We start from the raw sequence: 461,373 nt of genomic DNA on the forward strand, positions 1-461,373 counted from the left end.
CAACGGGAAGTTTAATGATACTACGGTGATTTTGTGAGGTGTCACCGTCAATGTCAGCAAGGCTCACCGGGAATAATTCACGACTTTCCGGCGGATGCTGAAAGATCGAGATACGCCCACAGCCAGCAAGGTTCTCAGTTGTCAGCAGTTCACTCTCGAGTTCATTGTCGATTTCAAGCCGCCAGCCAGGAACAACTGTGGCGGTTACTGTACCTGTTACAGCAAGTTCTTGGTCGCCGCGCTGCAAACTCACTTGCAGCGGCTGGCCATGCTCAAGCTCAGCTAGGTGCGCTAACACTTCGGTCAAACTGCCCAAGTTACGTTCAGAGTTTATCCCAACCAGGATATCACCAACCTGAACCTCCATACTTGCTGCAACTGAGCCGGGCTTAACACTCATGACTTGCAGTTGCGGAGATAAGATAACGCCCCATTCGAAATAGCTGCGAGCGGGTTCCTGTAGGACGGTTCGGGTTGCCGCGCCATCTGCTTTGGCAGCAGCGACGGCTGCAGCTCGCGCGAGTTCACGGGCCTGTTGCTCTTGCGTCACATCGGCGCTCGCTGCCGTTGCAATAAAGCTAAGTAGGCAAAGCAATAATCCACTCATCAGCTTCTTCATAAGGTTCTCCCGTTAGGTTGTTGCGCTAAGAGCAGCTCACGTTGCTGCCAAAGTTGTTGCAGCTCTGCCTCGCTCACGCCGCGCAGATACGCCATTTGAATTTTTTGTTCGATGGCATCAAGGCGATAATTTTCGACCAGTAACATCGGGGTGTTCTGGTTTACTGGAGTTGCGGGCGAATTAAAATTGAGCTGGGTGATGGCGACCGTTAGCACCGCCGCAGCGGCGATACCCATGCCCCAACGCCAGCTGGTTCGCTTGGCTTGCTGTGGCTGTACCTGTTGCCACTCGAGTTCTGAATGATAACTCTCGGCAAGCCCGTGTAGGCGCTTTTTAAGGGCTTTTTCAAACAAATCGTCAGGTGATTTATTCGACATATTTTAAAACTCCTTGCTGCAACTTCTTTAACGCTCGATGATAACGCTGCCGAATTGTTGCAGCGGGTATCTGGTAAAGTTCGGCAATCTCGTTGTGATTAAAATCTTCGACCAAATAGAGCCAAACAATCTGTTGTTCCTCGGGTTGCAATAACTCGAGGTATTTTTCCAGATCATCTAACTCACTCAAACGCTCAGCCGCTGCCTGCGATGGCTGTGGTGACTCTTCATGTTCGAGAGCAGCTGAATCAACTGCAACCAGGCGTTGTGGTTTGCGTAAATGCGCAAGGGTCAGATTCACGCTCAGTTGCTTTAACCATGAGCCTAGCGCGTTATGGTCTTGTAACTGAGGGAGCTTTTGAAATGCTTGGATAAACGCATCTTGACTTAAGTCTTGGGCCAATTCGGGATCCCGCGTCAAGCCTCGAATCAGTCGATAAACAGGCGTTTTATAGGTCTCAAAAATGACCCGCTGAGCTGCGCTGCGACCCCGCTTGGCTGCGCTAATTAAGCTGTGATCCAGTTGTGTCGCAAAGTTTGTGCTCACCAAGGCATCCTACTCAGTTGTTTCAATAAGTATAGATGCCGTGGCGAGGGGATGTGTGACAGAAATCACAAAGATCTAGATTAAAACTTTAAATCAAGATAGAGGGGGTCGTGATCACTGGCACGATAGGGGCTGCTATCAACCCGATCTGGATACTTATCAAGCGCTTGATATTGAAGCGCAATCGGCTCATCTGCGTTGATAGCCCAATGCTTGAGCTGGCGCACTTTTGCGGCCAGCGGTTGATTCACCAAAATATGATCAAGACTGCCCGCTTGGCTCGCAAAGACGTAGGAGTAGCCATTGGGTTCGAATCGCTCGATTAAATTAACAAAGCCAGCTTGGGCAAGAGTCGTCAGTGGATCTTCTTGGGCATAGGCATTTAGATCACCCAAAACAATATGGTATTCCAGCTGTTGCAGGCGTTCGCTGCTGCTCAAGGTTGCTAATAACTGTTGGGCTGATTTCACCCGAACTGGGTTCCAGCAACCTTGGCCATCACCTTGACGATGATTACTTGGGTCGGCATCACCAGGGCAACTGCCTTTTGATTTAAAGTGATTCACTGCAACACTGAATTGCTCCCCTGAGCGCTTATCTCGGAACACTTGAATCAGTGGCAACCGACTGCGCTGATTGAAAGGGTAGGCAAAAGTCGTGATAAACTCGCCTTGCGGTTCAACCTTGTCGCTGCGGTAAATAAGTGCATTAGTGATGCTATCGTCGCCAAAGCCTGCTGTACCCGTATCGATAAACTGCCAAGCGTGGCCGGTACTTGTTCGCAAAGCAGTCGTGAGCTCGACGATTGCACTGTGCGCGCCGGTCCCATCGTTTTCGATTTCCATTAAACCGATCACATCGGCATCGAGTGCAGTGAGTGCCGCGATAATTTTCTCGTGTTGTAACTTAAATTGGGCGGCATTTTTAGCACCCCGATTGGTTGGGAAAGTTTTGCTCTCGCCTTCACCATTAAAATAATTGAGCACATTAAAAGCGGCGATCCGAACATCATTGTCACTGAGGCGGACTGGTGCGGCGGGACGCGGGTTGCGTTCAGTAAATACCAAAGGCTGCAATGGTTGCAGTCGATAGCGCCCTTCATATTCAGTCACAATCGCGGTAAATGGCTGCACCCAATCACCACTGCGCAAAGTATTGTTGGCACTGAGCCCCACAGGCGGATAGGGGATAACCGCAGAGTTCGGTGCTTGCGCATCATCAATGGTTAGCAACGCTTGGCGGTTTTGCTCCGCGACTACTTGCGCAGCAGCACCAGGCTCGGCGACTTGGGTTGGACTATAGAGGCGCTGATGAGCGATATCAAACTGGCCGTGGCGTGCTAATTGATAATGCCCATTGACCACGGTCGGTTGCTTAATCGTGACCCGCATACCTTCGACGGACTCAAGCCATGCTTGGTTTTCTAGCGGTAAATCGAGGGTAACTGCTGCGGGCAGTGCCTGCTTACCACAACGGCTTAGCAATTCCACCTCGCGCAGCCGCGTCATTTGCTCGTTTTCACTTACCACTCCGGTAAGTCGCACTAACTCGCCTGGTTCAACTTGATATGTGCTGCTCTCGATAAATAGGCCCTCACTGGTCGCAGGATCTGCATCAGGTAAGGCCGCTTGAATGAAGAAACCACCGAGTTGCTTGCTTGCAGTCCAGCTTGCGGTAACCACGCCTTGTACAATAACCTGCTGATCCTGCAAGGGCGAAGCAGCAGCATTTGTTTGCACCGCGGCAATAGCGGTACTCGGTTCGTGGCACTGCGCTGGCATCTCGGGCTGTGGAAGACCCAGCATCAGGCTGGTTAAGGTGCTAATGAACATAACTACTTATCACTCTCTGGTGGTTCATAGGTTCCGACTTCAAGAACCTCAGCGGCTTCCAACTGATGCGCATCCATCATTGCCGCAATCCGTTGCATCGCAGCAAGCAATTGTGATTGTTCCCAATCTTGGAGGGCGTGAAAACGCTCAATGAAGTCTTCTTGTAGCGGCCGTGGAGCTGCGGCAAGCCGCTCACGACCTTGCTCGGTTAAGGTCAGTTCAACTCGGCGGCGGTCAGTGGTACTGCGGGTTCGAGTAATTAATTCGCGCTGTTCAAGGCGGTCGATGACATTACTGACCGTTGCTGGGCTCAAGGTAATATTTTGTGCTACGGCACTAGCGGTAATGCCGTCTTCGGCAAAACTAATTTCGCGCAAGATAAGCAATTGCGGTGCAGTTAACCCGGTCAGTTTATTGAGTTTTTTTGAGTAGAGGTCGGTTGCCCGAATAACCTTGCGCAAGGCAAGCAGCAACTCTTCATACTTTTCCATCAATACACCCTCGTTAAGGTTATCGCCGTGCGGACAATTCCGTTCGTCTTATTTGTACCACAACACCAAATTTCGGATGGTCAAAATAGTGTGTTTCATGACTGATAACACGTCTTAGTTGTGTCAGCAAATAGGTTTGGATGAGTTGTCTGGAGTCTGCGCCAACGAGCGTTTGCTCAGCTTGCATAGCAAGGCTTAACTCAGCCGGTAAAGCGGTTTCAATTTGGCGTAGCTGCAAGTTATTTTGAATGTGCAGGTAGTTCCCCACTAAATAGACATGTAACGTTCCATCTAATTCCCATAATGGTTTGTCCGAATCCTGCGCGAGGTCAAGGCTTAGTTTGGCTTGATTAGCTTGCTCGACGGCACTATTAAAGACGGGACTGTTCGCTTGTTCTATCTGCGTAAATAATTGCGCCAACTCATCGAATAACTCGCTTCCTGGCTCAGCCGTTAGCTCATCTGAGGCTTGTTCCAAACGACTTAAGCGTTCACTTTCAGCTGCCGTGAAAGCAAGGTTAGCTCCGCCGAATAAACGTATCTGATAGTTTTGATCGCGGCCAAACACTGGTTGTCGATAGCTCATATGAAGCAAGGCTGTACCTGTGCCTCTGCGCTCCAGTTGCTGGCGTAATTCGATTAGCTCGTTGGCCGTTTCGGGTAATAAAAATGCTTGCGGAGTGTTGCGCATATCGAGCGTTCCGCCGTCGATAACCGATACCGGCGCAGTCGCTTGTGCCGTTAACCAAGCTTGCGGCTGATACAGAGGTTCGAGCCGATAGGGATCAACCTCTTCAGGTTGATGGCAGAGCCATTCAAACGGTTCGAGATAACCTCGTTCCCAGGCGCTGGTAAAGTCGCAGGGCGGGCTTGCGTGCAAATAGCTGGTGATATCAGGAACGTAATAAGAGGTCAGCATATCCACTGCGGTTGCATCGGCAGATGTCGGCAGTAGATATGGAAATTGTTCGGTATTCGCAGCGCTCTCATCGCTTTGTTTAAAGACGAGGACTTCAACGTCGAACCAGCGCCAGTCGGCGGGCTCACCGGGCAGATCCGCGGCATGACTGATGCTGGTATGAATCGTCAGCAGCGAAGTCAACGCCAGAAGAGTTTTGCGAAACGGGCCAGTCATAGTTTATCCAGTTATGCTTGTTGCGCATTTTGGTCGAAATCATCAAGTAATGACTCTACCAGTTTCAAGCGCTCTTGAGTATCTTCCATTTTGCCAAGAACACGTAAACGGTTGGCTCCTTCGAGCTTAAACTGTTGCGGCTGAGTTTGAATCAATTGGATCAAATAGCTCGCAGATACTTTTGGCTGGGCACTGAACTCAATGGTGAGAGCGGATAGTCCGCCTTCGATTTTTTTAATGCCTAAGTTCTCCGCGCGGTTACGCAGCGCAGTGACTCGCACCAAGTTTTTGGCTTGCTCTGGGAGTAAGCCGAAGCGGTCAATCATTTCCACTTGCAACTGCTCAAGATCGGTTAGGTTTGAGCAACTGGCAATGCGCTTATACAGGTTTAGGCGCAGGTTTACATCAGCAATATAAGTGTCAGGTAACAGTGCTGGGACTTTCAACTCAACCTCAGTTTGTGCTTTTAAGAGTTGATCGAGCGCCGGCTCTTTGCCCGCTTGCAGCGCTTTCACTGCCTGTTCCAGCATTTCCATATAGAGACTAAAGCCGATAGTTTCGATCTGACCACTTTGCTCTTCGCCAAGCAGCTCACCCGCGCCACGGATCTCAAGGTCATGGGTGGCAAGCATAAAGCCCGCACCAAGATCTTCCAGTTGTGAGATGGCCGCGAGTCGTTTCACCGCATCTTTGGTCATCCGTTTTGGATTTGGGGTGAGCAAGTACGCATAAGCTTGATGGTGGGAGCGTCCGACCCGACCACGCAATTGGTGCAGCTGTGCTAGACCAAGGTGGTCAGCGCGATCCATAACGATGGTATTGGCACTTGGTACGTCAATCCCCGTTTCCACAATAGTGGTACAAACCAACACGTTGAACCGTTGATGGTAAAAGTCACTCATGACGCGCTCGAGTTCACGTTCACGCATTTGTCCATGGGCGATGGTGATACGCGCCTCAGGAACGAGTTCAGCCAGTTCGCGCGCAGTTTTATCAATGGTTTCGACATTATTGTGTAAATAATAAACTTGGCCACCGCGCAAAATCTCGCGCAAGATGGCCTCGCGCACCGTTGGCGCGTCGTATTCGCGGACGAAGGTCTTCACCGCCAGACGTTTTGCCGGTGGGGTGGCGATAATCGATAAATCGCGGACCCCATTCATCGCCATGTTTAAGGTGCGAGGGATCGGCGTTGCGGTCAAAGTTAAAATATCGACATCGGCACGAAGTCGTTTTACCGCTTCTTTCTGGCGCACCCCAAAACGATGTTCTTCATCGACTATTAATAGCCCAAGGTCATGAAATTTTACGTCATTCTGCAATAGCTTATGTGTGCCGACGACAATATCGACTTTGCCCGCAGCAATGTCGTCTAAGGTTTGTTTGGTTTGTTTACTGCTGCGAAAGCGCGATAGCACTTCAACTCGAAACGGCCAGTCAGCAAAGCGATCTTTAAAGTTCTCGTAGTGCTGTTGGGCAAGTAGCGTGGTTGGCACTAATACGGCAACTTGTTTGCCATCATTGGCAGCAATAAAGGCGGCGCGCATGGCAACCTCTGTTTTACCGAAGCCAACATCACCACATACCAGCCGGTCCATTGCACGCGGTGCCACCATATCGGCATAGACACTGGCGATTGCAGCAATTTGATCATCGGTTTCCTCAAACGGAAAGCTCGCTGAGAATCGCTCGAATTCCTCTTGATTCACCTTAAACGCATAACCGGGCTTCGCTTCGCGTTGGGCATAGACATCGAGTAACTCAGCGGCAACGTCACGAATTTTTTCTGCCGCCCGGCGCTTGGCTTTATCCCAGCTGTCGTTACCCAGTTTATGTAGTGGCGCCGAGCTCTCTTCACCGCCGCTATAGCGGCTGAGGACGTTGAGCGCTGCCACCGGCACATAGAGCTTACTGCCGCCGGCGTACTCAATGGTGACAAACTCGGTCGGCATGCCGCCAGCATCGAGTGTTTGTAGCCCTTGATAACGGCCGACGCCATGGTCAATATGAACCACTGGCTGACCAATTTGTAATTCAGCCAAGTTGCGAACCATATTCTCTTGGCTGTTGCTGCTACTGTCGCGTCGCCGCCGTTGAGCAATTCGATTGCCCAGTAATTCAGTCTCACTGAGCACCACCAGCTTGGCATCTGCTAGCTCAAATGAATTGACGATAGGAGCAACCCAGATAGCGGTTGAGGTTTCCGGTTCACGGATAAAATCAGCAAGATGTTCAATTTCAGTAAGAGACAAATTAAGCGGCTTAAGCAGATCACGCAGGCTTTCACGGCGTCCTGCGGACTCAACGACAAAGAGCACACGATAATTGTCTTGCTGCCAGCTTAAGAGCTTTTGCCGAAGCGGTGCCAACGGGTCTTTCAACTGGTGGTTAACGGCAACTTCGGTTACCGCCGCTGTTTTAAAGCGGATAGGGCCCGGCTTGGCGTGCTCAGTTGGAACCTGCACCCGAACTCGACGATAGGCTTTAAACTTTGAATATAATTGCTCGCTGGCGAGAAATAATTGTTGCGGCGCTAACAAGGGCCGCAATGGGTCATAGCGACGTTGCTCATAGCGTTGTTGAATATCATGCCAGAGCTGTTCGAGCTGCCCTTGAATATTGCCAAAGGTCACCAGCAAAGTGGTATCGGGTAAATAGTCGAAGAGGGTAGCGGTTTGCTCGAAAAACAGCGGTAGATAGAACTCAATGCCGCCTGGCAACTCCTTTTGCGAGACTTGGTAATAAACGGAGTCGCGCTCGTTTGAAGGGCCGAACAGGTCGCGATACTGCCCACGAAATAACTCGATAGCGCTATCGGTCAACGGGAATTCATGCGCCGGCAATAACGAAATCTGGTTAACGGTTTCTTGCGATAGCTGGGTTTCAGGATCAAAGATTCGGATACTATCGATTTCATCATCAAAGAAATCGATCCGAAACGGCACTTTGCTGCCCATAGGGTATAAATCGAGCAAGGATCCACGCGCACAGAACTCACCATGTTCGAGAACTTGCTGAACCGCACGGTAGCCCGCATGCTCGAGCCGTTGCCGCAAGGCATGAATATCAAGTTGTTGGCCTTGCTGCAGTTGTAGGGTATAGCCGGCAACATAATCGGTAGGAGCAATCCGTTGCAACAGGGTGCTTAGGGTCACGACAATCACACCACGGCGTAATTCAGGGAGCTTCGCAAGCGTGCTGAGCCGCTCTGAGATAATATCCTGATGCGGTGAAAAACTATCGTATGGCAGGGTTTCCCAATCTGGAAACAAAACCACTTCGAGATCCGCCGCGAAAGCTTTAATTTCAAGCTCTAACCGATGTGCTTGGGGCGCATCGGCAGCAACAATCAAGACCGGCTCGCTACCAGCCTGAGCGAGCTCTGCAATAGCCAAGGCGGGGCTACTGCCTTGCAATTCTAACCAGGTTTTATCTTGTCCAGCTTGGGCTGGGATTTGGCCTGAAAAGAGGACATTTTGATGCATGATGGAGTGATTCTCTACAACGACTGCATGGATAAGTTAGCCACAGTATACCGAAACTTCTTGCTTGGATCAGTGCGCAGTTTTCTTTATGCTGACAAGCGATATGGAAAACACCCCGAGGATGACCTTGAGTATAGCTGCAATATTTATCGGTTGGCGCTATGGCCGAGCAAAATATGGCCAACAATTTGCGCGTTTTATCAACCGCTTTTCACTTGCGGGCATTTTGCTTGGGGTTGCTGCTTTGATTATCGTCGATTCGGTGATGAATGGCTTCGAACAGCAGTTAAAGCAGCGTATCCTAGGCGTCGTTCCACAACTGACGGTCGCCACTGCGGGGCGCGCGATCGACGACTGGCAGCAGTTAAGCGCGGAGATCCCGGTCCTCGTTGATGAGTATGCGCGGGTTCCTCATCTTGCTACGAGTGGCGTAATTCAAGCCGGTGGGCGCTTGCGTCCGGTGCAAATTCAAGGGGTGTTTAGCGAACAAGAGTCAGCACAGCAGCCCTTGGAGCTGATTGAGGCTAATATGACCACGGGCTCACTGCAGCGTCTTCAGCCGGGTTCTTACGGGATTATTATTGGACAAGGCTTAGCCACAGAGCTTGAGGTTTGGCCAGGTGATAGCCTGCGCCTGATAGCTGCTGGCGCAGGGCTTTATACCCCAGTGGGGCTGTTGCCATCGCAGCGGCAATTTACAGTGCAAGGTATCGTCAATATGCAATCTGAAGCAGACCAGCATTTGGTCTTAATGCATGGCGTTGACGCGGCTCGTTTGCTGCGCTTAAAAGACCAACAGGTACAAGCTCTTCGCTTTTATTTTAACGATCCATTTACCGCACTCGATGCAGCCCAGCAGCTCCAGCCACAGGCGGAAATAGCCGGTTGGTCGCTGACAACTTGGCGTGATCGCTATGGTGAGCTGTTTGATGCTGTGGCGTTGGAAAAAAGAATGGTAAACCTAATGCTGGCGCTGATTATCGCCGTGGCTGCATTTAATATTGTGTCTGCGTTAATGATGGTGATTCAAGATAAACGGCGTGACATTGCGCTACTACAAACCATGGGTATGCGCCCGACACAGCTGTATTTATTATTCGTTATTCAGGGGATGAGTAACGGCATGGTTGGGGCCATACTCGGCACTATTTTAGGGCTCATTGGCAGTCTCTTCTTGAACGATATTTTAATTTTGTTTGGGGTGCAGCAAGAACTGATGGGGCCACAAGGCTTGCCGGTTCTGATTCAGCCTGCTCAGGTCGCGACTATTGTAGTTGCCGCGCTAATGCTGACCTTTATTGCAACCCTTTACCCTGCGCGGAAAGCGACCCAAACCTTGCCTGCGGAGGCATTACGCTATGAATAAAGTTGCCGAGCAAAATCCGGCTGAGGTGATCCTAGAATGTCGCCAACTCGGTCGTCATTATGATGATGGCACGCAACAGTTAGTGGTTCTCAGTGAGATTGATTTTTGTCTGCACAAAGGTGAATTGGTTGCCATATTAGGGAGCTCGGGTTCGGGTAAGAGCACGCTATTGCATTGTTTAGGCGGGCTTGACCATCCGAACAATGGTGAGGTGCTTTTTAATGGACAGAACATTCAGGCTTGGAATGCGAATCAATTGGCAGACTGGCGCAACCAGGAACTCGGTTTTATTTACCAGTTCCATCATTTGTTACCGGAGTTTAATGCGCTTGAAAATGTCATGTTGCCGCAACTTATCGGCGGAGTATCGCACTCGCTAGCCGAGCAAAAAGCGCAACAGCTGCTGGCTCGAGTCGGGATGCAAGCACGGCAACATCACCGTCCGAGTGAACTCTCTGGTGGTGAGCGCCAGCGCGTTGCGATTGCGCGCGCCTTGGCTAATGATCCGGCGGTTGTGCTGGCCGATGAACCGACGGGTAACCTCGACGATAAAAATGCTGAGCAAGTGTTCGAGCTGTTGCTGGAACTTAACACCGAGCTTGCCACTGCATTTGTAGTGGTGACGCATGATTACAGTCTCGCCCAGCGTTGCCAGCGCCGCTACCAACTGCAACATGGCAGGTTGGTGACCGATGCAAAGTAGCGGTTTGTATTGGCAATTGGCCCAACGGCTGCGTCGGCAACAGCGCAGCGCTCGCAAAGGGTTGGGCTTTTTAAGTTTTATTACCACCGCATCAACGGTCGGGATAGCGCTTGGCTGTATCGTATTTATCGCTGGTTTGAGTGTAATGAATGGCTTCGAAGAGGTGCTCGAAAAGCGCTTTCTAAGTCTGATCCCACAAGTGGAGTTCACCGCGGTAGACGGACAATTAAATGATCCTGCAGGCTTAGTCGCGCAAGCACAAGCTTTCCCTGGGGTGCGCATGGCACGGCGGGTGATTCGTACTCAAGCCATGCTCCAGAAGGGCACCGAATTTCTCGGCGTGCAGGTCAACGGAATTGACCTAGAGGTTGAACAGGCAATTTCAGGTTATACCTCAAGTACAGCATTACAGGCACTCGCAGAGCCGAATCGCGTCCTGCTTGGGGCGAACCTGGCGGCGCGTTTAGGGGTGAGTAAGGGCGAAACCGTCACCTTTTTAGTGGCAATTGCCAATAGTTTTCGCCAACCTCGCCGCGTCGTGCTTGAGGTTGCGGGGATTTTTGGGTTTGGTGGTCAGGTTGACTTACAACAAGCCTATGTCAGTTTGCCGACCGCGCGAAAATTGGTTGGACTTGAGCAGGGCGTAAGTGCAGTTGAATTAGTCTTAGATGATGTGTTTAGCGCTAAACAAATTACCAATGACTTAGGTCGTCAACTGCAAGAGTACTTGTATCTTGATTCGTGGATGCGTACTCAAGGGCACTTGTATCGCGATATTCAGTTGGTGCGTTTAGTGATGTACTTGGTACTGATGTTAGTGCTCGCGGTAGCTTGCTTTAATATTGTCTCGACTCTCGTCATGACGGTACAAGAAAAGCATCGGCAGATTGGTATTCTGCGCACGATTGGCTTGAAGCAGGGCGGCATTATTCGAGTGTTCGTCTGGCAAGGGATTCAAAATGCACTGCGCGGCGTGAGCATTGGGGTAGTACTCGGAGTGTTGTTTACCCTTAACTTGCCGACGATTTTTACTGCAATTCAAAGCATGAGTGGCACTAGTTTGCTCAATGGAGAAGTCTATTTTATCGAGACGATTCCTGTGCTGTTAGATTATCAGGACGTGGTGTTTGTTGCGCTTTGTGCCTTGGTAATGGGGGCACTTGCGACCATCTATCCTGCTTGGAAAGCCGCCAAGCTAGATATCGTGAAAGCGATTGAATCTTAGTTACTTAGGTTTGCGTAACTGCGCGGCGCGGGCAAACGCACGCTCGCGCCAAGCATTGACCACGGACTGCCGCCACAATAGGCGGATGCTCAAATAACCCGCTGCGCTGGCGACCATCCCGCAGATCAAGCAACCCAATAAAAATGCCGGGCCTATGGTTTCGATACTGTTCATTAACCATTGCCAACTCAGTTCAAAACTGAAGGCTTGCGAGGGAGCGCCGATAATCCAGGTGCCCACCATATAGCAGAAGTAAAACATAGGAGGCATGGTAATTGGGTTTGAGACCCACACCATGGCCACCGACAGGGGCAAATTGACCCGCAGTGGAATTGCTGCAGCGGCAGCAAGAATCATCTGAAAGGGAACTGGAATAAAAGCACAGAAAAGCCCAACCGCAAACGCGCCTGCTGCAGAGCGTCGATTCAGATGCCAGAGGTTGGCATCGTGCAACAAACTCCCAAACATGCGTAAGCTACGACTGTTTTTGATCAGATCATGGTTCGGCATGATCCTTTTCATGAACTTCTTTGGCATAGTGACCTTTTAAAGGTAAGGTGCAACAAACCATGGATAGGTGGTTGCTTTCACTCACTACGGGCTACCTCACCGTAATTCTGCGCGGCAGTTTACCACAACTTGAAACAATCGCTACGCTGTTGGTACTGTTGTTGGTGGCGCTGGTCGCGTTTTGGCAGAGCCGTAATGTACATAATTTAGCACACTTACATACAGTTGCAGGACTCCTACTGGCGTTAATGCTAGGGATGATGGCAGGCGCTTTGGTGATTGTCAGCGAAATCAGTCGCAAAGAAGGTCTGGCGGAACACTTCAAGCAATCGCGAACGCTGACCTTTACCATTACTGAAATCCCCCGCCAACAGGATGACTTTATCCAATTGCAAGGGGTTTGGCAGACGGCAACAAGGCGCTATCTATTGCGCTTAAACTGGTATGATGCGCCCCCTCAAGTCACTCCGCGCGCCGGTCAAACCTGGCGTCTTAAGGTCAAACTGCGTGCCCCACAAGGCCCACGCAATCAAGGTGGTTTTTTCTATCATCGTTATTTACTGGGCGAACGAATTGATGCACTTGGCAGCATTGATAGCGGCGTTGTACTCGAATCAAATACTCAGTTGCGCCAGCGTATTTACGAAAAGCTTCAATCCCTGCAGCTTGAGTCGAACCTAGCTGGGGTTGTCCCCGCGCTGTTATTAGGTGAACGGCAGCACTTGCGAGATGAAGATTGGTTTGTTTTGCAACGCACTGGGCTGGCACATTTGATCGCAATTTCTGGCTTACATTTGGCCTTAGTCGCGGCAGGGCTATTTGCGCTAAGTCGCTATTTACTGCCGCTCTTTTATCGTCGTCGCAGTCAACGTGAGCAGGCCAACATGCTACCGCTTGCGCTGCTGATCAGTTTGTCTGGAAGTTTGTGCTACGCCTATCTTGCCGGCTTTGCCACGGCAACGCTGCGAGCATGGTTGATGGTCGCTGTGGTATTACTGCACAAGTTGGTACGAACGCGCACGTCAGCGGGCCGAATTTTACTGCGTGCAGGAACACTGGTGATGCTATTGCAACCGTTGGCACCGCTGCAAATTGGTTTTTGGTTATCCATCGGCGCTGTTGCTGCGATATTACTGATGCAGTGGCGTTGGACGCCGATTCAAGGTCGCTTGCGTGGTCTTCGCATGCTCTGGCGGCTCGAGCTATTTTTGACCTTGGCCCTGTGGCCGTTAACGCTAATGTGGTTTGGGGGGTTGGCAATGCTGGCGCCACTGACCAATTTATTGGTCGTGCCGATTGTATCGTTTTGGACCTTACCTTTATTGTTCTTCAGCGCTCTTAGCTTGAGTTTTTATGGGCTTTCAAGTTGGCTTACGGAAATCGCATTATGGCCGTTAGAGCAGCTCTGGCCTGCATTAACCGAACTTGCCGAGGCGCCATGGCAATGGCTGGATCAGAGCGAGATAAATTCGGTGATGCTCACACTGATGGTGCTGGTAGCGGCTTTGTTGCCGGTGGCGCTGAGAGTGCGCACAGCACTCATTGCAGTCACTGTGCTGGGGTATTACATTTTTGATACTCCGCGGTTATATCAGCCGCAACTGGTTCTTCATATTCTCGATGTTGAGCAAGGCAGCGCTATGGTTCTAGAGCGCTACGGGCGCGCGCTTTTGGTGGACACCGCAGTGCAATACCAACATGGAGGCAGTATGGCCGAGCGAGTCATTCTACCGTTTTTGCGGGCGCGTAAGTTAACTCCCGAACTGGCATTTATTAGCCATACCGATGCAGACCATCGTGGCGGCTATCAAGTACTTCAGCAGCACTACCCACAGCTGAGTTGGTTTGGAGCGAGCACCCAGTATCCGTGCGTGAGTGGACAGCAGGGCAATTGGCAGGGAGTAAGATGGCAGGTTTTGCATCCACAGCAGGTGGGTGACAACTCAGCCAATAATGATTCGTGTGTCATTTCATTTCAATTAGATGAGTTTACGCTGCTGTATCCCGGCGACATTGAGCAAAAGGCTGAACAACAGCTGCTGGCGCAACTGGCACCGCTGGCCGCGACCGTCTTAGTGTTACCTCACCACGGCAGTAAGAGCTCTTCAAGTCGGTTATTTCTGCAAACCGTGAGTCCGCAACTGGCCGTTATCAGCCGTGGTCGGAATAACCCATATAAACAACCTCATCGCAGTGTGCTTGAACGTTTAACAGAGTTAAAAATTCAGGTGCTGGATACCGCTCGTGGCGGCCAAATATCTATTTACACAGATGGGTATAAGTGGACTGCAGAGCAGCCTTGGCAGGCAAGCGGTCGGGCTTGGTTTGATCGGGATAACTAGCCAGCGCGGCATATTAGCGTTTAGAATAGAGACGTTATTCATTTATATAGCGATAGTGCATGAGTCAAAATACCGCGAAGCAACGCACCTTTCGGCGCCTAATGGGGTATATCAAACCCTATCGAGCTGCATTTATTTTCTCGATCGTTGGGATGTTAGGTTACGCCGCAGTCGATACTTTTTTCTTTTCTCAAATTGAAACGTTGATTGACGATGGCTTAACCAACCAAAACTCTAAAATATTGATCTATGGTGCGATTTTCGTACCAGTTGTATTTATAGCGCGAGGCTTATTTAACTTTATTTCGACCTACTTCCTAAATTGGGTCGGGTTTCGCGTGGTCACAACGCTGCGACAACAGCTGTTCGACCATATGATGAAGTTGCCCGTCGCTTTTCATGACCGTCACTCAACCGGTGATTTAATTTCAAAAATAACCTACACCACTCAACAAGTTGCGGAAGCGTCGAGTCGGGCGATTCTGATTCTTATTCGCGAGGGCGCATTTGTTCTAGGCTTGCTTGGTTTGATGTTTTATCACAGCTGGCAATTATCCTTAGTGTTTTTGGTGGTAGGGCCGCTGATTGCGAAAATCGTAGGCGTGGTATCGAAGCGCTTTCGGAAAGTTTCGAGTCGGATTCAAACGGCAATGGGGAATGTGACTACGACCGCCGAGCAAATGATTAATGGCCACAAAGTTGTGGTCATGTACGAAGGGCAAAAGCGGGAATCGAAGCGCTTTAACGACATCAACAATGTCACCCGTAATCAAAATATGAAGCTGATTAATACCCAGACCTTGAGTACCTCTTTGATTCAGTTGATTGCTTCATTCAGCTTATCGATGGTTTTGGTGTTGGCGAGCTTCCCACAAATGTTAGCTGAACTGTCAGCGGGTGCTTTTACAACCTTACTGACCGCAATGATCATGTTGTTGCGCCCGCTCAAGCAACTGACCACGGTCAATAGTGATTTTCAGCGCGGGATTGCCGCAGCGCAGAGCATTTTTGAGGTGCTCGACCATGAACCTGAAATTGATCAGGGCAGCAAGTCATTGACGCGAGCGAAAGGTGAGATTTGTTTTGATGACGTGTTGTTTCGTTATGATGAAGCCGATACCCCAGCGCTTGATCATGTCAGTTTCACCGTTACTGCAGGTAAAACCTTAGCTCTGGTGGGCCGCTCTGGTAGTGGTAAATCGACTATTTCTAACTTGCTGACGCGGTTCTACTCGCCACAAGCGGGGCAAATTCGCCTTGATGGTGAAAATATTTATGACTATAAGCTAAAGCACTTACGCCGTCAGTTTGCTTTGGTCTCGCAGCACGTCACCTTATTTAATGACACCATTGCCAACAATATTGCCTATGGAGCCCATGGCGAGGTGAGCGCTGAACAGATTCGGCAAGCAGCGGAACAAGCCTATGTCACCGAATTTACCGATAACCTGCCACTTGGTTTAGATACTATGGTGGGTGAAAATGGAGTGATGCTCTCAGGTGGACAACGGCAACGTATTGCCATTGCTCGGGCGTTACTCCGTGATGCACCTATTTTAATTTTGGATGAAGCGACCTCTGCCCTTGATACGGAATCTGAGCGCCACATTCAAAGCGCATTGAGTCGCTTACAACAAAATCGAACGTCAATCGTTATCGCCCATCGCCTATCCACCATTGAAAGTGCGGATGAGATTTTGGTGATGGAAGATGGTCGTGTGGTCGAGCGGGGGACACATGCCGAGTTGCTTGAGCGTAAAGGCGCGTATCACCAATTATATCGCTTACAATTTAGTCACGAAACGCCGGTGGAATAGAGTTCATGTGGCTGCAACAACAGTGGTATAAAGCCTACTTAAACCCGCTACTACTGGTGTTGTTCCCCTTGCATTGGTTGTTTGTGGTGGTCAGCAGTATCCGGACTCGAATGGGCATTCGCTCAAGTCGTACCCGGCAATCACCGGTCCCGATTTGGGTGGTGGGAAATTTGACGGTGGGTGGCGCCGGTAAAACTCCAACCACATTGTCATTGGTCAAATGGCTGCGACAGCGCCATATCAAAGTCGGCATCGTAACGCGCGGTTATGGCGGCACGGGTCCGTTTCCGTGTTTAGTTCAGCCTGATTCCGCAGTCGAAGTGGTGGGTGATGAGCCTTTGTTGCTTGCCAAACAAACTCAGGTGCCAATGGCGGCTGCGCCAAATCGCCAACAAGCCGTTGAACTGTTGTGTCAACAGCATCCAGATCTGCAACTTATTCTCAGTGATGATGGCCTGCAGCATTATGCCTTGCCGCGCCAGTTAGAGATTGTGGTGGTGGATGGCGAGCGTGGTTTTGGCAACGGCTGGCGCTTACCTATTGGCCCCCTGCGAGAACCATTAAGCCGCCTCAAACGCAGCGAGATTGTGGTGCAAAATGGGAATAGCGAATCCCCCTTAGTTGCCGAGGCGATGCTATTTCAATTGCGTCCGTGCGGTTGGTATCGGGTGAGTGATGGTCAAGCCGTGGACGCGCCACAGTACATCGATCTTGCCTGTGCCGGGATTGCGCATCCGCAGCGCTTCTTTAACACCCTAAAGAACTTGGGCTATCAAGACTTTAGCCAGCGTGAATTTGCCGATCACCATTCCTTTAAGGCTGCGGATTTTGCCGCAGTTGACCCCGATCAATGCGTGGTGATGACCGAAAAAGATGCGGACAAATGCGCAGGTTTTGCCAAAGAAAATTGGTACTATTTACGGGTTGAAGCAGATTTCCCAGAGCAATTTTGGCAACATATTGAACGACAACTGCACCGCGCAAAAATAGTTTAGAGCGAGAATAATGAGTATCGAACCCGAACTACTAGCGATTTTGGCCTGCCCCCAATGCAAGGGGAAACTGGTCTATTTGAAACAAGCCGAACCAGCAGCGCTGATTTGTCGTGGTTGCCAACTTAGCTTTCCCGTTGAAAATGATATTCCTCAATTAATCCTAACGGCAGCAACTGAGCTTAGCCGTGCTGAATTGGAGCAATTGCCGTCATGAGTTTTACTGTCATCATTCCAGCTCGCTATGCCTCCACTCGGTTGCCGGGTAAGCCGCTTGCCTTGATCGGACAAAAACCGATGATTCAGCATGTGTATGAACGGGCTGCCGCGGCAGGTGCTGCTGAGGTGATTGTCGCTACGGATGATGAACGTATTCTTAAAGCGGTTGAGGGTTTTGGTGGGCGCGCAATGATGACCGCAAGTCACCATCAGTCTGGAACCGAACGAATTGCTGAAGTGATTGATTATCTGGCGATTGCCGATGATCAAGTGGTGGTCAATGTGCAAGGTGACGAACCCTTTATTCCACCAGAAATTATTCGCCAAGTGGCGGATAATTTAGCGAATCAGCGTCTTGCGCAGATGGCAACTCTGGCGGTACCGATGGAGTCGATTGACGAAGTCATGAGCCCTCACGCGGTTAAGGTGGTAACCGATGCCAATGGCTACGCCTTGTATTTTTCGCGAGCACCGATCCCGTATGAACGTGATGGGATGGCGCAGCAGCAGCTGGGACAGTTAGCGCATTACCATCGCCATATCGGTATTTATGCTTACCGGGCTGGATTTGTATGGCGTTATATCGAGTGGCCAGCAAGCCCTTTAGAGCAAATTGAATCGCTCGAGCAATTGCGGGTCCTGTGGTACGGTGAGCGGATTCATGTGGCGGAGGCGATTGTAACGCCGCCGGCAGGGATCGATACCCCTGCCGACTTAGCCCGTGCTAATTCGCAATTATTCGACTGATATCTTGACTAAATCTAATAATCATCACTAATTAGTGAAATTTACACTTATTTTTTCAGCGGTTTGAACTCGCGCTGAGCTTCACCCGTGTAAAGTTGACGCGGGCGACCGATTTTCTGGTTCGCTTCGCTCATCATTTCGTGCCAGTGTGAAATCCAACCGACAGTGCGTGATAACGCGAAAATCACAGTAAACATATTGGTTGGGATACCAATTGCTTTAAGGATGATACCAGAATAGAAGTCAACATTCGGATACAACTTCTTCTCGACGAAGTACGGATCTTCAAGCGCGATACGCTCAAGCTCCATTGCGACATCTAACAGTGGATCTTGAATGTTCAATTCATTCAATACTTCGTGCGCGCTTTCACGCATCACGGTCGCGCGTGGATCAAAGTTTTTGTAGACCCGATGACCAAAGCCCATCAAACGGAATGGGTCATTCTTATCTTTTGCTTTGTCGATGAACTTAGGAATGTTTTCGACTGAACCGATTTGCTTGAGCATACGCAAACACGCTTCATTCGCACCACCATGCGCAGGACCCCAAAGTGATGCAACGCCCGCGGCGATACATGCATAAGGGTTAGCACCTGATGAGCCAGCTAGGCGCACAGTCGAGGTTGATGCGTTTTGCTCATGGTCCGCATGCAAGGTGAAGATACGATCCATCGCCCGGGCAATGGTTGGGCTGATTTCATAATCTTCTGCTGGGACCGAGAACATCATATTGAGGAAGTTCTCAGAGTAGCTGAGGTCGTTACGTGGATAAACGAACGGCTGACCAATGCTGAACTTGTATGCCATGGCAGCGATCGTTGGCATTTTCGCAATTAAGCGAATCGCACTGCGTAAACGCTGGTTTTCGTCATGAATATCAAGGTCATCATGATAGAAGGATGACAGCGCACCGGTTACTGCACACAACATTGCCATTGGATGCGCATCGCGGCGGAAACCTTCGAAGAAGGTATGGAGCCCTTGATGCACCATAGTGTGCTTGGTAATGGTTTGTTTAAACTCAGCATATTGCTCGGCGGTTGGTGCTTCACCGTGCAGCAACATATAACAAACTTCGAGATAGTCGGCTTGCGTTGCGAGCTGATCAATCGGATATCCGCGATGCAGAAGAATGCCTTTCTCACCATCGATAAAAGTGATTTTAGATTCACATGAACCGGTGGCCAAAAAGCCCGGATCAAAAGTGAAGTACCCATGCTTGCCTAGAGTACGCACGTCAACAACATCATAGCCGGCTGTACCAGAAAGCACTGGTAGTTCAATGGATTGGCCGTCAATCTGCAGGGTGGCTTTACGATCAGCCATAAGGAAATCTCCTTGTTTGAGTCTGCTTCATCACAAAAAAGGACGCTAGTTTTACTCGATCTTAACGGTACTTGTCAATTCAAACGACTGTTTAAACTGAATTCCAAGCACCGTATGATTACGCAAAAGTATGACAGAAAGATTACTTGTACTGCGGAACTGTCAAATTAAATATACGACTATGGTCGGATTGTATTCGGGGCATTATTTTTATTGGCTTGATCTACAGTAAAAAACTTTACGTTAAGCTAAAAAACAAGCCGCCAGAGAATTGTAATTCATGGCTATGACTTATATACTTTGGCAGCGATCTGACAGGGTCCCCAGTTTGGGGATGTTTGAAGTTCCGAGCATGTTAACAATGCTTTTCAAAAAGGCACAACAATCGTGAAAAAACAAAGACCTGTAAATTTAGACTTGGCAACGATCCGCTTCCCAGCGGCTGCCATTAGCTCAATTCTGCATCGTGTTTCTGGCGTCATCATGTTAGTGGCGGTGGGACTTTTGATGTGGGCACTCTCTTTATCTCTGCAATCAGCTGAAGGGTTTGCGCAAATGCAGCAGCTCTTCACTAGTGGCTTTGCGAAGTTCATTGCATGGGGCATTCTCACCGCTTTAGGGTATCACCTGCTTGCTGGTCTTCGGCATATGGTAATGGACCTAGGTTACTGGGAAGAGATTGACTCCGGTCGCATCAGCGCGCAAGTGCTGTTCGTACTCGCCATCGTCTTATCAGTTCTTGCAGGGGTGTGGTTATGGTAAAAGTAGCTTCGACATTTGGCCGTAGCGGAACACATGATTACATCTTACTCCGCGCGTCAGCCATTATTATGGCGCTTTATTCGATTTTTCTTGTGAGCTTTATGGTCACTGCTGAACCACTCAGCTACGCGGCCTGGACTCAATTGTTTGCGCACCTTGGGATGAAAGTGTTCACCATGTTGGCACTGACCTCAATTCTTATTCACGGCTGGATCGGAATTTGGCAAGTGCTCACCGATTACGTGAAAAACTCAGGCGTTCGCGCATTCATTCAATTCGTTGTTAGCGTTGCACTCATCGTCTATTGGCTCGTTGGCCTGATGGTAGTGTGGCCAGTAGGGGGTGTCTAAGTGAGTATCCAAACACTCGAATTTGATGCAGTAGTCATCGGTGCTGGCGGCGCGGGTATGCGCGCAGCATTACAAATCTCACAGTCAGGCATGACCTGTGCCTTGATGTCGAAAGTATTCCCAACGCGGTCACACACCGTTTCAGCGCAAGGTGGTATCACAGTTGCGCTCGGTAACGCGCACGAAGATAACTGGGAATGGCACATGTTCGATACGGTTAAAGGTTCCGACTATATCGGTGACCAAGATGCGATCGAGTACATGTGTAAGACCGGCCCTGAAGCGATTTTGGAAATGGAAAACATGGGTTTGCCATTCTCGCGCTTTGAAAATGGTAAAGTCTATCAGCGTCCATTTGGCGGTCAGTCAAAAGAATTCGGCGGCGAACAAGCCGCGCGTACAGCGGCAGCAGCAGACCGTACCGGTCACGCCTTGTTGCACTTGCTGTATCAGCAAAATGTTAAAAACAAAACCACAGTATTCTCTGAGTGGTATGCGCTTGATCTCGTGAAGAACCAAGACGGCGCGATTGTCGGTACCACCGCGATGAATATCGAAACCGGTGAAATTGTTTTTGTGAAAGCAAAAGCGGTCGTTCTAGCAACCGGTGGTGCAGGTCGTATCTACGCGTCGACCACCAATGCCCACATCAATACCGGTGACGGTGTAGGTATGGCATTGCGCGCTGGCGTTCCGGTGCAAGATATGGAAATGTGGCAGTTCCACCCAACTGGTATTGCCGGTGCAGGTTCACTCGTTACCGAAGGCTGTCGTGGTGAAGGTGGTTACCTCTTGAATAAAGATGGTGAGCGCTTCATGGAGCGTTATGCTCCAAACGCTAAAGACCTAGCCGGCCGTGACGTTGTGGCACGTGCCATGATGACCGAAATTCGCGAAGGTCGTGGATGTGAAGGCCCTTGGGGTACCCACATTAAATTGAAACTCGACCACTTAGGTCGTGAAATTCTTGAAAGTCGCTTACCGGGTGTTTGTGACTTGGCGAAAACTTTCGCCCATGTTGACCCTGCGGAAGAGCCGATTCCGGTTATCCCAACCTGTCACTATATGATGGGTGGTATTCCGACCAACGTTCACGGGCAAGCACTGCAAGTCGATGCGAACGGCAATTCAACGCCGATCCCTGGTCTGTTTGCTTGTGGTGAGATCGCCTGTGTATCTGTGCACGGTGCAAACCGCTTGGGCGGTAACTCACTGCTTGATTTGGTGGTATTTGGACGCGCAACCGGCCTTCACCTTGGTGAAGCTCTGGCAGCTAACACTGAAGCACGTGAAGCATCAAAAGATGATATCGATGCAGCATTAGCACGCGTTAATCGTTGGGAAAACACCCAGCAAGGTGAAGACCCAGTGCAAATCAAGAAAGATTTGCAGAACTGCATGCAGCTTAACTTCTCGGTATTCCGTGAAGGTGACGCAATGGAGCAAGGCTTGAAAGAGCTGAAAGAAATCCGTGAGCGTCTGCAGCACGCACGTTTGGACGACACCAGTAAAGAATTCAACACGCAACGTATTGAGTGCCTCGAGTTGGATAACTTGATGGAAACAGCATACTCGACTGCCGTTTCTGCAACGTTCCGGACCGAGAGCCGTGGCGCGCACAGCCGTGCTGACTTCCCTGAGCGTGATGATGAGAATTGGTTGGTACACACAGTCTATCGTCCAGAAGATGAGTCGATGACCAAGCGCGAAGTCAACATGCAGCCGAAGCTGCGTGAAGCCTTCCCGCCGAAAGCACGTACCTATTAAGGCAAGGTGAAAGCGATGAAGACGTTGAAAATTTCAGTTTATCGTTACAACCCAGATGTTGATAACAAGCCATACATGAAAGACTACACCCTCGAAGTTGAGGAAGGTCGTGACATGATGGTGTTGGATGTGCTGCTTAAGTTGAAAGAGCAGGATCCAACCCTCGCGTTCCGTCGCTCATGCCGTGAAGGTGTGTGTGGTTCAGATGGTCTGAACATGAATGGTAAAAATGGTCTCGCGTGTATCACGCCATTATCAGCTTTGAAAGGTGGCAGCAGTAAGATCGTCGTTCGACCATTACCTGGTTTGCCAGTCATTCGTGACCTGATTGTAGATATGAGCCAATTCTACAAACAGTACGAGAAAATTAAGCCGTACCTCATTAATGATGATAAGACACCACCTGCGCGTGAGCGTCTGCAATCACCAGAGGATCGTGCTAAATTAGATGGATTATACGAGTGTATCCTGTGTGCATGTTGTTCAACTTCATGCCCATCATTCTGGTGGAACCCAGATAAATTTATCGGTCCTGCTGGTTTGTTACACGCGTATCGATTCTTAATTGATAGTCGTGACACTGCGACTGAACAGCGTCTTGATGATTTAGATGACGCGTTCAGCGTGTTCCGTTGTCACGGTATCATGAACTGTGTCAACGTTTGTCCGAAGGGATTGAACCCAACTAAAGCGATTGGACACATTAAATCAATGCTATTGAACCGCGCGATCTAATTTGATCCGAGGGTCCCAATAGACTAGGGCGAGCTGTAAGAAATAGCCATCCACGCCCGGATGGCTATTTTTTTCGTAAAATGAGTGTGAAGGAACAGCGATGCAAGATGGCGTAATGCAAGCTTGGCTAGAATCCTCCCACCTAGCTGGTGGAAACATGGCGTACGTGGAGGAGTTGTTTGAGGTTTACCTTGATGACCCCACGGCTGTTAGCGATGCGTGGCGGCAATTCTTTGACCAACTTCCGCGCGACAATGGGGTAGTCGATACTAAACACAGTGTCGTTCGCGAGCAATTCCGTGAAGCCGCAAAAAATAAACTGAAACAAGCAGGTAGTTCCAGTGCTGCTGCACCCGACTTAAAACAAGTTAAGGTGCTGCAACTGATCAATGCTTATCGTTTCCGCGGTCATCAGCACGCAAACCTGGACCCACTCGAGCTCTGGAAACAACCTCAAGTTCCAGACTTAACCCTTCAGTATCACGATTTATCGAAAGATGATTACGACACTGAGTTCAATGTAGGCTCGCTCGCAGTTGGCAAAGAGACCATGAAGCTGGGCGAGATTCATAACTTACTCGAACAGATCTATTGTGGTCCGATTGGTGCCGAGTACATGCACATTGTCTCAACGGAAGAGAAGCGTTGGATTCAGCAGCGTCTCGAGGGCGTATTGGGACAGCCGCAATTTAGCAAAGAAAAACAGCTCAAAGTTCTAAAAGAATTGGTTGCAGCTGACGGTCTTGAAAAGTATCTGGGCTCAAAATTCCCGGGTGCGAAGCGATTCTCACTTGAAGGTGGCGATAGCTTAATTCCGATGTTGAAGGAATTAATTACCCGTGCCGGTGAGCAAGGCAGTAAAGAAGTTGTCATTGGTATGGCTCACCGCGGTCGCCTCAACGTGTTGGTGAACGTGCTGGGTAAAAAGCCAGCCGATTTGTTCGACGAGTTCGCAGGTAAGCACGCTAATTTGAAAGGCTCAGGTGATGTGAAATATCACATGGGCTTCTCGTCAGATTTTGCTACGCCAGGTGGCGATGTCCACTTGGCGTTGGCCTTTAACCCATCACATCTTGAAATCGTTAACCCAGTCGTTATGGGTTCGGTGCGGGCACGAATGGATCGCCTTGGCGATAGCACAGGTTCAAAAGTATTGCCGATCACCATTCACGGTGACTCAGCCATTGCTGGACAAGGTATCGTGCAAGAAACCTTCAATATGTCGCAAACTCGCGCGTTCCAAGTGGGTGGTTCAATTCGTATCGTGGTCAATAACCAAGTAGGCTTCACTACTTCAAAACGTGAAGATACGCGTTCGACCCAATACTGTACTGATATCGCGAAAATGGTCCAAGCACCTATTTTCCATGTCAACGCTGACGATCCAGAAGCTGTGGTATTTGTAACCCAATTGGCACTTGATTTCCGTAACACCTTCAAACGTGACGTGATGATCGATTTAGTGTGTTATCGCCGTCATGGTCACAACGAAGCGGACGAGCCAAGTGCAACTCAGCCGTTGATGTACAGCAAGGTTAAAAAGCACCCGGTAGCGCGTGAGTTATATGCTGAGCGTTTGGCTAACAAGGGTGTGGTGAGCAGCGAACAAGCAAAAGACTTTGTTAGCGCGTATCGTGACATGCTCGATAAAGGCGAAATCGTGGTCGAAGAATTCCGCGAAATGAAGAGCCATTCTTCAGATTGGTCGCCTTACATCGACCAAGAGTGGGACGTCGAATACGACGCCAAAATCAGCAAAGAGCGGTTACAAGAACTCGGTAAAAAGGCTGCGACCGTTCCAGCTGAGCATAAGCTGCATTCGCGCGTTGCCAAAGTATACGAAGAGCGCCTAAAAATGGCAGCTGGTGAAAAGCCGGCAGATTGGGGCTTTGCTGAAACGCTCGCCTACGCAACCCTAGTCGATGATGGCGTTCATATTCGTCTCACTGGTCAAGACAGTGGTCGTGGAACCTTCTTCCATCGGCATGCGGTCTTACACAACCAGAAAGACGCCTCGACTTATATGCCGTTGAATAATATTTCGGATAACCAAGGCCCGATCGAAATTTACGACTCGGTGTTATCAGAAGCCGCTGTGGTTGCTTTTGAATATGGTTATGCCACCGCTGAGCCGAAATCTTTGGTGATGTGGGAAGCGCAATTTGGTGACTTTGCCAATGGCGCGCAAGTGGTGATTGACCAGTTCCTCAGCTCAGGTGAGCAGAAATGGGGACGTCTGTGTGGGTTAACGCTTCTGTTACCGCACGGTTATGAGGGACAGGGCCCAGAGCATAGTTCGGCACGTTTAGAGCGCTTCTTACAGCTCTCAGCAGACCATAACTGGTCGGTGTGTGTGCCAACGACCCCAGCTCAGGTGTTCCATATGATTCGCCGGCAGCAGTTGCGTCCAGTGCGCAGACCGCTGATTGTGATGACGCCGAAGTCGTTGTTGCGTCACCCATTAGCTGTGTCTGAACTTGACGAAATGACCACCGGTGTATTCCAAAACGCGATTGGCGAAATCGATAACTTGAATGCGAAAAAGGTCAAGCGCGTGGTATTCTGTTCAGGAAAAGTTTATTACGATCTGCTGCAAGCTCGGCGTGAACGTGAGCAAGAAGACGTTGCAATTGTTCGGATCGAGCAATTGTATCCGTTCCCAGCAGAAGAGGTTGCTGAAATTCTTAAGGATTATCAGCACGTTAAAGATTTTGTTTGGTGCCAAGAAGAGCCGCAGAACCAGGGGGCTTGGTATAACAGCCAGCACAACTTCTGGGCTGCAATTCCGAAAGGTGCCAATTTGACATACGCTGGCCGTGCTGCCTCAGCAGCGCCTGCGGTAGGCTACTTGTCAGAGCACAACAAACAGCAGAAGCAACTCGTCGATGACGCGCTAACCATTAAATAGGTGATAATTGATCATGGCCATAGATATTAAAGTTCCACAATTACCCGAATCTGTCGCTGATGCGACGGTCGCTACTTGGCACGTTAAGCCAGGCGACAAAGTTTCTCGTGATCAAAATCTGGTCGATATTGAGACCGATAAGGTCGTGCTAGAAGTGGTTGCCCCAGAAGATGGCGTGATTGCTGACATCATCGCCGAAGAAGGTGCGACAGTCGGTGCTGAAGAAGTTATCGGTAAACTCGAAGCGGGTGCCGGTGAAGCAGCAGCGAGTGATGAAGCGCCAAAAGCTGAAGAAAAAGCAACTGAAGCTGCAACTGAATCGGGTGCAGGTGAAGAGATTGAGGTGAAAGTTCCACAATTGCCTGAGTCTGTTGCCGATGCAACCGTTGCAACCTGGCATGTGAAAGCCGGTGATGCGGTTAAGCGCGATCAGAACTTGGTTGATATCGAAACCGATAAAGTGGTTCTTGAAGTCGTCGCTCCAGCAGACGGCGTACTTGCCGAAATTATTCACGATGAAGGCGCAACAGTGAGCGCCGACGAAGTGATCGGTAAAGTTCAAGCAGGTGCAGGCAGCGCTAAACCGGCGGCAGCATCAGCTCCAGCGGCTGAAGCCTCGGAAAGCAGCGATAGCGACGGCGAAGTTGCAGGTCCAGCTGTACGTCGTTTACTTGCAGAACACGGGTTACAAGTGAGTGACGTGAAGGGCACTGGTAAAGGTGGACGCGTCACCAAAGAAGACGTAGAAAACCATGTGAAAAATGCGGCTAAGCCAGCTGCAGCTCCAGCAGCAAGTGCAACTCCAGCACAGCCTGCCGTCAGTGGCGACCGTGAGCAAAAACGCGTACCGATGACCCGTCTGCGGAAAACCATCGCCAAGCGTTTGTTAGAAGCGAAAAATTCAACGGCTATGTTAACCACGTTTAACGAGATTAACATGAAGCCAATCATGGATTTACGCAAAAAATACAAAGACGTATTTGAAGAGCGTCATGGTGTGCGTCTAGGCTTCATGGGCTTTTACGTGAAAGCAGTGACCGAAGCCCTCAAACGCTTCCCAGAAGTAAATGCGTCAATCGATGGTGATGATATCGTTTACCACAACTACTTTGACGTGAGCATCGCGGTTTCAACTCCACGCGGCTTAGTCACGCCGGTATTGCGTGATACCGACAAGCTCAGCGTTGCTGAAATCGAAAAAGGCATTAAAGAGCTTGCCCTCAAAGGTCGTGATGGCAAACTTGCAATGGAAGACATGCAAGGCGGTAACTTCACCATCACTAACGGTGGGGTATTTGGGTCGTTGCTTTCAACGCCTATTTTGAATCCACCGCAAAGCGCAATCTTGGGCATGCACAAAATCCAAGACCGTCCTATGGCGGTAGATGGTAAAGTCGAGATCTTGCCAATGATGTATTTGGCGTTATCGTATGACCACCGCATTATTGATGGGAAAGAGTCAGTTGGCTTCTTGGTCACCATCAAAGAGTTACTTGAAGACCCACAACGTTTGTTGTTGGACGTGTAACGAAATAAACAAGCCGCCAACTGGAGAAATTCAGTTGGCGGCTGTCTTTTTAGCGCGCAACACTGTAAAATACGCGCGTTTTTCGGGTAGGCAGCCAACGGGCTGCTTTATATTTGTTTTATGTTGTCAACACGAATCGGAAGAGCATCATGAATTTGCATGAGTATCAGGCCAAACAACTCTTTAAAGAGTTCGGTTTGCCAGTATCAGAAGGCTACGCAGTTGACACTGCGGATGAAGCGGTTGAAGCGGCAAAGAAAATCGGTGGTGAGCGTTGGGTTGTAAAAACTCAGGTTCACGCAGGCGGTCGTGGTAAGGCTGGCGGGGTTAAACTCGTAGATAGCCTTGATAAAGTTCACGACTTTGCAAGCAACTGGCTAGGTAAAAACTTGGTCACGTATCAAACAGATGCAAATGGTCAGCCGGTTGCCAAAATTTTGGTTGAAAGCCTTACTGACATCGCCTCTGAGTTATACCTCGGCGCTGTCGTTGACCGTGCAACACGCAAAATCGTTTTCATGGCCTCTACCGAAGGTGGTGTTGAAATCGAGAAAGTTGCAGAAGAAACACCAGAAAAAATTCTGAAAGCGATCATCGACCCAACGGTTGGCGCGCAGCCATACCAAGGTCGTGAGCTTGGTTTTAAATTGGGTCTGAACCCTGACCAAGTGAAGCAGTTCACGAAGATTTTCTTAGGTCTTGCGAAAATGTTCGAGCAGTATGATTTCGCCCTATTAGAAATCAACCCGCTGGTGATCACCGAGCAGGGCAATCTGCACTGCCTTGATGGTAAAGTAAACATTGATAGCAATGCGCTCTATCGTCAGCCAAAAATCAAAGAAATGCACGATCCTTCGCAAGAAGACGCGCGTGAAGCACAAGCAGCTCAGTGGGAACTGAACTACGTTGCCTTGGAAGGAAACATCGGTTGTATGGTTAACGGCGCTGGTTTGGCGATGGGAACCATGGATATCGTTAAATTAGCCGGCGGTGAGCCAGCGAACTTCTTGGACGTAGGTGGCGGCGCAACCAAAGAGCGTGTGACCGAAGCATTCAAGATCATCTTGTCGGACGATAACGTGAAAGCGGTTCTGGTTAACATCTTCGGTGGTATCGTGCGTTGTGACATGATTGCTGAAGGCATCATGGGCGCAGTCGAAGAAGTAGGCGTTAAAGTACCTGTGGTCGTTCGCCTTGAAGGGAACAACGCTGACTTAGGTCGTCAAAAGCTCGCAGAAAGTGGCTTGAACATCATCGCAGCAGAGAGCTTGTCTGATGCTGCCAGTAAAGTAGTTGCTGCAGCAGGAGGTCAATAATGTCTATCTTGATCGATAAAAACACCAAAGTTATTTGCCAAGGTTTTACCGGTGGCCAAGGGACCTTCCACTCTGAGCAAGCAATTGCCTATGGTACCCAAATGGTTGGTGGCGTGACTCCAGGTAAAGGCGGTCAAACACACTTAGGTCTGCCAGTTTTCAATACTGTTCGTGAAGCGGTTGAAGCAACCGGCGCAACGGCCTCTGTGATTTACGTGCCAGCACCTTTCTGTAAAGACTCTATCGTTGAAGCTGCGGATGCAGGTATCGAGTTGATCGTTTGTATCACTGAAGGTATCCCAACTTTAGATATGCTTTATGTAAAAGAATACCTGACCCACAAAGGCGTGCGGATGATTGGTCCAAACTGCCCAGGTGTGATCACTCCTGATGAGTGTAAGATCGGTATCATGCCAGGTCACATCCACAAGAAAGGTAAAGTGGGTATCGTTTCTCGTTCAGGAACTCTGACCTATGAAGCGGTTAAGCAAACCACTGACGAAGGTTTCGGCCAGTCTACCTGTGTCGGTATCGGTGGTGACCCAATCCCTGGTTCAAACTTCATCGACATTCTTGAGTTATTCGAGAAAGATCCAGAAACCGAAGCAATCGTTATGATCGGTGAAATCGGTGGCACAGCTGAAGAAGAAGCAGCTGAATACATCAAGGATCACGTCAGCAAGCCAGTTGTCTCTTACATTGCCGGTGTGACTGCACCTCCAGGTAAGCGTATGGGCCACGCGGGCGCTATCATCTCTGGTGGTAAAGGTACTGCGGATGAGAAATTCGCTGCGCTTGAAGCTGCTGGTGTGAAAACCGTTCGTAGCCTTGCTGATATCGGTAAAGCATTGCGTGAGAAGACAGGCTGGTAAGCTCGAGTTTTCATCTGCACTGTGTTACAAAAGCCGCTCTACTGAGCGGCTTTTTTGTGGGCATGGGAGTTTATAAGTATGCGTAAACTAGGCTTGATAGGTGGCATGAGTTGGTTCAAGGTACGCTTACCGCGAGCGCGAAGCAGCAGTATTTAGCAGTGATCGATTCACTACAGCAAAGAGGAGCGCAAGGCGTGATTCTTGGCTGCACCGAAATTGGTTTATTAATTCAGCAACAAGACAGTCCAGTGGCAATTTATGACACCACCCAATTACATATTGAGGCCCTGGTTGATACTATGTTGCAATCGACGAGTAGTGGAGAGACGTTATGAGCCAAGCTCAATATCCAATAGGTACTCCTGGACAACCTTGGGGTGCGGAAGAACGCGCACTGTGGCGCGCGCAGCAACAGATTAAACGTAGTTATCACGATGAAGTTGAAGCGCCGCTGCAGCAGCTGGCCGGCAAATTTGAGCTATTTCAATACGGTGAGTTAAATTATCCTGAGGGTAATTACCACCTCTGGGGGGCACAATCCCATGCTTGGAATGAGCACTTGCCAACAGTGCTAGTGACCGGTGGAGTGCATGGCTATGAAACCAGCGGCGTCCTGGGAGCTTTGCGGTTTTTACAAAGCGTTGCGGCAGACTATGCCGGTAAGATTAATCTGGTCGTTTTACCGTGTGTGAGCCCTTGGGGTTACGAAACCATCAATCGTTGGAACCCTGAGGCGAATGATCCCAATCGCTCGTTTGTCAAAGGAAGTGGGGTAGCCGAGGCCGAAGCTGTGGTGAATTATCTTGCAGAATCAAGCTTAATGCCGGTTCTGCATATTGACTTGCACGAGACCACAGATACCGACAATAGTGAGTTTCGACCCGCACTGGCGGCGCGCAATGGCACCGTAAACCACAACTGGAACATTCCCGATGGGTTTTACACAGTAGGGGATACTGAGCGTGATCAGGTCGATTTCCAGGCTGCAATTATTGCAGGTGTGGCCCAGGTGACCCACATTGCCGAGGCAGATGAAGAGGGCAAATTAATTGGCGAGCCGATGCAACAACACGGCGTGATTAATTATCCGGTTAAGAGCTTAAATCTTTGTGCTGGAGTGACCGATGCACCTTATGTCAGCACCACCGAAGTCTATCCTGATAGCCCACGAACCAACCCAGAGAACTGCATCGAGGCTCAAGTTGCGGCGGTGACTGCAGCAATCGATTATATTCTTGCGCATGCCGATTAAAATCGGTTTTTGGCTCCTGTTGGCGTTGCTCGCATTTGCGGGCAATTCGATTTTTGCCCGCCTCGCGTTAGCGCCAGGAGCCATGGATCCTTATACCTTCACACTGATCCGACTGTTCGCCGCAAGCCTGGTTTTAGGCTTACTCTTGAGTGCCAAACCACGTGCTTGGGCGAACCTTCGTTCGAGCATAGCCCCCACTGCCACACTGGCGTTATTCGTCTACGCGTTAGGCTTTTCGCTGGCGTATGTGTCGTTGAGCACGGGGGCCGGGGCACTGATTTTATTTGGTTTGGTGCAGCTGACCATGTTAGCGATTAAATGGTATCGCGGTCATCGTAGCTCGGTATTTGAGCTCGCTGGGGTGGCGCTGGCGATTCTCGGTTTAATCTACCTGATGTTACCGAGTGCAGAAATCCCCAGCTCAATGACCGCTGCCGTATTAATGGCGTTAGCTGGTATGGCTTGGGGAGTGTATAGCGTGCTTGGCGCGGGCGCGACCCAACCATTGCAGCAAACCGCTGTAAATTTTATCGCAACCATACCCTTGCAAGGGCTAATTTTGCTCTGGTTGTTCTATAACGGCAGTCAGTGGGATAGTAGCAGTGTGGTGTGGGCCGTATTATCCGGTGCCGTAACCTCGGCACTGGGCTACGCGATTTGGTATCGCGTATTGCCGCATTTGGCGCTAAGTAGCGCCGCAGTGGCACAATTGAGTGTGCCACTGCTCGCTGCGTTCGGGGGAGCACTCTTCAGTGCCGAGCCGCTCACCCTGCGGTTTGCGATTGCCGCCGGATTAATTCTCGGCGGCATCTATTTGGTGATCAGATTTCAGCAATTGCCTGCTCAGCAGCGTTAAGCGCCTGCTGACGAGGCTCATCGCCCATTGCCACGCCTTCTGCGCGAATCACATGGACATCGGTGATGCCAATAAAGGCCAGCGCAGTTTTCAGGTAACTCTCTTGGAAGTCCATACTGGCTGCTTCACCTTCGCTGTATACACCGCCACGACCTGAGGCGAGATACACGGTTTTACCTTGTAATAGCCCGCGTGGACCTTGCTCGGTGTACTCGAAAGTGACGCCTGCTTTTAAGACCCGATCCAACCATGCTTTAAGCTGACTTGGGATGGTGAAGTTGTACATAGGCGCACCGATAACAATAATATCCGCTTGCTTAAGCTCAGCGATAAGTTCGGCTGCAATTGGCTCATCTGGGCTTAACGCCGCGGCATCAAGGTGAGCGATAGGGTTGGTGACCAAGTCGCGGTAAACCACTTGATGAGAATCATCACGGTTGAGCTGTGCGACGATGTCTTTACTTAACTTACGACTGACCGACTGGTCAACAAACAAACCTGAATCAAGATGAAGAATAGTCATTTCAAACTCCTAAGGGTAATGAGTTAACGCAGCTATGGTAGCGATGTTCCAATTTTTTCGGTAGATGGTATTATTTGAATCTATCGTTCCAAAAATGGAACCCTAATTTGAGGTAACTCATGCGCTCAAAACTACCAGACCTCACTAATTACTATTTATTTGCCAAAGTGGCTCAATCTGGCTCAATAAGTGCGGCGGCGAAGCAGTTGGGAATGCCAAAATCCACCCTTAGTCGCAGGTTAACGGAATTAGAAGAAGAGCAGGGGGTGCGCTTAATGCATCGCAGCACCCGTGGTCTCAAGTTGACCGATATCGGGCATGCATTCTTATTGCACTGCGAAAGTTTAGTCAGTGCTGCTGAGGCAGCACAACAGACGACCCAAGTGGTGCAAGAATATCCGCGTGGCGATATTAAACTTTCGTCACCCTATGCCATCAGTCAAACCATGTTAAAGCGATTGTTACCTGAATTTCTCGAGCGTTACCCTGATGTACGGATTCAGCTGGTGGTCACCAACACCCCCGTTAACCTGATTGATGATGGTATTGATATCGCCTTGCGGGTGCGGCCAGAAATCGAAAGCTCGTCGCTGATTGCCCGACCATTGATGGATGCGCCAAGTCGCTTGTACGCAAGCCCCAGTTTGTTGGCCCAATTCGGTATCGAGCATCCACTCGATTTAACCGCGTGCCCGCATTTAAGTCTGCATTACAGCAGTGGCCGCTACCGGTATGAATTTAAACACCAAGAAACGGCTGAAACCTTGAGTATTAGCTACCGAGCTCGATTAATTACCGATGACATGATGGTTTTAAAAGAGGCTGCCATAGCGGGTCAAGGTGTCGTTGCGTTACCGCCTTACATCGTCGATGACGCAGTGAATAATGGTTTGTTGCAAACTATTTTGCCACAGTGGCGGTTACCTATGGGCATCATGCATTTGGTCTACCCGCATCGGCGTGGCTTACTGCCTGCCGTTCGTGTGTTGATCGACTTCTTGGTCGAGCGTTTACCGCAACTTGATCCCGAGGTTTAGTTGTTGAATCTTGGTCACTCGCTCTCTACAATCATTTAAACACCTGTTTTAATAAAGCGAGTCAGATTATGGATTTTACCCCATCAAAACGCAGTCTCGAGTATCGTGAGCGCTTAATTCAGTTCATGCGCAATGAGATTGAGCCGATTGAGAGTAATTATCACAAAGAAAATCGGCGCCTCAATCCAGATGGCAATTGGCGTGAATGGCAGCTTGCGCCTGTTATTGAAGAGTTAAAACAGAAAGCAAAAGCAGCTGGGCTTTGGAATTTGTTTTTACCCGATGATGAGCTTGGTGCAGGCTTAACCACCCTCGAATATGCTCCCCTTGCAGAAGTGATGGGGCACAGTTTGATTGCACCTGAAATCTTTAATTGCAATGCGCCGGATACCGGCAATATGGAAGTGCTTTATCACTTTGGTAGCGCCGCACAAAAAGAGCAATGGTTGAAACCACTGTTAGCGGGTGAAATCCGCTCGGTGTTTGGCATGACTGAGCCAGATGTCGCCTCCTCAGACGCAACCAATATGCAGACCACCATCGTTGCGGATGGTGACGATGTGGTGATCAATGGCCGTAAGTGGTGGTCGACAGGGATTGGCCACCCCAATGCAAAATTAGCGATTGTGATGGGCTTAACTGACCCTGAAGCTGATCGTCATGCCCGCCACAGCATGGTACTGGTCCCGCTGGATACCGATGGTGTGACCATTGAGCGGATGTTGCCCGCTTTCGGTGAATATGATGCACCTTATGGACATGGCGAAGTCCGCTTTGAAAATGTGCGCGTTCCGAAAGCGAATCTTATCGGTAATCTTGGTGATGGTTTTAAAATTGCCCAAGGTCGGCTTGGTCCGGGTCGTATACACCATTGCATGCGCGCGCTTGGTGCCGCTGAAAAAGCACTGCAACTCTTTATTCAGCGCGGTCAGGACCGTATTGGCTTTGGCAAGCCGCTACTGCAATTGGGGGGGAATCTCGAGCGTTTAGCGGATATGCGCATCGCCATTGATCAAGCCCGCTTGCTGACCTTTTATGCGGCTTGGAAAATTGACCAAGTCGGAGCCATGAAGGCTTTGACAGAAATTTCTGCGATTAAAGTCGCGGTGCCAAATGTTCTGCAACAGGTTGTTGATGCATCAATTCAAATCCATGGTGGCGCCGGCGTCAGCCATGATGTGCCACTGACTGCACTATTTGCGACCGCGCGGGTATTGCGCATTGCGGACGGCCCAGACGAAGTACATCGCGCCACCATCGCCAAGATGGAACTACGCAAATATCGAGGTGCTTAAAATGACGGATAACCCGAGTAAGGTGCAAGATCAAGCAGGAGCTGTGCGTCCGGGCGAGGAATTACCTGAAGCGCAACTGCTAAGCTATCTGCAAACGGAGCTGCCACATTTAGAAGGTCCGATGCAAGTGACCCAATACAGTGGCGGCGCGTCGAATTGGACCTATCGTTTGCAATTTGCCAATGCCGATTTGATTTTGCGCCGCCCGCCGGCTGGTACCAAGGCCAAATCAGCTCACGATATGGGCCGCGAGTATCGCTTACAAAAGGCGTTAAAGCCGGTCTTTCCATACGTTCCAGAGGTACTGCTCTATACCGATGATGAGAGTATTATTGGGGCAGAGTTTTACATCATGGAACGCATTGCTGGGATTATTCCTCGCAAGAATATGCCCCGTGGACTCGATTTGTCCGAGAAACAAACCCGGCAGCTGTGTAAAAACGCAATCGATTGTTTGATTGAGCTGCACCAAGTCGATATTAAAGCGGCAGGTCTTGATAGCTTGGCCAAAGGCGCCGGCTACACTGAGCGCCAAGTCAGCGGCTGGTGTGAGCGCTATCGTAAAGCAAAAACTTGGAACGTGCCGTCAGGTAAAAAGCTGATGCGTTGGTTGCAGCAAAACATGCCAGCGCATGAAACCATTTGCATGACCCATAATGATTTTCGCTTTGATAACCTGGTGCTCGATGAACAGGACCCAACCCATATTATTGGTGTACTCGATTGGGAGCTGGCCACCCTCGGTAATCCGCTCATGGATATCGGTAACGCTTTGGCGTATTGGATTGAGGCGGGTGATGACCGCATCGCCCAATCAACCCGCCGTCAGCCGACTCATATTGCGGGGATGTTTACGCGGGCCGAAGTGATCGATTATTACTGCCGCAAAATGGGTGTGGATGTAAAAGATTTTCGCTTTTACGAAGTATTTGGGCTGTTTCGTTTGAGTGTGATCGCGCAGCAAATTTATTACCGCTATCACCACAAACAGACGCGCAATCCAGCGTTTAAAAATTTCTGGTTTTTAGTCAATTATTTACACTGGCGCGCACGCCAGTTAATCAAGAAAGGGTAAGCCATGCGTAAAACAATCTTAATTACCGGAGCAAGCTCTGGCCTTGGCGCTGGGATGGCACGGGAGTTTGCCAAACGAGGGCATAACTTAGCATTATGCGCGCGGCGCACCGAGCGTTTAGATGAGCTTAAAAGTGAACTGCTAGGGCGATATCCTGACATCAAGATCAGCGTGATGGCACTTGATGTAAATGACCACGATAAAGTATTTGAGGTATTCAAAGCCTTCAAAACTGAGTTTGGTAGTTTGGATCGCGTGATCGTGAATGCCGGGATGGGCAAGGGCGCCTCGCTTGGAACCGGTTACTTCTATGCCAATTTGCAAACGGCGCAAACTAATTTTGTGGCAGCTATTGCACAGTGTGAGGCGGCGCTAGAAATCTTCCGCGAGCAAAACGATGGGCATTTGGTCACCATCAGTTCGATCAGTGCTTTGCGCGGTATGCCGCGGGCGATGACCGTTTATGCTGCAACCAAAGCCGGCTTGTCCGCGCTGACCGAGGGCATCCGTGCGGATTTGATTCGCTCTCGTTCACCGATTAAAACGACGACCATTTGCCCAGGTTTTATTCGTTCTGAAATTAACGAGAAAGTTAAAAATACGCCGTTTATGGTCGATACCGAAACCGGTTGTCGCGCTATGGTCAATGCCATTGAGCGCGAACCCGTAAGTGCATACGTGCCGCGCTGGCCTTGGGCTATTATTGGCTTTTTAATGAAGCGTTTACCGCTCAAATGGGTGATGAAGCTCGGCTGAGCAATCAGTTACGCGCTCGGTCTGGATACTCAAGGTATACGGGCCTTGCGCGTCCCCTTGATAGACGACCGAACTGCGACTAATTCCGAGTTCACCGCGACTCACTGTATGCAGCAGTGTCAGCTGGTCGCGGCGATCAACTCGGGCCTGAAAGCAGGCATCAAGCGGTGCCGATACCAGTCTTTGGCTTGGCTCTTGGTTGGCCTCATAAAGCCACAGTTCAAGTCCTTCCCAGTTGTTTTTCTCGCCACGTCGACAATGAAAAAGTCGAACGTCTGCACCGGTATTGGCAAGCTCGTGCCGGTCGAGTAGGCGGCAATCGACTTGCTCAGGAGTATCGGGTTCTGCATGAATCAGTTTGTAAATTAAGACACTGACAAATAAGACTGCGAGAGTCACAGCTGCAGCGCCTAGCCACAACGATAATCGACGCAACATCGGGCTTTGCCTCTTGGTTTAGAATGCGCTGACGATTATGGCATTGTGAGATATATTAGTCGAATGCTATGGTAGAGCATAACACCAAGGGAGCATACTCATGATAAGCGCACTCATCATCGCAGTGATCGGTTTTGCGGTCATGCTGTCAGGGATCTGGGAGCAACAGTTGTGGGTCATTATTTTAGGGGTATTCATGCAACTGTTCGGAGTCATTTGGTTCCGGCTCAGTTGGAACAAACAAGCACGTGAGGATAACAACAACAATGAATAATGCACGTATTTTAAAGCGGATTGCAGCACTTGCGATCATTGTCAGTGGCATCTTGCTGGTGGTTCTTGCGAATGAGCGCTGGCTTGGCTTGGCCTTCTTAATTTTTGGTATCGCATGGTTTGTATTGCAGCCAACCAAGCCAGTCACAGGACCTGACGGTCAAACGACGCAACCTATAGGCTCGCAAGAACCACTGCAGTGGTATCAATCGCCGATTTTATGGGTCCCGGTCGTGGTTGCCATTATTGGCCTACTGGTATGGTTGTTTGGAGGCCAGGGATGAATCTAACGACGCGACTGGTCGTACTCGCAGGATTAGTTGGGTTGATGTTCTACTCGGCTAGCGCAAATCAACTCTGGGCGATCATTGCTGATTATCAGTTGGATTGGTATGCCCTCGGGGTGCCGCTTGCGTGGGGTGTTATTTTGGGGGCATTGAGTAATTTACTTGGCTTTCAATTTCTCAAGACATGGTTGGAGCCTGCAACTTATATTGCGGCCTCGCTCATTACCTTAGGCTTAACTGGGGCTGCCGCAGTCTATGTTGCCCATCAAATTGGTGGGCTTACGCTGGCACCATTGATGATTAGTGCAATTGGCTTAGGGGTCTATTTCTGGGCCTACAGCTTTGCGCGATTTAATGCGGCGGCAGAGCGCAATAAGGATAAACAGAGCAAGTGATTAAACTGAACTGCGATATGGCAGAGAGTGCGGACCACGGTATGGTCGCGAGTGACCGTGAGGTCATGCCCTATATCGATATGGCTAATATCGCCTGTGGCTTTCATGCCGGTAGCGCACCCACTATGCTAGCGACCATCGCACTGGCACAACAACATGGCGTCGAACTTGGTGCGCATCCCTCGTACCCTGATCGGGAGAACTTTGGCCGCACGAGTATGCAACTGCCAGCGCAAGAACTCCGCGCTTTGTTGCTCTATCAACTCGGTGCTATGGCGAGCTTATGTCGTCAGGCCAATGCTCGCTTAAGCTATGTTAAACCGCATGGGGCACTCTACAACGATATGCAAAACGATCGTTCGCTGTTTCGCACTGTCGTTGAGAGCATCGCGAGCTTTAATCAAAATCATGGTGTGTCACTCTACCTCGTCACCTTGGCGCACCCTGACCATGCCTGGCAGAGTGAGATTGCGCAACAGTTTAACCTTGCCTTGAGCTTTGAAGCGTTTGCCGACCGCCGTTATCAAGCAGATGGTTATTTAACACCGAGGCGCTTAGCCGGTGCGGTGTTAACTGACGAAGCAGAAATCCTCCAACAGGCCCAAGCTTTCGCTACCGGTTCACCTATTTTGTGTCATGATGGCAGTTGTCTGACGATTACCGCGGATACCTTATGCGTTCATGGTGACAACCCACATGCTATTGCAACTGTGAGTGCGATTCGGCAAATGTTACTTAGCAATGATCGTTCATGAACTATCCACGTGTGGTGCCCGCCGCTGTTGATGCGGTGATGATTGAATTCGCCGATGAGATTTCCCTGCCAGTCCATGAACAGGTCATGCGCTGCTTGGCTTGGCTAGAACAAACCAAGGATACTGCGCTGCTGGAGTGGGTCGCCAGTTATCGAACTGTGATGGTCTATTTTGATTTGCGTCGAACCGATGCGCAGCAAGTGATACGAACTATCGAAGCTGCACAATTTGGTCAACAGCAATCTCTCAAGCAAACGAAATCGCCTCAGCTCCACCAGATTGAGGTGTGCTATCACCCCAGTCTTGGGCTTGATCTTGTCGAACTTAGCGCCACAGCCGGGCTGTCAGTGGAGCAATTTGCTCAGCGTCACAGTGAAGTGGGATATCGGGTCTATGCGCTTGGTTTTGCTCCCGGTTTTGCCTATCTAGGGGACGTACCTGAGCAATTAAGATTCCCGCGTTTAGCGACTCCGCGTAAAAAAGTGCCGGCAGGCAGTGTCGCCATCGCCAATCAGCAAACAGCCATTTACCCTAAAACCTCGCCGGGCGGTTGGAATATCATCGGCCGCGCGGTGCGTTGGCCAGAGTTTGAATTGGGTGACCGAATTCAATTCAAGCCCATTAGCCTGGCGCAATTCGAACGCATGGACGCGAGCCGATGACAGTGCTCACTATCCTTCAGCCGGGGCTTGCTGCAACCTTGCAAGATAGAGGTCGGTTTGGCTATTTACAGCGGGGCATAAGCTTAGGCGGTCCGATGGATGAAAATGCCTTTTTATGGGCGAATCGATTGCTCCTAAACGATTCAAATTGTGCCCAAATTGAGGTCACTTTGGGGGGCTTTAAAGGGCAGGTGGAGCAATCGACTTGGTTTAGTCTCACCGGCGGCTTGAATTGGTTCATCGATCAGCGTCCAGTTAAGGCTTGGCAAAACTATTTCATCGAAGCGGGGAGTAGCATTGAAGCGCGCCCAGGAGCAGGTTTGCGCGGTTATTTAGCGGTTGTGGGAGGGTTCAAAGCCGTGCCAGTATACGGCAGTGTTGCCACCGTCAGTCGCGATCAACTCGGTGGCTTGCAAGGCCAAGGCCGGCTCTTGCAAGTAAACGATGAACTCTGCGCTGTCGCGGCTCCTGCACACGCGTCGACGCAGATTAATCGGCGCCCGCAACGGCAATTTATTCCGAACTATTCAGACCCGCTTGAAATTCCGCTTATCGCTACTGGACAATACGAAATGTTCAGTGCACCCATGCGCGAATTATTTACTCGCCAAAGCTATACCGTAACAGCTGAACAAGACCGCATGGGGATGCGTCTAGAAGGGGATGAGCCAATCGAAGTACCAGAGCGCAATCTTATTTCCGAGCCGTTACCCGTAGGTGCCGTGCAGGTCCCTGCTGGCGGCCAGCCGATTGTCATGTTGCGCGATCGGCAAAGCTTGGGCGGTTATCATAAAATCGGTACGGTCACGTGGCATGGCTTGAACCGGCTCAGCCAAGCTGTTGCAGGAACAAAATTACGGTTTTATTGGCAATCTATGGCCGCTGCAGAAGCAGAATATGTTGCCGTGATGCGCTTCTTCAACCTTGCCAGATAGCCGATAAACTGCGATCATAGGCGGATATTTAAACCGGTTTGAACCTGGAGTAGCAATTACCATGGCAGCAGAAGCGCCTCGCCGTAACTTTATCCGCCAAATTATCGATAATGACCTTGCTAGCGGCAAGCATCAAAGTGTCCATACCCGTTTTCCGCCTGAGCCAAATGGCTTTTTACATATTGGCCATGCGAAATCGATCGTATTGAATTTTGGGATTGCTGAGGATTACCAAGGCACCTGTAATTTGCGCTTTGATGATACCAATCCACTCAAAGAGAAAGTCGATTACGTCAACTCAATTCAAGAAGATGTCAGTTGGTTGGGCTATCAATGGCAGGGTAAACCGCGCTATTCATCAGATTATTTTGAGCAATTACATGGCTTTGCGATTGAGCTTATAGAAAAGGGCTTGGCCTACTGTGATTTCTCCAGCCAAGAGCAAATGCGGGAAATGCGTGGCACTTTGAAAGAGCCGGGCGTTAACAGCCCTTACCGCGATACCTCGGTCGAAGAGAACCTACGTATCTTCAATGATATGACAGCGGGCAAATACGCCGAAGGTGAAGTCTGTTTACGCGCCAAAATCGATATGAGCTCACCGTTTATGGTGTTGCGCGATCCGGTGCTCTATCGCGTTCGCTTCGCCCACCACCATCAAACCGGTGATAAGTGGTGTGTTTACCCTATGTATGACTTTACCCACTGTATTTCGGACGCCCTTGAGGGCATTACGCACTCACTCTGTACGCTTGAATTCCAAGACAACCGTCGCTTATACGATTGGGTCCTCGATAACATCAGTATCGATTGTCACCCGCAGCAAATTGAATTCTCACGGCTGAATTTGCAATACACGGTGATGAGTAAGCGGAAGCTGAATTTGTTGGTGGATGAGGGCAAGGTCAGTGGTTGGGATGACCCGCGTATGCCGACGATTGCTGGAATGCGTCGTCGTGGTTATACGCCAGGCTCAATTCGTGAGTTTTGTCATCGAATTGGGGTGACGAAAATGGATAATCAGGTCGAAATGAGCATGCTCGAGGCCTGTATTCGGGATGAATTGAACCAAAATGCACCACGTGCGATGGCGGTTATCGATCCGATTAAAGTTGTCATCGAAAACTACCCAGCTGAACAAACGGAAACGCTAAATGCCCCGAACCATCCGAATGATGAGCAGATGGGCACGCGCGAAGTCCCGTTCGCGCGCGAACTATATATTGAAGCTGAGGATTTTCGTGAGTCAGCGAATAAAAAATATAAGCGTTTAGTACTCGGTAAAGAAGTGCGCTTACGCAACGCCTATGTGATCAAAGCTGAACGCTTTGATACGGATGCCGATGGCAAGGTAACAACAGTTTATTGTAGTTACGACCCGGACACTTTAGGCAAAGATCCGGCCGATGGGCGCAAAGTGAAAGGGGTCATTCACTGGGTTGCTGCAGCACACGCTAAAGCTGCCGAGTTCCGGGTATATGACCGTCTATTTAAAGTGCCAAACCCAGCTGCTGAAGAAGATTTCTTTAGTGCTTTAAACGAAGAGTCATTGCTGGTGAAGCATGGTTTTGTGGAGCCTTCGCTGCAACAAGCTGAAGCAGAAAAAGCGTTTCAGTTTGAACGTATTGGTTATTTCTGTGCCGATAGCAAAGATAGCTCAGCAGAACACTTAGTGTTTAATCAAACGGTAGGTTTGCGGGATAGTTGGAACGAGGGCGCATAAGCCCTCGTTGTTGCCTCGTTAAGCTCAGCTCATGCTATAGGCAAGTAGCTCGATACGAGCCGCGACGCCATATAGCAGCGAGCTATCTTGGCTACTCTCTATTTGGTCTAGGCGCGGCCATAGCTCAGGTAGTTGCTCGATATATCGCAGTGCCTTAGTCATCGCCTCTTGTTCAGCCTCATTTAGTTCAGCTTGTTGCAATTGCGTCAGGCGCGCGATAGCAATCTGGGTAAAACCTGCCGCATCTTGATATTCATGCAGCATCGGCTGGTTTGGGTCGAGTCCTAGTTTATACTCTGCCGCGGCCGAACGGAGCATGGACGATAAAGCGAGCAAATGAGATCGCACAGATTTCTGCGAACTTTGTTCAACGCTTGTTATCGCCGTTTCTAACTGAGCATATTTTGCTTCGACTTGCGCTGCTGGTTGCTCTTGTGTGACGGCTTCGGTTAAGGCCTCAAGCTGGCTTGCAAAACCATCGACCTGACGGGCTTTGAAACTAGGGAGTAGGGCAGCATAGAGTTCATCTTTGGGATGTTTCATATGCGTTTTAGCCATCTCCATATGACCATCGCGATAAAGCTGCATCCCGACCCATAAATGCCCTCTAAGGAGACCGAGATGGGCAAGATAAGCAGCGTCATTAGTGGCTAGATCGACTTTCTGGCCACCTTCACCACCTTCATCACCTTCACCCGCTTGGAATAGCATCATTGCAGGTGTTAAGGCCGGTGTTGCCGCTGTGGCTGGTGAGCTTGGCGCAAGGTAGATTGATGAGCCTGCGACCGCTGAAGTTGTGAGAGCTAAGCCTACGGCACGCCAAAGTTTGCGTTGTTCTTGCATAGCAGTATCTTTACTCAAGTGATATGGTGGAATTATCATTTCACAAATAAGAATTATTCTCAATAAGTGGATTCATATGATTCTTCAAATTGATGCGTTTTTAGCCGCCGAAGAGTGTCAAGCAATCATAGATACTCTTGCGGACACTGACTTTAATTCAGGCCAAGCGACGGCTGGAGGCGCAGCGCGCCAAGTAAAACATAACGAGCAAATTACCGCACCTGAACATCCGGCGCTGCAACTTATTCAGCAACGCCTGCAGCAACATGCGTTGTTTCAGCAAGCAGTGCTACCGAAACAATGTGCTCGGCTTATGCTGAACCGTTATCGAGCCGGAATGGAATACGGCTTACATGTTGATGATGCAGTGATGAACAATGTCCGCACGGATATTTCATTTACCTTGGTGTTGAGTCCAAGTGACGGGTACCAAGGGGGTGAATTGGAGTTACATGATGCCAGCGGAGTCCGCAGTTGGCGTCTAGAGCAGGGCCAATTATTAGTGTATCCGAGCCATTATTTGCATCAGGTGACGCAAGTAACAGCTGGTGCTCGAGTTGCCTGCGTCGGCTGGTGGCAAAGCCGAGTGCGACAAGCTGAACAACGGCAAATTCTGTTCGATCTTGGACAAACCGCACAACAGTTACTGCAACAGGGCAATACCCAAGCGTACCAAACGCTGGCGTTGAGCCATGCGAACTTGTTGCGGATGTGGAGTGAGGTCTAGGCTATTCGTTGGCGTCGCCGTTATGCTCGCAGGTGTCAGGGGTCTTGCATTCACCGTAGAGATAAAGGCTGTGGTTGGTCAGACGAATATTATTGGCATTAGCGACCGCTTCTTGGCGATCTTCGATGATTTGGTCTTCGAACTCAAAGACATGACCACAGGTTAGACAGACGAGGTGGTCATGGTGCTCTTTAGCGCTCAATTCAAACACTGAACGGCCGCCTTCAAAGTGATGGCGGGTTACGATACCCGCATCATCAAATTGGTTGAGGACGCGATACACTGTAGCGAGACCAATCTCTTCATTTTGCTCGAGCAAGACCTTGTAAACATCTTCTGCGCTCACATGCTGATTTTCAGGTTGTTTTAAAATCGCCAAAATCTTCACCCGTGGTGAAGTGACTTTAAGTCCTGCTTTTTTCAGTTGTAATTCGCCAGGATTGCTCATAGTTCTCGCTTATCTGTGGTCGTTGATTGCATCCTATTACAGCTTACGCTAATTCGGCAAGCCCCATCTCGTCCTTGATCTGCGCACACCATTGTTTAACGCGCTCTTTGGTTAACTCCGGCTGGCGGTCTTCATCAATACCGAGACCGACAAAGTGAGCGTCATCGACAAGCGCCCGCGACGCTTCAAAATGATAGCCGTCCGTCGGCCAGTGACCAATGATAATCCCGCCACGGGCTTCAACGATATCGCGAATTGTTCCCATCGCATCGAGGAAGTACTCAGCGTAGTCTTCTTGGTCACCACAGCCGAACAAAGCAATGAGTTTGTTGTTAAAATCAATCTCTTCAAGCTCAGGGAAGAAATCATCCCAATCGCATTGGGCTTCGCCGTAATACCAAGTTGGAATGCCAAACATCAGAAGATCGTACGAGGCGATGTCTTCTTTTGATGATTTAGCGATGTCATGCACGTCGATGAGCTGTTTACCGAGCTCTTTTTGAATCATTTGTGCAACGGCTTCGGTGTTGCCGGTGTCACTGCCAAAAAAAATACCAACGCTTGCCATAGTGTTGTACTACCTACTCACTGTTAAAGATTAAAGACCTGCTTCCCAAATCGCCTGAATGATACCTTTGGCGATAAAGCCTGCACAGCCCAAAAAAAGAACCAACCATACGAACCACTGACCAAATTTTGGCACGTTCGCTTTTTTCAGCACATCACGAATTGCCAGCCCAATTAAAATAAATAAGACGGCGATGGCAAAGTCAGTGCCAATGGTTTCAATTAACTCAAAATGCTCAGCTAACATTGTGTCTACTTCAGGTTGTTTGCGCCGTATTTTAGCATAAAGCGAATGCTACTGCGACTGCTGTTGCGCAAGGAATGACAGCACTAATCGATTAAAAATATGGGGCTTTTCAGCGTGTAACCAATGCCCTGTATCCGCAATTACTTTTACGTCAGTGTCGCTGAAACGATCACGGATAGCCGACTCATGTTCAGCCGTTAAATAATCCGAATTGCCGCCCTTAATGAACAAAATAGGGCCGTTGTAGTGACCGCTCGAAATCTCTCCATTAATTTGCGGGTAATTGTGCTTAATTCCCTCGAGGTTAAGGCGCCAAGCAAAGTGGTCATCGACTCGCGTTAGGTTTTTTAGCAGAAATTGCCGAACCCCAGGCTCAGCAATTGATTTCGCCAGCGCTTGGTCGGCCTCTTTGCGCTGACTCATGGTATCAATCGGGAGCTGTTCGAGTGCCTCGAGAATATGATTATGGCGCGCTGAGTAGCCCACAGGTGCGATGTCTGCAGCAACCACTGAAAGCACTCGCTCAGGTTTTTGCAAGGCACATTGCATGGTGATTTTCCCGCCCATGGAGTGGCCAATCAGATGGGCTTTGTTAATCTTAAGGTGGTCCATGAGCCGAAACACATCAGCGGCCAGCTCTGGATAGCTCATTTGTTCTGAGTGAAATGAATCACCGTGGTTACGGACATCGAGGTAAACGACGTCATAACTGTCTTCAAGTTCACGGCCGAGGCGTTTGAGGTTGTCGAGATCACCAAATAAGCCATGAATCAAAATCGTTGTGGGCGCATCAAGCTGTCCACTTCGTTGATAATTTAATAACGCTGGTGCGGTCATTCTCTGCCTCGCTCTGTACCCCGTGAGTCGGATCAGTATAATACACGGCTTGACGGTATTTGTGTGGTGATTAAGTGAGCAATCGATGACAAAGCGGATAGAAATTGATGATGAATTGTACCAATTTATCGCATCCCATACCCAGCATATAGGCGAGAGCGCCTCAGCAATTTTACGGCGATTACTCGACTTATCCGCCATTGCTGAGCCGCAGCAAGATATCGAAACCGTCGCCAATGAACGCAAAGCAAGTGGGCGGGTATTTGATCGTCTCACCCATGCGGACCTAGCCGGTCAACGGAGTATCGTTGCGCGCTTTTTGCATATCCTCGCAAGTTTACAAAAATGCCACCCAGAGCAGTTCCATCGCGTACTCGAAATCAGTGGCCGCGACCGCCAGTACTTTTCACGCTCGCGTTTGGAATTAGAGCAAACCGGCAACAGCACGAATCCTAAGCCGATTCCAGATACGGATTATTATGTGGTCACCAATAATAATACCACTCGGAAAAAATCGATTCTGACCCAGGTCGCAATCATGCTAGGCTACACTGATGGTGAAGCAGAACGAATAAGGGACTTTTTGTAATGGCGATTCATGAACGGGCAGGGCAACGCGCCCAGCAAAATGACTTAACCAATATTGCCCAATTAATTACGGCATACTTTGTCAATGAAGTAGACCCTCGTCAGGCGAGCCAACGGGTGAGTTTTGGTACCTCCGGTCATCGTGGGTGTGCGCTGACGCACTCATTCAACGAAGCCCATATCTTGGCGATCAGTCAAGCTTTGGTCGCTTATCGGCAAGAACAGGGTATTACTGGGCCTTTGATGCTTGGTCGCGATACCCATGCACTGTCTGAGGCGGCCTATGTCACTGCACTGGAAGTATTTATCGGTAACGGCATCGAAGTCCATGTACAAGCGGATGACGATTACACTCCAACGCCTGTGATTAGCCACGCAATTTTGAGCCATAACCGAGGTCGTACAAAGGATTTAGCCGACGGCGTAGTCATTACCCCATCACATAATCCGCCCGCGGACGGTGGCTTTAAATACAATCCACCGCATGGCGGCCCAGCGGATAGCGACGCGACCAAGATCATTGAAAAATATGCCAACGCCTTGCTCTCAAGCGATTTGCAAGGTGTGAATGCGGTAAGTTATGAAGAAGCTTTAGCCAGCCCGTTGTTGAAACGTGTCGATTGGCGCAGTCAGTATATTGAGGGCTTAAGCTCAGTCATTGATATGGCGGCCATCAAAGCCAAGGGAATTCGTATCGGTGTTGATGCCATGGGCGGTGCAGGGGCGCGTTACTGGCAACAAATCGCCGCGCATTACGGGTTAAATATTGAAGCACATAACACCCACGTCGATCCGACTTTTTCGTTTATGAGCCTCGATAAAGACGGCAAAATCCGCATGGACTGCTCGTCACCTTATGCCATGGCGTCGTTATTAGAAATGAAAGATAGCTATGATATTGGTCTGGGTAATGATCCCGATTATGATCGACATGGCATCGTGACGCCGAGTGTTGGCTTAATGAATCCGAATCACTACCTCGCGGTGGCGATTGATTATTTGTGCAAGACGCGCTCTTGGCCTGCGTCTGCGGCGATTGGGAAAACCTTAGTTTCAAGCGCTATGATTGATCGCGTGGTGAAAGCGCACCAGCGGACCTTGTTAGAAATGCCAGTTGGCTTTAAATGGTTTGCTGCAGGCGTCGCTGATGGCAGCATTGCTTTTGCCGGAGAGGAGAGTGCTGGAGCGACCTTCTTGAGCTTGCAAGGTGAGCCATGGTCAACCGATAAAGATGGCTTTATTTTAGCCTTATTAGCGGCAGAAATCTGTGCCACTGAAGGGATTGACCCAGGGCAGTACTATCAAAACCTCTGTGCTCAGCACGGTACCTCGTATTATCAGCGTATCGATGTGGCGTCCAGCACCGAGCAAAATGCGCGGTTTGGTCAAATTCGCGGCTACAAACTGAAGTTAGAACAGTTAGCAGGCGATGCCGTGACAGATATTCTTACCAAAGCGCCGGGCAATGATGCGCTGATCGGTGGGGTCAAAGTTGTCATTGCGAACGGTTGGTTTGCGGCACGGCCTTCAGGTACTGAACCCATCTATAAAATCTACTGTGAGAGTTTTGTCAGTGCCGAGCATTTGCAAGAGCTTGCCGAGCAAGCCCAGCAAGCGGTTAACCAGTGGTTGAGTTAGCCTCGCGCTGAAGCTCTTCTTCTTCCGCCAGGGCCGTTAAGATCTCATCTGAGGCTTGCCCTGGTGGAATCATGGCGTATGTTGCACTGGCTTGTTGGTCATCTGGCTTCGCGCGGCGCGTTACCCGATACAAGGAATAGCCACAGACTAGGGCGGTCAGTAAAGCCATCAAGTAGAAAAAGTAATTCGCGCTGCCGAGTTGCATCAGCACCGCCACCAGTGGCGCTCCGATAATTGAACCCACCCCACCAATTTTAATAATCGCACCGGTCGCGCCAACCATTTGGTCGGACTCTAAAAAGTCGCTGGTATGCGCCATCCCAAGTGAATACAGCGGCATTGCAAAGGCCCCATACAGCGCGACAAGTGGGTAGATAAAGTGGACGTAGTCGGATGTTAATTGCGATAAAATTAATGCAATAACAGCGGCGCCTCCCGCACAAATGGCCATCACAATGCGCCGATCAATCCGATCTGAGAGAATTCCAAACGGTGTTTGTGCGAGCATACCGCCAAGAATATACGAGGCCATAAAGAATGAGATTTCACTAATACTCAAGCCGATATAAATGGCATAAACCGGACCAATCGCATAGAACATGGCGTAACACGCCTGCATGATAAAGGCATTGACCATGCCCAGTGGCACCAGCTTGAACAGGCTTTTCATGGGCACTTTAACTGGGTCATGGGTGGTCGGCTCGACCGTCACACTAATTAAAATAGGGATCAGTGCGAGATTGATGAGCAGCGAGATAATCGCAAAGGCCATAAAACCGCTTGGATCGGTTAAGCCGAGAATCAATTGCCCCGCGACTAGACCGCCATAGATAAGAACCAGATAAACACTTAGGAGTTTGCCGCGGTTTTTATTATCAGCCATGGTATTGAGCCAGCTTTCAACGATTACAAAAATCGCCGAGTTCGCAAAGCCCGTTAGAAAACGCATCACAAACCAAACCACCGGTTCGACCCAGAGTGCTTGGACTAAAATACTCACGGCGGCTAGGGCGGCCAGTCCGCCAAAGGCACGGATATAGCCGACGCGGCGAATATCTTTCGGGGCACGCGTGGTGCCAAATAAAAAACCAACAAAATACGCCGACATGATCAAACCTGTGGTGACCGTGCTGAACCCTTCAATGGTTGCTCGCAGCGACAGCAGGGTACTGGTCATTCCGACACAAATTCCGATTAAGGTGATGCTCCCTAAAAGTGAACTAATTGCGCGGAGTTGCTGTTTTAACATGACGTATTTTTGGCCTAATGATGTATGAGTAAAATTAATTTGCACTGTAGCACAGCAACACGCTTTGCTAAACCGAGAATCGCGGCAATCGGTGACAATACTTGCTCCCAATCCATGCGCTGTTTATGATGTCGATTGAAACCGAATATTCTGGGATGTAATCGGGATTTTATGCCAGCCTTTTATCGCCATATTCTAATGCTTGTCGCGCTTTTGAGCGTGACTGTCGGTCATGCTGCAGTTGAACTGAAACAACTGTATCAGAACCGAGTGCAGGTGAATTCGCAAGCTACAACTGAGCGAAATCAGGCGCTTCGTGATGCCTTTACCGCAACTTTACTCAAAGTCACCGGTGACACTGAGTTAATCAATCATCCGGCCGTGCAAAACGCACTCGATAACGTCCGTGATTACGTCGTTCAATATGGTTACCAGCAAGATGATGGGCTATTTTTGTGGGCGCAATTTGAGCAAGCACGGGTCGAAGCCTTGATTCAGCAGGCTGGTTCGGGCGTTTGGAGCAATCTGCGTCCGCAGCTATTAATCTGGTTGGTGGTCGAGGATGAGAATTTACGTCGCGAGGTCCTCTCCAGTGCCGATGAATCCATCCTCACCCAGCAACTACGTAATGCCGCCACAGCGCGGGGGCTACCCGTTCAATTCCCAGTCCTCGATTTGAACGATCGGATGGCGATTGATACCGTCGATATTTGGGGCCGGTTTGAAGACCGGATCGCTTTCGCCAGTGCCCGCTATAGTCCCGATGGTGTGATTGTGGCGCGCGCGTATCAAAATGATCCATCTCTTGCCGCTGAACGCTGGCGTATTGATTGGACCTTGAATTTAGGCGATTTACGTTGGCGGGGCGCGGTAGATGGCATGGATTTGAGCCTACTTGGTGCCGATTTAGTGGCCGATATTACCGCGCAATTAGCGCAACGCTATCGTATTGATGCCAGCGAAGAGACCTCGCGCCTCTGGCGTATTCAAATTGCTGGACTCGATAGTTTAGCCAAAGCCATAGCTGCCGAGCAGTTGCTGAATGACCTACCCGCAGTTGAAGATGTGCAGTTGATTCGATACCAGCAGCACCAAGGCGTGTTTGAGTTACTGACCCAGGCCGCGCCTGCTCGATTAATGCAAGCGTTGGATCTGAGTAAGCAAGTGAAACCAGTCTATCTTGAACCAGAGTCGCAAGAGCAACCTGAGCAGACTGTGATGCCGCACTATTTATGGATTCAAACTCGATGAGTTTTGAACAATTGCCGTTATCGGTTGAACCGCCGCTAGATGAAACCTTTGCCACCTACGTTGCTGGCGCTAATGCCGAGGTAGTGAGTTTACTGCAAAGTGAATCACAGCCGCTGGTTTATCTCTGGGGCAGCCACCAAACCGGTAAAAGCCATCTCTTACATGCCCTGTGTGCCGAAGCCAGTGCTACACAGCAGAGTTTGATGTACCTGCCGTTGGCTGAATTAAAGCAGGTGGATGAGCCGGAGGTGCTGCTGCAGGGGCTCGCCGAAGTCGATCTGTTATGCCTTGACGATGTGGATCAAGTGATTAGTCACCGGGCCTGGTGTTATGGGCTCTTTGCGCTTCTAAATCAGCGTCTCGACCGAGGCAGTGGGCGTACGGTTATCACCGCCAATTGCTCACCGCAACATCTTGATGCGGCACTTGCGGATGTTCAGTCGCGGTTGCAATGGGGCTTAGTGTTGCAACTTAAGCGGTTAGCAGATGAGGATAAGTTAACGTTGCTGCAGCGCCGCGCAGAGGCGCTTGGCTTGCAATTAAAGGATGATGCGGCGAAGTTTTTGATTCAGCGTAGCGGGCGCGATTTAAGCGAGTTGTTGCAGCAACTGAATCGACTGAATCAAGCATCGTTTGTTGCCAAACGACGCTTGACCATTCCATTCATTAAAGACGTGCTCGGTTATTGACCTTTTTTCAATTTCGGTAAGGTTAAACCAAGTGCACGACCCTGCCAGCGTGCATAAAGAGTACAACCAACAAATGCCATGCTAGTGAATAGAATTTCAATGATGGCCATGTTGCGCTGCTCTGCACTGATATAAACCATGGTGAAACCATGCAAGAAGTACCACATCAAAATGAAGTTGGCCCAAGCGAAGGTAAAGGGATTGCCTTTGAGCATGCCTGGCAGCGGTAATAGCAGCGGCACAATCCACAAACCGACGCGGAACAATAGACTAAACTCACTGTGGGCATTGCACAGCAGTTGCCAAATCAGCGTTAACCCTAATAGCCCTAAGTAACCAGCAAGAGCGATGGTTTTAACCAGTCGGATATGCTCTGGCTTTGCGTGTTGCATCAAGTCGTCTCCTATTTTAATCGTGCGGCAGCGCGTGCGACCCGTTCACCGAGGGCGCTAGCAAGTTGTTTTTCGATAGCCGTAATACGGGCCCCGGCGGCATGCTCAACATGGCTGGCTCCGTATGGACTGCCGCCGGCGTCGGTTTGCTGTAAACCCGGCTCAGTGTAGGGTAGGCCAACTAACAACATGCCGTGATGAAGTAGCGGCACCGCCATCGACAGTAAGGTGGTTTCTTGGCCGCCATGCATGCTTGAGCTTGAGGTAAACACCGCACCCGGTTTATCTACCAACACGCCCTTGAGCCAGGCACTCGAGTGTTGCTCAAAAAAGCGTTGTAACCCGCTTGCCATATGACCAAAGCGGGTTGGGCTGCCAATGATCAGAGCGTCACACTGGTTGAGATCATCTTCGACGATCGCTAAATCACGACTACAGGCCGCATCTGTGTCAGTTGGAACGGTTCGTAGCAAGGCTTCCGCGCCAGTTTTTTCGACTCCACTGGCAATCGCATCAGCCAATTGCTGAGTTTTGCCACCACGGCTGTAATACAAAATCACGATGCGCGGAGTGCTCATCTTATAAAATCTCCAATACTTGTTCAGGTGGACGGCCGAGTCGGGCGCTATCACCCACCACCACAATCGGGCGCTCGATTAATTTCGGGTGCGCCACCATGGCCTCAAGCAAGGCATCTTCGTCGCTGACGTCAGCGAGTTTAAGCTCTTTATAAATATCTTCTTTGGTCCGCATTAACTCGCGCGCACTACTAAAGCCGAGGGCTTTGATAAGTTGCTGCAAAGTTGCCGCGCTAAGTGGCTGCTTGAGGTATTCAACCACGTCAATTTCTGCGCCTTGCTGTTCAAGAAGTTGCAAGGTTTGACGGCTCTTGGAGCAACGCGGATTGTGGTATATGGTAACCTTAGTCATAATCAAAACATCCTAGCAATACAACATAATAAAAGCTTAAGGGATTGCACATGCCTTGTCGATTGATGATTCCAGCAAAATTTACGCTAACTCTCGGTTTATTGTTCATTTTGGGGTGTACCCCAGCGCCTGATTTTCACACCAACCAAGGCGCTGAACAGCGCTGGGAAGCGCTAGAAGGGCAATATGTCGTGGTAAACTATTTTGCCGAATGGTGTGCACCGTGTTTGCGCGAATTGCCTGAATTGAACGAATTTCATCACCTTCATGGTGACCAAGTGAGTTTGTTTGGGGTGAGTTTCGATGGCTTAGATAATGTTGCTTTGGCTGATCTGCAACAACGGCATCAGATCGAATTCCCTTTGATACTAAATCAACCGGCGCCGTATCTCCCGTTTCCACGTCCGGAAATGTTACCCGCGACCTATATCGTGACCCCAACAGGCGAAGTGAAAGGGCCGTTACTCGGGGAACAGAGTTTAGCCACCTTACGGGCCGTGACTGAAGTCGAATGATTAGCGCTGCAGGGCGGCGAGTTGACGTTTCTTGTCGAGTAATTGGTCAATCCGCGCCTGTAAGCGGCGCTGCTCAAGCTCGCTGCCATTTTGTTTGTAGGCATTATGCAGATTGTTGATGGCCTCATCGAAATTGCCATACAGCGCATAAAGTGCTGCCCGCTGTTCGTACATCTCGCTCGTTTTACCTAATTTGGCATAGGCATTTGCTAGTAAGTCGATTGCCAGAACATTGTCACTTTCTTTTTGCAGGTAGGCCCGCAATAGGTCGACCGCGAGTTGCGCCTGTCCGGCTTCGAGCGCGACATTGGCGTAGTTAAGGGTAATGGTTTGCTCATTCGGTAAGCGCAGGTAGGCTTGCTCCAGCATGGCCAAAGCTTCGTTGTAGCGCTGTTGTTTGAGCAAAATATCAGCTTGTACATCGATAAAAAATGGATTGCGTGGCTCAGCCGTAAGCAAAGGTGCGAGCGTACGTTCGGCCGCTTCTGCATCACCACGGTCGAGTTGGACGATGGCAATACCATAGCGGGCTGCTGCCACTATGGCTGGGTCATTGGCGCTCAACTGCTGACGGAAAGTTTGTTCAGTGTGCGATTGTAAATGGCGTGCATACACGCGGTATTTTGCCAACCAATAGCGACGCTCATCACGATTGATGGGGCTTGGCAGCAAATCTGCCCGCTGCCGAGTATCGGCAATCCGGTTTTCGCTTAAGGGGTGAGTTCGCAGCATTTCTGGCAATTTACTGGAGTAACGATATTTTTCCGCTAAACGGCCAAAGAAGGCAGGGGCACCTTGTGGGTCGAAGCCTGAGCGGACCAATATATCCATGCCAATTCGGTCAGCTTCCTGCTCGAACATTCGCGAGTAGTTCAATTGCGACTGTTGAATCCCTCCAATACTGCCACTTAAAGCCGCCATCCCTAAATCAGGGCTGACCATTCCCAGAATGATCGCGCCGAGCACGCCGGCGAGCGCCAATCCGCCGTTGTTTTGTGAGGTTTCAATCTGACGGGCTAAGTGGCGTTGAGAGACGTGGACAATCTCGTGACTTATCACCGATGCTAATTCAGATTCGTTGCGGGTTTCCGCGATTAGGCCGGTATTAATTCCGACGTGGCCACCAAAAAAGGCAAAGGCGTTAATGTCTTTTTGATTTACCCAGAAGAAAGTAAATGGAAAACGAATTCCCTCGGCCTCACGCACCAAGCGTAAACCAAGGTCACGCAAGTATTCAGCTAAGACTGGGTCAGCGACGAGTGGAGCAGTGGCGCGAATTTGGCGCATATATAAATCGCCCATGATTTGCTCCCGCTCGACCGAGAGCGCACCCCCACCAGCAGTGCCAATATCCGGCAACCGATCTTGCTGTGAGGCTGCTTGGGCACAACTGAAAGCAAAGAAAAGTGCAAACAACGCACTGATTAATTTTTGCAACTGCATACGACGCCTAGGTTTATTAATCTGCTGATATGAGTAGCTTAACCGCAAAAGGTTCCTTATTATTAGCCCACTATACTCAATAATTTGGAGTTGGCTAGGCATGTTCGACTACCTCAAGAACTGGTATCAGCGAAAATTCTCCGATCCAGATGCGGTGACCTTGTTCCTGTTGTTGGTCACAGCGTTTGCACTGATCATTCTATTTAGCCAAGTTCTTGCGCCGATTTTGTTGGCGATTGCTTTGGCCTACCTGCTCGAGTGGCCAACTCAAAAGCTCCAACGTGCCGGCATTTCTCGGTTTGCCAGTGTGATTACTGTATTCAGTTTATTTATCGCGCTTGCGGTGGCCCTAGTGCTATTTTTAGTGCCGGTTATTTGGCAACAGTCCGTGACCTTAGCCGGTGAACTACCCGCCATGCTGAGCAATGCGAAACAATTGCTCTATCGTTTACCCGAACTCTTTCCTAATTATCTGAATGTCGGGCAAATAGATCACTTTATTGAGGTGAGCACGGCGCGCTTACTGGCGTTTGGTGAAACGATTTTGGGACAATCGCTGAATCAATTAGTCGGGGTCATGACCATTTTGATTTATCTGATTGTGGTGCCCTTACTGATCTTTTTCATGCTCAAAGACAAAGAGCAATTGCTTGCTCACGTGAATAGTGTGTTGCCTTATAACCGTCGCTTGATTTCGCAAGTAAGCGGTGAAATGCACATTCAAATCATGAATTACATCCGCGGCAAAGCGATTGAAGTATTGATTGTCGGGGTGGTGACATTTGCAGTCTTTACCGCGTTTGAATTGCGCTATGCCGCCTTACTCGCCGTTCTTGTTGGGCTATCAGTGTTAATCCCATATATCGGTGCGGCAGTGGTGACCTTGCCAGTGTTCCTGGTTGCCTTATTCCAATTTGGCTGGAGCGCCATGTTTGCCTACGTATTGTTGGCATATCTTGTGGTGCAAGCGTTAGATGGGAACTTGCTGGTACCGTTATTATTCTCTGAGGCGGTCAGTCTTCACCCTGTCTATATTATCGCAGCGGTTTTAATTTTTGGTGGCTTGTGGGGTTTTTGGGGGGTGTTCTTCGCCATTCCGCTGGCGAGTCTGATCAAAGCGGTGATTCGAGCGCTTTCCACACCGCCCGAGCCACCGCAATCTCAGCCAACGAGTGATTAGTTTGCGGCCAGATAATCCAGTACCACCTGGTGGTGATCTTTGGTTTTGAATTGATCAAAAACGTGGGCGATGGTGCCGTCTTGATTGATCAAGAAGCTGATGCGGTGAATGCCATCAAATTCGCGGCCCATAAACTTCTTCGGTCCCCATACACCAAAGGCGTCGGCAATCGCGTGGTCTTCGTCGCTTAATAAAGTGAAATTGAGGGCATCGCGCTCAGTAAACTTGGCGAGGCGTTTGGGGGCATCAGGACTAATACCGACTACACTCACTTGTTGAGCAGCTAGCTCTGCCTGATGGTCACGCAACTGCTGGGCTTGTACGGTACAACCTGGGGTCATTGCTTTCGGGTAGAAATACACTAAGACCCGACCTTGGCTGAGTAAATTTGCCAATTCTAAGGTGTTTTCGTTGGCATCGAGAAGGCTAAATTGTGGCGCTTTATCGCCGGCTTGCAACATTTTCATGAACAAGACTCCTTAGTTGCTGTCAGTAGATGGTCATCAATCACAAATTCATGCGGGATCATAACGGCTCCCCCTTGTGTTTGCTATACGGTGAAAGTACCATTGTGGACTACAAATTTGTTGGGGGAAAGCATGCTAAAAGGCAGTATTGTCGCTCTAGTGACACCGTTTACCGAACGGGGCAACATTGATTACAGTCGCTTACAGCAACTGGTCGATTGGCACTGTGAGGCGGGGACCGATGCAATTGTTGCGATGGGAACCACGGGTGAGGCGACGATGATGCGGCATGACGAGCATATTGCAGTGGTCAGTGCCGTTACCGAAATCGCGGCAGGTCGCATTGCGGTGATAGCTGGCAACGGGTCCAATTCAACCGCCGAAGCTGTGCATCTGACCGAAAAAATGGACCATTTGCCATTGGCGGGTTTTTTAAACGTTAACCCGTACTACAACAAACCTTCACAGCGTGGCTTGGTGCTGCATTATGAAGCCTGTGCGGCGGCCAGTGATAAACCCCAGTTGCTCTACAATGTCCCGTGTCGTACTGGGACTGACTTATTGCCAGAACATGTCGCTGAAATAGCCCAAATCGACAATATTGTCGGGATCAAAGAAGCGACGGGTGATATCCAGCGTATTCAGCAATTACGCGAACGATGTGGGGATGACTTTATTCTCCTGAGCGGGGATGATTCGACCGCGTGTGACTTTATTCTCAATGGCGGCCAGGGTGTCATCAGCGTTACCGCCAATGTGGTCCCCGCACAACTCAAAGCTATGGTTGCTGCAGCAAGTGCTGGTGCGACGGAATTAGCACTTGAATTAAATGACAAACTCGCGCCGCTGCATGCGGCAATGTTTGTTGAGGCGAATCCGATTGCGGTGAAGTGGGCGTTATCACTGATGGGCAAAATTGATGCAAATTATCGTTTACCCATGACCCCACCTGAACTTCCTCAACAACAAGAAATCGAACAAACACTTAGAACAGCCGGATTAATTTAACTGCGGAGTCGCAATGAAACGTTCACAAATGGCCCTGGTGCTGGCAGCTAGCACTGCCCTAGGAGCTTGTAGCTTTACCCCACCGGAACAAGCCGCGGGAGATTTTGATTATGCTCAACAGCAGTTGAAAGACCCGATTGAAGCAGCTCCTGGGTTGGAATTTGATGCCCAAAGTCAACGCTATCAAGTTCCAGAGGGCGACTTTCCAGGCGCACTTGGCGCCCAACTCAATATTCGTGCACCCATTGTAGTACGAGCTGTGGCCGCGGGGAGCCGGGTAGAAGAAACAGAAGATCAAGTTCGGGTTTATTTTGACGAGCTTGAGAATATGGATTCGCTGGCGCCATTCGTATGGGAAAATGTCCGTGCCGGAGTTAGCCAGCAGGGGATAGATATCGTCTCGGAGCAGACCGAACAAGAACTTGTCACAGGTTGGGTTAGCGAGACGGCATTGGTCGGTGAAGATGAACTTGAAGTGGTGAATCAACGCCGCTTTAAAGTGTCGATGGATACCGCATCCCATGGCCGCACCACCGCCGTTAAGGTCGAAGTGCTCGAATCGCAGTCACAGGGGCCGGGTTCTGCGCTCTATGATGCTGAAATGGGGCAGCGTAATGCCGCAACAGCTCTCTTAAATGCTCTGATTGTTGAAGTTGCCGTTGCGCAAATCGACGAGGATATCTTAACTACGCGCGACACCAGCCTAAACGTGCAAGCGGGCTTTAACCAAGAAGGCTTCCCAGCGCTGGTTATTGACGGTAGCTTTGCCACCGTATGGGCGTTGATGGGACAAGTATTACCTGAACTTGGCTTTGAAATTGATGATTTAAACCAATCAACTGGCCAGTATTTCACCACCTATAGCGAAGAAGCTTCTGGCTTCGACTGGGCCTTCTGGCGCGACCGTCAACAAGGTAAATTGCCGCTCGTAGATGGTGAATATATGATCCGGGTAACGGGAGATCGGACGACAACAACAGTGACTTTGCATTATAATGACAAGCCACTCTCAGCCGATGACCTGACGCGAATTTTTGGTCCATTCGCCGCGGAGATCCGCAAGCAAAGTGGTCTATAACTTAACCTTATTAAAGAGAATCGAAGCGCATGGAAAAACGCAGCGAATTGTATCGTGGTAAAGCCAAAACTGTGTACACCACCGACGACCCGGGTTTATTGGTGTTGGAGTTTCGTAACGACACCTCGGCGTTCGATGGTGAGAAAGTCGAACAGCTTGATCGCAAAGGCATGGTCAATAATAAGTTTAATAACTTCATTATGGCGAAGCTCGAGCAACAAGGCATTCGGACCCAGTTAGTTGAAGTGCTCAGCGACAATGAAACCGTGGTGAAAAAGCTCGACATGATTCCGGTCGAATGTGTCGTGCGTAACTATGCTGCCGGTTCCTTGGTGCGCCGACTTGGCGTCGAAGAGGGCACCGCGCTGGATCCGGTTACCTTTGAACTGTTTCTGAAAAACGATGCGTTACACGACCCAATGATCAACGAGTCGCACGCGGTCGCTTTTGGTTGGGCAACGGCAGAGCAACTCACCGAGATGAAGTCGCTGACGCTGCAAATTAACTCGATTCTCAAGCAACTCTTTGCCGATGGCGGAATGTTGTTAGTTGACTTCAAACTTGAGTTTGGCGTCGACGCTGATGGTAATATCGTACTTGGCGATGAGTTCAGCCCAGATGGCTGTCGCCTGTGGGATGCTGAGACGCGCAAAAAACTCGATAAAGACCGCTTCCGTCAAGGGTTAGGGGGCGTCGTTGAGGCGTATGAAGAAGTCGCTGCGCGACTTGGTGTAGAGCTTTAATTTCGGTCCCAATCATGGTCGTCCGACTCATCTGAATCAGGTGAGTCGGCGTTCTTTTGTTCATGATCTTTAAGCGACGGCATCTTCATATTGGCGGTGTGTTTCACCAGCATAATGTTGCCGATAATAATCCCAAAGGCCAGCGCCAGCATTAACCAAACCATTCTTGATGTCCTTGTTGTCGCGGCGGACAAATCGTGTCCGCATAACGCGCCTTAATCTCTTCGAGCTGATTTAAAATATAATCCTGATGGGCAATCTCAACCTGTGCTAGTCGGGCTCTAAGGGCCGTCAGGTCAAACGCTTTAAGTTCCTCTGAGGCACGTTGCAGATGGCTTAAATGCCAAGGTTCAGCGGCAACACCGCCTTGATACTCGCGATAGGGTAGGAAAAAGCCAAATTGTTCGGCATGTTGTTGCAGCCACAGCGCCAGTTTGGCGCTTGGACCGTCGCCTTGGTATTCGCTTGGCGTCAACTCTAGTCGCAGTTGCGGGTTGTTACGGTAGGCGGTGGGGTCGTAAACATCAAAGTCAGTGCCCCAATGATGGCGACTTAGCCCCGGTAATGCCGACCAAGTGAGAATGCATTCAAGCTTTTCCCCCACGCTTAATTGGCTCGGGTCAACGCGTTGCCCATGCGAATCATATAACGGCCGTTTGCCTTGACATTTTTGCTGCCAAATCGCTAATTGCCGAGCAAAATCACGAAACCCAGAAGCAATCGCAATATCGAGTCCATCGGCCTGAATCGCTGCGCGCATTCTGGCATAGCTGGCACTCACCTCAGCTTGGAGCATGACGCCCTCGGCTTCACCGGCGACTTGCTGCACATGTTCGGCGCTGCATCCAAGGCGGGCATCGTTACTCAGCATAACAGGCGCTCAAGAATGTTTTCATAGACTTCGCTGAGGACGATTAAATCATCTGCTTTAACGCACTCATCCACTTTGTGAATGGTCGCATTCACAGGCCCTAATTCGATAACTTGAGCACCGGTTGGGGCAATAAATCGACCATCTGAGGTACCGCCTGCAGTCGATAACTGCGGACCTGTACCTCGAATCGCATAAAGACTGTCAACGGTTGCCGTCAGAAGCTCACCCGAATCGGTTAGAAATGGCTCACCATTGAGTTTCCAATTCAATTGATAATCCAATTGATGGGCATCAAGGATCGCCTCGGTGCGCTGCTGTAATTGTTGCGCGGTGACTTCGGTACTGAAGCGGAAATTAAACTCGACCTGACATTCGCCGGGGATCACATTACCCGCGCCGGTACCGGCATTAATATTGCTGATTTGAAAAGTCGTCGGTGGAAAGTACGCATTGCCATGATCCCATTCGGCCTCAGCTAATGCACTTAACGCCGGTGCGATCGAGTGGATTGGGTTTTGTGCAAGGTGTGGGTAGGCCACGTGCCCTTGAATCCCAAACACGGTAAGCGAGCCGCTGAGGCTCCCTCGGCGTCCATTCTTCACCACATCGCCCAATTCCGCAGTACTTGAAGGTTCGCCAACTAATGCGTAATCAATTTTCTCATTGCGCTGCTCGAGGGTTTCGACCACTTTTGGCGTGCCATTGATGAAAGGACCTTCTTCGTCACTAGTGATTAAAAACGCAATCGAACCTTTATGATCAGGGTGTTTCGCAATAAATTGTTCGGTCGCACAAACCATAGCTGCCAAGCTACCCTTCATATCGGCAGCGCCGCGACCATGGATATACTCTCCGTCAAAATGCGCAGCAAACGGTGGATGTTGCCAGTTGCGCTCGTTGCCAGGCGGCACCACATCGGTGTGCCCGGCAAAACAAAAGACCGGAGCCGTGTCGCCACGGCGCGCCCACAAATTAGTGGTGTCGGCAAAAACCATGGTTTCAAGCTGAAAACCAAGCGCTTCGAGTCGCGCACCGATAAGCTCTTGGCACCCCTCATCAGCAGGAGTAACTGAGCGGCGTTTGATCAGTTCTTGAGTGAGAGCGATAACCTCGTGCTGCTTCATCGCTTGACTGCTTCTCGCCAGTTGTTTTCGTTAAAGCCAACAATAATAGTTGGCGCAATCACCAATACCGGTCTTTTCATTAGCGTTGGATGGTCCTGTAACAACTGAATAAGCTCTGCTGTATCGGCTTGTTGCTGCTTTGGGTCAAGTTGTCGCCAACTGGTGCTGCGTTTGTTCACCAGCGTATCGATACCGACTTGGTCTGCCCAATGTTGCAGGGTTTCAAGGGGGAGGGGATTACTACGAACATCATGAAATGCGTGTTCAACTCCCTCATTTTCGAGCCATTTACGAGCTTTGCGGACCGTATCACAATTTGGGATGCCATAAATTGTGGCGATAAGACTCATGAGATTGCTTCCTTTAAGACGGCTTGTGGTAAATTAAAGTACTCGTTGCATTGTGGCAAAAGCCATGTGAATTCTCCACAGTTTATGTGGATAACTCTGTGGGTTAGCTGCTTCAAATTATATAAGTTATTGAATATAAATAAAATACACCACTGTATGAAACATAATCATTGTGCTGAAAAGGTCGCCAAATGGGGTTTATCGCAACATTAAAAAAGGGGCAGCATTACGCCTCAATTTGGCCTAAACATGCCGTCGTTGCGGCCATGACCGAGGCTACTGTCGTTCCTGCAACTGCCTTTGCCGCAAAGGTCATGCCAGCGGCCGCAGTGTTGAACCTATTGGTCCAATGGCAGCTGCAAAGCGCGCAGTTACAGCCTTTAGCCTGGGGGGCGTCGTTATTCTTGTTGTCGTTACCGCTACAGGGTTGGTATTGGCTAGGCAAGCGCTCGCAAACCAAATTACCGCCTCATCTGGCCCATTGGTATCGAGAGTTGGCGGCAAAGTTAGAGTTAAGACCGCGCCCCGAGGGCACGTATTTAGACCTGATCAAAATGGTCCGGCGGGCACTTGAGCAGTTACCCCCGGACCAACACTAAGCGAGGAGGTTAAAATCAGATTGCGAAAGAGCTCCAAACTGGAGCATGGTCAGATGGTTTTTCGATGCCTCGTAGCTCATAATCAATGCCGCTATCGAGGCATTTTTCGGCAAGTGAGTGCGTCGCCATAATTAAGTCGATACGCAGGCCGCGATTGTCATCAAAGCCTCGTGAGCGATAATCAAACCAGCTGTAATGCTCGGTCGGTTCGGGGACACATTGGCGATAGGTATCCACAAGCCCCCAGCCAAGTAAGGTATTCAGCCATTCACGCTCTTCGGGTAGAAACGAACACTTGCCCGTTTTTAACCAACGTTTACGGTTTTGCTCACCAATCCCGATATCACAATCTTGATGCGAAATATTGACGTCACCCATCACAATCAGCTGCTCGCTGGGTTGATGATAGTGCTCAAGATAGCTCATTAAATCGGCATAAAACTTTTCTTTTGCCGGGAACTTCAGCGGGTGGTCGCGACTTTCGCCTTGCGGAAAATAGCCATTAAGGATCCGCACACGGCTACCATTGTCGGTAATGTAGTCCCCCATAATCATCCGTCGCTGCGCTTCGTCAGCATCTGTTGGGAAACCGAAAAGAGGGTTCTCTAATGGCTTTTTACTGAGCATCGCAACGCCGTAATGGGCTTTTTGCCCGTTATAGATGACGTGATAGCCCATGGCCTCGACATCAGCGACGGGGAAGGCTTCATCATGCACTTTAGTCTCTTGCAAACCAATCACATCGGGTTGATGCTTATCAATAACAGCCTGCAATTGATGAAGGCGAGCTCGAATACCATTGATATTAAAAGAAATAACTTTCATAGCGAATATATAGGGCTAGATTAATGAAATGAGACCCTCAGTATCGCTTTTTCTCGCACTAGGTTCAACGGCCGGCTATGCAACTAGTGAACCCCTTGCATTATTTAAGTATACTCGTGGGGTTTAAAACCGATATAACAAGAAAGAGAGCCGGTACATGAGCACACAATGGTTACAAATCAAAGCCGGGCGCAAGGCATACGAACGGATTCAAGAATCAGGCTTTAATGCAAGTGATATTGAGTTAGTGCTAGGCGCGTCGGGTGGGCCAAAGTGGTTCGTGTTACAGGGGCTTGATCGGTTTTTATTCGGTGATTTCTTTCATCGCACCGAGCGTTCGATTAAGTTACTCGGCACTTCAGCTGGCGGCTGGCGTTTTGCCAGTTTAGGGCAACTTGACCCTGTTGCTGCTAGCGATTTATTTGCGCGGCTGTACAGTCATCAAACCTACAGCGACAAGCCAGATATCGCTGAAATTACCCGCGAAGCAAAAAAGTTATTGGCTGAATATGTGCCCGATACAGCGGTGCAGCAAATTATTCAGCAAGGCAAATTTCTTCACCACATGATCGTCGCCCGCTGTCAGGGCCTGACCGCTGTGGAAAATAAGCTGCAAGCATTGGGACTTTTAACCTCGGCGGCGGCAAATACGCTCAAGCGTGAGTGGCTTGGTAAGTTTTACCAGCGTGTAGTGTTTCATCATCCGCAGTCAGATGCCGCCTTCACCGAGCGTTGGTGCGATTTACCGACCATCAAAGTACCGCTATCGACCGATAACTTTCAGGATGCTTTGCTGGCAACCGGCTCGATTCCTATGGTGCTCGACGGCGTTCGCGATATTGCCGGTGCCCCAGCTGGGATGTATCGCGATGGCGGAATTACCGATTATCATTTTGATCTCGATTTAACCGGCATCGATGATCTGGTGCTGTATCCACATTTTCATCGTGAAGTTGTGCCGGGTTGGTTCGACAAGCACATTAAATCGCGCCGCTCCACAGGTAAGCATTGGCCGAATGTGATCTTTATGGCGCCAACGCGCGAATTTACAGAGTCGTTGCCGTACGGCAAAATTCCTGACCGCAAAGATTTTGCGAATATTCCTGCCGCGGAGCGGATCCAGTATTGGACGCATTCGATTAAGCAGGGCCAGCGTTTGGCCGAGCAGTTACATGAGTGGATTGAGTCAGGAAAAATTCGTGAAAAAGTTCAGTTGTGGACATAAGTGATAGGTGTATGTATGAAATATAAAGGCAGTCCAAAGTTTAGCCATGGTCAAAAAGATAAACTCGGGGTTTTGATCACCAATCTAGGGACCCCTGATGCACCGACCACACCGAAACTTCGTACTTATCTTCGGCAATTTTTGTCGGATCCTCGCGTGGTGGAAGTGCCACGCCTGATCTGGTGGATGATTTTAAACCTGATCATTTTGCGCATCCGTCCGCGCCGTTCTGCGGCCGCATATCGAACCGTTTGGACTGAACGAGGGTCGCCCTTGTTGTACCATACTGCGGACCAAGCCGCAGGGCTGAAAGCGCGGTTGCAGCAAAGTTACGGTGAGGATGTCGAAGTCGCGTTTGCTATGCGCTACGGCAACCCCTCGATTGCTTCAGGCTTGCAGGATCTGTTCGATGCTGGAGCACGTAAATTGGTGGTGTTACCGCTTTATCCGCAATATTCCGCTGCAACCACAGGCTCGACCTTTGATGCGATCGCTGATGATTTTAAAACGCGCCGTTGGTTGCCTGATTTTCGCTTTATTACGCACTACCATGACCATCCGCAATTTATCAAAACGGTTGCTGAACGCATCCGTCAATTCTGGCAGCAGCATGGTCAGCCAGATAAATTGATTTTGTCCTATCACGGGGTGCCGCTTAAGTACCTGCACAAGGGGGACCCTTATCACTGTGAATGCCACAAAACGTCACGCTTGATCGCGGCTGAGCTGGGCTTGGACAAAAGCCAGTATATGACCACGTTTCAGTCACGCTTTGGCCGTGAAGAGTGGTTACAACCCTACACCGATGAAACCTTAAAAGGCTTACCTGAGCAGGGCGTCAAATCGGTGCATGTGGTTTGTCCGGGCTTTTCTTCAGATTGCCTTGAAACCATCGAAGAGATTGGCGAAGAGAACCGCGAGTACTTTATGGAAGCGGGCGGTCAAGACTATCACTATATTCCTGCATTAAATGCGCAAGACGATCACGTAGATTTGCTCTATACTTTAGTCACAAACGAATTATCAGGCTGGCGTCTTGCTCACGATGAAGCTGAGCGAGCGCAGCGTGCAAAGGAGTTAGGTGACCCAGATGGCGGAACAGGACAAGCCTGAGCAAGAGCAAACCACTGAAGCGCGCGAGCGCCAGTTTCAGGTGTCGACCAATCGTGGTCGAGCGCGGCATAAATTACGCTATGTTGAATCGTCCGTTGCGACGGGAGATGCAGGCGAATGTCGACTGTGTCGACCTAGTTTAAGCTCAGAGCCTGACGATAGCGAGCAATGCGACTCAGAGCCGCATGACGACAACAGCTAATCTCGCCCAGCAAGTTGCGGCGGCGCTTGCTGCTCATCCCGGCAAAACCGGTGTTTTACCGCTGACTCAGGCTCAACATGCGTTTGTTGCGCGCTTGCATCTTGCCGAGCAAGCGCAGCAAACACTTGATTTGCAATATTATCTATGGCGTGCGGATCGCACCGGAACCTTCTTATTTGAAGCCGTTCATGCGGCTGCCGAACGCGGCGTAAAGGTCCGAATTTTACTCGACGACTTCAATACGGCAGGGCTTGATGCTTTATTGATTAGCCTTGCGCGGCACCCCAATATTGAAGTGAAACTGTTTAATGCACTGCGCATTCGCTGGCCGCGATTTATCAATTATTTCCTCGATTTTTCCCGACTCAACCGGCGTATGCACAACAAAGCCTGGTTGGTTGATGGGAAAGTCTTGATTAGCGGAGGGCGGAACATTGGCGATGAGTATTTTGGTGCGACCGATGCGCGACTCTTCGCAGACTTGGATGCGCTGCTATTAGGGCCTGTAGTGGATGCCACGCAAGCGGCTTTTGATGCCTATTGGGAGAGCGCCAGCGCGGTGTCCGTCGAACACTTATTGGATCAGTCGAAATCGCTGCGTTTATCTATGCTGGCCAAGCGCGCGCAGGGATTGCGCGAGCATCCTTTTACCCAAGATTATCTCAAGGCGTTAACCGATGATCCGTTTTGGCAAGAATTTCGCACCCAACAACTTGATTTACACTGGACTGACGCGGAACTTGTGGTTGATTCACCGAGTAAGGGCCATGGGGTCTATGAACAACAGCATTTGTTGGCGCATCAGTTACAACAAAGCATCGGCTTGCCAAAGTCTGAGTTTTTGATTGTCTCACCCTATTTTGTGCCAACCCGCTCGGGTTTTGCTGAATTAGTTAAATTAGCTCGTAATGGTGTCGCCATTACCTTATTAACCAACTCACTTGAGGCCACGGACGTTGCGGTGGTGCATGCCGGTTATGCGAAATGGCGCAAACGCTTGCTTGAGGCTGGGGTTAAAATATTCGAACTACAGCGTTTGTCACCGCTGGCCCGCAAGCAAGAAAAACGCGCGCGCCGGAAAAAACTCAATGCCAAAGAGCGGCTCGGTACGTTTGCCTCGAGCCTGCATGCAAAAACCTTTGTGGTCGATGGTGCGCGGGTGTTTCTTGGCTCGTTTAATTTTGATCCACGCTCGACCCAACTGAATACCGAGCTCGGTTTTGTGATTGATAGTCAGCACTTTGCCAAGACCATTCAAAACGCCTTCAACGAGGTGGTCCCTAATTATGCCTACCAGCTTGATATCGCCAATCAGCGGCTGATTTGGCGCGAGCGTATTGGCCGCCAAGAACGTATTCATTTACGCGAACCGGGCGCAAGTATATGGCGACGAATGGCATCACGAGTGTTATCGTGGTTACCAATCGATTGGATGTTGTGACGACGTTGAAAAGGAGCTTGCCATGCGTTTAGTCTTTTTAGGTGGGGCAGAAACGGTGACGGGGTCAAAGTATTTGCTCGAAACCGATCGCACCCGAGTATTGGTCGATTGTGGCCTGTTTCAAGGCTATAAGTGGCTGCGACAGCGTAATTGGCAACCTTTGCCACTTGGCATCAACCATGTCGATGCGATTGTGTTGACCCATGCTCACCTCGATCACTCAGGCTTTATCCCAGCGCTATACAAGCAGGGCTTTCGGGGGCGGGTGTTCACCCATTCAGGTACAGCAGGTTTGTGCCGTATCTTGTGGCCTGATTCTGGCAAAATCCAAGAAGAAGATGCCAAGTTTTATAAACGCCATGGTATCGGCAAACATAAAAATCCCGAACCCCTTTATGATGAAGCAACCGCAGAAGCAGCGTGCACTTTGCTTGAGCCGGTTGAGTTTGAGCAGGAGTTTGAGATTGGTGATATTCAGTTTCGGATCCAGCCGGTCGGTCACATTTTAGGAGCCGGCTCTGTTATCGCCAGCCATCAGGGCAAGACTATTGGCTTTAGTGGCGATGTCGGCCGTCCTGACGACCTCATGATGCAGCCGCCAAAGCCGTTACCCGATGTCGATGTGTTGTTACTTGAGTCAACCTATGGTGATCGGCTTCATGGTGAACACGATCCTTGGCAAGAGCTGAAACAAGTTGTCAATGACACGGCACAACGCGGCGGAGCGCTTTTGATTCCAAGCTTTGCTGTGGGGCGGGCGCAAGTCTTGCAATATATGTTGAGCACGCTCATGGATGCTGGCGAGATCCCGCCGTTACCGATCTTTCTTGATAGCCCAATGGCGATTTCAACCTCGGCGGTGTATCACAACTGCAATCACTATTTGAAACTGACCGAAGCAGATTTTGCCCGCGCAGAGCAGCGGGTGCAATTTACCCGCGATGTGGAGCAATCGAAAGCGATCGCCAAGCAAACTGGACCGCATATTATTATTGCTGGAAGTGGGATGGCGACCGGTGGTCGTATCTTGCATCATTTTAAGCACTGGCTCGCCGACCATCGCAGTACTGTGTTGTTTTCAGGGCATCAAGCTGGCGGCACCCGCGGTGCTAAGCTGATTAATGGCGTTGAGCGCATCAAAGTGCACGGTGAGTGGTTACAAGTGCGCGCGCAAATTCATCAGTTGGAGGGCTTATCAGGGCACGCAGACTATCAAGAAATTGGTGATTGGCTGCGCCAGTCTGAATTATCGGCGAATACCAAAGTTGTGCTAGTTCACGGTGAGCCCGATGCCCTTGAGGCCCAGTCAGACTACCTCAAACAGAACTTTCCGTTTGAGGTAGAGATTGCTGGGCATATGCAAGTGCTGCATCTGTAGCGCGCAGCGAAAAGGCTTAGTTGGCCTGCGAGAAACTGACTGAGAAGGTTACGGGTACGACGTAGTCGATTTCGCTTAAACCCGCAATGTTACGGAGTTTCTCAATGCCATCGACTAAGTCAAAGTCGGTAGCACGGACCATAATTGGGGCGGTCGTCGCGGCACTGAGCTGATTTGCGCTTAAACGTGTGACCATGACTTCGGCACTGACTGACTTGGTGATATCACGAATGGTTAAGCTGAGGGGAATGTTCAAAGCCAATGTTTGGCCAATGCGAAGCGTCTGGACTTCTGCCATAGGTACTTGTCCTGCCGCTTCAATCAGCGGGAATTCGGCGGCGTTAAACAAGTGCTGCTGCATCCGCTCGTTGCGGATCGGGATTTGTGTATCAAGCGAGCTGAGGGCAATTGCGATCTGCACTTGGCCATCGGTAATTTGTCCGTTTAACTCGGTAAAGCGATGGATTTCTGCAATGGTTTTGTTTTTAACCGATGCAAAGCGTAACTCGGCCTGATCGCTATTGAGCTGCCAAGTGCTTGCCGCAGCCGCACCGGTAAAGGTTAGACTTGTTAACATCACAGCAGTGCCGATAAGCGCAGTAAGTTTGGTTTTTCCCATCACAGTATGACTCCTCTCGATTAATCTGATGATTTGCGCATGCTAGCACAAAATCGGCTTTAAATAAGCCGTTCAAATCAGGCCGTAATTTGCCTGAATGCCTGCTTTAAGGTAGTATGCGCGGCTCTAAAACCGATGCCTTTTATCCTTCCTGAACGCTTTAACAAAGCCTAGGTTATACCTTTATGTGGAAAAACATTCAGCAGCAGTGGTTCTCAAATATACGCGCAGATGTGCTCGCCGGTTTAGTCGTGGCGCTGGCATTAGTTCCTGAGGCCATTGCTTTTTCGATTATCGCCGGAGTTGACCCGAAAGTCGGTCTATATGCTTCGTTTTGTATTGCCGTGATCATCGCTTTTGTGGGTGGCCGGCCTGGCATGATTTCTGCGGCGACGGGTGCTATGGCACTGTTGATGGTGACCTTGGTTAAAGAGCATGGGCTGCAATACTTATTGGTGGCCACTTTGCTCACCGGGGTGATTCAGATCATCGCAGGTTATTTAAAGCTCGGCGAGCTGATGCGCTTTGTCTCGCGCTCGGTGGTAACGGGCTTTGTTAACGCCTTAGCCATTTTGATTTTCATGGCGCAGTTGCCGGAACTAACCGATGTCTCGTGGCATGTCTATGCGATGACCGCTGCAGGCCTCGGGATTATTTACTTATTCCCCTATGTGCCGGTGCTTGGCAAAGTGATTCCATCCCCCTTGGTGTGCATTATCGGCTTAACCATTGTCGCGATTGTGTTTCAAATCGATATCCGCACAGTAGGGGATATGGGACAACTGCCGGACACGTTACCGGTGTTTTTGTGGCCGGATGTTCCGCTTAACCTTGAAACACTGCAAATTGTTTTACCTTATAGCCTTGGTCTTGCCGCTGTGGGTTTGCTCGAGAGTCTGATGACCGCGACGATTGTCGATGATTTAACCGATACCTCATCGGATAAAAATCGCGAGTGTAAAGGCCAAGGGCTTGCCAATATTGGCGCGGGTTTATTCGGTGGAATGGCCGGTTGTGCGATGATTGGACAATCCGTGATCAACGTAAAATCAGGCGGTCGCACCCGGCTGTCGACTTTTGTGGCCGGAACGTTTTTAATGATCTTAATTTTGCTGCTCGATGATTGGCTCAAGCAGATCCCAATGGCAGCTCTGGTTGCAGTGATGATTATGGTCTCAATTGGGACCTTCAGTTGGGATTCCATTCGCAACCTGCGCAAGCATCCCTTGTCGACCAATATCGTTATGTTAAGCACAGTGATTGTAGTGGTTGCAACCCATAACCTCGCACTAGGCGTGGGGGTTGGCGTACTGCTTGCTGCGGTGTTCTTTGCGAATAAAATTGGTCACTACATGGATGTGCAGTCGAGCTTAAGTCAAGATGGCAAAGTTCGTACCTACACTGTGATTGGTCAGGTGTTTTTTAGCTCTGCTGACAAATTCATCGCCGCATTTGATTTCAAAGAGGCGGTTAGCCATGTGGTGATTGATCTCAGTCGTGCGCATTTCTGGGATATCACCGCAGTTGGGGCACTCGATAAAGTGGTGATCAAACTACGCCGTGAGGGTGCAGAGGTTGAAGTGTTAGGGTTAAATGAAGCCAGCAGCACGATCGTCGATCGCTTTGGTGTGCATGATAAGCCCGATGCCATTGACCGCTTAATCGAGAACCATTAACAGGAGCGCTAACATGACACAGATTATTACTTGTATCGATGGTTCAGCAGCAAGCGATGCGGTCCGCCAATATGGGGTATGGGCAGCGCGTCGTTTAACTGCACCGCTTACTTTTTTGCATGTACTCGATGAGCGCAGTTACCCCGTGGCGACCGATGCCAGCGGTAATATTGGACTTGGTAGTCGCGAACACTTACTTGAAGAGCTTGCAAAACTTGATCATGAGCGCGCTAAAATCGCACTTCAACATGGTGAGCATATGCTTGAAGCGGCTCAGCAACACGCCTTAGCAGCTGGCGTTGAACAGGTGCAATGGCGTCAACGGCACGGTGATTTAGCTGAATCGGTGGCAGCCTTACAAGCCGACACACGGCTTATTGTGCTAGGCCTTCATGGTGAGCAAACCAGCGAGAAGCCTGAATTGCTGGGGACTCATATCGAGACGGTTATTCGTACCGCCAGCAAACCGGTGTTATTGACTGCACTTGAATATCAAGAGCCGACCAGCGTGTTATTCGCATTTGATGGCAGCGAAACCGCCCAAAAAGGCATTGCCATGGTGGCCCAAAGTCCACTGTTTCTGGGCTTGCCTATTCATGTCGTGGCAGTCAGTTCAAACCCAACGCAAGAGTTGCAGCAGCAGCTGCACGCGGCGGCTAAGGTGCTCGCTGAAGCAGGCCATGAAGTGGTCACTAAAGTATTAGCAGGCGAGGTGGAACCCACTTTACATGGTTATCAGGCCGAAGCTGGCTTGGATATGCTGGTCATGGGAGCCTACGGGCATTCACGCTTACGCCAATTCTTGTTGGGCAGCACCACCACGCACATGCTGCGCAAATCTGTTACGCCAGTACTGGTTTTGCGGTAGATTGTCGACAATTAGACCGAAGTCTAATTGATTTGATCGTATAAATGCCGTAATATGTCGACATTCTTGCAGGTGTGCATGGAGTCAGAATGTCGACTTTACCCCTCGAAAAACGCCAAACCTCAGCGGATCGGCTATTGCACGAGATCCAGCGCGCGATTGTGGAAGGCGATATCCTCCCAGGCAGTAAAATATCTGAACCTGAACTCGCCCGCCGTTTTGCGGTAAGTCGCGCGCCACTGCGCGAAGCGTTGGCGCGGCTAGAGCGCTGTCACTTGATTGAGCGGATTCCAAATGCCGGTGCGCGCGTGGTGACGCTATCGTTAGAGGGGCTGGTGAGCTTATATCAAATTCGTGAGGAGCTCGAAGGGCTGGCCTGTCGTTTGGCCGCAGAGCACATGCCGGAAGACGAAATCAACGAGCTGCAAGGGCTGCTAGACCAACACTTATCGACCCAACGGGTCCGCGAAGGTGAAAGCTACTATCAAGAGGCTGGAGATGTCGATTTTCACTATCGCATCATACTCGGCAGTAAGAATCCGTATCTTATCAATATGCTCTGCGATGAGCTGTATTATTTAGTGCGCATGTATCGGGTGCAACTCGGGATGAACGGTCCGCGGGTATCGCGCGCATTTGATGAGCACAAAGCCATTATGCAGGCGATCGCCAATCGTGATGGCGAGCTCGCTGACTTATTGATGCGCCGGCACATTGGCGCATCCCGCAAGAACATCGAAATCAAATTGCAACAAATGAGAGGTTAATATGAACCAAATTGAGAGCGCTGGTGCGAAATTTCGCCAAGCCATAGCCAATGAAAAACCACTGCAAATCGTCGGAACCATCAATGCTTACACGGCGATGATGGCCGAGCGCATTGGCCATAAAGCGATTTATTTATCAGGTGCAGGCGTTGCCAATGCCTCATTTGGTTTACCGGACTTAGGCATGACCTCGTTGAACGATGTCTGTGAAGATATCCGGCGGATTACTGCCGCGAGCAGCTTGCCACTTTTGGTCGATGCCGATACCGGTTGGGGTGGCGCATTTAACATTGCGCGCACAGTGAAAGAGATGACCCGAGCGGGTGCAGCAGGTTTCCATATCGAAGACCAGGTTGCGCAAAAGCGCTGCGGTCATCGTCCTAACAAAGAAATCGTTAGCCAAGTAGAAATGGTTGATCGCGTCAAAGCGGCTGTTGATGCGCGTATCGATGATCAGTTTGTGATTATGGCGCGTACCGACGCATTGCAACAGCAAGGTCTTGAAGCTGCAATTGAGCGCGCACAAGCCTGTGTTGAAGCGGGTGCCGATGCGATTTTCGCAGAAGCTGTACACACCCTTGAACAGTATCAAGCTTTCACTGATGCGCTAAATGTTCCAGTATTGGCTAATATTACTGAATTCGGTCAAACGCCTTTATTCAATAAAGCTGAGCTGGCTGAGGTTGGGGTCGAAATGGTGTTGTACCCACTGAGTGCATTCCGCGCAATGAATAAAGCTGCGGTGAATGTCTATGAGAGCATCCTTGCTGAGGGTGACCAAAAGCAAGTGGTGGATATCATGCAAACCCGCGCCGAACTCTACGATTACCTGAATTACCACGCGTTTGAAGAAAAACTCGACGCGCTGTTCAAAAAATAAGCGATTGCAATTAATTTTAAGGAGTTAGAAATGGTCGATAAAGCATTAGGTGGCGCAGGTTTGCGCGGACAAGTAGCAGGTCAAACAGCACTTTGTACAGTCGGTAAAACAGGAAGTGGTTTAACCTATTACGGCTACGATATTGCTGAACTTGCTGAAAAAGTAACCTTTGAAGAAGTCGCTTATTTACTTGCGCACGGCGAGCTGCCAAACGCTAGCCAGTTAGCAGATTACAAAGCACGTTTAAAAGGCATGCGTGGCTTACCAAGTGCGTTAAAAGACGTGCTTGAGCGCATTCCAGCTGATGCACATCCGATGGATGTCATGCGCACCGGTTGTTCAATGCTCGGAAATCTCGAGCCAGAGCTTAGCTTTGCTGATGCGGATAAAGCGATCGAGCGGATGATTGCGGTATTCCCAAGCATTTTGTTGTATTGGTACCGTTTCAGCCACGACGGCGTGCGTATCGAAACTGAAACCGATGACGATTCAGTTGGCGCGCATTTCTTGCATTTGTTGCATGACAAAGCACCAAGCGAGCTGCATACCGCAGTGATGAATACTTCTTTGATTTTGTACGCAGAGCATGAATTTAATGCTTCAACCTTCACTGCGCGCGTGTGTGCCTCGACCTTGTCGGACATTCACTCGTGTGTGACCGGTGCGATTGGTTCATTGCGTGGACCACTTCACGGTGGTGCCAACGAAGCGGCGATGGAATTGATCGAAGGTTTGCAGTCACCTGAGCATGCGGAAGAAACGCTGATGGAGATGCTGGCACGCAAAGACAAGATCATGGGCTTTGGCCACGCCATTTATCGTGAGTCTGATCCACGTAACAACATCATTAAAGCTTGGTCTGAGAAGCTTGCTGCAGAATACGGTGATACCCGTTTGTATGATGTCTCAGTACGTTGTGAAGAAGTGATGTGGCGTGAGAAGAAACTGTTCCCAAATGCGGACTTCTTCCATGCGTCGGCGTATCACTTTATGGGTATTCCAACTAAATTGTTCACCCCAATCTTCGTGATGTCACGGGTAACAGGTTGGACAGCGCACGTGAAAGAGCAACGCGCGAATAACCGTATCATTCGCCCAAGCGCAGAATACACAGGTCCAGAGGCGCGTCCAGTACCCGCACTTGCAGACCGCTAATCGCCCCTAGGGCAGGAGTGTAATGATGAACTCTGAATATCGTACACAGCTGCCGGGAACTTCACTGCTGCACTATGATACCCGTGCAGCAGTTGAAGCAATTGAACCGGGAGCCTATGACAAACTGCCATATACCTCGAAGGTATTGGCTGAAAACCTCGTGCGCCGGTGTGAGCCAGAACACTTACGCCAGTCGCTCGAGCAAATTATCTATCGCAAGCGTGAGCATGACTTCCCTTGGTTTCCGGCCCGGGTGGTGTGTCACGACATTTTAGGCCAGACCGCTTTGGTCGATTTGGCCGGCTTACGTGACGCCATCGCGGCCAAAGGCGGTGACCCTGCCAAAGTCAACCCTGTGGTGCCAACTCAGTTAATCGTGGACCACTCACTTGCGGTTGAACACGCTGGTTTTGAAAAAGATGCCTTTGAGAAAAACCGCGCGATTGAAGATCGTCGTAACGATGACCGTTTCCATTTTATTAACTGGACTAAAACGGCTTTTAAAAACGTCGATGTGATCCCGCCAGGCAACGGCATCATGCACCAGATCAACCTCGAGAAAATGTCACCTGTGGTGCAGGTGAAAGACGGGGTAGCCTTTGTCGATACCTGTGTCGGAACCGACAGCCATACCCCAATGGTTGATGCCTTAGGGGTTATTTCAGTGGGTGTAGGTGGTTTAGAAGCCGAGAGCGTGATGCTTGGTCGCGCATCTTACATGCGGCTACCTGATATCGTTGGGGTTGAGCTTACCGGTAAACTGCGCCCAGGCATTACCGGGACTGATTTGGTCTTGGCATTGACTGAATTCTTGCGCCGTGAACGTGTGGTAGGTGCTTATCTTGAGTTCTTCGGTGAAGGTGCAAATGCACTGACCGTGGGCGATCGCGCAACCATCTCAAACATGACACCTGAATACGGTGCGACTGCTGCCATGTTCTATATCGATGGCCAAACCATCGATTATCTCAAGCTTACGGGTCGTGATGATGACCAAGTTGAGCTCGTTGAAACCTTTGCTAAAGCCACTGGATTATGGGCTGATAGCATGGTGGATGCGGAATATGAGCGGGTGCTCAAGTTTGATTTGAGTCAAGTGGAGCGCAACTTAGCCGGACCATCAAATCCACATGCCTTGTTGCCAGCCAAAGATTTGGCCAGCCGGGGTATTGCTGGAGCATATGAGCAACAAGAAGGTTTGATGCCAGATGGTGCCTGTATCATCGCTGCGATTACCAGTTGTACCAACACCAGTAACCCACGCAATATGATTGCGGCAGGCTTGATTGCGCGCAATGCCAATAAACTTGGGCTAACGCGCAAGCCATGGGTGAAAACCTCACTGGCGCCGGGCTCAAAAACCGTCAAGATGTACCTTGAAGAAGCCAACTTACTGCCAGAGCTTGAGCAGCTTGGGTTTGGTGTAGTGGCCTTTGCATGTACTACCTGTAACGGAATGAGTGGCGCCTTGGATCCGAAGATCCAGCAAGAAATTATCGATCGTGACTTGTATGCGACTGCAGTGTTATCGGGTAACCGTAACTTCGATGGTCGGATTCACCCTTACGCGAAACAAGCTTTCTTGGCCTCACCGCCGCTAGTTGTCGCCTATGCGATTGCCGGTACGATTCGCTTCGATATCGAAAAAGATCCGCTTGGGTTTGATAGCGAAGGCAATCCGGTGACCTTGAAAGATATCTGGCCAAGTGATGAAGAAATCGATGCGATTGTAAAATCTGCTGTGAAGCCAGACCAATTCCGCAAGGTCTACGACCCGATGTTTAGCTTGAACGTCGATTATGGCGACAGCATCGATCCGCTCTATCAGTGGCGCGAGATGAGTACCTATATTCGCCGTCCACCTTATTGGGAAGGCGCTTTAGCGGCTGAACGAACCATGCAAGGGATGCGTCCATTGGCGGTACTTGGAGATAACATCACCACCGACCATTTATCGCCGTCAAATGCGATTATGGCGGACAGTGCTGCCGGTGAATACCTCGCTAAAATGGGCGTGCCAGAGGAAGATTTCAACTCGTATGCAACCCACCGCGGTGACCATTTAACGGCGCAGCGGGCAACCTTTGCTAACCCGAAACTGTTTAACGAAATGGTTACGGATGAGCAGGGCAATGTAGTGCAGGGCTCGCTTGCTCGGATTGAGCCAGAGGGCAAAGTGACGCGCATGTGGGAAGCGATTGAAACCTACATGGAGCGCAAGCAGCCATTGATCATTGTCGCAGGTGCGGATTATGGTCAGGGTTCATCCCGTGACTGGGCCGCAAAAGGTGTGCGCCTTGCCGGTGTTGAAGTAATTGTTGCCGAAGGATTCGAGCGCATTCACCGGACCAATTTGATTGGAATGGGCGTATTGCCACTTGAATTTGAGCCGGGCACAACGCGCAAGACTCTTGCGATTGACGGTACTGAAACCTTTGATGTCAAAGGTGAACCAGCACCAGGTGCTACTTTGACTCTAGTGATTCATCGCCACGCTGGTGAAACCCTTGAGGTACCGGTGAAATGTCGTCTCGATACGTATGAAGAAGTCTCAATTTACAGTGCCGGTGGCGTGTTGCAACGCTTCGCACAAGACTTCTTAGAAGCGTCTGAAACGGCTTAAGGAGTCGCTGTTATGCAACATGTTCCGCAAATTAAAGTCCCCGCCACCTATATGCGTGGCGGAACTTCAAAGGGCGTGTTTTTCAAATTGAGCGACTTACCGGCTGCGGCACAGCAGCCCGGTAGTGCGCGCGATAATTTATTATTGCGGGTGATCGGCAGCCCTGATCCATACGGTAAGCATACCGATGGTATGGGCGGAGCGACCTCGAGCACAAGTAAAACAGTGATTCTGTCCGCCAGTGAGCGACCCGATCATGATGTCGATTACTTGTTTGGCCAAGTCTCAATTGATAAGCCCTTTATTGATTGGAGCGGCAACTGCGGCAATTTAACGGCAGCAGTTGGTTCGTTTGCGATTAGTAATGGTCTGGTCGACCCAGCGCGCTTGCCTGAAAATGGTATTGCGACGGTTCGGATCTGGCAGGCGAATATCGAAAAAACCATCATTGCGCGGGTGCCGATGAGCAACGGCGAAGTGCAAGAAACGGGTGATTTTGAACTCGACGGGGTGACCTTTCCTGCTGCTGAAGTACAAGTTGAGTTTGTTGACCCAGCTGGCGACACGGGTAGCATGTTCCCGACCGGCAATGTCGTCGATACCTTGACTGTACCGGGCATTGGCGAATTTGAGGCGACCTTTATTAACGCAGGTATTCCAACCATTTTCTTATGGGCGGAAGCGCTTGGTTTTAATGGAACTGAGTTACAACCTGTGATTAATGAAAACCCTGAAACCCTTGCCATGTTCGAGACTATTCGGGCCTATGGCGCGGTGCAAATGGGGTTGATTGATTCAATCGAACAAGCGCAAAGCCGTCAACATACTCCGAAAATTGCCTTTGTTGGCCCTGCGCAGAGCTATGCTGCGTCAAGCGACAAAGAAGTCATGTCAAACGACATAGATTTAGTGGTTCGAGCACTCTCAATGGGCAAGCTTCACCATGCCATGATGGGCACCGCCGCGGTGGCTATTGCCGCAGCAGGGGTTGTTCCTGGGACTGTGGTGAACCAAGCTGCAGGTGGCGGTGAACGTAAGTTTATTCGCTTTGGACACCCTTCGGGAACACTCCGAGTGGGCGCTGAGGCAAGCCACAGCGCGCAAGGTTGGAGTGTCGATAAAGCCATTATGAGCCGCAGCGCGCGGGTCTTAATGGAAGGCTGGGTACGCGTCCCAGGCGACTGCTTCTAAGTTACTTTTCCTTGTAACTTTTGCCATTTTGGATCTAGGTGCTCGGCATTGCTGAGCACCTGATCTAATGCTTCAAATGCGTTCACGATATCCTCAAAGCCAAGATAAAGCGGGGTAAACCCAAGCCGCAAGTAACTCGGCGCACGAAAATCAGCGATCACGCCACGCGCAATCAAGGCTTGGCAGATCGCATACGCGTGTGGATGAGAGTACGACAACTGCGAGCCGCGTTCACTATGCTGAGTTGGTGTAAGCCGGGTAAATTCAGTTGCCCAGCGACTGTTTTCGAGGGCTTCAGCAAAAAAATCTGCAACAGCGAGTGCTTTTTGATGTAGCTGTTGCATATCAACCCCGGCAAACAAGTCGAGTGCCGCATCGACAGCGGTCATCGCCAAAATACTTGGGGTACCACTTAAAAATCGCTGGATCCCCTCAGCTGGAACGTAGTCCGGAGTGAATGCAAAGGGCTCGGCATGGCCCATCCAACCTTGCAAAGGTTGCTTAAGGTTTTGCTCAAGATGACGTTTGGCGCAATATAAAAATGCCGGCGCACCGGGTCCGCCATTTAAATATTTATAGGTACAGCCCACCGCAAAATCCACTTGCCAGCGTTCCAGTTCAACGGCGACGGAGCCGGCGCTATGGGCCAAATCAACAATCACTAAAATACCCAACTGATGGGCGTGCTGGCAGAGTTTTTCGATATCAAGGCGGCGGCCACTGCGAAAATTCACCTCAGTCACAAGCACAACGGCAATCTCTTCCGATAAGCTTGCAAGCAACTGCTCTTCTTCCACTAACTGTAACTGACAAGCATGCTGCCCTAGGAATTCACTGACACCTTGCACCATATATAAATCAGTGGGGAAGTTATCTTGCGTCGACAACACCACATTACGCGTAGGCTCAGTGCGGTGTTGTAATTCAAGGGCACTGGTAAGGACCTTAAATAAGTTGACCGAGATTGAATCACAGCAGAGCACTTGATCTGCTTGCGTCCCGAGTAAGTGTGCTAAGCGGGCGGCACTGCGTTGCGGGAGATCAATCCAGCTATGCTTGTTCCAGCTTTCGATTAAGTCTTCGCCCCATTGCTCAGCTAAAACCTGCTGCATCCGCTCCCGCACAGGATGGGCCAGGGGCCCAAGCGAGTTCCCATCGAGATAGACCTTGCCTGCGGGGATGGCAAACTGCGTGCGCAAATGCGCCAGCGGATCGGCGGCATCAAGTTCTTTGGCGCGTTGACGTAAGCTCATGAGTTAGCGATGTCCGAGTTGTTGTTCAAGTTGTTGAAGGGTTTGCAATAGCTGCTGCCAAGCCGGCGTTGCAGTGTGGACGAAATCAAAATGGTCGGCGTTTGCAACCCATTTTAGCTCGGCTGTCGGCAGCTTCATTTGCTCAGCTGGAATAATCCGGTCATTCTCACTGCCCAACAAATAAACTGGAACTGTGAAGTCTTTGCTGACGGGGTTGGCTGCCTGATAAGCCTCGGCGAGGCTTAGCGCATCGCCGCCGAAGAATTGTGCGGTCGAGGCTTGGCAGCTATTTTCACCTGCGCCATAGGCGACGACATCGGTGATCGCCGCAAGGCCAATGACCGCATCAGCGCTTGGTGTTGGCTCGGCAGCCGCTAATAAAGCCAAGTGGCCACCAGCGGAATGGCCCATAACGACCAAAGGTTGCGTACCGATTTTGGCGCGGATCTGCTGCAGTGCTTGGCGGATATCACGATCCGCCTCAGGCCATGCTTTTTGCTCGGCACTGCTGCGGCGATACTCAATGGACCAGGTCGGATAGCCCTGAGCGGCTAAAGCGCTGGTCGCTGCACGCGTATGGGCGATATCATAAGCATCGAGCCAGCAACCGCCGTGAATAAAGGCAATGTTGAGGTTTTTCGGGGGCTGAGTCGCCGGCCAATATTCGATAAATTGCGGGGCTAACTCACCATAGCGGAGCACCTCAGCTGAGCCTGTGATGTCTTGCTCTAACACGGCGCCGTAACTGACGCGCTCGGCTATTTCGGCATGAGCACTGGCACTGATAGCGCTGGCCAGCACGAACATTAAACTATAAATTTTTATTTTCATTAGGTTCCACAGAAAGTTTTGGTGACCCGTTCAGTGGGTGCCGCCGGTTGCATCAAATGGGCAAACTCAGGGCGCTCATCGAAGGGGTTTTGCAGCGCTTCTAAGAGCAACTGAAACGCTTCTAACTTGCCGGTTTCTAATACGTCTTGAATCACCTGTTCGATCAGGTGATTACGGGGAATATAGGCTGGGTTGGTCGCTTGTAGGCGTTGGCTTAGTTCTGTTGCGCTGAGGCCTTGTTGCGCAAGCTCCGCTTGCCAGCGACTATGCCACTGCGGCCAATTTTCAGCGGCGGCAAAAAATGGCTGACGACGGCTGTCGTCTGGGTCACTTAAATAACGAAACGCCAATGTAAAATCCAGCTCAGCGGCCTCAAGCAGCTCGAGAAAATCTTTGACCAAGGCGCGTGAGTTATCGCTGATTTGATACAGCCCCAGTTTTTGTGCAAACAATTGGTCGTAATAATGCTCATACATTTTCGGGAAGGCGTTTAACACCAGAGTGACCTGCTTAATGGCCGTATCAGTATCTGGGTCAATCAGCGCCAGCATGCTCTCGGCTAAGCGCGCCAAATTCCATTGACCAATCCCCGGCTGATTGCGATAGGCGTAGCGACCTTGCTTATCAATACTGCTGAACACGGCATCTGCTTGGTAGGCTTCAAGAAATGCACACGGACCATAGTCGATGGTCTCGCCAGACAAGGTCATATTGTCCGTATTCATGACCCCGTGAATAAACCCGTTTGCCATCCACTGAGCGATCAGTCGTGCTTGGCTATCGTTGATGGCTTCAAACAAATCAAGATAAGGCGCATCGGTTTCACGGCAATGCGGATAATGGCGTGTGATGACATAATCGGCAAAGCGCTGAAGAAGATCGTTGTCACCTTGCTGGGCAACGTATTGAAAGGTGCCCACCCTTAAGTGACTGCGCGCCACCCGGGTTAAAATTGCACCGGGGAGGGAGGTATCGCGAAACACCAATTCGCCACTGGCAACGGCTGCCAGTGCCCGCGTTGTCGGGACTCCAAGCGCATGCATGGCCTCGCTACAAAGATATTCACGCAGCACGGGGCCAATCGGTGAGCGGCCATCGCCGCCACGCGAGAAGGGCGTTTTGCCGGCTCCTTTGAGTTGCACGTCATAGGTCAGCCCATCGCGACCTTGCACTTCACTTAATAAAATCGCCCGACCATCGCCAAGGCGCGGCACAAAATGAGCAAATTGATGCCCAGCGTAGGCGCTAGCAGTGGGCGTTATCGCCTCATTTAGCTCAGTTCCTGATAGACAGGCTAACGCTTGCTCAGCATCGCGAAATAAAGCGCTTAAATCGAGTTGCTGCGCGAGTTGTTCGTTAAAGCTGATCCACTGTGGTGCGCGCGGTGGCGTTGGCGCACAATGCTCGACAAGGCTTGGGAACTGTGCTGCATACGACTGCATTAAAACCTTACCTCGCCGCTTAAAATACGTTCGTAGGTGGTTGGAGTCAGAGGCTGATAGCCTTTGGCCTTATCAATCAGCACAAAAATAGGCTCAGCCGCTGAGCTCAACTGAAAACCTTCTTGTTGCAACTCGGTCCGTTTGATTTTGAAGGTGGTGGTGCGCTCATGGGCTTCGCGCAGACGCACGAACAGCGGTACCGCATAATCCGGAAGCTTGGCTTTAAGCTGTTGGTAGAATTCACTCGGGTTAAACTTTTTACCCTGTTCAAGAATTACCGAAACCATTCCTGCGCGGCCCTCGGTGAACGGCACTTTAACCCCGTACACTACCGCTTCAATGACATCTTTTAAGCTTTGCACTTGCGCTTCAACCTCACCGGTTGCGACATTCTCAGACTTCCAGCGGTAGGTATCGCCCACTCGGTCGACAAAGGCGATATGACGAAAGCCCTGATCACAGACCAAATCGCCTGAGTTAAACCAACAGTCGCCTTGCTTAAAGACATTGTGCAGCAGCTTTTTCTCGGAGGCTTTGGCGTTGTTGGTATAGCCATCATAGGGTGCTTTTGCGCTGACTTCGGTGATTAGCAAACCCGTTTCGCCTTTTTTCACCCGTTGCAATAAGCCATTGTCATCAACAATCGGCTGTTCATTGATCGTGTCAAATTTCACAATGGCATAGCTCATTGGCGAGAAGCCAACGGTGCGCTTGAGGTTAAAGATATTCATAAAGCCGGCGTTGCCTTCGCTGGCTCCATAGATTTCAGCGATTTTGTCGATACCAAAGCGCTCCTGGAAGGCCTCCCAGATATCTGCCCGTAAACCATTGCCAAGAATCGACTTCACCTTGTGGCTACGCTCGCCTTGTTGTGGTGGCTGATTCAATAAATAGCGACACAACTCGCCAACATAAACAAAACTGGTGGCTTGATAGCGTTTAATATCGCTCCAAAAGCGGCTGGCACTGAAGCTTTTCGCCAGCGCAAGGCTGGCACCTGTTTGGATAATCGAGCTTATCGAAGCAGATAACCCGGTATTGTGATAAAGCGGCAGGGCACAGTATTGAATATCCGTCGATTTGAGTTGCAATGCCATACGCCCAAATGCCAGCCCAGCTTTGTACCACTTCAAGTGTGTTACCGCCGCCGCTTTCGGCAAGCCCGTAGTGCCAGAGGTGAACACGTAGTAGCAAATCGCACCGAGTTGAATTTGATCGGTTAGGGCAGGGTTGTCACTTGGGTACTGTGCGATATCCTCGGCAAAATCATCCCACAGGTGCAGCCCCAAGGCAGGGTTGAGCTCATCAGCAATAAAGTTAATGGCAAAGTGGCAGGCACTATCGCTCAAAATCAGCTTAGGTTGAATGGTGTTAAAGCTATGCAATAGCACCGCACCGGTTTGCTTGTGGTTGATTAGACCGGCAATCGCGCCAATTTTATTAATCGCAAACACACTGGCGATGAGCTCAGGGCTGTTTTCGAACATCACCGCAACACAATCGCCTTCGCTCACTCCACTGGCGCTTAGTTTATGGGCAATTTGATTCACCCACTGGTTAAACTCAGCGTAGCTATAGCGGACATCCTCGTATTGCAAAAAGAGTTTGTCAGGGCGCTTTTGCGCTTGCTGTTGCAAGTACCAACCGGTCGAGCCGATATCCTCATTGCGAGCGCCCATCAGTTTCTGCCGATACCAAACCAGCTGTGGCAATTTAGGCAGAAGTTTTAAACTAGCTTGAGTGAATTCCGCCAGGCTATGGCGAGTTTTTAGCGCAGTTGTCGTCATAATGTGTGGTCGAGTCTCGGATCACCAATTTGGGTTCAAATAACTGTTGCAATGGCGGCGTCTTCTGTTGATACACATGTTGTAAGATCCAGTGTGCTGCCATTTGCCCCATTGAAGCAATTGGATAATCAATAGTCGTTAATTTCGGATAAACATAATGGGAAAAATTAACATTATCGAATCCGATAATCGAGAGTTTCTCGGGAATATCGATGTCTTGGTCGTGCGCTTCAGCAATGACCCCTGCGGCCATTTCGTCGTTACCACAGACGACCGCTGAAAACGCAATAGCTTTTTGTTGCAGGGCAAGAAAGCCTTGGGTGCCGCCGGTTTCTTGGAAGTCCCCCTCATAAAACAGTTCAGGATTTGGCTCTATGCCTGCTTCACGCAGCGCATCACAGTGGCCAAGGTAGCGATCGCGCGCATCCGATTTCCATTGCGGACCGGCAATGTAGGCAATGTCTCGGTGGCCAAGTTGCAATAGGTAGTGCGCCGCAAGATACCCGCCTAAGCGGTTATTCAGAGTAATGCATTGCTTCTCAAGTGCCGGTACATCCCGGTTTAGAATGATCACCGGGCAGTCAGTTTGGTTAAGCTTGGCTAAATACTCATCGCTAACGGATTCAACATGCAGGATGAGAGCATCCACACGGCGGCTTTTCAAAAACTCGATGCTTTGCTGTTCGATCGCTTGGTCACTGTGGCTGGCCGCGAACACGACATGTTTGCCAACCGCGCGAAAGGCTTTTTCAATTTCGCTTAAGAGGGTGCCGTAGAAAGGACCATTTAACTCCGAGACCACCACACCGACGCTATTTGAGCGGTTTGAGGCCAATGATTGGGCCATAGTGTTGGGTTGGTAACCAAGCTCCCGCATAGCTTTTTCGACCCGTTCGCGGGTCGCTTCACGGACGGTCGCGGTATTGTTGATAACCCGCGATACGGTAGCGAGAGATACTCCGGCTAGTTTCGATACTTCATATATAGTGGCCATGTGAGCGTTTCTCGCAGTCGGACGAATAGAATTAAGCGGTTGATTCCCGTGCTAAAAATCGAGCAATTTGGGCTACACGCTGCTCTGTAAGAGTGTACCCGCGCATACTCACTGCGACAAGTATTGACGCAACGGCTGGGATCACAGTAAAGGCCACTAAAATTCCATGTTGCGCTTCTGCACTTTGTACTTGGTCCGCTTGGTAACCAACCCAAGCGAGCCACCAGCCAGCGAGGGCGCCACCGACGGCAATCCCTAGCTTAATAAAGAAAATAACCGCTGAGTAAATTAAGCCAGTATTGCGCTGGCCGGTGCGGTATTCACCGTAATCGACCACGTCAGCAATTTTCGCCCACAGTAAAGGCGTCGCCATTTGTAGCGCAAAGCCCCAGAGGAAATACACCACAAACGCAGCGATAAGTTGCCCTGAACCAATCCAGTAAGCAGCAATCGAGAGCAAGGCTGCAACTATTTGTAGAGCTTTATAGGCGGTGACCTTTTCGATGAATTGGGTGAGTTTAAAGGCAACGGCACAGCCTACAATATTGCCAATCATACCTAAGGTGATAAACCAGGTGACCAAGTCACCGCGGTCTAAGTAGTAGGTGACATAATAAATCGCCAGGGTGTTTTTCACCGCAATCGCAATCAACACGAAAAATGCGGCCAGCGCGAGTTGTTTAAAGGCCTGATTACGCCATAGTAAGTTTAAGCAAACGCGCAAACCTACTGACTTTTCGCTTGGCGCGGGGACGCGCTCACGGGTGCCGGCATAACATAAGATGAATAATAGCATGCCAAACGCGCTCATCGCTGCAATCGTGTACTGATAACCAAGGGCCCGGTCGCCTTGGCCAAAAAACTCAACCATCGGGAGGGTGAGCATAGTGACAATAAGTCCACCGAGCATACCAAGCACAAAGCGATAGGATTGAATGCTGACCCGCTGCTTTGGATCGCCGGTAAGCACGCCACCGAGGGCACAATATGGGATATTAATTGCGGTGTAGGCGAGCATTAGCAGGGCGTAGGTGATGTAGGCATAAATAAGTTTGCCGGTATCGCTAAAATCTGGAGTGGTGAATGCCAGGACGCTTAACCCCGCAAATGGCACTGCTAACCAGACTAAAAACGGCCGGAATTGCCCTTGTGGTGTTTTGACCTTATCGGCAAGCCAGCCCATTATTGGGTCAGTAATGGCATCCATCAGTCGGACCACAATAAACATGGTTCCCACGGCTGCGGGCGAGAGCCCGAAAATATCCGTATAAAAGAAAGCAAGGAACAACATCACGGTTTGGAAGATGATATTACTTGCGGTGTCGCCTAATCCGTATGCAATCTTTTCTCGGGCTGTAATCATCATATGCGCTACTCTAACTCTGATTATGGCGCGACTGTAATAGCTGTTGATACGCCAGTGCGCTTTGTTTCAACACCCGCTGTTGGGTCGTGAAATCGACATAAACCAGGCCAAACCGTTTGGTGTAGCCTTCCGCCCACTCAAAATTATCAAGCAAACTCCAGGCGAAATAACCATTAATTTTGACGCTATTGCGGGCCGCTTGATCAACCGCATTGAGGTGAGATTGAAAATAGCGAATTCGATCTAAGTCTGCAACTGTTCCAGAGCTCACTGCATCGGCAAAGGCTGCGCCGTTTTCGGTGATTAAAATTGGCGGCAGGTTGGCGAACTCTTGGTCAAGGCGCATTAGAATTTCGGTTAAACCTTGCGGATAAACCTCCCAGCCCATTGCTGTGAGTTCTGCATCAACCGGCGCTGGCAGCTCTTCGAACCAGCCCGACGGCGTCGCTTGGACGATATGGCGGGTATAGTAATTAATCCCGATAAAATCGAGTGGCTGCTGAATGATGGTCAGGTCACCCGGTTTAATCTCAGGGAGATTAGCGCGATTAAATTGTTCCATCACTTTGGGGTAATGCCCCGTCAGCAGCGGCTGCAGGTACCATAAGTTATGATATTCGTGCGCTTGCTGTGCAGCTTTTTCATCAAGTGGCGATGCTGAGGCAGCATGAAACGGACTGCAGTTCAGCACAATCCCATGCTGCGCTTTGGGCGCATGGGTACGCAAATGCGTCATTGCCAGACCATGCGCTAACAGTAGGTGGTGGGCAACTTGTCGCCCTTGTTTTTGACAGCTCTCGCCTGGCGCATGAATGCCCACTTCGTAACCGAGATAGGCACTACAAAACGGCTCGTTTAAGGTGGTGTAGCTATAAACCTTATCGCCAAGGGCTTTGGCGATCACTTCAGCGTAACTGGCAAAGGCATAGGCGGTTTGGCGATTTAACCAGCCACCTTGTGCCTGCAAGTAAGAGGGCAGGTCCCAATGATAAAGCGTGACAAAAGGCTTTATTCCAGCGTTATTGAGTTGTGCAACCAAGGCTTGATAAAACCCCAGGCCGTCTGGATTGACTGAGCCATCGGCACGAATCACCCGACCCCAGGCAATTGAAAATCGATAGGCATCGACCCCGAGCTGTTGCATTAGTTCGATATCTTCTTGCCAGCGCTCAACATGGGCACAAGCGACGATACCGTCACTGCCATCTTTAATGCGTCCCGGTTGCTGACAAAAGTCATCCCAAATAGATGATTCGCGGGTTTCAGCGCCGCCTTCGATTTGGAATGCTGAAGTGGCTACCCCGAAAATGAAATCAGCTTCACGCAGGCGGCTATCGGCCGGTAAGGCAAGGTGAGGCGTGTTTGCGCTGTTTAGTTTTATAACTTTATTAGTCGTCATCTCTTTTGACCCTAAGTTGCGCTCTCGATGATTGCTCTTTTATCGTTTTATGCTATAAATGAAAGCGCTTTCATTCAATCATAGGCGAGAGTGTAGGCTTTCGTCAAAAAATAAAAACGATAAGAGCTGCTTATGTCACAGAACACACCTGATTATCGCTTCGCATTGACTGCGTTGACCTCGTTATTCTTCATGTGGGGCTTTATTACCTGCTTGAATGATATTTTGATTCCTTACCTGCGGTTATTGTTCGATTTGAACTATGCCCAGTCGATGTTGATTCAATTCTGCTTCTTTGGAGCCTATTTTATTGTTTCAATTCCAGCTGGCGCACTGGTGTCAAAAATTGGCTATAAATCGGGCATTGTCACCGGGCTTTTGATTGCCGCGGCTGGGTGTGTGATTTTTTACCCTGCTGCACAAATGGAAGTCTACGGGCTATTCTTGCTGGCGCTGTTTGTGTTGGCCTCAGGGATTACCATTTTACAAGTTGCGGCGAACCCTTATGTCAGCGCAATGGGTAAACCTGAAACGGCCTCAAGCCGCTTGACCATGACCCAAGCGTTCAACTCACTGGGTACCACGGTTGCACCATTTTTCGGCGCCTGGCTGATTTTCGGTGGAGTGGCTGACCCTGAAGTCTCGGGGGTATCAAAAGATACTGTAAGCTTACCGTACTTTATTTTGGCTGCAACCTTGGTGGTGATGGCTTTGATCTTTGTTTATCTGAAGCTGCCAGCTATGGGTAAAGCTGAGCTCGAACCAGAGTTGCCGACCAGCAAGGGTGCGTGGGGACAACGGCACTTGGTGCTCGGTGCACTCGGTATCTTCGCGTACGTTGGCGCAGAAGTTGGGATTGGCAGTTTCTTAGCCATGTATATTGCGCTACCCGAGATTGGTGACATGAGCGTTGCTTCCGCCTCGCACTACATTTCATGGTACTTCGGCGGCGCTATGGTGGGCCGCTTCTTAGGTGCCGCTATCATGCAAAAAATTCAGGGTAACCGCGTACTTGCATTCAATGCGGTCTGTGCGGTGTTATTGCTGCTACTTACCATGACAAGTTCCGGCACGGTGGCAATGTGGGCTGTGATCTTTGTCGGTTTGTGTAACTCAATTATGTTCCCAACCATCTTTAGTTTGGCAATTCATAACTTGAAAAGCTGTACCGGCCAAGGTTCAGGTATCCTTTGCTTAGCCATCGTCGGCGGTGCGATTCTACCTTATCTGCAAGGTCTGCTTGCGGACCAGGTCGGTGTACAAATGTCGTTTATCTTGCCAGTGGTATGCTATGTGTATATTGCATTCTACGGCATCAAAGGATATCGCCCAGTCACTCCATCGAATGAAGAGGTGAAACAAGCATGAAGCTAAAAAAGTTCCCACTGGCGACGGTATACGTCGCCATGTTAAGTGCTGGGCTTGCAGGGTGTAGCCCAGCGGTTGAAGAGACCGAGACGGTTACTGCGGACTCCGCGCAAAATGAGATTTGGCCGCAACTGAAGTTACCGGTTGCCACTGACCCAGCGCTCGAGCAACGCATCGACGACATGCTCGGTCGCATGACCCTAAAGCAAAAAATTGCTCAAGTTATTCAGCCAGAAATTCGCGATATCACCGTTGAAGATATGCGCAAATATGGCTTTGGTTCGTATCTGAACGGTGGCGGTGCGTTCCCAAATAACGATAAATATGCCACTCCTGATGATTGGGTGGCGCTTGCCGATGCCATGTATCAGGCGTCCGTTGATGACTCGTTAGATGGGATTGCGATTCCAACCATGTGGGGAACTGACGCGGTGCATGGTCACAATAATGTGATTGGGGCGACGATTTTCCCGCACAATATTGGTTTAGGTGCTGCCAATAACCCTGATTTAATCCGTTCTATTGCCCGCGCGACGGCGAAAGAAGTCATGGCCACGGGCATTGACTGGATTTTTGCGCCGACCGTTGCAGTGGCCCGCGATGATCGTTGGGGCCGTACTTATGAGAGTTACTCTGAAGATCCGCAAATTGTGAAAAATTATGCGGCATCCATTGTTGCCGGTTTGCAAGGCACGCCGGGCGCTGAGTTTCTTGGCGATTATGGCGTCATCAGTACCGTCAAACATTTTGTCGGCGACGGTGGCACTACCAATGGTACCGACCAAGGCAATACTGAAGTTTCAGAGCAAGAATTATTTGATATCCACGCACAGGGCTACGTCGGTGGTCTTGAAGCAGGTGCGCAAACCGTGATGGCAAGTTTCAATAGCTGGAATGGCCAAAAAATTCACGGTGATGCTTATCTGCTCAATGATGTCCTCAAAGGCAAAATGGGCTTTGACGGCTTTGTTGTGGGCGATTGGAATGGTCATGGTCAGATCCCAGGTTGCACCAACGATAATTGTGCGCAAGCCATGAACGCGGGTCTTGATGTGTATATGGTCCCGACTCAAGCATGGAAGCCATTATTTTATAACCTCGTTGAGCAAGTCGAGCAGGGCATTATCCCGATGAGCCGACTTGATGACGCGGTACGCCGTGTTTTACGGGTGAAATTACGCGCCGGTTTATTCGATAAGCCGAGTCCAGCTGCGCGCGAACTATCAGGCGACCGTAGCCTGATTGGTGCGGCCGAGCATCGTGAAATTGCGCGTGATGCGGTACGACAATCTTTGGTTTTATTGAAAAACTCAGGGCAATTACTGCCACTTGAGCCGCAGTCACGGATTTTGGTCGCAGGCCCAGCAGCGGATAACATTGGCCAACAATCGGGTGGCTGGACCATCAGCTGGCAGGGGACAGGCAATACCAACGAGGACTTCCCAGGCGGAACCTCGATTTATGTGGGTATTAAAGCTCAAGTCGAAGCCGCCGGTGGTGTTGCAGAGCTTAATGTCGCCGGTGAGTTTGAGCAAAAACCAGATGTCGCGATTGTCGTCTTCGGCGAGCAACCTTATGCTGAAGGCAATGGTGATTTAGATAACCTAGATTACCAGCGTGGTAACGCGACTGATTTAGCTTTATTGCAAAAGCTTAAAGCGCAAGGCATCCCGGTGGTCAGTATCTTCATTAGCGGGCGTCCGCTGTGGGTCAACCCAGAGTTGAATGCCTCTGATGCATTTGTGGCGGCCTGGTTACCTGGCTCAGAAGGGGCCGGTGTTGCGGATGTGATTCTGCGCAATGCAGAAGGTGAGATCCAACATGACTTTGTCGGGCGTTTGCCGTTCTCATGGCCAGCCACGCCGGATCAAGCTGTCCTTAACTTTGACCAAGCCGATTATGCACCACTGCTAAGTTATGGTTTTGGCTTAAGTTATGGCGAGCCAAGCACCTTGGCCGATGACTTGCCTGAACAATTTGCTGGTGCGACAGCAGTCGAAGAGGTGGTTATCTTTGAACGCGCGCCGCAAGCGCCATGGTTACTTGAATTAACCAGTGCCGGTAACCGACAAGCAGTCGCTAGCAGTATTCAAGAGAACGGTGCAATTCGCACCCGTACCTTTGATGATCAAGTACAAGAAGATGCACGGCGCTTTGAGTTCAGTGGTGAGGCGGTAGCAAGCTTTAGCTTTACCACGCCATTCCCACGCGACTTACGTGCCTTCACAGAGCAACCTAGCGCGCTCTCAGTGACCTTAATGCGGCATGGTGAGGTACCAGCAGAGGTTTACTTAACTCAGTACTGTGGTGACAACTGTGGGCTGCGTGAAAATATTGCGGCGCAATTGGCTAGCTTGCCTGCCGATGAATGGCAAACGGTGCAGTTCCCGATCAGCTGCTTAACTGACGCAGGTCTTGATTTGCAGCAGGTTGGGGTAGTGTTTGGGATTGAGACCGACGCGGCATTCGCGCTTAGTATCAACGACATTCGTATCCAAACCGTCACAGAAAGCCAAGCATGCCCGTTTAACTAAACGGGCTCTAGCAATAAAAAAGCCACTCATTCGAGTGGCTTTTTTTATACCAGCACGGCTATCGCTTAGAAGCGATAGCGCGCCCCGAGAGAGTAACGTGGACCGTATTGACGAGCGAATAAGAACTGCTCTTCAAAACGACCGTAGCCTTGCTCTGTTTCGTTATTGAGGTTGATCCCCTCAAAGAACACGGTGAAGTTCTCATCGATGTCGTAGTTAATGCTCATGTCCCACTGGCCATAAGGTTTGGCAAACTGTGGTGGAGCATCAGCAGAGCCTTGCGACTGACCAACGCCGATCAGGTAGCTATCACGCCAAGCGTAAGTGACTTTTACTGACAAACCATCTTTCTCATAGAAAGCTTGGAAGTTCGCTGAATCACTCAAGCCGGTAAGAGGCGCTTGCTGCACTAGGCTATTCACATCGAATTCAACATCACCGCTAACGAAGGTTGCGTTGGCACCTAAACCGAAACCGGTTTCACCAAATAGGTGTTGTGCAGCAATTTCGTAACCATCAACACTCTTGCTGTCGGTGTTGGTTGGCTGGCTGATGCTCCATACGATGAGTGGATCATCTGCGGCCGGCTCAATCACACCGTCAGCATTACCGTGACCATTTGCCAGCATTTGCTCGAAGATAGCGGTGCTGGTTGCCTGCTCACCACGTGCTTCGATGTCAGCAATGGCTTGGTTATAACGCGGACCGTTGAAGATATCGCGCAAGCCATCAATGGTGACTTCAGTGATGGTGGTTTGGATAAAGTTATCCACATCTTTGCGGAAGTAACCGACTGCTGCGTAGCTGCCAGGAGCGTAGTAGTACTCAAGGCTTAAGTCGATGTTGGTCGACTCAAATGGCAACAAGTTGGTATTCCCTTGACTACCGACGCGCGCGCCTGGACGCGGGCTACCGCTCAGGCTACGACCACCTGCAAGGGCACCGAGTGGGGCACGAGAGATGGTTTTACCGGTCGAGAAACGTGCAACGACGTCTTCGGTGAGGTCGATACGGAAGTCAAGCATCGGCAGCAATACACTATGGTTACCGGTCAGGGTCAGGAAGCTCGACTCTGCTTGCGGCTCATATTGCATAATCCACTCTGATGCACTCACCCAGTTCACTTGACGCTCAACCCGTTGACGCACGGTACTGGTGACATCAGTGCGCTCGTAACGCAAACCTGCGTTTAATTGAGCAGGGAAGCGACCGATATCAAATTCCCATTCTGATTGAACGAAAATCGCATCAGTGACTTCTTCTACGTAGCTTTCGCTATCGATACCATCGAAGAACGGGTCGACAGCGTACACATCACTGCCCATTAAATCTTCGGTCAAGTACGCTAATTGCCGCGCCACCGCTTCGTCAAAGTCGTAGCTGTAGTAATACGGGCTTGCTAAAGCACTACCGCCACCAACGAATTGATCGAGGAAGTCGCCCGTTGGGTTAAAGGTGAACATGCCATCTGGGAAGATCTCGGTGAAGCTTGGGTTAAAGCCAGGGCCGCCACGCAAGCCACTCCAGGCATTATAACCACCCACGTCTTGGTCGGTCCGGCTAAAGCCAGCAGTAACTTTCACCAGTGGGATGTCAAAGGTGTTCGAGTTGTACCATTCGCTGCGGAATTGGTATTGCTTGATGTTTGACTCACCTGGTGAGCGAATAAACTGACTGAAGTTCGAGTCAATTTCGCTTGGGTCAAGCACGGTTGTGCCATTGGCCCAAAGTACGCTCGCCTGCGGGATTTCGCCAGTGCGATAGTCATAGAACTTGGTTAATAACTGATCTGAGCCCAAGATAACCTGGCCCCATGCGCCAAGACCTGGGTCAGCGCCGTTGTCAGTTTTGTTGCTTGAATCATGAACGTCGAACCAAAGGCTTAAGTCGTCGTTGACATCATAAGTGATGTTCAAACCGAGTGACTTAGCCTTCACTTCGGTGGTGTCACGGCTAATGGTGAACGAGCCATCGTTACCTGAAATATCGGCATAGAGGGCGGTTCCATTGGCATCAAGCTCATAGGCATTGATGTTGCCACCGAATTCGTTCCAGATACCCCAGCCAAGCCCTTCGCGACCAGTAATCGCACGACTTGCGGTGTAATCTGTGGTGATCATCAAATTATCGGTAGGCGCGAATTGCAAGGTAAGCTGACCGTTGGTGCGCTCACGTTGGAAATTCTCGATACCGTAGTTCATATCTTTCGGGAAGAAGTGATTACCGATACGCTCGCCGTCTTCGCCAATTGGACGTGGGTCAATCACTTGACTCGGATCCAAGTCGGGTAGGGCAACGTTCGCTTGCCAACCTTGGATAAAGGCCTGCTGGTTTTGGAAATCACGACGTTGTTGTGACACAGTCACCGCAACCCCGAACCGGTCATCAGCGAAGGTATTGGCGTAAACCGCTGATACTTCTGGAGTGAAGTCATCGCCTTCGACATTCGAGGTGTCGTGAATGGCTTTACCCATAATCGAGAAGCGCTGACCTGATTGTGATAATGGACGCATGGTGACGATATTCACCGTTGCACCCAAACCACCACTTGGCATCTCTGCACGAGCTGATTTGTAAACTTCAAGTGCACTTACGCCTTCAGATGAGAGGTTCTCGAGGTTGTACGAACGGGTATAACCTGTACCTGGCATTTGCCGATTATTCAGCGTAACCAAGTTAAATTCAGGACCAAAACCACGCACAGTGATTTGACTTCCTTCACCGTTAGCACGGCTCACCGAGACACCGGTGATCCGTTGCAACGATTCCGCCAAGTTGGTATCTGGGAATTTACCCATTTCTTCGGCCGAAACCGAGTCGACGATACCGCGACTTGAACGTTTGAAGTCAGAGCTCCGCGCTAAACTGCCGCGGATCCCTTTAACCGTGATGATTTCAACATTTTCAGTTGCTTCAGTTGTTTCTTCTGATGCGCTTTGTGCGACCACTTCTTCAGTTTGTGGAGAAGTGTCCTGTGCGTATAGCGGCATCATGAACCCAGTAGCGAGCACGACAGATACGGCAGCTGCCACAGGGGTTTTGTTAAACATGATTGGTTTTATCATTATTTTATCCACTCTGTTGTCGTACTGCTTAGAAGTTCGAAATGGTTACGTTATCAATTTGATATACCGAACCACCACCCGTGCCCCAAGTTGGGAACACCATGATGACATTAATATCACTGATATCGAGTCCGGCATCGAACAGATCTTGTAACGAGAAGGTATAGCGGGCCCATTCACCCGTTACTGGAGCGGTGCCAAAGTTGCCACTTGCTAGCGGCAGTTCGACTGCTGTCGCAGCACCTGTCGATTCGATTTTAAATAGCCACTGCGCATCAGGGTTCGTTGGCGCATTAACAACGCGCATATCGAAGCTCACCGCACCGTTAGCAAGTAACGGAGTGGCATCAAACGATACGCCTTCGTTCGCTAAGAAGCCCAATACGGTTTCTGGCCAGCCCAAAATTTCGAATTGCGCAACAGAGCCATAAGGTGCGCCCGCATCGACGATACTTGGAGTCGAACCTGCACAGCAATCCCATAAGCTCCAATCGCTGTTAACAACATTTTGGAAGATGGTCAGATCGCTCGCACCGGCGCTTGGATCATAAATCCGTGCTTCATCGACGCGATAAACCGCACCTTCACCGGTTCCCCAAGCAGGGAAGATCATCACCACATCAATGGCAGATGGATCAAGGCCAAGGTCAACCAAGCTTTGCAAGCTAAAGGTATAGGTTTGCCACTCGCCCGTGACCGGAGCTTGATCTCCGTTACCGGTAGCTAAGTCAACTTCAACAGCAGTTGTGGCACCATCAGATTCAATCTTGAACTTCCAGACTGCATCAGGGTTCGCTGGTGCAGAAACGACTTTCATGTCGAACTGAACCACGCCATCAACCGCGATGCTTGAGGCATCAAATTGAATTCCGCTGCCTTCTGGCGGACGGAAGCCCATAACAGTTGGGGTTGCACCGATTGAGAACTCAGCCACAGTGCCACGCTCTTCATCGACAACTTCGGCAGGGGTGGTACCGCCACAGCAGTCCCACATTGGCCAATCTGGGTTGCTCGCATCACCAAATAGTACCAGCTCAACTGCAGGTGATGAGATTTCAACGTTCGTGACTTGGTACTCAGCACCTTCACCGGTGCCCCAAGCAGGGAAGATCATCACCACGTCAATGCCTGACACATCAAGCCCTGCGTCAGAGAGAACTTGCAGTGGGAAAGTATAAGTCTGCCATTCACCAACTACGGGTGAAACACCCTCATTACTCGAGGCTAACGGCAACTCAGCAAAGGTTGAGCCTTCGTTGCTTTCAATTTTGAATAACCAAGTTGAATCAGGATTGATAGGGGCCGAAACCACTTTCATATCAAAGCTAACCGAACCTGTTTCAAGAATTGGTGAAGCATCAAATGGAGAAGGGGTTCCATTTGGATCCGTGATAAAGACTTCACGTGAAATAAAGCCATTAACCGTTGGAGTGGCCCCAACACTGAATTGATACACCTGACCTTTTTCGACATCGTCAACTAACGCAGGAGTTGAACCACCACAGCAATCCCATGCTGGCCAGTTTGGATTTGGGGTACCAGCGAAAATCGTCAGATCTTGCGGGATACCGGTTGATGGAGGCGATGGGATCGGAGCTTCACCGATGACCAAGGTTTCTTCATCTTTGTACCCGGCTCGAATGGTTTCACAGCCACGGCCGGTATTCGGGTTGGCCGCACACTCGTACACCCGCACGTAATCAATTTCAAAGGTTTGACCGTTTACAAAGGCATCCGCGTCAATCCCTAGGTTATTCACGTTTTCAGGCCATGAACCACCGACTGCAAGGTTCATAATCAAGTGAAAACGCTCATCAAATGGCTCAGGACCATATTTAACTTCAAGCTCACCGGTTTGCGCATCAAAGTACTCTGCAAACCAACCACGGTGGCGCAGACCAATCACTTCACCTTTGCTGTTTTGGCGAACAGTTGATTGCATTTGAGTTTGATACAGGTAGCCATCAACATACCAACGGAACTCGCCTTCTTGCCATTCAATGGTGTAAGTATGGAATCCGTCGGCTGGATTGGCGTCACCTGGAAGGGTGTAGGCTTTGCCTGAAGAAGAGTTATTCGGCGCATCACGGCCGTAGTGGAGGGTACCGTAAACTTTTGATTCGACATTGCCTTCACCGTCTACAGTTTTAAGGTTCACTGCTTCGACAATATCGATTTCACCTGATTTCGGCCAACCGCCATAGACTTCATCTGTTGGCATCATCCACACTGCAGGCCAAGTTCCTTGACCCTCTGGCATCTTGGCGCGAACTTCAATGCGACCATATTTAAAGTCGCCTTTCATTTTGCTGTTGATGCGCGCAGAGGTGTAGGGCTTTTCAGCACCTTCTTCTGCAGGTAGTGCGATAATTTTCAGGGTGTCATTCGAGACCACAAGGTTATCACCGCTATCGGTGTAACATTGTTGCTCTTGGTTGCCACCGCCTAAACAGTTGACCTCGATGTTCCACTTACGTGAATCAAGTGAGGTACCACTAAATTCATCGCTCCAAACCAGTTGCCAATCGGTTACTGGCTGGGTGGTATCGATGGAGGTGAAGTCAGAGTTGGTTTTGACATCGCCGCCACCGCCACAGGCGCTTAAGCCAAGGGCTATAAGCGAGGCTGTGAGAGCTTTTGTTGTTATATTTTTAGTCATAGGTGCGTTCCTGATGTTGTTCCCGCATTCCGTTATGTACGCTTTTTACTAAAGCATAATGGTTGAATGTAAGCGCTTTCATAACATAGTGCAAGAATTTATAAGCGTCAATTATCAACGCTTAAATTTCCGCCTTATGCGACATTACGTTGTTGATTTAATGAAGATTGTTTTTCTGAACTTGCGTTGATTTTCGCAAACCAAGCCAGCGTGGTATCAAGCATGCGGTGGCTAAAGGCCCATTCGTTGTCGTACCAAGCCATGAGTTTGATGAGATTGCCTTGCACGCGCGTTTGACGGAGGTCGACAATGCTGGAATGGCTATTGTGATTAAAGTCAATCGACACTAACGGCAGGCTGTTGGTGCTGAGAACTCCTTGCCATTGTGCTTGTGTGCTGGCATCGCTCAGTAATTGGTTTACCTCGGCGACACTGGTGGGGTTGGCAAGGGTGACCGTTAAATCGACCAGAGACACGTTTTGCGTTGGTACTCGCACTGCCAAACCATCAAGGCGTCCGGCAAGCTCTGGAATCACTAGGCCAACAGCAGCGGCAGCTCCGGTTTTGGTTGGAATCATTGAACCTGTTGCTGAGCGAGCACGATGCAAGTCGCTATGATAGCCATCAACCAGGTTCTGATCATTGGTAAAGGCATGAATCGTGGTCATCAGGCCGTGTTCAATTGGGTTCGCCTGATTTAAAACCTTAACAATCGGAGCGAGACAGTTGGTAGTGCACGAGGCATTGGAGATAATGCTCATGTCGGCAGTTAGCTGCTCGTGGTTTACACCATAAACAATCGTCGCATCTACATCTTTACCCGGCGCCGAAATCACCACACGCTTGGCCCCTGCGTCAAGATGAGCTCTAGCCGTAGTGCGGCTGGTAAACAGACCGCTACATTCAAACACCACATCAATTTCAAGCTCGCGCCACGGCAGTTGGCTTGGATCGCGCTGTGAGATCCAGGCAATTGAATCACGATTAATGGTTAAACAATCTGCCTCAGCGCTGACCTCGCCAGCAAAAGTGCCGTGAGTTGAATCATATTTAAATAAATGAGCGTGGGCTTCACACTGGCCAAGATCATTAATGGCGACAACTTCGATGCTTTGGTTAAGCTCGCGCTGATATAAAGCCCGCAACACGTTTTTACCGATGCGGCCAAAACCATTGATAGCAACTCGAATGGACATAACAACTCCTCAAATACGTTTCTCTTTAGTGTAGTAAAATTACACTTATGCTAGAAAAATAACAGGAATTGTGGGGTTATCAAGTGTTTTAGTGTAATTTAATTACTATTTTGTTGTTTCGCATCAAATCGAGAGCCCACCAACGACTCTTTGATATCCCGCAATTTGGCTTGGAACGCCGGCCCGCGTTGCAGGGTAAAGCCAGTAATCAAGGCATCGATTAATACCAGCTGAGCAATCCGCGAGACCATCGGCATATACACGTCGGTATCTTCCGGTACATGGGTGGCCAGCACCAAATCACAGTGTTGGGCGAGGGGGCTTTGATCTGCGGTTAAGCCAAGCACCGTTGCGCCTGTCTCGCGAGCAAGGTCAGCGATCTCACAGATGGCTTTGGTACGGCCGGTGTGGCTAACACAGATAATTAAGTCGGCGCGAGTACAGTTCATCACCATCATTTTTTGGGTCAAGATGTCGTCTGAAAACAGCACCGGTACATCAAATCGTAGAAACTTGTTGTGGGCATCGTGTGCTACAGATGCGGATGCACCCAGCCCGAGAAATAGAATTTTATGGGCGCTAACGATTTTCGCCACCGCGGCTTCAACAACCTCGAGGTTGACTTTGTTGCGCGCTAACTCAAGCGCTGCTTGGGTCGATTCAAATATCTTGTCGGTGTATTCCGCTACCGTATCGTTTTGTTGCACATGGCGGTTTAAATAAGGGGTACCAGCGACCAGTGCCTGTGCTAGTTGCAGTTTAAAATCAGGAAAACCTTTACTGCCAAGGCGTCGGCAAAAGCGGTTTACGGTCGGCTCGCTGACATCCGCAAGCTTGGCCATAACTGCGATACTGCGATGAATGGTGGTCTCAGGTTCACGTAGGATAACTTCCGCAACCTTGCGTTCAGACTTACTCAGTTCAGCGAGTGTTGCGCTAACATGATCAAGAATATTCATAATCGGCCTTTTATTTTTATTTGTAATTTTACTACAAATATTGGATTTTGATCGAGTTCGTTGGTAGCATCATAGCAAATATGTAGTAAAATTACATAATCTTTGAGGTTTATATGACCACCACCACACAGTCTTGTGATTTTGTTTTATTCGGGGTTTTGGGCGATTTGGCCCAGCGCAAGCTTCTTCCCGCCATTTATCAGCTCGAACGCACCGGTCTACTGGCCAGCGATACCCAAATAATTGGAGTTGCGCGTGAGGCAATGGAGCTTGAGAGCTTCAAGGAAAACGTCGAGCAAACCATTCGCAAATATGTCGATAGCAGCGAGTATTGCAACGACACCATGCAACGGCTACTCGGCAAATTACACTATTGTTTGCTTGATCTCGCCGATATCGAAGCGTATCGAACGCTGACTCAAGTGGTGGATAATAAAAAGCGCACACCCGTGTTTTATTTCGCCACACCTCCGAAGTTATTCCCGGTGATCTGCGATGGCCTTGCCAGTGTCGACTTAACCGCACAGCCAGCGCGCGTGGTGTTAGAAAAGCCGCTCGGGCATGACCTTGAATCATCGCGACAAATTAACAAGCACATTGCCCATCATTTCGATGAGTCACAGGTTTACCGCATCGACCATTACTTAGGGAAAGAAACCGTCCTTAACTTGTTAGCGCTGCGTTTTGCCAATGCAATTTTCTCGTCGAACTGGGATCACACGTCAATTGACCATATTCAAATCACCGCTGCCGAGCAGGTGGGCGTTGAAGGACGTTGGAGCTATTACGATGATGCCGGACAGTTGCGCGATATGGTGCAAAACCATTTGCTGCAAGTGCTGTCGCTGATTGCGATGGAGCCACCGAGTCGCCTTGATGCCGAAAACATTCGTGAAGAAAAACTCAAAGTATTGAAATCGCTGCGACCCATTACCGCCAGTAACGTGCAAACCGAAACCGTGCGAGGGCAATACAGCGATGGCTTTGTCGGTGAGAAAAAAGTGCCGGGCTATTTGAACGAAGAGGGCGCGCGCGATAACAGTCGCACTGAAACCTTTGTCGCGATTAAAGCGCATATCGATAACTGGCGCTGGGCCGGAGTACCGTTTTACTTACGAACCGGCAAACGGATGCCAGAAAAACGCACCGAAATTGTGATTGTATTCCGTGCCCAGCCGCACAATATTTTCCGCGAAAGCCTGCCTGATTTGCCTGCGAACAAGTTAGTGATTCGCTTACAGCCTGATGAAGGCGTCGAGATCCAGATGCTGAACAAGGTGCCAGGGCTTGGTAAAACCATGCGCCTGAATACCACCACGCTGGATTTGAGTTTTGATGAAACCTTTAGCAATAACCGCATTGCCGATGCGTACGAGCGTTTGCTACTCGAAGTCATGGAAGGCAACCAATCGCTGTTCGTGCACCGCAACGAGGTGGAGCATGCCTGGCAGTGGATCGATTCAATTATTGCCGCGTGGGAACTTACCAACGAAGCGCCAAAACCCTATAAAGCAGGGTCGTGGGGACCCACTGCTGCGATTTCTTTAATAGCCCAAGATGGACGAACCTGGGACGACGAACTATGAGCTTAAGCTTACAAAAATTTGAGAACGAGAAAACCTTAGTGCACACCTTTGCCGAGCAGATCTGCAAGCAATTGACTGCGGCGATTGCCGAGCGTGGCGCGGCCTATTTAGTGGTGTCAGGCGGCAGCACACCGTTGCCTCTATTCCGCGAACTGCGTACTCATGCCATTGATTGGTCGGCAGTGACGGTGGTGCTGGCAGATGATCGCTGGGTCGAGCCCGGTTCAACCGCGAGCAATGCCCGCTTAGTTAAAGAAGAACTCTTAAAAGACTTCGCCGCTGCCGCGAAGTTAGTTGAGCTGGTGCATGATTACGCCTCGCTCAAGGATGCGGAGCAGCTCGCCCAGCAGCGCTTGCATGGCTTGCCAACCTTTGATGTGGTGATTTTGGGAATGGGGCAAGATGCGCATACCGCATCGCTGTTTCCATGCAGTGACAGTATTCATGATGTCTTTAGTAGCCACGCCGATATTGTTGCGCTGCAGCCAAGCACTGCGCCGCATGCCCGCTTAACCCTCACACCCAAACGTTTACTCGATAGCCGTCAGATTTACATTCATTTTAACGGCGAAGCGAAGTTTAAAGTGCTGCAACAAGCGCTCGAAGCAACCGACCCAGAGCAAGCGCCCATTGGTTATTTTGCGCGCCAGCAGCAAGTGCCGGTCGCGTCAATTTACGCGGCTTAAAAGGGGGGATAAGCATGCACCCAGTCATTGAAAAAGTAACCCAACGCATCGAAGCACGCAGCGCCGAATTACGCGCCGCGTATCTTGAACAGATGGAAGCCGCCCGCCGCAAAGGCCCGCATCGCAGCGCACTGTCGTGCGGTAACTTAGCCCATGGCTTCGCCGCCTGTGGTAAGCAAGATAAAGCCTCGTTGCGCAATTTACTTGAAGCCAATATCGGCATCGTAAATTCCTACAACGATATGCTCTCAGCGCATCAGCCGTATCACGACTACCCAGATCAAATTAAAGCTGCGGTGAAAGAAGTGGGCAGCGTAGCGCAAGTCGCGGGGGGCGTGCCAGCCATGTGTGACGGCGTCACTCAAGGCCAGCCCGGAATGGATTTAAGCTTAATGAGCCGTGATGTGATTGCGATGGCGACGGCGGTGTCGCTCTCGCACAACATGTTCGACGGTGCTTTGTTCTTGGGTATTTGCGATAAAATCGTGCCGGGCATGCTGATTGCGGCGCTACGCTTTGGTCATTTGCCGGTGGTGTTTGTCCCCGCAGGGCCGATGCCATCAGGGATTTCAAATAAAGAAAAAGCCCGCGTGCGTGAGCTGTTTGCGCAAGGCAAAGTCGGCCGCGAAGAGCTACTTGAAGCCGAAGCCGCGTCGTATCACAGCGCCGGGACTTGTACCTTTTATGGCACTGCCAACTCAAACCAACTTGTGGTTGAAATGATGGGCTTACACTTAGCCGGTGCTTCGTTTGTGAACCCAGATTCAGAGTTACGTCGTGCGCTTACTAAAGCAGCTGCGCAGCGGGTGACACAGATCACCGATCTCGGCACCGAATACACCCCGATGCACAAGATCGTTAACGCCAAGAGCATCGTCAACGGCCTGGTCGGCCTGTTGGCAACGGGTGGGTCGACCAATCACACCATGCATTTAGTCGCAGTCGCACGCTCAGCTGGGTATATCATCAATTGGGATGACTTTGCTGAGCTTTCGTCTGTGACGCCTTTGTTAACCCGTATTTACCCGAACGGCGAAGCCGACATTAACCATTTCCAACGCGCAGGGGGCATGGCCTTTTTGATCCGCACCCTGATCGAAGCAGGTTTGGTTCACAAGGACGTGGACACGGTTATGGGCTTTGGCCTCGAGCGTTATACCAAACAGCCGGTATTAGAAGATGGCAAATTAACTTGGCGCGAAGGCACCAGCGAGAGTTTAAATCCAGATGTGTTGCGCAGTGCAAACGAACCTTTTGCAGCACAAGGTGGCTTACAAGTCATCAACGGCAACGTCGGCCGAGCGGTCATCAAAACCTCATCGATTCCAGCGGGTATTGATGTGATTGATGCGCCAGCGCGGGTATTCCATAGCCAAGAAGCCATGCAAGAGGCCTTTAAAGCTGGCGAATTAAACCGTGATTGCGTGGTGGTGGTTGCGGGCCAAGGCCCCAAAGCCATTGGCATGCCAGAGCTGCATAAACTGACGCCAAGCTTAAGCGTGCTGCAAAAAGAAGGCTACAAAGTCGCCTTGGTCACCGATGGCCGCATGTCTGGCGCATCGGGCAGTGTGCCTGCGGCGATTCACGTGAGCCCAGAAGCCGTTGCTGGTGGCGTAATTGGCAAAATTCGCGATGGCGATCGGGTGGTACTTGACCTGAATACGAATGAATTGACACTCTATGTCAGTGATGAGGAACTCGCCGCGCGCGACATCAACGTGCTCAATGTCAGCCAACATCATGTGGCAATGGGGCGCGAATTGTTTGGTTTATTCCGCAACCAACTTACCAGCGCAGAAGAGGGTGCATGCGGCCTATTTGAGGACAACCAGTAATGGTACACGATAACGAAATCAACTTGCATGCTGATTTACACGACGACGAACATGCGGTCGTTGCTGATATCGGCGGGACCAATGCGCGTTTTTGCCGCATTAACCTGACCACCTTTGAGATCGACCGTATCGAAGTGTTTGCCTGTGCCGATTATCCAACCTTAACCGATGTCATGGTGGCCTATCGCGAGAGCCAGGATGTACCGCTTGAGCACGTGGCGATTGCGATTGCTTGCCCCGTTGAATCCGATTCGATTCAAATGACCAATCACCATTGGAAGTTCTCGATTCGGGGCGTGCGCAAAGCCCTTGGCTTGAAAAACTTTATCGTACTTAACGATTTTGCCGCCGCAGCCATGAGCGTGGTGACCTTAAAAGACGATGAGAAGATTCAAATCGGTGGCGGCGCGGCCCAACCGAAAGCCCCCGTCGCGGTCGTTGGTGCGGGTACCGGGCTTGGAGTAGGCCATTTGATCCGCATCAGTAAGGACGAAGTCATGCCTCTGCCAGGTGAAGGTGGGCATGCCGATTGGGCGCCAACCACCGAAAAAGAGTGGGCAATTCACCGGTTTTTCGCCTCACGCTATGGCCGTGTATCCGCCGAGCGATTGCTTTCAGGCCCGGGCCTTGAAGGGCTTTATTTAGCCATCGCCAACTATCATGGCCGTGAAGCTCGCCCATTAAATGCCGCAACCATTGGTAAGCTGGCTCTTAATGGTCATGACACCCTTGCACTTGAAACCGTAAACCAATTCTTCGCAAGTTTAGGCAGCTTCGCCGGTAATCTGGCGCTGACCTTAAACACCCGTGGGGGCGTGTATATCGCTGGAGGCATCGTACCTAAGCTACTGCCACTGATGGCGCACTCCGAGTTTCGCACCCGCTTTGAACACAAAGGCCGTTTTTGTGATATCGCTGAAGCGATTCCCTGTTATGTGATCAAAGCCGAGCACCCAGGTTTGCGTGGTGTCGGCCAGTATTTAAAACAAAAACTTGAGAAAAAACGGGGCAAAGCATGAGCGAGCATATCTACAGTGCGGCTGAAGTGTTAAGCCAAGCATCCGTGATCCCAGTGTTAGTGATTGAGAACCTCGACGATGCCGTGCCGCTAGCACAAGCCTTAGTGGCCGGTGGCGCCACCGTGCTTGAAGTGACCTTGCGCAGCGAGTGTGCTCTTGATGCGATTAAAACCATTCGCGCGAGTGTGCCCGAAGCCATTGTCGGGGCAGGGACAGTGACCAATACCACAGAGCTTAAAGCCGTGATTGAAGCCGGCTCGCAATTTGTGATTAGTCCAGGGTTGACCGAGAGCTTATTGGTAGCGGCCAAAAACTATGACGTGCCCTTGATTCCGGGGGTAGCAACCATTTCAGAATTAATGCTTGGTTGTGAACATGGTTTATCCGTGTTTAAGTTCTTCCCAGCCGAAGCCTCAGGTGGCGCCGCTGCACTGAAAGCCTTCCACGGACCGTTCCCGAATATTCGCTTTTGCCCAACAGGCGGCATCAGCATGCAGAATGTGAGTGATTATTTGGCACTACCAAACGTGCTATGTGTGGGCGGCTCTTGGCTTGCACTAAGGCAGCATATCGAAAATAAAAATTGGAAAGAAATCACTGCATTAGCCCACGAAACCGCTATACTCAAAACATCATAAAGCGCGTTTGAAGGATCCATCATGGGCCGTTTAGCTAATAAAATTGCTGTTGTCACAGGTGCCGCACAAGGTATCGGTAAAGCCATTGTCGATTTATACGTGGCCGAAGGCGCTCATGTCATTGCGGTAGATTTAAACGATGAGCTGCTGCAACAGCAGTTTGATGAACATGGCGATCGGGTGATTTGTTACTCGTTTGATGTCAGTGACCATGATGCTTGGGCGCAATTTAGCCAGAGCATCCAAGCTGAGTTTGAGCATATTGATATTTTGGTCAATAACGCTGGGATTACTGGTTTTTCCGATGCCTTTGGTGAAAATATCGACCCACATGACCCAGAGCATGTGAGCCCCGAGAACTGGCATAAAGTGATGGGGGTGAACATTGATGGAACGGCGTGGGGCTGCAAGCACATGCTACCGCTTTTAAAGAACTCGAAAGCAGCGAGTATCGTGAATATGTCCTCACGCTCCGGCATGGTCGGTATTCCAGGTGCGGCGGCGTATGCAGCCAGTAAAGCGGCGATTCGTAACCACAGCAAGACCGTTGCCTTATATTGCGCTCAGCACGGCTACCCGATTCGTTGCAATTCAATTCATCCCGGCGCGATTTTAACGCCAATGTGGGAGGCGATGCTGGGGCCTAAAGAGCAACACGACCAAGCTATCTCCGCCGTCAGTGCAGGGATTCCCCTTGGCCATATGGGCGAGCCCAATGATGTCGCCTATGCCGCGGTTTACTTCGGCTCGGATGAATCCAAATACATTACCGGAGCCGAGCTGACCATTGATGGGGGCATTTTAGCCGGCAGTGCCGCGTCGCCTAAACATGACGACTAGGAGCAACAGATGACGGACCATGAGTTTTTACAAGCAGCGATTGCCGAAGCCAAGCAGGGCAGAGCCGAAGGAGGGATCCCGATTGGTTCGGTGATCGTCCACGACGGTAAAATTATCGGGCGCGGCCACAACCGCCGGGTGCAAAGTGGCAGCCCCATCTTGCATGGCGAAATGGACGCGTTTGAAAACGCCGGACGCCAGCCCGCCAGCGTCTATCAACAGGCCACCCTGTATACCACCTTATCGCCATGCTGCATGTGCTCGGGAGCCATCGAACTGTATGGGATCCCGCGCGTCGTCGTCGGTGAAAACCAAACCTTTATGGGCGCTGAACAGCGCCTACGCGACGCCGGAATCGACGTCGTCGTCCTCAACGACCCCGACTGCATCGCCATGATGCGCCAATTTATTGATGAAAATCCTGAGCTTTGGAATGAGGATATTGGGGTTTGATTGGCAACCCCATTTCTTAACCTACCGTACTGATAAACCTAATAGTTATTGCTTGCATCTCGAATGGGGATGTTTTAGGTTTTGTTACATTATTTTAATGTTTGGTGTGTTACCGTGCTGGCTAGGCCTTGGGTCGGACTTTTCCGTTTCGGTAAGCTAGAAAAATGTGAGTTTTGGTTATGTGCTTGGAACAAATCATTGAAATTTCAAAAGCGCTGCTAACGCCGCTTTGACCTCTCCCCCAAGAATAGGACCATGACATCGATGAGATTTCCATTAAAATGGGGTATTTACACAATATCTGAATTATTTCGAAGACCTTTCAGAGTATCGAGATTGAAAAAAATATATGCAGTAGAAATTAAAAAAATTGGTGCGTCCGAGTAGATTCGAACTACCGACCCCCACCATGTCAAGGTGGTGCTCTAACCAGCTGAGCTACGGACGCACTTTTTAGGAATGCTGTCGCCATTGGCGAACGGCGCTTATATTAGTCATTTCGCCATCTGCCTGCAACCATTTTTCCGTAAAAATAGCGCGACTGCCCGTTTCTTGAGCAGTCGCACGCTTGTCTTAGAATCCTAACGGAATATTGAATACGAAGAAGCTGACCAACAAGGCGGTCCATACCACTAAGAACGCGAGTGAGTAGGGCACCATCATGGCGATCATCTCGCCAAAGGTCAGTTGCGCGTTATATTTGCGCATAAAGGCCAAAATAATCCCGGCGTAGCTCATCATTGGGGTGATGATGTTGGTGGCAGAGTCGGCCACGCGGAACGCTGCTGAGACGATATCTGGGGTCATCTCTTGGTTGACCATATACAGCATCGGGATAAAGATCGGGCCAAGTAGCATCCACTTCGAGGTTAAGCCGCCGACAAACAAGTTAATCAAGCCGGTCACCAAGATAAAGCCAATCAACAGCAAAATAGGGAACTCTTGTAAGCCCAAGCTAATTAGCAAGTTTGCGCCTAAATAGGTGATATACGCACCCAAGCCGCTGTAGCTTAAAATGCCCAAGAAGTTATAACAGAAGAAGGTCAGCACCAAGATATAGCCCATGGTGTCCATCTGCTTGACCATGGCTTTGACCACGTCTTGTAGCGATTTAAAAGTGCCTGCTGCCACGCCATAAAACACGCCCACTGCGGCAAAGACAAAGGTAATCAGTAGAATCACGTTATTTAAATAAGGCACGACTTCTTGGCCGTCGGCATTGGTAAAGGCGGCTAGCGGGCCTTGTGCTAAGCCCCAAATGGCCAACAGCGACAACACCAAGCCAATACCGGCCCAGCGTAAGCCTTTTTTCTCAGCAGGGGTGACATCAAAGTCTGAGATTTGTAGCTCTTCTGGCAGTGTGAAAGGTTTATTCTCAAGCCGTGGTGCGACGTATTTCAGGGTGACCCAGGCGCCCACGGTGGCCAAAATAAAGGTCGAGACCAAAATAAAGTAATAGTGCATGGTTGCAGGAGTCAGCGCGGCACCGGTACCATCGGTAAAGGGCACGCCTTGCGCTTCGGCAAACACCTGAGCGTTGACACCGATAATCACATCAATCGGCGTGGCAGGGATTAAGTTGGCGCTAAAGCCTGCTGAAACCCCGGCAAATGCCGCCGCCATCCCGATTAACGGGTTTTTCCCTAAGCCTGCGTAGAGTAAGCCGGCAAGCGGAATCAAAATAAGGTAACCGGCATCGGTGGCAATCGAGCTCATGATCCCGATAAACACTAATAACAGCGGTAGCCATTTAATCGGTAAGCCGCGTCCAACTTTTTTAATCACCGCGCTAAAGAGCCCTGAGTTTTCGGCAATGCCGACCCCGAGCATCACGATTAAAATCACCCCAAGCACGCCGCCGCCGAAGCCGAGCCAGTTTTTCAGCAGCGCGTTATCGAATAGCCACACCACGTTTTCGCGGTCCAACATGCTTTTGATTTCATAGGTCACGGCACCGGCTGCACCTTGGGTTTCAAATTGCAAGCCGCCGATGGCCCAAGTCAGTACTAGTGCACCGACCAAGAAATACATAAAGATAATGACAGGATCAGGGATTTTGCGTCCCACGCGCTCTACAAAGCCGATGAATCCACCGCTATTCGAGTTTGCTTCCATGGTTTAAAGTCCTACGTCTTGTTCTAATTTTGAGGGGGTATATTCGGTTGTTTTGCCCGCATAAGCAAGTCAATCGCGGCGGTGATGCCGTCGATGGTGAGCGGTTGCATGCGGCCTTGCATTAATTCTTGCATCATTTGAATCGAGGCATGCCAGCGCCAATGTTGCTGCGGTTGTGGGTTGAGCCACACGGCGTGCTGAAAGTGCTGCAATAAGCGCTGCATCCATACTGCGCCGGGTTCTTCGTTCCAGTGCTCGACGCTGCCGCCGGGGTAGGCGATCTCGTACGGGCCCATGGTGGCATCACCGACAAAAATCAGTTTGTAGTCGCTGCTGTATTTGTGAATCAAATCCAAAGTGGGGATTTTTTCGGTATAGCGGCGCTCGTTATGCTTCCATACTGATTCATAGACGCAGTTGTGAAAGTAATAGAACTCCAGATGCTTAAATTCGCTGCGGGCGGCGGCGAATAGCTGCTGGCAGGTAAAAATATGGTCATCCATCGAGCCGCCCACATCAAACAGCAGCAATACTTTGACGGCGTTATGGCGCTCGGCTTGCCATTTTAAGTCCAGTAACCCAGCTTTTTGCGAGGTGGCACGGATGGTTTCATCTAAATCGAGTTCTTCGGGCGCGCCACTGCGGGCAAACTTACGCAATTTGCGCAGGGCCAGTTGCATGGTGCGGTTATTGAGCTCTTGATCAGTGTCGAGATCTTTAAACTCGCGTTTATCCCATACTTTCACCGCGCGGCGAGCATTGCTGCCGTCTTGGCCTATGCGGATCCCCTCAGGGTTATAACCATACGCACCAAACGGCGAGGTGCCGCCGGTGCCAATCCATTTGTTACCGCCGGCATGGCGTTCTTGTTGCTCTTTTAAGCGCTCGCGGAAGGTCTTAAGGAGTTCATCCAAGCCACCGAGGCTTTTTAGTTTGGCTTTATCTTCATCGGATAATTCCCGCTGTAATGAGCGCTCGAGCCAATCGGTGGGGATTTCTTGGGCGATATCGACTTGTTCGACCCCTTCAAAATATTCGGCAAAAGCACGATCGAAGCGGTCGTAATGGCTTTCATTTTTCACCATCACCATGCGTGCTAGGGTATAGAACTGCTCGACATCGGCAAACACCAGCTGCTGACTGAGCGCTTGGTTCAGGTCCAGCAACTCGGTCAGTGAGCAGGGCACGCCATAGCGACGCAGGCACAAGAAAAACTCAACGAGCATTAGCGCTCTCGCCGACGCGCCATAAAGGCGAGCTTCTCGACTAGCTCGACGTCTTGCTCATTTTTCAGCAAGGCACCAAACAAGGGCATTAAGCCACCTTTGTCATGTTGCTCTGCCAGTTGTTTGGCCGGTACTTGCTCAGCCAGGAGTAGCTTCAGCCAATCAATCAGCTCTGATGTGGATGGCTTTTTCTTTAAATTTGGCGTGCTGCGCAAATCAAAGAAAACTTCCAACGCGGTGCTCAGCAGCTGCTTTTGAATATCCGGGTAATGCACATGCACGATGTCTTTTAGGGTGTCGGCATCGGGGAACTGGATGTAATGGAAGAAACAGCGGCGCAAAAATGCATCGGGCAGCTCTTTTTCGTTATTCGAGGTAATGATGACGATCGGGCGCTGCTCGGCTTTGATTTGCTCGCCGGTTTCGTAAACATGAAACTCCATTTGGTCCAGTTCGTGCAGCAAGTCATTGGGGAATTCGATGTCGGCTTTGTCGATTTCGTCAATCAACAGCACCGGGCGCTGCTCGGCGGTAAATGCCTGCCATAGCTTGCCCGGTTTAATGTAGTTACTGATGTCATGGACTTTATCGCTGCCCAATTGGCTATCCCGCAGGCGCGACACCGCATCGTATTCATACAAGCCTTGCTGGGCTTTGGTGGTGGATTTAATTTGCCAGCGCACCAGCGGGGCGTTTAAGCCTTTCGCAAGCTCTTCGGCGAGTCGTGTTTTACCGGTGCCGGGTTCACCTTTAAGCAGTAATGGCTTTTCAAGCGTAATAGCGGCGTTAACGGCGAGCGCGAGCTGCTCCGAGACGATGTAGCTGTCGGTACTGGCAAATTGCATTACATTAATCCTTGTGCTTGTGAGCGGGTGCTAAGAGGGTGCCCATTTTATCAAGATAACTCTGCCCAAGCAGCTTGACGCGTTCGCGGTCCATGGCTTCTGAACCTAAATGCACGGCTTCGAGCTGCTCTTCGATCATATCGATTTCATCATCAAGGCGCTGTAATGCGTTTTCAAGGGTGTAGGTTAACTCGTGAATATCGGCCATATCGCTTGCGCTTAACTCATCTTTTGCCAGTAACTGCTGCAATTTAGCGTTGTACTCGGTCAAGTTATGCACGGCTTGGCTTAGGTTTTTTGCAGGTTCGCCTTTAAAGTGGCGGTACTCTTTATCGCTGGCGATGCTGGTTGCGCTGGCAAGTGCTAAAGCTAGGGCTACTGCAGAAATAAACGATGCTTTCATGTGATTACTCCAAATGAGAATTATTCTCAACAATTCTAACCAAAGTCGACCTAAGCGTCTACAAGGCGGAGGCCTTAGGCGCCAGGGGTAAAGCGGCAGGCTTTAAAAAAGCTCTGCCATAATTCAGCTTGAGCGCGCATATTGGCGCGGATTTCTGTATTGAGCGTTTGCAGTTGCGACAAATGGTCGCTCAGCGCTCTGGCCTGATGATGCTGCTCAAGTTCATTCAAAATCGGTTCCAGTTGATACGCCTGCTGACTAAAGCCAGCCACTTGTTGCTGCAGGGCTTGGGCAAAATATTTAGCAAAAATGGTGCGCAGCACGGTGGCAGTTTGCGTGGTGGCTGGGCTGTCGCAGCGCGCCGCATCGGCGGTATGCTTGAGCAGGGCATTGCCACGACTTAAATTGGCATTGAGCAGTTGCATGCTGCGCCATAGCGCCGGGAGATAACGATCGTTCTCGAGTTGCTCAAGCGCAGCTTCGACACGCGCTTGCTCGGGTAGGGGCTGATTGCTCATGACTTGCAAGACAACTTGCAGGGCATCAAAGTTTGGCGCAAACGTGGCTGAATCGACTTTATCGAGCGATTCACGACTCGCGCTTAAGGCATTTCGAAGCGCTGGCTCTTGTGCAAATGCCAGCTGTTTGGCTTGCTGTTGCTGGGCCTGCTTAAGTGCCGCAAGCTCGGTAAGCTCGGCGGCGAGCTCTTGGTTCTCGGCTTGGATCTGCAGCGCGCATTGCTGTAGCTGGCTAACGAGCAGTTTATCGGTGTAATAGCGTCGCAGGCCTGACTTGAGTCGTCCCATCGAGCTATTCAGTTCCGCAATGGTTTGCCCGACGCTACAATCATCCAAGCGCAGGCTATCAAGCAAGGACAGCTTCACTGGCGCGAGCTCTAGTTGCAGCTCCCGCACCTCTGGGTACTGCAAGGCTTGTGCCGCAGGGAGTAGCGGCGCAGGCAATGGCTGCTCGACCACGCGGCTGACGCGCTCGAGATAATCATCGTGCACTTCAAGGGCGGCGGGCTGCTCGCTACAACCACTGGTAAACAGCACAGCACCGATGAGCAGCGCGGTAGCAGAGCATCGCTTCGCGCATCGCTTTAGATTATTTTTTACATTATAATCTTGCTTATCACTCATGTTTTACCCACAACGAAAAGCTGACCCAACCTATGTTTACTGGAATTGTTCAATGTAAGGCGCAGGTGGCCAAGTTAAGCCCGCGCGAGAATTTTGTCCACATCACCCTTAAGGTTCAACCTGAATATTTAGTTGGCGTTGAACTTGGCGCAAGCATAGCTATAAACGGCTGTTGTTTGACTGTGGTTCAGTTTGGTGCGAATACGGTTGAGTTTGATGTGATCGATGAAACCTTGCGTTTAACCAATCTAGGTAAGCTTAAAGAGGGCGATGCGGTGAACTTTGAGCGCTCACTGAAAGTCGGCGATGAAATTGGCGGTCACCATGTTTCAGGCCATATCCATTGCACCGGGACGCTGAGCAAAATTGAGCAAAGCGAAGATAACTGGGCGATGTGGATCGAGTTCCCGGCGGAATTTGCCAAATATGTGTTGAGCAAGGGCTTTATCAGTATCAATGGGGCGAGTTTAACCATTGGTCAGGTGGTCGAGAACTGCTTTAGCTTGCATCTTATTCCCGAGACGTTGCGCTTAACGAATTTGGGCGAATTGGAAGTGGGCGCGCCGATTAACCTTGAGTTCGATCAGCAAACCATGACCATCGTCAGCACCGTTGAGCGGGTTCTGGCGGCGCGTCTACCAAAATAGCTCTTACCAAAACAGTTCTTACCAAAACAAGAGCGAAATCCCCGCTAAACTGACCAAGCCACCGCTGATGCTGCGTAGCGACAGCGGTTGGCCACGCAACCATTGAATCGGAATTAGCCACAGCGGCGCAGTCGCCAGCAAGGTTTGCGCAACACCTGGGCTGATATAGGCAATGGCGGTTTGTTGCAGCCAGATCGCCAAAAAGGTTCCCATCACAATTGCGCATAAAAGCCATGGTAGTGAGGTATGCCGCAGCGCCGAGCGGGTTTGTTTGAGCATCTTCGGACGCAGCAGTATCAGCGCCAAGGTCAGTGCGACGGTTCCTGCGGCGATGCGCAAAAAAGCCGCTTCGAGTGGATTCGCCTCAAAATCATTTAATGCCTCGAAAGCAAGCACTAAGCCAATGGCTTGGCAGGCCGCAGCACCGATCCCGGCGAAAATGCCGGAGAGCTTAATCGGTTGTTGTTGCTCAGGTTTGCGCTCACTCAATACCAATAAGATACCGGCGATAATAATGCTGGCAGCGGCAACTTCGACCAAGCTCATGCGCTCGTTTAGAAAGCTCCAGGCGAGAATCGCGGCAAAGGGCGGGGCGAGATATTCCAGCAGCATGGCATGCCAGGGGCCAACCCGCCGCAGCGCACTAAAATACAAGGTATCGCCTATGGTGATGCCGATCACACCGCTTAAGAGCAGTAGATAAAGGGCAAGGGTGCCATCAAACGCAAAGGCCCGCTGGCTCAGCACTAAAGCCAGTAATAGTAAGGGGGTGGCAACCAGCCCTTTGACGAGGTTGAGTTGTGCAGAGCTTAAGAAACTGCCCGCCTGATTATAAAGTAGCGTTGCCAGTGTCCAAAACAGCGCGGCCGTCAGTGCGGCGATATGACCGAGATATGCTTCCATGGCGCTAGTTTAGCCTTGTCCAGCGATTGCGACAACGGCTTAAGTACGATAGCATAGCGCTTTATTTTGAATCACAAGTGACACTTGGTAGGTGCCACCACTGTAAAAGGAAAAACGTCATGCCTGTAGTAACGCTCCCCGACGGTAGTCAACGTCAATTCCCGCAAGCTGTTTCGGTTCTAGAAGTCGCCCAAGATATCGGTCCTGGTTTGGCAAAAGCCACGGTTGCCGGTCGCATCAACGGTGAACTTGTCGATGCCTGCGAGCTCATCGAAGATGATGCGCACCTGCAAATTATCACCCCGAAAGACGAAGACGGCCTGGAAATTATCCGCCACTCGTGTGCGCACTTGTTGGGGCATGCGATTAAGCAAATGTTCCCGAGCGTGAAAATGGCCATCGGTCCGGTGATCGATAATGGTTTTTACTACGACGTGGACCTTGATAAACCGCTTTCACAAGAAGATCTTGATGAGCTTGAAGCGCGGATGCTGGAGCTGGCCAAGACTGAATATGACGTGATTAAGAAAAAGGTTAGCTGGCAAGAAGCCCGCGAGACTTTTGTGCACCGTCACGAGCCGTATAAAGTTGAAATCCTAGACGAGAATATTTCGCAAGATGATCGTCCGGGTCTTTATCATCACGAAGAATATATCGACATGTGTCGTGGTCCGCACGTGCCGAACATGCGTTTCTGCCAACACTTCAAGATTATGAAAGTGGCAGGGGCGTACTGGCGTGGTGACTCTGATAACAAGATGCTGCAGCGTATTTACGGCACCGCGTGGGCCGATAAGAAAGCCTTAAAGGCGTATTTGCAGCGCCTAGAAGAAGCTGAAAAACGTGACCACCGTAAAATCGGTAAAACTCAAGATTTATTCCATTGGCAAGAAGAAGCCCCAGGTATGGTGTTCTGGCACCACAACGGCTGGACGGTCTTCCTTGAGCTGGAGCGTTTTGTTCGTGAAAAATTGCGCGAATATCGCTATCAAGAAGTCAAAGGCCCATTAATGATGGACCGCGTGCTGTGGGAGCGTTCAGGGCACTGGGATAAGTTCTCTGAATTGATGTTCACCACCGCCTCTGAGAGCCGTGAGTACGCGATTAAGCCGATGAACTGCCCAGGTCACGTACAGATCTTTAATCAAGGCTTAAAGTCATATCGTGACTTGCCGTTACGCATGGCCGAGTTTGGTTCATGCCACCGCAATGAGCCATCGGGTGCCTTGCACGGCCTAATGCGGGTTCGTGGCTTTACCCAAGACGACGCGCATATTTTCTGTACTGATGCACAAGTGCAAGAAGAAGTCAGCGGCTGTATTCGGATGGTGTACGAAACGTATAAGACCTTCGGCTTTGAAAACATCGTGGTGAAGCTCTCAACCCGTCCTGAAAAACGCCTTGGCGATGATGCCACTTGGGATCACGCTGAAGAAGCACTGGCGCAAGCTTTGCACGATAACGGCATCGAGTTTGAATACTTGCCAGGAGAGGGCGCATTCTACGGTCCGAAGATCGAATTTACCTTGCATGACTGTTTAGGTCGGGCATGGCAGTGCGGCACAGTGCAACTCGATTTCGCTTTGCCAGGACGCCTGGGTGCGACTTATGTCGGTGAAGACAATGAGCGGCATACCCCGGTGATGATCCACCGTGCGATTTTAGGATCGCTCGAGCGCTTTATGGGGATCTTAATCGAAGAATACGCCGGTTATTTCCCAACTTGGTTGGCACCAACTCAGGTTGTGGTGATGAATATTACCGATAATCAGGCTGATTATGCCAAAAATGTCGTAAAAGAATTGAATAAACTTGGCTTTAGAGCCATTGCTGACTTGAGAAATGAGAAGATAGGCTTTAAAATCCGCGAGCACACTTTAAAACGTGTGCCTTATTTGCTCGTAGTCGGTAACAAAGAAGTCGAAGATCGAGCCGTTGCGGTACGGACTCGTCGCGGTGAAGACCTTGGTGTACAAGGGCTGGACGCTTTCATTGAGCGTTTGCGAGACGAAGTCGATACGCGCAAGATTGTTTAATTTGTTGGAGGAATGACCTATTAAAGGCGGAAAAAGAACTCAGAAAGCTGCAGACAAGAATCGGATTAACGATGAAATTCGCGTCAATGAAGTGCGCTTAATTGGTGTCGAAGGTGATCAGATTGGTGTCGTAAGTATTCAAGAAGCTCTCTCAGCAGCCGATGAAGCGGGTGTTGATCTGGTGGAAATTAGTCCAAATGCTGAACCACCAGTCTGTCGTTTGATGGATTACGGTAAATTCCTCTACGAAAAGGCGAAAAGCCAAAAAGAGCAGAAAAAGAACCAGAAGCAGATCCAGGTTAAGGAAGTTAAATTCCGTCCTGGAACTGATGAAGGCGATTATCAGGTAAAACTGCGCAACCTGACTCGCTTTCTGGAGGGAGGTGACAAAACTAAAGTCACCGTTCGTTTCCGTGGCCGAGAAATGGCGCATCAGGAGTTGGGGATTGAATTGCTAGAGCGGGTTAAAACCGATCTGCAAGACATCTCAACTTGTGAGTCGTTCCCAAAACGGGCTGAGGGTCGCCAGATGATTATGGTTCTGGCCCCTGTTAAGAAGTAACTGTGGTTTACAAGTAGGTTTTCATTACGAAGGCTTCACCCTGTTACACTTTTATTAACAATGCGGAGTATATTTCATGCCAAAAATGAAATCTCTAAAGGGCGCGTCAAAGCGCTTCAAAAAAACCGCTTCAGGCGGCTTTAAGTGCAAGCAATCCCACTTGCGTCACATCCTGACTAAGAAGAGCTCTAAGCGGAAGCGTCACCTACGTGCGAAAAGCATGGTGCACGAGTCTGACGTTCAATTAGTCGCCCGTATGTTACCGTACGCTTAAGGAAGGAGACAGCAAATGGCACGAGTAAAACGTGGTGTGATCGCGCGTGCGCGTCACAAGAAAGTCCTGAAGCAGGCGAAAGGTTATTACGGTGCGCGTAGTCGCGTATTTCGCGTAGCGAAACAAGCCGTTATTAAAGCAGGTCAATATGCATATCGTGACCGTCGCGCGAAGAAGCGTCAATTCCGTCAATTGTGGATTGTTCGTATCAACGCTGCGGCACGTCAAAACGGTTTGTCATACAGCCGCTTTATCAATGGTTTGAAAAAAGCATCTGTAGAAATCGATCGTAAGATCCTTGCTGACATCGCAGTTCACGACCAAACTGGTTTTGCTGCGTTGGTAGAGAAAGCTAAAGGCGCTCTCTAAGCAGGTGATGCAGTATCGAAAAAGGGAGCGTAAAGCTCCCTTTTTTTGTGCAGTTTGGGTATGATAGTGCACTTTCATTTGCACGGCTCATTATTGAGGAAGGTCATGGATTTAAATGACATCGTAAGCGCCGCCGAAGCGGCCATTGCAGAGGCGACCACGCCGCAAGAACTCGACCAAGTTCGAGTTGAGTATATGGGGAAGAAAGGGCGTCTTACTGAACAGTTAAAAAACTTAGGTAAACTCGACCCAAGCGAACGTCCTGCTGCCGGCCAGGCGATCAATGAGGCCAAGCAAAAAGTTCAGCAGCTGATCAACGCTCGCAACGACGAGCTGAAGCAAGCGCAATTGGCGCAAAAGCTCGCTGCTGAAACCATCGATGTCAGTTTACCTGGTCGCAGCCCAGCAGTTGGCGGCTTGCACCCCGTCTCGCAAACCATTGCGCGGATCCAAGCATTTTTCGGCGACTTAGGCTTTAAAGTCGAAGAGGGCCCTGAAGTCGAAGACGACTTCCATAATTTCGATGCGCTGAATATTCCTGCGAATCATCCGGCACGGGCTGATCACGATACCTTTTATTTTACTCCGCAAACGATGTTGCGGACCCAGACTTCAGGGGTGCAAATTCGCACCATGGAGCAACAGCAGCCACCGCTGCGGATTATTTCTCCGGGTCGGGTTTATCGGAACGACTACGATCAAACTCACACCCCGATGTTCCATCAGGTGGAAGGCTTGATGGTCGATACCGATGTAAGCTTCACCCAGCTGAAGGGTATCTTGGAAGATTTCTTGGTGAATTTCTTCGAAGAGAAGCTCGAGGTGCGTTTCCGTCCGTCGTATTTCCCATTCACCGAGCCTTCGGCAGAAGTCGACGTGCGCCGCAAAGACGGTCAGTGGCTTGAAGTACTCGGCTGCGGCATGGTCCATCCAAACGTGCTTAAAGCGGTCGGTATCGATGCGGAAAAATATACGGGCTTTGCCTTCGGTATGGGGGTCGAGCGTTTGACCATGTTGCGCTACGGCGTAAATGATTTGCGTGCGTTCTTCGAGAACGATGTGCGCTTTTTGAAACAGTTCAACTAAGTATCGGGTAGAGCAATGAAATTTAGTGAAAAGTGGTTACGTTCGTGGGTGAATCCGAAGCTTACCAGTGTTGAGCTATCTGAACAGTTGAGCATGGCCGGCTTGGAAGTTGATGGCATCGAGCCAGTGGCTGAAGATTTTTCAGGGGTTGTAGTTGGTGAAGTAGTGAAATGTTGGCAGCATCCGAATGCCGACAAGTTGCAAGTGACCGAAGTCAATGTCGGTGCTGACGAGCCTGCGACCATTGTTTGTGGTGCACCAAACTGCCGCGCTGGGCTAAAAGTTGCTGTTGCAACAGTGGGCGCGGTGCTACCTGGCGATTTTAAGATTAAAAAAGCAAAACTGCGCGGCGAGCCGTCACACGGAATGTTGTGTTCAGCGGCAGAGCTTGGTCTGAGTGATGATCATGATGGCATCAGTGAACTCCCAAGTGATGCACCAATTGGTATGGATTATCGTGAGTATTTAGAGCTCAACGATCACATTCTTGATGTCGATTTGACTCCAAACCGTGCGGATTGTTTGAGTATTCGTGGTATTGCACGTGAAGTGGGCGTATTGAACCGACTACCGGTTGTCGAGCTTGAGATTCAGCCTGTGGCGGCGCAAACCGACGCGCAAAAGCAGATCAAACTGAGTGCTCCAGCGGCGTGTCCACGCTATTTAGGTCGCGTGATTCAAAACGTGAATGTCAGCGCAACGTCGCCTTTGTGGTTACAAGAGCGTCTGCGTCGTAGCGGCATTCGTAGCATCGACCCTGTAGTTGATATCACTAACTATGTGCTGCTTGAACTCGGCCACCCGATGCACGCTTTTGATTTAGATAAGTTAACTGGTGACATCGATGTGCGTATGGCCGCACAGGGTGAAAAACTGCGCTTGCTTGATGGCGAAGAAGTGACTCTTGACGATGATGTATTGGTGATTGCTGACAGCGAAAAGCCGTTGGCTATGGCCGGGATCTTCGGTGGGGAAGGCTCAGGTGTTACCCAGGAAACCAAACATGTTTTCCTTGAGTCGGCGTTCTTTGCCCCAGCTGCGATTGCTGGACGCGCACGTCGCTTCGGCTTGCACACTGACGCCTCGCACCGCTATGAGCGTGGCGTAGATTCAGAGCTTCAGCATCAAGCGATGGAGCGGGCGACCCAGTTGCTCCTCGAAATTTGTGGTGGTGAAGCTGGCCCGGTGGTGGAAGCTAAGAGTGCTGAGCACTTACCGCAAGCCGCGAAGGTAAGTTTGCGCCATCAGCGCTTGAACCAAGTGATCGGGATGGAGTTTGCCCGTGATGAGGTCACTGAGATTCTGACCCGTCTTGGTTTTGCAGTTGAAGTCACCGCAAGCGGTTGGGATGTGGTTGCCCCGTCGTTCCGCTTTGATATCGCAATTGAAGAAGATTTGATCGAAGAAGTTGCCCGAGTTTATGGCTATCACCGTATTCAAGCGGCAGCTCCAGCGGCGCAATTACGCATGATTTCGCGCCAAGAGAGCAAAACTGACACTGCGCGATTGAAGAGTTTATTGATCGATCGCGGCTATCAAGAAGCGATTACCTACAGCTTCGTTGATCCGAAACATCAAGCGGCAATGTTTGACGATATTGCAGCGTTAACCTTGCCACACCCGATTTCAGTCGAGATGTCGTCAATGCGGGTCAGTTTATGGCCAGGGCTTGCGAATGCGGTGGCGTATAACCAAAAGCGGCAACAACCGAGCTTGGCATTTTTCGAAACTGGCTTACGTTTCTTGCCACAAGACGATGCTGAGAATGGCGTGCTACAGCAAGCGGTTATCGGCGGTATTCGTGCCGGTAAGGTACGCAAAGAGCATTGGTCGGATGAAGACCGTGCGGTCGACTTTTATGATATTAAAGGGGATGTGGAAGCGCTACTTGCCGCCACTGGAAGCCTTTCTGAGTACCGTTTTGTTGCCGATGAACATAGTGCCTTGCATCCGGGTCAAAGTGCGGCAATCTTCCGCAGCGGTAAGCGGGTCGGCTATGTTGGCGCCTTGCATCCAAAACTCGATAAAGTGCTGGGCTTAAATGGCCGTACGTTCGTGTTTGAACTTGAGCTTGATGCGATTACAACGCGCCAGTTACCAAGTGCAACGGCGGTCTCGAAGTATCCATCGATTCGTCGTGACTTAGCGGTGGTGTTGGATCAGCAAATTGCGGCGGGTGAAGTACTTGCTGCGATTGAAAAAATTGGCGTAAATCATTTAGTTGACCTAAACTTGTTCGATGTATATCAAGGGACTGGGGTAGCCGAGGGGCAACGTAGTTTAGCGCTTTCGCTAACCCTGCAGCATCCAGAGCGCACCCTTGAAGAACAAGAAGTCAACGCGTCTGTTAAAACAGTCGTTGATACTTTAATCGCCGAGTTTGGCGCGACCCTCAGGGAGTAAGTGAAATGGCACTGACCAAAGCCGATATGGCCGAGCGTTTGTTTGAGAAGTTTGGAATGAATCGACGTGACGCGAAAGAGTTAGTCGAGAACTTTTTTGAAGAGATCCGCAGCGCCTTAGAACAAGGCGAGGAAGTAAAACTCTCCGGCTTTGGTAACTTTGAGCTTCGAACCAAGAATGAGCGCCCAGGGCGCAATCCGAAAACTGGAGAAGACATTCCTATTTCGGCGCGCCGGGTGGTGACGTTTCGCCCAGGGCAAAAGCTCAAACAGCGGGTTGCGAACGCCAAACCTGATGGCGAATAGCGATTAAAAAAGCCGCTCATTTGAGCGGCTTTTTTGTAACCTGCTAGGCAGTTTTATTAGCGGAAGAATAAGCTGCTAAACGGGTTCAGCAAGCGACTAATCCCCGAAGTAAACTGCATTGGCGCATCAAGTGTCGCCAAGGTTAAGCAATCTTCAGCTTGCGTTGCTGGGGTATGCTTATGATGCCCATCGAGCAAAATGAAATCACCATCGCGATACTCGTCGAACTCATCATGGAACACGCCATTGATGACGACCGTGGCTTCTTGGCCTTTGTGGGTATGCTCTGGTACTTGTGCACCTTCGCTCATATAGATCAAGTTCAGTGGTTGCTCTTCATCTACTTGCACGGGCGCACGCCACAAATGGCTCACCATATGCTGCCACTCACCGATGTGACGGCTGTTGCGTGCTAGGGTGGGTGGCAGGGTAAAGCGCTTGCCATCCAAGCTGATGAGGTTATTTACCTCATGTGCAACGGGCTGTTGAATGCCTTGCTGTGAATTAAAGATGCGCTCGAGCATTGCGTCCGCTTCAGCAATTGACAGTTGGCTGCTTACGCGTGAACTGTTTTGCATGACTTTCTGCGCTAATTGCTCTTCGATATCTTGTACTTGCTGTTGGCAATGTGGGCACATATCGACATGTGTGCCAACCACCATAAGCATCGCCGGGGTTAGTTCCCCAGCCACATATCCAACCAGTAGTTGTTCAGAAGGATGTGATTTAATCATCGCTGTGTATCAACTCTTTCAATTTCTGTAACGCCAGTCGCGTCCGCGACTTAACCGTACCTAAAGGAATAGCGAGCGCGTCAGCGACTTCCTGCTGCGACTTACCCTCTACGTAAATCAATTCAATCACAGTTTTTTGCGCTACTGGTAATTGCTCGCAGTAGTTCGCTAACTGTTGCATAAGCAGATCATCATCGAGTGCGTAATCGTCATCGAGACTGTCGTTCTGCTCTGCCAAAATTGGCCATAAATCGTCAGCACTTAAGTCATACTGGCGATGCTTATTCTTGCGTAAAAAATCAAACCGAATGTTCCGCGCAATAGTAAAAATCCACGTTGCTGCGGAGCCGCGGTCTGGCTTAAATAAGTGGGCTTTATGCCACACATTGGTCATCGTTTCTTGCACTAAGTCCATTGCCGTTTGCTCATTACCAAATTGGCGTGTGGCATAGGCTTGAAGCTTGGGTGCAAAGTGATGAAACAGCTCGCTGAAGGCACGGCGGTTACGATTGGTTGCAATTTCAACCAGTAGGGACGCCGCATGTTCAGCACTGTCTGGCTGTGCAGTGGACATAGTTTTCCGTCTTGTCGAAGTATCCATCGCTGTCTGCATAGCAAATCACCGTTTCTCATCTCTCGGTTATTAAACTTACGCATAGACAACACAATAAGATCAGTAGTGTAGCTTATTTCTAAGTATTTTCAGTATTTTCTTGAATTAGTTGGCGCAGGTAACTGAGCGTTTTCTCACAACAATCGCTATTCAGTAACTCCTGTTTGACCTGAGCCTGCACTGGCAACAGCTCAAGCCAGCGATAGCAAACCCAATCAGCGGCATCAAAATATTGCTGACACTTGCTGCCTTCAAGCTCGGGGTAGCTCTGATACACTTGCTGGAGTTGCTCAGCTAAAAACTTATCTTCTGCTGATAATGGAGTCTGTGGCCAATTTTCTACCGGATTCAGGCTGCCTACTCGGAGCCCGTCTGACTCGGTATGAACTTCGTTGATGACCGCACAGCGTTCCGCTTGCACTGTAATACCCAGCAAGCCGTCATCAAGGGTTTCGAAGTCGATAACGGTAGCAAGGGTTGCGATAGGGTGAATATGACGATTTAATTCACGGTTGCCGGCTTCGTTCAGCATCGCCATCGCAATGTAGCCTTGGTTTTTACCCGCACAGGCTTCTTTGACCATGCGCACGTAACGTGGTTCGAAGATACGCAGGCGTAAGCGTCCACCCGGAAGCACGTGGGCGTTCAAAGGAAATAAAGGCGCGTGTAGTTCGCTATGGACCATGTTCCGCTTTCTCCACAAGAGCAAACTTAATGAAATTCATGTCCATTACGCGCGGTGTGGCTATTCGGATCGTTATTTATTGCGGACAATATGGTAAAAATTAATCACAAAGTTTATGCGGAGTGCATATGTTGCAAAAGCGCACCTTAAAAATCGGCGTCAGTGCGTGCCTGATGGGCATGCCAGTTCGTTACGACGGCACGGCCAAAACCTCTGCCGATTGTCAGCAACTGGCAGATTCATTTGAAGTCATCACCTTTTGTCCTGAGGTTGGCGCAGGCATGGGCGTGCCACGTCCGACGATTTATCTTACGGGTGAAATAGCAGCCTATCAGGCGCGTTTGCATCACAACAACCAGGACGTCACGCTAGCCCTCGAACATTACAGCCAAAGCCGACGCAACGAATTAGCGCAACTCTCTGGCTGTATTTTAAAAAGCCGTTCGCCAAGTTGTGGTGTGAACAGTGCGCCATTAGTAAACGATGGACAAGCAACCGGTGAGCTGGTGGATGGCATCTTTACTCAGGTGATTCGAGCTGAATTTCCTGATATGCCTATTTTGGATAGCGATGATGTCGACGATGAACTTGCGTTGGCGCAGTTTTTACTCAAAGCGACAGTCTATGGCCATGCCGAGCTGTGCTTGGGTGATTTTGCTTGGTTACCTCAAGGAAGTGATCCCGAATTAAAGATTCGACGTTTGTTGCCCGATATCTACAAGAAAATCGAAACGCTCTCGATCGACAAGTGCGAGCAGTTTCGAGCACAATTTGAAGATGGCCAGCAAAATAACAGGAGAGCAGAGCGGTGAGTGCAGCAATTTGGTTTCGAAATGATTTACGCTTAGTCGATAATCCCGCTGTCGCAGCGGCGCTCGCCAATTGCACTAAACCGCTAAAAGCCTTTTATCTGGTTGCTCCCAAGCAGTGGCAACAGCATTATTGGGCACCGATTAAATTAGACTTGTTGTGGCGCCATCTGGCCCAGTTTAAAGCCGATTTAAAACTGCACGATATCGAGCTTGAACTGCTGGAGTGTCCCCACTGGCATCAAGCGCCGCGTGTCATTAATGATTTCTGTCAGACCCATCAGATTACCGACCTGTACGCGAATGCAGAATATCCATTGCATGAACAACAGCGCGACCGAGCAGTCGAGAACTGGCTTGCTGAGCAGCACATTAGCCTGCACATGACCCACGGCCAATTGATCGCTGCGCCGACGATTCGAACCAAACAAGGTGGGATTTATCAAAAATTCACACCGTTTCATCGGGCTTGGCGTGAGCAGATCCGTGTCAGTGGCCTACCAGAGTGTCCTCAGATTAAGTTAAATGAAGCCGCGACACCTGCCGCGATTGGCGCGTGCCCATTACCGACTAAGTCGAGCGAAGCTTGGCCTGTGGGCGAGGTAGCGACATTAGCTCTACTCGACCGTTATATTGAAAACCATGTCGCTAACTATGCCGATGAGCGTGATTTGCCAGGCTTGGATACGACCTCGCGGCTTTCTGCGTATTTTGAGTTGGGGATTGTTGGGGTGGTGACGGCTGCAAAGAAGCTGCAGCAACTGAGCCCGCAATTTCCTGATGGACTGGAACAGGGCGCGGATATTTGGTTGGCCGAGCTTGCTTGGCGCGAGTTTTATCAGCATCTAATGGCCCATGTTCCGCGTTTAAGCCAAGGCAAAGCATTTCAGGCCCACACGGATGCCTTTCCATGGCGCACTGGTGAACAGGCGGAAGCGGATTTTGCTCGCTGGTGTCGCGGTGAAACCGGCTTCCCAATTGTTGATGCGGGGATGCGTCAACTCAATAGCACTGGCTGGATGCATAATCGGGTGCGGATGATCGTGGCGAGTTTCCTAGTTAAGGATCTACAGCTCGATTGGCGTTGGGGTGAACGTTATTTTATGGAAAACCTCATCGATGGCAGTTTCCCGGCAAATAATGGTGGCTGGCAGTGGAGTGCTTCGACTGGAGTAGATGCAGTGCCGTACTTCCGGGTCTTTAATCCAACCTCGCAAAGCCAAAAGGTTGATCCCGATGGTCGCTATATCCGTACTTGGATCAAGGAATTAGAAAACTGTCCGAGCAAGTACATCCATGCTCCGAGTGAGTGGCTACGGGCCAATCAAAATCATGATTACCCGTTGCCTATGGTCGACCATAAGCAAGCTCGCGAGCAATTTTTAGAGAAATTCAAAGCGCTATAACAGAGTAAACGGTGAAAACGGGTAGAGGGGCCTATGCACACGAAACATGTGATAGAACACGAGGTAACGCAAAAAGTCGTCGGGTTTTACCAAGACTTCTCAATGGCAAGCCTTGCGTCACTGCCTGCGATTTATGCCGCCGAGGTCGAATTTGTTGACCCTGTTCACGTCACGCACGGGCTTGATAACTTGCATTCATACTTTGCCAATACCATGCAAAATGTGACCCATTGCACCTTCACCTTCAGTCAGATTACAGAGTCTGATGACGGCGCGTTTCTGGTGTGGGAGATGGTGTTTAAGCATCCCAAAATGAAAGGTGGCAAGGCGATCTCAGTGCCTGGTGTGAGCCAATTAAAATATCAAGATGGCAAGGTCAGTTGGCAACGTGACTACTATGATATGGGCGCCATGATTTACGAGAATATTCCAGTGATTGGCAAAGTTGTGAAATCGATCAAGCAGAGGCTGATTCCATGAAACGTATCCTCATTACCGGCGCAACCTCAGGGATTGGCAAACAGCTCGCCATTGATTACGCCAAGCTAGGCAATGAAGTCATTGCTTGCGGCCGCAATCAAAAGGCCCTTGATGAACTCGTTGAAATCGGTGCGGGGCGAATTAGCGCCTGCCAATTGGATGTGAGTAATGCGGAGCAAACGCGGGCAGCGTTGGCCGATAAAACTGGGCTGGATATCGTTATTCTCTCGGCAGGGGTCTGTGAATACCTTGATGTCGAGCAATTCGAAGCGGCGCTGTTTGAGCGCGTGTTCGAGGTCAATATCTTTGGCGCGATGCGCTGTGTCGAGGCCGTACTGCCAAACTTAGCAGCTGGGAGCCACTTAGTATTAGTTGGCAGTACAGCACGCTTGCTCCCCTTTACTCGAGCTCAAGCATACGGTGGCTCGAAAGCCGCTTTGAGCTATATCGCCAATAGCCTGCAGGTCGATTTAGCCGAGCGGGGCATTCGAGTGCAAACCGTCTCGCCTGGCTTTGTTGAAACGCCGATGACCGATGCCAATGACTTTGAAATGCCCATGCGGGTTACTGTAGACGATGCTTCTAAAGCGATTCGCCGCGGCATTGAGAAAAATCGCACGGATATTGCCTTTCCTCGGGTCTTTGCGACAGTTTTAAAACTTCTTTCTTTATTGCCGCAACGGGTACAAGTTGCGATTTCAAAACGTATAGCGTAGGAATTCCAAATGAAAATTGCTGTAATTGGGAGTGGTATCTCAGGGTTGACGAGTGCGTATTTGTTACATCGTGACCATGAGGTGACGGTGTTTGAAAAGAACGATTATATCGGTGGCCACACCCATACCATCCCACTTGAGAAAGATGGCGTGCAATACAATGTGGATACCGGTTTTATTGTATTTAATGACCGCACTTATCCTTATTTTCGCGCCATGATGCGCGAAATCGGAGTGCAGTGGCGTGATACCGAGATGAGCTTCAGTGTGCGCGATCCACGCTCAGGGCTTGAGTACAACGGCCACAACTTTAATACGTTATTTGCGCAGCGGAAAAACTTCTTTAAGCCAAGCTTTTATCGGTTATTAGGCGGTATCGTGAAGTTCAACAAAGCGGCCAAAGCTGCGAACAAACCAGGCGCTAACCTTGACCATGTCACCTTAGGCGAGTTTTTACGTCAGGTGAACGTATCTGATGATGTTGCGGAGTTTTATCTGCTCCCTATGGTGGCCGCAATTTGGTCTGCGAGTCTTACTGAAACTGAGAAATTCCCGCTTGGATTTTTCTTGCGCTTTTTCGAAAACCACGGCCTGCTCAATGTCACTGACCGACCGCAGTGGCATACTATTATTGGCGGTTCGAGCGCTTATATCGAGCCGCTCACGCGTGGCTTTGCCGATAAGATTCAGTTGCAAACCAAGATCAGCCGAATCCAACGCCAAGCAGATGAGCAGCAGCCGGTTTTAATTGAATTTGAAGACCGCGCGCCAGAGCGCTTCGATGCGGTGATTTTTGCTTGTCATAGTGACGAAGCGCTGGCCTTGCTTGCAGATCCAAGCGCTGATGAAACTCAAGTGTTGGGCGCAATTCCGTATCAAATGAACGATGTCGTGTTGCACACTGACGCGTCGCTATTGCCTCGTAACGAGCGGGCATGGGCATCTTGGAACTATTTATTGCATCACGGTGCAGATGCCAAAACGCGACCTAGTTCAGTGACCTATAACATGAATATTTTGCAAGGGATTCAAGGGCCACACACCTTCTGTGTTACGTTAAACAATACCGATGCAATTGCTGAACAAGAAATTATCGGTCGTTATGCCTATGCGCACCCAGTTTATAGCGTCGAATCAATGCAGGCGCGGGCGCAGCGCGGTGAGATTAATGGGGTGAATCATACCTATTTCACTGGCGCGTATTGGTATAACGGTTTCCATGAAGACGGCGTGCGCTCAGCGGTTGATGTCGCGCGAATGTTAGGCTCAGACTGGGGTAAAGAGATCGATGCTGCGTAGCGCGATCCTAAAAGGTACGATTTTCCATGAGCGCGTGAAACCCACGCGCCATCAGTTTAGTTATCCCACCGCCCAGTGGTGGCTTGCCCTTGATGAGCTTGAGCAAACTCATCAGCAGAGCCGCTTGTTTTCGACCAAAGGCTTTGCACCCTTGTGGTTCAAACGCAGTGATTATCTGCGAGGCAGTGACGGCAGCCTGAGTGATGCAGTGCTGGCAAAAGCCAGCGAACTGGCGGCAGAGCCGATAACGGGACGGGTGTACTTCCTTGGCAATTTGCGAACCTTTGGTCTGTATTTCAGTCCAATTAATTGTTACTTCATTGAGCAGACGGAAGGTGAGTATCGCTATATGTTAGCGGAGGTAAGCAATACACCGTGGAACGAACGGCATTATTATTTAGTCGATTTAAACGGGCCACTTGAGCATCCTAAAGCGTTTCATGTGTCGCCGTTTAACCCGGTCGAAATGGAGTATAAGTGGCGTTTAAAGCCACCTTTGAATCAGCCTAACCACAGTAGTTTAATTTATCTTGAGGCGCGTCGTGGTGAGCGTGAATTTATTGCCAGCATGCGTTTAAAGCGGGTCGAACTGAACTCGAATAGTATTTTACGCGTATTGCTCAGATATCCGGTGAATACACTGACCACTTTGGTGGCGATTCATTGGCATGCATTACGCTTATGGATTAAACGAACACCGATCTATGATCATCCAGATAAAATGAAAAATGGGACTTCACATGATTGATGGTGAAACGGTAATGACGGCAGAGCAGACAATGACAGGTCTTAACAAACTCTCGCGCACTATTGTCTTGTCGGTTTTGAAGCATATTGAGTATGGCCAATTGGTCATCCATGAGAATGGCCAAGAAGTGGCTAATTTCGGCCAAGCAAATGGCTTTTTGAAAGCTGAAATCAATGTGTTGCGGAGCGACTTTTATAAGCGCTTATTGTTCGGCGGCAGTATCGGAGCAGGCGAACTGTTTGTCGATGGCGCCTGGACCACGCCAGATTTGACTGCGGTCATCCAAGTGTTTGCCCGTAACCTTGAGACTTTGGACAAGTTCGAAGCTAAGCTCAGTTGGGTAATGTTGCCATGGCAGAAATTCCAGCACTGGCGTCGTAGCAACTCGAAAAAACAAGCCAAAGAAAATATTTCAGCGCATTACGATCTCGGTAATGACTTATACAAGGCGTTTTTAGACCCGCGGATGCAATACTCAAGTGCGGTCTACCCACACGCTAATGCCAGCCTGGAAGAGGCACAAGAGCATAAAATCAAACGCCTGCTGGATTCTCTCGATCTGCAACCAACGGATCATTTAGTTGAAATCGGAACCGGTTGGGGCGGGTTAGCAGTTTATGCGGCGAAGCATTATGGTTGCCGCGTGACCACCACAACGATTTCTGAAGAGCAGCACGCGTATGTTGAAGAGCTGCTTAAGCGCGAAAATCTCACCGAGCAGGTGACCTTGCTGAAAAAAGATTATCGTGATCTTGAAGGGCAATATGACAAGTTGGTGTCGGTGGAAATGATCGAAGCGGTCGGTCGCAAATACATGAGCACCTTTTTCCATACCTGCAGCCGGTTGCTGAAACCAAATGGTAAAATGGCATTACAAGCGATTACGATCGCCGACCAGCGCATGCAGAAGTACGCATATTCGGTTGATTTTATTCAAAAACATATCTTCCCAGGTGGCTTTTTGCCATCGATTCAGATGATGTCAGAAATGTATACCCGCTACACCGACATGGTGGTTCGCGAAGTATCAGACATTGGTTTTGATTATGCAAAAACCTTGCGCGATTGGCGGCATAACTTCAATCAAGCTCATCCGCAACTGCAACAGCACGGCTACGATGATCGCTTTGGTCGGCTCTGGAATTACTATATGTGTTATTGCGAAGGCGGTTTCCTTGAGCGCAGCGTTTCAGCAGTACAATTGGTAGCGACCAAACCGCAATGCCGCTAACGAAATGGCTTAATCGAACCAACTTACGCCGGCTATTTGGGCTATTTTGGTTCGATTTCGTTTGGTTTGCGGCAGTTTTTGGGCGCAACGACTGGTTGCTGTTTAGTACCGCAATGGTTGCAGCCCAATGCGTGGTTGCGGCATATTTCGGGACCTTTGCGCAACGCCGTTTTTGGCCGATAGCGACACTATTGTTTGTGCTTGGCTTGGCCCTTGAATTAACTGTGGTCGGGCTGGGGATTATCCGCTTTGATGGCGGCGTCATGCCGCTGTGGCTGGTGGTGCTCTGGGTTGGCTTTGTGCTGATGTGCCTCACCACTTTAGATGGCTTCGGTGGTCGCCCATGGCTAGCGGCACTGCTTGGTCTTGGCTTTGGTCCCGTGACCTATGCTGTTGGCGTTGAAATGCAGGCGGCGGAGCTGTTGGCACCTGTTTGGCAGTTGTGGGTAATCTATGCAGCGCTTTGGGCCGTATATATGGTTATCTTTGCAAAACTTGTTGTTAAAGTTGGAGAGCCAGTGCATGAACCGGAGCCTAGTCCAAATCCTTAGTTTGGTTGCACTCGTCGCGAGTGTAAGCCCGCAAGCGCACGCGAATCAGTGTGCGACTGAATCCTATCAAGAGCTCACTCCAGTTGGAGCGACCCGTTTATCGGTGCTGTTCTGGGATATATATGATGCTGAGCTGCGTACCGATACGGGGCGCTATGGCAACGCCTCGCAACGCGCATTGAAACTGGATTATCTGCGCGAAATCAGTAGTGCAGATTTAGTTGAAAGCACCGATGAAGAGTGGCAACGCCTTGGCTTTCGCAGCGAGCGGCATCAACAATGGCTCACTGAGCTTGCAGGGATGTGGCCTGACGTCCAAAAGGGCGATTGCTTGGTATTGATTGAAGATGCCCAAGGCCATGCCAATTTCTATAACGCCGAGGGGTTGCTCGGCTCAATTGACGCAGTCGAATTTACCAACGATTTCTTGGCCATTTGGCTGTCTGAGAAAAGCCGCTTTAAAGATGAGCGTAACGCATTAATAGGCGAGGAACCGCGATGAAAAAATATCTGTTGTTAGTGTTGCTGAGTACGGCCTTATTGGTGGGCTGTTCGAGCGGCTTAGATCGTTATACTGGCCAAGGCCCTACGCTTAAACTAGAAGAGTTTTTCAATGGCGAGCTTGTTGCCTATGGCATGGTCGAAGATTATTCAGGTGAAGTGATTCAGCGCTTTCGGGTCGACATGATCGGCACCTGGGAAGGCAACGAAGGGGTCCTCGATGAGCAGTTCTACTATGCCGACGGCAAAACCCAAGAACGTATTTGGTACATCACCAAAACCGGGCCAAATCGTTACGAAGGCCGAGCCTCAGACGTTGAGGGGGTAGCTAAAGGGGAAGTCTCAGGGTATGTCTTAAACTGGGAGTACGTGCTGAATATCGAAGTTGATGGTGAGCCGCTTGCGGTAACCCTCGATGATTGGCTCTACTTAGTCGATGAGAACAATATGATTAACCGCACGCAAATGCGTAAGTTTGGCCTGCCGGTTGGTGAAATTACCCTGTATATCGGCAAGAAGTAACCGCACTGCAATAAAAAAGCGAGCTTAATGCTCGCTTTTTTGTTTCTACACTGTTTTAACAGTCAAATTAGTTGTCGTAACCACGTGGCAGGCGAGACAGGGTCGCATGCTCTTCAAGTTTCTTCTGCCAGAGTTCTTTTGCGGTTAAACCACCGCCTGATTTAGCAGTAGATTTTTTCGCGGCAGCTTTTTTCGCAGGAGCTTTCTTTTCAGCAGCTGGCTTCGGTGCGTCAGCTTTCGCCGCAGCTTTCGCAGGCTTAGCCGCACCTTTAAGCGCTTCGGCTTCTTCTGCGAGTTGCGCGAGACGCATGTTTTTGCCACCATCTACGCTGTACCAACCGCTTTTCGCTTCAATTTTAGGTTGTTTACCGTGCGCTTGCTGATAAGCTGCTGTGAAATCAGCAACAACCTGCTCTTTATCAAGTTTGCTCATGCGTTATATCCTATGAGTTTTTAGGTTTTTTCTGAAAGTTAGCGGTTTTTTTATACCGTTTTTTGGTCAGGTTGTCCAATATCGCACCAAATTGATTGTTTAAGGTAAGAGTTAGAGCTATGCAACGACAACAACTCGAGCAGTATTTGGCAGATTATCTCGCCACCAGTCAAATCTCAGACTACAGCCCCAATGGCTTGCAGGTCGAAGGGCGCACCGATATTAAGCGTATTGTCACCGGGGTTACGGCATCGCAACGACTGCTCGATGCCGCAGTGCAAGCGCAAGCGGATGCGATACTGGTGCATCACGGTTATTTTTGGAAGAACGAGCCAGCTGTGATTACCGGCATGAAAAAGCAGCGCATCGCCACGTTACTGCAGCATGATATCAATTTATTTGGCTACCATTTACCCATAGACGTGCATCCAGAGGTGGGCAACAACGCGCAACTAGGGCGTTTACTTGGCTTTACTGAGTGCCAAGCAGTCGAATCCATCGCGCCAACTGGGGTGGTGATGCAAGGCCAGTTTGACACACCTGTAAGTCTTGCGGCACTGGTGAATATCCTCGAACAGCAATTACAGCGCAGCATGGTTTGCGTGGAGGCGGTGCACGATAACATCTGCACAGTCGCTTGGTGCACAGGTGGTGGCCAAGGTTTTATTGATGCAGCCGCGGCAGCTGGAGCGGATCTCTTCATTACCGGTGAAGTCTCTGAGCAAACCATTCATAGTGCCCGTGAACTTGGCATTAATTTTATTGCGGCGGGGCATCATGCCACCGAACGTTACGGTATTCGCGCTCTGGGCGAGCATTTAGCGGAGCGCTTTGGGCTCGAGCATCAATTTATTGATATCGACAACCCTGCATGAGCAAAAACGACCAAAGCTTCGCCGATATTGCCGGCAAGTTTAATCGCAATATTTATGGCACGCCTAAAGGTCAGCTGCGCTTGGCGGTGTTAAAGCGCGATCTGAGTTCTCTTGCGCGCAGTGAGACGCAGCTGAATATTCTCGATGTGGGAGCTGGGCTTGGCCAAATCAGTGAACTGTTTGCCAAAGCAGGGCACAGCATTACCCATAGCGATGTTGCAGAGCCGATGCTAGAGCAGGCACAACAGCGCCATCGGGAAGCCGGGTTGGCGAGCCAGTATCGATACCGTCTTGCAAGTTTGCAGGAGTTAGCGTGTGAGCCGCAGCAGTATGATTTAGTGCTTTGTCATGCGGTGCTCGAGTGGCTTGCTAAACCGCATGAAGCGATTGCGCAACTGACGCAATTAACCAAGCCGCAGGGGCGTATTTCGCTGATGTTCTATAACCGTGATGCCAAGCGCTTGGCGAATATTTTGTATGGCAACTTTGATTATGTGCAAAATGACCTACAGGTTAAAAAACGCGTGCGCTTAAGCCCACAGCAACCGCTCGCACCCGCTGAGGTTGAGAGTTGGATACAAGCAGAAGGTTTAGTCATTGAGCAACAGACTGGGGTGCGTTGTTTTTATGATTATTTAAAAACGCCGCCGCCTGCCGAACAAATGCCGCAGCTACTCGAGTTAGAGCTTGCCTACAATCAACAATCTCCTTATCGTGAATTAGGTCGTTACCAACATTGGCTTATGCGGAAGCCATAGCATGTCAGAACACGTCGTTATCTATTATCAAAGCCAACACCGAAAAGCGCGCAAACTAATGCGTGAATATAAGGCTTTTTTACTCTGTCAGCGCTGGCTTAAACAGCTTACCGTGATTGGCAGTGCCAATGAGCGCCATACTGATATTGAGCGCTTGAGTGCCTTGCGCGAGCAGGTTTCTCGGGTGTATGTGGTCGGTGGCGATGGCTCGATTAATATTGTCGCAGAAGTTTTTGCGCAAACAGACGTATCGGTTTGGGTGATTCCGGCCGGGACGGGGAACGATTTTGCCCGCGATCTCGGGATTGAAGATTCTTACTGGTTGCTGGCACCAGTTGGGCAGATGCCGCCAGCTGTCGAACAATTAAAGGTCGCGATAGGGCGAGCGAATGATTATTGCTTTGTGAACCATCTTGGCGCGGGTCTTACGGTCGATTTAATGCGCTTACAAAAGGGCCCATTTAAGAAGCTTTTTGGTAAGTTGAGTTATACCGTTGCCTTGTTACTGTATTTGCTGATGCCGAAACGTAAGCGCAGCTCGTGGCAAGTTGCCGGACAGACCGTTTACGCGCAGATTGTCGCGGTGAGCCGATTTATTGGCGGCGGTATTGCCGTTAACCCTGAGGCGAAACGCCAGCGCAGTTTAGGGCGCTATTTATTGGTGCCCGCGCACCCAGATGGCAAATTGCTGGGCGCATTTATTGCAATATTGCGTGGTCAAGCAACACCTTATTTAGAATTGTCAGATATTACCACGATTGAAGTGGGCACGAGTGATGTCGCCATTGAGCTTGATGGTGATGCGCGCATGCTTGGCCCAGTGACGGTCACGATTGAGCCGCAGGCCTTGACTGTTGCAGTACCCAGGTCTTCTCATCATTTAACTTAGGAGAATCAGTTATGACACAGTTTAACTGCGCCTTTATTGGGCTTGGGGTGATGGGCTATCCCATGGCCGGCCATATGCAGCAAAAAGGCTATGCGACCCGCGTCTATAACCGCACCCATGCGAAAGCGTTAGCATGGCAGCAAGAGTATCAGGGTGAGGTCGCAAAAACGCCTCGAGAGGCAGCCGCTGGTTGTGATTTTATCGCGGTTTGTGTCGGCAATGACGATGATGTGCGCAGCGTCTTTTACGGCGACGATGGCCTGTTAGCGCAGCTCAAGCCCGGCGCGATTGTGGTTGATCATACGACGGCCTCGGCAGAGCTTGCCCAAGAGCTGGCTGAAGCAGTACACGCACGCCACGGGCTGTTTCTTGATGCGCCAGTATCTGGTGGCCAGCAGGGCGCAATCAATGGTGTGCTGACAGCGATGATTGGCGGCGACCAAGCGGCCATAGAAAACGCTGATGACATCATCGCCAGTTACTGTAAAACGCGTCAATATATGGGGCCCGCAGGCTCTGGTCAGTTGGCGAAAATGGTCAATCAAATTTGTATTGCAGGCGTGGTCCAGGGGCTGGCTGAAGGCTTACAGTTGGCGCGTAAAGTCGGTTTAGACCCAGATGCGCTGATTAACGCAATTTCGCAAGGTGCCGCAGGCTCGTGGCAGATGGTGAACCGTTATAAAACCATGTGGCAAGGTGAGTACGAGCATGGCTTTGCGGTGGATTGGATGCGCAAGGATTTAAAAATTGCTTTAACTGAGGCAGAGCGCCAAGGGCTAAGCTTGCCACTCACCGCTTTAGTGGATCAATTTTATGCTGAAGTGCAGAAAATGGGCGGAAGCCGCTGGGATACTTCAAGTCTACTGGCGCGACTCGAGCGCGATTAAGATTTAATTCATACCATAAAAAAACCCCGCAATTGCGGGGTTTTTATTTTGAAGAATGACCCTTAACGGATACCCATACGACGCAGGGCAGACGTGCTAAAGTCACGACGCTCTGGCTCGATGTCAAAGTTCATAAACTCAGACTCTTCATTAGCAAGACCAAGCACGATATAACGACCTGAGTTCAAGTCATACAGCGCTTCGGCAGCGTTCCAAGGTGTATCGTGGTAGTAGAACTGCGTATTGTACGCTTCACCCACGCGCCAGAGTTCGCCACGGCCATCATAATGATCAACGACTGATGCACCCCACGTATCTTCATCGAAAAACATGTGACGCACAGCGTAGATATGACGCTCACCATCTTTAAGGGTTGCTTTCACTTCCCAAACACGGTGTTTTTCATAACGAATCAAGTCTTGGTTCATGTGCCCAGCGTTGATGATTTCATCATAAGTTAGGCTTGGATCCATCAACTTGTAGTTGTTGTAACCAATGTACATTTCACGCTTGCCAACTAGTTCCCACTCGTATTTATCTGGGGCACCGTTGTACATATCCAGACCATCTGAGGTACGCAGACCGTCAGACGCAGTACCTGGACCATCATACGCTACGTTCGGTGCACGACGGACACGACGTTGACCTGCGTTATAAAGCCATGCACGACGGCCTTCTTTAACTTGGTCAATCGTTTCGTGAACCAGCAAAACAGTACCAGTCAAACGTGCTGGGGCGAGAACTTCTTGCAAGAAGTAAAACAGTACGTTGTCATCGTCTTCAGTACGGCCGCTTTGCATGTACTCAGGGAAAACCAAAGATTCACGCAGCAAGACTGGCACGAAGTTACCGTCTTCAAGTACTGGGAATTGGTTCACCAAACGCTGTACCGCACCACCACGATAACGCGTGACGTGGTTCCAAATTACCTCGAGACCATTTGCAGGAATCGGGAATGGCACGTGCTTGTCAAAGTTAGCAAGACCGTTACCGCCCGCAACAAGCTCAGCGTTCACTGCATTTTTTGCAATTACGTCATACACTTCTTGTGGGTAGGCCGCTGTACGGCGAGTTGGATAGATGTTCATCTTGTAATCTGGGTACTTGTTGAACATCGCAATTTGACCAGGCGACAAAAACTCTTTGTGCTGGTCTAAGTTAGCATTGGTGATGGTGAACAGAATTTCATCGTCAGCGAATGGGTCAGCAGGGCGCATTGGGATTTCCCCATCAGCTGTAACACTGTAGCCACCCGTCCATGCAGGAATTGAACCGTCGGCATTACCTGCCATTTCAGCTCCAACTGGGGTGAGGTCTTGACCTAACCGTGCAGCTTCCTCAGGACTAACTTTAGCCATAACACTTGCCGAAATAACTGAAAGCGCAAATACACCGGCTTTAAGCATTAGTTTATTCATAGAGTTTTCCTTGTTGTACAGAAGTACTTATTATTGTGTACCCGATTAAAGTACCGCAAAACCACGACAATTAAAATGCCCATCTGCTACTAGCGTTTGGTCAAGTCTCGCTGTATTGTAACAGCTGGTTTGACCTCCCGCGAAATATGCATAGGATGTATTGCCTGTAGAAATTTTGCAACTGTTACCATTACAATTCTAAGACACAAGAAGATCAAGAGGGTTCCATGGGACGAATTACAGCTTGGAGTGGCGTCATGCTAGCCCTGTTCGGGCTACCTACCGTTGCGGCTGAGACCGTAACCGATTATGACGTGATGCTGACTCCCGCAATGCAAGCGCCAAAAGCGTCAACCGCGACATTGACCGAAATTACCAAAGCGGGTTCACGTCAAGTGGCGGTGGGTGACTTTGGGGTGGTGATTTATCGCGATGAGGATGCGCCGAACTGGCAGCAAGCTGCGGTAGATACCAGTGTATTACTGACGGCAGTGAGTTTTGCCAATGCTGAGCAAGGCTGGGCGGTTGGTCACCATGGCGTGGTCATGACCACTACTGACGGAGGCCAAAGCTGGCAACGGCAAATGGATGGTTTTGATTTTATCGAGTTGCAAATTGAGCATTATAAGCAAGTCGCTGAGCAGCTCGCTGAGGAAGTCGACAACTTACCGGATAATTCATCGTTTTCAGAGCGCGATGATCTCGAATTTCAGCTCGAAGAAGCCTTATTCCGCGCTGAATCAGCTGAACTTGCGCGCGAAGAGGGTCCCACTAAGCCGTTTTTGGATGTGTTAGCCATAGATAGCCAAACCATTTTTGTTGCAGGTGCCTATGGCACGCTGTTGCGCTCGACAGATGGCGGGCAAAGTTGGGAAATGCTCGATCAACGTATCGAGAACCCAGATGGTTTGCACATCAATGCTTTAACTTATGGTCAAGGTTCAGTCTACGCGGTTGGCGAAGGCGGGCAAATTTTCCGCAGTGACGATCAAGGTGACAGTTGGATCATGCTTGACTCGCCGTATTACGGCTCATTTTTTGAGGTATTCGTCGATCAATCTGAGCGGGTTTGGGTTGCTGGCTTGCGCGGAAATATTTTTGTCGCCGAGCATGCCGATGCAGAATTTGAACCTCTGGCGATTAACGATCGCGTCAACATCAACCAAATCATCGATGGCCCTGACGGTAGTGTGATTTTAGTGGGCAATGCCGGGTTGATGGCGCAGATTTTTGCCAACGGTGAAATGAGTCAGCAACGCCATAACAGTGGTGCAAGCCTGACGGATATTATCACCAATGCAGATGGCAGCTATACGCTTGTCGGTCAACGTGGGGTGCTTGAAGTGCAAGCGGACCTCAGTCAAGCCAGCCAATAAAAGGTTAACATTAAGATGTCGAAACAGATTCATACAACTGAGGTCGTGCTGGAAAAAGCGTTATTCAAATTCCGACCGTTTTGGTTTGTGATTTTTGCGCTGCTGACGGCGTTTTTAGCTTGGCATGCGAGCCAGGTGCGCCCCGAAGCGTCTTTCACAAAAATGATTCCGACCAATCATCCGTTTATTCAAAACTACTTTAAACATGCGGATGATTTATCCACCCTTGGTAACGTGGTGCGGATTGCCGTTGAAACGACTGACGGTGATATTTTTACGCCTGAATACCAAAAGTTGCTGCAAGAAGTCACCGACGAAGTGTTCTTTATACCCGGCGTTGATCGCAGTGGCTTAAAGAGTATTTGGACGCCAAACGTGCGCTGGAGTGAAGTGACCGAAGAAGGCTTCGTGGGTGGACCTGTGATTCCCGATACTTGGGATGCATCTGCCGCGTCACTTGACCAATTGCGCACCAATATTCTGCGCTCGGGTGAAGTGGGTAACTTAGTCGCCAACAATTTCCGCTCTGCGCTTATTTATGTGCCGCTTAATGAGGTGAATCCAGATACGGGTGAAGCGCTTGATTATCAGGAGTTTTCAGAAAACCTTGAAAACCTGATTCGAGATAAATACGAAAGCGACACCATCAAGATTCATATCACTGGCTTTGCAAAAATTATCGGTGATTTGATTGAAGGAGCCGAGCAGGTTGGCTTGTTCTTCTTATTGGCGATCATCATTACCTTGTTGATGCTTTATATCTACAGCCGCTGTTGGCGTAGCGCATTAGCGGTATTGTCGTGCTCATTTATTGCTGTGGTCTGGCAGTTGGGCATCATTAAATTGATTGGAAGCGGGATTAACCCATACTCGATGTTAGTGCCGTTTTTGGTGTTCGCGATTGGGGTCAGCCATGGCGTGCAGATCATTAACGCAATCGCGAATAACCGCGTCGATGGGCACGATAAGTTCGACTCCTCGAAATTAGCCTTCCGTGGCCTCTATATTGCTGGTTTAACTGCGTTGGTCTCTGACGCGATCGGCTTTACCACCTTGATGGTCATCGATATTGCGGTGATTCAAGAACTCGCCATTGCCGCCAGTATCGGGGTTGCGGTTGTGGTTCTGACCAATCTTGGTTTGTTGCCACTGATCATGTCGTACATCGGGGTGTCACCGAAAGGCACGGAATATACCGCCAAAGTGCGTGGCGAGCGTCACCCGGTGCTGAACTTCTTTACCCATTTCTCACGCCCTAAATACGCTTACACAGCGCTCGTTGTTGCTTTGATTGGTTTAGGTTGGGGGCTGTATTACGGTCAGCAGATGAAAATCGGTGACCTTGATGCGGGTGCACCAGAGTTGCGTCCAGACAGCCGCTATAATCTCGATAACCAGTTCATCGTGGACAACTATAGTTCGAGCACCGATATCTTCGTGGTCATGGCTGAAACCGAGCCAAGCCAGTGTATTGCGTATGACAATCTCGAAGTGATGGATCGTTTTAGCTGGCACATGCAGAACACCCCTGGTGTGCAGGATGTTAAATCGGTTGTGTATGTGGCGAAAATGGGCGGTTACGGGCTGAACGAAGGTAACCTCAAGTGGTTTAGCTTGAATCGCAACCAGTACGTGCTCAATGCCAATACCAGTCGCACACCGCCGGGTCTTATTAACCCAGATTGTTCGATGGCGCCGATCATCATCTATTTGAATGATCACAAAGCAGAGACGCTGAAAACTGTGGTGGCTGCGGTTGATAACTTTAATCAGAGCTATCAACAAGAAGGCCTCGAACTGCTGATGGCAGCCGGTAATTCAGGCATCGAAGCGGCAACTAACTCGGTTATCGAAGATGCCCAATACGAGATGTTATTGTGGGTCTACGGGGTCGTGATTGTGCTCTGTTTGATTACCTTCCGTAGCATTCGTACGGTGATCTGTATCGTCTTGCCACTGATGTTAACCACCATTATGAGTCAGGGTCTTATGGCTGTACTCGGGATTGGTGTGAAAGTTGCGACCTTGCCTGTTATCGCCCTTGGCGTAGGTATTGGGGTCGACTACGGGATTTATATCTACACCAAGATCAAAGAAGGTTTAGAGCAGGGCATGCACCTTGATGACTGCTACAAATATGCGCTCGATAGCACAGGTAAAGCCGTTGGTTTCACTGGCTTAACCCTCGCCATTGGGGTGGCAACTTGGATCTTTTCGCCGATCAAGTTCCAAGCAGACATGGGTATCTTGTTAACCTTTATGTTCCTGTGGAATATGCTCGGTGCCTTGATTCTGATCCCTGCCTTGGCGCGCTTATTTGCGCGCTTCGGCAAGCAGATTCATTAAGCGGTTGGGGTGTCGGCTAAGATAAAGTCGGCACCCTTCGCCGCGATGGCCATGGTGGGCGCATTGGTGTTGCCGCTCACTACCCGTGGCATAATCGATGCGTCAATCACTCGTAAGCCACTGACACCTTTCACGCGTAAACGCTCATCCACCACTGCATTGTCATCTCTACCCATCCGACAGGTACTGGTAGGGTGATAAATCAGGCCAATATTTTCTTGGATCTCTTTGAGTAAATCGGCATCGCTCTGATCGGGCTTTGGAAACAGTTCACCGCCATTAAACGGCTCCATCGCGGGCTGTCGCATAATCGCTTGGACTTGACGCACACCATTTAACAGCACTTGTTGGTCTTCGACATTATCTAAAAAGCGATATTCGAAGTGGGGCGCTTGCTTCGGATCGGCCGATTGCAATGAGAGTTTGCCGCGAGCATTCGGTCGTAACACGCAGACATGGCAGGAGAAGCCGTGTTTGACCGCAGGACTTAAGTCATAGCCGCTGTCATTAAATAACGTCGGCACCACGTGCAATTGCATATCCGGTGTTTCAACGGATGGGTCGCTGCGAAGGAAGCCACCAACTTCACAAGGAGATACCCCGAAACTGCCGCTTTTATCACGGCGGTAACGCAATAATTCACGTCCTAAGCGCCATAATCCGGCGGGGCTTAAGGTAATGCCGTCTTTTGCTTTGTTTTTAAAGTGCAGGGTAACATCGACATGCTCTTGCAGATTGGCTCCCACCTCAGCACGATCACTGACCACTGGAATGTCGAACTTCTGTAGTTCGGCGGCAGGGCCGACCCCCGATAGCATCAGCAGTTGCGGTGAGTTGATGGCTCCCGCGGCGACAATAATTTCATGCTTCACATGCAGTTGCTTAAGTGCGCCGCGGTGACGGAATTCAACCGCAACAGCACGTTGCTGCTCAAATACCACACGCTCAACTAAGGTGTCTGTGATGACGGTTAAGTTACTGCGGGCGCGCGCGGGTTCTAAAAAGGCGCGGCGCGCGCTCCAGCGCATTTTATCTTTAATAGTAAACTGGTATGGGCCAACCCCATAGAGTGACTCACCGTTAAAATCAGGGTTAAAAGGTAAGCCATATTCCTGTCCAGCCTCTACAAACGCTTTAGCGACGGCAAAGTGAGTCGGATTATCGCTTACATAAAGCGGCCCTGAGTCGCCATGGTAGGCATCGGCGCCGCGCTGGTTCTGCTCAAGGGCTTTAAAGGTCTCGAGCATCGACTGATAGCTCCAGTCAGGGCCAGCTTCACTTTCCCAATGAGCGTAATCAATGGGGGCGCCACGGGTGTAGATCATGGCATTGATACCACTTGAGCCACCGAGCATTTTTCCGCGCGGAGTATAGAGCCCTTTGCCTTTGCGCAAGGGAGCGCGATCTTTGCTGCGATACATCCAATTAAATTTAAAGCTACGCATAAAGCGGGCCACGCCACCTGGCATGTCGACAAATATAGATTTGCCATCGCCACCCGCCTCGAGTAACACCACTTGGTATCGCCCACAGGCGGACAGACGGTCGGCCAACACACAGCCGGCAGAACCGCCACCAACAATAATAAAATCAGGGTGGGCAGGGAGTGAGGTCATAAGCTCTCCACATAGCGATAGAGGTCATAGAGCAACCGCTGTTGATGCGGATGGTCTTGATGCTCAAGCATAAGTTGTTCAAGTTGTTCGATAAATTCTTGCGTACTCAAAGCACCTTTGGGTGGCTCGAGCAGACGTTGTTGTAAAAATCCGCGCCAACGAGCGAGTTCATTTGCGCTCAAAGTCGCAGGATAATTGCGGGCGCGATAGCGAAACAGCATTTCGGGGATGCGCTCATCTTCAAATTGCAAGCTCAAGCCAGCCAGTTGCTCTGGCGGGGTCGCGCGGATCATGGTCATCGCTTGACGATCGTGATCACTGAAAAACGCACCGCTATAAAGCTCAAAATCAGGATCTTGCAGCGAAGGATGGGGTTGATAGTCACGTTGCTCGCTGACGACATCGATGACCCGTTGGCGGAATTCGGGTTGTTGCCGTAACCATTGATAGCGCTCGATTAACTCGGGGACTGAAATGTCGAGCTCGCTGGCACGCTGTTCTGAGAGAACTTTAATCGGTGCCAGAAATGGACATTTATTAAGGGCGAGGACTTTACCGCCAAATGCTTCGAGTTGTTGTTCTAGACGCTCTTGCTTAGGCATAAAGCGGCGCTCGCGCATGGTCTCAGCTGTTGCCTCAAGAAAGGCCCGCGGGTCACAGCGTAAATCCCAATAAATCAGCTGATTGGGTTGATCCGGATGTTCATCGAGGGGCATGATAAAGCTGGTATAGCCGTTATCTGCACCGTAAAACCCATGCACATGCAGCAGCGGTTGAGCGCTTTGCTCGGCTTCGGCGATGAGCTTTTTCAAAGCGGCTTTACCGCGATGCTGAAAAGCGAAATCAAACAAGCGTGGTTGTTTCGTTTTAATTAATTTGGCAATGGCAATGGTGGCATAAACGTCAGCCATGGCATCGTGGGCTTGCCCGTGATCGATGCCGTTTGCGCGAGTTAAATCTTCAAGTTTAAGGCTGACCCGACCATCATCGTGTTGCGGCCACTGAATTCCCTCTGGGCGCAGGGCATAACAGGCCCGCACTAAGTTGATCAGATCCCAGCGGCTATTGCCGTTTTGCCAAGTGTGCGCATAGGGGTCGTGAAAATTGCGATAAAACAAATAGCGGGTGACTTCATCGTCGAACTGGATGTTGTTGTAACCCACCGTCACGGTATTCGCTTGACTAAATTCAGCCGCAATACGGTTAGCAAACTCGGCTTCAATCGTGCCATTTTGTAAGGCGTACTGTGGCGTGATACCCGTCACCAAGACCGCCATTGGCTGCGGCAGAAATTCTTGGCTTGGCTGGCAATAAAGCCGCAACGGACGCGCACAGGGTTCAAGCTCGAGATCAGTGCGTAAACCTGCGAATTGCGAGGGGCGGTCAAGTTGTGGATTTACCCCCCAAGTTTCGTAATCATGCCAGTAAAAAGTTAGTTGCGGATCCATAATACTCAGATACAAATTGGTCTTACCTCAACCATAACCATGCGCTTGATTTTGCGCAAGCATTCAACTCGCTCGAATGCGTAATTTGCCCGATAGAACGAGTGGTATCTGAACGACAGCGGTGGCACTATGAATAACGTTAGTCGAACAGAGGACTTAGGCAATGAAATTTATTTCAAGTATGAGTGCACTTGCGTTACTTGCCGCTGCGGCGATGAGCCCGGCGATTTTGGCCAGTGATAGCGAAACTCATCCCATTGCGATCGCTATTCACGGTGGTGCGGGAACGATTTCGCGGGCAAATTTAACAGCTGAGCAAGACCGCGCCTATCGCGCTAAGCTTAAAGAAGCCGTTGATGCGGGCCATCAGATTTTGGCCAGCGGTGGAGCCAGTATGGAAGCGATCATTGCAGCGATTCAGATCCTTGAGGATTCGCCGTTTTTCAATGCAGGTCGTGGGGCTGTGTATACCTACGATGGCATCCATGAACTCGACGCTTCGATTATGGACGGCGCCACGCGCGAGGCTGGCGCGGTTGCTGGCGTGACCACAGTTAAAAGCCCAATTGCCCTCGCCGAGAAGGTGATGACCAATTCAGTGCACGTTATGCTAAGTGGCGCTGGGGCGGAGCAATTTGCTGCCGAGCAGGGCCTCGAACTGGTTGAAAACAGCTATTTTAATACTGACCAACGGCGCCAGCAGTTAGAGCGCGTTAAAGCGGCAATGGAGCAAGCCAATCAGCAAGCGATGGCGCAACTCGATGTCGATTACAAATTCGGTACCGTCGGTGCGGTAGCGATTGACCAACAGGGGAACGTCGCTGCGGGCACTTCGACCGGTGGTATGACCGCCAAGCGTTATGGCCGGGTTGGCGATGCGCCGATTATTGGCGCGGGCACTTGGGCCGATAATGAAAGTTGTGCGGTAAGTGCAACGGGCCATGGGGAATACTTTATCCGTTATCATGTTGCCGCGGACATTTGTAACCGCATGAAGTACCTCGGTGAAGATGTGCAAACGGCAGGTGATGCGGTGATTTTTGATACCTTGTTGCCAGCTGGTGGGACCGGTGGTGTGATCATTGTTGACCATGAAGGCAACGTTCACATGCCGTTTAACACCGAAGGTATGTATCGCGCCAAACGTGTTGGCGACGAGGCCGCTGTCGTCTCCATATACGCAGATGAAGCGCAATAAACTCTCCGCTCTAGCGTAGTCATTGCGGCACGAGGCTGTTAAAATTAGCAGCCTCTGTAGCCCGCAAAGAGGTTTGCTGATTTGCAGCCAATCAAGTTCCCAGCAGAATTACCTGTTGTTCAAGCAAAAGCTGAGATTCAAGCCGCGATTCAAGCGCATCAAGTGATTATCGTCGCCGGTGAAACGGGCAGCGGTAAAACCACTCAGTTGCCGAAAATGCTATTGGAACTTGGCTATGGTAAAGCGGCGCATGGCGGCAAAACCTTAATTGCTCACACCCAGCCGCGGCGACTTGCCGCGCGCAGTGTAGCGCAGCGGATTGCCAGTGAGCTTGAAACTGAACTTGGCTCCTTGGTGGGTTACAAAATTCGTTTCCAAGACCAGACGCAAGCGGGCACGGCAATTAAGCTGCTCACCGACGGCATGTTGTTAGCCGAATTGCAGAATGACCAGCTGCTGCGTCAATATGATGCGATCATCATCGATGAAGCCCACGAACGCAGCCTTAATATCGACTTCTTACTTGGAGTTTTAGCAAAAATTTTGCCAAAACGCCCTGAGCTTAAACTGATTATCACTTCTGCAACCATCGAGACGGAGCGTTTTTCCAAGCATTTCGGTGAGGCGCCTATCATCACCGTAAGCGGCCGGACTTTTCCCGTTGAGGTGCGCTATCGGCCGTTAGAGAATGATGATGACGATGTGGTACAGGGTGTGTGCGATGCCATCGCTGAGATTGAGCGTGAAGGTGCAGGAGATGTGCTCATATTCGCTAGTGGTGAGCGCGAGATCCGTGATTTTGCTGAAGCCCTACACGAGTTGGACCTAACAAATACGGAAATCTTACCCTTATTCGCACGCTTGTCCGCAGCGGAACAAAATCGTATCTTCCAGCCTCATAGCGGGCGCCGTATCGTGATTGCAACCAATGTAGCTGAGACCTCGTTGACGGTACCGGGGATCCGCTTTGTGGTTGATCCAGGCACAGCACGAATTAGTCGTTACAGCTATCGCACCAAAGTGCAACGATTGCCGATTGAAAAAATTTCCCAAGCGAGTGCCAATCAGCGAATGGGGCGCTGTGGTCGAATCGGTCCGGGGATTTGTCTGCGACTCTACTCTGAAGAAGATTTTTTGCAGCGCCCGGAATATACCGATCCGGAAATTTTGCGGACTAATTTAGCGGCGGTTATTTTGCAAATGACGTCCGCGCGCCTGGGCGACATCCGCCGTTTTCCGTTTATTCAAAAGCCCGATGAGCGCTTCATCAAAGACGGTATGAATCTGTTGCAAGAGTTGCATGCGTTAAAACCGCAGCACTCGCGTAAACACGGGATTCGGCTCACGCCACTTGGCCGTCAGCTTGCGCGGCTGCCGCTTGATCCGCGCTTGGCTCGAATGGTACTGGCCGCCCGCGATTACGGCTGTATCCAAGAGATCATGGTGATTGTTGCGGCGTTGAGTATTCAAGATCCGCGTGAGCGACCGCAACAGGCGCAGCAAAAAGCGGACACCTTGCATCAGCGTTTTCACGATAAAGACTCAGACTTTATGGCGTATTTAAATTTGTGGAATTATCTGCAAACGCAACAACATGAGCTTTCGAAAAGTCAGTTTCGCAAACGCTGCAAGCAGGAGTTTTTGCACTTTTTACGGATTCGCGAATGGCAAGATGTGTATACCCAAATTCGCCAAACCGTGCGCGAGATTGGCTTACCGATTAATTCAGAGCCGGCGAATTACGAGGCCATTCACCGCGCCTTGCTCAGTGGTTTGCTTTCGCATATTGGCACAAAAGCTGAGCAATTCGAGTTCCAAGGCGCGCGCCAGCGTAAATTCTTTATATTCCCGGGCTCAGGTTTATTTAAAAAGTCGCCGAAATGGGTGATGTCCGCCGAACTGGTTGAAACGACCCGTTTGTATGCTCGCGTAAATGCCAAAATTGAGCCGGAATGGATTGAGCCACTCGCTCAGCACTTGGTTAAACGTCAGTACTTAGATCCACACTTTAGCCGTCGCCAAGGCTCGGTGGTCGCTGATGAGCAAGTGACCCTGTTTGGCTTAATTATTGTGCCGCGGCGTAAGGTTCAATATGGTCCAGTTGCGCCTGTTGCGGCACGCGAAATCTTTATTCGAGAGGGTTTGGTAGAAGGCCAGCTTAAGCGCCAATTACCCTTTATTCAGCATAATCTCGATTTAATCGAAGGGGTCCGTGAGCTTGAAGAAAAATCGCGGCGGCGGGATATTTTAATTGATAGCGAAGCGCTATTTGCAGCCTATGATGCGCTGATCCCCGAGCAAATTTATAACGAGCAATTGCTGGCGGGTTGGTGGCATAAGGCCAGTAAAAATGAGCCGAAACTACTGTTTTTTACGCGCGAGCAGTTAATGGCGCAAGAAGCGGATCATGTGACCGCAGATGCGTATCCAAATTTTTGGCAGCAGGGCGACCTGAAATTGCCGTTGCTCTACAAATTTGAGCCGGGCACGGAAGATGATGGGGTGACTTTGGAGATCCCTCTCGCGCTGTTAAACCAAGTAAAGAATCAAGGCTTTGATTGGCTTATTCCAGCGTTACAAGAGGATTTGGTGATTGCCTGGATTAAATCGTTACCAAAAACTTTGCGCCGGCATTTTGTCCCTGCACCGAATTATGCCCAAGCTTTCTTGGCTGATGTGGATGAACAAGCACGGCAACTGCCATTGTTAGAGGCGCTAACGGCCAAGTTTCGCCGCATGACTGGGGTGACAATTCCTGAGGATGCCTGGCAGCCAGAGTTGCTACCCGACCATTTGCGGATGAACTTCGCAGTGGTGGATGAAACGCATCAACGTATTGCGCAGCAGCGCGATTTAACCGAGTTGCAGCGCAGTTTGCAGGGGCGCGCCAAAGCAGCCGTGGCCGAGGTCGTGCAGGCACAGGCGCAAGCAACGCCGGAATATGTGAAGAACTGGAGTTTCGGTGAGCTTGCTAAAGTCGTTGAGCAACGCAAAGGGGCGTACTCAGTCAAAGCCTATCCAGGTTTGGTTGCGAGCGCAGCAGGCGTCAAAGTTGAGCTGTTTGAGCAACCCGAAAAGGCTGAGCAAGCGCATCAGCGGGGTCTGCGCGATTTATTGAAGCTGCAATTACCCTCGCCAATTAACTATTTGCAACAAACCCTCTCAAACAAGGCCAAGCTGGCCATGTATTACAACCCTTGGGGCAAAGTCGAGCAACTGCTTGATGATTGCGTGAATGCGGCGCTAGACCAAATGATTGAGCAAGCGGGCGAGGTTCGCAACGAAGCTGAGTTTAGTGCCTTGGTTGAGCATGCGCGGGCCCATTTGAATGATGCGGTCACCGAGATTGCGAGCCAGGTTGAGCGGATACTGGTGCAATCACAGAATGTCAAAAAGCGCTTGAAAGGGCGGGTACCACTGGATCAAATTCAAGCCCATGGCGATATTAAGCAGCAACTTGAGGGCTTGGTTTATCCTAAGTTTGTGAGTGAACTGGGGGCTGCGCGGCTGGCGGATGTGACGCGTTATCTGGCGGCGATTGAAAAACGTTTGGATAAGTTGCCTGCCGATCCAAACCGTGATCGGTTGCAGCTGCTGACCTTAAATCAGCTCGAGAAAGACTACACTGAACTGCTCGCGAAGGCCGAGCGGCTTGGGAATTATCAGGCGTTAAGTGAGTTGAATTCGATTCGTTGGATGTTAGAAGAGTTGCGGGTGAGCTTTTTTGCGCAGACGCTTGGAACTCGCTTCCCCGTATCAGAGAAGCGAGTGAAGACGGCTTTAGCTGGCGTAAAGGTCTAAATTCTCACGCGCATAGGCTTCAAATTCAGTGCAACCACCGATGTGTTGCTCATCGATGAAAATTTGCGGCACCGTGTGAACCGGCTTACCGACCGTCTTTTCAAGGTCAGCTTTGCTGATGCCTTCTTCATACATATCGATATAGCGGAACTCAAAATCATCGCGTTGCTCAGCGAGCTTCTCGGCAATTTGTTTCGCACGAACACAATACGGACATGCTGGACGTCCAAAAATCACTGTAAACACTCGGTTGCTCCTTAAGCTTGAAAAGTATATGTGCACTATTTTCTTACAATTTGTGTGGAAAAACCAATAAGTTTTCCCTATTACAACATTCGGTAGAATTGATACGCGAGAGTAGTTTAATGCTCAAGTTCGAGGTCGGAGGCGGGGACACAGCAGCAAGGGAGGCAATCACCGGGACGAACGAAGGCGAGGGGCTCGTTGATATAAGTCACGTCACCGCTCACCAACTTGCTGCGGCAGGCGCCACAGAAGCCTTCTCGACAGTGGTAATGGAGTTGAACCTTCTGGGCCTCGAGACTCTCGAGCAATGATTTATCGTCAGAATCGGAAACGGTCAGCGAATGCTGACCGTTAATTGTGACTTTGAAGGTTTTGCTCATGATTGCATCGCGCCTTACAGCTCAAAGTCTCCGAGGTCTGTTGCCGATACTTGGCTATCAATTTGACCGACCAAATATGAACTGATTTCAGCTTCTTGTGGCGCCACTTGAACGTTATCTGAAACGAGATACTTGTTCATCCATGGGAGCGGGTTACTACGCTGTTTAAACGGTGGTTCGAAGCCGATGGCTTCCATCCGTAGGTTAGCGATGTATTCGACATATTGGCACAGCATATCTTCGTTAAGGCCGATCATTGAGCCATCTTTGAATAGATAATGCGCCCACTCTTTTTCCTGTTCGACAGCTTTCATAAAGATTGCGAGGGCGTCTTCGCGCAATTCTTCAGCGATTTCACGCATCTCTGGGTCGTCTTTATTGTACTGCCAGAGGTTGATGATTTGCTGAGTTGAAGCCAAGTGGAGGTTCTCATCACGCGCAATTAAGCGAATGATTTTCGAGTTTCCTTCCATCAAGTCGCGCTCGGCAAAAGCAAAGGTGCAGGCAAAGCTGACATAGAACCGAATGGCTTCAAGTGCGTTAACTGAGTTAATGCACAAGAACAATTTTTTCTTCAGTTCGCGCATGGTGACGTTATGTACTTCACCGTCGACCTCGATTTCGCCTTCACCGTGGGTTTGCCACAACTGAGTGTAGAAAATGAGGTCGTCATAATACTGCGAAATATCGTTCGCGCGCTTTTGAATCTCTTGGTTAATAACGATGTCTTCGAACACTTCACTCGGGTCAGAGAACAGGTTACGCAAAATATGCGTGTATGAACGCGAATGAATGGTCTCGAAGAACGACCAGGTTTCAATCCACGTCTCAAGCTCTGGAATCGAAACAATCGGCAGCAGGGCGATGTTTGGGCTGCGGCCTTGGATTGAATCAAGCAAGGTTTGATATTTCAGGTTCGAAATAAAAATATGCTTTTCACTGTCGGTCAAGTTCTGGAAATCGACCCGGTCACGGCTTACATCAACTTCTTCTGGACGCCAGAAAAAGCTGATTTGTTTTTCGATAAGTTTCTCAAAAATACTATGTTTTTGTTGGTCATAACGGGCCACGTTGACCGAGTTCCCAAAGAACATAGGTTCGTTCAATGGATCACTTTGATTCTTGTTAAACGTAGAGTAACTCATTGCGCATTTGCCTCTTAAATTTTACATGCACCGCCGGCACAATCATCATCTTCCTGCTCGACAGCAACTGTCGCACCATTCGCATTTTCTGCGTCGCGCTGTTGCTGATCGACTTTGTCGCGCAGATCAACCTGATTGTCCGATGCGCCATCACGGGTATTGTGGTAATACAAGGTTTTTACCCCGAGTTTGTACGCATAAAGCAAGTCTTGCAGGAGTTGCTTCATCGGCACTTTGCCGCCTTCAAACTTGCTCGGGTCGTAGTTGGTATTGGCTGAAATGGTTTGGTCAACGAATTTTTGCATGATGCCAACCAATTCCAGATACCCTTTATTACTTGGAATCGTCCAAAGCAGTTCATAGGCATCTTTTAAGGTTTCATACTCAGGCACCACCTGTTTAGTGACCCCATCTTTTGATGCTTTGATACTGATATGGCCACGTGGTGGCTCGATGCCGTTGGTCGCATTTGAGATCTGCGATGAGGTCTCAGATGGCATCAAGGCCGACAGGGTTGAGTTGCGCATGCCGTATTGCTGTACATCGGCTCGTAACTGTTCCCAATCAAGGTGGAGTTCTTCCGTACAGACCGCATCGAGATCCTTTTTATAGGTATCAATCGGCATGATCCCTTGCGAGTAGGTGGTTTCGTTGAATTTCGGACAAGCTCCCAATTCCTTGGCAAGGTTCACCGAAGCTTTCATCAGATAGTACTGAATCGCCTCAAAGGTTTTGTGGGTAAGGGCATTGGCCGAACCATCGGAATAACGTACACCATTTTTCGCAAGGTAATAGGCATAGTTAATGACCCCGATACCGAGTGTACGCCGCCCCATGGTTGCGTTGTATGCTGCAGGAACCGGATATTCTTGGTAATCAAGCAGGCTATCGAGCGCACGAACTGCAAGTTCAGCCAGCTCTTCAAGTTCATCAAGCGACTTAATCGCGCCGAGGTTGAATGCCGAAAGGGTACACAGAGCGATTTCACCATTCTCATCATTAACATGCTCGAGTGGCTTGGTCGGAAGTGCGATTTCAAGACACAAGTTGCTCTGCCGAATCGGTGCATATTCAGGGTTAAACGGACTGTGCGTATTGCAGTGGTCAACGTTTTGCAGGTAGATACGACCAGTACTGGCACGTTCTTGCATAAACAAGCTGAACAATTCGATGGCTTTGATGCGCTTTTTACGAATCGATTCATCTTGCTCGTATTGTGTATATAAACGCTCGAATTCAGCCTGGTTAGCAAAGAATGCTTCATACAGACCAGGCACGTCAGACGGGCTAAACAGGGTGATGTAATCGTCTTTAATCAAGCGCTGATACATTAAGCGGTTGAACTGCACGCCATAGTCGAGATGACGGACCCGGTTTTCTTCCACACCACGGTTGTTCTTCAATACCAACAGGTTCTCGACCTCAAGGTGCCAAAGTGGATAGAACAAGGTTGCTGCACCACCGCGCACGCCGCCTTGCGAACAACTTTTAACAGCCGTTTGGAAATATTTGTAGAACGGAATACAGCCAGTGTGGAACGCTTCACCGCCACGAATCGGACTACCGAGGGCACGAATACGACCCGCGTTAATACCAATGCCCGCACGCTGTGAGACATATTTAACAATCGCACTTGCGGTGGCGTTAATCGAATCGAGACTATCGCCGGCCTCAATCAGTACACATGAGCTGAATTGACGCGTTGGGGTGCGCACACCGGCCATAATTGGCGTCGGCAAACTGATCTTGAACTGAGATGCGGCATCATAGAAACGCTTAATGTAATCCATCCGCGTCTCGCGTGGATAGTTTGCGAACAAGCATGCAGCAACGAGTACGTACAAGAATTGCGCACTTTCATAAATGTCACCGGTTACGCGGTTTTGTACCAGGTATTTCCCTTCAAGTTGCTTCACCGCTGCGTATGAGAAGTTCAAGTCGCGGCTATGATCGATAAAGTCGTTCATTTGCGCGAATTCAGCTTCGCTGTAATCTTCGAGGAGGTGTTTGTCGTAGCGACCCGCTGCGACCATTTTAGTGACTTGGTCAAACAGGTGAGGTGGCTCGAATTGGCCGTAGGCTAATTTACGCAAATGGAAAATCGCTAAGCGCGCGGCCAAATATTGATAATCGGGCGCGTCTTCTGAAATTAAATCAGCGGCCGCTTTGATGATTGTTTCATGAATATCTTCGGTTTTAATCCCATCGTAGAATTGAATGTGTGACTTGATTTCAACTTGTGAGACGGAGACGTTATTTAAACCTTCTGCGGCCCAGCTAATGACGCGATGGATTTTGTCCAAATCAAGCGGTTCACGTTCGCCGCTACGCTTGGTTACGAAGAGTTGCTTGTTCATGTTGCGCACCCGTTATCGTTATATTTAACTGTTTTATGGGGACACAAGATATTGTGTGGTTAATTGGTAAGCAGCGCACAAAACACACAATATATGGTGTCTAAGACTATGCCTAATGTAGACAGACAACGGGCTATGATCAAGCGGATTTTTTAACGAAATTTGAGATTTTTGCTCGAGGGCTCAGGTGACATTCCCTAAAGCCCTTGACCTAACTAGATTTTATAAAAAGCAAGCCTTAAAAAATTTTTTTTAAGGCAATAAATCTAACAATTCGAGTGGGGTTTTTATGCGATGGTCAGCCTGCCACAAGTGTGGCGACTCATCAGCGTGAATATAACCATAGTCTGCAATGACGGTACGCATACCGGCGGCCTTACCGGCAATGATGTCGCGCTCTGCATCGCCGACGTACCAGGCTGTGGTTGGATCCACTCCTAGCAGTTCTGCTGCGTGTAGAATCGGATCAGGATGCGGTTTGGCCCGCGCTACGGTATCACCGCTCACCACCACTTCAATTGCCGCTAGAGCAGGAAACTGAGGGACCAGCTGGTCGGTTAAAAAGCCCGGCTTGTTGGTGACAATCGCAACGGCAAAGCCGCGCCGGTTTAACGCCTCAAGCAATTGCTGAACCCCATCGAATAGCTGGGTGTACTGGGCAAGATTGTTATTATAAATGTCTAAAAAACGGGTCCGTAAGGTCTCGCGATGGGCGTTAAAATAATCTTCACCAAAACCGTATTTAAGAAGTCCAGCCGAGCCGTGCGATGCAATCGGTGTGTATTCACTCGCAGCAACTGCAGGGCGACCGTATTCACTGAGGACTTGATTTAATGCTGCACCGAGATCGGGTGCGGTATCAAGCAGGGTGCCGTCTAAGTCGAATAATACGGCACTCATGCAGGGCGCTCCAAACAGACGATGTAGTTCACATCGACATTACTACTATCTAAATAAAAGCCGCGCCATGGTAAATAGTGCATGCCCGTCATGTGTGTTGCTTCTAAGCCAACTTGGTCGGTCATCTGCAGTAACTCAGCAGGTTGAATGAACTTGTTGTGCTGGTGCGTGCCTTTCGGAACCCAGCCCAGCACATACTCGGCAGCAACGATACCAAGCAACCAAGACTTGGCGTTTCGATTCAGGGTCGAAAGAAAGACCAAGCCACCTGGTTTCACTAATTTGGCAAGGGCATTGATAATGCTGGCTGGGTCAGGGACGTGCTCAAGCATTTCAAGACAGGTGACAATATCATATTGCGCTGGCGCTTCAGTGGCGTGTTGCTCTGCGGCAACGCAGCGGTAATCAATCTCAACTTTACTCTCAAGGGCATGCAAGCGAGCGACTTGCAGCGAGGCTTCTGCCATGTCGATAGCGGTGACCTGTGCACCTTGTTTCGCGAGCCCCTCAGCGAGTAAGCCTCCACCGCAGCCGACATCAAGCACGCGCTTACCGAAGACCCCGTCAGCTTGGCGTTGAATATAGTCGAGGCGCAGTGGATTAATTAAATGTAGCGGTTTGAACTCACCCTCTGGATCCCACCAGCGTGATGCGATCGCACTAAATTTTTCAATTTCTGCAGGGTCAACATTCGATTTCGTGTTCATAGGACTTCTTTAACGGCGCAAAAGTGGGTACAGTGTACCTAACCTAATGCGTTAAAAAAAGCGCCTTAAAAAGGGTGTCATGGCCTCGAGCAGAGGTTACAATAGGACACACGCAATTATTATAAAAAGTACGGTCGTTTAGGGATAAAAGTATGAGTGATCTCGCCAGAGAAGTCGTTCCGGTCAATATTGAAGATGAATTAAAAAGCTCGTATCTCGATTACGCAATGAGCGTTATCGTCGGACGAGCCTTGCCTGATGTCCGCGATGGCTTGAAGCCCGTTCACCGACGCGTCTTGTTCGCGATGAACGAACTGAAGAATGACTATAACAAGCCCTACAAAAAATCGGCGCGTATCGTCGGTGACGTGATCGGTAAATATCACCCACACGGTGATAGTGCGGTATACGACACAATTGTGCGGATGGCACAGCCATTCTCGCTGCGTTATATGTTGGTCGATGGCCAAGGTAACTTTGGTTCAGTCGATGGTGACTCAGCCGCGGCCATGCGTTATACCGAAATTCGGATGGCGAAAATCGCTGCTGAACTGCTTTCAGACCTTGATAAAGAAACGGTCGACTTTGTGCCGAACTACGATGGCACTGAACAAATTCCAGATGTCCTGCCAACTCGTGTGCCCAACTTATTAGTGAATGGTTCTTCGGGTATCGCGGTGGGGATGGCGACCAATATTCCGCCGCACAACTTAACCGAAGTGATCGATGGCTGTTTAGCCATGATCGACAAGCCGGATATCACTATTGATGAATTGATGGAGTATATCCCGGGCCCTGATTTCCCCACCGCAGCTACCATTTCGGGCCGAGCAGGCATTATTGAAGCCTATCGCACCGGCCGCGGTCGTATTCATTTGCGTGCACGTGCTGAAATCGAAACCGATAGCAATGGTCGTGAAGCCATTATCGTCACCGAGATTCCATATCAGGTGAACAAAGCGCGCTTGATTGAAAAAATCGCTGAATTGGTGAAAGAGAAACGGCTCGAGGGTATCAGTGGTTTGCGTGATGAGTCGGATAAAGACGGCATGCGCATTGTTATTGAATTGAAGCGCGGCGAAGTCGGTGAAGTTATCCTTAACCATCTCTATGCCAACACCCAAATGCAGGTGGTGTTTGGGATTAACATGGTGGCCTTGGATAAGAACCAGCCACGCTTGTTTAACCTTGCCGATATGCTTGAGTGCTTTATTCGCCACCGTCGCGAAGTGGTGACGCGTCGCTCAGTTTATGAATTACGTAAAGCCCGTGAGCGCGCTCATATTCTCGAAGCGCTCGCTGTTGCACTTGCCAATATTGATGAAGTGATCGAACTCATTCGCCGCTCGCCAACGCCAGCAGAAGCTCGCGCTGGGCTGACCAGCCGTGCCTGGCAGTTGGGCGATGTCGCTGCGATGTTGGCTAGCGCCGGAGTCGATGCAGCGCGTCCTGATCATTTGCCAGCAGAATTTGGTATTCGTGATGGCCAGTACTATTTAACTGAAGAGCAAGCGCAAGCGATTCTTGATTTGCGCTTACACAAGTTAACTGGGCTTGAGCACGAGAAAATTCTTGATGAATATCGTGGCTTGCTGTCACAAATCGAAGCGCTGTTACTGATTTTGAGTGATTCAAACCGCTTGATGGAAGTTATTCGCGAAGAGTTAGAAGCCATTAAAGCGAACTTTGGTGATGCGCGTCGCACTGAAATTACTGCAGCTGCGCACGACATCAGCATGGAAGATTTGATCAACGAAGAAGATGTTGTGGTCACCTTGTCCCACGCGGGCTACGTTAAGTATCAGCCATTGACTGAATATGAAGCGCAGCGCCGTGGTGGTAAAGGTAAAGCCGCAACCAAAATGAAAGACGAAGACTTCGTTGAACGGCTCTGGGTTGCCAATACTCATGACACGATTCTGTGTTTCTCAACTCGAGGTCGTATCTACTGGATGAAGGTCTATCAGTTGCCATTGGCAACACGGACCTCGCGCGGTCGTCCAATTGTCAATTTATTGCCATTGGAAGAGGGGGAACGCATTACCGCAATCTTGCCGACGCGTGATTATCCAGAGGATAAATTTGTCTTGATGGCGACTCGCAACGGTACGGTTAAGAAGACGCCATTGGTCGATTACTCGCGTCCACGTAACGGCGGTATCATTGCCTTGAACTTGAATGATGGCGATGAGCTGATTGGCGTGGCGCTGACCAGCGCAGGGGATGACGTGATGTTGTTCTCTGATGCCGGTAAAGTGGTGCGCTTCAGTGAAGAGCAAGTCCGCTCGATGGGTCGTACTGCAACTGGGGTTCGCGGTATTCGCTTAGAGCCAGAGCAAAAAGTCGTTAGCCTGATTGTTCCACAGCACTACGAAACTGCGGAAGAAGGCGAAGAGCCGGCGATTCTGACCGTAACTGAAAACGGTTACGGTAAGCGCACACCACTTTCTGAGTATCCTGCTAAGAGCCGCGCCACCAAAGGTGTGGTATCGATTAAGGTAAGCGAGCGCAATGGCACAGTCGTCGGGGCTCTTGAAGTTGTTGATCAACATCAAATCATGTTGATTAGTAATAAGGGCACACTCGTCAGAACGCGTGTGAGCGAAGTATCTGTGGTGGGGCGGAATACCCAAGGTGTCCGTTTGATTCGCACCGGACAAGATGAATTGGTAGTTGGATTACAGCGGGTTGACGATATCGATGAAGATGATGAAGTCGATAGCTTGGAGCCAGTTGATCCAGCTGAATTAGCGGCAGCAGAAGCTGAACAAGACCAAAACGACGATGACGAAACTGTATAATTTCTCTGCTGGACCGGCAATGTTGCCGGTTGCAGTGATGGAACAGGCGCAAGCTGAGTTCCTTGATTGGAATGGCACCGGTTGTTCGGTGCTGGAAGTGAGTCATCGCGGCGATGCGTTTCTTGAAATGGCCCATCAAGCCGAGCGTGATCTGCGCGAATTGATGGCCGTGCCGGATAATTATCGGACGCTGTTTATGCACGGAGGCGGGCGCGGTCAGTTCAGTGCGGTGCCGCAGAATATCGCCAGTAGCACAGATAGCGCCGATTATTTGGATTGCGGGATTTGGTCGGGCTTTGCCATTCGCGAAGCCGAGAAATATTTGGCGTCGGTCAATCGCGTGGCCGGTCAAGTTGACACTGAACAAGGGCGGGCGATTGCGCCAGTTGAACAGTGGCAGGTCAATCCGCGGGCAGCTTATTTCCATTATTGTCCAAATGAGACAGTAGATGGGGTTGCGCTACACCAGATCCCTGCAGTTGAAGCACCGCTTGTGGCCGATATGTCGTCCAATATTCTCTCTGAACCGCTCGATGTTTCGCGCTTTGGCGTGATTTATGCTGGCGCACAGAAAAATATTGGACCGTCAGGGTTCGCCATAGCTATCGTCCGTGAAGATCTGCTTGGGGCACCGCAGCAATCGGTCTCGACCATTATGGATTACACCGTGCAAGCGGCTGATGGCTCGATGTACAACACTCCCAATACCTTTGCTTGGTATTTAGCTGGGCTGGTCTTTAAGTGGTTGAAGCAACAAGGTGGTGTGGCTGCGATGGGCAAGCTCAATCGAGCCAAAGCAGAGCATTTGTACGCATATATTGACAACTCTGGGTTCTATTCAAATCCAGTTCACCCTGCCTATCGTTCAATAATGAACGTACCCTTCTTACTTGCCGATGATGCACTTAATGCAACCTTCTTGAGCGAAGCTGAACAACATGGTTTGGTAGGCCTAAAAGGACATCGGTTTGTGGGCGGAATGCGAGCCAGTATCTACAATGCAATGCCGATGGCAGGGGTAGAAGCGCTGGTTTCATTCATGCAAGATTTTGAACAACGTTACGGTTAATTTTCATCATGTCAGAATTTAATGCCAAACAACTCGCAAATCCTGGAGTTCAAGAGTTACATCCCTATCAAGCTGGGAAGCCGATTGAAGAGCTTGAACGTGAACTTGGCATCAAGGATATTGTTAAGCTTGCCTCGAACGAGAATCCACTCGGCATTAGCCCTAAGGTTAAGGCAGCGCTCGCAGCGGAAATTGAAGACCTAGCGCGTTATCCGGATGCAAATGGCTATTACCTCAAGGCTAAAATCGCTGAACAGTTTGGCGTTGAGATGAACCAGATCACCCTTGGTAATGGTTCGAATGACGTTTTAGAGTTGCTGGCGCGAACTTTTGTGAGTGATCAACATAGCGTGATTTTCTCGCAGCATGCCTTTGTAGTTTACCCGCTCGTCACTCAAGCCATTGGCGCGCGTGGTGTTGCGGTTCCAGCGAAAAACTATGGACATGATTTGGATGCGATGGCGGCGGCGATTGATTCGACCACACGCATGATTTTTATCGCAAACCCAAATAACCCAACCGGAACCTTCTTAACCAGTGCTGAACTGTACGCGTTCTTGCAGAAAGTTCCGACGAACGTGTTGGTCGTGTTAGATGAAGCCTACTACGAGTACGTTGACGCGGCAGAACGCGCGCCGTCGGTGAGCTGGGTCGCGGAATTCCCGAATTTGATTGTCAGTCGGACCTTTTCAAAAGCCTACGGGCTTGCTGGTTTGCGTGCCGGTCATGCCATTTCTCATCCGAGTGTGGCCGATTACATGAACCGCATTCGGCAACCATTTAATATGAATAGCCTCAGTTTAAAAGCGGCCGAAGTCGCCTTAGATGACCACGATTATCTTGCTGAAGCGGTGGAGCTGAATAAGCAAGGCATGGCGCAACTGATTGCGTTTTGTGAACAGCATGACCTTGATTACATCCCTTCGCGCGGTAATTTTTTGACCATTGAAGTGGGTGATAACGCCGCTGAAATTTACACCAAACTATTACATCGTGGCGTGATCGTGCGGCCGGTGGCTGGTTATGAATTGCCGCGTCATTTACGCGTCAGTATCGGTCTGAAAGAAGAGAATGAGGTCTTTATTCAGGCGATGCAGGCGATCTTGGCGGAAGGCTGAGGCACTTTGGCATCCGCAGTCGATAAACTGACTCTGCGCGGCCTCACGCAATGTCGAGGTGAGGTCAAGCTACCAGGGTCAAAGAGTATTGCTAATCGAGCGCTGTTGATGGCAGCGCTTTGTCCGCAAGGGCAACGTACCACTCTGACCAATCTATTACGGAGCGACGACACCCAGCATATGTTGGGTGCGTTGCGCCAGTTGGGCGTAACGGTTGACGAAAACCAAGCTGATCCGACTGAGGTTACGGTTGAAGGGTGTGGTGGGCGCTGGATGCTTAGCGCAACTGAGTTAGACCTTGGTAATGCAGGGACTGCGATGCGCCCCTTGCTGGCTGTGTTAGCGGCAACGTTGCAAGCATCTCAACAGATCACGCTAACGGGCAATGCCCGCATGCAAGAACGTCCTATTGCGGCGTTGGTTGAATCTTTACAGGCGCAGCAGGGAGCGATTCGCTATCGCAACAACGCGGGTTATCCACCGCTACAGGTCGAGAGCGGTTTGCAAGCCGGGCGTTTTGTTCTCGATGCAAGTGCCTCATCACAATATGTCACCGCGCTACTTATGGCACTGCCGTTGTTGCCTGGCGACAGCGTTTTAGAGCTAAAAGGTGAGGTCGTTTCTTGGCCCTATATTCGTCTTACGATTAACATGTTGCGGCAATTTGGTATTCACATCGAGCGGCTTGGCAAACAGAGTTTTATGATCCGCGGCGAACAAAAGTATCAAAGCCCCCGCAGTTATTGGGTTGAGGGCGATGCCAGTGCCGCCTCATATTGGTTGGCAGCAGGCTTACTCGGTGGTGGGCCACTGCGCATCCATGGGGTGGGAAGCAAATCGCTACAGGGAGATATTGCCTTTGCCGAGTGGCTCGCCAAAGGCGGTGCTAAGCTGGAAATAACCGACCATTATATCGATGTATTAGGGGGGAAGTGGCAGGGAATTAGCGGCGATTTTAATGCCATTCCAGATGCCGCCATGACGTTTGCTCCGCTTGCGTTGTTCGCGCGCAAAGCGACCGTCATAGAAAATGTCGAGAACTGGCGGATCAAAGAAACCGATCGACTCGAAGCAATGGCCACTGAGCTGCGTAAGTTTGGGGCGACTGTGCAGCTGACGCGTTCGAGCATTCGTATCGAGCCTCCTGCCAAGTTACAGCACGCAGAAGTTACCACCTACGATGATCATCGGATGGCGATGAGCTTCGCTTTGCTTGGCTTTAGCGCCAGTGGGGTGACCATTTGCGACCCTGATTGTTGCGCCAAAACCTATCCTGAGTTTTTCTCTGAATTCACGCGTTTGTGTCAATAACTGCGGCTGTTTTACGCCGAATAAACGTGCATTTTCGCTCAAAATCCGTATAATTGCGGCGCTCGAATTACAGAGAGGACGCTATGACGACTGCTCCGGTTATCACAATCGATGGGCCTAGTGGTGCAGGGAAAGGCACTGTTAGCCGTATTTTGGCCGAGAAATTAGGCTGGCATTTGCTTGATAGTGGCGCGATCTATCGAGTGCTTGCATTAGCGGCGTTACACCATGGTTTTGCTGCCGACGACGAAGAAAGCTTGGTGGCATTGGCAGGCAGCTTAGACGTTAAGTTCGATGTTGAGCAAGAGCAAGCGCTGACCCATATCATTTTGGAAGGCGAAGATGTGACCATGACCATTCGCACTGAGCAAGTCGGTGGCATGGCATCGAAAATTGCGGCTCTACCGCGCGTCAGAGAAGCGTTGTTGCGCCGCCAACGCGCATTTAAAGAGTTGCCAGGATTGGTTGCTGATGGGCGCGACATGGGAACTGTGGTGTTTCAAGATGCGGCAGCGAAAGTATTTTTGACCGCATCCCCGGAAGAACGGGCGCAGCGCCGCTACTTACAATTGCTCGAAAAAGGCTTCTCTGCTAAAATTGATGAATTAATAACCGAAATCAAAGCGCGTGACGAACGCGATATGAATCGAGCGGTAGCTCCTTTGATTCCGGCCGATGATGCACTCTACATCGATTCGACTGAAATGAGCATCGATGCAGTAGTGGATAAGATTTTAGAGTTTGCTTGTAGCAAGCTCTCAAAGACTGAGACGGTTGACTCGTAAGCGAGCGACCAGCTTGGGGATTTATTGTAAGGATGCGATAAATCAAATTTAACAACCCCATCTCTCTGGACTGTTAGATGGACGTCTTAACTGAAGTAACTACTCATATGTCAGAAAATTTTGCACAGCTGTTTGAAGAGAGCCTGAAAGAAGTCGAAACTCGCCCAGGTTCAATCGTTAAAGGTACTGTCGTAGCGATCAACCGTGATGTCGTATTAGTCGACGCAGGTTTGAAATCTGAGAGTGCTATCCCAGTTGAACAATTCCGCAACAACGACGGTGAAGTCGAAATCAGCATCGGTGACCAAATTGATGTTGCACTTGACGCTGTTGAAGACGGTTTTGGTGAAACGATTCTTTCTCGTGAAAAAGCGAAGCGTCATGAAGCTTGGCTGCAGCTGGAAAAAGCTTACGAAGATCAAGAAACCGTTAACGGTATCATCAGTGGTAAAGTCAAAGGTGGCTTCACTGTTGATCTTGGTGGTGTTCGTGCGTTCTTGCCTGGTTCACTCGTTGATGTGCGCCCAGTTCGCGAAACAACCCACTTAGAAAACAAAGAACTTGAATTTAAAGTTATCAAGCTTGACCAGAAACGTAACAACGTGGTCGTTTCACGTCGTGCTGTGATCGAAACCGAGAACAGTGCAGAGCGTGACGAATTGCTTGAGAACTTGCAAGAAGGCCAAGAAGTTAAAGGTATCGTTAAGAACCTTACCGATTACGGTGCTTTCGTTGATTTGGGCGGTGTCGACGGTCTTCTTCACATCACTGATATGGCCTGGAAACGCGTTAAGCATCCAAGCGAAGTTGTAAACGTTGGTGACGAAATCAACGTGAAAGTATTGAAGTTCGATCGTGATCGCACTCGTGTATCACTCGGCTTGAAACAGCTTGGCGAAGATCCATGGGCAGATATCGCAGCACGTTACCCAGAAGGGCACCGTCTGCAAGGTCGTGTCACCAACTTGACCGACTACGGCTGCTTCGTTGAAATCGAAGAAGGCGTTGAAGGTTTGGTACACGTTTCTGAAATGGATTGGACCAATAAGAACGTTCACCCATCTAAAGTTGTTAACTTGGATGACGTGGTTGAAGTTATGGTTCTTGAAATTGACGAAGAGCGTCGTCGCATTTCACTTGGCTTGAAACAGTGTAAGCCGAACCCTTGGGAAGAGTTCGCGAAGAACTTCAACAAAGGCGACAAAGTTTCTGGCAAGATCAAGTCAATCACTGACTTTGGTATCTTCATCGGTCTTGATGGCGGTATCGATGGCTTGGTTCACTTGTCTGATATCAGCTGGAATGCTACAGGCGAAGAAGCCGTTCGTGAATTCAAGAAAGGTGAAGAAGTTACCGCTGTTGTGTTGCAAGTCGACGCAGAGCGCGAGCGTATTTCGCTCGGTATCAAGCAGCTTGAAGAAGATCCGTTCAACAATTATCTGGCAGCTAACAAAAAAGGTGCTATCGTTACTGGTAAGGTTATCGAAGTTGATGCCAAAGGTGCGAAAGTCGAATTGGCTGACAGCGTTGAAGGGTATGTTCGTGTTGCGGACATCTCACGTGATCGCATCGAAGACGCAACAACCGTCCTTAACGTAGGTGACGAGATTGAAGCGCGCTTCATGGGCGTTGATCGTAAGGGCCGTACCTTAAGCCTCTCAATTCGTGCGAAAGACGAAGTTGAAGAGAAAGAAGCGATTGAATCTGTCAACAAGCAAGCAGAAGAAGATAACTTCAGCAACGCTATGGCAGAAGCTTTCAAAGCTGCGAAAAGCGACGACTAATAGCTATTAGACTAACTTAGGTGTCCGACTAGTGGTCGCGTGACGCATACAATAGGAGGTAGTAACGATGACGAAGTCTGAGTTAATGAAGCGATTAACTGGCTTGTATCCGGGACTTTCTCCGCGTCAGATCGAAGATGCGGTCAAAGAACTTATTGAACACATGGTGCAACAGCTTGCCACTGGTGAGCGCATTGAAATTCGTGGGTTTGGTAGTTTTTCCCTGCATTATCGGGCACCACGTATTGGCCGCAACCCAAAAACCGGCGCTAAAGTCGAATTGGATGGCAAATACGTGCCACACTTTAAACCAGGTAAAGAGCTTCGCGAACGCGTAGATAATCTTTAAGGTTGAGTGAGGCGAGTTGAATTCGTCGAGTAATTGGAAACGGCATGTTATAGTTATGACATGCCGTTTTTTTATGGATAAAGGGCCGTAAATGTTACGCTTTCTATTTGTCAGCTTACCGCTATTACTGCTATTCGTGATTGCCCTTGGCTTTGGCGCTTTGAATAAGAGTGTGTTAACTGTCGATTTTATCTTTTTTAAAGCTGAGTTGTCGGTTGCTGTGGTGACCGCTTGCTTCTTAGTACTCGGTTTCGCACTCGGAATCTTGAGTATGCTAGCTCGGCAACTTCTGTTACGCCGTGAAAATCGCCGTTTAAGACGCCAGACTGTTCAGCAAAATACGGATATTTAAATGTTAGAACTGCTCTTTCTGTTGTTACCGATTGCTGCAGCCTATGGTTGGTTCATGGGTCGCAATAGTGTTCGCAACGAAGATCGTAAAGAGCAGGAGCAATTTTCCAAACAATATGTGACCGGTCTGAATTTACTGCTTTCTGACCAACCCGATAAAGCTGTTGACCTTTTTATTGAGCTGCTGAATGTTGATTCAGACACACTCGAAACGCATTGGGCCTTAGGCAAGTTATTTCGCCGTCGGGGCGAACTCGACCGCGCCATTAAAGTGCACCAAAATCTTACCTCTCGACCGACCATAACCGAGCAAGAACGGCGTAGCGCAATGTTTGAGCTAGGTCTCGATTATCTTGCGGCTGGGCTTTACGATCGGGCGGAAGAAATGCTGCTGGCCTTACAGACAGATAAGTACTTTGCAGAGCGCTGTCAGCGTCATTTATTGGAGCTGTACGAAGCCACTCACGAGTGGGATAAAGCGATTAAAATTGCGCTCAAACTTACCCGTACTGATCGTTCGATTTCGAGTACTGTAGCCCAGTTATACTGCGAGTTAGCGAGCAAGCAGGAAGAATCTCAGTACAGTGAAAAATACTATTTGAAAGCACGCCAGCATGACCCTGATTGTGTACGTGCCGCTCTTGCGCTCGGTAAGGCATGGTTTGCTGAAGGCAAGTTTAAAAAGGCGCGCCAAATTTTAACTGGGATAAAGGACGAAGATCCTGATTTTCTGCCCGAAGCGTTGCCACTTATTAAAGCCTGTTTTGATGCTGAGAAAGACCAACAGGGCTTGATTCATTACTTACATGATTGTGTGAAAACCGCCCATTCGACCTCTGCAGCGATTATGTTGTCGGAAATTATCGCCAGCGAGAATGGGGTGGATGCGGCCGAGCAGTTTGTTCAAAGTGCATTGATCCGCAATCCAACCATGAAGGGCTTCCATCAACTGATGGATTTTCATATTCGTGCAGCCGATGTTGGGAAAGCCCGCAATAGTCTCAAAATGTTACAGCGTTTGGTGCAGCAACAGATGCAGCAACGCCCGAAGTACCGTTGTCGTCATTGTGGCTTTTCAGGTAGTACCTTGTACTGGCATTGTCCGTCGTGCCGTAGCTGGGGACAAATAAAGCCAATTATTGGACTTGATGGAGAATAAATGACCTCTCAATCACGAATTTTTGTGGCACTAGATTATGCCGACTGTAATGCAGCGCGCGAACTTGTTGCGCAATTAAACCCTGAGCAATGTGGTTTAAAAGTCGGCAAAGAACTGTTCACTCGCGGCGGTGCTGAGCTCGTTAAAGAGTTTATTGCTGCGGGTTTTGACGTTTTCTTAGATTTAAAATTTCATGATATCCCAACGACCGTTGCAAAGGCGGTGCGGGCGGCAGCTGAACTTGGCGTATGGATGGTGAATGTCCATGCCAGTGGTGGCTCGCGTATGTTAACCGCCGCGCGCGAAGCACTAGAGGGGTTACCAAAGCGGCCTTATTTAATTGCTGTGACGGTGCTGACTAGCATGGAACAAGCCGATTTAGCTGAGGTTGGCGTGCAAGGTACAGTCGCAGAGCAGGTTGAGCGTCTCGCCCAACTTACTTACGCTAATCAATTGGACGGAGTGGTCTGTTCAGCGCATGAAGCAGAGCAGTTAAAGCAAAAATTTGGGGCTGGCTTTATGCTGGTTACGCCCGGAATTCGACCACAAGGCGCTGCACTTGGCGATCAGCGCCGGGTGATGACTCCAGTTCAAGCAAGCCAACTTGGTATAGAAGTATTGGTGATTGGTCGACCCATCACTCAAGCGCCAGATCCTGCCCGCGCACTTGCCGAAATCTATGCTTCACTGACATAAAGTTAAGCGCTTGCAACAAGAGTGCGAGCGCCACACTTGCTATGCTTATTTCACTAACATTGGGTTAGTGAAATAGGAGCATAAAAATGTTACGGAAAACATGGTTTATCCCATTGGCAATGAGCAGTTTAGTCATGGTTGCAGGCGTTAACTCAACAGCAGCTTTGAGTGCGCCGTTAGCCCCCCAAGCAAATGCTGCGGTTGCAGTGAATCAAGTCAATTTAAACCAAGCGAGTGCGGAAGAACTCGCGCTGAATCTCACCGGTGTGGGGCTTAAACGGGCCCAGGCTATCGTTGAATTGCGTGAGAAACTCGGCGGTTTTAGCGATATTAAACAGTTATTGCAGGTGAAAGGAATTGGCCCGCGAATGTTAGAGCTGAACCAAGAGCGGATGATTTTGTAGGCTCTATTAGCGCTGAGTGTTAGGGCTCAGCGCTGTCTGCCAATTGCTTCAAGCTACGCTGATGAACCAAGGCGGCGAAAACTCCAGCGACCACACCCATGGTATGAATCAGAGCTAGATCTAGATTAGCGAGCTCTAATAAGAGCTTTGCAACTAAACCGAGTGCAGGAAGGATAATCAGCCAATTGGCACGACGTTGTTCGTTTTGCCACTCTAACACTAGACCTAGCGCTAATAAGCCATGATTGATGGCTGAAAAACCAATAAATTGCTCAGGTCGCCCGATTAGTTGCAACAGCACGGCAGCACTGATGGCGATAATAAGAATTGCATTAAGATAGGAGCGAAGGGTGAAATGACGCTGAAACAGGGCGGTGAGTAACAGCAGTGCAGCTATGTTGCCGGCTAAATGTAACCATGACTCATGGATGAAATGGGCACTAAACCAGCGCCACGGTTCAGCTCGGTTTTGGCTCAGGTCAAAACTTAAATAATTCACTAAGTCAGCTTGTAGAGTTGACTGAATATAAAGCCAGAGCAGGACCAAGGCGAGTGCAACAGCATTCCAAAATACCGGGTTTTTTATTTTAGGCATGGGGCTTTTTCATCCTAACGCATAAACATAAAGCTATGATAGCATGAGTTTATCCTTGTTCGTTTTCGTCAGTAAAGGGGGCTTTGTGCTTCGTTTATCTCTTCTTGTTAGTTCAATCTCTTTGTTGTTACTTGGATGCCAACCAGCGGTGCAAGACTCAGCACAAGTTGCCGCTGATCCTGAAGCGACCACGGCCGTGGTGGCAAAACAGAAGGTTGTTCGTGATAACTATATGGTTGCAGCAGCTACGGCGGATGCAACTGAGGCAGGCGCTCGTATTTTGGCAGCTGGAGGGACCGCAATCGACGCGGCGGTCGCGGTACAAGCCATGCTAACGCTCACCGAGCCGCAATCTTCAGGCATCGGCGGCGGTGCGTTTATCTTGTATTGGGATCAAGCAGAGCAGAAACTTTATACCATTGATGCTCGTGAGACTGCGCCTGCAGCTGCTACACCGAAGCTGTTTTATGACGCCGAGGGTAATCCACCAAGCTCGTTTTGGGGCGCAGTTATAGGTGGGCGCAGTGTTGGCGCACCAGGAGTAATTCGTGGTTTAGAATTGGCGCATCAAGAGTTCGGGCAACTGCCGTGGGCGGATTTATTCAGCGATACTATCGCAAAAGCTGAGAATGGCTTCGTGGTGGGCGAACGATTAGCGCAATTATTGCAACTAGAAATCAACCCGGGTTTACGCACTTCACCAACCGCCAAAGATTATTTTTATCCAAATGACCAGCCGTTAGCAGCGGGTACAATCAAACGCAATCCTGAATTTGCACACACTCTGCGGTTGATTGCAGAGCAGGGGGCAGATGCTTTCTATCAGGGTGAAATTGCCGCTGAAATCGTCAAAGCGGTCAGCGAGGATCCGCGCGCGCAAGGGCTATTATCGCTTGCTGATTTAAGCAACTACCAGGCCAAATTCCGCGAACCAGTTTGTAACGGTTATCGGGTTTATCAAGTTTGTGGCATGGGACCGCCAAGCTCTGGTGGTGTGACTGTTTTGCAAATTCTCGGCATTCTCGAATCGTTCGAGATCAGCGAACTTGAACCTAATTCGAGTGAATTTGTGCATTTGTTCACGCAGGCATCACGCTTGGCATTTGCCGATCGCAACCGCTATTTAGCCGACCAAGATTTTATTGATGTGCCCATCCAGAATATGCTTGATAAAGGCTATTTAGCTGAGCGCGCAGGTCTTATTAGTGAGACTGACATGGGTAAAGCGGCAGCCGGTGAGTTTACTGCTTATGTGCGTGCAGATGATCAGTCACCAGAATTTCCGAATACCAGCCATTTCTCGATTGTCGACCAATACGGTAATGCAGTGGCAATGACCACCAGTATTGAAATGGGTTTTGGTAGCACAGTGATGGCTGCAGGTTTTTTGCTGAATAACCAACTGACCGATTTTAGTGTGATTCCTGTGGTAGACGAGAAATTGGTCGCGAATCGGGTTGAGGCAGGTAAGCGTCCACGCAGCTCAATGTCGCCAACTATGGTATTTAGTCGCGATGGTTCGCGCTTGCAGCATGTGATTGGCTCGCCCGGTGGCTCGCGAATCATCAACTATGTGGCGTTAAGTTTGATCGGATTAATGGACTGGCAGCAAGATGTTCAAACAGCTATCGATATGCCAAGAATTACCAATCGCAACACCCGCACGGCGTTAGAGCAGGGCACAGTGGCCGAAGAGCTTAAAGCTGAGCTTGAGGCGCGTGGCCATGAGGTGGAGGTGCGTGATCTGAATAGCGGACTGCATGGAATTAGTTTGCGTCCAGATGGCAAGCTTGAAGGAGGCGCCGATCCACGCCGCGAAGGCGCGGTAGCTGGCGGTTAAGGCGAGCGCAGAGCGAGGTTAAGGCTGAGTGACGTACTTGATAAAATCGCCATAACCTCGCGCTTCCATTTCGCTCAAAGGAATAAACTCCATTGCAGCTGAGTTGATGCAATAGCGTAAACCAGTGGGTGCAGGTCCATCGGTAAAGACATGACCTAAATGGGAGTCGGCGATTTTACTGCGAACTTCAGTGCGGGTCATAAACCAGCTCCGATCGGTATGTTCGGTTACCATTTCAGCTTGAATGGGTTGGGTAAACGCGGGCCAACCTGAACCGGAATCGTACTTATCTGCAGATGAGAATAGCGGCTCGCCACTGACCACATCAACATAAATACCAGGGCGCTTTTCATCGTTATATTCATTACTGAACGCGCGCTCGGTTTTATTCTTTTGCGTGACCGCATATTGCAATGGGGTTAGACGCTCCTGTAATTCTTCATCGGTGGGTTTGCGAAAAGATTGCCACGCAGCAGTTGGTGTAGGCTCAGTCTCCATAACAGTGTCCTTAAAGCGAGTATAGTCGACTTCGTAATCATCGCCCCAAACCGCCTCGGTGAATTGAAAACGGCCAGAGTTATAAGTGTAGATCTGATAGCGCACAGGATTCTTTTTATAGTAATCCTGATGGTACTCTTCGGCCGGCCAAAAGCGCTGAGCAGGCTCGATAGGAATGACTACAGGCTCTGAATAGCGACGCGCTTGCTTGAGCGTTGCTACAGCTTGTTCGGCAAGACGTTTTTGTTCGCTATTGTGATAGAAAATCCCGGGCCGGTATTGTTTGCCACGGTCAACGAATTGGCCGTCAATGTCGGTCGGGTCCATCATCCGCCAAAGCGCTTGTAATAGCCCGGTGTAACTAACGATAGACGGGTCATAATAGACTTCAACCGCTTCTGTGTGGCCGGTGAGACCACGCGCAACTTGTTCGTAGCGCGGATTCGCCTCACTGCCACCGGTATAGCCTGATATTACTTCGCTCACCCCTGGGACTTCTTCGAATGCTTTTTCGACGCACCAGAAGCAGCCTCCGGCAAAGGTGGCTCGACTTAAGCCATCGGTATCGCGCGCCTGCGCTGGCAAGACGGCTCCAGCTAAGAAGTAGACGAGGATAAAGCCGATGGCGATTTTTTTCATGACTTTAAGGCCTCATCAAGTGACACAATAAAGGCGCGGATGCGTTGCGCGTTGACACCGACATCGCTCATTCCTACCCGTGATTTGCTGCGAACATCGACGCGAGTCATGCCATCTTCGGTGATAGCGCGCAGCACCACATCATCCTTAAAACCAAACCAAAAGGTGGTATCGGTGGCTTCAAAGCGGCCGGCAGCAGGAACACTGGCAACGATTTCCCAGCCCATTGCTGTTGCCACTTGCTCGGCCGCAGCGACAATCTCAGTAACGCTTGCTGACGTCTCGTAAGTGGTGATGTCAGGGTAGTGTTGTAATTGCAAAGCCGCAGTCTCAGCACCCGCGTATTCAACCGGGTTCGGCGCATCTGCACGAAGCGGAGCAACCGCAACAAATTCTGGCGGGTTTTCCGTATCTGTGCTGATGTCGTGGATCCGTGGAATATTCGGACTAGTTGCTGTTGCGTATTGCTGATAGGGCAAGATAAAGGTGATCGCCCCCAGTACAATGGCCAATACAGGTGCACCTTTACCTAAATTGGCCTGGCGCCCAAGGGTGACGGAGTACAATAAAATAAGCAGACCAATAATTGCGATGATTCCGCCACCAATCGCAGCATAGCGTAACACCGTAAAGGCTTCACGTAAGCCAAGGGTTTGCGCTTGATAAAGCGGGCCGGCAAGAGCGAGAGCGAGAATGGCAATTACTGCCAACAAAGCAAGCAGAGATGAGAGTTTTTTAATCATTATAATTCACCTTAATTAGACATGTTTCATGGTACGCATCAGCGCTAAGCCTAGATCATCTTATCGCGAAACGCCTTATTTTCGTCACAAAGTGAACATTGTTGCGGATTTGTCGTATAGACTGAACAGATTATTCAGTAGGAGAAGTTATGTTGTTAAGCGCCTATATCACGGCCGCAGCACTTGCTGCTGCGCAAGAGCCCGTCACGCCAGAACAAACAGAGCAAAACGAAATTGAGATTATCGAAGTGCGCGGTGAGCGCAATGCAGCGCTTACCCTGCCGAATGAGACCCCGGTCGATAGCGGTTTTGGTGATGCAAGCTCGATGTTTGACAGTAATCGGGCGGTGACCGCAATTTCGAAAGCGTTGCGCGAGGCACTGGCGATCGATGACATGCACGATGTACAAAAAGTGGCGCCCAATACCTATGCTGCGGCGGGTTTTGGTGCACCAAGTTTACCGACTATTCGAGGTCAACTAGGCGAACTCTTTCAGCTCGGGATGCGCCGCCAAGGTGGCAATAATGGACTGGGGATTCCAATGTCGTTTAATGGCGTGGATGAAATTGCCGTGGTTCGTGGAATGGCTCCAGTCATGTACGGTTCGACTCAGCGTACCGGGGGCTACTTACAACTGCAACCGAAGCGGGCCAATTTGAGCCAGCAGCAAGGCGAAGTAAATTTGAGCGTCGGCAGCTGGCAGCAATACCAAGGGCAATTTGACTACAATAGTGTGCTGAATGCCGATAGCTCAGCACTTCGCATCAGCGCTGAAGTTGTTCGCGAAGATAGCTTCTATGATTTCACCGAATATGAAAGTGATAGCCTTTATCTTGCTTATGCACATCAATTTAATCCTGACGTCCGCTTAGATTTACATGCTGAGTTTTATCAAGTTGACTGGACCGATAATGCTGGAATTAACCGACCGACCCAGGCGCTCATCGATGACGGTTTGTACGTAACAGGCCAGGGCCGCCAAGCAAATGGTTCGAACGTGCCAGGGGCCTTTAGTCTGGTTACACCAGAAGCGCTTGTAGATATTCCTCGTTCACGTGTTTATACCGATCCTGAAGATATCAACAACGCTCAGACCTATCTTATCTACGGGTTACTTGATTGGCGCATCGCGACCGATCTCGACTTTAGTCAGCGTTTCTATTTACAGCATCTGCAGCGCGAAGAGATAGCGCAGAACTCGTTTGTTGAAATCGTTGATGGTGCGACCACCTTTGAGACCCGCTCAGAATTTCGCAAGGCTTGGCAAGATGGTGGGGTAACTTGGTTTGGCGCAAACTTGCGTTACAACGATGTACTCGGCTTTAGCCAATTTACCACGGAAGCCGATTTACCGGTTGATTTGCTGGGTCCTATTGAAAATCGTCGGATTCCACTGACTGCAGCGCAGCAAGCTCGATTAATTGAGTTGCGTCCAGGTGTGTTTGTCTCGCCCGGCACGCAATATGATTTAAACCAAGATGGCGCAGGTGACTTCAATTTATCCGATACCACTGATTCCACCAGTTACCAGTGGGGGCTGTTTGCGCAACATAACTATCCAATCTCCGAGCAGTGGCAAGTCGAGTTGGGCCTGCGCGCTGATTACTACGATGTGACCGCCGCTGATCCCTTTGCCCAACAACTCACTGGCAACCAGGTCGAGGATAGCTATTCAGACTGGCTTTGGGGTAAACACCTGAGCCTTCGCTATGAACCAAGTGCAGGGCAGGCACTTTACGTGACCTGGCAGCAGAGTGACTCAACCTCAAATAGTCTTGCTGGTGGCACTGTGCTTGGCGCGGATCAACAGATCAATCCGCTTAACTTTGCGACCGAGAACGAAAATATCGAACTTGGCTATAAATGGCAGCCGCTTGATAGCAATTGGTACCTCGACCTTGTTGCCTACAACCAAAAGCGAAGCCTGCGGAATCGAGATGGATCAAATTCAGGCATTAAAGCCCGAGGCTTTGAGAGTCAATGGTTTTATCAGGCCGAGCAGGCTTGGCTGAGTCTCAGCTATAGCTATCTTGATGCCCGTTTTGATGACTCAGCGGCGTTTCAAGATTCGCGCTCGGTTTATGATGCCTTTACCACAGACCGGCCTGATCTTGTCGCGGGGACGGGAGTAGGCGCGCCAAATTTTGCTAGCTTCCCAGCAGCGGATGTGCGCGTACAGGGGTTACCGGACCACACTGCGGCGTTAGCAACGGGTTATCGTCTAAACGATGCTTGGCAAGTGGGCGCCGATCTGACCTTTAACAGTGATTACAAACTGGATTATCTCGACCTTGTTCGGATACGTGATCAGTTTACTCTGAATATCAATGCGATTTGGCAACTCAGCGAACAGTCGCGGGTCCGCTTTGATGTGTTTAACGTCACCGATGAAGAAAATTGGTCGCCGGTATTTGAAGGGGGCTACTTTGGCTCGACTTTGGTGTTCCCGGAACTCCCGCGCCATGTTGAAGTCAGTTATCGTTATTCGTTTTAACTAGAGACACGAGAAGATGCTCAAGAAAGTTTCGATTATTGCAGTTATCGTGCTGATTCTAGCGGCCTTTTATCAATTTGATTTGGGTCAGTATTTAACCTTGGCAGAACTTAAGGCACAGCGTGAAGTACTAAACGATTTCTATCAAAGTCATACCCTAGCGGTATTTGCGCTGTACTTTATTGGCTATGTCATCGCGACTGCAGTATCGATCCCAGGGGCGATTATTCTCACCCTTGGTGCTGGGGCTATCTTCGGTTTTGTGAATGGCCTCATCCTGGCTTCATTTGCCTCAAGCATAGGTGCCAGTTTGGCGTTTTTAAGTGCACGCTTTGTGCTTCGAGATAACTTAGAGCGCCGTTTTGAGCAGCGTTTGAAAACGCTCAATGCCGGTGTGCAAAAAGATGGCGCTTGGTATTTATTCACCTTACGCTTGGTACCGATTTTTCCGTTTTTCTTGATTAACCTCTTGATGGGGTTAACTCGGATGCCATTGCGGACCTATTATTGGGTCAGTCAAATTGGCATGCTTGCCGGCACTGCGGTCTACGTCAATGCTGGCACACAGCTTGCTCAATTAGAGAGTATCAGTGGTATCGTGTCACCCGGTTTACTCGCGAGTTTCGCGCTCTTGGGCATTTTTCCACTCGTCGCGAAATGGTTCGTTAGCGTAATGAAACGCAAGCAGGTGTATCGCGGTTGGACGCGTCCCCGGCAATATGATGACAATGTGATCGTGATTGGCGCTGGGGCTGGTGGCTTGGTCAGTGCCTATATTGCCGCGGCGGTAAAAGCTAAAGTTACCTTAATCGAAGCCAGCGAAATGGGTGGCGATTGTCTCAATACCGGCTGTGTCCCATCAAAAGCCTTGTTACATGCTGCGCACGGCGCGCACAGTATCAAGCGACTGCAAGCCGTGGGGATTAATTCAGGCTCGGTTCAGGTCGATTTTAAGCGGGTGATGGCCAAAGTGAAGGCAACCATCGCACGGATTGAACCGAATGATTCGGTTGAGCGCTATCAAGGCCTAGGGGTGAATGTCATTCAAGGTTATGCCAAGCTCGTCTCTCCGTGGCAGGTTGAGGTGTATGACCAGAGTGGTGAACTCATCACCACCCGTAGCGCTCGTTCGATTATTGTCGCAACGGGTGCGAGTCCGCTAATTCCGCCTATTCCGGGCTTGCAGGACACCCCATTTTTAACCTCTGAGACGATTTGGTCTTTGCAACACCAGCCTGAGACCCTTGCGATTTTGGGGGCAGGACCGATTGGCTGTGAATTTGCCCAAGCTTTTACGCGGCTCGGTAGCAAAGTCGTGCTGTTTGACCAAGCCGAGCAGATCTTGGGTAAAGAAGATGCTGATATGGCGCAATTGGTGCAGCAGCAACTTGAGCAAGATGGGGTTGAGATTCAACTCGGTGCCCGAGTAATCCGCACTGAAGTGACCCCCACTGAAGATGGCGGCGAGAGCATTACGATCGAGGTTGAGCATGCTGATGGCAGCACGGCTTTGCATCAAGTCGACTCGGTTTTGGTCGCAGTGGGGCGGAAGCCACGAACGAGTGGGTTTGGTTTGGAAGAGCTAGGGGTACAAATCGATTCAACGATTTCGACAGATGCGTTTTTACGCACCAATTACCCCAATATTTTTGCGGTTGGTGATGTGGCTGGCCCGTATCAATTTACCCACACTGCCAGTCATCAGGCTTGGTATGCAGCGGTTAATGCGCTATTTGGTTTTGCCAAGAAATTTAAAGCCGATTATCGAGTGATCCCATGGGCAACCTTTACTGCCCCTGAGATTGCGACTGTCGGCTTGACTGAGAAAGAAGCGCAAGCGCAAGGGATTGCCTATGAGGTCACTGAGCACGATATGAGCGAAGTTGACCGCGCCATTACGGATGATATCGCCTACGGCAAAGTAAAAGTGCTGACGGTCCCAGGCAAGGATAAGATCCTCGGGGCGACCATAGTCGGTGCGCACGCTTCGGCGTTAATTAGCGAGTTTGTAACCGCGATGAAATTCAACCACGGTCTCAATGATATTTTAGGGACGATTCATTTGTACCCAAGCTTGCCCGAGGCGAACAAATACGTGGCAGGAAATTGGAAACGGGCGCATGCCCCGCAAGCCGCGTTAAAGTGGCTCGAGCGCTTGCATCGTTGGAGACGTAAGTGATGCGGCAATGGTTGCTGGCACTTAGCCTGCTGCTGAGCGGCTGGTTTTGCTCGATTGCTTACGCAGCACAAGATTGGCAAGCAACCCTTGCGGAGGCGCGCGGGCAGACGGTGTATTTTCATGCTTGGGGCGGTCAACAAGAAGTTAATGATTATCTGCAATGGGTCGCAGCTGAATTGGCGCGGCAATATGATATTCGCTTAGTACATGTCAAAGTTGCGGATATTGCCGAGTCGGCGCAACGTTTGGTTAATGAAAACCAAGCCGAGCCGTCGGCAGTGGACCTACTATGGATTAACGGTGAGAATTTTCACTTTCTAAAACGCCAGCAGCAATTGCTTGCAGAGCTTGATAAGAAAGTTCCCAATCGTTCGTTACTGGCTCCCGCAGATGAATGGCAGCGAGATTTTGGCGTCGCAACTGATGGCTACGAATTACCATGGGGCGTAGGCCAGTTTCAATTGTTAGTCAGAGAACAGGTGCTGAACGAAGTCAATGTCACTACAGCTGAGCTTAGTCCGCAGCAATTACTGCGTTATGCAAAAAAGCACCCCGGTCGCATCAGTTATCCAAAGCCGCCCGAATTTCACGGCTCAACCTGGCTGAAAAATTTAATCTGGTCATTGAGCGCAGGTGACCCGCGTTTATTGGAGGCGCCAACAAACGCAGCTGAGCAAGCGTTATTGCCCCTGCTATGGGGCTACCTTGATGAGCTGCACCCCTTGCTTTGGCGGGCGGGTGAGGAGTTTCCGGCAAGCCAAGCGCAAACCTTAAATATGCTGGCGAATCAACAGCTGGATATGGCGCTTAGCTTCAGTCCGCAGCAGCTTTCGCAACTGCAGCAGCAAGGCTTGATGCCCCGTGGAATTACGCGGGCCTATTTAGCAGGCGGTGCCATTACCAATCATCATTACCTCGCGATCAGTCGGCGCACTGCGGTGCCTGCGGCCGCCTTGGTCAGTTTAAATTTCCTGCTTAGCCCCGAGGCACAGCAGGCCAAGCGAGATTCTGCTTGGGCCGATTTATCTGTGTTGCAGCAGGCGCGCACAGGCGCCAATACAGAACTGTTTCCAACTGCGCCAGAATTGCACGTGGATTGGGTCGAACGATTGGAGCAAACGTGGCTCGCTCGTTACCAATAATTGTCGCAACCAGCTGGGTAGGGTTCTGCTTAGTGCTCCCCGTGCTTGGCGTACTGTTGCTCATTGGTGATGGATTGTGGCGGGTTTTGGGTCGTGGTGCGGAGCTCTTAAGCTCATTTTTTGAGGTGCCGGGCTTGTTGAGTATGGTCGGGCAGAGTCTCGGAACGGCACTGATATCTGTGTTCATTAGTTTCGTACTGGTGCTATTGACCTTGCCGCATACTTTGCAGCGCTCACAATCGTGGTTTGCACGGGTGTTAATCGGGATGCCACACTTAGTTGTCGCGATTGGCTTAGTTTGGTTGCTGGCACCGACCGGTTGGTTATGGCGCGTATTTGGCGCTACTGAGCCATCTATCACCTTATTCGAGCAGCAAAGCTTGATAAGCCTGTGGTTGGTCTTGGTGCTCAAAGAATTTCCGTTTTTGTGGCTAGTTGCGGGGATCGCGTTAAAGCGCCTCCCGGTCGCCAATTGGTTTGTGCAAGGTCGCGCGCTTGGGCGCACCGACGCCCAGATATGGTGGTTAGTGGTGGTACCGGCGGTGGTGCGACAGCTTCGCTTGGCCCTGATTATCGTGGCCGTGTATTCAGCCAGTGTCGTTGATGTGGCTTTATTACTTGGGCCGCAAAGCCCACCGCTATTCGCCGTGCAAGTGTATCAATGGTTTATGGATTTCGGTCCACAGCGGGCTGACTATGCGCGCTGGGGGAGTATTTTACTGTTGGCTTTGAGCTTACTGCTCGTTGGCATCGTCGTGTTGCATGAGCGCGTTTTTCTTTGGTTAACAGCAAGAGGGCTGAGCCGGAGCAGGGTATTGGGGCTTCCACCGGCTTGGCTACCCCAAGTGATGCTGACGGTGCTGCTGTGCTTGTTAGTGCTGATAGTATTCCAGTTACTGATTTTAACCGGCGCGCGCGGTTGGTTTTTCCCGCAGCTGTGGCCTGCCAGTTGGGAGCTCCAGCAAGTATTACAAACGGTACAGAATCTTGCTCCGACTATTTTAAGTTCATTCCTGCTCGCCGCAGTGGTCAGCGTTCTCGCAACCGTTACTGTGGTCCTGTTAACTGAATTACAACGGCATTATCAAAAACAGGTTTCGTTAACTCTGGTGTTGCTCCCTTTATTACTGCCGCAGATCATTTTGCTGTTAGGCTGGCAAAGCGCTTATTTTCTCTTCAGTAATACCCCTCATTGGGCTTGGATTGTGCTGTGCCATCTGCCATTTTCGATTGCTTACACTTTTATCGTGTATGCGCCGATTGAAGCACTATATCCGCAGCGCACTCTGGTGGTAGCACAGAGTTTAGGTCACAGCTATTGGCAGGCGTGGTGGCGATTAAAAGCGCGCAGCTTAGCGCGGGTCATTGGTTTTAGCTTTGGTTTTGCTGCGGTAATCGCGCTGGCCCAGTATTTGCCAGTACAGATGACGGCGGCAGGGCGAGTGCAAACGCTCACCACTGAGTTTGTAAGTTTGGCAAGTGGCGGAATACGGCCTGAAGTTGTGACGATTGGACTGGTGTTAACTTTGGTGTCGTTTATTGCTTTATCATTGCAAACGGTAAAGGGGGATACGCAGTCATGATCACCAAATTTGCTTGGCAACAATTGGCGATTCAGCTGGGGATGCGTGAGTATCGGCTACCGCCAATCGAACTAACGGGCTCAGATTGCTTGGTGCTCATGGGGGGCAGTGGGGCAGGTAAATCGTCGCTACTGCATTGGTTGCTTGGTGATAAACAAACGCACGTTAGTTGTCGCGATGAGGTTTATTTGAACGGTGAACCGATTAATGACAAAAGCATTCAAGCGCGCCGAATCGGTCTGCTGATGCAAGATGTGCTGTTGTTTGAGCACCTCTCGGTACTCGATAATTTGCGTTTTGCACTGCCGCATCGCTGGCGTCGTAAAAAGCCAGCAGAACAGCAGGCCTATCTACTTGAGCGCCTCAGTCAAATTGAAATGGCTGAGTTCGCTAATGCTGCACCTGCGCAACTAAGCGGTGGGCAAGCAGCGCGGATTGGCTTATTGCGCGCATTAATTGCTGAGCCACTTCTGATGTTGCTAGATGAGCCCTTTGCAGCGCTTGATCCGCGCCTGCGCAGCAAAATTCGAGATTGGACTTTTGCCCAGTTACAGCAAGCTGAGGTTCCCTGTATTATGGTGACGCACGATCTCGGTGATATTCCAGCCACTGCCAAGCAACTGAATCTTGAGGATTACCATGTTTGACTCCCAGCTTCATCGAAGCGTCCAAAAACCGCTGCAGAGCCTCGCAAAAGCATGCTTAAAACTCGGTTTAAGCGCCAATCAAGTGACGTTACTTGGTTTTGCCGTTGGGCTAGCTGCTGCGGTTGCAATTAGCCAACAAGCCTATTGGCTCGGCTTACTCGGTATTCTTTTGAATCGGATTGCCGATGGGCTTGATGGTGCGATGGCGCGCTTGAGTGAGGTCAGCGATGCGGGAGGTTATCTTGATATCAGCCTCGATTTTATCTTTTATTCGGCCATCCCATTTGCATTTTTGCTGGCCGATCCCGATGCCAATAGTATCGCTGCAGGGCTTTTGATGGTGACTTTTATGGGGACCGCCGCTACCTTTTTAGGGTTTGCTATTCAAGCCGAAAAGCACGGTATCGATAATCCTAAATTCCCGAATAAATCATTGCATTATATGGGTGGGATCACCGAAGGAGGTGAGACCATCGTGGCCTTTAGCTTGATGTGTATCCTGCCGGCACACTTTGCGCTGATTGCGTTTGTTTTTGCTGGGCTGTGTTGGCTAACGGCTTTGAGCCGTTTATGGGCAGGCTATCAAACGCTTAAAGATCGGATTTAGGCTTGGTAAACGGAATCTTCAAGAGCTGCCAAAGGGGGGTTGAGCTCGCTTCACTTGGATATTCATCAAGTCCGATTTCTAGCCCATCCGGGCCTTTTTCTGCACGCGCGGTATAACTGCCGAACAAACGATCCCAAATAGATAGGTTAAAGCCGAAGTTACTATCGGTTTCAACTTGCGCCCGCGAGTGGTGAATACGATGCATATCTTGGGTCACGATAAGCTTACGAACCCATGGTTCGATGCGGCGCGGCAGCGCGACATTGCCGTGATTGAACATAGATGAGGCATTCAGAATCACTTCAAAAATAATCACTGCCAGTGGACTTATGCCAAGCGCCAGTACAGCGATTATCTTGATGAGCATTGAAATAATGATCTCAAGTGGGTGAAAACGCAGGCCGGTACTGACATCAAAGTCGATATCCGCATGATGAACACGGTGCAGACGCCAAAGCAGGGGGATACGGTGAAAAAGTCGATGTTGCCAATAAATGATAGCGTCAAGGCAGATAACCGCGATAACGATGGCTAACCCAGGCAAGGCTTGGTTTAGTTGGAAACTATTGAATAGCCCGAATTGATGTTGCTGAGCATAAGCCGCAGCGCCAACGGCACCCGCAGGGATAAGCAGTCGCAACACTAAGGTGTTAACCACAACCAAACCAAAGTTGGCACGCCAACGTCGCCATTTTGAAATTTTAGCCTGACGCTTCGGGGCGAGCTGCTCCCAACTGAGCATCAGCAGCAACATCAGCCCGAAGGCACCGAGTCGCAACCAAACTTCATAAGCAAAAGGCTCAGTTGGCATGGTCTTGCCTGTCTACAGTTGCTTTGGCTGATGATTAGCGAACGGTGGCCAGCCCATGGTTACGCCAGCGAGCATATGCAGGTGAATGTGATACACCGACTGACCGCCATCTTGATTACAGTTCATCACCACCCGATAGCCTGACTCAGCGAAGCCATGCTCGGCGGCAAGCTGTTTCGCAACTAAGTATAAATGACCCACTAACGGAGCATCGTCGGCACTGATATCGTTAATCGTTGCAATAGGCTTTTTCGGAATGATCAGCACATGAAAAGGCGCTTGCGGATGAATGTCGCGAAATGCCAAGGCTTGCTCATCTTCATAAACAATATCGGCTGGGATTTCGCGATTTATGATTTTGGTAAACAACGTTTCGGTAGTCATGTTTAACCTCGCAACACTAAACCTTTTAAGTACAAGGACTCAGGGAAGTTTAACTGTACAGGATGATCGGCCCCCTGATAAAGTCGCTCGACAATTTTTAAAGGGCGTTTGGCGTCAAGCGCTGCATCCGCCACAACCTTCTGGAATAAATCGGCGCTTAACAGACCTGAACAAGAGAAGGTCAGCAGGGTGCCGTCTTTTGCCAGTAACATAGCAGCTAACCGATTAATGTCTTTATAACCGCGACAGGCACGATTGAGGTTGGCTTTGCTATCGACGAACTTGGGTGGGTCGAGGATAATCACATCGAACCGCTCGCCACGGGCATGGAACTCGCGTAACGCCTCAAACACATCGATTTGACGGTTATCAGGCGCACTGAGTTGATTGCGCTCGTGGTTGCTGGCAGCGATTGCGAGCGAAGGTTGTGACACATCAAGGTTAATGACCTCTCGCGCTCCAGCGGCACTTGCATATAAACCAAAGCCGCCGGTGTAACTAAAGGCATTTAGGACGCGTTTACCTTTGACGTATTTCTGTACCGCGGCGCGACTGTCACGTTGATCAAGGTAATAGCCCGTTTTATGGCCGTGCTCAATATCAACTTGCAGTTGCAGTCCATTTTCGGTGATCCACAAGGCCGCGAGTGGACTGGCAGTCGGAGCTTGGTAATGTAACTGGCAAAGCGGCGCTAGGCCTTCTTTTTTGCGCACGTCGACATCTGAACGCTCGTAAATCGAACACTCTGGGAGTAATTCACGCAGCGCTTCAATGATACTGTCGCGCCAGTAATCGGCACCGCGGCTTAATAATTGAACCACCACCCAGTCGGCGTAGCGATCAATAGTAATGCCCGGTAGGTTATCGGCTTCAGCTGCCACCAGCCGCACTGCATCACTATTAATCTGCAAGTTTTGACGGTACTCAATTGCGGCTGCGATCTGTTGTTTAAAAAATTGCGGATCGATGACATCCCGTTGGCTAAAGCTCCACATCCTTACGCGGATTTGTGATGTGGGTGACCAGGCCCCAAAGCCAAGCCAATCGCCGTTGGCCGCGTGCACCGCGACGGTCTCACCTGGTTCTGGTTGGCCTTTTACCCGAGCAATCGCGCCACAAAACACCCAAGGGTGTTGGCGGCGCAAGGATTTATCTTTGCCTTCATGAAGATGAATGGTGGCCACGAGTTATTTTACTCGCATGCCAGGCTCGGCGCCGTCATCAGGGTTGAGGATGAAAATATCTTTGCCGCCAGGCCCAGCTGCGAGCACCATACCTTCGGACATGCCAAAGCGCATTTTACGCGGCGCCAAATTAGCCACCATCACGGTGTTCTTACCGACCAAAGAGGCCGGATCATAAGCCGCTTTAATGCCAGCAAATACTTGGCGCTGCTCACCCCCTAGGTCAAGCATTAAGCGCAACAATTTATCCGCGCCTTCGACGTGTTCCGCACTGACGATTTTAGCGACGCGCAGGTCAACCTTGGCAAAACTTTCGAAATCGATTTCAGCAGCGATTGGATCGTCTTGCAGATGCGGATTTTCTGGCTGTGCGGGCGCCGTATCGGTTTTAGATGCTTCGATCATGGCTTTAACCTGTGTCATGTCTACGCGCTGTAATAACGCTTTAAAGGGTTCAATCTGATGATTGGTTAGAATGCTTTGGCTACTATCCCAGTTAAATTCATCCTTAAGGAAGTTTTGGACCCGTTGACTTAACTCTGGTACCACCGGCGTCAGATAAATCATCAGTAAGCGGAATAGGTTGATGCCGATCGAACAGATTTCATGAACTTCCGCAGCTTTTGCTGGATCCTTAATCAATTGCCATGGCTCAGCATCAGCAATATACGCATTCGCTTTATCTGCAAGCGCCATAATAATCCGCATGGCTTTGGCAAATTCGCGTTGCTCATAGGCCTCGCTGATGCTGCTTGCAGCTTGTTGGAATTCTTCTAGCAGGCTGGTATCGCTCAGTTCCGCTGCCAGTTTGCCATCAAACTTTTTCGAGATGAAGCCGGCACAGCGACTGGCAATATTCACCACTTTACCGACCAGGTCGGCATTAACCCGTTGGGCAAAATCTTCAAGATTGAGGTCGAGATCATCAATGCGACTGGTCAATTTAGCCGCAAAGTAATAACGCAAGTAATCTGGGTCAAGATGATCTAAGTAGGTCCGAGCCATGATGAAAGTCCCTTTTGACTTTGACATCTTGGTGCCGTTGACGGTAATAAAACCGTGCGCCCAAACATTGGTCGGTTGGCGGAAGTTGGCACCATAGAGCATGGCGGGCCAGAATAGGCTGTGGAAATAAATAATATCTTTACCGATGATGTGGTAGAGCTCCGCCTTACTATCTACTTGCCAGTAATCATCAAAGTTTGCGGCACCGGTGCGGTCGCAATAGTTCTTGAAGCTGCCCATGTAACCAATCGGCGCATCTAACCAAACATAGAAAAACTTACCTGGCGCGTCAGGAATTTCAAAGCCAAAATAAGGCGCGTCACGACTGATATCCCAGCGCTGCAAGCCACCTTCAAACCATTCATTTAGTTTGTTTGCCATTTCTGGTTGGAGCGAACCAGAACGCGTCCATTGTTGAAGCATTTCGGCAAAGGCGGGCAGGTCAAAGAAATAATGCTCGGACTCACGCAGCACTGGGGTTGCACCCGACACCGCTGAGGTTGGATTTTTCAGTTCAGTAGGAGCATAAGTCGCACCGCACACATCGCAGTTATCGCCATATTGATCTTCGGCGCCACACTTAGGGCAGGTGCCTTTGACAAAGCGGTCCGGCAGGAACATTTGTTCTTGCGGGTCGTAAAGTTGCTCGATGGTTTCAGTTTTAATATGACCGGCATCGCGCAGACGGGTATAGATAAGTTCGGCAAAATGGCGGTTTTCGTCACTGTGGGTGGTGTGATAATTGTCAAACGCCACGTGAAAATCCGCAAAATCACGCTCATGATTTACTTTCATTTCGGAGATCATTTGCTCTGGGCTGATGCCAAGCTGTTTCGCTTTGAGCATGATTGGGGTGCCGTGCGCATCATCCGCACAAACAAAATGACACTCGTGTCCGCGCATTTTTTGGAAACGCACCCAAACATCGGCTTGGATATAACCTAGCATGTGACCGAGATGAATCGGGCCATTTGCGTACGGTAGTGCATTCGTGACTAATATTTTGCGGGATTCTGATGCCATAAACAGGGTGTCTCCAACCAGCGAAAAACGCAGTAAAAACCGATAAATTATGGCTTCGATTGTACCTGATCTGATACTAGCAATCCAGATGAAGTGTCCGTATCATGCGGGCTATGACTTAATATATGAAAACCTCATTGACCATGAAGTTGGGGATGCTATGTTTGGTTTGTTTGGTGGTAAAAAATGGCAGAAACGCTTGGCAGAAATACCTTTAGTTGGTTGCCAGCAAGGGCTTCCTGAACAATGGCTGGTGCTCGATGACAGCGTTGAACCTCAGCGCATAACAGTGACTGCACCGTTCGCGGTTCCAGATGATTGGTTAGCGCCGCTGCAAGCCGATGAAGTCCTCGGCCAGTTTGACTGGCAGTTACAGCGCAACATAGCCCTGCTTCCCAATAGTCAGCCAGAACTGCCACTGGTATACGGCAATGTGGTGCTCATCGCCTCGGGTAAAGGGGGCGTTGGGAAGTCGTCTGTGACCGCACAACTAGCCATGGCACTCGCTCAAATGGGTGCACGGGTAGGGGTGCTTGACGCGGATATTTATGGACCATCGATGCCGGTCATGTTTGGTGCCGTGGATGATAAGCCAGCGACCGATGGCAATAAGATAGCCCCAGTGCAACGTCACGGCGTTACGGTCAGCTCACTTGGTTATCTCACTGCGGATAAAGATGCAGCCATTTGGCGCGGGCCGATGGCTAGCGCAGCCCTGCAGCAGCTGTTGCGCGATACGAAGTGGCCTAAATTAGATTATTTATTAGTGGATATGCCACCGGGAACCGGCGATATTCAACTGACGTTCGCACAAAAATTACCCGTAACGGGCGCCGTAATTGTTACCACTCCGCAAACGGTGGCGTTAGCGGATGCTGAGCGGGGCATTACCATGTTCCGAAAAGTGGGTGTGCCGATTGTTGGACTGGTCGAAAACATGAGTTTTTACCAGTGCAGTGCCTGCGGTCAGCGTGACTTTATATTTGGTGAGCAAGGTGGAGTGGCTGTCGCCCAAGCCGAGCAGGTCCCGTTATTGGGCCAATGGCCGTTACTGACGCCGCTACGGCAGCAGTTAGATGAAGGTCTCGGGCCAATCCAAGAACCAGAAAATCTGGCTACCTTGATCAAGAACACAGCAACAAGGATGGCTGCCGAATTGTATTTTTCTAAGCAGCATGATTAACACAGCGCAATAAACCGAATAAAGAGAACAAACAATGCGTCTTACCGATGAACAAATTGAGCAGTATTTAGATGAAGGCCGAATAGCCATTGAGCCGCGCCCTCTGAGCGAGGATATCTCTGGGGTAACCGTGGATATCCACTTAGGTAATGAATTTCGAGTGCTGCAGGACCATGCCGCGCCGTATATTGATATCAGTGGGTCGCGAGAAGCGATTGATGCCGCTATTCAATCGGTGATGAGTGATCCAATTATCTTGACCCCAGAGCAAGCCTTCTTTATCCATCCGGGTGAATTTGCCCTAGCGGTGACCCAAGAGTCGGTGACTTTACCAGCAGATATGGTGGGTTGGCTTGATGGGCGATCGTCTTTGGCTCGGCTTGGCTTAATGGTGCATGTGACGGCGCATCGGATTGATCCGGGTTGGTCAGGGCAGGTGGTGCTTGAGTTTTATAATAGCGGTAAATTACCGCTGGCATTACGTCCACAGATGAAGATCGGTGCACTGAGCTTTGAGCAATTAGAGCGGCCTTGCAGCCGCCCATATAATCATCGTAAAGATGCCAAATATAAGGACCAACGCGGCGCTGTCGCTTCACGAATCAGCGCCGATAAGTCTGAATAAGGCTTAGCGAAGTGGGGTTGCGTGAGCCGCCCCACCGAAAATCGCATTCATCAAGAGCACATTTAAACCATCGAAATAGGCCCGATAGTTCGGATCTTGCGTAAATGCGATGACCATACCTTTACTGGCAGGTTGCCACATCAACAGTGGCTTGTGCGCCAACTGTTGCTGGTTCTCCGCCCATAGATAACCACTTGCAACGACACGATCGGCAGCTGCAAAGCTGACGATATTGCGACCATGATCAATGGTCAGTGGTCGATAGATATGGTTGCCAACGGCAATGCTAATCACTTCATCTTTTACTCCAGCGCTTAACCAGTGATCCTGGTCAACCTCTGCGCGGGCTAATACACCAGAGGTCCAGTATGGGTCTGGGTTGTCGGCCTCTATGTAGTGCGCAAGCTCAGCGTGGTCGTGGAAGATTTTGCCCGCCACACGTTTCTCGGAGCCATGGCTTGGCTCGCTCTTTTGTTCTGCACTCTTTTCCCGCGCCGACGCGAGTAAGTCGCTGTCGATGGCCCATTGCGTCGCAGTTCCCATGGTAATTAAGACACCGCCACGGTTGACCCAGTTACGAATGTTTTCAACCCCAGCTTCGCCAAATGCGGCACTGATATTGCCCCATGCTGCTGGGATGATTAGTACTTGATAGTGGCTCAAGTCTGAGCGGGCGAGTTGTTGTGGGCGAATCGCCGTAGTCGGGTAACCCATTTGTTGTTCAATTACGAACCGACTGTGACCCGCACTTAGGCTCGAGAAAGGCTCATCCCAAGCAATCGCGACGTTAGGTGCGTGGAGCTTCTTCACATTCACCGAGCCGAAATTTGGACCGTCGGTCACCCAGCTTGAATCTACACCCACAACTTTCGCACCGGTTGATTGGGCGAGCTGCACCACTGTCGACGCGAGCTCCTCACCATTCTCTGCTTTAGTTAAAATAAGACTACCAGCAGGATAACGCTGGCCATTGGCATGAGTGAAGGCTAAGTCGGTCCGCTTGATGGTTAAGCCTTGGCGCAAAGCTGCGGCCAGGAAACGCCCAGCGTTCATATCGCCCCACGGGACAATAAAGCCAACTTTTGCGGTCGGATTAATGACTTGACCCGCATCAATAAGATCTGAACTCACCGCAGACATTGCCACCCGCGGCAACTTATCACATGCATCCGTTTCGACATTAAACATCAGCGGCAGTGACCATGCTGTTACATCATAAATCTGGTCCGGCAAGTTATTGGCACGCAGCTGCTCTTGTTCCGCAAGGAAGTCAGCGGCCATATCGATTTGTTGATCGAGTAGCACCCGCACCATAAAGTGCGCAGGTTGCGCTGAATCGACGATATAGCTTCCGGCTGGGTAGGTTTTACCACAGGCCTTGAATTGCGCGTCACTGGCCATGACATCAACCCCATGCCGACGCAGTAAACCAGCGATTTTACGTGCCGCGGCAGGGTCTTTTTGATCAGCAATAATACGCACGCGATCGTCTGCTTTTTCACCTAATTCGATCGCCATTGAGCGGTAATTCCAAAAGTCTTGGAGCAAGGCTTGGCGACGCTCGGCTGCGGTCTCTATGGTTGCAAGTGAGGCAATAAAGTGACGTTGCACGCCATCACCATAGGTCAGGATATCGCCATCTACGGTACGGAATTTGTGACCACGGGCAGATGCCATTTCGTAGGTTGCCGCAAGCGTACCGTGAAAGAGTGGCCAACTGGCGCCATAGCCCGGATAGAAGGCATCAAAAATTTCACGGGTGAAATAATCATAACCTTCTTGGTCGAACCAACGTCCGTTGTTTTCGCCAATTTTCCACAGGCTCTCGCGCTGACTCTCGGTGATAAGTGGGTTATATGGGCGCGCTTCTGGGGTGAAGTAATAACTCATATCACCGCCCATTTCGTGCAAATCGATAAACAGTAGAGGGTAATAGTTCAAGAGCGCTTCAACTTGACCTGCGATTTCTGGCTGAGTTAGTGCTAACCAGTCGCGGTTTAAGTCGAATAAATAATGGTTAGAGCGCCCATTTGGCCATGGTTCGTTGTGCTCTGCAGAAATACGATCCGCGCTATGCTCAAGACCGACCGTCATGTAATAACGACTGACAAAGCGGGCCCGTCCATCTGGATTTTGTAGCGGGTCGATAAAAACGACCGTATTCTCAAGGTATTCTGACGTTTCTGCGTTAGGCGAAGCCAGTAAGTGATAAGCCGTTAACATACCCGCTTCTGGTGATGAGATTTCATTACCATGGACACCGTACGACAACCAAACGCTGGCTGGCATCGACTCAATCAATTGTTTTGCTTCGCGCTCGCTGGTTTGGCGAGGGTCAGCCAAGCGTTGCATATTGGCTTCAAAATCGTCGAGTTGGGCGATATTTTTAGCGCTCGAAATGATCGCGTAAAAAAGTGGACGGCCTTCCCATGACTCGCCGTAATAACGCAGCTTAATCTGCTCAGGATGTGCCTCAGCTAAAGCTTGGAAGTAGGTATAAATTTGCTCTGGTGAGCTAATCCGACTGCCAACAGGATAACCAAGAGTATCGGTCACGGTTGGCGTGGATGCTTGGTAACTATGGCTGAGCCCTAATTGCTCAACACTTGCATGGGCTTGACTGCAGACAAGGCCAATACTAACCAGTGCAGCAGAAAGAAATGACAGTTTCATCAGTGCTATCCTAAAGTTGCTGGAGCGCTTGCTCCAATGCAGAGTGAAGTTTTTGTGGTTGGTGACGATGCGCTGCATCTTCCGTCGCGCAGTCACACGCCACAACCGGTCGATGTAAATCACCGCTTGCTTGGTTACTAATAATTAAATCAATAAATTTGTGCCCAACCTGGGTTTCTAACCAGCGGACCCGCTCGGCCAAACTTAGGGCGCCAGCAGGACTATGCTCGGGCACCAGATTATCAATAAAAATTACTGGGGCTGCAGCAGATGCGATAGTTTGTGCATATTCAGCTATCAATAACGGCGGCATGATCGAGGTCAAAAAACTTCCCGGGCCAATAATAATCAGATCGCTCTCATGAATAACCGATAACGCCTCAGGCGTTGGAGTCACAGCTTTTGATAAGCGCAAGCGGCTGGGCATGTGATGGAGTTGGTCTACCAGTAACTCGCCAAAGCACTCAAGCCCATCTGCAGTTTCTGCCACTAAATCAACAGGCGTTTCCGACATCGGCAATAAACGGGTGTTCACTTCAAGTAAATTTGAGAGGAGAGCAATCCCATCAAGCGGCCGCGCGGAGAGTTCATCTAACACGTGTAAAATCAAGTTACCCAGATTGTGCCCCGGTAATAACTCAGCACTTTCATCAAAGCGATAATTAAGTAGGTCTCGTGCCAGTGGATTGGTCGTCAACTGTGCTAAGCAGTTGCGGATATCGCCCCAAGCAATGCAATCTTTGTGGCGGCGTAACATTCCAGTGGAGCCGCCGTCATCGGTAGTGGCGACGATCCCCGTTAAACGTTCCTGTAAAAAAGCTAACGCCGCGAGCACGCGGCCAAGGCCAGTCCCCCCACCAAGGGCAACCACGGCCTTGCGGCTATTTAATAGTGGGGTGGTGGAAAGCGCTTCAAAAACCGCCATATCTAATGCGACTCCTTGCAACTAGTTACTGTTACTTTACGAGCCTTCAGGCTGCGGCGCAATCATTCTGTAATAATGCGATCTTTTGTAAAGGCCGGGTAAATATAGCTCTAGTTGAGCAGTAAAAGCTGGAAGCAAGCGGATAATTTGATATAAATAATAGCGGATTGCATATGATGTTCAGCGTATAAAGAAGGGTAACTTTATGTTAAAAATTAATAAGACGCACGCTTTAGTTATCGCCGCTATTGCAGGCTTAACCCTGCACGGCTGTGGCGGCGGCAGCGATACACCTCCTGAAGCGACCAACGCTCGGTTTAGTTTGGCGGTCAGTGATGCTCCAGTCGATAGCGCCGATGAAGTATGGGCCTGCTTCTCTGCAGTCGAACTGGTAGGTAATGCAGCCGGCGAACAAGTGTTCACCATCGGCGAAGATAATAACACTATCGAAGCGAATGATGTCTGTAAGGATAGCAGTGGCGAAGTTATCCCGAACACCCGTGGAATCAATCTTTTGGCCTTTACTGGCTCAGATTCGGAGAGCTTGATTACTGGGGCGGAGGTGCCTGCTGGAAGCTATGGTCAAATTCGCCTCATCATGGCGGATGGTTCATATGTCCTGCAAGGAACGGATGAAGTTCCACTCTCAGTGCCATCAAACGAACTTAAATTCGATGGCGTGACGTTCGATTTAGCTGGGAATAGTAGCTACACGGTTGAGTTTGACTTGCGCAAAGCGCTAACGAACCCCGTCGGTCAAGCAGGCTATTTCTTGAAACCACGCGGCGTACGTTTAGTCGATAACACAGAAATTGGCCACATCGAGGGTAGTGTTGCAGAAGCACTACTGATTACCAATGAATGTACCGTTGCTCCAGAAGACACCTCGACACCTGTTGCGGCGGTGTATCTCTATCCGGGTGTTGATTTAGACAGCACCACGCTTGCCGATTTCGGTGGTACTGAGGCCGTTGAGGCGTATGCAGCGGCGCCAGTGTTATTTGATGGTGCAACTGCGTACACCTTTGAATTGGGTTTTGTCGCTGCTGGTGATTACGTTGCGGCGTGGACTTGTAACACTAGCGATGATCCTGAGGCTGATGATGATATCGTGTTCATCGGCCAACAGAACATTACCGTGAATAGCGGTGGTGAAACGACTCAGGTTGATTTTTCTGAGTAACTTTGTTCATGCAACTCTCCTTTGCAGGGCTCTTCGGAGCCCTTTTTTGTTGAGCTTGGCTAGCCAACGGGCCGAAGATTCCGCATACTAATGCGGTGTATTACATCGTTTAGGACACGTCTTATGAGCAAATTATTTCAGCTTGGTGGATATGTAGGGGCCATGACTTTCTTGGCTGCGTGCAGTGTTTATATTCCACCAGCCGCTGCGGAACTTGCACAAGAGCCATTATGTATTGCCGATCACCCCCACACGATAACTGTTGAGATCGCTGATACCTATGACTCGCGGGCGCGTGGTTTGATGTTTCGCGAGAGCTTAGCAGAGCATGCGGGGATGTTATTTCGCTATCAAGATGATCGTCCGAGCAGCGCCGGGTTTTGGATGTACAATACCTATTTACCACTCGATATCGCTTATATAGGTGCAGATAATCGGATCAAAGCAATTATTGCGATGGATCCTTGCCCGAGTATCGACCCTAAACGTTGCCCCAGCTATCAGCCGGGGGTCAGCTATCGAAGCGCACTTGAAATGAATCAAGGTTATTTCGCTAAATACAACATTGGCATCGGCAGAGAAATTGTCGCATGCCCACAGAACAAGTAGGAGACCAACATGAGAGGAGCAGTATCCTCAGTTATGCTAGCGACGGTGTTGCTTGCGGGGTGCTCTGAGGCAACGCAAAGTGAGAGCACAGTCGACTCGGCCACGGCGACAGTCGCCGCTGATACCTATAGCTTTAATGAGAATTATCGCGACTATCTTGCGACGTTAAGCGCAGATGAGTTCGCCGGGCGCGCACCGGCATCAATCGGTGAAGAACTCACGGTCGCGATGGTCGAAGAAAAATTCAAAGCTTGGGGTCTTAAGCCTTATAACGCTGAGACAGGCAGTTATCAGCAACCCGTGCCGCTGGTCAAAATGATGCCATATAAAGTCAGTGAAATGAGCTTTAGTGCCGCTGACCTTGAACCTTTGGCGTACCGCACGGAAATGATGGCATGGTCGCCACGGGTACAAGAGCGAACTGAGCTGGTTGACAGCGAGTTGGTGTTTGCCGGCTACGGTATTGTTGCGCCAGAGTACGGCTGGAACGATTACGAAGGGTTAGATGTTGCAGGTAAAACCGTCGTTGTTTTAGTCAATGACCCAGGCTACGACAGTCAGGACCCTGAGGTATTCAATGGTAAAGCCATGACTTATTACGGACGCTGGACTTACAAATTTGAAGAAGCCGCCCGCCAAGGCGCAGCTGGCGTATTGGTGATCCATGAAACTGGCCCAGCGGGATATGGCTGGGGCGTTATCGCCGGTGGCTCTCCGGTGCGCTTTGACTTGGCGCGTGAAAACAAAAATATGGATTTAAGCGCGGTGCAAGGTTGGCTTAGCGAAGCCAGTGCCGATAAGTTATTCGCACGGATTGGCTCGAGCTATGCCGAGATGCGGCAACGAGCGCAAGCCGAGGATTTCTCGCCGATATCGTTGGAAACGGGGATTAACCTGAGTGTTGATACCAAATTTGAATATTTGGATTCACCTAACTTAATTGGTTACATCGAAGGCAAGACACACCCCGAAGAACATATTGTGTATATGGCGCATTGGGACCACATGGGAACTGATCCGATTAACCCTGATGATGGCATTTATAATGGCGCACAAGATAATGCCAGCGGTACCGCTGGCGTGCTCGCTTTAGCCGAGTTTTGGGCGAGTCAGCCACAACCTGAGCGCTCAGTGGTGTTTGTGCTTGTCACTGCCGAAGAGCGTGGCTTATTGGGCTCGCAGTGGTATGCCAACCAACCTATGTTACCGCTCAGCAAAGCGGTTGCTGGAATCAATATGGATGTGATGAACGTCTATGGCCCAGTCAATGACATGGTAGTGGTCGGCTATGGTAATTCAGAATTGGAGGATTACCTGGGTAAATACGTTGCAAAGCAAGGACGTTATTTAGCCCCAGAGCCAACCCCAGAAGCAGGCTCTTTCTATCGCTCAGATCACTTTAATCTGGCCAAGAAAGGGGTGCCTATGTTGTACGCAAAAGGGGGCCAAGACCATATTGAATACGGCAAGGAATATGGCCAGCAGCAGCGGGCTGAATATGTCCGTGATGCTTATCACAAACCCGCTGACGAATATGATCCAAACTGGGACCTGCGCGGTGTCCAGCAAGATCTTTGGTTGTATTTCTGGGTTGGCGAAGAACTTGCTAACAGCCGAGATTGGCCACAATGGCGAGACGGTAACGAGTTCAAAGCCATTCGGGACGCTTCGGCGAACGAGCGCCGCTAGTATTACGCCAAGTTATTGGTAGAGTCGTTTTATCAGGCCGTGTGGGGTAAACTACACGGCCTTTTTTATGCGAGTGGTTGGGTAGAGGAAAAGTATGGACCTAGCTGTGCTATTGAGCCCTGCGGAATTGTTTGGGATCAGTGCGTTAATTTTAAATTTTATTGCCTACCGGCAAGAGTCTGCGAATCGTTATCGAGTGGTGTCGGCGCTGGCGTTGGCTGCGTTATCGATTCACTTTGCCATTATCGGTGCACTCGCAGGCTCGATTGTGACCGGGATGGCGGTGATTCGGAACATCATTGCGTTGCGCTGGCAGGGGCCAATTGTATTGTGGGGCTTTGTCCTGCTCAATGTTGTGTTAGCGGCTTATGAATTTAGTATCGGCACTGAATTGCTGCCGTTGCTGGCCGCGTATACTTCGTCGATTATTTTTTCAGTTGGCTCGATTCGCTTGAATGATCCTGAACAAATTCGGCGCTGGTTTATTGTCGCCGAATCACTCGGTTTAGCGTATGCCATTATGGTTGGCAGCATAGAAGGGATTATCTTTAATTTGTTCAATTTAGGCAGCATCATTCTCAAATTGTTACAGAATCGACGCAACCAAACATTGAGTTAAGAGTCATAAGCCATATATCTATGACTATAAGTGAACTAATTTGAGGCCTTATGAGGATTTATATTCAAAGATTACAGCAACAAGTGAAGCCTAACGCGCAAACAGGAAGTACCTTCGCGCGTATTTGGGGTTGGTTGATGTTTATCGCCTTATTGGTGATCGGCGCAATCTTTGGTGCGTTAGTCTTTTTTATCGGGTTATTAATGGCCATTCCGTTACTTTGGCGTAAACGCCGCGAGCTGAAGAGCGTCTGGCAATTCTCGCGCGCGGCCAAACAAGCCCAACAGCGGGCTCAAGCGCAACAGCAATATCGCCAAGATCAGCGCGATGATTCGATCATTGAAGGCGAGTACCGAGTCAAAAAAGACCAAGACTGATGAAACTTAAGCAGGTCGTCATAGCAGGATGTGTCGTTGCGCTGCTGGCGCTAACGGTTTACTTGCTAGAGTCGACTGAAACCTCAACACGACTCCCAGAGCACAAGGTCCGCTTGGAGTTGACCGAGCGCGCCGGTGAGTTTAATCGAACCTTGCCACGCTTACTTGATGAACATACCAAATTTCAATACGCGGAAGCCGACCATTTGGGGATGCGTTTTGTTTACAGCCTGATTCAAGTCGAGCGTTTGAGTCACGATGTTGACGCACTGCGAGAACAAATCGAACCACAAATCAAACAGCAATATTGTCAGAGTGAAGCATTTGAATTTTATCGTAAGCATGTACGCTTCTTTGAAATCGTTTATCGCGACCAAAACGATCAATTCTTATTTACCCTGAGGTTTGACGGCACCAACTGCTCTGATTAGTTACATTCTTTATTACTTTTACACAGCGTTAACGGAGCGATTGAAAAAAATTTTCTAGAATAATCCCATCAGTTTGACCAAGGTAGGCAAAGGTTGATGCGTAAATTGATTATTCTACTTATGCTCGCGGCTGCTGTATTACAGTTCTACCGAGCAAATGGGGCTTCACCGACACAAGGGTTTCCATCACTTCATGAGATAGCCGGCGAACTGGTGCAACCCAAACAACGTAAACGTCCGCTTGAATTTATGTGTGATGGTCGGCGATACTGTTCGCAAATGACAAGCCGAGAAGAAGCGGAAAATTTCCTAGCGTTTTGTCCCGATACCCAGCTTGATGCCAATCAGAACGGGATCCCATGCGAGGATAGTACACGCTTCTAAAACTAGCTGAGACCGTTCAGTTAAGCAGGCTTTCCAGTAGTTCTAAGTGAAGAGTAAGCCTATGTTGAAGTGGTTCGAGCAACGCTTAAATCCATTCCCGCCAGCCGATCTGGCCCAACCGCCCAATAAATTATTCAAATTTTGCTGGTATTACACCCGCGGCGCGTGGCCATTGTTGCTGATTGCGGGTGTATCGACCACTTTGATTGCGCTTACGGAAGTCTGGTTATTTAGTTTTATTGGGCAAATGGTTGATTGGCTCAGCCAGCAATCACGCGAGACCTTTTTACAGCAAGAATTCTGGTCGTTAACAGGCGTTGCTGCGCTGATCCTTATTGGTTTGCCGCTGTTGGTATTAGTTCACAGTCTGGTCACTTATCAAGGCTTACTTGGCAATTATCCGATGCGGATTCGCTGGCGCTTGCACCAGTATTTATTGCGTCAATCACTGAGTTTCTATCAGGATGAATTTGCCGGGCGAATTGCCACTAAATTGATGCAAACTGCACTTGCAGTGCGCGAAGTGGTGATTAAGTTATTCGATGTCTTAAATTATGTTGCGGTTTACTTTCTTGGCACTGTGGTGATTATCGCCAGCACCGATTGGCGTCTTGCTAGCCCGCTAGTGATTTGGTTTGGGTGCTATTTATTACTGCTCCGTTATTTCGTTCCTCGGCTTGGCAAAGTGGCCGCCGCACAGGCGGATGCACGCTCGGTGATGACGGGGCGAATTGTAGACAGTTACACCAATATTCAGACCGTGAAGCTGTTTTCCCATGCCCAGCGTGAGAGCGCTTATGCGCGTGAAGGTATGCAAGGTTTCTTGCTGACTGTGCATCGGCAAATGCGGGTGGTAACTGGGTTATATTTGTCCCTTTATAGTTTGAATGCGCTGTTGTTATTCAGCACTGGCTGGCTCGCGATTCAGCTGTGGTTACAAGAAGCCATTAGCCTTGGCGCTATTGCGGTAGCACTTGGCCTGGTATTGCGCCTGTGGGGGATGAGCCAATGGATTATGTGGGAAGTCTCAGCTTTGTTTGAGAATATCGGTACGGTGCAAGATGGCATGCAAACCATGTCTGTTGCGCAAGCCGTCACCGATGAAACCGATGCGGGCCGATTACAGGTGAGTGCTGGTCGAATTGAGTTTGATCAGGTCAATTTCGCCTACGGCGCGAACACCAGTGTTTTGAATCAGTTGAATTTTACTATCGAACCGGGTGAAAAAATCGGTTTAGTAGGGCGTTCTGGTGCGGGTAAATCGACCTTAGTCAATGTGCTGCTGCGATTTTATGATATTGAAAGCGGCCAAATTCGAATCGATGGCCAAGACATTAGTAAAGTTAGCCAAGATAGCTTGCGCGAACATATTGGTATGGTGACGCAAGATACCTCACTGTTGCACCGTTCAGTCCGAGATAATATCGCCTATGGTCGTCCAGACGCTACCGATGCCGATATTGAGCACGCCATTGAGCGGGCCGAAGCGTCGGATTTCATTGCCAGTTTAGCCGATGCAAAAGGGCGCTGTGGACTCGATGCACACGTTGGTGAGCGTGGGGTGAAATTATCCGGGGGCCAACGCCAACGGATTGCAATTGCGCGAGTCATGTTAAAAGACGCACCGATTTTAATTCTTGATGAAGCCACCTCGGCGCTTGATTCTGAAGTCGAAGCGGCCATTCAGGAAAACCTTTATCGATTGATGGAAGGTAAGACGGTGATCGCAATCGCCCATCGACTCTCAACTATTGCAGCGATGGATCGATTGATCGTGATGGATGAAGGGCGCGTTATTGAGCAAGGAACTCACCAGCAACTGCTCGCTCAGCAAGGCTTATATGCACAGCTTTGGCAACGGCAGTCTGGCGGCTTCATTGCTGACTAAAACTGCTCACCAAAAATGGCGGACTAAAAAAATTGAGCAAAACGGAATAAAACCAGGGCTTGGTTCGTTATAGTTCATATATCTCGTGCAGATAAGGATATGAACTTGACCCATCCACTTGAGCAGTTGAATCAATATAGCGGCGCTGCCATTGCGCTGGCACAGCAATATGCTGGTGATTTCGACGTGGCCGTTGATTTAGTCAATGACACCATGCTCAAGCTGTGCCAAGTTCGGCAAATGCCGGTGGGGCATGAGCTAAAACTCTGGTTTTTAAAAGCGGTTCGTAATTACTGTATCGACCATTATCGTCGCCAACAAACGCAGCAACAGTTTTTGCTCCAAGCCAGCGGCTCAGCGCCGTTAACTGATTTAGATTCGCACACCAACCAGCCGCTAGAAGCACTGATTCAAGCCGACCAAACACGCCATTTTCATCACGCTTTTGCACAGCTAAGTGATGCCCATCGGGAATTACTCGCACTGCGTGAGTTTAATCAATTGTCGTACCGCGAAATTGCCACGATTACGGGGTTACCTGTAGGGTCAGTTATGTCTGGCCTAAGTCGTGCTCGCGAGCATTTGCGGCAGCTCATTTTCGTGCCAGCTGAGCGCGGCTAAGGAGTTTGTTATGTCATTGAAGCAAACCTGTCCAGATACAGAGCAGTTAAGCGCTTATCTTGATGGTGAGTTAACCCAACAGCAAGCACAACAAGTTGAACATCATTTGCAAGACTGTGAATCGTGCCAAGCGCAACTGGCTCAATTAGAGCAACTGAGTGCGGCATTGCAGCACGAGGGGCAACGTTTTAAACAGGTTCAATTCAATGCCTTTGCTGATAGTCATGAACGCAGCGATTGGTTGGTCAAACTCACCTGGCTCTTGCTGTTACTCGGTGGTTTGCCTTTGCTCGGCTATAGCCTTTATTTGCACTGGCAAAGTTTGGCTGAACTGGAGTGGTGGTTGGCTGCTGCACTCGGCTCTTTGTTGGGCGGTTTAATTTTAGCGTTTGTGGTGGTGCTGCGAGAGCGTTTAAGCGCTCGTAAAACTGATAAATTTAGGAAGGTACAACGATGAAAACAATTAAAATTTATACGACCGAAACGGTCGCTGGTTACCAGATCACCGAGTCGCTTGGATTAGTTCGTGGCAATACCATTCGGGCGCGCCATTTAGGCCGCGATATCTTGGCGGTGTTTCGCAATATTGTCGGGGGTGAAATTAACGACTACACCAAGTTAATGGCAGAAAGCCGCGAGCAAGCGCTGGAGCGCTTAATCGAGGATGCGCAAGCATTAGATGCTGATGCGATTGTCGGGGTGCGTTTTTCAACCTCAATGCTAGCGCAGGGCGCTGCCGAGTTATTGGCGTTTGGGACCGCTGTAAAACTGACCAAAAATACGGATTAGATACACGGCGTAAGCGAACTAAATAGTTGCTGTAAACGTATTAGCTGAGTGTTTTTGCAGTTTATGTGTGGAACAGATGGCAACTAAACCCAATTTATCCGCAGCAGATGTCTCGCGCGTCATCGAAATGGCCTGGGAAGACCGCACGCCATTTGAAGCGATTGAGCAACTGTATCAATTGCCCGAAGCCGAGGTAATTAAGCTGATGCGCCGTGAGCTTAAACCCAGCTCGTTCAGACTTTGGCGCGAGCGGGTCTCAGGGCGGGTGACTAAACACGGCAAAATCCGACCCGCAGGGATTACCCGAGCGTATTGCCCGACTCAATATAAACGTTAGGGATTGGTTAGAACGGGGGAAGAGAATTGGTCGGCGTGAGAGGATTTGAACCTCCGACCCCTGACACCCCATGACAGTGCGCTACCAGGCTGCGCTACACGCCGACCGAGGAGGGTATGATACTTTATTCGGCGCCTAGCGCAAGGGGCGGGCGCGGCAAAACAGCCTGTTTGCTCGCTTTTTCGCCAGGCTACTGTTGTTCTTACTATTGTTCTTGCTGTGGTTCTTTGGCGAAGCGCTTCAGTTCCTTCAACGACTCGATGAGAACCGGTGCGGGCACTTCCGGGTTCAGTATCATGGTTTGTTTAACCCGATCCCAGCCCTGCAATTGGGCATTGCTGTCCAAAGCAAAGACCTTATCTTCGGTATAAATCACCACATGGCTCTCCATACTGGCGACAATGGGGTAGCGTTTACTCTCTGGCTCCGCAAGATCGACACCGGTCGCCCAGTTCTTGCTTTCATCAGCACAGGTCATGTAACGACTCACTATAGTCGGCATAATATCCGTTAATTGCGCCATCACTTGCGGCTTAATGGTGGTCGCTGCATTGGTCAGTAACGTGACGCTATTACGACTTACCTGATACGGGAAGCTCACAGCCTCATCCACCGGCATAACTGGAGTAAGACCAATGATCATGATTTCGTCATTACGCGTAAGCGCCTGTCGAATCGATCGTAGCAACGCAGGACTGATGGTGCTTGCCAGTTCAATGGTAACGTCTCGCGCACTCACAGGGTTCGAGGTGGTGCTGAGTTGCTCGAGCCAAGCTTGCGTTGCTGGAGCAAGCTCAAGAGGGTGATATTGGCGGATACTAAAGCCCACCTGATAACTATTTAGTTGGGCTAAATAAGCAGGCATTTGCATGCCGTTTTCAGCCGCTGCAAAGGCATTACTGTATAGGCTAGGTAGTGCATAAACCAGTTCAAATAAAGCACTATCGAGTGTGGTTTGGCCAAGCACCGGGCGATCATAACGCATGAGTTCCGGGAACAAGGTGAGCAGTTGTTTGGTTTGCTCTGCGTCGAGTTGTGGTAACGCAATCAGATGGCTATTGCTGGAATTCGATTCCGCTGCGCAGAGCAGTTGCATCTGTGGGTAACTTAAATCAATTGCTTTCACATCACGAAGCAGGCGTCCGGTCGTTTGCGCTTGCTGATTATCAAGCAAGCCATGTTTATTCATCAGGGTCTTGGCGGTGGTTGGATAGGAGACTGGGAACAGGTCGTCCTGCTTAGTGATCGGCGTATAGAAATTCGCATCCGCCCAGATATGGATTGAGTGACTCGCCAAGAAGCAGGTAACGAAGACCAGTGCCGAGTAGCTGCCAAGTTTGCGCCCACGAAGTCGTTCGAGCCGTTTGTAGGTGAGGTTGGCGATCACCAACTGTAACACCAACAGCACCACAAAACTCACTAATAGACCCAATACCAGGACGAAGCTCGCCCCGGCAAAGACGGATTCCGCATCGCTAGCAAGTCGTGATAGCGAGTAAGTATTCAGATGATAGCCATACTGGCGAAAGAAGATCGCATCAGCAATAAGAGCGATAAGACCTATGCTTGCAACAAGTGTGGCAATACCCCGCAAAACGCGCGAATAGGGGATCAGAATACAAAACGGAAAAATAAAAATGATAAAAACAATAAACGGCAAAAAGGCAAAGTGGCCAAGCCAGCTTAAGAATAAATACAAATCGCCTAGGGCGCTGCCAGTCGCCTCTGCAGCCTCGACATAGAGCAAGCCAATCGCTAGGGCGAGGAGAATATTAACAAAGGTAAACCAATGCCCCCAACTAATCAGTCGGGCTATTTTATCGCGCTGTTGTTTGCGTTGCTTGCTCATTGGTTGTTGACCTTATCGGTTATTTATCCAAAGACTGTAACAGCACTTTACCGAATTGTTCAGCGATCTGGTAGCTATCCTGTTGTTTAGGTAATTGCTTGATAACGTTGGTTACGGCATTTCCGAGCGTCATTAAGGCGAGGTCAGCAGGGGTTTGATCACTGACAAACACATCCATGAGTTGATCCAGTAGTTTTTGTTGGCGGTCGATATCGTATTTTGGTTGGATAGGCATAGTTTTATCTCGGAGCATGATAGAATACCGGCAGTTTATCACAGGCATTGAGTAAGGACAGTCACTGACTATGCAGGTTGAAATAAAACAAAGCATTATTCACCAATTTTACGCCAACGATGGCCAAATCGGGCTGAGATTAGCGCCAGATGTGTTGGCGATCGATAGTGAAGTTGAGCTTTTATTAAATGAATTGACCGAAGTTTTTCAAGCGAAGCCGAGCAAAGGCTATGCCCGTTTCATTACCGCTGAAGATAGCGATGCGGAACAGTTAAGTGAGTTCCCGCCAACGCTATTAAACTGGCATCAGCAACAGACTGACTTTAATGCGTTTGCTAAACAAGCCGCACAAATGCTGCTGAGCCAGTTTCAGCATTACGGAATTGTAGAGCCTGGCTTTTTACTCTTGTCACATTATATTGAACGGGGCTGTCAGCAACTGGTGGTCGCCTACTTACCGAGTCGAGATGGCGTAACAGTTGCCCCCGATCTCACCGTTGATCGCTCCTCACAACTCGATTTAGCCAAGCTGCAACTGGCCGCCATTATCAATCTTACTGAGTGGCAAGAAGAGCCTGATAACACCACCTACATCACTTTTATCAAAGGTCGGGTGGGGCGCAAAGTCTCCGACTTCTTTTTAGACTTTATGGGCTGCGCTGAAGGCCTAGATGCCAAGAAGCAGTCACAACAGCTTGTCCAGAGCCTGCAACAATATGTGCACGAAGAGGGTTTAGATGCTGATGTTGCGAAACAAGTGCGACAGAAAGCGTATGAATTGTGCCAAGACAATTGGCAGCAGAATAATCCGGTAAGTGTCAGCGATTTTTCTGCTAAATTGCAGGAAGATATTCCAACGGAACGCACCTTCGAAGCATTTAATGCTGCACAAGAGATACCTATTGCAGAGTCCTTTCCAGTTGATCGCACAAGTTTACGTAAGTTGGTCAAGTTTCAAGGCCAAGGCGGTGGGCTCAGCATTGGCTTTGATCAAGAGTTATTAGGGGCGCGGGTCGAATATGATGTTGAGCATGATCGTTTAACTATACATGGCACGCCACCTAACTTGCGTGATCAATTACGCCGTTATTTCGGTATTGATAGCTAGTAGATGATATAAAAAACGCCGGCATGGGCCGGCGTTTTTAATGGGCAGGGTGCAAGGTTATTTTTGCACCGGAATAATGTTGGTTGCGTGGAGACCTTTCGGGCCTTCTTCGAGCTGAAACTCGACATCTTGGCCTGCTTTTAAGGTGCGATACCCATCCATTTCGATGGTTGAGTAGTGCGCAAAAATGTCTCCCTCGCGGTCTTCAGCTTCAATAAAGCCGAAGCCCTTTGAGTTGTTGAACCATTTCACTTTACCGGTTGCCATACTTCTACTTCCTTTGTTCTGCTTGTTATATCGTTATTATGATTGGCGTTTATAGTTATTGTCGCACTTGAAATGTGCGCTTGTTAACGCCATGTTTCACTTTAGGTAAGTTTTAATCAGTGTCAAGTCAAAATTTGCGCAAAATATCGCCAAATTGGTGGAGTAGAAAAATTTGCACACGAATCGTGGGCTTTTTCGTTCAATTCGGTCTATACATTAAGTAAGGCGTTGATATGAGTAATGAACAACATCAATCACATGATGAAGTTTCCCAACGCGAACGGCTGAGTATCAAGCCGCCATCAATGTATAAAGTCATTTTAAATAATGACGATTACACGCCGATGGACTTTGTGATTGAGGTTTTAATGAAGTTTTTCAGAATGGATCAAGAGCGGGCAACCGAAACCATGTTGACCATTCACTATAAAGGGCGGGCCGTGTGCGGAATATTCTCTGCAGATGTTGCCGAAACCAAAGTCACGCAAGTGAATCAATATGCACGCCAGCACGAACACCCGTTGCTCGCGTCAGTCGAGAAAGCGTAGTAGAGCAAGAGAGGTCGCTATATGCTCAATAAAACACTCGAGGTAAGCTTAAACGACGCCTATAAATTGGCGCGTGACTACCGGCATGAATTGATGACGGTCGAGCACTTATTGGTCGCGCTGCTCGATAACCCAGAAGCGAGCCAAGCCTTGCGCGCCTGCGGTCTTGATTTTGATAGTTTACGGAGCGAGTTACTCAGCTATATTGAGCGCAGTACGCCGGGTTATGATCACACAGTGACAGATATTGAAACCCAGCCCACACTTGGCTTTCAACGTGTATTACAACGTGCGGTATTTCATGTGCAGTCGTCCGGTAATAGTGAAGTCACCGGCGCCAATGTTCTGGTTGCGATCTTTTCTGAACAAGAATCACACGCGGTTTATCTGCTGAACAAGCATGAGATCACACGGCTTGATATTGTGCATTACCTTTCGCATGGCTCGGCAAGCCTTGATGATCACTCTGAACTAGGCGACAAAACCGAGCAGCAAACAGAAGAGGGGACGGAAGCCGAGTCACAGAAGTTCTTGCAGCGCTTTTGCACCAATTTAAATGAGCAAGCCTCGCTGGGTAAAATTGACCCTCTCATTGGTCGTGACAGCGAACTAGAGCGCTGTATTCAAGTGCTTTGTCGACGCCGCAAGAACAACCCTTTGCTGGTTGGCGAGGCGGGTGTTGGAAAAACAGCAATTGCAGAAGGCCTAGCATTTCGGATTAATGAAGGTGATGTGCCAGAGGTTATGCTCAACACCACAATTTATTCTCTTGATTTAGGTGGTTTACTTGCCGGGACTAAGTATCGAGGCGATTTTGAGAAGCGCTTCAAGCAGTTGCTAAAAGAGCTCACTGAGCAGCGCCATGCCATTTTATTCATTGATGAAATTCATACCATTATAGGTGCTGGTGCGGCCAGTGGAGGGGTGCTCGACGCCTCAAACTTGCTCAAGCCGTTGCTATCCAATGGCCAATTAAAATGTATCGGCTCGACCACCTACAATGAGTACAAGAATATTTTTGAAAAAGACCGCGCTTTGGTGCGGCGTTTTCAAAAAATTGATGTGGTTGAACCTTCGGTCGAAGATACGACCCGTATTCTCGAAGGCTTGCGCGAGCGCTACCAGGCACACCACGGGATTCGTTACACGCAACCAGCCTTGCGCGCCGCGGCTGAATTATCAGCGCGATACATCAACGAGCGTCACCTGCCGGATAAAGCCATTGATGTCATGGACGAGGCAGGTGCACGGCAACGGTTACTGGCCCCTTCGAAGCGCAAGAAAACAATAGGGGTGAGTGATATCGAGCAGGTGGTCGCGAAAATGGCGCGGATCCCCGAGCAATCAGTGTCACGCTCAGACCAACAAACCTTACGCCAACTTGATCGTAACTTGAAGTTGGTGGTGTTCGGTCAGGATCAAGCCATTGACTCGCTCACCGCAGCAATTCGACTTGCTCGCTCAGGCTTAGCGGATGAGGGCAAGCCGATTGGCTCATTCTTGTTTGCCGGGCCAACAGGCGTGGGGAAAACCGAAGTCACGCAGCAATTGGCTAAAGCACTTGGGATTGAACTGATTCGTTTTGATATGTCGGAATATATGGAACGGCATGCAGTAAGTCGCTTAATCGGTGCACCGCCAGGCTATGTGGGCTATGAGCAGGGTGGCTTGTTAACAGATGCAGTAATTAAACATCCGCATGCAGTGGTGTTATTGGATGAAATTGAAAAAGCGCATCCTGATCTTTTTAATATTCTGCTGCAAGTCATGGATCACGGTTCATTAACGGATAATAACGGTCGTAAAGCCGATTTCCGCAACATCATCCTGGTGATGACGACCAACGCGGGGGCACGCGAAACAGAGCGGCCATCGATTGGCTTTGCGCAACAGGATCATGCTCCTGATGCCATGAAAGAAATTAATCGGATGTTCTCTCCAGAGTTTCGTAACCGGCTTGACCAGGTGGTGTGGTTTAACCATCTTGATCAAACCATTATCGAGCAGGTCGTGGATAAATTTATTTGCGAGTTACAAGCTCAGCTTGATCAGAAGAATGTCAGTTTAGAGCTTTCTCCTGCGGCATATAAGTGGCTTGCTGAGAAGGGCTATGATCGTGCGATGGGCGCGCGGCCGATGAGTCGGGTGATTCAAGAGCATTTGAAAAAGCCGCTGGCAAACGAAATCCTGTTTGGCAAGTTAAGCCAAGGCGGCCATGTGAAAGTAGCCGTCAAGGGTGGAGCGCTTGCGCTTGAAATAAACGAGTCGGCGAAAGATCTGGCGTAATGATTTAAAGCATAAAACTAAAAAGCCCGCTTGCTGCGGGCTTTTTTGAACACAAATGGCAATTTTAACGGGCGCGAAACACGATACGACCTTTGCTTAAATCGTAAGGCGTTAATTGCACGGTCACCGTATCGCCGGTCAAAATACGAATGTAGTGTTTACGCATTTTTCCAGAGATATGTGCAGTCACAACGTGACCGTTTTCAAGTTCTACCCGAAACATGGTATTTGGCAAGGTTTCTAACACCGTACCTTGCATTTCAATACTGTCTTCTTTTGCCATTCAATTCCTCGGTTTGATCTGTGACGACGAAAAAGTGGCCTGAATTCTAGCGGTTTTCACGCTTAAATGCCAATACTTAGCGTTTTTAACTGCCAAAAAGCTCGTAATGATTCTGATTCAGCTGTGTTGAGATGCTCTAAGAAGCTATTTCGTGGCATTTCGATTGCGCCTAAACGGGCTAAATGGGGGTTCATAATTTGCCCGTCAAGCAAGCGTCCACCGGCCTTAAAAAATTGCACTGCGAACTGTTGTAATAACAATTTTGAGGCGTTTGTTTCGAGGTGAAACATACTTTCCGCAGAAAAGCAGCTCGCCACCCGGACACCGTACATTCCTGCAACTAATTGCTGCTGCTCGTTCCAGAGTTCCACTGAGCAGGCGCGCTGTTGTTGGTACAGACGGGTATAGGCCAAGACCATTTCCGGGTGAATCCAGACGCCTTGGTGCCGATGAATTTTACGGCAAAGGTCGACGACACGCGGAAAAGCCTGATTAAGTGTCAGTCGATAGTGCTGACACTTAACGGTATGGCGGCGCATGCTGCGGCTAATGTGCAGACTATCTGGGGTAAACACCGCACGCGGGTCGGGGCTCCACCAAAGGATTGGCTCGCCGGCTTGATACCAGGGGAAAATACCATTTTGATAGGCCTCAAATAGGCGTTGTGGCTGCAGATCGCCACCTATTGCAAGGAGACCGTTGGGATCGTTTAAAGCACAATCAGGCGCCGGAAAACCATCTTCCACGGCGCCTAATTGAGTGAGCTGCATGAAGTTATTTTTGCAGGGCGTCGAGGTATTTCTCGGCGTCCAAAGCGGCCATACAACCGGTGCCAGCTGAGGTAATGGCTTGGCGATACGTGTGATCCATTACATCACCCGCAGCGAACACGCCCGGTACACTTGTTGCTGTTGCATTACCATTGAGACCAGACTGGACAATGATGTAGCCATCTTTCATTTCTAATTGGTCTTGGAAAATACCAGTATTTGGTTGGTGACCAATCGCGATAAAGCAGCCCATCACTTCGATCTCGCTGAGGCTATCGTCCTGGGTATCGCGGACTCTTACCCCAGTTACGCCCATGTCATCGCCCAAGACTTCATCGAGGGTCTTGTTCAAGTGCAGTGTGACATTGCCGTTTTCAGCCTTGTCCATTAACCGATCGACGAGGATTTTCTCAGCACGGAAGGTATCGCGACGGTGAATCACGTGCACTTCGCTGGCAATATTGGCCAGATAAAGCGCTTCTTCAACTGCCGTATTACCGCCACCCACGACACACACCTTTTGATTGCGATAGAAGAAACCGTCACAGGTTGCACAGGCCGAAACCCCTTTACCCATGAACGCCTGCTCTGAAGGTAAACCAAGATATTTGGCTGATGCTCCAGTTGCGATGATGACCGCATCGGCTGTGTATTCACCGCTATCACCGAATAAACGAAGCGGCTTGGCAGAGAAATCGACACGATTGATATGGTCGAAAATAATCTCAGTATTAAACTTCTCTGCGTGTTGTTGCATCCGCACCATCAGGTCAGGGCCGGTTAATCCTTCAGGGTCGCCGGGCCAGTTTTCAACTTCGGTGGTGGTGGTCAACTGACCGCCTTGTTGCATACCCGTTACCAAAACTGGCTTCAAGTTCGCCCGCGCAGCGTAAACAGCCGCGGTATAACCGGCAGGGCCAGATCCGAGAATGAGTAAACCACAATGCTTGGCATCAGCCATAATTCTTGTACTCCGTATTGGTCTTAATTGTTCTACCGTTGCAGCTCATGAGTTTAAAGGCTTGCGCGCCGCAAAACAACTTAGCTTTGGATCGCCGACAACGGGTCAAGATAATCCAAACCGAGTGTTGCACCGAGGTCATCATGCACTGCTTTATAGGTAATTTTACCTTTGTGCATATTAAGGCCATTGAGCAAGTGTGGATCATTTTGCAATGCTGCCAACCCCTTATTCGCAAGTGCTAGACCAAATGGTAAGGTTGCGTTGTTCAAAGCCATGGTCGAGGTGCGCGCAACGCCACCTGGCATATTGGCGACACAATAATGGATGACATCGTCGACTACATAAGTTGGATCTTGATGGGTGGTCGCTTTTGACGTTTCAAAACAGCCGCCTTGGTCGATTGCGACGTCGACTAATACTGAGCCCGGCTTCATATTACGAATGTGCTCACGGGTTAATAGCTTCGGTGCCGCTGCCCCTGGAATAAGCACTGCACCGACGACCAAATCCGCTTCGCGTGATAGGCGGTCGATGGCATCTTCGGTCGAATACAGAGTCTTAACGCGACCACCGAATAAATCATCGAGCTGACGCAAACGCGGCAGTGAGCGATCAAGGATGGTCACATCCGCACCAAGACCAACCGCCATTTTGGCCGCTTGAGTGCCAACCACACCGCCACCAATGATTAAGACTTTACCTGGCTCTACGCCCGGTACACCCCCAAGTAAGGTGCCACTGCCACCGCGAACTTTTTCGAGGTTGTGGGCGCCGGCTTGGATTGACATACGGCCAGCTACTTCACTCATCGGCGCCAGTAGCGGTAAACCGCCATTGCGATCCGTGACCGTCTCATAGGCAATCGCCGTTACGCCAGACTCAGCTAATAAGCGCGTTTGAGTCGGGTCTGGAGCTAAATGTAAGTAGGTATAAAGAATTTGTCCTTCACGTAATTGCTTACATTCGTCGGGTTGTGGCTCTTTAACTTTTACAATCATGTCGGCCCGCGCAAAGATTTCCGCTGGATCATCGACAATTTCTGCACCCGCGGCAATGTAGTCTTCATTGGTGAAGCCAATTGCAGCGCCGCCGTCAGTTTGAACGATCACACTGTGACCATGTGCAACATACTCACGCACAGCAGCAGGGGTCAGACCAATGCGATACTCGTGATTTTTAATTTCCTTTGGCACACCGATTAACATAACTAAGCTCCGAACCGTTTCTCGTTAGAAAATATGCTGCGCATTATAGTGGAACATAAATTGTGTTTCTCACTTAATTCGATTTGCTTTATAGTTAAATGTATCGCATTTCTGCATTACCGTAGGGGAAAACATTGTTTTTAGGTTCAGCAAGCGAAAAAGTCACTATTGACAGGTTAGATAGGAAGATAATTCAGCGCTTACAACAAGACGGTCGCATTGCTAATGTCGCTTTAGCACGGGCGGTGGGGCTTAGCCCCACGGCTTGCGCAGAGCGGGTTAAGCGGCTCGAAAAAGCCGGCGTCATTATCGGCTATCAAGCGCGTATCGATCCGAATAAAATTGGCCCAAACTTGCTGGTGTTTGTCGAAATCACCTTAAGCCGAAAATCATCTGACGTATTCGCTGAATTTGGCGATGCTGTGCGGAAAACCCCAGAAATTCTTGAATGCCACTTAGTCGCCGGAGATTTCGATTTTTTGCTGAAAGCTCGAGTCGGCGATATGCCCTCGTATCGAAAGTTACTTGGCGAGACGATTTTGATGATGCCAGGGGTGAATGAATCACGCACTTATGTGGTGATGGAGCAAATTAAGCAAGAGACTCGAGTGCAGCTTTAAAGCACACTTGTTAAAGTGATGATAAAGTGCTGATAATCACCTGTTTTAAGGCTACAATGAGCCATCATAATAACGATAAAAGCGAACGGAGATGAGATGAGCGGTGTGCAACGCGTGTTAGAGGTCGGCCTCATTTTATGCGGGGCGTTTGCCGTATTTTTGTTTCTAGCACTCGCTAGTTTCAGTCCTGCTGATCCAAGTTGGTCACAAACTGGCTATGAGGGCACCATCGAAAATGCTGCAGGCGCAATTGGTGCGTGGTTTGCAGATGCGCTACTGTTCGCTTTTGGTTTTGTCGCTTACCTGATTCCATTCGGTCTTGCTGGGCTTGGCTATATGTTATTCCGGCAACCGCACAAATTGCTTGAGCTTGATTACCTCGCTGTTGGACTGCGCCTGATTGGTCTGGTGTTAACTCTTGTTGGCGCCTCGGCATTGGCATCGCTTAATTTTGCGCCGATATACTCTTTCTCAGCCGGTGGCGTCGTCGGTGATGTGATTAGCTTATCACTGTTGCCGTATTTCAACCTGATCGGTACAACGCTATTGCTGCTCACTTTTCTCTGCACCGGCTTAACTTTGGTGACGGGGATTTCTTGGGTGCAAGTAGCGGATAGTTTGGGGGCTGTGACGATCGCCTTGACCCTTTGGAAAGTGCGCCAAGTGAAACGCTTTATTGCATGGTGGCAGGCCGACAAACATGAGCCGGAAGGGCAGCCTCAAGTTGCTCCGCAAGCTGACAGTGAAAAACCGCAGCGTAAATTGTTCAAACGTAAGCTAAAGCAAGTCGAACCTGAATCAGCAAGCAGCACTGAATCATTGTTCGCTGACGAGCGTGAGCCAGAGCTCGGTGATTTAGGCGCGTTAGATGCAGTCGATGATGAGCCGGCTTCAGCAGCCAAACCAAGCTCGCCGCCTGCTCCAAAAGCCAAAGCTCCCCTTGATGCAGATGCTAAACTGGCGCGTTATCGTCCGAGTAGTCCGCAACTTAGCGAAGGCGATGAAGATACGCCGCTTGAGCCATTCCCATCACTGAGCTTGCTCGACCGACCTAATCGTAAAGAGAACCCATTAAGTGCCGAAGAGCTCCAGCAAATCAGTGATACGGTAGAAGCGGTTTTGCTTGACTTCGGTGTGCAAGTTAAGGTTGCCAATGTCCAGCCTGGGCCGGTGGTAACTCGCTTTGAGCTTGACCTTGCGCCGGGTGTGAAGGTCTCCAAAATTTCAAATTTGGATAAAGATATCGCGCGTTCGCTGTCGGCGATTTCGGTGCGGGTGGTTGAGGTCATTCCCGGTAAATCTTATGTCGGCCTTGAACTGCCGAATAAAAACCGAGAAACCGTCTATTTCAGCGAAGTGATCAGCTGTGATGCCTTCCAGCAAAGCCAATCGGCGCTCACTATGGTGTTGGGTAAAGGGATTTCAGGCCAACCTGTGGTGGTTGATTTGGCTAAAATGCCGCACTTATTGGTGGCAGGGACGACGGGTTCGGGTAAATCTGTCGGGGTCAACGTGATGATCTTAAGCTTGCTTTATAAGAGCACGCCAGAAGATGTTCGCTTGATTATGATTGACCCCAAAATGCTCGAGTTATCGGTCTATGAAGGTATCCCTCATTTGTTGACTGAAGTGGTCACGGATATGAAAGATGCCGCCAATGCGCTGCGTTGGTGTGTTGGTGAAATGGAACGTCGTTACAAGTTGATGTCTGCACTTGGGGTGCGCAACCTAAAAGGCTATAACGCGAAAATTAAAGAAGCCGAAGAGAGTGGTGAGCCGCTGCGCGATCCGATCTGGACGCCAGGTGACTCGATGGATGAAATGCCGCCGGTACTGGAAAAACTGCCGAGTATCGTGGTGGTGATTGATGAATTTGCTGACATGATGATGATTGTCGGCAAGAAAGTTGAAGAACTTATTGCACGGATTGCGCAAAAAGCTCGGGCTGCCGGAATTCATCTAGTCTTGGCAACACAGCGGCCATCCGTGGATGTGATTACCGGTTTGATTAAAGCCAACATTCCGACGCGCATTGCGTTTCAGGTGCAATCAAAAATCGACTCGCGGACGATTCTGGATCAACCCGGCGCGGATCAGTTACTTGGTCAAGGGGATATGTTGTATCTGCCGCCCGGTAGCGGAGTACCGACGCGGGTACACGGCGCCTTTGTCGATGACCACGAAGTTCATAAAGTGGTCGCAGATTGGAAACGCCGTGGCAAACCTAATTACCTTGATGAAATCCTTAAAGGTGACATGACTGAAGAATCGCTGTTGCCAGGTGAGCAAATGGAAGGTGATGAAGAATCTGATCCTTTGTACGATGAAGCGGTGCAGTTTGTGACTGAAACACGGCGGGTATCGGTATCGAGCGTCCAGCGTAAATTCAGAATTGGTTACAATCGCGCGGCGCGGATTGTGGAACAAATGGAGATGAGTGGGGTCGTTAGTCAAGCGGGCCACAATGGCCAACGCGAAGTTTTGGCGCCGAAACCACCAAGGGAGTAATTCAAAATGTCGTTAGCGCGAATGCTCATTGTAATTGTCTGCTTGAGCTATGTGAGCATAAGCTGGAGCGATGCGCATGCTGAAGAAAACGCAAAAGCGCAACTACTCGAGCTATTGGCTCCTTATAAACAGTTATCTGCGCAATTTCAGCAAGTTGTAGTCGATCGCAATGGTGAGCAAGTGCAGCAGTTAGAAGGCTCGTTACACGCTGCCCGCCCAGCCAAGCTCTACTGGGAAACGCTTGCACCGGATGAATCTGTGTTAGTCGCTGATGGTGAGACGATTTGGTATTACAACCCATTTGTCGAACAGGTCAGTATCTACTCGCAACAAGAGTCACTGCAACAAAGTCCATTTTTACTGTTATTTGATCCGACCTCGCCACAATGGCAAAACTACAGCGTGGAACAGGATGAGGGACGCTATTGGATTATCGGGCAGGACGCCGCTGTCGGTCAGCGAATTGCCGTGCAGTTTAATTCGCAACAACAGCTGAGCGCTGTGGTCGTGGACGATGGCCAGGGTCAGGTAAGTACCATTTCGCTGACTGATATTGACTCCAATATCACCCATGCTGATGGTTTTTTCCAATTCACGCCACCTGCAGGAACCTTTATCGATGACCAGCGCGGTGACCGTGACGCACGCTGATTTATTTGCAGAGCCTCAGTATCGGCCGTTAGCCGACCGGATGCGCCCGCAGCAATTAAGTGAGTACTGCGGGCAACAGCACCTTCTCGGCGCTGGGCGTCCGCTGTACCAGGCGGTAACCCAACAACAACTGCATTCAATGATACTGTGGGGGCCGCCAGGCACCGGTAAAACCACGCTAGCGCGACTACTGTGTGCCGGTGTGAACGCTCAATTTGTCACCTTAAGTGCGGTGACAAGTGGCGTTAAAGAGATTCGCCAAGCTATTCAAGAAGCCCAACAATTACGCGAAAAAGGGCGACAAACGGTGTTATTTATTGACGAGGTACACCGTTTTAATAAATCACAGCAAGATGCCTTTTTGCCCCACATCGAAGATGGCACCATCATTTTTATTGGTGCGACCACGGAAAACCCAGCCTTTGAAGTGAATCGGGCACTGTTATCACGGGCCCGTGCGTATCGATTGGAATCTCTTGCTGATACGGATATTTTGCGTTTGCTCGAGCGCGCTTTGACTGACTCTGAGAATGGTCTGGGGCGGCTTAATCTTGATTTTAGCGCCGAGGCGAAAGAACTATTGGTAAAATATGCCGGTGGGGATGCGCGGCGAGCACTCAGTTTACTCGAAATCGTCAGTGAAGGGCGCAATGATACTCAGGTCAGTGCGGCGGATTTGCAGGCGGTCGTGAGCGAGCGCCAGTTGGCGTTTGATAAGGGTGGAGACGTCTTTTACGACATTCTCTCGGCATTTCATAAATCGATTCGCGGCTCGAGCGTCGATGGAGGGCTGTATTGGTATGCACGGGTGTTACAGGCAGGTGGTGACCCCTTGGTGATCGCGCGCAGACTATTGGCGATTGCTTCGGAGGATATTGGCCTAGCTGACCCGCAAGCATTACAAGTCTGTTTGAATGCGTGGGATTATTTTCATCGACTCGGTCCTGCTGAGGGCGAGCGAGCTATAGCCGAAGCCGTGGTCTATTGTGCCTTAGCCCCGAAAAGCAATGCTTTGTACCAGGCCTTTAAGAGCGCTAAAAAGTTAGCCGCTGACTACCCTGATGCTGAGGTTCCTCATCATTTGCGAAATGCACCGACAGCGGTGCATAAAGAGCAAGGCTACGGCGCTGATTATCGTTATGCCCACGATTATCCCAATCATTATGTTGCCGGCGAGCGTTATCTGCCAAGTCAGATTAAACCCGCTGAAACGGGGTTATATCAGCCTTCTGAACGCGGTTACGAGAAACGCTATCAAGAAAAATTAAGTTGGTTAGCAGAGCTTGATCGCAGCAGTGGTTGGCAGCGAGGTGATGATGAGTAACTTAATATGGGTCGCTTTGGGCGGCGCACTTGGCGCTGTTGGTCGCTATTTAGTCGGGAAGTTTTTTGCCACCGATGCAGTGATGGGATTTCCTTTCGCCACCTTAATCGTTAACATAGTAGGGTGTTTCGCCTTGGCGTTCTTATACGCGCACTTATTGACCGCGACCGGCCAGCAACAGCAACACTGGTTGTTCTTAGGAGTCGGCTTGATTGGCGCTTTCACCACCTTTTCGACGTTTTCTCTCGAATTTGTTCTGTTGGCGCAACAAGGTGAATTTATTAAAGCTGCGAGCTACGCTAGCTTAAGTTTTATTGGATGTTTGTTGGCCACCGTCAGTGGCTTATGGCTTAAAGCAAATATATAAACAGGTAGTGAATATTTCATGTTAGATGCCAAGCTTTTCCGTACCGATTTATCGTCTCTCGCGGCACAATTGATGCAGACCCGCGGGTTTGAACTGGATGTTGCTCTGCTTGAGAGCCTTGAAGAGCGTCGTAAAGCGCTGCAAGTTAAAACTGAATCGCTGCAGGCTGAGCGCAACTCCCGCTCGAAGAATATTGGGAAAGCAAAAGCGCAAGGCGAAGATATCGCGCCGTTATTAGCGGCCGTAAACGACCTTGGTGACCAACTCGAGCAAGCAAAGCAAGAGCTCAAAGAAGTCCAGACTGAATTGCACGCGATTATCTCAAGTATTCCTAACCTTCCAGCTGCAGAAGTCCCGCTCGGTAAGGACGAGGAAGACAATCAGGAAATTCTGCGTTGGGGTGAACCACGCCAGTTCGATTTTGAACCACGTGATCATGTCGATCTTGGTGAAGGGCTCGCCAAAGGCATGGACTTCGATAGCGGCGCCAAGCTAGCTGGTGCTCGGTTTGTGGTGCTAAAGGGGCAGGTTGCAAAGCTGCATCGCGCGCTGACACAATTTATGTTGGACCTGCACACCGAGCAGCACGGTTACCTGGAAACCTACGTACCATACCTTGTGAACCATGAAACCTTATTCGGCACCGGCCAGTTACCTAAGTTCGGTGAAGATCTGTTTCATGTGCAAGGTGCCACTGAGCAACAAATCCCGTTAAGTCTGATTCCAACCGCAGAAGTCCCGGTGACCAACCTGTGGCGTGATGAAATCGCCGATGCAGAACAATTGCCGCTGCAATATTGCGCGCATACACCATGCTTTCGAAGTGAAGCAGGCTCGCACGGTCGTGATACGCGGGGTCTGATTCGTCAGCACCAGTTCGATAAAGTCGAACTGGTGTGGCTCGTGCAACCAGAGCAGTCGATGGACGTTTTGGAAACGCTTACCGGACACGCTGAAGCAGTATTGCAAGCACTCGAACTGCCGTATCGAAAAGTGCTCTTGTGTACTGGTGATATGGGCTTTAGTGCGCAAAAAACCTATGATTTAGAGGTCTGGTTGCCAAGCCAAGAGAAATATCGGGAAATTAGCTCATGTTCAAATATGGGAGATTTCCAAGCACGACGGATGCAAGCACGATTCCGCGTTAAAGGCGGTAAGCCTGAATTGATGCACACCTTAAACGGTTCTGGTTTGGCGGTTGGCCGTACTTTGGTCGCAGTACTTGAAAACTATCAAAATGAAGATGGCAGTGTGACGGTTCCTGTAGCCTTGCGACCATACCTTGGTGGGCTCGAGAAGCTCGGCGGTTAAGCTGTCATTAAATGCATTTAGCCGGTTTAGGTAAACCGGCTATACGCGTAGCTTGTTTGGCTGGCCCTTTCGGAAACAGCTGATATAGGTAAATACTGCGCGCTTTATCCGCTCCCAGTTTTTGTCCAATCGCTTTGGTCAAGACGCGCATGGCCGGGCTGGTATCGTAGGTTTGATAGAACTCACGGACAAACCAAACAACTTCCCAATGTTCAGGCGTTAACTCAATCCCTTCTAACTCCGCAATATACTCGGCTAACTCGGGCGACCACTCATTAACGTCAGCTAAATATTCATGCTTATCGGTCGCGTAGCTGCGGCCATTGAATTCAAACATCTGCCAGCCTCGTGCTGTCGTCAGGGTTAAAATGAAGAATCTTATTAAATTGCGCGAGCCGTTGCACAAGGGCATTGCTACTTATTTGCTCAACCGGAATGATCCATTCGCTAGCAGGAATAAGTTCCAAATCATGCACAACCCATGGGGTAGGCGCATCATATAACTCAAGTAACTGGTAGCGTTTCTGCAGTGACTTACCGTGCCGAAGCTGGTCACAACCAACGCGTAGATGGTCAATTGCATCAACGCAGAGCACCAGCTGTGGCTCAAGATCGAGGCTCACCCAACTTAATAGCATATCTTGGCCGTACCAGGCTTGGCGATGGCTCGCTGAAGCGGTTTGAATAATTGCGATTGTCATCAGAACTCCACTAACTCATCGGCAGCAGAAGCGGCACTGACAAATTCGGTTAGACCGCTAAGTAAAAAGGGCGCTTTAACGTCACTTTCGGCGAGTTGAAAGTCTCGTTCAACGACTGTGCTACAGACTTCGAGTGAGAGCCCATGAAGCTGCGCAAATGCTTGCCATGCTTGACTACTCTTATGCTCAGGGTAGGCCAAGTGTGCAACTCCATCTGCATAAAAAAACACCATCCGAAGATGGTGCTTTTGGGCGAGTGCTGATTCAGCGTAAGCGAGAGCTTTGCTGCTTGCACCCGAGTTGCTATCGGGTGCACTGTTGATCAGCATCACAATCTCCATAGCGGGTTACTCGTCACCGCCCGCGAATGCCATCAGCAAGTTGAGCAAACTTACGAAGATATTGTAAATCGAGACATACAAGGTGACGGTTGCGAGGATATAGTTTCGCTCGCCACCATGGATGATCGCGCTTGTTTGCATCAAGATTGCACCGGCTGAGAACAGTATAAACAGCGCTGACAGCGCCATTCCCAGTGCTGGCATGTTCAAGAACAGGTTAGCGATGAACAAGACAATCAGTGCCACAAAACCAGCCATCATCATCCCGCCTAGGAACGACATATCTTTCTTGGTCGTTAGTACATAAGCTGATAACGCAAAGAAAATAAGGGCGGTGCCACCAAGCGCCATCGTAATGATTTCAACGCCTTGTGGTCCAATAGCACTGATCATGCCAAGGATTGGACCGAGGGTGTACCCCATAAAACCAGTTAGCGCGAAGACGCTCACAAGGCCCATGCTTGAATTTGCTGTTTTATGAACGGCAAAGAGCAAGCCATAGAAACCAACTAAAGTGATAATAAGACCTGGATGAGGCCAGCCCATGGCTGCCGATAAAAACGCAGTGAATGCACTAAAGCCTAACGTTAGGCCAAGTAGCATGTAGGTGTTGCGTAACACCTTGTTTGTTTGCAAGACCGATTCACTGGCTGCTTGAGCTGAAATATCTGCGGGTGAGCGCATAGTAATCTCCGTGTTAATGAAACGTCTCTAGTCTATCCTATAAGTAGGTCTGTTAGGCAAGCATTTCAAGACGAAAAACCGCCTAATTGCTTAAAATGACAGCAAACAAACGATTTGGTTTCATTTTTTACTTTACAAGCTTAGTCGTCCTCTTTATCATTCGCATCGTCAAGTTGAGGCGGACGCCTTAACTGCGGAGAGATGGCAGAGTCCGGTTGAATGCACCTGACTTGAAATCAGGCGTGGGTTTGCGCCCACCGGGGGTTCGAATCCCTCTCTCTCCGCCACTATTCGAAGAGCCCGCTCAGTTTGAGCGGGCTTTTTCGTTTTAGCGGGTTCAATCCCTTATGTAATCCCTTGCAATATCTTCCTGTACGCGGATAATCAAACACCTGTTTGAATTTAAGGAAGAAATATGACTGTGTTGTTCTCAGATATCCTCACTTCAATTACCCCTGCAGCTGAGCAAGAATTTATGATGCCCGACGGCTGGGGGCAGGGGCGTGCCTTATTTGGTGGATTAACCGCTGCAATTGCATGGCAGGTTGCGGAACATGGCGTGAGCAATGAACAGCATTTACGTTCGATGACGATTTCATTTGTCGGTCCAGTACAACCTGGCCCAGCGCAATTGCAGCGACGCATCTTGCGCCAAGGCAAAAGTGTGACGCAAATTGCGGTAGAAATTGTGCAACAGCAGGAAACAGTATTAGCCGCTTTATTTAGTTACGGCAAAGATCGCCCCTCAGCAGTGCGGATTACCGACACCCCAGCCGCCAAAGTGCCGGCAGAGAGTGACGAACAAACCGCGCAACGTTTTCCACAAAGCAAGCTGATGCCAGAGTTTACCCAGTTTTTTGACTATCAAGTTAGTGTCGGTGGATTACCCTTTAGCGGCACCGACTCACGTGAGTTTGGTGGGAAAATGCGGTTTAAATCGGAAACGGCAGCCATTTCTATCGGCAGCTTGCTGGGTCTTGTTGATGCTTGGCCACCGGCTTTATTGCCGTTACTGCAACAGCCAAGTCCGGCCAGCTCACTCACCTGGACGATAGAGTTTCCGGAGCCATTGCCAACGGATTGCTTGGCGAGCGATTGGTGGCTTTATCACGCCTTTATTGATTATGCGGCAGATGGATATGGTCATACTCATGCTCATATTTGGGACAAACATGGCAGATTAGTCGCGATTAGTCGGCAAACGGTGACTGTATTTGGATGATGTTTTAGAGAAGGATATGGCGATTGAATAAACACCTATGTCAAACGCCAGAATTATCTTGAGATATTTCGTATTTTGTCAATTTATTAATAACTTAGGGTTGCAAATTCGGTCGTAAAAAGGAATAGATAGAGCACTCTGAAATGGGTTCAGAGACAGTTCACAGGGAAGCATTCCAATGACGGATTTTATAATTGCAATCTCGAGTGATCTTGTGCGAGCAGGGATGTACGCCTCACTCACTAATCATAAACTACGAGTTGTCGCGAGTGTGACAACGATTCAGCAACTGCGTGATGAAGTCACCACTTATCCATACGCTACGGTTATCTTATGTAGTCAATTGGGCGGTGATGGCACCATTGAGCATTGGCGTCGCATGCAGCGGCGCTTTCCAGATTTACAATTGTTGCTGTGGGGTCGCCAGATTCAAGATGTGCTGGATTTCCAATGTACCTTAAAACGAGTCGACGGTTATTTACTTGACCATGCCTCACTCGATGAATTCATCGAAGCATGTCAGGCCGTCAACCGTGGTCGAGTATTTGTTGCGCAGGATGTCGCCGAATACTTAGCGCGCAATCCGAAACGTGCGGAGCAGCGCTCAATTCTTGCTTCGCTCAGTGCGCGCGAGATTCAAGTCACCCAGATGATCGGGCGTGGTTTAAAAGTCGTAAAAATCGCTGAGCATCTGAATATAAGTGCGAAAACGGTGAATACATTTCGCTACCGAATTTTCAATAAATTGGATGTGAAGGGCGATGTCGAATTAACCCATCTTGCGTTACAATCAGGCTTAATTCACTTGGAGCAATCCGTGCTATATGACTAAGGTGTTATGAACTCAAAGGGCTTTGACCATAAAGCATTTTTAAAAGACCTGACTCATCAACCCGGGGTTTACCGTATGTATGATGAGTCGGGCACGATTATTTATGTGGGTAAGGCCAAGGACCTGCGGAAGCGGGTCAGTAGTTACTTTCGCAAGCAGCACGACGTGCCAAAAACTCAAGTGTTGGTGCAGCAAATAGCGCAGATGGATGTCACGGTCACCAACACCGAAGCTGAAGCACTGATTCTCGAGAATAACTTTATTAAAAAATATCGCCCGCGGTATAACGTGCTGCTGCGCGATGATAAATCGTATCCCTATATTTTACTGTCAGGACATCAACATCCGCGGCTTGCCTTCCATCGTGGTACGCGCCGGGAAAAGGGCGACTATTTTGGGCCATTCCCAAATGGCGTTGCGGTGCGCGAAAGTCTGCGTTTGATGCAGAAATTGTTTCCAATTCGCCAGTGCGAAGATTCTTATTATCGCGCCCGCAGTCGACCTTGTTTGCAGTATCAGTTAAAACGCTGTCTGGCACCGTGTGTCGAAGGTTACTGTAGTGATGAGGACTACGCCGAACAGGTCGCGCTAGCGAAACGCTTCTTGCAAGGTAAAAATCAGCAAGTGATTGACGCCCTAGTTGAGCGCATGGAGCAAGCCAGTCAAAGCCTGGAATTCGAGCGTGCAGCGCGGTTTCGCGACCAAATCAGTGCGCTACGAAAAGTACAAGAGCGCAACGCCATAACCGGCAATCAACAAGAACTTGATGTGATTGGCTTCGCTCGCCACGGTGGTATTGCGGCGGTGCATTTATTGTTTATCCGACAAGGTGCGATACAAGGAAGTCGCAGTTATTTTCCGAAACTCCCGAGCCATACCGAAGATCATGAAATTCTTTTAGCTTTTATTTTGCAGTTCTATTTAAACGACAGTGTCGGGCGGCGGCTCCCGCGCGAGATTATTTTACCGGAAACTTTAGCCACCGCTTTATTAGACCCAGAACAAGAGTTGGCGACGTTAGAGACGGCCTTAGCGCAAAAAGTCCGGATGACCCATAACGTTCGTGGTGAACGCAAGCAATATCAGACGCTGGCCCAGAAAAACGCACGCAATGCACTTGAAAGTAAATTAAATCAAGCCTCGACCATGCGCCTTCGTATTGAGGCACTCGAACAGGTGTTAGATCTTGGCAAACCGATTCAACGGATGGAATGTTTTGATATCAGCCATACTATGGGGCAACAAACTGTCGCCTCGTGCGTAGTGTTTGACCGTGATGGTCCCAAAAAAAGCGCGTATCGACGCTTTAATATAAAAGGCATCACCGGGGGCGATGATTATGCTGCTATGGCGCAAGTGTTGGCGCGGCGCTTTGCTAAAGCGCGCGAGTCAGAGGAAGGGCTGGCGGCATTGCCAGATGTCCTCTTTATCGACGGCGGTAAAGGTCAATTGGCGCAAGCTGAGACTTATTTCAACGATTGGGGCAGTGAGGCACCACTTTTAATCGGGGTTGCCAAAGGTGAGTCGCGCAAACCTGGTTTAGAAACACTGATTTTAGCAGGCAGCCATGCCACCATTCCATTGGCAGGAGATGAACCTGCGCTTCATTTAATTCAACATATTCGGGATGAATCCCATCGATTTGCCATTACCGGTCATCGACAACGCCGAGCGAAGGTGAAGAAAACCTCATCACTAGAGGATATTCCGGGGATTGGGACCAAGCGTCGGCAGAAAATTCTGCAAAATCTAGGTGGATTACAAGAGGTAAAACAGGCTAGTATTGAACAACTTGCAGCGGTACCCGGAATCAGCCGTGAGTTAGCAGAAACAATTTATCACGCGTTCCGAGATGAATAAGGCCAATTAGCTCCATGTGGAATATACCGAATATCCTGACTAGCTTTCGGATCCTCCTGATCCCCGTGTTTTTGGTGTTGTACTACCTAGACTGGGTTCATGCTCATTTTGCGGCCGCAGCAGTGTTTGCGCTGGCTGCAGTTACTGATTTTTTTGACGGTTATATTGCACGCCGTTTGAACCAATATACTAAGTTTGGTGCATTTCTCGATCCAGTCGCAGATAAAGTGATGGTGGGTGCATCGCTAGTGGTGGTGGTTGAGCACTATGCAGTATGGTGGATTAGTCTACCCGCACTCACCATTATCAGTCGTGAGCTTGTTATTTCTGCATTACGAGAGTGGATGGCAGAGATAGGGCGGCGTGAAAAAGTCAAAGTGAGTTCACTTGGAAAGCTAAAAACGATTACTCAAATGACCGCGATTACCGGCTTAATTTGGGAAGCCAACGACTTCATTATTCAAGCAGCGGTGGCTTTATTGTATTTGGCTTTCTTACTCACGATCTGGTCCATGGCGGAATATCTGCGTGCAGCATGGCAAGATTTGAGTAAAATGGATTAAAATTGAGCAAACAAACCGCTCAACACTAAAAAATCGTTGACCTGTCGGAAATAGACAGTAGAATGCCACGGCACTGGATGCGGGAATAGCTCAGCTGGTAGAGCACAACCTTGCCAAGGTTGGGGTCGCGAGTTCGAATCTCGTTTCCCGCTCCAAATTCGATGGCGGGTTGGCAGAATGGCTATGCAGCGGATTGCAAATCCGTGGATCTCGGTTCGACTCCGGGACCCGCCTCCATCGAGTCCCATGCAATACTTCGAGTAATGCCCGGGTGGTGAAATTGGTAGACACAAGGGATTTAAAATCCCTCGCTGGTAACAGCGTGCCGGTTCAAGTCCGGCCCCGGGCACCATCTTTTTTTACATCTATGCATTTCCTAAATCAGCTAAGTTAACCTGAGGCAACATTGCAAAGATACCCGTTGCTAAAATGACATAGCCAGACCATACTTGCTCTAACAAACTGATTTTTATAGGGCGTACCGATGTTAGAGCAGGGAACTATCATTATGCAAAGTATCGCAGCAATCGCTGGATTGTTGCTGATCGGCTTGTTTGCTTGGTTAGTATGGGCGTATTTTCGTGACCGCTATCAAACTGCTCACACGATTCGTCGAAATTTCCCGATTATCGGTCGCTTTCGTTATTTCTTCGAACACTTGGGTGAATTCTTCCGCCAGTATTTTTTTGCCATGGACCGCGAGGAAATGCCGTTTAATCGAGCGCAACGGAGTTGGATTTATCGTGCCGCAAAAGGTGTTGACCGGACGTTAGCATTTGGCTCAACGCGCGATTTAACCAAGACTGGCAGTATTTTGTTCGCGAATAGCCCGTTTCCATTCCAATCTGAACAAAAAACGTACCCACGCCCAATTCAAATAGGACTCGATGACTACAACCCTTATCAGGTCTCAAGCTTCTTTCATATTTCTGGAATGAGCTATGGTGCCCTCTCAAAAGTTGCAGTTGAAGCATTATCACGCGGTGCGCAACAAGCCGGTTGCTGGATGAATACTGGTGAAGGTGGTTAAAGCCCCTACCACTTAAGCGGGGGTGCCGATATTGTCTTTCAAATAGGCACCGCGAAGTACGGAGTCCGCACAGAAGAAGGGGAGCTTGACCCGAACAAACTGAAAGAAATCGCGGCTAAACCGCAGGTTAAGATGTTTGAGATTAAACTCAGTCAAGGCGCAAAACCAGGAAAAGGTGGAATGTTGCCGGGAGGTAAGGTCAATAGCGAGATCGCTGCAATTCGCGGGATCAAAGTGGGACAAGACTCGATAAGCCCTAATCGCCATCCGGAAATTAGTAATACCAATGAGTTACTCGATTTTATTGAACTGGTTCGTGAGCATACGCAAAAGCCAACAGGGATTAAGTTTGTCCTCGGTGACCCAGATTGGCTTGATGACTTCATTGCTACGATTCAAGTGCGCGGCGCTACATCTGCGCCGGATTTTATTACGCTAGATAGTGCCGATGGTGGCACCGGTTCGGCACCACAACCTTTACTCGATTACGTCGGCTTACGGATTGCTGAGAGCTTACCCGTACTGGTGGATAAGTTACGAAAGGCAGGCCTAGATGAGCGAATTCGAGTGATTGTTTCAGGGAAAATGGTCAACCCTGGTGATGTGGCTTGGGCGCTTGCGGTCGGAGCTGACTTTGTTGTTTCCGCGCGCGGCTTTTTATTTTCTTTAGGTTGTATTCAAGCCATGCAATGTAACAAGAACACCTGCCCAACCGGGATCACCACGCATAACCCGAAACTCCAGCGCGGATTGGTGCCCCAAGATAAGGCACAGCGCGTCGCACAGTATCATCAGGCTATTGAGTACGGGGTTAACTTAATTGCGCATTCATGTGGGGTGCGTGACCCACGTGAGCTACGCCGCGAGCATGCACGGATCGTGTTAAGCGATGGCGATAGCATGAATCTGGCGCAATATTACCAAGCCAAGACGCCACATTAGAGTTTGTTAAGGCGATTCGTCAGCCAGCGTTCGAAGGCAACCAAGCCGACACTTGGACGTTCGCTGACACGCGCACTGACAAGCATGCTTGCCCCTGTCTCGAGAACAAAATCCTCAACTGAACACAGCTGAGGTAGTTGCAGATGAGGTAAGAACCTTTCATCAATCAGCGCGAGTGCCTGTTCAGCCGCAACTAAATCGAGTGCACTGAGCGCTGAGGGAGGCGTTATCGTGCGCAATTCACCAGCGCGCAGGCTAAGTGCTCGTTTTAAAACAGGGTAGCGGGCGTCCAGTGGGTGGATTAGCCAGGTTTGCTGAGCTAATTCAGATACTGCTAGTGGCTGCGCAGCCACAGCTTGGTAGCGAATAGGATAAAGTTCACTGCTGTGCAGCAAACGATCTTTAATCGCCCCTTGATGAATCAACAAGTCGCTATCTTGATGGCGCAAGCGCTCAATGAGTTGGCCGCGATTGATGCTATCCAGTTGAGTTGAATGGGTGCTAAACTGCAGCCGGATATGTGGATAGATGCTGTAGAAGTCTTTCAGCCGCGGCGCCAACCAAAACCGTAAAAAATCGTCGGGAAGGTCAACTCTGAGCAGTTTTAGCTCTTGGTCGCCGATTTGTTTGACGCGCTCAAGCGAGCGCTCGAGTGTTTGGAAGGTGCGTAATAGCTCTGGAGCAAGGCTTTGCCCAGCTGGGGTGAGCGCATGCACGCGATTATCGCGTTGGAATAATTTAGTGCCGAGCTGCTGCTCAAGGGTTTGAATCTGACGGGTGACCGCTGACTGACTCACGCCTAAGCTGTCCGCCGCGGCCTTAAATGACCCTTTGGCCGCAGCAAACGCAAAGACACGCAACGCATTTAAGGAAATTTTGGGTTCCGACATCATTGCCTCTATAGCAAGTTAGATTGCATAAAAGTAAACCCGAGTCATAGAGAAAGCAATGTATTTACAAGAATTTTTTGAAATCGCCATTATTCACTTATTCGCAGTGATGAGCCCAGGCCCCGATTTTGCTGTGGTGACGCGCTACAGTTTGAACTATGGTCGCGAAACGGGGCGCTGGATTGCGCTGGGGATCGGCACGGGTATTTTGCTACACGTAACCTATTCCTTGGTTGGTGTGAGTTTGCTCATTCACCAATATCAATGGCTTTACGCGACTCTGTTGGTGCTTGGTATCGGCTACTTTTTATGGCTCGGAATTCCGAGTTTACTGGCTAAGCCGCGCGCGGAAATGAAGCTCAAGGGCAGTGTAGATTCAAGTATTCCTGTCGCAAAAGCGTTTTGGGTTGGCTTTATGACCAATGGTTTGAACGTCAAAGCAACGCTGTTTTTCCTCATGTTATTTTCGAGTGTGATTGCTCCTGAGACACCCTTTGCATTGAAGGCCGGGTATGGCGTCTACCTTGCCGTTGCAACCGGAACTTGGTTCGTTTTACTTGCGACCTTTGTGACGTGGCCACGGTTTTATGCACGGTTTTGGCATATGAGTCACTGGATTGATCGGGTGATGGGCGTCATTTTGATTGTTTTTGCGATCCATCTGGCACGCCTTTGGTGGGAACTGGTCAGCTGACGTAGTATACTGCGCTGAGCAAGTACAAGGCGATTTTACTAAAGGAAACACCGTCAAAATGCTGTTATTCGTCAATGATCTCACCGTAATTGATTTTTCATACCTATGCCCTGAGCGCGGCATTGTCGGTGAGAGCTGGATTGTTGATATCGTCCTCGATGGCCGTTTGAACGAGCAGTCTATGGTGCTTGATTTCGGTCGGGTTAAAAAGCAAATCAAAAAAATTATCGACGAGAGCGTTGACCACAAATTAGCCGTGCCCGCAGAGCACCCTTACACTCGCGTACAAAAGCACGCCGAAAGTGAACAATATTGGGTCGATTTTATGCGGCCAGAACAGGCATCGATTCATTTGTATTGCCCAGCAGATGCGTTTGCCTTTATCGATGCCGAACAGGTCGATAAAGCATCGGTCATGGCCTATCTGCGCGCTGTAATTCGGCAGCAATTACCTGAAAATGTCGAACAAATTGAGTTGGCGCTACGTGAAGAGCAGATCGACGGTGCGTTCTACCATTATACCCATGGCCTGAAGAAGCACGACGGCAATTGTCAGCGCATTGCGCATGGGCATCGCTCACGTATTCATATCGAGGTAAATGGTCAGCGTGATACAGCACTCGAACAAAAATGGGCTGAACGTTGGCGAGATATCTATATCGGCTCAAGTGAGGATCGTTGCCAGCTAGACGCTTTAGAGCGCTCAGAAGCCGCTCAGCAGGTATCTGATAGGACTCATATCGGTTATGGCTATGATGCGGATCAAGGGCGGTTTGAATTGATTTTACCGCAGTTGGAAAACGATCTAATTGATGCTGATTCGACAGTTGAATGTATTGCTGAACATATCGCGCAAGCCCTAAAACAGCAGAACCCTCAAGCAACTATATGCGTACGGGCGTTTGAGGGGGTAGGCAAAGGAGCGATCAGTTATGCGTAAAATTGCACTGAACCTGGTGCTTGCGGTGAGTTTAAGTTTGGTCTCAGTCTTTCCAAGTCATGCCGAAAACAGTATTGAATTGGAAGGAGCGGCGCAAAGCGGGGGCTTAATGCTGGCCCGTGTTAACAACGCCGAGCGGGTTTATTTAAATGAGCAAGAAATCGACATAAATCAAGCCGGTATTGCAGTGTTTGGTTTTGGTCGCGACACATCGGGCCCGCAACAGCTGAAAGTCATCTACAAAAATGGTCAACAACAGCTGCAAACGATTCACGTGGAAGCTCGCGACTATCAAATAGACTATGTCGATGGCGTGCCGCAGCGCACGGTCACACCAAATCCGGAGCAGCAGGCTCGGGCGCGCAAAGAAGCGGAGCGAGTGTGGTTGGCTCGGCAAACTATCAGTACTCGGACAGACTTTTTAGCGGCGCCGATAATGCCAGCAAAAGGGCGCATTAGCGGCGTTTACGGTAGTCAACGCGTGTTTAATGGGACTCCACGCAATCCACACTACGGCTTGGATATTGCCGCTCCAACAGGGACACCCGTTTACGCGCCGTGGAGTGGCAAAGTGGTGTTCGCTGACGCGGATCTATTTTACTCCGGTGGCACCTTAATTATCGACCATGGTCAAGGCATCACCAGCACCTACATTCATCTCTCGAAGCTTGATGTTAAGGTGGGTGACGAGATACTCCAGGGTGATAAGATTGCGGAAATTGGAGCAACTGGACGGGTTACTGGCCCACACTTAGATTGGCGTATTAATTGGTTGAACGAGCGCCTTGATCCAGCGCTCGTATTAGAGTATTTCGCAGATATCAAAATCCCACAGAGCTAGCTTAGTCGCAGCCACCGTGCTGCGCGAGCCGAGTCAACCACACGGGCTTTGCGTAAGGTTGGATTGGCTGGCGCCCATTTGAGTTCGAGTTCGAGTAGCTCATCCCGCCGAAAAACATGTAGGCGCGAAATTTGGCCTGGGCGCTTGCGTATCAGAATATCGTTTAAGCTGGTTCGCGTACTCGCCAGATTATCAATTGCGATAATGCGATCGCCCGGGCATAAACCTGCTTGCTCAGCAGCTTCACCACGATAGACCACAGTTAATTGAATATCCCCAGGGTTTGCTTGATATTTTGCTCCTAAGCGCACCGGTTGCGTCGTGGCAGCGGTGCCTACTGCGCTATCGCTATCATCACTACTGGTCACCATGTGCAGCTCGACACCACATGCAGCAAGAGCTTCAGTCAAAGGAACCCAACCGACCCCGTGCACCAAACGACTAAATTCTGTAGCAAGCTGATGCCCTGCGCGTTGTTCGAGATAATGAACAAAGCTGTCTTCGCTGGTCATGACCTGGCTATGATAATGCTGCTGCCAAAATTGACCGAACAGCTCAGGCAGACTTGTCTGAGTGGTCGCGCGCAAGCGTAAGTCGAGCCACAGTGCCAGCAGTGCGCCTTTGGTGTAGTAGCTGACAATCGCGTTGGCGGCATTTGCGTCCTGCTGGTAAAACTTGGTCCAAGCATAGAAACTTGATTCGACAACGCTCTGTTGATGAACGCCTTGACTCCGCTCGACCCGAGTGATGGTGTCAGTGAGGGTGTTTAAATACTGCTGAGCATCGATTAAACCGGCATGATGGACAAAATAATCATCGAAGTATGACGTCATCCCCTCATAAAACCAGAGTTGCTTCGTATACTGCTCACTGGCGAGTTGATAAGGGGTTAATTCCGCTGGACGCACAGCTTTGACGTTCCAGCTATGAAAATACTCATGGCTACATAAGCTCAGAAAACGCTGATAGTTTTTATCGACTGCAGCGGCCTCATTCCAGATCAGGTCGCGCCGACTGCAAAGCAGGGCGGTCGAATTAATATGCTCTAATCCGCCAAAGCCATCGCCTACGACCATGGTCAAAAAGAGATAACGCTGAAATGGCACTGTGCCATCAAACATGTCGATTTGAGCGCGGCATATTTCGCTTACATCACGGCCAATTCGGTCGAGGTCGGCATCATGTTGGCCAACGAACACCAGCGCATGGGGGATGTCTTTAACGGTAAACTCGACAATGCTTAACTCGCCCATTATAAACGGATATTCGAGCAGCTCAGTGTAGCTTTGGGCAACAAAGGTTTGCCCTTGCCATGGCGCGCCACTGGTCTGTGGCATGCCCGTAGCAATTTGCCAGTGGGCCAGTTCGCTGGGCAGTTCGAGGCTAATTTCACAAGGGCTCAAATCATCTGCATCGACCTGTAAACAAAGGCTTGATGGATTGAAAAAGCCAAATAAGCCATCAAGATAGGCGCTACGTACGGACAAATCGAAAGCATAGACTTGATATTCAATGGTTAATTCACCTTGATAAGGTGCGACCTGCCACGTTTGTTTATCTAAAGGTGTGATATCGATTTCAGCATGTTCGACAAAACCGCGAACCTTGCTGAGATTGCGGGCAAAATCACGGATCATGTAACTGCCTGGAATCCAAGCAGGCAGGCTTAACCGTCGCACCGGCGCAGATTGCGCTGGGATAACCATTCGCACCGAGAAAAGATGGGCACGATAGTGTTCGAGCTTGATCTGATACTGCAACATAAAATTTCCTACAATGTTTTCGATTGAGACTCGCTATGTGGTTATCATAGTGCGATAAATGGTCTCTATTTAAACCATGAAATGAGTATACTGAACTCCTTAGTAGAGTTGAATATGTCGTGAGCACTATGGTCGTTACCCGCTGGAAAGCAATTTTAGAAGATCGCAATCGTTTCTTCTGGCTATTACAAGTAGCCGGTTGGAGTGGCTATGCCTTGGTGCACTACATTGGCTCGTTAATGCACGAAATGCGCGATATCTACGCCTTAGTCTTAATCCTTGGTGCTTATGCCGGCTTTTTACTGACGGTCCCACTGCGCTATTTCTATCGGCGTATTTGGGATGTCAAACCTTGGTATCTTATCGTGATCGTGCTCGCCGCAAGTTACGTGAGTGCAGCGCTGTGGGCGGTGATAGATAACGCGACCTACTGGGAAATCTACAAATTTGGCTTTCGCCCAGAAACCAATTGGTTCTACTTTAAGAATAGTATCGCCAAGTTCTACATTATGTTGAGCTGGAGCGGCCTGTATTTTGGAATCAAATACTATCAAATGTTGCAGGATGAAAAGCAGAAGGCTTTGATGGCGAATTCTATGGCGCATCAGGCGCAATTGAAAATGCTGCGATATCAGCTCAATCCGCACTTTTTGTTCAATACTTTGAATGCCATTTCGACCTTGATCTTGATTAAGGAAAATGATTTGGCCAATCAAATGATGCAAAAGCTGAGTAAGTTTTTGCGCTTTTCGCTCGACAATGAACCGATCAAGAAGATTCCTCTGCAAGAAGAGATTGATGCGTTATTACTGTATCTCGATATTGAAAAAGTCCGCTTCGATGAACGCTTGCAAGTCGATATCGAAATCAGCGCTGAGGCACAAAAAGCACTGGTTCCTAGCTTGTTTTTACAACCGCTTATTGAGAACTCGATTAAATATGCCATCGCTAAGCTCGAACAGGGGGGGCGTATCCACATTCAAGCTGAGCGCTTTGCCGATGACTTATTAATTAGCGTTTCCGATAACGGCCCCGGCACGAAAAAATCAACGGCAGAGTTGCTCGCATCAGGAGGTGTGGGTCTGAGTAATACTCGAGATCGGTTACAAGCCTTGTATGGAAAGAATTACTCCTTTACATTAACGGATGCGCAACCGCAGGGGTTGAAGGTCGCAATTCGCATTCCGTTTGAACAGGCTGAGATATCATGACTAAGAAAATCCAAGCGCTGGTAGTTGACGATGAGTCACTTGCGCGGCGTGGATTAGTAGTTCGCTTACAAGAGTTTGAGCAAATTGAGCTGCTCGATGAATGTGCCAGTGCGCGTGAAGCATTGGAGAAGATTCGAACCTTGCAACCCGACTTGGTATTTCTCGATATTCAAATGCCCGGAATGAATGGCTTCGAGTTACTCCGCGCAGTGCAAAAAGAGGGGTTAAAATTACCACTGGTCGTCTTTGTTACGGCCTATGACCATTACGCCATTCGCGCCTTTGAAGTCCGTGCCATCGATTACTTACTCAAGCCTGTCGATAGCGAACGCCTAGGACAAAGCATTACCCGAATTGCAAAATCTTTAGAACGGCGTGAACAAGAACAGCAACATCAACGTATCTTAGAATTACTCGCTGATGCGATCGGCGAAGACTGCGAAGAGATTTTGCAAAGCTTGGCCGCCGGCAAAGAAGTTGGTTCGGCCCGTTATCCAGAGCATATTGCAATTAAAGAAAGCGGTGAAATCACTCGTGTTGCGATTAATTCGATAGAGTGGATTGATGCCGCAGGCGATTACATGTGTATTCATGCTGGCAACGAAACACACATTTTGCGTAAAACGATGAAAGAGCTTGAAGAAGAGCTTAACCCACAGCGTTTTCAACGCATTCACCGCTCTGCAATCGTCAATATGGAGCAGGTCGAGAAGCTTTGTAGTCGGCAAAATGGGGAATACCATTTGCAACTGCGAAATGGTAAAGAGCTCAAAGTCAGTCGCAGTTACAAAGATCGCATCAAAAAACTAATTCTTAACTCATGACAAGGTCATGAAAATGGAGTGATGTATGCGTCGATTATTGCTCATACTGGTCAGCCTGTTGCTCGTCGTTGGTTGCTCAAACCAGTTAGGGTACAAGTTTGCAGATACTCTGATCGAATGGCAATTGAGCGATTATATCGAGCTAACGGATGAGCAAGAGCCGATGGTTGCGCAAGCAATCGATGAGCTCCATTTGTGGCATGCACGCTCCGAATTACCTCTATACCGTGATCTACTCCAGAATCTCCGCGATAAAATTGCCACAGATGGCCTGACCGAAGCAGAAATTGCGCAAGTTTTCGACGACGCGACATGGCTGTGGGAACGGATTCGCATCCAAATCGAACCTTACGCGCAAGTATACCTTGCTGAACTGAACCCAAAACAACGGCAACAACTGTTCGAGAAGCTAGATGAGAATTTAGCTGAGCGTCGCGAGGATTTGCTTGATGAGCCGTATGATGAAGCACTGAAAGATACGCGTAAACGGCTCGAACGCAATGTTAAACGCTGGTTAGGTTCGGTCGAGCCTGTTCAGCGTTCCTATTTGTCGCGCTGGTTAGCCCAGCGTGATGACATGCGTGCAGACTGGATTGCGTATAACGAGCGTTGGCAAAGTGCCTTTAAACTGCTTTGGGATGCCCCAAGTGGTGAAGTTTTTAGTCGTCAACTCAACAGTCTGATCATGCAGCCAGAGGCACTGCGCGGAGACGATTTTCAAGCAAGACTGGAAAGTAACCGGCTCGCAACGATCGTTATGCTGTATGAGCTACAGAATTCGATGACGGCGCGGCAAAAACGCCACTTGCTTGGCGAAATAGACGATATCATTGCTGATTTGGATGATTTAATCGCCTATTTCGCACCTGATGATGAATCGCGCGACAGTTAACGCACTTCGATAATTTTGCAGGTATTGGTTGAACCTACGGTTTCCATGACATCACCGTGGGTCAGCACCACTAAGTCGCCCGCGTGTACGTGTCCACGCCGCTTAATTTCTTCAATGGCATCGTGAACCAAGTTTTGCGGCTCGCTTAGGGTTGAGTCAAAGGCGATGGGATATACGCCGCGATAGAGCGCACAGCGCGCCCGTGAGGCCTGATGCCGTGATAACGAAAATATTGGCAATTGGCTGGTGATCCGCGACATTAATTTCGCAGTTGAGCCTGATTCAGTTAGGGCAATAATGGCCTTGACCCCAGCTAAATGTGTGGCTGCGTACATGGCAGTGATCGCCGTTGCTTCCTGAATGTTTGAGAAGGTCTCTTGCAAATCTCGGTTATCGAGCGCAACACTTGGATGTGTTTCGGCACCAAGGCATATTTCTGCCATAGCTTTAACAGTTGCGATAGGGTGCTTACCGGCAGCTGTTTCAGCTGAGAGCATGACCGCATCCGTGCCATCCAGCACGGCATTGGCAACGTCCATTACTTCTGCTCGGGTCGGCATGGGGTTTTCGATCATCGATTCCATCATTTGTGTGGCAGTTATCACCACTTTGTTGCACTGCCGCGCTCGCTCGATAATCTTTTTCTGCTTACCCACTAACTGGGCATCGCCAATTTCGACTCCAAGATCACCGCGGGCGACCATGACGGCGTCAGCAGCGAGGATAATATCATCAAGCGCTGCATCTGAAGCAACCGCTTCGGCACGCTCGATTTTCGCACAAATCGCACCTTGGCCACCGGCTTCGCGTAATAACCTGCGCGCCTCCAGAATATCATGACCATTGCGCGGGAAGGACACTGCTAAGAAGTCGACTTCAATTGCCGCGGCAGTTTTGATGTCGGCAAGGTCTTTATCGGTTAATGCAGCAGCAGATAAGCCACCACCTTTGCGGTTAATGCCTTTATTGTTCGACAATGGACCACCGACAGTGACCGTGGTTACGATTTGTCCCGCGCTAACATCTTCAACCTGGAGTTGTACGCGCCCATCGTCGAGCAGCAGAATATCACCTGTGCTCACATCTTGTGGCAGCTCTTTATAGTCGATGCCAACCCGTTGTTGATCGCCTGCGTCGACGGATAGATTAGCGTCGAGTACGAATACATCACCTTCATCGAGCACAATTGGGCCATCGGCAAAGCGGGAAATCCGAATTTTAGGTCCTTGTAGATCACCAAGGATCGCAACTTGAGTGCCGAGCCGCTCAGCGATTTCACGAACCATTTGCGCACGCTGCAAATGGTCTTCAGCTTTACCGTGAGAAAAATTCAAGCGAACAACGTTAGCTCCGGCTTTGATAAGGGCTTCTAGAACTTTCGGATCATCCGTTGCTGGGCCGAGAGTAGTCACTATTTTAGTTCGACGTAACATGGGGGGACTCCATAAAAATTTTGCGAAAAAGTATATCACGCTGATGATTTAGAAACAGACCTTGTGGCGCAAATGCGCGGATTTAAGTACAATGCTCGCACTTTTTCTCGACACGTTTTGTGACAACCCAACAAATAGGTAGCCCCATGACTGATCAACAACAGGATTTGACGCTTCAAAGCTGGCAGGAACGCCAAGAGTATGCGGAGATGATGCAACCACTTATCGGTCGCATGTATCGTAACTATGGTGTTGAAATTTTAGTATATGGTCGTTCGCTGTTAAACGTTGATGCGATCAATATTATCAAAGCACACCGCTTGATTCGCCGTCACGAAGGCGTGAAGTTACGTCTACGTGAAAGCTTCCCATTTATCGAAGCACTCAGCAAAATGAAGCTTGCACCGGCTCGTGTTGACTTAGGTAAACTTGCTTTTAACTATCTGCATAAAGACGCAGGGCAGGGTTTGTCCGTTGAGGCTTACCTCGAACGTGAACTCGCGGATATCGTTAATAAAGCAGATGAAATTGAGCCACAAGATGTTGTTTTATACGGTTTTGGTCGAATTGGTCGGTTGTTGGCGCGGTTATTGATTGAACGCAATGGCGCCAATAATAAAATGCGCTTACGTGCCATTGTTGTTCGTGGTGGCCGCGATGGCGATTTGGAGAAGCGTGCCAGCTTACTCCGTCGTGACTCAATTCACGGTGCATTCAACGGTTCTATTACCGTAGATGAAGAGAACTCTGCGATTAAGGCGAATGGCACCAGCATCAAAGTGATTTATTCAGATGGTCCAGACCAAGTTGATTACACTCAATATGGCATCGATAATGCCATCGTTATCGATAATACCGGGATCTGGAAAGACGAAGCGGGCTTGGGTTTACACTTAAAATCTAAAGGTGTGAAAAAGGTTCTGTTAACTGCGCCAGCCAAAGGTAACATTAAAAATATCGTATTTGGTGTGAACCACAATGATATTGACCCAAGCGATACCATCGTTTGTGCTGCGAGCTGTACCACCAACGCTATCACTCCAGTGTTAAAAGTTGTGAATGATGAATTCGGTATTCGGAACGGCCACGTTGAAACCGTGCATTCATATACCAATGACCAAAACCTCATTGATAACTACCACAAGGCTGAACGTCGTGGTCGTGCGGCTGGTTTAAACATGGTATTGACTTCGACTGGTGCCGCTAAAGCTGTCGCCAAGGCTTTACCAGAGTTAGCAGGTAAATTGACTGGCAACGCGATTCGTGTACCTACGCCAAACGTCTCGATGGCGATCATGAATCTTAATTTAAGCAAAGCGACCACAGTTGATGAGCTTAATGCATTCTTGCGCGACCAAGCATTGCATTCAGAGCTGCAAGCACAAATCGACTACACTGCATCGACTGAAATTGTTTCAACAGATTTAGTTGGCTCACGCTACGCAGGTATTGTCGACTCGCAAGCGACGATTGTTGATGGTGACCGAGCGGTGCTTTACGTTTGGTATGACAACGAATTTGGTTACAGCTGTCAGGTGATTCGAGTTGCCGAGCAGATGGCCGGACAGCAGTTGTTAAACCTGCCTAAATAATCCTTATATACAATGAAAAGCGCCACTTGGCGCTTTTCTTTTGACGCACAACAAGGTGGACGTTTATGTTGCATATCAATGCTGCGTTTGACAGTGGTAATATTGAAGTGGTTAAGGCGGAAGACGCCGCAGCAATCGAACTTGCGATTCGCAAAGACCATCAATCTGATTTTTATCAGTGGTTCCATTTTAAATTGCATGGAGAAGTCGGCGAAGACTATTGTCTGACGATCACAAATGCAGGGGAATCTGCATATCCGGATGGCTGGAAGGACTATGCGGCGGTTGCTTCATATGACCGAGAAACTTGGTTCCGAGTTGCCACTGAATATGATGGCAAGGTTTTAAAAATCCATCATACCCTTGAACAAGAAAGTGTTTACTTTGCCTATTTCACACCGTATTCCTATGAGCGTCACCAGGATCTTATTCATGCCGCACAACAATCGGCACTGGTACAACATGAATTGCTAGGATTAACGCTTGATGGCCGCGAACTGAACTTGTTAGTGGTTGGTGCGCAAGAGGCTGACCATGATGCAAAGAAAAAAGCAGTATGGATTACCGCTCGTCAGCATCCAGGCGAATCGATGGCGGAATGGTTTGCGGAAGGATTCCTGACCCGTTTGCTCGACGACGAAGATGGTGTGGCGCGGAAATTACTGCGCAATCATGTTTTTTATATCATCCCGAACATGAACCCAGACGGCAGTGTGCGTGGCCATTTAAGAACCAATGCAGCGGGCGTGAACCTCAATCGCGAATGGGCTGAACCGAGCTTAGAGCGGAGCCCAGAAGTGTATTATGTGCTGGAGAAAATGAAAGCGACTGGCGTTGATCTCTATCTCGACATTCATGGTGATGAAAATTTACCCTATAACTTTGTCGCGGGTGCCGAGGGCGTTCCTTGCTTTAACGAGCGCTTGGAGCATTTGGGCCAGCAATTTAAACAAGCCTTACTCACTATTACGCCAGAATTTCAAACAACCTATGGCTACGAGCAAGAAGCGCCGGGAGAGGGCAATCTTACCGTGGCAAGTAACGCAGTATGTGAGCGCTTCAACTGCTTGGCCTTTACATTAGAAATGCCATTCAAAGATAATGCGGACTTACCTGATTCAGATTTTGGCTGGTCAGCACCGCGCGCGCAACAACTTGGTGCAGACGTTCTTGCTGCCATCTATGCAATTGCAGATGAGTTGCGGTAAGGTAAACAAACGCAAAATAACAATGATAATCAAAACAAGGCGAGGGGGTTTTCTTGGAAGCCATTAATAATTTTCTATTGTTGATCGATAGTTACCTTGGTTCAGCAGCATGGTTCCCATATGTGTTGCTGGGTGTGGGTGTATTTTTCACACTCTATCTTGGCTTTCCACAGTTACGCTTTTTTGGCCATGCTTGGAAAGTTGTCAGTGGTAAATTCGATAAAAAGGGTGCACGTGGCGATACCAGTCACTTCCAAGCTTTATCGACGGCGCTCTCTGGAACAGTAGGTACGGGTAATATCGGTGGGGTCGCGCTGGCGATTTTCCTCGGTGGCCCGGCCGCATTATTCTGGATGTGGGTCACGGCCTTCCTTGGGATGACCACCAAGTTTGTCGAAGTGACCTTGTCGCACAAATACCGGGTACAAACTGAAGATGGCACGATGGCTGGTGGCCCAATGTACTACATGGATCGTCGCCTCAACATGAAATGGCTAGCGGTCATTTTCGCGCTGGCGACCATTATCAGTTCATTCGGAACGGGGAATATGCCGCAGATCAATAACATCGCTCAAAGTATGGAAATGAGTTTTGGTATTGACCCTATGCTCACTGGCGGTATTCTCGCGATCTTGCTGGCCATGGTTATTATCGGTGGAATTAAGCGTATCGCTGCCGTCACATCGAAAATTGTGCCGATTATGGGTGGCTTATATGTAATCGGTGCTTTAAGTGTCATTCTCTATAACGTTGATCAAATTGGTCCATCTTTCGCGGCAATTTTCACTGATGCCTTTACCGGATCTGCCGCAACCGGTGGCTTCCTTGGTGCAACTTTCGCCTATGCATTCAACCGTGGTGTGAACCGAGGCTTATTCTCGAACGAGGCAGGGCAAGGTTCAGCTCCTATCGCGCACGCAGCAGCACGAGCTGATGAGCCGGTATCAGAAGGGATGGTTTCGATTCTCGAACCCTTTATCGATACCATTATCGTTTGTACCCTGACAGGCTTGGTGATTCTCTCGAGTGGAGTGTGGTCGCAGAAACACGAAAATGTGTTCTCGCGGACCGACCTTGATGTCATCGTTGGTCAATATGACGATAGCAGTGATGCGGATCGAACGAAGCTGTATCATTATTTGAACGATACCAAAGAAAACCAAGTCAATCGTTTCAATGGTAGCATTCAGGTGGTCAATGGCTCACCCGTACCGGGCGATTACACCATATTGCACGCCCGTTCAGTAGCCGAAAACGTGCAGTTTATCGTGGCCGGTGAAAATCCTTACACCGGGGTGTTACGGATCGAAAATGGGCAGTTGAAGAAGCAAGATATCGTGGTCAAGGGCGAGTCATTGGTGCACTCGGCTGCACTTACGTCAATCGCCTTTAGTCAAGGCTTTATCGGTAGTGCTGGCGAGTATATTGTCCCGATTAGCTTGATGCTATTTGCATTTTCAACCGCAATCGCTTGGTCTTATTACGGTGACCGAGCTGTGGTTTACTTGTTCGGCCAACGCGGGGTGATGCCGTATCGCATTCTTTATGTCGCTGGCTTCTTTGTCGCGTCTTTTGCCGATACCACCTTAGTATGGACCCTATCATATGTGGCTATTGTGCTGATGACCTTACCGAACTTATTCGGTATCTTCTTGTTGCGTCGGGAAATGAAAGATACCGTTAAAGCGTATTGGGAAGATTTTGATGCCGAGCAAAGCAAACATAAATCCGATCAATAACCACTAAAAGTCCGTATAAAAGTGAGCGTTGCGTAAACCGCACGTTCACTTTTATTGTTTCAATAATGGAGTAAAAGCATGGCCCTGATAGATTGCCCAGCTTGCCATAAACGGGTTTCTGATAAAGCCAAAGAATGCCAACATTGTGGCTTCAAACTCGCCACACGTTCCTCAGCGGAACATGACCGTGAACTCCGCCGTGCCCTGCAGGATAAGCGTGACAGTATTTTAAGTCAGTCAATGCTGGCACTGCTGATCGCGATTGCCGCTTTTGCCTATTTCTATGTGGCGCAACCACTCCCTGACTCATGGCAAGCACAGCTTGCTTATGCCGGTATGCTGGTTGGGAGTATTTGGTTTATCGTGAACCGCGTGCGCCTCGTCTTTTTAAAAAAGAAACCATGAGGTCTGCTGCTTATGCAGTTCGATGAATTATTAGCTTCGATTACCCCAGATACATTTGAACGTCTCGTTGCTGCGGTTGAAACGGGACGTTGGCCTGATGGGGTAAAACTTACGGATGAACAACGCGAAAACACCATTCAGTTAGTGATGGCGTATCAGGCTAAATACTGTCCGTCTGACGAACCTTTCCGAGTAGGCGCCGACGGACTTTTGGTGACACGAAGTAAACAAGAAATGCGGCAACAGGTGAGTGGGCGTGAGCCCGACCAGCGCATTGCCACATTTGAGTTAAATGAATCAAATCATGAGGATAGCGGTGCATGAGTACGACGGATTATCAAAGCTTAACTGAGCAAGGACGCGCTCTGATTGCCGATGAGCCTGATCTCATCGCAAACCTGAGTAATTTATCTGCTTTGGTTTATGAGCACCTTGAGCGGGTTAATTGGGTTGGTTTTTACCTCACTCGCAGCCCCGAAATGCTCGTGCTTGGACCGTTTCAGGGCAAAGTAGCCTGTTTGCGCATCCCTTTTAGTAAGGGTGTCTGTGGTGCAGCCGCGCGCACGCATGAGACTCAGTGTGTCGCGGATGTCCACGAATTCCCGGGGCATATCGCTTGTGATGCCGCCTCGCGCTCGGAAGTCGTGGTGCCAATTATTGTCAATAACCGGGTGGTTGGCGTGTTTGACCTCGACAGTCCAGAACCCGCGCGATTCACTCAGGCAGATGCCGATGGTTTAACCGCGTTTGCTGAAATATTCCAGCAGCTCGACTGGTCCCAATTAAACTATGGATAACTAATTTATGCATAGCCAATTTGATATCCATACTTATCTGGTAAGTCATGCCGATATGTGGTTTTTTGAGGATGAGGCAGACATTGCGGTCGATCAGATGAATGAGATGTTGCATTATATTGTGACCTTAGCTGATTCAGATGATACTCTTGACTGCCTAGAAGAGGTTGTCCGTCGCTGTTTATTCGATTGGATCGAAAATCCTGATTTGCTCGCGCTCGAGAGCGACGAAATGCAAACCTATATTACTGAACAACTCGCTGACGCACGTCAGCAGGAAATTGAAGAAGATGACTGAAGACGTAACAAAACTGTCCACCCCAAAAGAAGTTCTGGCCTACCTTGCAGAAAAATTTCCGCAGTGTTTTATTCTAGATGGTGATGCAAAACCACTGAAGATTGGTATTTTCGAAGATCTTGCGGAGCGTCTCAGTGATGACCCCACGGTCAGTAAAACCCGTTTGCGCATGGCCTTGCGCCATTATACGTCAAGTTGGCGGTACCTGCGCTCGGTAGTGGTCGATGCAGAGCGGGTAAACCTTGATGGTGAATGCGTGGCAAAAGTTGAAGCCGAGCACGCTGAACACGCAAAAGAAGCCCTTGAAGAGTCGCGCGCAAAGGTTGCGGAGCGGAAAAAGCAAGCTGCCGCAAAAGCGCCGAAAAAAACAGCTCGGCCCGCTAAGCCGAAAACCCCTAAAGCAAAACCGAAAGCCAAACCGGCAGCCAAAGCGAAACCAGCACCAAAGTTGAGTGCGGTCTCACAACACGAGTTGAATGTCGGACAAAAGGTCATGGTCAAAATGGGCCAAAAACCGATGGCTGGTGAAGTCACTGCAGTCGAGCGAAACGATATTTACGTGCAACTATTAAACGGTCTTACCGTCAAAGTGACAGCAGACGTTATTTTTGTCACCGAATAAGCAAGGAGTTGAGTGCATGTCCAATGCAGTAAAGCGGTCTCTACTAGCCACTCTGTTCGCCTTAACAACAGGGACGGCACTGGCAGTGCCACCTGCGCACAGCCCGGACGAGTTGCCAGCGTTACAACCTGAAGAGCAACATGGTACGGCAAGTCAGCGGGTAACAACGTATTTTACTCGTTATCACTTTAAACAGATGGAATTAAACAACCAGCTGTCGGGTGAAATTCTTGAGCGCTACCTCGAGATGCTTGATTACAACAAGATGTTTTTGCTCGCTGAGGATGTTGCGCAAGCGGAAGAATACCGCAATCTGTTTGATGACATGATTGGCTCAGGTAAGTTGCAGCCGGCATATCGCCTATACCGCACCTTGCTTGAACGCCGCTTTGAGCGATTTGAATACGCACTTAGTTTGCTCGATCCGGAACAACCTTTTGATTTTGCAGTCGATGGTGACCGCTACTACTTTGACCGGGAAGAACAACCGTGGGCGAGTAGTGCAGAGGAATTAAATGAGGTTTGGCGCCAGCGAGTGAAATATGACGCGCTTAATTTAACCATGGCTGGCAAAGAGTGGCCTGAAGTGGTTGAAACTTTAGAGAAGCGTTATAACACTGCGTTGAAGCGACTTACCCAAACCAAGAGTGAAGATGTATTCCAAACCATCATGAATGCATTTGCGCGGAGTATCGAGGCTCACACCAGTTATTTATCACCGGTAAACGCTGAGCGTTTCGAACAAAATATGAACCTCGAGTTAGAGGGTATCGGCGCAGTCCTGCAAATGGAATTTGATTACGCCACCATTAGCAGTTTGGTGCCTGGCGGCCCCGCCGATAAAACCGGTGAAATCGGCCCTGAAGACCGTATTATTGCCGTCGCGCAAGGGGCGGATGAAGACGCTGAATTTGTTGATGTGGTCGGTTGGCGTCTTGACGATGTGGTTGAACTCATCAAAGGGCCAAAAGGCTCAACCGTGCAGTTACAAGTCTTACGGGCAAAACAAGCGGCCGGTAGTCAGCCTAAAGTTGTGACTATTGTTCGTGATAAAGTCAAACTAGAAGACCGCGCTGCCAAAGCTGAAATCAAAACTCCTGAATCAGGAGAGTTTGCTGGGCGTAAACTCGGCGTGATTTCTATTCCCGGGTTTTACAATAACTTGACCCGCGATGTCGTGAAGTTGCTCGATGAAATGAATAGCGCTGATGCGGAAGGGATCATCATCGATCTGCGTGGTAACGGCGGTGGCTCACTGACCGAAGCCATTAGCCTAACAGGCCTTTTCATCGACCGTGGTCCGGTGGTGCAGGTTGCAGATGGCAGCGGTCGGCGCGAAGTTAATTCCGACCGTGACGGCGTGACTTATTACGACGGACCACTCGTGGTTATGGTGGACCGTTACAGTGCGTCGGCATCAGAAATTTTCGCTGCAGCTTTGCAGGATTATGGGCGCGCCGTTATTGTCGGTGAAAATACCTTTGGTAAAGGCACAGTCCAACAGCACCGCAGTTTAGCGCGTCGGTTTGACTTCTTCGATGAGCCAGTAGGAAGCGTTCAATATACGATCGCGAAGTTTTACCGTATCAATGGGGGCAGTACCCAATTGCGTGGGGTTAAACCCGATGTCTTGTTCCCAGCTTATATTGACCCCGAGGAATTTGGTGAATCGAGCCAAGACAATGCATTGCCATGGGACCAACTGCAATCAGCTAAGTTCGAGCCAGTCGGGCAATTGACCGAGGAACAGATCCAACACTGGCAAAAGCAAGCTGATGCAGGTGTCAGTAGCAACCCTGAATTTCAATATGTACTTGAAGATATTGCCGAATACCAGTCGGAAAAAGACCGTACCTGGGTCACTTTGGAGCTTGCTGAACGCAAAGCAGAAGAAGCGGCAGATGAAGCTCGCAAACTTCAGCGAGCAAATGAGCGGCTCCAACGCCTTGGCAAAGAGCCGGTAGACTCAGTCGAGAATATACCGGATGACCTCGAGGTTCCTGATCCATATCTTGAGGAGGCGGTGGCATTGAGCTTCAGCATTATTGATGAGGTTAAGCTCGCACTCAATCAGAACTAGGCAAAAGCCGCTTTGAGCGGCTTTTTAATACCCATAGAAGAACGATAATAAGGGCATTAAGTTATGCTAGGAACCGAAATCAGCAGTCGCTGGTCAAGCCGCTTAACTTTTATTTTAGCTTCAACTGCGGCAGCGGTTGGACTCGGAAATATTTGGAAGTTCCCATACATTACTGGTGAAAACGGTGGTGGGGCATTCGTTTTAGTCTACCTGCTGTGTATCGCTTTGATCGGGATTCCGGTGATGATCGCAGAAATCATCATCGGTCGCCGCGCACGTCACACTCCAGGCGAGGCGGCTAAAGCGGTTGCTCTCGAGTCCGGACGTTCCAGTGCATGGCAAATTACCGGTTGGCTGGGGATGATTACGGGCTTTTTAGTGCTCAGCTTCTATGCGGTTATCGCAGGTTGGGCATTGGCTTATGTTGGTGAAGCTAGTTCCGGTGCCTTCATAGGCGCAAGCATTACCGACATTGAAGCGATTTTCAGCACGCTTACCGCATCGGCTGAGCGACTCACGTTCTGGCATGCGCTTATTATTTTGAGCGTTATTTTGGTGGTGGGTAATGGCGTTAAAGATGGTCTAGAACGCACGGTTCGCTTCATGTTGCCAGCGATGTTAGTGCTCTTGGTCATTATTGCTGTCTACGCGGCCATCGAAGGTGACTTTGCGGCCACTGTGAGTTTCTTATTTGCGCCAAACTTCTCGGCGTTGACCGCAAATGGGGTTGTGCTCGCACTTGGTCACGCGTTTTTCTCGCTCGGTCTCGCCTCCGGTATCGTCATTATGTACGGCGCTTATTTGCCCAAAGACACATCAGTTGTGCAAACGACTCTATGGATTGCGGCCGCAGATACGTTGGTCTCTTTGTTAGCAGGCTTTGCGATTTTCCCAATTGTATTCGGCAGTGGTCTCGAAGCGGGAGCGGGGCCTGGGTTAATATTCAAAACCTTGCCAGTTGCCTTTAGCCAGATGCCAGGTGGACTGCTATTAGGAAGCTTATTTTTTATCATGCTAGTGCTTGCAGCCTTCACCTCAGCAGTTGCCATGATTGAATCCGCCGTCGCATTCGTTGAAGAGCGTTTCAATTTGGGTCGTTGGGCGGCCACGATAAGTGCGGCAGCGGTGCTATGGTTGCTCGGCCAAGTCACGATTTATTCATTTGCTGGGGCGAGCTGGACGCAGATCGACTGGACTATCTTAGGGCGACAACTGAGCTCTTGGTTTGATGTGATTGATTATCTCACCGGCACCATTTTACTCCCGATTGGGGGCTTAATTCTTGCCGTATTTGCTGGCTGGGTGATGCGTAAACCCTTCAGTGCTGATGAAATTCGCACTGAAAATTGGGCCTTCCAACTATGGTATTTCTGTGTCAAATGGTTGGCTCCAGTCGCAATTACGCTGATCTTCTTACAGTTACTTGGTGTGGTATCGTTTTAAATTAATTAACAAGAGAAACTCTTATGCAAGCGGATGCAAGTAAACAACCTCGGCAACCTACCTTGTTGCAATCTTTTATTCCGATCATTTTATTGGTGATAGCGCTGGCCAGCTCAGTTTATCTGTTTGGGGATAGCTCCTCTTATGGTCCGAACCAGATCGCCTTATGGATTGCTGCAGCCGTTGCCGTCCTCATTGGTTTTTACAACCGTTACACCTGGGAAATGATCGAAGATGGTATCCGCCACGGAGTCTCAGTCGCCTTAGGTGCAATGCTGATTATTCTTGCGGTCGGCTCTTTGATTGGAACTTGGATGTTATCGGGCACAGTACCCACCATGATTTACTATGGTTTAGAGCTTATTTCACCGAGTTTCTTTTATGCTGCCACGGCAGTGATTTGTGGTATTGTCGCTTTATCAATTGGTTCCTCGTGGACCACAGCAGCAACCATCGGGATCGCCTTGATGGGGATAGCAGGGGGCCTTGACCTTTCGCTTCCGATCACCGCAGGCGCGGTTGTCTCAGGCGCTTATTTCGGTGACAAAATGTCCCCGTTATCGGATACCACCAATCTTGCTCCGGCCGTCGCAGGTAATGAGTTATTCGCCCACATCCGTTATATGGGCTACACCACCTTACCAGCGTTTGTCATCGCTTTGGTGGTATTTCTCATCCTTGGATTCCAAGACAATACAGCGACCGATATTGTTAAGTTAGAAGAATTACAACTGCATTTATCCAATTCGTACGAGATCAGTTGGATCATGCTTATCCCATTGTTTGTCCTGCTTGGTTTAGCTGCTAAGAAAAAACCTGCGCTCCCAACTGTATTCTTTGGTGCGATTCTTGGCGCGGTATGGGCGTTAATCTTCCAACCAGAAGTTGTGGCGCAAATGGCCGATGGCAACACCGGCGTGGTCGATCAAATCAAAGTCGCTTGGCTGGCATTAACTTCGGGCTTCACCATTGAAACCGCATCTCCAGAACTCAATAGCCTATTGAATCGTGGTGGGATGGAATCGATGATGAATACCATCTGGCTCATTATTAGTGCGATGAGTTTCGGTGCGATTATGGAACGCTTGGGATATTTAGAGCGCTTATTTATGGGCGTTTTAAAAATGGTCCGCAGTACTGGCAGTTTGATCACCGCGACGTTATTTACCTGTTTTGGAGCAAACGTGTTAACCGCCGATCAATATATGGCCATTGTCATTCCAGGACGTATTTTCCGCGGTGAATATGAACGTCGCAATATTGACTCGCGGGTCTTGTCGAGAACGCTTGAAGATAGTGGCACCTTGACCTCTGCACTGATCCCATGGAACACCTGTGGGGTGTTTATGTTTAGTACGCTGGCAGTGAGCCCGCTCGAATATGCTCCATACGCAGTATTTAATTGGCTGGTCCCGCTCATCGCGATTGTCTATGCCTACACCGGATATAAAATTCTCAGCATCGATGAGAATCAAGCTGAAACGGCGTAACTTTAAATTAGAAGAGGTTGCAGATTTATGGCTGTTGCAACACCTGCAAAGTATCGTAAAGACTATCAAGCACCGCAATTTGCGGTGCCCACCACTGAGCTGACGTTCGTTCTCGCGGATCGTGGTACCTTGGTCACCCATCGCATGAATATCGAGCCACTCGCGTCAGCCCCCGTTGCACTAGTGTTAGATGGTGAGCAGCTGGAACTTGAATCGCTCACACTGAACGGCAAAGAGCTCACTGGCGCCGAGTATGAAGTGGCGGCCGGGCAGTTAACCATCGCTGCGGCTTCGCTGCCAAGCGAGCCTTTCAACCTCGAGATCGTGACCCGTATCAACCCAATTGATAATCATGCTCTCGAAGGTTTATACAAATCAGCCGGGGCATTTTGTACTCAATGTGAAGCTGAAGGGTTCCGCCGCATCACTTATGCCTTTGACCGACCCGATGTACTCTCGGTCTATACCACGCGCATTATCGCTGACGCAGAACAATATCCAGCGCTGCTTGCAAATGGCAACCTAGTTGAGCGGAATATGCGTGATGATGGCTTAACCGAAGTGGTATGGCATGACCCATATCCTAAGCCATGTTATTTGTTCGCGCTGGTCGCTGGTGATTTCGATGTTTTAGAAGATACCTTTGTGACTCAAAGTGGCCGCGAGGTCAGCCTGCAATTATTCGTCGATAAGGGCAATCTAGAGCGCGCTGATTACGCCATGGGTTCGCTTAAACGAGCGATGAAATGGGATGAGGAACGCTTTGGTCTTGAATATGACCTTGATATTTACATGATCGTTGCAGTCGATTTTTTCAATATGGGGGCGATGGAAAATAAAGGGTTAAATATCTTTAATTCCAAGTATGTACTGGCCTCAGCAGCAACGGCCACGGATCAAGATTTTATTCATGTTGAATCAGTGATTGGACATGAGTACTTCCATAACTGGACCGGCAACCGCATCACTTGTAGAGACTGGTTCCAACTGAGCCTTAAAGAGGGCTTAACGGTTTTTCGCGATCAAGAATTCAGCTCTGATTTAGGCTCTCGCGCAGTGCATCGGATCGAAGCGATTCGCATCATGCGGACCCATCAGTTCAATGAAGATGCATCGCCAATGGCCCATCCGATTCGACCGGACAAAGTCGTTGAAATGAATAACTTCTACACAGTCACCGTCTATAACAAAGGCGCTGAGGTGATACGGATGCTGCATACTCTGTTAGGCGAAGAGGGCTTTCAACGAGGGATGCAAACCTATATCCAGCGCCATGATGGACAAGCCGTCACCTGTGAGGATTTTGTTGCGGCAATGGAAGCCGGAAATGGCGTTGATCTGACCCAATTTCGGCGCTGGTATAGCCAAGCCGGCACCCCTGAAGTAAGGGTTCAACAAAGCTATGATGCCCAGCGGCGCGAGTTGCGGCTTAGACTCCAACAACACACGCCAGCCACAATAGGACAAGAGCACAAACAACCGGTGGTGATTCCGATTTTACTCAGTGCTTATGCTGAGGATGCGCAAGGGCAGGTCGTGCCGGTTAAGCTAGCTGAACGTAATAAGCAAATTCAACTGCATGAGTCAGCCAGTGAACTGTATATTTTTGATCGCGCTGAGGCAGAGCTGGTTATTTCTGATTGCCCGCCCGATACGACTTTAGCGCTACTGGAGAATTTCAGTGCACCGGTGCGCCTGAAATTTCCGCAGACCACAACAGACCAAGCGCGTTTACTCGGTTATGCAGAACAAGCTGTAACCCGCTGGGAGGCTGCGCAACAAATCCTGCTGACAGCGCTAAAAGATGCCGTTGCTGCAGCGCAACCGGTGCAACTCGATGCGACCAGTATCGGTGCTTTTAAACGCTTGCTGCAATCGGACCTCGATAGCGCCCTGATCGCTGAAGCGCTTACCGTACCAAGCCCCGAGCAACTCGCTGAGGAATACAGCACGGATATTCCAGTTGAGGCCATCGCGACAGCATGTCAACAGCTGCGAGCGCTACTTGGACGAGAACTCAGTACTGAGCTTGACCATCACATCGAGGCTGCACTTTTGCAAAATAATGAGCCGTACGCGCTGAGCCAGCAGGCTATTGGTCAGCGAGCGCTGGCGGAACTGGCGTGGTCATTACGTTTAGCTGTTGCACCACAAGAATACGGTGAGCGTCTGCGCAATTGGTATGCAAGCGCTGATAATATGACGGTTCAGGCAACTGCACTGCGATTAGCAGTACATCATAAGGTTGCTGTCGCCGCTCATATTAGTGCGCAATTTGAACAACAGTGGCGGGATACGCCGCTTGCGCTTGATAAATGGTTTGCGGTATTCGCAAGCCAGCGCAATGAGGGCACTTTGCAGGATGTGCAAAAGTTATTGAGCCATCCGGGCTTTAGCTTGAACAACCCCAATCGCGTCTATGCGTTACTTGCGACTTTAAGCCGCAATTTAGTGGTGTTTCATGATAGCAGTGGCGCAACCTATCAGTTTTTAGCAGACATTATCGCTCAGCTTAATGAGCTGAATCCGCAGGTGGCCGCACGACTCATCACCCCGTTTTTGCAATGGCAGCGATTTGATCATGCTCGCCAAACTTTGCTGAAACAGCAGTTAGAACGGCTCGAGGCACTCCCTAATTTAAGTCGCGACTTAGCCGAAAAGATTCAGAGCGCATTGCATAGTGATACAAGCAAATAGGGCGTTTGGGGATAAATATGCAAGTGGATTACATCATCATTCGATAACCTTTTAGATCCCTGTTCAGGCCACGTTTTTCGTGGTCTGAACACTTGTTAAGAGAATGCAATAAAGATTGAATAATGTGATTTTATGTCCGACAATATAAGCACTTGAGTCTCTAATTTCTTGCTTACGTGTAAGGACAGCCCCCATGACAGCATTTGGCGATGGCCAGATTCCCGTAGTATTACAAAAAGTAACTGAAATCATTCAGCAACGGGCCCATGATCGACCAGAGCTTATTCAAGACTTTGCATTACGCCTGTTCCGCAATATTTCATCTGATGACCTCGAGTCGCGTAACGACAGCGATTTGTATGGCATGGTGATGGGCTTGTGGCACAGTTTTAATGAATATCGGCCCGGCGAGAAAGCGCTGATTAAAATTTATAACCCTGAAGTGGCGCGCCACGGTTGGCAGTCTGCCCATACCATCATTGAGATTATTCAATCGGATATGCCATTCATGGTGGATTCGGTACGGATGGCACTATCGCGCCTCGGGATCACCACCCATCTATTGTTGCATATGCCGCTCAGCCACAAACGCGTCGAGCAAAAGATCACTGAGCTATTAAAGCCAGGTACCCGCAATGAAGATAACGAGGTGGATACGGTCTTTTTGATTGAAATCGACCGTCAGCAAGATAAAGCCAGCATCAAGGCGCTGCAACAAGAGCTCGCCTCGGTCATGGACGAAATCAATTATGCGGTATCTGATTGGCAAGCCATGCGCCAAAAACTTGATGAAATTGCGCACTCACTTAACGATATCAACTACCCGGGTGATGCAGCTGAACTGCACGAGGCGCAACGTTTCTTAACTTGGTTGAACCAAGATAATTTCACTCTGATGGGGTATCGTCGCTACGATTTAGTCGCAGTGGAAGGGGACCACGTGATTCGCCAGCAAGTCGACTCGAGCCTGGGATTGATGCGTCGCTCAACTCAAAATGTCGAGCGCCTGGTGTCATCATTACCGGAACACGCCCGGGAAATGACCTTTGCCAATGATGTCTTGTTGGTGACGAAAACCAATAGTAAATCACGGGTACACCGTCCGGCTTATTCAGATTACATTGGCATCAAACGCTTCGACCAAAACGGTAAAGTCATCGGCGAAGACCGCTTTATTGGGCTCTATTCAAGTGCTTTTTATAACAACAGCGCTCGCGATGTGCCCTTGGTCGGTGACAAAATTAAGCGGGTGATGGAAGCGTCTGGCTTTGCGCCAAACTCTCATGCTGCAAAAGCTTTGCTGAACATTCTCGAGACCTATCCACGTGATGAAATCGTGCAAGCAAGCGAAGCTGATCTGTTGGAAGTGGGCTTGGGCGTCTTGCAGATGCAAGAGCGCGATATGACCCGCGTGTTTGTGCGGCAAGACATTTTTGGGCGGTTTTGCTCGTGCATGGTTTACGTTCCAAAAGAGCGTTACAACACGCTGTTGCGGGAACGTACTCAACAGATCTTGGCACAAACCTTCAATACTGAACATGAAGTTGATTTCACCACTTATTTCTCAGAGTCGTCACTGGCACGGACTCACTACACAGTTCGCTTGAATCACCAAGCGCAGGATATTGATGTGAAAGAATTAGAGCAAAACCTCATCGAAGCAGCCCGTACTTGGGAAGATAATTTTGAACGCATTTTGAGCAGCACCTTTGGTGAAGCGCAAGCAAACACTCTGAACAAGCGCTACGCTAATGCGTTCCCGCGTGCCTATAAAGAAGAAATTCTGCCGTCAGTCGCCATTGCTGATATTGAGCAGCTCGAAGCCCTTGATGATGAGCATCGCTTAGGCATGCTGTTCTACCGTTCGCGGGAAGAAAACGAGAGCAGCAAGCATGTTCGCTTGAAGTTATTCCATAAAGACGAACCGATACATCTATCTGATGTACTTCCAATGTTGGAAAACTTCGGCTTGCGAATCATTGGTGAGAGCCCGTATCAGATTAAAACCAGCGATGGCAGCCGCTACTGGATCCTTGATTTCAACATGTTGCATAGCAATACCAAGCTTGATCTAGAAGCGAGTCGCGAGTTATTCCAAGATGCATTCGCGCGCGTCTGGCAAGGGCATTATGAAGATGATGGTTTCAATCGCTTGGTCTTGAGTGCTGGCCTAACAGGTCGCCAAGTGGTGATTTTGCGGATGTTTGCAAAATACATGCGGCAAATCGGTACGACCTTCAGCCAAAGCTATATCGAGAGTACTTTCAGTAAATATCCACTGATCTCAACTCTGGTGGTGAAGCTGTTTTATACCAAGTTCGAGCCGAACGTAAAATCTCGCAGCAAGAAACTGGAAGCATTACAAACCCGTATTAATGCTGAACTTGAAGAGGTCGCCAACCTTGATGATGATCGTATCGTTCGTCGTTATGTTGAATTAATTTGTGCGGCATTACGGACTAACTTCTTCCAGCACGATGCCGCAGGGCGCGAGAAGCCGTATATCTCAGTCAAGTTTATGCCAGAACTTGTTCCTGAAATGCCGCTACCGCTACCGAAATACGAAATTTTCGTTTATTCCCCGCGCGTTGAAGGTGTGCATTTGCGCGGTGGCAAAGTCGCGCGTGGTGGCTTGCGTTGGTCTGATCGACGTGAAGACTTCCGCACCGAAGTGTTGGGCTTGGTTAAAGCGCAACAAGTTAAAAACACAGTTATTGTTCCGGTCGGTGCAAAAGGCGGTTTCTTCTGTAAAGAGTTACCAGAGGATCGTGAAGGCTTTTTCGCAGAAGGGCAGGAATGTTATCGAACGTTCATCCGCGCCTTATTAGATATTACTGACAATATTGTAAATGGTGAAGTGGTTCCGCCGCGTGATGTGGTGCGTCATGACGATGATGATACATATCTCGTTGTCGCAGCCGATAAAGGTACTGCAACCTTCTCGGATATCGCCAACGGAATTTCCGAAGAATATAACTTCTGGTTAGGCGATGCCTTTGCCTCAGGCGGATCAGTCGGATATGACCATAAAAAAATGGGGATTACGGCGCGTGGCGCATGGGAATCGGTTAAACGTCACTTCCGCGAACTGGGAATCGACTGTCAGACGACCGAATTCACTGCCATTGGTATCGGTGATATGGCCGGTGATGTATTCGGTAACGGCATGCTGTTGTCGGAAAAAACTCGACTTCAAGCGGCCTTTAACCACCTCCATATTTTCATCGATCCAAATCCTGATGCAGCCAAGTCATACCAGGAGCGGAAGCGTTTATTTGAATTGCCACGCTCAAGTTGGGAAGACTATAACCGCGAACTCATCTCAAAAGGCGGGGGGATTTTCTCGCGCTCAGCCAAAGCGATTGAACTAAGTCCTGAAATGAAGAAAATGCTCGGTACAGCGAAGAAGAGCATGACGCCAACTGAGTTGATCCGTGCGGTATTAACCATGAAGGTTGATTTACTCTGGAACGGGGGGATCGGAACTTACATCAAAGCAAGTCGTGAAACCGACAGTGATGTAGGTGATCGCGCTAATGATGCCTTGCGTGTCAATGGTAAAGAAGTTCAAGCCAAAATAATCGGCGAGGGCGGCAACTTAGGTCTGACTCAGCTGGGTCGTATCGAATATGCCCTTAACGGTGGTCGCGTCAATACCGACGCAATCGATAACGTCGGCGGGGTAGACTGTTCAGATAACGAAGTGAACATCAAGATCCTGCTTAATGGGCTTGTTGCCAGTGGCGAACTCACGCGCAAACAACGCGACCAGTTGCTCTATGATATGACCGATGAAGTCGCGCAAATTGTGCTTAAAGACTGTCACCGTCAATCGCAATCGATTTCGGTAACAGCCATTCGCGGTGCCGACCAAATTAAAGAACTCCAACGGTTTATCCATGACTTAGAACGTTCAGGTCATCTCAACCGGGCGCTTGAGTTTCTTCCTGATGACGACGAACTCGCTGAGCGTCAAGCCGCTGGACGTGGACTGACGCGACCTGAACTCGCGGTCATCACGGCCTATGGCAAGATGGTGTTAAAAGACCAATTGGTTCATGACGACATTATGGCGGACCCGTTCCATGCGCGCTCGCTCATCAACGCGTTCCCGAAACCACTCCAAGAGTCATATGAAGAAGCGATGCAAGCACACCCATTGCGCGCACAAATCATTGCGACTCGGTTAGCGAATAACATTGTTAATGACATGGGCCCGAACTTCGTGTTCCGCAAGCAAGAAGCAACGGGTGCATCTGTTGCTGAGGTTGCGAATGCTTATGTGGTCGCGCGTGAATGCTTTAACTTACGCGGTCTAATGGAGCAAATCGAAGCAGGTAACAACAAGATTTCTGCAGACACTCAGAACCAGATGTTATTCACCATTCGTCGCGTTGTTCGCCGCGCCACCCGTTGGTTATTGCGTCATCCAAATAGTAACTTGGTGACCATTCAAGAACGCGTTGATTTCTATCGCGAAAGCTTCGATCACCTACGTAAAAATGCACTCAAGTATCTGGCCGATGAAGAACGCTCAGAAATTGAAAGTAATATCGAGAAATATCGCAAAGCTGGGGTGAACAAGGATCTCGCAACGCAAATCGCCTTGTTATCGACCTTGTTCTCAGCGCTCGATATTGCCGAAATTGTGGCGCAAACGCAGCATAAAGTCGGCTACGTCGCCGAAGCCTATTTTAACTTGGGAGCCGAGATTCACTTGCACTGGTTCTTGGCACAAATCAATAGTCAGCCAGTTGATAACCATTGGCAGGCGCTGGCACGTGCAGCTTTCCGCGAAGAGCTCGATTGGCAGCAACGTTCATTAACCCAGTCGATGGTGACAGATGCGGATACCAAGCAAAAGCCAGACCAGTTATTAGCGGCTTGGATGGAGCATAACCACCTGTATATTCAGCGTTGGTTGGATATGCTTGCTGATTTCCGCACCAGCAAAACCCATGACTTCGCGAAGTTCTCAGTGACCTTACGTGAACTCATGTTGCTCCGCCAAAACTGTAGTTCGGTGCCGCGCTGATGCTCTATTCCTTGTTACGACCTTGGTTATTTAAATGCGAACCTGAGTGGTCGCATGATTTCAGTCTGGCGCAATTAAAACGGTTCCAGCGGACTCCGTTAGCCTGGTTGTGGCGGCAAACGGTTGCTGAAAAGCCAGTGGAAGTAATGGGACTACGATTTCCTAATCCGGTAGGGCTCGCAGCTGGACTTGATAAAAATGGCGACTGTATCGATGCATTTGCGCAAATGGGCTTCGGCTTTGTTGAAATTGGCACGGTAACGCCGCGCCCGCAACCAGGTAACCCCAAACCAAGAATGTTCCGGTTGCCCGAAGCCAATGCCCTGATTAACCGCATGGGTTTCAACAATAAAGGCGTTGACTACCTCGTAAAGCAAGTCGCAAAAGCACGTTTTCGCGGTATTTTAGGGATTAACATCGGCAAAAATAAAGATACTCCGGAGTCTGAGGCACTCGCAGATTATCTCGAGTGTTTGCGTAAGGTTTATCCGTTAGCGAGTTATGTGACGATAAATATTTCTTCACCCAATACTCCAGGGCTTCGTGATCTGCAACATGGTGAAGCGCTCGATCAGTTGCTAGCTGGCTTAAAAGCTGAGCAAGTGACCTTATCCAAGCATTACCAACGTTACGTCCCAATAGTCGTTAAGATTGCGCCTGATTTGGATGATATTGGCTTACAAGCGATTGCCGAGAGCTTGCTGAAGCACAAAATTGATGGCGTGATTGCCACGAATACCACACTTGATCGAGACGCGGTTGCGGGCATCGAGCATGCAGACGAGCAGGGTGGTTTAAGCGGAGCTGTATTGGCAGAGCGGAGCACGCAGGTGGTCAAGCAGCTCTACCAATTGGTCGGTGAAGCCATCCCTATTATCGCAGTCGGTGGCATTCATGATGTTGCCAGTGCCCAAGCTAAAATTGCCGCAGGCGCCAAACTCGTACAAATCTACACGGGTTTTATTTACGAAGGTCCAAAGCTGATAAAAAGGGTCGTTAACGCCTTGTAAAATTAGCCTGATTCAGCTAATTTGAGATGCAATTTTAAGCGTTATCTGACTGCGTTTTTGAGCATACAAAAGGATTTTTCTGTGCAAGCCTCAGCAACTTGGCAATGGGTATATCAACCGACAGATGGTAAGTTGGTTATCGAGCTCGACGACACCTTACAGCATCACTCTCCTTATAAAGAGAGCCGCTTAGCTCGTTTATGTTCAATGCGAGCTGCTTTTGACCTCGAAGATGCTGAAGTTTATCAAGCCATTCATGATGCGCTCAACGATGCTGACTTTAGCCCCATGGTTGCCATCTCAGCGGGCCTTAACGCTGCCATTCTGAATCGTTTTGGCCGTCCTCAGATGCCGCAAAGTTGGTATTTTCAGCAGAACGATCAGTCAACGCCAGCGAGCAAGTTCAGCGTTGGCGAACTGGGTCTTATCAATTCAGGCTTTGCTGTGTCGCCCGTTATTACGCTAGTAGGTGATAGCGAATTTGCGGAATGTATGGTGCTCGCACCACAGTTACAAGTATCGGAAATCAAGTCATTGCACCAATTCGATACGGTGAAAGTGTTGCACAACCGTATCCAACCTCTATCCGCTGCGGCTGTTACCGCATTTCCAGAGTTAAAACGAGCCTAATACTGTGCTTAAACATGCTTTTATTTTTGTCGTAGGAAGCCTTTTCATGCTCAATTCAGCATCATCGCAAGCAAACTCGTCCGGGCATGATGAGAGCGTAACGCTCAGAGTGATGGTAACCAGCGATCTGCATGGTGAACTCAGTGGGTTTAATTACTTTAGCAAACAACCTACCACCGCGGGCTTGGTGCATACCGCAGTTTTAATCAATGAGGCGCGGAAGCAAGCTGAACACAGTATACTCATTGACAACGGTGACACGATCCAGGGCTCACCGTTGGCGAGCTGGGCTATCGAGCAACTAGAGCAGACGCCAAACCCTGCGGTGCAAGCATTGAATGCGTTACGGTTTGATGTGGCTAACATTGGTAATCATGAATTTAATTTTGGGTTGGAGCCACTGTGGCAAAGTTATGCAATCGCTGAGGCGCAAGTCATCAGTGCCAACATTCACAATGTCGACGCCCAAGCGAATATCCCAAGCTGGATTAAACCTTATGCAATGATTGAGCGCTCGGTCAGTTGGCAAGGCCAAACTAAAGTGTTGAAAATTGCGGTCATCGGCGTATTACCGCCGCAAATTATGTCGTGGGATCAGCAACATTTGCAGGGCAAGATTGCAGTCTCGGATAGTGTCGCGGCTGTGGCTGCAACACTAAATCAAGTGTACCGCGATGAAGCACCTGATTTAGTCGTGCTCGCGGCGCATATGGGCATGCCTAAGCATTCTCCGCAAACCAGTGACGCGGAACAGACGCTCTGGGAAATAGCCGGTTTAGCCGGGATTGATGCCATCGTCTTTGGTCATCAACACGAAGTTTTTCCAGGTACAAGCGTTTATGATCAATTACCTGAGATCGATTCGAAGCAAGGTCGCATTCGTGGCATTCCAGCAGTGCAGCCCGGTGCCTACGGCAGTCACCTTGGAATTATTGACTTAAATTTAGTATTTGATGAGCGCACTGGGTGGCAGGTCAGCAGCAGTGTTGTTGATGCGCGACCGACCACAACTGCGAAAGATCCGCTGATTTGGGAGTTGGTTGAACCTGCTCATGAGGCTACACTTGCCTATGTTCAGCAGCCTGTCGGTGCAACTGCCGTCACCTTTTCACATCAAACCGCGCGCTTAGAAGCCACTGCTGCGATGCAATTTATCCATGAGGCACAGCTTTGGTATGCCCGCAATATTCAAGACCCTGAATTTCAGCAACAACTCAACAGCTATCCATTGCTGAGTGCTGCAGCGCCGTTCTTCACCGCGGTTCGCGAGAGTGATGAGAGCTATACCTTGATTCCTCCAGGAGCTGTGACTCTTGGCGATATTGGTGATCTATACCGCTACCCAAACACCTTAGATGTGGTGAAAGTAAATGGAGCTGATCTACGTCGTTGGCTGGAACAGAGTGGGGCAGCATTCCAGCAGAATAAGCAGGGCTGGGAGCAAATCAATCCGCTGGTACCAAGCTATGACTTCGATAACTTATTTGGTTTAACCTATCGCTATGACTTACGCCAGCCGGTTGGACAGAGGCTAGTCGAATTGCGTTACCAAGGCGCTGATGTTGCAGCGGAGCAAAACTTTTTGGTGGTGACCAATAATTATCGCGCTGGTGGTGGCGGAGATTTTGCCGGCCTTGACGGCAGTCAGATTATCTATCGCAGCCCAGATATGCTGCAGAGCGTGTTAATTAACTACCTCGCGAGCTTGCCTGAGCAAACATATCAGAGTGAGTTACAAAGGTTTTGGGATATTAAAAATTAAGCTGATGTGAGCATTGAATCATGCTTCGAAGGATTGGTTGCGGGGGCAGGATTTGAACCTACGACCTTCGGGTTATGAGCCCGACGAGCTACCAGACTGCTCCACCCCGCGTTCGATGGGGTGCACTATAGAGAGTCCACTGCCGCTTAGCAAGGCTTTTCCGTTCCGTTCGCTCAGTTATTAAGCAAATTACGTTTAATTGCTGAGATATTGAGCAGTTGGTGCGATACAGCCATTCGCGAATCGGCTATACTGTGGGTCATTCAATAAGGCGAAATTTATCAAGGAATTCCGCACCCATGAGTCAAGCCGACGCCAGATTACAGTTCTTCGCCACTTGCGCAAAAAACCTCGAACCAATGGTTTTTCAAGAGCTCATTGAGCTTGGTTTTGAGCAAGTGAAACAAACAGCTGGCGGTTGCCGCTTTAATGGCACACTAAAAGATGGCTACAAAGCCTGCTTATGGCTACGCAGCGCCAGTCGTGTGCTGTTACTGCTCGGTGAAGCTGAGACTAAAAATGCACGGGACTTGGTAGCAAAAGTTTCGTTTGCGACCGATTGGACAGCAATTTTAGGCTCGCAGCAAACCTTCGTGGTTCAATTTACCGGACAAAACCATGCGATCCGGAATACTCAATTTGGTGCGCAATTGATCAAAGATGCGGTGGTCGATGCCTTTCAGCGCAATCAAATTGAACGCCCAAATATTGATAAAAATCAACCTGATATTGTCATTCGAGCCCACCTGAATCGAGATCAGTTGAGCTGGTATCTGGATCTTTCGGGAACCTCACTTCATCAACGCGGCTATCGGACGAAGCAAGGACTGGCACCCCTGCGTGAAACGCTCGCAGCGGCCGTCGCGATGCGCGCACTTGCGCAACAACCACAAGCTGATCTTGTGCTTGACCCATTTTGCGGTGCTGGAACCTTACTATTCGAAGCCGCGATGCAATTGCTTGACTATGCGCCAGGTTTACTGCGCGAGCAGTGGGGCTTTGACCGCTGGCAAGGCCATGATGCTGAGTTGTGGCAGAGTGAGCTTGCTTTGGCTCACGCCCGTTTAGCGCAGGCAAAGGAACAGCTCAACACTCGTTTTATAGGTTCTGATATCGATCCTAAAGCGATTGAAATGGCTAAAGAAAATGCCGAAAACCTTGGGTTGAGTGAATTGTTTAGTTGGTCTGTTGCTAACGCCGAACACGTAACGATAGAGCTAGACCAGGCAAAACACCCGCTACTACTCGCTAATCCACCTTATGCAGAGCGTTTGGGTGAAGAAATCGAGACGTTATTGCTCTATCGCCGCCTAGGTCAGCATTTGCGCGAGCATTTCCACGGCTGGCAGGTCGCCCTAATCAGTGGTGATGAATCACTATTAAAGCAACTTAGATGCAGAAGCGAACGTAAATATCGCCTTTTAAACGGCGCAATTGAGTCAACATTGGCTCTTTATGACTTAACTAAAGAGCAAATTGAATTTACGAAAATTCAATCAGAAGATTTCCCGAATCGACTTAAAAAGAACCAGCAGAAATTAAAAAAATGGGCTAATAAACAAGGGCTTGATGCCTGGCGTTGGTATGACGCTGACTTGCCGGAATATAATGTCGCAATTGACGTTTACAACGATTATGTTGTGATTCAAGAATATGCTGCGCCGAAAGACGTTCCGGCAAGCCTAGCGCAGGAGCGGCTCTGGTATATTGTCAATGTATTAGCGGAAACATTTGCCATCAGCCCCGATAAAATGGTGCTGAAAACCCGTCAGCGCCAAGTCGGCAAACGTCAGTATGAAAAATTAAAGCCTCGCGGCTTAATCACTACAGTACACGAGCAGGGCGCCTTGTTCGAGGTTAACCTCAGCGACTACTTGGATACCGGTTTGTTTTTGGACCACCGTTTTGCCAGAGCTGAATTGCAACGTTTAAGTCAATCGAAAGACGTACTCAATCTATTTGCTTATACCTGTAGCGCCTCAGTTTATGCTGCTCTTGGCGGCGCAAATTCGGTGGTTTCGGTGGATATGTCGCGGACCTACCTAGAATGGGGAGAACGTAATTTTCGCCTCAATCAACTTAATCCGCGAGCATATGAATTTATTCAAGCCGATTGCCTCACTTGGCTCAGCAAACAGCGCCCACAGCAACGCTTTGATGTTGTCTTTGTCGATCCGCCTACCTTTTCAAACTCGAAACGAATGGACGCAACCTTCGATGTTCAGCGGGACCATGTCAGTTTGATTAAGAACGTCTCCAAATTATTGAAAGACGATGGCATCATTCTGTTTTCGAATAACAAACGCAAGTTCAAACTAGATTATGCCGAGTTAGAGGCGTTGGGGTTAGTGGTCGAAGATCTTACCGCTGCGTCAATATCTACTGATTTTGCGCGTAACAAAGGCATTCATCATCTATTCAAGCTGTATTACCGTGACTGAGTTCTATTTTCTAACTAAACCACAATGCAGTTTGTGTGAGCAGGCACTGTTACTGCTGCACAGCCTCCAGCTCGAACAGCCCATCGAGTTGCAGATTGTTGATATCTCAACCGATCAAGCGCTCTTGGACGAATATGCGTGGCATATCCCAGTGCTCATTAGAGCCGCCGATGATGTGGAGTTACGGTGGCCGTTTACTGCCACTGAAGCAGAGGAATTTATCATCAATGAGTAATGTCATCCGAGTCAAAGATGCGCAACTCGCTTTTGGAGCGGAGCCTATTCTAGATCATGTTGACCTTGTCGTTGAAGCGCAGGAACGCGTGTGTTTAGTAGGCCGTAATGGCGCCGGCAAATCATCCTTTTTAAAAGCGATTGCAGGGCACCTTCAACTTGATGGTGGGGATGTGCAACGGGTTAATGATGCAGTCGTCGCTTATCTGCCACAAGACCCACCGCCACAAGCCGAACAGACGGTGTTTACCTATGTTGCCGAAGGGCTTGCTGAATTGGGACAACTGCTTGACCAATATCACCACCTGTCAACTTCGATTAGTGCTGCGCCTGAGGCAAAGCAACTCGAGCAGTTAGCTCAGTTACAACAACAGATCGAAAGTCAAAATGGCTGGCATTACCAAGTTCATATCGAGCAAGTCTTAAGTGATTTGGAATTACCGGCAGATCGCTCGTTAGCAGAGCTATCAGGCGGCTGGTTACGCCGTGTTGCGCTGGCTCGCGCGCTGGTCCGTAAACCCGATGTATTATTATTAGACGAGCCAACGAATCACCTCGATATTGATATGGTGCGGTGGCTCGAGCAAAAGCTCATCGCATTCTCGGGCGCGCTCGTTTTTATCAGCCATGATCGCGCTTTTATTCGCAACTTGGCGACCCGCATTATTGACCTTGATCGCGGTCAATTAACCTCATTTCCAGGCGATTACGACCACTATTTGCAGGCCAAGCAAGAGCAACTTGAAATTGAACAACGTCATGCAGCCGAGTTTGACAAGAAGCTAGCGCAAGAAGAGGTTTGGATTCGACAGGGGATTAAAGCCCGCAGAACGCGCAATGAAGGCCGCGTTCGCGCGCTTGAGAAACTCCGTGCCGAACGCGCTGCCCGGCGAGAGCAGCAAGGGACTGCGAAACTTAGCGTGAACCAAGCTGGGCGCTCAGGAAAGCTGGTGTTTAGCGGTGAAGGCATGAACTTAGCATTTGCTGATAAAGTGATTCTACGCGATCTGTCATTCACCTTGCAGCGCGGCGATAAAGTTGCTTTGGTGGGGCCAAATGGTTGTGGCAAGTCGACCTTGATCAAGGTCATGCTAGGGCAGCAAGAGGTCAGTGCCGCCAAACTTAAATTTGGTACCAATTTAGAAGTGGCGTACTTTGACCAGCATCGGGCTCAACTCGACCCAGATGCCAGTGTTGCCGACAATATTGGTGACGGCAAACAGGACATTACTTATCAGGGTAGAAGTCGCCATATTTTAAGTTATTTACAAGATTTCTTATTTAGCCCGAAGCAGGCGCGAACCCCCGTACGGGCGCTCTCAGGTGGTGAGCGTAATCGTGCCTTATTGGCAAAATTGTTCCTTCAGCCCAGTAATCTTTTGATTCTTGATGAACCAACGAACGATCTAGATATCGATACCCTTGAGCTACTTGAGCAAATTATTAGTTCATATGAAGGGACGGTTATTCTCGTTAGCCACGATCGCGAATTTGTCGACAACACCGCGACCAGCGTGCTGTTATTCGAAGGAGCGGGGCAAATTACTGAAATAATCGGTGGTTATCACGAAGTTGAGCATTATTTATCGCATCAAGCAGGAACTAAACTAGCCGATAAAGAGTCACAATTGCCAACAAAAGCAGGAGAATCTTCGCCGCGGGGTTCAGCTCAAGGGCGGAAAAAGTTATCCTACAAGTTGCAACGTGAACTTGATGCTCTGCCGGCCAAAATTGAAGCCCTTGAAGCAGAGTTAGAACAGTTACAAGAACAAGTCAGTGCAGAAGATTTTTATCAACAACCGCATACCGAAACCGTAGCGGTGTTAGAGCGTTTGGCTGCCCAAGAAGAAACCTTGTTGGCGGCGTTAGAGCGTTGGGAAGAACTCGAACAAGAGTCAAACTAAACGTATTATCGAGAGAGATTTAAGAACCTAAGCATGAAAACATTTAACCTTGCAAAAATTGCCACCGCGGTGGCGCTTATTGGTGCTCACCAAGCCCATGCCGACACTTTTAGCTATGTCGAATTACCTACACCAACCGACCAGGTTCGCCATCTGTATCCAATAGCTGTAAATGATTCAGGGCTGGCGGTTGTGCAAGGTATCTTGCCTGAAAATCTCCCTATCGATTTAAATCGGCTTAGCATCGGAACCCGTAACTTCATCGGAATTCCAAGTGACGTCGAAGACTTAGATACCTATGAGCTAAGTTATGCGCAGTACACCGCACTGGTGAACGCGCTGCGAGATCCGGATAACCAACTGCCCGATAACCTGCGGATTAGCTACTATTTCGCCGGCAGTTATGATGGTCAAGCTGTGAGCCTTTACAGTCCGCTTGATGATACGGATCCAGCCACGCCAGAGTATGCAAATTCTACTGACCATTACTTTTATGGTGCGAACAACAATAATATTCGAGTGGGTACAGCGACTGCGCCATATCGCGAATTTACGCATCAATACTTTGCTTCAGCAGATGCCACTGAAGCATCTGAAATTACCTATTCCGAGCGCGATTTTACCCGTCGCGGACTTTGGTATGACGGCACGCAGTACACTTTAATCGCACCACCTGAAACCGCTGTATTAGGCGGTGAGTCAGTCTTGACCGATATCAACGAAACCAACCTAGCGGTCGGTTTTGCGAGCGTTGCACTTTCACCTGAGAGCGTGACCGCACTTGCTGAGTGCGAAGAGAACGCCTTAGAAGAGACAGAAATTAACCCTGTTAATATCTGTATGTGGCGCCGCTGGCATGCTTTACAGCGTGCTGAGGCAGATAATATTAGCTTTAACTTAGATATCCCAGCAGAGCGTTCTATTTACGATATGCGCGCCATGCGCTGGCAACTTGATGCCAATGGTCAGGTCATTAGTGCCGAGCCACTGGGGACCTTGCTTGAGCGCGGTGAAGAAGATCTCAATGATTACTCAAGCTATGCCTATGCGGTAAATAACAATGGTATCGCAGTTGGACAAAGCTGGACCTATTACGATGGGGATATCGGCAATGTCAGCCGTCGGATCAAAATGCCCGCCATTTTCATCAATGATGAAGTGCGCGCGGTCACTGATTCTCCTGACTATGTTTGGGGAAGTGCAACCGACATCAATGATAATAATGTGGTGACTGGTTTCTTAATAAAAACAGTACAAGGCCTACAACGCTATGTTGGCTTCACGTATGACATTGAAACAGAACAGCTAACCGAGCTGCCTGGCTTCTTTAATGGCTCAAGTACGATTCCGCGTGCTATTAATGATGCGGGTCTGATTGTTGGTAGTGGTGAAATTGAGCCTAATTTATCAACTCAGCGCCGCCGCGTTGGTTTTTTATATGACCTCGAAAACCCAGAGCAAGGGTTTATCAACCTTAACGATGCAGTCAGCTGCGAAAGTCCATACTTTATCGTATCGGCGGATTCAGTGAACGAGCAAGGGCAGCTCTTAAGCACTGCAATCATCGAGGGGAGTTACACCGACGCCAATGGTGAAGAGCAGGTTGAGCAACTTGTGCGGACGCTGCAAATGAGCCCAGTCAACGGCGAGTTAAATGATTGTGATGTGGTGGATCAGAAAGTTGAGCGTCAAGGGGCTGCTGTATCACCTTGGGGAGCGCTCGGTATCTTGCTGATTTCAGTACTTATTACTATTCGTCGAAAAATCACTTCGTAAATAAAAAACTTAATCTAAAAAAAGTTAGTCGACAAAACAACGCAATTTCAGTGGCTTAGTTTTAGCCCTGAAGTTGCGTTTTGTTTTTGGGTTGAACTCACCTTAAAAATTGCTATCTATTAATATGAGCGTCAGAAAAATTTCGCTCCAAATTATAAGTATGCAATTGGACGAGGAAGTTGACTATGAAAAGACAAAAACGCGATCGATTGGAACGTGCTCACTCACAAGGATACAAAGCCGGTGTAGCAGGGCGTTCAAAGGAAGTTTGTCCGTATCAAAACCAAGATGCACGCTCGCAGTGGCTCGGTGGTTGGCGTGATGCCATGGAAGCTCGCAGCGTAGGACTCTATCGCTAATTGACTGTCCTCACATTAACATGGAAAAAAGCCCGCTGATGCGGGCTTTTTATATTTTGAGTTCCGGGCGGCTAGAAATTCGAGGTATCGGTAAACAGTCCGACTTTCAAATCTTTAGCTGTATAAATTTGCTTGCCATCGACTTCGACACGGCCATCTGCAATGCCCATGTAAAGTGAACGTTTGATCACGCGCTTCATATCGATAAAGTAGCTGACTTTTTTAGCCGTTGGTAAAATTTGTCCAGTGAATTTCACTTCACCAGAGCCCAGTGCACGACCTCGTCCAGGACCACCGCACCAACCCAAGAAAAAGCCAGTTAATTGCCACATGGCATCGAGCCCCAAGCAACCAGGCATCACAGGATCGCCTTTAAAATGGCAGGCAAAAAACCATAAATCTGGATGAATATCTAATTCAGCGTGGATAAAGCCTTTCCCATAGGCGCCACCGGTCTCACTGATTTCAACGATACGATCCATCATCAGCATATTAGGGGCGGGGAGCTGACTGTTGCCTGGACCGAACATCTGTCCATCAGCACATTGCAGCAATTCTTCGCGTGTAAAACTTGATTGATTCATAGCGGTCCTATCTGTTCGCTGCCATTATGACGATATGGCGATCCTAAATCGCGCATAGCTTAGCGAACAGTTGTACGCTAGACAAGTCCGACTAGTCGACGCCACCAGGCTGGCTTAAGATCATGCTCACGGAGCTCATTCAAACGTTGCTGAACATCACGGTATAAGGCCTGTTGCTCAGTGTGAGTAAGGAGTTCAAGCGCTTCTTTGACATGTTCAACGGCATACACATGGAATTGCTTCTGCTCAACTGCGGCAATGACTTCGGCTGCCAGGTTGAGCTGACAAACGTTCGCAGCAGGGATAATAACCCCCTGAGTTCCGGTCAAGCCACGCGCTTCACAAAGACTAAAATAGCCTTCAATTTTTTCGTTCACTGCACCAATGGCTTGTACTCGACCAAACTGATCTACCGCCCCGGTGATGGCTAAGCCCTGATCGATCGGCGCATCAGCGAGCGCTGAGAGTAAACAACAAAGTTCTGCAAGCGATGCGCTATCACCATCAACTTCATGATACGACTGCTCAAATACAATCGTCGCTGACAAACTCATGGTATCGTTACGCGCAAAGACATTTGCCAAGTACGCAGATAAAATCATCACGCCTTTGGTGTGAATACTGCCACTCAATTCCGACTTGCGATCAATATCAATAATATCACCATCACCATAATGCACTGTGGCGGTAATACGGGTAGGCTCACCAAACTCTGAGCCACCCGCAGAAACCACAGTTAACCCATTGATTTGGCCAACGATATGGCCACTGGTCGCGATATAAACTTGGCCTTCAAGCATGGCGCGACGACTCAAATCGGCGATGTAGCCATTCCGATGTTGTCGTTGGCGCATCACTTCGAGTAAATGCTCAGCCGTTAACTCGCTTGCTTTTGCTTGTTCCGCAAGAACATTGGCCTCACGCAAGAACTGCATGATAGCGATGGTGTCGAGAGATAACTCACTTTGATAATCAGTTAATCGAGAAACGAACTTCAATAAAATCGGGATAGCAGACTGCGCCAGTGGCAACACGGCTGACTCTCGTTCAACATAGGCCAAGTAATCAAAGTAATGCTGAAGGGGCTGCTCAGTCACAGAAAAATGAGTCGAGAAATCAGCAAGGTAAGGAAATAAATTATCAAAATCGCGGTCGACTTCACGCAACTGTGCATAGATGTCTCGGTCGCCATGTAGCACCACCTTGATATGAATCGGAATAGGCTCAGGTTCATAATACGCGGCAATATTGGCATCGCCAGGCTGAGGCCAGTGAAACAGGCTAGTGCGGAGAATATATTTTAACTTGCGCCAAAGCCCTTGTTGCAACAACAAGGCTTCCGCATCAATAACTAAGACACCACCATTCGCTTCGAGAATTGCTCCAGCTTCAATTAAGTGCAGATCAGAGCTAATCGTTCCCTGCACAGATTGTAGGCGGATACTACCGAACAGACTCGCCTCAGTAACCCGGTCACAAAATTGAAACGCTGCGGGGTTATGCTGTTGCACAATAATAGACGCAAGTTCAGCTCCAGGCAGGTCCGCGAAGGTTTTATCTCCTAAACGGGTCAGATAGTTCGCGATACGCTCACTTGGATAGCGTTGTGTGAGTTCGGCCACTAATTGTTGCCGTTGACCTTTATCATCGTTAAGTAACTCCCACAGGTCAGTAAGAAAAGTACTTGCTTGTCCAGCAGGAACATTAACGCAAAGAGGTTGATGGGCTGAGTCAGGGTTAGCTAAATAGAGCCAATCATAATAGCCGCTATGGCGCCAGGTATGGGTCTCAGAAAGCTCATTCATCACATCCAGAACCCGCAAGCCAGGTGGAGTGATGATGTATCCGTGCGCATAACGGCCCGAACTTTCGAGTAATTGTGCGATGGCTTGCTGGGCTCGCTGCTGGCCCACTAGCGAGCTTGCGCTTGGGTGAGTAGGGCGCTCATTTAACCAATCAGAGACCGGTGGTTGAAGCGCTGAGGCAGCGATTGATTTTGTCATAGCAACTCTCCTTGATTTAGATTGCTATGATAGCTGATACTAGCGCTATAAAGCTATCGATAGAGGAATTTCATGGTGTTATCAAGCAACTATGTGCGCCGATTGCTGACTGTTACGGTACTCCTTTGCGCTGGACTCGGACCTCAAATTACCCAAGCACAAAGCGCTGAACCAGACCCACAAACTGTGATCATGATTTCTCTCGATGGCTTTCGCTACGATTACCTTGAGTTGCATCAGCCGAAATTCCTGCGGCAATTGAGTGAAAAGGGGATTCGAGCCAATTTAACGCCAGTTTACCCAAGTAAAACCTTTCCTAATCACCTTGCCCTTGCCACAGGTCTCACTCCTGCAGGGCATGGCATTGTTGATAATCGCTTTTACGATAAGCATCGTGATGCGTTTTACAGTCTTGGTGATGGTTATGAGGATAGCACCTGGATATCGGGCATCCCAATCTGGAATCTTGCCGAGCAGCAGGGGCTTAAAGTCGCAAGTTATTTCTGGCCTGAGTCTGATGCGCGTATTAATGGCATGACACCAACATATTTTTATCGCTATAGCCACAATGCCGATCCGCGCGCACGCATTGAGCAAATTAAGCAATGGCTGCAGCAACCGGATAGTTCACGGCCACGGTTGATTCTGAGTTATTTTCATCAAATTGATAGCGCTGGCCACCAATTTGGTCCAGAACACCCAGCTACGGCTGCTGCTGTGCATTATATTGATGGCTTGCTCGAAGATCTGTTTGCGTTTATTGCAAGTCAAGAGACAGCAATCAGCCTCATCATAGTGTCGGATCATGGCATGCGAGCGACACCAGGAGAGCTTGCAATTGCCGAAACTGAATTGCCAGCCCCTGACAATTGGACTCGAGTGCGCAGCAGTACGCGAATGATGTATACCCGTGTTACTGATAAAGGCCAGACTAGCGCAGATTTGATTGCACAAATTCGGCAACATCCGTTATTGAACAAAGGCTTTAGCTTAGTCATGCCCGAGCAACGGCAAACACTAGAGGATTACGTCGACGGTCGAGCGGGTGATGTATTGCTTGATGCAATCCCGCCATACACCTTTAGCAAGAATAAGCGTGAAGCAGGGGGCATCTTTGGCACGCACGGGTACGGTAACGACCCACAAATGCAGGGGATATTTATCGCTTATGGGCCATCAATCGTGGCCAAACCAACGCCAGCTGAACTCAGTGTGACGGATGTCTATCCATTGATTGCTGAACTGCTCGAGCTTGAATTGCCGGCCTATATTAGCGATCCGATGCACTGGCATGAGCTTTTTCAGACAGTGGAGTAACTTTGTACCCGGCTTGCTGGAGTAACTTCAATAAGCCTTGCGGACCGCCAAGATGAGCCGCTCCAACCGCAATAAAAGGCCGTTGCGATTTCGCCCATAAATCAGGGAGTTGAGTGATCCAGCGCTGATTTCTCTGATCCAGAAAGAGTTGATGATAATTCTGCATTTCATCCGACTCGATCACCACTTGATAGAGGGCTTCAATGTCTTCGCTCAAATAAATATCGAGTAATACCGTCAACTCGACGATCATTTGCGCATCAGCGTGAATCGATTCATAAAGGGATATAGCTTGTTCTTCTAATGGGATCGAATCAAATAATTGCGCTTGCTGCGCGATGGTTTCTAGTGCCATCACCGGATGCTGTAACACCGTAGCGCGCTCGAGCAAGACTTCTTCATAACTTGTTTGTCCTTGCTCACATGGTAGACCGGTTTGCATCAATAAAGAGCTCAATGCAAAGGGCTTTAAAGTTGCATACTGGGGATAATCTAATCCCGTTACACGTTTGATGTGCGCGGTGAGTTTGCGAACTTTGGCTGGCTCTAAGTAGCGATTGAGATAAGGCTGATCATAATTAGAGTATTTTGCCAACTGCGCCGCAAAATCATCAGCAAGAGGATTTAATTCAAGCACCAAGCTATCCGCAGCGGTCAACGCATTTTCAAGGCGTGGACCAAACTTAACTTGCTCGGTACAAATCATGTGTACAGTGCCAAACAGATACGCTTGTCGAGTTGGCTCAGTTGGATGTTCAACTTTATAGAGTAACGAGGCCTGCGCAACAATTCCATGTAAGCCAACAACAGCAGCAATCGCTGTGATAAAAATCCATTTCGTTCTCATAATAAGGCGTCTCTCTGTAAATTTTAGCGCGTTCGCGCACCATAGTACCTGAATTATGCGCATAGCAAAGCTAAAACGGGGTAGCACCGATAATCACTGATATAGCCCCCTCAAATACCATAAACAGTAATTGCGTATAATGTATATTATGTTAAATAAAGTAAATTAATAAACAAGGCGCTTTAGCCCCGTTGCTGTTCAAGCTCGGCTTGTAACTTCACTAACAAGGCGCTGAATTGTTCGCGTTCTGCAGGCGTAACACTCTGAAGTAAAGCTTCTGCTTGGTTAAATCGCGCTGTCGTGACAGCGTCAATCAATTGCAGTCCTTTAGCCGTTAATTGCACAGGTTTGCTACGTTTATCGTCAGTTTCTTCTGCGGCTTGAATTAAGCCTCTTTGTTCGAGGCGACGTAAACATGTGCTTAATGCGCCTGAGGTCAAGCGCACTTCTTGCAACAACTGATTCGGCGTACGCTGATACGGCGTCCCTTGGCGCCGCATACAGGCCATCACATCGTGTTCGTTCTGCAATAAATCAAATGGTTTGAGTAGGCTTTTACCGTAGGCTTCATAATTACTGGCAATGCCGATAAAAGCTCCGACTAAACTTGCTGCCGCCACCGGTAGATCAGGACGTTGCTGCTGCCACTGGCGCTTGGCCTGTGCCAACAGCTCAGGATATTGGTTTACTTTGTTCATACCATTAGCCTACTCTTTTACCGCATCCATTTCACGCTCAAGACGCTGAGTTTCGTCAGCTCGCGGCTTGGTGAAGCGCGCCAGAGCTAAATAAAGGACCGGCGCAAGATACAAAGTAAAGAAAATAGCAAAGGCTAAGCCGCCGAACACCACCCAACCAATTGCATTACGTGCTTCAGCACCGGCTCCCAAAGACATAATCAACGGCACCGAGCCCAGTAAGGTTGAGACCAAGGTCATCATGATTGGGCGCAAACGAACTTGAGCGGCATTTTCCACTGCATCCCTTACAGACTGACCTTTATCGCGCAATTGGTCTGCAAATTCCACAAGTAAGATTGAGTTTTTCGCAATTAGACCTATGAGCATAACGAGGCCGATTTGTGAGAAGATATTAATCGAGGTTCCGGTGATAAACAGCGCAAAGAAGGCCGCAGCGATACCAAAGGGTACGGTCGCCATGACCACCACCGCGCTATTGACGCTTTCGAACTGCGCGGCTAGCACTAAGAATACGATGACAAACGCCAAAATATAGGTCAGTGCTACCTCTCGAGACGTCTCTTCATAGGCTTCAGCCTCGCCTAGGAACACCATTCCAATATTATCGGGCAACACGCGCTCTGCGATGTCACGTAGCTTGTTCACCGCCTCTTCAATCGGTAAATCGTCAGGAAGCCCCATATCAATTTCAATAGCACGACGCTGTGCGCGACGCTCTAATTCGGCAGCGACACCCTCTTCAGTTATCGTCGCCAAGGCTGATAAAGGCACCATAGCGCCACTATTAGAGCCAACATATAAGTTGCTTAAATCAGTTGGGTCTTTGATTTGGCTGCGTTCAGCTTGTAAGACGATCGGCACGGACTGGTCGCCCACATTAAGGTCGGCAACATCATCGCCATTCACCGCGGCCCGCAGAGTTGCCGCAATGTCACTCAAAGGCACACCTAGCTCTTCAGCACGCTGGCGGTCAATATTGACCCGCAACTGCGGTTGGGTCGGTTGGAAACCAATCCGGGGGAAGCCAAGCTCTGGCATTTCTTGGCGTATCGCGGCACTAAATTGTTGCGCAACCGCAAAGATTTCTTGGTAATCATCGCCGGTTAACGCCAACTCGAGGCCGCCACCCTGCCCGCGTAAATTCAAACTGTTTGAGCCAAATGCACGCGCCGGAGCGCCAGGAATTTGACTCAAAGGCGGCCGAATTTGATCAATAATCTCTTGCTGCGAGATATCCCGAGCATCCCAATCAGTGAGGCGCACAGTGATAAAGACCAAATTTGGATCCCATTGCCCAACTGCGGTACTGATACTATCGACTGCACCGCCATTAACATACGGCAGCAAAATCTCTTCCATTTGTCGTGCTTGCCGATCCATAAAATTCAAGCCCACACCATCAGGTCCACGTGCGAAAATACGGATGGTTCCACGGTCTTCAGAGGGCATCAACTCGTTGTCTACTGAGGTATAAAGATAGGTCGCAGCACCGGCAATTAAGCTACAGGCGATAAAGACATACCAGGCTTTATTTAGCGCCCAGTGTAAACTTCCAGCATATAGCTTCACAAATCGATTGCCTGCGCGTTGCAGAAGGTTTGGTGCCGCTTTTTTCTCTTTCAATGGCAGTCGTGCAGTTAATGCTGGCACCAAACTGAGTGCGACAAACGATGAAATGACTACGGCTGCGGCCAGTACCCCGCCAAATTCACGGAACAAACGACCGGCGGTTGACGGCAAGAAAGCAATAGGCACAAATACCGCAACAAGAACCGCTGTTGTGGCAACCACAGCGAAAAACACTTCGCGCGTTCCGACCACAGCTGCTGCGCGAGCTCCGAGGCCAAGACTGCGGCGACGCTGAATGTTTTCAGAGACCACAATGGCGTCATCAACAATTAAGCCAGTTGCCAACACCAAAGCGAGTAAGGTCAGGATGTTTACCGAGAAGCCAAGCGCCCAAATGACCGCAATTGCGCCAACCAAGGCAACTGGAATCGCCGCAGCAGGAACAATCGTGGCGCGCCCTGAGCCGATAAACACCCACAAGGTCGCAATAACAAGCAGTATGGTGAGCGCTAACGAGACAAACACCTCTTCTACTGACGAGCGGATAAATTTGGCATCATCAGAGGTGACCGAAATATTCAAATCCGTGAATTGCTCATCAAGACGCTCAACTAAGGCCAGCACATCGTCGGAAATTTGAATAGTGTTGGAGCGCGCCTGACGAATGATACCCAGCCCTAATACAGGTTTCCCATCCATGCGCCGATAACTATTTGCGTCGGCTGGGCTAAAGTACACGTTCGCTACATCACCAATTCGAATTTGATCCCGGACCACAATGTTGGCAACGGCATCCGCGGTAATCGAACTCGCATCAGCACGCACAATCAGTTGCTGATCGGTCGATTTCAAGCTACCCGCTGGCACATCAAACGGCGCTTGCCGTAGCGCTGCGGAAAGATCGGTAACGGTCAGGTTATAACTGGCAAGTCGCAATGGGTCCATGACCACCCGTAGCGTCCGCCGCCGGTCACCGGTTAGGCGAACATCAGCTACCCCAGCAACACTTAAAAAATTAGGTGCAAGATCCGTTTCTACTCGCTCTGTAAGCGTCTCTAAATCAAGTTCATCACTCGATATCGCTAAGTTAACGACTGCCTCGGCATCATTATCGGCTTTTATTACGGCAACATTTTCGACTTCTTCAGGTAATCGCCGCTGAATCCGACTCACCGCTTCGCGGGTCTCATTCGCCGCATTATCTAAATCAATGCCAGGCTGAAACTCAACGACGATGCGTGAACTTCCCTCTTCACTTGAGGCACGAATGGATTTGACCCCGCTCACCCGCGCAACCGCTCCTTCGAGGTAGCGTGTGATCTCAGTGTCGACGGTTTCAGGCGCTCCCCCCGGGAAGCTTGCAGAGACAGTTATGACTGGGCGGTCAACGTCAGGCAATTCACGTACTTCTACGCCATTAATCGCAGCAAGACCCGCGATGATGATTAATAGGTTGAGAACGACGATTAAGATCGGACGACGGATCGCCGTCGAAGGTAAATCACTGAGTTGCGGATTGAACTTCATCGTTACTCTCCCTGCACCGATAAGCTCTGACCAGGCCGAAGCTGCTGCACCCCTTCGATCACCAGCGCATCACCGAGCTGTAATTCACCATTGACCAAAATGCGCCCGGGTAAGCGTTGCTCGATACTGACATTGACTCGCTTTGCTTTCCCTTGTTCGTTGATCCAAACATAAGCGCCCTCTGCCCCCCACATGAGTGCCGCTTCAGGGATCACCGCAAACGCATCGCCGCGCAGCACTAAACTGACGCGAAAACTCATTCCAGGACGTAGGCTATCGTCGCTATTTGCAACCCGAGCTCGCACCGCAATGGTGCGGTTTTGCTGATTAATTCGCGAGTCGACTTGTTCGACAACGGCAGGATAACTCTGCGCTTGTTGATTCCATGGACTCACTGCTAACTCAGCATCATTTTGTAATAGAGGAAGTGCTGTTTCTGGCGCATTAAAGCGGACAAACAGCTCGTCGCGCTGGTCAAGTGTGGTAATCAGAGTGCTGGTATTGATTCGATCACCCGGCTCAAGTTCAGTGAACCCCACCACCCCTGCAAAGGGTGCGCGGACTTTGCGATCTTCAATTTCAATCTTGACTTCGGTGAGCGCCACTTTAAGCAAATCACGCGCAGTGACTGCTGCATCTAGCTCGCTTTGTGCAACCGCACCTTGGGCCCGACTTTGCTCGAGGCGCTTTACAGTGCGCTCAGCGTCAGCGAGTTCAAGCTCGATACGCTGCTTACTTGCCTGCTGACGGCGGTCATCTAGCTGTACCAGTACCTCACCCTCGGCAACCACTTGGCCTGGTTTGAATAAGACGGCATCGACTCGCTCAGCCACTGCAGCATATAAATCAACGGAGCGCACCGCTTCAGCGAATCCGACGACATCAACGCGCGTTAATTTGCGTTCAAAGCCGAGCGGCTGGGTGATAACTAAGGCGGCCTGCTCACCGCCCCAGCGCGATTGCGCCTCGACCTTGGCACTCACCAGAGTCAGTGAGACGGTTAATGCGATAAGCGCGAAATATCCTTGCAGTTTGCTAGCACAAGCAAATGATTTCATTGCGTCGTTGGTCCTGTAATTAATTCGAGCACTCTGAGTGCATGATGTTGCTTATATGTGTATTTGAGCAAAGACGATCAGCAGCGTCGCTCTGATATCGGTGAGTCGCATGTTTTAATAGCCAAGCAACATCCTGAAAAAACGTGAGTGTTTAATTCGTACGTGTTTGAAATAACAGTTCATCTCGAATTTGTCCTTTGGGCGTTTGCACAATGACCACTAAGCGCCATTGCATCATTGGTTCAGTACAGGCACCCACCATACTTTGACCATGCCAAATGCCGTCTCCGCGATGCTCCCAACGGACCGGTAGCCGCCCCATATTCATGTTGATGCCCTCGATAAAGCTGAGCTGAGGTTGTTGCTGTAGCGGAAGCTTCAAAGTGAACTCAAGCGGCTCTTCAACTTGGGGGCGATCCGTAACAAGTTGCAAGTCCAATTGCTGAAATTCTGTTACTGTGGATGGCGCGTCACAGCCAGTTGTTAAAAGCAGCAGGAAAACCCCAGCCACTGCGGCATAAGTGCGACAAATTAGCATTTTGGTACGGTGTCCAATTTGGTGTACATGAAACTGCCTAAAAAATCCGCAAATGTGCGAAATTACTCAATAAAAAGCGCTTGAAAACTGTATTTAACCGGCACTTCGGTCTACACTAGTTCTGTGTTGTTTTATGGTCACAGTGTAGCCGCATTTCAACACCGATTGATACTTTAAAATACTCTGATTTTCCAAGAGCATCAGCAACGGAAACTAAAGATGAGCCAAACCAGTCCACAACAAATAGAATATAATCTCAAGGTCGTTCGACAGTTCGCTGTTATGACCGTTATTTGGGGTATAATCGGTATGGCAGTGGGCACCTTTATTGCTGCCCAACTTGTCTGGCCGGAATTAAACTTTGATATCCCGTACCTTACCTATTCGCGCTTGCGTCCGCTCCACACCAATGCGGTGATTTTTGCGTTCGGAACCTCGGCGCTGATGGGAACCTCGTTCTACATCGTGCAAAAGACATGTAAGACACCTTTGTTCTCGGATAAGCTAGCTGCCTTTGTATTTTGGTCTTGGCAGACCATTATCGTGCTGGCGGTCATTACTCTGCCGCTGGGTTTAACCAGCAGTAAAGAATATGCCGAGCTCGAGTGGCCAATCGACATTTTGATTGCCTTATCGTGGGTTGCTTACATTATTGTGTTCTTTGGTACCTTGGCGAAACGCCGTACCGCACATATTTATGTAGCGAACTGGTTCCTGGGCGCCTTTATCGTGACCGTTGCGGTACTGCATATTGTTAACAGTATGTCAGTCCCCGTCTCTTTCACTAAGTCCTACAGCCTCTACGCGGGTGCTGTCGATGCGATGGTGCAATGGTGGTATGGTCACAATGCTGTTGGCTTCCTGTTGACCGCTGGTTTCTTGGGGATGATGTACTACTTCGTACCGAAGCAAGCAGAACGCCCAGTGTACTCATATCGGTTATCGGTCGTTCACTTTTGGGCGCTTATCTCGCTCTATATTTGGGCTGGTCCACACCATCTTCATTACACCGCCCTACCGGACTGGACTCAGTCGCTCGGGATGGTAATGTCGGTCATTCTGTTCGTGCCATCATGGGGTGGTATGATCAACGGTATTATGACCCTCTCAGGTGCATGGCATAAGCTTAAAACCGATCCAATTCTGCGCTTCTTGATTGTATCGCTGTCGTTCTACGGCATGTCGACTTTCGAAGGCCCGATGATGTCTATCAAATCGGTTAACGCACTTTCGCACTACACTGATTGGACTATTGGTCACGTTCACTCAGGTGCGTTAGGTTGGGTTGCGATGATCACTATCGGCTCGCTCTACTATTTGATCCCACGGTTGTGGAACCAAACCGCAATCTACAACACGCGTTGGGTCAACATTCACTTCTGGTTGCACACTATCGGGGTAGTCCTCTACATCGTTGCGCTGTGGATTTCAGGAGTTATGCAAGGCTTGATGTGGCGCGCAGTCAACTCTGCTGATGGTACCCTAACCTACAGCTTTGTTGAGAGTGTTGAAGCCTCTTATCCATTCTGGTTCATTCGCTTTGTTGCGGGCTTGTTCATTGTCGCCGGTATGATTTTGATGGCCGTGAACTGCTACAAAACAATTCGCCAAGGCACTCCAACTCGTGAAGTGCTTGATGTTCCAGCTCCAGCCACTTCAACTGCTGCTTAAGGAGGGACGACGATGAGCAAAAAAGTTACCCATGAATTCGTCGAGAAACGCGTCGGTTGGCTTGCGGTGTTCACCATTATCGCCATCTCAATTGGTGGCTTAGTGGAAATCACCCCACTGTTATTCCAAAAGCAAACCAACGAGCCAGTAGTTGGGTTAAAGCCCTACACTGCCCTCGAGCTGGAAGGACGTGACATTTATATCCGCGAGAGCTGTAACAGCTGTCATAGCCAAATGATTCGTCCGTTCCGGGCAGAAACAGAACGCTACGGCCACTACAGCCTTGCCGGTGAACATGTCTGGGAGCGCCCATTCCTATGGGGTTCAAAACGTACCGGTCCAGACCTAGCACGAGTTGGTGGTCGCTACTCAGATGAATGGCATTATGTGCATTTAATGAATCCACGTGATGTTGTTCCTGAATCGAACATGCCAGGTTTCCCATGGCTTGCTGAAAACACCTTAGATGGTGAGCTGACAGCGAAGAAAATGGAGACCTTCCGGATGTTTGGCGTCCCTTACACTGACGAGCAAATTGCTGGCGCAAAAGCGGCTGTTTCGGGTAAAACTGAAATGGATGCGCTGATTGCCTATTTGCAAGTGTTAGGAACAGGTTTAACGCAGGCTGAGTAAGATGGATTACATTACTTGGCGTGCATTTTATACCGTTTTAGTTTTTGTACTGTTCATCGGTATTGTGTTTTGGGCGTACAGCAAATCATCTAAGAAAAGCTTTGATGAAGCTGCCAAATCAATCTTCGACGAAGAAGATGTAAACAATACCGAGCGTCAGTCTAAACAGGAGTCTAAGAATAATGAGTAGCTTCTGGAGTGCATGGATTATCGTTCTTACCCTAGTGTTTTTGGTGGTGATTATTGCCATCTTACGCTGGAATATGAAGAACTACACCCATATCAAAGAAGGTGAGTTAATGGATCATGAGTTCGACGGTATTGTCGAAATCAATAATCCATTACCGAAATGGTGGACCATCCTTTTCTGGATCACCATTGTTTGGGGCTTTATTTACCTCGCGCTGTATCCTGGCTTAGGTAACTTTGCGGGTTTGCTCGGCTGGACAAGTTCGAATCAACAAGTGCTCTCACTTGAAGAATCGAAACAAGCTGTCGTGTACGCAAAAGAAGCCGGTAAGATTGTTCAGTATGACCGCGAAATCTCGCAAGCAGATGAACAATTTGGACCGATTTTTGAAGCGTATGCACAACGTCCAATCAAAGAGTTAGTGAACGACGAAGACGCCGTCAAAATTGGTCAACGCCTGTTCCTACAAAACTGTGCCCAGTGTCACGGTTCGAACGCGATGGGTGGAAAAGGTTTCCCTAACCTGACTGACGATGATTGGCTGTACGGCGGCGAGCCGGAGGATATTAAGTATGCCCTCATTCACGGTCGTCGCGGACAAATGCCTGGTTGGAGTCAACAGTTTAATGATCAACAGATCACTGAACTCGCCACCTATGTGATTAGTCTAAGTGGACGTAAGGTTGATCCTCAGCTTGCTGCTGCAGGAAAACAAAACTTTGCGGTCTGCGCGGCCTGTCACGGCATGGACGGTAAAGGTAACCAAATGCTTGGCGCACCAAACCTTACTGACAACATTTGGTTGTACGGTGGTTCGCAAGCAGCGATCGAAGAAACTCTTCACAATGGTCGCTATGGTGTGATGCCAGCATGGAAAGATATCCTTGGTGAGGATAAAATCCATGTCATCACTGCCTATGTTTACGGGCTCTCTCAAGAGTAACTGAGAAACCCCGCTCCGGCGGGGTTTTTTCTAGGAGTATTTTGACCATGCAAGACAAGCCGTGGTATCGCCAAGTCTGGCCTTGGGTATTAATTTCAATCCCCTTTTCAGTTGTTATCGCGATGGCGATTACCTTAACTATCGCTAGCCGATACGGCGACAACCCAATGGTCGTTGATGACTATTATAAGAAGGGTCGCGGGATCAACGCTGAAGTTGAAAAAGTTGTGCAAGCACAACAATTGGGCATTAGCTTCGAATTCAACCATGACCAAGAGCAATTCAGCTTGCGCTACGCGAGCGGCCAACCGGACCAACTTACTGCGTTAAGGCTTAACTTTTACCACAGCACACTCGCTGATCGAGATACTGAAATTGTCGTTACGGCCGATGCAAACGGGGTATTCCGAGGTCAACTCCCGAGTCAACTTGAGGGGAAGTGGACCTTAACGATTACGCCGTTTGATCAGTCTTGGCGGTTGTCGCAAATGATTCGCTTGCCGACTGCGCGAACGCTGAAACTCGAACCGCTCACTTATGGCGTCTAAGCAATGACAGCGCAGCTTCCTGAGCCACCCGAGGGGCATTGCTTTCATTGTTTACAACCCCTCCCTGACGATGGTGCGCTCAAGGTAAAGATTGCCGAACAAGAATTCCCCGTTTGCTGCTACGGGTGCCAAGCCGTAGCACATACCATTGCCGAACATAACCTACTGCATTTCTATCAATATCGCGATACCAGTAATCCACTGCAAATCCCGTTACTGCCAGAAGAACTCACTGAGCTCGAAGCCTATGATGATCCTGACTTGCAGGATGAGATGAGTTATCAAGTCGAACCGAATAGTTCGAATACGGCGCGCGAAACCACCTTAAGTGTTGAAGGAATCACCTGCTCAGCCTGTGCTTGGTTAATCGAGCGTGAATTAGCTCGGCTGAATGGGATTGTGAAAGCTACAGTCAATGCCAGCACGCAACGTTTAACGGTTCGCTGGCAACCAGACCAGGTGAAGTTAAGTCAGATTTTGCAAACGGTTGCGGGGCTCGGGTATCGGGCACTGCCTTTTCAAGCGGCCCAGCAAGAACTTGATTTTAAGCAAAAGCGGCGTTACTTCACCAAGCGCATTGGTGTGGCCGGCTTGGCAACCATGCAAGTGATGATGTTAGCGTTTGGCCTTTATTTTGGGGTGTATAACGATATTGATCCAGAGATCCGCGGTTTTTTCTGGTGGGTCAGCCTTATTTTCGCAACCCCGGTCCTGCTCTATTCAGCGCAGCCTTTTTATCTGAGTGCACTGCGGAGTATCCAAGCTCAGCGTCCCAATATGGATGTTCCGGTGAGTATCGCTCTGCTCGGTGCTTACGGGGCAAGCGCCTATGCCACGATTATTCAGCAAGGTGAGGTGTATTTCGAGTCAGTCAGTATGTTCACCTTCTTCTTGTTGTTGGGTCGATATTTAGAGCTATTGGCCAAGCAGCGCGCCGTTGCTGCCGCAGCAAATTTGATCAAGCTGCTGCCGGCCCTTGCTGAACGTGAACTGCCAAATGGCGAGCTTGAGAGTGTTGCCGCACATAAGTTGCAAGTTGGAGACATTATTCAGGTTAAGGCAGGTGCGAAAGTGCCAGCAGATGGCGAGTTGCTCAGTCAAGTTGCCACCCTTGATGAACATATTTTAACAGGCGAGAGTAAACCGCTGCGCAAAACCTCAGGCCAACCTGTGTATGCAGGCAGTATTAACCAACATAAAAGTTTGCGCGCGCGGGTGACAGCAAGTAGCCAACACACTGTCTTGGCGAGTATTATTCGATTGCAAGATAGTGCCCTCGCGAGCAAGCCTAAATTAGCCCAAACGGCTGAGAACCTAGCCAATAAATTTGTCAGTCGCTTGTTAATACTGGCAACGCTTACCTTCATTGGCTGGAGTTTTTACGATCCAGAGCAAGCCTTCTGGATCACCTTGTCAGTATTAGTCGCAACCTGCCCCTGCGCGCTCGCCTTAGCCGCACCGACCGCCGTCACTGGCGCGATTCATAAACTGAATAAACACGGTATCTTGTTGCGTAATGCCGATACGCTTAACCGAATTCAAAGTATCAAGACAGTGGTGTTCGATAAGACTGGAACACTCACTAATGGCACCTTCTCGCTGCAGCAAACATGGGTCGATCCAAATGCACCTTTTGCAGCCGAGTCATTGCTGCAGCTAGTGGGCAAAATGGAATTAACTGCAACTCACCCGCTTGCACAAGCCTTGGCGCCTTATGCAAAATCAAGTGCTAGCCCAATTCCAGTGCGAAATGTTGAAGAGCACATCGGCTCTGGCATGACTGCTGAAATCGAAGTCGACGGGACGTGGCAAGCAATTCGACTCGGTAGCCTCAGTTATATTTGTGAGTGGCACCCCAATTTTGTCCCTGCGAGTAACGAGTTTCAGGTATTTCTTGCAAGCCAGCAAGAAGTGTATCTCGCGCTTGCCTTAGGCGATTCCGTACGCGCCGAAATGGCCACTACCGTGCAAGCGCTGAAGCAGCAAAATATTAAGTTAGTGATGCTTACTGGCGATCAATGGGCCCCTGCGCAACAGCTCGCAGATCAACTCCAGTTAGACCAAGTTGTGGCACAATGTAGCCCAGCGGATAAACTTAACTATGTCACTAAATTGCAGCAACAAGGCGCAGTGCTGATGATCGGTGATGGGGTCAACGACGGGCCAGTATTAGCGCAAGCCGATATTGCGGTAACCTTCAGTGAAGCCGCTGATTTAGCGCGGACAGCTGCCGATGTGGTCCTACTCCAAGGTAAAGGCAGTAGTCTCCTGCAGTTTTGGCAAATTGCTGCGCGCGCCCGCACTATTATGCGACAAAACATCATCTGGGCATTGGTCTACAATATTATTATTATTCCTGTTGCGGTGGCCGGCTTTATTACGCCATATTGGGCAGCACTTGGTATGTCTGCAAGTTCATTACTGGTGTTACTGAATTCATTGAGGTTATATCGTTAAATGGAAAGTCTCTATATTCTCATTCCTATCGCAATCGTGTTTGTCATTCTTGCCGTGGTGATATTTTTCTGGGCGGTGCGAACCGAGCAATTTGAAGATCTCGAGCGTAAAGGAATGGATGTCTTACTTGATGACGACGATCCCAAGCCATCAGCGCCGCAGCCAAAGTCTAAACAAGATTCTAAGTGATGAATGACCCGCAATTACTGATCGCCCTATCAACCGCCCTGATCATGGGCTTAGCGGGTTCTGGTCATTGTTTAATGATGTGTGGTGGTATCGCTGGAGCTTTTGCCAGCCAGCGCCCAAGCGCGGCCCAATTGTTAATCTATAACCTCGGCCGCATCACCAGTTACTGTCTCGCTGGAGCGCTCCTCGGTGGTGCTTTCGCATCATTGCAATATGTCACCCCAAATGCCCTGCTCTATTTGCGCATTTTTGCGGCCCTACTTTTGATCGTATTTGGTTTATATCTCGGTAATTGGTGGCAGGGTCTGCGGTATATCGAACGGCTAGGAATGCCACTTTGGCAACGACTGCAACCACTTGCCAAACGCCAACGTGGCGCGACACGTTTTCTTCCCATCTATAGCGCCGGTCTGCTCTGGGGCTGGCTCCCATGTGGCTTGGTTTATAGCGCCTTGAGCTGGGCGGCAGTGAGCGGTTCGCTTCTGAATGGCAGCCTGATCATGCTGGTATTCGGGCTTGGCACCTTGCCTGCGATGTTCGCATTTGGTTGGTTTAGCACAGGGTTACAGAGTATTTTACGTTCGCAAGGTATGCGTAAACTATTTGGCCTCGTGATGATTGGCTATGGCTGCTGGATGCTGTTTATTGCGCTGCGTCAATATTCCCAACTGTTTTAAATTGTCATTTTGAAAGTTTGTTAGCTAAGCTGATAAGTATCTAGTTAACAGGGAGTTTCACCATGACGTGTGTCAACAATATTCTGGTTGTCCTTGATGCCGACAAGCAACAGCAAAAAGCTCTAAACCGCGCCTTGCATCTGGCTCGTATCGCCTCAGCCAAGTTGACGCTGCTGCTCTCCATTTACGATTTTTCTTACGAAATGACCACTATGTTGGCCGCCGACGAGCGTAACTCGATGCGGGACAATTTAATCAATGACCGCAAAGTATGGGTGCATGATTTGCTCGATGCATACAATACACGAGGGCTTGAAATCGAAGTCAAAGTTGTTTGGCATAATCGTCCTTTTGAAGCCATTATCGAAACCGCGATTGCTGGCAAGCATGACATTATTGTCAAAGCCACTCACCATCATGAAGGCCTAAGTACCCTGCTGTTCACTCCAACCGACTGGCATCTGCTCCGCAAAGCGCCGTGTCTGGTGTTGTTGGTGAAAGAACATGATTGGCCTGAACATGGCAAAGTGCTGGCAGCCATCCATACCACCGCTGAGCATGAGCACCATCACGATCTCAATACTCGGATCACTGAACAAGCATTACGCTTCGCTCAGTGCCTCCACAGTGACGTGCATTTGGTGAATGCATATCCTGGCGCTCCCGTTGCAATTGCAGCAGAGATCCCTGAATTTGATATTGGCGATTATCGCGATACCATCGCCGAAAATCATCGCCAAGCACTTGCAGAGCATGGGGCCAAGCATCAAATTGATGCAGCCCAGCAGCATGTCCGCGAGGGATTACCAGAACAAGTCATTCCTGAGCTTGCCGAAGAGCTCGATGCCGAACTGGTGGTGCTCGGCACCATTGGCCGCACGGGCTTGAGCGCCGCATTGCTCGGTAACACTGCTGAACACGTCATCGAGCGGTTAAATTGTGACCTATTAGCAGTTAAACCAGTGGGATTTAAATCACCGGTTAAGGTATAATCCACGCCGTTTTAACTGAGCTTGAAGGGCATTATGGCAGGGCAACAGCAGTACGGATTTAATAAACTTCAAAAGCGTATTCGCCGGGATGTAGGGCGCGCCATTGAAGACTTTAATATGATCGAAGATGGCGACCGCGTTATGGTGTGTCTCTCCGGTGGCAAAGATTCGTATACCCTGCTCGATGTGCTGCGCTATCTGCAGCGCATCGCACCTATTTCATTTGAGTTAATTGCAGTTAATCTAGACCAAAAGCAGCCCGGCTTTCCCGAGCATGTGTTGCCCGACTATTTAACAGCCGAAGGCGTTGACTTCAAGATTATTGAAGAAGACACCTACTCTATCGTGAAAGAAAAAGTACCTGAAGGTAAAACCACCTGCTCACTTTGCTCGCGCCTGCGTCGTGGAATTCTTTATCGGGTCGCAACCGAGCTTGGCGCAACAAAAATTGCACTCGGTCACCATCGCGATGACCTCATCGAAACCATGCTGTTGAATATGTTCTATGGCGGCAAATTAAAAGCCATGCCACCAAAGTTGGTCACCGATAATGGTGAACATGTGGTGATCCGCCCGCTCGCTTATGCCCGTGAAAAAGACATCGCAAAATACGCTGAGGCGATGGCTTTTCCGATTATTCCGTGCAACTTGTGCGGCTCTCAAGAAAACCTGCAGCGCAAAGTCGTGAAGCAAATGCTGCAAGGTTGGGATAAACAGTTTCCAGGTCGGATAGAAAGCATGTTTAGCGCACTGCAAAATGTGGTACCGTCGCACCTTGCTGATCCGCAACTGTATCCGTTCCAAAGCATTCAAGCCACGGGTGTGGCTGGCGCGGATGGCGATACCGCTTTTGACCCACCCGAATTAGTCGGAAGCGCCGCTTTTGTCGATGCCGATGACCAGCAACAGCAGGCTGAACTCGCTATTCCGGTGGTGCAGCAGGTTCGCTAACCTGCTCATCCATCACCGTTAGAATAATGGGTCGGTTAACCCGGATCATGGCGTTTAATTCGGCAATGTACTCTTCACCGCGTTCAGAATAGCTGAGCAACCCAGGGGTCAAATCGAGTGCCCGAATCTCCTCACCGTTTAACCGTCTTTTCTCACGAATCGCGCGCAGCTGCGCATAAGCCGGATGAGTATTAATATTGAGTAAATAGCTGCGCACCGATGCATTTACCGATTCAAAGCGACGCACTTCATGATTGGCGTCATCTGAGCGTGCATTAGGGACTAATCCACAGCCTTCCGAAAAACACCACTGACCAAAAAAGTTTAACGCATCTCGGGCAAAGCGCGATGTCCCCCAACCCGATTCGTTTGCCGCTTGCACCAGTACAAGCGTTTCCGGTACGACATCAACGCGACGCTTGAGTGCACTCAAGCTGGCGCTTAGCTCTCCTTCTGGCTCAAAATCGACCCGATAACGATCGGCTAAGCGCTCTAAAAACTGCAGTTGCTCTTGATTAAGCGCAGTCAACCCCTGTTCATTTATTATCGCTTCTAATGCGAGTAATTGCAGGCGTTGCCATTCAATTCGGTCGTTTTCAGCAGCAACTAAGGGCGCTAAAAAGCCAAAAAACGCTTGCTTACGGTCACGCACTGATTGATACGCAGAGAAATCGGGGACATCCGTTTCCAGTGGCGCTGAAACAGGAACCATAGCGACCTTAGTCACCGCAGCTGGCACCGGTGCTGCGGTCCCAACTGCTGACGTTTGTAGCAGCCAGCGTGGGCTGTAAATAGCGAGGCCAATCAGGGCTGCGGCAAATAAAAAGAGTAACGTGCGTAGCATTAATCCTCCGTTATCGGCGGCGAATTGAGTTGCTCCGAGCCATCTCCAAACAATGTAATGTAAATGACACCGGTCAGATTGTGCAGCATCGGTACCGTAAAGATAAGCCCGATGAGTAAGGGTAATGCGCTGATAAATAGGATGATATACATCAACGCAAGTAATATAAGTACGCGCCAAAAGTAATTCTTGATCACCAAGAACGACCCCATGATGGCGCGCCCAACGCTAAACTGGCGATGGACGATCAAAGGCATCATTAAAGTGAGTAAGATCATCGATGACACCATCAGCATAACAGCCAAAACGATCGCTAATGCGGGGCTTAGCCAAGATAATACCAACACCGGAATAAACACTGCTGCCAGCAAGATCAGATATTGTGCAAACGATGCAAGGACCACACGCGGCGCGAGTCGCAAGGCATCACCAACGTATTTAAATGAGAGCTGTTGGTCATTGGCATTGATAATACCCATCAACGTCAAAATGGCGTACACCGGGGCGATCAGGAATTGTGGCACAATCATATTAATCACGCCGTTGGTCACATTAACAGTTTCGGGCTCCGGCCCTCCAGGCGGAAAATACTGCTCTAGAACACCAGATAGAAGCGAAGATAAAATGATGGTTACTACTGCAATAGGTAACATCACCGGCAATGAGCGTAAGGTAATTTCCCAGCTTCGCTGCAATGCATTCCCTAATTTGAAATCAATTGCACCCGCTGCTGCAGCTGCATAATTCCCGCGTTCCACTGGTATTTTATCGTCACTCATGAACCATTTACTTCCGTTTCGTTTATGATGTCGATTAGTTTATCATTAAAGCCAATTGAAGTGCCAAATCTAGCAACCGACCGAGAAAGTAAGTATGCCAAAAACCACTCCCCCGTTTCGTCGTACCCGGGCTAAACACACCAAACCACGCCCCGCTAACCCGAAACTCGTGCTACTGAACAAACCGTATGGGGTGATGAGTCAATTCTCCGGTGACCCCATTGAGCAAACCTTAAAAGCCTATGTCCCTTTTAAAGACGTTTATCCTGCAGGCCGTCTGGACAAGGACAGTGAGGGATTGCTACTGCTCACCAATGACGGCAGCTTGCAAGATAAAATCGCACATCCAAAACATAAGTTAGTTAAAACCTATTGGGTTCAAGTTGAAGGCGAGCCGACCGAGCAGCAATTGCAACAGTTGATGCAAGGCGTTGAGCTAAACGATGGTATGACCCGCCCCGCGGAAGCCTTTCGGATGCCTGAGCCCACCAACCTCTGGCCGCGTAATCCACCGATTCGAGAGCGTAAAAGCATCCCTGACAGTTGGATTTGTGTGCGCATCAGTGAAGGTCGTAATCGCCAAGTACGCCGTATGACGGCTGCTGTGGGTCTACCCACCTTGCGCCTGATTCGGGCCGCGATCGGCCCTTGGCAATTGCAGACTTTGCAGCCAGGCGAGTGGCGCGAGGTCCCGCCAGTATGGTAAAATAACCGCCAGTTGTTATTTCCATTCTGCACAATATTATCGGGGCCTATGTCGAATTCAGCCAAAAAAGTAATCGTCGGTATGTCCGGCGGTGTTGATTCTTCTGTTTCTGCGTATCTTCTCATCGAGCAAGGCTATCAAGTTGAAGGCCTGTTTATGAAGAACTGGGAAGAGGATGACACCGATGAATACTGTGCCGCGGCAGAAGACTTGGCAGACGCTCAAGCAGTTTGCGATAAGCTCGGTATCCCCTTGCATACGGTCAATTTTGCCACCGAATACTGGGATAATGTGTTTGAGTACTTTCTGGCCGAGTATCGTGCTGGGCGGACTCCAAATCCCGATATCATGTGTAACAAAGAAATCAAATTCAAAGCGTTTTTAGAGTTTGCCGCAACGGCACTTGGGGCCGATTATATTGCCACCGGACATTATGTCCGCCGCCGCGAAGTCGACGGTAAATGGCAGCTACTGCGTGGTCTCGACGATAATAAAGACCAAAGCTATTTCTTGTATACCTTGTCCCATGAACACGTGGCGCAGACCCTCTTCCCAGTTGGTGAGTTGGAAAAGCCGAAAGTGCGTGAAATTGCCGAGCAGCAAGGCTTAGTGACGGCAAGTAAAAAAGATTCAACCGGTATTTGCTTTATTGGTGAGCGCAAGTTCAAAGACTTTTTACAGCAATATCTTCCTGCCCAACCCGGCCCTATCGAAACCGTCGATGGTAAGATCGTCGGTGAACACGAAGGGCTGATGTATCATACCTTAGGGCAGCGCAAAGGGCTTCACATTGGCGGCCTCGCTGATGCGGGAGATGAACCTTGGTATGTGGTTGATAAAGATATCGAGCGTAACACCCTGATCGTTGCCCAAGGCAAGCAGCATCCGCGACTATTCTCCACCGGCCTGCGCGCAGCGCAAATGCACTGGGTCAATCGTCAAGCCCCAACGCAGCCGTTCCAAGCCACGGTCAAAACACGCTACCGCCAAGCAGATATCCCCTGCTTAGTGACACCACAGTCAGATGGCTCTGTTATCGTCACCTTTACTCAGCCTGTAGCGGCGGTAACCCCCGGGCAATCTGCGGTCTTCTATCAAGCCGAAGTGTGTCTCGGTGGAGGCATCATCGAGCAACGCCTCGCGTCTCATCTGGCGGATGATGAGGTCAAACTATGAATATATGGCAGCAACGCGTGCTCGCTCTCGCCGCTGCTGCCCAAGCTGCGGCAGCTGTCAAACAGCTCGCTCGTACCGGTAAATTAGCCGATAGTGCAGTCGCAGAGGTCTTAGTCAGCAGTGTTCTAAATCAACAAAGTGCTGACTTTAATGCGGTTTATGGGGCTCCAGATAAAGTGGTTTGGGGGCTACAACAACTGCTGATCCAGCTCGGTAATAGTCGCCAGAAGGATATCGAAGTCACCCGCTATGTCGTCGGTATGATGGCGCTTGAGCGCAAACTTTCGCGCACCCCAAAGGTTGGCGACAAATTGAGCCAACGGCTGCAACAAGTCCAACAGCAACGACAGCATTTTAATTTTGATCAAGCAACTGTGAATGCCAATTTAGCAGGTGTTTATAGCGATTTAATTTCACCCCTACTGCGGCCCTTACAAATCAGTGGTAAACCTGAATATTTACAACAAACTCAGGTACAAAACCAAATTCGAACCGCCCTCCTAGCTGGAATTCGCGCACTGGTGTTATGGCGCCAATTGGGTGGCAAACGACGTCATTTTTTATTTTCACGGCAACGAATGGTGCGCAGTGCAAGCGCTCAATTAGCCGAATTACGTGGATAACCCGGAGTCCAAGTCATGATGAATCTTTCTTCTCTTACCGCACTATCACCTGTAGATGGCCGCTACGGCAGTAAAGCTGCTGCACTGCGTCCTTTATTTAGTGAGTTTGGACTTATCCATAAGCGGGTTACAGTTGAAGTTCGCTGGTTACAACAACTCGCAAAAATTGCTGAAATCACTGAAGTTCCAGCATTATCAACCGAAGCCAATGCGTTTCTCGAAGAGATCATTCAGAATTTTTCTGAGCAAGATGCGGCGCGCGTTAAAGAAATTGAAAGCACCACCAATCATGATGTCAAAGCCGTTGAATACTTTTTGAAAGAAAAGGTAGCGGCACTCCCCGAACTTGCGGCGGTGAGTGAGTTTATTCACTTCGCCTGTACCTCAGAAGATATTAATAACCTGTCACATGGCTTAATGCTCAAAGAAGCCTTAGCTGATGTTATGTTGCCAGCCATGGAGCAAGTGTTCGCAGCGGTTGCTGGATTAGCAAAAGAACATAAGCAGGTTGCCATGATGGCACGCACCCACGGCCAACCCGCGACCCCCACCACTATGGGGAAAGAGATGGCTAACGTGGCGGTCCGTTTACGTCGCCAACTCGAGCAAATCAAAGCGATTCCGCTGCTCGGTAAAATCAATGGCGCAGTCGGAAACTATAATGCCCATCTTGCGGCGTACCCGCAGGTCAACTGGCATCAAGTATCTGAACAGTTTGTCAGCTCACTTGGCCTAGAATGGAATGCGTTCACGACTCAGATCGAGCCACATGACTACATTGCTGAATTATTCGATGCAGTCGCGCGTTTCAATACCACTGTCATCGATTTAGATCGCGACGTTTGGGGCTATATTGCATTGAACCATTTCAAGCAAAAAACCATTGCTGGCGAAGTCGGTTCTTCGACTATGCCGCACAAGGTCAACCCGATTGATTTCGAAAACTCCGAAGGTAATCTTGGCTTAGCCAATGCCATCATGGCGCATCTTGCGGCCAAATTACCGGTCAGTCGTTGGCAGCGTGACTTAACCGATTCTACGGTACTGCGTAACCTCGGAGTTGGTTTTGCTTACGCCTTAATCGCGTATCAGGCGACTTTGAAAGGGATCAGCAAGCTCGAAGTTAATGAAGCAGTCCTGCTGAATGAACTCGACCAAAACTGGGAGCTGTTAGCAGAGCCTATCCAAACGGTTATGCGCCGTTATCACATCGATAAGCCGTATGAAAAACTGAAAGAGCTGACCCGCGGTAAACGCATTAACCAGGCGGATTTAGCTGTGTTTATCGACAATCTTGAGCTCCCTGATGAGGTCAAAGATGAGCTTAAAAAGTTAACTCCAGCCGCCTATATTGGGCGAGCCGAAGCATTTGTTGACGATTTCCTGGCCAGTTTATGAGTTATCAGCTGCAGTTAGATATCCGCCAATTCTTAACTGAATATTGGCAACAAAAGCCCTGCTTGATCAAAGCAGGCTTTGCCGACTTTGAAGACCCAATTGCAGCAGAGATTCTGGCTGGGCTGGCACTTGAAGAAGGGGTTGACGCGCGCATTGTTGAGCATCGTCAACAGCAATGGCAAGTGAGCCATGGCCCCTTTACCGAGTATGAGCAATATGGCGAAGAAGATTGGACTTTGCTGGTACAAGCGGTGAATGAGTGGATTCCTGAGGTGCAACAACTGGTGCCGCCATTTCGGTTTTTGCCAGATTGGCGGATCGATGATGTGATGGTGAGCTTTGCCACCGAAGGTGGTGGGGTTGGCCCTCATGTTGATCAATATGATGTGTTTATTATTCAAGGCAGCGGCGAACGCCATTGGCGGGTTGGTGAACGTCTTAGTCAAGACGCGATAAAGGCACGTACCCACTGTCCAACGACAGACTTAAAGCTTATTGAAGGTGAGTTCACTGCACTTATCGACGCAAAACTCGAAGCTGGAGATATCTTGTACATTCCTGCAGGCTGCCCTCATGAAGGTACCGGCTTGAGTCCTTCGATGTCTTATTCAGTCGGATTTAGAGCGCCGAACCAAGCGGAGCTATTAAGCCAATTAGCAGATATTATGCTGCAGCAGGACGATACCGACTCACCACGCTATCGTGATCCACAAGCAGCTGACTACGGACCTGCTTGGCAGTTATCTGAACAACAGGTGAACGCGGTCAGCCAGTTTTTAACCGAATCAATCGCCAGTCCCCAGCTACCTGAGCTGATTGGCCGCGCCCTGTCGGTTCCTAAACGCCCGCTACCTGCGCCTAGCCTACCGTTAACGGATCATCAGTTAACGCATGCACTCAAAGAGCCAAGTATGTTGTTGTGTCGCGCATCAGGAGCCAAAATACTCATCAACGCGAGCTGCGACCAACTCTATGCTGCCGGTGAAGTATTTCAACTGAATCATAAGCAACAAGCGTTTGCGCGCGCATTAGCAGAACAGGACGAGGATACCCCTGCAACCGAGTACGTCGATCTTATGCAGGCCCATGATAATCGGGAATTGTTGCAGGAATTATTGCAATTAGGGGTGATATTCTTCGAGCAGCTTGAAGCGTAAAACGAGGGCTTAGCCCTCGTTTTGCCAAAGCTGTTTGTCTTCTGTGGCTGCGTAAATGCCTTCGGCACGCTCGATTAAATAGCGCGCGTAACGCATTTGCTCAGGGTCTTGTGCCATTTTCTCATCACGCATAATCGCTTCTGCTTTGAGTTGCCATTGCAAAGCAAAGTGCTTCATCGCATCACGTGCTGAAGGCGCCGCTTTTTCACCAACGATATCAGTTGGCACGTCACCATTGATGAGCCACAAATTCTTACGGTCTTTGGTCTCAAATTTCCATACCGCAAGGTAAGGCACTAAATAGCGGCTATCTTTGGTTAACACCCGCTCAGGCAAAATGCCCTGCTCGGCAAGATATTTATTGGCTGCTTGAAACTGCGAGCGAACCCATTCACTGGCTTCAGCTTCAGAATATTGTTTCGGTTCTGGGGTTGTGTTTTCCATCTTTCTATACTTTTTAGTCACGACTTAAAGAACTAATAGTACCTTGAAGAACCCCTTATTCCTAGTCGTTTGCAAGGCAATTTCACTGTGCATGAAAAAGTTTACGTTAACGTAAACGATATTTCACTGGTTCGACTAGCCTACAACAAAACAAAGTGATAATGTGCGCGCAATTTTGGACAAGAACGAGGACGTTCCAACTATGTCTCTATTCGAGCACAATGAATTTGATCAACACGAACAGGTCGTTTTCTGTCATGACAAAGAGACCGGTCTCAAAGCAATCATTGCGATTCATGATACCACTCTTGGTCCATCGCTCGGCGGTACTCGCCTCTGGAACTACAGCTCATCAGCAGAAGCTTTGACTGATGTGCTGCGGTTATCGAAAGGGATGACCTATAAAAGTGCCCTCGCTGGCCTGCCCCTAGGTGGCGGCAAAGCTGTCATCATTGGCGACGCGAAAACCATCAAGACCCCTGCGCTATTTCGTGCTTACGGGCGCTTTATTAACTCATTAAGTGGACGTTATATCACTGCTGAAGATGTGAATATTCGCACCAGTGATATCGCAATCGTTGCCGAAGAAACCTCATTCGTTGCGGGAACTGCAGAGAAAGCCGGTGACCCATCACCGCATACTGCACTGGGCACCTATTTAGGCCTTAAAGCAGCGGTTAAACACAAATTTGGCCAAGAAAACCTAGTTGGTTTAAAAATCGCGGTGCAAGGACTCGGTGCAGTCGGTTATGACTTTGCTGCCTATTGTGCCAAAGATGGGGCACAGCTTTTCGTAACCGATATCAATGAAGAAGCCTGTCAACGTGCGGCCACTGAACTTAATGCGACCGTAGTCGGACTTGATGAAATTTACGGCTTAGATGTAGATATTTATGCGCCGTGTGCATTGGGTGCCACCATCAATGATGACACTCTACCGCAGTTAAAGGCTAAAATTGTTGCGGGTAGTGCCAACAACCAGTTAGCAACCCCAGCACATGACCAAAAACTCATGGATATGGGTATCTTGTATGCGCCGGATTATGTGATCAATGCTGGCGGCGTGATCCACGTCTGCTCTGAAGCTGCACATATGTCGCTGCAAGAAACCGAAGAACGTGTCCGCAATATCTATAATACGCTCGACACTATCTTTACTCGCTCAGCTGCCGAGCAACGCCCAACTGGGATTATTGCTGATGAGCTGGCGCGCGAAGTTATTGCCAAAGCAAAAGCTGCAAAGCAGGCCTAACGCCTGCTTTGCTTTACTCTCCTTGCGCTAAGCTCTGTGCAAGATACTGTAGCGGGTGCAAAGCCCGCTGCTTAAATCTTTTCGCCTGCGAGCGACATGAAAAGCCAGTCGCCAAGGTTTGCCAACCCGGTTGCGCCAACTGTTCTTGCCAACTCATTTCATACAGCTTTCGACTCGCCTCTTGATGCTCTGCTTCATGGCCATAAGTGCCCGCCATACCGCAACATCCGTTCGCTCGCGTGGTCAACTCCAGACCAAATTGCGCAAATACGGTGTGCCACTGTTTGGCAGCTGTTGCGAGCGCGGTTTGCTCGGTACAGTGCGTCAATAACTGCAGTGATGCTGGCGTAGGTGCCAACTGCACTTTAGCGAAGGTTTCATCAGCACAGACTTGCAACAACCACTGTTGTGGCAACCGCACCTCAAAACTGAGCGGCTGCGAACTATAGCGACGATACTCGTCCTGGTAACACAAACTCGTGCTGGCATCGAGCCCAACTAAATTCCAGCCTGCATCAGATAACGCCTGCAATTGCGGCCCAACCCGTGCCACGGTAGCGCGGAATTCAGTTAAGAAGCCCTTCACATGCTGGGCTTTACCATTGCCTAAGAACTCCAATAACACTGGCTCAAACCCGAGTACTTGAGCGACCTTTGCAAACGCTTCGACTAACTCAGCCTCATAAAAACTCGTAAACGGGTCTTGCACAATCACCACGGTGCGCGCCTGCTCAAGCTGGGTTGTCTGGAGTAACTCGTTGACGCTCAGCTGTTGCCATGCATGCTGTTGCCAGCGCTGCTGCAGCGTCGGTACAGATAATTTAGGTGCATCCTGATAACCAATCACATGCTTTAACAGCAAGCGACTGAGCGGATTATCACTGAGCAGATTGGCAAGCCGTGGCCATTTCGCTAATTTCGGCGCCAGTCGCTCGACATCACGCACGAGATAATCTTTCAACTTGCGTTTTTCATGCTGCCCATACCAGGCGAGGAATTCTGCTCGAAACGCAGGAACATCAACTTTAACCGGGCATTGGTTGGCACACGCCTTACAGGCTAAGCATTCATCCATTGATTGCTTCACTTGCTGATCAAATTCAGTTAATGGCGCGGCTAAGTTCTGTCCGCCACTGCGCAAGCGCAACCATTCGCGAATTAAACTCGCGCGCCCTTTCGGTGAATAAGCTCGGTTCCCGCTTGCCTTGTAGGATGGACACATGGCTGAATCTGCGGCGTAGTTGAAGCACAGACCATTGCCGTTGCAATCCAAGGCATGTTGGTAAGGACTATTCGGCTCAACCTCGATGGCGCGATCAAAATCCCCCCGCTTCACCGCATCGACCGATACTAATTGCTCTTGCGAACCAAATGGCGTGCACAATTTACCGGGATTAAGACGATTTTCTGGATCAAAAGCAGCTTTAATCTTTTGGATCTCTGGATAAAGCTCTTGGCCAAAGAATTTTGGCGCATATTCCGAGCGATACCCTTTGCCGTGCTCACCCCACATCAAACCGCCATATTTAGCGGTTAATTCGGCCACTTGGTCGCTGATCTGACGCAGCAATTGCTGATCACTCGGAGCTTTCATATCGAGTGCGGGGCGCACGTGCAGCACCCCTGCATCAACGTGCCCAAACATCCCATAGTGAAGTTGATGTTGATCAAGAATTGCCCGAAATTCAGTAATGAAATCCGCCAATTTTTCAGGAGGAACCGCGGTATCTTCTGCAAAGGCTATCGGTTTACGGGCACCTTTCGTTGCACCAAGCAAACCCACTGCTTTTTTGCGCATGGCGTAAATGGTCTGAATACTGCTCGGCTCGCGACAAATTTGATAGCCAATGACGCCCTGCTCTGGCTTAGTTTGAATCAACTCATCAAGCGCCTGGCATAAGCGACTGAGCTTCTGCTCAATTTCGTCGGCGGCAGTTGCGGTGAACTCAACCATGTTAATGCCATTCATGGTTTGCCCTGGTACTTCGGCGAGGTGTTGTTCAACCTGATGCCAAATAATATCGTTGCGGGCTAAATCAAGGACATTGCTATCAATCGTTTCAACTGAGGTCGCCTCAGCTTTGACCAGAAAAGGTGCATTGCGGAGGGCAGCTTGAAAGTCAGAGTATTTTACGTTCACCAGTACTTTGAACTTGGGCAGTGCGGTCAAATTTAGACGCGCCCGAGTAATAACAGCGAGTGTCCCTTCTGAGCCAGCCAGCAGCCGTGCAATATTGATCGTTTGCCGTTGCGGATCATAAGCATGCTTAAGATCATAACCGGTCAAAAAACGGTTCAACGGCGGAAACTTTTCCGCGATCGCGTCTCGCTTACCAATACATGTTTGGATGACTTGCCGGTAAATCGCCCCTTCTAGATTCGCTTGTTCAGCTTTTGCGCTAGCCTCAGCAACACTCATCTCATAAGCTTCAAGCAGTTCGCCATTGCTCAGAACGGCCGTCAAAGCAAGGATATGATCACTGGTTTTGCCATAAACCAGTGAGCCTTGTCCTGATGCATCAGTATTGATCATGCCACCAATTGTGGCGCGATTACTGGTCGAGAGATCGGGTGAGAAAAATAATCCGGCATCACGCACGGCGTCGTTGAGCTGGTCTTTAACCACGCCGGTCTCACATTCAACCCATGCTTGTTTAGCATTTAATTCGCCAATTTGGCGCATGTGCCGACTCAGGTCGATGACGATACCTGCGGTTAGACTTTGTCCGTTGGTGCCCGTACCGCCGCCGCGAGGGCTGAAGCGAACGCCTTGATAGGCATCTTGTTGAGCAAGTTGCAATGCGGTAACGACATCTTGAGTATGACGAGGATATAGAACCGCTTGCGGTAACTGCTGGTAGATTGAATTATCCGTTGCAGCAATCAGGCGACCGGCATAAGTCCAATCTATCTCCCCGCTAAAAGCGGATTCAGAGAGGGCCGACAGATACCTTTGGTACTGCAAATGAAGTGCGGCTGGCGCTGCCGTCGCGCCAGCCTGAATCAAGCTCTGCTCAGCCATGATGCTCCGCTAGATACAACCAAGTTTCTAATACGGTATCAGGGTTTAATGAGACCGAATCAATGCCTTGTTCAACCAACCAAGCCGCAAAATCAGCATGGTCAGAAGGTCCTTGCCCACAGATACCGACGTATTTCCCTTTCTTCTTGGCCGCTTGAATAGCCATAGCCAGCAGCGCCTTAACCGCCTCATTGCGCTCGTCAAAGAGGTGCGCGATTACACCTGAGTCACGGTCAAGGCCAAGAGTTAACTGGGTTAAATCGTTCGAGCCAATTGAGAAACCGTCAAAAATATCAAGGAACTGTTCCGCTAGCACTGCGTTCGATGGCAGTTCACACATCATGATAACGCGCAGACCGTTCTCGCCCTGCTTCAGGCCCTGCTCACGCAGTAGCTCGATGACCTGACGTCCTTCCTCAAGGGTCCGTACAAATGGAATCATGACTTCGACATTGGTCAGTCCCATATCATTACGAACACGCTTAATGGCTTCACATTCGAGCGCAAAACAATCTCGGAACTCCTCCGAGATATAACGCGACGCTCCACGGAAACCGAGCATTGGGTTCTCTTCGTGTGGCTCATACTGTTGACCACCGACTAAGTTTGCATATTCGTTCGATTTAAAATCGGACATACGCACAATCACCCGCTCTGGAGAGAATGCCGCGGCAAGGGTTGCAATACCCTCAGTCAGTTTGGTGATGTAGTATTCGCGCGGTGATTCATATCCAGCGATATACTCAGCGATTTGTTCCTGCAGGGCCGGAGCTTGTTGCTCAAAGTTCAGCAACGCCTTCGGGTGCACACCGATCATCCGGTTAATAATAAACTCCAACCGCGCCAAACCAATCCCAGCATGCGGTAATTGAGCGAAATCAAAGGCGCGATCAGGGTTACCCACGTTCATCATAATTTTAAGCGGCAATGCTGGCATATCGCCTACATCAGATTCGGTCACTTCAAAGTCGAGCGCACCTTTATAAATTAGGCCGGTATCCCCCTCCGCACAGGAAACGGTCACCGCCTCATTCGCTTTGATTTTATCCGTTGCATCGCCACAACCGACGACAGCTGGGATCCCCAGCTCACGCGCGATAATCGCCGCATGACAGGTGCGACCGCCGCGATTGGTCACAATCGCCGCCGCTCGTTTCATAATCGGTTCCCAGTCTGGGTCAGTCATGTCAGTGACCAACACGTCACCTGGCTGGACCTGATTCATTTCAGAAATATCATTGAGGACTCGCGCAACACCGGCACCAATACGTTGCCCAATCGCACGTCCGGTTACAATCACATCTGAATGTTGTTTCAAGGCATAGCGCTCGAGCGCTTGGCCAGATTTATTCGACTGCACGGTTTCAGGACGTGCCTGGACGATATAGAGTTGCCCATCGATACCGTCCTTTGCCCACTCAATGTCCATTGGACGGCCATAATGCTGCTCAATAATCACAGCTTGCTTGGCGAGTGCCTCAACTTCAGCATCGGTAATCGAGAACTTGCGACTCTGTTCTGGTGCAATATCGACAATTTTGGTTTGTTGACCATGCTCAGTGCTATCGGCATACACCATTTCGATCTTTTTACTGCCGAGATTACGGCGCAATACCGCTGGACGTCCTGCTTTGAGTGTTGGCTTGTGGACATAAAACTCATCAGGGTTAACGGCCCCCTGCACCACCATTTCGCCAAGCCCGTATGACGAAGTAATAAACACCACATCCTCAAAACCAGATTCGGTATCAATGCTGAACATGACCCCTGATGATGCGATATCACTGCGCACCATCCGCTGCACCCCAGCAGACAAGGCTACACCGCGATGGTCATAGCCTTGGTGCACACGATAGGAGATCGCGCGATCGTTAAAGAGTGAAGCAAAAACGTGTTTGATCGCTTCCATAATGGCATCAATACCGCGCACATTAAGGAAGGTTTCTTGTTGTCCCGCGAAAGATGCATCAGGCATATCTTCGGCGGTGGCCGATGAGCGCACTGCAAAGCTTACCTCCGTATTGCCGCCGCTAAGTTTTTCGTAGGCGCTGCGGATTTCGGCATCAAGTTTTGGCGTGAAAGGCGTATCGATAACCCATTGCCGAATGGTTTTCCCTGCCGCGGCAAGCGCATCAACATCGTCAACATCAAGGGCATCAAGCAAATCATGAATTTTGTCATTCATCCCACTTTGTTCGAGAAATTCATTAAAGGCTTCTGCAGTCGTTGCAAAACCATTTGGAACCACGACTCCGGCTCCCGACAAGTTACTGATCATTTCGCCAAGCGAAGCGTTCTTACCGCCCACTCGGTTGACATCATTCATCCCTAATTCGTCATACCAAAGTACGTAATCTTGCACAGAATTTTCCACAGTCGCATCCTCGTTAGGTTAAATCCTCGACCATTTTACACATTGGCCCCCAACAAGTTAATATCAAACCCTGATTTTAAAGGAAACTTTCATGCGCACTGTATTTTATATTTCAGATGGCACCGCTTTGACCGCAGAAGCATTTGGTAAAGCCATGCTATCCATGTTCCCACTTAAAGTTGAACATAAGACCCTTGCCTTCATCGATAGCCAAGAAAAAGCCGAAACAGCGGTTCGGCGAATTAACGAGGCCTACGAGAAATCAGGCGAACGCCCGATTATTTTCCATACCTTTGTAAGTGTCGAAATTAAGCGCGTGATTACCCAAAGTGCTGGCAGTTGCTATGATTTTCTCGATTATTTTGTCGCCCCACTTAGCCAAGAGCTTGGTATTCCGGCACAACCGAAAACCAACCTTACCCACGGTATTCAAGAAAATTATGATTTCCGCATCGAAGCAATCAATTACACCCTTGCTAATGACGATGGCAGTAATATTTCCGACTACGATGAGGCCGATATTATTTTGATTGGGGTTTCTCGTACCGGGAAAACACCCAGCAGCTTATATTTAGCGCTGCAATACGGAATTAAAGCGGCAAATTATCCAATTACCGATGATGATGATTTTGAGAAGTTACAGCTGCCGAAAATACTCAAACCATATCGTCACAAGCTGTTCGGTTTAACGCTCGAACCGCAACGTTTACATGAAATCCGCAGCAAACGGCGTGAAGGGAGTCGCTACGCATCTATGCAGCAATGTCGATTCGAACTACAGGCGGTAGAAGCCATGTATCGACGTGAAGCGATTCCCTTTCTAGATAGTACGCGTTTCTCAGTAGAGGAAATTGCCGCCAAGATCCTTAACGAAACGAACCTTGAACGGCATTGTTACTAGGCTCTAAGACGCGTGTTTGGCGTCAGTGCTTTCAAAAATTTTATCTGCAGAAGCGGCAACAAAACCACTATAGAGTTTGTTTGGCGCTTCTTCATAGCGCTTGGCAAACTCGTAAAAGCAGCTAGGAATGCGTTTCTCGGTATCACTGAAGCGCACCACGGTCTGATCTGCTAGGGTCGAAGACTGCTCTAAAAGAACCTCTTTCGAGCCTTTGATTTCACCACCTGAGGTGTTTAGGCGGAAGCCTTCTTGCTTCAACTTTTCGTTCACTTGCTCTAAGTGCTCAAAGCCCGGCAAATGATTCACGCTGACAGTGAAGTGATTAGCGCGGAAACCAAAAGCCGCCAACCAGGCTGCATATTCGCTTTCGGCTAATAAGCTCTGATAATCGGCACTACTGATTTGCCAGTGCGTTCCTGAGTACAAGATATTTGATTTTTCAACCGCACTTGCACTCACCTGGCTCACCAATTGATGCACAATTTTTTGCAACTTATCTGAGAATTCTTCGACCAACAGCTCACTGATAAAGATTTTTGGTAACGCTGGATCGCTGTGCTCGTAATGCTTTGCGACCAACTTTTTCTGTTCGAATTGATAATCGCCTTTCGCTTCATAACCCATGGTTTCAAAGTGCGCAGCGAGGCGCTCTAAATTAACAGGGGCGATGTTAAACGTACGAAACGCGACGTGGTCATTGATAATTGGGGCACCACCACCGAGTACCTGATGGATTTTAGCCGCCGATGGCGTGTGCTGAATATAATCATGCCAAAGGTTCTCGAAAAACTGCTGTACTTGCTGTGACATATACTACTAAACCTCGAAAATGTCGGATTAACCTCGGCCCTGACGTGCTTCTGCAAGCGAATCAGCAACCAAGAAGGCGAGTTCTAATACTTGATCCACGTTTAGGCGTGGATCGCATTGAGTCAGGTAACGCTGAGTCAGGTCGGCTTCAGCGATCTGGTAAGCCCCCCCTGTGCACTCAGTGACGTTTTCCCCAGTCATTTCCAAATGCACACCACCAGGGTGAGTTCCTTCTGCTTGATGGACCGCAAAGAATTGCCGTAATTCACGATGAATGGCATCGAAATTGCGGGTTTTCAAACCGTTTTCGGCCTTGACGGTATTCCCATGCATAGGGTCACTTGACCACACTACATGGCGTCCTTCAGCTTTGACGCGGCGAACCAGAGCCGGCAATTTTTCAGCTAGGTTATCTGCACCCATACGCGTAATTAAGGTCAAGCGTCCAGCATCATTGTCTGGATTGAGCGCGTCAATGAGGTGAATTAATTCATCAGCGCTCGTCGTTGGGCCAATTTTGACCCCGATCGGGTTATGAATACCGCGCATAAACTCCACGTGAGCGTGGTCGAGTTGCCGCGTCCGTTCACCAATCCAGACCATATGCGCCGAACAATCGTAGGGTAAGCCCGTTAATGTATCGATACGAGTCAGAGCCTCTTCATACGGCAGTAATAACGCTTCGTGGCTAGTAAATAGCTGGGTCTCATGAATGGTCGCATTGGTTTCAGCGGTGATCCCGAGCACTTCCATAAACTTCAAAGCCGACTGAATTTGCTCGGCAACCTCTTGGTACTTTGCTTTTAGCGGGTTCGCTTCAACAAAGCTCATGTTCCATTTATGGACTTTGTGCAAATCAGCTAAGCCACCTTGGGCAAAGGCTCGAAGTAAGTTGAGAGTAGCCGCTGAATGATGGTAAGCACGAATCATTCGCTCAGGATCGGGAATCCGTGCGGACTCGTCAAACTCCACGCCGTTGATGATATCGCCACGATATGCCGGCAGACTCACGCCATTTTGTTGCTCTAAGTCACTCGAGCGGGGCTTAGCGTACTGCCCTGCCATCCGCGCTACTTTTGTGACTGGACAAGAGCCGGCGAAGGTCAGGACTATCGCCATTTGCAAAATGACTTTGAAGGTGTCGCGTATCTTAGGGGCATTGAAGTCGTTAAAGGATTCGGCACAATCACCCCCTTGCAACAAGAAACCGCGCCCTTGGCTCACTTGCGCGAGCTGCTTCCGCAAGGCACGGATCTCTTCTGCAAAAACGAGTGGCGGAAACTGCTTAAGTTGTTGTTCAACCTGCTCTAACTGCTGCTTTGATTGATATTGCGGTTGCTGTTGTATCGGCTTCTCGCGCCAGCTCCGCACTTGCCACTCTTTCATACCACTTCCTAACGCCAAAATTAGGCCCGTAATATACCTAATTTTGGCTTTTTTTACAATCCATTAACGCAGTTTTTGCAAGGCTGAAATGCGCTCTTCAAGGGGCGGATGACTGAGAAATAATTGACTGGCACGACGCTTGCCATGAATCCCAAAAGCCATCATAGTGCCATCAAGTTCAGAGTCTTGATTCGTTTGCAGACGACGCAGCGCAGCGATCATTTTATCCGCACCTACCAGCCGCGCAGAGCCGGCATCGGCACGAAATTCGCGCTGACGTGAGAACCACATGACAATTATGCTCGCCAACACACCAAAGACGATCTCGAGCAGCATGACGATTCCAAAATAGGCGAACCCACCCCCGCCTTGCTGGCTATTGTTACCCCGCAGCGCATTATTAATCACCCCCGCGAGTACCCGAGCCAAGAAAATAACAAAGGTGTTCACGACCCCTTGAATCAAGGTTAACGTCACCATATCACCATTCGCAATATGGCTCACTTCGTGCGCCAATACCGCTTCGACTTCATCGGCGTTCATTTGCTGCAATAGCCCCGTACTCACGGCGACGAGCGAATTTTTTTTACTTGCTCCGGTGGCGAATGCATTGGCATCGGCTCCATGATAAATCGCCACTTCTGGCATCGGGATACCTGCCAACCGAGCCTGTCGAGCAACGGTATCTAGCAACCAACGTTCAGTGCTATTGCGTGGCTGTTTAATGACTTCACCTCGCACTGAACGTAGTGCCAACCATTTCGACATCCACAAAGAGATAAACGCACCGCCAAAGCCAAATAGCGCGGCAAACACCAATAAGGTTTGATATTGATTTGGAGCAACGCCTAATGCCGGTAAAATGAGGTTCATGACCACCCCAAAAACCACCAAGATTGCTAAGTTCGTCACTAAAAACAGACCGATTCGTAACACCGCCAGATCCTCACTCAAATAGACTTTCTACGATATGGGGTGCGGTAACATTTAGATCAAGTTAGCTCTGTAAATTAGTTGATTCCTTGATATTCTGATACAGCAACGATTGGATGGCTTAAACACGGAGTAAGAGATGGCCCCTTCACTGTTATTAATGAGTAGCTCTCGCGTCAACGATAGCGAGTATCTGCAAGCTTATGCTGAGTTTATTAAAGGTCATTTTGACGCAGCGCAAGAGGTGCTCTTTATTCCATATGCGGGTGTAACCATGGATTACGATACGTATACTGCCCGAGTACAGCAGGCACTAGCGGCCTATGACATCCGTATCAAAGGCTTGCATACCGCGAACGATCCGCAAGCAGAAATTCGCTCTGCTGAGGGCATTTTAGTCGGCGGTGGGAATACCTTTCGCTTATTGCAACAGCTCTATCATTACGACCTGCTGGCTGAGATCCAAGCCAAAGTGAAACAGGGCTGCCCCTATGCCGGTTGGAGTGCTGGCGCAAATATCGCAGGCTTAACCATCCGCACCACCAACGATATGCCGATCGTTGAGCCACCAAGTTTTCGTGCCCTTGAGCTGGTGCCGTTACAGCTCAATCCACATTATGTTGATGTACATCCGCCTGGATTCCATGGCGAGACCCGCGCGCAGCGTTTAGCCGAATATATGACCCTACACCCCGGCACCCCAGTCCTCGCGTTACGCGAAGGTGCCCTGCTAGAAGTCAGCGCAAGCGCACAAGTGATACATTGCTGTACAGGTGTGAATGGCAGCGATCCTGCCTTTTTATTCCGTGCCGGAACTCAAACGCCGTTGCCGGCAGGCACGGATTTGAACAAATTAGTATAACCACGCTGCTCAATCGCTGCAGTGTCAGTGCAACCGTGCGCCAATTCAAGCAATAGTTCTGCGTTGGCACGTTGGCGAAATGCTGCTTTGAGGAACTCAAGGTTTTCGGTGTAATTCAGCATCCGCTGTGGGCTCGGTTCCGACGCGATCCAGCCTGCTACAATCAGGCCTCGGCGCAAAATATCTGTTAATGTTAACAGCGCATGATTTAAACAGCCCAGTTGCATCCGCACCACAACAATCACCGGGAGGTTTAACTGCTCAATCACATCTGCCAGGGTTTCTTGTTGATTGAGCGGCAGGAGCCAGCCTCCCGCTCCTTCAATCAGCAAGCCCGCTTGCTGTTGTTGCGCACGCTGTTTTTGCTCAGTCAGTATGTTTCGCAGTAACGCTGCTGATAACTCACGCCCCTCTTGTTGTGCAGCAATATGAGGTGCGATGGGTTGTTGAAAACAGAGCGGATTAAGCCACTCATATGGCCATTGCAGCGGGTTTGCATTCGCCAGCTTGAGCGCATCGTCATTCACTTTTTGTGGATGCTCTGATTTATCTTCATTTATAGCTCGTGAACCACTTGCGATAGGTTTCGTCGCTAGCCATGTATGACCATGATAGGATAATGATTTTATTAGCTTTTCTGTCGCAAACGTCTTGCCTGCATCGGTATCTGTACCTGTTACAAAAATACAATCATACTTGCGCTTATGTAAACTCATAAAACCCCTATTTTAGCCTTCACCGCAATCACAATTCCGATATTCCAATGCAATACTAAGTTTTCATCCACGTCTCGGTGCTGCAATAACGCCTGCTCTAATTTCTGATACCAGCTGCGACCACGCAGACCTTGCTTTGGATACTCACTCAAGCTCGCCCCAACCCCCTTGACACTATCAAGTAAGCCTCGACAATCGCGATGTCGAGTTGTAAGCGGCCGGGGCGCACTGAATGTAATCTGCCACCCTGCTTCGCTAAGCCAATCGTGGTACTGCGTTAACGTAGCTTGTCGATTCGCCCTTGGTTGGCCATCAAGCGCCTGCACAATGCGTGCTAAAGGTTGCATCGAATTTGGTAGTACCACTGTGAATGCTAAGACGCCATTGGCAGCGCTAACCCGGGCTAACTCATGAAACAGGTTTGCGGGTTGATTCGCCCATTGCAGCGATAAATTCGCAAACATTAGATCAAAGCTCTCAGAAGCAAATGGCAATTGCTCCATATCACCGCGACAAAACAAGCCATTGTGGTGACTGCGCTTTGCCTCTAGGAGCATTTGCGGGGCTAAATCGATGCCAATATAGGTATCACAGCGCTGTTTTAAAGCCTCAGTAAATGGGCCCGGGCCACAACCAATATCGACTCCAGCTTGATACGAACGGATTGGCAACTGCCCCAATAATGCTTCGCCAGTTTGTTGTTGTAACGCTGCATGGTTCAAATAGCCGGCTGCAGCCTTCGAGAACTTATGCGCAACCAATCGCTTGTCATAGCGCAGTGCGGCAGCTTGAGGATCAGTCGATAACAGCACGCAGCGCCTCCACTAAGTCGCGAATTGCCTCAGCGTCATGTATGGCAGATATGGTGATGCGCAGGCGTGAGGTATGCTCAGGCACCGTTGGTGGACGAATTGCCTGCACCCGCATGTTCTGTTGCGCTAAGCGTTCGGTGATCTTAACTGTGATTTGCGGACAGCCCACTGGTACCCACTGGATCGGACTAGTTGCCGCAGCCGGAGTTGCGATGCCATGTTGTTGGCAGAGCTGCTGATAGTAACCAATATTATCCTGCAAACGCTGGCGCAAAACGCGCCCCTCTGCGCTGCGCACCAGCTCAATAGCCGCGCTTACCGCTGCCGCTTGGGCCGGACTTATCGCGGTCGAATAGATGAAATCTCGACAGTAATTCACCAGGTAATCCGCAACCACTTCTTCGCATAGAAGCGCCGCACCATTGCTGCCCAGTGCTTTACCGAAGGTCACCGTACAAAAATCGACTTCGGCTTGACTCAGCTGGCCACAAATACTGCGGCCATCATCACCGCTCACACCAATCCCATGGGCATCATCAACCCATACATCGAGCTGACTCGCCTTGCGCTTAAGCGCTCCCAGTTGGCGCCAATCCAGTTCATCACCATCCATTGAATAACGACTCTCAAGCAGCACCAATTGTGCTTGATCGGAAGCAGCGACACGCTCAGTTAAGCTATCGAACGCTTGATGTGGAAAGCGCTTCAGCTTATGGCTACCGTAGCAAGAAGCATGGATTAGACGATCCGCATGAATCACGCTGTAGTGCCCGCCAAGAGCTCTCAATACGCCCTGATTACAAGCAAAACCGGAACTAAATAACAACGCTCGGTCGCGCTCTAACCATTCGGCTAACTGCTTGGATAAATAAGCCTGCGGCGCTTGCCAACCACTTAATAGGGGCGAGGCACAGCCACCGACACCATATTCATTTGCGGCTTGACGAAACGCCGCTCGCACCATCGGGTGCTGACTTAAACCCAGGTAATCATTGAGGCTAAAGTCGCTACTGCGTTGGGATAGTTCAGATTGCCGCAACGACCGCCGCAGCCCGCTATGTTCGCGAGCCGCTAATGCTTGCTGCAATTTCGCCGAGATAGACGCCACTCGAGATTGTCCTAAGCTGGATAGTACAGCGTCGATTGCTGCTCAGCAGTGATCGCATCGGCAATCGCTTGCGCATGGGTCTCGTCACTAAACCCTTGGGTTTGACTTGGCTGCAAGTCGAGCCGTCTAAACAGCGCTTGATCACGCTCAAGTGCAGGATTATCGGTGGTAAGCAGCCGCTCACCGTAAAATATCGAGTTCGCACCAGCCATAAAGCAAAGCGCTTGGGTGCTATCGTCCATGGTTTCGCGACCAGCTGATAAGCGTACAGTACTCGCTGGCATCACAATTCGTGCAACTGCAATGGTGCGGATAAATTCAAACGGATCAAGATCCTCCCCCTGCGCCAGCGGTGTGCCCTCTACTCGAACCAGCATATTAATCGGAACACTCTCAGGATGTTTGGGTAAGTTAGCGAGCTGCTGCAGCAAACTGGCGCGATCGCGGCGCGCCTCACCCATACCGACAATTCCTCCAGCACAGACTTTCATTCCGGCATCAAGCACATGCTCTAGGGTCGCCAATCGGTCCTCGTAGGTGCGGGTGGTGATAATATCGCCGTAAAATTCGGGTGAGGTATCCAGATTATGATTGTAATAATCAAGCCCCGCTTGCTTTAACGCAGCAGCCTGGGGCGCACTCAGCATCCCTAGGGTCATGCAGGTTTCTAAACCCAAGGCTTTAACTCCCTGAATCATTTCAATCAAATACGGCATATCGCGATCTTTGGGATTGCGCCACGCAGCGCCCATACAAAAGCGGCTGGCGCCCTGCGCTGCTGCCGCTTGCGCTTCCTCAAGGACCCGCTCAACCGCGAGCAGACGTTCGCGCTCAACATCGGTACGATAGTGCGCCGACTGCGGACAATATTTGCAATCTTCCGGGCATGCACCTGTTTTAATCGATAACAAGGTGCTTATTTGCACTTCGTTGGCAGTAAAGTTTTCTCGATGCACCTGTTGCGCATGGCTAACAAGGTCTAAAAAGGGCTGTGCAAAGAGGGCTTCTATTTCTTCGATCGACCAATCGTGACGAATACTAGCGGAATGTTCAGTTGTCATAAGGTGCTCGCGGTTAAATGTGACTCGACTAGGCTAGTTCGATTGATTAGACTGTCAACATTTTATAGCTCGCATTAGTTTACGTCTGGCTATTTATTAATCACCTTTTCAGCATGTCGGAGCTCTTTTGCAGGAATTCAATGATTTAGACCAAGCATTAGCCTTTGATCGGGAACATGTATGGCACCCCTACACGTCTTTTCGCGAGCCTTTGCCCACCTATATGGTTACCGGCGCAGAAGGCTGTGAACTGATGCTCGCCGATGGCAAGCGCTTAATCGATGGCATGTCCTCTTGGTGGGCGGCTATTCATGGCTACAATCACCCCGCTTTAAACGCAGCCGCAACAGCACAGCTGCAACGTGTGAGTCACGTGATGTTTGGCGGAATTACGCATGAACCTGCGCTTGGTTTGACGAAGCGCTTGCTAGAGATGACGCCGGCGCCGCTGCAACGGGTATTTTTAGCAGACTCAGGCTCAGTCGCAATTGAAGTTGCCATTAAGATGGCGGTGCAATACTGGGCTGCGCAAGATAAACCCCAAAAGAATCGCCTGGCTACGATTCGGGGCGGCTATCATGGCGATACGTTCGCGGCCATGTCGGTCTGTGATCCGGTGAATGGCATGCATGCGCTATTTCGAGGCAGTTTGCGCGAGCAATTGTTTGTTGATAAACCAAGCACTGCCTTTAACCAAGCATGGGATCCTGCTGATCTTGACCAACTTGAACAGCTGTTGAACCAACACCATGGGCAATTGGCAGCACTTATCCTCGAACCGATCGTGCAAGGCGCCGGCGGTATGCGCTTTTATCATCCGCAATTTCTAGCAGGTGCTAAGCAACTCTGTGAACAATACGATATTTTGCTAATTGCTGATGAGATAGCGACGGGATTTGGTCGCACCGGGAAGTTATTTGCCGTCGAATGGGCCAATGTCTGCCCCGATATCTTGTGCCTTGGTAAAGCCCTGACTGGGGGCTATCTTACCCAAGCCGCTGTGATCACGACCGCTGCAGTAGCCGACCAAATTAGTGCGGGACCCGCTGGCGGCACCTTTATGCACGGCCCTACTTTTATGGGGAATCCCCTCGCCTGTGCGATCGCCAGCGCCAGCATCGACCTGCTGTTAGCCAGCCCATGGCAACAGAGGGTCCAGCAGATTGCCGCTCAACTCGAGCGAGAGCTGGCCCCCGCAGCGTCGTTCCCGTGTGTTGCTGAGGTTCGCGTACTCGGTGCGATTGGTGTCATAGAGCTCAAGCACGGCGTGGATGTCGCTAAATTTCAAGCTGAGTGCGTGCGCCGTGGCGTTTGGATTCGCCCCTTTGGTCGTTTGGTCTATGTGATGCCTCCTTATGTTATCTCGGCAGAACAACTGTCACAGCTTACCCAAGCCATGTGTGCAATCTGCGCAGAACTCTGATCAGAACTCTGATCAGATCTATGCCCAGATCTATGAATTTCGCTTGAGTTGTGAGCAAACCGAGGTAACATAGCGACTTCTTCTATCAATCATTGAGCTAGAGTCAGTTTTAGGGAGTTCTCAGGCACATGTCCTTTGTTACGGTTAGCGATGTTTTAGCGGGTAAAGTTAGCGTAGGTACAACAGTGACCGTTCGCGGTTGGGTTCGTACCCGACGCGACTCAAAAGCGGGTATCTCGTTTATTAATATCCATGACGGGTCATGTTTTGATCCGGTCCAAGCCGTGGTTGAAAATTCACTCCCTAATTACTCGTCTGAAGTGCTCCACCTCACAACAGGTTGCAGCCTAGCGGTAACCGGCACCGTGGTTGAATCAGCGGGTAAAGGGCAAGCCTTTGAGATTCAAGCAACGACGGTTGAAGTGCTCGGGTTTGTGGAAGATCCTGATACCTACCCTATGGCGCCCAAGCGGCATTCTATGGAATACCTGCGCGAGCATGCGCATCTGCGGGCGCGCACCAACGTGACCGGTGCAGTGATGCGGGTTCGTAACTGCCTCGCCCAAGCAATTCACCGCTTCTTTCATGAGCGCGGTTATTTCTGGGTTGCGACGCCAATTATTACCGCCTCTGATGCAGAAGGTGCTGGCGAACTCTTTCGGGTCTCGACCCTCGACTTGTTGAATGTGCCAAAAACCGAGCAAGGTGAGGTTGACTTTAAACAGGATTTCTTTGGTAAAGAAGCCTTTCTAACGGTTTCAGGTCAGCTTAATGCGGAAACCTATGCATGTGCGCTGAGCAAGGTTTATACCTTCGGACCCACGTTCCGCGCCGAAAACTCAAACACCAGTCGGCACTTGGCTGAATTCTGGATGGTTGAGCCAGAAGTTGCCTTCGCTGATCTAAATGATATCGCCCATCTCGCTGAAGATATGCTGAAATACTGTATTAATGCCGTTTTAACGGAACGTGCCGACGACATGGCCTTCTTTGCCCAGCGTATCGACCCAACCGTTATCGAGCGTTTACAGCACGTGGTGAGCAATGACTTCGTCCATATGGATTACACCGACGCCGTTGAAATTTTGCAAAACTGCGGCAAGAAGTTCGAATACCCGGTAAGTTGGGGTACCGACTTGCAGTCTGAGCACGAACGTTATTTGGCGGAAGAGCATGTCGGCGCGCCTGTTGTGCTGAAAAACTATCCGCGCGACATCAAAGCATTTTATATGCGTCAAAATGACGATGGTAAAACCGTAGCAGCTATGGATATCTTGGCCCCAGGTATCGGTGAAATTGTCGGCGGCAGCGCCCGTGAAGAGCGCCTTGATAAGTTTGATCAGCGCTTAGCCGAACTTGGTATGGATCCAGAAGATTACGGTTGGTATCGTGATTTACGCCGCTACGGTACCGTTCCACACGCTGGCTTTGGCCTTGGTTTCGAGCGCTTAGTGAGTTACGTGACTGGAATGACCAACATCCGTGATGTGATTCCATTCCCTCGGGCACCGAAGTCCGCTGATTTTTAAGTTTTCAAAAAGGAGCCGCAAGGCTCCTTTTTTAATCGGTGTAATAACTCACCTTAGTACTTAAATCTTTACTTGGCTTTATCGGCGTGGGTAGCGCTGGCGTACCGACATAAAGAAAGCCGATAATGGCATCGTCAGATCCACAACCAAGCTGCTCCGCAACGTACTCATCTTCCGCCAACCAACCGGTTCGCCAAATTGCCCCAAGCCCCTGCGCGAACGCGGCCTGCTGCAATAATAAGGTGGCACAAGCAGCACTTGCGGCCTGCTCTTCACGCGGCACTTTATCGTTATCCTGATAGCGAAGGCATACCGCGATGACCATAGGCGCACGCTTTGGCAGTTGCTGTGCGCGCTCTTGTTGCAGTTCTGGCATCCCTTGCATGGCCGCTGCCTCGGCGAAAATTTCCGCTAATTTATCAACCCCTTTGCCGCTAAAAACGGAAAAATGGTAAGGCTGCAAGCTCATATGATCAGGCGCTCGTGCGGCGGCTTGCAACATCAGTTCGAGCTGCTCTGGAGTTGGGCCTGGACTGACAAGACGAGGCATTGATGAGCGCGTAAGTAAAAGTTCTAAAGCATCCATGAATCAATCCCTAACAGTTTGTAGCAGCGCTGGAAATGCTCTGTTACATTCTCAGGCTGGTGAATTAGTTTGGTTTTATTTATCCTCAATGATAGGTCAAAAGTGAGAAACTGGGAATAATTTATGAATGGTGTCCTAAACGTATTTGGCAAGTTGTTTCGATTTTTAAACGGTATTCGAAAAATCATTTTGAATGTCATTTTTTTCGTCTTGCTTGCCGTCCTAGTCGGCGTCTTTATGAGCGGCGAAGAGCCGGTTGAAGTGCCTGAGCAAAGTATGCTGGTGCTGAACCTGAACGGCATTCTAGTCGAAGAGTATACTTGGGTTGATCCCATTGATAAATTCGTCAACAACAGCCTTGGCTCAAGCGACACCATTCCTGAGGTGTTGGTGAGCGACGTTCTTGAAGTACTTGAGCAAGCCGCGACCGACGACCGTATCGGTGGGGTTTATTTGAGTCTTGAGTCATTTTTGGGGGGCGGTTTAAATAAAATGCAAACTGTCGCGGCTGCACTCGAACAGTTTAAAACCTCTGGCAAGCCAATTTACACCTACGCGGACTACTTCAGCCAAAATCAATATTACCTAGCCGCCCATGCTGACCAAGTTTACCTCAACCCACTTGGCGGGATGATGCTTGAAGGCTATGGTGCTTATCGCCTGTATTTCAGCGAAATGCTGGAAAAACTTAAAGTGACCACCCATGTATTCAAAGTCGGTGCGTATAAATCAGCGGTTGAACCCTATACTCGGACCAGCATGTCTGATGAAGCGCGCGAAGCAAACAGCCAAGTCTACACTGCCCTGTGGGATGCTTTCCTTGCTGATTTGACCCAACAGCGTGATATCGATCCATTGTTCTTGTCAGGACGATTGGCTGATTTCCAGACTCTTGCTGAAGCAGCAGGAAACGATCTTGCGCAACTGACGGTGAATGCGGGTCTAGTGGATGGATTAAAAACCCGCGAGCAATTCCGTAATGAAATGATCAACCTAACCGGCTTGGACGAAGATGAGGAGAGCTGGAAGCGTATTGGCCATAGCGCCTACCTCGTCGCGCTGGAACAAAGTGAGTCAGCTGAGCCCGTTACTAGCGCTGAAGACCAAGCCAAGGTTGCTGTTGTTGTTGCCCGTGGCGTCATTATGGATGGTTATCAGAATCCAGGTAGTATCGGGGGCGATAGCACTGCTGAGTTGCTCCGTGAAGCGCGTTTAGATGACCAAGTCAAAGCGGTGGTATTACGCATCGACAGTCCAGGTGGAAGTGCCTTCGCCTCAGAGGTGATTCGGCAAGAGCTGCTCGAGTTACAACAAGCCGGTAAACCAGTGATTGCCTCAATGAGTTCAGTGGCAGCATCTGGTGGCTACTGGATTGCAGCAAGTGCCGATGAGATTTGGGCAAGTCCGCACACCATCACAGGTTCAATCGGCGTTTTTGGAATGTTCTTCACGCTTGAAAACAGCCTTAAAGAAGTTGGCGTGTATAGTGACGGATTCCACACCACTGAGATGCCAATGATGGATTTAGCTCGGCCTATTCCTGATGGCGCCAAGCAGATTATCCAGCTTAGTATCGACAAAATTTATACCGATTTTGTCAGCATGGTCGCAGCAAGTCGTAACATGACCTATGAGCAAGTTCATGCGGTTGCCCAAGGCCGCGTGTGGACCGGTGCCAAAGCGCAAGAGCTCGGCTTAGTCGACCGTTTAGGCGACATCGATGATGCGATTGCGGCGGCAGCGAGTAAAGCCAACCTCGAAGATTATCGCGTCGAAGTGGTCGAGCGTGAGTTATCGGGTCGTGATAAGTTCATCGCCGATCTATTCGGTGAAGCCCAAGCTTGGTTACCACAACGTCCGCAAACAGCTGACCCTATTCGCCAGCAAGTGATGCAGGTATGGCAGCATTTAGGAGACTTGTCTAACTTCAACGATCCAAATGGTGCCTACGCACTATGCGAGCTCTGTCCGATCGAATAAGACTCATGTACAATGGCTGGAATCATTCCATCAACCAGCCATTGTCATAGCGATCTGATGCAGAAAAAAAGAATTTACGTTGCCTACACCGGCGGCACCATAGGAATGCAAAAATCGGCGCAAGGCTATATCCCTGCGCCGGGTTTTTTAACTGAGTGCGTGAACACCATGCCGGAGTTTTTTCGTCCTGAAATGCCGGATTTCACCATTCATGAGTATGCTCCTCTGATGGACTCCTCTGACATGAGTCCGCGCGATTGGCAGCGTATTGCCGAAGATATTGCCAGTCACTATCACGACTATGATGGATTTGTCATTTTGCATGGCACCGACACCATGGCCTACACCGCCTCGGCGCTCTCTTTCATGTTCGAGAACCTAGGCAAACCCGTCATTGTTACCGGGTCTCAAATACCGCTCGCTGCGCTGCGTTCTGATGGCCAAACCAACCTATTGAATGCGTTGTACATTGCCGCAAATTATCCGATTCATGAAGTGAGTTTATTTTTTAACAATCAATTATTCCGTGGTAATCGCGCGACCAAGGCAGATGCCAATGGCTTTAATGCCTTCGCCTCGCCCAATTTTCAACCGCTGCTGCAGGCGGGTATCGAAATTAAAGTACAAGCGGGTGAACTTGCGCCACCGAGCCCGAAACCTCTCACTCTGCACGCTGTTACGCCACAGACCGTCGTGGTCGCGACCCTATACCCGGGGATTTCAGCAGCACTCATTGATAACTTATTACAAGCTCCCACTAAAGCCCTGATTATGCTTTCGTATGGGGTCGGCAATGCGCCCCAGGATGCGGCCCTACTGGCAAGTATTAAACGCGGCATTGAACGTGGCGTTGTGGTGTTAAATCTGACTCAATGTTTTAAAGGCAAAGTGAATATGGAAGGCTATGCAACAGGTAACGCGCTAGCTGAGATTGGCGTGATCAGTGGCTTTGATATGACGGTTGAAGCCGCCCTGACCAAATTACACTTTTTGCTATCGCAACAGCTTAGTCAAACTGAAATTAATCAATTACTACAACAAAATTTGCGTGGTGAGCTCAGCCACTAAACCGCGCTAAATAACAACAAGGATTCGACTATGGCTCTTAAATCGCCGGCTTTTTCGTCGCGCATCGGCTTTATTCTAGCGGCAGCTGGATCAGCTGTTGGGGTCGGAAACATTTGGGGGTTTCCAACCCAAGCAGCAAGCAATGGCGGCGGCGCCTTTTTATTAGTTTACCTCGCGATGATCGCGATTCTTGCCTACCCTATGCTGGTTGCCGAGTTAACCATAGGGCGGATGCGTCAACAAAACCCAATTGAAGCCTTACGAGCCTTAAGCGATCGTCCATTTTGGCGGATGTTTGGCGCCGTATCGGGAGTTATTGGACTGCTGGTGCTATCCCTCATCCTAAGTTTTTATGCCATCGTTTCTGGCTGGTTGCTGGCATTTATGTTTGCGCCGATTGCTGAATTGATGGGTTTTACCACTGCTGCGCAATGGCTGACTGAGTTTAGTGTTCAGCGCAACATGGTGATGATGATTTTGTTTATGCTGCTGACGATTCATGTCGTGCGCTCGGGTGTTACCGATGGTATCGAGCGCTGGTCGCGACGTTTGATGCCGATGCTGTTTGTCTTATTGATTGTCATGGTCGCCTATATCCTTACACTGCCCGGCGCCACCCAAGGGCTAGAGATGTACCTGAAACCTGATTTCAGTCGTGTTACCGATCCTAACTTGATCATTCGAGCGATGGGCCAAGCGTTTTTCTCACTCTCAATCGGGGTCTGCTGCATGATGACCTATGGCGCTTATTTGTCACGCGATGAGAACTTACCCAAAACGGCAGGTTGGGTCGCCGGTCTCGATAGTTCAGTGGCATTTCTAGCCGGACTTTTAATCCTCCCTGCCATGTTTGCTGCGCAAGAATTGGGGGTCGTTATTTATGACGCGCAAGGGCAACTGCTCTCGTCTGATACTTTGGTCTTTAGTGTGCTCCCGGCAATGTTTCACTCTATGGGTGCGGTCGGTCATTGGGTCGCCCTCGCCTTTTTTGCACTGATGGTGATTGCCGCGATTACTTCTTCTATTTCCATGCTGGAAGCGCCGGTTAATGCGTTGCGAGAAGAAACCAATCAGCCACGCCACAAAAGCGCATGGATTGTAGGATTTGTCATCGCCGTTGTCTCAGCCGTCATCATTTATAATTTTGAACAATTGTTCGGTGCCGTGATCACCCTCACCACTGTCTATATGCAACCGCTACTGGCGTTAGTGTTTGGGATCTTGTTAACCTGGGTATTACGCCAGCACCTACTCCTTAAAGCACTGTCTGAGGGTGCGCCCGAAATGGCTTCGAGTTTGTTCTGGAAGATTTGGCCTTGGTACGTGAAATTTATCTGTCCAGTCCTGATTTTACTGGTCATTTGGCGAGGCTAAGATAAAAAAAGCTCGGGACCAATCCAAATTGTCCCGAGCATAGGGGAATGGCTCGTAAAGAGCCGTGCGCTAACTCGATTGATGTCGAGGGTAAAGTTCAGTTTAGACAAGATTTGTACGATTGCTAATTTTTTGTGCGATTTTTCGCCAATTTTTTTAGCTGCGTCTGAATTTACTGCGCACGTTTGAATAATTGATAAAAGTTATTGCGGGTTACTGCCGCTACCTCTGCTACCGAAACGCCTTTAATTTTTGCCACCCAAGCCGCCACTTCCGCAACGTAAGCAGGTTGATTCTGCTTGCCGCGATGCGGAACAGGTGCAAGCCATGGACTATCAGTTTCAATCAACAGGTGTTCAAGCGGAACCGCCTCAACTACTTGCCGTAACTCTTTGGCACTATTAAACGAGACAATTCCTGAAATCGAGATATAAAAGCCTAAGTCAGCAATCGCTGCTTCAGCCATGGCAAGACTTTCTGTAAAACAATGAAGCACACCACCACAACGCTCGGCTCGCCCTTCACGCAAAATGGCCAACGTATCCTCACGCGCATCACGGGTGTGGATGATAAGCGGTTTATCTAGTTGATTTGCTAGTTGGATGTGGGTTTGGAAACTTTCTTGCTGTTGCGCTTTGCTCTCACCGTCGTAGTAATAATCAAGGCCGGTTTCGCCAATCGCCACGACTTCTTCAGCGCGCGCATACTCGCTCAATTGAGCAACTGAATACGGATGCTTGGCAACGTAGAGTGGATGTACGCCGCAACTGATATTAACTTGCGGATATTGTGCAACCAAATCGCGCATACCGGGAAAGTCCTCAAGGGTAACCCCAATACACAGCATCCGCTCTACTTTTGCTGCCGCAGCCTGCTCTAATAACCGCTCAAAGTTATTCTCAAACTCGGCTAAATCAATTTTATCTAAGTGACAATGTGAATCTACAAACACAACGACTCCTCTGTGTTTTACATCGTAGCGGTTGGCATCGCTGATTCGCCGAGGTGCCCTAACATCGTCTCAATACGGTTACGCAGATGTGATTTGTCATCGACAAATTGCACCCCCACGCCGCGTTCGTCGGCTCGACCAGAGCGTTTCGGCGCTAACCAGACGACTTTACTGCGAACCAGAGTATCCTCGGTATCAGCCGGTAACCGCAGCACCAGTTTGACTTCATCACCAAGCTGATAGTTATCATCGGTGGCAATAAACAAGGCACCACCCTTGATAAAAGGCATGTACAGGCGCCGTAACTGCTCTTCAGACTCGATTTTTAAGCGTTTCGTACTCATGACATTACCTCGCGCGCCAAGCACTCCAAAGATTCTCGAGTAATAAGCTATGATTCAAACCACTCTGTTCGAGTAGTTGTCGCCGTAAAGCATAACATGCTTGCAGCTGCCGCTGCAGTGTTTCACTATCCCAATTCGCCTGCTTAAGCTGCTCATGCAGTTGCGCCACTGCTGTTGTTGGCTCAGCCACACCTCGAGTGCTGCGGATTAACTCCATCAATACGTACTCTGAGGCCTGCAGCCACAGCTCCACATCAGTTTTACTCGGGCTTGGCCAAGGACCATGGCCGAGCCATGCTTCAGCAAGTGTTGCAGTGGCCTCACTAAGGCTCGGTATAGTCGCTGCTGAATTCGACTCTGGTTGGTTGATTCGATTCAGTAAAGTGAGCGGTTGGTCACGATAGAAACTGATCTGTGCAGCTTCCTCGGCGCTCAGTGATCGACCCAACTCTTGTTCCAGCCATTGCCCTATTTGCGCCTCAGTTAAACTAGTTAATTGGTGTCGTTGTAAGCGGCTCAGTAAGGTTGGTAAAAGCAAGCTGGGGCGCTCTGCAGCGACCAATATATAGGTATCAGGCTGCGGTTCCTCAAGTGTCTTCAACAGCGCATTGGCTGCTTCAGTTGTCATTCGGTCAGCATCCTCAACCCGCACGACTTTACTCCCCGACTGATGGGCTTTAGTTTGCTGTGCCACTATCAGTCGACGAATACTATCCACCCCTATCGCCTTGCCATCCTCGCTGCGAATCACCAGATAATCTGGATGGGTGCCCGCTTTGTATAATAAACAGCTTTTACAGCTGCCACAGGCGCGTTGCCGACTGTTTGAACAAAGGAGCAGTTGGCACAATTGTTCGAGCAACACAGCTGAACCCAACCCTGGCTGTTGCACAAAACAATGGGCATGGGCAAAGCGCTGTTGCTCCCAGTCCCGTTGCAACTGTCGCCATTTATCTCGCAGCCAAGGCATTTTCGGGTTAGGCAAACAAAGCCTCCTCAATAGTTTGAATCAATTGATGATGCACTTGTTGCATTGGTTGATTGGCATCAACCACATAAATATGAGGCTCCGCTTTAGCGATCTCGAGGTAACGCGTTCGGGTCCGCACAAAAAATGCTTCTTGCTCTTGCTCAATCCGGTCGAGCTCGCCGCGTTCCCTAGCTCTGGCGAGACCAAGTTTAGGATCAACGTCTAAAATAAGGGTACAGTCTGGACGAAAATCACCCAGTACTAACTGCCGCAACTGAGTCAGTTTTTCATCGCCTAGTTGGCGCCCACCGCCTTGATAGGCCCGACTCGACAAATCATGGCGATCGGCAACAACCCAAGTTCCAGCTGCCAGCGCAGGTTTAATCACGTTAGCAACCAATTGCGCCCGACTCGCATACATAAGCAGCAGCTCAGTTTCTGGGGTAATCTGCTCTTGCCAATCTTGTTTTACCAGCGCTCTGAGTTGCTCTGCTAACGGGGTACCGCCGGGTTCACGAACGGTCGTGACTTTCACCCCTTTGGCCCGTAGGTGCATCAGGATACTTGCAATCGCAGAGCTTTTCCCTGCCCCTTCAAGACCTTCAATAACAATAAACTTGCCCTGCATCAATTGCTCCGCTGACGTTGATACCGATCGACCGCTCGGTTGTGTTCACGTAGATTACGAGAAAAAACATGCCCCCCCTGGCCATCCGCAACAAAGTAGTAAAAATCACTGACCGCAGGCTTCGCCGCTGCAATCAAACTGGCCCGGCTCACCATGGCAATCGGTGTGGGGGGTAAATGGTCAATCCGATAGGTATTGTAAGGTGTCCAGGTCCGCAAATGTTGCCGAGTCAGGTTACCGTCAAAATCTTCGATGCCATAAATCGTTGTCGGATCAGATTGTAACCGCATCCCACTATGGATGCGATTAACAAACACGGACGCCACTAAAGCGCGCTCACCAGCTTGGCCGGTCTCTTTTTCGATGATTGAGGCAAGGATCAGTAATTCATAAGGATCGCTATACGGAACATTTGCGCTGCGCTCTTGCCACACCTGTTCAAGCGTTTGTCGCAATGCTTGATGCGCCTCACGCAAAATAACCGTCACCTTGGTATAAGGTTTGTAGGTGTAGGTCTCAGGCAACAACGCGCCCTCAATACTTGGGTAATCCGCCGCGCCAATTTGTGCAGCCAATTGTTCCGCACTCAATTCCGTTAATGCATTATCATCTAAGTAGGGTGCCTGGCGCAAAGCCTGTTGCCATTGCAACCAGGTTTGCCCCTCAATTAAGGTCACTTGAAAGCTTTCGCTTTGACCGGCTGCAATTTGCCGCCATAAATCAGTCATCGACTGCTCGGGACTCAGTCGATAAACACCCGCTTGGAGCTGATCAGTAAAACCGAGCAAGCGCGCTAAATAATATTGGATATCCGCATTGAAGCCGTCTACTTGGGGAGCGATTTGGGCGATGATTTGGCGGGCGCTTTGTCCCGGTGGAACTTCAATCACAAGGGGCTGGGCCGGATTAAGTGGCAGATACAAACTACGGTAGCTCACCACACCAAAGGTCGTTGCCAAAACAACGAGCAAGATCAGGGCTAATTTTGCGAAAGTTCTGAATCCCACCACTGCTGCAGTATCCTTTCTAGCTTCCCATTATCGAACAATTTACCAGCAAACTCTGAGACCACCCGTGGTCCTAATATACAGTTGCTCAAAACGAGTGCGTCCGCGCTTCGTATCGCGTCCACCGTCGTTTCACAAAACTCAACCGGACCAAGCACTTGCTGCTGTATTAATTGCTTTAAAGTCACCCCAAAGATACCACAGTTATCGAGTTGCGGGGTATACCAAATGCCATTGTTGCGATACAACACATTACTACTTGTTGCGGCAATCACGTGACCTGCTGAGTCGCAGGCAATAAGCTCATCAAGACCACGCATATCGCGCTCTCGACTAAGCCAAACTTGTTCAAGTCGATTAAGGGTTTTGAGCCCGGCAAAAACTGGCTGTTGGGCTAGTTTAAATTGCGCGAAATCAGCTTTGAGTTCGGTTTTAGTGAGATGACGCGGAGTAATTTCAGTTGCGGTGATATAAAAATTCGAACTCAGCCCGGCGCCGATACCGTAACCTCGAGCAGAATCGCCACGGGTCAGGATAATTTTGACTGCAGCACTACCGAGCCCGGCGCTCGCTCGCTTAACACAAGCTTGAATTTCATTTTGCGCAGGTAGCGGGATAGCAAGGCGTTCACTCGCCTCTTGTAGCCGCTGCCAATGGCTCGGCCACCAAATCATCTGCCCCTGTTCAACCCGCAGCGTAGTAAAGTGCCCGTCACCAAATTGTAGGCCACGGTCTAATTCACTTTGAGGTTGCTTTTCGCCGTTCATCCACATAGAAAAAAGGCGGAATGATTTGCACCATTCCGCCTCCGATCCGTCATCACTCTGAATTAGTCGTCAGCGTGATTCGTTACGTAATCGATCGCAGCTTGAACTGTTTTGATTTTTTCCGCTTCTTCGTCTGGAATCTCAGTTTCAAACTCTTCTTCTAACGCCATAACAAGCTCAACAGTGTCAAGCGAGTCAGCACCTAGGTCGTTTTCAAAAGAAGCTTCAGGTTTAACTTCTTCTTCTTTAACACCAAGTTGCTCAACGATGATTTTTTTAACGCGTTCTTCAATAGTACTCATTGTATTAAGTTCCCTTAACTTTAGGTCACGATCTCAAACTTCGGCTTAGTGTAGTGAAAGCAGCACCAATAATAAAGCAAAAAATGGTACTACCTGTTAGCACGCCACTAAACCATAGCCATTCCACCATTTACATGGATTGTTTCGCCGGTAATATACGCGGCACCAGCAGAGGCAAGAAACACCACTGCTGCGGCAATCTCTTCCGGTTGTCCCAAGCGCGCAGCTGGGATATTGGTAAAGATAGCCTGTTTCTGCTCTTCCGTTAAACTTTGCGTCATATCCGTATCAATAAAGCCCGGAGCCACACAGTTCACCGTGATTCCGCGTGCAGCAATTTCTTTCGCCAGCGATTTGGTAAAACCCACCAAACCGGCTTTTGCAGCGCAATAGTTCGCTTGCCCAGGGTTCCCGGTCGTCCCAACCACAGAGGAAATATTGATAATGCGACCATTGCGACGTTTCATCATCCCGCGCATCACCGCTTTTGAGAGTCGAAAAACAGACTTCAGATTAGTGTTTAACACATCATCCCACTCATCTTCTTTCATCCGCATCAGTAAGTTATCGCGGGTAATTCCGGCGTTATTTACCAGAATATCGAGTTGTCCATACTCTGCAGTAATCGCTTCGATCACACTATTGATGCTCTCGCTCTCAGCGACGTTCAAAACCATACCTTTGCCATTTTCAGCAAGATAGGTGCTGATCGCCTCAGCGCCATTGGCTGTCGTTGCGGTTCCGATAACGGTCGCACCCTCTGCGACCAAAGCTTGTGCAATTGCTTTACCAATGCCACGACTAGCGCCGGTTACCAGCGCAACTTGCCCTTTCATAGACATCCTCATTCCTCCGTTATCCAGCAAACTCAGAAAGGCTTTCGACGCTATTCAAAGCTTGCCCTACGAGTGATTTGTCGATTCGTTTCACTAACCCTGTCAGCACTTTGCCTGGGCCTACTTCATAAAATTCAGTCACCCCTTGCTGGGCCAGAAATGCCATCGTCTCAGTCCAACGCACGGGTGAATAAAGTTGGCGAACTAACGCATCTTTAATGGCGTCAGCTTGATGGTTAACGACCACATCGACATTATTCACAACTGGGATACTTGGCTCATTAAACTGGACCTGCTGTAGCGCCTCGGCAAGTTGCTCCGCAGCTGGACGCATCAAGGCACAATGCGATGGCACACTGACCGGAAGCGGTAGTGCACGCTTTGCACCGGCTTCTTTACACAAGGCAATCGCGCGTTCAACTGCTGCTGCGTGCCCAGCAATCACAACCTGGCCCGGCGAATTAAAATTGACCGCACTGACAACCTCGGTATCCGCAGCTTGCGCACAGGCTGCGCGCACGGCTTCATCATCTAAACCAATAATAGCGGCCATGGCGCCAGTCCCTGCGGGTACCGCAGCTTGCATTAATTCGCCACGCAAGGCCACGAGTCGGACCGCATCTGCAAAATCTAATACCCCGGCACACACCAATGCTGAGTACTCACCGAGGCTATGCCCTGCCATAAAAGCTGGCGCATGCACTTGATGTTCAGCAAGAACACGGTACAAAGCAACACTTGCAGTCAGCAGTGCCGGCTGCGTCCGCTGAGTTTCATTTAATTGCTCGACAGGTCCAGCTTGTACTAATTGCCAAAGGTCGTAACCAAGTACCGTGCTGGCCTCAGCAAAAGTTGCTTCGATTTGTGGATACTGAGAAGCAACGTCAGCTAGCATACCGACGGTTTGTGAACCTTGTCCTGGAAATATATAAGCTCGCATAATTAACCTTTCTGTTAGTATTCGATTAGGGCAGAACCCCACGCAAAACCGCCTCCAAACGCTTCAAGTAGAATCTTTTGTCCACGTTTGATTCGTCCATCACGGATTGCGACATCCAATGCAATCGGCACCGACGCAGCCGAGGTATTACCGGTCTCGGCCAAAGTGGTAACAACCTGCGCCATCGCTAAATTAAGTTTTTTTGCGGTCGCACGAATAATTCTCATATTCGCCTGATGCGGTACCAACCAATCAAGATCAGTCGGTTCCAAGTTATTCTTTGCCAGTGTCTCGATGACCAGCTCACTGAGTTTACTCACTGCCACTTTGAACACTTCATTACCGCGCATATACATCCAAGCTTCACCGAGCGAAGCTTCAATCGTCTGCTGTCGTGGTGCGTGATTAACACCAAGCAAGTCAGCAAATTCACCCGCGCTGTATAAGTGCGTTGAAATAATACCCGGGTTATCGCTTTTACGCAGCACTGCGGCACCCGCCCCATCACCAAATAAAATCACTGTGTTGCGATCATCAGGATGACACAAGCGGGATAAGGTATCACTGCCAATCACCAAGACATTTTTATAGGTGTTGGCGCGGATATATTGATCCGCGACACTCAATGCAAAAACGAATCCAGAACAGGCGGCAGCCACGTCAAACGCAGGAATATCGCGTTCTGTTAGCGCAGCCTGCACTTCACAAGCAACACTTGGAAAGGCTTTTTCGCCTGAGGTTGTGGCGACAATAATCAGGTCTAGTTGATCGGCGTCAAGATGTGCAGCATGAAGTGCTCGTCGTGCCGCGACTGTTGCCATACTCGCCACAGTTTCACCCGCACCGGCAATATGGCGCGCATGGATCCCAGTCCGTTCAACGATCCATTCATGGCTGGTTTCGACACGTTGTTCAAGATCCGCATTCGTCAAAATCTGCTCAGGCAGATAATGTCCCGTTCCGGCAATGTATGAAGGCATTGTAAATGGTTATTCCTGGGCCAGTAGGATTTGTTCAATCTGCTCGCGCACTTGCGCTGGCAGATCCTGCTGTGTCTCCGCTACGGCTTGCTCGATGGCGCTAAAAAATCCGCGCTCTGTTGCATTACCATGGCTTTTAATCACGACACCACGCAATCCTATCAGACTCGCTCCATTATAGTGGTCGGGCTTCAGCCAATCCCAAGAACGTTGCAATCTTCGATAAAACAATTTCACTAAAAAGCGCGTCAGCCAATGCTGTTCAATGTTCGCTTTAATATTACCGACCAACAGCTCAGCTAAGCCTTCGCAACTTTTCAACGCGACATTACCAACAAAGCCATCGCAGACAATCACGTCGGCTTTGTTAAGGAAGATGTCATTGCCTTCGATAAAACCAATGTAATTCAGCTCTGCTGCCTGCTGAAATAAATTCGCAGCAGCTTTGACGACGTCATTTCCTTTAATATCTTCTTCGCCCATATTGAGCAAAGCTATGCGAGGCTTATCGACAGCCAGCACTTGTTGCGCAGCAACTGAGCCCATCACCCCGAATTGGAACAGACTATCTGAATCGCATACCGGGTTCGCACCCAGGTCGAGAATAAAGGCCGTTCCGCCATCACGCTGCGGCAAAGATGACATTAATGCCGGTCGCGCAACTCCAGGTAGAGTCTTCAAGGTAAAGTAAGCCTTGGTCATGAGGGCGCCGGTATTCCCTGCACTCACGCACGCAGCAGCCTGCTCCGAGGCGACCAAATCGAGCGCGACACGCATCGATGAATCAGGTTTAGCGCGCAGCGAATAGCCCGGTTTATCCGTCATGGTGACAACTTGGCTAGCGTGTTGCAGACTGACTTGCGGATGGTCGGTAAGCTTAGCTTGAGCTAATAGTGGTTTGAGCTCAGCTTGATCGCCAACGACGATAAAGTGAACTTCTGGAAAGGTTTTAAGGGCACGTTTAAGTGCGCCAATAACAATAGAGGGGCCATGATCGCCCCCCATTGCATCAAGTGCCAGTGTGAGTGTGGCCATAATGCCTCACCGCAAAAGCTGGATTACTTGTTGATGACCTTACGGCCTTTGTAATAACCATCAGCTGTTACGTGGTGACGACGGTGCGTTTCACCAGAGGTAGAATCAACCGACAGTGTAGGGCCGCTGAGTGCATCGTGTGAACGACGCATGTCGCGCTTAGAACGACTTTTCCGATTTTGTTGTACAGCCATTACGCTATCTCCTAAGTTACTTTTTCTTTAATTCTTGCAAGACCGCGAAAGGATTGGACTCAGCTTCAGCTGTTTCATCAATTTCGCCCCATTGCATATCATCTGCTTTAATCTGGCAATCTTCAGGAGCGTGTTTCACCACCACTGGCATTGCCAAAATAAGTTCATCTTCAACGACTTGGTGTAAGTTTACCTCACCTAGTTCGTTCAGCTCAATAGGCTCATACTGAGCTGGAATATCATCTGCTTGTTGCCGTTTGGTGATCGGCGCATAAGCAAATTCCGCATGAACCGCTAGGTCCATCGGTTGTTGACAACGTTCACAAGCGACCGTTACCGCAACCGCTGCAACCCCATTGAAGTATTTTACCCCTTGCGCATCGACCGCAAAATTCAGAGTAACCTCAACGTCATTGCATGATTCGAGCAAAAGATCACGGAAACGCTCAAGTGCCGCACTGGGCACTAGCCCATCGTAACTGAGTTGCTTCCCCGCCGCTTTGACCGGGTCGACCATAATCGGGATACGAACCTTTTGCATAGGGCGCGAATGTTAAAGGATTCAGCACCTGAAAACAAGCGTTTTAGCGATTTTTAAGCGCTTTCCAGCGGGTTTACTCCAAACCCTCTCAACATTTCTAATAAGCGGATTAAAGGCAGTCCGATTAAACTATTCGGATCGTCACCGTGTAATGCCTCGAATAAGCAAATTCCGAGTCCTTCACTCTTAAAACTTCCGGCGCAATTGAGCGGTTGCTCTAATTCAATATAGCGAACGATTTCAGCCTCAGTTAATGACCTAAATTTCACCTCAAACCGATCCACACATACTTTGTGTTGTGACTGACTCGAATCAACGACCGCTAACCCAGTTAAAAACGTCACCGTTTGTCCACTGAGTTCACGCAATTGCTGTTGCGCTCGTTCAATCGTGTGCGGTTTGCCCATGATCTGGCCATTACAATAAGCGACCTGGTCGCTCCCAATGATCAAATGCTGCGGATACTCTGCTTGCAACGAGGCAGCCTTTTGGTAGGCCAAGCGCTGGACCAAATCAGCTGCTTGCTCCCCGACTAAAGGGGTTTCGTCGCAATCAGGCGCTGCCGTGCTGAAAGGTAAACCGAGCTTTTCTAGCAATTCACGTCGATACGGCGACGTAGACGCCAAAACAATAGGTCGTCTCATGATTCCCCCGCAAAAATATGTGATTTCAATTCACTGAGTTGATCAACTATCGCGATCGGGTTATGCCGCGCTAGACGGGTGCGGTCGTGCACCCCATGCGTCACGCCGATACTGGCAACACCAGCATTTGCAGCCATCGCCAAATCGTGCACCGAGTCACCTACCAGCACAGTCTGTGCACTGGTCATACCGCTATGCGCCATAATTTCCTGCAACATTTGTGGATCGGGCTTAGAACGCGTTTCCCCGGCACAGCGCGTCACTGCAAAATAATCCTCTAGACAATGCTCTGTTAAGACCCGATCTAATCCTGGTCGCGCTTTGCCCGTAGCGACAGCTAAGGTAGCCCCTGCTTGTCTGAGTTCATGCAAAAGTGGCAGGGTTTCATTAAATAACGGTGTCGGAGTTTGGTTGGCAACCACGTATTCATGTTTATAGGCTTGCAAAAAGGCTGCATGCTGCTGTTCTGTTAGGCGTCCGAATAACCCTGCTATGGCTGGCTCAAGGCTTAAGCCAATGACATCTTTGACTGCCTGCTCCGACGGAACTGGCAGCTTGAGTTGTCGGGCGCAGGCTTGCATTGAACTGATAATCCGCCCGATTGAGTCCATTAAGGTGCCATCCCAGTCAAACACGACCAGCGCATACTTCAATCTCATATTAGGCGTTCCGTAACTTATGCAACGTCTGTTCAAGCACCTCATCGAGTGGCGCGATGCAATGCACCCGCTCTCCACTCTTAGGATGACTAAAGAACAGCTCGCGGGCGTGCAGAAACAGACGATTCAAACCCAGCGCTCGCATACTCTGATCAAACCCTTGTTCCCCATACTTAGGATCACCGGCGATCGGGTGGCCCGCATGCAAAGCATGGACGCGAATTTGGTGGGTGCGACCGGTGATCGGCGAAGCCTCAACCAGAGTCGCTTGGGCAAACTTTTCAATAATCCGAAATCGTGTTTCAGAGGGTTTACCCTCTGCATCAACCCGCACCACGCGTTCACCTGACTTTAGGGTATTTTTTTGCAGCGGCGCATTGACCACCTTCACATGCGCCTGCCATTGCCCTCGCACTAAGGCTAGATAACGCTTGTCCATGGTTTTATTACGAAGTTGTTCATGCAAATGGCGCAGCGCTGAACGGCGTTTTGAGATCAAAATACAGCCGCTGGTCTCGCGGTCTAGACGATGGACTAACTCGAGTTGTTTCGCTTGCGGGCGCAAGGCACGAAGTCCCTCGATGAGCCCAAATTGCAGACCTGAACCACCATGTACGGCAAGTCCTGCTGGTTTATTCATCACCATCAAGACGTCATCTTCATATAAAATATAATCTTGTAGCGCTTGAATTCGATCCAGCTTTGCCGATGGGAGCGGTGCCGCTGCGGCAACTCGCACGGGTGGAATACGGATAACATCGGCGAGACATAATTTGTAATCTGGCTTGGTTCGGCCTTTATTCACTCGGACCTCACCCTTGCGGATAATTCGATAGACTAACGACTTAGGCACGCCTTTTAGAGCTGCCAATAGGAAATTGTCGAGCCGCTGTCCAACATGATCAGCCTCGACTGTGTGCCAGCGTACCTGCTGGGATGAAACGTTTGCAGTGGGTTTTGTCATAGCGCGCTAGTGTACTCAAACTAGCGCGCTACAGCTAGTGGTTATTACTGAGAAGCAGTACTTTGGGCAACGGGTGCTGCACTCTCGATGGTATAATCAATTTCCATACCATATTGTGAAAATGCCATACCAATACGAGCCCGCATATTCATCTCCGCGAAGCCTTCCATCGCTGGATCAATTGGCTCTCCTCTGAGCATGGCCTCTGCCAGCATAAACTCAAAGAGTTTGGCGTAATGCACGTTTACTGCGAACAAGCCATTATTTGCCATTGGCTCTGCAACCACTTGGTTCGCTTGCTCTGCAGCAATCGCACCAAAATAGAGTGCCAAGGTGGACTCACCGCGTTGTAAGAACAGATCAAGCGGCTCGCCTAAGGTAGCCGCTACAACATCACGCAACGAGACAGCGTCACCGACTGCTGGTAATGGTTGATTCGCAAGCGGTGGGAACGATGCTTGTAACACACTATAGAGTGCTTCGACATCGTCACTACTGATACTCATCAAGGCATCAAAATTACTAAAATCACCTTTACTGAGACGTTCCGCGTCAATCTCATTGACCGCGACAGCAGCCCCCTGCACGCCATTGCCTAAAGCGAGCGCACCAAGCATTGCGGCTGGGTTGGTGGTTTTCATTTCGGCCTGCAGTTGTTGAAGATCAGCACAACTAAAATCGACATTAGCAATGCTCGACCAAATATTGCTCACACTGACACCCAAGCGACCAATATCACTCCCCAAGCCAAAACTCATCATCACTCGATCATCATCACCAACACGCGCCAAGGCTGGAATGAAACCTTGCAACCCAGTCGCCAGTTCCAATGCCTTTGGATCAGCAATCGCAATTACGCTGCGAGTGCTCAATTCAAAGCTGTCGGTGCCATCAAGTTGATATTCCATATCCGAGTACAGTCCCGGGAAAGCGGTGGCAACACGGTCTAAATCGGCGGCGCATTCAGGTGTTTGCCAAGTCGCCATCGCAGCCAATTCCTCAGCATCCAACTGGGCCTGAATGGCTTGCCCGAGACGACTTGATTGCGGCTGAGTGAACAGTTCAACAAGACGCTTTGAGTCAACAAATGCAACCCCGTCAGGGCGCAAGTCATAACGCTTGCTGACCGCTTCAACATAACCTGTGTCGGCTAAAGATAACGCTGGCTTAACCAGTGCCAAGGCTTCTGGCAGATGCGTTGCATCAGCAATATGGCTATTGATCACAATAGTTGCCCACTGCTGCTCGGCGCGGACTAAAACCTCTGCATATTCTTCGCTGTCACCAATCCGATACGCACGCACAGCAACACCATCAACATCTCGCATGGTATGACTGTAGCCGGACTTTTGTTCCGCGCGGTCAAGCATCGCCGCGAAGCCTGCTGCGTCATCAAGTTGCCAACGTAACACAGGCATTGCCCCGACATGGTACATTAACGTACGAGCGTTTTCAGAGAGTCCAGTCAGTTCGCTAAAACGTTCTTGTTCAAGCATGGCGGCGAGAAATTCGTCGACCAATTGCACCACAAACCGCAAGCCTGGACTGTCTTCGCCATTCACATCAAACTCATTTTCAAGTTGGCTTTGCAGATCATCTCGAACCTGTTTGAGTTGCGCTTCAGTCATCATTGACGTCGCTTTAAAATAGTCGACCATATTGATCGGGTTAAATTGCCCGCTAAAAAAGACTGTATCGGCTGGAACTTGAGCTAACAACTCGGCAGTATCTGATTGAGTTTGCTGGCTGTAGTAGTATGCACCATAAGCACCGGCGGCGATTACCGCTGCGGCAATAAGAGTTTTACGCACGAGGCTTCCCCTGTTGGATTGTAGTGTGTTTGTAGTAATTGTTGTGGTTGTAAGAAAATTGTAGTGCTATCACGCTTAAGCCGCAACCTTTATTCAAAGATGTATGTTTTATTGCCAACTGTCACGAAATCATGACATAATAACCTGTCGGAAAAATTCCGCACCGACCGAAGTTAAGCGGTAGCAAGATAACACTATTTTTATGGTCGCTTGAGTGAACTCTAACCCGGGTCATTTGCTCATTATAAGAGGCAGTAAGTCGACGTTATCGCTGTGACATCAATTGTTCCAGCTGATTATTCCGACGCCTAAGTGAGTTACCCCTTCAGTTCAGTCACTCGAGCGAAAAACAAAGTTGCCATAGCATGGCACACGTGGAAGAACCAAGCGCATTTCGGCTGGTAACCAATTGCAAACCTCACGCTTAACGAAGCGGGAGGCGTCAGTACTCGCTGCGGAAGCGTCATGACACCCCACAATTAGAAAACGAAATCGCGATAGCGTAACTGCTTCTCGTGCTATGTTGTGGCTTAGCAGATTGAGTCACAGATATGAAAAGAATGCTTATTAATGCAACCCAGCAAGAAGAATTACGGGTTGCACTGGTCGATGGTCAACGTCTATATGACCTCGACATCGAAAGTCCAGGCCACGAACAAAAAAAGGCCAACATCTACAAAGGTAAAATTACCCGCGTTGAGCCGAGCCTTGAGGCCGCTTTTGTTGACTATGGTGCTGAACGCCATGGTTTCCTCCCGCTAAAAGAAATCGCCAAGACCTATTTCCCAGACGATTACAGTTTCTCTGGACGGCCAAACATCAAAGAAGTCGTCCGCGAGGGACAAGAGGTCATTGTCCAAATCGATAAAGAAGAACGTGGCCAAAAAGGCGCTGCCCTTACCACCTTTATTTCACTCGCGGGGAGTTATTTGGTGTTGATGCCGAATAATCCACGCGCCGGTGGCATCTCTCGTCGCATCGAAGGTGACGAAAGAACCGAATTGAAAGAAACCCTTGATAGCCTCGATTTACCTAAATCTATGGGGTTAATCGTGCGCACTGCTGGGGTCGGTAAATCTCGCGAAGAGCTAGAGTGGGATTTAAATGTTCTCAAGCACCATTGGGCTGCAATCGAAAAAGCAGCAGCTGAACGCCCTGCTCCGTTTCTTATTCACCAAGAAAGCAATGTCGTTTTCCGAGCCATTCGTGACTACTTACGCCGTGACATCGGTGAGGTGTTGATCGATAAACGTTCGGTCTATGACCAAGTTCGTGAGCACGTCACTCTGATTCGTCCTGATTTCGTGAATCGGGTTAAATTATACGAAGGTGATATCCCGCTCTTTAATCACTACCAAGTTGAAAGCCAAATCGAATCGGCGTTCCAACGAGAAGTGCGGTTACCATCAGGTGGCTCGATCGTAATTGACCCAACTGAGGCGTTAACTTCAATCGATATTAACTCAGCGCGGGCAACCAAAGGCGGTGATATCGAAGAAACCGCCTTGCAAACGAACCTCGAGGCCGCTGAAGAAATTGCGCGGCAATTGCGTTTACGCGATGTCGGTGGCCTAGTGGTCATCGATTTTATCGATATGTCGCCAACGCGCCATCAGCGCGAAGTTGAAAATCGTCTGCGTGATAGCTTGAAGCAAGATCGCGCCCGCGTGCAAGTGACTCGGATCTCACGGTTTGGCTTGCTTGAAATGTCACGCCAGCGTTTACGCCCGTCACTCGGTGAATCGGCCAATCACGTTTGTCCGCGTTGTAGTGGGCATGGCACGATTCGCTCAGCGGAGTCGCTCGCCTTATCCATTCTACGCCTGATTGAAGAAGAAGCACTTAAAGATAATACCATTCAGGTACAAGCGCAGGTTCCTGTAACTGTCGCTACCTACTTACTGAATGAGAAGCGCAATGCTGTGATTAAAATGGAGAAGCGTCATAAAGTATCCATTTTGGTCATTCCAAACCCGCATCTTGAAACACCGCATTTTGATGTACGTAGACTGCGTGCAGATGAGGTCGAATCGGCAAATAGTTTCGCGCTAATCGAGAAACCAGAAGATGCCAACGCAGCTCAAATCGTTCTCAATAAAGAAAAAGCAAGCTTCGAAGAGCCTGCACTCAAAGGCCTGCAAGCGCCAGCCGCACCTGCACCAAGTGCAGCTCCGCAAGCAGCGAAGCAAGCGAGCGGCCCAAGTTTGCTCACCCGCCTGGTGAAATGGCTCGGTTCACTCTTCACTGAAAGCGAAGATGACAACAAAAAATCGAAACAAAACCAGCGCAATGGACGCAGCAATAATCGCCGTAATCAAGCGAATCGCAATAACCGTCGTCGTAATCCGCGCCAACGCAATCAAGCGCAAAGAGACAAAGCGAGCGATAGCGACCGCAGCAACGGCAGCGCTGACAAAGATCAGAAAACACGGAAGGAACGCAGTAACAACCGCCGTGGTGGTCGTAATCGCCAGCGCAGTAATGAAACGACTGCAACTGAGCAGAGCAACCTTGAGCAAAAGCAAAAGTCGACTGATGCGAATCAAGAACCCAAAACGCAAGTGCCTAAGACACGTCGTAAACGTCGTGAGCTAAAAGGTTCGGTCCGTAATGGACAAAACCAAGCCGCAGTAGAACAAGAAGTACTCAATACTGAAGCTACCGCGCCTGTTGAAGCTGAAACGAAAGTCGAAGCGAAAGTCGAAGCCACAGCTGAAACCAGCACCGAGACCAAGGTTGACACGGCTGCTGGCGAGCGCAGTCGCGATCGTCGTTCACCACGACATCAGCGTGCTGCAGGCCAACGCCGTAAAGCACAAGAGCAAGCCGCCGCAGAAGCTTCAGAAACTGTAGACACTGTTGAAACTACAGAAACGCCAGTAACAGAGGCGCCAGCCAGCGCTGAAACCACACCTGTTGTTGAAGACACAACTACCGTTGAGACGAAACCGAAAGCGAAAGCGAAAAGCGCGAGTAAGGCAAAAGCAGAACCAAAAGCTGAGCCAGAAGCTAAGCCAGAGGTAGAGGTAGAAGTAGAAGCTGAACCTGAAGAAACAAAAGCTGAAGTAGCCGCTGCGCCTGAGGGGTCCTCTGACGACCAAGCTACTGTTGAGGCCGAGGTTGCGCCAGCCGCTGCCGCGTCGCAAACTGCGGTAGCTGAGCCAGCTCCAGTCGCTGCCAAACCCGAACCAGTCCGCGGTAAAGTCGTGTCAGCGGCAATGGCTAAAGCTACAGCTGTGCCACGCACCGATGCTTTCACAGCTCTTGGTGTGCTGGCTGATGACCAACGCCTGCCGTTCAGTAAGGATGCTCGTGTGGCAAGCTTTACCGAAGCGAAATCAATCGTCTTTGCTGAAATGGCAAAATGCGATGGGCAACAGTCGTGACTGAGTGCACCAAATAAAAAGGCAGCCAACTTGGCTGCCTTTTTTGTTCGCCTACTACGCTGTAATTATGGCTTAAGATTTTCTTCGAACAATTTAAAGATTCGACGATATTCATCAAGCCAACTTGATGGCTGGCGGAAGCCATGCGGCTCGACCGGATAAATTGCCGTTTCAAAATCTTCTTTTTCCTGTTCGATTAAACGCTGAACGAGTCGCACGGTATCTTGGAAAAAGACATTATCATCAACCATAGGTGCGTTGATAAGAAGTGCATCCTCTAAGCCCTCGGTGAAGTAAATCGGCGAGCTGCGACGATAAGCGATCGGATCATCATCAGGTAAATTCAATATATTCGATGTATACCCAGTGTTGTAGTGCGCCCAATCGGTCACTGGACGCAGCGCAGCACCGGCTTTGAATAGACCGGGCTCGGTGAACAAGGCCATAAAGGTTAAGAAGCCACCGTATGAGCCACCGTAAGTTCCAACGCGGTCCGTATCAACATTGGCGTTTGCACCCGCCCACGCGACTACATCGACTAAATCTTCCACTTCCGGAGTACCCATTTGGCGATAAATTGCAGTACGCCAATCGCGGCCGTAGCCCTTAGAGCCGCGGTAATCGAGATCCAAAACGACATAACCTTGTTCGGTTAAGAAGCTATGGAACATGAATTCGCGTTGATAGTTTGACCATCCACTGTGCGCATTCTGCAAATATCCGGCGCCGTGGATAAATACCACTGCAGGATATTTCTCAGCCCGATTGGGATCATAATCATGAGGATAATAAACCCGCGTATAGATTGGATCCTCTACATGGCTCGACGCAATCGGCACAATTTCTGGTGCAACCCAATCGAAACTTGTGAATGTTTCGGTCGCAGTATCGGTTAATTGTTGCGCTGACTCAGTTGCATCGAGCTTTTGCACAAATAACTCAGGTGGACGCAACGCCTGTGAGTTGGTCACCAACAACGCATCTTCGGCAGGACTTAAACGGAAATTATTGATACCGCCTAAATCGGTTAGTTGCTCCATGTTGGCGCTAGCTAACTCGACGCGATAGATTTCATACTGGCCTGGGTGCGGTTTATTGGCGCTAAAATAGATATGCCGGCCGTCATGGCTCACTTGCGGCCCTTCGGTGACATATTTACCTTGAGTCAGTTGCGTTGTGTTACCGTTCAACTGATGTTTATAAAGATGCGCATAACCGTCTTGTTCAGACTGGAACCACAAAACATCATCACTACCCGGCACGAAACCAAACTCATTGTGGGTATAGTTGATCCAGGCTTCATCGTGAAGGCGATGTTGTGATACCAATTGTTGCCCGGCGAAATCAACGGTTGCGATCCAGCGATCTTTGTTATCCCAAGCCTCAAGCATCAAAGCAACCTCAGAGCCCTGGTCATTCCAACGAATCGCACCGTTGCGCCAGCCCCAATCGTTCATCAAAGTGATCGGACGTGGTGCTTTTGCCGATTCATAAGTTTTACCCTGAGCCGCATAGTTTTCAGCTTTAACCTCTGCCAACACATCTTCATCCCAACCTGGTAAAGTGTTGTAGGTCAAAGTACTCACCGACTGCTCAGTCAGATCGAGTACATGAACTTGATGCTCAACCGGTTCAGCGTCTGCCACCCGACGGCGCACATTCTCAGCTTTCACCCGGCCGTCTTCACCAATATAGTTCGGCATGATATCGCCATCATCACGCCAGCTTGTAGGCGCTGAAGTGACCACAATGAGTTTATCGCCTGCCGGTGATAAGCTGGTCGCAACGATTTGCTTATTGCCGCCTAAATAGAATGGTTCAGGCGCTAAACTTGCATTGGCTTGTTGCAATGCTTGGCGCGCTTCAAAACGCTCTTCTCGATCACGACGCTCAGTCTGCACAAACTCGATTAAATCGAGTTGTTCGCGCGCAATAAAATCTTTCGGCGCTTGATTCGCTTCAGGTGCTTGGCTAAGGCGTAACTCAGCTAACTGAGAAATAAGCCCTGTGCGCGGATCCAGGGTAAAAAAAGTATTGCCCTCGGCAAAAGCCAACTGACCATTTGTTAAAAACTGCAACTGTGCCTGGCGCGCGCTATCGCGAGTGAGTTGGCGTAACTCACCAGAGCTCATATCTTTGATAAAAATATCGCCTTCAAATAGATACGCCATCATACTTCGATCAGCATTGTAGACAGCATCTTGGTAGGCGTAAGCATGCATTCGCTCAAGCGGGATCTGGTGCAGTTTGCCGCCTTCAAATGGCAGATGATACCAATCACGGAGGTTACTGCCCTCGCGTTTCTGGGCATAAATCACACCGCTACCATCGGCCAACCAGTAGGCTGATTCAGGTGAGCGGGCGACCCAATCTTGGTCCGCCATAATCTGTTCAAGAGTCAATTCACCGCGCTGAGTGGCGCTCGGGTTGCTAGCTACTTGCACGGTTTCAACAACAGTCGTATCAACAGCTGTGACTTGCGTTGTGGTTGTGCTACAAGCACTTGCCACTAGAGCCGCAGCAAAGGTAAGCGCTAAACGTGTTTTCATGCGCTGGATATCCTCATTTTGAAGTTATTGTGATGTTCCTTTCGCAAGCATTAAAACAAAAAGCCCGACAAACTGCGAGTCGGGCTTCATCAAGTTGCGATAGATATCCGCGAATTTGCGGTTAGACTTGTGCATCCGGCTGCTGTTCAGGAGCCGCTGCTTGGACGAAATCTAAGCTCAAAAGCTTCTGATAGAGACGCTCCAGTTGCGGATAATCAGCAAGCTCAATGCCGAACCGCAAAGCACTATAGACCTGTGGCACCAAGCAGGCATCAGCCATGCTAAAACTATCGCCGACGGCATAATCACCTGCGGTCTCGTGCAGGCTGGTTTCAAACGCCTGAAAAGCGCGGCCAAACCATTCTTGCAACCAGGCTTGTTTCGCTTGCTCAGACACCTGTAACTGCTGGGTTAAGTATTGCTGTACGCGTAAATTAATCAGCGGTTGTAATTCAGCAGCCAAGTCTAAACTCAGTGCACGAATCGTCGCGCGTTGTGCCGCATCACCTGGTAACAGTTTTGGTCCTGCACAGGTCTCATCAAGATACTCGAGAATTGCAAGTGATTGATGCACCACATGGGAGCCATCCACTAGGGTTGGCACTAACCCATTCGGGTTTAATTGACGATACGCCGTTTGATGTTGCTCGCCCCCATCACGCAATAAATGTACAGGAATCGAGTGGTAGTCTAGGCCTTTATAATTCAACCCAATACGCACCCGATAACTGGCGCTTGAGCGCCAGTAACCATACAGTTCCATAGGACCTCCCGTGCTTTATTCGTCGTGCTCTGGGCCGGTATATTGCACAACTTTTTGATCGATCGAACCGAAGATACTGCGCCCTTCTGGATCTTTCATTTCAATGCGAATGGTGTCACCAAACTGCATGAATCCGGTCGTTGGCTTGCCATCACGAATCGTTTCGATCATCCGCACTTCGGCAATACAGCTATACCCCACCCCGCCTTCTGCGATCGCACTACCATGGTCGGTGCCTTGCTTATTCGACACGGTTCCTGAACCAATGATCGCGCCCGCGCCGAGGTGACGAGTTTTCGCTGCATGAGCAACCAATTGACCAAAATTAAAGGTCATATCTTGGCCTGCATCAGGCTTACCAAAAGGTTGTCCGTTGTATTCACTTAACAGTGGCAAGTGAACTTTAAAATCATGCCAATGCGAGCCGAGCTCATCTGGGGTGACCGCGACGGGTGAAAATGCTGAGGATGGTTTCGATTGGAAGAAACCAAACCCTTTGCCTAATTCATTTGGAATTAAACCGCGCAGAGAAACGTCATTCACCAACATTAATAAGCGAATCGCAGCACCTGCTTGTTCCGCAGTAGCACCCATAGGGACATCGTCAGTGATCACGGCAATTTCACCTTCAAAGTCGATTCCCCAGCTGGTGTCAGCCATTTCGATATCATCTTTTGGACCAAGAAAATCATCCGAACCACCCTGGTACATCAATGGGTCAGTCCAAAAGCTTGGCGGCATTTCTGCATTGCGCGCCTTTCGCACAAGCTCCACGTGATTTACATAAGCACTGCCATCCGCCCATTGATAGGCACGCGGTAATGGGGATTCACATAATGCTTCGGAAAAGTCCTCGGCATCGTCCAATTCACCAGCGTTGAGCGCTGCGTATACTTTTTCTAGTTCAGGAGCAATACCATCCCAGTCATCAAGCACCTCTTGCATAGTTGCGGCCAATGCTGGAACAGCGACAGCCCGACTAAGGTCGCGGCTTACCACCATTAATTGTCCGTCACGTGTGCCATTTCTGTAGCTTGCTAATTTCATAAATATCCTTGGTTAGTCTTTTTGCTCTTGCCAACTGTAGACATAGTCTTTGTTTTCAACGCTCGCACAAATTTCGCCCATTTCCAGTGCGTCACGTGTGTCTAACATCACTGCGATTTCATCGGTAAACTTCTTCTTGTACTCCATGCCCGCTTTAAACGCTTTTGGATGCGGACCATGGGTAAAACCAGCTGGATGGAAGGTTACCATGCCACGGTCGATATTATCGCGGCTGAAGAAGTCCCCTTCGTGATAGAACAGCACCTCATCATAATCATCGTTATTATGATAAAACGGCACTTTCAAAGCGCCTGGGTCAGACTCAATAGGGCGTGGTACGAAGGTACAGACCACAAAACGCTCCGCCACAAAGGTGGTGTGCGCTGATGGCGGTAAATGATAGCGATGACTCATCAATGGACGAATATCACGCCAATTAATCCGCACAGGGGCTAAATCGCCGTGCCAGCCTACTGCATCAAGAGGGTTGTACGGATAGGTAATGACCGATACTTGACCGTGTCGTTTTACCTCGACTTTCCAACTCTCTTCACTGTATTGCGCTTGAAATGCAGCATCGATTTCTGGCACATCCAAACACGCTGGATCAAAAATGGCGTGATTGCCAACCAGTCCTTTTTCAGGGAGCTGATAGCTGCCATTGGTCGCTTCAATCATCACCAATTGCATCGGCTCGATCGGCTCTAAACGCCATGTTGTAGAACGTGGAATACTGAAATAGTCGCCTTTTTCAAGGGTGATATGACCATAATCACAGTAAAGTTCGCCGCGCCCTTCGTGGACGAATAGCAACTCATCACCATCTGCGTTTCGAACTAAAAACTCCATTTTTTCTTGGCAATGCCAAATACGGAATTTACAGTGCGCGTTATGCAACAAGTTCGGCGCACGCCATGGTGAAATGGTTTGCGGATGCGTGAGTTTATTGAAGTCGAAGCAACGCGGACGTAAGTCCCCTTCCCACTCACTCCAACCCGTTGGAGCATGACGATGATGAAAGTGCGTCGCAGGACCAAAAAAGCCACTGCGACCGGCTTCACGTTCATAGACCGCTTGCTCCGGGAAGTCCGCGTGAGCCTGCTTTGAGCTCACGCCAGACTGCTTCGGAAAGCTAATCCATTTACGCATCAGTTAGTACTCCACGGCGAATTTGGTCTTCTTCGATCGATTCGAACAAGGCCTTAAAGTTACCTTCGCCGAAACCTTCGTTGCCCTTGCGTTGAATAATTTCAAAGAACACCGGACCAATCACAGTTTGGGTGAAGATTTGCAATAAAATACCATCTTTCATCGGCGCGCCATCAATCAGAATTTGTAGCTCACGTAATTGCTCAACGTCTTCTTCGTGGCCTTCGACACGCTCGTCAACCTTCTCGTAATAGGTATCCGGAGTTGGCATGAAATCCATACCGATCGCACGCAAATCGCGCACTGTTTTGTAGATGTCATCACTGGTCATAGCGATATGCTGAATCCCTTCACCATTGTACTCACGCAGGTATTCTTCGATCTGTGATTTGTCATCATGAGATTCGTTAATCGGAATCCGAATCTTGCCACATGGCGCGGTCATGGCGCGGCTTAACAGGCCAGTCAACTTGCCTTCTATGTCGAAATAACGAATCTCACGGAAGTTACCAATGCGCTCATAGAATCCAGCCCAGGTATCCATGTTGCCGCGGAACACGTTATGAGTGAGGTGATCCACTTCATAAAGACCTGCTGCATGGTCTTTCATCTTCTGTTCCCAGCCGTCATAAAAATCAAAATCTTGCTTGTATACTTCAAGATCTTGATAGTTATCGATAAAGTTCAAAACACTCGCGCCGATACCATAAACCGCTGGGTAATCAGCTTCACCAGCCGCGACGTCACGTTCAAATGCTTTTGCACCGTTGGCAAGGGCATGCTCAAAAGCATGTTTTGCATCAGCAACCCGCCATGCCATACCACAGACGCTCGGTCCGTGCTCACGCGCGAACTCTTCAGCTTGCCCACCTGGCTCTGCATTGATGATGAAGTTGATATCATTTTGCTTGAATAACCACGCTTGCTTGCGTTTATGTTTCGCAACCTCGGTAAATCCTAGCTTATCGAACAAATCTTTAAGGGCTGCAATTCCGTCCGCATCGGGAGCTGTGTACTCAACAAACTCAAAACCGTCAGTTTGGAGCGGGTTATATGAAATATCAGTCATCTTTGTTCCTCGTTGTAGAGTCATTAGGGTTGTTTGCTATGGCCCTAATCATAGTGCAAAAATCGAAAATTCCGATCTCAATGGCCGAAAAGACGCGGACTTTTGAGCAACGCACGACCTCCAACTTTCGTAAAGAAAGAATTACAGAGGCCGATAGCAGGTATATGACAGGGAGTTTTTCGTACTGAAATCGCTCCACTAAGGCGAAAAACTTGGTACGTTTACTTTACAGTTTCACTCGCAGCGGTACGTTTGCGCTGCTTACCGATCCCGTATTCACGCAGCTTGTTGGCGACGGCTGTGTGGGACAAGCCCAACTTGCGAGCGAGCTGCCGAGTACTTGGATAACTCGGATAGAGCCGCCGTAAAATGGTGGCTTCGAACTTCTTGACTGCCTCATCAAGGCTACTTTCTTCCAAATCAACAGCGAGACTTTCTTGCGCTGTTTGTAACTCTGGTAAGTGCAGATCTTGGCTATCTAAGCGGTCACCTTCGAGCATTGAAATCGAGCGAAATAGCACATTTTCGAGCTGACGAACGTTGCCAGGCCACTGATAACGTTGCAATTGCTCGCGTGTTTCCCGGGTCAATAACACCAAACTGCGGCCCAGTCGCTGGCATGCCTGCAGGGTAAAGTGTTCAGCAAGGATCGGAATATCCGTTTTACGTTCCCGCAAAGGCGGAACGGATAACGTCAATACATTCAACCGATAATAGAGATCCTCGCGAAAGCGCCCTGCTTCAACATGCTCGATCAAATCATTTTGTGCCGTACAGATGATCCGCACATCAACCGTCACTTCGGCTTCCTCGCCAATACGGCGAAACCGACCATCTTGAATAAAACGCAGTAATTTAGCTTGCAAACCGTTCGACATTTCTGAAACTGAATCGAGCAGGACGGTGCCGCCATTGGCTTGCTCAAAAATGCCCTTTTTTGCTTCGGTGTGCGGCGCAATACTGCCCTTGCCATGGCCGAATAATTCACTTTCGGCAACGTTATCCGGCAATGCTGCACAATTGATCGCGAGGAACGGCTTCTCTGCTCGTGCAGACGCTTGATGACAGGCCCGCGCCAGGAGCTCTTTACCGACTCCGGTTTCTCCTTGAATCAGTAAAGGCACGTTCAGCTCGGCCATCCGCGACGCTTCTTTCACTAGCCGCTTGAGCTGGCTATGTTCACCTAAAATTTGCGCAAAAGCGTCCTGCTGTTGAGTCCGTTGCCACTGGCTTGCTAAGGGTTGTGGCTTACAGGTAATAACCGCGCCGGCAAAGCTTGTTTGGCCAGAGTCATCAGCGATCCATACCGGTAGCATATCGGCAAAATATTTACTGCCGTGAATCGACACTTGTTCAACGGTCGCGTCTTTTGGACTCTTATCGAGCCAGCGCTGAATGTTAAAGCCACTCAAGTAATGCGAGAGCGGTTGTCCTTTGAGCTTATGCCGATGCTCAGCCAAAATAAGTTCAGCCGCATCATTGGCAATATCAATGATTCCTTTGTTATCAATCGATAAGACCGGATCAGGCAGTTTTGAAAGGAGCAAACCGTACTCATAGTGCTCACGCTCAGATGGCATGAAGGCGACGGTTTTGACGTCTTTTACATTGGGGATGCGACGGATTTCCGGCATCAAATGTTGAAAGTCAGAGAATTCTAATTCTGGAAAGTTGAGAAATATTTTACCTTTCGGATCGACTTCGATACCACGCAGATCGATTTCGTGATCCCGCAAAATTTGCAGGACATCCTGACATAAACCAAGGCGATCATCGCAGCTAATTTCTAGACGCATACTCAGCTTTACTCTTCGTTAGACTGTAAAGTTGAGTATACAAAAAACGCTTATTCAGATCACTCCAAATAAGCGTTTATTTAACGGATTTGGTCGCAAACTTTTATTCGCTATCGAGCACTGCGTCAGTTTTCGCGGCCATGATGAAGTCATTCTTGTGTAGACCATTAATCGCGTGGGTCCACCAAGTGACCGTTACTTTGCCCCACTCTGTCACCAAGGTTGGATGATGAAACGCTTCTTCGGCAACTTCGCCAACGCGGTTGGTGAATGCGAGTGCCAGCTTAAAGTTTTTAAATTTGAACACACGCTCAAGTTGCATCACACCATCTCGCACCACTGGGGTCCAGTCTGGAATTTCACGAATCAATTCAGCGAGTTCAGCATCCGTCACCTGGGGTGCATCAGCGTTACAGGCTTCACAAGTTTGCTGTTTTAGATCAGACATTTACTACGCTCCGTTACAATATTAAGCCGCAGGTTTCGGTGGAAACTTAGGTTCAAATAAGCCCAGTTCCATCGCTTCATGAACTAAGCTCATGATATCCAAGTCGGCGATTTCAAAAAGTTGTTCTGTGCTCTCAAGGGTGTAATAGATCGGCTGCATGATATCAATCCGATACGGCGTGCGCAGTGCATCAAGTGGGACCAAGGGTTTACGTTCAGCTTTGTCGCTATTGACCGCATATTCTGTCTCGCCAGGTGAAGACAAAATCCCGCCGCCATAAATGCGGATCCCATCCGCTGTTTGCAGCAATCCAAATTCAACGGTGAACCAATATAAACGAGCTAAATAGACCCGTTCCTTGGGGCTTGCGTTCAAGCCAAGTTGCCCGTATTTGTGGGTGAAATGAGCAAAGGCTGGGTTGGTTAACAGCGGACAGTGACCAAATATTTCGTGGAAGATATCTGGCTCTTGCAGGTAATCGAATTCTTCCCGCGTACGAATAAAAGTCGCCACTGGGAACTGTTTATTGGCTAATAACCGAAAGAACTCATCAAATGGGATTAAAGCCGGCACTTGTGCAACTTGCCAGCCCGTCTCTCGCTCTAACACTTGGTTAATTTCTGCTAATTGCGGAATTCTATCCTTGGGTAAATCAAGGAGCTCAAGGCCATGCATATATTCATCACAGGCTTTACCTGGAATGTGCTGCAGTTGCCGAGCAACGAGATCGTGCCAAATTTGATTTTCTTCAGCGCTCCAATGAATAACGCCCTGTTCATCTGGCTGTCGCGAAACGTACTTGCTCTGTTTAGCCATGAGATACAGTTTCCTCTTGTTGTGCTGTTGATTCTGTTAAACGTTGTAGACCAAATTCAAGATCAGCGATGATGTCATCGACTGCTTCTAAACCGACCGCGATTCGAATTAGGGTATCACTTATGCCCGCAGCGGCTCGCGCTTCTGGCGTGTATGGGGAATGCGTCATCGACGCCGGATGCTGAATCAGGGTTTCGGCATCACCTAAGCTCACGGCAATGGTTATCATCTGCAGCGCATCGATAAAGCGCTGCGCGGCAGCCATATCGCCAGCAAGCTCAAATGCAATCACCGCGCCTGGACCATGCATTTGGGTTCCCATTAACGCTTGCGCCGGGTGTTCTTTAAAGCCCGGATAATACACCTTGGCTACCGCTGGATGCTGAGCAAGATAAGCCGCCACTTGCTGGGCATTGCTTTGGTGCCGTTCCATGCGGATATCAAGGGTTTTCAAACCGCGTAAAATAAGCCACGCATCGTGCGGACTCATTGTTGCCCCCATATCCTTAAGGGTCGTCATTTTAATCAAGCCGATATCATCGGCGTTGCCGCAAATGATGCCTGCAACAACATCACCATGACCATTGAGGTATTTGGTTGCGCTATGGATCACAATATCAGCACCCTGTTCGCGTGGGCGCTGCAGCAGTGGTGTCATAAAGGTATTATCAACGACTAATCTTGCTCCGGCCGCCTTTGCGAGCTTGGCAACAGCGGCAATATCGATGACTTTCAAATGTGGATTAACCGGAGACTCCAGATAAAACAGCTTGGTTTTATCGGTCACTTTCGCTTGCACTGCGGCTAAATCAGAGAAGTCGACAAAATCAACAGTGATCCCAAACCGGGTAAATAAGTGCGAAAACAGCGCGAAACTGCAGCCATATAAGGCATCGGCAATGATAATATGGTCACCTTGCGAGACGAAAGCGAGCGTCGCTGCAGAGACAGCGCCCATGCCTGTGGCGCATGCTGCACCCGCCTCGTAACCTTCGAGCAAAGCAACCCGCTGCTCAAGCTCACAGGTCGTTGGGTTGCCCAGGCGAGAATAAATGTAACCCTCCTCCTCGCCCGCAAACCGACGCCCACCTTGTGCGGTATTCTCAAACGCAAAGGTTGCGGTTTGATAGAGTGGAGAGACCAGCGCTCCGTGTTCATTCGCTTGCTTCGCACCGTGAATTGCAACGGTCGCAGGCTGCCAATTATTGTTATGTTTGTGGCTTGCCATAGTCAGTTCCATGTTGTTCAGTTGCAGCAAGATTGCATTGCGAGCCGTGCCCACGCAAGTCCTAACTGTCCGCCAACATGGCAACAACTGTAACGCTAATTTTCCACCTTAACTTTGCCTTGGCGTTCAAATTTGGGCAGCACCCGTCCAAGTCGACTCAGGATACGTGGTTGGATATCACTAAGGCGCGCTGGCTGCTGCGTGTTAAAATGCAGCGGTCGACACAATGCCTGCGCCTGAATCCCGAGTCGTGCTGTCAAAATACCTGCGCCGAACCCTTGCCCAGCACGTAATGACAGACGCCCCATCAACTCGGTCCCAAGCAAGCTGGTGCCCATATCAATTGCCACTTCGGACATGGCGACTAAGGCCAAGTTACTGAGCACCTGGCGCCATAAGCGGATTCGACTCCAATAGCCCAGCTCGATACCATAAGCTTGCGCAATTGCTGTCACCAACTTTTGATTACGCCATGCCATGCCGGCCGCATCGAGCAATGCAACGGGGCTTAACGCAACAAATACCGCACTCTCGACCGCAGCGCGCGCGATGAGCTCCTGAACATCTTGGTCGACCCGCCGCAAAATCTCGCGCTCAAATAGCTGCTGTTGCTCGGCCGCACTCAGCTGCTGATGCTCAACACGATGCCAAACCACCCATAAATCTGGACGTCGCAATAGTTTGAGGCTTAGCGAGGCATTAAATGAGCTAGGGTCACGCTGCCACTGCTCGCGCCGCTGTTGCTGTTGTTTAAGTCGCTGCAGGCTCCGCAACTCGCGGCCAGCCCAGGTTAACCCGAGCGCCATTAACAGCAGTGCAAAAACGGCCCACGCCATACCAAGTAGCGTATTGTTTTGCCAGCTTTGATACAGCGTCCAAGCTAACTCAAATACGGCCAAAACCGCTGCTACGGCGAGCATCAACAACAGTACGGGACGCCCCTTTGACTTTGTTTTTCGCTCGCCGAGGCTTGCTTGCAGGATCTCGAGCTCTTGCTGCTGAGCAGTTGCCAGTGGCGTAAAGTCATCGTCCTTTTGAAATACGATATGTGCTTTCTTCATACTTCGTCTCGGGTGAGAAATTCAATAATTTGGTCCATCCGAATCGCCGCAAATGGGCGTTTCGAGACATCCGGCAGTGGCGTTAACTGCGGCAACGCAAGCGCCTGTTCAAACTGTGCGATTGAATCCGGCAAGTCGGCTAAATAAAACTGCACCCAATTCTCACCATCAAAGCCGCGCAGTAGCAATTGCTGCTGCTGATTTTGGCCAAGCTCAGTTACCCGCAACGACGCCATCGCAAAATATTCTCTGACAAAGGGCTCCTGCTCAAATTGCTCTACTGTAGCCTGCTCTACCAATTGCTGTAACCATTGCTGGACCAGCTGCTGCTGCTCAGGTAACAAGTAATCGGCCTTACTTGCGACGAATGCAACCCGGTCAATGTGCGGCTTAAACAGCCGCCGCAACCAATGGTTTTTGCCATACTGGAAAATCGGCATGAGTTGCTGCAAGGCTTGTTGCAGGTCAGCGAAAGCCGCAGGTCCGCGGGCCATTGCACCCAGGATATCGACCATCATGACTTGCCGATTAAAACTACGAAAGTGACGTTCATACATAGGCGCTACAAGCTCTTTTTTGTAGCGCTCAAAACGCTCCGATAACGCCTGATAAACTGGAGATTGGGGCTGCTGCTGCGCCTCCGGCCAAGGGAAGAAATCAAGAATCGGGGCCTGCGCATAAGCGCCAGGTAAAAGCGCCCGTCCAGGCTGTAACCAATACAAACCATGTTGATTACGAAGGCTTTGTAACATCTCTCGATACCTTGCCGCCTGGGTACGAATATAGTGTTCAATAAGCTCGTTATTGGGTGCAGTCGGGAGTGGCAGACAATCACTCTGCCAGGCTTTAAATTCAGCCTGTCGCGACGCTTGTTGGGATAATTCAAACTGCTGTTTAGACCATTGCTCGTAACTTAGGTTGAGCAACGGCAAATCAAGCAACCACTCACCCGGATAATCGAGGATATCAATAACCAAGCGTTTGCTTGAAATGATATTTTTCAGCAATCCCGATTGTCTTTTTAGATGAACCGTTAAGCGGATTTCGCTCATTTGTGTGGTTGACTCAGGCCAACACGGTTGTACTTGGGTTAACGCCTGCACTGCCTGCTCATAGTCAAACCGGGCAATCGTCCAATCGGGCTGCGGCGTGAATTCAACAGCAGTAATAGCCCCACGACTCGCTGCCTCCCAAAAACTCACCGGCAATTCACCAGCATGCTTAAAGTGGTCAATGAGGCTAGTGATAAAGGCTGTTTTGCCCGCACCGCTAAGACCGGTGACCGCAATCCGAATATGATGATCAAGGCCGCGATCGATTAGATCACGGCCTTGCTGTTGGGCTTTTAGAAGAAACGACTCGATTGTCATTACAGCTGCTTGAGCTCTCGATCCAAACGATACGCATTGGAGGTGACGTAACGCTCCATTTTTTGCAAGCGCACTTCTAAGTCTTGATACTCGCCACTGACTTCACGGAATGCGCCAGCAGGTGGCTCTCCGGCTTGCCAAATACGCTTCTTAATGGCGATATGCTCTTCTTCTTTAAGCTGTTCTTGCTCTGGCTTTTCATCCAAAATAAACCAGCCAGCGATATAAAGCACGATGACAAAACCTTGGCCAAATACCGCAGCGGTTACACAGATAATGCGTACTAACCAGGTTTCGATGCCAAAGTAATCAGCGATCCCTGCGCAAACTCCGGCAATTTTACCTTTCTTCTTATCACGCAGTAATTCACGTTTCTCTTTACTCATGAACGCTCCCTCCACTCAGGTGATTCAGCATCAAGGATCGCTTCGAGCGTCTTGATTCGTTCACGCATTTTTTCGCCTTGGCGCGCCAAGCTTTGCAAAGTAGCGAGATCCTCAGCAGACAAGCCCTCACTCATTTTACGCTTTGCTTTGTAATGCATGATGACCCAGATTGGCGCCACAAAAATCATGAACAAGATTAACGGCGCTACAATAATTGTTTCAAAGTCCATAGCTCAATTCCTTACTTGTCTGTCATCTCTTTCAAAATCTTACCGAGCCGAATTATTCAGCTTTGTTTTTCTTCATCCGCGCCCGCAATGCTTCAAGCTCGTCGTTCACTTTATCTTCTGATTCGAGCTCAGCAAACTCGTCACGCAGGGTCTTCTTACCCATGTCATAAGCTTCAACTTGAGATTCAATATCATCAATTTTTGACTCATAACGCGCAAACTTGATCATCGCATCATCAATTTTAGAACTATCGATGCTTTTTTTCACTTCAAGCCGAGTGCTGGCCGCGCGTTGGCGCATGATGATCGTTTTCTGACGCGCCTTGGCATCAGCAAGCTTCTCTTGCAACTGCGCGACTTCGTCATTAAGCCGCTCCAAATGTTCGGCAATTTTAGTCATCTCGTCTTGCACAGCTTGTTCTTGCTCAAGCACTTGATGACGCTCAGCAATGGCTAAGCGAGCCAAATCTTCGCGGTCCTTACTTAAAGCTAATTCAGCTTTGCTTTCCCAGTCTTGCGCAGCCTGTTGAAAACGCGCTGCCTGACGTTCGGCATCTTTCTTTTCCGCGATCAAACGGGCCGAAGTAGAACGCACCTCAACTAGAGTGTCTTCCATTTCTTGAATGATCAGGCGAACCATTTTTTCAGGGTCTTCAGCTTTATCTAGTAAAGCGTTTAAGTTGGCATTCACGATATCGGTAAAGCGTGTAAAAATACCCATAATTTTTTCCTCAACTCATTAAAATTTTGTCAATTTACACTGTCGCTAGTAATAGATGCACATACCATGCCAACTTTTCTTTTAAAGCGGATAATCCAGTAAAATCGGTGATTTAGTGCTTTTATTGGAAAAAACATTGACGCCCTGTCGTTAGCAATTACACTAATATTTAGTCGTTTTCACTAAATACAACAATTACAAAGAGTGGTCAGCGCATGAGTCGTTTTCGCGACGCCGATAATTTAATTGGCCAAGCCAATAGTTTCCTGAGCGTGCTCGAGCAAGTCTCGCAAATCGCACCACTCGATAAACCCGTTCTGATTATAGGTGAACGTGGCACGGGCAAAGAGCTGATTGCCGCGCGCTTACACTACCTTTCGAAACGCTGGGAACAAGCTTACGTTAAATTAAATTGTGCTGCATTAAGCGAATCCCTGCTTGAAAGCGAGTTATTCGGACACGAAGCCGGAGCGTTCACCGGCGCCTCGAAACGCCATGAAGGGCGCTTTGAACGAGCCGACAATGGCACTTTGTTTCTCGATGAACTGGCGAACACGTCAGCTTTGGTGCAAGAAAAAATCTTACGCGTGATTGAGTACGGTGAGTTTGAACGGGTTGGTGGCAGCCGCACCGTCAAAGTAGATACCCGTCTCATTGCGGCGACCAATGAGGATCTGCCGAGTCTTGCTGAGCAAGGTAAGTTTCGTGCCGACTTACTCGATCGCCTCGCCTTTGACGTAATCACCCTACCCCCTTTGCGTGAACGACGTGATGATATTTTGATCCTGGCGGAACATTTCGCCATCCAAATGGCACGCGAACTCGAATTTGAGTTATTTAGTGGTTTTACTGAACAAGCGAAACGAACCTTACTTGATTATCATTGGCCGGGTAATGTGCGGGAGTTAAAAAATGTAATAGAGCGTTCTGTGTATCGCTTGGGTGAAAGCCACAACCCTGTTCATGAGATTATCCTTGATCCATTTGCTAGCCCATACCGTCCAAAGCCTGCCGCGCATCGCCAGCAACCCACTGAAAATGACCACACCAGCAGCTCGACAGCAGCGCCAACTGAACCAACTGAACAACCAGTGACGACGGTAAGATTTAACGATGGTCCGTGTGACTTCAAAGAAGTCATTGCTGAGTTTGAAACCCGCTTGTTACAAGATGCGCTAAAGCATGCACAATTTAATCAGAAGAAAACCGCTGAGTTACTTGGTCTAAGCTACCATCAACTGCGGGGCTACCTGAAAAAGTATGCTTTACTTGAGGGGCCTAACTCGTGAGCCGTCTCCCGCTAGGACTAATGCTCATGATGACCGCATTCGTGCAAGGATGCAGCCCAGCGAGCCAACGTCCGGAGCCGTTGCAACAAGGCCTGATTTATTGCTCGGAGGGAAACCCTGAAAGTTTTAATCCGCAACTCGTCACTTCAGGGACCACCGTCGACGCGACTTCGGCGCAGCTTTATGACCGTTTGCTTGATTATGATCCCGAACGCCAAGAGTTTCTCCCAGGGTTAGCGAAAACTTGGCATGCACTCGATCAAGGGACCCGTTATCGCTTTGAACTGCGCCCCAATGTCGGCTTTCATCAGACGAATTGGTTTACCCCAACGCGTAACTTTAACGCTAAAGATGTGATCTTCAGCTTCGAACGGTGGCTCGATCCAACGCATCCGTATCATGCAATCGGTGGGGGGCGCTATCCCTTTTTTAGTTCCAGCGGTTTACGCTCGTTAATCAGCAAGATCGAACAAGTCGATGATTATACTGTTGATATCCACTTGCGCCGCGCAGATAGTTCGTTTCTAGCCAACCTAGCCACTGATTTTGCGATTATTCTCTCGGCTGAGTATGGTGCGCAATTATTACAGCAACAACAGCCCGAACAAATCGACCGCCAACCCGTAGGCACGGGGCCGTTCATTTTTGAGGAGTTCCGCAAAGATGCGGTAGTTCGTTATCGCCGTAATCAGGATTACTGGCGCCAAGCAGCCGCCATTGAGCAACTGGTTTTCTCGATCACACCCAATGCCAATAAACGGATGTTAAAATTACTCACCGGTGAATGTGATGTGATCCCCTACCCCCTGGTTGATGAATTACAGCAGTTGGCGGATACCAGTGAAATCAAGGTCACCAGTGCGATTAATCCAAGTGTCGCGTTTTGGGCCTTTAACACTGAACGTCCTCCTTTTAATCAGCCCTTGGTCCGCCGAGCACTAGCCCATGCCATTAACCGTAGCGCGATAATTGATGCGATTTATCAAGGTAATGCCCGCACCGCAACCGGGATGCTACCGGAGACATCCTGGGCCTATGCAGCTCAAGAAAGCGGCTATGTGTATGACCCTGAGCTTGCTCAGGAACTCCTCCAACAGGCTGGGTTCCCACAGGGCTTTAGCATGGACATCTGGGCCATGCCGGTACAACGCGCTTACAACCCCAATGCCCAACGGATGGCGGAGCTTATCCAAGCCGACCTTGCCCGCATTGGCGTGCAAGCTAATATCGTCAGCTATGAATGGAATGTCTTTCGGCAACGCTTAGCACAAGGGGAACATGATAGTGTGCTGATTGGCTGGGTGGCGGATAACGCAGATCCAGATAACTTTTTTCGGCCAGTCTTGAGTTGCGCCGCAAAACAAAGTGGTAATAATCGTGCGCGCTGGTGCGACCCTACGTTCGACCAATTACTGCTGCGGGCGATTAGTGAGGATAAGCGCTCGCAACGCACCGAGCTCTATCGCCAAATTGAACAATATGTGTTTACCCAAGCACCATTAATTCCAATCGCTAACTCGTTACGCTTCCAAGCCCAACGAACCGACGTCGAAGGCCTTACCCCACCCTCCTATGGTGGTCTCGACTTTCGCCAAGCACGTCGTCTAGAACAGGAGCCGCAGCAATGAGATATACCCTGCAGCGCCTGCTATTACTGCTGATTACTTTGGTACTGTTAAGCCTTTTTACTTTCTCGCTGAATTATTTTTTTCCTGGTGATGTCCTTACCAATATGACAGGTATTCGTGCAATCGATGCCAACCAGTACGCAAGCGTTGCACTTGAACGCGACATAAACGCCTCTTTCCCGCAACAATATATAACCTATCTCGGTCATATCTTGAGCGGACAATGGGGGCAATCTCTGATCACGCAAGAAGATGTATTTCAGACCATGACACCACTCCTTGGTGCATCACTGGAACTCATCGTATTAACGATGTTGCTCTCTATGCTTTTAGGGGCTCCATTGGGAATCTACGCAGCCTTAACTGAGGGCGGTAGCTTTGACCGCATCATTACCGGATTAGGGTTAAGTAGCTACTCGATTCCGGTATTTTGGTTGGCACAAATGCTGATCTTGTTCTTCGCAGTAAAGTTAGGCATCGCACCTATTTCAGGGCAAATTAACCCTCTTTATGATGTTCCAGTCACAAGCGGTGCGGTGCTTATTGATATTTGGCTCAATGATTATCCGTATCCTTATGCAGCGCTCCTCGATGCCCTAAATCATTTATGGCTGCCGATTATTGTGCTCTCGATTATGCCCATGACCATGCTGATAAGGATTACCCGTGGCGCCGTCCTCGATGTACTGCGGCAAAACTATATTCGCGCCGCGCGTGCACGTGGTTTGAAAGGATCGACGATTCTTACTCGGCATGTTCTGCCTAACGCCATGCAGCAAGTGGTGGGACAGTTAGGACTGCTATTTAGTTTATTGATGAGCAATATTATTATTGTTGAAGTTATTTTCAACTGGCCTGGTATTGGTAGCTGGCTGGTGAAGAGCATTTATGAGCGCGACTACCCCATCTTACAGGCAGGTGTGCTGGTATTCGCAACCCTCATCCTATTGGTCAATGTTGCCGTTGAGTTATTCCACGCATGGCGCTATCCGCAAGTAAGGAAAGAGCTTTATGCCGAATAACAGTATCTATTATCAACAACGCGAGCCCTCACCACTGCGCTCCATTTGGCTTTTGATGAGTAGCAACCCTTTTGTAGTCGTTGCATTTTGGGCATTAAGTATCATTTTCGTACTGATGCTGCTGTCCCCGCTGATCACCCCATATGATGCCAACCAGCAGTTTGCTGATGCTATCTTGCAACCCCCTTCGTGGCATAACGAAGGAGAGATTCGTTTTCTCTTCGGAACCGATGATCTTGGTCGTGATCTGCTCTCACGAATTATCGCAGGCTCGGTTTACAGCTTAGGTTATCCTCTTGTTGCCGTTGCCTTCGCTGCCCTGATAGGGATTGCCATCGGCGCTTGGGCAGGGCTCAGCTCTGGCATGCGCTCATCAGGCTTAAATCATATGCTTGATGTGATTCTTTCGATTCCGTCCTTACTGCTGGCATTGGTGATCATCGCGATTCTGGGACCATCCCTATTTAATGTCATGCTCGCCATTACGCTGGTGTTAATTCCGCAGTTTATCCACAGTGTACGCAATGCGATTCGAGATGAAATTCACAAAGACTATGTTACCGCATCCAAACTCAATGGCTGTTCAACCTGGTATTTGCTTACTCGGGTTATTTTCCCCAATATTACTGCGACTGTGGTGATGCAACTCACCTTCGCCCTATCCACGGCTATTTTGGATATTGCTGCACTTGGATTCCTTGGCTTAGGAGTTCAAGCACCGGCACCTGAATGGGGCACTATGTTGGCGCGCAGCTTAGACCAAGTTTATTTGTACCCTTGGACTATGGTATTGCCCGGATTAGCTCTTTTCATCACGATTTTAGCGATTAATGTCTTAGGTGATAATTTGCGTTTGTCTATCCAGAAGCGGGTTGAGCAATAATGAATATACTCGATATTCGCAATCTCACGATTGAACTCGATACCTCTGCAGGTCCAGTGAAAGTGATTGATAAACTAAGTTTACAACTCGCTGAAGGTGAAATTCATACGCTCGTGGGTGAATCTGGTTCAGGGAAAAGTCTGCTTGCCAAAGCTATCCTCGGCTTTATCAACCCACGCTGGAAAATTACCGCAGACCGACTCTGGTGGCGCCACTACGACTTACTCGGATTGAATCCAGCCCAACGGCGGATTGTAACCGGTCGCGATATGGCGATGATCTTTCAAAATCCAGGCAGCTATTTAGACCCCAATCACACCATTGGAGAACAACTCTCTGAAGCCATTCCAAGTGGCGAATTAAAAGGGTTTTATCTACGCCGCCGGACGGATAGAAAAGTCCGAGCAGAACGCTTATTGCACCGCGTTGGGATTAAACAAGCAAAAGAAATTATGCAGCGCTATCCCTATGAAATATCCGAAGGTTTAGCGCAAAAAATCAGTATTGCCATGGCGATTGCTCATAGCCCTAAATTATTAATTGCAGATGAGCCAACCACCGCGATGGAACCCTCAACTCGAGCGCAGATTTATCGCTTGCTTGGCAAGCTTAGTGCCAGCCAAGGGATGTCGATCCTGATGATTACCCAAGATTTAACCACTATGATCCCTAACAGTCAGCGCACTTCACTAGTGTACTGTGGGCAATTAATGGAAAGTGGCACGACTGAGCAGATCTTAAACAAACCAAGCCATCCCTATACCCAAGCGATGTTGGAAATGAGCCTGTTGGATCAATCCGTGGCACCTAAATCGCGCCTACCCACCCTGTCCGGCGCGATTCCAACATTACAAAACTTACCTATAGGTTGTCGTTTAGGACCCCGTTGTCCGCGCGCGCGCCGCGCTTGCATCCAAACCCCGCCAACAACCCGCAAAAAGCAACATAGCTTTGCTTGTCATTTTCCCCTAAGTGAGGATGAGTAAGATGACAAAGTTACTTGAAGTTGAACAACTTAGTAAGTCTTACCGGCACAAAACGGGGCTCTTTAGCGGGACCAAAATTGTCGCCCTGGAGCCTTTAAGTTTTTCGCTTGAACGCGGCGAGACGCTTGCCATTATGGGTGAGACAGGCTCAGGTAAATCAACTATCGCCCGACTTATCGCGGGTGCCGAAAAACCTAGCGGTGGTGAAATTCGGTTAAACGGCAAACCCTTGCAAGCGACGGATTACGCCGAGCGCTGTCGCAATATTCGAATGATTTTTCAAGATAGTCTGCGTTCCTTGAACCCGCAGATTACCGTAGGTAAGCAATTAAAAGAGGCCGTGCGCTTCAATACCAATTGGGATGCAGCAACCCAACAACAGCATGTGGTTGAAACTCTACGCAAGGTCGGCTTATTACCTGACCACTATCACTTTTATCCGCATATGCTCTCAAGTGGACAACAGCAACGGGTGTGTATTGCTCGTGCCATAGTGCTCGCGCCGCAAATCATCGTTGCTGATGAGGCATTCGTCTCATTGGATCCATCGATTAGAGCTCAAATTATTAACTTAATTCTAGATCTGCAGCAAGATATGGGTATTTCGTTCATTTTCGTCTCACATTCGACGGAGATCGTGAAACACGTTGCTGACAAGATATTAATAATGCATCGTGGTAAAATGATTGAATTCGGACCGACGCAGGTATTGGTCAATCATCCTAAAGAGACATATACGCGCCATTTATTGCAAACAGGCACGCTCTAGACCATGCCAAATTCGGCAAATTTTCTCACAATTAAGGAGTAACGCTTTGGAAACAGGTACGCTTATTTCATTAGCGCTCTATTTCATCGTGATGTTGGGCATAGGTTTGTATGCTTATCGTAAATCGACTGATGATGTCTCGGGCTATATGCTCGGTGGCCGACAACTTGGGCCGGCAGTAACCGCCCTCTCGGCTGGCGCATCAGATATGAGTGGCTGGATGCTGATGGGTTTACCCGGAGCCATCTATGTTTCAGGGGTATCGCAGGTTTGGATTGCGGTAGGGCTGGTGATTGGCGCCTACTTAAACTATATCGTTGTTGCCCCACGCTTACGCAGCTACACCGAAGTCGCCCATGACGCGATTACCATTCCTGATTTCTTTGCCAAGCGTTTTGATGACCGTGCTCGGTTACTGAGAATTTTCTCATCACTCGTCATCATCATCTTCTTTACTTTATACACCTCAGCAAGCTTGGTCGCTGGAGGAAAGCTCTTTGACAGTTCATTCGGGATGGACTACTCAACTGGACTCTGGGTCACCGCAGGAGTGGTCTGCGCCTACACCCTGTTCGGCGGCTTCCTCGCTGTCAGTATGACCGACTTTGTGCAGGGTTGTATTATGTTCGTAGCCCTCGTTCTAGTGCCGGTCGTTGCCATTTTTGACTTAGGTGGGATGAGCACAGTAAATGCAACAGTGAGCGCGATCAATCCAGATTTTCTCGATTTCTTCCGTGACGCGAGCAATCCCGATAGCTTAACAAACCAGCTGTCGTGGCTCGGAATCATCTCCCTACTCGCTTGGGGGTTAGGTTACTTTGGGCAACCGCATATCATCGTCCGCTTTATGGCAATCCGTTCGCTTGCCGACATTCCGGCCGCACGCCGTATCGGTATGACCTGGATGATTGTGGCAATTATCGGTGCCTTGGTCACAGGTTTTGTCGGGATCGCCTATGTCAGCGAGACCAAAATGACCCTGGGTGATGCAGAAACCATCTTTATCATTTTCTCGCAATACTTATTCCACCCACTTATCGGTGGTTTCCTGCTTGCGGCTATTCTCGCTGCCATCATGAGTACCATCTCGTCGCAGCTGTTGGTGACATCAAGTTCTCTGACAGAAGACTTTTATAAAGCATTCTTGCGTCGTGATGCGAGTGACAAGGAATTAGTCTTGGTTGGTCGTATTTCGGTGCTACTGGTTTCTTTGGTAGCCATCGCGCTAGCATGGGATCCACAAAATACGATTCTAAGCTTAGTTGCTAATGCTTGGGCAGGCTTTGGTGCAGCATTTGGACCGGTCATCATTTTCGCGCTGTTCTGGAAACGCATGAATCGCTACGGCGCGCTTGCCGGAATGATTGCCGGTGCGGCAACAGTGTTAATATGTATTTACGCTCCTATTCTTGCCGATGGTGCGACGATCAGTAGTGTTATTTACGAGATTATTCCGGGCTTTATTGCATCAAGCATTGCAGTTTGGGTGTTTAGCTTAATGACTGCTCCACCGGCTTCGGAGCTTACGGATAAGTTTGAAGAAATGGAACGGACCTTCGATCATATCTAAGTAAAAGCTTCTGCCAATAACAAAAAACCGCAGCTTAAGCTGCGGTTTTTTTATCCTCGACGTTTAACGTATAACTCAAGTTCACTCAAGATATAGTCCTTACGTCGCATCGTTGTTTCGTAACCAAGCTTAATCGCCTCTTGTCCGCGATCGAACTCCAATAAGCCGATATGGCCGAGTTTAGGTTGAATCAAAATATCAGGCGGATCGCCCGCGATTCGTGCCTTTGTGATGCGCTGCTGCATGATGTCGATCGACCCCGCCATCACGCCAAACATTCCCGGAGCTTTAACGTCAGAGCCATTGAACCAGCCTTTCACTGAATCCCAATATTGCTGTCCAGCGCCCAGAAAACTCTTAAAAAAGTTCTCATCATTCTGCGCCTCGGGCTCAAATTGTTCAGCCCGTTCTGCAGCAAAAGATTCTTCGTCTACTGAACTTCCCTGCTGACCAATTACGTCCGCATCAGGATCTGGCGTAACCAAGCTCGAACGTTCACGCATTTCTTGGGCAAATGCAGTCAATTGGGAATTAAGGTGCACAGCTATCACAAAATCGGCGCCCAATGCACGACAAAGTGACACGGGAACGGGATTTACTAGGCCACCATCGACCATCCAGCGCTTGTTATAAGCATGCGGTGCGAGTAAGCCAGGCATAGCACATGACGCACGTGCAGCATGATAAACATCCCCTTCACGGATCCAAACTTCTCGTCCTGTATAGAGGTCCGTCGCAACCGCACCATAGGTAATTGGAAGATCTTCAATGTTTACCGCACCGAAGCGTTCGCGCGCATGCTCAAATACCTTCTCACCTTGAATCAGCCCACCATGACTAAGGCCCATATCGAGCAGGTTAAACACCTCCCAACGGCCCATATCAGTGACCCACTGTTCTAGATCTTCTAATGCACCAGAAGCAAAACCGGCTCCCACGAGGGAGCCGATTGATGTTCCTGCAACCATGTTGACTTCAATACCCATCTCAGTCAGAGCTTTAATAACTCCAATATGAGACCAGCCTCGGGCAGCACCCGAGCCAAGTGCTAAAGCAACTTTTGCATATTTCATACTATTCCATTATTAAATGAGTTCATCTGTATCGATTGAATCTTCCGCTGCGTTTGCCTCTACCGCAGAGTCTTTAGACTTCTTCGGCTGCAGCAGCTCAGCCCGCAGTTGTGCTTCGATTTCTTCAGCAATCGCTTTATTTTCGGCCAAGAATTTCATTGCATTTGCTTTACCTTGACCAATTTTATCGCCTTTATAACTATACCAAGCACCGGCTTTATCGACGATTTTCTGTTTCACACCCAGGTCGATGAGTTCACCTTCTTTCGAGATGCCGGCACCATACATAATCTGGAACTCTGCTTGTTTAAATGGCGGCGCGACTTTGTTTTTGACGACTTTAACACGCGTCTCGTTACCCACCACTTCGTCGCCTTCTTTGACTGCACCGGTACGACGAATATCAAGACGAACAGAAGAATAGAACTTGAGCGCATTTCCGCCAGTCGTCGTTTCTGGATTACCGAACATGACCCCAATTTTCATCCGGATCTGGTTGATAAAGATACACATACTATTCGACTTCTTAATGTTCGCAGTAAGCTTACGCAATGCTTGCGACATTAAGCGAGCTTGTAAACCAACGTGGCTATCGCCCATTTCACCTTCAATTTCAGCTTTTGGCGTAAGTGCTGCCACCGAGTCGACAATGACGACATCGACCGCACCAGAGCGCACCAACATATCGCAAATTTCCAGTGCTTGCTCCCCGGTATCCGGTTGCGAGACCAGCAGATCATCAACGTTAACACCAAGCTTCTCAGCATAGACAGGATCAAGAGCGTGTTCAGCATCGACGAACGCACAGGTTTTTCCTTGCTTTTGCGCTTCGGCAATAACTTGTAAGGTGAGTGTTGTTTTACCACTCGACTCAGGACCGTAGATTTCAACCACACGACCAAAGGGTAAGCCGCCGATACCTAGGGCGATATCCAAACTCAATGAACCCGTTGAAACAGATTCAATATCCATGGTTTGGTTATCACCAAGGCGCATAATTGACCCTTTCCCGAACTGCCGTTCAATTTGGCCTAATGCTGCTTCTAACGCTTTTTGTTTCGTGTTGCTCATGCTATCGTCCGCCTATTACTCTGTATGAGATGATTTTCAGTATACTGTAAATTTATACAGTATCAAGTAATTTTTTTAAAACTCTGCAATGCTGTCAAGATCGTCGCGCTCCGCACCGCATCCCGGTCACCCGAAAAATGCTCAGCCCAAGTCATTACATTTGTGGGTGTAGCGAGTCCAAACCAAACTAAGCCAACCGGCTTCTCCGGTATCCCGCCATCCGGTCCCGCAATTCCCGTGACCGCCACGGCAATCTCAACTTGTGCTCTTGCTCGTGCTCCAGATGCCATTGCTGCAGCCGTTTCTGCAGAAACCGCACCATGTTCAGCTAGGCATTGCGACGACACACCTAATTCTTGCTGTTTCAATGCATTACTATAGGTGATGTAACCACCTGCAAACCAAGCTGAACTTCCAGCGATTGCACTCATAGCATAACCGATTCCACCACCGGTGCAGCTCTCAGCAGTCGCTATGTGATAATTTTTTGCTTGCAAAAATTGCCCTAAATCAGCTGCTGCGTGCAAAATGGATTGTGATAACATGGTCACCATAAAATCCTCTAGTTAGCGGCCCTAAAGGGATAATAACAGGCATGTCGGAAGCAAAAAATAGTACGCTCGATCTTTCTTCGCATACCCCCATGATGCAGCAATATCTGCGTATCAAAGCAGACTATAGCGACTTACTTTTATTCTATCGGATGGGTGATTTTTACGAGCTTTTCTACGACGATGCCAAGCGCGCTGCTACCCTACTCGATATTTCCCTAACTGCGCGCGGACAAAGCAACGGCCAGCCGATTCCGATGGCTGGCGTACCTTATCATGCGGCAGAAAACTATCTCGCACGCTTACTTGAGCTCGGTGAGTCCGTCGCAATTTGCGAACAGGTCGGTGACCCTGCCACCAGTAAAGGCCCAGTCGCACGTGAGGTAGTGCGCGTGCTAACCCCGGGAACACTTACCGACGAGGCGCTCCTGAGTGCCGACAAAGAACAGCTGTTGGTTGCGCTTTGCCCACATAAATCAGCTATTGGGATAGCCACTCTCGATCTTGCCAGTGGGCGCTTTAGTGTCCTCGAAGTTGCCGATTGGCAACAGGCGCAAGTTGAATTAGCCCGCCTCGACGCAGCTGAATTATTAGTTCCGGAAACACTGCAATTAAACCAGCCCGAGCAGTATTGTGCTTGCACTCGAGCCCGCCCGGAGTGGGAGTTTGATTGCGAGAGTGGCGAGCGGATGTTGTTGCGACAATTTCAGGTTGATCATCTTGACGGATTTGGAGTGGGTCATCTGCAGGTTGCATTAGGCGCCGCGGGAGCGATTTTAAACTATCTTAAAGTAACCCAACGCACTGCCCTCCCACATATTCTCTCGATCCAAGCTGAACGCCGTGATGAGGCGCTCCTGATCGACCCTGTGAGTCGGCGTAATCTTGAATTGACCCAATCCCTCTCGGGTCGCAAAAACAGTCTCTATGACATTCTCAATCAAACCTCCACCGCGATGGGAGCTCGCTTACTCAAGCGCTGGCTGACTCGACCACTGACCGATCATAGCGCGACCAATAAACGCTATGACACGGTCGCAGCTTTGCAACTTACTGCGATGGAAGATATTCGGCTGAATTTGCGCCAAATTGGCGATCTTGAGCGCATTTTGGCACGGGTCGCCCTCAAGTCGGCCCGCCCTCGCGATTTATCACGCTTGCGCACCGCCTTAGCAACCTTGCCCAATTTACAACAGCAACTCACAGGCGCCGCCTTACAAGATTATCTAACCGCTCTTGAGCCCATACCAGAGCTAACCGCGTTACTTGAGCGCGCGATTATTGCTGACCCCCCCTTGCTGATCCGAGATGGTGGCGTCATTGCCAGTGGCTATGATAGTGAACTCGATGAATATCGCGCATTGGCGCAAGGTGCCAGCGACTTTTTGCAGCAAATCGAAGTACGAGAGCGGCAGCGGACCGGTATCAGCACCCTCAAAGTGGGCTACAACAAAGTTCACGGTTACTACATTGAAACAAGTCGCAGTGCCAGTGGCCAAGTACCGGACGACTATCAACGTCGGCAAACCCTTAAAAATGCCGAACGTTATATTATTCCTGAGCTCAAAACCTATGAAGACAAAGTCCTTCAAAGTCAAAGTCGCGCGCTGGCTCGCGAAAAATACCTTTATGACCAGTTGCTTGAGCAATTACTCGAGCACTTAGCCGCATTAAAGCAGCGTGCTCAGAGCCTAGCCGAACTCGATGTCTTGTTAAATTTTGCCCGCGTCGCAGAGCAATACCGCTACACTCGCCCACAACTGAGTTCAGAACTTGGCATAAAACTGTTGGAGAGTCGTCACCCAGTGATTGAGCAAATCCAAACAAATGCATTTATTGCCAATGATGTCAGCTTAAGCCCAAGCCAACGACTGTTGCTTATTACCGGTCCTAATATGGGCGGCAAATCAACCTACATGCGCCAGACGGCACTGATTATCATCATGGCCTACTGTGGTTGTTTTGTGCCAGCCGATCACGCAACGATTGGTCCTATCGATCAAATTTTCACCCGCATCGGTGCCTCTGATGATCTCGCCTCGGGTCGCTCTACCTTTATGGTTGAAATGACCGAAGCGGCCAATATTTTGCACAACGCGACCGCTTCAAGTTTAGTACTGATGGATGAAATCGGTCGGGGCACCTCGACCTATGATGGGTTAGCGCTTGCCAGCGCCTGTGCCGATGCGCTGTTGAATCACAATCAAGCTCTAACCCTTTTTGCGACCCATTATTTTGAGTTGACCGAGCGCATCGGAACGCAACCGGGAGCACATAATGTGCATGTTTCCGCAGTTGAGCAAGGCGACCAAATTGCCTTTCAGCACAAACTCGAGAGTGGCGCCGCCAGCCGTAGTTTTGGGATTCATGTGGCACAACTCGCCGGTTTACCGAATGCAGTGGTCAATTTAGCCCGAACTTATCTTGCTGATTATGAGCAGCAGCACAGTGCCGCCCCCGTTAAAGCATCCACACCTATGCCGCAGGTGGCTCCAAAAAGTGCGTTAGCTGAAGCAATTAAGCAGTTAAATATTAATGAAATGACGCCGTTACAGGCGTTGCAAGAGCTACAACGTCTGCAACAACTATCGCAGCAGGACGATTAGTTTCGTTCAAACAGAAATTCGAGGCTTAAACCCTGTTGCTGCAACATATCGCGCAGCCGGCGTAATGCTTCGACTTGAATCTGGCGCACTCGCTCGCGGGTTAGGCCTATTTCGCGACCGACATCTTCAAGGGTTGCAGGCTCGTGCCCAAGCAGCCCGAAGCGCCGCGCCAAAACTTCTTGTTGCTTATCGGTCAAACTAGTTAACCATTGCAAAATATGTTTTTGTAAATCGTCATCTTGCAACAAGCCTTCGGGGCCCGAGTCGTTTTCGTCAGAGAGCAAATCAACTAAGGCTTTATCATTATCGTCGCCGCCCATCGGGGTATCAACCGATGAGACGCGCTCGTTAAGGCGGAGCATGCGGCTCACGTCTGCGACCGTAACATTCATTTTTTTCGCAATTTCTTCAGCCGTTGGCTCATGATCAAGAGTTTGCGCGAGCTCACGCGCTGCTCTTAGGTAGGTATTGAGTTCTTTAACCACATGGATGGGTAATCGAATCGTACGCGTTTGATTCATAATCGCCCGCTCTATGGTCTGGCGAATCCACCAGGTTGCATAGGTTGAGAAACGGAAGCCTCGCTCCGGATCGAATTTCTCCACTGCCCGAATCAAGCCAAGATTTCCCTCTTCGACTAAATCGAGTAATGCCAAGCCACGGTTGGTATAACGGCGTGCAATTTTGACAACTAAGCGGAGGTTGCTCTCGATCATCCGAGCGCGCGCCTTCTCATCTCCTTTTAAAGCGAGTCGCGCAAAATGTACTTCTTCTTCCGCACTCAGTAGCGGTGAAAAACCAATCTCGTTGAGATAAATCTGCGTAGCATCGAGCTTTTTCTGCTGATTCGCGCGGTTCGCAATGATATCGTCAAATAACTCATCATCTTTTAGCGACTGCTCATCGGCGGTGGCTACATCTGACTCTTCGAACTCATGGTCAGTTTCTGATTTTCCCGTCATCACTTCCCCTTAGGCAGATAATGCCTTGGGTTTACCGATTTACCTTTAAAGCGAACTTCAAAGTGCAGCTTGATACGTTCTGCATCGGTATTCCCCATTTTTGCAATTTCCTCACCCGCTTGCACCCAATCCTGCTCACCGACCAGCAGTGCACTGTTATGAGCATAAGCGGTGATATAATCATCGTTATGTTTCACTATGATTAAATTGCCATACCCTTTTAACGCATTGCCCGCATACACCACTTTACCGGCTGCGGCGGCATAAACCGATGTTTGCTCGGTGCCTGCAAATGCTAGACCTTTGCTCCCCACTTCAGTGGGCGAGAATTCACTGATAACCGCGGTCTGTGCCGGCCATTGCCAAGCGATATCTTTACTTGCTGGATAATTTTCGACAGCACGCGGTAACACAATTGGTCTAGGGTTTTTAATTTTTTGTGTACTCTGAGTCTCAACATACTCGTTATTTGACTCGGACGCAATTACTGCTTGAGAGGAATTTTGTGAAGTCTTACCAGTACTTACTGCACCAGAACGGTGCAAAATAAGCTCTTGGCCGGGATAAATCGTGTAGGGTTCTTGGAGTTGATTTAACGTTGCAATAGTACGAATATCAATATTTGCGCGAAACGCAATAGAGTAAAGCGTATCGCCACGCTCAACTGTATAGCGCGCTTGCTTCAGGCTCGCAGGTTCGAAATCATGAATCGTTTTGCCAGTGTAAATCCGTTTCACTGGCGCTCTTTCACCATCCGATTGGCTACAAGCCACCAGCAGCAGCGGTGCGATGATTATCGCAAGTAACGCTTTTTGCTGCCGCCAATGACCATCCATGATTATGCCAAAGCCCCCGGTACCAGTGGAACAAAGCGTACATCCCCTAATTGCTTTTGCTCAAAATGATCACCAAATCGACGCACCACATACAACTGTTGCCGCTGTTCGCCAACCGGGATAATCATCACCCCACCATCACTAAGTTGCTGCAATAGTTGCTCGGGTATTTCGCGCGCGGCGGCAGTCACAATAATACCGTCAAAAGGCGCCCGACTTGCCCAGCCCTGCCAGCCGTCACCATGGCGCATTTTAACATTGTGCAGATCCAGTTGTTTTAAACGTCGCTTCGCCTGATATTGTAACTCGGCGATCCTCTCTACTGAGTAGACTTCAGGAATTAAGCGCGCCAACACGGCCGTCTGATAGCCCGAACCTGTTCCAATTTCCAATACTTTGCTGCAGTCATGCTGCATAAGTAATTGAGTCATGGTCGCGACCATTAAGGGTTGCGAAATCGTCTGCCCGTTACCGATCGGTAAGGCGGTATTCTCATAGGCTTTATGAGCAAGTGATTCGGGCATAAACAAATGCCGAGGCAAGCTCTCAATAACCGCTAAAACACGCTCGTTAGTGATGCCCTCCTTGCGCAGAAGTTGCCCTAACCGACGCGCCATGCCTTGAAAGTTCTGGATCATTTCTGTGTTGTACCTAACCAAGCTTGCAAGGTGTCTTGATGACTTTGTGCGGTCATATCTAAGCTCAATGGCGTAATCGAAACATACCCTTCACGCACGGCGTGAAAGTCAGTTCCCTCCGCATCATCGAGTTGACCACCAATTGGACCATACCAAAAAATCTCGCGGCCGAACGGATCACGATCACGCACCATAGTTTCAGCACGGTGTCGACGTCCAAGTCGGGTGACTTTAATGCCTTTTAGCTCATCATAAGGGCGCGCTGGAACATTGATATTAAGAATCGTATCTAGCCGTAATGGCACTTCAGCCATGCCATTGACAATATCAGCCACGACTCGAGCGGCGGTTTCATAGTAATCATGGCTATGCGAACCCATGGACACAGCGATAGCTGGGAAGCCCATAAAACGCCCTTCCATCGCCGCTGCGACAGTTCCCGAATACAACACGTCATCACCCATGTTAGGGCCGTCATTAATGCCACTGACCACTAAATCAACGTCGTCAGCGAGTGGCGAGTTAGTGCCTAAATGAACACAATCCGTGGGGGTGCCATTGAGTGAATAGAAACCATTTTCGAGCTGTTGAAGTCGGAGTGGATTATGTAGCGTGAGGGAATTACTTGCGCCACTACAATTGCGATCAGGAGCAATCACCCGACATTGCGCTGTTTCTTTCAGTACGCGGTGGAGCATTGCGATACCTGGCGCATGCACCCCATCATCGTTACTGATCAATAACTTCATCATAATAATCTACGCCTTTCTCTTGTGTTCTCAGTCTATTAAATTAACCAACTCACGCAACACTGCGGTCGCAAAGCTACCACTTGGTAGTTGAAACTGCACCTCAACCGCATCATCACCCCGCCACTCATAATGCGCCGCCGCGGGTGTCAATAGCATAGGACGCCAGTGCCGGCTTACCCGCTGCTTCCGCAAACCATTAAAAATATCAGGTTCAGCCTGATAAAGTGGCTCGACGAATTCAGTTTCGGGTGAATCTTGCAGTAATTCACCATCCGTTAACGAGGCGGTGACCCGCACATCACCACTTTGCCAGCGTTGGAGAATCGTGTCATCCACTTCATCAACCACAAAAAAAGACTGACTACCTGCTAATTGCATGCGGTCTCCGATTTCTGGGGCGAGTCGTTTCGCTTTGATCCGCGCAGAGACGACTTCATTAAAAATAAAACTCCGTAGCGCCGATAGATACAAACTCTGTTGAGGCCGTTTCGGACGTCGTCCTTGCCCCCGTAACCACGCACTTGCGGCAGTTAAATTATGTCCATCACGACCAAATCGTTGCAAGCCAAAATAATTAGGTACGCCTTGCCCAATGACGCGTTGCCAGTTCACTTCAAACTGATCGGGTTGACTGATATCAGTTAACAAAATTTTGAAGTGATTGGCGTGATGAAAACCTCGTTTTAATTTGCGGGGCTGTAATTGCGCCTGTAATACGCGAAATTCTGGATGCACCAAATCCTGCCACGGCAACAGCTCACGGCCAGGTAATTGCACCGAAAACCACTGTTGCGTCAATGCTTGGCGGTCCTTTAATCCGGAAAAACTCACCCACTTTGAACTTACTCCGGCCCACTCAGCAAGCTTATCTGCGACAAATTGGGTATTGGCACCACTCTTCTCGACCCACAACCACTGATGCTCGCCCTCACCTGTCGATGGCGGCAGCTCAGCCACTTCAATGACCTGAAAATGTTCTGGTAATTGTTTAAAGCGCGCCTCGACAGCTGGCTTGGTCGCTAAATAACTTAACTTGGCAAAGCTGTTAAGCGCGTCCATCAAGTGCCTCTAATAACACCACTGCATGGCATGCGATCCCCTCTTTACGGCCGACATAGCCAAGTTTTTCAGTGGTCGTTGCTTTGACATTTACACGGGTTATCTCTGCTTTGAGGAGCGCGGCAATACGGTCACACATTTGCGGAATAAATCCTGCTAAACGAGGTGTTTGGGCAACCACGGTGACATCAAGGTTGCCTAACTTAAACCCAGCGGCTTGGACATGCTGGAAAACCTGTTGTAACAGTAGCGCGCTATCTGCTCCGGCGAACTGCGGATCGGTATCGGGAAAGTGGCGACCTATATCGCCTAGACCTAACGCCCCGAGAATAGAATCAGCAACCGCATGAAGCACCACATCGCCATCAGAGTGAGCCTCTAAACCTTGATGTTCAGGAACGTATACGCCCCCTAGTATCAGAGGGTTATCCCCGCCGAACTTATGTACATCAAAACCATGTCCGATTCGTATCATTATTCTTTTTCCAACTGTTGAATAAAGGCGGCAGCCATCGACTCATCGCCTGGCTGAGTAATCTTGATATTGGTTCGCCGTCCAAGCACTAACTTTGGCGCTAGCCCCAAAGCTTCAACCGCTGAGGCCTCATCGGTTAACTGTGGATCCGTTACTCCAACAATCCGCCAAGCATCGAGTAATATTGACGTGGCAAACACTTGCGGTGTTAATGCTTGCCACAAACCCTCGCGTGGAATTGTCGTATCGATGGTTTGATCCGCATGCGCCCGCTTGATGGTGTCCGCAACAGGTAGCGCCAAAATCGCCCCGGCTGGATGCTGTAAACCTTGTTCAATAACTGCAGCAAGCTCTGTTCGCGCTAAGCACGGACGCGCAGCATCATGCACAGCGACAAAGCGATAGCCTTGCTGCTGGGCAAATTGCACCCCTGCTGCGACAGATTCGGCCCGACTGGCGCCTCCCGTGACACGATGAATGGGAATGCTTTGCGGTAATTTAAGCTGACTAAAATACGGATCGGTTGCCGCGACGACTACGATAACTGCGCTTATGCGCGGGTCACGAGTGACCGCCAAAATACTGTGCTCTAAGACGGTTTTTCCCGCGATTTCAAGATACTGCTTGGGAGTGGCACTTTGCATTCTCTGGCCAACTCCAGCTGCGGCGATAACGGCGGCGACTTGCTGTTTTGTTTGCATTACTTTGAATCAGGTTTGATTGGCACCAGGCGAAAAAAGGTTTCCTCTCGCTTGATTAACCCGAGCTCATTGCGAGCTCGCTCTTCAAGCGCCGTGTCACCCTCACGTAAATCAGCGATATCCGCAATTAAAACTTGATTACGCTGCGCCAACCGCTCGTTAGCTTCGGCTTGTCGCAATACTTCTTGCTGCATTCGCCAATAATCAGGCAAACTGTTCTTGCCAAACCATAAACGGTATTGGAGCGCGATCAGGATACACAGAAACACTAGTTTCAGTAGACGCATAGCGTCCTCGCTTGTTGCCTTGATAAAATCTATTATGAAGTCATTATGCCTGCCTGAAAAGCCCTTTTGCAATGCGTATTTCGGCGCTACGCCAAGCTAATTTAGGAAACATCCATGCTGGAATGGTTTATCATCCCTTTGATCATGTTCATTGGCGCATTATTACAAGGTATTACCGGGTTTGGTTCCGGTCTTATTGTCGTACCTTTATTGAGCCTGTTGCTCCCGCTCACCTTGCTGACTCCGGCATTATCGCTGGTGAACGTTGCCCTGACTGCTTATCTTTGTTGGCGCTTACGCGCTCATCTGCGCCATTTTCAATACGGCGCCTTATTAATCGCTGGCTGCTTAGCCAGCATCATTGGTGCAATTAGTCTTCATTACTTTGACCCCAAGTTATTGCAATTACTGCTCGCAATCGGGGTCACTGCAACAGGTATCGTGTTTTGGTTTGGGGTCAAATTTCCGCTCAGCGCCCATTGGACAGCGCAGTTTCTGGTGGGGTTATTGGCAGGTTTCAGCAATGGTGCCCTGACTCTCGGTGGGCCGCCGGTGGTGCTCTACTTTAGCCAATTAAACTTACCGAAATTCCATTTTCGGGGCGCTTTGAGTGTCTTTTTTCTAGCGCTTGCACTGACCAATGTTGCAACCTTCGCGAGTCAAGGCGAATATCAAGCAACCACCTTATTGTTAAGCTTTAAATTGCTTTTAGGGGCAATCTTAGGCGCAACTGTCGGCCATTCAGTCAGCCAGATTTTGAGTGAGGAAATCTTTCGCAAGCTGACGCTGCTTACCGTCATATTTGCCGGTTTGGTTGCCTTAACTGGGGTGTTTTAGCAGAGATTTGAGGTTAACCCGGCCACTTAATAGTGGTGGCTAAGAGGATTTCTCGAAGACTCAAGGTGCGCGGTTCCGTACGACCACGATGATTCCATTGATGCCCACAAAAAGCTGCGGTCAGCATGTTTTTCTCAGGGCTCACTAGGCGTAACTGGGAACTTTCCGATTCAAGGCAAACACCGCTGAAGTCGAACCATCCGAATTGATTTAAGTGTAACTTGCGCTGAGCGCTATCAATGCGATCGATCGAATCTAAACGAACACATTGTAGGGTTGGCGATAAATCGCAAACAGGTAAAGCAAGCCCTAATTTGGCCTGTTTAACACACCATTTTTCAAGGCGCTTTTGCATCGCCTCAGTAACGGTCAATTTGGCTTTTTGCGGAGCTTGCCAACTCGCATTTTGCTCATCTAAACCAAGTTGGATGGGCAGCTCGAGCATCCGTCGAGCTGCCTGTTTAACGTAGTGCGGAACACTCTGTAAGCGACGTTGTAACCCCTGAGCAGAGTGCACCTGCGCATGCGCAAGATGATCCAGTTCACGCTCATAAAGGGCAGTACAGAGCTCGGAGAAAGCTCCGTTGTGAGTTAACGGCTGAAAGATATCGGCCTGCTGTATCACAATCTATTACCCTGTCTGCGTCACATAAACCAAATCTAAGCGCTCGCTTTCACTTCAGCTCGGCCACGATATGGCGCTTGCTCACCGAGTTCTGCTTCGATTCGTAACAGCTGGTTATACTTAGCAACACGGTCAGAACGGCACAGTGAACCGGTTTTAATTTGACCCGCTGCGGTCCCTACGGCTAAATCAGCAATGGTGGCATCTTCGGTTTCCCCTGAGCGATGTGAAATCACTGCAGTAAAGCCTGCCTCGCGGGCCATCCGAATCGCCGCAAGGGTCTCTGATAAACTACCAATCTGATTGAATTTAATCAAAATTGAGTTACCAATCCCTTCGCGAATACCACGCTCTAAGATTTTAGTGTTGGTCACAAACAAGTCATCCCCAACTAACTGGACTTGAGCCCCTAAACGCTCGGTCAGAATTTTCCAGCCATCCCAATCGCTCTCATCTAAACCATCTTCGATCGAGATAATTGGATAGCGCTGACAGAGACCAGCAAGGTAATCAGCAAAACCAGCCGCATCGAATGATTTCCCCTCACCGCTTAGCTGATACATACCATCACGATAAAACTCTGATGCAGCACAGTCGAGTGCCAAGGTGATATCGCGACCCAGCTGATAGCCGGCTTGTTCTACTGCAACTTTAATCACTTCTAAAGCAGCTTCGTTTGACTCAAGATTTGGAGCAAAGCCCCCTTCATCACCGACCGCCGTGCTCAAACCGCGCTCTTGCAGAACTTTTTTCAGCGCGTGAAACACCTCAGCGCCCATGCGCAGGCCTTCGTGGAAGTTTTTCGCACCGACCGGTTGAATCATAAACTCTTGGATATCAACGTTATTGTCAGCATGCTCACCACCATTGAGAATATTCATCATCGGCAACGGCATACTAAATTCGCCTGCAGTTCCGTTTAACTCGGCGATATGTGCATAAAGTGGCAGCCCTTTGCTGGCGGCAGCTGCTTTCGCAACAGCGAGCGACACTGCGAGAATCGCATTAGCGCCAAGATTTTCTTTATTATCAGTACCGTCTAAGCGAATCATCGCCGCATCGACGGCTTGCTGATCGGTAGCGTCCATCCCTTGCAAAGCAGGAGCAATTCGTTTCTCAACGTTTTCAACTGCAGTTAACACCCCTTTACCTAGGTAACGAGACTTATCTCCATCACGCAATTCCAAAGCTTCGCGCGAGCCAGTCGAAGCACCACTTGGTGCCGCTGCGCGGCCCCAGTTGCCATCACTCAAATGAACATCGGCTTCAATAGTAGGATTTCCGCGCGAATCCATGATTTCGCGGGCAACAATTTTCGCAATACTGGCCATGTTTAGTTACGCTCCTCTGTTACCGTTAGCTGTGGCGTTGTTTTTGATATAAAGCAGCGGCCTCAATAAAGCCGCGGAATAATGGGTGCCCATCACGCGGAGTTGAGGTGAACTCCGGGTGGAACTGAGCAGCAACAAACCAAGGATGATTCGGGTTTTCAATAATTTCGACCAACCGATTATCGAACGACCAGCCAGAAATCACTAAACCCGCTTGCTGTAATTGCTCAACGTATTGGCCATTCACTTCATAGCGATGGCGGTGACGCTCTTTAATCTCTGCTTGACCATACAATTCGAAGGCTTTGGTTCCTTCAACCAAATTACATGGTTGCGCACCCAAGCGCATGGTACCGCCCAGATCAGAACTTTGATCACGCAATTCTTTTTGCCCTTTAGCATCCATCCATTCGGTGATCAGCCCCACCACTGGATGCGCTGACTTAGGATTAAACTCAGAACTGTTAGCCCCCTCAAGCCCTGCGACATTGCGCGCAAACTCAATCAGAGCAACTTGCATCCCTAAGCAGATGCCAAGGTATGGGATATTATTTTCACGCGCGTACTGCGCCGCAATAATTTTGCCTTCGATACCACGCTCACCAAAACCACCTGGGACAATAATGGCATCGACATCAGCTAATTTACCCACCCCTTTGGTTTCGAGGTCTTGAGCATCAATATAACGAATATTAACGGTCAAACGATTCTTTAAACCAGCGTGCGCAAGCGCCTCGTTTACTGATTTGTAGGCATCGGGTAACTCGATGTATTTACCGACGAAACCAACGGTCACTTCGCCGCTTGGGTTGGATTCTTGATAAAGAACTTGTTCCCATTCACTTAGGTTCGCTTCGGGGCGATCGAGACGGAATCGACTGACGACGATTTCATCCAGTCCCTGTGATTTCAACAAGGCTGGAATTTTATAAATACTATCGACATCTTTAAGCCCAATAACTGCACGCTCCTCAACATTGGTGAACAGTGCAATTTTGGCGCGCTCATTCGCAGGTAGCGCACGATCAGAGCGACAGACTAGGATATCCGGTTGAATTCCAATTGAGCGCAGCTCTTTTACCGAGTGTTGCGTCGGCTTGGTTTTCACCTCACCCGCAGCACCTAGGAAAGGGACCAGCGTCAAGTGCATAAACAGGGTATGGTCACGGCCCACTTCGGTTGCCAGTTGGCGAATAGCCTCAAGAAATGGCTGTGACTCAATGTCACCTACGGTGCCACCGATCTCGATAATCGCGACATCGAAACCGTCACCACCATCGACGATGCGGCGCTTAATTTCGTTGGTGATGTGCGGAATAACCTGAATGGTTGCACCTAAAAACTCACCTTTGCGCTCACGTCGAATGATATCTTCATAGACGCGTCCCGCAGTGAAGTTGTTCTTCTTCGACATCCGGGTGCGAATAAAACGCTCGTAATGACCCAAGTCAAGATCCGTTTCCGCACCATCTTCGGTCACGAAGACTTCACCATGCTGGGTTGGACTCATAGTGCCCGGGTCAACGTTGATGTAAGGGTCGAGTTTGAGAATCGTGACCTTTAAGCCACGTGCTTCAAGAATTGCCGCCAATGAAGCTGCAGCAATGCCTTTGCCCAGCGAAGACACCACACCGCCGGTGACGAAAATATAATTAGTTGTCATGCGAAACCTAAGTCGTCAGGTTAAAAAAGGAAATGCTTCAAGACGGGAAAATAGTATACCCTAGCACCGCTAGGACGACAAATATATTCGCACTACTTCTCGTTCGCTTTAACTTTACCCCACAGCGCTTCAAGTTCCGCCAAACTCTGCTCGGCTGGGGTTAGCCCTTGCGCAGCCAAGCTTGCTTCAATGGCTTGAAAGCGTTGTTTAAATTTACGGTTGGTTTGCTGTAAGGCCGCCTCAGGGTTTACCTGACAATGCCGCGCGAGATTCACCACGGCAAACAACAAGTCCCCTATTTCTGCAGCGACCGCTTCTTGGTTGCCGCGTTCTAACTCGACTCGGACCTCATCGAGTTCTTCCTCGATTTTATCCAGCACTGGGGCTTTTTCGGTCCAATCAAACCCCACACTCGCTGCCCGTTTTTGCAGCTTATTTGCCATTAATATAGCCGGTAAATTGTGTGGAATATCGCGAAAAACCGTTGGCTCTTCGGGCGCTTTCGCAAGTCGTTCCTGTTGTTTAATTTGTTCCCAGCGCGCTTTAATTTCAGCATCTGATGGGCGTTTGTCGTTCTTCCCCAACGGCCGCCCATCCTCAGCGTAAACATGGGGATGTCGACGAATCAGTTTCGCCGCAGTGCCCGCAGCGATGCTGTCAAAATCAAATGCGGCTTGCTCGGCCCCTAATTTGGCGTAAAACACAACCTGAAAGAGCAAATCACCCAGCTCGTCGGCAATCTCATCCATATTGCCTTGCTCAATTGCCGCCATCACCTCGTAAACTTCTTCTTGAGTGTATGGCAATAATGACTGCATGGTTTGTTTTTGATCCCAAGGACAACCTGTGTCGGGGTCACGAAGCCGCTCCATCACCTCAAGTAATGCCCTTACTCCCGCCAAATCGGCAGCCATATTCAACTCCTAACCCTGTGCCCGCGTTACCTGATGAACGCCTTTTAATTGCTGTAACCGATTACAGATCCGTTGCAAACTCGCTTGACTGGAGACCATCACTGCCACTCTTAAATGCGCCTGGTGAGTATGGTCATCTGATTCTGAATCTAGGCGCACGACGCTTGCCTTTTCGGCAGTCAGCACCGTGGTGATATCGTGTAGCAAGCCGGTGCGATCGTCCGCCTCAAGCATCAGATCGACGCGATATTGTCCCTGCTCGGCATTTTCCCAAGTCACTTGCAGTGCTCGCTCTGGATGTTGCGTCAATAAATTATGCAGTTGCTCACAATCCGCACGATGCACGGATACCCCGCGTCCTTGGGTCACAAACCCCATAATCTTGTCGCCTGGAATAGGTTGGCAACACTTGGCAAAACTCACCATCAAGTTACCCATGCCTTGGACCGCAACTTCAGCTTTCTTCTGCCCCAGCTGCTGCGCTTGACGTTCAAGTTTCCGGTTGGTTTTTACACTCGGTTCAGGCGCTGCCGGCTTCAGTTGGTTCACCACCTGTTGCAGGCGCACATCACCGGCACCAATTGCTGCTAACAAATCATCCAACTGGCTCATGTTGAACCGCTCAATGACTTGATTCGCATCACTCAACGGAATGTCGAGCTTATTCAATTCAGCTTCGAGAAGCTCTTTCCCGGCGGCCAGATTCTTGTCACGGTCGAGCTTCTTGAAATAAGTTTGGACCTTGCTCCGCGCGCGCGCCGTGTTTAAATATCCTAAGTTGGGGTTTAACCAATCGCGCCGTGGTTGCCCATTTTTCTGAGTTAAAATCTCAACTCGTTCACCATTTTTCAGTCGATAGGTAAAAGGAACAATGCGGCCATCGACTTTCGCTCCAACACAGCGATGTCCGACTTGAGAATGGACATAATAGGCGAAATCGAGCGGTGTGGCGCCGGCGGGCAAGTCCATAACTTCCCCTTTTGGGGTAAACACGTACACCCGATCTTCGAACACCTGCGAGCGAATTTCTTCAACCAATTCGCCACTTTCGGCCATCTCATCTTGCCAGGCTAACAGCTTGCGTAACCAAGCAATGCGATCTTCAAAACTTGAACCTTTACCAGCTTGACCACCCTCTTTGTAACGCCAATGCGCAGCCACCCCAAGCTCGGCATCATCATGCATTTGTGCAGTCCGAATTTGGATTTCGACATGTTTATCGTCAGGACCATTAACGACCGTATGAATCGATTGATAGCCATTGGCTTTTGGAGTCGCAATATAGTCGTCAAACTCTGCCGCTATATGACGCCATTGGCTATGCACTATACCTAAGGCGGCATAGCAGTCTTTTAGATTGTGGGTAATCACCCGTACTGCGCGAATATCGTAGAGTTGCTCGAAGCCTAGGTGCTTTTTCTGCATCTTGCGCCAAATCGAGAAAATATGTTTAGGTCGTCCATAAACCTCAGCTTCGATTCCCTGTTCATCGAGGAGATGCTGCAATGTTTGCACAAAATCATCGATGTAACGCTCCCGATCGACGCGACGTTCGTGCAGGTTTTTAGCAATCGCTTTATAGGTGGTTGGATGTAAATAACGGAACGAGAGATCTTCGAGCTCCCACTTTAACTGACCGATACCGAGTCGGTTTGCGAGCGGCGCATAAATCTCTTGGCAGGCAGTTGCAGCTAACACCCGCGTTTCCTCATCCGCATCTTTCACTTCGCGCAGAAAACAAATGCGCTCGGCGAGTTTAAGCAACACGGCCCGCACATCGGTCACCATAGTGAGCAGCATCCGTCGTACCGCATCGATTTGTTGCGCGTTCGGTTGGCCATGTTGAAAGTGCTGCAAGTCGCTTAAACTGCGCAAATGCTCAACCGCGTCGAGCAAGTTTACAACAGGTTCGCCACAACAATCGGCAACGTCTTCGCGGCTGATGCAACCCGCCTCATATGCTGGCTCTAGCAAGGCCGCCTCAAGGGTTTCTTGATCAAGATTTAATTCGGCCAAGATCTCGACCATTTCCTGCCCTTTCAATAAGGCAGCGGGGACCTTCTGGCAGCGTTGTTGTAACCACTGCGCGTGTTCGCGAAGCCGAGCTGAGCGCTCTGCCGAACTCACTTGTGCGAGCCAATCGCCTTGTTGGTGCGGCTTGTCGACGTGAGTACTGCGAATGAACACTGTGGTTTACTCCTTGCTAAATAACCCAATGAGCTCAATGTGATGGGTCTGTGGGAACATGTCAACAACTTGTACCTTGCGCAGTTTGAACCCACCTTGCTGCAACACGCCAGCGTCGCGTGCAAAAGTGTCAGGGGCGCAGGAGACATAGACAATAGTATCGACCGCAGGTGCTTTGGTAAGTTCCTCGCATACTTGTCGAGCGCCCGCTCGGGCAGGATCGAGAAATGCTTTATTGAACGCGGGCTGCGCCCATTTTTGTCGACGCCAGGGCTGGTCTAAATCAGCATGCACTGCTTTGATATTGAGTCCGCGCTGTTGTGCTTGTGCTTGCAAGCGCTCAACCATACTCGGCACCCCTTCAACCGCGGTAAGCTGAGCACCACTTGCGGCAATCTTTAGGGAAAAATTACCCGCACCGGCGAAACATTCGAGAATCTGATCTGAAGTGTTTGGGTCCAACCAAGCAACAGCGGTTTCAACCAGTTGTAGATTGAGCGCAGCGTTGGCCTGCAGAAAGTCACCCGGATAGAATTCAATTGATCCGCTGGCACTTGGATACCGTGGCAGTTCTTGCTCGGGACTGAGCGGGCTCGGTAATGCCTCCCCAACCCGCCACCAAACCTGCAACTGTTGTTGCTCACTCAACTGCATTAAACGCTGCTGATCAGCCGCAGATAACTCAGTCACAGCTCCGTGCAAGTGCAACAACACTTGCGGAACTGTGGCGTCGATCAATTCAACATGACCGAGCTGCTTAACCAAATCGAGTTGCGCCAAAGCGTGCTGTAGTGGGCGCAACAGCTCACTCAATGCTGCGCTTAGGGTTAAACATTGCTCCACAGCAATAATCGTTTTGCTTTGTTTAGCGCGAAATCCTAACGTCAATTTTTGCTGACGCGGATTCCAATGCACTGCAAGGCGTGCTCGCTGCCGATAGTGCCAGCCCTCTGCTGCGATAATCGGCAACATTTCAGTGGCACTGATCGCGCCGTACTTCTGCAACAGTTCACCGACCACACGTTGTTTATGCGCGCGCTGGTCGGTCACGCTTAGATGTTGCAGATCACAGCCTCCGCACTGCTGATAATACTTGCAAGGCGGCGCCACACGCTGTTCTGATGACTGCCGGATTCGTTCACAGGTGGCCTGATGTTTACCGGTAATGGTGTAATCAATCTCATCACCTGGTACCACCCCAGCGACAAAATAACTTTGGCCTTGGTGACGAACAATCCCGCGCCCTTGATGATCTAATCCCACTACGGGCTGGGCATTGATCCGTTGGCGCTTAACCGTGGTTTTCTTGGGCCGATAAAATTGCGCCATGAAGTCACTCGCTCAATGCGTTAAATGCCTGCCCGTGCTTGCAACATAAGTTGCTTCATATCACGCACTGCGGTATCCAAACCAACTAAACTCGCCCGTGCGATGATGGCATGGCCAATATTTAATTCGACCAATTGCGGTATCGCGGCAATCGGCGCAGTATTGAAATAATGCAAACCGTGTCCAGCATTCACTTGCAAGCCAAGATCGTGCGCATACTCGGCAGCTGTCACAAGCTGTGCAAGTGCAGCCTGCGCAGCGGTTGCATTGGATTGTTCGGCATAATGACCGGTGTGAAGTTCAATAATCGGCGCGCCCGTGGCTTTGGCCGCATCGATCTGGGCTTTGTCGGCATCGATAAACAGCGAGGTTTCGATGCCTGCTTCGGCAAGTTCAGTGACCGCAGCGCTAATGCGTTGCTGTTGGCCAACAACATCCAAACCGCCCTCAGTAGTCAACTCCTCGCGTTTTTCGGGAACCAAACAACAGTAAGTTGGCTTAATTCGGGTCGCAATCGCTAACATTTCGTCAGTGACGGCCATTTCAAGATTCATTCGGGTTTGAATGGTTTCAGCCAAAATCTCAACGTCACGGTCACGGATATGCCGGCGATCTTCGCGTAAGTGCACAGTGATTCCATCCGCTCCGGCCTGCTCTGCTAACGCTGCGGCAGTGACTGGATCGGGATAATTGACCCCGCGCGCATTGCGAATGGTGGCAATATGATCGATATTCACACCCAATAAAATCTGCCCTGGCATAATAACTTCACTCATTGTCCTGTTCCTATGCTACCTGTTCCCGTACTAAACAAGCTTCGACTCTTTAACGGAGTCGCGCCCAAATGCGGACGCAGTGCTTGTCGCATCACCGCCTTAAGCAGACTCAGCGGTACCTCAATATCCCAATAACCATCGCCACAGCGAATAATATCCGCGCCAAGATACGGGCCATCTGCTTGCTGCACAAACCCGCTCTCAGCAATAAAACCATAACGTTGTTGCGCTTGGATTGGTTCAGCCGTGTGAGCACAGGCTTGCCAATCAAAACCATGCCCTAGGTGCTCTAATAGCGCCCACTCAAAGCGCCGTAATGCAACTTCTAGCGCTGCTGATGGCGCGCTTTGAGATAACTGGCTTAACTCAGCGAGTGCCGCCTGATAAGCGCTGAAAAGCTCATCGGCTGGTTGCATTGGTCCTGTACAGCGTTGGATTAATTCATTTAAATAAAAGCCACTGAACAACATTTTGCCGCTCAGGGGCAGCAGTGGCGCGCTGACCTCAGCACGCGTCAGTGTCTGCAGTTCGCCGCGACCACGATACTCGAGTTCAAGTAAGGTAAAAGGTTGCAGTATCCCTCGCCAAGGGCTCTTCGCACGCTTCGCACCTTTAGCGACGGTTCTTATGCGGCCATTTTCTGCGGTAAATAGCTCAACAATCAGACTCGTCTCTTGGAACGGCCACCGATGTAAAACGTAGCCGAGTTCCATCTTTAGTCCTCGCCATAGCCAAGACTGCGCAACGCGCGCTCGTCATCAGCCCAGCCGGATTTCACTTTCACCCACAGTTGCAAATGCACCTTACCGTCAATCAGCCGTTCAATATCACGACGAGCTTCTGTCCCAATGGTTTTTAATTTGCTGCCACCGGCGCCAATTACCATGCGTTTTTGCCCATCTCGTTCGACCAAGATGAGCGCGTGAATATGCGCTGTTCCGGCTTCAGAGTACTTGAACTGCTCAATTTCAACAGTGGTGCTGTAGGGTAATTCATCGCCGGTGAAGCGCATCAACTTTTCGCGAATAATTTCTGCCGTCATAAATCGCAATGAGCGGTCGGTGACGTAATCTTCTGGAAAGTGATGGATCCCAGTCGCGGCATAGCCATGAACGACTTCGCGTAATAATTCGAGCTGGTCACCTGAACGTGCGGACAGCGGAATCACGTGTGCAAATGGATAAACTTGGCTCACTTCCTGTAAAAACGGTAGCAAGCTACTCTTATCTTTGTGTAAATCGATTTTATTCACGACTAACACCACAGGCCGTTGCGCTTGCTTTAGCTTGCTCAAAACCAGCTCATCATCACTAGTCCAGCGCCCTGCCTCGACCACGAACAAAACCAACTCAACACCGCTCAGCGAAGAATGAGCCGCCCGGTTCATCAAGCGGTTTATGGCGCGCTTTTCATCTTGGTGCAAACCTGGGGTATCCACATAAACAATCTGGGTCTGAGTGTTTGAGTCAGTTTCGATACCCAAAATACGATGTCGCGTTGTTTGTGGCTTACTCGAGGTAATACTGACTTTTTGTCCCAGCAAGCGATTAAGCAAAGTCGATTTACCGACATTGGGGCGTCCAACGATAGCCACAAAAGCGGCTTTAGAATTTTGTTCGGTCATTTCTTTGGCTGCTCCTCGATAGCCGCTAACACCAGTTCCGCAGCCTGTTGCTCGGCTTTGCGGCGGCTCGTTCCCCGGCCTATGACCGGATCTCCCAGTAACTCGACTAGGCAGCTTACGACAAACTGTTGATTATGCGCTTGTCCGGTCGTTTCAACCACCTGATATTCAGGCAAGGCTAATTGTCGACCTTGTAAAAATTCTTGCAATCGGGTTTTCGGGTCTTTATGAACCTTGCCCGGTTGCAGTTTATCCAGCTCCGGCGCAAACCATTGCAGCACCAGATTTTTACAGGTTTCAAGGTCACTCTCGAGGTAAACCGCGCCGAGCAGAGCTTCAACGGTATCCGCCAAAATTGACTCGCGACGCTGTCCACCGCTCTTGCGTTCACCCGGTCCTAGCTCGATAAAACGTCCTAATTCAAATTTTTGCGCCAATTTTGCCAGTGATCGGCCACAGACAATCATTGCCCGCATCCGGCTTAAATTACCCTCATCAGCAGTTGGAAATCGCTCAAATAGCGCTTCAGCGATAACCAGCCCTAACACCGCATCACCGAGGAACTCGAGCCGCTCATTATGCTTTGCTGCGGCACTTCTGTGGGTCAGCGCCCGCTGTCGTCGCTCGACGTTATTAAACTGATAGCCAAATGCTTTTTCTAGCTTCGCAATCGGTGGTTTTGGTAAACTCAAATCTTACTCCACCGTGCCGAGTCGCTGCCAACGCACACCTGTTGGGAACCATTGTGGGAGCCAACTATCAGCGCTGCGATCCATCTCAAAGCTCATCCAAATAAACGAAGCGCGTCCGACGAGATTTTGCTCCGGTACAAAACCCCAAAAACGGCTATCTTCTGAATTATCACGGTTATCACCCATCATGAAATAGTGACCAGCTGGGACAACCCACTCACCTGATAAATTGGCGCTGGCAGGATTGACGAGAATTTCATGCGAACTCTCGCCAAGCTGTTCAGTAAAACGAAGCAAGGGAGTTGAGCCCGAGAAATAGACCTCATTCTGTTGTTGCGCCGTTTTTCGAATCATCTCCAACGGCGGACACTGAGCAGCAGTATCTGCGCAGGCTGGCTGAATATACAAGGTCTTGTTCTGATAAATGATGCGATCACCGGGTAAACCGACAACCCGTTTGATATAGTCAAAGCTCTCATCAGGTGGATATTTGAATACCGCGATATCGCCCCGCTCTGGCTTGCCAAGGTTGACCAATTCAGTTCGCCAAATCGGATCGCGTAAGCTGTAGCTATACTTTTCGACCAAAATAAAGTCACCAGCAAGCATGGTCGGCATCATCGATGCCGATGGAATCCGAAATGGTTCGTACACAAAGCTGCGCAACAATAAAATAATCAGCAAGATTGGAAATACCGACTGGGCAAATTCTGCTAACCCACCTTGCGGGGCGAGTCGCTCCCGCGCTTCAGCATCGAGCTGTTGTTGCAAGCGCTGCTCTTCTGCCGCAATCCGCGCTTCACGCTTAGGTTTGTTCACCTTCGCGTCATACCACCAGATTAATCCTGCGGCGATACATACGAGCGTCAAAAGGACCGAGTAAAAATTTGCCATGGCGGCTTACTTCCCTACTTTTAGAACGGCTAAAAAGGCTTCTTGTGGAACTTCCACATTACCAAGCTGCTTCATTCGCTTTTTCCCTTCTTTTTGCTTTTGCAGCAGCTTTTTCTTACGGCTCACGTCGCCGCCATAACACTTCGCAGTTACGTTCTTACGCAATTGTTTTACCGTAGAACGAGCAATAACATGGGTGCCAATGACCGCCTGAATCGCGATATCAAACATTTGTCGAGGGATCAGTTCACGCATTTTCTCGACCAACTCACGGCCACGCCCTTGTGAGTTATCGCGGTGAGTAATCATGGCTAAGGCATCAACACGATCGCCGTTGATAAGTATATCTACGCGCACCATATCGGCTTCTTGGAAGCGCTTAAAATGGTAATCCAAGCTGGCATAGCCGCGACTGGTCGACTTCAACCGATCAAAGAAGTCCATCACGACTTCAGCCATCGGTAGCTCATAAGTGACCGCAACCTGCTTACCGTGATAAGCCATCTTGGTTTGCACCCCACGCTTATCGACACACAAGGTAATCACGTTCCCCAAATATTCTTGTGGCACCAAAATATTGGCTTCGACAATCGGCTCATAAATCGTTTCGATATCATTTACTGCCGGCAGATTGGATGGATTATCAACGTTTACTTCACGGCCATCTTTACGCAAAACCTTGTACACCACGGTCGGCGCAGTGGTGATTAAGTCGATATCATATTCACGCTCTAAACGCTCTTGAATGATTTCCATATGCAGCATCCCAAGGAAGCCACAACGGAAACCAAAACCCAGCGCCGCACTGTTTTCAGGTTCGTAAAACAATGACGCATCATTTAACGAGAGTTTACCGAGCGCATCACGAAAACTTTCGTAGTCATCGGAAGAGATTGGGAACATCCCAGCATAAACTTGCGGTTTAACCTTTTTAAATCCTGGCAGTGGTGCTTCAGCAGGCGTCTTGGCGAGAGTTAGGGTATCCCCAACTGGCGCTCCGGTGATTTCTTTGATCCCGGCAATCACAAAACCCACTTCACCACAGCGCAAAATGCCGGTTTCAGTTTGCTTCGGTGAAAAGTAACCGACTTTATCGATTTGGTAACTTTGTCCGGTCGACATCACTTTCATTTTGTCGCCGGCACGCAAGGTACCGTTTTTGACTCGAACTAAACTGACAACCCCTTGGTAATTATCAAACCAAGAGTCAATAATAAGTGCTTGCACTGGGGCATCAGCATCACCGTTTGGTGGCGGGATTTGGCGCACGATACGCTCAAGCACATCGCCAATACCAATCCCCGTTTTCGCCGAACACTGCACCGCATCAATCGCCTCGATACCGACAATATCTTCGATTTCTTCAGCGACCCGCATCGGCTCTGCTTGCGGCAAGTCGATCTTATTCAAAACCGGCACGACTTCGAGATCCATTTCAATTGCGGTGTAGCAATTCGCCAATGTCTGCGCCTCAACACCTTGCGCCGCATCAACCACCAATAAAGCGCCCTCACAGCCCGCCAAACTCCGCGAAACTTCATAAGAAAAGTCAACGTGACCAGGCGTATCGATAAAGTTCAATTGATACACTTCGCCATCCTCTGCGGTGTAGTGCAAGGTAACGCTTTGAGCCTTAATGGTAATGCCGCGTTCGCGCTCAAGATCCATAGAGTCGAGGACTTGTTCTGCCATCTCACGATCAGTCAAACCACCACAATGTTGGATCAAACGATCAGATAGCGTCGATTTACCATGGTCAATGTGCGCAATAATTGAAAAGTTACGAATATTTGCTTGCTTAAACGCCTGCTCGGGCATTACTACACCTCAAAAAAGATGCCGATATATTGGCTTATCATACGATAAAAAGAGTTCTAGCGCAGATCATAATGATTCTGCGCCCAGGAACAAGAAATTTCGGGGGAATTCTAGCTTATTTCGGTGACTTTAAGTAGTTGTTGCACTTGCACATCGCGATGTCTCAACCATTTGCGTAAGCCTATGAAGCTCAACCCCATCGCCATAAACGCCAACACGATACTGGCCCCCTCTGACGTGCCTAAAGCTTGGCTCAGCAAGGACATCCCCAAAAGCGCAGCTAAGGGCGCACCATAAAGCAGCAGGCTGTACCGAGTCAGCGCTTGCTCAGGCAATTCTAACGTCACCGTCTCACCAATTGCAGCGTTGAAACCAAGTGGTCGTGGCACGGTAAAAACAGCTCGGCGGTCGCTAAAAGCTTTCGATATAATTCCGGCGCCACAGCTGCTCTGTTGCTGACAACCGCTGCAGCCCATCTTTAACTGGGTGGTCAGGGTAAGCTCCGCGTCACTTAATGCAATAACTTGCGCCTGCTCGCGAACCATTAAGGCTTACTCCCAACGCTTTCAGCAATTCGCGTTAGCGTTGCCGCTGGCAATTTCCCAACAACAGTGACCGCATAACGGTCATAGCGGACATTTACGATTGATTCCGGCCCTTGCCAAGCAAGCTCAGGCAAGGTTTGCTCCGACGTCGGCGTGATATAAATCGAAAATTCAGTCAAGCCATCACTGTACAGATAATAGTCTGTCGCCAAATTGGTCTCATACAAGCTGCGACTATTTTGCCGCTGCAGTTCAAAACCACTGGGTATCCAATTGGCCTTTACTGCAAACTGTGGCGCCGCGGTCGCTTGATCATAAAGTCGGGGTGGGCGTTGAACTCCGCGTAAGTCATTGAGCGAAACAGGCAACTCATTACGGAGCGTAAAGGATGTCATTTGCAATTGCTCGATCACATCGCCTTGGGGGGTCAACATTTGCATTTTCAACAACATTCCGGTGTCGCGATCAAGCCATAAGCCATAATGGTAACGACTGTTATCGCGGCTCACTAAACGTAAAAACTGTGCATCACGACCACTGACGCGCGCGCCACTTCCCAACAATACTTGATAATCCTCGTTGAGTTGCGCGAAGGTTTGATAAAACGCCGCCGGCAGTAAGCCAAAGGTCACATCACTATTTAGGCTATAGGCATTATTGTTTGGTTGAAAGTAATATGAGGTGCTATCACCCAAGCGCAAAATCCGCACATCGGGACCGTTTAGTTGCATTAACAACTCCACCTCTAGCCCATCATCGTGACGACCATGCATCCATAACAAAGGCTGTAAGCGGTCGCCTTGGGCTTTAACAATATTTGCTTCGAAGTTTAACTCTCGCAGCGCTGTAGCCATTCGATTGAACCAACGCTCACCGGCTTGTTCAGCAACAATTTGGGCATTTGGTTCAGAAGTGTTTTGAGCAAGACTTGCGGGACTAAAAGAAAATAGCGCAGTCGCCAAGATAAAACTTGTCGCGACCACGCTAGTTTGACGATAAGACTTAATTCTCATTAGGTTTAGCAGTTGCCTCTTGGCTCTGTTCTGATTCGGTTTCAGGCTTGTTTTGCTGTGCCTGTAAGCTCAACTGTAATTGGCGCTGATGGTCGAGCATGTAAGCTTGCAACAACTGGCGCTGACGGGCCACTTCCGCTGCCGATGGAGCTTGTTCTTGCACCACGGTGTTAAGGCTAACTGGATTGAGGTTACCGGCAAACGGTTGGGTCGCAAACGCGGGTTGCACAAACTCATCCGCTGCACCTTCTAGCTCGCCTGGTTGTTGCACCGAGATAACCGTTACCACCGCCACTGCGGCTGCAATCCCAACACTTGCCACCGGTTGTAAAAAGCGATCCAACTGCGCCGCCAACCACTGCCCCAAGCCCTGCCGTGCAGCTTCTTGTTGCACGGGTTCACCACTAACAGGCTTAGAAATTTCAGCGAATACTTGCGCGCTAATATCAAGCTGTTCAGTTGTCACCGCTTGCTTGCGCATTACTTGGCCAATGAGTGCATAACGATGCCAACTTTGGCAACGTTGCGGGTCTTCTAGCAGTTCGGCTACAGCACTCTGATAATCACCAGTATGGTCATCACAATGGTCATCAAACAATGCTGATGTGCTTTCTAAGCTGCGGTCTGACATATAGTTTCCTCAATCCTCAACGGGCTTTATCGCTCAAGCAACGGGCGAAGTTGTTGGTCGATGGCCTCGCGTGCTCGAAATATTCTCGAGCGCACTGTGCCAATCGGACAATCCATCTCAGCTGCTATTTCCTCATAACCTAACCCATCAATTTCCCGCAAGGTGATCGCGCGGCGCAAATCTTCAGGTAGATTATCGATGGTTCGCATTACCACGTCACGAATCTCATCAGTTAACAACATACTTTCTGGTGAAGCCGTATCACGCAGTGCATCTGCACCATCATAAAATTCAGCTTCATCGGCATCTACGTCATTCGCAGGCGGTTTCCGACCGCGGGCAACGAGATAATTTTTGGCCGTATTCACGGCAATTCGGTACAGCCACGTGTAAAACGCGCTATCTCCCCTAAAATTGTCGAGCGCACGATAGGCCTTAACAAAGGTCTCTTGTGCCACATCGGGGACGTCAGCCGCCTGTTTCACATAACGCGAAATCAAACTCATGACCTTGTGCTGATATTTCTTTACCAGCAAGTCAAATGCCCTTGAATCGCCTTGTTGTGCTCGCTGAACCAATACTTTATCGGTTTCCTGTTCGCTCATTCGAGCCTTATCTCCCCAACTCCTGACAACTCGCGATGACAAGGCAAAGCAGCGTATTTGCCTGTTCTGACAAAGCTTCAGGTAAAAAGTTCGCAAATTTTTTGCAAAAGAGTAAAATCAGCCAACATTAACGAGCTGAGTTACCCTCATTTGTTCACATTAACAGCCACTTTATGGAAATGATCCCTGATTATCAATGTGATGTTCTGATTATCGGCAGCGGCGCTGCTGGTTTAACCCTTGCCTTGCAAGTGGCTGACCATGCCCGCGTCTTGGTCTTGTCAAAAGGCCCTCTTACCGAAGGCTCAACCTATTACGCGCAAGGGGGTATCGCGGCCGTCTTCGATGAGAATGATAGCATTGAGAGCCATGTTGAAGATACCCTCATTGCAGGGGCTGGTCTTTGCGAACGCGAAGCAGTCGAATTTACGACCCGCAATGCTAAAGCGAGCTTACAGTGGCTAATTGATTTAGGGGTTGGTTTTGATCGGGGCGAATCAGGTTTCCACCTGAACCAAGAAGGTGGCCACAGCCACCGCCGGATCCTGCACGCTGCGGATGCAACTGGGCGTGAAGTGCAAACCACCTTAACCAGCAAAGTCCGAGCCCATCCAAATATTCAACTGCTCGAGCGCTTTAATGCGGTTGATCTCATTACCGGTAAACAAACAGGTCAAGCGCGTGCTTGCTATGGTGCCTATATTTGGAACCGAGTCGCTGAGAAAGTTGAAACAGTCGCCGCCAAAGTGGTTGCCTTAGCAACAGGTGGTGCGAGTAAAGTATATCAATATACCAGTAACCCAGATGTTGCTTCGGGTGATGGTATCGCAATGGCATGGCGCGCTGGTTGTCGGGTCGCCAACATGGAATTTAATCAATTTCACCCGACCTGCTTGTTCCATCCGAATGCTCAATCTTTTCTCCTGACCGAGGCCTTACGCGGCGAAGGAGCTCTTCTTAAACGCCCCGATGGCACTCGCTTTATGCCTGATTTCCACCCGGCTGCTGAACTGGCTCCTCGCGATGTGGTGGCAAGAGCGATCGATTATGAAATGAAGCGGCTCGGTGCGGATTCGATGTTTTTGGATATTTCTCATCAACCGCCTGAATTTATTCAACAGCACTTTCCGACGATTTACGAGAAGTGTTTGAGCTTAGGTATAGATATCACGCGCCAGCCGATGCCGGTGGTTCCTGCCGCGCATTATACCTGTGGTGGCGTGATGACCGATTTACACGCTCGCACCGATTTAGCCAACTTATATGCCATCGGTGAAGTCGCCTACACTGGGCTTCATGGCGCCAACCGCATGGCCAGCAACTCCCTCCTTGAGTGTCTAGTGTTCGCGCGCAGTGCCGCCCAAGATATCATCGCGCGGCTTGGTCAAATCGAACGCTTGGACAGTTTACCCAGTTGGGATGAGAGCAAAGTAAGTGAAGCTGATGAAGAAGTCATCATTCAACATAACTGGCACGAATTGCGCTTGTTCATGTGGGATTACGTTGGCATCGTGCGAACCAATAAGCGCCTGCAACGAGCGCTTAACCGCATCGCTTTATTACAACAAGAGATCGATGAATTTTATAGCCACTTCAGGGTGAGCAATAATTTGCTGGAACTGCGTAATCTAGTTTTGGTAGCTGAGCTGATTGTCCGGTCAGCCATAGCTCGGCATGAGAGTCGCGGGCTGCACTATAACCTTGATTATCCAGAACCCTCAGCGCAAGCGCTGGGCCCGACAATACTGCAGCCAACGAACTAGGCGCCGGTAAGCACGGGCGCCGCTGCGGCGCTCGGAAAACCACAACCAGCGGCTACCATGTTGACCAATAATTCGAAAGCAACTCCCCACTGGGGTGCAGAAAATATCTGCGGTGAGTTGCCATTCCTGCCCGGTTGTTAACTCGCATAGCGCCCCCTGCTCGGTATCAATAGCCCAACAGCAGGGCTGCACTTGCCACCAACTTCGGGGCTGATAAATTCGCCAGCGGCGCCCACGCACCTTAAACTTTCACACGACTCAAAATATATTCGACCATGCCGCGCAACTCATCATCTTCACAGCGCTGATGGCCCATAAACCAAGCAAACAAATCTGGGTCATCACAGGTTAGTAAACGACGAAAGACATCTTGCTGCTGTTCGCTTAAGTCGTCATAAGCCTCATCTACAAAGGGTGCGAATAGAACATCAAGTTCTAACATACCGCGCCGACAAGCCCATTTGAGACGATTTTTATTGCGCAATGCATCGGCTGATTGTTGCAGCTTTTCCATCAGTCTTTCCTTTTCACCCTTGTATTATAAAATTGCGTCCTCATATTCTGTTTAACGTTGCAAACAGCAAGAGGTCACCTGTGACTGCGATAGAGTTTACCAAAGCTGAACCAGAATTCGTAACGGTTTCCTTGCCTGATTATGGTCTTTTATCTGTGCAAGGGCCCGATACTGAAAAGTTTTTACAAGGTCAATTAAGTTGCGACCTCAACCAACTCGGGGAAGACTGCTGGAGCTACGCGGCCCACTGTGACCAAAAAGGTAAGACCCTGAGCACTCTTTTTGTTGGGCGTAGCCAGGATCGTATCTTACTCGTTAGTAGTCGCGCAGCGTTGGCTGCGAGTAAGGCTCAGCTGGATAAGTTCTCAGTGTTTAGTCAGCTCGAAATCAGCGATCTAAGTGAACAATATCCGTGTTTTGGAGTATTTGGGGCAGCGGCACCTCAGCAATTAGCAGAGCAGTTCGATCAACCGCTGGTCAGCGCCGATGCCAACTCGCTTTTTAGCCTGGATGACGCTTGGATCTTCCATCTCGGCGAACACCCACAGCAGTATCTCGTGTTGACCAAGCAAGTTGATTTTCCGACCAATGCACCGGAGCAACAGTGGCAAGCACTGGAAATTGAACGTGGTCGTGCTACCCTGCAACAACAAACCATTGCGGAGTTTGTTCCGCAAATGCTTAACGTGCATTTATTGCACGGAATCAGTTTCAGCAAAGGCTGTTACATCGGCCAAGAAACAATTGCCCGAATGAAATATTTAGGCAAACAAAAACGCGCACTATTCCGCCTCCAAGGTCAAGGTTCAGAGGTTGCCCCAGGTGCAACCATCGAACAACAACTTGGCGATAACTGGCGGCGCGCCGGTACGGTAATAAATGCAGTGAGCCGTGCTGATCAGCAACTTGATGTGTTAGCAGTATTACCGAGTGATAGCTCGGCGGATGCTCGTTTTCGCATTAAAGATGATGATGTCAGTTTCTTGGAAATACACCCACTGCCCTATAATTTGGATGAATCATGAGTCAAACTATTAGCCAAGATAAAGTCGTCGGTATCCACTACGTTGTGAAAACAACCGAAGGACAATTACTTGACCAGTCAAAAGAAGGTCAACCTCTACAATTTATCTTTGGCCGCGGTATGCTAATTAAAGGTCTAGAGAACGCGCTAGCGGGTAAAGCAACTGGCGATAAATTCGAAACTGAAATTGCCCCAGCTGATGCTTACGGCGAGCGTCACGATGGTCTTATTCAAACGGTTCCACGCAGCTTATTCGGCGATAATGAAGTCGCTCCTGGCATGCAATTCCGTGCCAGCACTGATAATGGTGAGCAATCGGTTATTATCGTCGATGTGAATGACGATGAAGTGACCGTTGATGGCAACCACCCACTCGCAGGGACCGCTTTACAGTTCGACGTTGAAGTCGTTGAAGTGCGCGATGCAACCGCAAGCGAGCTCGATCATGGTCACGTTCACCCGAACGGTCAAGACCACGACTAAGCGTCGACTTTGAACGATAAAACCGCGGTTCATCCGCGGTTTTTTTATGCTATTGTGAAATCCTGTTCCAATCTCAGCAAAGCATCCTTTATGAGTTCAACAACGGATAAAAAGTTTTCTGCCGCAACCCTTTTGGCGCAAGCGCTCGGTCGGACTGATCCGGATACCCGTGCGGTCGTATTGCCGATGCATCCAGCCACCACCTATCTGCGTGACCCGGATAATCAATATTCAACTGGACGTATCTATTCACGCGCTGACAATCCAACCTATGAGCCCGTCGAAGCACTTTTGTGTCAGCTCGAAAATGGCGCCGATGCCCTCGTATTCGGTTCAGGCATGGCTGCCGCCACAGCCGTATTCCAAGCCCTTCAGCCGGGTGATCATATTATTGCGCCAAAGGTCATGTATTGGGCCTTACGCAACTGGCTACAGCAATTCACAGCGCGCTGGCAACTGACGCTCGATTTTGTTGATATGCGTGACTTGCAGCAGCTTGAACAGGCGATTCAACCAAGGAAAACTCGGCTGATTTGGATTGAAACGCCCGATAACCCGCTCTGGCAAGTAAGTGATATCGAAGCCATCGCCAGCCTAGCCAAAGCCCATGGCTGCCTCACCGCAGTCGACTCAACTTGTGCGACGCCACTCCTTACCCAACCTTTGAACTTGGGCGCTGATATCGTCATGCACTCCGCCACCAAATATCTCAATGGGCACTCGGACGTGATCGCAGGCGCGTTAATCAGCAAAGTCGATAGCCCATTTTGGCAAACGATTCGGTCGATACGCGCCCAACAAGGAGCCGTGCTCAGTCCCCGTGACGCCCACGAACTCCTCCGCGGTATGCGCACTCTGCATCTACGGGTCCGCGAGAGCTGTCAAAACGCGCTGTATCTTGCGACCGCGTTACAGGCGAATCCACTCGTTGCAGAAGTATTATACCCAGGCTTGCCTGAGCATCCTGATCATGCGTTGGCACAACGCCAGATGCAAGGTGGCTTCGGTGGCATGTTGTCGGTACGACTGAAGCATGGTGCTGAGGCCGCCATTGGTGTCGCCGCGCGGACTAAATTATGGAAACGCGCAACCTCACTTGGCGGGGTTGAGAGTCTTATCGAACATCGCGCCAGCATCGAAGGAGAAGGAACCCCTGTGCCAGCTGACTTATTACGCCTGTCAGCCGGAATTGAGACTGCACAAGAGTTACTCGAGGATTTTGAACAAGCCCTCGAGCTTGCCGTACAAAACATAACAAAAGAGCCGCAATAGCGGCTCTTTTGTCGTCATTTTAGGCCCGCGGGCGCATGTGTGGGAAGAGCAAGACATCTCGAATGGACGGAGAGTTGGTTAACAACATCACCAACCGATCAATGCCAATCCCCTCGCCTGCAGTTGGCGGTAAACCGTGCTCAAGCGCAGTGATGTAGTCTTCGTCATAAAACATCGCTTCATCATCACCGGCTTCTTTTTGCTCCACCTGCTGCTTAAAGCGATCCGCTTGATCTTCCGCATCATTAAGCTCCGAGAAGCCATTGGCGAGTTCACGTCCACCGACAAAGAACTCAAAGCGGTCAGTAATAAACGGATTCTCGTCATTACGGCGAGCTAACGGCGATACCTCAGCAGGATATGCAGTGATAAAGGTCGGCTGAATCAGCTTGTGCTCGGCCACTTCTTCGAAAATTTCGATTTGTACTTTGCCTAAGCCCCAGCTTGGTTTGACTTGAATCCCAAGCTTTTCGGCTAAAGCGACAGCACTCTCCATCTCGTTTAATTCCGCTGCAGAGGTTTCTGGCAAATGAGCCAGAATCGCTTCAATTACTGTCATACGTGCAAACGGTTGACTGAAGTCGTAATCATGCCCTTCACTGGTAAATTGTGCTGACCCGAGAATTTCCTCGGTCATACCGCGCAACATCTGCTCGGTTAAATCCATCAGGTCATTGTAGTCAGCATACGCCCAGTAGAACTCAAGCATCGTAAATTCTGGGTTATGCCGAGTCGAAAGCCCTTCATTGCGGAAGTTACGATTGATTTCAAATACTTTTTCAAAACCGCCGACAACCAAACGTTTCAGATAAAGTTCAGGCGCGATGCGCAAGTAGAGTTCCATATCCAAAGCATTATGATGCGTGACAAACGGCCGTGCTGTCGCACCACCAGGGATGGTCTGCATCATCGGCGTTTCAACTTCGAGGAACTGTTGTTGGGTCAAGAACCGGCGAATATAATCGACAACTTTCGAGCGCACGACAAAAGTTTGCCGCGAGGTTTCGTTGGTAATCAGATCCAAGTAGCGCTGACGATAGCGCATTTCTTGGTCTGCTAAACCGTGGAACTTATCGGGTAATGGCCGTAGCGCTTTGGTCAACAGGCGAATATCATCCACTTGCACACTTAGCTCGCCGGTACCCGTGATAAATAACGTGCCCGTCGCGCCAACGATATCGCCAAGGTCCCACTTTTTGAATTCTTCGTTGTAGAAGCCTTCTTGCAGATTATCGCGGGCAACATAGAGTTGAATTTTGCCACTCATATCTTGGATCGTCGCAAAACTCGCTTTGCCCATGATACGACGGGTCATCATTCGTCCCGCAACAGCGACACGAACACCCTTAGCGGCTAACTCCTCGCGCTCGACCTTGCCATAATCACGCTGCAGATCAGCAGCGAGACTGTCACGGCGAAAATCATTCGGAAACGCCACGCCCTTTCCGCGCAACGCCGCGAGTTTGGCTTTGCGTTGGGCGATTTGTTCGTTTACATCGACTTCAGGAGTTTGCGCTTTATCAGTCATTCTTTCGTCCTATTACAGTCCAGACTTCAGGCTCGCTTCAATGAATGGGTCTAAATCACCATCCAAAACAGCCTGCGTATTACGATTTTCTATACCCGTGCGAAGGTCTTTAATCCGCGCATCATCAAGAACATATGAGCGAATTTGACTTCCCCAACCGATATCCGATTTCGAATCTTCCAAAGCTTGCTTGTCAGCGAGTTGCTTTTGTAACTCAAATTCATAGAGCTTAGCTCGTAATTGCTTCATCGCCGCATCACGGTTTTTATGCTGTGAGCGGTCGCTTTGACACTGCACCACAATCCCAGTAGGTTCATGGGTAATCCGCACCGCAGAGTCCGTTCGGTTAACGTGCTGACCACCGGCACCGGAAGCCCGGTAAGTATCAATACGTAAGTCCGCCGGATTAATTTCAATTTCAATGTTGTCATCTACTTCGGGATATACAAACACCGATGCAAACGAAGTATGGCGGCGATTGCCCGAATCGAACGGCGATTTTCGCACTAACCGATGCACCCCGGTCTCGGTGCGCAACCAACCAAATGCATATTCTCCGCTAATATGCACCGTCGCTGATTTAATCCCAGCCACCTCGCCTTCAGAGAGTTCAGTGATTTCAGTTTTAAACTGATGGCTCTCAGCCCAGCGCAGATACATCCGCAACAGCATGTTGGCCCAATCTTGAGCTTCGGTGCCACCTGAGCCCGCCTGGATATCCAGATAACAGTCCGCGGTATCATTTTCCCCCGCAAACATACGGCGGAATTCTAAGCTCGCTAACTGTTGTTCAAGTTCCTCAAGTTCAGCTACAGCTTCTTGATAAGTCTCCTCATCATCGGCCTCGACTGCCAGTTCCACCAACCCCTCGACATCATCTAAACCTTGACCTAGGGATTCCAGCGTTTCGACCACCTGGGCCAGACTTGAACGCTCTTTACCTAAATTTTGGGCCCGCTCAGGATCATCCCATACTTGCGGGTCTTCAAGTTCGCGAGTGACCTCTTCTAGCCGTTCTTGCTTGCCAGCAAAGTCAAAGATACCCCCGAAGCGCTTCACTACGATTGCGCATTTCTTTTATCGCGACATAGGTTGCGTTAGTTTCAAACATGCTTTGTCGTCTCTCTATCCAAACTGGTCATGAGTCTCGCTCACTCTTAAGGGCGGCTATTCTACCGTACTGGACGCAAATGCTCTAGCTGTAGCTGCACAGATGTTTGCCCGCGAAAGTGATTTAATTGCACTTTATAAACGCCATATAAGCGGTTAATTGTTGGATCAGGCCATATTTGCAGATCGACATTAAAAGCAATGGCATCAATATTGACTCGCTCCTGCGTTTGCAGCACTAATTTAAGGTGTTTCTCACCAACAATGCGTTGTTGAATAATCACAAATTCATCGTCAAATAATGGCTCGGCGAATCCCTGTCCGAACGGGCCCAGACTGTATAGCTGCTGAACAAAGGGAACACTAAAACAACTTGCATCAAGGCGCCCATCTGACCAAACCACTCGCTGCAGTTGTTCAGCATCGAGCTCTTGCTCTGCTAAGGCTGACGCCAATTGCTTGAATTCTGCGTAGTGCTCGGTTGGCAGCGTAAGTCCTGCGGCCATCGCATGGCCACCAAATTTATCTATCAAACCCGGCCTTTGACTATCGATGCGTTCAATAAAGTCACGGATATGCAGCCCTGCGACTGAACGGGCAGAACCTTTCAATTCACCTTGCTCGCCTTTTGCAAAAGCAATAACGGGCCGCTGTAATTGCTCTTTCAAACGTCCTGCAACAATACCAATCACACCTTGATGCCAATTTTCCTCGAATAACACCAGTAAATTGGGAGTCGCGATATCCTTTGTGCTATAGGTTGCAACATATTGTTCCGCCTGTTCGCGCATTTCACGCTCTATTTCACGGCGTTCGCGATTAAGCTGATCAAGCTGCAAGGCAAGTTGCTGCGCACGTTCTGGATTCTCAGCCAGTAAGCACTCAATGCCAACACTGATGTCATCTAAACGTCCCGCAGCATTAATTCGCGGGCCCAGCACAAAACCAAGATCACTCGCTTGTAACTGGCTCGGTTCGCGCCCTGCTGCCGCCAATAAAGCTTTGATGCCGAGTCGACAATGGCCCGCGCGGATCCGGCGCAACCCTTGTTCGACCAAAATTCGGTTCACCGCATCAAGTTTGACGACATCGGCAACCGTACCTAAAGCGACCAAATCAAGCCAATTGGCTAGGTTCGGCACCTCATGTCCTTCACTGCGTCGCAACTGCCGCAGTGCCAACAATAGATAGAACGCCACCCCCACACCAGCAATCGATTTACTCGGAAACTGACAATCATCCCGATTAGGATTTACAATCGCTAGCGCTTTCGGCAAACTCGCGCTCGGCAAGTGGTGATCGGTCACGATGACGTCGATGCCTTGTTGTTGGGCGTAATCAATCGCACTATGGGCTGAGATCCCGTTATCCACAGTAACGATGACCTTGCTCCCTAATTTAAGCGCCTGCGCGACCACTGGCTCTGATAAACCATAACCATCACTGAAGCGGTTAGGCACCAAATAATCAACTTGAGCAGCGCCAAATGCCCGTAATGCCGACACCATCAAGGCGGTGGCCGTTGCGCCATCGGCATCAAAGTCACCACAGATACAAATCGCACTGCCCTCAGCAATCGCATCGGCGAGCCGACGTGCAGCTTTGTCAACGTCCTTGAGGTGCTGAACGGCAGGTAAACGATCGCTGGTTAATTGGAGCTGTTGCGCTTGGGTGATCCCCCGCCGCGCCAAAATCAACCGCAGTGGGGTCGGCAGCTCATTCGGCAACTGGGAAATATCGACGTCATCAGCGCGTCGTTTTACCTCAAACTCAATCATTGTTACTGATTGAGCTTCTCAAGCTCTTGGATTAACGCCTGCGGCTGAGCATAGCCAGGAATCAATTGACCATTCGGTAGAATAATTGCTGGAGTACCACTTACTCCAAACTTGCGGCCTAACGCATAATGCTCAGCGACTGGATCATCACAGCTCGCGGCAAGTAACCGATCATCTTGCTTGGCCGCAGTCAGCGCTTGCTGAGGATCATCTGCACACCAGACCGAGCGTAATTGGTTCGCCGCACTGCTTTGCATCCCGTTACGCGGGTACGCCAAGTAGCGAATGCTAATTCCTAGCTCATTATACTCGTCAACACGCTGATGCAATTGCCGGCAATAGCCGCAACTAGGATCAGTAAATACCGTCACCACAAAGCGCTCATCTGCCGCATTAAAGTCGATGGTTTGGTCCTTCACCGTAGCTAAATCCTGTTGCCGCATTTGATTCAGGGCAAGATCGCTTAGGTTCACCGGCTCGCCTTGGGTGATGTCAAAAATACGACCACTGATCAAACGTTCACCATCGGCGCTGACATAAATCAAGCCACGGTCGGTCATCACTTCGAGTAATCCAGCAACCGGACTGTCTGCAACACTGGTGACCGTAAACCCAAGTTGTTCAACATAACGGGCATCAAAATCAACCTCTTCAGCGCCCGAAGAAGGCTGCGGGGAACAGGCCAGCAAGCCAATTAAACAAGATAAAATAACAACTTTTTTCATAACAACCTTCTTGTTTTAGAATTAACCTCGTGGATGGTGGCTAGCATGTAACTGCTGCAACCTTTCTCGTGCCACGTGTGTATAGATTTGGGTGGTCGAAACATCACTATGACCAAGCAACATCTGCAATACCCGTAAATCCGCCCCATGGTTTAATAAGTGGGTCGCAAACGCATGCCGCAAAGTATGCGGCGACAATGCTGAACGAATATCAGCTTGTTGCGCATAATACTTGATCCTATGCCAAAATGCTTGACGCGTTAAAGGACCACCCCGCCGGGTAATAAATATAAAATCGCTCGACCCCGAGAACAACTCAGGCCGCGCCTCCTTGAGATAACTTTGTAAGCTATTCAGTGCTTCTTCACCGAGAGGCACAAGCCGCTCTTTGTTGCCTTTACCGACGACTTTGAGCAACTCTTGACTGAAGTTTACTTGATTAAATTGCAACTGAACCAGCTCAGTCACCCGCAGGCCGGTGGCATAAAGCACCTCGAGCATAGCGCGATCACGGTGTTGAACCGGGTCCGCCAAATTTGGACTGTCGAGCAACGCTTCAACTTCTGCTTCCGTTAAGGTTTTTGGAATCTGTTGAGGCTGTTTGGGGCGCTGTAAATTCTGAGTCGGGTCGTAATCGATCCAGCCACTTTTGCGCGCGAACTGATAAAACTTTTTCAGTGCACTCATAGCGCGTGAGGTACTGCGCGGCGAAAAGCCTTGTTGTCGACGCCAGAGCATAAACGCTTCAATATCAGCGACGGCTGCAGCAAGCAAATGCTGTCTCCGCTGCCCGGCTAAAAACCGCTCTACATGGCGCAGATCACTCTGATAAGCGCTCAAAGTGTTTTGACTCACACCTTGATTAAGCCAAAGTCGATCAAGAAATTGTTCGATTTGTTGATCCACCTCGGCGGCAATTGGAGTTGCTTTGCTCACTCCTGAACCTCTGCTAATTGGCTCATGTCTATCACTAATTTACCACAATTGAGTTGCTGTTCGAGCTGCGCAAACGCTGTTGCGACCTCATTCGCGGCAAATACTTCAGGCGTTCTCGGTTGCAGTCGATGCGCGATCAATGGCCACACCTGCTGCCGCAGTTGCCTTACAATTTCCGCTTTACGGGCAGCGGATTGTGAACGCAAAGTACTGCCAATGATCGACTGTCGCTTGATCAACAAGCGACCGGTATCAATACTTGCCGAGCGCCCGCCCAATAAACCAATCACCACAATGCGACCGTCCTGGTGTAGGACGTGCTGATCCCATTGCAAATAGTCCCCAGCAACAGGGTCGAGAATGACATCCACCCCACCCCAGTCTTTGACTGCTTGGACAAAGCTACCCTGCTGACGGTTCCAAACTAAATCTGCGCCAAGCTCGCGGACCCATTGCGCTTTATTCTCTGAGCCCACAGTTGTCGCACATTCATAACCTAAACAGGTGAGTAATTGCAGCGCTGCACTGCCGACTCCGCTCGCACCTGCATGAATAAGAACCCGTTCTGATGGTTTTAATTGCGCCAGCATAAAAAGGTTAAACCAAACCGTCGCATACACTTCGCAAAGTCCAGCAGCAGTGGCAAGCGTTACCTCTGCTGGACGCGCTAACACCTGATCTGCGCTAACACAAACATATTCAGCCAAACCACCGCCACTGAGCAACGCGCAAACTTCGGTTCCGGGAGTCAATGTGTCGACAGCGGCTCCGCATGCAACAACTTCACCACTGACCTCAAGTCCCAACACATCGGTAACTCCAGCTGGTGGCGGATACAGCCCCTGTGCTTGCATTAAATCAGCGCGATTGAGCCCTGCATAAGCCGTTTTAATTAAGACTTGGTTCGGCTTCGGTGTGGGTCGAGGGACGCGCTGCCAAATCACTTGCTTGGCCTCCGCGCGCAACGCCCACATGGTTTGCGAGAGCTCTACAGTCATTACAAATGCAACCGGTTCGCGCGGTAATCGGCTATCGCTTGATGAATTTCAGCCTCAGTATTCATTACAAACGGACCATATTGGGCGATGGGCTCACCAATCGGCTCCGCTGCCAATAAGATGGCTCGTCCCTCATTGATACTTTGCAACGCTAATGCATCCGTCTCATTTAAACGCACCAGTTCGCCTTGGCTGAGCGTGGTTCCGTTTAATTCCAGCTCACCTTGATACACATACAGCAAACGACAACGATGCTGTTGGCTGGCTAGTTTCAGTTCAGTTGTTGCAGCCGGTCGAATATCGAGCATTAAAAATCGCTGCTCAGGCTGCTGGATAGGCGCTTTTAAGCCTTCATACTCACCGCCAACAACGATCACTTGATGCTCGCCTTGATGCCAGACAGGGAGCGCGTGGGCAGGATAATCAGCCCAATCTGGGGCGGTCATTTTTTCCGCGGCGGGCAAGTTAATCCAGAGTTGGAAGCCCCACATTAACCCACTCTCTTGCTTGGGCATTTCCGCGTGAATAATGCCGCGCGCAGCTTTCATCCATTGCGCTCCACCACTTTCAACCACGCCTTTATTGCCTTTCGAGTCTTGATGCTCCATGCGACCTGCAAGCATATAAGTTAAGGTCACAAACCCCCGGTGTGGGTGTGGTGGAAAGCCCGCGATGTAATCATTCGGGTCATCCGAACGAAACTCATCAAGCATTAAAAATGGGTCCTGATAACGCAATTGCGGTTGATTAATGATCCGCGTCAACTTTACTCCAGCACCATCTTGAGCTGGGATACCTCGATAACGTCCGAGAATAAGTTCACTCATAAAATTTGCCCTCTGTTATGAGGCTGCGAAAAATCGAGGTCGGGCCCCTTTGGTACCAACTGATTGGCATTAATCATCGGATGGCTACCATAATAATGTTGTTTAATATCAGCCATGACTGTGGTTTCCGCAATCCCCGGCACCTGATACAGCGCCCGCACGTAATCCCATAAATTAGGATAATCAATAATCCGCTTGCGATTGGTTTTAAAATGACTGTAATAGACTGCATCAAAGCGAACTAACGTAGTAAACAAACGCCAGTCGGCCTCTGTCAGTTGATCGCCAACTAAAAAGCGTTGCTGGGCTAATTTTTGTTCTAATTCATCAAGTGCCGAAAACAGGCGGTCATACTCTTCTTCATAGACAGATTGCTCGGTTGCAAAACCACATTTATAGACACCATTATTGATGTGTTCATAAACAAATGCGTTGATGTCATCAATTTCTGTCCGCTTCGATTCGGGATAAAAATCGAGAGTATTCCCGGTAATCGCATCAAATTCAGAATTGAACATACGGATAATATCCGCCGACTCATTGCTCACGACCGTATGTTGTTGACTATCCCACAATACCGGAACCGTCACACGACCGCTGTATTCTGGGTTCGCTTGGCAATATAACTGGTGTAAGTACGCATGCTGATGTAACTGATCGCCATAGCCTTGTTGTGGCGCAAATTCCCAGCCATTTTCCAGCATCAGAGGATGGACCACGCTGACATCAATATGCTTTTCAAGACCTTTTAACTTGCGGAAAATAAGCGTTCGATGCGCCCAAGGACAAGCGTATGAGACATAAAGGTGGTAGCGTTTGGATTGCGCTGGGAAGTCAGCATCAGCGTCCGCCTCCACCCAATTCCGGAATTGTGCAGCACTGCGTTCGAAGCGTCCGCCTGTTGCATCAGTGTCATACCATTGATCGTGCCACTTCCCTTCGATCAGCAGTCCCATATATTATCCTCCTTCGCTACAACCAGAATTGCTTAGGATTACGCAATTTGCAGCGAAACTTGATCACTTTGCGATAAGTTGTGCAACCACTGCGGCACTGCGTTTACTGGCATCAACCTTCAGTTGTTTATGTAAATTTAAGAACTTCTGCTGCAGTTGACTTTGATCCGTCGCTAATTGTTGCCACAATAGCTCGGCCAAATGCTCTGGTGTGGCCTGCTGCTGCACCACCTCTGGCACTAACTTGCTATCCGCCAGTAAGTTGGGCAGGCTGAAAAACCTCGCTTTGAACATCCGCTTGATAATCTGATATGACAGCCAATTAAATTTGTACGCGACCACCATCGGCCGCTTATAGAGTAACGCTTCGAGTGTAACGGTTCCGGATGTGAGCAACACCGCGTCAGCCGCTTCGAGTACTTGTCGCGCTCCCCCCTCAACAATATGTAACGGGAGTTCAGGGGCGTGTTGTTGCCATAATTGCTCAAACTGCTGGCGTCGACTCGAACTGACCATGGGCACTAAAAACTGCAGTTGCGGGTCGCGCTGATGCAAGCGCATCGCGGTTGCTAAAAAAATCGGCCCTAACCGCGCTATCTCACCGGCTCGAGAGCCAGGCAGAAGACCGAGTACTGTCTGTTGCGGATCCAGTTGGAGCGCAGCTCGCGCCTGGTCACGATGTGGTAATAATGGGATCTCATCAGCGAGGGGATGCCCCACAAAAGTTGCCGCAAGTTGGTGCTGGTCATAAAACTGTTTTTCGAAAGGTAACAAACATAAGACATGATCAACGGCTTGCTTGATTCCTTTGATTCGACCTTGCCGCCATGCCCAGACCGATGGGCTAACATAGTGAACCGTCTTGATCCCTTGGCGCTTAAGCTTCTTAGCAATCGGCAGGTTAAAATCTGGCGCATCGATACCGACAAATACATCGGGTTGCGCTGCCAATATCTCAGCCACGATATGGGAGCGATGTTTGAGCAGTTTAGGTAAGCTTCGCAACACTTCGGCCAAGCCCATTACCGCCAAATCCTCCATCGGGACGAGGCTCGATAACCCCATAGCAGCCATCTTAGGACCACCCACCCCAATAAAACGACAGTGCGGATATAATTGTTGCAACTGTTCCATCAAACCAGCGCCGAGCAGGTCACCCGAATGTTCGCCGGCAATAATCGCAATAACTGGCTCAGTTGAGGAAGACATGACTTCAGCGAATAATGCCACGGCGACTGTTTTGAACGAACTCAATCAGCGGTTCAAGTTCAGCCGCTTGTACCTGTTCGAGTTGCGCAACCGCCTCTGTGACCGTTAACCCACTCCGATAGAGGGTTTTAAACGCGCGCTTGATAGTCATGATTTGCGCTGAGCTAAACCCTCGACGCTTTAATCCTTCACTATTGATGGTGCGTGGCACGGCATTGTGTCCTTGCGCCATGATATATGGCGGCACATCTTGCACCACCACTGAGTTCACCGCAGTAAAGGCATGTGCGCCAATGTGGCAAAATTGATGAACGCCAGTAAAACCACCTAGAATCGCCCAATCGCCCACATGCACATGGCCCGCAAGAGTGGTATTGTTGGCTAATATGACGTTGTCCCCGACCATACAATCATGGGCAACGTGGACATAGGCCATCAATAAATTATTCGAGCCAATCGCCGTTAAACCTTGATCCTGGACGGTGCCACGATGAATCGTCACACACTCTCGAATAATATTATCGTCACCAATTTCGAGTCGAGTTGGTTCACCCGCGTATTTTTTGTCCTGACAATCCTCGCCAACCGAGGCAAATTGGAAAATTTTATTGCGTTTACCAAGGCGAGTGGGACCACGCAGCACCACATGCGGGCCAATATCGCATTCGTCACCAATTTCGACATCTGCTCCAATAATCGAATATGGACCGACTCGAACATCCCGTCCGAGTTTTGCTTTAGGATCAATAATTGCGGTTGAATGGATCACTTAAGTCTCTCTTCTTGCACAAATAATGTCAGCACTACAAGCCAACTCACCGGCGACTTCAGCACGGCCTTTAAAGACCCAAATTCCGCGCCGTTCTTTTTCGAAGGTCACTTTTAAATCAAGTGTGTCACCGGGTAATACCTGGCGTTTGAAACGAGCGTTATCGACCCCAGCGAACAAATATAAATCGTTCTTACCCGGACTACTTTCCGTAATTTTGAAACCGAGTAACCCCGCTGCTTGCGCCATTGCTTCAAGTAATAACACACCAGGGAAAATTGGGTTTTCTGGAAAATGCCCGGTAAAAATTGGTTCATTAACGGTCACATTTTTTACCGCATGAATCATTGACTGACCGTCGCATGAAACGACTTTATCAACCAATAAAAAAGGATAACGATGCGGCAGCAACCGCATGATCTCTTTTATCTCAAAGGCACCCATTGCAGTATCCAAAGTCATCTCCAAAATTTATTTCTAATTATTATTTTTCGTTTAGTTTTTCGAGTGTTTTAACACGCTGAAAAAGTTGGTCTAACTGCCGGTACCGCGCCCCGTTTTTCAACCATTCACGATGTGGGGCAGCGGGTATACCTGAGGCATAAACGCCCGGTTCAGTAATCCCCTTAATCACCATTGCAAAGCCCATAATTTGGACGTCATCACAAATTTCAATATGACCATTGATGGCGCTTGCACCACCAATCATACAGCGCTTACCAATTCGACAACTGCCGGCGAGAACGGTACAGCCCGCGAGCGCAGTATCTTCATCGATAAAGACATTATGAGCGATCTGACATTGGTTATCGATAATACAGCCGTTACTGATCACGGTATCATCAAGTGCACCGCGGTCCACTGTGGTACTGGCACCAATTTCAACTCGGTCACCAATAATCACCCGCCCTAATTGTGGAATTTTAACCCACTTACCGCTATCGTTCGCCCAGCCAAAGCCATCCGCACCAATCACCGCACCACTATGGAGCAAACAATCTGCGCCGATAATACAACGATGATAAACCGTCACATTTGACCACAACTTGGTTCCTGCGCCGATCTTGGTTTCAGCACCGATATAACAGCCAGCACCGATTTGCACGTTATCACCAACAACTGCACCTGCTTCAATCACTACATTCGCAGCAATCGCGACATTATTGCCAAGCACCACGTCAGCTGCTATTTGAGCACTTGGATGGATTCCAACGGCCGCTGCAGCGGGTGTGGTATCGAGCAACTGTGCAACCCGCGCAAAGCCAGCATACGGATTGCGCATTCGCAGTGCCGATAAGTGCTCTGGGACATTAACGTCAGGCGCAACGATAATGGCAGAAGCCGCCGTTTGCTCAACTTGACTGCGATATTTTTCGTTGGCTAAAAATGCAATTTGCCCCGGCTGAGCCGAGGCAAGTGTTGCGACGCCGGTGATGGTAATCGCACCATCACCTTGCACTTCAGCTCCAATGGCCTCAGCCAATTGCTGTAAAGTGAACGCCTGCATAACTTAGTTACCTGTCATTTTATCGATAACTTCTTGCGTTAATTCGTGTGCTTCGCTGACATAAGCGACCGCTGTTGCCTGGACTACTAAGTCATACTGCATTTCTTGAGCCAATGACTGTGCCGCACGCGCAATTTCCATCATCAATTTATCACGCTCTTCACCAAGACGACGATTCATGTCTTCCCGCAAAGCACGAACTTTCAACTGATATGCAGACTCTTGCAATTCAAAATCACGGCCGAGCTGGACCTTCTCATTGTTCGACATGATTGACGCGTCACGCTGCTGCTTCTCACGCATCTCGTTCAGCTTATCTTCAATTCCCTGCACTTCTTCAATGCGTGCTTTGAACTCTTCTTGAATAGTGGTTTCAAGGGCTCGCGCTTGTGGCAAGTTTTGGAATACCCCTTGGAAATTCACCACACCAATTTTCTGCTGTGCTTCCGCGGCATTTGCGAACATTGCCGTTGATAACAGTAATGCGGCGATTGTTGTCTTCATTAAAACTTTCACTCGTATACTCCTTAAAGCTTGTCGTACTGTGTCAAATTTAGAATGTTGAACCAAAGTTGAAGGTGAACATCTGAGTGCGATCATCTTCTTGTTTTTTCAGTGCACTACCGAACGATAAGGTAATCGGTCCCATCGGCGATATCCATTGTACCGCAAGCCCGGCCGAGACCCGATAGTCACTCGGTGAACTATAATCTCGCAAAGCATAAGAGCTGTTAACCAACTGCAAATCTTTGTAAGTGTCATAGTCGAATTCTGTATCCCAAACACTACCCACGTCAACATACAGGCTAGTACGCACACTATTACGCGATTCTTCCTTGATCAATGGGGTTGGGAAAATAAGTTCAAATCCGCCCGAGAACATGGCATTACCCCCCACTGAGAATTGGCTTACCGCCAAAGTATCAGCGCCTGGACCTACCGGCAAGTCCGATGGAATCCCACCAAAGCCGCCATAGCCATCAATTGCCTGCGGATAACGATAAATTGCACGCGGACCAACTGTATTGGCCTCAAAACCACGCAGCGTATCATTCCCACCAAGGCGGAAGTTTTCATAGAATGGGAAGAGATATTCATTCCCCTTATCGTCTTCTCCATAACCATTACCATAGCCTAGGTTAAGGCGACTCACGAGCACAAAGTTGTGTGAATCTGTTAATGGCCAGTAATGCTTAAAGTCATAGCTAACCCGGAAGTAATTCACATCACTAAAAGGAGCCACAACGTCTAAACTGACGCGATTTGAAGTTCCCGCAGTTGGGAATACCCTGCGGTTTAAGGTAACTCGACCATAACCGAGAGATAGTTCATAAATATCAAAAGCAACCCCAGAATTAGGATCTTGGGTATCTAAGTAGGGTTGATAGAACTGACTAACCTGCTCGTAGCCTTCCACATTGGTGACTTCTTCATTACGATACATGGCACCAATATTAATACTACTGACTTCATTAATCGGGAAGCCAATACTACCGCCCAAGCCATATTGAGTCTTGTTGTAACGAATTAAGTTCGCTTGGTTACCCGCGTCAAACTCATTGAGATAAATTTGACCGGATAAGTTGATGCCGTCTTTGGTGAAGTATCGGTCAGTGTATGACAGACTCAGCGAGCGACTAAAACGGTTCGTATTAAGATTAATCGCTGCGCGGTTACCGGTACCCAAGAAGTTATCCTGTGCCACGCCAAGCCCAAGTTGCAAGCCTGAGTAGTCACCGTAACCAAACATAAAGTCAAATGAACCTGAAGGTTGCTCTTTGACGGTGAAATTAACATCCACTAGGTCATCGCGACCATCGACACGCTGGGTATCGGACTCGACCGTTTCGAAAAACCCAAGCCGTTCGAGTCGAACTTTACTCTGCTCAATCGCTGCCTCATTCAACGGTGCACCTTCGAGTTGGCGCATTTCACGACGGAGAACTTCATCCATGGTGGTGATGTTACCGCTAAAATTAATCCGGTTGACATACACTCGCTTGCCTGGGTTCACTGAGAAAATCAGGTCAACTTCGCCTTCAGTTTCAGTGAGCTCTGGAATCACCCGAACCTCGGGATATGCATAGCCATAACGACCATAGAATTTCGCAATCAGTTCTTCCAAATAGGTGATACTGGCAGCATTGTACTGGGTTCCAGCTTCAATCTTAGTGAGCCGCTCCAGTGCTTCATCGTGACCTCTGAGGTCACCAATCACGCGCGTTTCACGAATCGTGTAGATCTCGCCTTCATCCACGTTAATGGTCACGTAAATCCCTTTTCGGTCAGGGGTTAGCGTGACTTGTACCGACTCAATTGTGAATTGTAAATAACCACGATCCTTGTAAAAAGACTCGAGCGTTTCAAGATCGCCGCTCAACTGTTGTTTTTGATAGCGCCGCTCACCAATGATATTCCACCACGGCAGCGAGTCTTTCAGTTCTAACGTAGAAAGTAACTCTTCATCGCTAAATTTGCGGTTACCGACAATGTTAATTTGTTGAATTTCAGCCGACTCACCTTCTTCAAAATCGATTTCAACACGGACTCGATTACGCGGCAGATTGACCACGTTGACGCTGATATCAGCATCGTACTTACCGATACTGTGATAGAACTCAGCAAGCCCCGTCTCGATGCTAGAAATGGTGGTTAGATCAAGTGGCTCGCCTTCGACTAGCCCTTGTTCAGTAAGACTTTCTTCGAGTTGCTCGTCTTTGATGTCTTTATTGCCATCGAAGGTAATTGAGCTGATTGTAGGTCGCTCACTGACTTCGAATATAATGGTATTGCCATCACGCTTCACCACCACATTATCAAAATGTGTTGATGAGTAGAGCGAACGAATACTGTTACGAATCGTACTGTCGTTTACCGTATCACCAACCCGCACTGGGATATAAGTAAGCGCTGCGCCAAGTGCTACACGTTGTAGCCCGCGCACACGGATATCTTCGACAACAAACGGTTCTGCGCTATACGCAGGCATTGCGGCCCCCGCCATAAGGGCGGCCAAGAACAGCTTTTTCAAGGTCATTCTGTGCTACTTAATTTTTTATGTTGTAAATGTCGCTTCATGAAACAAGACGTAAAATATCGTTACTAATCGCAATTGCCATCAAAGCAAAGATTAATGCGCCACCGATACGATAAGCAATTTCTTGCGTCCGTTCGGATACTGGGCGCCCTTTTAATTTTTCCAGTCCCAAAAAAACCAGATGTCCACCGTCTAATACCGGTAATGGTAACAGATTAATGATACCGAGATTAACACTGATAAGGGCGAGAAACCCTAAAAAATATACCAAACCATAGCTTGCTGAGACACCTGCACCCTCTGCAATCGCCACTGGCCCGCTCAGGTGCTTAATTGAAACCGTTCCGGTAACCAATTTACCAAGCATCTCAACACTTAGGGTCATCAACCGCCAAGTGTGCTGCGCTCCCTCCACAAGTCCATCTAAAGGGCCATAGCGATGGACAAACTGATAAGCTTCAGGATACGGCTCAAGACTCGGAACCACCCCCAAGTAACCCAGTTCTTGTGCATCCGTAGTCGGTTGCCGACGCCCCAGGCTTACCTCGAGAGTTTGCCGTTGAGAATCTCGCTCGACCTCAAACACAAGCGTTCTACCCGGGTTTTGCCCGATAAACTCCTGAGTTTGAGACCAGTCGCTCATAAGAGTTCCATCGATGCGAATAATTTTATCGCCAACTTCCAATCCAGCGGCTGCGGCTGGCGAATTTTCAGCAATTTGAGCTAGAACTTGAGTCGGTTGTGGGCGGAAAGGCTCTATCCCTAATTGACGAAACGTTGCGACTTGTTCATCACTTAATCGCCAACCTTCAAGGTCAAGCTGATAGCGACTGGTTCGCCCACTAGGGAGTCGTAATTCGAGCTCAGCTGTGTCCTGCCCAATTGCTCCAGCAAAGGCGAGATTCACCTCTTGCCAATCACGGGTTGGTACGCCATCAATACCAATAATTTCAGCATTAACAGGGAGCTCTGCAGCTGCAGCAATAGAATTACTTTGGACACTGCCGATCACAGGTTTAACCGTTGGCACGCCAATCAAATACATGCCCCACAGCACCACTATAGCGAGTAAAAAATTAGCCAATGGCCCGGCTGCGATAATCGCCGCGCGTTGCCCAATGGATTTACTATTAAAACTCAGCGGACGGTCAGCTTCTGCGACTTCATCGACGCGTTCATCGAGCATTTGCACATAACCGCCGAGCGGAATCCGAGCGACCTGATACAAGGTTCCGTCTTGGCCCATGCGGCTCCAGATCGGTTTGCCAAAACCTACCGAAAATTTAAGGACTTTCACACCGTTTTTACGCGCGACCCAAAAATGACCGAATTCATGAAAAGTGACCAGAATTCCGAGGGTAACGACAAGTGCTAATAGTGACCAAATGACTTCAAACATTCGCTCTTTGTTCCATGACTTCTTGCGCGTAACGCCGCGCCTGTTGATCAATTGCAAGCACGTCTTCCAAAGCTGTGACATGCGCTGCACTTGATTGTTCCAGCACCCGCTCACAAATTTGGCTGATCTGAGTAAATTTAATCTTACCGGCTAAAAACGCCGCAACCGCCACTTCATTGGCTGCATTTAAACTTGTGGTGGCCCACTGCCCTTCCCAACACGCTTGTTGGGCGAGAAATAAGCACGGATAGCGCGCCGGTTCTGCTTGCGCAAAGGTCAATTGTGCCACCTGAGAGAAATCCAATGCTGCTACGCCGCTCTCAAGCCGCTGCGGATAACTCAAACAGTGCGCAATTGGCGTGCGCATATCTGCTTGACCCATTTGAGCGATGACCGAGCCATCGGCATAACTCACCATTGAATGAATCACGCTTTGCGGGTGTAACAACACTTCGAGTTGCTGCGGTTGACAGTTAAACAGCCAACGCGCCTCGATATACTCTAAGCCTTTATTCAACATAGTTGCCGAATCAACGGATATTTTTCGACCCATGTCCCAATTTGGATGGGCGCAGGCAGCGGCCGGAGTTTGCTCCGCAAGTGCCGCGACCGGTAATTCACGAAAAGGGCCACCTGAACCTGTCAGCAATATTTTGTGGACCCCTGCCGCGGCCAAGTCGACTAGCCCTAACTGCTGCGCTGATTCAGGCAGACATTGGAAGATCGCGTTGTGCTCGCTATCGACTGGAAGCAGTTGGGCCTGATGGCGGGTCACCGCATCCATAAACAACTGACCACTCATAACTAAGGCTTCTTTATTGGCAAGCAATACTTTCTTACCCGCTTCAACTGCCGCGAGCGTCGGTAGCAGTCCGGCTGCGCCAACAATCGCCGCCATCACAATGTCGACATCGCCAGCACTGGCAACTTCACACAAACCCTCGCTACCGGCTAAAACCTTGGTTGTGCGGCCCGTTAATTGCGCCGTCAAAGCTTGTGCAGCAGTCGGGTCTGCCATCACCGCGTAGCGCGGCCGAAATTGCTCGCAGAGCTTGCCCATAGCGTCAACATTGGTCGCGGCGGTGAGGGCGAATACTTCAAACTGCTCGGGATGCGCGGCAAGTACGTTTAATGTGCTCTGCCCAATCGAGCCGGTGGCACCTAAAATCGTGACAGCTTTCATCATTAGGCGAGTAACCAGATATAACTGAGAGTAAACACAGGTAAGGCTGCAGTAAGCGAATCAATACGGTCCAAAATTCCACCATGACCTGGCAATAGTGAACCACTATCTTTCACCCCAGCACAGCGTTTGAACATACTTTCGTTGAGGTCACCAAATACCGATGCAACCACAGTCACTAAACCAGTGAGATAGTAACCGGTAAACTGATCGGCTGGGATCTTCACCCAATGTGCGACCACGATCATCACCACGAAAGCGAGCGTAACGCCGCCACATAAACCTTCCATCGTCTTGCCCGGACTTACTGCAGGCATTAACTTGTTGCGTCCGTAGCGGACTCCTGCAAAGAAAGCACCCACATCAGCAGCCCACACCAACAGCAAGATAAATAATAAGGCGAAACCACCAAATAGCGGTGAGCTCTCGTAATGTAGGGTTCGCACTGCAACTAAACCAACCCATGCGGGGATCAAGGTCAGATAACCAAATAGACCCACAATTGAACGTGTGCGTGACCACAGTCGACGACTATTGGGATAATTAACGATTAACAACAGCGCGACAACCCACCAGATTCCACCGGCAATGAGTACCGCAAAATACTCTGTTGCTAATTGGCCATCACGCCAAACTTGATCAAGCGGCAACCACCAAAGGAGCAATCCGAGAATCAAAGCAACTGACGCGGTATACAACATTTTACTCGCAGTCCGCTTAAGCCCCATCAGCGGCGACCACTCCCAGGCCCCCGCCGTCATCAGCGCAATTAATACAACCGCAAACCATAAAGGTGACAACCCAAACACGGCATAAAGCGCGATTGGGATAAGCACAAGTGCTGTAAGTAGTCGTTGTTTTAGCAAATTATTCCCCAGCTTTTTGATCTGTTTCTAAGATAGCTTGTTGTAATTGTGCGCTGGTTAAACCAAAGCGGCGTTCGCGGCAGCTATAGTCGGCAATCGCGGCTGCGAACGCATTTTCATTAAAGTCTGGCCACAGAATATCGCAAAAATAGAGTTCTGCATAAGCTAATTGCCATAATAAAAAATTACTGATTCGCTGTTCCCCACCCGTTCGAATCAATAAGTCTGGCGGTGCTTGGTCCGCCAACTCAAGTTCACTCGCGAGGGTTGCCTCAGTTATCTCAGTGACCGCAATTTGTTGCTGCGCGACGCGCTCTGCAAGTCGCTGGGCCGCTTGACAGATATCCCAACGACCACCGTAATTAGCGGCGATATTTAGGGTTAAGGCACGGTTCGCCGCCGTCAGCTGTTCAGCTTTCGCAATCTGCTTTTGTAAGCGCTCGGAAAAACCCGCTCGATCACCGATCACTTTGAGTCGCACTTCATGCTTGTTGAGTTTACTCACCTCACGTTTAAGCACGCTCATGAACAATTCCATCAGCACACTGACTTCTTGTTCCGGGCGGTTCCAGTTTTCGCTGCTAAACGCAAATAAAGTTAAACTTTCGATACCTTTTTTACGCGCAAAAGTAATCGCTGCGCGAACTGCCTCAGCGCCTGCCTTATGCCCAAACGTCCGCGGCTTACCGCGTGACTCAGCCCAACGACCGTTACCATCCATGATAATTGCGACATGCTTCGGCATGCGCACTTGTGCTACGTGCAATTCGCTCATTGTCTCCGCCGAATAATAAAAACGCCGTGCGAGTATACCTGACACGGCGCGGTTAACCAAAGAAACTCAGGAGAAATTAAACTTCCATAAGGTCTTTTTCTTTCTCTGCCAGAGCTTGATCAATTTGAGCCACAAACGTATCCGTTAATTTTTGGATCTCGTCTGCCGCTTTACGCTCTTCATCTTCAGTAATTTCTTTTTCTTTTAACAGTTCTTTAAGGTCACTGTTGGCATCACGACGAATATTACGCACCGCGACCCGTCCATGCTCTGCCTCATTGCGAACAATTTTAACCAAATCACGACGCCGCTCTTCAGTTAACGGTGGCAATGGCACGCGAATAACATTACCGGCAGAGGCTGGATTCAAGCCAAGATCAGAAGTCATGATGGCCTTTTCTACGGCTTGACTTGCAGACTTATCAAACACAGTCAAAGCCAATGTCCGTGAGTCTTCAACCGTAATATTTGCGACCTGCTTTAGCGGTGTATCAACACCGTAATAACTCACCATCACGCTATCAAGGATACTTGGATGGGCACGTCCGGTACGTACCTTTGAAATTTGTGCTTTTAGCGCTTCAACACTTTTTGCCATGCGCTCTTTAGCGTCTTGTTTGATTTCATTAATCACAATTTATACCTTCTCGTTATTCAGCGATTTCAAAGCCTGGTTCAGAATTAATTAGGGTCCCTTCGGGTTCACCTAAAATAACTGCCCGCAGAGCTCCAGGCTTATTCATATTAAACACTCGAATGGGGAGTTCATGGTCTCGCGCCAAGGTAAAGGCAGCCAAATCCATAACTTTAAGCTGTTGGTCTAACACTTCGTTATAACCAACCCGCTGATAGAGCTGAGCGCTTGGATCTTTGACCGGATCAGCACTGAATACACCATCAACTTTGGTGCCTTTCAACACTAATTCAGCCTCTATCTCAATGCCTCGTAAGCACGCCGCAGAATCGGTCGTGAAAAATGGATTCCCGGTGCCTGCACAAAAGATTACAACCCGCCCTGATTTGAGTAAGCTAATCGCATCAGCCCAGTTGTAGCTATCACAGACGCCATTTAACTCAATCGCTGACATCAATCTAGCATTCACGAAAGCGCGGTGTAGTGCATCACGCATGGCCAAGCCATTCATGACCGTAGCCAACATCCCCATGTGGTCTCCCACCACGCGATTCATCCCAGCTTTAGCAAGCCCCTCACCGCGGAATAAGTTTCCACCGCCGATGACGAGGCCAACTTGTACACCCAGTTCAACGAGCTCTTTGATTTCTTGAGCCATGCGATCGAGCACTTTCGCATCGATACCAAAGGCTTCATCGCCCATCAAAGCTTCACCACTTAACTTCAACAAAATGCGGCGATACGCTGGTTTTTTCGTCGCGTTCATCGAACTCTCCCTTGTGTACAGTTTACTCATTATATAAAAAAAACCGCACCTTGCGCGAGCAAGCTGCGGTTTTATTTACACTATTGACTGCAAAGTCACCGGCATTAAGCCTTTTTCGCTGCAGCCATTTGCGCTTCAACTTCAGCAGCGAAGTCTTCAGCTTTTTTCTCGATTCCTTCGCCTACTTCAAAACGAACGAAAGTAATCACGTCAGCGCCTTTAGACTTCAACAAATCACCAACGGTCATGCTTGGGTCTTTGACGAAAGGCTGACCAGTCAAGCTGATTTCACCAGTGAACTTACGCATCCGACCTTCGACCATCTTCTCAGCGATTTCTTTTGGCTTGCCACTTTCCATCGCGATGTCGATTTGGATATTGCGCTCTTTCTCAACAACTTCTGCTGATACGTCTTCTGGCTTCACAAACTGTGGCGCGCTCGCTGCAACATGCATTGCAACGTCTTTGGCCAAATCAGCATCACCACCCGTTAAAGCAACGAGGACGCCGATACGACCGCCGTGTACATAGCTCTCAACGATGTCGCCACCAGAGATGCTCATAACGCGACGCACGTTCATGTTCTCACCGATCTTAGCCACTAAGGTTTCGCGAGTTTCTTCAACTGTCGCGCCACCGATGTCAGTTGCTTTTAGCTTCTCAACATCTGTTTCCAAGTTAGCAAATGCAACGTCGATAACTTTGTCGCCAAAGGCTAAGAAGTTGTCATCACGAGCAACGAAGTCGGTTTCACAGTTCAGTTCAACCAAAGTACCTTTGTTGCCTTCGGTTTTGGTCAGGATGACACCTTCAGCAGCAACACGGCCAGCTTTCTTAGCTGCTTTCGCTTGACCGCTTTTACGCATCAATTCGATCGCTGCTTCGATATCGCCGCCTACTTCTTCAAGTGCTTTTTTACAATCCATCATGCCAGCGCCAGTGCGCTCGCGCAGTTCTTTTACTAGAGCTGCTGTAATTGCCATTTCTCTAATCCTCTGAATCCGATGATTTATTCAGCTGCTTCGTCAGCGGCTACGAAATCGTCTTTGCTTTCTGCAACGTTCACACGTGCTTCGTTGATTGCTGTTGCAGCTGCATTTAAGTAAAGCTGAACCGCACGAATCGCATCGTCGTTACCTGGAATAACGTAATCTACGCCGTCAGGGTTTGAGTTGGTATCAACCACGGCAATAACTGGAATACCTAAGTTATTCGCTTCTTTGATTGCAATGTGCTCGTGGTCAGCATCGATCACGAACAATACGTCTGGCAAGCCAGCCATGTCCTTGATCCCGCCTAAGCTCTTCTCAAGTTTTTCCATTTCACGGGTATTCATCAAAGCTTCTTTTTTAGTGAGCTTCTCGAATGTACCGTCTTGGCTTTGAGTTTCGAGGTCTTTCAGACGCTTGATTGACTGACGCACAGTTTTCCAGTTGGTCAACATTCCACCCAACCAACGATGGTTAACGTAGAACTGCTTACAATTGGTCGCTGCCTCTTGCACCGCATCAGCAGCGGCACGCTTCGTTCCAACAAACAAGACTTTGCCTTTGTTTGCTGCAACGTGCTGCAAGAAGTTCAATGAGTCATTGAACATTGGCACAGTTTTTTCGAGGTTGATGATATGAATCTTGTTGCGGGCACCGAAGATGAACGGCTTCATTTTCGGGTTCCAGAAACGGGTTTGGTGACCGAAATGGACACCAGCTTTGAGCATGTCACGCATTGACACGTTTGCCATAATAATTTTCCTTTTTAAGGGGTTATGCCTCCATATACCCCACCGTTCGACCCATTTAAGAGCACCCCGAGCGATGTGTCGGTATATGTGTGTTATTACAAATTACGGACCAACTTAGGCTGGACTACGATAATTTGCGGGCGCTTTATACCATAAAAAAGCCAATCTTGGCAACTTTTTGGGGGAATTGTTGCGCTTTTATGCAGGCCCGCAAACTGGTAAACTTTGGCTACTATTTTTCGCAAGCAAAGCCTCACAGAGAGCGGTTATGAGTATTACCCTAAAAACACCTGATGAAATTGAAAAAATGCGCGCGGCTGGAGCACTTGCTGCCGAAGTTCTAGAAATGATAGGTCCGCATGTTAAAGCCGGCGTTACAACAGGTGAATTAGACCAAATTTGTCACGACTATATCGTCGCCCGCAACGCCTATCCGGCGCCTTTGAATTATCACGGTTTTCCAAAATCAATTTGCACGTCGGTCAATCACGTCGTGTGTCATGGCATTCCCAACGATAAACCACTGAAAGATGGGGATATCGTTAATATTGATGTCACTGTTAAACTCGATGGCTATCACGGCGACACCTCCAAAATGTTTGTGGTTGGGCAACCCAGCATCTTGGCGGAACGACTCATTCGAGTAACTCAAGAGTGCCTCTACCTTGCGATTAAAATGGTCAAACCTGGGATTCGTACCGGAGATTTTGCCGCAGCCATTCAAAAGCATGCTGAGAGCCACGGTTACAGTATCGTCAGAGAATATTGCGGGCATGGTATCGGCGCGGTTTTCCATGAAGAGCCACAGATTCTCCATTACGGTACTGCAGGGACCGGTGATGTGCTCGAGGCAGGCATGTGCTTTACCATCGAACCTATGGTCAACGCCGGCAAGCGTCACACTAAACTGTTGCGGGACGGTTGGACTGTACTCACCAAGGATCGTAGTTTAAGTGCCCAGTGGGAACATACCTTACTGGTAACCGAGAGCGGCGTTGAGGTGCTGACCTTACGCTCGGATGAAGAACTCCCGCGGGTGATAAATCACGATTGAACTCAATGACTCAAACAGCAGCACCCAATTGGCAGTTCCCCGCGTCTATCGCGCAATTAAGGGAACAACTCAAAGACTACCAAGATTGGTCAGCGGGTGCTTTTGTAACAGCCGATATTGAGTCACTGCTGACTCATCGCAGTGACTTTATTGACCAGCTGCTACAGCATTTGTTTAGCGAGTACGGGCTAGCTCAGCAGCAGGTTGCCCTAATTGCGGTCGGCGGCTACGGTCGTGGTACCTTGCATCCCCACTCCGATATCGATTTACTCTTTTTAGTGCCGCGCACGCCGCCTACGCCAGAGCTTGGCCGCTTGCTTGAGCAATTTATGCAAGTGTTGTGGGATCTCAAATTCGAAGTTGGCCACAGTGTCCGCAGTGTCCGCGATTGCCTAAACCAAGCCCAAGCAGATGTCACGGTTGCCACCAGCCTGCTTGAACATCGCCTCATTTGTGGTGATCACAACATTGCGGAACAACTTTCTCAGACCCTGCGTAATGAGTTTCCTTGGAGTAGCCGGGCCTACTATCAAGCAAAATCTGCGGAACAACTAGCGCGCCATCACCGCTTTCACGGTACTTCATATAATCTCGAGCCCAATATTAAAAGTAGCCCCGGGGGATTGCGAGATATCCAAACTATCAGTTGGATTGCCAAACGCCACTTCGCGACTCAAAGCGACGAGAGCCTCGTACTCTATGGTTTTATCAGCGCTGAAGAACTGCTCGAATTACGCGAACAACAGCTGTTTTTATGGCGCCTGCGCTATGCCCTTCACATCGAAGCGGGCAAAGCCGAGGACCGCTTATTATTCGACTTTCAAATGGGCGTTGCGGAGCGCCTCGGATATGGGCAAGGCAAAGCTGCGGTTGAAGCCATGATGAAAGATTACTTCAATGCCGTCGCCGCCGTTCGTGAACTCAACTCGATGCTGTTACAGTATTTCGAGCAAGAAATTCTCACCCCAGTAAACAGTCAGCCTGTCACACCATTGAGTGAGGATTTTTGGTTGCGTGAGCAAACCATAGGGGCAAGCCATGACCACGTCTTTGAACAACCCGTACAACTGCTCAAATTCGTCGTACTTATCGCCGAAAATTCGCAAATCACCACGATTCAGGCCGACACGATTCGGCTGCTGCGTAATGCGCGCCGTGGTTTACTGCACCCCCTCAGCCACGATCCGAACTGCCGCCGTTGGTTTTTAACCTGGCTCCGCCACCCCAATGCCATGGGGTTTGCCTTCGAGGTAATGCATACGCATAGAATTTTGGCTCACTATTTGCCCGCTTGGCAACAGATTGTTGGGCAAATGCAGTTTGATTTATTTCATGCTTACACGGTTGATGAGCACACCTTTAGGTTAGTGAAAAATTTAGCCGCTTACGCGGAACCCGCGACGATTGAAGAGTTTCCACTTTGTGCTGAACTTTTTCAGCAAATGGATAAACCCGAGCTGCTCTTCTTAGCCGGTATCTTCCATGACATTGCTAAAGGTCGTGGTGGCGACCATTCTGAGCTCGGCGAGCAGGATGTCCGCAATTTTGGTCTGGCTCATGAACTTGCACAAGACGACATCGACCTCGTCGCTTTTCTGGTCCGGCATCACTTACTGATGTCTGTAACTGCACAAAAGCAAGATATTCATGACCCTGAGGTCATTAAAATGTTCGCCGAAAAGGTCAACAATCAGCGCCAACTGGCTTATTTATACTGCCTGACCGTAGCTGACATTCGCGCGACGAATAGTCGTCTTTGGAATAATTGGAAAGCTAGTTTGCTGGAAAACCTATATCAGCTGACCGCGCAATATCTGGATAAAGAGGTGTCAACAACGCAACACCTTCGCGAGCAAATCCAAGCCAACAAAAACCACGCTATGGCGTTATTACTCAGTGCGGGCTATCACGTCTCGAGTATTGAACAACTGTGGTCACGGTTCACCGCTGACTATTTCTTTCGCCATCAAGCCGAACAAATTGCCTGGCACAGTCAGCATATCCTCGATGTTGAAAACGACGCCGAATTACCACTGATATTAGTAGGTGATGAGAAAAACCAAGGCGCCACCGAGTTGTTTTTGTATGATCAAGAACAGACCCATTTGTTTGCGGCAGTGTGTGCAGTAATCGATAGCCAAAACCTCAGTATTCATGATGCCCAAATCTTGGCGACCCGAGATGGCTTTGTCATGGATACCTTCGTGATTTTGCAAGCGGATAGTAAGCCCCTCACTGAGGCGACCCAAATTGAAGCACTCAAACAGCGGCTTCATGATGTTTTACGCGGTCGTAGCCAAGCCCCAATCACGCGTCGACGGCTACCACGCCAATTACGCAACTTTACGGTACGGACCAAAGTAAACTTTGTGGCGCATGCACAGCGCGGACGTACAACACTTGAACTGATTGCTTTGGACCGACCTGGCTTAGTTGCTCAAGTTGCGCGCGTTCTGCAAGAATTCGAACTAAATATTTTGGCCGCTAAAATCACCACGGTCGGTGAGCAAGCGGAAGACTTTTTCGTATTGACGACGCCACAACAACAAGCCCTTGATGCAGACTTGCAAGAACAGCTTGCCGCGCGTCTTAAACAAGCTATTAAAGGACAGGAGTAGACTGTATGAGTTCTCTCGAAACACGCATTAATGCCGCGTTTGAGCAGCGTGATACACTTTCACCCGCAACCGTCAGCGCCGAGTTAAAAGCTGACATTGATCAAGTTATTGAAGAAATCGACCGCGGTAACCTGCGTGTCGCTGAGAAAGTCGACGGTGAGTGGATCGTCCATCAGTGGCTCAAAAAAGCTGTATTATTATCGTTTCGTATCTACGACAACCATGTCCTTGATGGCGCCGAAACGCGCTTTTTCGATAAAGTCCCAAGTAAATTTAGCGACTATGATGAAGCCCGCTTCCGCGCCGAGGGAATGCGGGTAGTACCGCCAGCTATGGCCCGTAAAGGGGCATTTATCGGTCGCAACGTGGTGTTAATGCCATCCTATGTCAATATTGGTGCCTATGTCGGCGACGGTACCATGGTGGATACATGGGCAACCGTTGGTTCCTGTGCGCAAATTGGCAAAAATGTGCATTTGTCGGGTGGGGTCGGCATTGGTGGTGTCCTTGAACCCTTGCAAGCAAACCCAACCATTATTGAAGATGACTGCTTTATCGGCGCACGCTCGGAAATTGTTGAAGGTGTGATTGTTGAACAAGGAGCGGTTATTTCAATGGGCGTCTATATTGGCCAAAGCACCAAGATTTACGACCGCGAAACCCAAACCGTAAGCTATGGTCGCGTGCCTGCTGGTGCAGTTGTGGTGCCGGGATCACTGCCGGCGGCTGATGGCAGCCACAGTCTATACGCAGCCATTATTGTCAAGAAGGTAGATGCCGCAACCCGCGCTAAAGTGGGGATCAACGCCCTATTGCGTGGTGTCGAATAAGCTAAATTCGGGACTGAAAATTCGCGTGAATTCTGCTGGAACTTCAAGCTTAAGTTCAATTTGCTGGCGGGTTATGGGATGTTCAAAGCACAGCCCTGTGGCCGCCAGCAGTAGCCGCTCTATCCCTAAATGTTCGCGAAAAAATCGATTATGACGACCATCACCATGCCGACTATCGCCAACAATTGGATGGCGCAAATGCGACATATGGCGGCGCAACTGGTGTTTGCGCCCCGTTAGAGGGTGTAATTGCATTAAACTATAACGGCTGGTGGCATGCCGCTTGCCGACCTGCACCGGTAACTCGACTTGTTGCAGGCACGTATAACGGGTCACCGCGGCCTGCGCCTCTCGCTCAACACTGACATCACGGTCGGCAATCTTATCAAGCTCTTCGCGCAGCGGATAATCCAACTCACCGTCACCTAGATAGCCTCGGACCACCGCATGGTAGGTTTTTTGAACGTGACGCTCGCGGAATTGCACGGCCAATTTTTCAGCAAGCTCAGCACTTTTCGCGAACAGTAATAAACCAGAGGTGGGTCGATCGAGACGATGTACCGGGTACACCCACTGACCAATTTGATCGCGTACTTTTTGCAGGGCAAATTCTTGCGCTTCACGCGCCAACCAACTGCGGTGAACCAGCAGTCCGGCCGGCTTATCAACAACGATGAGCGCATCATCATCGTAAACGATGGTTAACTCAGACATCTTCCGCCAATGGGTCGGTACCGCTCAAGAGAATATCAAATTCTCGGAGGCAATCGATCAGCCCCTCATGATGTTCTAACTCTTCTTTATAAACATGAGTGGCCATCGGACTTACCGCAATATTTTGCGGTAATGGATGCTCACCATCGACCAGACTCCACATCCTTGGCAACATAATAAATTGTAGCCATTGATGAAAATCCAAGGTATCAAGCGCAAACGGTTGAGTACTCTCAAGTGCCTGCGGTGGCGGGAAATGACTTTGCCACAACCCCAGACAGTTGAGTTCTGCTTCAATGCGCTCAAGTAAGCGAGCGGCTCGTTGTCGTTGGTCCATTACTACCTCCACGACGCTATTATCGTTATAATGCGCCACATCTTCGAAGAAAATGGACCATGATGCAAGCCCTATGACCGTTTCAAACCTCGCCGAGCTATTACAAGCAAGCCAGTCAGATTATCGCGTCTATGAGATGGGACGCCGAGTGCAAACGATAGCGCGTGAACAATTCGAGGCGATTAGCGCGCAACAACAAGCCTACCCCTGCCCAACTCAGGCTAAGGCTCGTTTCGCAATCGAGTTTTGGCCGCAACTCGTACAGGTACAATATCCATTTATTTGGTTTATCGAGATGCCCATCGACGAACGAGGCTTACTCGATCTCGAGGCTCAGCAACATTTCATCCAACAAGTTGTCGCTTTGCTCGGGCATCAACTCGGGGCTGAGTTAACCGAAGAACAGCAACAACAGCTGCAACAGTCACCGTATATCTTCACCCCAGACCAACAGCGTTTAGCCGCGCTTCATGCGCGCTTGACGCGACTCTGGCAGCAGCCTCCATCGGTCTATTATGAAATGGCACAGAGCGCGCTCTGTGATGGCGCAAGTGCATGGCAACAACTCGGCTTGCAGGGTATCCACGATGTTCTAGCACGGCTCATTGATGAGCCTAAAACGGCCGCTGCAATTGTGCAGAACTTTAGCCATTACCCGCCTGAGTTTTGCCAGCTCCTAGCGCAAGCTGCCAGCCATCAACAACTGCCGAAAACTATGCTGGCGGCCTTTTGTGCTCAGCAACAACTATGGCAAAAACCATCAGCGCAACGCCTGGCTGCGCTTGAACTTATGAGCTCCGCGACCGCTGAACAATTTGCCGAGTGCTTCGAGCAAGTGCTGCAACAACCGAGTGGTGACGAGTTGTTACTCTGCGCAGCGCGCTTGTGGCACATCCTGACGCCACAGCCGACGGATAACTTTTCAGCCGAGCAGTTACACCGCTATCTTTCGCAATTAGCGAAGCATGCGTGTGCAAACCAGGATTTCAATCTAAGTAACGCAATTGTCCTCGATCTACTCCGTTTGCCTGACCTAAAAGCCTTTGTACTAGCCTTTATGCGCAGCTCTGATCATCCGGAGGTTATGACTATCTGGCAACAATTGCTGCTGCAACTAGAGGAGCAACGCAAAGGTGCTAACTGAACTATGGCTGATTCTGGGGTTAGTCGGCTTAACCGCCTTATTGTGGCAATTTAAAAAGCAGCAAGAGCGGGCCTTGCTTCTCATCCAACAATACTGCCGCAAACACCAATTGCAATACCTTGATATTGCTCGAGAAAGCAGCCGCCTGCGGACGCACGGGCGACTGTTCGGGCTCTGGAGTTGTTATCGATTTGGTTTTTCTAGCGATACTGAACATCGCTATGAAGGTGAATTAGAAATGCTCAATCTGCGCTTGATCACCATTAAGACGCCGCCTTATCGCCTCCCTGCTGAGCAATAATCGCCTCAATTCGGTTACGCCCGGTGAATAAGCCCAACCAAAAATCTTTGTACATCACCCAATCACCAGCGAGAGAGTACAACGGGTATTTAAAGGTGGCCGGCTTATTGTGCTCAAAAGCAAAGTGACCGACCCACGCAAACCCATACCCGACCAATGGAATTAACCACAACCAGATCCATTGCTGAGTGCTGGCTGCATAAGCGATCAGGGCGAGCACCAAGCTACTGCCAACATAATGCATGGCGCGGCTACGTCGATCCGCATGTTCTTTTAGATAGTATGGATAAAAGCTTTTAAAATTATCAAATTCCATGTTTCCTACCCTTCAACAAAATTCAGCTTACCGCAGTGTCTCTGTGCACAAACAAAAGTTGTCCCGTGATGTTGCCAATCGTCAGTTCACGCACTGGTTCGTATCCATGTTGCTCAAATAAGCCAAGATGATGTGATTGTGACACAAACACGGCAATACCACGTGAGTCGTTATCATCAGCAAGTACTTGCCGGGCTGCGCGGACTAACATATCACCCCAGCCACGTTGCTGATAAGACGGATTGACCGCGATAAACGCAAGCATGTGATAATCATCATGAGGTAAGGCTTCAAGAATTGTTGTTTCTTTTTCGATCAGTTGCTTGGTCGAAACATATCCAGCCGTTAGCAACATTTTCAAACGCCATGACCAGTAACGTCCGGGACCAAACGTTTTACCTGGTCGCGTTAAGCAGGCCACCCCGAGTAGTGAGTCACCGTCAAATAAGCCGATCATCGGCTGTTCCGCTTCCCAAAAAGCAAATAAATCTTCGCGTATAGCAGCCCGCAGACGCTGTTCATAATCTGCTTTGTCAGCATTGAACAGGGACATCAACAAGGGGTCATCTTTGTAGGCTTGAAATAATAACGATGCCGCGAGTTTCAAATCCTCTGCGACTAAATACCGTAACTTCCCAACTTGCAGACGTTCATCAATTGCTTGGCTCATGCTCACTTCCTTAGCGTCGGTGAAATTGAAATAATTCACTCATGATCATGACGTTACCCGAAAGTTTTAAAAAATACCAATTATCTTGGTTGCAATTCAGCAACGAATTTCGCCAGGTCATCGGCTAAGATTTCGTGTTGCGGTTTGCCAACAAATTCAAGTCCCACTGCCCCACTCGCATTGTCGAGGGTTACCAACAGATCTTCACTCTCATCCGCTAACCCAATAAAGAGTGTAATCGGTTGTTTCAAACGCTGTTTCATCAACACATGACCGATCAGATTGGCTTGCAAACGCTCGCCATCATCGTCCCCGTGAATTTGTAATAATTGCAGTGGGTGTTGCCGCCAAGTCACCTGTAAATCACCACTATACCAACGCCCATAGAAGCTTTGTAAACTTGGGTGTAAATCCATCTCAAGTGCGGTTGCGACAGAATCAAAACTCAGAGGCTGAGCTTGCCGCAGCGGCTCCCAACGAATTTCCCCCGTGTCGGTTTGCTCTTTGTAAATTGGCGCTTGCCAACGCTCATCCCCTTCCAATAACAAGGGTTGTTGTAAGGCCTGATAATGCTGTTGGTAAGCATCCATTAATTGGTCCAGAGCATGTTCGAGCTCGGCAATTATTGACTCCATGAAAACCTCTCAATCGGTGGAAGAGACTAGCATCGCTATGCAAGCGCGGTTACAATGCAGGGTTACGATATTAACACAGTTCATCATTAGAAGGTGATTAAGAGGAACTTTGAGTTTATGGAAAACCCGCTAGAGCACCTTGCTCTCGGTCAAGCAACTGCGTACCCAACCGCATTCGATCCAGGTCTATTAGCCCCTGTGCCACGCCAATTGAACCGTCAACCGCTTGGTATTGATGGTCAAAACCTACCTTTTCATGGCATCGATTATTGGAATGCCTATGAACTGTCATGGTTGAACGAAGCTGGCCTACCACAGGTCGCAATCGCCGAAATAGCGGTCGCAGTGGACTCTATTAACTTAATCGAATCGAAAAGCTTCAAACTATATCTCAACAGCTTCAATGAAAGTCGCTGGTCAAGCTGGAGCGCTGTTGCTAAGCAATTACAAACAGACTTGAGCAACTGCGCTGAGGGTCAAGTTGAGGTGAAACTCCACTCGCTGCAACAAGCACCACAGCAGCATATCCAGCAATTCAGTGGCATTTGCCTTGATGAACAGCAACTTAGCATTAACGAGTATGACTACAACCCGGAGCTTTTGGCGCTCCAGGATAATCCTCAAACAGTCACAGAAACTCTGTATAGTGATCTGCTGAAATCAAATTGTCTGATCACCAATCAGCCCGATTGGGGCAGTGTGTTAATTCGTTACCAAGGACCAGCGATCGACCATGCGGCATTGCTGCGCTACTTGATTTCATTTCGACGCCACAATGAATTCCATGAACAGTGCGTCGAGCGTATTTTTAGTGATATTAAAACTCGGCTAAAACCTGAAAAACTCAGTGTTTATGCCCGTTACACCCGACGCGGAGGGCTTGATATAAACCCGTTCCGCTCAGATTTTGAGGAACCACCAAGTGAACAAGAACGCTTGGTTAGGCAGTAAAAGGAAGATAAATGAATATAACGATTAGTCCACGTGGGAGCATGAGTCTGCTCTCACAACTCGAAATTTCAAGATTGCAAGAAAGCAGTGACAAACAACTCTATCGCTTATTCCGTAATTGTTGCCTCGCGGTCTTAAATGCCGGCAGTAATACTGACAGCAGTGAAGAAATTTTTAATAAATATCATGACTTTGACGTCAAACTGATTAAGTCAGAGCGTGGCGTTCAACTCGAGCTCATCAACCCGCCTGCAGAAGCGTTTGTGGATGGCAAATTGATCATCGGGATGCAAGAGCTCGTTGAATCCGTGTTACGGGATATTCTTTTTACCGGCGAGCGCTACAACGCGCAAACCCTTGATAGCGCGGATACCAATACCCTCACCCACGTGGTCTTCGATATTCTCCGTAACGCCCACGTCGTTCAACCCAACATGGACCCTAACGTAGTGGTTTGTTGGGGGGGGCACTCAATTAACGAGGTTGAGTACAAATATACCAAGGAAGTTGGTTACCACTTGGGCTTGCGCGACTTAAATATTTGTACCGGTTGTGGCCCAGGCGCAATGAAAGGTCCGATGAAAGGAGCAACCATAGGTCACGCCAAGCAACGCATCAACGATGGTCGCTATCTCGGTTTTACCGAGCCTGGCATCATCGCGGCAGAGCCACCAAACCCGATTGTCAACGAATTGGTTATTTTGCCGGATATCGAAAAGCGCCTTGAAGCTTTCGTTCGCTGTGCTCATGGTATCGTGATTTTCCCAGGTGGCGCCGGTACTGCAGAGGAACTGCTCTATATTCTTGGGATCTTAATGCATCCTGAAAACGCCGAGCAAAAATTCCCACTGGTGCTCACTGGACCAGCTGAGAGTGCCGATTACTTTGCCGCGCTTGATGCCTTCATCCAAGACACCTTAGGATCTGAAGCAACCAAGCTGTATCAAATTATCGTCAATGACCCGCGCGCAGTTGCTGTGGCAATGCGCCAAGGGGTTGCAGAAGTAAAAGAATATCGTCGTGAGGTGGGTGATTCCTACAGCTTTAATTGGACCTTGCATATCGAGGAAGCATTCCAACGACCGTTTAACCCGACTCATCACAATGTTGCTAATCTTGCTTTGCATCGTGATCAACCAAGCCCTGCTTTAGCGGCCGATTTGCGCCGTGCCTTCTCAGCGATTGTGGCAGGGAACGTAAAAGATGAAGGGATCCGCGCAATTCGCGAAAACGGCGTGTTTGAAATTCATGGCGAACCCGAATTAATGAAGAAACTCGACGTATTATTACGGGCATTCGTCGAACAAGGACGGATGAAACTGCCAGGTTCGGTCTATCATCCTTGTTATCGGGTTGTGACGGAGTAAACCAGTGTCAAAAATGTTGAAAATCGTTCTTATTGGCTTTGGTCTCTACTATGCTGCGGTCGCTATTGCGATGTATTACTTTGAAGCAGACCCTGAGAGTTTAAGCTGGCAAGAGCGAGAAACCTTCAACCTAAAACAAATCGGTCGGTTTGATCTCGGCACCAGCAAAAGCGAGGTGATCCAATTGCTTGGTTCACCCGACTTTAGTGAAGCTAAATCAACCGCCGATGGCGACAATGTATTGGTGTTATTTTACCGCACACACCATGTCAAATCGGATGGGATTACCACTCGTGATGAATGCACCCCACTGCTGTTTCAAAACGATCGTCTGATCGCATGGGGTGCGGACGCTTATAGCGAATATCAATCGTTTTAATATCAGCGCCAAGCTTCTCTTTGCTATACTCCGCGCACTTTTGGTTTAGTGCGTGGGGGCTTGTCGTCTTCGCTCCCACTTTGTAAATAGGACGTCCCCATGACTACAACAATCACCGTCATTCCCGGCGATGGTATTGGCCCTGACATTATCGCTGCAACCGTCGACATTCTGAACGCGGCAGGCTGTGACTTTGCCTATGAGTATGCCGATGCAGGTCTCACTGCGTTAGAGAAAACTGGCGAGCTCTTGCCCCAATCAACTCTCGATGCCATTGCCCGCAACCGAGCCACGCTAAAAGGACCTCTCACCACTCCAGTTGGTGAGGGCTTTACCTCGATTAATGTGAGCCTGCGCAAACAATTCGAGCTATATGCCAATGTTCGTCCAGTGAAATCATTCAAAGGCACCCAAGCGCGTTACGAAAATATCGATATTATTACCGTGCGAGAGAATACCGAAGGCATGTATTCAGGGCTTGGCCAAGTCGTCAGTGATGATGGCAGCGAGGCGCAAGCCTTAAGTAAAATCACTCGTACCGGTGCTGAGCGGATCGTGCGCTTTGCCTACGAACTCGCACGTCGAGAAGGTCGTCAAAAAGTAACCACAGTGCACAAAGCCAATATTCTCAAATCAACTTCGGGCTTATTCCTCAAAGTCGCACGTGAAGTGGCTGCGGAATACCCAGACATTCAGTCTGACGAGATGATTGTCGACGCGGTCTGTATGAAACTCGTGATGAATCCTGAGCAGTTCGATGTGATCGTTACCACCAACTTGTTTGGGGATATTCTTTCCGATCTCTGCGCCGGCTTAGTCGGTGGCCTAGGAATGGCTCCTGGCGCTAATATTGGAGAAAACTCGGCCATTTTTGAGGCGGTGCACGGCTCTGCTCCTGATATCGCAGGGCAAAATATTGCCAACCCTACTTCGGTCATTTTAGCGGCGATTCAAATGCTTGAGTATCTAGAGATGCCAGAGCCCGCAGCACGAATTCTGGCGGCATTGACGGATGTTATCGCAAGCGGCGATCGGACCACCCGCGATTTGGGCGGCAATGGCTCAACCACCGACTTTACGGCTGCAGTGATTGAGCGTCTTTGATAATTTGCTTGTCAGGACGGTTCACGGTAAATGTGAACCGTCACCTCTTCGCGATCGTGATAGAGCTGTTTAGCGCTCACTCGGTAACGTCCATGACCATACTCAGCCAATGTCTCCTTAATCAGCGCTAAACTTTCAGAGACTGTTTGGTAACGTTTCTTCATTGGCAACTTCAAGTTGAAAATTGCTTCCTTACAATACTCTTCAACTAGCCATTCACACATCAGCATTGCCACACGGTCCGGCTTTTCCACCATATCGCATACAAGCCAAGTAATATTCCGTTTTTTGGGTTTGAATTTGAAACCGTCTTCGCGGAAATGACGAACCTGCCCTGATTCCATCAGTGCTTCGTCCATTGGGCCATTGTCAACAGCTTGCACCATCATCCCACGGCGCACGAGTTGATAGGTCCAGCCGCCCGGTGAGGCACCGAGGTCAACTGCATTCATCCCAGATGTCACCCGCTGCTCGCGTTCACCAGCAGGGATAAACACTTGAAACGCTTCGTCTAACTTGAGAGTTGAGCGGCTTGGTGCATCGTTTGGCATCCGCAACCGTAAAATTCCCATCGGCCATGGCGATTGATTAAAGCTGTAGGAATAGCCAAGAACCAAGTGATCAGTACCTAGAATAAATACATGTAAACTGGGGCGACGGCTTGATTCACGCTCAGTCAGCCACTCGATTTGGCGCAAGCCACGGCGGAGTGGAACCGTGAATTTTTTCGCAAATTTTGAGAGTTCTTTGCCACTGTTGGTATCGGCGACTTCGACGCGTAATTCACCTGCTGGCTTAACCGTATCAAAAGCAGCAAGTAAATCTTCATCAAGCAAAGCAACCTGCACTTGACTCACCCGATCAGCAACTGGCAGTTGATCAAGTTCAGCTAAGATCACGATAAACTGGCGTGTGAAAACCAAATCAGTAAGGGCTAGCTTTTTGGCAAGATGGTCGGCCTCTTCCACTTGGCAGCGAAATACGACGTAGCCTTGTTGAGCAGTCGCCTGACAGTACCCATATACCCCAAGCGCAGCACTTTTTTCTTGCCATTCGGCGGCACAATCATTCTCAAATCCAGCCCGACAATAGGCAATTATTCCGCTCATGGCGCAGGTTCTCACTCAGACAATCAATCACAATGCGCTATTATGCACGAACTGAGCGACATGATCGATCGCAGCTTGCCACAATTGAGTTTTTTCGAAGCCACTGCGCTTTGTAGGAATCAAGCTGTGGTCACCCGTTTGTAACCACGCCAGTTTCACATTTTCGGGAAGTGCATAGCCACGCACTTCATGAGGTCGCCCAAAAGCATCACGATCGCCTTGGATGATCCAGTTTTGCGGGCATTGATTGTGTAAATCCGTAAGCCGAAGTTTGTCCGGCTTACCGATCGGGTGAAACGGAAAGCCAAGCGCAATTGCCCCGTGCGCGCCAACTTGGTCGGCGATCCGAAAGGCGACCCGCGCGCCGAGTGATTTACCCATCAAAAACAGTGGTTTGTCATCTTTAAAATGCTCAACCACACTGCTCATCGCATGTTCAAGCTGGGCCATTGGATTGGGCGGGCGGCGGCGTCCTGAATCCATGAATTGTTGCCAGTAAGGGAAGTTAAAACGCACCACTTCGATATCACGCATCGCCAAGCCGAGCGCAATATATTGCATAAAATCGCTCTGTAAGCCGGCCCCAGCCCCATGGGCAAACACGACACGGACCTTGCCTGCCTCATTATCTCGCTGGATCGCCACTCGATTGGCGCTTTCCTTGCGCGCTAGCGACTCACTCATAGGCGTCTTCTTCCTCTTCAACAACGTCGAGTAGCCAACGTCGGAAGGTCGCAATTTTACCAATGTCAGCTTGTGATTCACGACAGACAAGATAAAACGCTTTGGTCCGTGGGAGGACTTCAGGAAAGACTTGAATCAAATGACCCGCCTCAATTTCAGGCTTGACCAAAATATTGTTCGCAAGAGCAATCCCTTGTCCATGCACAGCTGCTTTTAAGGCAAGATTTGAATGACTAAAAATCGGCCCGTTATCACCTTTATCTTTATCGATACCAACTAAGCGAAACCAATCCTTCCAAGCGTTACGCGTCTCATCATGCAATAAGGTATGGTTCAATAAGTCAGCGGGCTCACGCAGTGGTTTGGTACCGTTTAATAACAGTGGCGAACAAACCGGAAGCAGATACTCTTTATGCAGCTTATAGGCACGCAAACCAGGCCATTTCCCTGCGCCGTAGTATATAGCGACATCGACATCATCCGTCAGCGAGCCATCCACCTCATCCACTGCACGGATCCGTACGTCGATATCTGGATAGGCTTCACGAAACCGACTCAAACGCGGTACAAACCAAAGGATAGCAAAGCTTGGCGGTAATGAAATGGTGAGATCACCCCGCTCGCTCGCATTTTTCAAGCGTTCGGTGGCTTGCCCAATATGGTCAAAAATTTCTTTTAATTCAAGGTAGTAACTCTGCCCTTCGGGAGTAAGAAGTAAGTTGCGGTTACGCCGCAAAAACAATTTCACTCCGAGGAATTCTTCCAGCCCTTTAACCTGATGGCTGACCGCTGCTTGGGTGACAAACAACTCATCCGCTGCTCGGGTAAAACTCAAATGCCGAGCAGCGGCTTCGAATGATTTCAATGCATTAAGCGGCGGCAGTTTGCGCATCAATGGATCTTATAACCGAACGCCGCCGTCGATTTCGACCACGCGCCCGCTAAAGAAGTCATTTTCAATGATATAGCGCGCACTGTGTGCGATCTCGTTCGGCTGACCCCAGCGCCGCAGCGGCACCATACTCAGTGCACGTTCGATGGCTTCTGGCTTCATCTGTGCGGTCATAGGCGTCTCGATGAATCCTGGAGCGATGGCCCCACAACGAATTCCATAGCGGCCCAATTCACGCGCCCAAGTCACTGTCATAGCAACCACACCCGCTTTGGTTGCGGCATAGTTTGTTTGGCCAATATTACCTGCTCGGGCAACACTTGAAATATTGATGATAACCCCACCGTTACCCGCTTTGGCCATGTGTGCAGCGGCTTCACGTCCACATAAAAAGCTTCCCGTTAGGTTCACATCAAGCACCGACTGAAATTGTTGCAGTGGCATTTTCTGAGTCAGCTCGCCATCTTTGAATTTAATCAACAAGCCATCGCGTAAAATACCGGCGTTGTTAATCAAGACATTAATCGCCCCAAAATCCGCCACGATTTGCTCGAAAGTTTGCTCCACAGCGCTTTCGTCGGTGACATTCGCCACATAGGTTTGCACCTGTGCCGCACCTAACTCGCGACAAGCATTGCCTGCCTCAGTAAGGCTCTCAGCATTCATATCAATGAGTGCTAAGCGCGCATTTGAGCGAGCAAAGTCTTCCGCCATCGAACGACCGAGCCCCTGCCCGCCACCAGTAATCACTATCGTGCTATTGTTAATTTCCATAATTGACTACTTACCTTATGCTTTGGTTTTTGGCGTAACGTAGTTAAAGATACTCGAAAAATCTTCCTGGCCGTGACCTAATTGCGACCAACTACGATAAAGGTTCAAAGTGAGTGAACCCATCGGCGTCATCGCACCACTTGCCAAGGCGGCTTGTTGCGCAAGACCTAAGTCTTTTGCCATCAGGTCAACGAGGAAGCCCCCCTGATAGCCTTTACTTGCAGGTGCATTTTCCATCACCCCAGGACACGGATTGTAAACTTCTAAGGTCCAGTTGCGACCAGAACTTTGCAACATAATTTCGCTTAATACCCGCTCATCTAAGCCATGTGCACGGCCAAGCTGCAATGCTTCCGAGGTACCCACCATTAATACCGACAACAGCATATTGTTGCATATTTTCGCAACTTGTCCGGCTCCAGTATCACCCGCATGGAAGATATTTTTACCCATGGCTTCAAGCACAACTTTGGCTTCTTCGACAGCGTCTGCTGCCCCACCGCAAATAAAGGTCAGTGTGCCCGCTTGCGCTCCGGCTACGCCACCTGATACCGGTGCATCGATAAAACGCAAGCCATGTTGTTGCAACTGTGCACCGAGATTGCGTGCTGTTTCCGCACTGATCGTACTACAATCGATCACTAAAGTACCCGCTTGCAGTTGCGCGGCAAGGCCCTGATCACCCAGATAAACCCCAAGTACATGATGATCTGCCGGCAACATACTGATGACATAATCAACATCTACCACGGTATCAGCTGCACTCGCACAGGCAATACAGCCCTGCGCTTCAGCTTGCGCTAAAGCGCTTTCACTCAAATCAAAAACGCGTACTTGGTGGCCCGCCTTAGCTAGGTTTGCGGCCATCGGCCCACCCATATTTCCAAGTCCAATAAATGCTACGTTCGCCATAGGTTTCTCGCTTGTTAGGCTAGGTCAGCAAGCGGATGTTCACTCGCCTGCCACGGGGAAGTAAAAAATGCGTCGACATCCGCTGCATCAACCTCAGCAATACTCGCATGTTGCCAGTTAGGATTTTTATCCTTATCAATCAGCAGCGCACGAATACCTTCAGCAAAGTCACCTCGCACACAACATTGCACGGATAAGGTGAGTTCCAAACGGAAACAATCCGCTAAACTTAAGTCTGCGCCGTGCGCCAGCTGATTCCAAACGATGTGAGCCGTCATTGGGCAGCCGGCTCGCAAGGTTGCTTGCGCGCGCTGTAACCATGGGTTATCCGTTTCATAGTGGATAATCTGTTCAACCGCATCCGTCACGTCTTCAGCTTGGGTTAACTGCGCTAAGGTTGGTTGTAAAGGCTCAATCTGCGGCGCGGGCTTCTGTGCGCTACAGGTCAACTCAAATTCAGCCATGACCGCAGTCACTAAGGCTCGATTCGCTTGTTCTTCAGCTTTCCAATCAGCAGTTGTGAGACGCTCTAGCAACGGCTGAAATTGATCCGCTGTAATAAAGTGATCGGCCAAATCCAGGTATAACGCATCCGTTGCATTAATATGTGCACCGGTCAGCCCTAAGAACAGCCCACAGCCTTGCGGCATTTTGTTTAAAAAGTGGGTTGCTCCGACATCCGGATAGAGACCAATCGAAATTTCGGGCATAGCTAACAATGAACGCTCAGTGACCACGCGGTGAGAAGCGCCATTCATCAGCCCCATGCCGCCGCCCATCACAATCCCATGCCCCCACAGGATAAACGGCTTCGGATAACGATGAATGGTGTAATCAAGGCGATATTCTTGGCCAAAAAAGTCCGCGACCTCATCGACCAAAATACCTGGCTTATCGACCATAGCATTGTACATGGCGACGATATCACCACCGGCACAGAACGCTTTTTCACCCGCGCCACGCAGCATGACTGCGACGATTTCTGCATCATCAGCCCATGCATCTAGTTGCGGTTGTAAACGCTGAATCATGGCTAAGCTTAAAGCGTTTAATGACTTCTCTGAGTTCAGCGTTGCCAGGCCAATTTTATGGCCCGATTGGGTCTTTATCTCTTCAAATAAAACAACTGCTTCCATGATGCTGCTCCTTAGAGGATGTCGCGATCGAGGTCCGCTAATAACCGCCGCCCGATAATCACTCGCATGATTTCGTTGGTCCCCTCTAAAATCTGGTGAACCCGAACGTCGCGAACATGGCGCTCTAATGGATACTCTTTGATATAGCCATAGCCACCATGAATTTGCAGTGCTTCGTTACAGACTTGAAAGCCCACATCTGTGGCAAAGCGTTTTGCCATAGCGCAATATGTGGTTTTATCCGCATCATTGCTATCCACTTTAAATGCAGCCAAGCGCACCATCTGGCGGGCGGCAACAAGTTCAGTGGCCATATCAGCCAATTTGAATTGAAGCGCTTGAAACGCTGCCAGTGGCTTACCAAATTGGGTCCGCTCTTGCATGTAAGCTTTGGCAGTATTGAGTGCAGCTTGCGCGGTTCCAACTGAGCACACCGCAATATTAATACGGCCGCCATCGAGCCCCATCATAGCGAATTTAAAGCCTTCGCCTTCTTGGCCAAGTAGATTTTTCGCTGGGATGCGCACATCCTCGAAGGTCACCAAACGAGTTGGTTGAGCATTCCAGCCCATTTTCTCTTCTTTTTTACCGTAATGAATACCCGCACTATCCGCTGGAACCACAAAGGCCGAAACACCCTTTGGCCCTGCTTCTCCAGTGCGCGCCATCACCACTAAGACATCAGTGCTACCGGCACCTGAAATGAACATTTTTGAGCCGTTGATGACGTACTCATCGCCCTCTTTGCGAGCGGTACTGCGCATACTTGCAGCATCAGAACCTGAGCCCGGCTCGGTTAAGCAATATGAGCCAAGTTTTTCACCGCTCACCAGCTCCGGAACCCACTCCTCGATCACTTCTGCTTGCGCAAAAGAACCGATCATCCAGGTGACCATGTTGTGAATGGTCATCATTGCGGTCGTCGCCGTACAGCCCATCGCAAGTTGCTCAAAAATCAAAGCTGAGTCGAGTCGACTCATCCCAAAGCCACCTGCCTCTTCTGGGGTATACATGCCCATAAAACCCATCTCACCGGCTTTACGGAACACCTCGATTGGGAAGTGTGACTCTTCATCCCACTTCGCGGCATAAGGTGCTAATTCGTTTTCCGCAAACGCCTTGGCCGTATCGACAAAGGCTTGTTGATCATCTGATAAATTGAAATCCATAGCGTTACCTTCGCTCCGTACAACTTATTTCAGGTGGATGGTCATGTTCGGACCATTTGCGTCGGCAATATCGCTCTCAAACCAACGCGCTGTGATGGTTTTAGTTTCTGAGTAGAACCGCACAGCTTGCTTACCGTAGGCATGCAAATCACCGAAGAATGAACCCTTCCAGCCAGTGAATGAGAAGAATGGCAGTGGTACCGGAATCGGGATATTGATTCCCACTTGACCCACTTCAATTTCGTGCTGATATTTACGCGCGGCAGCCCCGCTTGCGGTAAAGATTGAGGTCCCATTGCCGTATGGGTTGGCATTAACCAGCGCAATCGCTTGCTCGAGTGACTCAACTTCGGTAGTACAGAGCACTGGACCGAAAATCTCATTCTTATAGATTTCCATATCCGTGGTGACCTTGCCGAACATAGTTGGGCCAACCCAGTTACCATCAGGGTAACCTTCAACCTGGCAATTACGGCCATCGACCAACAGCTCAGCGCCCTCTTTCTCACCTTGAGTGATAAAGTTTTCAACTCGCTGCTTGGCTTGCGGGCTGATAAGTGGGCCGTAAGCGGCGTTGGCATCGTTCCAAGCGCCTGGCTTCACTTTGGCCAGCTCTGCAGCAACCTCAGGAATCCACTCTTTCGCACTGCCGACGAACACGGCTACTGAAATCGCCATACAACGCTGGCCTGCCGCACCTACTGAGGCGCCAACCAAGTTACTGATGACTTGGCTCTTATTCGCATCAGGCATGATGACACAATGGTTCTTCGCCCCAGCGAAGGCTTGCACGCGCTTCATGTTTTCAGTGCCGCGGCGGTAAATGTATTGACCAACCGGTACTGAACCGACAAACGAAATGGCCTTGATTGCTGGATCGTCAAGAATAAAATCGACTTGGTCTTTAGCGCCATGAATCACTTGCAAGACACCTTTTGGAGCGCCTGCTTGCTCGAACAGTTCAACTAACCGTGTCGGGGTCAGTGGATCTTGCTCTGAAGGCTTCAAAATAAAGGTGTTACCGCACGCAATTGCAAGAGGGAACATCCATAGTGGAATCATCGCTGGGAAGTTAAACGGGGTGATTCCTGCGCAAACGCCCAAAGGCTGGGTGTAGCTGTAACTGTCAATGCCGCGCGCGACATTCTCAACTGTCTCGCCCATCAGCAATGAAGGGATGTTGGCCGCATGCTCAACCACTTCAATCCCACGCCACACATCACCCTTGGCATCTTCAAACGTTTTACCGGTTTCACTGGCAAGGATTTCAGCGATCTCATCATGATGCTCTTTCAACAATGCCTGATAGCGCATCATTACCCGCGCCCGCTCAGAAACTGGAACTTCTTTCCACTTCAAAAAGGCGGCTTTCGCGCTCGCAACTGCAGCTTCCATTTCGGCTTGGGTTGCACATGGAGTGCGCGCAATCACTTCTTGCGTCGCTGGATTCGTCACATCAATCCATTGCGTTGCTTGTGATTGAACGAATTCACCATCAATAAAGAGTGGGACATTTTTACTCATGCTTACTTCCTCGTTTGCCAATTCCAGCGAATTGGTAAATGTTTAGTTTAGCGCGCGTGACGCCTAACAAATTAAGTGCGCACATTTAAGCAGATTTATGGCGCAGAATACATTAGACCAGCCGTATCAACGACAACACCGCTGTCACAATTGGTTCACAGCAGTATTTAGTCCTTTATTCAAGGTTAAAAACCGCTACACTAGCGCTTATTCATCAGCGCATTAAGATACAGGCAAAACCTTATGGCAACCTTATGGGCCGTCACTCTCTTATGGGCCTTTAGCTTCTCACTTATTGGCGAATTCTTGGCCGGCCAGGTTGATGGCTATTTTGCCGTTTTAACACGCATGCTACTGGCGCTATTACTGCTCTTACCTTTCTACCGACCCAACCGATTTCCAGCCCGAATTCAACTCAAGCTCGCCATTATTGGCGCGGTCCAAATCGGTTTTATGTATTTATTCTTTTATCACTCATTCTTGTACTTGAGTGTGCCAGAAGTTCTCCTCTTTACCGTCTTTACGCCGCTCTATATCACCCTATGTGAGCGCTTTATTTATCGCCGTTCCGGGTTACCGCCTGGCTGGTGGTGGGCGACCTTGTTAGCGGTCGTTGGCGCCTTGGTGATCCGCTATGACAATTTAAGTCAGGACTTCTGGCTTGGTTTTCTCTTAATCCAAGCCGCGAATATATGTTTTGCCCTTGGGCAAGTGGCCTACAAGCATCTTCCACTGGGCAGCCAACGTAATCAACTGCATGCTTTTGCGCTATTTTTTATTGGCGCCAGCATTGTCGCTGCCGCGGCATTTCTACTGTTCGGTAACCTCAGCAAGCTACCCCAAACGAACGGCCAATGGGCGGTGTTAGGCTGGCTTGGTCTGGTCGCTTCTGGGCTCGGCTATATCGCCTGGAACAGCGCCACCAAACGCGTCAATACAGCCCAACTCGCGACCATGAATAATATGCTGATTCCAGCCGGATTATTGGTCAACGTCTTGATTTGGCAACAAAGCACCGATTGGCTGCGCCTGATTATCGGTGCTTTGTTATTACTCGGCGCACTCCAACTTGCGCACCGAAGTCGCGCCTAAACCGTTTCGATTGCCAAAGCAACGGCTTCACCGCCACCGATACAAAGTGATGTTACACCGCGCTTTAAACCACGCTGTTTCAGTGCATGTACTAAGGTAACCAGCAAGCGCGCGCCACTTGCGCCAATTGGATGACCCAACGCACAAGCACCACCATTAACGTTGACCTTGGCGTGATCGATGTGCATTTCTTGCATCGCTAACATGGTCACCATCGCAAATGCCTCGTTGATTTCCCACAAATCAACGTCCGCGACCTGCCACTGGCATTTTTCTAACAGGCTTTGCATTGCACCAACTGGAGCAATGGTGAATTCTGCCGGTGCGCGTGAATGCGTCGCATGCCCAACAATACGCGCCAGAATCGTTGCGCCTTGCGCTTTAGCATCGCTCTCTCGCATCAACACAAGCGCTGCGGCTCCATCTGAAATCGAGCTCGAGTTCGCTGCAGTAATGGTACCGTCTTTCGCAAACGCGGGACGTAATGATGGAATCTTTTCTGGCATTGCCTTACCGGGTTGCTCATCCGTTGCGACCGTAACATCGCCCTTACGAGTGGCGATGGTTACGGGGCTGATTTCAGCACTAAAGGCACCGCTTGCAATCGCTTGATTCGCCCGTGACAAGCTTGCCAAGGCAAACTCATCCATCGCTTCTCGGCTTAACTTATACTGGTCGGCCGTCGCTTGTGCGTAAGTTCCCATGGCTTTACCTTCATAGGCATCTTCCAACCCATCCAGCATCATATGGTCGTAAACTTGGCCATGCCCCATGCGATGACCTGCACGCGCTTTATCCAGCAAATATGGAGCATTCGACATACTCTCCATACCACCGGCAACCACCACATCAGTTGAGCCGACTTTGAGCAAATCGTGCCCTAGCATGACCGCTTTTAAGCCAGAGCCACAGACTTTGTTAATCGTGGTTGCACCTGCGCTTAACGGCAGCCCTGCATGCAAAGTGGCTTGTCGAGCCGGGGCTTGACGGAGCCCTGCTGGAAGTACATTCCCCATAATCACTTCAGTCACTTGCTCGGCGGCTAGGCCACTCTCGGCCACCGCAGCCTTAATCGCTTCTGCGCCGAGTTCAGTTGCCGCAAGTGGGCTCAACGCGCCCTGAAATCCACCCATTGGGGTGCGCTTTGCGGCAACAATGACGATTGCTTCAGACATAAAAACTCCTCAATTTCAGGCAATGTTCGATAGCCAAATGAACTCTTACCTTTACGTTAACGTAAACTTGCATTAAGCTTACCGCTCAAAGCTACTGAGATGCAAGTAAAACATGACGCAAACAACCTTTAGTATCGGCGAACTCGCCCGTGAATTTGACATTACCACTCGCAGTATCCGCTTTTATGAGGATCAGGGTTTACTCGCACCTGCTAGACAGGGGCAGCATCGCTTGTACAGCAACAAAGATCGGGTTCGCTTGAAATTGATTTTGCGCGGCAAACGACTTGGCTTTTCACTCGCTGAAACCAAGCGTCTGTTTGATTTGTACGATATGGAAAACAGTAGCGTACGCCAATTACATACAGTCTTGGAGTTGATTGATGACAAACGTATGTCACTCAAACAACAACTCGAAGATATTAAAGTGTTATTAGTCGAACTCGGCAACTTGGAGGAGAGATGTCGTGCTGAATTGCGTGAGCTTAATCACCCAGACACGTCAGATCCCGCAGTGTCCAAATAGGAGTCTTTTATGATCAGTCAATACACCACGTTTAACTTTGGCCTTGGCGAAACTGCCGACATGATTCGGGAAACCGTCAACGCGTTTGCACGCGAAGAAATCGCTCCTCGTGCTGCCGAAATCGATGAAAAAAATGACTTTCCCGCCGATCTATGGCGCAAATTCGGTGACCTTGGTCTACTGGGTATTACCGTTGACGAAGAGTATGGCGGTTCTGGTTTGGGTTACCTCGAACACGTGGTGGCGATGGAAGAGATTAGCCGAGCCTCTGCATCAGTTGGTCTCAGTTACGGTGCACACTCAAACCTTTGCGTGAACCAAATCGCGCGTAACGGTAACCATGAACAAAAATCAAAGTATCTCCCGAAACTCTGCTCGGGTGAGCATGTTGGCGCACTTGCTATGAGTGAACCGAATGCTGGCTCCGATGTAGTGAGCATGAAGTTACGCGCAGAGCTACAAGGTGATCATTACGTTTTGAATGGCAATAAAATGTGGATCACCAATGGTCCAAATGCTGATGTGTTGGTGGTCTATGCGAAAACTTCACCAGAGAAAAATTCGCGCGGGATTACTGCATTTATTATCGAAAAAGATTTCCCTGGTTTTAGCACGGCTCAGAAACTCGACAAGCTCGGTATGCGTGGTTCAAATACCTGTGAGTTAGTGTTCCAAGATTGTAAGGTGCCTGTCGAAAATGTCTTAGGTAAAGTCGACCACGGCGTTGAAGTACTCATGAGCGGCTTAGATTACGAGCGCGCAGTATTAGCGGCAGGCCCAACCGGTATTATGCAGGCGTGCCTTGATGTGTGTGTTCCTTACGTCCACGAACGCCAGCAATTCGGTAAGGCCATCGGTGAATTCCAGTTAGTACAAGGCAAGATTGCCGATATGTATACCCGCACCAACGCTGCACGGGCTTACGTTTATGCGGTGGCACAAGCATGTGATCGCGGTGAAACAACCCGTAAAGACGCGGCCGGCGCAATTTTATATGCAGCAGAGCTGGCTACCCAGTTAGCCCTCGATGCGATTCAATTGCTCGGCGGTAACGGCTATATTAACGAATACCCAACCGGGCGCTTATTACGTGATGCGAAACTCTATGAGATTGGCGCGGGCACCTCAGAAATCCGCCGAATGCTTATCGGACGTGAACTTTTCACCGAATCAGCTTAACTGTAGGAGTAAAATCTCGTGACAGTGCTTAAATCAACAGTCAACCCCAATGATGCGACCTTCATTGCCAACCATGAGGCGATGACTGCGGTCGTGGATGACCTGCGCGCTAAGCTCGCAGTGATCCAACAAGGTGGTGGTCCGAAATATCAAGAGCGTCATCTCGCCCGCGGTAAACTGCTCCCTCGGCAGCGTATCGATAAGCTTTTAGATAGCGGCTCAGCGTTTCTTGAAATCGGTCAGTTCGCTGGTTTCGAATGTTATGAGGAAGATGTCCCTGCGGCAGGCGTTGTGGCTGGTATCGGAACCGTCGAAGGTGTGCAGTGCATGATCATCGCTAACGATGCCACGGTAAAAGGTGGAACTTACTACCCGCTGACTGTTAAAAAGCACCTGCGCGCTCAAGACATAGCGGCACGTTGCCGTTTGCCGTGTATTTATCTGGTTGATTCGGGCGGTGCCAACCTCCCCCGCCAAGATGAGGTGTTCCCAGATCGCGACCATTTTGGCCGGATTTTCTTTAATCAGGCCAATATGTCAGCGCAAGGAATTCCGCAGATTGCGGTGGTCATGGGCCTTTGTACTGCCGGTGGTGCGTATGTCCCGGCTATGGCTGATGAATCAATTATCGTTAAAGAGCAAGGCACTATTTTTCTTGCTGGGCCACCTCTGGTCAAAGCAGCGACCGGTGAAGAAGTCAGCGCCGAAGAGCTCGGTGGAGCCGATGTGCATACTCGTATTTCTGGCGTTGCCGATCATTATGCCAGTAACGATGAACATGCGCTCGCACTGGCTCGACGCTCTATTGCTCGCCTTAACTTTCAGCCCGCGCAACCTTTGCAACCCAGCGCTGTAAAGCCACCGCGCTACCCTGCCGATGAACTTTATGGGATCGTTGGCACCGATTTACGCAAGCCGTACGACGTTCACGAAGTCATCGCTCGCATTGTTGATGACTCAGATTTTGACGAATTCAAACAAAACTATGGCACGACCTTGGTTACCGGCTTTGCGCGGATTCACGGCTACCCGGTCGGAATCGTCGCCAACAATGGCATTTTGTTCTCAGAGTCTGCGCAAAAAGGCGCTCACTTTATCGAGCTCTGCGCGCAACGAAAAATTCCGTTGGTATTCCTGCAAAACATCACTGGCTTCATGGTTGGGAAAAAATACGAGGCCGAGGGCATTGCCAAACACGGAGCCAAAATGGTGACCGCCGTCAGTTGCGCCCAAGTACCTAAGTTTACCGTGTTAATTGGTGGCAGTTATGGGGCCGGTAACTACGGCATGTGTGGCCGTGCTTACGATCCAACCTTAATGTTTATGTGGCCGAATGCACGAATTTCAGTGATGGGCGGTGAGCAAGCCGCGGGTGTTATGGCGCAAGTAACAGGTGATAATCTTCGTCGCCAAGGGAAAGAGTTCAGCGCTGAGCAAGAGCAAGCCCTGAAACAACCGATTATTGATCAATACGAGCGCCAGGGGCACCCCTACTATGCCTCAGCGCGGTTGTGGGATGACGGTATTATAGACCCAGCGCAGACTCGCGACGTGCTCGGCTTAAGTCTCGCCGCCGCCAATAATGCGCCGATTGAAGCAACTCGCTTCGGCGTGTTCCGGATGTAAGGAGCGGGTTATGAACTATCAACATATTGATCTGGACATTAAAGCAGCGACTGCATACCTCACCATGCAGCGGCCTGAGGTTCACAACGCCTTTGATGATCAGATGATCGCTGAACTCATTGATGCGCTGGAGACCGTCGATAACAACCCGTCGCTGCGGGTACTGGTGCTCCGCGCTGAGGGGCGCAACTTTTCAGCGGGTGCAGACCTTAATTGGATGCGCTCCATGGCGAGCAAGAACTTCGATGAAAATATCGAAGATGCCGGGCAACTATCGGCCTTGATGGAACGCTTAGACCAGCTGAGTAAGCCGACCATTGCGGTCGTTCAAGGTGCGGCGTTCGGTGGTGCGGTTGGACTTGCAGCCTGTTGTGATATCGTATTGGCCGCTCCAACCAGCAAGTTTTGCTTAAGTGAAGTGAAAATCGGTCTCATCCCCGCGGTGATTAGTCCTTATGTCATGCGTGCGCTTGGGGTGCGCCAATCGCGTCGCTTTATGTTAACGGCAGAAGTCATCAGCGCCGAGCAAGCACTGCAATTCGGCTTGGTCCACGAAGTCACCGATGCGCTCGAACAGCGGCTCGCGGAACTCGTTCAACAGCTGCTCAATAATAGTCCTGCGGCAGTAACCGCAGCGAAACGTTTGGTGCTCGACCTCGAGCAGAGACCACTTGATCCTGAATGCCGCCAAATTACCATCGAGCGAATTGCAGCGATTCGCGTTTCGGCTGAAGGGCAAGAAGGTCTGAATGCGTTTCTCGAAAAACGCTCGCCCGCCTGGCAACACACTCCGAGCGAGGAATCTGAATGATTAACAAGTTACTTATCGCCAACCGTGGCGAAATTGCCGTGCGCGTCATCCGTACGGCCCAGCGCATGGGCATCCAAACCGTCGCTGTTTATTCGGCCGCAGACCAGTTTGCACAGCACGTCAAACTGGCTGATGAAGCAGTTTTTATTGGCCCGGCGCCAAGCAATGAAAGCTATCTGGTGATCGATAAGATCATCGCCGCAGCACAACAAACCGGAGCGGATGCCATTCATCCAGGATATGGTTTTCTCTCTGAGAATGAAGCGTTTGCAGAGCGCTGTGCAGCAGAGAATTTAATTTTTATCGGCCCACCAACGAGCGCGATCGCTGCGATGGGCTCAAAAAGTGCGGCCAAGGCTATCATGAGCGAAGCGCAGGTACCCTTGGTCCCTGGCTATCATGGTGAGCAACAAGCAGCCGACTTTCTGTTAGCAGAGGCAGAGAAAATTGGCTTTCCAGTGTTATTGAAAGCGGCTTATGGCGGTGGCGGCAAAGGCATGCGTATCGTCGCCAATAAAGCTGAGTTTCAGGAGGCACTTGAGGGGGCACAGCGCGAAGCTCGAGCGGCCTTTGGGAACGATAAAATTCTAGTCGAGAAGTATATTGGCAATCCGCGCCATGTTGAGATTCAAGTCTTTTGTGATCAGCACGGTCATGCAGTTTATCTGGCTGAGCGAGATTGCTCAGTGCAACGCCGTCATCAAAAAGTGATCGAAGAAGCCCCCGCCCCAGGTATCGCAGACGCCACCCGCAAAGCCATGGGTGAAGCTGCAATCCGCGCTGCCCAAGCAATTGACTATGTTGGTGCGGGAACTGTCGAATTCTTATTAGATGAAGACGGCTCGTTCTACTTCATGGAGATGAACACTCGTCTGCAAGTTGAACACCCAGTGACCGAGATGGTGACAGGGCAAGATTTAGTCGAATGGCAAATTTTGGTCGCCAGTGGTGCTCCGTTACCGCTGCAACAAGAGCAAATTCAAGTATCTGGCCACGCTTTCGAGGCAAGAATTTATGCCGAAGACCCCGCCCATGAATTTTTACCCAGCACGGGCGTGCTCAATCATTTGCGGACACCAGCTGAATCAGCATACCTGAGAATTGATTCAGGAGTGGTTGAAGGGGATGAAGTTAGTGCCTATTACGACCCCATGATTGCCAAGCTAATCGTCTGGGGGGAAACCCGCGAAATTGCGCTTGGCCGCCTTATTGCTGGACTCAACCAGTACCGGATTGGTGGCGTCAAAACCAATATCGATTTTCTCCGCGCGATTGCTCGGCAACCGCAGTTTCAAGCCGTTGAACTTTCAACCCGGTTTATCGAGTATCACCAGCAGCAATTATTTGCAGCGAGTGCTGAACTTGATCTGGACTACTACGCAACGCTGGCAACTCTGGCCGAGGCCAGTTACGAGCAACAACACAGTGATCGCAATCAGGTCTGGTCGCAGCTGCAAGGATTTCGCTTGAACCAAGCCGCAGTCTATCAACTCGACCTACTCCATAACGAGCAGCTCGTACAAGTCGAACTAGAACGCTCGGGAGACGGCTGGGTGAATCGTCGTCAGCCGCAGCAACATTATCAGGTGACGCGCCAAGATGATGGCTTGCAAGTTCGCTGTAACGGCCAACAGCAAACGGTTTACGTTTTTCATAGCGGCCATGATGTAACGGTTTTCACCGAGCAAGCGAGTGTCACCTTTACCCGCCATTTAGTCGCTGATACCTTAACTCCGAGTGCGGCAGCAGGTTCACTTGCAGCCCCGATGAATGGCACTATAGTGCAGGTTTTAGTGAAGCCAGGCGACAGCGTTGAAGCTGAGCAAGCGCTGGTGATTATGGAAGCAATGAAAATGGAATATACCATTCGTGCGCCAGTCGCAGGAACCGTCACCGAAGTCTACTATCAAGCCGGTGACTTAGTCGCTGATGGTGCCGAATTATTGAGTCTCGAAGAGGACGCCGAATGAGTCTACCGAAGCGCGTAAAAATCGTCGAAGTCGGCCCCCGCGACGGCTTGCAAAATGAGCAACAAGTCAGTACCGCAGCAAAGGTTGAGCTTATCAACCGCTTAACCGCGGCGGGCATGTCTTATATCGAAGCAGGCTCCTTTGTCAGCCCCAAATGGGTCCCGCAGATGGCCGATTCGGCTGCAGTAATGAAAACTATTCAGCGCGCGCCGGGCACGACTTATGCGGCATTGACTCCGAACTTGAAAGGTTTTGAGGCTGCGCTTGAGGCAGGCGCAACTGAAGTTGCGATTTTTGGTGCAGCTTCAGAAAGCTTTAGCCAGAAGAATATTAATTGCTCAATCGCAGAGAGTTTAGCGCGCTTCGAACCCGTACTGAAAGCTGCGCAAGCGCATAACCTGCCGGTTCGTGGTTACGTCAGTTGCGTGCTGGGCTGCCCCTACGAGGGCGCGATTGAACCCAGTAAAGTTGCCGAGGTTGCGGCACAATTAGCCGAGCTCGGCTGTTACGAGATTTCCCTTGGCGATACCATCGGAGTTGGCACGCCGCTGCAAGCGCAGCAGATGTTAAGCGCCGTAGCAGAACGCGTTCCCATGCAACAGCTCGCACTCCACTTTCACAATACTTACGGACAAGCACTCGCGAATATCGCCAGTTGCTTGCCACTCGGTGTAAGTACGATTGACAGTGCGGTTGCCGGTTTGGGTGGATGCCCTTATGCGCGCGGCGCTAGCGGCAATGTCGCCACTGAGGATGTGCTTTACATGCTTGCAGGAATGGGCATCGAAACCGGTATTGACCTTGATGCTGTGATTGCCGCGGGACTTACTATTTGTCGTCAGTTAGGGCAAACCAGTCGATCCAATGTTGCCCTAGCTAAAGCCAGTCAATGCGAGGAATGATAATGAACGACCAACCGCTCTGGCAGCCCTCGGCTGAGCAAATTGAAAGCGCTAAAATGACTGCTTTCATGCACCATATTAATCGCACTGAACAACTTGAACTTACCCATTACCATGAACTCTACGATTGGTCAGTGCGCGAAAGTCAACGTTTTTGGCAACATATCTGGGAATTTTGCGGAGTCATCGGGACGCCCGGCGAGCGCGTCGTAGTCGACCAAAATAAATTACCAGGAGCCCAATGGTTTCCTGACGCCCAATTGAATTTTGCTGAAAACTTACTGCGCCGTAACGACGACCACCCTGCACTCGTCTTTCGCGGAGAAAATGGCACCCGCTCAGAACTAAGTTATCGGCAGTTACGGGAACAAGTGGCGGCCTGTCGCAGCTTTATGCGCCAACAGGGTATTGGCAAAGGTGACCGAGTCGCAGCCATGCTCCCCAATACCATCGAAACCATAGTGGCGATGTTAGCAACGACCAGTTTGGGCGCTATTTGGGCGTCCTGTTCGCCTGATTTTGGCGTGGCCGGAGTGGTGGATCGGTTTAGTCAAATCGAACCCAAGTTATTCTTGTGCGTAGACGGTTATTTTTACAATGGCAAGACCCTCGACATTGCCGAAAAGGTCGATGCTATCAGGGCTCAATTACCCACTGTTGAGCACACCATTCGGGTCGACTTTGCCCAGCTTGGACATAGCCTAAGCGCAGCCATGAGCAGTTGGAGTCAGGTGCTCGCGACAGCAGCTGAACCCCTAACCTTCACCTCAGTGCAGTTTAACGACCCGCTCTACATTATGTTTAGCTCAGGTACCACGGGTGTGCCCAAATGTATCGTCCATGGTGTGGGTGGCACTCTGCTGCAGCATCTAAAAGAGCATGCTCTGCACACTAACTTGGGCTCTGAAGATGTGCTGTTTTACTTCACCACCTGCGGCTGGATGATGTGGAATTGGTTAGTCTCAGGCTTGACCCAAGGGGCCACCTTGGTGCTGTTTGATGGTTCACCGTTCGCGCCGCAACCAAGCATTCTCTGGGACATTGCCGAGCAAGAACGGATAACTGTATTTGGTACCAGCGCAAAATACCTTTCAGCGCTAGAAAAAGAACAATATGCGCCGGCTCAACACCATGACTTGAGCGCTCTGCGCACCATCTTAACCACAGGATCGGTATTACCGCCCGAAAGCTTTGATTATGTCTACCGTGACATCAAACAAGATCTCTGTTTGTCCTCGATATCCGGTGGTACAGATATTATTTCTTGCTTTGCTTTGGGCAACCCAGTGTTGCCGGTATACCGTGGTGAACTCCAGTGTCGTGGGCTAGGTCTCGATGTCCAAGTATTTAATGACGATGGTCAGCCCGTTCGCCAGCAAAAAGGTGAATTAGTCTGTCGCAATAGCTTTCCATGTATGCCGCTTGGGTTTTGGAACGATGTCGACGGTTCACGCTATTTCAATGCCTACTTTGCACGCTTTGAAAACATCTGGGCGCATGGTGATTTCGCCGAGTTAACCGCACATGACGGAATGATCATCTATGGTCGTTCTGATGCTGTTCTGAATCCAGGTGGCGTACGGATCGGTACTGCGGAGATTTATCGTCAAGTTGAAAAGGTCGAAGCTGTGCTCGAAAGCATCGTCATTGGCCAGCAATGGCAAGGCGATGAGCGTCTTGTCTTGTTTGTTAAGCTGCGCGATGGCTTGACCCTTGACCCAAGCTTACAACAAGAAATTCGCTCGACCATCCGCGCCAATGCGACACCGCGTCATGTCCCGGCAGTGATTGCTCAAGTCACAGATATCCCACGCACACGCAGTGGTAAAATTGTCGAACTAGCCGTTCGGCAAGTGGTACATGGCGAGCAGGTGAAAAATACCGATGCCCTTGCCAACCCCGAAGCGCTCGAGCAATTTCGTCAACGACCCGAGCTTGAGCAAAGCTAATGATGCGCTATTGGCGTCAGCTTAGAGCATACTTGATAACCCTAGGATTAGGCGTGAGCTTTATCCTAGGGCTCAATTTGCTGCTTGCTGAGGCCGACCGCAAGCAAATCGAAACACAGCAAATCGAGCGTTTGAATTTACTGGAAATCAATTTAAGTCGCGCGCTCCTGCAGCAATTATTTTTAACCGAATGGCTCGCAGCAGACCTCAGTTCACATCCAGATATTGTTGCCGAATTGAGTGAAACTGGGGTCATTATCCAGCGTTTCTATCCTTTAATTGAGCAAATATTTTGGATCAATGATAGCGCTAACGAGGCGATTAATGGCCAAGCGGTGTTACCAGAAACCAATTGGACCAAAAGCACTGACCGACGCTTGGCACTCAATGCTAAATTAACTCCCCTGCTAAATGAGGTGCCGCCGGGCAGTGCCGTGATCAGTCAAGACCCTTTGCGCCATGTGCTGATCGCAAGTCGAATTGATAACGACTTTAATCTGGGCAAAATCGTATTGCTGATCGATCTTGAACAGTTACTGCAAGAGGTCATGCGTGTAGCGATTCAAGAAGGCGACCAATTACTTATCTTTAATCCGCAAGAAGAGCTTTATTTAAATATTGATAGTCGAGACTTGTATTACGATTGGCGGGTCAGTTCGCAACTCCGTCTCGCCAATCAAGTGTATACCATTGAGCTGTGGCCAAGCCCTCAACGTCTTGCCCAAATGACCTTTTTATCACCGCCACAGCGGCTTACGATCAATCTGATCTTGGTGGGGTTACTCGGTTATGCGCTCTGGCTTCAATACCTTAAGCAACAAGGGCAACGCCGCCAGCAGCAATTAGCAGAACGCATTCATGCAACTGAAGATCAATTTAAACGGCGCGAGTATCAGCTTCGGAGCAGTCTTGAACTTGACCCACTTACCCAGTTACCGCATCACACTCAGTTCATCCGCGAATTACGTGAGCGCCTTAAAGAGGTGAATTCGCAACCCTTGTCATTGTTGTACCTTACCCTGCCACACAGCATGAATTTGACCGCAAGTTTAGGCTTATCCATCACTGATAAGCTGGTGCAAAAGATCTCGCGCCGGCTCCTGCGGAATTGCACCGATGGTCAGCAAATTGCGCGAATCGGCTATGCTGAGTGGGTGGTGATGAGTCCAGCACAGCAAGCTGCGCTGTTTGAGAGTGAAGAGTTATGGCAGCAACTCAATAGCAAAGCATTTATCGACGAGTTCGAACTCTGCCCTTATTTACGCCATAGCAGCATGACAATTGAAAGCGATAACCTATCGGCCGAGTTTATTCTCACCAGCTTGGCTCAACAAACCGCAGCCAATGCGCTCAGCGATACGCCAACTGCCCTTGCCAGCGTCACTGATCACGATTGTGCCCGCGCCCTCTGTCGTAGCGTAAATAACGAGCAATTACTGATCATGGCAGAGCCGATTCGTAACATTCGCTCGCAAAATGTGGTGGCGATTGCAACCAAAGCATTTTGGCGCTTGGATGAATATCGCCTTATGCAACCGCGTGAGCTCGAACAGAATATCAATGCGCTGGGCTTAATCGAGCCATTTACTCGGGAGCTTGTTCGCCAGAGCTTCGCACTCTGGCAAGCTGCGACTTCGCTGCAGCCGTCGTTAAACTTGCAGATTCGCCTTAGCTTGGAGCAATTACATTGGTCAGAACTCGTGCCACTGCTGAAAAGCCAACTACTGCGAACCGAAGTCGAAGCGCGAAACTTAACCCTGATAATTGATTGCCGCGCGGCCCAAACAGTGAGTGAGGCGTCTCTTCTGCGCACCAAAGAACTCGAGTCTTTAGGCGTTGAAATTGGGCTGTTGGTGAACGGCATGAATTTCGATTTAGCTCAGCTTTTGGATGAAAATTGGCTCCAGATGGTTACAATAGATGCCGATATCATTGCCAAATTGCCGGCTGATAGCGTTGCCGCAACGCTCGTTAACCAAATACTAGAACTCGCTCATACGCAACAAGTCGATTGCTTGGCTGAGGGAGTTCAAAATCAACAGCAACTCGATTTTTTGTTGCAGCGCCAATGCCAATATGCGGCTGGAGGACTTATTTCTGCGCCACTTAGTAAAGAGCAATTATTGCTTCGAATTCGGCAATGGCAATCCGGCTCTGAATAAGGAGAAACTAATGCAAACTGAAGCTATTCAACGGGAAAGTATGGAGTTTGATGTCGTCATCGTTGGGGCCGGTCCTGCTGGACTTGCGAGTGCAATCCGCTTGGCCCAATTAAGCCAAGAACATCAACAAGACTTAATGATTTGTGTGGTTGAAAAAGGTTCTGAAGTCGGTGCCCATATTCTCTCTGGTGCTGTATTCGAGCCGCGCGCATTAAACGAACTGATCCCGAACTGGGAAGAGCTCGGTGCGCCACTTAAAACAGCAGTAACCGATGATCATATTTTACTCCTTAAAGATGCTGAAAAACATCGTAAGCTGCCTAACTTTATGGTGCCGAAGACCTTCCATAATGAGGGGAATTACATCGTAAGTATGGGCAATGTCTGTCGTTGGCTGGCTGAGCAAGCTGAAGCACTTGGCGTCGAGATTTTTCCTGGCTTCCCAGCCGCTGATATTATAATTGAAGACGGTCGAGTCGCTGGCGTTATTACCGGTGATATGGGTGTTGGCCACGACGGAGCGGCGAAAGATAGCTTCGAGCCAGGGATGGAACTGCGAGCTCGCTACACCATTTTCGCAGAAGGGTGTCGCGGCCATCTCGGTAAACGTTTGCAGCAGCAATTTAAGCTCAATGAAGGTCGCTCACCGCAACATTACGCCATTGGCTTCAAAGAAATCTGGGATATCCCTGCTGAGCAACATCAACCGGGCTTGGTCGTTCACACTGCGGGCTGGCCTCTGGATCAAAATGGCACCGGTGGTGGCTATCTATACCACGCCGAAGACGGCCAAGTGTATGTCGGCTTGATTGTCGATTTGAACTACACCAATCCATACTTGAATCCATTCGCTGAATTTCAACGCTACAAAACGCATCCAGCGATTGCAAAAACGTTAGCTGGCGGTAAACGGGTCACTTATGGCGCTCGCGCCATCGCCAAAGGAGGTCTTTATTCGCTGGCGAAAATGACCTTCCCAGGTGGAGTTTTAGTGGGGTGTAATGCCGGAACGCTTAATTTTGCCAAAATTAAAGGCAACCATACCGCAATGAAATCAGGAATGTTGGCCGCTGAGGAGATCTTTAAAGCGCTTCAACAAGCTGAAGTTCCTACTGAGCTGGCTGATTTTGCCAAAGCGTTTGAACAATCTTGGGTTTATGATGAACTCTACCGGTCACGTAACTTTGGCCCAGCGATTCATAAACTCGGGACCTTCTGGGGCGGCGCATATAATACCCTCGACCAAAATTTCTTTGGCGGTAAATTACCTTTCACAATGAAAGATGAGCGCCCAGATCATGAAGAAATGAAAACCCTAGAACAAGCTCAACCTATCGACTATCCAAAGCCGGATAATACCTTAACCTTTGATCGTTTATCGTCGGTTTATTTATCAAATACCAACCACGAAGAAGATCAGCCTTGTCATTTAAAATTAAAAGATGCCGCTATTCCATTGACGGTTCATCTGCCTAAATTTGATGAGCCCGCGCAGCGTTATTGCCCTGCAGGAGTTTATGAAGTGGTTGAAGAAGATGGGCAAAAGGTATTTAAAATTAATGCGCAGAACTGCATTCATTGCAAAACTTGTGACATTAAAGATCCATCTCAAAATATTACTTGGGTGACACCAGAGGGTGCTGGAGGTCCGAACTATCCGAATATGTAATCGCTTTATTTATTGCCGATTCATTTCGATGTAAGATATTTCTGACACGATAATAATATTGCTGTCTTTAACTTGGTTATATTTAATAACCCATGTTCAAAATATATTTATTAATAGATGGTTCATTCTAATGACTGATATTTTAAAAATCTTAACCCATGGACGACGGTTAAAAGCAGCGGTAAAGGAATTATCAATTGAAGAAATTATTGCAGTAAAAGAAAAACTCGAAAAAGTTATCGAAGATCGCAAAGTTGAAGAAGCGGAAGCGCGTGCTGCAGAAGCACAACGCCAAGCTAAAATTCAGGAACTTCGCGAAGCGATGGCCGCCGCAGGAATTGCGCTGGATGATTTAGCCGACGGTTCGGTCAAAACAGCAAAACCGAAACGCAAGCGTGCACCTAAGCCGGCTAAATATGCCTTTACTGATCCAAGTAGCGGTGAGCGATTGACTTGGACGGGCCAAGGGCGGATGCCAAAAGTCTTGAAAAATAGGCTCGATGCGGGTGCCAAACTCGACGACTTTCTGATTTAAAAAAAAGGCCCGGCAGACTTGCCGGGCCAACAACCACTCTCAGGGATAATCGTTTATTCTTTTATCGTCAGAGTGATTTCGCCCACTCCAACATCAACATTCACTTTCGCTTTACCGCTACCGCGAGCGTTGCTCGATGCCGCCACCATATAACGGTTTGATTCCACTTCACTCAAGCCGCGAATCACACTATCGCCAACTCCCACATCAGCATTGATCCGCCCAACTGCACCATTGACTAAGAGTTCAACCTCTCCAACGCCAACATCTATATTGATGTCCATGGCTTGTAACTGACCTTTCACTTCGCCGACGCCAAGGTCAAGGTCTAGGGCAGCCATTTGCGGCAATTTAACGACCCATTCATAGGCGATATCATCTTCCTCACTGACGCTCAGTTGCAGCCGGTCAGCGCGCTGTTTCGTCACTAATTCGACTGCGTCCAGGTCATTTTTTCGCCAATTAAAATCATCATCGGCAGTCGCCAACACAGTCACTTCAACTTGCTCTGCTGAAGTCGGTTCGAAGCGAATACTTCCCACTCCAAAATCAATTTGTAACTCTGTTTTTGCGGAGACGTTATAGCTCCCGGTGAGCTCTTTTTCACCTTCTTTAGCACTAACGGGCATGGATACAAGGGTTGTTCCGGCAATAATGGCAAAGGCGAAACCCCAAACTTTTGCTGACATTTTCATTGTTCACTCCAGTACGTATTAATGACGAATCGTTTTATCTTCTACCAAGAGATAAGCAATCTTCGTGCCAATTTATAACCAATTGATTTATAGTGGTTTTGCGAATATTTCTGGTATTCGCGCTTTATCGAAATAGCGCTTTTGCTCAGAATATGGTGAAATTCACCTATTCATTCGCGGCATTCTTGACTCAGTATAGATGACAATCGCACACCACACTCTCGAGGTGATCGGCACCATTCATTCACCTTACCGGCAAAAGTTTGCGATTCCTCGCCAACCCGGCCTCGTCACAGCGGCAACTGCAACCATTGAGCTGCACGGAGCTTATGCTCATCCAGACTGTGTCCGCGGCCTAGCAGAGTTCTCGCATATCTGGGTGCTGTTTTTATTTCATCAAACCATTGCCGGTGGCTGGAAGCCCTTAGTCCGCCCACCGCGCTTAGGTGGGGATGTAAAGAAAGGGGTGTTTGCCAGTCGCGCCACCTATCGCCCAAACGGCATTGGCATGTCAGTGCTGCAACTTAAACAGATTGAAAGCGACAGTGATGGCACCCGTATTATTGTCCAAGGTGCCGATCTGGTGGACGGTACTCCGATTATCGATATCAAACCTTACCTGCCCTATTCTGACGCCTTACCAATGGCAACGGGTGGTTATGCGGACAGTCGCCCGCAAACCGAACTCACCACTCGGTTTAGCGATGTTGCCCAAGCTCAATTGGCGCAATTTGCGCCTGCGTATCCACAACTGGCAGAACTTATCGACCAAGTTCTGCGCCAAGACCCGCGCCCGGCTTACAAACGTTCAGACTTAAAGAATAAAACCTACGGCATGAATTTGTTCGATCTGAATATTAAATGGCAGGTAATCGGCACTGAAAATCATGTGATTAGTATCACGAAGGACTTTTGAGCAAGCGACGCTGCTGATAGAATAGCGAATATTATATCTGGCCCCGAGGGAACTATGCGCAGTCGCCACTACCTACTAGCTACACTAAAAGAAACACCTGCTGATGCCGAAGTGATCAGTCATCAATTGATGCTTCGCGCTGGACTTATTCGTAAAGTTGCTGCTGGCCTCTACACTTGGACCCCAACCGGCATTCGCGTGTTGCGTAAAGTCGAAGCTGTGGTCCGCGAAGAAATGGTCCGTGCCGGTGCCTTAGAAGTACTGATGCCGATGGTACAACCAGCCGATCTGTGGCAAGAGTCAGGACGCTGGGAAGACTATGGCCCAGAATTATTACGTCTACACGATCGCAACCAACGTGATTTCGTGCTCGGCCCTACCCATGAAGAAGTTATCGCTGAGTTGGCCCGCAAAGAGATTAGTAGTTATAAACAACTGCCGCTTAATTTATTCCAGATCCAAACCAAATTCCGCGATGAAATTCGACCACGCTTCGGGGTCATGCGTGCGCGTGAATTTTTAATGAAAGACGCCTATAGCTTCCACCTCGACGCTGAGTGTCTCCAACAAACCTACGACACAATGTACGCTGCTTATTGTCGGATTTTCGAGCGACTGGGGCTGGATTATCGCCCAGTTATCGCCGATACCGGCTCGATCGGTGGCAGTGTTTCCCATGAGTTCCATGTCCTTGCTGACTCAGGTGAAGATGATATCGCTTTCTCTGATAGCTCGGATTATGCTGCCAATGTTGAATTAGCTGTTGCGCTCGCACCAACGACTGAGCGCCCTGCACCAACGCAAGCGGCTACTAGCATCACTGCGACTTCGCTGGAAAGCGCTTGCGAACAAGTCGGTCTATCCCTGCAGCAAGCGGTTCGCACTTATCTCGTCAAAGCGGCTGAGGACCAAGCACAGCCGTGGATCGCGGTGGTTGTTCGTGGCGATCATCAGCTCAATGAGATTAAACTCGGGAAATTGCCAACTGTGGCAAGCCCAGTTGAATTTGCAACAGCGGCTCAAATAAAAGAACTCTGTGGCTGCGACGCTGAAGCAGTTGGACCTTATCAGCTGCAGTTCCCTGTCATAGTCGATTACAGTGCTGCAGTATTGGCAGATTTTGTTGCTGCGGCGAATGCCAACGGCGCATTCATGACCTGTTTGAACTGGGAGCGCGATATTACCATCGCCGCACAAGCAGATATTCGCAATGTTGTTGCAGGTGACCCAAGCCCATGCGGTAAAGGTCAGCTTGAAATTAAGCGGGGTATCGAAGTGGGTCACATTTTCCAACTTGGCACAAAATATTCTGATGCCATGAAAGTTGGTGTTCTCACCGAAAGTGGCAAACATGAAAACTTAACCATGGGTTGCTATGGGATCGGTGTCAGCCGAATTGTCGCCGCCGCCATCGAACAAAATCACGATCAATACGGAATCAAATGGCCGACCGCACTGGCACCATTTGAGGCGATTATTATTCCAATGAATATGCACAAATCAGTGCGTGTCCAAGCGACTGCTGAACAGCTCTACGCTGAACTGTGTGAACTCGGCGTTGATGTGTTATTCGACGACCGCAAAGAACGCCCAGGTGCGATGTTTGCTGATGCGGAATTGATTGGTGTTCCACATCAAATCATTATTGGTGAACGGAATCTTGATAGTGATTCGGTCGAATATAAAAATCGCCGCACCGGTGAAAAAGAACTGGTAAAAATTACTGATCTCGCTCAATTTATCCAACAACGACGGGCAAGCTAAAAGCCGTCAGTAAATACCTTAAATTGAAAAAGCCGAGCAACTGCTCGGCTTTTTTATTCGCCCGCCATCGGCGTTTCATACTGCGCAATCATATCCCACGGGAAATGAATCCAACGCTCTTGGGCCACATCAATAACATAGTTATCAACCAATGCCGCGCCTTTGGGTTTGGCATAGATAGTGACAAATTTTGCTTTGGGAAAGCGCGTACGTAAATAACGAAAGGTATTGCCACTATCCACTAAATCGTCAACGACCAGAAACCCTTCACCGTCTTCACTAACAGCAGCATCTTTGATCAACTCAACCTGCTCGCGCTGATCTTGATGATCATAAGAACTGACACAAATCGTCTCTACTTGCTTTAAATTTAACTCACGCGCAAGAATTGCAGCAGGCACTAGCCCGCCGCGTGAGACGGCGATAATACCACGCCACTGGGTTGCTGGCAGTTGCAGCCGCGCAAGCTCTCGAGCCGCACGCTGCAGTTCATCCCAACTGACAAAGTAATCCTGTTTTTCATTCCAACTCATAACTATCCTTCAGAGAGCTAATCCCGCTTATAATTCATGGTTAAATCATAGCGTAAATTGGCGTAAAATAAGAGCATTATCAAAGCCACTGAGACCCTATAAATGCCTAAAGTAATCTATAAAGACACCCATGGCGGTGAATACGAAGTTGATGTGCCGGTGGGCGAAAACCTTATGCAAGCCGCGGTCGACAATATGATTGACGGAATTCTAGGTGAGTGCGGTGGCGTGATGTCCTGCGCTACCTGCCATTGCTATGTCGATCCTGCGTGGGTCGATAAGCTCCCTGCAGCAGCTGAGTTCGAGGAAGATATGCTCGATATGGCGATTGACCCGCAAGAAAATAGCCGTTTAAGCTGTCAAATCGAAATGACCGAAGCACTCGATGGTATTGTCATTCACCTGCCAGCCCGACAATTTTAAGGCTTAATCCCCGGCGAGAGTCACAAATACCTCGTCATGATAGCCGCAAATGACCCGGATCATCCCGCTCCATGCATGGTTTAGCTCTGGGTCACCACTATCCATTCGCAGCGGTCGCTCACCTAAACCTTGCAGTTTGTTCTTGCTCGCCACAATCCAAATATTGTCGCGCCCAACGCGACGCAGTAGTTGTGCGCTCAGTTGCTGATTTCCGCGCCCAAAAATATGCCCTTGACCACCAATCACAGTGACCACAATCGTCACTGGACCTGCGTGTGCCTCGACCAAATCAAGCAATTCTTGGGCGGTGGCATCGGTTGCAATAACCTGCTGATTTTTGACCACATCGACCCCAAGCAAGGTATTCGGCAAGTCGAGTTCAGTCATAATAAAATCGACTGTTGAACCAGATCCCATAATGTATAGGTGGTCATCTTCCATGCGCTCAATCACGTCGGCAGCAATATCGGCAAGCACTAACTCATCACTCTCTTTGCCGCCCATTTTGACCGCTTGCACGTAACGTAATTCAGCCGGAACCAACATCTCACCGTAGCGCTTTGCCCGCACTGTTCCTTGGCGAAACGCGGCTTCATCAATATCCATGACATCAGCGGCCGTCACCGTGGTTAATTTACCCTGAATAATTTGCTCAATCACACGCCCAGCTGCGGTTGGGCTCACCGCATAAACGCCTGAGTGAATCTTAACTCCAGCGGGGATACCAAGTACTGGACGTTCCTGCTCAAAGTCCTGGCTGTAGACGCTACAGATATCTCGCGCCGTCCCATCTCCCCCGGCGAAAAGGAGTAAATCGAGTCGTTGTTGCTGCGCCAAAACGGCCGCAAGCTGACGCGTATCCTCTGCGCTGGTATAGCCTTGTTGTGGTCCCTGATAAACGACCTCGTAGGCGAACCCGAGCTGCTCCAATAAATCAGCACCAAGCGCACCACTGCCGGTTTTAAATTGCAACCGATCAGCATACGGCTGCAGTATCTTTAACGTCTGTGCAACGCGCTCGGGGGCGCGTGGCTGGGCACCTCGGGCAAGCGCTGCCAATGCGGTTTCAAGCCCATCGCTGCCCTTCAAAGCAACACTGCCACCAAGGCCTGCTAAAGGGTTAACAATCAGTCCTAATTGATAGCGATAAGACATTTAAGAATACTCCACAGATACTGGCATTGCTGGCTCTCTTTGCGGTGGCCAAGGGCGTTGGTAGAATTTGGCAAGAGCCTTGCAAAATCGTTCTGCCCGCGCCGGCATGCCGTGCTCTAAATACCCTTCAACTTGCTGCCACACCCGCGCTTGGAAGCCTTGTCGATCAACCTCCACGCCGCTGAGGTTATCAACACTCACTTGAAAGCGCACTCCGGCAGCTAAACTAAATAACCACTCAAGCGCTTGCGGTTTGATTTCAACTTGTTCGAACGCGCGTTGCTGATCGGCATCGCGGCCATCGGGATGATACCAATAGCCGTAGTCAAACATTTGGCGGCGCTGCGCACCGGCAATACACCAGTGGGCAATTTCGTGCAGTGCAGACGCATAGAACCCATGGGCAAAGACAATTTCAGCCGGATCATCGCCGCGCGCCGGTTGATAATAGGGCTCATCAGTGCCCGCCACGAGAATGGTGTTGAATTCACACTCAAATTCTTGCGCAAATAGCACTTGCAACTCGTGATAATGATAAGACGGCATGAGCTTCCCGCGCTATTCAGCTGACTTAGCCGCCAGCTTAGGTGTGCTCACAGACACGTCAGCATTTTGGCCGCGATGACGTAAAAAATGATCCATCAGCACTAATGCCAACATGGCCTCCGCGACAGGAACACCACGGATCCCGACACATGGGTCATGCCGACCCCGCGTGACCACCGAGACGGGTTGTCCGTCGACATCGATACTGTCGCCCGCGATGGTAATACTCGAGGTCGGTTTAAAGGCGATTTCAAATACCAAATCTTGACCTGTGCTGATTCCCCCTAAAACACCTCCACTGCGGTTGCTGCGAAAACCACTTGGGGTTAATTCATCACGATGCTCACTGCCGCGTTGCGCCGCTACGGCAAAGCCATCACCGCAGGAAACAGCTTTCACGGCATTAATACTCATCAAAGCTTTGGCCGCGTCAGCCTCAAGTCGATCAAATATAGGCTCCCCTAACCCCACCGGAACCCCTGTTGCCTCGACCCGAACCCGCGCACCAACTGAATCGCCGGCTTTTTTCAAGTCGCGGATAAGGGCATCAAATTTTGCAACTAAGCTCGGATCGGGGCAGAAGAAGTCGTTTTCCGCCGTTGCCGCCCAATTCAGCGACTGCGCATCACAGTTGCTTTGATGCGGGCCAATTTGTACCACTCCAGCGCGAATCTCGATACCTTGCTGACGCAAGAAGAGTTTGGCAATGGCTCCTGCCGCCACCCGCATAGCCGTTTCTCGAGCCGATGAGCGCCCGCCGCCGCGATAATCGCGAGTGCCATATTTATGCCAGTATGTGTAATCGGCGTGACCGGGACGGAATAAGTCCTTGATAGCACTATAATCTTTGCTACGTTGATCAGTATTTTCAATCAACAAGCCAATCGGTGCACCGGTAGTTTTGCCCTCGAATACTCCGGCGATAATTTTTACTTGGTCTGCCTCACGACGCGCCGTGGTGTAACGACTTTGACCCGGTCGCCGCCGATCCAGCTCAACCTGGATATCCGCTTCGGTTACTGCAAGCCCCGGTGGGCAACCATCAATAATCGCCAGTAAGCCAGCACCGTGACTCTCGCCACAGGTGGTCACGCGAAATAATGTTCCCCAAGTGTTTGCACTCATAACGGGCCTCTCAATCTTTATTCAGTCGCGCTAAAGTCAGCATGATGCGCCATTAATTGCTCGCGGGTCAGTAAGAAGACCCCATCACCACCGCGCTCAAACTCAAGCCAAACAAATGGAACGTGTGGATAGGTTGCGGCTAACGCCAACATCGAATTCCCCACTTCACAAATAAGGATCCCGTTCTCACTTAAATGCTGTGGCGCCTCACGTAAAATCGTCCGCACCAAATCTAAGCCATCTTCCCCTGCCGCTAGACCGAGCTCAGGCTCGTGCTGGAACTCTTCCGGCAAACTTGCCATGTCAGCAGCGTCTACATAGGGTGGATTGGTTACAATCAGATCGTAAACCTGCCCCGGAATCGCTTGAAATAAATCAGATTGGATCGGAATGACGCGCTGTTCTAGCCCGTGATTCGCGATATTTATCTCGGCGACCGCAAGGGCATCAGCTGACAAGTCGAGGGCATCAACTTCAGCCTCAGGAAACGCGTAAGCACAGGCAATTGCAATACAGCCGCTGCCGGTGCACAAATCTAGGATGCGCATCGGTTGATGCTGCAGCCAAGGAGAAAATTCTTGCTCGATGAGTTCGGCAATGGGTGAACGCGGCACCAGCACGCGCTCATCAACCACAAATGGTAGCTCTGCGAACCAAGCTTCGCCGGTGATATAGGCGGCTGGGCGGCGCGTTTCAATGCGCTCGACCACCCAAGTGTATATTTGTTGACGTTCGGGTTCACTGAGTTGCGCATCGGCAAATTGCTCCAGTTGCGCGAAATCCAGGTGCAACGCCGCACTCAGCAGTGCTTGGCTCTCGCTCACAGCATTATCTGTGCCATGCCCAAAATAGACCTCACAGCGCTGCAGGCTTGAGACCGACCAACGCAACCAATCGCGAATAGTAGAAAGTTGCGATAACTGCTCGAAAGCATCGATTTGGGCGCTGACTGTCATGCGTTTCTCCGTTTCCCCGCGACACTTTTAGCGGGCTATTTCTATGTTAAACTGCAATGACCTAGAATACCTTAAAAGCCATCATTTGGCACGGTTGAAATCACCATGAACGATGAATCTGACGAGCTTGAATTATTCCGCCAAGCGGTGAAGGTCGATAAACGGGTGCAAGCTGATACCGTCGAACCGGTCCGCGCCAAACCGGCCTCTGCGCCAGTGCGCCAGCGTCATCAGCAACGCCAACAAAGCGCCAGCGTGCAGTTCTCTGATGATTATCGTGCTCACTTTGCTGAGGGACCGGTGCGCTATGTTGCCGAGGGTGATGACCCCTCACTGGCGCGGCAATTACGCCGAGGCCAGCATGTACCGGATCTTATCCTCGATTTACACGGGCTCACTCGCGCCCAAGCCGCGCTCGAACTGCAGGCACTCATTGATAGCTGTTATCGGCAAGATGTGAGTTGCTGTAGTGTGATGCATGGATATGGTAGCGGAGTCCTTAAACAACAGGTTCCGCACTGGCTGGTGCAACACCCATTGGTGCGTGCATTTCATCAAGCACCACGGGAGTTTGGTGGGGATGCGGCCCTGCTGGTGTTAGTGCGCACTAAAAGTTCAGAGTCGCTCGCTCTGTAACAGCTCAGCTCGGTTGTATGACCGCGCTGACGATGCCACGCGACTGGCGTTGCTCGATATCGACCCGCACCACTGCAGCAGTTGCGAATAACGGACACTGCTGGTCAAGGCTGAAATGCTCAACCAAGTAACTGACAAGAGGCATATGGCTGACGATTAAGATCCGCTCAGCCGCTGGATATTTGAGCTCCAACAGCGCGAGCAAACCATCGCCAAATTGGCTCGCATCCCCGGCCGGAGTACATTCGTGTGATTCAATAACATCGGTAGCTGGGATTTTAGCTAAAACGGCTTGTGCGGTCTCTCGCGCACGCTGATATGGACTGTGAATCAGGACATCAAAATGGCTTAGCTCGGTGGCAAGTTGCTCGACTACTTGAGCGATTTCGGTATGACCAAGTGGGCTCAAACAACGCTCTGCATCATCTTGTCCTAACCGTGCCGGCTGAGCGTCACCATGGCGCATAATGTATAAGCTCAGCATTTAGTCTTCATCCGCATCAACTTTACTGCGCTTGCGACCGCCGGTAACCGGGTCTGCACGCCCTTCATGTTTCGCCTCTTCAGCGCGTTTGCGCCGCACCGCTTTCGGATCTGCAATCAAGGGGCGATAGATTTCAATGCGATCACCATCGCGCACGGTTTGCTCAAGTTTGACCGCTTTACTCCAGATCCCCACCTTCTGCTCAGTCAGATCAATTTCCGGAAAACTGCGGATAATTCCGGATGCATCAATCGCTTCAGCAACTGTCGTGGTGCTTGCTACCCGTAACGGAATAATTTGTTGGCGCTCTGGTGTCGCATAGGCGACTTCAATATGAATCAGTTCCTGACTCATCGCGAGCCACTTCCATAGACTTGTTGGGCCCGTTGTACAAAAGCATCAACCATTCGGCTTTGGAGCTCATGGAATACTTTCGCAAAGGCCATGCCGAGCAACCGATTAGAGAACTCAAACTCAAGTTTAAGTACAATCTTACAGGCATCATCGGCAAGCGCATGAAATTCCCAACCGCCCCGCAAATATTCAAACGGGCCATCAACGAGTTCCATGTCAATCGCTACGAATGGGCGCAAAGTATTGCGGGTCGTAAAGGATTTACTGATCCCAGCTTTGGCAATGTCGACTTTGGCGACCACCGCATCAGCATCACGTTCAATCACTGTGGTAGAACGACAACCTGGGACAAATTCTGGGTACGCCTCAACCTGATTCACCAGAGCGTACATTTGCTCACTGCTGTATGGTACTAATGCGCTTCGTTCGATACTCGGCATTATCCCCTCGATTCACTTCGCTGTTGTTTGCACATTGCAGTTAAATTTGTTCGCATCATACCCCAAAACAGACTGTGAATCATCCGCTCTTTGCGTATAATACGCGCCATGAGCAAAGCAAAGAAATCAACTAATCCAGGAACTATCGCGCTGAATAAAAAAGCGCGCCACGAATACTTTCTGGAAGACAAATTTGAAGCCGGTATTGAACTACAGGGCTGGGAAGTGAAAAGCATCCGAGCCGGCAAAATCAATATCTCGGATACCTATGTCATTATCAAAAATGGTGAAGCCTATTTGCTTGGTGCACAAATTCAGCCGCTCCTCTCCGCTTCCAGTCATGTCGTCTGTGATGCCGAGCGCAGCCGTCGACTCCTGTTGAAGCGGCGCGAGCTAGACAAGCTGATAGGTGCCAGTGAGCGGGAGGGCTATTCAATTGTCGCTACAGCCATGTACTGGAAGCGCCATTTGGTCAAGCTTGAGATTTACCTCGCCAAAGGGAAAAAATCTCATGATAAGCGTGACACCATCAAAGAGCGGGATTGGCAGCGCCAAAAAGAACGAATTTTAAAACATTCCCATTAAGCCGTTGACAGCTATTACGCTTGTCATTATGGTATAGGGAGTTTCCTGAATAAATTTATACAACTTACCTATACAAGCTAGGTAAGACCGAATTAAAACGGATTATTTTAGTATGCAAATTTTCGCGCAACAGACCCAACAAACCAGCGTTTTAGCAACTGCTTGGTGGTGGCATTTCCCGACTCCGCGGGCGATGTAACTGTGCGTATCTAATTGCATGCAAGTTTCTCGAAGCCCGCTCCCGTAGCGGGCTTTTTTGTGGCTCCGATTCATAACAGTGAAACAAGAAGTGAAACCAAGAAGTGAAACAAGAATTAACGATGGAAAACTTCACCACCCCTGGCGCGATACAAAGCCTAACTTTGTCACTCCCATACAGCAGTGACACCTTAGCCCTGTATCAACGTTTAGAAAAGACGACGGATACCTTGTTGCTCGACTCAGCAGAAATTGACTCGCGCGCAAATTTGAAAAGTATCTTATTAATCCAAGCCGCACTGTCCCTCACCTGCAACGGACAAACTGTCACCATTACAGCACTGACCTCAAATGGTCAGCAATTACTGCCTTGGTTAATTGAACAATTAGAAGGTTGTGCACAGCTCGAACAAACCGATGAGCACACCTTGCAAGCGCAGTTTAGTCAGCCCGATGCGAGCCTCGATGAGGATAGTCGCTTACGTCAAGCCAGCAATATTGAGCCGTTGCGTATTCTTCAGCATGCACTGAAGCGCCAGCATCAGCATCCTCTTGAAGTGTTTTTGGGCGGGATCTTTGCCTACGACTATGTTGCTAGTTTTGAGCAACTCCCTCATGTTGAACTTGGCGAAAACAGTTGCCCCGATTACCAGTTTTATCTCGCCGAAAGCTTGCTCATCGTCGACCATCAACAACAGCAAAGCGAACTTATTGGTAGTCTTTTTAGTGGTCCTGACAGTGCAGCCATATATCCACAGTTAGTGAGTCAACTCGCGGCCACCGCAGCGCGGCTCCAATTACCTACCGCGCCAGCTCCGCAGCATACTCAAGCAGCAGCGACTGAAGTTGAGGTGCAGCCAAGTGCTGCCGAATTTGCTCGGCACATCCAGAGCCTGCAAGAACATATTCTCGCCGGTGATATCTTCCAAGTGGTGCCGTCGCGACGCTTTCGGTTGCCCTGCTCAGATACCATTGCAGCCTATCGACGCCTGAAGCAGACCAATCCATCACCCTATATGTTTTTGCTCCGCACGGCTGATTTTGACTGCTTTGGCGCCTCACCCGAGTCCGCTTTAAAGTACACCGCAAGCTCTAATCAGGTTGAGCTGTACCCGATTGCCGGAACTCGCCCGCGCGGTAAAGATAACGAAGGTGCCATTCACCCCGACTTAGATAGTCGGTTAGAGCTTGAACTCCGACTTGACCAAAAAGAGTTGGCTGAACATATGATGTTAGTAGACCTTGCGCGCAATGACCTCGCTCGCGTAGCTATACCCGGAACACGTTATGTTGCGGACTTACTTAAGGTCGACCGCTACTCCCATGTGATGCATCTTGTCTCGCGCGTGGTTGCTCAGTTGCAACCAGAATTAGACGCACTGCATGCCTATCGCGCCTGTATGAATATGGGAACCTTGGTCGGTGCGCCAAAAATTAGCGCAGCAACACTTATTCGTGAAGTTGAACACGTTCGTCGCGGCAGCTACGGCGGCGCCATCGGCTATCTCTCCGGTAACGGTGATATGGATACCTGTATCGTGATTCGCTCAGCATTTGTCCAAAATGGCATGGCAACCATACAGGCGGGCGCCGGGGTGGTCTACGACTCGGTCATCGAGGCTGAAGTCAAAGAAACTGAAAATAAAGCACATGCGGTCATCGAGGCCGTGCGCTGGGCGGAGACGAACACATGAATCAACAAGCTGCACGAATTATTCTGATCGATAATTACGATTCATTTGCCTATAACTTAGTCGATGAACTTCGGCAATTAGGCTATCCGTTGACTATTTTTCGAAATCAGGTTGCCGTTGAGCACATCATCGCGGCGCTAGAATCCTATCAGGGACCACAATTACTCTGTATATCGCCAGGCCCTGGCCATCCGCAAGAGGCAGGTAACCTGCTGCAATTAATTGCTAAGAGCAAAGGGAGATGGCCAATACTTGGCATCTGTTTGGGTTTTCAAGCGCTTGTTCATGCCGCCGGTGGCGTCATTGATCGCTGCGCAGAGGTCCGTCATGGCAAAAAAGATCTGGCTGAAACCACGTCTGAACACCCTATTTTTAATGGGCTGAGCAAACCATTAACGATTGCCCGTTATCATTCACTCAGTGCCTACCAACTGCCCGCTTCGGTCAAAGTATTGGCGCGCACTGGGCAAGTCCCTATGGCTGCCTACTTCGAGGAGTATCATGCGCTTGGTTTGCAGTTTCATCCCGAATCCATTTTAACGACTGAAGGAAGCCAGTTACTCCGTCAGTGTGTCGAATTTTTGCTCCCCGTAGCATCAACATAAACGAGCTGTAATAGAACTATGGAAACCATTAAACAACTCATCGCTGGTCAAGCCCTTTCAACTGCGCAAAGTGAGAAGCTATTTCAACACTTAGTCAAAGGCGAGTTGACCGAAATTCAGATTACTGCCGCCTTGGTAGCGATGCACATGCGCGGAGAACAACCCGAGGAAATGGCCGGTGCTGCACAAGCGCTGCGACGAGCAGCGAAAACCTTTCAACGTCCGAACCGGCTACTGGTGGATAGCTGCGGTACGGGCGGCGATGGCAGTCATACCATTAACATTTCAACCACGACCGCGTTAGTGGCGGCCAGTATGGGGTTAACCTTAGCCAAGCATGGCAACCGCAGTGTAACTTCGCGTTCAGGTTCAGCTGATGTGCTTGAGAGCTTAGGCCTGTCGGTTACACAAGACCCTGCGATTGCTGCGCAGCAGCTCGCCCAGTTTAATTTCTGCTTCTTGTTTGCGCCCCACTATCATCCGGGGATTCGCTACGCTCAACCCGTTCGGCAAACCTTAAAAACACGCACTCTATTTAATTTACTCGGACCGCTGGTCAATCCAGCGCGTCCCGACGTACAACTGTTAGGTGTGTATGACCCTGATTGGTGTTATCCGATGGCTTCCACACTGTCTTTGCTGGGGTGTCAGCGAGCAATGGTTGTGCACGGCTCAGGACTCGATGAAATAGCGCTGCATGGCAGCACTAAAGTGGTGGAACTGCGCGACCAAGAGTTACATGAATATGAGCTGACGCCAGCCGATTTTGGTGTGCCCCAAGCTGATGTCAGCGCCTTGCGCGGAGGTGATGCCGACTATAATGCCCAAGTTTTAATGCGTATCCTTGGCGGTAACGGTGATCCAGCGCACAATCATGCCGTAGCGGTTAATGTGGCAGCACTCCTTTATTTGGCAGGTGAACAGAGTGATCTGCGCACTGCCACAGCGGCTACCCTGGCGCATCTTGAGAGCGGTCAGGCACTCGCGCATTTACAACAGTTACAGGAGTTCAATCGTGGCTGAAACGATTCTCAACGAAATTGTCGCCAAGCGTCGACATAGTATCGAGCGACTTGCGGAGAATTTTGACCTCAGCGATCTAGAACGGCAGCTCGAGCCGTCACAGCGCAGCCTTGCAGCCGCGTTATCAACTCCGCAAGCCGGCTTTATTCTTGAGTGTAAAAAAGCCTCTCCATCAAAAGGCTTAATTCGCGCCAACTATAATGCCGCCCAGATTGCCCAGGCCTACCGCCCATATGCAGCGGCCATTTCAGTGTTGACTGAACCTGATTACTTTCAAGGTGATTTCGCTGATTTAGCCGCAGTCAGTGCGACCGTCGATATTCCAGTCCTGTGCAAAGACTTTATTGTCACTGAACTGCAAGTTTTACTGGCTCGCTACTATGGTGCCGACGCAGTTCTGCTGATGTTATCGGTGCTTACTGACGATGAGTATCGAGCGCTTGCTCGCCTTGCTGCCGATTATCAACTCGATGTCCTCACTGAAGTCAGTACCGCCCAAGAAATGCAGCGCGCGAAGCTACTTAATGCCAAGATTATCGGCATCAATAACCGCAATCTCCATGATCTAAGTATCGACCCACAACGCAGTATTGAACTCAGTCAGCTGGCCCCACCAGAGGCGCTTTTAGTCGCTGAATCTGGATTTTCGAGCCAGCAAGCCGTGCGAACGACAGCGCCCTATGTTAATGGCTTTTTAGTCGGCAGTGCGCTGACGGCCCAAGCGGATATCGATCGGGCCTGTCGCCAGCTTATTTTCGGCGAGCATAAGGTCTGCGGTTTAACCAAGCCTGTTGATGCCCAGCTGGTGCGCGCCTGTGGCGGCTATTATGGTGGGCTTATCTTTGTGCCAAGCTCTCCACGGGCAGTAACACTTGCTCAGGCGCAAGAAATTTGTGCCGCTGAAGCGGGCCTTGATTATGTTGCCGTGGTGCAAAATATGGCGCTCACGGAGCTTCTCGAACTGGCACGCCAAGTGCCTATTGCAGCGATTCAGTTACATGGTGAAGAAAGCCTGGCTTATGTCACCGAATTGCGCGCTAGCTTGCCAGATTCAGTCGCCATCTGGCGCGCTGTTGCAGTTACAGAGCCCCTATCCGAGCTATCAAATAGTGCAATCTCACGCTACGTCTTAGACAATCAGCACGGTGGCAGTGGCATGCCCTTCAACTGGGATTATCTTAACCCACTCACGGCAAGCCAACGTCAACACGCTTTGTTAGCCGGAGGCATCGGGCCAGAACTGATGAGCAAAGCCCTTGAAATGGGTTTTAGTGGGCTTGACATGAATTCAAAACTCGAACGTATACGGGGGCAAAAGGACCCTGTAGTCATCGCAAAAGCATTTAAACTCATCCGCAACTACGGACGACTTTCATCATGAATCAAACTGAAAAACTCTCTCCTTATTTTGGCGATTTTGGCGGTCAATTTGTGCCAGAAATTTTGTTACCGGCACTCGACCAGCTGGAACAGGCCTTTATCGATGCGCAAGCCGATCCAAGCTTCCAAGCTGAATTCAGTGATCTGCTGAAAAATTATCTCGGTCGCCCAACGCCACTGAGCCTGTGCCGTAATCTGCCATTGCAGAGCCCAAATGGCACCAAGATCTACCTCAAACGAGAAGATCTGCTCCACGGTGGCGCGCACAAAACCAATCAAGTTCTAGGCCAAGCACTGCTCGCGAAACGAATGGGCAAACAGCGCATTATTGCCGAAACCGGAGCAGGTCAACACGGCACCGCAACTGCCCTTGCCTGTGCTCTGCTGGGGCTGGACTGCACCATTTATATGGGTGCAAAAGATGTCGAGCGGCAGCAGCCCAACGTGTTTCGAATGGAGTTAATGGGCGCGAAGGTGGTCGCAGTTGACACCGGCTCAGGTACCCTTAAAGACGCAGTAAATGAAGCCATGCGCGATTGGACCGCCAGCTATAAAGATACCCATTATCTGCTTGGCACGGCTGCGGGCCCGCACCCCTTCCCAACCATAGTACGCGAATTTCACCGTATGATTGGCGCTGAGGCCAAGGCGCAAATTATTGAGCAAGCCGGGCGCTTACCTGATGAGGTGATTGCATGTGTGGGGGGTGGCTCGAATGCGATTGGCATGTTCGCCGAATTTATTGATGAGGCTGATGTTGCTTTGGTTGGCGTGGAACCCGCTGGTAAAGGTGTTAAAACCGCTCATCACGGTGCCACGCTAGCGGCAGGCAAGCCGGGCATTTTGCACGGCTGTAAAAGTTACCTGATGCAAACCGATGAAGGCCAAATCGAAGAGAGTTATTCGATTTCCGCCGGACTCGATTATCCGGGGGTTGGCCCACAACATGCGCACTTACTCAGTATCGGTCGCGCCCGTTATGAATCAGTCGACGATGAAGAAGCGCTGGCGGCATTCCAAATCCTCGCTGAGCACGAAGGTATTATTCCGGCACTAGAGTCTGCCCATGCGCTTGCTTACGCATTGCGCCGTGCAGCTGAACCCGATGCTCCAGAAATATTATTACTCAACCTATCCGGTCGCGGTGATAAGGATATTGATCATGTCCGCCGTGTCCTCGCTGCCCGCGGAGGTGATGCATGAGCCGTTATGCTGACATGTTTGCGCGCTTGCAAGCCCGCAACGAAGGGGCTTTTGTACCCTTCGTAACGCTCGGTGATCCAAACCCTGAACTCAGTCTGGAGATTGTTCGCTGTCTGGTGGCAGCCGGTGCCGATGCACTCGAGCTAGGTCTGCCCTTTTCTGACCCGGTAGCCGATGGACCAACGATTCAACGCGCCAATATTCGTGCCTTAGCCAGTGGCACTAAACGCCAGCACTGTTTCGAGATTATCCGCCAAATCCGCGCCGAGTATCCGGACTTACCAATTGGTTTGTTGGTTTATGCCAACTTGGTCGCAAGTCACCCACTGCACGAATTTTATCAACAGTGCGCTGATGCTGGGGTTGACTCCGTGTTAGTCGCAGACGTTCCTGCGCGCGAGGGTAAAGCCTTCAGTGAGGCGGCAAAAGCAGCCGGAATTGCACCCATTTATATCGCCCCACCGGACGCCTCAGCAGAGCGGCTGGCAACGATTGCGGCCGCCAGTGAGGGCTATGTCTACTTGCTCAGCCGCGCCGGCGTTACTGGGGCTGAAACGCAAATGCAAACCCCAACCCATGAAACCATTGAGCAATTGAAAGCCTATGATAGCGCACCACCGTTATTAGGTTTCGGCATTGCCCAGCCGGAGCATGTACACGCCGCACTGAGCGCAGGCGCTGCGGGTGCGATAAGTGGTTCAGCGGTGGTTCAACGGATCGAGCAATATCAACATGAACCAGAGCGTTTACTGACTGAACTCAGCACCTTTGTTAAGTCGATGAAGGCGGCAACAAGCAATCTTTAAGGGCTTCTTCCAGTTCGGGGTATCGGAACTGATACCCCGCCTGCTGAATGCGTTCTGGCAGCACCAGCTGCCCCTTTAATAACATCTCTGAGAGTTCTCCTAGCATCAGTTTCAAGGCAAATGCAGGGACTTTCATAAAATGCGATTTGCGCAATACTTTGGCCAAACAGGCACTGAATTCAGCTTGCGCCAGCGGGGTTGGTGCAGTGCCATTAAATACCCCCTGACAGGCCTCATGTTCAACTAGATAGCAGATGATACCGACAATATCGTCCAGGTGAATCCAAGAAAAACCTTGTTTCCCATCCCCTAGTGGTCCGCCCAAGCCGAGCAAATATGGAGGCAGCATTTTCGCTAGCGCGCCCCCCTCTGGAGCCAGCACGACGCCGGTTCGAATCACGCAAACACGGGTTTTCGGCTCAGCTAAAAAGGCTAATCGTTCCCACTCAGCACAAAGCTGATGTGCAAAGTCATCCGCCTCAATCGGCGTACTTTCAGTCACGGCTTGTTGGTCGCGCGGACCATAGATGCCAATCGCTGAACCACTAATAAACACCGCAGGTGGATGACTGCAGGCAAGAATCTTTTCACTTAATTGGCGAGTGATATTCCAGCGACTCTGCTCTAGGCGCAATTTCTGCCGATCCGACCAACGCTTATCTGCAATCCCCTCACCCTGTAGGTTAATGACAGCATAAAACTCGCAGAGGTCGGTTAAGCTCTCAAGGTTCTCAATAAATTGAACATCAGCCCCAAGCAGTTTACGCGCGGCTTGTGGGTCGCGGGTAACGACCGTCACCTGATAGTCAGGTTTAAATTTTTTGACGAGTTCACGCCCTATCAAACCGGTTCCACCGGTGATCAGAATTTTTTTCATGACTGCCTCACTCTCTCCTGCTTGTGGCTAGTATAGCCTAAGCTTTTCTGGCACACTTCTCTAGCCCATCGCAGCACCAACATGAGGGTTTGTCATGCTGTTTTTAATCGAATATGTACCACTTATTGCATTCTTTTTAGCTTATATCTGGGCTGACATATTCACTGCCACTGCAGTTCTGATGGCGGGCACCTTATTGCAGCTTGTTGCGCTAAGGCTCAGTAAAGAACCGATCACCACCCGTCACTGGATTGTCTTTGTGATGGTGATGCTATTTGGGGTACTGACTCTAATATTACGCGACGAATGGTTTTTGAAGATCAAAGTCTCAGTAATTTATGCAGCGATTGCCCTGTTCTTATTGATTGGAACCTGGTGGGGTAAGCGCAGTCCGCTGCAGAGCTTACTGGGGGATGAAATCAAACTGCCGCATTTCGCATGGCTCCGCTTGACCTATGCCTGGGTGGTTTTTAGCCTTATCTTGGCCGCAATTAACCTCTACATCACGCTTTATTTAAGCCTAGATATTTGGGTTAACTTCAAAGTATGGGGGATTTTAGCGGCGACGCTTATCTTTTCCGTGGGCTCTGGTGCGTACATGTTCAAGTACCATACCGACACCGAGAATGACAAACCTGAGACCGAGTAAATCCCGAGAGCATGTATACTGAACACCAGATTCATAGCGCAGCCGAGCGCATTA

At 49.6% G+C, this 461,373-nt stretch carries 437 protein-coding genes, 7 tRNA genes, 2 pseudogenes and 1 other annotated feature (2 of these 447 cut by a window edge); of the genes and pseudogenes, 236 read left to right on the forward strand and 210 right to left on the reverse strand.

Features of this window, described 5'->3' with window-relative positions:
- The 7 genes from CWI83_RS01080 to mfd form a co-directional block, all read right to left on the reverse strand.
- Nucleotides 1–619 carry the 5' portion of a PDZ domain-containing protein gene (locus CWI83_RS01080; RefSeq protein WP_126824526.1) on the reverse strand. 221 nt of this gene lie to the left of the window's left edge, so 619 of the gene's 840 nt are visible here — the first part of the coding sequence; the start codon lies at nt 617–619; the stop codon falls past the left edge of the window.
- Nucleotides 616–996 carry a hypothetical protein gene (locus CWI83_RS01085; RefSeq protein WP_126824529.1) on the reverse strand — a complete coding sequence of 127 codons (381 nt, stop codon included), beginning with the start codon at nt 994–996 and terminating at the stop codon, nt 616–618. Before CWI83_RS01085 ends, CWI83_RS01080 begins: the two co-directional genes overlap by 4 nt.
- Nucleotides 986–1,543: an RNA polymerase sigma factor gene (locus CWI83_RS01090; protein ID WP_157980347.1), complete on the reverse strand. Its 558-nt coding sequence runs from the start codon at nt 1,541–1,543 to the stop codon at nt 986–988. The genes CWI83_RS01085 and CWI83_RS01090 overlap by 11 nt, the downstream gene beginning before the upstream one ends.
- 80 nt (nt 1,544–1,623) lie before the next feature.
- Complete coding sequence (locus CWI83_RS01095) at nt 1,624–3,375, reverse strand: ExeM/NucH family extracellular endonuclease (protein WP_126824535.1); 1,752 nt, start codon at nt 3,373–3,375, stop codon at nt 1,624–1,626.
- Between the two features lie 2 nt (nt 3,376–3,377).
- Nucleotides 3,378–3,866, reverse strand: coding sequence for a MarR family winged helix-turn-helix transcriptional regulator (locus CWI83_RS01100; RefSeq protein ID WP_126824537.1), 489 nt, complete (start codon nt 3,864–3,866; stop codon nt 3,378–3,380).
- Between the two features lie 19 nt (nt 3,867–3,885).
- Nucleotides 3,886–5,001: a CsiV family protein gene (locus tag CWI83_RS01105; protein WP_126824540.1), complete on the reverse strand. Its 1,116-nt coding sequence runs from the start codon at nt 4,999–5,001 to the stop codon at nt 3,886–3,888.
- 11 nt (nt 5,002–5,012) lie between these two features.
- Entirely contained in the window at nt 5,013–8,486 is a 3,474-nt protein-coding gene (gene mfd / locus CWI83_RS01110) for a transcription-repair coupling factor (RefSeq protein WP_126824542.1), read from the reverse strand.
- Nucleotides 8,487–8,574: 88 nt separating this feature from the next.
- Here mfd and CWI83_RS01115 point away from each other — a divergent pair, with 88 nt between their 5' ends.
- From CWI83_RS01115 to CWI83_RS01125, 3 genes are read left to right on the forward strand one after another with little or no spacing between them, the layout of a single operon-like run.
- Nucleotides 8,575–9,852: a lipoprotein-releasing ABC transporter permease subunit gene (locus CWI83_RS01115; RefSeq protein WP_241969845.1), complete on the forward strand. Its 1,278-nt coding sequence runs from the start codon at nt 8,575–8,577 to the stop codon at nt 9,850–9,852.
- Nucleotides 9,845–10,555, forward strand: a complete 711-nt coding sequence (gene lolD / locus CWI83_RS01120) for a lipoprotein-releasing ABC transporter ATP-binding protein LolD (protein ID WP_126824545.1) — start codon at nt 9,845–9,847, stop codon at nt 10,553–10,555. Before CWI83_RS01115 ends, lolD begins: the two co-directional genes overlap by 8 nt.
- On the forward strand, nt 10,545–11,780 hold the full coding sequence (locus CWI83_RS01125; RefSeq protein WP_126824547.1) for a lipoprotein-releasing ABC transporter permease subunit: 1,236 nt from the start codon (nt 10,545–10,547) through the stop codon (nt 11,778–11,780). The genes lolD and CWI83_RS01125 overlap by 11 nt, the downstream gene beginning before the upstream one ends.
- On the opposite strand, the gene CWI83_RS01130 is transcribed toward CWI83_RS01125, so the two are convergent.
- Nucleotides 11,781–12,317 (reverse strand): DUF2062 domain-containing protein, encoded by a 537-nt coding sequence (locus CWI83_RS01130; RefSeq protein WP_126824550.1) that lies wholly within the window; start codon nt 12,315–12,317, stop codon nt 11,781–11,783. It lies immediately after the preceding gene.
- Between the two features lie 32 nt (nt 12,318–12,349).
- On the opposite strand from CWI83_RS01130, the gene CWI83_RS01135 reads away from it, so the two are divergent.
- The 5 genes from CWI83_RS01135 to kdsB are packed head-to-tail and all read left to right on the forward strand — an operon-like array spanning nt 12,350 to nt 18,407.
- Nucleotides 12,350–14,632: a DNA internalization-related competence protein ComEC/Rec2 gene (locus tag CWI83_RS01135; RefSeq protein ID WP_126824553.1), complete on the forward strand. Its 2,283-nt coding sequence runs from the start codon at nt 12,350–12,352 to the stop codon at nt 14,630–14,632.
- A gap of 59 nt (nt 14,633–14,691) precedes the next feature.
- A complete protein-coding gene (msbA, locus tag CWI83_RS01140) occupies nt 14,692–16,449 on the forward strand; it encodes a lipid A export permease/ATP-binding protein MsbA (RefSeq protein ID WP_126824556.1) in 1,758 nt (585 codons plus the stop codon).
- Nucleotides 16,450–16,454: 5 nt separating this feature from the next.
- Complete coding sequence (lpxK, locus tag CWI83_RS01145) at nt 16,455–17,444, forward strand: tetraacyldisaccharide 4'-kinase (protein WP_126824559.1); 990 nt, start codon at nt 16,455–16,457, stop codon at nt 17,442–17,444.
- Nucleotides 17,445–17,454: 10 nt separating this feature from the next.
- Nucleotides 17,455–17,658, forward strand: a complete 204-nt coding sequence (locus CWI83_RS01150; protein ID WP_126824561.1) for a Trm112 family protein — start codon at nt 17,455–17,457, stop codon at nt 17,656–17,658.
- Entirely contained in the window at nt 17,655–18,407 is a 753-nt protein-coding gene (gene kdsB / locus CWI83_RS01155) for a 3-deoxy-manno-octulosonate cytidylyltransferase (protein ID WP_126824564.1), read from the forward strand. The genes CWI83_RS01150 and kdsB overlap by 4 nt, the downstream gene beginning before the upstream one ends.
- A 47-nt stretch (nt 18,408–18,454) precedes the next feature.
- Here the strand turns inward: kdsB and CWI83_RS01160 are convergent, their stop codons facing one another.
- A complete protein-coding gene (locus tag CWI83_RS01160; RefSeq protein ID WP_126824566.1) occupies nt 18,455–19,735 on the reverse strand; it encodes a citrate synthase in 1,281 nt (426 codons plus the stop codon).
- A gap of 387 nt (nt 19,736–20,122) precedes the next feature.
- Between CWI83_RS01160 and sdhC the strand changes: the two genes are divergently transcribed.
- The 11 genes from sdhC to CWI83_RS01215 all read left to right on the forward strand — a co-directional run bounded on the left by sdhC (nt 20,123) and on the right by CWI83_RS01215 (nt 32,081).
- On the forward strand, nt 20,123–20,497 hold the full coding sequence (gene sdhC, locus CWI83_RS01165) for a succinate dehydrogenase, cytochrome b556 subunit (RefSeq protein WP_126824569.1): 375 nt from the start codon (nt 20,123–20,125) through the stop codon (nt 20,495–20,497).
- Nucleotides 20,491–20,847, forward strand: coding sequence for a succinate dehydrogenase, hydrophobic membrane anchor protein (gene sdhD, locus CWI83_RS01170; protein WP_126824572.1), 357 nt, complete (start codon nt 20,491–20,493; stop codon nt 20,845–20,847). Before sdhC ends, sdhD begins: the two co-directional genes overlap by 7 nt.
- Nucleotides 20,848–22,614: a succinate dehydrogenase flavoprotein subunit gene (sdhA, locus tag CWI83_RS01175; protein ID WP_126824575.1), complete on the forward strand. Its 1,767-nt coding sequence runs from the start codon at nt 20,848–20,850 to the stop codon at nt 22,612–22,614.
- Nucleotides 22,615–22,629: 15 nt separating this feature from the next.
- Nucleotides 22,630–23,349 carry a succinate dehydrogenase iron-sulfur subunit gene (locus CWI83_RS01180; RefSeq protein WP_126824578.1) on the forward strand — a complete coding sequence of 240 codons (720 nt, stop codon included), beginning with the start codon at nt 22,630–22,632 and terminating at the stop codon, nt 23,347–23,349.
- Nucleotides 23,350–23,449: 100 nt separating this feature from the next.
- Nucleotides 23,450–26,257 (forward strand): 2-oxoglutarate dehydrogenase E1 component, encoded by a 2,808-nt coding sequence (sucA, locus tag CWI83_RS01185; RefSeq protein ID WP_126824581.1) that lies wholly within the window; start codon nt 23,450–23,452, stop codon nt 26,255–26,257.
- 13 nt (nt 26,258–26,270) lie between these two features.
- Nucleotides 26,271–27,785, forward strand: coding sequence for a 2-oxoglutarate dehydrogenase complex dihydrolipoyllysine-residue succinyltransferase (gene odhB / locus CWI83_RS01190; protein WP_126824583.1), 1,515 nt, complete (start codon nt 26,271–26,273; stop codon nt 27,783–27,785).
- A gap of 149 nt (nt 27,786–27,934) precedes the next feature.
- Nucleotides 27,935–29,101 (forward strand): ADP-forming succinate--CoA ligase subunit beta, encoded by a 1,167-nt coding sequence (gene sucC, locus CWI83_RS01195; protein WP_126824586.1) that lies wholly within the window; start codon nt 27,935–27,937, stop codon nt 29,099–29,101.
- Nucleotides 29,101–29,973 carry a succinate--CoA ligase subunit alpha gene (sucD, locus tag CWI83_RS01200; RefSeq protein WP_126824588.1) on the forward strand — a complete coding sequence of 291 codons (873 nt, stop codon included), beginning with the start codon at nt 29,101–29,103 and terminating at the stop codon, nt 29,971–29,973. Before sucC ends, sucD begins: the two co-directional genes overlap by 1 nt.
- Nucleotides 29,974–30,083: 110 nt before the next feature.
- A complete protein-coding gene (locus CWI83_RS01205; protein ID WP_126824591.1) occupies nt 30,084–30,308 on the forward strand; it encodes an aspartate/glutamate racemase family protein in 225 nt (74 codons plus the stop codon).
- On the forward strand, nt 30,305–31,225 hold the full coding sequence (locus CWI83_RS01210; RefSeq protein WP_126824594.1) for a M14 family metallopeptidase: 921 nt from the start codon (nt 30,305–30,307) through the stop codon (nt 31,223–31,225). The genes CWI83_RS01205 and CWI83_RS01210 overlap by 4 nt, the downstream gene beginning before the upstream one ends.
- Entirely contained in the window at nt 31,215–32,081 is an 867-nt protein-coding gene (locus CWI83_RS01215) for a DMT family transporter (protein WP_126824597.1), read from the forward strand. Before CWI83_RS01210 ends, CWI83_RS01215 begins: the two co-directional genes overlap by 11 nt.
- Here CWI83_RS01215 and CWI83_RS01220 read toward each other — a convergent pair.
- Nucleotides 32,047–32,604, reverse strand: coding sequence for an FMN-dependent NADH-azoreductase (locus CWI83_RS01220; RefSeq protein ID WP_126824600.1), 558 nt, complete (start codon nt 32,602–32,604; stop codon nt 32,047–32,049). The two genes, CWI83_RS01215 and CWI83_RS01220, sit on opposite strands and share 35 nt — an antisense overlap.
- A gap of 119 nt (nt 32,605–32,723) precedes the next feature.
- Here CWI83_RS01220 and CWI83_RS01225 point away from each other — a divergent pair, with 119 nt between their 5' ends.
- The 4 genes from CWI83_RS01225 to CWI83_RS01240 all read left to right on the forward strand — a co-directional run bounded on the left by CWI83_RS01225 (nt 32,724) and on the right by CWI83_RS01240 (nt 36,767).
- Nucleotides 32,724–33,641, forward strand: a complete 918-nt coding sequence (locus CWI83_RS01225; RefSeq protein WP_126824603.1) for a LysR family transcriptional regulator — start codon at nt 32,724–32,726, stop codon at nt 33,639–33,641.
- A gap of 68 nt (nt 33,642–33,709) precedes the next feature.
- Nucleotides 33,710–34,936 carry an acyl-CoA dehydrogenase family protein gene (locus CWI83_RS01230; protein ID WP_126824606.1) on the forward strand — a complete coding sequence of 409 codons (1,227 nt, stop codon included), beginning with the start codon at nt 33,710–33,712 and terminating at the stop codon, nt 34,934–34,936.
- Between the two features lies 1 nt (nt 34,937).
- On the forward strand, nt 34,938–36,011 hold the full coding sequence (locus CWI83_RS01235; RefSeq protein WP_126824608.1) for a phosphotransferase family protein: 1,074 nt from the start codon (nt 34,938–34,940) through the stop codon (nt 36,009–36,011).
- Nucleotides 36,012–36,014: 3 nt separating this feature from the next.
- Nucleotides 36,015–36,767, forward strand: coding sequence for an SDR family oxidoreductase (locus tag CWI83_RS01240; protein ID WP_126824611.1), 753 nt, complete (start codon nt 36,015–36,017; stop codon nt 36,765–36,767).
- Here CWI83_RS01240 and CWI83_RS01245 read toward each other — a convergent pair.
- Nucleotides 36,735–37,205, reverse strand: a complete 471-nt coding sequence (locus tag CWI83_RS01245; RefSeq protein WP_126824613.1) for a hypothetical protein — start codon at nt 37,203–37,205, stop codon at nt 36,735–36,737. The two genes, CWI83_RS01240 and CWI83_RS01245, sit on opposite strands and share 33 nt — an antisense overlap.
- Nucleotides 37,206–37,305: 100 nt before the next feature.
- On the opposite strand from CWI83_RS01245, the gene CWI83_RS10555 reads away from it, so the two are divergent.
- From CWI83_RS10555 to glnS, 7 genes are all read left to right on the forward strand, one after another.
- Entirely contained in the window at nt 37,306–37,479 is a 174-nt protein-coding gene (locus CWI83_RS10555; RefSeq protein WP_157980348.1) for a hypothetical protein, read from the forward strand.
- Complete coding sequence (locus CWI83_RS01250) at nt 37,472–37,762, forward strand: hypothetical protein (RefSeq protein WP_126824616.1); 291 nt, start codon at nt 37,472–37,474, stop codon at nt 37,760–37,762. The genes CWI83_RS10555 and CWI83_RS01250 overlap by 8 nt, the downstream gene beginning before the upstream one ends.
- The gene (locus CWI83_RS01255) at nt 37,759–38,160 is read left to right on the forward strand and encodes a hypothetical protein (protein WP_126824619.1); all 402 of its coding nucleotides are present in this window, start codon (nt 37,759–37,761) and stop codon (nt 38,158–38,160) included. Before CWI83_RS01250 ends, CWI83_RS01255 begins: the two co-directional genes overlap by 4 nt.
- Nucleotides 38,157–38,915, forward strand: coding sequence for a 5-oxoprolinase subunit PxpA (locus CWI83_RS01260; RefSeq protein ID WP_198677225.1), 759 nt, complete (start codon nt 38,157–38,159; stop codon nt 38,913–38,915). The genes CWI83_RS01255 and CWI83_RS01260 overlap by 4 nt, the downstream gene beginning before the upstream one ends.
- A complete protein-coding gene (locus CWI83_RS01265; RefSeq protein WP_126824622.1) occupies nt 38,912–39,577 on the forward strand; it encodes a 5-oxoprolinase subunit B family protein in 666 nt (221 codons plus the stop codon). The genes CWI83_RS01260 and CWI83_RS01265 overlap by 4 nt, the downstream gene beginning before the upstream one ends.
- A complete protein-coding gene (locus CWI83_RS01270; protein ID WP_126824625.1) occupies nt 39,574–40,512 on the forward strand; it encodes a 5-oxoprolinase subunit C family protein in 939 nt (312 codons plus the stop codon). The genes CWI83_RS01265 and CWI83_RS01270 overlap by 4 nt, the downstream gene beginning before the upstream one ends.
- A gap of 61 nt (nt 40,513–40,573) precedes the next feature.
- Nucleotides 40,574–42,235: a glutamine--tRNA ligase gene (gene glnS, locus CWI83_RS01275; RefSeq protein ID WP_126824628.1), complete on the forward strand. Its 1,662-nt coding sequence runs from the start codon at nt 40,574–40,576 to the stop codon at nt 42,233–42,235.
- A gap of 24 nt (nt 42,236–42,259) precedes the next feature.
- Here glnS and CWI83_RS01280 read toward each other — a convergent pair whose 3' ends face one another.
- Entirely contained in the window at nt 42,260–43,078 is an 819-nt protein-coding gene (locus CWI83_RS01280; protein WP_126824631.1) for a hypothetical protein, read from the reverse strand.
- 76 nt (nt 43,079–43,154) lie between these two features.
- Between CWI83_RS01280 and CWI83_RS01285 the strand changes: the two genes are divergently transcribed.
- Entirely contained in the window at nt 43,155–43,805 is a 651-nt protein-coding gene (locus CWI83_RS01285) for a Fe2+-dependent dioxygenase (RefSeq protein WP_126824633.1), read from the forward strand.
- A 1-nt stretch (nt 43,806) separates the two neighbouring features.
- Here the strand turns inward: CWI83_RS01285 and fur are convergent, their stop codons facing one another.
- Genes fur through CWI83_RS01305 form a run of 4 tightly spaced genes read right to left on the reverse strand, consistent with a single transcriptional unit; the run spans nt 43,807 to nt 45,904 of the window.
- Nucleotides 43,807–44,253: a ferric iron uptake transcriptional regulator gene (fur, locus tag CWI83_RS01290; RefSeq protein ID WP_126824635.1), complete on the reverse strand. Its 447-nt coding sequence runs from the start codon at nt 44,251–44,253 to the stop codon at nt 43,807–43,809.
- A 43-nt stretch (nt 44,254–44,296) separates the two neighbouring features.
- Entirely contained in the window at nt 44,297–44,821 is a 525-nt protein-coding gene (gene fldA / locus CWI83_RS01295; protein WP_126824638.1) for a flavodoxin FldA, read from the reverse strand.
- A gap of 30 nt (nt 44,822–44,851) precedes the next feature.
- Nucleotides 44,852–45,067, reverse strand: a complete 216-nt coding sequence (locus CWI83_RS01300) for a DUF2788 domain-containing protein (protein ID WP_126824640.1) — start codon at nt 45,065–45,067, stop codon at nt 44,852–44,854.
- Nucleotides 45,068–45,115: 48 nt separating this feature from the next.
- Nucleotides 45,116–45,904 carry an alpha/beta fold hydrolase gene (locus CWI83_RS01305; RefSeq protein WP_126824643.1) on the reverse strand — a complete coding sequence of 263 codons (789 nt, stop codon included), beginning with the start codon at nt 45,902–45,904 and terminating at the stop codon, nt 45,116–45,118.
- Nucleotides 45,905–45,989: 85 nt separating this feature from the next.
- Here CWI83_RS01305 and CWI83_RS01310 point away from each other — a divergent pair, with 85 nt between their 5' ends.
- Complete coding sequence (locus tag CWI83_RS01310) at nt 45,990–46,493, forward strand: replication initiation regulator SeqA (protein ID WP_126824646.1); 504 nt, start codon at nt 45,990–45,992, stop codon at nt 46,491–46,493.
- A complete protein-coding gene (gene pgm, locus CWI83_RS01315; protein WP_126824649.1) occupies nt 46,493–48,130 on the forward strand; it encodes a phosphoglucomutase (alpha-D-glucose-1,6-bisphosphate-dependent) in 1,638 nt (545 codons plus the stop codon). Before CWI83_RS01310 ends, pgm begins: the two co-directional genes overlap by 1 nt.
- On the opposite strand, the gene CWI83_RS01320 is transcribed toward pgm, so the two are convergent.
- Nucleotides 48,111–49,379, reverse strand: coding sequence for an MFS transporter (locus tag CWI83_RS01320; RefSeq protein ID WP_126824652.1), 1,269 nt, complete (start codon nt 49,377–49,379; stop codon nt 48,111–48,113). The two genes, pgm and CWI83_RS01320, sit on opposite strands and share 20 nt — an antisense overlap.
- 171 nt (nt 49,380–49,550) lie before the next feature.
- Between CWI83_RS01320 and CWI83_RS01325 the strand changes: the two genes are divergently transcribed.
- Nucleotides 49,551–50,630, forward strand: a complete 1,080-nt coding sequence (locus CWI83_RS01325; RefSeq protein ID WP_126824655.1) for a DUF2066 domain-containing protein — start codon at nt 49,551–49,553, stop codon at nt 50,628–50,630.
- Complete coding sequence (hda, locus tag CWI83_RS01330; RefSeq protein ID WP_157980349.1) at nt 50,627–51,319, forward strand: DnaA regulatory inactivator Hda; 693 nt, start codon at nt 50,627–50,629, stop codon at nt 51,317–51,319. Before CWI83_RS01325 ends, hda begins: the two co-directional genes overlap by 4 nt.
- On the opposite strand, the gene CWI83_RS01335 is transcribed toward hda, so the two are convergent.
- Genes CWI83_RS01335 through arsC form a run of 3 tightly spaced genes read right to left on the reverse strand, consistent with a single transcriptional unit; the run spans nt 51,313 to nt 52,641 of the window.
- The gene (locus CWI83_RS01335) at nt 51,313–51,711 is read right to left on the reverse strand and encodes a DUF2069 domain-containing protein (RefSeq protein WP_126824661.1); all 399 of its coding nucleotides are present in this window, start codon (nt 51,709–51,711) and stop codon (nt 51,313–51,315) included. The two genes, hda and CWI83_RS01335, sit on opposite strands and share 7 nt — an antisense overlap.
- 11 nt (nt 51,712–51,722) lie before the next feature.
- On the reverse strand, nt 51,723–52,289 hold the full coding sequence (gene wrbA / locus CWI83_RS01340; protein ID WP_126824664.1) for an NAD(P)H:quinone oxidoreductase: 567 nt from the start codon (nt 52,287–52,289) through the stop codon (nt 51,723–51,725).
- Nucleotide 52,290: 1 nt separating this feature from the next.
- Nucleotides 52,291–52,641: an arsenate reductase (glutaredoxin) gene (arsC, locus tag CWI83_RS01345; RefSeq protein ID WP_126824667.1), complete on the reverse strand. Its 351-nt coding sequence runs from the start codon at nt 52,639–52,641 to the stop codon at nt 52,291–52,293.
- Nucleotides 52,642–52,691: 50 nt separating this feature from the next.
- On the opposite strand from arsC, the gene CWI83_RS01350 reads away from it, so the two are divergent.
- Nucleotides 52,692–53,156 carry a TlpA family protein disulfide reductase gene (locus CWI83_RS01350; protein WP_241969846.1) on the forward strand — a complete coding sequence of 155 codons (465 nt, stop codon included), beginning with the start codon at nt 52,692–52,694 and terminating at the stop codon, nt 53,154–53,156.
- On the opposite strand, the gene bepA is transcribed toward CWI83_RS01350, so the two are convergent.
- Nucleotides 53,157–54,599 carry a beta-barrel assembly-enhancing protease gene (gene bepA, locus CWI83_RS01355; RefSeq protein WP_198677226.1) on the reverse strand — a complete coding sequence of 481 codons (1,443 nt, stop codon included), beginning with the start codon at nt 54,597–54,599 and terminating at the stop codon, nt 53,157–53,159.
- A 100-nt stretch (nt 54,600–54,699) separates the two neighbouring features.
- On the opposite strand from bepA, the gene CWI83_RS01360 reads away from it, so the two are divergent.
- Nucleotides 54,700–55,779, forward strand: a complete 1,080-nt coding sequence (locus CWI83_RS01360) for an AI-2E family transporter (protein WP_126824671.1) — start codon at nt 54,700–54,702, stop codon at nt 55,777–55,779.
- Here CWI83_RS01360 and bcp read toward each other — a convergent pair.
- Complete coding sequence (bcp, locus tag CWI83_RS01365; RefSeq protein ID WP_126824674.1) at nt 55,776–56,246, reverse strand: thioredoxin-dependent thiol peroxidase; 471 nt, start codon at nt 56,244–56,246, stop codon at nt 55,776–55,778. The genes CWI83_RS01360 and bcp overlap by 4 nt on opposite strands.
- Nucleotides 56,247–56,378: 132 nt before the next feature.
- Here bcp and dapA point away from each other — a divergent pair, with 132 nt between their 5' ends.
- The 3 genes from dapA to purC are packed head-to-tail and all read left to right on the forward strand — an operon-like array spanning nt 56,379 to nt 59,075.
- Entirely contained in the window at nt 56,379–57,254 is an 876-nt protein-coding gene (gene dapA / locus CWI83_RS01370; protein ID WP_126824677.1) for a 4-hydroxy-tetrahydrodipicolinate synthase, read from the forward strand.
- A gap of 13 nt (nt 57,255–57,267) precedes the next feature.
- Nucleotides 57,268–58,332: an outer membrane protein assembly factor BamC gene (gene bamC, locus CWI83_RS01375; protein WP_126824679.1), complete on the forward strand. Its 1,065-nt coding sequence runs from the start codon at nt 57,268–57,270 to the stop codon at nt 58,330–58,332.
- A 29-nt stretch (nt 58,333–58,361) separates the two neighbouring features.
- On the forward strand, nt 58,362–59,075 hold the full coding sequence (gene purC / locus CWI83_RS01380; protein WP_126824682.1) for a phosphoribosylaminoimidazolesuccinocarboxamide synthase: 714 nt from the start codon (nt 58,362–58,364) through the stop codon (nt 59,073–59,075).
- On the opposite strand, the gene CWI83_RS01385 is transcribed toward purC, so the two are convergent.
- From CWI83_RS01385 to CWI83_RS01400, 4 genes are read right to left on the reverse strand one after another with little or no spacing between them, the layout of a single operon-like run.
- Complete coding sequence (locus CWI83_RS01385) at nt 59,072–59,239, reverse strand: DUF2897 family protein (protein ID WP_126824685.1); 168 nt, start codon at nt 59,237–59,239, stop codon at nt 59,072–59,074. The two genes, purC and CWI83_RS01385, sit on opposite strands and share 4 nt — an antisense overlap.
- Nucleotides 59,227–59,946, reverse strand: a complete 720-nt coding sequence (locus CWI83_RS01390) for a M15 family metallopeptidase (RefSeq protein ID WP_126824688.1) — start codon at nt 59,944–59,946, stop codon at nt 59,227–59,229. The genes CWI83_RS01385 and CWI83_RS01390 overlap by 13 nt, the downstream gene beginning before the upstream one ends.
- The gene (gene dapE / locus CWI83_RS01395) at nt 59,940–61,073 is read right to left on the reverse strand and encodes a succinyl-diaminopimelate desuccinylase (protein WP_126824691.1); all 1,134 of its coding nucleotides are present in this window, start codon (nt 61,071–61,073) and stop codon (nt 59,940–59,942) included. The genes CWI83_RS01390 and dapE overlap by 7 nt, the downstream gene beginning before the upstream one ends.
- Nucleotides 61,070–61,423, reverse strand: coding sequence for an arsenate reductase (locus CWI83_RS01400; RefSeq protein ID WP_126824694.1), 354 nt, complete (start codon nt 61,421–61,423; stop codon nt 61,070–61,072). Before CWI83_RS01400 ends, dapE begins: the two co-directional genes overlap by 4 nt.
- 191 nt (nt 61,424–61,614) lie before the next feature.
- Between CWI83_RS01400 and yfbV the strand changes: the two genes are divergently transcribed.
- The gene (gene yfbV, locus CWI83_RS01405) at nt 61,615–62,022 is read left to right on the forward strand and encodes a terminus macrodomain insulation protein YfbV (RefSeq protein ID WP_126824697.1); all 408 of its coding nucleotides are present in this window, start codon (nt 61,615–61,617) and stop codon (nt 62,020–62,022) included.
- Between the two features lie 15 nt (nt 62,023–62,037).
- Here yfbV and xthA read toward each other — a convergent pair whose 3' ends face one another.
- The gene (gene xthA, locus CWI83_RS01410; RefSeq protein ID WP_126824700.1) at nt 62,038–62,847 is read right to left on the reverse strand and encodes an exodeoxyribonuclease III; all 810 of its coding nucleotides are present in this window, start codon (nt 62,845–62,847) and stop codon (nt 62,038–62,040) included.
- Nucleotides 62,848–63,004: 157 nt separating this feature from the next.
- On the opposite strand from xthA, the gene CWI83_RS01415 reads away from it, so the two are divergent.
- Genes CWI83_RS01415 through CWI83_RS01435 form a run of 5 tightly spaced genes read left to right on the forward strand, consistent with a single transcriptional unit; the run spans nt 63,005 to nt 68,206 of the window.
- Nucleotides 63,005–64,072 (forward strand): alpha/beta hydrolase, encoded by a 1,068-nt coding sequence (locus CWI83_RS01415; RefSeq protein WP_126824703.1) that lies wholly within the window; start codon nt 63,005–63,007, stop codon nt 64,070–64,072.
- Nucleotides 64,073–64,087: 15 nt separating this feature from the next.
- A complete protein-coding gene (hemH, locus tag CWI83_RS01420; protein ID WP_126824706.1) occupies nt 64,088–65,185 on the forward strand; it encodes a ferrochelatase in 1,098 nt (365 codons plus the stop codon).
- Nucleotides 65,163–65,387, forward strand: coding sequence for a hypothetical protein (locus CWI83_RS01425; protein ID WP_126824709.1), 225 nt, complete (start codon nt 65,163–65,165; stop codon nt 65,385–65,387). Before hemH ends, CWI83_RS01425 begins: the two co-directional genes overlap by 23 nt.
- Nucleotides 65,371–66,828 carry a phospholipase D family protein gene (locus CWI83_RS01430; protein ID WP_126824712.1) on the forward strand — a complete coding sequence of 486 codons (1,458 nt, stop codon included), beginning with the start codon at nt 65,371–65,373 and terminating at the stop codon, nt 66,826–66,828. Before CWI83_RS01425 ends, CWI83_RS01430 begins: the two co-directional genes overlap by 17 nt.
- Nucleotides 66,829–66,850: 22 nt before the next feature.
- The gene (locus tag CWI83_RS01435) at nt 66,851–68,206 is read left to right on the forward strand and encodes an MBL fold metallo-hydrolase RNA specificity domain-containing protein (RefSeq protein WP_126824715.1); all 1,356 of its coding nucleotides are present in this window, start codon (nt 66,851–66,853) and stop codon (nt 68,204–68,206) included.
- Nucleotides 68,207–68,222: 16 nt separating this feature from the next.
- Here CWI83_RS01435 and CWI83_RS01440 read toward each other — a convergent pair whose 3' ends face one another.
- A complete protein-coding gene (locus CWI83_RS01440) occupies nt 68,223–68,825 on the reverse strand; it encodes a YceI family protein (protein WP_126824718.1) in 603 nt (200 codons plus the stop codon).
- 185 nt (nt 68,826–69,010) lie between these two features.
- On the opposite strand from CWI83_RS01440, the gene CWI83_RS01445 reads away from it, so the two are divergent.
- From CWI83_RS01445 to prpF, 7 genes are all read left to right on the forward strand, one after another.
- Complete coding sequence (locus tag CWI83_RS01445) at nt 69,011–70,501, forward strand: SulP family inorganic anion transporter (protein WP_126824721.1); 1,491 nt, start codon at nt 69,011–69,013, stop codon at nt 70,499–70,501.
- Nucleotides 70,502–70,514: 13 nt separating this feature from the next.
- Nucleotides 70,515–71,369 (forward strand): universal stress protein, encoded by an 855-nt coding sequence (locus CWI83_RS01450; protein WP_126824724.1) that lies wholly within the window; start codon nt 70,515–70,517, stop codon nt 71,367–71,369.
- An 89-nt stretch (nt 71,370–71,458) separates the two neighbouring features.
- Nucleotides 71,459–72,136 (forward strand): GntR family transcriptional regulator, encoded by a 678-nt coding sequence (locus CWI83_RS01455; protein WP_126824726.1) that lies wholly within the window; start codon nt 71,459–71,461, stop codon nt 72,134–72,136.
- Between the two features lies 1 nt (nt 72,137).
- Nucleotides 72,138–73,016 carry a methylisocitrate lyase gene (gene prpB / locus CWI83_RS01460; RefSeq protein WP_126824729.1) on the forward strand — a complete coding sequence of 293 codons (879 nt, stop codon included), beginning with the start codon at nt 72,138–72,140 and terminating at the stop codon, nt 73,014–73,016.
- 30 nt (nt 73,017–73,046) lie between these two features.
- A complete protein-coding gene (prpC, locus tag CWI83_RS01465; RefSeq protein ID WP_126824731.1) occupies nt 73,047–74,171 on the forward strand; it encodes a bifunctional 2-methylcitrate synthase/citrate synthase in 1,125 nt (374 codons plus the stop codon).
- Between the two features lie 25 nt (nt 74,172–74,196).
- A complete protein-coding gene (gene acnD, locus CWI83_RS01470) occupies nt 74,197–76,794 on the forward strand; it encodes a Fe/S-dependent 2-methylisocitrate dehydratase AcnD (protein WP_126826003.1) in 2,598 nt (865 codons plus the stop codon).
- A gap of 12 nt (nt 76,795–76,806) precedes the next feature.
- Nucleotides 76,807–77,985 carry a 2-methylaconitate cis-trans isomerase PrpF gene (gene prpF, locus CWI83_RS01475; protein WP_126824734.1) on the forward strand — a complete coding sequence of 393 codons (1,179 nt, stop codon included), beginning with the start codon at nt 76,807–76,809 and terminating at the stop codon, nt 77,983–77,985.
- Here prpF and kynU read toward each other — a convergent pair.
- Genes kynU through CWI83_RS01510 form a run of 7 tightly spaced genes read right to left on the reverse strand, consistent with a single transcriptional unit; the run spans nt 77,982 to nt 87,057 of the window.
- Nucleotides 77,982–79,238, reverse strand: a complete 1,257-nt coding sequence (gene kynU / locus CWI83_RS01480) for a kynureninase (protein ID WP_126824737.1) — start codon at nt 79,236–79,238, stop codon at nt 77,982–77,984. The two genes, prpF and kynU, sit on opposite strands and share 4 nt — an antisense overlap.
- Before the next feature lie 3 nt (nt 79,239–79,241).
- The gene (locus CWI83_RS01485) at nt 79,242–80,069 is read right to left on the reverse strand and encodes an alpha/beta hydrolase (protein WP_126824739.1); all 828 of its coding nucleotides are present in this window, start codon (nt 80,067–80,069) and stop codon (nt 79,242–79,244) included.
- Nucleotides 80,069–81,511: a protein adenylyltransferase SelO gene (locus CWI83_RS01490; RefSeq protein ID WP_126824742.1), complete on the reverse strand. Its 1,443-nt coding sequence runs from the start codon at nt 81,509–81,511 to the stop codon at nt 80,069–80,071. The genes CWI83_RS01485 and CWI83_RS01490 overlap by 1 nt, the downstream gene beginning before the upstream one ends.
- Nucleotides 81,511–83,298: a long-chain-acyl-CoA synthetase gene (locus CWI83_RS01495; RefSeq protein ID WP_126824745.1), complete on the reverse strand. Its 1,788-nt coding sequence runs from the start codon at nt 83,296–83,298 to the stop codon at nt 81,511–81,513. Before CWI83_RS01495 ends, CWI83_RS01490 begins: the two co-directional genes overlap by 1 nt.
- Nucleotides 83,267–84,292: a LacI family DNA-binding transcriptional regulator gene (locus CWI83_RS01500; protein WP_126824747.1), complete on the reverse strand. Its 1,026-nt coding sequence runs from the start codon at nt 84,290–84,292 to the stop codon at nt 83,267–83,269. Before CWI83_RS01500 ends, CWI83_RS01495 begins: the two co-directional genes overlap by 32 nt.
- 31 nt (nt 84,293–84,323) lie before the next feature.
- Nucleotides 84,324–85,655: a glycoside-pentoside-hexuronide (GPH):cation symporter gene (locus CWI83_RS01505; protein WP_126826006.1), complete on the reverse strand. Its 1,332-nt coding sequence runs from the start codon at nt 85,653–85,655 to the stop codon at nt 84,324–84,326.
- 13 nt (nt 85,656–85,668) lie between these two features.
- Nucleotides 85,669–87,057 (reverse strand): GH1 family beta-glucosidase, encoded by a 1,389-nt coding sequence (locus CWI83_RS01510; protein WP_126824750.1) that lies wholly within the window; start codon nt 87,055–87,057, stop codon nt 85,669–85,671.
- 132 nt (nt 87,058–87,189) lie between these two features.
- Here CWI83_RS01510 and CWI83_RS01515 point away from each other — a divergent pair, with 132 nt between their 5' ends.
- The gene (locus CWI83_RS01515) at nt 87,190–88,425 is read left to right on the forward strand and encodes a sugar MFS transporter (RefSeq protein ID WP_126824753.1); all 1,236 of its coding nucleotides are present in this window, start codon (nt 87,190–87,192) and stop codon (nt 88,423–88,425) included.
- Entirely contained in the window at nt 88,422–90,959 is a 2,538-nt protein-coding gene (locus CWI83_RS01520; protein ID WP_126824755.1) for a glycoside hydrolase family 3 protein, read from the forward strand. Before CWI83_RS01515 ends, CWI83_RS01520 begins: the two co-directional genes overlap by 4 nt.
- A 65-nt stretch (nt 90,960–91,024) precedes the next feature.
- Here CWI83_RS01520 and CWI83_RS01525 read toward each other — a convergent pair whose 3' ends face one another.
- The 4 genes from CWI83_RS01525 to hexR form a co-directional block, all read right to left on the reverse strand.
- Nucleotides 91,025–94,024, reverse strand: coding sequence for a TonB-dependent receptor (locus tag CWI83_RS01525; RefSeq protein ID WP_126824758.1), 3,000 nt, complete (start codon nt 94,022–94,024; stop codon nt 91,025–91,027).
- 28 nt (nt 94,025–94,052) lie between these two features.
- Nucleotides 94,053–96,683, reverse strand: coding sequence for a glycoside hydrolase family 16 protein (locus CWI83_RS01530; protein ID WP_126824761.1), 2,631 nt, complete (start codon nt 96,681–96,683; stop codon nt 94,053–94,055).
- 134 nt (nt 96,684–96,817) lie between these two features.
- Nucleotides 96,818–97,879 carry a type I glyceraldehyde-3-phosphate dehydrogenase gene (gene gap / locus CWI83_RS01535; protein WP_126824764.1) on the reverse strand — a complete coding sequence of 354 codons (1,062 nt, stop codon included), beginning with the start codon at nt 97,877–97,879 and terminating at the stop codon, nt 96,818–96,820.
- A 98-nt stretch (nt 97,880–97,977) separates the two neighbouring features.
- A complete protein-coding gene (gene hexR, locus CWI83_RS01540; RefSeq protein WP_126824767.1) occupies nt 97,978–98,838 on the reverse strand; it encodes a transcriptional regulator HexR in 861 nt (286 codons plus the stop codon).
- A 113-nt stretch (nt 98,839–98,951) separates the two neighbouring features.
- Here hexR and zwf point away from each other — a divergent pair, with 113 nt between their 5' ends.
- Genes zwf through CWI83_RS01575 form a run of 7 tightly spaced genes read left to right on the forward strand, consistent with a single transcriptional unit; the run spans nt 98,952 to nt 105,895 of the window.
- Nucleotides 98,952–100,424: a glucose-6-phosphate dehydrogenase gene (gene zwf / locus CWI83_RS01545; RefSeq protein WP_126824770.1), complete on the forward strand. Its 1,473-nt coding sequence runs from the start codon at nt 98,952–98,954 to the stop codon at nt 100,422–100,424.
- Entirely contained in the window at nt 100,421–101,110 is a 690-nt protein-coding gene (gene pgl / locus CWI83_RS01550; RefSeq protein WP_126824773.1) for a 6-phosphogluconolactonase, read from the forward strand. Before zwf ends, pgl begins: the two co-directional genes overlap by 4 nt.
- Nucleotides 101,111–101,124: 14 nt before the next feature.
- Nucleotides 101,125–102,945, forward strand: coding sequence for a phosphogluconate dehydratase (gene edd / locus CWI83_RS01555; protein WP_126824776.1), 1,821 nt, complete (start codon nt 101,125–101,127; stop codon nt 102,943–102,945).
- Nucleotides 102,945–103,964, forward strand: a complete 1,020-nt coding sequence (locus tag CWI83_RS01560) for a glucokinase (RefSeq protein ID WP_126824779.1) — start codon at nt 102,945–102,947, stop codon at nt 103,962–103,964. Before edd ends, CWI83_RS01560 begins: the two co-directional genes overlap by 1 nt.
- Complete coding sequence (locus CWI83_RS01565) at nt 103,961–104,602, forward strand: bifunctional 4-hydroxy-2-oxoglutarate aldolase/2-dehydro-3-deoxy-phosphogluconate aldolase (protein WP_126824781.1); 642 nt, start codon at nt 103,961–103,963, stop codon at nt 104,600–104,602. The genes CWI83_RS01560 and CWI83_RS01565 overlap by 4 nt, the downstream gene beginning before the upstream one ends.
- 21 nt (nt 104,603–104,623) lie before the next feature.
- Nucleotides 104,624–105,442, forward strand: a complete 819-nt coding sequence (locus CWI83_RS01570; protein WP_126824784.1) for an SDR family NAD(P)-dependent oxidoreductase — start codon at nt 104,624–104,626, stop codon at nt 105,440–105,442.
- A 9-nt stretch (nt 105,443–105,451) separates the two neighbouring features.
- Nucleotides 105,452–105,895 carry a nucleoside deaminase gene (locus CWI83_RS01575; protein WP_126824787.1) on the forward strand — a complete coding sequence of 148 codons (444 nt, stop codon included), beginning with the start codon at nt 105,452–105,454 and terminating at the stop codon, nt 105,893–105,895.
- Between the two features lie 371 nt (nt 105,896–106,266).
- On the opposite strand, the gene CWI83_RS01580 is transcribed toward CWI83_RS01575, so the two are convergent.
- From CWI83_RS01580 to CWI83_RS01605, 6 genes are all read right to left on the reverse strand, one after another.
- Nucleotides 106,267–106,343, reverse strand: a tRNA-Val gene (locus CWI83_RS01580).
- A 125-nt stretch (nt 106,344–106,468) separates the two neighbouring features.
- A complete protein-coding gene (locus tag CWI83_RS01585) occupies nt 106,469–108,010 on the reverse strand; it encodes an AbgT family transporter (protein WP_126824790.1) in 1,542 nt (513 codons plus the stop codon).
- A 23-nt stretch (nt 108,011–108,033) separates the two neighbouring features.
- Nucleotides 108,034–109,236, reverse strand: a complete 1,203-nt coding sequence (locus CWI83_RS01590; RefSeq protein WP_126824792.1) for a vWA domain-containing protein — start codon at nt 109,234–109,236, stop codon at nt 108,034–108,036.
- Nucleotides 109,236–110,081 (reverse strand): AAA family ATPase, encoded by an 846-nt coding sequence (locus CWI83_RS01595; RefSeq protein ID WP_126824796.1) that lies wholly within the window; start codon nt 110,079–110,081, stop codon nt 109,236–109,238. Before CWI83_RS01595 ends, CWI83_RS01590 begins: the two co-directional genes overlap by 1 nt.
- Before the next feature lie 4 nt (nt 110,082–110,085).
- A complete protein-coding gene (locus CWI83_RS01600) occupies nt 110,086–110,484 on the reverse strand; it encodes a DUF6746 family protein (RefSeq protein ID WP_126824799.1) in 399 nt (132 codons plus the stop codon).
- A 74-nt stretch (nt 110,485–110,558) separates the two neighbouring features.
- On the reverse strand, nt 110,559–111,626 hold the full coding sequence (locus CWI83_RS01605; RefSeq protein ID WP_126824802.1) for a DUF3080 family protein: 1,068 nt from the start codon (nt 111,624–111,626) through the stop codon (nt 110,559–110,561).
- 32 nt (nt 111,627–111,658) lie between these two features.
- Between CWI83_RS01605 and CWI83_RS01610 the strand changes: the two genes are divergently transcribed.
- A complete protein-coding gene (locus CWI83_RS01610) occupies nt 111,659–112,273 on the forward strand; it encodes a riboflavin synthase subunit alpha (protein ID WP_126824805.1) in 615 nt (204 codons plus the stop codon).
- A gap of 18 nt (nt 112,274–112,291) precedes the next feature.
- Here the strand turns inward: CWI83_RS01610 and CWI83_RS01615 are convergent, their stop codons facing one another.
- Nucleotides 112,292–113,176, reverse strand: a complete 885-nt coding sequence (locus CWI83_RS01615; RefSeq protein ID WP_126824806.1) for a DMT family transporter — start codon at nt 113,174–113,176, stop codon at nt 112,292–112,294.
- Nucleotides 113,177–113,295: 119 nt separating this feature from the next.
- On the opposite strand from CWI83_RS01615, the gene thrS reads away from it, so the two are divergent.
- From thrS to CWI83_RS01650, 7 genes are all read left to right on the forward strand, one after another.
- A complete protein-coding gene (gene thrS, locus CWI83_RS01620; RefSeq protein ID WP_126824809.1) occupies nt 113,296–115,212 on the forward strand; it encodes a threonine--tRNA ligase in 1,917 nt (638 codons plus the stop codon).
- Nucleotides 115,213–115,231: 19 nt separating this feature from the next.
- On the forward strand, nt 115,232–115,774 hold the full coding sequence (gene infC / locus CWI83_RS01625; RefSeq protein WP_126824812.1) for a translation initiation factor IF-3: 543 nt from the start codon (nt 115,232–115,234) through the stop codon (nt 115,772–115,774).
- Nucleotides 115,775–115,850: 76 nt separating this feature from the next.
- Nucleotides 115,851–116,048, forward strand: a complete 198-nt coding sequence (gene rpmI / locus CWI83_RS01630) for a 50S ribosomal protein L35 (protein ID WP_126824815.1) — start codon at nt 115,851–115,853, stop codon at nt 116,046–116,048.
- A 15-nt stretch (nt 116,049–116,063) separates the two neighbouring features.
- The gene (gene rplT, locus CWI83_RS01635; RefSeq protein ID WP_126824818.1) at nt 116,064–116,417 is read left to right on the forward strand and encodes a 50S ribosomal protein L20; all 354 of its coding nucleotides are present in this window, start codon (nt 116,064–116,066) and stop codon (nt 116,415–116,417) included.
- A gap of 105 nt (nt 116,418–116,522) precedes the next feature.
- Nucleotides 116,523–117,503, forward strand: coding sequence for a phenylalanine--tRNA ligase subunit alpha (pheS, locus tag CWI83_RS01640; RefSeq protein WP_126824821.1), 981 nt, complete (start codon nt 116,523–116,525; stop codon nt 117,501–117,503).
- Between the two features lie 15 nt (nt 117,504–117,518).
- Nucleotides 117,519–119,906 (forward strand): phenylalanine--tRNA ligase subunit beta, encoded by a 2,388-nt coding sequence (gene pheT / locus CWI83_RS01645; RefSeq protein WP_126824824.1) that lies wholly within the window; start codon nt 117,519–117,521, stop codon nt 119,904–119,906.
- Nucleotides 119,907–119,911: 5 nt separating this feature from the next.
- Complete coding sequence (locus CWI83_RS01650; RefSeq protein WP_126824826.1) at nt 119,912–120,211, forward strand: integration host factor subunit alpha; 300 nt, start codon at nt 119,912–119,914, stop codon at nt 120,209–120,211.
- 56 nt (nt 120,212–120,267) lie between these two features.
- Here CWI83_RS01650 and CWI83_RS01655 read toward each other — a convergent pair whose 3' ends face one another.
- The 3 genes from CWI83_RS01655 to CWI83_RS01665 all read right to left on the reverse strand — a co-directional run bounded on the left by CWI83_RS01655 (nt 120,268) and on the right by CWI83_RS01665 (nt 122,243).
- Complete coding sequence (locus CWI83_RS01655) at nt 120,268–120,945, reverse strand: ChrR family anti-sigma-E factor (protein WP_126824829.1); 678 nt, start codon at nt 120,943–120,945, stop codon at nt 120,268–120,270.
- Nucleotides 120,938–121,519, reverse strand: a complete 582-nt coding sequence (locus CWI83_RS01660; protein WP_241969847.1) for a sigma-70 family RNA polymerase sigma factor — start codon at nt 121,517–121,519, stop codon at nt 120,938–120,940. The genes CWI83_RS01655 and CWI83_RS01660 overlap by 8 nt, the downstream gene beginning before the upstream one ends.
- A gap of 118 nt (nt 121,520–121,637) precedes the next feature.
- Nucleotides 121,638–122,243, reverse strand: a complete 606-nt coding sequence (locus CWI83_RS01665; RefSeq protein WP_126824835.1) for an LON peptidase substrate-binding domain-containing protein — start codon at nt 122,241–122,243, stop codon at nt 121,638–121,640.
- 128 nt (nt 122,244–122,371) lie between these two features.
- On the opposite strand from CWI83_RS01665, the gene CWI83_RS01670 reads away from it, so the two are divergent.
- Genes CWI83_RS01670 through CWI83_RS01715 form a run of 10 tightly spaced genes read left to right on the forward strand, consistent with a single transcriptional unit; the run spans nt 122,372 to nt 130,506 of the window.
- A complete protein-coding gene (locus CWI83_RS01670; protein ID WP_126824838.1) occupies nt 122,372–123,055 on the forward strand; it encodes a 2-thiouracil desulfurase family protein in 684 nt (227 codons plus the stop codon).
- Entirely contained in the window at nt 123,052–124,458 is a 1,407-nt protein-coding gene (locus tag CWI83_RS01675; RefSeq protein ID WP_126824840.1) for a cryptochrome/photolyase family protein, read from the forward strand. The genes CWI83_RS01670 and CWI83_RS01675 overlap by 4 nt, the downstream gene beginning before the upstream one ends.
- 33 nt (nt 124,459–124,491) lie before the next feature.
- The gene (locus tag CWI83_RS01680; protein WP_126824842.1) at nt 124,492–124,938 is read left to right on the forward strand and encodes a nuclear transport factor 2 family protein; all 447 of its coding nucleotides are present in this window, start codon (nt 124,492–124,494) and stop codon (nt 124,936–124,938) included.
- Nucleotides 124,935–125,654, forward strand: coding sequence for an SDR family NAD(P)-dependent oxidoreductase (locus CWI83_RS01685; RefSeq protein ID WP_126824845.1), 720 nt, complete (start codon nt 124,935–124,937; stop codon nt 125,652–125,654). The genes CWI83_RS01680 and CWI83_RS01685 overlap by 4 nt, the downstream gene beginning before the upstream one ends.
- 9 nt (nt 125,655–125,663) lie before the next feature.
- Nucleotides 125,664–126,953: an NAD(P)/FAD-dependent oxidoreductase gene (locus tag CWI83_RS01690; protein WP_126824848.1), complete on the forward strand. Its 1,290-nt coding sequence runs from the start codon at nt 125,664–125,666 to the stop codon at nt 126,951–126,953.
- Nucleotides 126,943–127,701 (forward strand): DUF1365 domain-containing protein, encoded by a 759-nt coding sequence (locus CWI83_RS01695; RefSeq protein WP_338053317.1) that lies wholly within the window; start codon nt 126,943–126,945, stop codon nt 127,699–127,701. Before CWI83_RS01690 ends, CWI83_RS01695 begins: the two co-directional genes overlap by 11 nt.
- On the forward strand, nt 127,694–128,932 hold the full coding sequence (locus CWI83_RS01700) for an SAM-dependent methyltransferase (RefSeq protein ID WP_126824851.1): 1,239 nt from the start codon (nt 127,694–127,696) through the stop codon (nt 128,930–128,932). The genes CWI83_RS01695 and CWI83_RS01700 overlap by 8 nt, the downstream gene beginning before the upstream one ends.
- On the forward strand, nt 128,923–129,483 hold the full coding sequence (locus CWI83_RS01705; protein ID WP_126824853.1) for a DUF2878 domain-containing protein: 561 nt from the start codon (nt 128,923–128,925) through the stop codon (nt 129,481–129,483). Before CWI83_RS01700 ends, CWI83_RS01705 begins: the two co-directional genes overlap by 10 nt.
- Nucleotides 129,455–129,985 carry a chalcone isomerase family protein gene (locus CWI83_RS01710; RefSeq protein ID WP_126824856.1) on the forward strand — a complete coding sequence of 177 codons (531 nt, stop codon included), beginning with the start codon at nt 129,455–129,457 and terminating at the stop codon, nt 129,983–129,985. The genes CWI83_RS01705 and CWI83_RS01710 overlap by 29 nt, the downstream gene beginning before the upstream one ends.
- On the forward strand, nt 129,982–130,506 hold the full coding sequence (locus CWI83_RS01715) for a DUF3833 domain-containing protein (RefSeq protein ID WP_126824859.1): 525 nt from the start codon (nt 129,982–129,984) through the stop codon (nt 130,504–130,506). The genes CWI83_RS01710 and CWI83_RS01715 overlap by 4 nt, the downstream gene beginning before the upstream one ends.
- A gap of 67 nt (nt 130,507–130,573) precedes the next feature.
- On the opposite strand, the gene CWI83_RS01720 is transcribed toward CWI83_RS01715, so the two are convergent.
- Nucleotides 130,574–130,939, reverse strand: coding sequence for a hypothetical protein (locus CWI83_RS01720; RefSeq protein WP_126824862.1), 366 nt, complete (start codon nt 130,937–130,939; stop codon nt 130,574–130,576).
- A gap of 119 nt (nt 130,940–131,058) precedes the next feature.
- On the opposite strand from CWI83_RS01720, the gene CWI83_RS01725 reads away from it, so the two are divergent.
- Genes CWI83_RS01725 through CWI83_RS01740 form a run of 4 tightly spaced genes read left to right on the forward strand, consistent with a single transcriptional unit; the run spans nt 131,059 to nt 134,348 of the window.
- Nucleotides 131,059–131,814, forward strand: coding sequence for a Nif3-like dinuclear metal center hexameric protein (locus CWI83_RS01725; protein WP_126824865.1), 756 nt, complete (start codon nt 131,059–131,061; stop codon nt 131,812–131,814).
- Entirely contained in the window at nt 131,811–132,572 is a 762-nt protein-coding gene (locus CWI83_RS01730; RefSeq protein ID WP_126824868.1) for a methyltransferase domain-containing protein, read from the forward strand. Before CWI83_RS01725 ends, CWI83_RS01730 begins: the two co-directional genes overlap by 4 nt.
- Nucleotide 132,573: 1 nt before the next feature.
- Nucleotides 132,574–133,461: a diacylglycerol/lipid kinase family protein gene (locus CWI83_RS01735; RefSeq protein ID WP_126824871.1), complete on the forward strand. Its 888-nt coding sequence runs from the start codon at nt 132,574–132,576 to the stop codon at nt 133,459–133,461.
- 11 nt (nt 133,462–133,472) lie between these two features.
- On the forward strand, nt 133,473–134,348 hold the full coding sequence (locus CWI83_RS01740) for an NAD(P)-dependent oxidoreductase (RefSeq protein ID WP_126824874.1): 876 nt from the start codon (nt 133,473–133,475) through the stop codon (nt 134,346–134,348).
- A gap of 62 nt (nt 134,349–134,410) precedes the next feature.
- Here CWI83_RS01740 and CWI83_RS01745 read toward each other — a convergent pair whose 3' ends face one another.
- Nucleotides 134,411–135,766 (reverse strand): DUF1329 domain-containing protein, encoded by a 1,356-nt coding sequence (locus CWI83_RS01745; protein WP_126824876.1) that lies wholly within the window; start codon nt 135,764–135,766, stop codon nt 134,411–134,413.
- A gap of 227 nt (nt 135,767–135,993) precedes the next feature.
- On the opposite strand from CWI83_RS01745, the gene CWI83_RS01750 reads away from it, so the two are divergent.
- Together CWI83_RS01750 and CWI83_RS01755 are read left to right on the forward strand one after the other, a co-directional pair.
- Nucleotides 135,994–137,142, forward strand: a complete 1,149-nt coding sequence (locus CWI83_RS01750; protein ID WP_126824879.1) for a WD40/YVTN/BNR-like repeat-containing protein — start codon at nt 135,994–135,996, stop codon at nt 137,140–137,142.
- Nucleotides 137,143–137,157: 15 nt separating this feature from the next.
- The gene (locus CWI83_RS01755; RefSeq protein WP_126824881.1) at nt 137,158–139,488 is read left to right on the forward strand and encodes an efflux RND transporter permease subunit; all 2,331 of its coding nucleotides are present in this window, start codon (nt 137,158–137,160) and stop codon (nt 139,486–139,488) included.
- On the opposite strand, the gene CWI83_RS01760 is transcribed toward CWI83_RS01755, so the two are convergent.
- Together CWI83_RS01760 and sbcB are read right to left on the reverse strand one after the other, a co-directional pair.
- Nucleotides 139,485–141,104 (reverse strand): GMC family oxidoreductase, encoded by a 1,620-nt coding sequence (locus tag CWI83_RS01760; protein WP_126824884.1) that lies wholly within the window; start codon nt 141,102–141,104, stop codon nt 139,485–139,487. The two genes, CWI83_RS01755 and CWI83_RS01760, sit on opposite strands and share 4 nt — an antisense overlap.
- Nucleotides 141,101–142,552 (reverse strand): exodeoxyribonuclease I, encoded by a 1,452-nt coding sequence (gene sbcB / locus CWI83_RS01765; protein WP_126824887.1) that lies wholly within the window; start codon nt 142,550–142,552, stop codon nt 141,101–141,103. Before sbcB ends, CWI83_RS01760 begins: the two co-directional genes overlap by 4 nt.
- A gap of 163 nt (nt 142,553–142,715) precedes the next feature.
- On the opposite strand from sbcB, the gene CWI83_RS01770 reads away from it, so the two are divergent.
- Nucleotides 142,716–143,750, forward strand: coding sequence for an isoaspartyl peptidase/L-asparaginase family protein (locus tag CWI83_RS01770; protein WP_126824890.1), 1,035 nt, complete (start codon nt 142,716–142,718; stop codon nt 143,748–143,750).
- 66 nt (nt 143,751–143,816) lie between these two features.
- Nucleotides 143,817–147,551: pseudogene (gene hrpA, locus CWI83_RS01775) on the forward strand (ATP-dependent RNA helicase HrpA); the annotation flags it as partial.
- On the opposite strand, the gene CWI83_RS01780 reads toward hrpA, so the two are convergent.
- The 6 genes from CWI83_RS01780 to ubiG all read right to left on the reverse strand — a co-directional run bounded on the left by CWI83_RS01780 (nt 147,531) and on the right by ubiG (nt 153,286).
- Nucleotides 147,531–147,797, reverse strand: coding sequence for a GrxA family glutaredoxin (locus CWI83_RS01780; protein ID WP_126824895.1), 267 nt, complete (start codon nt 147,795–147,797; stop codon nt 147,531–147,533). The pseudogene hrpA and the gene CWI83_RS01780 overlap by 21 nt on opposite strands.
- Nucleotides 147,798–147,913: 116 nt before the next feature.
- On the reverse strand, nt 147,914–148,177 hold the full coding sequence (yfaE, locus tag CWI83_RS01785) for a class I ribonucleotide reductase maintenance protein YfaE (RefSeq protein ID WP_126824897.1): 264 nt from the start codon (nt 148,175–148,177) through the stop codon (nt 147,914–147,916).
- A gap of 14 nt (nt 148,178–148,191) precedes the next feature.
- Entirely contained in the window at nt 148,192–149,322 is a 1,131-nt protein-coding gene (gene nrdB / locus CWI83_RS01790) for a class Ia ribonucleoside-diphosphate reductase subunit beta (RefSeq protein WP_126824899.1), read from the reverse strand.
- Between the two features lie 14 nt (nt 149,323–149,336).
- Nucleotides 149,337–151,679 carry a class 1a ribonucleoside-diphosphate reductase subunit alpha gene (nrdA, locus tag CWI83_RS01795; RefSeq protein ID WP_126824902.1) on the reverse strand — a complete coding sequence of 781 codons (2,343 nt, stop codon included), beginning with the start codon at nt 151,677–151,679 and terminating at the stop codon, nt 149,337–149,339.
- Between the two features lie 252 nt (nt 151,680–151,931).
- Nucleotides 151,932–152,579 carry a phosphoglycolate phosphatase gene (gene gph, locus CWI83_RS01800; protein ID WP_126824905.1) on the reverse strand — a complete coding sequence of 216 codons (648 nt, stop codon included), beginning with the start codon at nt 152,577–152,579 and terminating at the stop codon, nt 151,932–151,934.
- Nucleotides 152,576–153,286 (reverse strand): bifunctional 2-polyprenyl-6-hydroxyphenol methylase/3-demethylubiquinol 3-O-methyltransferase UbiG, encoded by a 711-nt coding sequence (gene ubiG / locus CWI83_RS01805; protein WP_126824908.1) that lies wholly within the window; start codon nt 153,284–153,286, stop codon nt 152,576–152,578. Before ubiG ends, gph begins: the two co-directional genes overlap by 4 nt.
- 152 nt (nt 153,287–153,438) lie before the next feature.
- On the opposite strand from ubiG, the gene gyrA reads away from it, so the two are divergent.
- The 11 genes from gyrA (at nt 153,439) to CWI83_RS01860 (ending at nt 165,113) form a co-directional block, all read left to right on the forward strand.
- Complete coding sequence (gene gyrA, locus CWI83_RS01810; RefSeq protein ID WP_126824911.1) at nt 153,439–156,087, forward strand: DNA topoisomerase (ATP-hydrolyzing) subunit A; 2,649 nt, start codon at nt 153,439–153,441, stop codon at nt 156,085–156,087.
- A complete protein-coding gene (gene serC / locus CWI83_RS01815) occupies nt 156,071–157,156 on the forward strand; it encodes a 3-phosphoserine/phosphohydroxythreonine transaminase (RefSeq protein WP_126824914.1) in 1,086 nt (361 codons plus the stop codon). Before gyrA ends, serC begins: the two co-directional genes overlap by 17 nt.
- A gap of 8 nt (nt 157,157–157,164) precedes the next feature.
- Nucleotides 157,165–158,274 (forward strand): histidinol-phosphate transaminase, encoded by a 1,110-nt coding sequence (hisC, locus tag CWI83_RS01820; RefSeq protein WP_126824917.1) that lies wholly within the window; start codon nt 157,165–157,167, stop codon nt 158,272–158,274.
- A 6-nt stretch (nt 158,275–158,280) separates the two neighbouring features.
- Nucleotides 158,281–159,585, forward strand: coding sequence for a 3-phosphoshikimate 1-carboxyvinyltransferase (gene aroA / locus CWI83_RS01825; RefSeq protein WP_126824920.1), 1,305 nt, complete (start codon nt 158,281–158,283; stop codon nt 159,583–159,585).
- An 83-nt stretch (nt 159,586–159,668) separates the two neighbouring features.
- A complete protein-coding gene (cmk, locus tag CWI83_RS01830; protein ID WP_126824923.1) occupies nt 159,669–160,370 on the forward strand; it encodes a (d)CMP kinase in 702 nt (233 codons plus the stop codon).
- A 107-nt stretch (nt 160,371–160,477) separates the two neighbouring features.
- Nucleotides 160,478–162,154 (forward strand): 30S ribosomal protein S1, encoded by a 1,677-nt coding sequence (rpsA, locus tag CWI83_RS01835; protein ID WP_126824925.1) that lies wholly within the window; start codon nt 160,478–160,480, stop codon nt 162,152–162,154.
- A gap of 67 nt (nt 162,155–162,221) precedes the next feature.
- A complete protein-coding gene (gene ihfB, locus CWI83_RS01840; protein WP_126824929.1) occupies nt 162,222–162,503 on the forward strand; it encodes an integration host factor subunit beta in 282 nt (93 codons plus the stop codon).
- 91 nt (nt 162,504–162,594) lie between these two features.
- Nucleotides 162,595–162,855: a lipopolysaccharide assembly protein LapA domain-containing protein gene (locus CWI83_RS01845; RefSeq protein WP_126824932.1), complete on the forward strand. Its 261-nt coding sequence runs from the start codon at nt 162,595–162,597 to the stop codon at nt 162,853–162,855.
- Nucleotides 162,856–164,013, forward strand: a complete 1,158-nt coding sequence (lapB, locus tag CWI83_RS01850) for a lipopolysaccharide assembly protein LapB (protein ID WP_126824935.1) — start codon at nt 162,856–162,858, stop codon at nt 164,011–164,013.
- Nucleotides 164,014–164,709 carry an orotidine-5'-phosphate decarboxylase gene (gene pyrF, locus CWI83_RS01855; RefSeq protein ID WP_126824938.1) on the forward strand — a complete coding sequence of 232 codons (696 nt, stop codon included), beginning with the start codon at nt 164,014–164,016 and terminating at the stop codon, nt 164,707–164,709.
- 86 nt (nt 164,710–164,795) lie between these two features.
- Nucleotides 164,796–165,113: a ComEA family DNA-binding protein gene (locus CWI83_RS01860; protein ID WP_241969848.1), complete on the forward strand. Its 318-nt coding sequence runs from the start codon at nt 164,796–164,798 to the stop codon at nt 165,111–165,113.
- Nucleotides 165,114–165,132: 19 nt separating this feature from the next.
- Here CWI83_RS01860 and CWI83_RS01865 read toward each other — a convergent pair whose 3' ends face one another.
- The gene (locus tag CWI83_RS01865; RefSeq protein ID WP_126824941.1) at nt 165,133–165,708 is read right to left on the reverse strand and encodes a rhomboid family intramembrane serine protease; all 576 of its coding nucleotides are present in this window, start codon (nt 165,706–165,708) and stop codon (nt 165,133–165,135) included.
- A 43-nt stretch (nt 165,709–165,751) separates the two neighbouring features.
- Here CWI83_RS01865 and ggt point away from each other — a divergent pair, with 43 nt between their 5' ends.
- Nucleotides 165,752–167,548: a gamma-glutamyltransferase gene (gene ggt / locus CWI83_RS01870; protein WP_126824944.1), complete on the forward strand. Its 1,797-nt coding sequence runs from the start codon at nt 165,752–165,754 to the stop codon at nt 167,546–167,548.
- Between the two features lie 18 nt (nt 167,549–167,566).
- Here the strand turns inward: ggt and msrB are convergent, their stop codons facing one another.
- Both msrB and CWI83_RS01880 read right to left on the reverse strand, forming a co-directional pair.
- Entirely contained in the window at nt 167,567–168,685 is a 1,119-nt protein-coding gene (gene msrB, locus CWI83_RS01875; RefSeq protein ID WP_126824947.1) for a peptide-methionine (R)-S-oxide reductase MsrB, read from the reverse strand.
- A complete protein-coding gene (locus CWI83_RS01880) occupies nt 168,682–169,428 on the reverse strand; it encodes a DUF1499 domain-containing protein (RefSeq protein WP_126824950.1) in 747 nt (248 codons plus the stop codon). Before CWI83_RS01880 ends, msrB begins: the two co-directional genes overlap by 4 nt.
- A 149-nt stretch (nt 169,429–169,577) precedes the next feature.
- On the opposite strand from CWI83_RS01880, the gene CWI83_RS01885 reads away from it, so the two are divergent.
- From CWI83_RS01885 to CWI83_RS01910, 6 genes are read left to right on the forward strand one after another with little or no spacing between them, the layout of a single operon-like run.
- Nucleotides 169,578–171,923 (forward strand): TonB-dependent receptor, encoded by a 2,346-nt coding sequence (locus tag CWI83_RS01885; RefSeq protein ID WP_157980350.1) that lies wholly within the window; start codon nt 169,578–169,580, stop codon nt 171,921–171,923.
- Between the two features lie 16 nt (nt 171,924–171,939).
- Nucleotides 171,940–174,102 carry an FAD-dependent oxidoreductase gene (locus CWI83_RS01890; RefSeq protein WP_126824953.1) on the forward strand — a complete coding sequence of 721 codons (2,163 nt, stop codon included), beginning with the start codon at nt 171,940–171,942 and terminating at the stop codon, nt 174,100–174,102.
- Entirely contained in the window at nt 174,102–175,244 is a 1,143-nt protein-coding gene (locus CWI83_RS01895) for an ABC transporter substrate-binding protein (protein ID WP_241969860.1), read from the forward strand. Before CWI83_RS01890 ends, CWI83_RS01895 begins: the two co-directional genes overlap by 1 nt.
- Nucleotides 175,223–176,827 carry an ABC transporter permease family protein gene (locus CWI83_RS01900; RefSeq protein ID WP_126824959.1) on the forward strand — a complete coding sequence of 535 codons (1,605 nt, stop codon included), beginning with the start codon at nt 175,223–175,225 and terminating at the stop codon, nt 176,825–176,827. Before CWI83_RS01895 ends, CWI83_RS01900 begins: the two co-directional genes overlap by 22 nt.
- Nucleotides 176,824–177,474 (forward strand): ATP-binding cassette domain-containing protein, encoded by a 651-nt coding sequence (locus tag CWI83_RS01905; protein WP_126824961.1) that lies wholly within the window; start codon nt 176,824–176,826, stop codon nt 177,472–177,474. The genes CWI83_RS01900 and CWI83_RS01905 overlap by 4 nt, the downstream gene beginning before the upstream one ends.
- Nucleotides 177,467–178,081, forward strand: a complete 615-nt coding sequence (locus CWI83_RS01910) for a CDP-alcohol phosphatidyltransferase family protein (protein WP_126824964.1) — start codon at nt 177,467–177,469, stop codon at nt 178,079–178,081. Before CWI83_RS01905 ends, CWI83_RS01910 begins: the two co-directional genes overlap by 8 nt.
- On the opposite strand, the gene CWI83_RS01915 is transcribed toward CWI83_RS01910, so the two are convergent.
- From CWI83_RS01915 to metG, 4 genes are read right to left on the reverse strand one after another with little or no spacing between them, the layout of a single operon-like run.
- The gene (locus CWI83_RS01915) at nt 178,065–178,892 is read right to left on the reverse strand and encodes a sterol desaturase family protein (protein WP_126824967.1); all 828 of its coding nucleotides are present in this window, start codon (nt 178,890–178,892) and stop codon (nt 178,065–178,067) included. The genes CWI83_RS01910 and CWI83_RS01915 overlap by 17 nt on opposite strands.
- Nucleotides 178,893–178,904: 12 nt before the next feature.
- Nucleotides 178,905–179,276: a histidine triad nucleotide-binding protein gene (locus CWI83_RS01920; protein ID WP_126824970.1), complete on the reverse strand. Its 372-nt coding sequence runs from the start codon at nt 179,274–179,276 to the stop codon at nt 178,905–178,907.
- Between the two features lie 2 nt (nt 179,277–179,278).
- Nucleotides 179,279–180,460 carry a class I SAM-dependent rRNA methyltransferase gene (locus CWI83_RS01925; protein WP_126824972.1) on the reverse strand — a complete coding sequence of 394 codons (1,182 nt, stop codon included), beginning with the start codon at nt 180,458–180,460 and terminating at the stop codon, nt 179,279–179,281.
- A gap of 3 nt (nt 180,461–180,463) precedes the next feature.
- A complete protein-coding gene (gene metG / locus CWI83_RS01930) occupies nt 180,464–182,488 on the reverse strand; it encodes a methionine--tRNA ligase (RefSeq protein ID WP_126824973.1) in 2,025 nt (674 codons plus the stop codon).
- A 49-nt stretch (nt 182,489–182,537) separates the two neighbouring features.
- Here metG and CWI83_RS01935 point away from each other — a divergent pair, with 49 nt between their 5' ends.
- Nucleotides 182,538–183,671: an Mrp/NBP35 family ATP-binding protein gene (locus CWI83_RS01935; RefSeq protein WP_241969850.1), complete on the forward strand. Its 1,134-nt coding sequence runs from the start codon at nt 182,538–182,540 to the stop codon at nt 183,669–183,671.
- Between the two features lie 34 nt (nt 183,672–183,705).
- Nucleotides 183,706–184,296 carry a dCTP deaminase gene (dcd, locus tag CWI83_RS01940; RefSeq protein ID WP_126824974.1) on the forward strand — a complete coding sequence of 197 codons (591 nt, stop codon included), beginning with the start codon at nt 183,706–183,708 and terminating at the stop codon, nt 184,294–184,296.
- 3 nt (nt 184,297–184,299) lie between these two features.
- On the opposite strand, the gene CWI83_RS01945 is transcribed toward dcd, so the two are convergent.
- Both CWI83_RS01945 and CWI83_RS01950 read right to left on the reverse strand, forming a co-directional pair.
- The gene (locus tag CWI83_RS01945; protein ID WP_126824975.1) at nt 184,300–186,969 is read right to left on the reverse strand and encodes a M14 family zinc carboxypeptidase; all 2,670 of its coding nucleotides are present in this window, start codon (nt 186,967–186,969) and stop codon (nt 184,300–184,302) included.
- A gap of 10 nt (nt 186,970–186,979) precedes the next feature.
- Nucleotides 186,980–187,894: a gluconeogenesis factor YvcK family protein gene (locus tag CWI83_RS01950; protein ID WP_126824976.1), complete on the reverse strand. Its 915-nt coding sequence runs from the start codon at nt 187,892–187,894 to the stop codon at nt 186,980–186,982.
- A 205-nt stretch (nt 187,895–188,099) separates the two neighbouring features.
- Between CWI83_RS01950 and CWI83_RS01955 the strand changes: the two genes are divergently transcribed.
- From CWI83_RS01955 to CWI83_RS02010, 12 genes are all read left to right on the forward strand, one after another.
- Nucleotides 188,100–189,077, forward strand: a complete 978-nt coding sequence (locus CWI83_RS01955) for a DUF4382 domain-containing protein (RefSeq protein WP_126824977.1) — start codon at nt 188,100–188,102, stop codon at nt 189,075–189,077.
- A 123-nt stretch (nt 189,078–189,200) separates the two neighbouring features.
- Nucleotides 189,201–189,686 carry a DUF192 domain-containing protein gene (locus CWI83_RS01960; protein ID WP_157980351.1) on the forward strand — a complete coding sequence of 162 codons (486 nt, stop codon included), beginning with the start codon at nt 189,201–189,203 and terminating at the stop codon, nt 189,684–189,686.
- Nucleotides 189,687–189,695: 9 nt separating this feature from the next.
- Entirely contained in the window at nt 189,696–191,375 is a 1,680-nt protein-coding gene (locus tag CWI83_RS01965; RefSeq protein WP_126824981.1) for a M28 family metallopeptidase, read from the forward strand.
- Nucleotides 191,376–191,469: 94 nt separating this feature from the next.
- Nucleotides 191,470–191,994, forward strand: coding sequence for a YgjV family protein (locus tag CWI83_RS01970; protein ID WP_126824984.1), 525 nt, complete (start codon nt 191,470–191,472; stop codon nt 191,992–191,994).
- Between the two features lie 50 nt (nt 191,995–192,044).
- Complete coding sequence (locus CWI83_RS01975; RefSeq protein ID WP_126824987.1) at nt 192,045–192,371, forward strand: hypothetical protein; 327 nt, start codon at nt 192,045–192,047, stop codon at nt 192,369–192,371.
- Nucleotides 192,371–192,802 (forward strand): hypothetical protein, encoded by a 432-nt coding sequence (locus CWI83_RS01980; protein ID WP_126824989.1) that lies wholly within the window; start codon nt 192,371–192,373, stop codon nt 192,800–192,802. Before CWI83_RS01975 ends, CWI83_RS01980 begins: the two co-directional genes overlap by 1 nt.
- A 96-nt stretch (nt 192,803–192,898) precedes the next feature.
- Nucleotides 192,899–193,186 carry an excalibur calcium-binding domain-containing protein gene (locus tag CWI83_RS01985; protein WP_126824992.1) on the forward strand — a complete coding sequence of 96 codons (288 nt, stop codon included), beginning with the start codon at nt 192,899–192,901 and terminating at the stop codon, nt 193,184–193,186.
- A 61-nt stretch (nt 193,187–193,247) separates the two neighbouring features.
- On the forward strand, nt 193,248–195,074 hold the full coding sequence (locus CWI83_RS01990; RefSeq protein ID WP_126824995.1) for an ABC transporter ATP-binding protein: 1,827 nt from the start codon (nt 193,248–193,250) through the stop codon (nt 195,072–195,074).
- Nucleotides 195,075–195,173: 99 nt separating this feature from the next.
- The gene (locus tag CWI83_RS01995) at nt 195,174–195,695 is read left to right on the forward strand and encodes an RNA polymerase sigma factor (protein ID WP_126824998.1); all 522 of its coding nucleotides are present in this window, start codon (nt 195,174–195,176) and stop codon (nt 195,693–195,695) included.
- Nucleotides 195,696–195,705: 10 nt separating this feature from the next.
- Nucleotides 195,706–196,152 (forward strand): anti-sigma factor family protein, encoded by a 447-nt coding sequence (locus tag CWI83_RS02000; protein ID WP_126825000.1) that lies wholly within the window; start codon nt 195,706–195,708, stop codon nt 196,150–196,152.
- A complete protein-coding gene (locus tag CWI83_RS02005; RefSeq protein WP_126825003.1) occupies nt 196,149–196,484 on the forward strand; it encodes a YbjQ family protein in 336 nt (111 codons plus the stop codon). Before CWI83_RS02000 ends, CWI83_RS02005 begins: the two co-directional genes overlap by 4 nt.
- Before the next feature lie 76 nt (nt 196,485–196,560).
- On the forward strand, nt 196,561–196,821 hold the full coding sequence (locus CWI83_RS02010) for a TIGR03643 family protein (RefSeq protein WP_126825006.1): 261 nt from the start codon (nt 196,561–196,563) through the stop codon (nt 196,819–196,821).
- 27 nt (nt 196,822–196,848) lie between these two features.
- Here CWI83_RS02010 and CWI83_RS02015 read toward each other — a convergent pair.
- The 3 genes from CWI83_RS02015 to CWI83_RS02025 all read right to left on the reverse strand — a co-directional run bounded on the left by CWI83_RS02015 (nt 196,849) and on the right by CWI83_RS02025 (nt 198,905).
- Nucleotides 196,849–196,925: transfer RNA gene (locus CWI83_RS02015), tRNA-Pro, on the reverse strand.
- A 101-nt stretch (nt 196,926–197,026) separates the two neighbouring features.
- A complete protein-coding gene (locus tag CWI83_RS02020) occupies nt 197,027–198,670 on the reverse strand; it encodes a DUF3413 domain-containing protein (RefSeq protein ID WP_126825009.1) in 1,644 nt (547 codons plus the stop codon).
- Nucleotides 198,671–198,689: 19 nt separating this feature from the next.
- Nucleotides 198,690–198,905, reverse strand: a complete 216-nt coding sequence (locus CWI83_RS02025) for a DUF1414 domain-containing protein (protein ID WP_126825011.1) — start codon at nt 198,903–198,905, stop codon at nt 198,690–198,692.
- A gap of 70 nt (nt 198,906–198,975) precedes the next feature.
- Between CWI83_RS02025 and yejK the strand changes: the two genes are divergently transcribed.
- Nucleotides 198,976–200,013 carry a nucleoid-associated protein YejK gene (gene yejK, locus CWI83_RS02030; RefSeq protein ID WP_126825015.1) on the forward strand — a complete coding sequence of 346 codons (1,038 nt, stop codon included), beginning with the start codon at nt 198,976–198,978 and terminating at the stop codon, nt 200,011–200,013.
- Nucleotides 200,014–200,070: 57 nt separating this feature from the next.
- On the opposite strand, the gene cspD is transcribed toward yejK, so the two are convergent.
- Nucleotides 200,071–200,280, reverse strand: coding sequence for a cold shock domain-containing protein CspD (gene cspD / locus CWI83_RS02035; RefSeq protein WP_126825019.1), 210 nt, complete (start codon nt 200,278–200,280; stop codon nt 200,071–200,073).
- Nucleotides 200,281–200,513: 233 nt separating this feature from the next.
- On the opposite strand from cspD, the gene clpS reads away from it, so the two are divergent.
- Nucleotides 200,514–200,828 (forward strand): ATP-dependent Clp protease adapter ClpS, encoded by a 315-nt coding sequence (clpS, locus tag CWI83_RS02040; protein WP_126825022.1) that lies wholly within the window; start codon nt 200,514–200,516, stop codon nt 200,826–200,828.
- Nucleotides 200,829–200,849: 21 nt separating this feature from the next.
- The gene (gene clpA, locus CWI83_RS02045) at nt 200,850–203,114 is read left to right on the forward strand and encodes an ATP-dependent Clp protease ATP-binding subunit ClpA (RefSeq protein ID WP_126825024.1); all 2,265 of its coding nucleotides are present in this window, start codon (nt 200,850–200,852) and stop codon (nt 203,112–203,114) included.
- Nucleotides 203,115–203,178: 64 nt separating this feature from the next.
- On the opposite strand, the gene infA is transcribed toward clpA, so the two are convergent.
- The 4 genes from infA to ald form a co-directional block, all read right to left on the reverse strand.
- Nucleotides 203,179–203,397: a translation initiation factor IF-1 gene (infA, locus tag CWI83_RS02050; protein WP_105306291.1), complete on the reverse strand. Its 219-nt coding sequence runs from the start codon at nt 203,395–203,397 to the stop codon at nt 203,179–203,181.
- Between the two features lie 62 nt (nt 203,398–203,459).
- On the reverse strand, nt 203,460–204,167 hold the full coding sequence (aat, locus tag CWI83_RS02055; RefSeq protein WP_126825027.1) for a leucyl/phenylalanyl-tRNA--protein transferase: 708 nt from the start codon (nt 204,165–204,167) through the stop codon (nt 203,460–203,462).
- A gap of 4 nt (nt 204,168–204,171) precedes the next feature.
- Nucleotides 204,172–205,128, reverse strand: coding sequence for a thioredoxin-disulfide reductase (trxB, locus tag CWI83_RS02060; protein WP_126825030.1), 957 nt, complete (start codon nt 205,126–205,128; stop codon nt 204,172–204,174).
- A gap of 80 nt (nt 205,129–205,208) precedes the next feature.
- Nucleotides 205,209–206,336 carry an alanine dehydrogenase gene (gene ald / locus CWI83_RS02065; protein WP_126825033.1) on the reverse strand — a complete coding sequence of 376 codons (1,128 nt, stop codon included), beginning with the start codon at nt 206,334–206,336 and terminating at the stop codon, nt 205,209–205,211.
- A gap of 134 nt (nt 206,337–206,470) precedes the next feature.
- On the opposite strand from ald, the gene CWI83_RS02070 reads away from it, so the two are divergent.
- From CWI83_RS02070 to serS, 6 genes are all read left to right on the forward strand, one after another.
- The gene (locus CWI83_RS02070) at nt 206,471–206,956 is read left to right on the forward strand and encodes an Lrp/AsnC ligand binding domain-containing protein (RefSeq protein ID WP_126825036.1); all 486 of its coding nucleotides are present in this window, start codon (nt 206,471–206,473) and stop codon (nt 206,954–206,956) included.
- A 96-nt stretch (nt 206,957–207,052) separates the two neighbouring features.
- Nucleotides 207,053–209,464: a DNA translocase FtsK gene (locus CWI83_RS02075; protein ID WP_126825039.1), complete on the forward strand. Its 2,412-nt coding sequence runs from the start codon at nt 207,053–207,055 to the stop codon at nt 209,462–209,464.
- A 6-nt stretch (nt 209,465–209,470) separates the two neighbouring features.
- Entirely contained in the window at nt 209,471–210,115 is a 645-nt protein-coding gene (gene lolA, locus CWI83_RS02080) for an outer membrane lipoprotein periplasmic chaperone LolA (protein WP_126825042.1), read from the forward strand.
- Entirely contained in the window at nt 210,084–211,439 is a 1,356-nt protein-coding gene (locus tag CWI83_RS02085; protein ID WP_275540759.1) for a replication-associated recombination protein A, read from the forward strand. Before lolA ends, CWI83_RS02085 begins: the two co-directional genes overlap by 32 nt.
- Entirely contained in the window at nt 211,432–211,806 is a 375-nt protein-coding gene (gene crcB / locus CWI83_RS02090) for a fluoride efflux transporter CrcB (RefSeq protein WP_126825045.1), read from the forward strand. The genes CWI83_RS02085 and crcB overlap by 8 nt, the downstream gene beginning before the upstream one ends.
- Nucleotides 211,807–211,824: 18 nt before the next feature.
- A complete protein-coding gene (serS, locus tag CWI83_RS02095) occupies nt 211,825–213,117 on the forward strand; it encodes a serine--tRNA ligase (protein WP_126825048.1) in 1,293 nt (430 codons plus the stop codon).
- Between the two features lie 7 nt (nt 213,118–213,124).
- On the opposite strand, the gene CWI83_RS02100 is transcribed toward serS, so the two are convergent.
- From CWI83_RS02100 to CWI83_RS02115, 4 genes are read right to left on the reverse strand one after another with little or no spacing between them, the layout of a single operon-like run.
- Nucleotides 213,125–213,454: a TusE/DsrC/DsvC family sulfur relay protein gene (locus CWI83_RS02100; RefSeq protein WP_126825050.1), complete on the reverse strand. Its 330-nt coding sequence runs from the start codon at nt 213,452–213,454 to the stop codon at nt 213,125–213,127.
- Nucleotides 213,447–213,818 (reverse strand): hypothetical protein, encoded by a 372-nt coding sequence (locus CWI83_RS02105; protein ID WP_126825053.1) that lies wholly within the window; start codon nt 213,816–213,818, stop codon nt 213,447–213,449. The genes CWI83_RS02100 and CWI83_RS02105 overlap by 8 nt, the downstream gene beginning before the upstream one ends.
- Complete coding sequence (locus tag CWI83_RS02110) at nt 213,818–214,147, reverse strand: DsrE family protein (RefSeq protein ID WP_126825055.1); 330 nt, start codon at nt 214,145–214,147, stop codon at nt 213,818–213,820. Before CWI83_RS02110 ends, CWI83_RS02105 begins: the two co-directional genes overlap by 1 nt.
- Nucleotides 214,148–214,165: 18 nt before the next feature.
- Nucleotides 214,166–214,843, reverse strand: a complete 678-nt coding sequence (locus tag CWI83_RS02115; RefSeq protein ID WP_126825057.1) for a Bax inhibitor-1/YccA family protein — start codon at nt 214,841–214,843, stop codon at nt 214,166–214,168.
- Between the two features lie 195 nt (nt 214,844–215,038).
- Between CWI83_RS02115 and CWI83_RS02120 the strand changes: the two genes are divergently transcribed.
- From CWI83_RS02120 to CWI83_RS02160, 9 genes and pseudogenes are all read left to right on the forward strand, one after another.
- Nucleotides 215,039–215,130: transfer RNA gene (locus CWI83_RS02120), tRNA-Ser, on the forward strand.
- A gap of 128 nt (nt 215,131–215,258) precedes the next feature.
- Nucleotides 215,259–216,065: a thioesterase family protein gene (locus CWI83_RS02125; RefSeq protein WP_241969851.1), complete on the forward strand. Its 807-nt coding sequence runs from the start codon at nt 215,259–215,261 to the stop codon at nt 216,063–216,065.
- A gap of 178 nt (nt 216,066–216,243) precedes the next feature.
- Complete coding sequence (locus tag CWI83_RS02130) at nt 216,244–216,897, forward strand: LuxR C-terminal-related transcriptional regulator (RefSeq protein ID WP_126825060.1); 654 nt, start codon at nt 216,244–216,246, stop codon at nt 216,895–216,897.
- 6 nt (nt 216,898–216,903) lie between these two features.
- Nucleotides 216,904–218,757 carry an excinuclease ABC subunit UvrC gene (gene uvrC / locus CWI83_RS02135; RefSeq protein ID WP_126825062.1) on the forward strand — a complete coding sequence of 618 codons (1,854 nt, stop codon included), beginning with the start codon at nt 216,904–216,906 and terminating at the stop codon, nt 218,755–218,757.
- 14 nt (nt 218,758–218,771) lie between these two features.
- On the forward strand, nt 218,772–219,320 hold the full coding sequence (pgsA, locus tag CWI83_RS02140; RefSeq protein ID WP_126825065.1) for a CDP-diacylglycerol--glycerol-3-phosphate 3-phosphatidyltransferase: 549 nt from the start codon (nt 218,772–218,774) through the stop codon (nt 219,318–219,320).
- A gap of 79 nt (nt 219,321–219,399) precedes the next feature.
- Nucleotides 219,400–219,475: transfer RNA gene (locus tag CWI83_RS02145), tRNA-Gly, on the forward strand.
- 8 nt (nt 219,476–219,483) lie between these two features.
- A tRNA-Cys gene (locus CWI83_RS02150) sits at nt 219,484–219,557 on the forward strand.
- A 28-nt stretch (nt 219,558–219,585) separates the two neighbouring features.
- Nucleotides 219,586–219,672 (forward strand) — tRNA-Leu (locus CWI83_RS02155).
- Nucleotides 219,673–219,804: 132 nt separating this feature from the next.
- Nucleotides 219,805–221,292 (forward strand): annotated as a pseudogene (locus CWI83_RS02160) (FMN-binding glutamate synthase family protein).
- Here CWI83_RS02160 and CWI83_RS02165 read toward each other — a convergent pair.
- Nucleotides 221,289–222,182: a LysR family transcriptional regulator gene (locus CWI83_RS02165; protein WP_198677227.1), complete on the reverse strand. Its 894-nt coding sequence runs from the start codon at nt 222,180–222,182 to the stop codon at nt 221,289–221,291. The pseudogene CWI83_RS02160 and the gene CWI83_RS02165 sit on opposite strands and share 4 nt — an antisense overlap.
- Nucleotides 222,183–222,240: 58 nt before the next feature.
- On the opposite strand from CWI83_RS02165, the gene CWI83_RS02170 reads away from it, so the two are divergent.
- From CWI83_RS02170 to CWI83_RS02180, 3 genes are read left to right on the forward strand one after another with little or no spacing between them, the layout of a single operon-like run.
- On the forward strand, nt 222,241–222,876 hold the full coding sequence (locus CWI83_RS02170) for a LysE family translocator (RefSeq protein ID WP_126825071.1): 636 nt from the start codon (nt 222,241–222,243) through the stop codon (nt 222,874–222,876).
- Between the two features lie 58 nt (nt 222,877–222,934).
- On the forward strand, nt 222,935–223,816 hold the full coding sequence (locus tag CWI83_RS02175) for a 6-carboxytetrahydropterin synthase (RefSeq protein ID WP_126825074.1): 882 nt from the start codon (nt 222,935–222,937) through the stop codon (nt 223,814–223,816).
- On the forward strand, nt 223,809–224,657 hold the full coding sequence (locus CWI83_RS02180) for a M23 family metallopeptidase (protein ID WP_126825077.1): 849 nt from the start codon (nt 223,809–223,811) through the stop codon (nt 224,655–224,657). The genes CWI83_RS02175 and CWI83_RS02180 overlap by 8 nt, the downstream gene beginning before the upstream one ends.
- Here CWI83_RS02180 and CWI83_RS02185 read toward each other — a convergent pair.
- Entirely contained in the window at nt 224,654–226,420 is a 1,767-nt protein-coding gene (locus tag CWI83_RS02185; protein ID WP_126825079.1) for a M61 family metallopeptidase, read from the reverse strand. The genes CWI83_RS02180 and CWI83_RS02185 overlap by 4 nt on opposite strands.
- 128 nt (nt 226,421–226,548) lie before the next feature.
- Between CWI83_RS02185 and CWI83_RS02190 the strand changes: the two genes are divergently transcribed.
- The 3 genes from CWI83_RS02190 to CWI83_RS02200 are packed head-to-tail and all read left to right on the forward strand — an operon-like array spanning nt 226,549 to nt 229,347.
- Entirely contained in the window at nt 226,549–227,631 is a 1,083-nt protein-coding gene (locus CWI83_RS02190; protein WP_126826026.1) for a sensor histidine kinase, read from the forward strand.
- A complete protein-coding gene (locus CWI83_RS02195; RefSeq protein ID WP_126825082.1) occupies nt 227,628–228,455 on the forward strand; it encodes a LytR/AlgR family response regulator transcription factor in 828 nt (275 codons plus the stop codon). Before CWI83_RS02190 ends, CWI83_RS02195 begins: the two co-directional genes overlap by 4 nt.
- Before the next feature lie 25 nt (nt 228,456–228,480).
- On the forward strand, nt 228,481–229,347 hold the full coding sequence (locus CWI83_RS02200) for a DUF6279 family lipoprotein (RefSeq protein WP_126825085.1): 867 nt from the start codon (nt 228,481–228,483) through the stop codon (nt 229,345–229,347).
- Here CWI83_RS02200 and pyk read toward each other — a convergent pair.
- Nucleotides 229,344–230,780, reverse strand: coding sequence for a pyruvate kinase (pyk, locus tag CWI83_RS02205; RefSeq protein WP_126825087.1), 1,437 nt, complete (start codon nt 230,778–230,780; stop codon nt 229,344–229,346). The two genes, CWI83_RS02200 and pyk, sit on opposite strands and share 4 nt — an antisense overlap.
- Before the next feature lie 146 nt (nt 230,781–230,926).
- On the opposite strand from pyk, the gene CWI83_RS02210 reads away from it, so the two are divergent.
- The 16 genes from CWI83_RS02210 to CWI83_RS02285 all read left to right on the forward strand — a co-directional run bounded on the left by CWI83_RS02210 (nt 230,927) and on the right by CWI83_RS02285 (nt 253,588).
- Entirely contained in the window at nt 230,927–232,372 is a 1,446-nt protein-coding gene (locus tag CWI83_RS02210; protein WP_126825089.1) for a glyceraldehyde-3-phosphate dehydrogenase, read from the forward strand.
- A gap of 68 nt (nt 232,373–232,440) precedes the next feature.
- The gene (locus tag CWI83_RS02215; protein WP_126826028.1) at nt 232,441–233,580 is read left to right on the forward strand and encodes a M14 family metallopeptidase; all 1,140 of its coding nucleotides are present in this window, start codon (nt 232,441–232,443) and stop codon (nt 233,578–233,580) included.
- 53 nt (nt 233,581–233,633) lie between these two features.
- Entirely contained in the window at nt 233,634–235,319 is a 1,686-nt protein-coding gene (locus tag CWI83_RS02220; RefSeq protein WP_126825092.1) for an alanine/glycine:cation symporter family protein, read from the forward strand.
- 78 nt (nt 235,320–235,397) lie between these two features.
- Nucleotides 235,398–235,724 carry a zinc-ribbon domain-containing protein gene (locus CWI83_RS02225; RefSeq protein ID WP_126825095.1) on the forward strand — a complete coding sequence of 109 codons (327 nt, stop codon included), beginning with the start codon at nt 235,398–235,400 and terminating at the stop codon, nt 235,722–235,724.
- Between the two features lie 12 nt (nt 235,725–235,736).
- Nucleotides 235,737–236,048, forward strand: a complete 312-nt coding sequence (locus CWI83_RS02230) for a YeaC family protein (protein ID WP_126825098.1) — start codon at nt 235,737–235,739, stop codon at nt 236,046–236,048.
- Entirely contained in the window at nt 236,045–236,521 is a 477-nt protein-coding gene (locus tag CWI83_RS02235) for a GAF domain-containing protein (RefSeq protein ID WP_126825101.1), read from the forward strand. The genes CWI83_RS02230 and CWI83_RS02235 overlap by 4 nt, the downstream gene beginning before the upstream one ends.
- 7 nt (nt 236,522–236,528) lie before the next feature.
- Entirely contained in the window at nt 236,529–236,819 is a 291-nt protein-coding gene (locus CWI83_RS02240) for a hypothetical protein (protein WP_126825104.1), read from the forward strand.
- Nucleotides 236,812–237,441, forward strand: a complete 630-nt coding sequence (gene proQ / locus CWI83_RS02245) for an RNA chaperone ProQ (RefSeq protein ID WP_126825107.1) — start codon at nt 236,812–236,814, stop codon at nt 237,439–237,441. The genes CWI83_RS02240 and proQ overlap by 8 nt, the downstream gene beginning before the upstream one ends.
- A 16-nt stretch (nt 237,442–237,457) precedes the next feature.
- A complete protein-coding gene (gene prc / locus CWI83_RS02250; protein WP_126825110.1) occupies nt 237,458–239,521 on the forward strand; it encodes a carboxy terminal-processing peptidase in 2,064 nt (687 codons plus the stop codon).
- Nucleotides 239,522–239,584: 63 nt separating this feature from the next.
- The gene (locus CWI83_RS02255; RefSeq protein WP_126825113.1) at nt 239,585–240,964 is read left to right on the forward strand and encodes a sodium-dependent transporter; all 1,380 of its coding nucleotides are present in this window, start codon (nt 239,585–239,587) and stop codon (nt 240,962–240,964) included.
- A gap of 23 nt (nt 240,965–240,987) precedes the next feature.
- Entirely contained in the window at nt 240,988–242,454 is a 1,467-nt protein-coding gene (gene nhaC, locus CWI83_RS02260; RefSeq protein ID WP_126825116.1) for a Na+/H+ antiporter NhaC, read from the forward strand.
- 27 nt (nt 242,455–242,481) lie between these two features.
- Nucleotides 242,482–245,151, forward strand: coding sequence for an aminopeptidase N (pepN, locus tag CWI83_RS02265; RefSeq protein ID WP_126825119.1), 2,670 nt, complete (start codon nt 242,482–242,484; stop codon nt 245,149–245,151).
- A 193-nt stretch (nt 245,152–245,344) separates the two neighbouring features.
- Nucleotides 245,345–250,186 carry an NAD-glutamate dehydrogenase gene (locus CWI83_RS02270; protein WP_126825122.1) on the forward strand — a complete coding sequence of 1,614 codons (4,842 nt, stop codon included), beginning with the start codon at nt 245,345–245,347 and terminating at the stop codon, nt 250,184–250,186.
- Nucleotides 250,186–251,196 carry a quinone-dependent dihydroorotate dehydrogenase gene (locus tag CWI83_RS02275; RefSeq protein WP_126825125.1) on the forward strand — a complete coding sequence of 337 codons (1,011 nt, stop codon included), beginning with the start codon at nt 250,186–250,188 and terminating at the stop codon, nt 251,194–251,196. The genes CWI83_RS02270 and CWI83_RS02275 overlap by 1 nt, the downstream gene beginning before the upstream one ends.
- 81 nt (nt 251,197–251,277) lie before the next feature.
- Nucleotides 251,278–251,826, forward strand: a complete 549-nt coding sequence (locus tag CWI83_RS02280; protein WP_157980352.1) for a cell division protein ZapC domain-containing protein — start codon at nt 251,278–251,280, stop codon at nt 251,824–251,826.
- A gap of 46 nt (nt 251,827–251,872) precedes the next feature.
- Entirely contained in the window at nt 251,873–253,588 is a 1,716-nt protein-coding gene (locus tag CWI83_RS02285; RefSeq protein WP_126825131.1) for a 5'-nucleotidase C-terminal domain-containing protein, read from the forward strand.
- Between the two features lie 34 nt (nt 253,589–253,622).
- Here the strand turns inward: CWI83_RS02285 and CWI83_RS02290 are convergent.
- A tRNA-Met gene (locus CWI83_RS02290) sits at nt 253,623–253,699 on the reverse strand.
- Nucleotides 253,700–253,887: 188 nt separating this feature from the next.
- On the opposite strand from CWI83_RS02290, the gene rlmKL reads away from it, so the two are divergent.
- The 5 genes from rlmKL to rmf all read left to right on the forward strand — a co-directional run bounded on the left by rlmKL (nt 253,888) and on the right by rmf (nt 260,302).
- Nucleotides 253,888–256,029 carry a bifunctional 23S rRNA (guanine(2069)-N(7))-methyltransferase RlmK/23S rRNA (guanine(2445)-N(2))-methyltransferase RlmL gene (gene rlmKL, locus CWI83_RS02295; protein ID WP_126825134.1) on the forward strand — a complete coding sequence of 714 codons (2,142 nt, stop codon included), beginning with the start codon at nt 253,888–253,890 and terminating at the stop codon, nt 256,027–256,029.
- Complete coding sequence (locus CWI83_RS02300; RefSeq protein WP_126825137.1) at nt 256,022–256,264, forward strand: glutaredoxin family protein; 243 nt, start codon at nt 256,022–256,024, stop codon at nt 256,262–256,264. Before rlmKL ends, CWI83_RS02300 begins: the two co-directional genes overlap by 8 nt.
- Complete coding sequence (uup, locus tag CWI83_RS02305; protein WP_126825140.1) at nt 256,257–258,167, forward strand: ATP-binding cassette ATPase Uup; 1,911 nt, start codon at nt 256,257–256,259, stop codon at nt 258,165–258,167. Before CWI83_RS02300 ends, uup begins: the two co-directional genes overlap by 8 nt.
- A gap of 33 nt (nt 258,168–258,200) precedes the next feature.
- Complete coding sequence (locus CWI83_RS02310; RefSeq protein WP_126825143.1) at nt 258,201–259,943, forward strand: DUF3466 family protein; 1,743 nt, start codon at nt 258,201–258,203, stop codon at nt 259,941–259,943.
- 185 nt (nt 259,944–260,128) lie between these two features.
- Nucleotides 260,129–260,302, forward strand: a complete 174-nt coding sequence (gene rmf / locus CWI83_RS02315; RefSeq protein ID WP_126825145.1) for a ribosome modulation factor — start codon at nt 260,129–260,131, stop codon at nt 260,300–260,302.
- A gap of 71 nt (nt 260,303–260,373) precedes the next feature.
- Here rmf and fabA read toward each other — a convergent pair whose 3' ends face one another.
- Both fabA and CWI83_RS02325 read right to left on the reverse strand, forming a co-directional pair.
- Nucleotides 260,374–260,886 carry a 3-hydroxyacyl-[acyl-carrier-protein] dehydratase FabA gene (gene fabA, locus CWI83_RS02320; RefSeq protein ID WP_126825148.1) on the reverse strand — a complete coding sequence of 171 codons (513 nt, stop codon included), beginning with the start codon at nt 260,884–260,886 and terminating at the stop codon, nt 260,374–260,376.
- A 77-nt stretch (nt 260,887–260,963) separates the two neighbouring features.
- Nucleotides 260,964–262,889: a Lon protease family protein gene (locus tag CWI83_RS02325; RefSeq protein WP_126825151.1), complete on the reverse strand. Its 1,926-nt coding sequence runs from the start codon at nt 262,887–262,889 to the stop codon at nt 260,964–260,966.
- Between the two features lie 72 nt (nt 262,890–262,961).
- Here CWI83_RS02325 and CWI83_RS02330 point away from each other — a divergent pair, with 72 nt between their 5' ends.
- Nucleotides 262,962–264,206 carry an alkaline phosphatase family protein gene (locus CWI83_RS02330; protein WP_126825154.1) on the forward strand — a complete coding sequence of 415 codons (1,245 nt, stop codon included), beginning with the start codon at nt 262,962–262,964 and terminating at the stop codon, nt 264,204–264,206.
- Here CWI83_RS02330 and CWI83_RS02335 read toward each other — a convergent pair.
- The 5 genes from CWI83_RS02335 to CWI83_RS02355 form a co-directional block, all read right to left on the reverse strand.
- Nucleotides 264,160–265,053 (reverse strand): TraB/GumN family protein, encoded by an 894-nt coding sequence (locus CWI83_RS02335; protein WP_157980353.1) that lies wholly within the window; start codon nt 265,051–265,053, stop codon nt 264,160–264,162. The genes CWI83_RS02330 and CWI83_RS02335 overlap by 47 nt on opposite strands.
- A gap of 182 nt (nt 265,054–265,235) precedes the next feature.
- Complete coding sequence (locus CWI83_RS02340) at nt 265,236–265,751, reverse strand: MarR family winged helix-turn-helix transcriptional regulator (RefSeq protein WP_126825158.1); 516 nt, start codon at nt 265,749–265,751, stop codon at nt 265,236–265,238.
- 9 nt (nt 265,752–265,760) lie between these two features.
- Complete coding sequence (locus tag CWI83_RS02345; RefSeq protein WP_126825161.1) at nt 265,761–268,850, reverse strand: efflux RND transporter permease subunit; 3,090 nt, start codon at nt 268,848–268,850, stop codon at nt 265,761–265,763.
- A gap of 2 nt (nt 268,851–268,852) precedes the next feature.
- Entirely contained in the window at nt 268,853–269,908 is a 1,056-nt protein-coding gene (locus CWI83_RS02350; RefSeq protein WP_126825164.1) for an efflux RND transporter periplasmic adaptor subunit, read from the reverse strand.
- Nucleotides 269,909–270,059: 151 nt separating this feature from the next.
- Entirely contained in the window at nt 270,060–270,446 is a 387-nt protein-coding gene (locus CWI83_RS02355; protein WP_126825167.1) for a hypothetical protein, read from the reverse strand.
- 219 nt (nt 270,447–270,665) lie between these two features.
- On the opposite strand from CWI83_RS02355, the gene ccoN reads away from it, so the two are divergent.
- The 10 genes from ccoN to ttcA all read left to right on the forward strand — a co-directional run bounded on the left by ccoN (nt 270,666) and on the right by ttcA (nt 279,697).
- A complete protein-coding gene (gene ccoN / locus CWI83_RS02360; protein ID WP_126825170.1) occupies nt 270,666–272,117 on the forward strand; it encodes a cytochrome-c oxidase, cbb3-type subunit I in 1,452 nt (483 codons plus the stop codon).
- Between the two features lie 12 nt (nt 272,118–272,129).
- Nucleotides 272,130–272,750 (forward strand): cytochrome-c oxidase, cbb3-type subunit II, encoded by a 621-nt coding sequence (gene ccoO, locus CWI83_RS02365; RefSeq protein ID WP_126825173.1) that lies wholly within the window; start codon nt 272,130–272,132, stop codon nt 272,748–272,750.
- Between the two features lies 1 nt (nt 272,751).
- Nucleotides 272,752–272,940, forward strand: coding sequence for a cbb3-type cytochrome oxidase subunit 3 (locus tag CWI83_RS02370; protein ID WP_126825176.1), 189 nt, complete (start codon nt 272,752–272,754; stop codon nt 272,938–272,940).
- Nucleotides 272,933–273,883: a cytochrome-c oxidase, cbb3-type subunit III gene (gene ccoP / locus CWI83_RS02375; protein ID WP_126825179.1), complete on the forward strand. Its 951-nt coding sequence runs from the start codon at nt 272,933–272,935 to the stop codon at nt 273,881–273,883. The genes CWI83_RS02370 and ccoP overlap by 8 nt, the downstream gene beginning before the upstream one ends.
- A 47-nt stretch (nt 273,884–273,930) precedes the next feature.
- On the forward strand, nt 273,931–274,431 hold the full coding sequence (locus CWI83_RS02380; RefSeq protein WP_126825182.1) for a FixH family protein: 501 nt from the start codon (nt 273,931–273,933) through the stop codon (nt 274,429–274,431).
- Nucleotides 274,432–274,434: 3 nt separating this feature from the next.
- Nucleotides 274,435–276,888: a heavy metal translocating P-type ATPase gene (locus tag CWI83_RS02385; protein WP_126825185.1), complete on the forward strand. Its 2,454-nt coding sequence runs from the start codon at nt 274,435–274,437 to the stop codon at nt 276,886–276,888.
- Complete coding sequence (ccoS, locus tag CWI83_RS02390; protein WP_126825188.1) at nt 276,889–277,077, forward strand: cbb3-type cytochrome oxidase assembly protein CcoS; 189 nt, start codon at nt 276,889–276,891, stop codon at nt 277,075–277,077.
- The gene (locus tag CWI83_RS02395; protein WP_241969852.1) at nt 277,077–277,754 is read left to right on the forward strand and encodes a sulfite exporter TauE/SafE family protein; all 678 of its coding nucleotides are present in this window, start codon (nt 277,077–277,079) and stop codon (nt 277,752–277,754) included. The genes ccoS and CWI83_RS02395 overlap by 1 nt, the downstream gene beginning before the upstream one ends.
- 62 nt (nt 277,755–277,816) lie before the next feature.
- On the forward strand, nt 277,817–278,746 hold the full coding sequence (gene uspE / locus CWI83_RS02400) for a universal stress protein UspE (protein WP_126825191.1): 930 nt from the start codon (nt 277,817–277,819) through the stop codon (nt 278,744–278,746).
- A 33-nt stretch (nt 278,747–278,779) separates the two neighbouring features.
- Complete coding sequence (gene ttcA / locus CWI83_RS02405; RefSeq protein ID WP_126825194.1) at nt 278,780–279,697, forward strand: tRNA 2-thiocytidine(32) synthetase TtcA; 918 nt, start codon at nt 278,780–278,782, stop codon at nt 279,695–279,697.
- Here the strand turns inward: ttcA and CWI83_RS02410 are convergent.
- Both CWI83_RS02410 and CWI83_RS02415 read right to left on the reverse strand, forming a co-directional pair.
- Nucleotides 279,669–280,541 carry a glucosaminidase domain-containing protein gene (locus CWI83_RS02410; RefSeq protein ID WP_126825197.1) on the reverse strand — a complete coding sequence of 291 codons (873 nt, stop codon included), beginning with the start codon at nt 280,539–280,541 and terminating at the stop codon, nt 279,669–279,671. The two genes, ttcA and CWI83_RS02410, sit on opposite strands and share 29 nt — an antisense overlap.
- Complete coding sequence (locus CWI83_RS02415; RefSeq protein ID WP_126825199.1) at nt 280,541–281,320, reverse strand: hypothetical protein; 780 nt, start codon at nt 281,318–281,320, stop codon at nt 280,541–280,543. The genes CWI83_RS02410 and CWI83_RS02415 overlap by 1 nt, the downstream gene beginning before the upstream one ends.
- A gap of 94 nt (nt 281,321–281,414) precedes the next feature.
- On the opposite strand from CWI83_RS02415, the gene CWI83_RS02420 reads away from it, so the two are divergent.
- From CWI83_RS02420 to CWI83_RS02440, 5 genes are read left to right on the forward strand one after another with little or no spacing between them, the layout of a single operon-like run.
- Nucleotides 281,415–282,026 carry a pseudouridine synthase gene (locus tag CWI83_RS02420; RefSeq protein WP_126825202.1) on the forward strand — a complete coding sequence of 204 codons (612 nt, stop codon included), beginning with the start codon at nt 281,415–281,417 and terminating at the stop codon, nt 282,024–282,026.
- A 48-nt stretch (nt 282,027–282,074) separates the two neighbouring features.
- Nucleotides 282,075–283,202: a tRNA 2-thiouridine(34) synthase MnmA gene (mnmA, locus tag CWI83_RS02425; protein ID WP_126825205.1), complete on the forward strand. Its 1,128-nt coding sequence runs from the start codon at nt 282,075–282,077 to the stop codon at nt 283,200–283,202.
- Nucleotides 283,199–283,825 carry a high frequency lysogenization protein HflD gene (gene hflD, locus CWI83_RS02430; RefSeq protein WP_126825208.1) on the forward strand — a complete coding sequence of 209 codons (627 nt, stop codon included), beginning with the start codon at nt 283,199–283,201 and terminating at the stop codon, nt 283,823–283,825. The genes mnmA and hflD overlap by 4 nt, the downstream gene beginning before the upstream one ends.
- A gap of 18 nt (nt 283,826–283,843) precedes the next feature.
- A complete protein-coding gene (gene purB / locus CWI83_RS02435) occupies nt 283,844–285,223 on the forward strand; it encodes an adenylosuccinate lyase (protein ID WP_126826032.1) in 1,380 nt (459 codons plus the stop codon).
- Entirely contained in the window at nt 285,220–286,380 is a 1,161-nt protein-coding gene (locus tag CWI83_RS02440; protein WP_126825211.1) for a cupin domain-containing protein, read from the forward strand. Before purB ends, CWI83_RS02440 begins: the two co-directional genes overlap by 4 nt.
- Nucleotides 286,381–286,389: 9 nt before the next feature.
- Here CWI83_RS02440 and CWI83_RS02445 read toward each other — a convergent pair whose 3' ends face one another.
- A complete protein-coding gene (locus CWI83_RS02445) occupies nt 286,390–286,824 on the reverse strand; it encodes a DUF4826 family protein (protein ID WP_126825213.1) in 435 nt (144 codons plus the stop codon).
- A gap of 202 nt (nt 286,825–287,026) precedes the next feature.
- Here CWI83_RS02445 and CWI83_RS02450 point away from each other — a divergent pair, with 202 nt between their 5' ends.
- Nucleotides 287,027–288,076 (forward strand): Glu/Leu/Phe/Val dehydrogenase dimerization domain-containing protein, encoded by a 1,050-nt coding sequence (locus tag CWI83_RS02450; protein ID WP_126825216.1) that lies wholly within the window; start codon nt 287,027–287,029, stop codon nt 288,074–288,076.
- Between the two features lie 13 nt (nt 288,077–288,089).
- On the opposite strand, the gene CWI83_RS02455 is transcribed toward CWI83_RS02450, so the two are convergent.
- Nucleotides 288,090–291,098: an FAD-binding and (Fe-S)-binding domain-containing protein gene (locus CWI83_RS02455; RefSeq protein ID WP_126825219.1), complete on the reverse strand. Its 3,009-nt coding sequence runs from the start codon at nt 291,096–291,098 to the stop codon at nt 288,090–288,092.
- Nucleotides 291,091–293,460, reverse strand: a complete 2,370-nt coding sequence (ppsA, locus tag CWI83_RS02460; protein WP_126826035.1) for a phosphoenolpyruvate synthase — start codon at nt 293,458–293,460, stop codon at nt 291,091–291,093. Before ppsA ends, CWI83_RS02455 begins: the two co-directional genes overlap by 8 nt.
- A gap of 103 nt (nt 293,461–293,563) precedes the next feature.
- On the opposite strand from ppsA, the gene ppsR reads away from it, so the two are divergent.
- On the forward strand, nt 293,564–294,373 hold the full coding sequence (ppsR, locus tag CWI83_RS02465; RefSeq protein WP_126825222.1) for a posphoenolpyruvate synthetase regulatory kinase/phosphorylase PpsR: 810 nt from the start codon (nt 293,564–293,566) through the stop codon (nt 294,371–294,373).
- Nucleotides 294,374–294,376: 3 nt separating this feature from the next.
- Here ppsR and CWI83_RS02470 read toward each other — a convergent pair whose 3' ends face one another.
- The 3 genes from CWI83_RS02470 to htpX form a co-directional block, all read right to left on the reverse strand.
- Complete coding sequence (locus CWI83_RS02470; RefSeq protein WP_126825225.1) at nt 294,377–295,183, reverse strand: DUF1338 domain-containing protein; 807 nt, start codon at nt 295,181–295,183, stop codon at nt 294,377–294,379.
- A gap of 27 nt (nt 295,184–295,210) precedes the next feature.
- Nucleotides 295,211–296,569 carry a class II 3-deoxy-7-phosphoheptulonate synthase gene (locus CWI83_RS02475; RefSeq protein ID WP_126825228.1) on the reverse strand — a complete coding sequence of 453 codons (1,359 nt, stop codon included), beginning with the start codon at nt 296,567–296,569 and terminating at the stop codon, nt 295,211–295,213.
- Between the two features lie 63 nt (nt 296,570–296,632).
- Nucleotides 296,633–297,505, reverse strand: coding sequence for a protease HtpX (gene htpX, locus CWI83_RS02480; protein ID WP_126825231.1), 873 nt, complete (start codon nt 297,503–297,505; stop codon nt 296,633–296,635).
- Nucleotides 297,506–297,641: 136 nt separating this feature from the next.
- On the opposite strand from htpX, the gene pepE reads away from it, so the two are divergent.
- Nucleotides 297,642–298,364, forward strand: coding sequence for a dipeptidase PepE (gene pepE, locus CWI83_RS02485; RefSeq protein ID WP_126825234.1), 723 nt, complete (start codon nt 297,642–297,644; stop codon nt 298,362–298,364).
- Here pepE and bioD read toward each other — a convergent pair.
- From bioD to bioB, 4 genes are read right to left on the reverse strand one after another with little or no spacing between them, the layout of a single operon-like run.
- Nucleotides 298,319–299,080 carry a dethiobiotin synthase gene (gene bioD, locus CWI83_RS02490; protein WP_126825236.1) on the reverse strand — a complete coding sequence of 254 codons (762 nt, stop codon included), beginning with the start codon at nt 299,078–299,080 and terminating at the stop codon, nt 298,319–298,321. The genes pepE and bioD overlap by 46 nt on opposite strands.
- Nucleotides 299,077–299,892 (reverse strand): methyltransferase domain-containing protein, encoded by an 816-nt coding sequence (locus CWI83_RS02495; protein ID WP_126825239.1) that lies wholly within the window; start codon nt 299,890–299,892, stop codon nt 299,077–299,079. Before CWI83_RS02495 ends, bioD begins: the two co-directional genes overlap by 4 nt.
- Nucleotides 299,876–301,000 (reverse strand): aminotransferase class I/II-fold pyridoxal phosphate-dependent enzyme, encoded by a 1,125-nt coding sequence (locus tag CWI83_RS02500; protein ID WP_126825242.1) that lies wholly within the window; start codon nt 300,998–301,000, stop codon nt 299,876–299,878. Before CWI83_RS02500 ends, CWI83_RS02495 begins: the two co-directional genes overlap by 17 nt.
- 11 nt (nt 301,001–301,011) lie before the next feature.
- Entirely contained in the window at nt 301,012–302,061 is a 1,050-nt protein-coding gene (gene bioB / locus CWI83_RS02505; RefSeq protein ID WP_126825245.1) for a biotin synthase BioB, read from the reverse strand.
- Nucleotides 302,062–302,188: 127 nt separating this feature from the next.
- On the opposite strand from bioB, the gene bioA reads away from it, so the two are divergent.
- Together bioA and asnS are read left to right on the forward strand one after the other, a co-directional pair.
- Entirely contained in the window at nt 302,189–303,484 is a 1,296-nt protein-coding gene (bioA, locus tag CWI83_RS02510) for an adenosylmethionine--8-amino-7-oxononanoate transaminase (protein WP_126825247.1), read from the forward strand.
- Nucleotides 303,485–303,612: 128 nt separating this feature from the next.
- Nucleotides 303,613–305,013 carry an asparagine--tRNA ligase gene (gene asnS / locus CWI83_RS02515; RefSeq protein ID WP_126825250.1) on the forward strand — a complete coding sequence of 467 codons (1,401 nt, stop codon included), beginning with the start codon at nt 303,613–303,615 and terminating at the stop codon, nt 305,011–305,013.
- 31 nt (nt 305,014–305,044) lie between these two features.
- On the opposite strand, the gene CWI83_RS02520 is transcribed toward asnS, so the two are convergent.
- Complete coding sequence (locus tag CWI83_RS02520; protein ID WP_126825253.1) at nt 305,045–305,599, reverse strand: NAD(P)H nitroreductase; 555 nt, start codon at nt 305,597–305,599, stop codon at nt 305,045–305,047.
- Between the two features lie 123 nt (nt 305,600–305,722).
- On the opposite strand from CWI83_RS02520, the gene sppA reads away from it, so the two are divergent.
- From sppA to CWI83_RS02535, 3 genes are read left to right on the forward strand one after another with little or no spacing between them, the layout of a single operon-like run.
- Complete coding sequence (gene sppA, locus CWI83_RS02525) at nt 305,723–307,579, forward strand: signal peptide peptidase SppA (protein ID WP_126825256.1); 1,857 nt, start codon at nt 305,723–305,725, stop codon at nt 307,577–307,579.
- Between the two features lie 57 nt (nt 307,580–307,636).
- Nucleotides 307,637–308,647, forward strand: a complete 1,011-nt coding sequence (gene ansA, locus CWI83_RS02530; RefSeq protein ID WP_126826037.1) for an asparaginase — start codon at nt 307,637–307,639, stop codon at nt 308,645–308,647.
- Nucleotides 308,648–308,677: 30 nt separating this feature from the next.
- Nucleotides 308,678–310,021 carry a sodium-dependent transporter gene (locus CWI83_RS02535; protein WP_126825259.1) on the forward strand — a complete coding sequence of 448 codons (1,344 nt, stop codon included), beginning with the start codon at nt 308,678–308,680 and terminating at the stop codon, nt 310,019–310,021.
- 172 nt (nt 310,022–310,193) lie between these two features.
- Here CWI83_RS02535 and CWI83_RS02540 read toward each other — a convergent pair whose 3' ends face one another.
- The 17 genes from CWI83_RS02540 to CWI83_RS02620 all read right to left on the reverse strand — a co-directional run bounded on the left by CWI83_RS02540 (nt 310,194) and on the right by CWI83_RS02620 (nt 323,595).
- A complete protein-coding gene (locus tag CWI83_RS02540; protein WP_126825262.1) occupies nt 310,194–310,973 on the reverse strand; it encodes a TatD family hydrolase in 780 nt (259 codons plus the stop codon).
- A gap of 17 nt (nt 310,974–310,990) precedes the next feature.
- Complete coding sequence (locus CWI83_RS02545; protein WP_126825265.1) at nt 310,991–311,317, reverse strand: PilZ domain-containing protein; 327 nt, start codon at nt 311,315–311,317, stop codon at nt 310,991–310,993.
- Between the two features lie 4 nt (nt 311,318–311,321).
- Nucleotides 311,322–312,302 carry a DNA polymerase III subunit delta' C-terminal domain-containing protein gene (locus tag CWI83_RS02550; RefSeq protein WP_126825268.1) on the reverse strand — a complete coding sequence of 327 codons (981 nt, stop codon included), beginning with the start codon at nt 312,300–312,302 and terminating at the stop codon, nt 311,322–311,324.
- Entirely contained in the window at nt 312,295–312,915 is a 621-nt protein-coding gene (tmk, locus tag CWI83_RS02555) for a dTMP kinase (protein WP_126825271.1), read from the reverse strand. Before tmk ends, CWI83_RS02550 begins: the two co-directional genes overlap by 8 nt.
- Entirely contained in the window at nt 312,915–313,922 is a 1,008-nt protein-coding gene (gene mltG / locus CWI83_RS02560; RefSeq protein ID WP_126826039.1) for an endolytic transglycosylase MltG, read from the reverse strand. Before mltG ends, tmk begins: the two co-directional genes overlap by 1 nt.
- Nucleotides 313,895–314,695, reverse strand: coding sequence for an aminodeoxychorismate lyase (gene pabC, locus CWI83_RS02565; protein ID WP_126825274.1), 801 nt, complete (start codon nt 314,693–314,695; stop codon nt 313,895–313,897). Before pabC ends, mltG begins: the two co-directional genes overlap by 28 nt.
- Nucleotides 314,696–314,751: 56 nt before the next feature.
- Nucleotides 314,752–314,991 carry an acyl carrier protein gene (gene acpP, locus CWI83_RS02570; RefSeq protein ID WP_126825277.1) on the reverse strand — a complete coding sequence of 80 codons (240 nt, stop codon included), beginning with the start codon at nt 314,989–314,991 and terminating at the stop codon, nt 314,752–314,754.
- Between the two features lie 107 nt (nt 314,992–315,098).
- Nucleotides 315,099–315,833, reverse strand: a complete 735-nt coding sequence (fabG, locus tag CWI83_RS02575) for a 3-oxoacyl-ACP reductase FabG (protein ID WP_198677228.1) — start codon at nt 315,831–315,833, stop codon at nt 315,099–315,101.
- Between the two features lie 13 nt (nt 315,834–315,846).
- Complete coding sequence (gene fabD, locus CWI83_RS02580) at nt 315,847–316,767, reverse strand: ACP S-malonyltransferase (protein ID WP_126825284.1); 921 nt, start codon at nt 316,765–316,767, stop codon at nt 315,847–315,849.
- 14 nt (nt 316,768–316,781) lie between these two features.
- Nucleotides 316,782–317,747: a beta-ketoacyl-ACP synthase III gene (locus CWI83_RS02585; RefSeq protein ID WP_126825287.1), complete on the reverse strand. Its 966-nt coding sequence runs from the start codon at nt 317,745–317,747 to the stop codon at nt 316,782–316,784.
- Nucleotides 317,748–317,756: 9 nt separating this feature from the next.
- Entirely contained in the window at nt 317,757–318,782 is a 1,026-nt protein-coding gene (gene plsX, locus CWI83_RS02590) for a phosphate acyltransferase PlsX (RefSeq protein ID WP_126825290.1), read from the reverse strand.
- Nucleotides 318,783–318,805: 23 nt separating this feature from the next.
- On the reverse strand, nt 318,806–318,976 hold the full coding sequence (gene rpmF / locus CWI83_RS02595; RefSeq protein WP_126825293.1) for a 50S ribosomal protein L32: 171 nt from the start codon (nt 318,974–318,976) through the stop codon (nt 318,806–318,808).
- A 16-nt stretch (nt 318,977–318,992) separates the two neighbouring features.
- The gene (gene yceD, locus CWI83_RS02600; RefSeq protein WP_126825296.1) at nt 318,993–319,517 is read right to left on the reverse strand and encodes a 23S rRNA accumulation protein YceD; all 525 of its coding nucleotides are present in this window, start codon (nt 319,515–319,517) and stop codon (nt 318,993–318,995) included.
- 53 nt (nt 319,518–319,570) lie between these two features.
- Nucleotides 319,571–320,161 carry a Maf family protein gene (locus CWI83_RS02605; RefSeq protein WP_126825299.1) on the reverse strand — a complete coding sequence of 197 codons (591 nt, stop codon included), beginning with the start codon at nt 320,159–320,161 and terminating at the stop codon, nt 319,571–319,573.
- The gene (locus tag CWI83_RS02610) at nt 320,158–320,820 is read right to left on the reverse strand and encodes an HAD-IA family hydrolase (protein ID WP_126825302.1); all 663 of its coding nucleotides are present in this window, start codon (nt 320,818–320,820) and stop codon (nt 320,158–320,160) included. The genes CWI83_RS02605 and CWI83_RS02610 overlap by 4 nt, the downstream gene beginning before the upstream one ends.
- 1 nt (nt 320,821) lies before the next feature.
- A complete protein-coding gene (gene rluC / locus CWI83_RS02615; RefSeq protein ID WP_126825305.1) occupies nt 320,822–321,784 on the reverse strand; it encodes a 23S rRNA pseudouridine(955/2504/2580) synthase RluC in 963 nt (320 codons plus the stop codon).
- A 44-nt stretch (nt 321,785–321,828) separates the two neighbouring features.
- Nucleotides 321,829–323,595: a hypothetical protein gene (locus CWI83_RS02620; protein WP_126825308.1), complete on the reverse strand. Its 1,767-nt coding sequence runs from the start codon at nt 323,593–323,595 to the stop codon at nt 321,829–321,831.
- A 551-nt stretch (nt 323,596–324,146) separates the two neighbouring features.
- On the opposite strand from CWI83_RS02620, the gene rne reads away from it, so the two are divergent.
- On the forward strand, nt 324,147–326,981 hold the full coding sequence (gene rne, locus CWI83_RS02625) for a ribonuclease E (protein WP_126825311.1): 2,835 nt from the start codon (nt 324,147–324,149) through the stop codon (nt 326,979–326,981).
- Nucleotides 326,982–327,046: 65 nt separating this feature from the next.
- Here the strand turns inward: rne and CWI83_RS02630 are convergent, their stop codons facing one another.
- From CWI83_RS02630 to pspA, 14 genes are all read right to left on the reverse strand, one after another.
- A complete protein-coding gene (locus CWI83_RS02630) occupies nt 327,047–329,530 on the reverse strand; it encodes a S9 family peptidase (RefSeq protein WP_126825314.1) in 2,484 nt (827 codons plus the stop codon).
- A gap of 121 nt (nt 329,531–329,651) precedes the next feature.
- The gene (gene maiA, locus CWI83_RS02635) at nt 329,652–330,293 is read right to left on the reverse strand and encodes a maleylacetoacetate isomerase (protein WP_126825317.1); all 642 of its coding nucleotides are present in this window, start codon (nt 330,291–330,293) and stop codon (nt 329,652–329,654) included.
- 15 nt (nt 330,294–330,308) lie between these two features.
- Nucleotides 330,309–331,340 carry a fumarylacetoacetate hydrolase family protein gene (locus CWI83_RS02640; RefSeq protein WP_126825320.1) on the reverse strand — a complete coding sequence of 344 codons (1,032 nt, stop codon included), beginning with the start codon at nt 331,338–331,340 and terminating at the stop codon, nt 330,309–330,311.
- Nucleotides 331,341–331,352: 12 nt separating this feature from the next.
- The gene (locus CWI83_RS02645; protein WP_126825323.1) at nt 331,353–332,489 is read right to left on the reverse strand and encodes a homogentisate 1,2-dioxygenase; all 1,137 of its coding nucleotides are present in this window, start codon (nt 332,487–332,489) and stop codon (nt 331,353–331,355) included.
- Entirely contained in the window at nt 332,482–333,558 is a 1,077-nt protein-coding gene (gene hppD / locus CWI83_RS02650) for a 4-hydroxyphenylpyruvate dioxygenase (RefSeq protein ID WP_126825325.1), read from the reverse strand. Before hppD ends, CWI83_RS02645 begins: the two co-directional genes overlap by 8 nt.
- A 221-nt stretch (nt 333,559–333,779) precedes the next feature.
- Complete coding sequence (gene tyrR, locus CWI83_RS02655) at nt 333,780–335,354, reverse strand: transcriptional regulator TyrR (protein WP_126825327.1); 1,575 nt, start codon at nt 335,352–335,354, stop codon at nt 333,780–333,782.
- A 103-nt stretch (nt 335,355–335,457) separates the two neighbouring features.
- Nucleotides 335,458–335,802, reverse strand: coding sequence for a 4a-hydroxytetrahydrobiopterin dehydratase (locus CWI83_RS02660; protein WP_126825330.1), 345 nt, complete (start codon nt 335,800–335,802; stop codon nt 335,458–335,460).
- A gap of 21 nt (nt 335,803–335,823) precedes the next feature.
- Nucleotides 335,824–336,618, reverse strand: coding sequence for a phenylalanine 4-monooxygenase (gene phhA / locus CWI83_RS02665; RefSeq protein WP_126825333.1), 795 nt, complete (start codon nt 336,616–336,618; stop codon nt 335,824–335,826).
- Nucleotides 336,611–337,846, reverse strand: a complete 1,236-nt coding sequence (megL, locus tag CWI83_RS02670) for a methionine gamma-lyase (RefSeq protein ID WP_126825334.1) — start codon at nt 337,844–337,846, stop codon at nt 336,611–336,613. The genes phhA and megL overlap by 8 nt, the downstream gene beginning before the upstream one ends.
- Nucleotides 337,847–337,941: 95 nt before the next feature.
- Nucleotides 337,942–338,907 carry a TIGR01620 family protein gene (locus CWI83_RS02675; protein WP_126825337.1) on the reverse strand — a complete coding sequence of 322 codons (966 nt, stop codon included), beginning with the start codon at nt 338,905–338,907 and terminating at the stop codon, nt 337,942–337,944.
- On the reverse strand, nt 338,904–340,277 hold the full coding sequence (locus CWI83_RS02680; RefSeq protein WP_126825340.1) for a YcjX family protein: 1,374 nt from the start codon (nt 340,275–340,277) through the stop codon (nt 338,904–338,906). The genes CWI83_RS02675 and CWI83_RS02680 overlap by 4 nt, the downstream gene beginning before the upstream one ends.
- Complete coding sequence (pspC, locus tag CWI83_RS02685; protein WP_126825343.1) at nt 340,277–340,663, reverse strand: envelope stress response membrane protein PspC; 387 nt, start codon at nt 340,661–340,663, stop codon at nt 340,277–340,279. Before pspC ends, CWI83_RS02680 begins: the two co-directional genes overlap by 1 nt.
- Nucleotides 340,660–340,893 (reverse strand): envelope stress response membrane protein PspB, encoded by a 234-nt coding sequence (gene pspB / locus CWI83_RS02690; RefSeq protein ID WP_126825346.1) that lies wholly within the window; start codon nt 340,891–340,893, stop codon nt 340,660–340,662. The genes pspC and pspB overlap by 4 nt, the downstream gene beginning before the upstream one ends.
- Nucleotides 340,894–340,945: 52 nt before the next feature.
- The gene (gene pspA / locus CWI83_RS02695; RefSeq protein ID WP_126825349.1) at nt 340,946–341,614 is read right to left on the reverse strand and encodes a phage shock protein PspA; all 669 of its coding nucleotides are present in this window, start codon (nt 341,612–341,614) and stop codon (nt 340,946–340,948) included.
- Nucleotides 341,615–341,829: 215 nt separating this feature from the next.
- Between pspA and pspF the strand changes: the two genes are divergently transcribed.
- From pspF to putP, 7 genes are read left to right on the forward strand one after another with little or no spacing between them, the layout of a single operon-like run.
- Complete coding sequence (pspF, locus tag CWI83_RS02700) at nt 341,830–342,903, forward strand: phage shock protein operon transcriptional activator (protein WP_126825352.1); 1,074 nt, start codon at nt 341,830–341,832, stop codon at nt 342,901–342,903.
- A 26-nt stretch (nt 342,904–342,929) separates the two neighbouring features.
- A complete protein-coding gene (locus tag CWI83_RS02705) occupies nt 342,930–344,531 on the forward strand; it encodes an ABC transporter substrate-binding protein (RefSeq protein WP_338053318.1) in 1,602 nt (533 codons plus the stop codon).
- Nucleotides 344,528–345,553: an ABC transporter permease gene (locus tag CWI83_RS02710; protein WP_126825355.1), complete on the forward strand. Its 1,026-nt coding sequence runs from the start codon at nt 344,528–344,530 to the stop codon at nt 345,551–345,553. Before CWI83_RS02705 ends, CWI83_RS02710 begins: the two co-directional genes overlap by 4 nt.
- A complete protein-coding gene (locus CWI83_RS02715; RefSeq protein WP_126825358.1) occupies nt 345,543–346,436 on the forward strand; it encodes an ABC transporter permease subunit in 894 nt (297 codons plus the stop codon). Before CWI83_RS02710 ends, CWI83_RS02715 begins: the two co-directional genes overlap by 11 nt.
- The gene (locus CWI83_RS02720) at nt 346,436–347,422 is read left to right on the forward strand and encodes an oligopeptide/dipeptide ABC transporter ATP-binding protein (protein WP_126825361.1); all 987 of its coding nucleotides are present in this window, start codon (nt 346,436–346,438) and stop codon (nt 347,420–347,422) included. The genes CWI83_RS02715 and CWI83_RS02720 overlap by 1 nt, the downstream gene beginning before the upstream one ends.
- 1 nt (nt 347,423) lies before the next feature.
- Nucleotides 347,424–348,191 (forward strand): ATP-binding cassette domain-containing protein, encoded by a 768-nt coding sequence (locus CWI83_RS02725; protein WP_126825364.1) that lies wholly within the window; start codon nt 347,424–347,426, stop codon nt 348,189–348,191.
- 46 nt (nt 348,192–348,237) lie between these two features.
- Nucleotides 348,238–349,761, forward strand: a complete 1,524-nt coding sequence (putP, locus tag CWI83_RS02730; protein ID WP_126825367.1) for a sodium/proline symporter PutP — start codon at nt 348,238–348,240, stop codon at nt 349,759–349,761.
- Nucleotides 349,762–349,811: 50 nt separating this feature from the next.
- Here the strand turns inward: putP and CWI83_RS02735 are convergent, their stop codons facing one another.
- The 3 genes from CWI83_RS02735 to CWI83_RS02745 all read right to left on the reverse strand — a co-directional run bounded on the left by CWI83_RS02735 (nt 349,812) and on the right by CWI83_RS02745 (nt 352,459).
- On the reverse strand, nt 349,812–350,834 hold the full coding sequence (locus tag CWI83_RS02735; RefSeq protein WP_126825369.1) for a patatin-like phospholipase family protein: 1,023 nt from the start codon (nt 350,832–350,834) through the stop codon (nt 349,812–349,814).
- Nucleotides 350,835–350,846: 12 nt separating this feature from the next.
- Nucleotides 350,847–351,905, reverse strand: coding sequence for a recombinase RecA (gene recA, locus CWI83_RS02740; protein WP_126825372.1), 1,059 nt, complete (start codon nt 351,903–351,905; stop codon nt 350,847–350,849).
- Nucleotides 351,906–351,967: 62 nt separating this feature from the next.
- Nucleotides 351,968–352,459, reverse strand: a complete 492-nt coding sequence (locus CWI83_RS02745) for a CinA family protein (protein WP_126825375.1) — start codon at nt 352,457–352,459, stop codon at nt 351,968–351,970.
- A 41-nt stretch (nt 352,460–352,500) separates the two neighbouring features.
- Here CWI83_RS02745 and mutS point away from each other — a divergent pair, with 41 nt between their 5' ends.
- Nucleotides 352,501–355,062 carry a DNA mismatch repair protein MutS gene (mutS, locus tag CWI83_RS02750; protein ID WP_126825378.1) on the forward strand — a complete coding sequence of 854 codons (2,562 nt, stop codon included), beginning with the start codon at nt 352,501–352,503 and terminating at the stop codon, nt 355,060–355,062.
- On the opposite strand, the gene rpoS is transcribed toward mutS, so the two are convergent.
- Genes rpoS through ftsB form a run of 8 tightly spaced genes read right to left on the reverse strand, consistent with a single transcriptional unit; the run spans nt 355,059 to nt 360,772 of the window.
- Entirely contained in the window at nt 355,059–356,024 is a 966-nt protein-coding gene (gene rpoS / locus CWI83_RS02755) for an RNA polymerase sigma factor RpoS (RefSeq protein WP_126825381.1), read from the reverse strand. The genes mutS and rpoS overlap by 4 nt on opposite strands.
- Complete coding sequence (locus CWI83_RS02760; protein WP_126825383.1) at nt 356,024–356,860, reverse strand: peptidoglycan DD-metalloendopeptidase family protein; 837 nt, start codon at nt 356,858–356,860, stop codon at nt 356,024–356,026. The genes rpoS and CWI83_RS02760 overlap by 1 nt, the downstream gene beginning before the upstream one ends.
- Nucleotides 356,861–356,862: 2 nt before the next feature.
- A complete protein-coding gene (locus CWI83_RS02765; RefSeq protein WP_126825386.1) occupies nt 356,863–357,498 on the reverse strand; it encodes a protein-L-isoaspartate(D-aspartate) O-methyltransferase in 636 nt (211 codons plus the stop codon).
- Nucleotides 357,495–358,250, reverse strand: a complete 756-nt coding sequence (surE, locus tag CWI83_RS02770) for a 5'/3'-nucleotidase SurE (protein ID WP_126825389.1) — start codon at nt 358,248–358,250, stop codon at nt 357,495–357,497. Before surE ends, CWI83_RS02765 begins: the two co-directional genes overlap by 4 nt.
- A 27-nt stretch (nt 358,251–358,277) precedes the next feature.
- A complete protein-coding gene (truD, locus tag CWI83_RS02775; protein ID WP_126825392.1) occupies nt 358,278–359,309 on the reverse strand; it encodes a tRNA pseudouridine(13) synthase TruD in 1,032 nt (343 codons plus the stop codon).
- A complete protein-coding gene (ispF, locus tag CWI83_RS02780) occupies nt 359,296–359,787 on the reverse strand; it encodes a 2-C-methyl-D-erythritol 2,4-cyclodiphosphate synthase (RefSeq protein ID WP_275540760.1) in 492 nt (163 codons plus the stop codon). Before ispF ends, truD begins: the two co-directional genes overlap by 14 nt.
- Entirely contained in the window at nt 359,784–360,485 is a 702-nt protein-coding gene (gene ispD / locus CWI83_RS02785) for a 2-C-methyl-D-erythritol 4-phosphate cytidylyltransferase (protein WP_126825398.1), read from the reverse strand. Before ispD ends, ispF begins: the two co-directional genes overlap by 4 nt.
- A complete protein-coding gene (gene ftsB / locus CWI83_RS02790) occupies nt 360,485–360,772 on the reverse strand; it encodes a cell division protein FtsB (protein WP_126825401.1) in 288 nt (95 codons plus the stop codon). The genes ispD and ftsB overlap by 1 nt, the downstream gene beginning before the upstream one ends.
- A gap of 114 nt (nt 360,773–360,886) precedes the next feature.
- Here ftsB and CWI83_RS02795 point away from each other — a divergent pair, with 114 nt between their 5' ends.
- Complete coding sequence (locus CWI83_RS02795) at nt 360,887–361,609, forward strand: sulfite exporter TauE/SafE family protein (protein WP_126825404.1); 723 nt, start codon at nt 360,887–360,889, stop codon at nt 361,607–361,609.
- A 13-nt stretch (nt 361,610–361,622) separates the two neighbouring features.
- Here the strand turns inward: CWI83_RS02795 and CWI83_RS02800 are convergent, their stop codons facing one another.
- The 16 genes from CWI83_RS02800 to rpoE all read right to left on the reverse strand — a co-directional run bounded on the left by CWI83_RS02800 (nt 361,623) and on the right by rpoE (nt 378,256).
- Nucleotides 361,623–362,234, reverse strand: coding sequence for a hypothetical protein (locus CWI83_RS02800; RefSeq protein ID WP_241969853.1), 612 nt, complete (start codon nt 362,232–362,234; stop codon nt 361,623–361,625).
- A gap of 35 nt (nt 362,235–362,269) precedes the next feature.
- The gene (eno, locus tag CWI83_RS02805; RefSeq protein ID WP_126825410.1) at nt 362,270–363,565 is read right to left on the reverse strand and encodes a phosphopyruvate hydratase; all 1,296 of its coding nucleotides are present in this window, start codon (nt 363,563–363,565) and stop codon (nt 362,270–362,272) included.
- Between the two features lie 25 nt (nt 363,566–363,590).
- The gene (locus tag CWI83_RS02810) at nt 363,591–365,228 is read right to left on the reverse strand and encodes a CTP synthase (RefSeq protein ID WP_126825413.1); all 1,638 of its coding nucleotides are present in this window, start codon (nt 365,226–365,228) and stop codon (nt 363,591–363,593) included.
- 92 nt (nt 365,229–365,320) lie between these two features.
- Nucleotides 365,321–366,142 carry a nucleoside triphosphate pyrophosphohydrolase gene (mazG, locus tag CWI83_RS02815; protein ID WP_198677229.1) on the reverse strand — a complete coding sequence of 274 codons (822 nt, stop codon included), beginning with the start codon at nt 366,140–366,142 and terminating at the stop codon, nt 365,321–365,323.
- A gap of 9 nt (nt 366,143–366,151) precedes the next feature.
- Nucleotides 366,152–368,329 carry a GTP diphosphokinase gene (relA, locus tag CWI83_RS02820; protein WP_126825416.1) on the reverse strand — a complete coding sequence of 726 codons (2,178 nt, stop codon included), beginning with the start codon at nt 368,327–368,329 and terminating at the stop codon, nt 366,152–366,154.
- Between the two features lie 6 nt (nt 368,330–368,335).
- Nucleotides 368,336–369,658: a methyltransferase domain-containing protein gene (locus CWI83_RS02825; protein WP_126825419.1), complete on the reverse strand. Its 1,323-nt coding sequence runs from the start codon at nt 369,656–369,658 to the stop codon at nt 368,336–368,338.
- Nucleotides 369,659–369,678: 20 nt separating this feature from the next.
- Complete coding sequence (pdxJ, locus tag CWI83_RS02830; protein ID WP_241969854.1) at nt 369,679–370,434, reverse strand: pyridoxine 5'-phosphate synthase; 756 nt, start codon at nt 370,432–370,434, stop codon at nt 369,679–369,681.
- Nucleotides 370,431–371,147 (reverse strand): DNA repair protein RecO, encoded by a 717-nt coding sequence (gene recO / locus CWI83_RS02835; protein ID WP_126825422.1) that lies wholly within the window; start codon nt 371,145–371,147, stop codon nt 370,431–370,433. The genes pdxJ and recO overlap by 4 nt, the downstream gene beginning before the upstream one ends.
- A gap of 2 nt (nt 371,148–371,149) precedes the next feature.
- Nucleotides 371,150–372,058, reverse strand: a complete 909-nt coding sequence (gene era, locus CWI83_RS02840; protein ID WP_126825425.1) for a GTPase Era — start codon at nt 372,056–372,058, stop codon at nt 371,150–371,152.
- Complete coding sequence (rnc, locus tag CWI83_RS02845; protein WP_126825428.1) at nt 372,055–372,750, reverse strand: ribonuclease III; 696 nt, start codon at nt 372,748–372,750, stop codon at nt 372,055–372,057. The genes era and rnc overlap by 4 nt, the downstream gene beginning before the upstream one ends.
- 3 nt (nt 372,751–372,753) lie before the next feature.
- A complete protein-coding gene (gene lepB, locus CWI83_RS02850) occupies nt 372,754–373,644 on the reverse strand; it encodes a signal peptidase I (RefSeq protein ID WP_126825431.1) in 891 nt (296 codons plus the stop codon).
- Between the two features lie 6 nt (nt 373,645–373,650).
- Nucleotides 373,651–375,462, reverse strand: a complete 1,812-nt coding sequence (gene lepA, locus CWI83_RS02855; RefSeq protein ID WP_126825434.1) for a translation elongation factor 4 — start codon at nt 375,460–375,462, stop codon at nt 373,651–373,653.
- Nucleotides 375,463–375,572: 110 nt separating this feature from the next.
- Nucleotides 375,573–376,007 (reverse strand): SoxR reducing system RseC family protein, encoded by a 435-nt coding sequence (locus CWI83_RS02860; RefSeq protein WP_126825437.1) that lies wholly within the window; start codon nt 376,005–376,007, stop codon nt 375,573–375,575.
- A complete protein-coding gene (locus tag CWI83_RS02865) occupies nt 376,007–377,020 on the reverse strand; it encodes a MucB/RseB C-terminal domain-containing protein (protein WP_126825440.1) in 1,014 nt (337 codons plus the stop codon). Before CWI83_RS02865 ends, CWI83_RS02860 begins: the two co-directional genes overlap by 1 nt.
- Nucleotides 377,010–377,651, reverse strand: coding sequence for an RseA family anti-sigma factor (locus tag CWI83_RS02870; RefSeq protein WP_126825443.1), 642 nt, complete (start codon nt 377,649–377,651; stop codon nt 377,010–377,012). The genes CWI83_RS02865 and CWI83_RS02870 overlap by 11 nt, the downstream gene beginning before the upstream one ends.
- Nucleotides 377,652–377,677: 26 nt before the next feature.
- Nucleotides 377,678–378,256 (reverse strand): RNA polymerase sigma factor RpoE, encoded by a 579-nt coding sequence (gene rpoE, locus CWI83_RS02875; protein WP_126825446.1) that lies wholly within the window; start codon nt 378,254–378,256, stop codon nt 377,678–377,680.
- Nucleotides 378,257–378,429: 173 nt separating this feature from the next.
- On the opposite strand from rpoE, the gene nadB reads away from it, so the two are divergent.
- Nucleotides 378,430–380,019 (forward strand): L-aspartate oxidase, encoded by a 1,590-nt coding sequence (nadB, locus tag CWI83_RS02880; protein ID WP_126825449.1) that lies wholly within the window; start codon nt 378,430–378,432, stop codon nt 380,017–380,019.
- Here the strand turns inward: nadB and CWI83_RS02885 are convergent.
- Nucleotides 379,975–380,259 (reverse strand): hypothetical protein, encoded by a 285-nt coding sequence (locus tag CWI83_RS02885; RefSeq protein WP_126825452.1) that lies wholly within the window; start codon nt 380,257–380,259, stop codon nt 379,975–379,977. The genes nadB and CWI83_RS02885 overlap by 45 nt on opposite strands.
- A gap of 1 nt (nt 380,260) precedes the next feature.
- On the reverse strand, nt 380,261–380,533 hold the full coding sequence (locus tag CWI83_RS02890; protein WP_126825455.1) for an FAD assembly factor SdhE: 273 nt from the start codon (nt 380,531–380,533) through the stop codon (nt 380,261–380,263).
- Between the two features lie 80 nt (nt 380,534–380,613).
- Here CWI83_RS02890 and ygfZ point away from each other — a divergent pair, with 80 nt between their 5' ends.
- From ygfZ to CWI83_RS02905, 3 genes are all read left to right on the forward strand, one after another.
- Nucleotides 380,614–381,558: a tRNA-modifying protein YgfZ gene (ygfZ, locus tag CWI83_RS02895; RefSeq protein ID WP_241969855.1), complete on the forward strand. Its 945-nt coding sequence runs from the start codon at nt 380,614–380,616 to the stop codon at nt 381,556–381,558.
- Nucleotides 381,555–382,040 carry an FKBP-type peptidyl-prolyl cis-trans isomerase gene (locus tag CWI83_RS02900; RefSeq protein ID WP_126825461.1) on the forward strand — a complete coding sequence of 162 codons (486 nt, stop codon included), beginning with the start codon at nt 381,555–381,557 and terminating at the stop codon, nt 382,038–382,040. Before ygfZ ends, CWI83_RS02900 begins: the two co-directional genes overlap by 4 nt.
- Before the next feature lie 90 nt (nt 382,041–382,130).
- Nucleotides 382,131–383,312 carry a trans-sulfuration enzyme family protein gene (locus CWI83_RS02905; RefSeq protein ID WP_126825463.1) on the forward strand — a complete coding sequence of 394 codons (1,182 nt, stop codon included), beginning with the start codon at nt 382,131–382,133 and terminating at the stop codon, nt 383,310–383,312.
- A 19-nt stretch (nt 383,313–383,331) separates the two neighbouring features.
- Here CWI83_RS02905 and lysS read toward each other — a convergent pair whose 3' ends face one another.
- From lysS to rpsB, 22 genes are all read right to left on the reverse strand, one after another.
- Entirely contained in the window at nt 383,332–384,840 is a 1,509-nt protein-coding gene (gene lysS / locus CWI83_RS02910; protein WP_126825466.1) for a lysine--tRNA ligase, read from the reverse strand.
- 12 nt (nt 384,841–384,852) lie between these two features.
- Nucleotides 384,853–385,951 (reverse strand): peptide chain release factor 2 gene (gene prfB, locus CWI83_RS02915; protein WP_126825469.1). Its coding sequence is split into 2 segments (ribosomal slippage): nt 384,853–385,875 and nt 385,877–385,951, totalling 1,098 coding nucleotides; the frame shifts between segments, so codons are not numbered across the junction.
- Between the two features lie 61 nt (nt 385,952–386,012).
- On the reverse strand, nt 386,013–387,728 hold the full coding sequence (recJ, locus tag CWI83_RS02920; protein ID WP_126825472.1) for a single-stranded-DNA-specific exonuclease RecJ: 1,716 nt from the start codon (nt 387,726–387,728) through the stop codon (nt 386,013–386,015).
- A gap of 2 nt (nt 387,729–387,730) precedes the next feature.
- The gene (gene dsbC / locus CWI83_RS02925; protein WP_126825475.1) at nt 387,731–388,453 is read right to left on the reverse strand and encodes a bifunctional protein-disulfide isomerase/oxidoreductase DsbC; all 723 of its coding nucleotides are present in this window, start codon (nt 388,451–388,453) and stop codon (nt 387,731–387,733) included.
- Between the two features lie 21 nt (nt 388,454–388,474).
- Complete coding sequence (xerD, locus tag CWI83_RS02930; RefSeq protein WP_126825478.1) at nt 388,475–389,389, reverse strand: site-specific tyrosine recombinase XerD; 915 nt, start codon at nt 389,387–389,389, stop codon at nt 388,475–388,477.
- A complete protein-coding gene (locus CWI83_RS02935; protein WP_198677230.1) occupies nt 389,386–390,387 on the reverse strand; it encodes an NAD(P)H-quinone oxidoreductase in 1,002 nt (333 codons plus the stop codon). Before CWI83_RS02935 ends, xerD begins: the two co-directional genes overlap by 4 nt.
- Nucleotides 390,387–391,214, reverse strand: coding sequence for a pirin family protein (locus CWI83_RS02940; RefSeq protein WP_126825480.1), 828 nt, complete (start codon nt 391,212–391,214; stop codon nt 390,387–390,389). Before CWI83_RS02940 ends, CWI83_RS02935 begins: the two co-directional genes overlap by 1 nt.
- On the reverse strand, nt 391,211–392,170 hold the full coding sequence (locus CWI83_RS02945) for a glutathione S-transferase family protein (protein ID WP_126825483.1): 960 nt from the start codon (nt 392,168–392,170) through the stop codon (nt 391,211–391,213). Before CWI83_RS02945 ends, CWI83_RS02940 begins: the two co-directional genes overlap by 4 nt.
- 63 nt (nt 392,171–392,233) lie before the next feature.
- Complete coding sequence (gene lpxB / locus CWI83_RS02950) at nt 392,234–393,379, reverse strand: lipid-A-disaccharide synthase (protein ID WP_126826052.1); 1,146 nt, start codon at nt 393,377–393,379, stop codon at nt 392,234–392,236.
- 4 nt (nt 393,380–393,383) lie between these two features.
- Entirely contained in the window at nt 393,384–394,148 is a 765-nt protein-coding gene (lpxA, locus tag CWI83_RS02955) for an acyl-ACP--UDP-N-acetylglucosamine O-acyltransferase (protein WP_126825485.1), read from the reverse strand.
- Nucleotides 394,149–394,592, reverse strand: a complete 444-nt coding sequence (gene fabZ, locus CWI83_RS02960) for a 3-hydroxyacyl-ACP dehydratase FabZ (RefSeq protein WP_420849384.1) — start codon at nt 394,590–394,592, stop codon at nt 394,149–394,151.
- Between the two features lie 40 nt (nt 394,593–394,632).
- The gene (gene lpxD / locus CWI83_RS02965) at nt 394,633–395,655 is read right to left on the reverse strand and encodes a UDP-3-O-(3-hydroxymyristoyl)glucosamine N-acyltransferase (protein WP_126825491.1); all 1,023 of its coding nucleotides are present in this window, start codon (nt 395,653–395,655) and stop codon (nt 394,633–394,635) included.
- A 3-nt stretch (nt 395,656–395,658) separates the two neighbouring features.
- Complete coding sequence (locus CWI83_RS02970) at nt 395,659–396,159, reverse strand: OmpH/Skp family outer membrane protein (protein ID WP_157980354.1); 501 nt, start codon at nt 396,157–396,159, stop codon at nt 395,659–395,661.
- 49 nt (nt 396,160–396,208) lie between these two features.
- Complete coding sequence (gene bamA / locus CWI83_RS02975) at nt 396,209–398,692, reverse strand: outer membrane protein assembly factor BamA (protein WP_126825497.1); 2,484 nt, start codon at nt 398,690–398,692, stop codon at nt 396,209–396,211.
- 37 nt (nt 398,693–398,729) lie between these two features.
- On the reverse strand, nt 398,730–400,091 hold the full coding sequence (gene rseP, locus CWI83_RS02980; protein ID WP_126825499.1) for a sigma E protease regulator RseP: 1,362 nt from the start codon (nt 400,089–400,091) through the stop codon (nt 398,730–398,732).
- Nucleotides 400,084–401,274, reverse strand: a complete 1,191-nt coding sequence (ispC, locus tag CWI83_RS02985; protein ID WP_126826055.1) for a 1-deoxy-D-xylulose-5-phosphate reductoisomerase — start codon at nt 401,272–401,274, stop codon at nt 400,084–400,086. Before ispC ends, rseP begins: the two co-directional genes overlap by 8 nt.
- A gap of 2 nt (nt 401,275–401,276) precedes the next feature.
- The gene (locus tag CWI83_RS02990; RefSeq protein ID WP_126825502.1) at nt 401,277–402,140 is read right to left on the reverse strand and encodes a phosphatidate cytidylyltransferase; all 864 of its coding nucleotides are present in this window, start codon (nt 402,138–402,140) and stop codon (nt 401,277–401,279) included.
- Between the two features lies 1 nt (nt 402,141).
- Entirely contained in the window at nt 402,142–402,915 is a 774-nt protein-coding gene (gene uppS / locus CWI83_RS02995; RefSeq protein WP_126825505.1) for a polyprenyl diphosphate synthase, read from the reverse strand.
- Nucleotides 402,916–402,991: 76 nt separating this feature from the next.
- A complete protein-coding gene (gene frr / locus CWI83_RS03000; protein ID WP_126825508.1) occupies nt 402,992–403,549 on the reverse strand; it encodes a ribosome recycling factor in 558 nt (185 codons plus the stop codon).
- A gap of 16 nt (nt 403,550–403,565) precedes the next feature.
- On the reverse strand, nt 403,566–404,315 hold the full coding sequence (gene pyrH / locus CWI83_RS03005; RefSeq protein ID WP_126825511.1) for a UMP kinase: 750 nt from the start codon (nt 404,313–404,315) through the stop codon (nt 403,566–403,568).
- 104 nt (nt 404,316–404,419) lie between these two features.
- Nucleotides 404,420–405,298, reverse strand: coding sequence for a translation elongation factor Ts (gene tsf, locus CWI83_RS03010; protein ID WP_126825514.1), 879 nt, complete (start codon nt 405,296–405,298; stop codon nt 404,420–404,422).
- A 26-nt stretch (nt 405,299–405,324) separates the two neighbouring features.
- Complete coding sequence (gene rpsB / locus CWI83_RS03015; RefSeq protein WP_126825516.1) at nt 405,325–406,056, reverse strand: 30S ribosomal protein S2; 732 nt, start codon at nt 406,054–406,056, stop codon at nt 405,325–405,327.
- 268 nt (nt 406,057–406,324) lie between these two features.
- Here rpsB and map point away from each other — a divergent pair, with 268 nt between their 5' ends.
- Genes map through dapD form a run of 3 tightly spaced genes read left to right on the forward strand, consistent with a single transcriptional unit; the run spans nt 406,325 to nt 410,558 of the window.
- Nucleotides 406,325–407,110: a type I methionyl aminopeptidase gene (gene map / locus CWI83_RS03020; protein ID WP_126825519.1), complete on the forward strand. Its 786-nt coding sequence runs from the start codon at nt 406,325–406,327 to the stop codon at nt 407,108–407,110.
- Nucleotides 407,111–407,115: 5 nt separating this feature from the next.
- Complete coding sequence (gene glnD / locus CWI83_RS03025; RefSeq protein WP_126825522.1) at nt 407,116–409,728, forward strand: [protein-PII] uridylyltransferase; 2,613 nt, start codon at nt 407,116–407,118, stop codon at nt 409,726–409,728.
- A 5-nt stretch (nt 409,729–409,733) separates the two neighbouring features.
- The gene (dapD, locus tag CWI83_RS03030) at nt 409,734–410,558 is read left to right on the forward strand and encodes a 2,3,4,5-tetrahydropyridine-2,6-dicarboxylate N-succinyltransferase (protein WP_126825524.1); all 825 of its coding nucleotides are present in this window, start codon (nt 409,734–409,736) and stop codon (nt 410,556–410,558) included.
- Here the strand turns inward: dapD and truC are convergent.
- Together truC and CWI83_RS03040 are read right to left on the reverse strand one after the other, a co-directional pair.
- Nucleotides 410,538–411,272, reverse strand: a complete 735-nt coding sequence (gene truC / locus CWI83_RS03035; protein WP_126825527.1) for a tRNA pseudouridine(65) synthase TruC — start codon at nt 411,270–411,272, stop codon at nt 410,538–410,540. The two genes, dapD and truC, sit on opposite strands and share 21 nt — an antisense overlap.
- Nucleotides 411,265–411,609 carry a YqcC family protein gene (locus CWI83_RS03040; RefSeq protein WP_126825530.1) on the reverse strand — a complete coding sequence of 115 codons (345 nt, stop codon included), beginning with the start codon at nt 411,607–411,609 and terminating at the stop codon, nt 411,265–411,267. The genes truC and CWI83_RS03040 overlap by 8 nt, the downstream gene beginning before the upstream one ends.
- Before the next feature lie 73 nt (nt 411,610–411,682).
- On the opposite strand from CWI83_RS03040, the gene CWI83_RS03045 reads away from it, so the two are divergent.
- A complete protein-coding gene (locus CWI83_RS03045; protein WP_157980355.1) occupies nt 411,683–412,753 on the forward strand; it encodes a DUF3549 family protein in 1,071 nt (356 codons plus the stop codon).
- Nucleotides 412,743–413,054, forward strand: a complete 312-nt coding sequence (locus tag CWI83_RS03050) for a DUF3301 domain-containing protein (RefSeq protein ID WP_126825536.1) — start codon at nt 412,743–412,745, stop codon at nt 413,052–413,054. The genes CWI83_RS03045 and CWI83_RS03050 overlap by 11 nt, the downstream gene beginning before the upstream one ends.
- Here the strand turns inward: CWI83_RS03050 and CWI83_RS03055 are convergent.
- The 3 genes from CWI83_RS03055 to syd form a co-directional block, all read right to left on the reverse strand.
- Nucleotides 413,017–413,370 carry an Mpo1-like protein gene (locus CWI83_RS03055; protein WP_126825539.1) on the reverse strand — a complete coding sequence of 118 codons (354 nt, stop codon included), beginning with the start codon at nt 413,368–413,370 and terminating at the stop codon, nt 413,017–413,019. The two genes, CWI83_RS03050 and CWI83_RS03055, sit on opposite strands and share 38 nt — an antisense overlap.
- A 22-nt stretch (nt 413,371–413,392) precedes the next feature.
- Complete coding sequence (locus tag CWI83_RS03060; protein WP_126825542.1) at nt 413,393–414,040, reverse strand: GNAT family N-acetyltransferase; 648 nt, start codon at nt 414,038–414,040, stop codon at nt 413,393–413,395.
- Between the two features lie 80 nt (nt 414,041–414,120).
- On the reverse strand, nt 414,121–414,675 hold the full coding sequence (gene syd / locus CWI83_RS03065) for a SecY-interacting protein (RefSeq protein WP_126825545.1): 555 nt from the start codon (nt 414,673–414,675) through the stop codon (nt 414,121–414,123).
- A 117-nt stretch (nt 414,676–414,792) separates the two neighbouring features.
- Here syd and queF point away from each other — a divergent pair, with 117 nt between their 5' ends.
- The 4 genes from queF (at nt 414,793) to CWI83_RS03085 (ending at nt 418,476) form a co-directional block, all read left to right on the forward strand.
- Nucleotides 414,793–415,626, forward strand: coding sequence for an NADPH-dependent 7-cyano-7-deazaguanine reductase QueF (gene queF / locus CWI83_RS03070; protein ID WP_126825547.1), 834 nt, complete (start codon nt 414,793–414,795; stop codon nt 415,624–415,626).
- 11 nt (nt 415,627–415,637) lie between these two features.
- The gene (gene ppnN, locus CWI83_RS03075; protein ID WP_126825550.1) at nt 415,638–416,993 is read left to right on the forward strand and encodes a nucleotide 5'-monophosphate nucleosidase PpnN; all 1,356 of its coding nucleotides are present in this window, start codon (nt 415,638–415,640) and stop codon (nt 416,991–416,993) included.
- A gap of 13 nt (nt 416,994–417,006) precedes the next feature.
- Complete coding sequence (locus CWI83_RS03080; RefSeq protein ID WP_126826058.1) at nt 417,007–417,372, forward strand: DUF3192 domain-containing protein; 366 nt, start codon at nt 417,007–417,009, stop codon at nt 417,370–417,372.
- A gap of 99 nt (nt 417,373–417,471) precedes the next feature.
- Nucleotides 417,472–418,476: an isocitrate dehydrogenase gene (locus CWI83_RS03085; protein ID WP_126825553.1), complete on the forward strand. Its 1,005-nt coding sequence runs from the start codon at nt 417,472–417,474 to the stop codon at nt 418,474–418,476.
- An 11-nt stretch (nt 418,477–418,487) separates the two neighbouring features.
- On the opposite strand, the gene rlmM is transcribed toward CWI83_RS03085, so the two are convergent.
- From rlmM to CWI83_RS03125, 8 genes are read right to left on the reverse strand one after another with little or no spacing between them, the layout of a single operon-like run.
- Nucleotides 418,488–419,585: a 23S rRNA (cytidine(2498)-2'-O)-methyltransferase RlmM gene (gene rlmM, locus CWI83_RS03090; RefSeq protein ID WP_126825555.1), complete on the reverse strand. Its 1,098-nt coding sequence runs from the start codon at nt 419,583–419,585 to the stop codon at nt 418,488–418,490.
- 27 nt (nt 419,586–419,612) lie between these two features.
- The gene (locus tag CWI83_RS03095; protein ID WP_126825558.1) at nt 419,613–420,269 is read right to left on the reverse strand and encodes an alpha/beta family hydrolase; all 657 of its coding nucleotides are present in this window, start codon (nt 420,267–420,269) and stop codon (nt 419,613–419,615) included.
- Complete coding sequence (locus CWI83_RS03100; protein WP_126825561.1) at nt 420,262–421,161, reverse strand: transcriptional regulator GcvA; 900 nt, start codon at nt 421,159–421,161, stop codon at nt 420,262–420,264. The genes CWI83_RS03095 and CWI83_RS03100 overlap by 8 nt, the downstream gene beginning before the upstream one ends.
- A gap of 9 nt (nt 421,162–421,170) precedes the next feature.
- Nucleotides 421,171–421,935 (reverse strand): SDR family oxidoreductase, encoded by a 765-nt coding sequence (locus CWI83_RS03105; protein WP_126825563.1) that lies wholly within the window; start codon nt 421,933–421,935, stop codon nt 421,171–421,173.
- 15 nt (nt 421,936–421,950) lie between these two features.
- Nucleotides 421,951–422,847: a 3-hydroxyisobutyrate dehydrogenase gene (gene mmsB / locus CWI83_RS03110; RefSeq protein WP_126825566.1), complete on the reverse strand. Its 897-nt coding sequence runs from the start codon at nt 422,845–422,847 to the stop codon at nt 421,951–421,953.
- A gap of 14 nt (nt 422,848–422,861) precedes the next feature.
- Nucleotides 422,862–423,983, reverse strand: a complete 1,122-nt coding sequence (locus CWI83_RS03115; protein ID WP_126825569.1) for an enoyl-CoA hydratase/isomerase family protein — start codon at nt 423,981–423,983, stop codon at nt 422,862–422,864.
- Between the two features lie 11 nt (nt 423,984–423,994).
- Nucleotides 423,995–425,152 carry an acyl-CoA dehydrogenase family protein gene (locus tag CWI83_RS03120; protein ID WP_126825572.1) on the reverse strand — a complete coding sequence of 386 codons (1,158 nt, stop codon included), beginning with the start codon at nt 425,150–425,152 and terminating at the stop codon, nt 423,995–423,997.
- A gap of 24 nt (nt 425,153–425,176) precedes the next feature.
- A complete protein-coding gene (locus CWI83_RS03125; protein WP_126825574.1) occupies nt 425,177–426,676 on the reverse strand; it encodes a CoA-acylating methylmalonate-semialdehyde dehydrogenase in 1,500 nt (499 codons plus the stop codon).
- A gap of 243 nt (nt 426,677–426,919) precedes the next feature.
- Here CWI83_RS03125 and CWI83_RS03130 point away from each other — a divergent pair, with 243 nt between their 5' ends.
- On the forward strand, nt 426,920–427,768 hold the full coding sequence (locus tag CWI83_RS03130; protein ID WP_126825577.1) for an EamA family transporter: 849 nt from the start codon (nt 426,920–426,922) through the stop codon (nt 427,766–427,768).
- Here the strand turns inward: CWI83_RS03130 and CWI83_RS03135 are convergent.
- Nucleotides 427,765–428,943, reverse strand: coding sequence for an acetyl-CoA C-acyltransferase (locus tag CWI83_RS03135; RefSeq protein ID WP_126825580.1), 1,179 nt, complete (start codon nt 428,941–428,943; stop codon nt 427,765–427,767). The two genes, CWI83_RS03130 and CWI83_RS03135, sit on opposite strands and share 4 nt — an antisense overlap.
- A gap of 112 nt (nt 428,944–429,055) precedes the next feature.
- On the opposite strand from CWI83_RS03135, the gene CWI83_RS03140 reads away from it, so the two are divergent.
- The 10 genes from CWI83_RS03140 to CWI83_RS03185 all read left to right on the forward strand — a co-directional run bounded on the left by CWI83_RS03140 (nt 429,056) and on the right by CWI83_RS03185 (nt 442,272).
- Nucleotides 429,056–429,469 carry a MerR family transcriptional regulator gene (locus tag CWI83_RS03140; RefSeq protein WP_126825582.1) on the forward strand — a complete coding sequence of 138 codons (414 nt, stop codon included), beginning with the start codon at nt 429,056–429,058 and terminating at the stop codon, nt 429,467–429,469.
- 9 nt (nt 429,470–429,478) lie between these two features.
- Complete coding sequence (locus CWI83_RS03145) at nt 429,479–430,648, forward strand: isovaleryl-CoA dehydrogenase (RefSeq protein WP_126825584.1); 1,170 nt, start codon at nt 429,479–429,481, stop codon at nt 430,646–430,648.
- Between the two features lie 18 nt (nt 430,649–430,666).
- Nucleotides 430,667–432,274 carry a carboxyl transferase domain-containing protein gene (locus CWI83_RS03150; RefSeq protein ID WP_198677232.1) on the forward strand — a complete coding sequence of 536 codons (1,608 nt, stop codon included), beginning with the start codon at nt 430,667–430,669 and terminating at the stop codon, nt 432,272–432,274.
- Between the two features lie 10 nt (nt 432,275–432,284).
- The gene (locus CWI83_RS03155; RefSeq protein ID WP_126825587.1) at nt 432,285–433,085 is read left to right on the forward strand and encodes an enoyl-CoA hydratase-related protein; all 801 of its coding nucleotides are present in this window, start codon (nt 432,285–432,287) and stop codon (nt 433,083–433,085) included.
- The gene (locus tag CWI83_RS03160) at nt 433,082–435,055 is read left to right on the forward strand and encodes an acetyl/propionyl/methylcrotonyl-CoA carboxylase subunit alpha (protein ID WP_126825590.1); all 1,974 of its coding nucleotides are present in this window, start codon (nt 433,082–433,084) and stop codon (nt 435,053–435,055) included. The genes CWI83_RS03155 and CWI83_RS03160 overlap by 4 nt, the downstream gene beginning before the upstream one ends.
- A complete protein-coding gene (locus CWI83_RS03165; protein ID WP_126825593.1) occupies nt 435,052–435,957 on the forward strand; it encodes a hydroxymethylglutaryl-CoA lyase in 906 nt (301 codons plus the stop codon). Before CWI83_RS03160 ends, CWI83_RS03165 begins: the two co-directional genes overlap by 4 nt.
- Before the next feature lie 2 nt (nt 435,958–435,959).
- Nucleotides 435,960–437,906: an acetoacetate--CoA ligase gene (locus CWI83_RS03170; RefSeq protein ID WP_126825596.1), complete on the forward strand. Its 1,947-nt coding sequence runs from the start codon at nt 435,960–435,962 to the stop codon at nt 437,904–437,906.
- Between the two features lie 53 nt (nt 437,907–437,959).
- A complete protein-coding gene (locus CWI83_RS03175; RefSeq protein WP_198677233.1) occupies nt 437,960–440,068 on the forward strand; it encodes an EAL domain-containing protein in 2,109 nt (702 codons plus the stop codon).
- A 25-nt stretch (nt 440,069–440,093) separates the two neighbouring features.
- Nucleotides 440,094–441,737, forward strand: a complete 1,644-nt coding sequence (locus tag CWI83_RS03180; RefSeq protein ID WP_126826063.1) for an electron transfer flavoprotein-ubiquinone oxidoreductase — start codon at nt 440,094–440,096, stop codon at nt 441,735–441,737.
- A 130-nt stretch (nt 441,738–441,867) separates the two neighbouring features.
- Nucleotides 441,868–442,272, forward strand: coding sequence for an H-NS family histone-like protein (locus CWI83_RS03185; protein ID WP_126825601.1), 405 nt, complete (start codon nt 441,868–441,870; stop codon nt 442,270–442,272).
- A 53-nt stretch (nt 442,273–442,325) separates the two neighbouring features.
- On the opposite strand, the gene CWI83_RS03190 is transcribed toward CWI83_RS03185, so the two are convergent.
- A complete protein-coding gene (locus CWI83_RS03190; RefSeq protein WP_126825604.1) occupies nt 442,326–442,967 on the reverse strand; it encodes a hypothetical protein in 642 nt (213 codons plus the stop codon).
- 199 nt (nt 442,968–443,166) lie between these two features.
- Here CWI83_RS03190 and tsaA point away from each other — a divergent pair, with 199 nt between their 5' ends.
- Both tsaA and CWI83_RS03200 read left to right on the forward strand, forming a co-directional pair.
- On the forward strand, nt 443,167–443,883 hold the full coding sequence (gene tsaA / locus CWI83_RS03195) for a tRNA (N6-threonylcarbamoyladenosine(37)-N6)-methyltransferase TrmO (protein WP_126825606.1): 717 nt from the start codon (nt 443,167–443,169) through the stop codon (nt 443,881–443,883).
- 54 nt (nt 443,884–443,937) lie between these two features.
- A complete protein-coding gene (locus CWI83_RS03200) occupies nt 443,938–445,647 on the forward strand; it encodes a proline--tRNA ligase (RefSeq protein WP_126825609.1) in 1,710 nt (569 codons plus the stop codon).
- 53 nt (nt 445,648–445,700) lie between these two features.
- Here CWI83_RS03200 and gpt read toward each other — a convergent pair whose 3' ends face one another.
- Nucleotides 445,701–446,180, reverse strand: a complete 480-nt coding sequence (gene gpt / locus CWI83_RS03205) for a xanthine phosphoribosyltransferase (protein WP_126825612.1) — start codon at nt 446,178–446,180, stop codon at nt 445,701–445,703.
- Between the two features lie 102 nt (nt 446,181–446,282).
- On the opposite strand from gpt, the gene CWI83_RS03210 reads away from it, so the two are divergent.
- A complete protein-coding gene (locus CWI83_RS03210) occupies nt 446,283–446,603 on the forward strand; it encodes a 2Fe-2S iron-sulfur cluster-binding protein (RefSeq protein ID WP_126825615.1) in 321 nt (106 codons plus the stop codon).
- 3 nt (nt 446,604–446,606) lie between these two features.
- Here CWI83_RS03210 and CWI83_RS03215 read toward each other — a convergent pair whose 3' ends face one another.
- From CWI83_RS03215 to prmB, 4 genes are read right to left on the reverse strand one after another with little or no spacing between them, the layout of a single operon-like run.
- A complete protein-coding gene (locus CWI83_RS03215) occupies nt 446,607–447,758 on the reverse strand; it encodes an ATP-NAD kinase family protein (RefSeq protein WP_126825617.1) in 1,152 nt (383 codons plus the stop codon).
- The gene (locus CWI83_RS03220) at nt 447,759–448,304 is read right to left on the reverse strand and encodes an elongation factor P hydroxylase (protein ID WP_126825620.1); all 546 of its coding nucleotides are present in this window, start codon (nt 448,302–448,304) and stop codon (nt 447,759–447,761) included.
- Between the two features lie 12 nt (nt 448,305–448,316).
- Nucleotides 448,317–449,429, reverse strand: a complete 1,113-nt coding sequence (gene aroC / locus CWI83_RS03225) for a chorismate synthase (RefSeq protein WP_126825623.1) — start codon at nt 449,427–449,429, stop codon at nt 448,317–448,319.
- Between the two features lie 17 nt (nt 449,430–449,446).
- Complete coding sequence (gene prmB / locus CWI83_RS03230) at nt 449,447–450,385, reverse strand: 50S ribosomal protein L3 N(5)-glutamine methyltransferase (protein ID WP_126825626.1); 939 nt, start codon at nt 450,383–450,385, stop codon at nt 449,447–449,449.
- A 105-nt stretch (nt 450,386–450,490) separates the two neighbouring features.
- Between prmB and smrB the strand changes: the two genes are divergently transcribed.
- On the forward strand, nt 450,491–451,021 hold the full coding sequence (gene smrB, locus CWI83_RS03235; protein ID WP_126825629.1) for an endonuclease SmrB: 531 nt from the start codon (nt 450,491–450,493) through the stop codon (nt 451,019–451,021).
- A 4-nt stretch (nt 451,022–451,025) separates the two neighbouring features.
- Here the strand turns inward: smrB and sixA are convergent, their stop codons facing one another.
- From sixA to CWI83_RS03250, 3 genes are read right to left on the reverse strand one after another with little or no spacing between them, the layout of a single operon-like run.
- Nucleotides 451,026–451,505: a phosphohistidine phosphatase SixA gene (gene sixA, locus CWI83_RS03240; RefSeq protein ID WP_126825632.1), complete on the reverse strand. Its 480-nt coding sequence runs from the start codon at nt 451,503–451,505 to the stop codon at nt 451,026–451,028.
- On the reverse strand, nt 451,506–451,859 hold the full coding sequence (locus CWI83_RS03245; RefSeq protein WP_126825635.1) for an RnfH family protein: 354 nt from the start codon (nt 451,857–451,859) through the stop codon (nt 451,506–451,508). It abuts the gene before it with no gap.
- Entirely contained in the window at nt 451,856–452,299 is a 444-nt protein-coding gene (locus CWI83_RS03250) for a type II toxin-antitoxin system RatA family toxin (protein ID WP_126825638.1), read from the reverse strand. The genes CWI83_RS03245 and CWI83_RS03250 overlap by 4 nt, the downstream gene beginning before the upstream one ends.
- Nucleotides 452,300–452,407: 108 nt before the next feature.
- On the opposite strand from CWI83_RS03250, the gene smpB reads away from it, so the two are divergent.
- From smpB to trpA, 7 genes are all read left to right on the forward strand, one after another.
- A complete protein-coding gene (smpB, locus tag CWI83_RS03255) occupies nt 452,408–452,884 on the forward strand; it encodes an SsrA-binding protein SmpB (RefSeq protein ID WP_126825640.1) in 477 nt (158 codons plus the stop codon).
- A gap of 157 nt (nt 452,885–453,041) precedes the next feature.
- Nucleotides 453,042–453,144: a sequence feature (Trp leader region), on the forward strand.
- Nucleotides 453,145–453,204: 60 nt separating this feature from the next.
- Nucleotides 453,205–454,776 carry an anthranilate synthase component 1 gene (locus CWI83_RS03260; RefSeq protein WP_126826066.1) on the forward strand — a complete coding sequence of 524 codons (1,572 nt, stop codon included), beginning with the start codon at nt 453,205–453,207 and terminating at the stop codon, nt 454,774–454,776.
- The gene (locus CWI83_RS03265; RefSeq protein WP_126825642.1) at nt 454,773–455,381 is read left to right on the forward strand and encodes an anthranilate synthase component II; all 609 of its coding nucleotides are present in this window, start codon (nt 454,773–454,775) and stop codon (nt 455,379–455,381) included. Before CWI83_RS03260 ends, CWI83_RS03265 begins: the two co-directional genes overlap by 4 nt.
- Nucleotides 455,382–455,399: 18 nt before the next feature.
- The gene (gene trpD / locus CWI83_RS03270; protein WP_126825645.1) at nt 455,400–456,404 is read left to right on the forward strand and encodes an anthranilate phosphoribosyltransferase; all 1,005 of its coding nucleotides are present in this window, start codon (nt 455,400–455,402) and stop codon (nt 456,402–456,404) included.
- On the forward strand, nt 456,397–457,785 hold the full coding sequence (gene trpCF / locus CWI83_RS03275; protein WP_126825648.1) for a bifunctional indole-3-glycerol-phosphate synthase TrpC/phosphoribosylanthranilate isomerase TrpF: 1,389 nt from the start codon (nt 456,397–456,399) through the stop codon (nt 457,783–457,785). Before trpD ends, trpCF begins: the two co-directional genes overlap by 8 nt.
- Nucleotides 457,782–458,987: a tryptophan synthase subunit beta gene (gene trpB / locus CWI83_RS03280; RefSeq protein ID WP_126825651.1), complete on the forward strand. Its 1,206-nt coding sequence runs from the start codon at nt 457,782–457,784 to the stop codon at nt 458,985–458,987. The genes trpCF and trpB overlap by 4 nt, the downstream gene beginning before the upstream one ends.
- Nucleotides 458,984–459,793: a tryptophan synthase subunit alpha gene (gene trpA, locus CWI83_RS03285; RefSeq protein ID WP_126825654.1), complete on the forward strand. Its 810-nt coding sequence runs from the start codon at nt 458,984–458,986 to the stop codon at nt 459,791–459,793. The genes trpB and trpA overlap by 4 nt, the downstream gene beginning before the upstream one ends.
- Here the strand turns inward: trpA and CWI83_RS03290 are convergent.
- Complete coding sequence (locus CWI83_RS03290) at nt 459,759–460,670, reverse strand: TIGR01777 family oxidoreductase (protein WP_126825657.1); 912 nt, start codon at nt 460,668–460,670, stop codon at nt 459,759–459,761. The genes trpA and CWI83_RS03290 overlap by 35 nt on opposite strands.
- Before the next feature lie 94 nt (nt 460,671–460,764).
- Here CWI83_RS03290 and CWI83_RS03295 point away from each other — a divergent pair, with 94 nt between their 5' ends.
- Together CWI83_RS03295 and CWI83_RS03300 are read left to right on the forward strand one after the other, a co-directional pair.
- Nucleotides 460,765–461,319, forward strand: coding sequence for an inner membrane-spanning protein YciB (locus tag CWI83_RS03295; RefSeq protein WP_126825659.1), 555 nt, complete (start codon nt 460,765–460,767; stop codon nt 461,317–461,319).
- Between the two features lie 11 nt (nt 461,320–461,330).
- Nucleotides 461,331–461,373, forward strand: partial view of an alpha/beta hydrolase family protein gene (locus tag CWI83_RS03300; RefSeq protein ID WP_126825662.1) — the 5' end (the start) only. It continues 830 nt past the right edge of the window; the window shows 43 of its 873 coding nt (coding positions 1–43); its start codon is at nt 461,331–461,333; its stop codon lies beyond the right edge, outside the window.

This window comes from Pseudidiomarina taiwanensis, assembly GCF_003987435.1.
GTDB lineage: Bacteria > Pseudomonadota > Gammaproteobacteria > Enterobacterales > Alteromonadaceae > Pseudidiomarina > Pseudidiomarina taiwanensis.

What these genes read in the sequence shown, in the direction of transcription:
- CWI83_RS01085 (WP_126824529.1), bottom strand. Translation starts at nt 996, where the DNA reads ATGTCGAATAAATCACCTGACGATTTGTTTGAAAAAGCCCTTAAAAAG.
- CWI83_RS01095 (WP_126824535.1), bottom strand. Translation starts at nt 3,375, where the DNA reads ATGTTCATTAGCACCTTAACCAGCCTGATGCTGGGTCTTCCACAGCCC.
- CWI83_RS01100 (WP_126824537.1), bottom strand. Translation starts at nt 3,866, where the DNA reads ATGGAAAAGTATGAAGAGTTGCTGCTTGCCTTGCGCAAGGTTATTCGG.
- CWI83_RS01105 (WP_126824540.1), bottom strand. Translation starts at nt 5,001, where the DNA reads ATGACTGGCCCGTTTCGCAAAACTCTTCTGGCGTTGACTTCGCTGCTG.
- mfd (WP_126824542.1), bottom strand. Translation starts at nt 8,486, where the DNA reads ATGCATCAAAATGTCCTCTTTTCAGGCCAAATCCCAGCCCAAGCTGGA.
- CWI83_RS01115 (WP_241969845.1), top strand. Translation starts at nt 8,575, where the DNA reads ATGCTGACAAGCGATATGGAAAACACCCCGAGGATGACCTTGAGTATA.
- lolD (WP_126824545.1), top strand. Translation starts at nt 9,845, where the DNA reads ATGAATAAAGTTGCCGAGCAAAATCCGGCTGAGGTGATCCTAGAATGT.
- CWI83_RS01125 (WP_126824547.1), top strand. Translation starts at nt 10,545, where the DNA reads ATGCAAAGTAGCGGTTTGTATTGGCAATTGGCCCAACGGCTGCGTCGG.
- CWI83_RS01130 (WP_126824550.1), bottom strand. Translation starts at nt 12,317, where the DNA reads ATGCCAAAGAAGTTCATGAAAAGGATCATGCCGAACCATGATCTGATC.
- CWI83_RS01135 (WP_126824553.1), top strand. Translation starts at nt 12,350, where the DNA reads ATGGATAGGTGGTTGCTTTCACTCACTACGGGCTACCTCACCGTAATT.
- msbA (WP_126824556.1), top strand. Translation starts at nt 14,692, where the DNA reads ATGAGTCAAAATACCGCGAAGCAACGCACCTTTCGGCGCCTAATGGGG.
- lpxK (WP_126824559.1), top strand. Translation starts at nt 16,455, where the DNA reads ATGTGGCTGCAACAACAGTGGTATAAAGCCTACTTAAACCCGCTACTA.
- CWI83_RS01150 (WP_126824561.1), top strand. Translation starts at nt 17,455, where the DNA reads ATGAGTATCGAACCCGAACTACTAGCGATTTTGGCCTGCCCCCAATGC.
- kdsB (WP_126824564.1), top strand. Translation starts at nt 17,655, where the DNA reads ATGAGTTTTACTGTCATCATTCCAGCTCGCTATGCCTCCACTCGGTTG.
- CWI83_RS01160 (WP_126824566.1), bottom strand. Translation starts at nt 19,735, where the DNA reads ATGGCTGATCGTAAAGCCACCCTGCAGATTGACGGCCAATCCATTGAA.
- sdhD (WP_126824572.1), top strand. Translation starts at nt 20,491, where the DNA reads ATGGTAAAAGTAGCTTCGACATTTGGCCGTAGCGGAACACATGATTAC.
- CWI83_RS01180 (WP_126824578.1), top strand. Translation starts at nt 22,630, where the DNA reads ATGAAGACGTTGAAAATTTCAGTTTATCGTTACAACCCAGATGTTGAT.
- sucA (WP_126824581.1), top strand. Translation starts at nt 23,450, where the DNA reads ATGCAAGATGGCGTAATGCAAGCTTGGCTAGAATCCTCCCACCTAGCT.
- odhB (WP_126824583.1), top strand. Translation starts at nt 26,271, where the DNA reads ATGGCCATAGATATTAAAGTTCCACAATTACCCGAATCTGTCGCTGAT.
- sucC (WP_126824586.1), top strand. Translation starts at nt 27,935, where the DNA reads ATGAATTTGCATGAGTATCAGGCCAAACAACTCTTTAAAGAGTTCGGT.
- sucD (WP_126824588.1), top strand. Translation starts at nt 29,101, where the DNA reads ATGTCTATCTTGATCGATAAAAACACCAAAGTTATTTGCCAAGGTTTT.
- CWI83_RS01210 (WP_126824594.1), top strand. Translation starts at nt 30,305, where the DNA reads ATGAGCCAAGCTCAATATCCAATAGGTACTCCTGGACAACCTTGGGGT.
- CWI83_RS01215 (WP_126824597.1), top strand. Translation starts at nt 31,215, where the DNA reads ATGCCGATTAAAATCGGTTTTTGGCTCCTGTTGGCGTTGCTCGCATTT.
- CWI83_RS01220 (WP_126824600.1), bottom strand. Translation starts at nt 32,604, where the DNA reads ATGACTATTCTTCATCTTGATTCAGGTTTGTTTGTTGACCAGTCGGTC.
- CWI83_RS01225 (WP_126824603.1), top strand. Translation starts at nt 32,724, where the DNA reads ATGCGCTCAAAACTACCAGACCTCACTAATTACTATTTATTTGCCAAA.
- CWI83_RS01230 (WP_126824606.1), top strand. Translation starts at nt 33,710, where the DNA reads ATGGATTTTACCCCATCAAAACGCAGTCTCGAGTATCGTGAGCGCTTA.
- CWI83_RS01235 (WP_126824608.1), top strand. Translation starts at nt 34,938, where the DNA reads ATGACGGATAACCCGAGTAAGGTGCAAGATCAAGCAGGAGCTGTGCGT.
- CWI83_RS01240 (WP_126824611.1), top strand. Translation starts at nt 36,015, where the DNA reads ATGCGTAAAACAATCTTAATTACCGGAGCAAGCTCTGGCCTTGGCGCT.
- CWI83_RS01245 (WP_126824613.1), bottom strand. Translation starts at nt 37,205, where the DNA reads ATGTTGCGTCGATTATCGTTGTGGCTAGGCGCTGCAGCTGTGACTCTC.
- CWI83_RS10555 (WP_157980348.1), top strand. Translation starts at nt 37,306, where the DNA reads ATGATAAGCGCACTCATCATCGCAGTGATCGGTTTTGCGGTCATGCTG.
- CWI83_RS01250 (WP_126824616.1), top strand. Translation starts at nt 37,472, where the DNA reads ATGAATAATGCACGTATTTTAAAGCGGATTGCAGCACTTGCGATCATT.
- CWI83_RS01255 (WP_126824619.1), top strand. Translation starts at nt 37,759, where the DNA reads ATGAATCTAACGACGCGACTGGTCGTACTCGCAGGATTAGTTGGGTTG.
- CWI83_RS01265 (WP_126824622.1), top strand. Translation starts at nt 38,912, where the DNA reads ATGAACTATCCACGTGTGGTGCCCGCCGCTGTTGATGCGGTGATGATT.
- CWI83_RS01270 (WP_126824625.1), top strand. Translation starts at nt 39,574, where the DNA reads ATGACAGTGCTCACTATCCTTCAGCCGGGGCTTGCTGCAACCTTGCAA.
- glnS (WP_126824628.1), top strand. Translation starts at nt 40,574, where the DNA reads ATGGCAGCAGAAGCGCCTCGCCGTAACTTTATCCGCCAAATTATCGAT.
- CWI83_RS01280 (WP_126824631.1), bottom strand. Translation starts at nt 43,078, where the DNA reads ATGCAAGAACAACGCAAACTTTGGCGTGCCGTAGGCTTAGCTCTCACA.
- CWI83_RS01285 (WP_126824633.1), top strand. Translation starts at nt 43,155, where the DNA reads ATGATTCTTCAAATTGATGCGTTTTTAGCCGCCGAAGAGTGTCAAGCA.
- fur (WP_126824635.1), bottom strand. Translation starts at nt 44,253, where the DNA reads ATGAGCAATCCTGGCGAATTACAACTGAAAAAAGCAGGACTTAAAGTC.
- fldA (WP_126824638.1), bottom strand. Translation starts at nt 44,821, where the DNA reads ATGGCAAGCGTTGGTATTTTTTTTGGCAGTGACACCGGCAACACCGAA.
- CWI83_RS01300 (WP_126824640.1), bottom strand. Translation starts at nt 45,067, where the DNA reads ATGTTAGCTGAGCATTTTGAGTTAATTGAAACCATTGGCACTGACTTT.
- CWI83_RS01305 (WP_126824643.1), bottom strand. Translation starts at nt 45,904, where the DNA reads ATGACCGCACCAGCGTTATTAAATTATCAACGAAGTGGACAGCTTGAT.
- CWI83_RS01310 (WP_126824646.1), top strand. Translation starts at nt 45,990, where the DNA reads ATGACAAAGCGGATAGAAATTGATGATGAATTGTACCAATTTATCGCA.
- pgm (WP_126824649.1), top strand. Translation starts at nt 46,493, where the DNA reads ATGGCGATTCATGAACGGGCAGGGCAACGCGCCCAGCAAAATGACTTA.
- CWI83_RS01320 (WP_126824652.1), bottom strand. Translation starts at nt 49,379, where the DNA reads ATGTTAAAACAGCAACTCCGCGCAATTAGTTCACTTTTAGGGAGCATC.
- CWI83_RS01325 (WP_126824655.1), top strand. Translation starts at nt 49,551, where the DNA reads ATGCCAGCCTTTTATCGCCATATTCTAATGCTTGTCGCGCTTTTGAGC.
- hda (WP_157980349.1), top strand. Translation starts at nt 50,627, where the DNA reads ATGAGTTTTGAACAATTGCCGTTATCGGTTGAACCGCCGCTAGATGAA.
- CWI83_RS01335 (WP_126824661.1), bottom strand. Translation starts at nt 51,711, where the DNA reads ATGCAACACGCAAAGCCAGAGCATATCCGACTGGTTAAAACCATCGCT.
- wrbA (WP_126824664.1), bottom strand. Translation starts at nt 52,289, where the DNA reads ATGAGCACTCCGCGCATCGTGATTTTGTATTACAGCCGTGGTGGCAAA.
- arsC (WP_126824667.1), bottom strand. Translation starts at nt 52,641, where the DNA reads ATGACTAAGGTTACCATATACCACAATCCGCGTTGCTCCAAGAGCCGT.
- CWI83_RS01350 (WP_241969846.1), top strand. Translation starts at nt 52,692, where the DNA reads ATGCCTTGTCGATTGATGATTCCAGCAAAATTTACGCTAACTCTCGGT.
- bepA (WP_198677226.1), bottom strand. Translation starts at nt 54,599, where the DNA reads ATGCAGTTGCAAAAATTAATCAGTGCGTTGTTTGCACTTTTCTTTGCT.
- CWI83_RS01360 (WP_126824671.1), top strand. Translation starts at nt 54,700, where the DNA reads ATGTTCGACTACCTCAAGAACTGGTATCAGCGAAAATTCTCCGATCCA.
- bcp (WP_126824674.1), bottom strand. Translation starts at nt 56,246, where the DNA reads ATGAAAATGTTGCAAGCCGGCGATAAAGCGCCACAATTTAGCCTTCTC.
- dapA (WP_126824677.1), top strand. Translation starts at nt 56,379, where the DNA reads ATGCTAAAAGGCAGTATTGTCGCTCTAGTGACACCGTTTACCGAACGG.
- bamC (WP_126824679.1), top strand. Translation starts at nt 57,268, where the DNA reads ATGAAACGTTCACAAATGGCCCTGGTGCTGGCAGCTAGCACTGCCCTA.
- purC (WP_126824682.1), top strand. Translation starts at nt 58,362, where the DNA reads ATGGAAAAACGCAGCGAATTGTATCGTGGTAAAGCCAAAACTGTGTAC.
- CWI83_RS01385 (WP_126824685.1), bottom strand. Translation starts at nt 59,239, where the DNA reads ATGGTTTGGTTAATGCTGGCGCTGGCCTTTGGGATTATTATCGGCAAC.
- CWI83_RS01390 (WP_126824688.1), bottom strand. Translation starts at nt 59,946, where the DNA reads ATGCTGAGTAACGATGCCCGCCTTGGATGCAGCGCCGAACATGTGCAG.
- dapE (WP_126824691.1), bottom strand. Translation starts at nt 61,073, where the DNA reads ATGAAGCAGCACGAGGTTATCGCTCTCACTCAAGAACTGATCAAACGC.
- CWI83_RS01400 (WP_126824694.1), bottom strand. Translation starts at nt 61,423, where the DNA reads ATGAGTCTTATCGCCACAATTTATGGCATCCCAAATTGTGATACGGTC.
- yfbV (WP_126824697.1), top strand. Translation starts at nt 61,615, where the DNA reads ATGGGGTTTATCGCAACATTAAAAAAGGGGCAGCATTACGCCTCAATT.
- xthA (WP_126824700.1), bottom strand. Translation starts at nt 62,847, where the DNA reads ATGAAAGTTATTTCTTTTAATATCAATGGTATTCGAGCTCGCCTTCAT.
- CWI83_RS01415 (WP_126824703.1), top strand. Translation starts at nt 63,005, where the DNA reads ATGAGCACACAATGGTTACAAATCAAAGCCGGGCGCAAGGCATACGAA.
- hemH (WP_126824706.1), top strand. Translation starts at nt 64,088, where the DNA reads ATGAAATATAAAGGCAGTCCAAAGTTTAGCCATGGTCAAAAAGATAAA.
- CWI83_RS01425 (WP_126824709.1), top strand. Translation starts at nt 65,163, where the DNA reads ATGGCGGAACAGGACAAGCCTGAGCAAGAGCAAACCACTGAAGCGCGC.
- CWI83_RS01430 (WP_126824712.1), top strand. Translation starts at nt 65,371, where the DNA reads ATGACGACAACAGCTAATCTCGCCCAGCAAGTTGCGGCGGCGCTTGCT.
- CWI83_RS01435 (WP_126824715.1), top strand. Translation starts at nt 66,851, where the DNA reads ATGCGTTTAGTCTTTTTAGGTGGGGCAGAAACGGTGACGGGGTCAAAG.
- CWI83_RS01440 (WP_126824718.1), bottom strand. Translation starts at nt 68,825, where the DNA reads ATGGGAAAAACCAAACTTACTGCGCTTATCGGCACTGCTGTGATGTTA.
- CWI83_RS01445 (WP_126824721.1), top strand. Translation starts at nt 69,011, where the DNA reads ATGTGGAAAAACATTCAGCAGCAGTGGTTCTCAAATATACGCGCAGAT.
- CWI83_RS01450 (WP_126824724.1), top strand. Translation starts at nt 70,515, where the DNA reads ATGACACAGATTATTACTTGTATCGATGGTTCAGCAGCAAGCGATGCG.
- CWI83_RS01455 (WP_126824726.1), top strand. Translation starts at nt 71,459, where the DNA reads ATGTCGACTTTACCCCTCGAAAAACGCCAAACCTCAGCGGATCGGCTA.
- prpB (WP_126824729.1), top strand. Translation starts at nt 72,138, where the DNA reads ATGAACCAAATTGAGAGCGCTGGTGCGAAATTTCGCCAAGCCATAGCC.
- prpC (WP_126824731.1), top strand. Translation starts at nt 73,047, where the DNA reads ATGGTCGATAAAGCATTAGGTGGCGCAGGTTTGCGCGGACAAGTAGCA.
- acnD (WP_126826003.1), top strand. Translation starts at nt 74,197, where the DNA reads ATGAACTCTGAATATCGTACACAGCTGCCGGGAACTTCACTGCTGCAC.
- prpF (WP_126824734.1), top strand. Translation starts at nt 76,807, where the DNA reads ATGCAACATGTTCCGCAAATTAAAGTCCCCGCCACCTATATGCGTGGC.
- kynU (WP_126824737.1), bottom strand. Translation starts at nt 79,238, where the DNA reads ATGAGCTTACGTCAACGCGCCAAAGAACTTGATGCCGCCGATCCGCTG.
- CWI83_RS01485 (WP_126824739.1), bottom strand. Translation starts at nt 80,069, where the DNA reads ATGAAAATAAAAATTTATAGTTTAATGTTCGTGCTGGCCAGCGCTATC.
- CWI83_RS01490 (WP_126824742.1), bottom strand. Translation starts at nt 81,511, where the DNA reads ATGCAGTCGTATGCAGCACAGTTCCCAAGCCTTGTCGAGCATTGTGCG.
- CWI83_RS01495 (WP_126824745.1), bottom strand. Translation starts at nt 83,298, where the DNA reads ATGACGACAACTGCGCTAAAAACTCGCCATAGCCTGGCGGAATTCACT.
- CWI83_RS01500 (WP_126824747.1), bottom strand. Translation starts at nt 84,292, where the DNA reads ATGGCCACTATATATGAAGTATCGAAACTAGCCGGAGTATCTCTCGCT.
- CWI83_RS01505 (WP_126826006.1), bottom strand. Translation starts at nt 85,655, where the DNA reads ATGATTACAGCCCGAGAAAAGATTGCATACGGATTAGGCGACACCGCA.
- CWI83_RS01510 (WP_126824750.1), bottom strand. Translation starts at nt 87,057, where the DNA reads ATGACGACTAATAAAGTTATAAAACTAAACAGCGCAAACACGCCTCAC.
- CWI83_RS01515 (WP_126824753.1), top strand. Translation starts at nt 87,190, where the DNA reads ATGTCACAGAACACACCTGATTATCGCTTCGCATTGACTGCGTTGACC.
- CWI83_RS01520 (WP_126824755.1), top strand. Translation starts at nt 88,422, where the DNA reads ATGAAGCTAAAAAAGTTCCCACTGGCGACGGTATACGTCGCCATGTTA.
- CWI83_RS01525 (WP_126824758.1), bottom strand. Translation starts at nt 94,024, where the DNA reads ATGATAAAACCAATCATGTTTAACAAAACCCCTGTGGCAGCTGCCGTA.
- CWI83_RS01530 (WP_126824761.1), bottom strand. Translation starts at nt 96,683, where the DNA reads ATGACTAAAAATATAACAACAAAAGCTCTCACAGCCTCGCTTATAGCC.
- gap (WP_126824764.1), bottom strand. Translation starts at nt 97,879, where the DNA reads ATGTCCATTCGAGTTGCTATCAATGGTTTTGGCCGCATCGGTAAAAAC.
- hexR (WP_126824767.1), bottom strand. Translation starts at nt 98,838, where the DNA reads ATGAATATTCTTGATCATGTTAGCGCAACACTCGCTGAACTGAGTAAG.
- zwf (WP_126824770.1), top strand. Translation starts at nt 98,952, where the DNA reads ATGACCACCACCACACAGTCTTGTGATTTTGTTTTATTCGGGGTTTTG.
- pgl (WP_126824773.1), top strand. Translation starts at nt 100,421, where the DNA reads ATGAGCTTAAGCTTACAAAAATTTGAGAACGAGAAAACCTTAGTGCAC.
- edd (WP_126824776.1), top strand. Translation starts at nt 101,125, where the DNA reads ATGCACCCAGTCATTGAAAAAGTAACCCAACGCATCGAAGCACGCAGC.
- CWI83_RS01560 (WP_126824779.1), top strand. Translation starts at nt 102,945, where the DNA reads ATGGTACACGATAACGAAATCAACTTGCATGCTGATTTACACGACGAC.
- CWI83_RS01565 (WP_126824781.1), top strand. Translation starts at nt 103,961, where the DNA reads ATGAGCGAGCATATCTACAGTGCGGCTGAAGTGTTAAGCCAAGCATCC.
- CWI83_RS01570 (WP_126824784.1), top strand. Translation starts at nt 104,624, where the DNA reads ATGGGCCGTTTAGCTAATAAAATTGCTGTTGTCACAGGTGCCGCACAA.
- CWI83_RS01575 (WP_126824787.1), top strand. Translation starts at nt 105,452, where the DNA reads ATGACGGACCATGAGTTTTTACAAGCAGCGATTGCCGAAGCCAAGCAG.
- CWI83_RS01585 (WP_126824790.1), bottom strand. Translation starts at nt 108,010, where the DNA reads ATGGAAGCAAACTCGAATAGCGGTGGATTCATCGGCTTTGTAGAGCGC.
- CWI83_RS01590 (WP_126824792.1), bottom strand. Translation starts at nt 109,236, where the DNA reads ATGCTCGTTGAGTTTTTCTTGTGCCTGCGTCGCTATGGCGTGCCCTGC.
- CWI83_RS01595 (WP_126824796.1), bottom strand. Translation starts at nt 110,081, where the DNA reads ATGCAATTTGCCAGTACCGACAGCTACATCGTCTCGGAGCAGCTCGCG.
- CWI83_RS01600 (WP_126824799.1), bottom strand. Translation starts at nt 110,484, where the DNA reads ATGAAAGCATCGTTTATTTCTGCAGTAGCCCTAGCTTTAGCACTTGCC.
- CWI83_RS01605 (WP_126824802.1), bottom strand. Translation starts at nt 111,626, where the DNA reads ATGAGTGATAAGCAAGATTATAATGTAAAAAATAATCTAAAGCGATGC.
- CWI83_RS01610 (WP_126824805.1), top strand. Translation starts at nt 111,659, where the DNA reads ATGTTTACTGGAATTGTTCAATGTAAGGCGCAGGTGGCCAAGTTAAGC.
- CWI83_RS01615 (WP_126824806.1), bottom strand. Translation starts at nt 113,176, where the DNA reads ATGGAAGCATATCTCGGTCATATCGCCGCACTGACGGCCGCGCTGTTT.
- thrS (WP_126824809.1), top strand. Translation starts at nt 113,296, where the DNA reads ATGCCTGTAGTAACGCTCCCCGACGGTAGTCAACGTCAATTCCCGCAA.
- rpmI (WP_126824815.1), top strand. Translation starts at nt 115,851, where the DNA reads ATGCCAAAAATGAAATCTCTAAAGGGCGCGTCAAAGCGCTTCAAAAAA.
- rplT (WP_126824818.1), top strand. Translation starts at nt 116,064, where the DNA reads ATGGCACGAGTAAAACGTGGTGTGATCGCGCGTGCGCGTCACAAGAAA.
- pheS (WP_126824821.1), top strand. Translation starts at nt 116,523, where the DNA reads ATGGATTTAAATGACATCGTAAGCGCCGCCGAAGCGGCCATTGCAGAG.
- pheT (WP_126824824.1), top strand. Translation starts at nt 117,519, where the DNA reads ATGAAATTTAGTGAAAAGTGGTTACGTTCGTGGGTGAATCCGAAGCTT.
- CWI83_RS01650 (WP_126824826.1), top strand. Translation starts at nt 119,912, where the DNA reads ATGGCACTGACCAAAGCCGATATGGCCGAGCGTTTGTTTGAGAAGTTT.
- CWI83_RS01655 (WP_126824829.1), bottom strand. Translation starts at nt 120,945, where the DNA reads ATGATTAAATCACATCCTTCTGAACAACTACTGGTTGGATATGTGGCT.
- CWI83_RS01660 (WP_241969847.1), bottom strand. Translation starts at nt 121,519, where the DNA reads ATGTCCACTGCACAGCCAGACAGTGCTGAACATGCGGCGTCCCTACTG.
- CWI83_RS01665 (WP_126824835.1), bottom strand. Translation starts at nt 122,243, where the DNA reads ATGGTCCATAGCGAACTACACGCGCCTTTATTTCCTTTGAACGCCCAC.
- CWI83_RS01670 (WP_126824838.1), top strand. Translation starts at nt 122,372, where the DNA reads ATGTTGCAAAAGCGCACCTTAAAAATCGGCGTCAGTGCGTGCCTGATG.
- CWI83_RS01680 (WP_126824842.1), top strand. Translation starts at nt 124,492, where the DNA reads ATGCACACGAAACATGTGATAGAACACGAGGTAACGCAAAAAGTCGTC.
- CWI83_RS01685 (WP_126824845.1), top strand. Translation starts at nt 124,935, where the DNA reads ATGAAACGTATCCTCATTACCGGCGCAACCTCAGGGATTGGCAAACAG.
- CWI83_RS01690 (WP_126824848.1), top strand. Translation starts at nt 125,664, where the DNA reads ATGAAAATTGCTGTAATTGGGAGTGGTATCTCAGGGTTGACGAGTGCG.
- CWI83_RS01695 (WP_338053317.1), top strand. Translation starts at nt 126,943, where the DNA reads ATGCTGCGTAGCGCGATCCTAAAAGGTACGATTTTCCATGAGCGCGTG.
- CWI83_RS01700 (WP_126824851.1), top strand. Translation starts at nt 127,694, where the DNA reads ATGATTGATGGTGAAACGGTAATGACGGCAGAGCAGACAATGACAGGT.
- CWI83_RS01705 (WP_126824853.1), top strand. Translation starts at nt 128,923, where the DNA reads ATGCCGCTAACGAAATGGCTTAATCGAACCAACTTACGCCGGCTATTT.
- CWI83_RS01710 (WP_126824856.1), top strand. Translation starts at nt 129,455, where the DNA reads ATGAACCGGAGCCTAGTCCAAATCCTTAGTTTGGTTGCACTCGTCGCG.
- CWI83_RS01715 (WP_126824859.1), top strand. Translation starts at nt 129,982, where the DNA reads ATGAAAAAATATCTGTTGTTAGTGTTGCTGAGTACGGCCTTATTGGTG.
- CWI83_RS01720 (WP_126824862.1), bottom strand. Translation starts at nt 130,939, where the DNA reads ATGAGCAAACTTGATAAAGAGCAGGTTGTTGCTGATTTCACAGCAGCT.
- CWI83_RS01725 (WP_126824865.1), top strand. Translation starts at nt 131,059, where the DNA reads ATGCAACGACAACAACTCGAGCAGTATTTGGCAGATTATCTCGCCACC.
- CWI83_RS01730 (WP_126824868.1), top strand. Translation starts at nt 131,811, where the DNA reads ATGAGCAAAAACGACCAAAGCTTCGCCGATATTGCCGGCAAGTTTAAT.
- CWI83_RS01735 (WP_126824871.1), top strand. Translation starts at nt 132,574, where the DNA reads ATGTCAGAACACGTCGTTATCTATTATCAAAGCCAACACCGAAAAGCG.
- CWI83_RS01740 (WP_126824874.1), top strand. Translation starts at nt 133,473, where the DNA reads ATGACACAGTTTAACTGCGCCTTTATTGGGCTTGGGGTGATGGGCTAT.
- CWI83_RS01745 (WP_126824876.1), bottom strand. Translation starts at nt 135,766, where the DNA reads ATGAATAAACTAATGCTTAAAGCCGGTGTATTTGCGCTTTCAGTTATT.
- CWI83_RS01750 (WP_126824879.1), top strand. Translation starts at nt 135,994, where the DNA reads ATGGGACGAATTACAGCTTGGAGTGGCGTCATGCTAGCCCTGTTCGGG.
- CWI83_RS01755 (WP_126824881.1), top strand. Translation starts at nt 137,158, where the DNA reads ATGTCGAAACAGATTCATACAACTGAGGTCGTGCTGGAAAAAGCGTTA.
- CWI83_RS01760 (WP_126824884.1), bottom strand. Translation starts at nt 141,104, where the DNA reads ATGACCTCACTCCCTGCCCACCCTGATTTTATTATTGTTGGTGGCGGT.
- sbcB (WP_126824887.1), bottom strand. Translation starts at nt 142,552, where the DNA reads ATGGATCCGCAACTAACTTTTTACTGGCATGATTACGAAACTTGGGGG.
- CWI83_RS01770 (WP_126824890.1), top strand. Translation starts at nt 142,716, where the DNA reads ATGAAATTTATTTCAAGTATGAGTGCACTTGCGTTACTTGCCGCTGCG.
- yfaE (WP_126824897.1), bottom strand. Translation starts at nt 148,177, where the DNA reads ATGAGCAAAACCTTCAAAGTCACAATTAACGGTCAGCATTCGCTGACC.
- nrdB (WP_126824899.1), bottom strand. Translation starts at nt 149,322, where the DNA reads ATGAGTTACTCTACGTTTAACAAGAATCAAAGTGATCCATTGAACGAA.
- nrdA (WP_126824902.1), bottom strand. Translation starts at nt 151,679, where the DNA reads ATGAACAAGCAACTCTTCGTAACCAAGCGTAGCGGCGAACGTGAACCG.
- gph (WP_126824905.1), bottom strand. Translation starts at nt 152,579, where the DNA reads ATGAGTGCCGTATTATTCGACTTAGACGGCACCCTGCTTGATACCGCA.
- ubiG (WP_126824908.1), bottom strand. Translation starts at nt 153,286, where the DNA reads ATGAACACGAAATCGAATGTTGACCCTGCAGAAATTGAAAAATTTAGT.
- gyrA (WP_126824911.1), top strand. Translation starts at nt 153,439, where the DNA reads ATGAGTGATCTCGCCAGAGAAGTCGTTCCGGTCAATATTGAAGATGAA.
- serC (WP_126824914.1), top strand. Translation starts at nt 156,071, where the DNA reads ATGACGAAACTGTATAATTTCTCTGCTGGACCGGCAATGTTGCCGGTT.
- hisC (WP_126824917.1), top strand. Translation starts at nt 157,165, where the DNA reads ATGTCAGAATTTAATGCCAAACAACTCGCAAATCCTGGAGTTCAAGAG.
- cmk (WP_126824923.1), top strand. Translation starts at nt 159,669, where the DNA reads ATGACGACTGCTCCGGTTATCACAATCGATGGGCCTAGTGGTGCAGGG.
- rpsA (WP_126824925.1), top strand. Translation starts at nt 160,478, where the DNA reads ATGTCAGAAAATTTTGCACAGCTGTTTGAAGAGAGCCTGAAAGAAGTC.
- ihfB (WP_126824929.1), top strand. Translation starts at nt 162,222, where the DNA reads ATGACGAAGTCTGAGTTAATGAAGCGATTAACTGGCTTGTATCCGGGA.
- CWI83_RS01845 (WP_126824932.1), top strand. Translation starts at nt 162,595, where the DNA reads ATGTTACGCTTTCTATTTGTCAGCTTACCGCTATTACTGCTATTCGTG.
- lapB (WP_126824935.1), top strand. Translation starts at nt 162,856, where the DNA reads ATGTTAGAACTGCTCTTTCTGTTGTTACCGATTGCTGCAGCCTATGGT.
- pyrF (WP_126824938.1), top strand. Translation starts at nt 164,014, where the DNA reads ATGACCTCTCAATCACGAATTTTTGTGGCACTAGATTATGCCGACTGT.
- CWI83_RS01860 (WP_241969848.1), top strand. Translation starts at nt 164,796, where the DNA reads ATGTTACGGAAAACATGGTTTATCCCATTGGCAATGAGCAGTTTAGTC.
- CWI83_RS01865 (WP_126824941.1), bottom strand. Translation starts at nt 165,708, where the DNA reads ATGCCTAAAATAAAAAACCCGGTATTTTGGAATGCTGTTGCACTCGCC.
- ggt (WP_126824944.1), top strand. Translation starts at nt 165,752, where the DNA reads ATGAGTTTATCCTTGTTCGTTTTCGTCAGTAAAGGGGGCTTTGTGCTT.
- msrB (WP_126824947.1), bottom strand. Translation starts at nt 168,685, where the DNA reads ATGAAAAAAATCGCCATCGGCTTTATCCTCGTCTACTTCTTAGCTGGA.
- CWI83_RS01880 (WP_126824950.1), bottom strand. Translation starts at nt 169,428, where the DNA reads ATGATTAAAAAACTCTCATCTCTGCTTGCTTTGTTGGCAGTAATTGCC.
- CWI83_RS01885 (WP_157980350.1), top strand. Translation starts at nt 169,578, where the DNA reads ATGTTGTTAAGCGCCTATATCACGGCCGCAGCACTTGCTGCTGCGCAA.
- CWI83_RS01890 (WP_126824953.1), top strand. Translation starts at nt 171,940, where the DNA reads ATGCTCAAGAAAGTTTCGATTATTGCAGTTATCGTGCTGATTCTAGCG.
- CWI83_RS01895 (WP_241969860.1), top strand. Translation starts at nt 174,102, where the DNA reads ATGCGGCAATGGTTGCTGGCACTTAGCCTGCTGCTGAGCGGCTGGTTT.
- CWI83_RS01905 (WP_126824961.1), top strand. Translation starts at nt 176,824, where the DNA reads ATGATCACCAAATTTGCTTGGCAACAATTGGCGATTCAGCTGGGGATG.
- CWI83_RS01910 (WP_126824964.1), top strand. Translation starts at nt 177,467, where the DNA reads ATGTTTGACTCCCAGCTTCATCGAAGCGTCCAAAAACCGCTGCAGAGC.
- CWI83_RS01915 (WP_126824967.1), bottom strand. Translation starts at nt 178,892, where the DNA reads ATGCCAACTGAGCCTTTTGCTTATGAAGTTTGGTTGCGACTCGGTGCC.
- CWI83_RS01920 (WP_126824970.1), bottom strand. Translation starts at nt 179,276, where the DNA reads ATGACTACCGAAACGTTGTTTACCAAAATCATAAATCGCGAAATCCCA.
- metG (WP_126824973.1), bottom strand. Translation starts at nt 182,488, where the DNA reads ATGGCATCAGAATCCCGCAAAATATTAGTCACGAATGCACTACCGTAC.
- CWI83_RS01935 (WP_241969850.1), top strand. Translation starts at nt 182,538, where the DNA reads ATGGCTTCGATTGTACCTGATCTGATACTAGCAATCCAGATGAAGTGT.
- dcd (WP_126824974.1), top strand. Translation starts at nt 183,706, where the DNA reads ATGCGTCTTACCGATGAACAAATTGAGCAGTATTTAGATGAAGGCCGA.
- CWI83_RS01945 (WP_126824975.1), bottom strand. Translation starts at nt 186,969, where the DNA reads ATGAAACTGTCATTTCTTTCTGCTGCACTGGTTAGTATTGGCCTTGTC.
- CWI83_RS01950 (WP_126824976.1), bottom strand. Translation starts at nt 187,894, where the DNA reads ATGGCGGTTTTTGAAGCGCTTTCCACCACCCCACTATTAAATAGCCGC.
- CWI83_RS01955 (WP_126824977.1), top strand. Translation starts at nt 188,100, where the DNA reads ATGTTAAAAATTAATAAGACGCACGCTTTAGTTATCGCCGCTATTGCA.
- CWI83_RS01960 (WP_157980351.1), top strand. Translation starts at nt 189,201, where the DNA reads ATGAGCAAATTATTTCAGCTTGGTGGATATGTAGGGGCCATGACTTTC.
- CWI83_RS01965 (WP_126824981.1), top strand. Translation starts at nt 189,696, where the DNA reads ATGAGAGGAGCAGTATCCTCAGTTATGCTAGCGACGGTGTTGCTTGCG.
- CWI83_RS01970 (WP_126824984.1), top strand. Translation starts at nt 191,470, where the DNA reads ATGGACCTAGCTGTGCTATTGAGCCCTGCGGAATTGTTTGGGATCAGT.
- CWI83_RS01975 (WP_126824987.1), top strand. Translation starts at nt 192,045, where the DNA reads ATGAGGATTTATATTCAAAGATTACAGCAACAAGTGAAGCCTAACGCG.
- CWI83_RS01980 (WP_126824989.1), top strand. Translation starts at nt 192,371, where the DNA reads ATGAAACTTAAGCAGGTCGTCATAGCAGGATGTGTCGTTGCGCTGCTG.
- CWI83_RS01985 (WP_126824992.1), top strand. Translation starts at nt 192,899, where the DNA reads ATGCGTAAATTGATTATTCTACTTATGCTCGCGGCTGCTGTATTACAG.
- CWI83_RS01990 (WP_126824995.1), top strand. Translation starts at nt 193,248, where the DNA reads ATGTTGAAGTGGTTCGAGCAACGCTTAAATCCATTCCCGCCAGCCGAT.
- CWI83_RS01995 (WP_126824998.1), top strand. Translation starts at nt 195,174, where the DNA reads ATGAACTTGACCCATCCACTTGAGCAGTTGAATCAATATAGCGGCGCT.
- CWI83_RS02000 (WP_126825000.1), top strand. Translation starts at nt 195,706, where the DNA reads ATGTCATTGAAGCAAACCTGTCCAGATACAGAGCAGTTAAGCGCTTAT.
- CWI83_RS02005 (WP_126825003.1), top strand. Translation starts at nt 196,149, where the DNA reads ATGAAAACAATTAAAATTTATACGACCGAAACGGTCGCTGGTTACCAG.
- CWI83_RS02010 (WP_126825006.1), top strand. Translation starts at nt 196,561, where the DNA reads ATGGCAACTAAACCCAATTTATCCGCAGCAGATGTCTCGCGCGTCATC.
- CWI83_RS02020 (WP_126825009.1), bottom strand. Translation starts at nt 198,670, where the DNA reads ATGAGCAAGCAACGCAAACAACAGCGCGATAAAATAGCCCGACTGATT.
- CWI83_RS02025 (WP_126825011.1), bottom strand. Translation starts at nt 198,905, where the DNA reads ATGCCTATCCAACCAAAATACGATATCGACCGCCAACAAAAACTACTG.
- yejK (WP_126825015.1), top strand. Translation starts at nt 198,976, where the DNA reads ATGCAGGTTGAAATAAAACAAAGCATTATTCACCAATTTTACGCCAAC.
- cspD (WP_126825019.1), bottom strand. Translation starts at nt 200,280, where the DNA reads ATGGCAACCGGTAAAGTGAAATGGTTCAACAACTCAAAGGGCTTCGGC.
- clpS (WP_126825022.1), top strand. Translation starts at nt 200,514, where the DNA reads ATGAGTAATGAACAACATCAATCACATGATGAAGTTTCCCAACGCGAA.
- clpA (WP_126825024.1), top strand. Translation starts at nt 200,850, where the DNA reads ATGCTCAATAAAACACTCGAGGTAAGCTTAAACGACGCCTATAAATTG.
- infA (WP_105306291.1), bottom strand. Translation starts at nt 203,397, where the DNA reads ATGGCAAAAGAAGACAGTATTGAAATGCAAGGTACGGTGTTAGAAACC.
- aat (WP_126825027.1), bottom strand. Translation starts at nt 204,167, where the DNA reads ATGCAGCTCACTCAATTAGGCGCCGTGGAAGATGGTTTTCCGGCGCCT.
- trxB (WP_126825030.1), bottom strand. Translation starts at nt 205,128, where the DNA reads ATGGCTGATGCCAAGCATTGTGGTTTACTCATTCTCGGATCTGGCCCT.
- ald (WP_126825033.1), bottom strand. Translation starts at nt 206,336, where the DNA reads ATGTTAATCGGTGTGCCAAAGGAAATTAAAAATCACGAGTATCGCATT.
- CWI83_RS02075 (WP_126825039.1), top strand. Translation starts at nt 207,053, where the DNA reads ATGAGCGGTGTGCAACGCGTGTTAGAGGTCGGCCTCATTTTATGCGGG.
- lolA (WP_126825042.1), top strand. Translation starts at nt 209,471, where the DNA reads ATGTCGTTAGCGCGAATGCTCATTGTAATTGTCTGCTTGAGCTATGTG.
- CWI83_RS02085 (WP_275540759.1), top strand. Translation starts at nt 210,084, where the DNA reads ATGACCAGCGCGGTGACCGTGACGCACGCTGATTTATTTGCAGAGCCT.
- crcB (WP_126825045.1), top strand. Translation starts at nt 211,432, where the DNA reads ATGAGTAACTTAATATGGGTCGCTTTGGGCGGCGCACTTGGCGCTGTT.
- serS (WP_126825048.1), top strand. Translation starts at nt 211,825, where the DNA reads ATGTTAGATGCCAAGCTTTTCCGTACCGATTTATCGTCTCTCGCGGCA.
- CWI83_RS02100 (WP_126825050.1), bottom strand. Translation starts at nt 213,454, where the DNA reads ATGTTTGAATTCAATGGCCGCAGCTACGCGACCGATAAGCATGAATAT.
- CWI83_RS02105 (WP_126825053.1), bottom strand. Translation starts at nt 213,818, where the DNA reads ATGACAATCGCAATTATTCAAACCGCTTCAGCGAGCCATCGCCAAGCC.
- CWI83_RS02110 (WP_126825055.1), bottom strand. Translation starts at nt 214,147, where the DNA reads ATGCTGATCAACAGTGCACCCGATAGCAACTCGGGTGCAAGCAGCAAA.
- CWI83_RS02115 (WP_126825057.1), bottom strand. Translation starts at nt 214,843, where the DNA reads ATGCGCTCACCCGCAGATATTTCAGCTCAAGCAGCCAGTGAATCGGTC.
- CWI83_RS02125 (WP_241969851.1), top strand. Translation starts at nt 215,259, where the DNA reads ATGACTGTGTTGTTCTCAGATATCCTCACTTCAATTACCCCTGCAGCT.
- CWI83_RS02130 (WP_126825060.1), top strand. Translation starts at nt 216,244, where the DNA reads ATGACGGATTTTATAATTGCAATCTCGAGTGATCTTGTGCGAGCAGGG.
- uvrC (WP_126825062.1), top strand. Translation starts at nt 216,904, where the DNA reads ATGAACTCAAAGGGCTTTGACCATAAAGCATTTTTAAAAGACCTGACT.
- pgsA (WP_126825065.1), top strand. Translation starts at nt 218,772, where the DNA reads ATGTGGAATATACCGAATATCCTGACTAGCTTTCGGATCCTCCTGATC.
- CWI83_RS02165 (WP_198677227.1), bottom strand. Translation starts at nt 222,182, where the DNA reads ATGTCGGAACCCAAAATTTCCTTAAATGCGTTGCGTGTCTTTGCGTTT.
- CWI83_RS02170 (WP_126825071.1), top strand. Translation starts at nt 222,241, where the DNA reads ATGTATTTACAAGAATTTTTTGAAATCGCCATTATTCACTTATTCGCA.
- CWI83_RS02175 (WP_126825074.1), top strand. Translation starts at nt 222,935, where the DNA reads ATGCTGTTATTCGTCAATGATCTCACCGTAATTGATTTTTCATACCTA.
- CWI83_RS02180 (WP_126825077.1), top strand. Translation starts at nt 223,809, where the DNA reads ATGCGTAAAATTGCACTGAACCTGGTGCTTGCGGTGAGTTTAAGTTTG.
- CWI83_RS02185 (WP_126825079.1), bottom strand. Translation starts at nt 226,420, where the DNA reads ATGTTGCAGTATCAGATCAAGCTCGAACACTATCGTGCCCATCTTTTC.
- CWI83_RS02190 (WP_126826026.1), top strand. Translation starts at nt 226,549, where the DNA reads ATGGTCGTTACCCGCTGGAAAGCAATTTTAGAAGATCGCAATCGTTTC.
- CWI83_RS02195 (WP_126825082.1), top strand. Translation starts at nt 227,628, where the DNA reads ATGACTAAGAAAATCCAAGCGCTGGTAGTTGACGATGAGTCACTTGCG.
- CWI83_RS02200 (WP_126825085.1), top strand. Translation starts at nt 228,481, where the DNA reads ATGCGTCGATTATTGCTCATACTGGTCAGCCTGTTGCTCGTCGTTGGT.
- pyk (WP_126825087.1), bottom strand. Translation starts at nt 230,780, where the DNA reads ATGTTACGTCGAACTAAAATAGTGACTACTCTCGGCCCAGCAACGGAT.
- CWI83_RS02210 (WP_126825089.1), top strand. Translation starts at nt 230,927, where the DNA reads ATGACTGATCAACAACAGGATTTGACGCTTCAAAGCTGGCAGGAACGC.
- CWI83_RS02225 (WP_126825095.1), top strand. Translation starts at nt 235,398, where the DNA reads ATGGCCCTGATAGATTGCCCAGCTTGCCATAAACGGGTTTCTGATAAA.
- CWI83_RS02230 (WP_126825098.1), top strand. Translation starts at nt 235,737, where the DNA reads ATGCAGTTCGATGAATTATTAGCTTCGATTACCCCAGATACATTTGAA.
- CWI83_RS02235 (WP_126825101.1), top strand. Translation starts at nt 236,045, where the DNA reads ATGAGTACGACGGATTATCAAAGCTTAACTGAGCAAGGACGCGCTCTG.
- CWI83_RS02240 (WP_126825104.1), top strand. Translation starts at nt 236,529, where the DNA reads ATGCATAGCCAATTTGATATCCATACTTATCTGGTAAGTCATGCCGAT.
- proQ (WP_126825107.1), top strand. Translation starts at nt 236,812, where the DNA reads ATGACTGAAGACGTAACAAAACTGTCCACCCCAAAAGAAGTTCTGGCC.
- prc (WP_126825110.1), top strand. Translation starts at nt 237,458, where the DNA reads ATGTCCAATGCAGTAAAGCGGTCTCTACTAGCCACTCTGTTCGCCTTA.
- CWI83_RS02255 (WP_126825113.1), top strand. Translation starts at nt 239,585, where the DNA reads ATGCTAGGAACCGAAATCAGCAGTCGCTGGTCAAGCCGCTTAACTTTT.
- nhaC (WP_126825116.1), top strand. Translation starts at nt 240,988, where the DNA reads ATGCAAGCGGATGCAAGTAAACAACCTCGGCAACCTACCTTGTTGCAA.
- pepN (WP_126825119.1), top strand. Translation starts at nt 242,482, where the DNA reads ATGGCTGTTGCAACACCTGCAAAGTATCGTAAAGACTATCAAGCACCG.
- CWI83_RS02270 (WP_126825122.1), top strand. Translation starts at nt 245,345, where the DNA reads ATGACAGCATTTGGCGATGGCCAGATTCCCGTAGTATTACAAAAAGTA.
- CWI83_RS02275 (WP_126825125.1), top strand. Translation starts at nt 250,186, where the DNA reads ATGCTCTATTCCTTGTTACGACCTTGGTTATTTAAATGCGAACCTGAG.
- CWI83_RS02285 (WP_126825131.1), top strand. Translation starts at nt 251,873, where the DNA reads ATGCTCAATTCAGCATCATCGCAAGCAAACTCGTCCGGGCATGATGAG.
- rlmKL (WP_126825134.1), top strand. Translation starts at nt 253,888, where the DNA reads ATGAGTCAAGCCGACGCCAGATTACAGTTCTTCGCCACTTGCGCAAAA.
- uup (WP_126825140.1), top strand. Translation starts at nt 256,257, where the DNA reads ATGAGTAATGTCATCCGAGTCAAAGATGCGCAACTCGCTTTTGGAGCG.
- CWI83_RS02310 (WP_126825143.1), top strand. Translation starts at nt 258,201, where the DNA reads ATGAAAACATTTAACCTTGCAAAAATTGCCACCGCGGTGGCGCTTATT.
- rmf (WP_126825145.1), top strand. Translation starts at nt 260,129, where the DNA reads ATGAAAAGACAAAAACGCGATCGATTGGAACGTGCTCACTCACAAGGA.
- fabA (WP_126825148.1), bottom strand. Translation starts at nt 260,886, where the DNA reads ATGAATCAATCAAGTTTTACACGCGAAGAATTGCTGCAATGTGCTGAT.
- CWI83_RS02325 (WP_126825151.1), bottom strand. Translation starts at nt 262,889, where the DNA reads ATGACAAAATCAATCGCTGCCTCAGCGCTTCAACCACCGGTCTCTGAT.
- CWI83_RS02330 (WP_126825154.1), top strand. Translation starts at nt 262,962, where the DNA reads ATGGTGTTATCAAGCAACTATGTGCGCCGATTGCTGACTGTTACGGTA.
- CWI83_RS02335 (WP_157980353.1), bottom strand. Translation starts at nt 265,053, where the DNA reads ATGAGAACGAAATGGATTTTTATCACAGCGATTGCTGCTGTTGTTGGC.
- CWI83_RS02340 (WP_126825158.1), bottom strand. Translation starts at nt 265,751, where the DNA reads ATGAACAAAGTAAACCAATATCCTGAGCTGTTGGCACAGGCCAAGCGC.
- CWI83_RS02345 (WP_126825161.1), bottom strand. Translation starts at nt 268,850, where the DNA reads ATGAAGTTCAATCCGCAACTCAGTGATTTACCTTCGACGGCGATCCGT.
- CWI83_RS02350 (WP_126825164.1), bottom strand. Translation starts at nt 269,908, where the DNA reads ATGAAATCATTTGCTTGTGCTAGCAAACTGCAAGGATATTTCGCGCTT.
- CWI83_RS02355 (WP_126825167.1), bottom strand. Translation starts at nt 270,446, where the DNA reads ATGCTAATTTGTCGCACTTATGCCGCAGTGGCTGGGGTTTTCCTGCTG.
- ccoN (WP_126825170.1), top strand. Translation starts at nt 270,666, where the DNA reads ATGAGCCAAACCAGTCCACAACAAATAGAATATAATCTCAAGGTCGTT.
- ccoO (WP_126825173.1), top strand. Translation starts at nt 272,130, where the DNA reads ATGAGCAAAAAAGTTACCCATGAATTCGTCGAGAAACGCGTCGGTTGG.
- CWI83_RS02370 (WP_126825176.1), top strand. Translation starts at nt 272,752, where the DNA reads ATGGATTACATTACTTGGCGTGCATTTTATACCGTTTTAGTTTTTGTA.
- ccoP (WP_126825179.1), top strand. Translation starts at nt 272,933, where the DNA reads ATGAGTAGCTTCTGGAGTGCATGGATTATCGTTCTTACCCTAGTGTTT.
- CWI83_RS02380 (WP_126825182.1), top strand. Translation starts at nt 273,931, where the DNA reads ATGCAAGACAAGCCGTGGTATCGCCAAGTCTGGCCTTGGGTATTAATT.
- CWI83_RS02385 (WP_126825185.1), top strand. Translation starts at nt 274,435, where the DNA reads ATGACAGCGCAGCTTCCTGAGCCACCCGAGGGGCATTGCTTTCATTGT.
- ccoS (WP_126825188.1), top strand. Translation starts at nt 276,889, where the DNA reads ATGGAAAGTCTCTATATTCTCATTCCTATCGCAATCGTGTTTGTCATT.
- CWI83_RS02395 (WP_241969852.1), top strand. Translation starts at nt 277,077, where the DNA reads ATGAATGACCCGCAATTACTGATCGCCCTATCAACCGCCCTGATCATG.
- uspE (WP_126825191.1), top strand. Translation starts at nt 277,817, where the DNA reads ATGACGTGTGTCAACAATATTCTGGTTGTCCTTGATGCCGACAAGCAA.
- ttcA (WP_126825194.1), top strand. Translation starts at nt 278,780, where the DNA reads ATGGCAGGGCAACAGCAGTACGGATTTAATAAACTTCAAAAGCGTATT.
- CWI83_RS02410 (WP_126825197.1), bottom strand. Translation starts at nt 280,541, where the DNA reads ATGCTACGCACGTTACTCTTTTTATTTGCCGCAGCCCTGATTGGCCTC.
- CWI83_RS02415 (WP_126825199.1), bottom strand. Translation starts at nt 281,320, where the DNA reads ATGAGTGACGATAAAATACCAGTGGAACGCGGGAATTATGCAGCTGCA.
- CWI83_RS02420 (WP_126825202.1), top strand. Translation starts at nt 281,415, where the DNA reads ATGCCAAAAACCACTCCCCCGTTTCGTCGTACCCGGGCTAAACACACC.
- mnmA (WP_126825205.1), top strand. Translation starts at nt 282,075, where the DNA reads ATGTCGAATTCAGCCAAAAAAGTAATCGTCGGTATGTCCGGCGGTGTT.
- hflD (WP_126825208.1), top strand. Translation starts at nt 283,199, where the DNA reads ATGAATATATGGCAGCAACGCGTGCTCGCTCTCGCCGCTGCTGCCCAA.
- purB (WP_126826032.1), top strand. Translation starts at nt 283,844, where the DNA reads ATGAATCTTTCTTCTCTTACCGCACTATCACCTGTAGATGGCCGCTAC.
- CWI83_RS02440 (WP_126825211.1), top strand. Translation starts at nt 285,220, where the DNA reads ATGAGTTATCAGCTGCAGTTAGATATCCGCCAATTCTTAACTGAATAT.
- CWI83_RS02445 (WP_126825213.1), bottom strand. Translation starts at nt 286,824, where the DNA reads ATGGAAAACACAACCCCAGAACCGAAACAATATTCTGAAGCTGAAGCC.
- CWI83_RS02450 (WP_126825216.1), top strand. Translation starts at nt 287,027, where the DNA reads ATGTCTCTATTCGAGCACAATGAATTTGATCAACACGAACAGGTCGTT.
- CWI83_RS02455 (WP_126825219.1), bottom strand. Translation starts at nt 291,098, where the DNA reads ATGGCTGAGCAGAGCTTGATTCAGGCTGGCGCGACGGCAGCGCCAGCC.
- ppsR (WP_126825222.1), top strand. Translation starts at nt 293,564, where the DNA reads ATGCGCACTGTATTTTATATTTCAGATGGCACCGCTTTGACCGCAGAA.
- CWI83_RS02470 (WP_126825225.1), bottom strand. Translation starts at nt 295,183, where the DNA reads ATGTCACAGCAAGTACAGCAGTTTTTCGAGAACCTTTGGCATGATTAT.
- CWI83_RS02475 (WP_126825228.1), bottom strand. Translation starts at nt 296,569, where the DNA reads ATGAAAGAGTGGCAAGTGCGGAGCTGGCGCGAGAAGCCGATACAACAG.
- pepE (WP_126825234.1), top strand. Translation starts at nt 297,642, where the DNA reads ATGGCCCCTTCACTGTTATTAATGAGTAGCTCTCGCGTCAACGATAGC.
- bioD (WP_126825236.1), bottom strand. Translation starts at nt 299,080, where the DNA reads ATGAGTTTACATAAGCGCAAGTATGATTGTATTTTTGTAACAGGTACA.
- bioB (WP_126825245.1), bottom strand. Translation starts at nt 302,061, where the DNA reads ATGACAACTGAACATTCCGCTAGTATTCGTCACGATTGGTCGATCGAA.
- asnS (WP_126825250.1), top strand. Translation starts at nt 303,613, where the DNA reads ATGTCCTTTGTTACGGTTAGCGATGTTTTAGCGGGTAAAGTTAGCGTA.
- CWI83_RS02520 (WP_126825253.1), bottom strand. Translation starts at nt 305,599, where the DNA reads ATGGATGCTTTAGAACTTTTACTTACGCGCTCATCAATGCCTCGTCTT.
- sppA (WP_126825256.1), top strand. Translation starts at nt 305,723, where the DNA reads ATGAATGGTGTCCTAAACGTATTTGGCAAGTTGTTTCGATTTTTAAAC.
- ansA (WP_126826037.1), top strand. Translation starts at nt 307,637, where the DNA reads ATGCAGAAAAAAAGAATTTACGTTGCCTACACCGGCGGCACCATAGGA.
- CWI83_RS02535 (WP_126825259.1), top strand. Translation starts at nt 308,678, where the DNA reads ATGGCTCTTAAATCGCCGGCTTTTTCGTCGCGCATCGGCTTTATTCTA.
- CWI83_RS02545 (WP_126825265.1), bottom strand. Translation starts at nt 311,317, where the DNA reads ATGAGTACGAAACGCTTAAAAATCGAGTCTGAAGAGCAGTTACGGCGC.
- tmk (WP_126825271.1), bottom strand. Translation starts at nt 312,915, where the DNA reads ATGCAGGGCAAGTTTATTGTTATTGAAGGTCTTGAAGGGGCAGGGAAA.
- pabC (WP_126825274.1), bottom strand. Translation starts at nt 314,695, where the DNA reads ATGTGGATGAACGGCGAAAAGCAACCTCAAAGTGAATTAGACCGTGGC.
- acpP (WP_126825277.1), bottom strand. Translation starts at nt 314,991, where the DNA reads ATGAGTACTATTGAAGAACGCGTTAAAAAAATCATCGTTGAGCAACTT.
- fabG (WP_198677228.1), bottom strand. Translation starts at nt 315,833, where the DNA reads ATGTCTATGAAAGGGCAAGTTGCGCTGGTAACCGGCGCTAGTCGTGGC.
- fabD (WP_126825284.1), bottom strand. Translation starts at nt 316,767, where the DNA reads ATGCGAGCTTATATATTTCCAGGACAAGGTTCACAAACCGTCGGTATG.
- CWI83_RS02585 (WP_126825287.1), bottom strand. Translation starts at nt 317,747, where the DNA reads ATGCCTTCATACATTGCCGGAACGGGACATTATCTGCCTGAGCAGATT.
- plsX (WP_126825290.1), bottom strand. Translation starts at nt 318,782, where the DNA reads ATGGCCACACTCACACTGGCACTTGATGCAATGGGGGGCGATCATGGC.
- rpmF (WP_126825293.1), bottom strand. Translation starts at nt 318,976, where the DNA reads ATGGCTGTACAACAAAATCGGAAAAGTCGTTCTAAGCGCGACATGCGT.
- yceD (WP_126825296.1), bottom strand. Translation starts at nt 319,517, where the DNA reads ATGCAAAAGGTTCGTATCCCGATTATGGTCGACCCGGTCAAAGCGGCG.
- CWI83_RS02605 (WP_126825299.1), bottom strand. Translation starts at nt 320,161, where the DNA reads ATGAGACGACCTATTGTTTTGGCGTCTACGTCGCCGTATCGACGTGAA.
- CWI83_RS02610 (WP_126825302.1), bottom strand. Translation starts at nt 320,820, where the DNA reads ATGAGATTGAAGTATGCGCTGGTCGTGTTTGACTGGGATGGCACCTTA.
- rluC (WP_126825305.1), bottom strand. Translation starts at nt 321,784, where the DNA reads ATGACAAAACCCACTGCAAACGTTTCATCCCAGCAGGTACGCTGGCAC.
- rne (WP_126825311.1), top strand. Translation starts at nt 324,147, where the DNA reads ATGAAAAGAATGCTTATTAATGCAACCCAGCAAGAAGAATTACGGGTT.
- CWI83_RS02630 (WP_126825314.1), bottom strand. Translation starts at nt 329,530, where the DNA reads ATGAAAACACGTTTAGCGCTTACCTTTGCTGCGGCTCTAGTGGCAAGT.
- maiA (WP_126825317.1), bottom strand. Translation starts at nt 330,293, where the DNA reads ATGGAACTGTATGGTTACTGGCGCTCAAGCGCCAGTTATCGGGTGCGT.
- CWI83_RS02640 (WP_126825320.1), bottom strand. Translation starts at nt 331,340, where the DNA reads ATGAAATTAGCAAGCTACAGAAATGGCACACGTGACGGACAATTAATG.
- CWI83_RS02645 (WP_126825323.1), bottom strand. Translation starts at nt 332,489, where the DNA reads ATGCGTAAATGGATTAGCTTTCCGAAGCAGTCTGGCGTGAGCTCAAAG.
- hppD (WP_126825325.1), bottom strand. Translation starts at nt 333,558, where the DNA reads ATGACTGATATTTCATATAACCCGCTCCAAACTGACGGTTTTGAGTTT.
- tyrR (WP_126825327.1), bottom strand. Translation starts at nt 335,354, where the DNA reads ATGCGTCTAGAAATTAGCTGCGATGATCGCCTTGGTTTATGTCAGGAT.
- CWI83_RS02660 (WP_126825330.1), bottom strand. Translation starts at nt 335,802, where the DNA reads ATGTCTGATCTAAAACAGCAAACTTGTGAAGCCTGTAACGCTGATGCA.
- phhA (WP_126825333.1), bottom strand. Translation starts at nt 336,618, where the DNA reads ATGGCTAAACAGAGCAAGTACGTTTCGCGACAGCCAGATGAACAGGGC.
- megL (WP_126825334.1), bottom strand. Translation starts at nt 337,846, where the DNA reads ATGGCAAGCCACAAACATAACAATAATTGGCAGCCTGCGACCGTTGCA.
- CWI83_RS02675 (WP_126825337.1), bottom strand. Translation starts at nt 338,907, where the DNA reads ATGAAGAAAGCACATATCGTATTTCAAAAGGACGATGACTTTACGCCA.
- CWI83_RS02680 (WP_126825340.1), bottom strand. Translation starts at nt 340,277, where the DNA reads ATGACAATCGAGTCGTTTCTTCTAAAAGCCCAACAGCAAGGCCGTGAT.
- pspC (WP_126825343.1), bottom strand. Translation starts at nt 340,663, where the DNA reads ATGAGTAAAGAGAAACGTGAATTACTGCGTGATAAGAAGAAAGGTAAA.
- pspB (WP_126825346.1), bottom strand. Translation starts at nt 340,893, where the DNA reads ATGGACTTTGAAACAATTATTGTAGCGCCGTTAATCTTGTTCATGATT.
- pspA (WP_126825349.1), bottom strand. Translation starts at nt 341,614, where the DNA reads ATGGGTATTTTTACACGCTTTACCGATATCGTGAATGCCAACTTAAAC.
- pspF (WP_126825352.1), top strand. Translation starts at nt 341,830, where the DNA reads ATGAGTCGTTTTCGCGACGCCGATAATTTAATTGGCCAAGCCAATAGT.
- CWI83_RS02705 (WP_338053318.1), top strand. Translation starts at nt 342,930, where the DNA reads ATGATGACCGCATTCGTGCAAGGATGCAGCCCAGCGAGCCAACGTCCG.
- CWI83_RS02710 (WP_126825355.1), top strand. Translation starts at nt 344,528, where the DNA reads ATGAGATATACCCTGCAGCGCCTGCTATTACTGCTGATTACTTTGGTA.
- CWI83_RS02715 (WP_126825358.1), top strand. Translation starts at nt 345,543, where the DNA reads ATGCCGAATAACAGTATCTATTATCAACAACGCGAGCCCTCACCACTG.
- CWI83_RS02720 (WP_126825361.1), top strand. Translation starts at nt 346,436, where the DNA reads ATGAATATACTCGATATTCGCAATCTCACGATTGAACTCGATACCTCT.
- CWI83_RS02725 (WP_126825364.1), top strand. Translation starts at nt 347,424, where the DNA reads ATGACAAAGTTACTTGAAGTTGAACAACTTAGTAAGTCTTACCGGCAC.
- CWI83_RS02735 (WP_126825369.1), bottom strand. Translation starts at nt 350,834, where the DNA reads ATGAAATATGCAAAAGTTGCTTTAGCACTTGGCTCGGGTGCTGCCCGA.
- recA (WP_126825372.1), bottom strand. Translation starts at nt 351,905, where the DNA reads ATGAGCAACACGAAACAAAAAGCGTTAGAAGCAGCATTAGGCCAAATT.
- CWI83_RS02745 (WP_126825375.1), bottom strand. Translation starts at nt 352,459, where the DNA reads ATGGTGACCATGTTATCACAATCCATTTTGCACGCAGCAGCTGATTTA.
- mutS (WP_126825378.1), top strand. Translation starts at nt 352,501, where the DNA reads ATGTCGGAAGCAAAAAATAGTACGCTCGATCTTTCTTCGCATACCCCC.
- rpoS (WP_126825381.1), bottom strand. Translation starts at nt 356,024, where the DNA reads ATGACGGGAAAATCAGAAACTGACCATGAGTTCGAAGAGTCAGATGTA.
- CWI83_RS02760 (WP_126825383.1), bottom strand. Translation starts at nt 356,860, where the DNA reads ATGGATGGTCATTGGCGGCAGCAAAAAGCGTTACTTGCGATAATCATC.
- CWI83_RS02765 (WP_126825386.1), bottom strand. Translation starts at nt 357,498, where the DNA reads ATGATCCAGAACTTTCAAGGCATGGCGCGTCGGTTAGGGCAACTTCTG.
- surE (WP_126825389.1), bottom strand. Translation starts at nt 358,250, where the DNA reads ATGATGAAGTTATTGATCAGTAACGATGATGGGGTGCATGCGCCAGGT.
- truD (WP_126825392.1), bottom strand. Translation starts at nt 359,309, where the DNA reads ATGGACGCGCTTAACAGCTTTGCCAAGTTAAGTTATTTAGCGACCAAG.
- ispD (WP_126825398.1), bottom strand. Translation starts at nt 360,485, where the DNA reads ATGCAAACAAAACAGCAAGTCGCCGCCGTTATCGCCGCAGCTGGAGTT.
- ftsB (WP_126825401.1), bottom strand. Translation starts at nt 360,772, where the DNA reads ATGCGTCTACTGAAACTAGTGTTTCTGTGTATCCTGATCGCGCTCCAA.
- CWI83_RS02795 (WP_126825404.1), top strand. Translation starts at nt 360,887, where the DNA reads ATGCTGGAATGGTTTATCATCCCTTTGATCATGTTCATTGGCGCATTA.
- eno (WP_126825410.1), bottom strand. Translation starts at nt 363,565, where the DNA reads ATGGCCAGTATTGCGAAAATTGTTGCCCGCGAAATCATGGATTCGCGC.
- CWI83_RS02810 (WP_126825413.1), bottom strand. Translation starts at nt 365,228, where the DNA reads ATGACAACTAATTATATTTTCGTCACCGGCGGTGTGGTGTCTTCGCTG.
- mazG (WP_198677229.1), bottom strand. Translation starts at nt 366,142, where the DNA reads ATGGCTGCCGATTTGGCGGGAGTAAGGGCATTACTTGAGGTGATGGAG.
- CWI83_RS02825 (WP_126825419.1), bottom strand. Translation starts at nt 369,658, where the DNA reads ATGGCGCAATTTTATCGGCCCAAGAAAACCACGGTTAAGCGCCAACGG.
- pdxJ (WP_241969854.1), bottom strand. Translation starts at nt 370,434, where the DNA reads ATGAGTGAAGTTATTATGCCAGGGCAGATTTTATTGGGTGTGAATATC.
- recO (WP_126825422.1), bottom strand. Translation starts at nt 371,147, where the DNA reads ATGGAACTCGGCTACGTTTTACATCGGTGGCCGTTCCAAGAGACGAGT.
- era (WP_126825425.1), bottom strand. Translation starts at nt 372,058, where the DNA reads ATGACCGAACAAAATTCTAAAGCCGCTTTTGTGGCTATCGTTGGACGC.
- lepB (WP_126825431.1), bottom strand. Translation starts at nt 373,644, where the DNA reads ATGGCAAATTTTTACTCGGTCCTTTTGACGCTCGTATGTATCGCCGCA.
- lepA (WP_126825434.1), bottom strand. Translation starts at nt 375,462, where the DNA reads ATGCCCGAGCAGGCGTTTAAGCAAGCAAATATTCGTAACTTTTCAATT.
- CWI83_RS02860 (WP_126825437.1), bottom strand. Translation starts at nt 376,007, where the DNA reads ATGGTTCGCGAGCAGGCGCAAGTTATTGCATTAAGTGACGCGGAGCTT.
- CWI83_RS02865 (WP_126825440.1), bottom strand. Translation starts at nt 377,020, where the DNA reads ATGAGAATTAAGTCTTATCGTCAAACTAGCGTGGTCGCGACAAGTTTT.
- CWI83_RS02870 (WP_126825443.1), bottom strand. Translation starts at nt 377,651, where the DNA reads ATGTCAGACCGCAGCTTAGAAAGCACATCAGCATTGTTTGATGACCAT.
- rpoE (WP_126825446.1), bottom strand. Translation starts at nt 378,256, where the DNA reads ATGAGCGAACAGGAAACCGATAAAGTATTGGTTCAGCGAGCACAACAA.
- nadB (WP_126825449.1), top strand. Translation starts at nt 378,430, where the DNA reads ATGGAAATGATCCCTGATTATCAATGTGATGTTCTGATTATCGGCAGC.
- CWI83_RS02890 (WP_126825455.1), bottom strand. Translation starts at nt 380,533, where the DNA reads ATGGAAAAGCTGCAACAATCAGCCGATGCATTGCGCAATAAAAATCGT.
- CWI83_RS02900 (WP_126825461.1), top strand. Translation starts at nt 381,555, where the DNA reads ATGAGTCAAACTATTAGCCAAGATAAAGTCGTCGGTATCCACTACGTT.
- CWI83_RS02905 (WP_126825463.1), top strand. Translation starts at nt 382,131, where the DNA reads ATGAGTTCAACAACGGATAAAAAGTTTTCTGCCGCAACCCTTTTGGCG.
- lysS (WP_126825466.1), bottom strand. Translation starts at nt 384,840, where the DNA reads ATGACTGATAAAGCGCAAACTCCTGAAGTCGATGTAAACGAACAAATC.
- recJ (WP_126825472.1), bottom strand. Translation starts at nt 387,728, where the DNA reads ATGATTGAGTTTGAGGTAAAACGACGCGCTGATGACGTCGATATTTCC.
- dsbC (WP_126825475.1), bottom strand. Translation starts at nt 388,453, where the DNA reads ATGAAAAAAGTTGTTATTTTATCTTGTTTAATTGGCTTGCTGGCCTGT.
- CWI83_RS02935 (WP_198677230.1), bottom strand. Translation starts at nt 390,387, where the DNA reads ATGACTGTAGAGCTCTCGCAAACCATGTGGGCGTTGCGCGCGGAGGCC.
- CWI83_RS02940 (WP_126825480.1), bottom strand. Translation starts at nt 391,214, where the DNA reads ATGAGTGAACTTATTCTCGGACGTTATCGAGGTATCCCAGCTCAAGAT.
- CWI83_RS02945 (WP_126825483.1), bottom strand. Translation starts at nt 392,170, where the DNA reads ATGGGACTGCTGATCGAAGGGAAGTGGCACGATCAATGGTATGACACT.
- lpxB (WP_126826052.1), bottom strand. Translation starts at nt 393,379, where the DNA reads ATGTCTTCCTCAACTGAGCCAGTTATTGCGATTATTGCCGGCGAACAT.
- fabZ (WP_420849384.1), bottom strand. Translation starts at nt 394,592, where the DNA reads ATGGGTGCCTTTGAGATAAAAGAGATCATGCGGTTGCTGCCGCATCGT.
- lpxD (WP_126825491.1), bottom strand. Translation starts at nt 395,655, where the DNA reads ATGCAGGCGTTCACTTTACAGCAATTGGCTGAGGCCATTGGAGCTGAA.
- CWI83_RS02970 (WP_157980354.1), bottom strand. Translation starts at nt 396,159, where the DNA reads ATGAAGACAACAATCGCCGCATTACTGTTATCAACGGCAATGTTCGCA.
- bamA (WP_126825497.1), bottom strand. Translation starts at nt 398,692, where the DNA reads ATGACCTTGAAAAAGCTGTTCTTGGCCGCCCTTATGGCGGGGGCCGCA.
- rseP (WP_126825499.1), bottom strand. Translation starts at nt 400,091, where the DNA reads ATGTTTGAAGTCATTTGGTCACTATTAGCACTTGTCGTTACCCTCGGA.
- ispC (WP_126826055.1), bottom strand. Translation starts at nt 401,274, where the DNA reads ATGAAAGCTGTCACGATTTTAGGTGCCACCGGCTCGATTGGGCAGAGC.
- uppS (WP_126825505.1), bottom strand. Translation starts at nt 402,915, where the DNA reads ATGAGCGAATTGCACGTAGCACAAGTGCGCATGCCGAAGCATGTCGCA.
- pyrH (WP_126825511.1), bottom strand. Translation starts at nt 404,315, where the DNA reads ATGAACGCGACGAAAAAACCAGCGTATCGCCGCATTTTGTTGAAGTTA.
- tsf (WP_126825514.1), bottom strand. Translation starts at nt 405,298, where the DNA reads ATGGCAATTACAGCAGCTCTAGTAAAAGAACTGCGCGAGCGCACTGGC.
- rpsB (WP_126825516.1), bottom strand. Translation starts at nt 406,056, where the DNA reads ATGGCAAACGTGTCAATGCGTGACATGCTCAAAGCTGGTGTCCATTTC.
- map (WP_126825519.1), top strand. Translation starts at nt 406,325, where the DNA reads ATGAGTATTACCCTAAAAACACCTGATGAAATTGAAAAAATGCGCGCG.
- glnD (WP_126825522.1), top strand. Translation starts at nt 407,116, where the DNA reads ATGACTCAAACAGCAGCACCCAATTGGCAGTTCCCCGCGTCTATCGCG.
- dapD (WP_126825524.1), top strand. Translation starts at nt 409,734, where the DNA reads ATGAGTTCTCTCGAAACACGCATTAATGCCGCGTTTGAGCAGCGTGAT.
- truC (WP_126825527.1), bottom strand. Translation starts at nt 411,272, where the DNA reads ATGTCTGAGTTAACCATCGTTTACGATGATGATGCGCTCATCGTTGTT.
- CWI83_RS03040 (WP_126825530.1), bottom strand. Translation starts at nt 411,609, where the DNA reads ATGGACCAACGACAACGAGCCGCTCGCTTACTTGAGCGCATTGAAGCA.
- CWI83_RS03045 (WP_157980355.1), top strand. Translation starts at nt 411,683, where the DNA reads ATGACCGTTTCAAACCTCGCCGAGCTATTACAAGCAAGCCAGTCAGAT.
- CWI83_RS03055 (WP_126825539.1), bottom strand. Translation starts at nt 413,370, where the DNA reads ATGGAATTTGATAATTTTAAAAGCTTTTATCCATACTATCTAAAAGAA.
- CWI83_RS03060 (WP_126825542.1), bottom strand. Translation starts at nt 414,040, where the DNA reads ATGAGCCAAGCAATTGATGAACGTCTGCAAGTTGGGAAGTTACGGTAT.
- syd (WP_126825545.1), bottom strand. Translation starts at nt 414,675, where the DNA reads ATGGAGTCAATAATTGCCGAGCTCGAACATGCTCTGGACCAATTAATG.
- queF (WP_126825547.1), top strand. Translation starts at nt 414,793, where the DNA reads ATGGAAAACCCGCTAGAGCACCTTGCTCTCGGTCAAGCAACTGCGTAC.
- ppnN (WP_126825550.1), top strand. Translation starts at nt 415,638, where the DNA reads ATGAATATAACGATTAGTCCACGTGGGAGCATGAGTCTGCTCTCACAA.
- CWI83_RS03080 (WP_126826058.1), top strand. Translation starts at nt 417,007, where the DNA reads ATGTTGAAAATCGTTCTTATTGGCTTTGGTCTCTACTATGCTGCGGTC.
- CWI83_RS03085 (WP_126825553.1), top strand. Translation starts at nt 417,472, where the DNA reads ATGACTACAACAATCACCGTCATTCCCGGCGATGGTATTGGCCCTGAC.
- rlmM (WP_126825555.1), bottom strand. Translation starts at nt 419,585, where the DNA reads ATGAGCGGAATAATTGCCTATTGTCGGGCTGGATTTGAGAATGATTGT.
- CWI83_RS03095 (WP_126825558.1), bottom strand. Translation starts at nt 420,269, where the DNA reads ATGAGTGAGTCGCTAGCGCGCAAGGAAAGCGCCAATCGAGTGGCGATC.
- CWI83_RS03100 (WP_126825561.1), bottom strand. Translation starts at nt 421,161, where the DNA reads ATGCGCAAACTGCCGCCGCTTAATGCATTGAAATCATTCGAAGCCGCT.
- CWI83_RS03105 (WP_126825563.1), bottom strand. Translation starts at nt 421,935, where the DNA reads ATGGAAATTAACAATAGCACGATAGTGATTACTGGTGGCGGGCAGGGG.
- mmsB (WP_126825566.1), bottom strand. Translation starts at nt 422,847, where the DNA reads ATGGCGAACGTAGCATTTATTGGACTTGGAAATATGGGTGGGCCGATG.
- CWI83_RS03115 (WP_126825569.1), bottom strand. Translation starts at nt 423,983, where the DNA reads ATGGAAGCAGTTGTTTTATTTGAAGAGATAAAGACCCAATCGGGCCAT.
- CWI83_RS03120 (WP_126825572.1), bottom strand. Translation starts at nt 425,152, where the DNA reads ATGGATTTCAATTTATCAGATGATCAACAAGCCTTTGTCGATACGGCC.
- CWI83_RS03125 (WP_126825574.1), bottom strand. Translation starts at nt 426,676, where the DNA reads ATGAGTAAAAATGTCCCACTCTTTATTGATGGTGAATTCGTTCAATCA.
- CWI83_RS03130 (WP_126825577.1), top strand. Translation starts at nt 426,920, where the DNA reads ATGGCAACCTTATGGGCCGTCACTCTCTTATGGGCCTTTAGCTTCTCA.
- CWI83_RS03135 (WP_126825580.1), bottom strand. Translation starts at nt 428,943, where the DNA reads ATGTCTGAAGCAATCGTCATTGTTGCCGCAAAGCGCACCCCAATGGGT.
- CWI83_RS03140 (WP_126825582.1), top strand. Translation starts at nt 429,056, where the DNA reads ATGACGCAAACAACCTTTAGTATCGGCGAACTCGCCCGTGAATTTGAC.
- CWI83_RS03145 (WP_126825584.1), top strand. Translation starts at nt 429,479, where the DNA reads ATGATCAGTCAATACACCACGTTTAACTTTGGCCTTGGCGAAACTGCC.
- CWI83_RS03155 (WP_126825587.1), top strand. Translation starts at nt 432,285, where the DNA reads ATGAACTATCAACATATTGATCTGGACATTAAAGCAGCGACTGCATAC.
- CWI83_RS03160 (WP_126825590.1), top strand. Translation starts at nt 433,082, where the DNA reads ATGATTAACAAGTTACTTATCGCCAACCGTGGCGAAATTGCCGTGCGC.
- CWI83_RS03165 (WP_126825593.1), top strand. Translation starts at nt 435,052, where the DNA reads ATGAGTCTACCGAAGCGCGTAAAAATCGTCGAAGTCGGCCCCCGCGAC.
- CWI83_RS03170 (WP_126825596.1), top strand. Translation starts at nt 435,960, where the DNA reads ATGAACGACCAACCGCTCTGGCAGCCCTCGGCTGAGCAAATTGAAAGC.
- CWI83_RS03185 (WP_126825601.1), top strand. Translation starts at nt 441,868, where the DNA reads ATGACTGATATTTTAAAAATCTTAACCCATGGACGACGGTTAAAAGCA.
- CWI83_RS03190 (WP_126825604.1), bottom strand. Translation starts at nt 442,967, where the DNA reads ATGAAAATGTCAGCAAAAGTTTGGGGTTTCGCCTTTGCCATTATTGCC.
- tsaA (WP_126825606.1), top strand. Translation starts at nt 443,167, where the DNA reads ATGACAATCGCACACCACACTCTCGAGGTGATCGGCACCATTCATTCA.
- CWI83_RS03200 (WP_126825609.1), top strand. Translation starts at nt 443,938, where the DNA reads ATGCGCAGTCGCCACTACCTACTAGCTACACTAAAAGAAACACCTGCT.
- gpt (WP_126825612.1), bottom strand. Translation starts at nt 446,180, where the DNA reads ATGAGTTGGAATGAAAAACAGGATTACTTTGTCAGTTGGGATGAACTG.
- CWI83_RS03210 (WP_126825615.1), top strand. Translation starts at nt 446,283, where the DNA reads ATGCCTAAAGTAATCTATAAAGACACCCATGGCGGTGAATACGAAGTT.
- CWI83_RS03215 (WP_126825617.1), bottom strand. Translation starts at nt 447,758, where the DNA reads ATGTCTTATCGCTATCAATTAGGACTGATTGTTAACCCTTTAGCAGGC.
- CWI83_RS03220 (WP_126825620.1), bottom strand. Translation starts at nt 448,304, where the DNA reads ATGCCGTCTTATCATTATCACGAGTTGCAAGTGCTATTTGCGCAAGAA.
- aroC (WP_126825623.1), bottom strand. Translation starts at nt 449,429, where the DNA reads ATGAGTGCAAACACTTGGGGAACATTATTTCGCGTGACCACCTGTGGC.
- prmB (WP_126825626.1), bottom strand. Translation starts at nt 450,385, where the DNA reads ATGACAGTCAGCGCCCAAATCGATGCTTTCGAGCAGTTATCGCAACTT.
- smrB (WP_126825629.1), top strand. Translation starts at nt 450,491, where the DNA reads ATGAACGATGAATCTGACGAGCTTGAATTATTCCGCCAAGCGGTGAAG.
- sixA (WP_126825632.1), bottom strand. Translation starts at nt 451,505, where the DNA reads ATGCTGAGCTTATACATTATGCGCCATGGTGACGCTCAGCCGGCACGG.
- CWI83_RS03245 (WP_126825635.1), bottom strand. Translation starts at nt 451,859, where the DNA reads ATGAGTCAGGAACTGATTCATATTGAAGTCGCCTATGCGACACCAGAG.
- CWI83_RS03250 (WP_126825638.1), bottom strand. Translation starts at nt 452,299, where the DNA reads ATGCCGAGTATCGAACGAAGCGCATTAGTACCATACAGCAGTGAGCAA.
- smpB (WP_126825640.1), top strand. Translation starts at nt 452,408, where the DNA reads ATGAGCAAAGCAAAGAAATCAACTAATCCAGGAACTATCGCGCTGAAT.
- CWI83_RS03260 (WP_126826066.1), top strand. Translation starts at nt 453,205, where the DNA reads ATGGAAAACTTCACCACCCCTGGCGCGATACAAAGCCTAACTTTGTCA.
- CWI83_RS03265 (WP_126825642.1), top strand. Translation starts at nt 454,773, where the DNA reads ATGAATCAACAAGCTGCACGAATTATTCTGATCGATAATTACGATTCA.
- trpD (WP_126825645.1), top strand. Translation starts at nt 455,400, where the DNA reads ATGGAAACCATTAAACAACTCATCGCTGGTCAAGCCCTTTCAACTGCG.
- trpB (WP_126825651.1), top strand. Translation starts at nt 457,782, where the DNA reads ATGAATCAAACTGAAAAACTCTCTCCTTATTTTGGCGATTTTGGCGGT.
- trpA (WP_126825654.1), top strand. Translation starts at nt 458,984, where the DNA reads ATGAGCCGTTATGCTGACATGTTTGCGCGCTTGCAAGCCCGCAACGAA.
- CWI83_RS03290 (WP_126825657.1), bottom strand. Translation starts at nt 460,670, where the DNA reads ATGAAAAAAATTCTGATCACCGGTGGAACCGGTTTGATAGGGCGTGAA.
- CWI83_RS03295 (WP_126825659.1), top strand. Translation starts at nt 460,765, where the DNA reads ATGCTGTTTTTAATCGAATATGTACCACTTATTGCATTCTTTTTAGCT.